This is a genomic window from Corynebacterium sp. LaCa117, assembly GCF_046717765.1.
GTDB classification, from domain to species: domain Bacteria; phylum Actinomycetota; class Actinomycetes; order Mycobacteriales; family Mycobacteriaceae; genus Corynebacterium; species Corynebacterium kefirresidentii.
Window position 1 is genome coordinate 1424405 of the sequence record NZ_CP177102.1, and the last position, 458887, is coordinate 1883291.

416 protein-coding genes, 7 tRNA genes and 10 pseudogenes (2 of these 433 cut by a window edge) are annotated in these 458887 nt (G+C 57.5%); 184 read left to right on the forward strand and 249 right to left on the reverse strand.

Translation table 11 applies throughout. The features are described from left to right. From tyrS to uvrA, 21 genes are all read right to left on the reverse strand, one after another. A protein-coding gene (gene tyrS, locus ACLI1L_RS07035; RefSeq protein WP_394286939.1) for a tyrosine--tRNA ligase crosses the window boundary here: on the reverse strand, positions 1-721 show its 5' portion. The gene continues 539 nt to the left of window position 1, outside the view; only the first 721 of its 1260 coding nucleotides appear in the window; the start codon lies at positions 719-721; the stop codon falls past the left edge of the window. 24 nt (positions 722-745) lie between these two features. Next, entirely contained in the window at positions 746-919 is a 174-nt protein-coding gene (locus ACLI1L_RS07040; RefSeq protein ID WP_005323252.1) for a Trm112 family protein, read from the reverse strand. 56 nt (positions 920-975) lie between these two features. Further along, complete coding sequence (locus ACLI1L_RS07045; protein ID WP_005323253.1) at positions 976-2013, reverse strand: ornithine cyclodeaminase; 1038 nt, start codon at positions 2011-2013, stop codon at positions 976-978. Positions 2014-2025: 12 nt separating this feature from the next. Beyond that, positions 2026-3543 carry an amino acid permease gene (locus ACLI1L_RS07050; protein WP_411707212.1) on the reverse strand — a complete coding sequence of 506 codons (1518 nt, stop codon included), beginning with the start codon at positions 3541-3543 and terminating at the stop codon, positions 2026-2028. A gap of 219 nt (positions 3544-3762) precedes the next feature. Continuing rightward, positions 3763-5193: an argininosuccinate lyase gene (argH, locus tag ACLI1L_RS07055; RefSeq protein WP_411707213.1), complete on the reverse strand. Its 1431-nt coding sequence runs from the start codon at positions 5191-5193 to the stop codon at positions 3763-3765. Between the two features lie 6 nt (positions 5194-5199). Then, positions 5200-6420, reverse strand: a complete 1221-nt coding sequence (locus ACLI1L_RS07060; protein ID WP_023021630.1) for an argininosuccinate synthase — start codon at positions 6418-6420, stop codon at positions 5200-5202. Between the two features lie 81 nt (positions 6421-6501). Further along, entirely contained in the window at positions 6502-6984 is a 483-nt protein-coding gene (locus ACLI1L_RS07065; protein WP_049358438.1) for an arginine repressor, read from the reverse strand. A gap of 3 nt (positions 6985-6987) precedes the next feature. Next, entirely contained in the window at positions 6988-7908 is a 921-nt protein-coding gene (argF, locus tag ACLI1L_RS07070) for an ornithine carbamoyltransferase (RefSeq protein WP_411707214.1), read from the reverse strand. Next, complete coding sequence (locus tag ACLI1L_RS07075; protein ID WP_411707215.1) at positions 7905-9083, reverse strand: acetylornithine transaminase; 1179 nt, start codon at positions 9081-9083, stop codon at positions 7905-7907. Before ACLI1L_RS07075 ends, argF begins: the two co-directional genes overlap by 4 nt. Further along, the gene (gene argB, locus ACLI1L_RS07080; protein WP_411707216.1) at positions 9080-10015 is read right to left on the reverse strand and encodes an acetylglutamate kinase; all 936 of its coding nucleotides are present in this window, start codon (positions 10013-10015) and stop codon (positions 9080-9082) included. The genes ACLI1L_RS07075 and argB overlap by 4 nt, the downstream gene beginning before the upstream one ends. Positions 10016-10028: 13 nt before the next feature. Continuing rightward, complete coding sequence (gene argJ / locus ACLI1L_RS07085) at positions 10029-11198, reverse strand: bifunctional glutamate N-acetyltransferase/amino-acid acetyltransferase ArgJ (protein ID WP_411707217.1); 1170 nt, start codon at positions 11196-11198, stop codon at positions 10029-10031. Between the two features lie 16 nt (positions 11199-11214). Next, the gene (argC, locus tag ACLI1L_RS07090) at positions 11215-12258 is read right to left on the reverse strand and encodes an N-acetyl-gamma-glutamyl-phosphate reductase (protein WP_411707218.1); all 1044 of its coding nucleotides are present in this window, start codon (positions 12256-12258) and stop codon (positions 11215-11217) included. A gap of 149 nt (positions 12259-12407) precedes the next feature. Beyond that, the gene (gene pheT, locus ACLI1L_RS07095; protein ID WP_411707219.1) at positions 12408-14921 is read right to left on the reverse strand and encodes a phenylalanine--tRNA ligase subunit beta; all 2514 of its coding nucleotides are present in this window, start codon (positions 14919-14921) and stop codon (positions 12408-12410) included. A gap of 23 nt (positions 14922-14944) precedes the next feature. Further along, on the reverse strand, positions 14945-15991 hold the full coding sequence (gene pheS, locus ACLI1L_RS07100; RefSeq protein WP_340440832.1) for a phenylalanine--tRNA ligase subunit alpha: 1047 nt from the start codon (positions 15989-15991) through the stop codon (positions 14945-14947). A 101-nt stretch (positions 15992-16092) separates the two neighbouring features. Next, a complete protein-coding gene (locus ACLI1L_RS07105) occupies positions 16093-16896 on the reverse strand; it encodes a TrmH family RNA methyltransferase (protein WP_411707220.1) in 804 nt (267 codons plus the stop codon). A 107-nt stretch (positions 16897-17003) separates the two neighbouring features. Then, a complete protein-coding gene (locus ACLI1L_RS07110) occupies positions 17004-17456 on the reverse strand; it encodes a TM2 domain-containing protein (RefSeq protein ID WP_411707221.1) in 453 nt (150 codons plus the stop codon). 155 nt (positions 17457-17611) lie between these two features. Continuing rightward, on the reverse strand, positions 17612-17995 hold the full coding sequence (gene rplT, locus ACLI1L_RS07115) for a 50S ribosomal protein L20 (protein WP_005323264.1): 384 nt from the start codon (positions 17993-17995) through the stop codon (positions 17612-17614). Between the two features lie 55 nt (positions 17996-18050). Next, positions 18051-18245: a 50S ribosomal protein L35 gene (gene rpmI, locus ACLI1L_RS07120; protein WP_023021641.1), complete on the reverse strand. Its 195-nt coding sequence runs from the start codon at positions 18243-18245 to the stop codon at positions 18051-18053. Between the two features lie 36 nt (positions 18246-18281). Next, entirely contained in the window at positions 18282-18803 is a 522-nt protein-coding gene (infC, locus tag ACLI1L_RS07125) for a translation initiation factor IF-3 (protein ID WP_080970442.1), read from the reverse strand. A gap of 270 nt (positions 18804-19073) precedes the next feature. Then, positions 19074-19922: a hypothetical protein gene (locus tag ACLI1L_RS07130; RefSeq protein ID WP_411707222.1), complete on the reverse strand. Its 849-nt coding sequence runs from the start codon at positions 19920-19922 to the stop codon at positions 19074-19076. Between the two features lie 8 nt (positions 19923-19930). Next, positions 19931-22771: an excinuclease ABC subunit UvrA gene (gene uvrA / locus ACLI1L_RS07135; protein ID WP_411707223.1), complete on the reverse strand. Its 2841-nt coding sequence runs from the start codon at positions 22769-22771 to the stop codon at positions 19931-19933. Positions 22772-22836: 65 nt separating this feature from the next. On the opposite strand from uvrA, the gene ACLI1L_RS07140 reads away from it, so the two are divergent. The 4 genes from ACLI1L_RS07140 (at position 22837) to ACLI1L_RS07155 (ending at position 27953) form a co-directional block, all read left to right on the forward strand. After that, positions 22837-23439, forward strand: a complete 603-nt coding sequence (locus ACLI1L_RS07140) for an MBL fold metallo-hydrolase (protein WP_023021645.1) — start codon at positions 22837-22839, stop codon at positions 23437-23439. Positions 23440-23516: 77 nt separating this feature from the next. Beyond that, positions 23517-24533, forward strand: coding sequence for a DoxX family protein (locus tag ACLI1L_RS07145; RefSeq protein ID WP_411707224.1), 1017 nt, complete (start codon positions 23517-23519; stop codon positions 24531-24533). A 157-nt stretch (positions 24534-24690) separates the two neighbouring features. Then, positions 24691-26916: a HelD family protein gene (locus tag ACLI1L_RS07150; RefSeq protein ID WP_411707225.1), complete on the forward strand. Its 2226-nt coding sequence runs from the start codon at positions 24691-24693 to the stop codon at positions 26914-26916. Between the two features lie 20 nt (positions 26917-26936). Then, entirely contained in the window at positions 26937-27953 is a 1017-nt protein-coding gene (locus ACLI1L_RS07155) for an App1 family protein (RefSeq protein WP_411707226.1), read from the forward strand. A 67-nt stretch (positions 27954-28020) separates the two neighbouring features. On the opposite strand, the gene ACLI1L_RS07160 is transcribed toward ACLI1L_RS07155, so the two are convergent. From ACLI1L_RS07160 to rpsA, 7 genes are all read right to left on the reverse strand, one after another. Further along, complete coding sequence (locus tag ACLI1L_RS07160; protein ID WP_005323273.1) at positions 28021-28461, reverse strand: universal stress protein; 441 nt, start codon at positions 28459-28461, stop codon at positions 28021-28023. Positions 28462-28544: 83 nt separating this feature from the next. Further along, positions 28545-28997 (reverse strand): universal stress protein, encoded by a 453-nt coding sequence (locus ACLI1L_RS07165; RefSeq protein ID WP_023021649.1) that lies wholly within the window; start codon positions 28995-28997, stop codon positions 28545-28547. Positions 28998-29128: 131 nt separating this feature from the next. After that, positions 29129-31222: an excinuclease ABC subunit UvrB gene (gene uvrB / locus ACLI1L_RS07170; protein WP_411707227.1), complete on the reverse strand. Its 2094-nt coding sequence runs from the start codon at positions 31220-31222 to the stop codon at positions 29129-29131. Between the two features lie 40 nt (positions 31223-31262). Beyond that, on the reverse strand, positions 31263-31625 hold the full coding sequence (locus ACLI1L_RS07175; RefSeq protein WP_049358459.1) for a DUF4259 domain-containing protein: 363 nt from the start codon (positions 31623-31625) through the stop codon (positions 31263-31265). A gap of 67 nt (positions 31626-31692) precedes the next feature. Beyond that, positions 31693-32301, reverse strand: a complete 609-nt coding sequence (coaE, locus tag ACLI1L_RS07180) for a dephospho-CoA kinase (protein ID WP_411707228.1) — start codon at positions 32299-32301, stop codon at positions 31693-31695. A gap of 81 nt (positions 32302-32382) precedes the next feature. Beyond that, positions 32383-34431: a glucose PTS transporter subunit IIA gene (locus ACLI1L_RS07185; RefSeq protein ID WP_411707229.1), complete on the reverse strand. Its 2049-nt coding sequence runs from the start codon at positions 34429-34431 to the stop codon at positions 32383-32385. Positions 34432-34730: 299 nt separating this feature from the next. Beyond that, a complete protein-coding gene (gene rpsA / locus ACLI1L_RS07190; protein WP_023021654.1) occupies positions 34731-36191 on the reverse strand; it encodes a 30S ribosomal protein S1 in 1461 nt (486 codons plus the stop codon). Positions 36192-36440: 249 nt separating this feature from the next. On the opposite strand from rpsA, the gene ACLI1L_RS07195 reads away from it, so the two are divergent. Both ACLI1L_RS07195 and ACLI1L_RS07200 read left to right on the forward strand, forming a co-directional pair. Further along, positions 36441-37172, forward strand: coding sequence for a class I SAM-dependent methyltransferase (locus ACLI1L_RS07195; protein WP_411707230.1), 732 nt, complete (start codon positions 36441-36443; stop codon positions 37170-37172). A gap of 9 nt (positions 37173-37181) precedes the next feature. Further along, positions 37182-37652, forward strand: a complete 471-nt coding sequence (locus tag ACLI1L_RS07200) for an RDD family protein (RefSeq protein ID WP_411707231.1) — start codon at positions 37182-37184, stop codon at positions 37650-37652. Here ACLI1L_RS07200 and ACLI1L_RS07205 read toward each other — a convergent pair. The 3 genes from ACLI1L_RS07205 to polA form a co-directional block, all read right to left on the reverse strand. Beyond that, entirely contained in the window at positions 37616-37972 is a 357-nt protein-coding gene (locus ACLI1L_RS07205) for a hypothetical protein (RefSeq protein WP_411707232.1), read from the reverse strand. The genes ACLI1L_RS07200 and ACLI1L_RS07205 overlap by 37 nt on opposite strands. A 74-nt stretch (positions 37973-38046) precedes the next feature. Then, entirely contained in the window at positions 38047-39006 is a 960-nt protein-coding gene (locus tag ACLI1L_RS07210) for a DNA glycosylase AlkZ-like family protein (protein WP_411707233.1), read from the reverse strand. Further along, positions 38990-41638: a DNA polymerase I gene (gene polA / locus ACLI1L_RS07215; protein WP_411707234.1), complete on the reverse strand. Its 2649-nt coding sequence runs from the start codon at positions 41636-41638 to the stop codon at positions 38990-38992. The genes ACLI1L_RS07210 and polA overlap by 17 nt, the downstream gene beginning before the upstream one ends. 149 nt (positions 41639-41787) lie before the next feature. On the opposite strand from polA, the gene ACLI1L_RS07220 reads away from it, so the two are divergent. Continuing rightward, positions 41788-41861 (forward strand) — tRNA-Leu (locus tag ACLI1L_RS07220). A gap of 128 nt (positions 41862-41989) precedes the next feature. Here the strand turns inward: ACLI1L_RS07220 and ACLI1L_RS07225 are convergent. Further along, positions 41990-42949, reverse strand: coding sequence for a tyrosine-type recombinase/integrase (locus tag ACLI1L_RS07225; protein ID WP_411707235.1), 960 nt, complete (start codon positions 42947-42949; stop codon positions 41990-41992). Between the two features lie 144 nt (positions 42950-43093). Next, on the reverse strand, positions 43094-43513 hold the full coding sequence (locus ACLI1L_RS07230; protein ID WP_238801832.1) for a hypothetical protein: 420 nt from the start codon (positions 43511-43513) through the stop codon (positions 43094-43096). Between the two features lie 235 nt (positions 43514-43748). On the opposite strand from ACLI1L_RS07230, the gene ACLI1L_RS07235 reads away from it, so the two are divergent. From ACLI1L_RS07235 to ACLI1L_RS07275, 9 genes are all read left to right on the forward strand, one after another. After that, positions 43749-44111: a hypothetical protein gene (locus ACLI1L_RS07235; protein WP_239208572.1), complete on the forward strand. Its 363-nt coding sequence runs from the start codon at positions 43749-43751 to the stop codon at positions 44109-44111. Positions 44112-44121: 10 nt separating this feature from the next. Further along, positions 44122-44331 (forward strand): helix-turn-helix domain-containing protein, encoded by a 210-nt coding sequence (locus tag ACLI1L_RS07240; RefSeq protein ID WP_238801830.1) that lies wholly within the window; start codon positions 44122-44124, stop codon positions 44329-44331. Between the two features lie 431 nt (positions 44332-44762). Next, positions 44763-45092 carry a hypothetical protein gene (locus ACLI1L_RS07245; RefSeq protein ID WP_411707236.1) on the forward strand — a complete coding sequence of 110 codons (330 nt, stop codon included), beginning with the start codon at positions 44763-44765 and terminating at the stop codon, positions 45090-45092. Continuing rightward, positions 45085-45939 (forward strand): hypothetical protein, encoded by an 855-nt coding sequence (locus ACLI1L_RS07250; protein WP_411707237.1) that lies wholly within the window; start codon positions 45085-45087, stop codon positions 45937-45939. The genes ACLI1L_RS07245 and ACLI1L_RS07250 overlap by 8 nt, the downstream gene beginning before the upstream one ends. Next, positions 45939-46295 (forward strand): hypothetical protein, encoded by a 357-nt coding sequence (locus ACLI1L_RS07255; protein WP_238801827.1) that lies wholly within the window; start codon positions 45939-45941, stop codon positions 46293-46295. Before ACLI1L_RS07250 ends, ACLI1L_RS07255 begins: the two co-directional genes overlap by 1 nt. A gap of 163 nt (positions 46296-46458) precedes the next feature. Continuing rightward, positions 46459-47094, forward strand: a complete 636-nt coding sequence (locus tag ACLI1L_RS07260; RefSeq protein WP_411707238.1) for a hypothetical protein — start codon at positions 46459-46461, stop codon at positions 47092-47094. 69 nt (positions 47095-47163) lie between these two features. Beyond that, positions 47164-47820, forward strand: coding sequence for a single-stranded DNA-binding protein (locus ACLI1L_RS07265; RefSeq protein ID WP_238801825.1), 657 nt, complete (start codon positions 47164-47166; stop codon positions 47818-47820). 101 nt (positions 47821-47921) lie between these two features. Then, the gene (locus tag ACLI1L_RS07270; RefSeq protein WP_238801824.1) at positions 47922-49484 is read left to right on the forward strand and encodes a replicative DNA helicase; all 1563 of its coding nucleotides are present in this window, start codon (positions 47922-47924) and stop codon (positions 49482-49484) included. Continuing rightward, entirely contained in the window at positions 49474-49842 is a 369-nt protein-coding gene (locus ACLI1L_RS07275; protein WP_238801823.1) for a hypothetical protein, read from the forward strand. The genes ACLI1L_RS07270 and ACLI1L_RS07275 overlap by 11 nt, the downstream gene beginning before the upstream one ends. Positions 49843-50134: 292 nt before the next feature. Here ACLI1L_RS07275 and ACLI1L_RS07280 read toward each other — a convergent pair whose 3' ends face one another. Continuing rightward, the gene (locus tag ACLI1L_RS07280; RefSeq protein ID WP_239206889.1) at positions 50135-51208 is read right to left on the reverse strand and encodes an IS30 family transposase; all 1074 of its coding nucleotides are present in this window, start codon (positions 51206-51208) and stop codon (positions 50135-50137) included. 768 nt (positions 51209-51976) lie between these two features. Between ACLI1L_RS07280 and ACLI1L_RS07285 the strand changes: the two genes are divergently transcribed. Both ACLI1L_RS07285 and ACLI1L_RS07290 read left to right on the forward strand, forming a co-directional pair. Beyond that, complete coding sequence (locus tag ACLI1L_RS07285) at positions 51977-52360, forward strand: hypothetical protein (protein WP_238801822.1); 384 nt, start codon at positions 51977-51979, stop codon at positions 52358-52360. A gap of 637 nt (positions 52361-52997) precedes the next feature. Then, positions 52998-54260: pseudogene (locus tag ACLI1L_RS07290) on the forward strand (IS256 family transposase). A 116-nt stretch (positions 54261-54376) separates the two neighbouring features. On the opposite strand, the gene ACLI1L_RS07295 reads toward ACLI1L_RS07290, so the two are convergent. From ACLI1L_RS07295 to ACLI1L_RS07315, 5 genes are all read right to left on the reverse strand, one after another. Continuing rightward, positions 54377-56134, reverse strand: coding sequence for an ABC transporter permease (locus ACLI1L_RS07295; protein ID WP_238802226.1), 1758 nt, complete (start codon positions 56132-56134; stop codon positions 54377-54379). Then, positions 56131-56769, reverse strand: coding sequence for an ABC transporter ATP-binding protein (locus ACLI1L_RS07300; RefSeq protein WP_411707239.1), 639 nt, complete (start codon positions 56767-56769; stop codon positions 56131-56133). The genes ACLI1L_RS07295 and ACLI1L_RS07300 overlap by 4 nt, the downstream gene beginning before the upstream one ends. Continuing rightward, a complete protein-coding gene (locus ACLI1L_RS07305) occupies positions 56762-59293 on the reverse strand; it encodes a protein kinase domain-containing protein (protein WP_238802225.1) in 2532 nt (843 codons plus the stop codon). Before ACLI1L_RS07305 ends, ACLI1L_RS07300 begins: the two co-directional genes overlap by 8 nt. Next, positions 59290-60831, reverse strand: a complete 1542-nt coding sequence (locus tag ACLI1L_RS07310; protein ID WP_238802224.1) for an ATP-binding cassette domain-containing protein — start codon at positions 60829-60831, stop codon at positions 59290-59292. The genes ACLI1L_RS07305 and ACLI1L_RS07310 overlap by 4 nt, the downstream gene beginning before the upstream one ends. A 69-nt stretch (positions 60832-60900) precedes the next feature. Next, positions 60901-61038, reverse strand: a complete 138-nt coding sequence (locus ACLI1L_RS07315; protein ID WP_238802223.1) for a hypothetical protein — start codon at positions 61036-61038, stop codon at positions 60901-60903. Positions 61039-61257: 219 nt separating this feature from the next. Here ACLI1L_RS07315 and ACLI1L_RS07320 point away from each other — a divergent pair, with 219 nt between their 5' ends. Continuing rightward, positions 61258-61932: a LuxR C-terminal-related transcriptional regulator gene (locus ACLI1L_RS07320; protein WP_238802222.1), complete on the forward strand. Its 675-nt coding sequence runs from the start codon at positions 61258-61260 to the stop codon at positions 61930-61932. Between the two features lie 396 nt (positions 61933-62328). Here the strand turns inward: ACLI1L_RS07320 and ACLI1L_RS07325 are convergent. After that, positions 62329-63674: pseudogene (locus tag ACLI1L_RS07325) on the reverse strand (IS256 family transposase). A 1514-nt stretch (positions 63675-65188) separates the two neighbouring features. Between ACLI1L_RS07325 and ACLI1L_RS07330 the strand changes: the two are divergent. The 3 genes and pseudogenes from ACLI1L_RS07330 to ACLI1L_RS07340 all read left to right on the forward strand — a co-directional run bounded on the left by ACLI1L_RS07330 (position 65189) and on the right by ACLI1L_RS07340 (position 67568). Beyond that, entirely contained in the window at positions 65189-65686 is a 498-nt protein-coding gene (locus ACLI1L_RS07330) for a hypothetical protein (RefSeq protein ID WP_238802211.1), read from the forward strand. Between the two features lie 211 nt (positions 65687-65897). After that, positions 65898-66293, forward strand: a complete 396-nt coding sequence (locus ACLI1L_RS07335; protein WP_411707240.1) for a hypothetical protein — start codon at positions 65898-65900, stop codon at positions 66291-66293. 63 nt (positions 66294-66356) lie between these two features. After that, positions 66357-67568: pseudogene (locus tag ACLI1L_RS07340) on the forward strand (IS3 family transposase). Positions 67569-68006: 438 nt separating this feature from the next. On the opposite strand, the pseudogene ACLI1L_RS07345 reads toward ACLI1L_RS07340, so the two are convergent. After that, positions 68007-68849 (reverse strand): annotated as a pseudogene (locus tag ACLI1L_RS07345) (IS481 family transposase); the annotation flags it as partial. Between the two features lie 157 nt (positions 68850-69006). On the opposite strand from ACLI1L_RS07345, the pseudogene ACLI1L_RS07350 reads away from it, so the two are divergent. Then, positions 69007-69105, forward strand: a pseudogene (locus ACLI1L_RS07350) (DUF2188 domain-containing protein); the annotation flags it as partial. Positions 69106-69207: 102 nt separating this feature from the next. Beyond that, positions 69208-69489: a transposase gene (locus ACLI1L_RS07355; RefSeq protein ID WP_238802213.1), complete on the forward strand. Its 282-nt coding sequence runs from the start codon at positions 69208-69210 to the stop codon at positions 69487-69489. A gap of 632 nt (positions 69490-70121) precedes the next feature. Here ACLI1L_RS07355 and ACLI1L_RS07360 read toward each other — a convergent pair. The 5 genes from ACLI1L_RS07360 to ACLI1L_RS07380 form a co-directional block, all read right to left on the reverse strand. Then, complete coding sequence (locus ACLI1L_RS07360) at positions 70122-71042, reverse strand: IS3 family transposase (protein WP_011117481.1); 921 nt, start codon at positions 71040-71042, stop codon at positions 70122-70124. After that, entirely contained in the window at positions 71039-71356 is a 318-nt protein-coding gene (locus ACLI1L_RS07365) for a transposase (RefSeq protein WP_013887466.1), read from the reverse strand. The genes ACLI1L_RS07360 and ACLI1L_RS07365 overlap by 4 nt, the downstream gene beginning before the upstream one ends. 281 nt (positions 71357-71637) lie before the next feature. Next, on the reverse strand, positions 71638-71787 hold the full coding sequence (locus tag ACLI1L_RS07370) for a hypothetical protein (RefSeq protein WP_011117478.1): 150 nt from the start codon (positions 71785-71787) through the stop codon (positions 71638-71640). A 432-nt stretch (positions 71788-72219) separates the two neighbouring features. Next, positions 72220-72813, reverse strand: coding sequence for a recombinase family protein (locus ACLI1L_RS07375; RefSeq protein WP_011117489.1), 594 nt, complete (start codon positions 72811-72813; stop codon positions 72220-72222). Next, complete coding sequence (locus ACLI1L_RS07380; protein ID WP_034659529.1) at positions 72813-73067, reverse strand: hypothetical protein; 255 nt, start codon at positions 73065-73067, stop codon at positions 72813-72815. Before ACLI1L_RS07380 ends, ACLI1L_RS07375 begins: the two co-directional genes overlap by 1 nt. Positions 73068-73233: 166 nt before the next feature. On the opposite strand from ACLI1L_RS07380, the gene ACLI1L_RS07385 reads away from it, so the two are divergent. After that, entirely contained in the window at positions 73234-73773 is a 540-nt protein-coding gene (locus ACLI1L_RS07385; RefSeq protein ID WP_238802068.1) for a hypothetical protein, read from the forward strand. 280 nt (positions 73774-74053) lie between these two features. After that, on the forward strand, positions 74054-74806 hold the full coding sequence (locus tag ACLI1L_RS07390) for a hypothetical protein (RefSeq protein WP_238802067.1): 753 nt from the start codon (positions 74054-74056) through the stop codon (positions 74804-74806). 589 nt (positions 74807-75395) lie between these two features. Here the strand turns inward: ACLI1L_RS07390 and ACLI1L_RS07395 are convergent. Beyond that, positions 75396-75833 (reverse strand): hypothetical protein, encoded by a 438-nt coding sequence (locus ACLI1L_RS07395; RefSeq protein ID WP_238802066.1) that lies wholly within the window; start codon positions 75831-75833, stop codon positions 75396-75398. 161 nt (positions 75834-75994) lie between these two features. On the opposite strand from ACLI1L_RS07395, the gene ACLI1L_RS07400 reads away from it, so the two are divergent. The 3 genes and pseudogenes from ACLI1L_RS07400 to ACLI1L_RS07410 all read left to right on the forward strand — a co-directional run bounded on the left by ACLI1L_RS07400 (position 75995) and on the right by ACLI1L_RS07410 (position 79171). Next, the gene (locus tag ACLI1L_RS07400; protein ID WP_238802065.1) at positions 75995-76327 is read left to right on the forward strand and encodes a hypothetical protein; all 333 of its coding nucleotides are present in this window, start codon (positions 75995-75997) and stop codon (positions 76325-76327) included. 524 nt (positions 76328-76851) lie between these two features. Further along, positions 76852-77526 (forward strand): hypothetical protein, encoded by a 675-nt coding sequence (locus ACLI1L_RS07405; RefSeq protein WP_238802064.1) that lies wholly within the window; start codon positions 76852-76854, stop codon positions 77524-77526. Between the two features lie 418 nt (positions 77527-77944). After that, positions 77945-79171, forward strand: a pseudogene (locus tag ACLI1L_RS07410) (IS3 family transposase). 29 nt (positions 79172-79200) lie between these two features. Here the strand turns inward: ACLI1L_RS07410 and ACLI1L_RS07415 are convergent. Then, positions 79201-79464 (reverse strand): annotated as a pseudogene (locus ACLI1L_RS07415) (transposase); the annotation flags it as partial. Positions 79465-80737: 1273 nt separating this feature from the next. Further along, a complete protein-coding gene (locus tag ACLI1L_RS07420; RefSeq protein WP_411707241.1) occupies positions 80738-82921 on the reverse strand; it encodes a LamG-like jellyroll fold domain-containing protein in 2184 nt (727 codons plus the stop codon). 444 nt (positions 82922-83365) lie between these two features. Here ACLI1L_RS07420 and ACLI1L_RS07425 point away from each other — a divergent pair, with 444 nt between their 5' ends. The 4 genes from ACLI1L_RS07425 to ACLI1L_RS07440 are packed head-to-tail and all read left to right on the forward strand — an operon-like array spanning position 83366 to position 86799. Next, a complete protein-coding gene (locus ACLI1L_RS07425; protein ID WP_411707242.1) occupies positions 83366-84202 on the forward strand; it encodes a DUF368 domain-containing protein in 837 nt (278 codons plus the stop codon). After that, complete coding sequence (locus tag ACLI1L_RS07430; RefSeq protein WP_200287596.1) at positions 84202-85089, forward strand: ABC transporter substrate-binding protein; 888 nt, start codon at positions 84202-84204, stop codon at positions 85087-85089. The genes ACLI1L_RS07425 and ACLI1L_RS07430 overlap by 1 nt, the downstream gene beginning before the upstream one ends. Then, positions 85082-86035, forward strand: coding sequence for an amino acid ABC transporter permease (locus tag ACLI1L_RS07435; RefSeq protein ID WP_411707243.1), 954 nt, complete (start codon positions 85082-85084; stop codon positions 86033-86035). The genes ACLI1L_RS07430 and ACLI1L_RS07435 overlap by 8 nt, the downstream gene beginning before the upstream one ends. Continuing rightward, positions 86035-86799 (forward strand): amino acid ABC transporter ATP-binding protein, encoded by a 765-nt coding sequence (locus tag ACLI1L_RS07440; RefSeq protein WP_023021666.1) that lies wholly within the window; start codon positions 86035-86037, stop codon positions 86797-86799. Before ACLI1L_RS07435 ends, ACLI1L_RS07440 begins: the two co-directional genes overlap by 1 nt. 84 nt (positions 86800-86883) lie before the next feature. Here the strand turns inward: ACLI1L_RS07440 and ACLI1L_RS07445 are convergent, their stop codons facing one another. The 7 genes from ACLI1L_RS07445 to ACLI1L_RS07475 form a co-directional block, all read right to left on the reverse strand. After that, positions 86884-87627: a sulfite exporter TauE/SafE family protein gene (locus ACLI1L_RS07445; RefSeq protein ID WP_411707244.1), complete on the reverse strand. Its 744-nt coding sequence runs from the start codon at positions 87625-87627 to the stop codon at positions 86884-86886. Then, complete coding sequence (coaD, locus tag ACLI1L_RS07450) at positions 87624-88097, reverse strand: pantetheine-phosphate adenylyltransferase (RefSeq protein ID WP_023021668.1); 474 nt, start codon at positions 88095-88097, stop codon at positions 87624-87626. Before coaD ends, ACLI1L_RS07445 begins: the two co-directional genes overlap by 4 nt. A 29-nt stretch (positions 88098-88126) precedes the next feature. Further along, entirely contained in the window at positions 88127-88708 is a 582-nt protein-coding gene (rsmD, locus tag ACLI1L_RS07455) for a 16S rRNA (guanine(966)-N(2))-methyltransferase RsmD (protein WP_411707245.1), read from the reverse strand. A gap of 231 nt (positions 88709-88939) precedes the next feature. Beyond that, positions 88940-91072 carry an ATP-dependent DNA helicase RecG gene (locus ACLI1L_RS07460; protein ID WP_411707246.1) on the reverse strand — a complete coding sequence of 711 codons (2133 nt, stop codon included), beginning with the start codon at positions 91070-91072 and terminating at the stop codon, positions 88940-88942. 2 nt (positions 91073-91074) lie between these two features. Next, entirely contained in the window at positions 91075-92418 is a 1344-nt protein-coding gene (locus ACLI1L_RS07465) for a DAK2 domain-containing protein (protein WP_411707247.1), read from the reverse strand. Between the two features lie 10 nt (positions 92419-92428). Next, positions 92429-93067: a uracil-DNA glycosylase gene (locus ACLI1L_RS07470; protein ID WP_411707248.1), complete on the reverse strand. Its 639-nt coding sequence runs from the start codon at positions 93065-93067 to the stop codon at positions 92429-92431. A gap of 2 nt (positions 93068-93069) precedes the next feature. Further along, positions 93070-94107 (reverse strand): thiamine-phosphate kinase, encoded by a 1038-nt coding sequence (locus tag ACLI1L_RS07475; RefSeq protein ID WP_411707249.1) that lies wholly within the window; start codon positions 94105-94107, stop codon positions 93070-93072. Between ACLI1L_RS07475 and ACLI1L_RS07480 the strand changes: the two genes are divergently transcribed. Next, entirely contained in the window at positions 94055-94954 is a 900-nt protein-coding gene (locus tag ACLI1L_RS07480) for a DUF3515 domain-containing protein (RefSeq protein WP_411707250.1), read from the forward strand. The two genes, ACLI1L_RS07475 and ACLI1L_RS07480, sit on opposite strands and share 53 nt — an antisense overlap. Before the next feature lie 14 nt (positions 94955-94968). On the opposite strand, the gene ACLI1L_RS07485 is transcribed toward ACLI1L_RS07480, so the two are convergent. Both ACLI1L_RS07485 and ACLI1L_RS07490 read right to left on the reverse strand, forming a co-directional pair. After that, positions 94969-96030, reverse strand: coding sequence for a D-alanine--D-alanine ligase family protein (locus ACLI1L_RS07485; protein ID WP_023021676.1), 1062 nt, complete (start codon positions 96028-96030; stop codon positions 94969-94971). A 22-nt stretch (positions 96031-96052) separates the two neighbouring features. Beyond that, complete coding sequence (locus ACLI1L_RS07490; RefSeq protein WP_411707251.1) at positions 96053-97051, reverse strand: NAD(P)H-dependent glycerol-3-phosphate dehydrogenase; 999 nt, start codon at positions 97049-97051, stop codon at positions 96053-96055. A 162-nt stretch (positions 97052-97213) separates the two neighbouring features. Here ACLI1L_RS07490 and ACLI1L_RS07495 point away from each other — a divergent pair, with 162 nt between their 5' ends. Next, positions 97214-98212 carry an NUDIX hydrolase gene (locus ACLI1L_RS07495; protein ID WP_411707252.1) on the forward strand — a complete coding sequence of 333 codons (999 nt, stop codon included), beginning with the start codon at positions 97214-97216 and terminating at the stop codon, positions 98210-98212. Between the two features lie 104 nt (positions 98213-98316). On the opposite strand, the gene ACLI1L_RS07500 is transcribed toward ACLI1L_RS07495, so the two are convergent. The 3 genes from ACLI1L_RS07500 to leuC form a co-directional block, all read right to left on the reverse strand. Next, complete coding sequence (locus ACLI1L_RS07500; RefSeq protein WP_086588486.1) at positions 98317-99192, reverse strand: hypothetical protein; 876 nt, start codon at positions 99190-99192, stop codon at positions 98317-98319. A gap of 200 nt (positions 99193-99392) precedes the next feature. Further along, complete coding sequence (gene leuD, locus ACLI1L_RS07505) at positions 99393-99983, reverse strand: 3-isopropylmalate dehydratase small subunit (RefSeq protein WP_411707253.1); 591 nt, start codon at positions 99981-99983, stop codon at positions 99393-99395. Between the two features lie 21 nt (positions 99984-100004). After that, the gene (leuC, locus tag ACLI1L_RS07510) at positions 100005-101426 is read right to left on the reverse strand and encodes a 3-isopropylmalate dehydratase large subunit (protein ID WP_411707254.1); all 1422 of its coding nucleotides are present in this window, start codon (positions 101424-101426) and stop codon (positions 100005-100007) included. A gap of 52 nt (positions 101427-101478) precedes the next feature. Here leuC and ACLI1L_RS07515 point away from each other — a divergent pair, with 52 nt between their 5' ends. From ACLI1L_RS07515 to ACLI1L_RS07530, 4 genes are all read left to right on the forward strand, one after another. Continuing rightward, positions 101479-102162: an IclR family transcriptional regulator gene (locus tag ACLI1L_RS07515; RefSeq protein WP_411707255.1), complete on the forward strand. Its 684-nt coding sequence runs from the start codon at positions 101479-101481 to the stop codon at positions 102160-102162. A 187-nt stretch (positions 102163-102349) separates the two neighbouring features. Further along, complete coding sequence (locus tag ACLI1L_RS07520; RefSeq protein WP_086588483.1) at positions 102350-102643, forward strand: hypothetical protein; 294 nt, start codon at positions 102350-102352, stop codon at positions 102641-102643. 216 nt (positions 102644-102859) lie between these two features. Further along, entirely contained in the window at positions 102860-105511 is a 2652-nt protein-coding gene (locus ACLI1L_RS07525; protein WP_411707256.1) for a YhgE/Pip family protein, read from the forward strand. A 3-nt stretch (positions 105512-105514) separates the two neighbouring features. Then, complete coding sequence (locus tag ACLI1L_RS07530; protein WP_411707257.1) at positions 105515-107722, forward strand: YhgE/Pip family protein; 2208 nt, start codon at positions 105515-105517, stop codon at positions 107720-107722. Between the two features lie 284 nt (positions 107723-108006). On the opposite strand, the gene ACLI1L_RS07535 is transcribed toward ACLI1L_RS07530, so the two are convergent. From ACLI1L_RS07535 to gltX, 4 genes are all read right to left on the reverse strand, one after another. Then, positions 108007-108082, reverse strand: a tRNA-Glu gene (locus tag ACLI1L_RS07535). Positions 108083-108772: 690 nt separating this feature from the next. Continuing rightward, positions 108773-108845, reverse strand: a tRNA-Glu gene (locus tag ACLI1L_RS07540). A 39-nt stretch (positions 108846-108884) separates the two neighbouring features. After that, positions 108885-108956 (reverse strand) — tRNA-Gln (locus ACLI1L_RS07545). Positions 108957-109203: 247 nt separating this feature from the next. Next, a complete protein-coding gene (gene gltX / locus ACLI1L_RS07550; RefSeq protein ID WP_086589141.1) occupies positions 109204-110697 on the reverse strand; it encodes a glutamate--tRNA ligase in 1494 nt (497 codons plus the stop codon). 233 nt (positions 110698-110930) lie between these two features. Between gltX and ACLI1L_RS07555 the strand changes: the two genes are divergently transcribed. From ACLI1L_RS07555 to ACLI1L_RS07585, 7 genes are read left to right on the forward strand one after another with little or no spacing between them, the layout of a single operon-like run. Continuing rightward, the gene (locus ACLI1L_RS07555; protein ID WP_411707258.1) at positions 110931-113372 is read left to right on the forward strand and encodes a choice-of-anchor M domain-containing protein; all 2442 of its coding nucleotides are present in this window, start codon (positions 110931-110933) and stop codon (positions 113370-113372) included. 36 nt (positions 113373-113408) lie between these two features. Then, a complete protein-coding gene (locus ACLI1L_RS07560; protein WP_411707259.1) occupies positions 113409-115010 on the forward strand; it encodes a choice-of-anchor M domain-containing protein in 1602 nt (533 codons plus the stop codon). Continuing rightward, positions 115010-116521: an anchored repeat ABC transporter, substrate-binding protein gene (locus ACLI1L_RS07565; RefSeq protein ID WP_411707260.1), complete on the forward strand. Its 1512-nt coding sequence runs from the start codon at positions 115010-115012 to the stop codon at positions 116519-116521. Before ACLI1L_RS07560 ends, ACLI1L_RS07565 begins: the two co-directional genes overlap by 1 nt. Then, a complete protein-coding gene (locus ACLI1L_RS07570; RefSeq protein ID WP_411707261.1) occupies positions 116514-117392 on the forward strand; it encodes a choice-of-anchor M domain-containing protein in 879 nt (292 codons plus the stop codon). Before ACLI1L_RS07565 ends, ACLI1L_RS07570 begins: the two co-directional genes overlap by 8 nt. Beyond that, on the forward strand, positions 117379-118113 hold the full coding sequence (locus ACLI1L_RS07575; RefSeq protein ID WP_394286276.1) for an anchored repeat-type ABC transporter ATP-binding subunit: 735 nt from the start codon (positions 117379-117381) through the stop codon (positions 118111-118113). The genes ACLI1L_RS07570 and ACLI1L_RS07575 overlap by 14 nt, the downstream gene beginning before the upstream one ends. Beyond that, a complete protein-coding gene (locus ACLI1L_RS07580; protein WP_023021692.1) occupies positions 118110-119018 on the forward strand; it encodes an anchored repeat-type ABC transporter permease subunit in 909 nt (302 codons plus the stop codon). The genes ACLI1L_RS07575 and ACLI1L_RS07580 overlap by 4 nt, the downstream gene beginning before the upstream one ends. Further along, complete coding sequence (locus tag ACLI1L_RS07585; protein ID WP_411707262.1) at positions 119015-120496, forward strand: choice-of-anchor M domain-containing protein; 1482 nt, start codon at positions 119015-119017, stop codon at positions 120494-120496. Before ACLI1L_RS07580 ends, ACLI1L_RS07585 begins: the two co-directional genes overlap by 4 nt. Before the next feature lie 85 nt (positions 120497-120581). Here the strand turns inward: ACLI1L_RS07585 and ACLI1L_RS07590 are convergent, their stop codons facing one another. Continuing rightward, positions 120582-121733, reverse strand: a complete 1152-nt coding sequence (locus ACLI1L_RS07590) for an alpha/beta hydrolase-fold protein (RefSeq protein ID WP_411707263.1) — start codon at positions 121731-121733, stop codon at positions 120582-120584. 100 nt (positions 121734-121833) lie between these two features. Here ACLI1L_RS07590 and ACLI1L_RS07595 point away from each other — a divergent pair, with 100 nt between their 5' ends. Then, positions 121834-122937 carry an isochorismate synthase MenF gene (locus tag ACLI1L_RS07595; protein ID WP_411707264.1) on the forward strand — a complete coding sequence of 368 codons (1104 nt, stop codon included), beginning with the start codon at positions 121834-121836 and terminating at the stop codon, positions 122935-122937. On the opposite strand, the gene ACLI1L_RS07600 is transcribed toward ACLI1L_RS07595, so the two are convergent. The 9 genes from ACLI1L_RS07600 to ACLI1L_RS07640 form a co-directional block, all read right to left on the reverse strand. Next, on the reverse strand, positions 122934-123455 hold the full coding sequence (locus tag ACLI1L_RS07600) for a class I SAM-dependent methyltransferase (RefSeq protein WP_411708361.1): 522 nt from the start codon (positions 123453-123455) through the stop codon (positions 122934-122936). The genes ACLI1L_RS07595 and ACLI1L_RS07600 overlap by 4 nt on opposite strands. A 46-nt stretch (positions 123456-123501) precedes the next feature. Continuing rightward, a complete protein-coding gene (locus tag ACLI1L_RS07605; protein WP_049360951.1) occupies positions 123502-124311 on the reverse strand; it encodes a fumarylacetoacetate hydrolase family protein in 810 nt (269 codons plus the stop codon). A 181-nt stretch (positions 124312-124492) separates the two neighbouring features. Continuing rightward, complete coding sequence (locus ACLI1L_RS07610) at positions 124493-125512, reverse strand: 3-isopropylmalate dehydrogenase (RefSeq protein ID WP_411707265.1); 1020 nt, start codon at positions 125510-125512, stop codon at positions 124493-124495. A 120-nt stretch (positions 125513-125632) separates the two neighbouring features. Beyond that, positions 125633-127219, reverse strand: coding sequence for a phosphoglycerate dehydrogenase (gene serA / locus ACLI1L_RS07615; protein WP_411707266.1), 1587 nt, complete (start codon positions 127217-127219; stop codon positions 125633-125635). A gap of 63 nt (positions 127220-127282) precedes the next feature. Beyond that, entirely contained in the window at positions 127283-128236 is a 954-nt protein-coding gene (locus tag ACLI1L_RS07620; RefSeq protein ID WP_411708362.1) for a hypothetical protein, read from the reverse strand. Next, a complete protein-coding gene (locus ACLI1L_RS07625; protein ID WP_411707267.1) occupies positions 128178-129968 on the reverse strand; it encodes a DUF262 domain-containing protein in 1791 nt (596 codons plus the stop codon). The genes ACLI1L_RS07620 and ACLI1L_RS07625 overlap by 59 nt, the downstream gene beginning before the upstream one ends. Before the next feature lie 113 nt (positions 129969-130081). Next, complete coding sequence (gene ilvC / locus ACLI1L_RS07630; protein ID WP_411707268.1) at positions 130082-131095, reverse strand: ketol-acid reductoisomerase; 1014 nt, start codon at positions 131093-131095, stop codon at positions 130082-130084. Between the two features lie 100 nt (positions 131096-131195). Beyond that, positions 131196-131714, reverse strand: a complete 519-nt coding sequence (gene ilvN / locus ACLI1L_RS07635) for an acetolactate synthase small subunit (protein ID WP_086589129.1) — start codon at positions 131712-131714, stop codon at positions 131196-131198. Positions 131715-131716: 2 nt separating this feature from the next. Continuing rightward, on the reverse strand, positions 131717-133567 hold the full coding sequence (locus ACLI1L_RS07640) for an acetolactate synthase large subunit (RefSeq protein WP_411707269.1): 1851 nt from the start codon (positions 133565-133567) through the stop codon (positions 131717-131719). Between the two features lie 303 nt (positions 133568-133870). On the opposite strand from ACLI1L_RS07640, the gene ACLI1L_RS07645 reads away from it, so the two are divergent. The 3 genes from ACLI1L_RS07645 (at position 133871) to ACLI1L_RS07655 (ending at position 137673) form a co-directional block, all read left to right on the forward strand. Beyond that, on the forward strand, positions 133871-134413 hold the full coding sequence (locus tag ACLI1L_RS07645; protein ID WP_411707270.1) for a PH domain-containing protein: 543 nt from the start codon (positions 133871-133873) through the stop codon (positions 134411-134413). A gap of 54 nt (positions 134414-134467) precedes the next feature. Further along, a complete protein-coding gene (gene ilvD, locus ACLI1L_RS07650) occupies positions 134468-136321 on the forward strand; it encodes a dihydroxy-acid dehydratase (protein WP_411707271.1) in 1854 nt (617 codons plus the stop codon). A gap of 77 nt (positions 136322-136398) precedes the next feature. Next, positions 136399-137673, forward strand: coding sequence for a glycosyltransferase 87 family protein (locus tag ACLI1L_RS07655; protein ID WP_411707272.1), 1275 nt, complete (start codon positions 136399-136401; stop codon positions 137671-137673). Here the strand turns inward: ACLI1L_RS07655 and ACLI1L_RS07660 are convergent. The 4 genes from ACLI1L_RS07660 to ACLI1L_RS07675 all read right to left on the reverse strand — a co-directional run bounded on the left by ACLI1L_RS07660 (position 137648) and on the right by ACLI1L_RS07675 (position 140437). Beyond that, complete coding sequence (locus ACLI1L_RS07660; protein ID WP_023021708.1) at positions 137648-137962, reverse strand: transcriptional regulator; 315 nt, start codon at positions 137960-137962, stop codon at positions 137648-137650. The genes ACLI1L_RS07655 and ACLI1L_RS07660 overlap by 26 nt on opposite strands. Next, positions 137955-138419 carry a hypothetical protein gene (locus ACLI1L_RS07665; protein ID WP_411707273.1) on the reverse strand — a complete coding sequence of 155 codons (465 nt, stop codon included), beginning with the start codon at positions 138417-138419 and terminating at the stop codon, positions 137955-137957. Before ACLI1L_RS07665 ends, ACLI1L_RS07660 begins: the two co-directional genes overlap by 8 nt. Positions 138420-138544: 125 nt before the next feature. After that, positions 138545-139495, reverse strand: coding sequence for a DoxX family protein (locus ACLI1L_RS07670; protein ID WP_086588775.1), 951 nt, complete (start codon positions 139493-139495; stop codon positions 138545-138547). 69 nt (positions 139496-139564) lie between these two features. Then, on the reverse strand, positions 139565-140437 hold the full coding sequence (locus ACLI1L_RS07675; RefSeq protein ID WP_411707274.1) for a LysR family transcriptional regulator ArgP: 873 nt from the start codon (positions 140435-140437) through the stop codon (positions 139565-139567). A gap of 70 nt (positions 140438-140507) precedes the next feature. On the opposite strand from ACLI1L_RS07675, the gene ACLI1L_RS07680 reads away from it, so the two are divergent. Beyond that, entirely contained in the window at positions 140508-141200 is a 693-nt protein-coding gene (locus tag ACLI1L_RS07680; protein WP_086588773.1) for a LysE/ArgO family amino acid transporter, read from the forward strand. 21 nt (positions 141201-141221) lie between these two features. On the opposite strand, the gene ACLI1L_RS07685 is transcribed toward ACLI1L_RS07680, so the two are convergent. From ACLI1L_RS07685 to gatB, 4 genes are all read right to left on the reverse strand, one after another. After that, positions 141222-142301: an aldo/keto reductase gene (locus ACLI1L_RS07685; RefSeq protein WP_208612475.1), complete on the reverse strand. Its 1080-nt coding sequence runs from the start codon at positions 142299-142301 to the stop codon at positions 141222-141224. A 7-nt stretch (positions 142302-142308) separates the two neighbouring features. Beyond that, entirely contained in the window at positions 142309-143736 is a 1428-nt protein-coding gene (locus ACLI1L_RS07690) for a hypothetical protein (protein WP_411707275.1), read from the reverse strand. Positions 143737-143939: 203 nt separating this feature from the next. After that, entirely contained in the window at positions 143940-144992 is a 1053-nt protein-coding gene (locus ACLI1L_RS07695) for an NAD(P)-dependent alcohol dehydrogenase (RefSeq protein WP_086588771.1), read from the reverse strand. Between the two features lie 138 nt (positions 144993-145130). Continuing rightward, positions 145131-146636: an Asp-tRNA(Asn)/Glu-tRNA(Gln) amidotransferase subunit GatB gene (gene gatB / locus ACLI1L_RS07700; protein WP_086588783.1), complete on the reverse strand. Its 1506-nt coding sequence runs from the start codon at positions 146634-146636 to the stop codon at positions 145131-145133. Positions 146637-146693: 57 nt separating this feature from the next. Between gatB and ACLI1L_RS07705 the strand changes: the two genes are divergently transcribed. Next, positions 146694-147479: a DUF4261 domain-containing protein gene (locus ACLI1L_RS07705; protein ID WP_411707276.1), complete on the forward strand. Its 786-nt coding sequence runs from the start codon at positions 146694-146696 to the stop codon at positions 147477-147479. 14 nt (positions 147480-147493) lie between these two features. Here ACLI1L_RS07705 and ACLI1L_RS07710 read toward each other — a convergent pair whose 3' ends face one another. The 3 genes from ACLI1L_RS07710 to ACLI1L_RS07720 form a co-directional block, all read right to left on the reverse strand. Continuing rightward, positions 147494-148462 (reverse strand): bile acid:sodium symporter family protein, encoded by a 969-nt coding sequence (locus tag ACLI1L_RS07710; protein ID WP_208612476.1) that lies wholly within the window; start codon positions 148460-148462, stop codon positions 147494-147496. Positions 148463-148541: 79 nt separating this feature from the next. Next, on the reverse strand, positions 148542-149573 hold the full coding sequence (locus ACLI1L_RS07715; protein WP_023021719.1) for an ATP-dependent 6-phosphofructokinase: 1032 nt from the start codon (positions 149571-149573) through the stop codon (positions 148542-148544). Positions 149574-149597: 24 nt separating this feature from the next. After that, entirely contained in the window at positions 149598-150974 is a 1377-nt protein-coding gene (locus ACLI1L_RS07720) for an MFS transporter (RefSeq protein ID WP_411707277.1), read from the reverse strand. Positions 150975-151021: 47 nt separating this feature from the next. Between ACLI1L_RS07720 and ACLI1L_RS07725 the strand changes: the two genes are divergently transcribed. Next, positions 151022-151345 carry a hypothetical protein gene (locus tag ACLI1L_RS07725; RefSeq protein ID WP_005323344.1) on the forward strand — a complete coding sequence of 108 codons (324 nt, stop codon included), beginning with the start codon at positions 151022-151024 and terminating at the stop codon, positions 151343-151345. Positions 151346-151420: 75 nt separating this feature from the next. Here ACLI1L_RS07725 and ACLI1L_RS07730 read toward each other — a convergent pair whose 3' ends face one another. The 3 genes from ACLI1L_RS07730 to gatC all read right to left on the reverse strand — a co-directional run bounded on the left by ACLI1L_RS07730 (position 151421) and on the right by gatC (position 153786). Continuing rightward, a complete protein-coding gene (locus tag ACLI1L_RS07730; RefSeq protein ID WP_086588768.1) occupies positions 151421-151915 on the reverse strand; it encodes an META domain-containing protein in 495 nt (164 codons plus the stop codon). A gap of 86 nt (positions 151916-152001) precedes the next feature. After that, positions 152002-153489 carry an Asp-tRNA(Asn)/Glu-tRNA(Gln) amidotransferase subunit GatA gene (gene gatA, locus ACLI1L_RS07735; protein ID WP_086588767.1) on the reverse strand — a complete coding sequence of 496 codons (1488 nt, stop codon included), beginning with the start codon at positions 153487-153489 and terminating at the stop codon, positions 152002-152004. Next, a complete protein-coding gene (gene gatC, locus ACLI1L_RS07740; RefSeq protein WP_034656449.1) occupies positions 153490-153786 on the reverse strand; it encodes an Asp-tRNA(Asn)/Glu-tRNA(Gln) amidotransferase subunit GatC in 297 nt (98 codons plus the stop codon). A 204-nt stretch (positions 153787-153990) separates the two neighbouring features. On the opposite strand from gatC, the gene ACLI1L_RS07745 reads away from it, so the two are divergent. Beyond that, positions 153991-154650 (forward strand): amino acid-binding ACT domain protein, encoded by a 660-nt coding sequence (locus tag ACLI1L_RS07745; RefSeq protein ID WP_411707278.1) that lies wholly within the window; start codon positions 153991-153993, stop codon positions 154648-154650. A 10-nt stretch (positions 154651-154660) separates the two neighbouring features. Here ACLI1L_RS07745 and ligA read toward each other — a convergent pair whose 3' ends face one another. Then, the gene (gene ligA, locus ACLI1L_RS07750) at positions 154661-156730 is read right to left on the reverse strand and encodes an NAD-dependent DNA ligase LigA (RefSeq protein WP_411707279.1); all 2070 of its coding nucleotides are present in this window, start codon (positions 156728-156730) and stop codon (positions 154661-154663) included. Between the two features lie 45 nt (positions 156731-156775). Between ligA and ACLI1L_RS07755 the strand changes: the two genes are divergently transcribed. Both ACLI1L_RS07755 and ACLI1L_RS07760 read left to right on the forward strand, forming a co-directional pair. Continuing rightward, positions 156776-157447 (forward strand): 3'-5' exonuclease, encoded by a 672-nt coding sequence (locus ACLI1L_RS07755; RefSeq protein ID WP_301732585.1) that lies wholly within the window; start codon positions 156776-156778, stop codon positions 157445-157447. Positions 157448-157525: 78 nt separating this feature from the next. Beyond that, a complete protein-coding gene (locus tag ACLI1L_RS07760) occupies positions 157526-158647 on the forward strand; it encodes an ATP-binding protein (RefSeq protein ID WP_086588763.1) in 1122 nt (373 codons plus the stop codon). Here the strand turns inward: ACLI1L_RS07760 and ACLI1L_RS07765 are convergent. Continuing rightward, a complete protein-coding gene (locus ACLI1L_RS07765) occupies positions 158644-159558 on the reverse strand; it encodes a methionine synthase (RefSeq protein WP_411707280.1) in 915 nt (304 codons plus the stop codon). The two genes, ACLI1L_RS07760 and ACLI1L_RS07765, sit on opposite strands and share 4 nt — an antisense overlap. 77 nt (positions 159559-159635) lie before the next feature. Between ACLI1L_RS07765 and ACLI1L_RS07770 the strand changes: the two genes are divergently transcribed. After that, the gene (locus ACLI1L_RS07770; protein WP_086588761.1) at positions 159636-160004 is read left to right on the forward strand and encodes a PH domain-containing protein; all 369 of its coding nucleotides are present in this window, start codon (positions 159636-159638) and stop codon (positions 160002-160004) included. Here ACLI1L_RS07770 and mnmA read toward each other — a convergent pair. Then, a complete protein-coding gene (gene mnmA, locus ACLI1L_RS07775) occupies positions 159997-161082 on the reverse strand; it encodes a tRNA 2-thiouridine(34) synthase MnmA (protein ID WP_411707281.1) in 1086 nt (361 codons plus the stop codon). The genes ACLI1L_RS07770 and mnmA overlap by 8 nt on opposite strands. Positions 161083-161176: 94 nt before the next feature. Here mnmA and ACLI1L_RS07780 point away from each other — a divergent pair, with 94 nt between their 5' ends. Continuing rightward, the gene (locus tag ACLI1L_RS07780; RefSeq protein ID WP_086588759.1) at positions 161177-162013 is read left to right on the forward strand and encodes a spermidine synthase; all 837 of its coding nucleotides are present in this window, start codon (positions 161177-161179) and stop codon (positions 162011-162013) included. On the opposite strand, the gene ACLI1L_RS07785 is transcribed toward ACLI1L_RS07780, so the two are convergent. Next, on the reverse strand, positions 161994-163154 hold the full coding sequence (locus tag ACLI1L_RS07785) for a glycoside hydrolase family 25 protein (RefSeq protein WP_086588758.1): 1161 nt from the start codon (positions 163152-163154) through the stop codon (positions 161994-161996). The genes ACLI1L_RS07780 and ACLI1L_RS07785 overlap by 20 nt on opposite strands. 208 nt (positions 163155-163362) lie before the next feature. Here ACLI1L_RS07785 and ACLI1L_RS07790 point away from each other — a divergent pair, with 208 nt between their 5' ends. Next, on the forward strand, positions 163363-164532 hold the full coding sequence (locus ACLI1L_RS07790) for an HNH endonuclease signature motif containing protein (protein ID WP_143339246.1): 1170 nt from the start codon (positions 163363-163365) through the stop codon (positions 164530-164532). Here ACLI1L_RS07790 and ACLI1L_RS07795 read toward each other — a convergent pair. The 6 genes from ACLI1L_RS07795 to ACLI1L_RS07820 are packed head-to-tail and all read right to left on the reverse strand — an operon-like array spanning position 164529 to position 170176. Then, positions 164529-165644: a cysteine desulfurase family protein gene (locus ACLI1L_RS07795; protein ID WP_086588756.1), complete on the reverse strand. Its 1116-nt coding sequence runs from the start codon at positions 165642-165644 to the stop codon at positions 164529-164531. The two genes, ACLI1L_RS07790 and ACLI1L_RS07795, sit on opposite strands and share 4 nt — an antisense overlap. Then, positions 165644-166585: an electron transfer flavoprotein subunit alpha/FixB family protein gene (locus tag ACLI1L_RS07800; protein WP_086588755.1), complete on the reverse strand. Its 942-nt coding sequence runs from the start codon at positions 166583-166585 to the stop codon at positions 165644-165646. The genes ACLI1L_RS07795 and ACLI1L_RS07800 overlap by 1 nt, the downstream gene beginning before the upstream one ends. 8 nt (positions 166586-166593) lie before the next feature. Next, complete coding sequence (locus tag ACLI1L_RS07805) at positions 166594-167376, reverse strand: electron transfer flavoprotein subunit beta/FixA family protein (RefSeq protein ID WP_086588754.1); 783 nt, start codon at positions 167374-167376, stop codon at positions 166594-166596. 24 nt (positions 167377-167400) lie between these two features. After that, positions 167401-168534, reverse strand: coding sequence for a THUMP-like domain-containing protein (locus ACLI1L_RS07810; protein ID WP_086588753.1), 1134 nt, complete (start codon positions 168532-168534; stop codon positions 167401-167403). Beyond that, entirely contained in the window at positions 168531-169358 is an 828-nt protein-coding gene (locus ACLI1L_RS07815) for an NUDIX hydrolase (RefSeq protein ID WP_049361369.1), read from the reverse strand. The genes ACLI1L_RS07810 and ACLI1L_RS07815 overlap by 4 nt, the downstream gene beginning before the upstream one ends. Next, positions 169355-170176: an ABC transporter ATP-binding protein gene (locus ACLI1L_RS07820; RefSeq protein ID WP_049361370.1), complete on the reverse strand. Its 822-nt coding sequence runs from the start codon at positions 170174-170176 to the stop codon at positions 169355-169357. The genes ACLI1L_RS07815 and ACLI1L_RS07820 overlap by 4 nt, the downstream gene beginning before the upstream one ends. A 58-nt stretch (positions 170177-170234) precedes the next feature. Between ACLI1L_RS07820 and ACLI1L_RS07825 the strand changes: the two genes are divergently transcribed. Continuing rightward, a complete protein-coding gene (locus ACLI1L_RS07825) occupies positions 170235-172244 on the forward strand; it encodes a maltotransferase domain-containing protein (protein WP_086588781.1) in 2010 nt (669 codons plus the stop codon). Between the two features lie 44 nt (positions 172245-172288). Beyond that, on the forward strand, positions 172289-174406 hold the full coding sequence (gene glgB / locus ACLI1L_RS07830) for a 1,4-alpha-glucan branching protein GlgB (RefSeq protein WP_086588752.1): 2118 nt from the start codon (positions 172289-172291) through the stop codon (positions 174404-174406). A 5-nt stretch (positions 174407-174411) separates the two neighbouring features. Here glgB and ACLI1L_RS07835 read toward each other — a convergent pair whose 3' ends face one another. The 20 genes from ACLI1L_RS07835 to rho form a co-directional block, all read right to left on the reverse strand. Then, on the reverse strand, positions 174412-174804 hold the full coding sequence (locus ACLI1L_RS07835) for a low molecular weight phosphatase family protein (RefSeq protein ID WP_086588751.1): 393 nt from the start codon (positions 174802-174804) through the stop codon (positions 174412-174414). Positions 174805-174824: 20 nt separating this feature from the next. After that, a complete protein-coding gene (locus tag ACLI1L_RS07840) occupies positions 174825-175751 on the reverse strand; it encodes a tetratricopeptide repeat protein (RefSeq protein ID WP_086588750.1) in 927 nt (308 codons plus the stop codon). Then, a complete protein-coding gene (locus ACLI1L_RS07845; RefSeq protein WP_086588749.1) occupies positions 175752-176060 on the reverse strand; it encodes an MTH1187 family thiamine-binding protein in 309 nt (102 codons plus the stop codon). A gap of 10 nt (positions 176061-176070) precedes the next feature. Then, positions 176071-176355, reverse strand: a complete 285-nt coding sequence (locus ACLI1L_RS07850; protein ID WP_080971253.1) for a hypothetical protein — start codon at positions 176353-176355, stop codon at positions 176071-176073. Beyond that, on the reverse strand, positions 176355-177047 hold the full coding sequence (nucS, locus tag ACLI1L_RS07855) for an endonuclease NucS (protein ID WP_049361374.1): 693 nt from the start codon (positions 177045-177047) through the stop codon (positions 176355-176357). The genes ACLI1L_RS07850 and nucS overlap by 1 nt, the downstream gene beginning before the upstream one ends. Positions 177048-177070: 23 nt before the next feature. Then, on the reverse strand, positions 177071-177547 hold the full coding sequence (locus tag ACLI1L_RS07860) for a DUF2550 domain-containing protein (RefSeq protein ID WP_086588748.1): 477 nt from the start codon (positions 177545-177547) through the stop codon (positions 177071-177073). A 180-nt stretch (positions 177548-177727) separates the two neighbouring features. Next, positions 177728-178096 carry a F0F1 ATP synthase subunit epsilon gene (locus tag ACLI1L_RS07865; RefSeq protein ID WP_086588747.1) on the reverse strand — a complete coding sequence of 123 codons (369 nt, stop codon included), beginning with the start codon at positions 178094-178096 and terminating at the stop codon, positions 177728-177730. Positions 178097-178106: 10 nt separating this feature from the next. Then, the gene (atpD, locus tag ACLI1L_RS07870; protein WP_049361377.1) at positions 178107-179552 is read right to left on the reverse strand and encodes a F0F1 ATP synthase subunit beta; all 1446 of its coding nucleotides are present in this window, start codon (positions 179550-179552) and stop codon (positions 178107-178109) included. 3 nt (positions 179553-179555) lie between these two features. Then, complete coding sequence (locus tag ACLI1L_RS07875) at positions 179556-180545, reverse strand: F0F1 ATP synthase subunit gamma (protein ID WP_086588746.1); 990 nt, start codon at positions 180543-180545, stop codon at positions 179556-179558. Positions 180546-180595: 50 nt separating this feature from the next. Further along, positions 180596-182236, reverse strand: coding sequence for a F0F1 ATP synthase subunit alpha (gene atpA, locus ACLI1L_RS07880; RefSeq protein ID WP_086588745.1), 1641 nt, complete (start codon positions 182234-182236; stop codon positions 180596-180598). Positions 182237-182296: 60 nt separating this feature from the next. After that, on the reverse strand, positions 182297-183112 hold the full coding sequence (locus ACLI1L_RS07885; RefSeq protein ID WP_411707282.1) for a F0F1 ATP synthase subunit delta: 816 nt from the start codon (positions 183110-183112) through the stop codon (positions 182297-182299). A gap of 6 nt (positions 183113-183118) precedes the next feature. Further along, positions 183119-183688, reverse strand: a complete 570-nt coding sequence (locus ACLI1L_RS07890; RefSeq protein WP_023021752.1) for a F0F1 ATP synthase subunit B — start codon at positions 183686-183688, stop codon at positions 183119-183121. Between the two features lie 42 nt (positions 183689-183730). After that, positions 183731-183970 (reverse strand): ATP synthase F0 subunit C, encoded by a 240-nt coding sequence (locus ACLI1L_RS07895; protein WP_023021753.1) that lies wholly within the window; start codon positions 183968-183970, stop codon positions 183731-183733. A 102-nt stretch (positions 183971-184072) separates the two neighbouring features. Next, complete coding sequence (gene atpB, locus ACLI1L_RS07900) at positions 184073-184873, reverse strand: F0F1 ATP synthase subunit A (RefSeq protein ID WP_023021754.1); 801 nt, start codon at positions 184871-184873, stop codon at positions 184073-184075. 454 nt (positions 184874-185327) lie between these two features. Then, on the reverse strand, positions 185328-185753 hold the full coding sequence (locus tag ACLI1L_RS07905; RefSeq protein ID WP_023021755.1) for a hypothetical protein: 426 nt from the start codon (positions 185751-185753) through the stop codon (positions 185328-185330). A gap of 16 nt (positions 185754-185769) precedes the next feature. Then, positions 185770-186945 (reverse strand): glycosyltransferase family 4 protein, encoded by a 1176-nt coding sequence (locus tag ACLI1L_RS07910; protein ID WP_086588743.1) that lies wholly within the window; start codon positions 186943-186945, stop codon positions 185770-185772. A gap of 12 nt (positions 186946-186957) precedes the next feature. Further along, positions 186958-187626: an L-threonylcarbamoyladenylate synthase gene (locus ACLI1L_RS07915; RefSeq protein ID WP_023027842.1), complete on the reverse strand. Its 669-nt coding sequence runs from the start codon at positions 187624-187626 to the stop codon at positions 186958-186960. Positions 187627-187657: 31 nt separating this feature from the next. After that, positions 187658-188494, reverse strand: a complete 837-nt coding sequence (prmC, locus tag ACLI1L_RS07920; RefSeq protein WP_086588742.1) for a peptide chain release factor N(5)-glutamine methyltransferase — start codon at positions 188492-188494, stop codon at positions 187658-187660. A 6-nt stretch (positions 188495-188500) separates the two neighbouring features. After that, complete coding sequence (gene prfA / locus ACLI1L_RS07925) at positions 188501-189577, reverse strand: peptide chain release factor 1 (RefSeq protein WP_049361387.1); 1077 nt, start codon at positions 189575-189577, stop codon at positions 188501-188503. Then, complete coding sequence (rho, locus tag ACLI1L_RS07930; protein ID WP_086588741.1) at positions 189570-191417, reverse strand: transcription termination factor Rho; 1848 nt, start codon at positions 191415-191417, stop codon at positions 189570-189572. The genes prfA and rho overlap by 8 nt, the downstream gene beginning before the upstream one ends. 351 nt (positions 191418-191768) lie before the next feature. On the opposite strand from rho, the gene ACLI1L_RS07935 reads away from it, so the two are divergent. From ACLI1L_RS07935 to ACLI1L_RS07955, 5 genes are all read left to right on the forward strand, one after another. Continuing rightward, positions 191769-193550, forward strand: a complete 1782-nt coding sequence (locus ACLI1L_RS07935; protein WP_411707283.1) for a long-chain fatty-acid--CoA ligase — start codon at positions 191769-191771, stop codon at positions 193548-193550. 66 nt (positions 193551-193616) lie between these two features. Beyond that, on the forward strand, positions 193617-194729 hold the full coding sequence (moaA, locus tag ACLI1L_RS07940; RefSeq protein ID WP_411707284.1) for a GTP 3',8-cyclase MoaA: 1113 nt from the start codon (positions 193617-193619) through the stop codon (positions 194727-194729). Positions 194730-194739: 10 nt separating this feature from the next. Then, positions 194740-195939, forward strand: coding sequence for a molybdopterin molybdotransferase MoeA (locus ACLI1L_RS07945; RefSeq protein ID WP_411707285.1), 1200 nt, complete (start codon positions 194740-194742; stop codon positions 195937-195939). 10 nt (positions 195940-195949) lie between these two features. After that, a complete protein-coding gene (moaC, locus tag ACLI1L_RS07950) occupies positions 195950-196429 on the forward strand; it encodes a cyclic pyranopterin monophosphate synthase MoaC (protein ID WP_394286323.1) in 480 nt (159 codons plus the stop codon). Next, the gene (locus ACLI1L_RS07955) at positions 196429-197007 is read left to right on the forward strand and encodes a molybdenum cofactor guanylyltransferase (RefSeq protein WP_411707286.1); all 579 of its coding nucleotides are present in this window, start codon (positions 196429-196431) and stop codon (positions 197005-197007) included. The genes moaC and ACLI1L_RS07955 overlap by 1 nt, the downstream gene beginning before the upstream one ends. Before the next feature lie 147 nt (positions 197008-197154). On the opposite strand, the gene ACLI1L_RS07960 is transcribed toward ACLI1L_RS07955, so the two are convergent. The 3 genes from ACLI1L_RS07960 to ACLI1L_RS07970 are packed head-to-tail and all read right to left on the reverse strand — an operon-like array spanning position 197155 to position 200767. Further along, positions 197155-198522 carry a multicopper oxidase domain-containing protein gene (locus ACLI1L_RS07960; protein WP_411707287.1) on the reverse strand — a complete coding sequence of 456 codons (1368 nt, stop codon included), beginning with the start codon at positions 198520-198522 and terminating at the stop codon, positions 197155-197157. Next, entirely contained in the window at positions 198523-199701 is a 1179-nt protein-coding gene (locus tag ACLI1L_RS07965; RefSeq protein WP_411707288.1) for a beta-carotene 15,15'-monooxygenase, read from the reverse strand. It abuts the gene before it with no gap. After that, a complete protein-coding gene (locus tag ACLI1L_RS07970; RefSeq protein WP_411707289.1) occupies positions 199688-200767 on the reverse strand; it encodes a hypothetical protein in 1080 nt (359 codons plus the stop codon). Before ACLI1L_RS07970 ends, ACLI1L_RS07965 begins: the two co-directional genes overlap by 14 nt. A 66-nt stretch (positions 200768-200833) precedes the next feature. Here ACLI1L_RS07970 and ACLI1L_RS07975 point away from each other — a divergent pair, with 66 nt between their 5' ends. From ACLI1L_RS07975 to ACLI1L_RS08000, 6 genes and pseudogenes are all read left to right on the forward strand, one after another. Beyond that, positions 200834-201094, forward strand: a complete 261-nt coding sequence (locus ACLI1L_RS07975; protein ID WP_086588034.1) for a DUF2249 domain-containing protein — start codon at positions 200834-200836, stop codon at positions 201092-201094. A gap of 75 nt (positions 201095-201169) precedes the next feature. Further along, positions 201170-201934: a molybdate ABC transporter substrate-binding protein gene (gene modA / locus ACLI1L_RS07980; protein WP_411707290.1), complete on the forward strand. Its 765-nt coding sequence runs from the start codon at positions 201170-201172 to the stop codon at positions 201932-201934. Between the two features lie 198 nt (positions 201935-202132). Further along, positions 202133-202690, forward strand: a pseudogene (locus ACLI1L_RS07985) (molybdate ABC transporter permease subunit); the annotation flags it as partial. Beyond that, positions 202667-203185, forward strand: a pseudogene (locus ACLI1L_RS07990) (ATP-binding cassette domain-containing protein); the annotation flags it as partial. The pseudogenes ACLI1L_RS07985 and ACLI1L_RS07990, both read left to right, overlap by 24 nt. Positions 203186-203323: 138 nt before the next feature. Then, positions 203324-203770: a TOBE domain-containing protein gene (locus ACLI1L_RS07995; RefSeq protein WP_411708363.1), complete on the forward strand. Its 447-nt coding sequence runs from the start codon at positions 203324-203326 to the stop codon at positions 203768-203770. 38 nt (positions 203771-203808) lie between these two features. Beyond that, positions 203809-204468 carry a helix-turn-helix transcriptional regulator gene (locus tag ACLI1L_RS08000; RefSeq protein WP_411707291.1) on the forward strand — a complete coding sequence of 220 codons (660 nt, stop codon included), beginning with the start codon at positions 203809-203811 and terminating at the stop codon, positions 204466-204468. Here the strand turns inward: ACLI1L_RS08000 and thrB are convergent. The 4 genes from thrB to argS all read right to left on the reverse strand — a co-directional run bounded on the left by thrB (position 204455) and on the right by argS (position 209924). Further along, complete coding sequence (gene thrB, locus ACLI1L_RS08005; protein ID WP_284798627.1) at positions 204455-205384, reverse strand: homoserine kinase; 930 nt, start codon at positions 205382-205384, stop codon at positions 204455-204457. The genes ACLI1L_RS08000 and thrB overlap by 14 nt on opposite strands. Before the next feature lie 33 nt (positions 205385-205417). Continuing rightward, positions 205418-206761 (reverse strand): homoserine dehydrogenase, encoded by a 1344-nt coding sequence (locus ACLI1L_RS08010; protein ID WP_411707292.1) that lies wholly within the window; start codon positions 206759-206761, stop codon positions 205418-205420. 172 nt (positions 206762-206933) lie between these two features. Further along, positions 206934-208271 carry a diaminopimelate decarboxylase gene (lysA, locus tag ACLI1L_RS08015; RefSeq protein ID WP_411707293.1) on the reverse strand — a complete coding sequence of 446 codons (1338 nt, stop codon included), beginning with the start codon at positions 208269-208271 and terminating at the stop codon, positions 206934-206936. Further along, positions 208272-209924 carry an arginine--tRNA ligase gene (gene argS, locus ACLI1L_RS08020; RefSeq protein WP_411707294.1) on the reverse strand — a complete coding sequence of 551 codons (1653 nt, stop codon included), beginning with the start codon at positions 209922-209924 and terminating at the stop codon, positions 208272-208274. A gap of 210 nt (positions 209925-210134) precedes the next feature. Between argS and ACLI1L_RS08025 the strand changes: the two genes are divergently transcribed. The 5 genes from ACLI1L_RS08025 (at position 210135) to ACLI1L_RS08045 (ending at position 214871) form a co-directional block, all read left to right on the forward strand. Next, a complete protein-coding gene (locus ACLI1L_RS08025; protein ID WP_049361528.1) occupies positions 210135-210920 on the forward strand; it encodes a (Fe-S)-binding protein in 786 nt (261 codons plus the stop codon). After that, positions 210920-212425 carry a lactate utilization protein B gene (locus ACLI1L_RS08030; protein ID WP_411708364.1) on the forward strand — a complete coding sequence of 502 codons (1506 nt, stop codon included), beginning with the start codon at positions 210920-210922 and terminating at the stop codon, positions 212423-212425. Before ACLI1L_RS08025 ends, ACLI1L_RS08030 begins: the two co-directional genes overlap by 1 nt. Next, positions 212422-213042: a LutC/YkgG family protein gene (locus tag ACLI1L_RS08035; protein ID WP_411707295.1), complete on the forward strand. Its 621-nt coding sequence runs from the start codon at positions 212422-212424 to the stop codon at positions 213040-213042. Before ACLI1L_RS08030 ends, ACLI1L_RS08035 begins: the two co-directional genes overlap by 4 nt. 118 nt (positions 213043-213160) lie before the next feature. Continuing rightward, the gene (locus ACLI1L_RS08040; protein WP_411707296.1) at positions 213161-214744 is read left to right on the forward strand and encodes an alpha/beta fold hydrolase; all 1584 of its coding nucleotides are present in this window, start codon (positions 213161-213163) and stop codon (positions 214742-214744) included. Between the two features lie 53 nt (positions 214745-214797). Next, positions 214798-214871, forward strand: a tRNA-Arg gene (locus ACLI1L_RS08045). Between the two features lie 64 nt (positions 214872-214935). Here ACLI1L_RS08045 and ACLI1L_RS08050 read toward each other — a convergent pair. Further along, a complete protein-coding gene (locus tag ACLI1L_RS08050; protein ID WP_411707297.1) occupies positions 214936-215733 on the reverse strand; it encodes a MerR family transcriptional regulator in 798 nt (265 codons plus the stop codon). A 98-nt stretch (positions 215734-215831) separates the two neighbouring features. Between ACLI1L_RS08050 and ACLI1L_RS08055 the strand changes: the two genes are divergently transcribed. Genes ACLI1L_RS08055 through ACLI1L_RS08065 form a run of 3 tightly spaced genes read left to right on the forward strand, consistent with a single transcriptional unit; the run spans position 215832 to position 218410 of the window. After that, positions 215832-216338, forward strand: coding sequence for a hypothetical protein (locus tag ACLI1L_RS08055; protein WP_411707298.1), 507 nt, complete (start codon positions 215832-215834; stop codon positions 216336-216338). Positions 216339-216340: 2 nt separating this feature from the next. Next, positions 216341-217240 (forward strand): ABC transporter ATP-binding protein, encoded by a 900-nt coding sequence (locus ACLI1L_RS08060; protein WP_411707299.1) that lies wholly within the window; start codon positions 216341-216343, stop codon positions 217238-217240. Positions 217241-217243: 3 nt separating this feature from the next. Continuing rightward, positions 217244-218410, forward strand: a complete 1167-nt coding sequence (locus ACLI1L_RS08065; RefSeq protein WP_411707300.1) for an ABC transporter permease — start codon at positions 217244-217246, stop codon at positions 218408-218410. 59 nt (positions 218411-218469) lie between these two features. Here the strand turns inward: ACLI1L_RS08065 and ACLI1L_RS08070 are convergent, their stop codons facing one another. From ACLI1L_RS08070 to ACLI1L_RS08100, 7 genes are all read right to left on the reverse strand, one after another. Then, positions 218470-218673, reverse strand: coding sequence for a hypothetical protein (locus ACLI1L_RS08070; protein WP_023021787.1), 204 nt, complete (start codon positions 218671-218673; stop codon positions 218470-218472). A 108-nt stretch (positions 218674-218781) separates the two neighbouring features. After that, positions 218782-219081, reverse strand: a complete 300-nt coding sequence (locus tag ACLI1L_RS08075; RefSeq protein WP_411707301.1) for a molecular chaperone GrpE — start codon at positions 219079-219081, stop codon at positions 218782-218784. A 5-nt stretch (positions 219082-219086) separates the two neighbouring features. Further along, the gene (locus ACLI1L_RS08080; RefSeq protein ID WP_411707302.1) at positions 219087-219593 is read right to left on the reverse strand and encodes a MarR family winged helix-turn-helix transcriptional regulator; all 507 of its coding nucleotides are present in this window, start codon (positions 219591-219593) and stop codon (positions 219087-219089) included. A gap of 4 nt (positions 219594-219597) precedes the next feature. Beyond that, positions 219598-222183, reverse strand: coding sequence for an AAA family ATPase (locus tag ACLI1L_RS08085; RefSeq protein ID WP_411707303.1), 2586 nt, complete (start codon positions 222181-222183; stop codon positions 219598-219600). Next, positions 222183-223301 carry a metallophosphoesterase family protein gene (locus tag ACLI1L_RS08090; RefSeq protein WP_411707304.1) on the reverse strand — a complete coding sequence of 373 codons (1119 nt, stop codon included), beginning with the start codon at positions 223299-223301 and terminating at the stop codon, positions 222183-222185. The genes ACLI1L_RS08085 and ACLI1L_RS08090 overlap by 1 nt, the downstream gene beginning before the upstream one ends. After that, positions 223301-224122: an SWIM zinc finger family protein gene (locus ACLI1L_RS08095; RefSeq protein ID WP_259886204.1), complete on the reverse strand. Its 822-nt coding sequence runs from the start codon at positions 224120-224122 to the stop codon at positions 223301-223303. The genes ACLI1L_RS08090 and ACLI1L_RS08095 overlap by 1 nt, the downstream gene beginning before the upstream one ends. Before the next feature lie 3 nt (positions 224123-224125). Beyond that, positions 224126-227161, reverse strand: a complete 3036-nt coding sequence (locus tag ACLI1L_RS08100) for a DEAD/DEAH box helicase (protein WP_411707305.1) — start codon at positions 227159-227161, stop codon at positions 224126-224128. A gap of 167 nt (positions 227162-227328) precedes the next feature. Here ACLI1L_RS08100 and putP point away from each other — a divergent pair, with 167 nt between their 5' ends. From putP to ACLI1L_RS08115, 3 genes are read left to right on the forward strand one after another with little or no spacing between them, the layout of a single operon-like run. Next, entirely contained in the window at positions 227329-228894 is a 1566-nt protein-coding gene (gene putP, locus ACLI1L_RS08105) for a sodium/proline symporter PutP (protein ID WP_411707306.1), read from the forward strand. A gap of 37 nt (positions 228895-228931) precedes the next feature. Continuing rightward, positions 228932-229513, forward strand: a complete 582-nt coding sequence (locus ACLI1L_RS08110; protein ID WP_411707307.1) for an HNH endonuclease family protein — start codon at positions 228932-228934, stop codon at positions 229511-229513. A 40-nt stretch (positions 229514-229553) separates the two neighbouring features. Further along, complete coding sequence (locus ACLI1L_RS08115; RefSeq protein WP_411707308.1) at positions 229554-230003, forward strand: DUF2269 domain-containing protein; 450 nt, start codon at positions 229554-229556, stop codon at positions 230001-230003. Positions 230004-230023: 20 nt separating this feature from the next. Here ACLI1L_RS08115 and ACLI1L_RS08120 read toward each other — a convergent pair whose 3' ends face one another. After that, positions 230024-231250, reverse strand: coding sequence for an HNH endonuclease (locus tag ACLI1L_RS08120; protein WP_411707309.1), 1227 nt, complete (start codon positions 231248-231250; stop codon positions 230024-230026). 148 nt (positions 231251-231398) lie between these two features. After that, complete coding sequence (locus tag ACLI1L_RS08125; RefSeq protein ID WP_394286095.1) at positions 231399-233258, reverse strand: DEAD/DEAH box helicase; 1860 nt, start codon at positions 233256-233258, stop codon at positions 231399-231401. A gap of 373 nt (positions 233259-233631) precedes the next feature. Between ACLI1L_RS08125 and ACLI1L_RS08130 the strand changes: the two genes are divergently transcribed. Beyond that, positions 233632-234246 (forward strand): hypothetical protein, encoded by a 615-nt coding sequence (locus ACLI1L_RS08130; RefSeq protein WP_411707310.1) that lies wholly within the window; start codon positions 233632-233634, stop codon positions 234244-234246. Here ACLI1L_RS08130 and hutI read toward each other — a convergent pair. Both hutI and ACLI1L_RS08140 read right to left on the reverse strand, forming a co-directional pair. Continuing rightward, entirely contained in the window at positions 234243-235412 is a 1170-nt protein-coding gene (hutI, locus tag ACLI1L_RS08135) for an imidazolonepropionase (RefSeq protein WP_411707311.1), read from the reverse strand. The two genes, ACLI1L_RS08130 and hutI, sit on opposite strands and share 4 nt — an antisense overlap. Next, positions 235413-237089, reverse strand: a complete 1677-nt coding sequence (locus tag ACLI1L_RS08140) for a urocanate hydratase (RefSeq protein ID WP_411707312.1) — start codon at positions 237087-237089, stop codon at positions 235413-235415. It abuts the gene before it with no gap. Positions 237090-237277: 188 nt separating this feature from the next. Here ACLI1L_RS08140 and ACLI1L_RS08145 point away from each other — a divergent pair, with 188 nt between their 5' ends. Then, positions 237278-238063: an SGNH/GDSL hydrolase family protein gene (locus ACLI1L_RS08145; RefSeq protein ID WP_408910309.1), complete on the forward strand. Its 786-nt coding sequence runs from the start codon at positions 237278-237280 to the stop codon at positions 238061-238063. On the opposite strand, the gene ACLI1L_RS08150 is transcribed toward ACLI1L_RS08145, so the two are convergent. From ACLI1L_RS08150 to ACLI1L_RS08160, 3 genes are all read right to left on the reverse strand, one after another. Next, complete coding sequence (locus ACLI1L_RS08150; RefSeq protein ID WP_411707313.1) at positions 238046-238636, reverse strand: flavin reductase family protein; 591 nt, start codon at positions 238634-238636, stop codon at positions 238046-238048. The two genes, ACLI1L_RS08145 and ACLI1L_RS08150, sit on opposite strands and share 18 nt — an antisense overlap. Before the next feature lie 73 nt (positions 238637-238709). Further along, positions 238710-240263, reverse strand: coding sequence for a histidine ammonia-lyase (gene hutH, locus ACLI1L_RS08155; RefSeq protein ID WP_411707314.1), 1554 nt, complete (start codon positions 240261-240263; stop codon positions 238710-238712). Between the two features lie 78 nt (positions 240264-240341). Beyond that, positions 240342-241049, reverse strand: coding sequence for an IclR family transcriptional regulator (locus ACLI1L_RS08160; RefSeq protein ID WP_411708365.1), 708 nt, complete (start codon positions 241047-241049; stop codon positions 240342-240344). A 186-nt stretch (positions 241050-241235) separates the two neighbouring features. Here ACLI1L_RS08160 and ACLI1L_RS08165 point away from each other — a divergent pair, with 186 nt between their 5' ends. After that, a complete protein-coding gene (locus tag ACLI1L_RS08165; protein WP_086588064.1) occupies positions 241236-242621 on the forward strand; it encodes an amino acid permease in 1386 nt (461 codons plus the stop codon). An 11-nt stretch (positions 242622-242632) separates the two neighbouring features. Continuing rightward, positions 242633-243565, forward strand: coding sequence for a formimidoylglutamase (hutG, locus tag ACLI1L_RS08170; RefSeq protein WP_411707315.1), 933 nt, complete (start codon positions 242633-242635; stop codon positions 243563-243565). Positions 243566-243573: 8 nt separating this feature from the next. Here hutG and ACLI1L_RS08175 read toward each other — a convergent pair whose 3' ends face one another. Continuing rightward, positions 243574-244920 (reverse strand): YjiH family protein, encoded by a 1347-nt coding sequence (locus ACLI1L_RS08175; RefSeq protein WP_284798590.1) that lies wholly within the window; start codon positions 244918-244920, stop codon positions 243574-243576. A gap of 134 nt (positions 244921-245054) precedes the next feature. On the opposite strand from ACLI1L_RS08175, the gene ACLI1L_RS08180 reads away from it, so the two are divergent. The 3 genes from ACLI1L_RS08180 to ACLI1L_RS08190 all read left to right on the forward strand — a co-directional run bounded on the left by ACLI1L_RS08180 (position 245055) and on the right by ACLI1L_RS08190 (position 249115). Beyond that, positions 245055-245450 (forward strand): (deoxy)nucleoside triphosphate pyrophosphohydrolase, encoded by a 396-nt coding sequence (locus ACLI1L_RS08180; protein WP_411707316.1) that lies wholly within the window; start codon positions 245055-245057, stop codon positions 245448-245450. Between the two features lie 147 nt (positions 245451-245597). Next, complete coding sequence (locus tag ACLI1L_RS08185) at positions 245598-248720, forward strand: DUF3427 domain-containing protein (RefSeq protein WP_411707317.1); 3123 nt, start codon at positions 245598-245600, stop codon at positions 248718-248720. A gap of 137 nt (positions 248721-248857) precedes the next feature. Beyond that, the gene (locus ACLI1L_RS08190) at positions 248858-249115 is read left to right on the forward strand and encodes an Nramp family divalent metal transporter (protein ID WP_411707318.1); all 258 of its coding nucleotides are present in this window, start codon (positions 248858-248860) and stop codon (positions 249113-249115) included. 744 nt (positions 249116-249859) lie between these two features. Here the strand turns inward: ACLI1L_RS08190 and ACLI1L_RS08195 are convergent. Continuing rightward, the gene (locus ACLI1L_RS08195) at positions 249860-250594 is read right to left on the reverse strand and encodes a hypothetical protein (protein ID WP_411707319.1); all 735 of its coding nucleotides are present in this window, start codon (positions 250592-250594) and stop codon (positions 249860-249862) included. A 325-nt stretch (positions 250595-250919) separates the two neighbouring features. On the opposite strand from ACLI1L_RS08195, the gene ACLI1L_RS08200 reads away from it, so the two are divergent. Beyond that, positions 250920-251636 (forward strand): Nramp family divalent metal transporter, encoded by a 717-nt coding sequence (locus ACLI1L_RS08200; RefSeq protein WP_411708366.1) that lies wholly within the window; start codon positions 250920-250922, stop codon positions 251634-251636. 15 nt (positions 251637-251651) lie between these two features. On the opposite strand, the gene ACLI1L_RS08205 is transcribed toward ACLI1L_RS08200, so the two are convergent. Next, a complete protein-coding gene (locus tag ACLI1L_RS08205) occupies positions 251652-252893 on the reverse strand; it encodes an MFS transporter (RefSeq protein ID WP_086588068.1) in 1242 nt (413 codons plus the stop codon). Positions 252894-253005: 112 nt separating this feature from the next. On the opposite strand from ACLI1L_RS08205, the gene ACLI1L_RS08210 reads away from it, so the two are divergent. Further along, positions 253006-253524 (forward strand): hypothetical protein, encoded by a 519-nt coding sequence (locus ACLI1L_RS08210; RefSeq protein WP_244169519.1) that lies wholly within the window; start codon positions 253006-253008, stop codon positions 253522-253524. Here the strand turns inward: ACLI1L_RS08210 and ACLI1L_RS08215 are convergent. The 3 genes from ACLI1L_RS08215 to ACLI1L_RS08225 form a co-directional block, all read right to left on the reverse strand. After that, entirely contained in the window at positions 253521-254363 is an 843-nt protein-coding gene (locus tag ACLI1L_RS08215; RefSeq protein WP_411707320.1) for a hypothetical protein, read from the reverse strand. The two genes, ACLI1L_RS08210 and ACLI1L_RS08215, sit on opposite strands and share 4 nt — an antisense overlap. Positions 254364-254569: 206 nt before the next feature. Continuing rightward, positions 254570-255418: a DNA primase gene (locus ACLI1L_RS08220; RefSeq protein WP_086588071.1), complete on the reverse strand. Its 849-nt coding sequence runs from the start codon at positions 255416-255418 to the stop codon at positions 254570-254572. Positions 255419-255499: 81 nt separating this feature from the next. Next, entirely contained in the window at positions 255500-257203 is a 1704-nt protein-coding gene (locus ACLI1L_RS08225; protein ID WP_411707321.1) for a carboxylesterase/lipase family protein, read from the reverse strand. A gap of 116 nt (positions 257204-257319) precedes the next feature. On the opposite strand from ACLI1L_RS08225, the gene ACLI1L_RS08230 reads away from it, so the two are divergent. The 3 genes from ACLI1L_RS08230 to ACLI1L_RS08240 all read left to right on the forward strand — a co-directional run bounded on the left by ACLI1L_RS08230 (position 257320) and on the right by ACLI1L_RS08240 (position 261952). Further along, entirely contained in the window at positions 257320-257811 is a 492-nt protein-coding gene (locus ACLI1L_RS08230; protein WP_411707322.1) for a hypothetical protein, read from the forward strand. Then, positions 257783-258049: a hypothetical protein gene (locus ACLI1L_RS08235; RefSeq protein WP_411707323.1), complete on the forward strand. Its 267-nt coding sequence runs from the start codon at positions 257783-257785 to the stop codon at positions 258047-258049. Before ACLI1L_RS08230 ends, ACLI1L_RS08235 begins: the two co-directional genes overlap by 29 nt. A gap of 183 nt (positions 258050-258232) precedes the next feature. Beyond that, positions 258233-261952, forward strand: a complete 3720-nt coding sequence (locus tag ACLI1L_RS08240; RefSeq protein WP_411707324.1) for a multifunctional oxoglutarate decarboxylase/oxoglutarate dehydrogenase thiamine pyrophosphate-binding subunit/dihydrolipoyllysine-residue succinyltransferase subunit — start codon at positions 258233-258235, stop codon at positions 261950-261952. Between the two features lie 440 nt (positions 261953-262392). Here the strand turns inward: ACLI1L_RS08240 and ACLI1L_RS08245 are convergent, their stop codons facing one another. After that, complete coding sequence (locus ACLI1L_RS08245) at positions 262393-263136, reverse strand: hypothetical protein (protein WP_411707325.1); 744 nt, start codon at positions 263134-263136, stop codon at positions 262393-262395. A gap of 105 nt (positions 263137-263241) precedes the next feature. Here ACLI1L_RS08245 and ACLI1L_RS08250 point away from each other — a divergent pair, with 105 nt between their 5' ends. Further along, positions 263242-264372: an Mrp/NBP35 family ATP-binding protein gene (locus ACLI1L_RS08250; protein ID WP_023021827.1), complete on the forward strand. Its 1131-nt coding sequence runs from the start codon at positions 263242-263244 to the stop codon at positions 264370-264372. A gap of 3 nt (positions 264373-264375) precedes the next feature. Here the strand turns inward: ACLI1L_RS08250 and ACLI1L_RS08255 are convergent, their stop codons facing one another. The 3 genes from ACLI1L_RS08255 to sigE all read right to left on the reverse strand — a co-directional run bounded on the left by ACLI1L_RS08255 (position 264376) and on the right by sigE (position 266114). Then, positions 264376-264927, reverse strand: coding sequence for a twin-arginine translocase TatA/TatE family subunit (locus tag ACLI1L_RS08255; RefSeq protein ID WP_411707326.1), 552 nt, complete (start codon positions 264925-264927; stop codon positions 264376-264378). A 23-nt stretch (positions 264928-264950) separates the two neighbouring features. Then, positions 264951-265400, reverse strand: a complete 450-nt coding sequence (locus tag ACLI1L_RS08260; RefSeq protein ID WP_086588077.1) for an anti-sigma factor family protein — start codon at positions 265398-265400, stop codon at positions 264951-264953. A gap of 84 nt (positions 265401-265484) precedes the next feature. Continuing rightward, complete coding sequence (gene sigE / locus ACLI1L_RS08265) at positions 265485-266114, reverse strand: RNA polymerase sigma factor SigE (protein WP_034656442.1); 630 nt, start codon at positions 266112-266114, stop codon at positions 265485-265487. A 151-nt stretch (positions 266115-266265) separates the two neighbouring features. On the opposite strand from sigE, the gene ACLI1L_RS08270 reads away from it, so the two are divergent. Beyond that, complete coding sequence (locus ACLI1L_RS08270; RefSeq protein WP_086588168.1) at positions 266266-266913, forward strand: O-methyltransferase; 648 nt, start codon at positions 266266-266268, stop codon at positions 266911-266913. Here ACLI1L_RS08270 and glgC read toward each other — a convergent pair. Continuing rightward, the gene (gene glgC, locus ACLI1L_RS08275) at positions 266910-268127 is read right to left on the reverse strand and encodes a glucose-1-phosphate adenylyltransferase (protein WP_086588169.1); all 1218 of its coding nucleotides are present in this window, start codon (positions 268125-268127) and stop codon (positions 266910-266912) included. The two genes, ACLI1L_RS08270 and glgC, sit on opposite strands and share 4 nt — an antisense overlap. Before the next feature lie 109 nt (positions 268128-268236). Between glgC and glgA the strand changes: the two genes are divergently transcribed. Both glgA and ACLI1L_RS08285 read left to right on the forward strand, forming a co-directional pair. Further along, entirely contained in the window at positions 268237-269391 is a 1155-nt protein-coding gene (gene glgA, locus ACLI1L_RS08280) for a glycogen synthase (RefSeq protein ID WP_394286343.1), read from the forward strand. 12 nt (positions 269392-269403) lie between these two features. After that, the gene (locus ACLI1L_RS08285; RefSeq protein ID WP_411707327.1) at positions 269404-270846 is read left to right on the forward strand and encodes a GH32 C-terminal domain-containing protein; all 1443 of its coding nucleotides are present in this window, start codon (positions 269404-269406) and stop codon (positions 270844-270846) included. A gap of 195 nt (positions 270847-271041) precedes the next feature. Here ACLI1L_RS08285 and ACLI1L_RS08290 read toward each other — a convergent pair whose 3' ends face one another. Genes ACLI1L_RS08290 through dapE form a run of 7 tightly spaced genes read right to left on the reverse strand, consistent with a single transcriptional unit; the run spans position 271042 to position 275797 of the window. Next, a complete protein-coding gene (locus ACLI1L_RS08290; protein ID WP_411707328.1) occupies positions 271042-271908 on the reverse strand; it encodes a methyltransferase domain-containing protein in 867 nt (288 codons plus the stop codon). 9 nt (positions 271909-271917) lie between these two features. Next, positions 271918-272085, reverse strand: coding sequence for a DUF3117 domain-containing protein (locus tag ACLI1L_RS08295; protein WP_005323535.1), 168 nt, complete (start codon positions 272083-272085; stop codon positions 271918-271920). A gap of 12 nt (positions 272086-272097) precedes the next feature. Beyond that, positions 272098-272391: a DivIVA domain-containing protein gene (locus tag ACLI1L_RS08300; protein WP_086588081.1), complete on the reverse strand. Its 294-nt coding sequence runs from the start codon at positions 272389-272391 to the stop codon at positions 272098-272100. 3 nt (positions 272392-272394) lie between these two features. Then, on the reverse strand, positions 272395-273117 hold the full coding sequence (locus ACLI1L_RS08305) for a glucosyl-3-phosphoglycerate synthase (RefSeq protein ID WP_086588082.1): 723 nt from the start codon (positions 273115-273117) through the stop codon (positions 272395-272397). Continuing rightward, positions 273114-273926 (reverse strand): dihydropteroate synthase, encoded by an 813-nt coding sequence (gene folP / locus ACLI1L_RS08310; RefSeq protein WP_411708367.1) that lies wholly within the window; start codon positions 273924-273926, stop codon positions 273114-273116. Before folP ends, ACLI1L_RS08305 begins: the two co-directional genes overlap by 4 nt. A gap of 14 nt (positions 273927-273940) precedes the next feature. Further along, on the reverse strand, positions 273941-274705 hold the full coding sequence (locus ACLI1L_RS08315) for a TIGR00730 family Rossman fold protein (protein WP_411707329.1): 765 nt from the start codon (positions 274703-274705) through the stop codon (positions 273941-273943). A 3-nt stretch (positions 274706-274708) separates the two neighbouring features. Continuing rightward, the gene (dapE, locus tag ACLI1L_RS08320; RefSeq protein ID WP_086588085.1) at positions 274709-275797 is read right to left on the reverse strand and encodes a succinyl-diaminopimelate desuccinylase; all 1089 of its coding nucleotides are present in this window, start codon (positions 275795-275797) and stop codon (positions 274709-274711) included. A gap of 89 nt (positions 275798-275886) precedes the next feature. On the opposite strand from dapE, the gene ACLI1L_RS08325 reads away from it, so the two are divergent. The 6 genes from ACLI1L_RS08325 (at position 275887) to ACLI1L_RS08350 (ending at position 281664) form a co-directional block, all read left to right on the forward strand. Beyond that, the gene (locus tag ACLI1L_RS08325; protein WP_411707330.1) at positions 275887-277245 is read left to right on the forward strand and encodes an amino acid permease; all 1359 of its coding nucleotides are present in this window, start codon (positions 275887-275889) and stop codon (positions 277243-277245) included. A gap of 17 nt (positions 277246-277262) precedes the next feature. Next, positions 277263-278234: a 2,3,4,5-tetrahydropyridine-2,6-dicarboxylate N-succinyltransferase gene (dapD, locus tag ACLI1L_RS08330; RefSeq protein ID WP_411707331.1), complete on the forward strand. Its 972-nt coding sequence runs from the start codon at positions 277263-277265 to the stop codon at positions 278232-278234. Between the two features lie 99 nt (positions 278235-278333). Then, positions 278334-279665, forward strand: coding sequence for an amino acid permease (locus ACLI1L_RS08335; RefSeq protein ID WP_244169526.1), 1332 nt, complete (start codon positions 278334-278336; stop codon positions 279663-279665). Positions 279666-280064: 399 nt separating this feature from the next. Continuing rightward, positions 280065-280895, forward strand: coding sequence for a type IV toxin-antitoxin system AbiEi family antitoxin domain-containing protein (locus ACLI1L_RS08340; RefSeq protein ID WP_411707332.1), 831 nt, complete (start codon positions 280065-280067; stop codon positions 280893-280895). A gap of 84 nt (positions 280896-280979) precedes the next feature. Continuing rightward, positions 280980-281189: a helix-turn-helix transcriptional regulator gene (locus tag ACLI1L_RS08345; RefSeq protein ID WP_023021845.1), complete on the forward strand. Its 210-nt coding sequence runs from the start codon at positions 280980-280982 to the stop codon at positions 281187-281189. Beyond that, the gene (locus ACLI1L_RS08350; protein WP_086588089.1) at positions 281182-281664 is read left to right on the forward strand and encodes a hypothetical protein; all 483 of its coding nucleotides are present in this window, start codon (positions 281182-281184) and stop codon (positions 281662-281664) included. The genes ACLI1L_RS08345 and ACLI1L_RS08350 overlap by 8 nt, the downstream gene beginning before the upstream one ends. Before the next feature lie 183 nt (positions 281665-281847). Here ACLI1L_RS08350 and ACLI1L_RS08355 read toward each other — a convergent pair whose 3' ends face one another. The 7 genes from ACLI1L_RS08355 to ACLI1L_RS08385 are packed head-to-tail and all read right to left on the reverse strand — an operon-like array spanning position 281848 to position 287610. Continuing rightward, complete coding sequence (locus tag ACLI1L_RS08355; protein WP_200287781.1) at positions 281848-282411, reverse strand: GtrA family protein; 564 nt, start codon at positions 282409-282411, stop codon at positions 281848-281850. 30 nt (positions 282412-282441) lie between these two features. Continuing rightward, the gene (locus tag ACLI1L_RS08360) at positions 282442-283281 is read right to left on the reverse strand and encodes a pseudouridine synthase (protein WP_411707333.1); all 840 of its coding nucleotides are present in this window, start codon (positions 283279-283281) and stop codon (positions 282442-282444) included. Beyond that, complete coding sequence (dapC, locus tag ACLI1L_RS08365; RefSeq protein ID WP_411707334.1) at positions 283274-284362, reverse strand: succinyldiaminopimelate transaminase; 1089 nt, start codon at positions 284360-284362, stop codon at positions 283274-283276. The genes ACLI1L_RS08360 and dapC overlap by 8 nt, the downstream gene beginning before the upstream one ends. A gap of 3 nt (positions 284363-284365) precedes the next feature. Further along, positions 284366-284689, reverse strand: coding sequence for a ferredoxin (gene fdxA / locus ACLI1L_RS08370; RefSeq protein WP_005327491.1), 324 nt, complete (start codon positions 284687-284689; stop codon positions 284366-284368). Between the two features lie 53 nt (positions 284690-284742). Then, the gene (locus ACLI1L_RS08375) at positions 284743-285120 is read right to left on the reverse strand and encodes a hypothetical protein (RefSeq protein ID WP_086588093.1); all 378 of its coding nucleotides are present in this window, start codon (positions 285118-285120) and stop codon (positions 284743-284745) included. After that, a complete protein-coding gene (locus ACLI1L_RS08380; protein WP_411707335.1) occupies positions 285120-285989 on the reverse strand; it encodes a PIG-L family deacetylase in 870 nt (289 codons plus the stop codon). Before ACLI1L_RS08380 ends, ACLI1L_RS08375 begins: the two co-directional genes overlap by 1 nt. Continuing rightward, positions 285979-287610, reverse strand: coding sequence for an ABC transporter family substrate-binding protein (locus tag ACLI1L_RS08385; protein ID WP_411707336.1), 1632 nt, complete (start codon positions 287608-287610; stop codon positions 285979-285981). Before ACLI1L_RS08385 ends, ACLI1L_RS08380 begins: the two co-directional genes overlap by 11 nt. Positions 287611-287700: 90 nt before the next feature. Between ACLI1L_RS08385 and ACLI1L_RS08390 the strand changes: the two genes are divergently transcribed. Next, the gene (locus tag ACLI1L_RS08390) at positions 287701-288378 is read left to right on the forward strand and encodes a GOLPH3/VPS74 family protein (RefSeq protein WP_411707337.1); all 678 of its coding nucleotides are present in this window, start codon (positions 287701-287703) and stop codon (positions 288376-288378) included. An 11-nt stretch (positions 288379-288389) separates the two neighbouring features. Here ACLI1L_RS08390 and typA read toward each other — a convergent pair whose 3' ends face one another. Further along, a complete protein-coding gene (gene typA, locus ACLI1L_RS08395; protein ID WP_086588097.1) occupies positions 288390-290300 on the reverse strand; it encodes a translational GTPase TypA in 1911 nt (636 codons plus the stop codon). A gap of 227 nt (positions 290301-290527) precedes the next feature. On the opposite strand from typA, the gene ACLI1L_RS08400 reads away from it, so the two are divergent. From ACLI1L_RS08400 to ACLI1L_RS08410, 3 genes are read left to right on the forward strand one after another with little or no spacing between them, the layout of a single operon-like run. After that, on the forward strand, positions 290528-291304 hold the full coding sequence (locus ACLI1L_RS08400) for a hypothetical protein (protein WP_086588098.1): 777 nt from the start codon (positions 290528-290530) through the stop codon (positions 291302-291304). Beyond that, a complete protein-coding gene (locus ACLI1L_RS08405; protein ID WP_411707338.1) occupies positions 291305-291841 on the forward strand; it encodes a DUF402 domain-containing protein in 537 nt (178 codons plus the stop codon). Positions 291842-291844: 3 nt separating this feature from the next. After that, the gene (locus ACLI1L_RS08410; protein WP_411707339.1) at positions 291845-292792 is read left to right on the forward strand and encodes a DUF808 domain-containing protein; all 948 of its coding nucleotides are present in this window, start codon (positions 291845-291847) and stop codon (positions 292790-292792) included. Between the two features lie 24 nt (positions 292793-292816). Here ACLI1L_RS08410 and zupT read toward each other — a convergent pair whose 3' ends face one another. Together zupT and ACLI1L_RS08420 are read right to left on the reverse strand one after the other, a co-directional pair. Beyond that, complete coding sequence (gene zupT, locus ACLI1L_RS08415; RefSeq protein WP_086588101.1) at positions 292817-293614, reverse strand: zinc transporter ZupT; 798 nt, start codon at positions 293612-293614, stop codon at positions 292817-292819. 34 nt (positions 293615-293648) lie between these two features. Then, complete coding sequence (locus tag ACLI1L_RS08420; RefSeq protein ID WP_086588102.1) at positions 293649-295586, reverse strand: BCCT family transporter; 1938 nt, start codon at positions 295584-295586, stop codon at positions 293649-293651. A 191-nt stretch (positions 295587-295777) separates the two neighbouring features. Between ACLI1L_RS08420 and ACLI1L_RS08425 the strand changes: the two genes are divergently transcribed. After that, complete coding sequence (locus tag ACLI1L_RS08425) at positions 295778-296869, forward strand: hypothetical protein (RefSeq protein WP_411707340.1); 1092 nt, start codon at positions 295778-295780, stop codon at positions 296867-296869. 26 nt (positions 296870-296895) lie between these two features. On the opposite strand, the gene selB is transcribed toward ACLI1L_RS08425, so the two are convergent. From selB to ACLI1L_RS08440, 3 genes are all read right to left on the reverse strand, one after another. Then, complete coding sequence (selB, locus tag ACLI1L_RS08430; protein WP_411707341.1) at positions 296896-298668, reverse strand: selenocysteine-specific translation elongation factor; 1773 nt, start codon at positions 298666-298668, stop codon at positions 296896-296898. Next, positions 298669-299931: an L-seryl-tRNA(Sec) selenium transferase gene (selA, locus tag ACLI1L_RS08435; RefSeq protein WP_394286765.1), complete on the reverse strand. Its 1263-nt coding sequence runs from the start codon at positions 299929-299931 to the stop codon at positions 298669-298671. It abuts the gene before it with no gap. Between the two features lie 79 nt (positions 299932-300010). Then, positions 300011-300105, reverse strand: a tRNA-Sec gene (locus ACLI1L_RS08440). 178 nt (positions 300106-300283) lie between these two features. Between ACLI1L_RS08440 and selD the strand changes: the two genes are divergently transcribed. After that, the gene (gene selD, locus ACLI1L_RS08445) at positions 300284-301267 is read left to right on the forward strand and encodes a selenide, water dikinase SelD (RefSeq protein ID WP_411707342.1); all 984 of its coding nucleotides are present in this window, start codon (positions 300284-300286) and stop codon (positions 301265-301267) included. A 186-nt stretch (positions 301268-301453) separates the two neighbouring features. On the opposite strand, the gene nrfD is transcribed toward selD, so the two are convergent. The 4 genes from nrfD to pcp are packed head-to-tail and all read right to left on the reverse strand — an operon-like array spanning position 301454 to position 307526. Beyond that, positions 301454-302569, reverse strand: a complete 1116-nt coding sequence (gene nrfD, locus ACLI1L_RS08450; protein ID WP_411707343.1) for an NrfD/PsrC family molybdoenzyme membrane anchor subunit — start codon at positions 302567-302569, stop codon at positions 301454-301456. Continuing rightward, entirely contained in the window at positions 302566-303624 is a 1059-nt protein-coding gene (locus tag ACLI1L_RS08455) for a 4Fe-4S dicluster domain-containing protein (RefSeq protein ID WP_023021864.1), read from the reverse strand. The genes nrfD and ACLI1L_RS08455 overlap by 4 nt, the downstream gene beginning before the upstream one ends. After that, entirely contained in the window at positions 303625-306891 is a 3267-nt protein-coding gene (gene fdnG, locus ACLI1L_RS08460; protein ID WP_411707344.1) for a formate dehydrogenase-N subunit alpha, read from the reverse strand. A 47-nt stretch (positions 306892-306938) separates the two neighbouring features. Next, the gene (pcp, locus tag ACLI1L_RS08465; RefSeq protein WP_394286884.1) at positions 306939-307526 is read right to left on the reverse strand and encodes a pyroglutamyl-peptidase I; all 588 of its coding nucleotides are present in this window, start codon (positions 307524-307526) and stop codon (positions 306939-306941) included. Positions 307527-307866: 340 nt separating this feature from the next. Here pcp and ACLI1L_RS08470 point away from each other — a divergent pair, with 340 nt between their 5' ends. Further along, positions 307867-309228, forward strand: a complete 1362-nt coding sequence (locus tag ACLI1L_RS08470; protein WP_411707345.1) for a dicarboxylate/amino acid:cation symporter — start codon at positions 307867-307869, stop codon at positions 309226-309228. Positions 309229-309293: 65 nt separating this feature from the next. On the opposite strand, the gene ACLI1L_RS08475 is transcribed toward ACLI1L_RS08470, so the two are convergent. From ACLI1L_RS08475 to ychF, 4 genes are all read right to left on the reverse strand, one after another. Next, positions 309294-310223: a PRC and DUF2382 domain-containing protein gene (locus tag ACLI1L_RS08475; RefSeq protein WP_394286886.1), complete on the reverse strand. Its 930-nt coding sequence runs from the start codon at positions 310221-310223 to the stop codon at positions 309294-309296. A 516-nt stretch (positions 310224-310739) separates the two neighbouring features. After that, positions 310740-311651, reverse strand: coding sequence for a cation diffusion facilitator family transporter (locus tag ACLI1L_RS08480; protein ID WP_411707346.1), 912 nt, complete (start codon positions 311649-311651; stop codon positions 310740-310742). Positions 311652-311874: 223 nt separating this feature from the next. Then, positions 311875-312408 carry a type 1 glutamine amidotransferase domain-containing protein gene (locus ACLI1L_RS08485; protein ID WP_394286888.1) on the reverse strand — a complete coding sequence of 178 codons (534 nt, stop codon included), beginning with the start codon at positions 312406-312408 and terminating at the stop codon, positions 311875-311877. A 128-nt stretch (positions 312409-312536) separates the two neighbouring features. Continuing rightward, complete coding sequence (ychF, locus tag ACLI1L_RS08490; protein ID WP_086588113.1) at positions 312537-313622, reverse strand: redox-regulated ATPase YchF; 1086 nt, start codon at positions 313620-313622, stop codon at positions 312537-312539. A gap of 47 nt (positions 313623-313669) precedes the next feature. Here ychF and ACLI1L_RS08495 point away from each other — a divergent pair, with 47 nt between their 5' ends. From ACLI1L_RS08495 to ACLI1L_RS08505, 3 genes are all read left to right on the forward strand, one after another. Further along, the gene (locus tag ACLI1L_RS08495; RefSeq protein WP_023021873.1) at positions 313670-315139 is read left to right on the forward strand and encodes an AI-2E family transporter; all 1470 of its coding nucleotides are present in this window, start codon (positions 313670-313672) and stop codon (positions 315137-315139) included. A gap of 36 nt (positions 315140-315175) precedes the next feature. Continuing rightward, positions 315176-316246, forward strand: a complete 1071-nt coding sequence (locus ACLI1L_RS08500) for a DNA recombination protein RmuC (RefSeq protein ID WP_049361537.1) — start codon at positions 315176-315178, stop codon at positions 316244-316246. A 62-nt stretch (positions 316247-316308) separates the two neighbouring features. Next, on the forward strand, positions 316309-317112 hold the full coding sequence (locus ACLI1L_RS08505) for a Yip1 family protein (protein ID WP_086588114.1): 804 nt from the start codon (positions 316309-316311) through the stop codon (positions 317110-317112). Between the two features lie 65 nt (positions 317113-317177). Here ACLI1L_RS08505 and ACLI1L_RS08510 read toward each other — a convergent pair whose 3' ends face one another. Further along, positions 317178-318128, reverse strand: coding sequence for a 4-hydroxy-3-methylbut-2-enyl diphosphate reductase (locus tag ACLI1L_RS08510; RefSeq protein WP_086588115.1), 951 nt, complete (start codon positions 318126-318128; stop codon positions 317178-317180). A gap of 141 nt (positions 318129-318269) precedes the next feature. Between ACLI1L_RS08510 and xseA the strand changes: the two genes are divergently transcribed. From xseA to ACLI1L_RS08525, 3 genes are read left to right on the forward strand one after another with little or no spacing between them, the layout of a single operon-like run. After that, complete coding sequence (gene xseA, locus ACLI1L_RS08515) at positions 318270-319511, forward strand: exodeoxyribonuclease VII large subunit (protein ID WP_411707347.1); 1242 nt, start codon at positions 318270-318272, stop codon at positions 319509-319511. Positions 319512-319532: 21 nt separating this feature from the next. Next, on the forward strand, positions 319533-319802 hold the full coding sequence (locus ACLI1L_RS08520) for an exodeoxyribonuclease VII small subunit (RefSeq protein ID WP_086588117.1): 270 nt from the start codon (positions 319533-319535) through the stop codon (positions 319800-319802). Next, a complete protein-coding gene (locus ACLI1L_RS08525) occupies positions 319802-320170 on the forward strand; it encodes a hypothetical protein (RefSeq protein WP_086588118.1) in 369 nt (122 codons plus the stop codon). Before ACLI1L_RS08520 ends, ACLI1L_RS08525 begins: the two co-directional genes overlap by 1 nt. On the opposite strand, the gene ACLI1L_RS08530 is transcribed toward ACLI1L_RS08525, so the two are convergent. Continuing rightward, positions 320154-320723, reverse strand: coding sequence for a DUF4245 domain-containing protein (locus ACLI1L_RS08530; RefSeq protein WP_034656435.1), 570 nt, complete (start codon positions 320721-320723; stop codon positions 320154-320156). The genes ACLI1L_RS08525 and ACLI1L_RS08530 overlap by 17 nt on opposite strands. Before the next feature lie 188 nt (positions 320724-320911). On the opposite strand from ACLI1L_RS08530, the gene glpX reads away from it, so the two are divergent. The 5 genes from glpX (at position 320912) to ACLI1L_RS08555 (ending at position 326063) form a co-directional block, all read left to right on the forward strand. Next, positions 320912-321925, forward strand: coding sequence for a class II fructose-bisphosphatase (gene glpX, locus ACLI1L_RS08535; RefSeq protein WP_411707348.1), 1014 nt, complete (start codon positions 320912-320914; stop codon positions 321923-321925). A gap of 85 nt (positions 321926-322010) precedes the next feature. Continuing rightward, positions 322011-323411 (forward strand): class II fumarate hydratase, encoded by a 1401-nt coding sequence (locus tag ACLI1L_RS08540; RefSeq protein ID WP_086588120.1) that lies wholly within the window; start codon positions 322011-322013, stop codon positions 323409-323411. A gap of 173 nt (positions 323412-323584) precedes the next feature. Further along, positions 323585-324208, forward strand: coding sequence for a TetR/AcrR family transcriptional regulator (locus ACLI1L_RS08545; protein WP_023021883.1), 624 nt, complete (start codon positions 323585-323587; stop codon positions 324206-324208). Continuing rightward, complete coding sequence (locus tag ACLI1L_RS08550) at positions 324202-325770, forward strand: MDR family MFS transporter (protein WP_086588122.1); 1569 nt, start codon at positions 324202-324204, stop codon at positions 325768-325770. The genes ACLI1L_RS08545 and ACLI1L_RS08550 overlap by 7 nt, the downstream gene beginning before the upstream one ends. Continuing rightward, positions 325770-326063 carry a DUF2316 family protein gene (locus tag ACLI1L_RS08555; protein ID WP_411707349.1) on the forward strand — a complete coding sequence of 98 codons (294 nt, stop codon included), beginning with the start codon at positions 325770-325772 and terminating at the stop codon, positions 326061-326063. The genes ACLI1L_RS08550 and ACLI1L_RS08555 overlap by 1 nt, the downstream gene beginning before the upstream one ends. A 35-nt stretch (positions 326064-326098) precedes the next feature. On the opposite strand, the gene ACLI1L_RS08560 is transcribed toward ACLI1L_RS08555, so the two are convergent. The 5 genes from ACLI1L_RS08560 to ACLI1L_RS08580 form a co-directional block, all read right to left on the reverse strand. Further along, on the reverse strand, positions 326099-327127 hold the full coding sequence (locus ACLI1L_RS08560) for a hypothetical protein (RefSeq protein ID WP_411707350.1): 1029 nt from the start codon (positions 327125-327127) through the stop codon (positions 326099-326101). A gap of 107 nt (positions 327128-327234) precedes the next feature. Beyond that, positions 327235-327813 (reverse strand): GNAT family N-acetyltransferase, encoded by a 579-nt coding sequence (locus tag ACLI1L_RS08565; RefSeq protein ID WP_023021887.1) that lies wholly within the window; start codon positions 327811-327813, stop codon positions 327235-327237. 69 nt (positions 327814-327882) lie between these two features. Next, positions 327883-329247, reverse strand: coding sequence for a PhoH family protein (locus ACLI1L_RS08570; protein WP_086588124.1), 1365 nt, complete (start codon positions 329245-329247; stop codon positions 327883-327885). Between the two features lie 182 nt (positions 329248-329429). Next, entirely contained in the window at positions 329430-330056 is a 627-nt protein-coding gene (locus ACLI1L_RS08575; protein ID WP_411707351.1) for an LGFP repeat-containing protein, read from the reverse strand. 145 nt (positions 330057-330201) lie between these two features. Then, positions 330202-330876 (reverse strand): LysR family transcriptional regulator substrate-binding protein, encoded by a 675-nt coding sequence (locus tag ACLI1L_RS08580; RefSeq protein WP_086588126.1) that lies wholly within the window; start codon positions 330874-330876, stop codon positions 330202-330204. Between the two features lie 71 nt (positions 330877-330947). Between ACLI1L_RS08580 and ACLI1L_RS08585 the strand changes: the two genes are divergently transcribed. Further along, the gene (locus ACLI1L_RS08585; protein WP_023021891.1) at positions 330948-331277 is read left to right on the forward strand and encodes a DUF5997 family protein; all 330 of its coding nucleotides are present in this window, start codon (positions 330948-330950) and stop codon (positions 331275-331277) included. Here ACLI1L_RS08585 and glyA read toward each other — a convergent pair. Further along, complete coding sequence (gene glyA, locus ACLI1L_RS08590; protein ID WP_411707352.1) at positions 331274-332557, reverse strand: serine hydroxymethyltransferase; 1284 nt, start codon at positions 332555-332557, stop codon at positions 331274-331276. The two genes, ACLI1L_RS08585 and glyA, sit on opposite strands and share 4 nt — an antisense overlap. Positions 332558-332675: 118 nt before the next feature. Between glyA and coaA the strand changes: the two genes are divergently transcribed. Next, the gene (gene coaA, locus ACLI1L_RS08595) at positions 332676-333602 is read left to right on the forward strand and encodes a type I pantothenate kinase (protein ID WP_023021893.1); all 927 of its coding nucleotides are present in this window, start codon (positions 332676-332678) and stop codon (positions 333600-333602) included. A 3-nt stretch (positions 333603-333605) separates the two neighbouring features. On the opposite strand, the gene ACLI1L_RS08600 is transcribed toward coaA, so the two are convergent. The 3 genes from ACLI1L_RS08600 to mca are packed head-to-tail and all read right to left on the reverse strand — an operon-like array spanning position 333606 to position 335600. Beyond that, positions 333606-334382 carry an isoprenyl transferase gene (locus ACLI1L_RS08600; protein WP_086588129.1) on the reverse strand — a complete coding sequence of 259 codons (777 nt, stop codon included), beginning with the start codon at positions 334380-334382 and terminating at the stop codon, positions 333606-333608. Positions 334383-334394: 12 nt separating this feature from the next. Beyond that, positions 334395-334706: a hypothetical protein gene (locus tag ACLI1L_RS08605; RefSeq protein ID WP_023021895.1), complete on the reverse strand. Its 312-nt coding sequence runs from the start codon at positions 334704-334706 to the stop codon at positions 334395-334397. Positions 334707-334709: 3 nt separating this feature from the next. Then, positions 334710-335600, reverse strand: a complete 891-nt coding sequence (mca, locus tag ACLI1L_RS08610) for a mycothiol conjugate amidase Mca (RefSeq protein ID WP_411707353.1) — start codon at positions 335598-335600, stop codon at positions 334710-334712. A gap of 95 nt (positions 335601-335695) precedes the next feature. Between mca and ACLI1L_RS08615 the strand changes: the two genes are divergently transcribed. The 3 genes from ACLI1L_RS08615 to ACLI1L_RS08625 all read left to right on the forward strand — a co-directional run bounded on the left by ACLI1L_RS08615 (position 335696) and on the right by ACLI1L_RS08625 (position 337128). Further along, entirely contained in the window at positions 335696-336166 is a 471-nt protein-coding gene (locus ACLI1L_RS08615) for a DUF4307 domain-containing protein (protein WP_023021897.1), read from the forward strand. 120 nt (positions 336167-336286) lie between these two features. Then, positions 336287-336808, forward strand: a complete 522-nt coding sequence (gene greA / locus ACLI1L_RS08620) for a transcription elongation factor GreA (protein WP_023021898.1) — start codon at positions 336287-336289, stop codon at positions 336806-336808. 41 nt (positions 336809-336849) lie between these two features. Beyond that, the gene (locus tag ACLI1L_RS08625) at positions 336850-337128 is read left to right on the forward strand and encodes a hypothetical protein (protein ID WP_023021899.1); all 279 of its coding nucleotides are present in this window, start codon (positions 336850-336852) and stop codon (positions 337126-337128) included. Between the two features lie 41 nt (positions 337129-337169). Here the strand turns inward: ACLI1L_RS08625 and ACLI1L_RS08630 are convergent, their stop codons facing one another. The 4 genes from ACLI1L_RS08630 to ACLI1L_RS08645 all read right to left on the reverse strand — a co-directional run bounded on the left by ACLI1L_RS08630 (position 337170) and on the right by ACLI1L_RS08645 (position 342503). Beyond that, positions 337170-338999 carry a hypothetical protein gene (locus tag ACLI1L_RS08630; RefSeq protein ID WP_411707354.1) on the reverse strand — a complete coding sequence of 610 codons (1830 nt, stop codon included), beginning with the start codon at positions 338997-338999 and terminating at the stop codon, positions 337170-337172. A gap of 19 nt (positions 339000-339018) precedes the next feature. Then, positions 339019-339729 carry a DUF3558 family protein gene (locus ACLI1L_RS08635; protein ID WP_411707355.1) on the reverse strand — a complete coding sequence of 237 codons (711 nt, stop codon included), beginning with the start codon at positions 339727-339729 and terminating at the stop codon, positions 339019-339021. Between the two features lie 359 nt (positions 339730-340088). Next, a complete protein-coding gene (locus tag ACLI1L_RS08640; protein WP_411707356.1) occupies positions 340089-340856 on the reverse strand; it encodes a Bax inhibitor-1/YccA family membrane protein in 768 nt (255 codons plus the stop codon). A gap of 303 nt (positions 340857-341159) precedes the next feature. After that, on the reverse strand, positions 341160-342503 hold the full coding sequence (locus tag ACLI1L_RS08645) for an IS256 family transposase (protein ID WP_302258674.1): 1344 nt from the start codon (positions 342501-342503) through the stop codon (positions 341160-341162). Positions 342504-342596: 93 nt separating this feature from the next. Here ACLI1L_RS08645 and ACLI1L_RS08650 point away from each other — a divergent pair, with 93 nt between their 5' ends. Then, a complete protein-coding gene (locus ACLI1L_RS08650) occupies positions 342597-343808 on the forward strand; it encodes an IS1249 family transposase (RefSeq protein ID WP_411707357.1) in 1212 nt (403 codons plus the stop codon). Between the two features lie 135 nt (positions 343809-343943). Here the strand turns inward: ACLI1L_RS08650 and ACLI1L_RS08655 are convergent. The 4 genes from ACLI1L_RS08655 to ACLI1L_RS08670 form a co-directional block, all read right to left on the reverse strand. Beyond that, positions 343944-344017 (reverse strand) — tRNA-Leu (locus tag ACLI1L_RS08655). 39 nt (positions 344018-344056) lie between these two features. Continuing rightward, on the reverse strand, positions 344057-345022 hold the full coding sequence (locus ACLI1L_RS08660) for a Ppx/GppA phosphatase family protein (RefSeq protein ID WP_023021903.1): 966 nt from the start codon (positions 345020-345022) through the stop codon (positions 344057-344059). A gap of 10 nt (positions 345023-345032) precedes the next feature. Further along, complete coding sequence (locus tag ACLI1L_RS08665) at positions 345033-345581, reverse strand: DUF501 domain-containing protein (RefSeq protein ID WP_023021904.1); 549 nt, start codon at positions 345579-345581, stop codon at positions 345033-345035. A gap of 8 nt (positions 345582-345589) precedes the next feature. Next, positions 345590-346027: a septum formation initiator family protein gene (locus ACLI1L_RS08670; protein WP_239208010.1), complete on the reverse strand. Its 438-nt coding sequence runs from the start codon at positions 346025-346027 to the stop codon at positions 345590-345592. Between the two features lie 221 nt (positions 346028-346248). Between ACLI1L_RS08670 and ACLI1L_RS08675 the strand changes: the two genes are divergently transcribed. The 3 genes from ACLI1L_RS08675 (at position 346249) to ACLI1L_RS08685 (ending at position 348693) form a co-directional block, all read left to right on the forward strand. Then, on the forward strand, positions 346249-346776 hold the full coding sequence (locus ACLI1L_RS08675) for a hypothetical protein (RefSeq protein ID WP_023021906.1): 528 nt from the start codon (positions 346249-346251) through the stop codon (positions 346774-346776). 37 nt (positions 346777-346813) lie between these two features. Then, positions 346814-347398 carry a hypothetical protein gene (locus ACLI1L_RS08680; RefSeq protein WP_411707358.1) on the forward strand — a complete coding sequence of 195 codons (585 nt, stop codon included), beginning with the start codon at positions 346814-346816 and terminating at the stop codon, positions 347396-347398. Positions 347399-347517: 119 nt separating this feature from the next. After that, positions 347518-348693 carry an HNH endonuclease signature motif containing protein gene (locus ACLI1L_RS08685; RefSeq protein ID WP_086588137.1) on the forward strand — a complete coding sequence of 392 codons (1176 nt, stop codon included), beginning with the start codon at positions 347518-347520 and terminating at the stop codon, positions 348691-348693. Here the strand turns inward: ACLI1L_RS08685 and eno are convergent. The 3 genes from eno to ACLI1L_RS08700 form a co-directional block, all read right to left on the reverse strand. Next, on the reverse strand, positions 348683-349960 hold the full coding sequence (gene eno / locus ACLI1L_RS08690) for a phosphopyruvate hydratase (RefSeq protein WP_239205311.1): 1278 nt from the start codon (positions 349958-349960) through the stop codon (positions 348683-348685). The genes ACLI1L_RS08685 and eno overlap by 11 nt on opposite strands. A gap of 90 nt (positions 349961-350050) precedes the next feature. Continuing rightward, on the reverse strand, positions 350051-350812 hold the full coding sequence (locus ACLI1L_RS08695) for a lytic transglycosylase domain-containing protein (protein WP_049361510.1): 762 nt from the start codon (positions 350810-350812) through the stop codon (positions 350051-350053). Positions 350813-350823: 11 nt separating this feature from the next. Then, positions 350824-351411 carry a MazG nucleotide pyrophosphohydrolase domain-containing protein gene (locus ACLI1L_RS08700; protein ID WP_411707359.1) on the reverse strand — a complete coding sequence of 196 codons (588 nt, stop codon included), beginning with the start codon at positions 351409-351411 and terminating at the stop codon, positions 350824-350826. 57 nt (positions 351412-351468) lie between these two features. Here ACLI1L_RS08700 and ACLI1L_RS08705 point away from each other — a divergent pair, with 57 nt between their 5' ends. After that, positions 351469-352944 carry an amino acid permease gene (locus tag ACLI1L_RS08705; RefSeq protein WP_411707360.1) on the forward strand — a complete coding sequence of 492 codons (1476 nt, stop codon included), beginning with the start codon at positions 351469-351471 and terminating at the stop codon, positions 352942-352944. Here the strand turns inward: ACLI1L_RS08705 and mfd are convergent, their stop codons facing one another. The 3 genes from mfd to ACLI1L_RS08720 all read right to left on the reverse strand — a co-directional run bounded on the left by mfd (position 352945) and on the right by ACLI1L_RS08720 (position 358069). Continuing rightward, the gene (mfd, locus tag ACLI1L_RS08710; protein WP_411707361.1) at positions 352945-356586 is read right to left on the reverse strand and encodes a transcription-repair coupling factor; all 3642 of its coding nucleotides are present in this window, start codon (positions 356584-356586) and stop codon (positions 352945-352947) included. It lies immediately after the preceding gene. Continuing rightward, entirely contained in the window at positions 356587-357192 is a 606-nt protein-coding gene (locus tag ACLI1L_RS08715; RefSeq protein WP_411707362.1) for a TetR family transcriptional regulator, read from the reverse strand. It lies immediately after the preceding gene. Between the two features lie 160 nt (positions 357193-357352). Further along, on the reverse strand, positions 357353-358069 hold the full coding sequence (locus ACLI1L_RS08720; protein ID WP_411707363.1) for a trimeric intracellular cation channel family protein: 717 nt from the start codon (positions 358067-358069) through the stop codon (positions 357353-357355). A 122-nt stretch (positions 358070-358191) separates the two neighbouring features. Between ACLI1L_RS08720 and ACLI1L_RS08725 the strand changes: the two genes are divergently transcribed. The 15 genes and pseudogenes from ACLI1L_RS08725 (at position 358192) to ACLI1L_RS08795 (ending at position 371167) form a co-directional block, all read left to right on the forward strand. Next, positions 358192-359388: an MFS transporter gene (locus ACLI1L_RS08725; RefSeq protein WP_411707364.1), complete on the forward strand. Its 1197-nt coding sequence runs from the start codon at positions 358192-358194 to the stop codon at positions 359386-359388. Between the two features lie 68 nt (positions 359389-359456). Beyond that, positions 359457-360902, forward strand: a complete 1446-nt coding sequence (glmU, locus tag ACLI1L_RS08730; RefSeq protein ID WP_411707365.1) for a bifunctional UDP-N-acetylglucosamine diphosphorylase/glucosamine-1-phosphate N-acetyltransferase GlmU — start codon at positions 359457-359459, stop codon at positions 360900-360902. Between the two features lie 15 nt (positions 360903-360917). Continuing rightward, positions 360918-361892, forward strand: coding sequence for a ribose-phosphate diphosphokinase (locus ACLI1L_RS08735; protein ID WP_005323655.1), 975 nt, complete (start codon positions 360918-360920; stop codon positions 361890-361892). 254 nt (positions 361893-362146) lie between these two features. After that, complete coding sequence (locus tag ACLI1L_RS08740; protein ID WP_086588145.1) at positions 362147-362797, forward strand: 50S ribosomal protein L25/general stress protein Ctc; 651 nt, start codon at positions 362147-362149, stop codon at positions 362795-362797. Between the two features lie 92 nt (positions 362798-362889). Then, positions 362890-363420: an aminoacyl-tRNA hydrolase gene (pth, locus tag ACLI1L_RS08745; protein ID WP_411708368.1), complete on the forward strand. Its 531-nt coding sequence runs from the start codon at positions 362890-362892 to the stop codon at positions 363418-363420. Between the two features lie 5 nt (positions 363421-363425). After that, positions 363426-364286 (forward strand): fumarylacetoacetate hydrolase family protein, encoded by an 861-nt coding sequence (locus ACLI1L_RS08750; protein WP_411707366.1) that lies wholly within the window; start codon positions 363426-363428, stop codon positions 364284-364286. Positions 364287-364362: 76 nt separating this feature from the next. Then, complete coding sequence (ppk2, locus tag ACLI1L_RS08755; protein WP_086588148.1) at positions 364363-365250, forward strand: polyphosphate kinase 2; 888 nt, start codon at positions 364363-364365, stop codon at positions 365248-365250. A 29-nt stretch (positions 365251-365279) separates the two neighbouring features. Continuing rightward, the gene (locus ACLI1L_RS08760; protein WP_411707367.1) at positions 365280-366458 is read left to right on the forward strand and encodes a sensor histidine kinase; all 1179 of its coding nucleotides are present in this window, start codon (positions 365280-365282) and stop codon (positions 366456-366458) included. Beyond that, the gene (locus tag ACLI1L_RS08765; protein ID WP_411707368.1) at positions 366451-367110 is read left to right on the forward strand and encodes a response regulator; all 660 of its coding nucleotides are present in this window, start codon (positions 366451-366453) and stop codon (positions 367108-367110) included. The genes ACLI1L_RS08760 and ACLI1L_RS08765 overlap by 8 nt, the downstream gene beginning before the upstream one ends. A gap of 87 nt (positions 367111-367197) precedes the next feature. After that, positions 367198-367911, forward strand: coding sequence for an ATP-binding cassette domain-containing protein (locus ACLI1L_RS08770; RefSeq protein WP_308767364.1), 714 nt, complete (start codon positions 367198-367200; stop codon positions 367909-367911). After that, positions 367904-369385 carry a hypothetical protein gene (locus ACLI1L_RS08775; RefSeq protein WP_411707369.1) on the forward strand — a complete coding sequence of 494 codons (1482 nt, stop codon included), beginning with the start codon at positions 367904-367906 and terminating at the stop codon, positions 369383-369385. The genes ACLI1L_RS08770 and ACLI1L_RS08775 overlap by 8 nt, the downstream gene beginning before the upstream one ends. A gap of 24 nt (positions 369386-369409) precedes the next feature. Then, positions 369410-369523 (forward strand): annotated as a pseudogene (locus ACLI1L_RS08780) (HNH endonuclease); the annotation flags it as partial. A gap of 4 nt (positions 369524-369527) precedes the next feature. Then, positions 369528-370058, forward strand: coding sequence for an SMI1/KNR4 family protein (locus ACLI1L_RS08785; protein WP_411707370.1), 531 nt, complete (start codon positions 369528-369530; stop codon positions 370056-370058). Between the two features lie 484 nt (positions 370059-370542). Further along, a complete protein-coding gene (locus tag ACLI1L_RS08790) occupies positions 370543-370716 on the forward strand; it encodes a NucA/NucB deoxyribonuclease domain-containing protein (protein ID WP_086588155.1) in 174 nt (57 codons plus the stop codon). 10 nt (positions 370717-370726) lie between these two features. Continuing rightward, complete coding sequence (locus tag ACLI1L_RS08795) at positions 370727-371167, forward strand: hypothetical protein (RefSeq protein ID WP_086588156.1); 441 nt, start codon at positions 370727-370729, stop codon at positions 371165-371167. A gap of 168 nt (positions 371168-371335) precedes the next feature. On the opposite strand, the gene ACLI1L_RS08800 is transcribed toward ACLI1L_RS08795, so the two are convergent. Next, entirely contained in the window at positions 371336-372835 is a 1500-nt protein-coding gene (locus ACLI1L_RS08800; RefSeq protein WP_411707371.1) for an integrase core domain-containing protein, read from the reverse strand. Between the two features lie 573 nt (positions 372836-373408). On the opposite strand from ACLI1L_RS08800, the gene ACLI1L_RS08805 reads away from it, so the two are divergent. Next, positions 373409-373708 (forward strand): HNH/ENDO VII family nuclease, encoded by a 300-nt coding sequence (locus ACLI1L_RS08805; protein ID WP_368681309.1) that lies wholly within the window; start codon positions 373409-373411, stop codon positions 373706-373708. 284 nt (positions 373709-373992) lie between these two features. Here the strand turns inward: ACLI1L_RS08805 and ACLI1L_RS08810 are convergent. After that, a protein-coding gene (locus ACLI1L_RS08810; RefSeq protein ID WP_167315507.1) for an IS3 family transposase occupies positions 373993-375227 on the reverse strand; the annotation gives its coding sequence in 2 pieces (ribosomal slippage) (positions 373993-374939 and positions 374939-375227; 1236 coding nt in all). A gap of 330 nt (positions 375228-375557) precedes the next feature. After that, positions 375558-376901, reverse strand: a complete 1344-nt coding sequence (locus ACLI1L_RS08815; protein ID WP_302258674.1) for an IS256 family transposase — start codon at positions 376899-376901, stop codon at positions 375558-375560. Positions 376902-377131: 230 nt separating this feature from the next. Here ACLI1L_RS08815 and ACLI1L_RS08820 point away from each other — a divergent pair, with 230 nt between their 5' ends. Then, positions 377132-378109 carry an Imm51 family immunity protein gene (locus ACLI1L_RS08820; protein WP_086588159.1) on the forward strand — a complete coding sequence of 326 codons (978 nt, stop codon included), beginning with the start codon at positions 377132-377134 and terminating at the stop codon, positions 378107-378109. Between the two features lie 383 nt (positions 378110-378492). On the opposite strand, the gene ACLI1L_RS08825 is transcribed toward ACLI1L_RS08820, so the two are convergent. Together ACLI1L_RS08825 and ACLI1L_RS08830 are read right to left on the reverse strand one after the other, a co-directional pair. Continuing rightward, positions 378493-379947, reverse strand: coding sequence for a glyceraldehyde-3-phosphate dehydrogenase (locus ACLI1L_RS08825; RefSeq protein WP_049360537.1), 1455 nt, complete (start codon positions 379945-379947; stop codon positions 378493-378495). A 64-nt stretch (positions 379948-380011) separates the two neighbouring features. Next, positions 380012-380995, reverse strand: a complete 984-nt coding sequence (locus ACLI1L_RS08830) for a nitronate monooxygenase (RefSeq protein WP_086588160.1) — start codon at positions 380993-380995, stop codon at positions 380012-380014. 35 nt (positions 380996-381030) lie between these two features. Here ACLI1L_RS08830 and pth (ACLI1L_RS08835) point away from each other — a divergent pair, with 35 nt between their 5' ends. Continuing rightward, entirely contained in the window at positions 381031-381678 is a 648-nt protein-coding gene (pth, locus tag ACLI1L_RS08835) for an aminoacyl-tRNA hydrolase (protein WP_411707372.1), read from the forward strand. On the opposite strand, the gene ACLI1L_RS08840 is transcribed toward pth (ACLI1L_RS08835), so the two are convergent. Together ACLI1L_RS08840 and ACLI1L_RS08845 are read right to left on the reverse strand one after the other, a co-directional pair. Then, positions 381675-382367, reverse strand: coding sequence for a potassium channel family protein (locus ACLI1L_RS08840; RefSeq protein WP_023021931.1), 693 nt, complete (start codon positions 382365-382367; stop codon positions 381675-381677). The two genes, pth (ACLI1L_RS08835) and ACLI1L_RS08840, sit on opposite strands and share 4 nt — an antisense overlap. Beyond that, positions 382360-383712 carry a TrkH family potassium uptake protein gene (locus tag ACLI1L_RS08845; RefSeq protein WP_411707373.1) on the reverse strand — a complete coding sequence of 451 codons (1353 nt, stop codon included), beginning with the start codon at positions 383710-383712 and terminating at the stop codon, positions 382360-382362. Before ACLI1L_RS08845 ends, ACLI1L_RS08840 begins: the two co-directional genes overlap by 8 nt. A gap of 80 nt (positions 383713-383792) precedes the next feature. Between ACLI1L_RS08845 and ACLI1L_RS08850 the strand changes: the two genes are divergently transcribed. Then, a complete protein-coding gene (locus ACLI1L_RS08850) occupies positions 383793-384629 on the forward strand; it encodes an SDR family NAD(P)-dependent oxidoreductase (protein ID WP_411707374.1) in 837 nt (278 codons plus the stop codon). 24 nt (positions 384630-384653) lie between these two features. Further along, a complete protein-coding gene (locus ACLI1L_RS08855; protein ID WP_394286781.1) occupies positions 384654-386288 on the forward strand; it encodes a peptide chain release factor 3 in 1635 nt (544 codons plus the stop codon). 81 nt (positions 386289-386369) lie between these two features. Here the strand turns inward: ACLI1L_RS08855 and ACLI1L_RS08860 are convergent, their stop codons facing one another. Together ACLI1L_RS08860 and ACLI1L_RS08865 are read right to left on the reverse strand one after the other, a co-directional pair. Next, on the reverse strand, positions 386370-387935 hold the full coding sequence (locus ACLI1L_RS08860) for a TrkA C-terminal domain-containing protein (RefSeq protein WP_086588687.1): 1566 nt from the start codon (positions 387933-387935) through the stop codon (positions 386370-386372). A 152-nt stretch (positions 387936-388087) separates the two neighbouring features. Next, positions 388088-388957 (reverse strand): patatin family protein, encoded by an 870-nt coding sequence (locus tag ACLI1L_RS08865; RefSeq protein WP_086588682.1) that lies wholly within the window; start codon positions 388955-388957, stop codon positions 388088-388090. A gap of 25 nt (positions 388958-388982) precedes the next feature. Between ACLI1L_RS08865 and ACLI1L_RS08870 the strand changes: the two genes are divergently transcribed. The 3 genes from ACLI1L_RS08870 to ACLI1L_RS08880 are packed head-to-tail and all read left to right on the forward strand — an operon-like array spanning position 388983 to position 390273. Beyond that, positions 388983-389324 (forward strand): hypothetical protein, encoded by a 342-nt coding sequence (locus ACLI1L_RS08870; protein WP_394286778.1) that lies wholly within the window; start codon positions 388983-388985, stop codon positions 389322-389324. An 11-nt stretch (positions 389325-389335) separates the two neighbouring features. Next, positions 389336-389713 carry a hypothetical protein gene (locus ACLI1L_RS08875; RefSeq protein WP_394286777.1) on the forward strand — a complete coding sequence of 126 codons (378 nt, stop codon included), beginning with the start codon at positions 389336-389338 and terminating at the stop codon, positions 389711-389713. Between the two features lie 20 nt (positions 389714-389733). After that, the gene (locus ACLI1L_RS08880) at positions 389734-390273 is read left to right on the forward strand and encodes a gamma carbonic anhydrase family protein (RefSeq protein ID WP_394286776.1); all 540 of its coding nucleotides are present in this window, start codon (positions 389734-389736) and stop codon (positions 390271-390273) included. Here ACLI1L_RS08880 and ACLI1L_RS08885 read toward each other — a convergent pair. Then, complete coding sequence (locus ACLI1L_RS08885) at positions 390270-390923, reverse strand: hypothetical protein (RefSeq protein WP_411707375.1); 654 nt, start codon at positions 390921-390923, stop codon at positions 390270-390272. The genes ACLI1L_RS08880 and ACLI1L_RS08885 overlap by 4 nt on opposite strands. A 231-nt stretch (positions 390924-391154) precedes the next feature. On the opposite strand from ACLI1L_RS08885, the gene ACLI1L_RS08890 reads away from it, so the two are divergent. The 3 genes from ACLI1L_RS08890 to ACLI1L_RS08900 are packed head-to-tail and all read left to right on the forward strand — an operon-like array spanning position 391155 to position 395343. Further along, positions 391155-393533, forward strand: coding sequence for an MMPL family transporter (locus ACLI1L_RS08890; RefSeq protein WP_411707376.1), 2379 nt, complete (start codon positions 391155-391157; stop codon positions 393531-393533). After that, complete coding sequence (locus ACLI1L_RS08895) at positions 393526-394125, forward strand: TetR/AcrR family transcriptional regulator (RefSeq protein ID WP_411707377.1); 600 nt, start codon at positions 393526-393528, stop codon at positions 394123-394125. The genes ACLI1L_RS08890 and ACLI1L_RS08895 overlap by 8 nt, the downstream gene beginning before the upstream one ends. Positions 394126-394167: 42 nt before the next feature. Continuing rightward, positions 394168-395343: a DUF6882 domain-containing protein gene (locus ACLI1L_RS08900; RefSeq protein WP_411707378.1), complete on the forward strand. Its 1176-nt coding sequence runs from the start codon at positions 394168-394170 to the stop codon at positions 395341-395343. Here ACLI1L_RS08900 and ACLI1L_RS08905 read toward each other — a convergent pair. Continuing rightward, on the reverse strand, positions 395320-396363 hold the full coding sequence (locus tag ACLI1L_RS08905; protein WP_411707379.1) for a 3-hydroxyisobutyryl-CoA hydrolase: 1044 nt from the start codon (positions 396361-396363) through the stop codon (positions 395320-395322). The two genes, ACLI1L_RS08900 and ACLI1L_RS08905, sit on opposite strands and share 24 nt — an antisense overlap. Positions 396364-396430: 67 nt before the next feature. Here ACLI1L_RS08905 and ACLI1L_RS08910 point away from each other — a divergent pair, with 67 nt between their 5' ends. Then, a complete protein-coding gene (locus ACLI1L_RS08910) occupies positions 396431-397228 on the forward strand; it encodes an HAD family hydrolase (protein WP_411707380.1) in 798 nt (265 codons plus the stop codon). A gap of 120 nt (positions 397229-397348) precedes the next feature. Then, positions 397349-401134, forward strand: a complete 3786-nt coding sequence (locus ACLI1L_RS08915; protein WP_411707381.1) for an acyltransferase family protein — start codon at positions 397349-397351, stop codon at positions 401132-401134. A 198-nt stretch (positions 401135-401332) separates the two neighbouring features. On the opposite strand, the gene ACLI1L_RS08920 is transcribed toward ACLI1L_RS08915, so the two are convergent. Continuing rightward, positions 401333-401656, reverse strand: coding sequence for a putative quinol monooxygenase (locus ACLI1L_RS08920; RefSeq protein WP_023021947.1), 324 nt, complete (start codon positions 401654-401656; stop codon positions 401333-401335). Positions 401657-401744: 88 nt separating this feature from the next. Continuing rightward, positions 401745-402335, reverse strand: coding sequence for a hypothetical protein (locus ACLI1L_RS08925; protein ID WP_411707382.1), 591 nt, complete (start codon positions 402333-402335; stop codon positions 401745-401747). A 167-nt stretch (positions 402336-402502) separates the two neighbouring features. Here ACLI1L_RS08925 and ACLI1L_RS08930 point away from each other — a divergent pair, with 167 nt between their 5' ends. Next, a complete protein-coding gene (locus tag ACLI1L_RS08930) occupies positions 402503-403417 on the forward strand; it encodes an AEC family transporter (RefSeq protein WP_411707383.1) in 915 nt (304 codons plus the stop codon). A 4-nt stretch (positions 403418-403421) separates the two neighbouring features. On the opposite strand, the gene ACLI1L_RS08935 is transcribed toward ACLI1L_RS08930, so the two are convergent. Together ACLI1L_RS08935 and ACLI1L_RS08940 are read right to left on the reverse strand one after the other, a co-directional pair. Continuing rightward, on the reverse strand, positions 403422-405155 hold the full coding sequence (locus ACLI1L_RS08935; RefSeq protein WP_411707384.1) for an alpha/beta-hydrolase family protein: 1734 nt from the start codon (positions 405153-405155) through the stop codon (positions 403422-403424). Continuing rightward, on the reverse strand, positions 405122-406930 hold the full coding sequence (locus ACLI1L_RS08940) for an ABC-F family ATP-binding cassette domain-containing protein (RefSeq protein WP_411707385.1): 1809 nt from the start codon (positions 406928-406930) through the stop codon (positions 405122-405124). Before ACLI1L_RS08940 ends, ACLI1L_RS08935 begins: the two co-directional genes overlap by 34 nt. 92 nt (positions 406931-407022) lie before the next feature. Here ACLI1L_RS08940 and ACLI1L_RS08945 point away from each other — a divergent pair, with 92 nt between their 5' ends. Both ACLI1L_RS08945 and ACLI1L_RS08950 read left to right on the forward strand, forming a co-directional pair. Continuing rightward, complete coding sequence (locus ACLI1L_RS08945; protein WP_411707386.1) at positions 407023-407859, forward strand: hypothetical protein; 837 nt, start codon at positions 407023-407025, stop codon at positions 407857-407859. Between the two features lie 150 nt (positions 407860-408009). Continuing rightward, entirely contained in the window at positions 408010-408360 is a 351-nt protein-coding gene (locus ACLI1L_RS08950; protein WP_411707387.1) for a hypothetical protein, read from the forward strand. On the opposite strand, the gene ACLI1L_RS08955 is transcribed toward ACLI1L_RS08950, so the two are convergent. The 4 genes from ACLI1L_RS08955 to ACLI1L_RS08970 form a co-directional block, all read right to left on the reverse strand. Beyond that, positions 408361-409341 carry a 4-(cytidine 5'-diphospho)-2-C-methyl-D-erythritol kinase gene (locus ACLI1L_RS08955; RefSeq protein WP_284798979.1) on the reverse strand — a complete coding sequence of 327 codons (981 nt, stop codon included), beginning with the start codon at positions 409339-409341 and terminating at the stop codon, positions 408361-408363. Next, positions 409341-410201: a 16S rRNA (adenine(1518)-N(6)/adenine(1519)-N(6))-dimethyltransferase RsmA gene (gene rsmA, locus ACLI1L_RS08960; RefSeq protein WP_034656465.1), complete on the reverse strand. Its 861-nt coding sequence runs from the start codon at positions 410199-410201 to the stop codon at positions 409341-409343. Before rsmA ends, ACLI1L_RS08955 begins: the two co-directional genes overlap by 1 nt. Positions 410202-410271: 70 nt before the next feature. Continuing rightward, the gene (locus ACLI1L_RS08965; protein ID WP_394287074.1) at positions 410272-411453 is read right to left on the reverse strand and encodes a transglycosylase family protein; all 1182 of its coding nucleotides are present in this window, start codon (positions 411451-411453) and stop codon (positions 410272-410274) included. 285 nt (positions 411454-411738) lie between these two features. Beyond that, positions 411739-412593 carry a TatD family hydrolase gene (locus tag ACLI1L_RS08970; RefSeq protein ID WP_411707388.1) on the reverse strand — a complete coding sequence of 285 codons (855 nt, stop codon included), beginning with the start codon at positions 412591-412593 and terminating at the stop codon, positions 411739-411741. On the opposite strand from ACLI1L_RS08970, the gene ACLI1L_RS08975 reads away from it, so the two are divergent. Both ACLI1L_RS08975 and ACLI1L_RS08980 read left to right on the forward strand, forming a co-directional pair. Then, positions 412592-413086: an N-acetyltransferase family protein gene (locus ACLI1L_RS08975; protein ID WP_411707389.1), complete on the forward strand. Its 495-nt coding sequence runs from the start codon at positions 412592-412594 to the stop codon at positions 413084-413086. The two genes, ACLI1L_RS08970 and ACLI1L_RS08975, sit on opposite strands and share 2 nt — an antisense overlap. Before the next feature lie 10 nt (positions 413087-413096). Then, positions 413097-413597, forward strand: coding sequence for a GNAT family N-acetyltransferase (locus tag ACLI1L_RS08980; protein ID WP_394286573.1), 501 nt, complete (start codon positions 413097-413099; stop codon positions 413595-413597). A gap of 113 nt (positions 413598-413710) precedes the next feature. Here ACLI1L_RS08980 and metG read toward each other — a convergent pair whose 3' ends face one another. The 3 genes from metG to rsmI form a co-directional block, all read right to left on the reverse strand. Then, complete coding sequence (gene metG / locus ACLI1L_RS08985; protein ID WP_411707390.1) at positions 413711-415543, reverse strand: methionine--tRNA ligase; 1833 nt, start codon at positions 415541-415543, stop codon at positions 413711-413713. Between the two features lie 152 nt (positions 415544-415695). Continuing rightward, positions 415696-417552: a BCCT family transporter gene (locus ACLI1L_RS08990; protein WP_411707391.1), complete on the reverse strand. Its 1857-nt coding sequence runs from the start codon at positions 417550-417552 to the stop codon at positions 415696-415698. Positions 417553-417799: 247 nt separating this feature from the next. Continuing rightward, the gene (rsmI, locus tag ACLI1L_RS08995; protein WP_086588661.1) at positions 417800-418654 is read right to left on the reverse strand and encodes a 16S rRNA (cytidine(1402)-2'-O)-methyltransferase; all 855 of its coding nucleotides are present in this window, start codon (positions 418652-418654) and stop codon (positions 417800-417802) included. A gap of 24 nt (positions 418655-418678) precedes the next feature. On the opposite strand from rsmI, the gene ACLI1L_RS09000 reads away from it, so the two are divergent. Further along, positions 418679-420298 (forward strand): dolichyl-phosphate-mannose--protein mannosyltransferase, encoded by a 1620-nt coding sequence (locus ACLI1L_RS09000; RefSeq protein ID WP_411707392.1) that lies wholly within the window; start codon positions 418679-418681, stop codon positions 420296-420298. Between the two features lie 17 nt (positions 420299-420315). On the opposite strand, the gene ACLI1L_RS09005 is transcribed toward ACLI1L_RS09000, so the two are convergent. Together ACLI1L_RS09005 and ACLI1L_RS09010 are read right to left on the reverse strand one after the other, a co-directional pair. Then, positions 420316-421017 carry a zf-HC2 domain-containing protein gene (locus ACLI1L_RS09005; protein ID WP_411707393.1) on the reverse strand — a complete coding sequence of 234 codons (702 nt, stop codon included), beginning with the start codon at positions 421015-421017 and terminating at the stop codon, positions 420316-420318. After that, positions 421004-421417 carry a DoxX family protein gene (locus ACLI1L_RS09010; protein WP_023021964.1) on the reverse strand — a complete coding sequence of 138 codons (414 nt, stop codon included), beginning with the start codon at positions 421415-421417 and terminating at the stop codon, positions 421004-421006. The genes ACLI1L_RS09005 and ACLI1L_RS09010 overlap by 14 nt, the downstream gene beginning before the upstream one ends. 154 nt (positions 421418-421571) lie before the next feature. On the opposite strand from ACLI1L_RS09010, the gene ACLI1L_RS09015 reads away from it, so the two are divergent. Continuing rightward, a complete protein-coding gene (locus tag ACLI1L_RS09015) occupies positions 421572-422288 on the forward strand; it encodes a DNA-3-methyladenine glycosylase I (protein ID WP_411707394.1) in 717 nt (238 codons plus the stop codon). A gap of 14 nt (positions 422289-422302) precedes the next feature. Here the strand turns inward: ACLI1L_RS09015 and glpR are convergent, their stop codons facing one another. The 4 genes from glpR to ACLI1L_RS09035 form a co-directional block, all read right to left on the reverse strand. After that, entirely contained in the window at positions 422303-423700 is a 1398-nt protein-coding gene (gene glpR / locus ACLI1L_RS09020; protein WP_086588658.1) for a gephyrin-like molybdotransferase receptor GlpR, read from the reverse strand. Positions 423701-423843: 143 nt separating this feature from the next. Beyond that, positions 423844-424554, reverse strand: a complete 711-nt coding sequence (locus ACLI1L_RS09025; protein WP_086588657.1) for a GNAT family N-acetyltransferase — start codon at positions 424552-424554, stop codon at positions 423844-423846. Then, complete coding sequence (gene glp, locus ACLI1L_RS09030) at positions 424554-425864, reverse strand: gephyrin-like molybdotransferase Glp (RefSeq protein WP_023021968.1); 1311 nt, start codon at positions 425862-425864, stop codon at positions 424554-424556. Before glp ends, ACLI1L_RS09025 begins: the two co-directional genes overlap by 1 nt. 56 nt (positions 425865-425920) lie before the next feature. Beyond that, a complete protein-coding gene (locus ACLI1L_RS09035; protein ID WP_086588656.1) occupies positions 425921-426847 on the reverse strand; it encodes a UTP--glucose-1-phosphate uridylyltransferase in 927 nt (308 codons plus the stop codon). A 79-nt stretch (positions 426848-426926) separates the two neighbouring features. Between ACLI1L_RS09035 and ACLI1L_RS09040 the strand changes: the two genes are divergently transcribed. From ACLI1L_RS09040 to mscL, 3 genes are all read left to right on the forward strand, one after another. Further along, positions 426927-427490, forward strand: coding sequence for a 5-formyltetrahydrofolate cyclo-ligase (locus ACLI1L_RS09040; RefSeq protein ID WP_411707395.1), 564 nt, complete (start codon positions 426927-426929; stop codon positions 427488-427490). Positions 427491-427538: 48 nt separating this feature from the next. Continuing rightward, entirely contained in the window at positions 427539-428219 is a 681-nt protein-coding gene (locus tag ACLI1L_RS09045) for an SAF domain-containing protein (protein WP_244169552.1), read from the forward strand. 111 nt (positions 428220-428330) lie between these two features. Continuing rightward, the gene (gene mscL, locus ACLI1L_RS09050) at positions 428331-428825 is read left to right on the forward strand and encodes a large-conductance mechanosensitive channel protein MscL (RefSeq protein ID WP_086588684.1); all 495 of its coding nucleotides are present in this window, start codon (positions 428331-428333) and stop codon (positions 428823-428825) included. Positions 428826-428950: 125 nt separating this feature from the next. Here the strand turns inward: mscL and ACLI1L_RS09055 are convergent, their stop codons facing one another. The 7 genes from ACLI1L_RS09055 to ACLI1L_RS09085 form a co-directional block, all read right to left on the reverse strand. Beyond that, on the reverse strand, positions 428951-429172 hold the full coding sequence (locus ACLI1L_RS09055) for a hypothetical protein (protein WP_086588654.1): 222 nt from the start codon (positions 429170-429172) through the stop codon (positions 428951-428953). Between the two features lie 16 nt (positions 429173-429188). Continuing rightward, complete coding sequence (locus tag ACLI1L_RS09060) at positions 429189-429797, reverse strand: molybdenum cofactor biosynthesis protein B (RefSeq protein WP_086588653.1); 609 nt, start codon at positions 429795-429797, stop codon at positions 429189-429191. 85 nt (positions 429798-429882) lie between these two features. Next, positions 429883-431331, reverse strand: coding sequence for a S1C family serine protease (locus ACLI1L_RS09065; RefSeq protein ID WP_411707396.1), 1449 nt, complete (start codon positions 431329-431331; stop codon positions 429883-429885). Positions 431332-431440: 109 nt separating this feature from the next. Beyond that, the gene (locus ACLI1L_RS09070; RefSeq protein WP_411707397.1) at positions 431441-433000 is read right to left on the reverse strand and encodes an ATP-binding protein; all 1560 of its coding nucleotides are present in this window, start codon (positions 432998-433000) and stop codon (positions 431441-431443) included. Beyond that, positions 432997-433695, reverse strand: coding sequence for a response regulator transcription factor (locus ACLI1L_RS09075; RefSeq protein WP_301732755.1), 699 nt, complete (start codon positions 433693-433695; stop codon positions 432997-432999). Before ACLI1L_RS09075 ends, ACLI1L_RS09070 begins: the two co-directional genes overlap by 4 nt. A 144-nt stretch (positions 433696-433839) precedes the next feature. Next, on the reverse strand, positions 433840-434013 hold the full coding sequence (gene rpmF / locus ACLI1L_RS09080; RefSeq protein WP_005279913.1) for a 50S ribosomal protein L32: 174 nt from the start codon (positions 434011-434013) through the stop codon (positions 433840-433842). Positions 434014-434028: 15 nt separating this feature from the next. Continuing rightward, positions 434029-434298 (reverse strand): type B 50S ribosomal protein L31, encoded by a 270-nt coding sequence (locus tag ACLI1L_RS09085; RefSeq protein WP_005323793.1) that lies wholly within the window; start codon positions 434296-434298, stop codon positions 434029-434031. A 476-nt stretch (positions 434299-434774) separates the two neighbouring features. On the opposite strand from ACLI1L_RS09085, the gene rpmB reads away from it, so the two are divergent. From rpmB to ACLI1L_RS09115, 6 genes are all read left to right on the forward strand, one after another. After that, a complete protein-coding gene (gene rpmB, locus ACLI1L_RS09090) occupies positions 434775-435011 on the forward strand; it encodes a 50S ribosomal protein L28 (RefSeq protein WP_005279911.1) in 237 nt (78 codons plus the stop codon). A gap of 2 nt (positions 435012-435013) precedes the next feature. Next, positions 435014-435178 (forward strand): 50S ribosomal protein L33, encoded by a 165-nt coding sequence (rpmG, locus tag ACLI1L_RS09095; RefSeq protein ID WP_005279910.1) that lies wholly within the window; start codon positions 435014-435016, stop codon positions 435176-435178. Positions 435179-435181: 3 nt separating this feature from the next. After that, complete coding sequence (gene rpsN / locus ACLI1L_RS09100; protein ID WP_005279906.1) at positions 435182-435487, forward strand: 30S ribosomal protein S14; 306 nt, start codon at positions 435182-435184, stop codon at positions 435485-435487. 15 nt (positions 435488-435502) lie between these two features. Next, positions 435503-435757 (forward strand): 30S ribosomal protein S18, encoded by a 255-nt coding sequence (gene rpsR / locus ACLI1L_RS09105; protein ID WP_005279904.1) that lies wholly within the window; start codon positions 435503-435505, stop codon positions 435755-435757. 243 nt (positions 435758-436000) lie between these two features. Then, the gene (locus ACLI1L_RS09110; RefSeq protein ID WP_394286585.1) at positions 436001-436780 is read left to right on the forward strand and encodes a putative nucleotidyltransferase substrate binding domain-containing protein; all 780 of its coding nucleotides are present in this window, start codon (positions 436001-436003) and stop codon (positions 436778-436780) included. A 101-nt stretch (positions 436781-436881) separates the two neighbouring features. After that, positions 436882-437598: a TetR/AcrR family transcriptional regulator gene (locus tag ACLI1L_RS09115; protein ID WP_086588648.1), complete on the forward strand. Its 717-nt coding sequence runs from the start codon at positions 436882-436884 to the stop codon at positions 437596-437598. 7 nt (positions 437599-437605) lie between these two features. Here ACLI1L_RS09115 and ACLI1L_RS09120 read toward each other — a convergent pair whose 3' ends face one another. The 5 genes from ACLI1L_RS09120 to ACLI1L_RS09140 are packed head-to-tail and all read right to left on the reverse strand — an operon-like array spanning position 437606 to position 442892. Next, a complete protein-coding gene (locus ACLI1L_RS09120) occupies positions 437606-438238 on the reverse strand; it encodes a hypothetical protein (RefSeq protein ID WP_411707398.1) in 633 nt (210 codons plus the stop codon). 24 nt (positions 438239-438262) lie between these two features. Then, positions 438263-439207, reverse strand: coding sequence for a hypothetical protein (locus ACLI1L_RS09125; RefSeq protein ID WP_411707399.1), 945 nt, complete (start codon positions 439205-439207; stop codon positions 438263-438265). Between the two features lie 15 nt (positions 439208-439222). Beyond that, positions 439223-440755, reverse strand: coding sequence for a bifunctional phosphoribosylaminoimidazolecarboxamide formyltransferase/IMP cyclohydrolase (gene purH, locus ACLI1L_RS09130; RefSeq protein ID WP_411707400.1), 1533 nt, complete (start codon positions 440753-440755; stop codon positions 439223-439225). Between the two features lie 27 nt (positions 440756-440782). After that, positions 440783-441391, reverse strand: coding sequence for a phosphoribosylglycinamide formyltransferase (purN, locus tag ACLI1L_RS09135; RefSeq protein ID WP_411708369.1), 609 nt, complete (start codon positions 441389-441391; stop codon positions 440783-440785). Positions 441392-441413: 22 nt separating this feature from the next. After that, positions 441414-442892, reverse strand: a complete 1479-nt coding sequence (locus tag ACLI1L_RS09140; protein WP_411707401.1) for a DUF6350 family protein — start codon at positions 442890-442892, stop codon at positions 441414-441416. A 647-nt stretch (positions 442893-443539) separates the two neighbouring features. On the opposite strand from ACLI1L_RS09140, the gene ACLI1L_RS09145 reads away from it, so the two are divergent. Beyond that, entirely contained in the window at positions 443540-444289 is a 750-nt protein-coding gene (locus tag ACLI1L_RS09145) for a M23 family metallopeptidase (RefSeq protein WP_408928189.1), read from the forward strand. 632 nt (positions 444290-444921) lie between these two features. After that, entirely contained in the window at positions 444922-445680 is a 759-nt protein-coding gene (locus ACLI1L_RS09150; protein WP_408928188.1) for a M23 family metallopeptidase, read from the forward strand. On the opposite strand, the gene pcrA is transcribed toward ACLI1L_RS09150, so the two are convergent. Then, positions 445677-448190 (reverse strand): DNA helicase PcrA, encoded by a 2514-nt coding sequence (gene pcrA, locus ACLI1L_RS09155; protein ID WP_411707402.1) that lies wholly within the window; start codon positions 448188-448190, stop codon positions 445677-445679. The genes ACLI1L_RS09150 and pcrA overlap by 4 nt on opposite strands. Before the next feature lie 97 nt (positions 448191-448287). Between pcrA and ACLI1L_RS09160 the strand changes: the two genes are divergently transcribed. The 3 genes from ACLI1L_RS09160 to pgi all read left to right on the forward strand — a co-directional run bounded on the left by ACLI1L_RS09160 (position 448288) and on the right by pgi (position 451729). Further along, positions 448288-448611 (forward strand): chorismate mutase, encoded by a 324-nt coding sequence (locus ACLI1L_RS09160; protein WP_411707403.1) that lies wholly within the window; start codon positions 448288-448290, stop codon positions 448609-448611. 47 nt (positions 448612-448658) lie between these two features. Beyond that, complete coding sequence (locus ACLI1L_RS09165) at positions 448659-450005, forward strand: Na+/H+ antiporter family protein (RefSeq protein ID WP_411707404.1); 1347 nt, start codon at positions 448659-448661, stop codon at positions 450003-450005. 86 nt (positions 450006-450091) lie between these two features. Then, positions 450092-451729 carry a glucose-6-phosphate isomerase gene (pgi, locus tag ACLI1L_RS09170; protein WP_411707405.1) on the forward strand — a complete coding sequence of 546 codons (1638 nt, stop codon included), beginning with the start codon at positions 450092-450094 and terminating at the stop codon, positions 451727-451729. A gap of 164 nt (positions 451730-451893) precedes the next feature. Here the strand turns inward: pgi and ACLI1L_RS09175 are convergent, their stop codons facing one another. Genes ACLI1L_RS09175 through ACLI1L_RS09185 form a run of 3 tightly spaced genes read right to left on the reverse strand, consistent with a single transcriptional unit; the run spans position 451894 to position 457965 of the window. Beyond that, positions 451894-452307, reverse strand: coding sequence for a YccF domain-containing protein (locus tag ACLI1L_RS09175; protein ID WP_023021991.1), 414 nt, complete (start codon positions 452305-452307; stop codon positions 451894-451896). Between the two features lie 24 nt (positions 452308-452331). After that, positions 452332-453150, reverse strand: a complete 819-nt coding sequence (locus tag ACLI1L_RS09180) for a DNA-formamidopyrimidine glycosylase family protein (protein ID WP_411707406.1) — start codon at positions 453148-453150, stop codon at positions 452332-452334. 18 nt (positions 453151-453168) lie between these two features. Then, on the reverse strand, positions 453169-457965 hold the full coding sequence (locus tag ACLI1L_RS09185) for an ATP-dependent helicase (protein ID WP_411707407.1): 4797 nt from the start codon (positions 457963-457965) through the stop codon (positions 453169-453171). A 35-nt stretch (positions 457966-458000) separates the two neighbouring features. Between ACLI1L_RS09185 and ACLI1L_RS09190 the strand changes: the two genes are divergently transcribed. Together ACLI1L_RS09190 and ACLI1L_RS09195 are read left to right on the forward strand one after the other, a co-directional pair. Further along, entirely contained in the window at positions 458001-458759 is a 759-nt protein-coding gene (locus ACLI1L_RS09190; RefSeq protein ID WP_411707408.1) for a 3'(2'),5'-bisphosphate nucleotidase CysQ, read from the forward strand. Positions 458760-458763: 4 nt separating this feature from the next. Next, a protein-coding gene (locus ACLI1L_RS09195; protein WP_411707409.1) for a thymidylate synthase crosses the window boundary here: on the forward strand, positions 458764-458887 show its 5' end (the start). The gene runs 680 nt beyond the window's last position; only the first 124 of its 804 coding nucleotides appear in the window; the start codon lies at positions 458764-458766; its stop codon lies off the right edge, out of view.

Sequence of the window (458887 nt, forward strand, 5' to 3'; positions counted from 1 at the left end):
GATCGAGCCACAGTTTTCCGCCGCCGGTGGACTTGCCGAACTTCTGTCCAGAGGCGTCGGTAACTAGCGGCACCGTAAGGCCATGCACCTTCGCACCGTCAATGCGGCGGTTGAGGTCAACGCCGGAAACGATGTTTCCCCACTGGTCACCGCCGCCAATCTGCAGAACGCAATCCCGCTCACGGCGAAGCTGCACAAAGTCATTGGACTGCAAGAGCATATAAGAGAACTCGGTGTAGGAAATACCATCGCCTTCGAGGCGTCGCTTGACGGTATCGCGGTCCAACATCGTGTTGAGGGAGAAGTTCTTTCCCACATCGCGCAAGAAGTCAATGACCGACATATTCATGGTCCAATCAGCATTATTGACCATGGTGGCGGCGTGTTCGCCCTCGAAATCAATAAACCGACGTAGCTGCCCCTTGATAGCCTCAAGGTTATGGGCCAAGTCCTCTTCGCTGAGCATGGAACGCTCGCCGACGTCGCGCGGATCGCCAATAAATCCTGTCGCTCCACCCGCTAGCGCGATCGGGTGGTGCCCCGCTTCTTGGAATCGACGCAGCATAATAAGCGGAACGAGGTGACCTGCATGGAGGGAGTCACCGGTAGGGTCGAATCCGCAGTACAGCGCGATAGGGTTCTCGCATGCTTCGCGGAGCGCTTCAAGATCGGTGGACTGATTGATTAGTCCGCGCCATTGCAGTTCATCAATGATATTCATGGGAAGTCTTTCTAGAAATCGAAGTTAAGCGGGCCATTTCTGGGCGTGGTCTACAAGCATGACTGGGATGTCATCCTCAATGGGATAGGCAATACCCAGCCGCTCGTTGACGAGGACCTGTTTATCTTCCAGATATGTCAAAGGGCCCTTGTCTTGCGGGCAGACAAGGACCTCTAGCAACTTCGGGTCAAGACTCATGCGCCTTATCTTAGCGGGTAAAGGAAGAAGTTGGATCCCTCTACCCCACCTTGGCCTTAAAGCAGGGACGGAACGTTAGCCACCAAGGAGAAGAGATCCTTGGGATCATCCGGGTTGGCAATGATGTCAATCTCAGACTCCAAGTCGGTTCCCTTGACGGAATCGCGCAGATAACGCAGGGCGGAGAAGTCGTTAATAGCGAATCCGACATCGTCGAAAAGCGTGATCTGCTCATCGTCATCACGGCCGGTGGCCTGGCCGGTGAGCACCTGGTAGAACTCGACAACCGGGAAGTCTTCCGGCTTCTGCTGAATTTCGCCCTCGATGCGAGTCTGCTCCGGGAACTCCACAAAGACCTTGGACTTGTCCAGAATGGAGCTTTCCAGCTCGGTCTTACCTGGGCAGTCACCGCCAACAGCGTTGAGGTGGACACCTGGGGCGACGTGGCGCTCGGCCAGAATCTGGTTCTGTGCCTTGTCTGCAGTGCAGGTGGTAATAATGTCTGCACCAAGAACCGCCTCGTCGACGCTAGAGCAGGCAGTGATATTAAAGCCCAGTGGCTCCAGATTGCGCTTGAACTTCTCTACCGCCTCAGGGTCAATGTCATAAATAGTGATGTCCTCGATGCCCATCACGCCACGGAAGCCCAAGGCCTGGAATTCAGACTGGGATCCGGCACCGACCATGGCCATGCGCTTGGAGTCCTTGCGTGCTAGGTGCTTTGCCACCATGGCGGAGGTTGCAGCAGTACGCAGTGCGGTAAGCAGCGTCATCTCGGCTTCGAAGGTGGGGTAACCATTGTCGACGTCGGCAAGCACGCCAAAGGCGGTAACGGTCTGGAAACCACGGGCCGGATTGGACGGGTGGCCGTTGACGTACTTGAAGGAGTACTCCTTACCGTTGGAGGTCGGCATGAGCTCGATGACTCCGAATGGGGTGTGGGAGGCAACGCGCGGAATCTTGTCAAAGCGCTCCCACTCGCGGTAGTCAGCCTCGAGGTAATCCACCATTCCGGTAATGATGTTTTCAACGCCCTCGCGCTGAATCCAGCGCGCCATATTTTCTACGTCTACGAACTTAACAGCGTGGTTCATAAAAGTTCCTTTCTATTTCTTTGGGTGAAGGTCTGTTTGCGGTGCGGCCGGGAAGCTGGAGGTTGGCAGATGCTTGGCCTTCCTCTCTTCCGCGATTGTACGAATACGGTCGCGCCATGCGTACCACATTGCCATAAAGACCGGAACGAGGAGCAGGGTCGATGCAAGTGCAAAAGTGCCGATTGGATAATCAAAGGCCATCAAGATAATGACTAGGCCAATGAAGATGAGCACTGCCCAGTCTCCGCCTTCGCCAAACGGCGAGCGGTATCCCGGTCGGGTATAGCTTCCGCTCTTGGCCAGGCGCACAAACTTGAGGTGCGAGAGCGCAACTGCTGCCCACGAAGCCAGGGTGCCCAGGGCTGCTAGGTTAAGCACAATCTCGAATGCCATTTCTGGCACTACATAGTTGAGGAAGACGCCTACCAAGCCCACCATGGCCGCCATGACGATGCCGCCGTAGGGAACACCAGACTTGGACATGCGAGCGCCAAACTTCGGGCCGGAGCCGGAGGTGGACATGTTGTACATAATGCGGCCGGTGGAATACAGGCCAGCGTTGAGCGAGGAAATCGCAGCAGTGATAACGACAAGCTGGAAAATCGGAGCCGCCGCGCCAACGCCCAGGGACTCAAAGAAGGTCACGAACGGCGAAACATCTGCGACATAGTTAGTGTATGGCAACACCAAGGTCAGCAATAGCACGGAGCCGAAGTAGAAAATCAAGATGCGGAGCAGCACATTGTTGACTGCGCGCGGGATATGCTTTTCTACATTTTTAGTCTCACCGGAGGTGGTTCCAACAAGCTCGATGCCGGCGTAGGCAAAGACGACGCCTTGGACAACGATGACGGCAGGCATGAGGCCATTGGGCAGCCAGCCACCGGTATCAGAAATGAGGCTAAAGCCGGTGGGATCGCCGCTCGGGTGGCCAAGAATAAGGACACCGATGGCCACCAACATGAAGATGATCAACGCGACAATTTTGATGAGGGAGAACCAGTACTCCAGTTCGCCGAAGATCTTCACCGAGAGCATGTTGAATACAAGGATGCCGCAGATAACAACGAGGGCCAGTGCCCACTGCGGAACGGCGTCGAGCCACGACGTGTACTGGCTAAACCACTTGATGTAGATAGCTACGGCTGTGCCGTCCGCCACCAAGGTCATCGCCCAGTTTCCCCAGTACAACCAGCCTGTGACAAAAGCGGTCTTCTCACCGTAGAACTCACGGGCATAGGAGACGAAGGAACCGGAGCTGGGGCGATAAACAATGAGCTCGCCAAGAGAACGCAGGATGATATAGCCAAAGAAGCCACAAATAAGGTACAGCACCGCTAGGAACGGTCCGGCGTCTTGCAAGCGGCTACCGGTACCCAAAAGAAGACCGGTACCAATGGCAGAACCGATGGCGATCATCTGGAGCTGGCGATTGCCCATCCCCTTTTGCAGGCCGTGGTCTTCCGAAGCGTAGACCGCCTTCTCGTTCTCGTGCGGCCCCGTTGTGGGCGGCGGCGAATTTACTGTCATGGGAGAGATCGTCCTTTCATTGACGGGAATGCGTCTGGTAGGTCACATTCTCTGCAAGGATAGTACCGCACCACACTGTAACCCACGTCACCGGCACCCCCACTGTGTTCAACAATGCAGTTGGAGGGTTGGGAATAGGGGCTAATCCCCTACCCCCGCATCTAGGCATAACAGAACCGCATGGCCATAGACCATGCGGTTTTCAGGGAAAAGAACTCATTAGCGCAGTGGCGTCTGCGCCCACGTGCGGGCGGCAGCGGCCCGTTCCCGTACCTTTTCCCGTTGCTCAGCCACTCGAGCGCCGGCCGTGCCACCCTTGGTGTCACGAGAAGCCACTGCTCCGTCAATGGTGAGCACTTCGCGGACACCCTGCTTTAGCCGCTTGTCGACGCCCGCTAGGTCCTCGTCGCTGAGGTCGATTAGGTCCACCCCACGTTCCTCAGCAATCCGTACGCATGCGCCGGAGGCTTCGTGCGCTTCACGGAAGGGAACTCCTTGGCGGACCATCCATTCGGCCAAATCGGTAGCCAGTGTAAACCCGCGCGGAGCCAACTCGCGCATGCGGTCCTCATGGAAGGTCAGCGTCGATACAAGACCGGTCATCGCCGGCAGCAGCAGGTTTAGCTGCGCGACCGAGTCAACGATAGGCTCCTTGTCTTCCTGCAGGTCGCGATTATAGGCCAGCGGCTGAGCCTTCAGCGTGGACAAAAGCCCTGTGAGATTGCCAATAAGGCGGCCAGTCTTGCCGCGGGTAAGTTCCGGAACGTCTGGATTCTTCTTCTGGGGCATGATGGACGAACCCGTCGACCAAGCATCATCAAGCGTGACATAGCCGTATTCCGGTGTGCACCAATAGATGATTTCTTCCGAAAGGCGGGACATATCCACCGCGATCTGCGCCAAAACGAAGGCAGTCTCGGAGGCGAAGTCACGAGCCGCAGTGCCGTCCAAGGAGTTTTCCGCAGCGGAGTCGAACCCTAGCTCTTGCGCAATGGCCTCTGGATCCAGCTGCAAAGACGAGCCAGCAAGCGCGCCAGAGCCATAGGGAGACACGGCTAGGCGCTTGTCCAAATCTTGCAGGCGCTCGATATCGCGCAGAAGCGGCTGCGCATGGCCCAAAAGTTCGTGCGCTAGCAGAATTGGCTGCGCTGCTTGCGAGTGAGTCTTGCCCGGCATGATGGCATCGGGATGGGATGCGGCTTGATCAGCCAAGGCATCCACCAAGTCACTCACCTGGGCGGCGGTATCGCGAATGGCATCGCGTACCCACATGCGAAACAGCGTCGCTACCTGGTCATTACGCGAGCGGCCAGCACGCAGGCGACCGCCTACTTCCGGCCCGACAATCTCAATGAGCCCGCGTTCCATCGCACCGTGGACGTCCTCATCTGTCGGCGCCGGGCGGAATTCGCCAGAGTCCACCTTCTCCCCTAGCTCGGTGAGACCGGCGAGCATGGTTTCCAGGTCGGCGTCGGATAGCAAGCCTGCCTTGTGCAGCACTTTGGCATGCGCCTTGGAGGCTAATACGTCATAAGGCGCGAGGACCCAGTCAAAGTGGGTGGATACAGAGAGGGCAAACATTGCCTCGGAGGGTCCGCCGGAAAAGCGGCCGCCCCACAGGGCACCCTCATTAGTCTTATGTGGTTCCATATGCTTCTACTTCTGGGCGCTGGTTGGAAAACCGCCATCGCGGTCGCGCTGATTGGAAATCTGGGTAGACAGGCCATGCAGCTGCACAAAGCCCTTTGCGGCAGTTTGGTCGAAGGAATCGCCGGTGTCATAGGTGGCCAAGTCGAAGGAGTACAGCGACTGGCCAGAACGGCGCCCGGTCACCGTGGCAGTGCCGGCGTGCATGCTTAGGCGAATATCGCCGGTGACGTTTTCCTGAGATTCCGCAATGAAAGCGTCCAGGGAACGCTTCAGCGGCGAATGCCAGAGGCCGTCGTAGACCTCCTCGGACCATCGAGCATCGGTGAGGCGCTTGTAGCGAGCCAACTCGCGCTCCACAGTGACATCCTCTAGCGCCTCGTGCGCTTGGATAAGGACCATTGCACCCGGAGCTTCGTAGACCTCACGGGACTTAATGCCCACCAAACGGTCTTCGACCATATCTAGGCGACCAATACCCTGTGCACCTGCGCGGCGGTTGACCTCTTCAATGATCTGCAGCGGGGACATCTTTTGGCCATCCACCGCCACGGGGATGCCCTTTTCAAAGGAGAGGATAATTTCATCCGGGGCATTGCCCAGACCCGGGTCCTCGGTGTAGGCGTAGAGGTCCTTTGTCGGTGGATTCCACAGATCCTCTAGGAATCCAGTTTCGACGGCGCGGCCCCACAGATTCTGGTCGATAGAAAATGGCGAGGAGGCGGACTGCTCAATTGGCAGGTTGATCTCCTCCGCAAAGGCGATGGCCTTATCTCGGGTCCACGCATAATCACGTGCAGGAGCGATAATTTCGAGAGAAGGATCCTGGGCACGGAAAGAAACCTCAAAGCGTACCTGGTCATTGCCCTTGCCGGTGCAACCGTGGGAGACGTGGGTGCCGCCAAATTCCTGGGCAGCCTTAACAAGGTGCTTGGTAATGAGCGGACGGGAAATGGCCGATACCAGCGGGTACTGCTTCATATACATGCCGTTTGCCTGAATGGTGGGAACGCAGTATTCCTCTGCGAACTCATCCTTGGCATCGATAACGATGGACTCTACGGCACCGCAGTCAAGTGCACGCTGGCGCACCGATTCCATATCCTCGCCACCTTGACCCAAATCCAGGGAAACGGCAACAACATCGCCGCCGGTCATTTTTGCCAGGTACGGAATAGCAACAGAAGTATCAAGGCCACCGGAGTAGGCCAAGACTACGCGTGCGGACATGGTAAATCTCCTCGATCCATTGGAAACAATTCATTTAAGTACATAATATACGACGGTGGTATGAATTTCCACCCTCGCTGTCTAAAGATTCCGCGTGGTAAGCGTCACGGCCAAATCTGCGCCTGTGACACCCTCGCGCGCCAAGACGAAAATGGTGTCATCACCGGCGATACAACCAATGACATCGTGCAGCCCTACCCTGTCAATAAAACTAGCCAGGTACTGGGCCGCGCCAGCTGGCGTGCGCAGCATCGCAATATTGCCGGAAGAATCATGGGATACCACCAATTCATCGAGCATGCGTCGCAGCTTTTCTCGGGGCCCTCCCACTTGATCTTCAAATTGCTCCAGCTCACCGCCGACCATGTAATAGGAACGGCCGCCATCACGCTTTACCTTCTTCGCTCCCAACTCATCCAAGTCACGGGACAAAGTGGCCTGCGTGATGTCAATGCCGTCTGCGAGAAGCAGCTCGGATAGCTGCACCTGGCTGGTGACGCGATTGCGGTCCAAAATCTCTAGAATTTTGGCCTGCCGAGCATTGCGAGTGGTCGGGGTGTTCATTACTTAGTTGATCTCCTTATTTATTTCGAGCAACCAGACGAGAAGCGCCTTCTGCGCATGCAGGCGATTTTCCGCTTCATCGAAGACTCGCGACTGCGGACCATCGATCACCTCATTCGTGACCTCGTTTCCACGGTACGCCGGCAAACAATGTAAGAATATTGCATCCTTATGTGCTTTGCTCATTATGGTCGAATCAACCTGATAAGGCAGGAACGGCGTGCGCCTATCACGACCATCATTTTCCTGTCCCATAGAAACCCAGGTATCCGTAATCACGACGTCCGCGCCTTCTACTTCATTGACATCATCAGTAATGGTGATATTGCCCCGCTGACGCGCGCGGTCGACGAATTCCTGGCGAGGCTGAAATCCCTCTGGCGCAATGATGGAGACGTCCATACCGGCCGTGGCAAAACCGATCATGTACGAGTTGGCCATATTATTGTCGCCATCACCCAGGTATACGGCCTTTTTGCCCGGCAGATCACCTAGATTCTCGCGACAGGTCAGCAAATCAGCCAGGATCTGGCAGGGATGTAGGTCATCAGAAAGCGCATTAATCAAAGGTACGGTAGCAGTCTCTGCCATCTGGAGCAGATTGTCGTGCTCAAACGTACGCCACACAATGGCCTCCACGTACCTTGAAAGCACCGCCGCCGTATCTTGAAAAGATTCCCCCTTGCCCATCTGGGTTGTAGAAGTGTCGACGGTAATACCCCTGCCGCCCATATTCGCTACCGCGGTTTCAAAGGAAAAGCGGGTGCGCGTAGACGATTTATCAAAGAGAACCGCCACGGTCTTGGGACCTTCTAAAGGGCGCTCTGCAAAGGGCTCCTTCTTTAGCTTTTCAGCTAAATCTAAAACCGTCGCTTGTTCTTGTGGGCTGAGATCATCATCAGCTAGGAAGTGCCGCAGGCTCATGCCAGTTTCTCCAATGTGGTTCCGAGAGTTGATAGTGCTGTGTCGAGTTCATGCTGGGAAATGACCAAAGGTGGGGTTAGTCGAAGAACATTCTCGTTGGGAGCGTTGAGAATAAGCCCGTGTGCGAGCCCGTCCCGCACGGCCTGCTTAGCCACCGGTGCGCTTAATACAAGGCCCAGCATAAGACCTCGGCCGCGCACACGATCTACAATTGAATACTTTTCACATTCCTGCCGCACATAGTCCCCCTTGCGGGTCACCTCTGCGAGCAATTCCGCATCTACGGTGTCAAGAACTACGTTTGCCGCGGCGCACGCCACGGGGTTCCCGCCAAAGGTGGCGCCACGAGAGCCGGGCCCAAAAAGACCCTTGGCACGCCCTCGGGTAATCGTTGCGCCGATGGGTAGTCCGGCACCTAGGCCTTTCGCCATAGTGATAACGTCCGGTTGAATTCCTTCTACCTCGTGGGCAAAGAACGTCCCGGTACGGCCTACGCCTGTTTGTACCTCGTCAACGATTAATAGGACTCCGTATTCATCGCACAGCTCGCTGACCTTTTTCATGAACCCCGCAGGGGCCGGAATGACGCCAGTTTCTCCCTGAATTGGTTCCAGGATTATGGCCGCAGTGTCCTGGGGATCTTGTTCCACCAGCTGACGCAGATACTCCACATCCCCGAACGGATAGAACTCCACTCCTCCCGGCAACGGGCGGAAAGAGCGCTGTTTATCGGGCTGACCGGTCAAGGCCAGTGCCCCCATGGTTCGTCCATGAAAGCCGTGCTCGGCAGCGAGGATTCGCCGGCGCCCGGTCAGGCGAGCAAGCTTAAATGCAGCCTCATTGGCTTCGGCGCCAGAGTTACAGAAGAACACTCGTGCGCTATCGTCTCCCACGCGCTCAATCAGCTTCGCCCCCGCATCCAGCACTGGCTGAGTGGCGAAGAGGTTCGAGGTATGCGCCAAAGTGCGCGCCTGGTGGGATACCGCCTGTGCTACGTGCTCATTGCCGTATCCCAAGGAATTCACCGCAATGCCTGCTAGTAGATCAATATAGGACTTACCGTGCTCATCGTTAAGCGTTGCCCCTTGGCCGGAGACGAGACCTATGGACGGTGTGCCATAGGTATCAACGACCGTCTCCGACCACCGCTGTGTCAAGCTCTGTGGCTTGTTCATGCTGCATCATCCTTCCTGAAGATGGTCCCTTCGGGGTAGTCGTGTTGCTTATAATCATCTGGCAACACCATGGTTCCGATGCCACCCAAGGTTAAAAGCTCTAGGAGCACCGAGTGGCCAATCCGGCCGTCGATAACGTGCGCGGCCGATACCCCGCCTTCTACTGCCTTGAGGCAAGATTCCATCTTGGGAATCATGCCGGAGTCCAGTCGGGGAAGAAGCCTGGAAAGTTGACCACGTTCGATCTTGGACACGAGGGATTCGCGGTTTGGCCAGTCAGTGTATAGGCCTTCCACATTGGTGAGAATGACCAAACGCTCTGCCCCGATTGCGCTAGCCAAAGCCCCAGCCGCGCTATCGGCATTGATGTTATAAATTGCGCCTTCCTCTCCCGGTGCGATGGTCGAGACCACTGGGATGCGCCCAGCGTCGATAATGTCCTTCACGGCCGTGGGATTGACTTCTACGATGTCTCCGACCATCCCAATATCGGTAGGTTTTCCATCGACTTCCACCAACCTTTTGGTGGCCCGGAATAGTCCCGCGTCTTCGCCAGAGGTCCCCACCGCATATGGGCCGTGCGAATTGATGAGGTTGACTAATCCGCGACCTACCTGCCCAAAAAGCACCATGCGAACTACTTCCATGATCTCCGGAGAGGTCACGCGAAAGCCGCCTCGAAACTCCCCTTCTATACCAAGCTTGTGGAGCATGGAGTTGATCTGTGGCCCACCACCATGCACCACCACCGGCTTAACGCCCACGGTGCGCAAAAAGACCATGTCCGCGGCGAAGGCAGCTTTAAGTTCTTCGTCCACCATGGCATTGCCGCCGTATTTAACCACTACGATGGTGTCCCGATAATGTTGGAGCCACGGGAGGGCATCCGCTAGGACGGTGGCGCGCTCTTGATCACTAAGCCCACTAAACATTTTCATCTCCTCCCTAGGAGCTATACGCCGAATTGATTTCCACGTAGGCGTGAGAGAGATCCGTGGTCCGCACGAACGCAGACCCAGTACCTCCCGTTCCAAGGTCCACGCAGACATCGATATCAGTCCCGCTAAGGTCCAACTCGCGCGCGCCGGGTACCCCCGTCGAGGCACGACACACCGGCTGGCCATTGAAATAGACCGAGATATTTTCCGGGTCCATTTCTGCATCTGCCATTCCCACCGCCGCAAGGACGCGGCCCCAGTTCGGATCAGAGCCGAACATGGCGCACTTGAACAGGTTGTCGCGGCCCAAGGTGCGCGCGGCGTTGAGGGCCTGGTAGTCGGTGGCAGTGCCTTCCACAGTGATCTTGACGCGCTTGGTTACACCTTCTGCATCTGCTTGCAATTGGTCCGCAATGTCTGAGCAAACCGCCAGCACCGCCGTTTCAAGCTCTTCTTGGCTGGGCGAAACACCCGAGGCCCCAGAGGCCATGAGGATCACCGTGTCATTAGTAGAAGTTGATCCATCTACGTCGAGAGTGTTGAAGGTCTGCGACACGGCCTTGTCCAGGGCGCTCTGGAGGGCAGCGGCGCTTGCGGCGGCGTCGGTAGTAAGGCACACCAACATCGTCGCCAGCGAGGGGGCCATCATGCCCACCCCCTTGCCCATGGCCCCAACGGACCAGCCGGCCCCAACATAGGCGGCTTCCTTAGTTACGGTATCGGTGGTCAAAATAGCCTCGGCCGCTGCGTGAGCATGGTCCGCGCTGCCGCCTAGGGCCTTCACCACAGCGCCTGCACCAGCCAACGCTTTTTCCATAGGCAAAGGCTCTCCTATAAGCCCGGTCGAACAGGCAGCAATATTTCCTTCTGGAAGGGACAAGGAGTGGGCAACCTCGGCTACCAGCGCGGAGGCATCCGCATCACCCTGCGGGCCATTGCACGCATTGGCGTTTCCAGAGTTAAAGACAATAGCGGCAAGCTGGCCATCGGCCACCGCCTTGCGGGAGAGTTTCACCGGCGAGGCCACAACACGATTACGGGTAAATACCGCCGCCACATCATAGCGTGGTCCATTATTGACAACTAATGCCATATCGGGTTTGCCTGAGGGTTTAATCCCCGCTGTGGTAGCGCCGGCGCTAAAGCCGGCCGGGCCGGTAATTCCTGCTGCAGTCATAATTTTCTCCTAGTTTTTATGGGGCCACGGCCGCTTGCGGCAAGCCCAAGGTTTCATCCCAGCCGAGTATTAGGTTCATACATTGCACGGCGGCGCCGGCTGTTCCTTTGCACAGGTTGTCCAGTGCTGCGGTAACCACGAGGCGTCGGGCGTGTTCATCCACATGGGCTTGAAGGTGAACCATATTGGTCCCTACAACGTTTTGGGTCTCGGGCTGCTGACCGGCGGGAAGCACGTGACAGAAGGGCTCTTGGGCATAAAACTCACCGAATGCAGTCTCTACTTCCCACTTGCCGACGCCCTCTTTCGTCCCCGCCGTTATGGTCGCCAAGATGCCTCGGGTTAAGGGAGCTAGAACCGGGGTGAAGCTGACGTCAAGCTTTTCCTGCGCAAACGGCTGCAGATTTTGCACGATTTCCGGGGTATGCCGGTGCGTGCCGCCGGGCTTATATGCCTTCAGGTTTCCCATGGTTTCCGCGCCGAGTTGTGCCACAGAGGGCTTCTTCCCGGCTCCGGAAACACCGGTAATAGCAATCACCGAGAGGCTCGGCTTAATGAGTTCATGGGCAACTGCCGGCAAACCTGCGAGGGTTACCGCCGTGGGAAAACACCCCGGCACAGCTACCCGGTTGGCATCGCGCAGCACTTCCCTATTGCCTGGAATCTCGGGGATTCCATAAGGCCAATGCCCGGCGTACTCTCCGCCATAAAAGGCGTCCCAGTCCTTCTTATTGCGAAGGCGAAAATCGGCCGCACAATCGATCACTGTGGTCTGCGGCCCCACGTGCTGAGCAATCGCCGCAGAATGACCGTGTGGAAGGCCCAAAAATACAATGTCGTGCCCGCGAAGATTTTCAGCGGTCGTCTCCACTATGACACGGTCTGCCAGCTGCGGGAGGTGCGGCATAAGCTCAGCGACCCTCTTCCCTGCGGTTGAATGGGCAGTTAGCGCCCCAATGCGTAGTTCGCCGCCAAGATACGCCGGGCGCGACAGCAGCAGGCGAAGGATCTCGCTTCCCGCGTATCCGGTCGCACCTGCTATTGCTACTGAAATAGTCATAGAAGGGACTATAGCAATAAATACATCCGACTGTATGTTATTCAGTGGGATTGCCCGATTGTGCAGGTAACTGGACGTCGAGTAATGAATATAATGTATGAAAAAGGGGGCGGTGAGTTAAATCTCACCGCCCCCTGAGCAGGGTTTAATTACGCGCGCATTTCTGCGCCCAGACGCTGCTTAGCCAATTCCGCCGCCGCCATGCGGTGCTCGTTGACTTCGTCATCCGTCAACGTGCGGTCCGCGGCACGGAATAGAAGCTGGAAGGCCAAGGATTTCTTGCCATCTCCTAGCTGCTCACCACGGAAAATATCGAAGAGTTCGACGGACTCGATGAGTTCTCCTGCTCCCTCTTCCACGATGGCGCGTACACGCTCGGCGGGTACGTCTTCATCCACTACCAAGGCAATGTCTTGGTGCAATGCGGGGAACGAGGACAACACCGGTGCGGGGAACTTTTCTTCCAACGGCATGGCGCTAATGTCCAGCTCCATAGCGCACGTGCGCGCAGGTAGGTTTAGGGCCTCCAAGACCTGCGGGTGCAGCTCACCAGCATGGCCCAGTACTACGTCGGTGCCAGCCACCTTCACGGCCGCGCAGCGGCCAGGATGCCACGGCAGAACCTGTGCTGCCTCCAGCTCAATATCCACACCAGCGGCGCGAGCGACCTGACGGGCGGATTCGATAGCATCGCCGTAGGTATATGCACGGCCCTCGCCCCACGGGCCTTCATGTTCAATATTGCCCGTAGCCACCGTAGCAACGTGAAGCGGCTGCTCAGGCAGGGTATCAAGGAGCTGAGAAACCACCTCAGTAGAAGGTCGCTGTTCTACGGAAGGCATAGGGGATGCCGCAGCGCGCTTGAACGCCACCTGCTGCAGCCCGTACAGGGCGAGGTCGCTGCGGCCACGAGCCACATTGCGGGCGATGGCCTCCAACATGTTCGGCAGCAGCGTCGTAGACAAGATGGCCTTGTCCGCCTCAAGCGGATTTTGCACTTCTACGGTGCGGCGACGAGCATCATCTTTGTCGAGGCCCCACACATCAAACGTATTATTTGCCACGAATGGTGCAGGCAATACCTCGGCATAGCCGGCATAGGCAAGACCATGTCCGATAGCCCGACGACGCTTCTGCGCAGGGGTTAGCCCGCGGCCACCGGCCGGGGTAGGCAAGACGGTGGGAATGTCCTCCAAGCCCTCCAGACGTAGGACCTCCTCAATGAGGTCAACATCCATAGAGATATCGGTGCGCCATGTGGCAGGCGTTACCTGCAGTATTTCGCCGTCATCGGTAACAGTACAGCCGACTTCCTCGAGGCGGGAAATAACGGTCTCACGGGAGTAGTCAACCCCGGCATAGTCACTGGCCTTTGCGGTGCGCAGAGCAATGGGCTCGCGCTTGGCGACGTCCCCGATAAGCGTACGACCCTTTTCAATGGTGCCGCCTGCTAGCTGCTGGAGCAGCGCACATGCGGTGTCTAGGGCGACCTCTACGATCGCCGGATCTACGCCGCGCTCAAAACGGCGAGAGGATTCGGAAGACAACTTATGGCGGCGAGAGGTACGCGCGACGGTAATCGGATCCCAAATAGCAGATTCGAAGACAACGTCTGTGGTCTCCGCCGAGATTTCAGAGGTAGTCCCGCCCATCACGCCGGCCAAGGACTGGATGCCATTGTCATCACAGATGACCACGTCTTCTGCAGAAAGTTCTCGCTTTACATGATCCAGAGTCTCAAACTTCTCCCCCTCCGCTGCGTTACGGACAACGAGGTTCCCCTGAATCACGTTGGCGTCAAAGGCATGCATTGGTGCGCCTAAAAGCAACATCACATAGTTAGTAATGTCCGTAGGCAAATTCACGCTGCGTTGGCCGCAGAGCATTAGCTCGCGTTCCAGCCAAAACGGGGTGCGTGCCTGCGGGTCGATGCCGCTGACCTTGCGGAGGCCAAAGCGCTGTGCCTTGGTTTCGGGGGCCACAGTGACGTCGATAAGCGAGCCCTGCGCCTCCGGCACAGCGGAGGTATCTATGCCAGCCGAGGAAGGATCCTGGGCAATATCGGCAAACTCCAGATCAAAAGCGGAGGCAATCTCGCGGCTCAAACCGCGTGCGGAAAGTGCATAACCACGATCTGGGGTGATGTTTACGTCAAAGTCGGTATCGTGCAAGCCGATAAACGGGCGCGCATCCTCGCCCACTTTATCGGCGACTTCATCGCCTAAGACGATGATGCCGTTGGCTTGCGCGCCCAAGCCGAGCTCAGCGCCGGAGCACATCATGCCATTAGAAATGTGATCGTAGGTCTCGCGTGCCGCGATCTTGAAGCCACCAGGAAGCTCCGAGCCGGGAAGCGCAACGACAACATAGTCATTCAGGCGAAAATTGCGAGCGCCACAAATGATGCCTTGCAGTTCGCCCGTGCCATTAGCCTGGCCTACATTCACCTGGCAGTAGCGAATGGGCTTTTTAAACTGAGTGAGCTCTTCAATCTCTACGACCTGGCCAATAACCAGAGGCCCCGTGCTCTCTGGAACAGTGGCGTATCCCTCGGTCTCAAAACCTACGCGCACGAATCCGGAATCCATATCGGCAGCGGAAACGCTCCAACCGGGGTTCTTAGCACCGAGGATGCGGGTAACCCAGTCTTGGGAAATAAGCATTAGTGTGTCTATCCTTTCTGGGTTTAGGCCTGTACGCCGAACGGTAGAGTAAAGCGAACATCGCCTTCGACCATATCGCGCATATCGGTCAATCCATTGCGGAACTGCAGTGTGCGTTCAAGGCCCATGCCAAAGGCAAAGCCCGTGTATTCCTCTGGGTCTACGCCTACGGCGCGAAGAACATTGGGGTTGACCATGCCGCAGCCGCCCCACTCGATCCAGCCAGCGCCGCCCTTCTTATTGGGGAACCACACATCGACCTCGGCCGAGGGCTCGGTAAATGGGAAGTAGTTCACGCGCATACGCGTAGTAGTTTCCGGCCCAAAGAGTACTTTGGCCAAGTGCTCTAGTGTGCCGCGCAGGTGAGCCATGGTCAGGCCTTTATCAACGGCCAATCCTTCTATCTGGTGGAAAACCGGGGTATGGGTGGCATCCAGCTCATCTGTGCGGAATACGCGCCCCGGGCAGGCAATATAAAGCGGCACGTCGCGCTCCAACATGGTGCGCACCTGTACCGGGGAGGTATGGGTACGCAGCACCTGCCTAGAACCCTCGCCCGAGACGTGGAACGTATCCTGCAAGGTACGTGCCGGGTGGTCCGGCTTGAAGTTCAGAGCATCGAAGTTAAAGTACTCTGCCTCGATTTCTGGGCCGTCCGCAATTTCCCATCCCATGCCGACGAAAATATCAGCGATGCGCTCAGACAACGCGGTAATCGGGTGAAGGGCACCGGTCTGGGTGCGGGTGGTAGGAATCGTGACATCTACGGTCTCGGCTCGCAACTGCTCCTCGCGAGCTTGTTGTTCCAAGACATCCTTAACCTGAGCAAAGCGCTTTTCCATCTTGCCGCGGGCCATGTTGACGGCCTTGCCGGCGCTTTTGCGCTGGTCCTTGGGCAGCTGCCCCAGCGATTGGCGAGCCTGCGGAATATAGCCGCCGTCTCCTAGGTGTTCACGGCGGGCAGCAGCCAACTCATCTAGTGTTTCGGCTGCGTCGAAGGCTGCGATAGCCTTATCGGCCGCGGCCCCAAGAGCCTCTTCGGTCAATTCGATCTGCGGTGTATCGGACACGTATTTCGTACCTTCTTCTCGCGCGAAAACTAACGCGTGCAATCTTACTCTGTTGCGGCTAGCGCGACCGCGCCAGGGACCCCCTTTTCATTCGGGTCACACTAGTTATCCGCTTGCGCCTTAGCCGACTCATAAAGACAAATACTTGCGGCAGTTGCGAGGTTAAGAGATTCTGCGCGTCCACGCAGTGGAATCCGCACCCGCATGTCTGCTTCCTCCAGCAGCTCGCCGAGCCCGTGTGCCTCATTGCCAAATAGCCACGCGGTTGGCTGAGACAGGTCTGCCTCCGCTAGGTCCACTTCACCGTCGGCAGCAGTTGCCACAATCTGCATGCCCGACTTACGCAGCTGACCCAGCACGTCTTTAATATTGGGGTCCCGCGCTACAGGTACGTGAAACAGCGAGCCGGCCGAAGCGCGCGCTACTTTGCAGCTAAGGGGATCAACGGTTTCACCTGCGAAAATGACACCATCGGCGCCCATTGCATCCGAGGTTCTAATCAAGGTGCCGGCATTGCCCGGTTCAGAAGTCAGCACGGGAACGGAAACGAGGTTTGGCTTGCCGTTCAGGATTTTGCCCGCGGACCAAAGCACCGGCTTGCAAAGCGCGAAGAGTCCTGTAGTCGTGGCTGTATCGGAAAGGTGCTTAGCCGCCCTATCGGTGATGGGATGGACGTATACTCCCATGTAGCCGCATGCAGTGATGATCTCACCAAAACGATCTGCCGCCTTCTCAGTAACAAAAACGTCGACTGCAGCGCCGGTAGATACCGCCGCGTCTACCGCATTTTCTCCCTCAATGAGGAATTGCTTCGCCTTCTTCCGGTTAGCCGCACGGTGCAGCTTAGCTGCGTTAACAATGCGCGGAGTGCGTTCAGTAAAGGCAGAGTCAAAATCCAAATTCATGGCTACTACCCTACCTGCCAATTTTCTCTTCTCAGACTCACCCCTGAGTCCCTTATAAGAACGAAAAATCCTGCTGCCTCAAGGCAACAGGATCGCATAGGTAAGTTCTACTTAGCGAGCGGGATGCCGCGGGCGTCTTTGTCGTAGTCACCGGCACCGGCGATGATCATGATGAACTCAATCAACACCCAAAGGCCGAGGATGGCCCAGAAGGCGAATCCGAGCAAGAACCAGAAGGTAGCCCAGCCCAAAATATTGAGCACCAACTGTGACACGCCGAAAGTCGTTCGGCCAGTGTAAAAGTTGTGTGCACCGAACCAGCCTAAGAAAAAGCACAATAGCAAGGTGGCGATCCACGACTTCTGCTGGCCCGGAGCCACATACTGTTGCTGCACCGGGTAAGCACCCATGTTGGGTTGCGGTGCATAGCCTTGGCCATACTGCGGCTGGTAGTTAGCTTGCTGGTTATAAGGGTTGTACTGGTGGCCTTGGTTGCTGTCATAAGACGGGCCGGAGTACTCGCCGTTATCAGGTTGGTAGTCTCCGTTTGGATTCGTCATAGGAAATGTTCTCCTGGGTCTCGGCTTTCACGGGGTCTGGGATAAATCTAGCATGTGAGGCCGAGCACCCTAGTTAAACTAGGGTAACGAAAACCAAAATGCCCGCATCCCCCGGTTAACAAGGCCGGAGAATGCGGGCACGAAAGCTCTAATGATTAGGCAGCCTTAGGAGCGTTTACGTCCTCAGGCAGAGCAGCCTTGGCAGCCTCGCACAGTGCGGAGAATGCCTCGAAGTCATTAACAGCAAGCTCAGCGAGGATCTTGCGGTCAACCTCGATCTCAGCCAGGCGCAGGCCGTGGATAAGGCGGTTGTAGGTGATGTCGTTCATGCGGGCAGCAGCGTTGATGCGCTGGATCCACAGCTTACGGAACTCAGACTTACGGGCGCGACGATCGCGGTAAGCGTAAGTCATGGAGTGCAGCCACTGCTCCTTCGCCTTACGGTACAGGCGGGAACGCTGACCGCGGTAGCCCTTAGCGGACTTCAGAATCGCGCGACGCTTCTTCTTGGCGTTAACTGAGCGCTTTACTCGTGCCACAGTGATACTTCCTTAATTCAGATTGTGATGGCGGATGTGGGTTGATTCGGCGCTACTAAGCGCGGCCGAGCAGACGCTTTACGCGCTTGGTGTCAGGCTTTGCGACTGCCTCGGTGCCCTTCAGGCGGCGGGTACGCTTGGACGGCTTGCCTTCCAGCAGGTGGCGGCGGCCAGCCTGCTCACGGCGCAGCTTGCCGGAACCGGTCACCTTGATGCGCTTTGCGGTGCCCTTGTGGGTCTTCTGCTTCATGAGTATTAAGTCCTTAAATCCTACGTGGAATCTGGTCTACTTCTTGCCCTTGCGAACCGGACCCAAGACCATGGTCATATTGCGACCATCCTGCTTGGGGCGCGACTCAACGACGCCAACTTCGGCAACGTCATCAGCCAAGCGCTCCAAGAGGCGGAAACCGAGCTCCGGACGCGATTGCTCACGACCGCGGAACATGATGGTCACCTTGACCTTGGATCCCTTCTCGAGGAAGCGGACTACGTTACCCTTTTTGGTCTCATAATCGTGATCATCGATCTTTGGACGGAACTTCTGTTCCTTCACCACGGTTTGCTGCTGGTTCTTACGGGCCTCGCGAGCCTTCTGAGCCTGCTCGTACTTGAACTTGCCGTAGTCCATGATCTTGGCCACTGGGGGCTTTGCCTTCGGAGCTACCTCGACTAGGTCAAGGTCAGCCTCGTATGCAAGCTTGCGAGCATCATCGGTACGGACGATGCCCACCTGTTCACCACCGGGGCCTACCAATCGGACCTCGGGTACTCGGATACGCTCATTGATGCGAGCTTCAGCGCTGATTGTGGTTCTCCTCGATTAGGGGGTGTATGAGTAAGTAGTTCACCTACCGGGACCACAAACGAAGCAAACCCGGTCTGCCATAGACAGCCGGGAGTTCTCACAGTGCCAAGCATGAATGCTTGGTTACCTTTACCTTTATCCTACGAAGCGTGTTCGCGGCATCGGGTGGGAGAAACTCCGCTTGTGACCCACGAACCTCGACAAGGCGTCATGGGCGGTAGTGCCTTTGACAATAGCAGCTCCTCCCCCGCCTACCAAATTGCTACGTTCCTAGCGGGTTTTACAATGGGCGACTGCTTTAATGTCCCCTGCATCTACCCCAGTATCCACGATATCTACCAGCTGATGGGCGAGGTACTTAACCGCTGGTTCGGCATCGGCGTAGTCCTCTCCGTCCATCACCACAGATAGCGCTACTCCCACACGCTTTCCATCTACCTCATGAACTCCGAATTGACGGTAGGTGTACTCGTTTTCTTCCTCGTCCAAGCCCCAACCACTTTTCGCACGGGTTCGCGGCTGCGTAGACAGACCTACCTTTTGCCAGGACACAATGTCTTTGAGTACCTTGTGGACGTAGTCCGCTTCTGGAATGCACGGCAGTTCAGCGCCAAATACTGCTTGGTCCTTTAACGGCCACGTGGAATAGCCAAAAGCGGAGTCGTGAATATTTGCATGTGATCCGTAGTCGTCGAGTAAAGCTTTGACCGCATTCTCTGCCGAGCCCTCGCGCCATTGCACCTGCGACCACAAGGCAAAAGCGGCATCATTATCAGATTCCTTAATAGCCAAGTCCACCAAGCTTTTATCCGCACCGTCTTTAAGCGCCGCAATGGCGATGGGCACCTTGATGGTGGACCACACTGGCCCCTCACCTTTATCGCCCGCCGCAAAAGTGTCTTCACCTGCGGAAATGGCGACCCCTACCTTTGCATGATACTTCTTTGCGGTTTTGTCCACCGCACGGTCAAGCTGAGCACGCATCTCAGCTGGATCCGGCACCGCAGAGGTAGTCGTTGACACTGGGGCATCTTCTATCTTGGGGTCGCTAGAGCAGGCACTCATAGTGAACAGACCGAGAGCTGCGAGCAGGCTAATTACAAGGCGGATATCTTTCACGCTTTGCCCTACTTCAACATGCCCTTTAGGTAGCCACCGGTATAGGAGCCTTCTACCTGCGCAACGTCTTCAGGGGTTCCCTGCGCCACAACGGTACCGCCGCCCGCACCGCCTTCCGGGCCCATATCAACAATCCAGTCCGCTGCCTTGATGACATCAAGGTTATGTTCAATAACAAGCACCGAATTACCCTTGTCCACCAAGCCTTGGATAACCAGCATCAGCTTGCGAATATCCTCAAAGTGCAGTCCAGTAGTCGGCTCATCCAGAATGTAAATCGTCCTACCGTTGGTACGCTTTTGCAGCTCGGAAGCTAGCTTGACGCGCTGCGCCTCGCCGCCGGAAAGCGTAGTAGCAGCTTGGCCGAGGCGTACATAACCCAAGCCGACGTCGACAAGCGTGGCAAGGTAGCGGTGAATGGAGTTGATGGGTTCAAAGAAGTCCGCTGCCTCAGAGATTGGCATGTCTAGAACCTCGGCAATGTTTTTACCCTTGTAGTGCACCTCCAAGGTTTCGCGGTTATAGCGTGCTCCTTCACACACCTCACACGGCACATAAACATCTGGAAGGAAATTCATCTCGATCTTGATGGTGCCATCGCCCTGGCACGCCTCACAGCGCCCGCCCTTGACATTAAAGGAGAAGCGTCCAGCCTTGTAGCCGCGGACTTTTGCTTCCTGGGTTTCGGCAAAAAGGTTACGGATTTTGTCAAAGACACCCGTGTAGGTCGCCGGGTTAGAACGCGGGGTACGGCCAATCGGACTTTGGTCAACTTGCACCAGCTTATCTAGGTGCTCCACACCTTCGACGCGCTTGGCACGGCCGGGAACCTGGCGGGCGCGGTTAAGTTTATTGGCCAAAGTCTTAGCCAAAATCTCATTGACCACGGTGGATTTACCCGAGCCAGACACACCAGTAATACATACCAGCACTCCCAGCGGGATTTCCACGTTGATGCCCTTGAGATTATTCTCCCGAGCACCAACCACCTTTAGGGTGCGGTCCTTATCAATCTCTCGGCGCTGGTCCGGTACGGCGAGCACCTTCTTGCCGGAAAGGTATTGTCCGGTGAGGGACTCTTCTACCTGTTCGATTCCGGATGGTTCGCCTTGGTAGACCACTTCGCCGCCATATTCGCCCGCACGCGGGCCAACATCGACGAGCCAATCTGATTCACGGATGGTGTCCTCATCATGTTCGACCACAATGAGGGTGTTTCCGATATCGCGCAGCCGCTGCAGGGTTTTGATGAGTCGCTGGTTATCACGCTGGTGCAGACCAATGGATGGCTCATCGAGCACGTACAGAACCCCTGCCAAGCCGGAGCCAATCTGAGTAGCCAGACGGATACGTTGCGCCTCACCACCGGAAAGCGTAGACGCGCCGCGATCGAGCGTGAGGTAATTCAACCCGACGTCCAGGAGGAAACGCAGGCGGGCTTGAGTCTCCTTAAGCACTGCCCCGGCAATGATTTCCTCACGGTGCCCCAGCACCAAGGAGTCCAAAAACTCGGAGGCGTCTTCAATCGAGAGCGCACAAAGCCCGGCAATGGACTGCTCACCGTGAGTCGTAGAGGCCAAGCGGACGGCCAAAATCTCCGGTTTCAGCCGGGTGCCCTTACAGGTGCTACACGGCACGCGGCGGGTATATTGCAGCAGGCGATCCTTTTGGGATTGAGAATCGGTAGTTTCCAGCTTGCGGTGAATAAACCCGGTAGCGCCTTCAAATGGGGCGGTCCAATTACGCTGGCGCCCGTAACGGTTCTTATATCGAACCTGAACTTCCTCATCGGTGCCATAGATCAGCGCGTGGCGCTGTTCCTCGGTTAATTCACTCACCGGAGTTTTGGGGTCAAACCCCATAGCCTTGCCTAAACCCTCTACTAGCTTGACAAAGTAGCGGGAATTGGGGCTCGAGTGCCAGGGTTGAATGGCATCTACAGCTGGAGCATCTGGATCCGGAATGAGCAGATCAACATCAACTTCCAATTTGGTACCCAGGCCATCACACACCGGGCAGGAGCCAAACGGAGCATTGAAGGAAAAGGCACGGGGCTCATATTCTTCAATGGTCAACGTGTGGCCATTCGGGCAGGCCGCCTTCTCCGAATAGGTATGGGTGAGTTCTTCCCTATCCACGAACTCAATGGTGACTAGACCATCTGCCAAGCGCAGCGCTGTTTCCACCGAATCCGTTAAGCGTTGCTTTTGCGAGGACTTTACCTGCAGGCGATCAACCACTACCTCAATATTGTGCTTGATCTGCTTCTTCAACTTGGGCGGATCGCTTAGCTGATAGGTCTCCCCGTCCACTCGGACGCGGGAATAGCCCTGAGCGGACAAATCCTGGAAGAGATCAACAAACTCGCCTTTGCGCTTGCGCACCACCGGTGCGAGCACCTGAAACTTCAGTTTCTCTTCCAGCGCCAGCACGGCATCGACGATTTGCTGTGGCGTTTGGCGCTCGATTACGGCATCACACTTTGGGCAGTGTGGCGTTCCGGCACGGGAGAAGAGCAAACGCAGGTAATCATAGATCTCCGTAATCGTGCCCACCGTAGAACGCGGATTATGGTTGGTGGACTTTTGATCGATAGACACTGCGGGTGACAGACCGTCAATAAACTCCACATTAGGCTTGTTCATCTGCCCCAAAAACATGCGGGCATAAGAACTCAAGGATTCTACGTAGCGGCGCTGGCCTTCTGCGAAGATGGTGTCAAAAGCCAGCGAAGATTTACCAGATCCGGAAAGACCAGTAAAAACAACCATTTTATCGCGAGGGATATCGATATCCACGCCCTTGAGGTTGTGCTCGCGGGCACCGCGCACCACCAAACGATCAGCCACTGTGCTCAGACCTCCAGTACTAGGGATTGCAATCTTCCCTCGAATGTACCCGTAGGCTGGGACACATGACTAACGAGCTTCAGTTACATCAGATTTCTGTGTCCGAGATGGACAATAACTGCTACCTTTTGCAGGCGGGCGAAGAAGGCTTACTTGTCGACGCCGCCGATGACGCCCCCGCACTCCTCGACATGGCCCAGAAGGCCGGCGTTAAAATCACCGCGGTACTAACCACCCACCGCCACTGGGACCACGTACGCGCGCTCAAAGAGGTTCTCTCTGAGACCGGCGCTACCCACTACGCGTCCTTCCTTGATTCTCCGGCTATCCCAGCCGAGGTAGACGTTGAGCTCCGCGAAGGCGATTCCATCAAGTTCGCGGGCCTCGACCTCCCCATCATCATCTTGCGCGGTCATACCCCAGGCGGTGCCGCATTAGTTACAAACATCGATGGCGTTATTAATCTTTTCGTGGGCGATTCGCTCTTTCCCGGCGGCTTGGGCAAGACCACTTCCGAAGGTGACTTCGTACGCCTGTATAAGGACGTCACCGCGCGCATCTTTGATGAGTTCCCGGACAATACGATCGTGCGCCCCGGTCACGGCAAGTCCACTACCTTGGGCGAGGAGCGCCCCAAGCTGGAAGACTGGTGGGAGCGCCGCTGGTGATCCAATGACCAATTTCCGCGTACAATGGTCTAGCACACGATAGGTCTAAAACAACGAGCTAAGGAGCTTTAAGGACTATGATTCGCAAGCTTGCCCGCCCCATGCTGGCATCTGTATTTGTATGGGAAGGCGTAGACAACCTGCGCAACGCGTCCGAGCATGTAAAGGAAACCGAAGGTTTCCTCAAGACCGTGCGCAAGGCCGTTCCTTCTGAGTACCAGGGCTACATCCCCAATGACCCGGAACTGGTTACCCGCGCTATTGGCGGCGCTAAGGTAGGCGCCGGCTCCACCTTGGCTCTGGGCAAGGCACCGCGCACCTCCGCTGCGGTTCTGGCCGCCGCAACCCTGCCCAACTTGATTGCTAAGAACAACTTCTGGGCTGCAGATAACAAGGAAGACAAGGAAACTCGCCGCAACGGCTTCCTTACCAATACCGCTTTGCTCGGCGCCTTGTTTATCGCTACCCAGGACACCGAGGGCAAGCCTTCCCTTCGTTGGCGCGCACAAAAGGCTGGTCAGCGCACGAACAAGAAGATTCAGCAGGCGCTGCCTACCAAGTCTGAGTCCGAGCAGAAGCGCGAAGAGCTCTCCGCCCGTGCCAACGAGCTTTCTACCAAGGCCGGCGACTGGATCAACGAAACCTCTGCAAAGGCACAGGCATATGTAGATGACAACAAGGATGACTGGCAGTCCACCGGCCGTGGGTTGCTCGATACCGCAAAATCTTACGTTGACGATGCCAAGACTTATATTGAAGACAATAAGGACGATTGGCAAGAGTCTGGCCGCGATTTGCTGGGCAACGCAAAGTCCTTCATTGAGGACTCTGTCGATAACGCCAAGACCTATGTTGAAGACAACAAGGGTGACTGGCTTGAGGCCGCACAAGCCAATCGCGACACCGCCCGTACCGGTGCTGTAAAGGCTGCTACCAAGGCTCAGGCACGTGCAGATAAGGCCGTCGCCAAGCTGGATGGTGCGAAGTCCAAGCGCGCAAGCAAGAAGGCTTCCAAGCACGCTGACAAGCTGCAAAAAGAGGCAAATAAGAAGATTGAGGCAGCAATCAAGAAGCTGGAAAAGCGCTCTAAGTAGCCACAACTTCTGCGGCCGAATAACTCGGCAGTGACACACGGCCCAGCCTTATGCTGGGCCGTTGTTCTTTGTCACGGCAGGGTCTAAACTCATCTCTCCCCTTGCCGGACAGCGTGCCCGGCCCATCCCCATCAACGTCCAATTACCAAGGAGTCACGTGAACTCAGCATCCAATAGGTACGCGGCGGCTGCAGGTTCCTCGGAGCGCACAGCCATCGCTACTGAGCAAGATTATGTGGACGGACTTTTTTCGCGCCTCGACGATGAGGTGGCGGCAGCCAATAAAAGGCTTAATGAGGTGCAGGCGGATGTAGATCCCTCCACGCCGGACGCGGACGCCTTGGTGCGCCGAGAAACCGAATACCACGGGCTGCAGGCAAAACTTGATCGTCTCAATGTGGCCCAAATGGGCCTGGTCTTTGGCCGCATTGATATCGACGCCCCCGGCGATAATCCCACCCCCGAAGGCCTAGACCGCCGCTACATCGGCCGCATGGGACTAGATGCACGCGAAGATGACTATCGCACACTGCTTTTAGATTGGCGTGCCCCAATGGCGCGGCCTTTCTATCTCGCTACCACGGCCCAACCGGAAGGCGTCCACACCCGTCGCCAAATTCGCACCAAGGGACGCACCGTCACCGGAATACACGATGAGGTACTTTCCGGCCCCGGTGTGCGAGAAGAAGAAGCAGGCGTCGCGAGCGAATCGGCGCTCTACCACGCCATGCAACGGGCACGTACCGGCCACATGGCGTCAATCGTGGAGACCATCCAGCGAGAGCAAGACGAGATTATCCGCGATAATACCCGCGGCGTCATGGTAGTAGAAGGCGGCCCAGGTACGGGTAAGACCGCTGTTGCTCTGCACCGTGTGGCTTACCTGCTCTATACCCACCGCGAACTACTTTCTGCCACGGGCGTCCTCATCGTGGGCCCTAATAGCAGCTTTTTGGACTATATTTCACGCGTGCTGCCAGAACTGGGCGAGACTGGCGTGGTGCTATCAACCATCGGCGGGCTCTTCCCCGGAATCGAACCAGAACACGAGGAAGACCTCGTCGCTCGCGAAATCAAAGGTAGTGCCGCCATGGTGGAGATTCTCTCCACCGCGGTCAAGGACTATCAGCTTCTTCCTGCCGCCCCACGCGAGCTGGCAATTGACGGACTCAGCTTAAGCGTTACACCCGACATGGTGAAAAGAGCCCGCACCCGGGCCCGGCGCTCGCGAAAGCCACACAATGAGGCTCGCGGTGCCTTTATTGAGCACCTCGTAGAAGACCTTGCATTGCAGATGGCTGAAAAGGTCGGGGCCGATCCGCTCGGCGGGAAGAACCTCCTTTCGCGCGCCGATATCGATCAATTCCACGATGACCTTGCAGAAGATACGTCGGTTACTGCATTGATCGATGAGTTCTGGCCCGAGCTCCACCCCACCGACGTGCTTGCTGGCCTATTCTCCTCACCTGAGCGCATTGCCTCTGCTGCCCGCGGGTACGACGACGAAACTCAAGAGGCGCTCTACCGAGAACAAGGACGAGCATGGACAGATTCGGATGCTGCCCTCCTAGATGAGCTAGCCGTCCTCATCGGCCTGCCCAACCCTGAGGAAAAGAAGGCAGCCGATGATGCTGCGTGGCGCGAACAAGTGGCAGACGCAGAGGACGCCCTAGATATCTTGTCTTCTTCCGAGTCCACAGATAATGACGATGACATGTTTGAAGCGGAAATTCTTTCTGCCCATGATGTCATCGACGCCGAGACCTTGGCACGCCGTCAGGAGGTACGCGATAAGCGCACCACTGCCCAACGCGCCCGCGAAGACCATACGTGGGCGTATGGTCATATCATCGTGGACGAAGCCCAGGAATTAACTCCCATGGAATGGCGGATGCTCTTTCGTCGTTGCCCTTCACGGTGGATGACCTTGGTGGGCGATACTTCCCAGACCGGCTCACCGGCGGGTGTTGATGATTGGGGCGAGGCCCTGGAGCCGTTCGTCGCGCAGCGCTTCCGCCACCATTTTCTCACCGTCAACTATCGCACCCCGCAGCCCATCACTGAGCTGGCTAATGGACTATTGGAGATGATTAACCCTGATGCCATCCCGGCTACAGCCATCCGTGATGGCGTGCAGGTGCGCCGACTTGCCCAGGGCAGCTACACCCCTGGTGTACACAGGGAGGCAGACGGCAGGCTCACAGCAGTTATTGACGCCGCCACGGCAGAACGTTTCAAAGGCTTAGAGTTTGACCATGTGGTGGTACTCGATCCGAAGAGGATCGTCGATGCCTCCCCGCAGGGTTTGCAGAATCTCTATGTCTGCATCACTCGTGCTACCCAGTCGCTTACCCTCGTCGGTGACTGCGGCGAAGTTCTTTAGGCTCCCGTAAGCTTTAGGCCATGGCCTTATCTGACATTGCGCGCAAAACTGAAAGCTCGCTGAACACCTTTACTTTGAAGCGTTCTCTACGGCGGGGATGGAAGCCCCAGATTGTGGGCTATACCGGGTATGGCACCACCGAGCAAGTAAGGGTTTTTGGCCGCGTACTCATGCACGATCCTGATGAAGGCAAAAAGGATTCCTGGGGTGAACGCGGCTACCAGCAGTTTCTTACTATTCAGGTGGGAAACCACGACATTTCAGTGACTATTGGTGAAAAGACCGTCGCGGGCACAACCAATAGCAACGGGTACGTTGACATCCTCGTTCACGAACATGGGTTAGAACCTGGTTGGCATACGGCAACGATCGAGGCCGCCAATGCGCAAGCCGTGGAAGTCCAGGTGCTCATCGTGGATCCGAGCGCCAAGATTGGCATCATCAGCGATATTGATGACACGGTTTTAGTTACGTGGCTGCCACGTGCGTTGACAGCGGCGTGGAACTCTTGGGCTAAGCGCCCCAGCAAGCGACAGGCCGTTGCTGGAATGGCCGAGTTCTATGCCCAGCTGCAACAGCGATTCCCAAAGGCCCCAGTGTTCTATCTTTCTACGGGAGCATGGAATACTTTTGGCTCGCTGAAAAAATTCCTGTCCCATCATAATTTCCCCACAGGCCCCATGCTGCTCACGGACTGGGGCCCGACTGAGACGGGCCTTTTCCGCAGCGGACAAGAACATAAGCGGGTTCAGCTACGCAATCTACTCATCGCTTACCCGGACATGCAATGGATCCTGATCGGCGATGACGGACAGCACGATCCATTGACTTACGGCGATGTGGCTAACGAACACCCGGACCGGATTCACTCCGTGATCATCCGCAATCTAAGCCCGCAGGAGCAGCTGCTCTCGCATGGCTCCCTGAGTCCCCTGGCAGATGCCAATGAAGAGGGCCATTTCACAATCCCACTGATTCAGGGCGCAAACGGCAGTGCCCTTGCCGCAGCCTTTAACGCCGCGCACCCCACGGAGTAAGCAGCGCTTAACGACGAAACCCGCCTTGGCCTCTTTAACAAGGCCAAGGCGGGTTCAATCACCACATTTAGCTGACAGTGTGAACGATCATCACGTCGCAGTCGGACTGGCGAGCAACGTCTGCAGGTACGGAGCCCAGCAGGCGGCCGGTCAGGGAGTTGATGCCGCGGTTACCAACGATGAGCAGGTCAGCATCGTTGTCATTGACGATGGACATCAGGGCCTGGACCGGAGTACCAGGGCGAACAGCGGTTTCGACCTTAGAAGCACCGAACTTCTCAGCGTGAGCCTTGGCGTCCTTCAGGTTAGCCTCGGCCTTCTCATCGCCCAAAATGGTAACGGAATCCTGGCGCAGGGTCTTGGAAGCCTGCTCCTGGTTCTCGTAGTAAGCACAACCGATGATCAGATTGGAATCGAATGCGGCGGCAATCTTTGCTGCTCGCTCTACAGCGAGGAGAGAAGACTTAGAACCGTCAGTACCGACAACGATCGAGTTGTAGTCGCTCATGATGACCTTTCTTTGTGGGAATGTACCCGGTGTGTTTATTTAGCCTACAGGGGCATAACTGCCAGTGTAACAACGAGAAACGATTAACGTTCCTCGGTGGTATTAACTACGACGACGTCTACCGTTGACTTGTGGGTTAGTTCCGTTGGCACAGAACCGAAGACTCGACCACGGACGGAATTCACGCCGCGGTTGCCCACAACGAACAGGTCCACATCATAGTCCTGGCCTACTTCTAACAAGGCTTTTACTGGGTCTCCAGATTTTCCTACGATTTCAATGTGCTCCGCACCTTCCGATTCGGCGATACGGGTGGCATTGGTCAAATAGGTCCCAGCCATGTCCTCACTTACAACGGGTAGACCGGCTTCGTCGCCCCTCGGAGCGCCAAGCATGGATCCAGCGTGGTTATAAAAGGCTGAGATAATAATCAGCTTGGCGTCGTACGCCCGTGCCATGGACGCCGCTGCGCGAACCGCGCGCAGGGAGGTTTCAGAGCCATCGGTGCCGACGGCAATGTTTTTATAGGTAAGCATCATTCTCCTTGCAGTTGAACCATTTCACAGTGACAACTAAACGGCGCTTCTGGCACCTATTCAGTATAACTAGCGCAGCCGTTTAGAGAAGCACCCGCAGAATCAATCAGCACACTTTTAGGGGGAGAAAACTAAATTCCCGCTTCTTTCAAGCCGCGCAATTCCTTCTTCAAATCGGCAATCTCATCGCGTAGGCGGCCGGCCAGCTCGAATTTGAGCTCACGGGCGGCTGCACCCATTTGGGCCGAGAGGTCGTCGATAAGCGCCTGCACCTCATCGGTAGCCATACTAGAAATATCCCGCTTTTCCACCATGGCCGAAGGATCGGAAGTAGCCTCCTCGTCTCCGCCGTCTTCATAGACCTGGTCAAGGATATCCGCGATCTTCTTACGCAACGGCTGCGGATCAATGCCATGCTCCCGGTTATAGGCAATCTGCTTCTCACGGCGCCGTTCCGTCTCCTCAATTGCCTCTTGCATAGAGTCGGTGATTTTATCGGCATACATGATGACCTCGCCAGACACGTTACGGGCAGCACGGCCAATGGTCTGAATGAGCGACGTCGTAGAGCGCAGGAAGCCTTCTTTGTCCGCATCCAAAATGGCAACGAGCGAGACCTCAGGAAGGTCAAGGCCCTCGCGCAGAAGGTTAATGCCCACGAGAACATCGAATTCTCCCAAGCGCAATTGCCGCAATAATTCGACGCGCTGCAAGGTATCGATATCCGAGTGCAGGTAGCGCACCTTTATCCCCTGCTCCAACAGATAGTCAGTAAGGTCCTCTGCCATACGCTTAGTCAGCGTGGTCACCAACACACGCTCTTGCTTCGATATGCGAGTGCGCACCTCATCAATGAGGTCATCAATCTGCCCTTTGGTGGGCTTGACAGTAACCTTCGGATCCACCAGACCAGTCGGGCGAATTACCTGCTCTACGTATTCGCCATCCGAGGACGTAAGCTCGAAATCGCCTGGGGTGGCGGACATGTATACGGTCTGTCCGACCCGCTGTTCAAACTCATCAAAGGTCAACGGCCGGTTATCCACTGCGGACGGCAAACGGAAACCGAATTCGACCAAGTTGCGCTTGCGCGACATATCGCCCTCGAACATGCCGCCAATCTGTGGAACTGTAACGTGTGACTCATCGATGATGGTGAGAAAATCCTCTGGGAAGTAATCGAGTAGCGTAGCCGGCGCTGAGCCAGCCGGACGGCCATCGACGTGACGGGAGTAGTTCTCGATACCGGAGCAGAAACCTACCTGCTCGATCATCTCCAGATCGTATTCGGTACGCATGCGAAGACGTTGCGCTTCAAGCAGCTTGCCGCGGTTTTCTAGATCCTCCAAGCGCTCAGCCAATTCCTCTTTAATCGCTGCCACGGCCTTTTCCATGCGTTCGGGCCCGGCCACGTAGTGCGTGGCCGGGAAGATGCGAACCTCATCTACTTCCTCTATGACATCGCCAGTCACGGGGTGAATGTAATACAGGGAATCGATATCGTCGCCGAAGAATTCAATGCGCACCGCACGTTCCTCGTAGGCCGGAATGATATCTACCGTATCGCCCTTGGCGCGGAAGGTGCCGCGGGTAAACCCCACGTCATTGCGTTCATATTGGATATCCACCAGTAGTCGCAGGAACCGATCGCGGTCCAGCTCCTCATCAACAGAAATGATTACCGAGCGATCCAGGTAGGACTGTGGAGTGCCCAAGCCATAAATGCAAGACACGGAAGAGACTACGACCACGTCCCTGCGAGACAATAGTGCCGACGTAGCCGAGTGGCGCAGGCGCTCTACGTCCTCATTGATGGAGGAATCCTTTTCAATATAGGTATCGGTCTGCGCAATATATGCTTCTGGCTGGTAGTAGTCGTAATAAGAAACGAAGTACTCTACTGCGTTATGCGGCAAGAGCTGGCGCAGCTCGTTCGCTAGCTGCGCAGCCAGGGTTTTATTGGGCGCCATCACCAACGTGGGCCGCTGCTGCTTTTCGATGAGCCACGCGGCGGTGGCAGATTTACCGGTACCGGTAGCACCCATCAGCACAACATCGCGCTCATCACGGTTGAGTCTGTCATTGAGCTCTGCGATGGCGTAGGGCTGGTCACCAGCCGGTTCATATTCAGAAACGACCTGAAACTCGCCCGGGGTGCGCTCGACCTCGCTGACAACGCGGTGCTCGGAATTTGGAATAAGGGGATGTTCAGCAGCAAAAGCCATACCCACTACTCTACTGTTTAGGTGGCGCGCCTAGCTACGTTCAGGGCAAGGAGTTCTGCGCGGTGCGAAGCCATTCTTCCAACTCGCCAGTGGTCTCCCACAGCGCATAAACGGAAGACGTCTCGGGCCGCATCGCACTATTGATGCGGCGGCGCAGCCAAGCCTTTGACTGGGGCGTGTACAGGGGCGCGAGATCCTCGCGGTCGATGCCTTCCGGCAGTGCATCAGCCTTTAATTTCAACAAGGCGCCGAGTGCAATCATGGTTTCTGCGTCATCCGAGTCGATCGGCTCTGTGGAACATGATTGCTGAAAGTTTTTGAGATCGAAGGACCCATCCCGCAAGCTAGCGAGTAGTTCTCGCGCCGCGTGATTATCAAAAGGCCCAGTATCCCACGTTCCCACGGCGGGTAGCTTAAGCTGCCCAGGTTAACGAGACTTCGAAATGGCGTAAACTTTAGCTACCCAATGGTTAAATCTTCGGTGACTCCGCTTCAATGCGGTCCAGGACCTCAGTCGTTCGCACACGTAGCTGGTCAAGCGTGCCGTTGTTATCAATGACGTGCGTGGCTGCGGCAAGCCGCACCTCATCCGGTACCTGTGCCGCAATGCGACGGCGCGCATCCTCCTTTTCTATCCCCCGAAAAGCCACCAGCCGACGGACGCGCTCTTCAGGATCCACATCGACCACAATGACGTAGTCCATGTCTTTGTCCAGGCCATTATCCACCAACAGCGGCATATCATAAACGGCGAAGTCACAGCCATCTCCACGTGCCGTCGCAAATTGCCGCTGTGTCTCCTCTTGGATGCGTGGATGGGTAATAGAGTTCAGCAACTCAGTGTGCTCTTTGTCCGCAAAGGCCCGGCGTGCCAACTCCTTGCGGTTAAGGCTGCCATCCGACAGCAGGATTTCCTCTCCGAAAGCTGCGGCCAACTCGGATAAAGCAGGCTTCCCAGGCTTCACAACGTCGCGTGCAATGCCATCGGCGTCGACCACTCGCCACCCGCGTTCACGGCACAAGGATGCAACTGTTGACTTACCGCTGCCAATGCCACCTGTAAGGCCAATGAGTTTCATGGTCGCCACCCTACGCGAAAAGGAGCCCCACCATACGCGATGGTGGGGCTCTTCATTGCAATTCAGGAGAAAGCGTCTCTTTTACTCTGCGTCCTCCGCCTTTGGAGAAATGTGCAGCAACACATCGCTCGAGGAAACCTGGCCAGGCTCGCCGGTGACAGTTCCAAACTTGGTGGCGTTAGTAACTACCACAGGGGTAATCAGGTTATAGCCTTTGGAGCGGATAAATTCCGGGTCAAAGGAAATCAATTTATCGCCTGCGGAAACGCGTTGCTTCTTTTCCACATGGACTTCAAAACCTTCGCCTCCCAGCTCCACGGTGTCGAGACCTACGTGAATGAGTAGCTGTACGCCGTTGTCCAAGCTCAGTCCTACCGCATGGCCAGACTTTTGAACGGTGAGCACCTTGCCGTCGGCAGGCGCAAAGACCGCATTGCCCGCCGGCTGGACCGCCATACCCGGGCCCAGCTTTGCCGCGGCGAAAATGGGATCCGGAACTTCCGATAGCGCGACCGCCTCGCCCTCGAGGGGAGATTCCAGCGCAATTGCATCATTGCCAGCCTGCTTAGTAGCCACACCGGAAGCTGCAGCGCCTGCGGAGCTGGCGGGAACGGCGCCGCCCTCGATCCCGGAGTCCGCACCATTGCCCTTAAGGAACTTCATCTCTGCGCGAGCAGCTGCATCGTCAACAGTCTCGCCTTGTTCGCGCGCAATGCGCTCTAAGTCAGCCTGCTTCTCTTCTGCCGTGCGGTAGCCGAAGAACAAGGTGAGGAAGAAGGACGTAAGGAATGCAGTCGTAATACCAAGGACATAGCCCAAATGCGGGGTCATGGCACTGGTGGTCAACGCCGAGGTAAAGACGAAGGCTTCTGCACGGACGTCGAAAAGACCGATGATTGCGCCGCCCAAGGCACAACCTGGCAGCAACCGATAGTAGCTGCGGCGGAAGCGCAACAAGATGCCGTACAGGGAAGGTTCCGACACGCCACCTAGGATGCCCGCTGCAAACGCACCGATGGAAACCTGGCGCATAGCATTGTTCTTCTCCTTGAAGGAGATCACCATGACCGCGCCGACGACGCCGAAGCAGGCGAAGTTCCATGCGCCCATCGGTCCTTGAATGAAGTCGTAGCCGTAGGTGGCGATGTTCTGGATCATGATGACGTTCAGCGGCCAGTGCAAGCCCATGGGAACGAGGAACGGGTAAAGCAGCGGAACAACTATAGCCAAGATGAATGGCGAGAAATCATTGATTTGATAAAGGACCCAAGAAATGCCGTTGCCCACACCAATGCCGAACGGGCCCAGGAGGAAGGCCGTTGCCGGAATCATAATGAGCAACGAGAAGAACGGCACGAAGACCATTTGTACCGCGCTTGGGATAATCTTCTTCAGTCCCTTTTCCACCCAGTACAGGCCGATTGCAGCCAGAATCGGGGGAAATACCTGGGAGCCATAGGAGTTAATAACCAACGGCAGGCCAAAGACATTAGCGGTATCTCCTGCTTCGCCCAGGGACAAAAACTCCGGGGTAAGAAGTGCCGCTGGGATAGCGGCGGAGACCCACATGTTCGCACCCAGCTTCTGAGCCGCGGTCGCACCCACCATTACCGGGAGGAAGTAAAAGACCGACTGGAACATGGCGTGAGCCAAACGGAAGCCTTCCGGCTGCTCATCCAGCGGCGCACGAAAGTCCTGAATACCAAAGGTGTCCGCCAAAATCAGCAGCATGATGATGAGCGAGGCGCCCAACAGTGCCCAGAGAACTGGGCGGAAGGTATCAGAAAGAAACTCGAAGCAGTAATCTACCCAGTCGTACTTGCCGCGGACGCCGTCGTACTCCTTCTTGGAGGACGCCGTCTTCTCCCCGGAGACGTGCACGCCGGGCTGCTTGATGATTTCGTTGTAATAGTCAGCAACGCCGCCGCCCATGACTACTTGGTAGCCGTGGGCGCCTTGTGGCACGGTGCCTAGCACCGCTGGGTCGCTGTCGAGCTTTTCTTGATCAACTTTCCCCGCATCAGCAAGTTGGAAACGCAAGCGCGTCGCACAGTGCGTCAGCGACGTAATATTGTCAGCGCCGCCGATGCTTTCAACGATGTGGGCGGAAGTGTCCTTGGTAGATGCCACTTCTTACTCCTCATTTCAAATACCACTTATAACCAGTACGACACTGGCTATAACGTCATAGTTGAGTATAAGAGGATTCCCACATGAACAAAAGCCCGTTTTGTGGGCTTGCCAGGAGATTTTTGCCTCCCCCTTCTTAACTGCGCTGGTCAGCCACTCAAAGACCTCAAATGACTCAGCAAACGTTTGCAGGGCCTGTCTCAAACATCACAAAGGCCGCGCCCGCCCCGTCTATATGACGAAGTGAACGCGGCCTTAAAGCTGAGCTCTAAGGCTCAGCAGGGAACTAAGCGAAAGCTTTAGTTGCCAGCGAGCTTATCGCGCAGTGCGGCGAGCTGCTCGTCGGAAGCCAGGGAGCCGCCAACCTCTGCCTGAGTCTCGGATGCCGGAGCTGCATCAGAGGAATCAGAGGAGTAGTTGGAGGACTCTGCAGACTCAGCAGCCTCAGCGGCTGCGGCGCGGTTGCGCTCGATCTGAGCGGTGTGCAGGTTGAAGCGACGCTCGGACTCTGCGTAACGTGCCTCCCAAGCCTGACGCTGCTCGTCGAAGCCTTCCTTCCACTCGTTGGTCTCCGGGTCGAAGCCCTCAGGGAAGACATAGTTGCCCTGCTCGTCGTAGGAGTCAGCCATGCCGTACTTGGACGGATCGAACTCTTCGGTGTAGTCCTCGTCTGCCTGCTTAACGGACAGGGAGATACGACGACGCTCGAGGTCGATGTCGATGACCTTGACCATGACTTCCTGACCAACGGTAACAACCTGATCCGGAACCTCGACGTGGCGCTGAGCCAGCTCGGAGATGTGAACCAGGCCCTCGATGCCCTCTTCGACGCGAACGAAAGCGCCGAATGGAACGAGCTTGGTGACCTTGCCCGGAACGATCTGGCCCACAGCGTGGGTGCGGGCGAATACGCGCCACGGATCTTCCTGGGTAGCCTTCAGGGACAGGGAAACACGCTCACGATCCAGATCAACGTCGAGAACCTCAACGGTTACCTCGTCACCAACGGTGACAACCTCAGATGGGTGATCGATGTGCTTCCAGGACAGCTCGGAAACGTGAACCAGGCCGTCGACTCCGCCGAGATCGACGAAGGCACCGAAGTTGACGATGGAAGAAACAACGCCCTTGCGGACCTGACCCTTCTGCAGCTGGTGCAGGAACTCGGAACGAACCTCGGACTGGGTCTGCTCCAGGTATGCACGGCGGGACAGGACAACGTTGTTGCGCTGCTTGTCCAGCTCGATGATCTTTGCTTCCAGCTCCTGGCCGATGTACGGCTCCAGGTCGCGGACGCGACGCATCTCAACCAGAGATGCAGGCAGGAAGCCACGCAGGCCGATGTCCAGAATGAGGCCGCCCTTGACAACCTCGATAACGGTACCGGTGACAGGCTCTTCCTTGGCCTGCAGCTCCTCGATGGCGCCCCAAGCGCGCTCGTACTGTGCACGCTTCTTGGACAGGATCAAGCGACCTTCCTTGTCCTCCTTGGTGAGAACAAGTGCGTCAACCTCATCGCCGACCTCGACAACCTCATCTGGGTTGACGTCGTGCTTGATGGACAGCTCGCGAGAAGGGATAACGCCTTCGGTCTTGTATCCAATGTCCAGCAGTACCTCGTCGTGGTCAACCTTGACGACGGTACCCTCGACAATGTCACCATCGTTGAAGTACTTGATGGTGGCGTCTACAGCTGCGAGGAAGTCCTCTGCGGTTCCGATATCGTTGATCGCAACCTGCGGGGTGTTAGAAGATGGCATATTAGGAAATGCTCCGAATAAATGTAGGAAATCGAAATTGGACAACTGCGCGTCTCTCGAAAAAAGCTTGCTAAGCTGCCCAAAGCAGCAAAAGAAAAGTATTCGATCCCGCCTCGTGATTGCTTAAAGCCTTCCTACAACGGCTTAGAACAACCCGTGGCATAGACACGCCCGTTCAACCCTACATCTGTCCAGCTTAAAGGGCAAATACAAGACGTAACTTTTTCTCCAAGGAGTCCTTCCCCCACCGTGATTTCCCCATCACAAGCAAATCAGGCCTACTGGGATGGCGACGCCGCTAGCTACCATGCCGAGCACCCCGACTATCTTTCTTCCTTCTATTGGTGCCCAGAGATGCTCCATGAGGACCAAGTGCACCTGCTTGGCGACGTCTCGGATTCTTCCGTCCTAGAAATTGGCTGCGGGTCCGCACCGTGCACCGAGTGGCTCCAAACGCGTGCCCGCTTTGCCACTGGCTTCGATATCTCTCGCGGCATGCTCAACCACGCTGCTGGTGCACTTCCTTTGACGCAAGCCGATGCGCTGTCGCTCCCCTATGCCACAGAATCCTTCGACGCTGCTTTCTCTGCGTTCGGCGCTTTTCCCTTCCTCGCTAATCTCGACTTAGCTCTACAGGAGGTCTCCCGGGTCCTTAAACCAGCCGGTCGTTTCGTCCTCTCAGCCACCCATCCCATGCGCTGGATCTTCCCCGATGATCCTGCCGATTTAACGGCTGATATTAGCTATTTCGACCGCGCCTATCTGGAGCAAGACCGCGATGGCAACCTCACGTATGCTGAGTTCCATCGCACCATCGCCGACTGGTTCCAGGCCTTGCAGGGCAAAGGCCCGTTCCTTATCGAGGACATCATTGAACCCGAGTGGCCGCAAGACCTTAGCACCACCTGGGGCCAATGGTCTCCGAAGCGCGGCGAAATCTTTCCCGGCACGATTATTTTCGTCTGCCGCAATTCCCGCTAACCTATGGACATGGTTTTGGACCGGATTGGCTTATTGATACGACGTGGCATTGCCTGGTGGATTGATAGTTTCCTAGCCGCTGCCATCGTCATGGTGGTGCTATGGGTAGTGAATACGGTAGCCGACCATCCACTCACAGGAGAGACCTTAGAACTCTATAATGCCATTGCCGCCGCCGTGGTCTTTTATGTCTATCGGGTATGGGTGGAAGCCACGAAATCCACCTCGCTTGGTAAATGGTCCCTACAGCTAGAAATCATTGCTACCCACCCGGGATTCTTCACCGCTTGCCTGCGCAATTCCTGGTTATTGCTAACAATGCTGACGCTGACAGGCTGGCCCGGAGTCATGCCGCTACTTTTAGCGATTCTCAGCATAAGCATGCTCGCTTTTGGCCAAACCCCCTTCGACATGCTGGCCAATTGCCTAGTGGAGCGCCGACCTCAGATAGACACGCCTTCTTTTCGTGGCCAGAGGTAATAAGCAAGTGCGAAAATAACCAACGCAGCAAACATCCACGCGGATGGAAAGAGGAACGCAAGCGCCGTGGAAACGACCATCACCCCAGCGGCCGTTAATCTCCTTATCTTAGGGTTTGGCGCCACGCGCCCTATCATCATGGCCATCGAAAAGTAAGACCCGGCAAAAACCACGTACGAAATTCCATAGGCCTTATGCTCTTCAAGGAATTGGGCTAGCCCGAGGTCATTAATATCGGCTGCAACATAATTCACTTGAATGGCCCAGAGGCTCTCAAAAAAGCGGAGTGTCCACTTATTCGTCTTGTCTTCTAACGTCACTGCTCGGCAATTCCCTTCTTGGCTTTTCGGCTTACACTCATAACTTTTCTGCACAGAAGAGGCTACCTAAAAACTTAGTTCGCATCCCGCCATAACTTCTGAACCTTCCGTACTGCATAGTCGGGCATGCCCAAGTCTTCAATAGCTTGTTTATTCCAGGTTCCGCGGACCTGTCCATCCACCACGATGGCGCGGCGAAATACCCCGCGGTTTCCAGGAACGAGTGCCTCGTGGACTTCCTTCGTCATCGCAAATAGACGGTCTGGATAACCCAAGATGTACTCGTCAAATGCCCCCAGCAGCAATACCGATTGCTTCTTTAGCGCTTCGGCCATTTCCATTATCTCAGCCGAAACAAGGTCCTGGGATTCTTCTCCACAGCGCACAATGTCCGGCGGAAGGCTGTCAGCTGCTGGCCTTATCAGGCTTTGCGGTAGCTTTGTCCACCACGCAAAGTCCCCCAACGTGGCTGGGCCATGAGTGCGAAAATACCGAGTCATCAACTCTGTGGTAGCGGCGACTTTGTCGCCGTTGTAAATCTCCTCTAACCCCGGCAAATCGACCGGTGTAATCAGCTGATCAGCTCCGGAGTAAACGGCGTGACCGCTTTCCATGGCTACACGCACAACATGCCAGAAGGGCACCTCGGGCAACGTTGTGGTAGCCCGCTCCTTAAGCTCGACACGGGAAAGCGGACGATCAATGAGCTTGTTAACCGCTGCCAGCAACTCTGCGTCGCCCTTGCGCCGTTTAGCACAGAGTTCAGTTATCCAGCCTATGTCCTTGATAGAAGCCGCAAAAAGCGTATGCCGCATGGGATACCCACGCACAATATTTTCGGCATCTGAGTGATCTTGCGCCCGCAAGGCCAGCGATCGGCGCACGGAGTGCAGGTCCTGGCCTTGCATAACACCGAAAGCACGGGCCACCTCCTCCGCGCTCTCCCACCGCTGAACGGTTAAGCCTTGCGAGGCAAGCCTAAGGCGCGCCTTTTCTCGGCGGGAGAAAGTAACCGAGCTAGTGGGCTGCGGCATCCCAATCCTTGCCGGCACCAGCCGAGACTTCCAACGGGACGTTGAGCTCGATGGCAGAGTCCATCTCTCGTTCGAGAATGTCACGGACCTTGTCTGCCTCTCCAGGAGCGACCTCGACTACCAATTCATCGTGGACCTGTAGCAGCACGCGGGACTTCATGCCCTGCAATGCGCGGTCCACGCGAATCATTGCCACCTTGATAATGTCTGCCGCGGTACCTTGAATCGGTGCATTTAATGCGGCTCGCTCTGCGTTCTCGCGCGCTAGGCGGTTATCGGAGTTGAGCTCTGGCAAGTAGCGGCGGCGGCCGAAGAGGGTGGCTGTATACCCATCCTTACGCGCCTGGACCACAACTTCATCGAGGTATTTCTTTACCCCGCCAAAACGCTCGAAGTAGCTTTCCATGATGGACTTCGCTTCCCCAGCCGGGATACCCAATTGCTGGGATAGGCCGAATGCGGACAGGCCATAGACCAAACCATAAGACATTGCTTTAACGCGGCGGCGCAGCTCCGGCGTGACTTGGTCGACGGGGACATCGAAGACTCGGGAGCCGACGTAGTTATGCAGGTCTTCGCCGTCCTTATAGGCCTCGATAAGCCCGGGATCTGCCGAGAGGTGTGCCATCACACGCATCTCAATCTGCGAATAGTCCGCGGTCATGAGTTCTTCGTAGCCCTCGCCTACGATAAACGCGGAGCGAATCTGTCGCCCAGCTTCGGTGCGCACCGGGATATTCTGCAGATTTGGCTCCGTCGAGGACAAGCGACCAGTCGACGTCACTGTCTGATTAAACGTGGTGTGGATGCGACCGTCCGGCTGCACGGTCTTGATTAGACCTTCGAGGGTGGTTTTCATCTTTTGGTACTCACGGTGAGCCAAAAGGTGGTCTAAGAACGGGTGGGGATTCTTAACCGCGAGTTGTTCAATCTCCTTGGCCGCAGTGGAATAGCCGGTCTTTGTCTTCTTGGTCTTGGGCAGATCAAAAGTCTCAAAGAGTACGGTTTGTAGCTGCTTGGGTGAGTTGAGGTTGAGCTTATCGTCACCGGCAAGCTCACGGGCGGCACGCTCTTGTTCGGCGACCTGCTCTACGAAGGCATCCTTCTGCGTTTCGAGAATGTCCACGTCAACCGCAATGCCGGTAGCTTCCATGCGCGCCAAAATGGTTACCAGAGGCAGCTCCAAGTCGGTATAAAGTTCGAAAGAATCAATCTCTTGGAGCTCTGCAGTGAGCCTTTCCGCCAATTCCATAATGGCTGCGGCTTGATCCACCAAGGTGGAATCATCCAGCAGGGAAAGCTGCTCCGTGGCGGCGCCGAGGGTCTTTTGGAGGTGGCGTTGGTAGACGTCGGCAAGCGCGTAAGTGCGTTGACCGGGCCGCAGCAGGTAGGCGGCAATGGCCGTGTCGTGGGCAATGCCGGCTAGCTCAATACCCCGACCGGCAAGCATATGGAAGGCCGCCTTCGCCTCGTGGAAATACTTCGGCGCATCGGAGGCCAGCCACTGCGCTAGGGCCTTATCGTCCGCGGCAGAAAGGTCGCCCAACTCCACTTGCAGCCCGTGGCGTTCCTGGTCTACGAAGGCAATCGCCGATGCATCACCCTGTCCAGGGTTTCCCTCGCCTTGGACATAGACCGCAACATGCTCTCGACCAGGCAGCCACTGGGACAATGGCTCATCGTCGATGACTGTCTCTAACTCTTGGATTTCCTCGGTCTGCTCCGCTGCCTCAGCGCCGTCATTGGGAATGGCAGCCAGGACGCGATCACGCAGGTTGGTGCCAAATTCGAGGTCATCGAACTTAGCGGCAACGTCCGCAACCTTCGCCTCCTGGAAAGCCAGATCGTCAGGGCCAACCTCTAGGTCCATATCCGTGATCATTTGGGTGAGCTTGCGATTCATCTGCACCTGATCGATGCGCTCGCGGAAGTTATTGCCCACCACGCCCTTGATTTCTTCGGCGTGCTCAACCAGTGATGCCAAGTCCCCGTATTTAACAATCCACTTAGTCGCCGTCTTCTCGCCCACCTTGGGAATACCCGGCAAATTATCGGACGGATCGCCGCGCAGGGCAGCGAAATCTGGGTACTGCGCAGGCGTGAGACCATACTTCTCCTCCACCGCGGCGGGCGTAAAGCGGTGGAGAGTGGATACGCCCTTCATGGGATAGAGCACCGTCGTAGATTCGTTTACCAATTGCAGGTAGTCACGGTCACCGGTGACGATGAGGGTCTCATAAGCCTGTGCCTCGGTCGCCAGCGTGGCGAGGATGTCGTCGGCTTCGAAGTTCTCGCGGGAGAGGGTGGTAATCCCCAGCACCTCGAGCACCTCGCGGATGATGTCAACCTGGCCCTTAAATTCCTCCGGCGCGGCTTCACGCTGCGCCTTGTAGTCCGGGAACATTTCGGTGCGGAAGGTCTTTCGCCCTACATCGAATGCCACCGCGATGGCATCGGGCTTCTCCTCCGCCACGATATTGGAAAGCATCGATAGAAAGCCATATACGGCATTGGTGTGCTGGCCGCCCGAGGTAGAAAAGTTATCCACCGGCAGGGCGTAGAAGGCACGAAAGGCCATAGAGTGGCCGTCAATGAGCAGAAGTCGAGGCTGTTTAGTAGTCACCTGCCCCATCCTAGAGAAGCGAGCCGACATACGAACGCCCCGGTGCACATTTATTGGATGACGTGGGCCTTCCCCCGCTTCCCCTACCCAATTAGGAATTCCCCTAGTCCCTGCGCTACTATTTTCACAGTCACAGGCAGCAAGCCTTGGCACTGTGCGCCCCTGTAGCCCAATTGGCAGAGGCAACGGATTCAAAACCCGTCCAGTGTGAGTTCGAGTCTCACCAGGGGCACTTTTCGTAACAACCCTCTGACCGGGAACCTCCTGGTAGAGGGTTGTTTTTTCTTGTTACGAAACAGCAGTCATTGCGATCATAACGATCATTGCGATCAGAAAATGTTGTCAGATGTTGTCACGGAATCAGGCCCACAAATCAGACATTTTCGCAGACACAGACCCTAAATCATCGTCAAAGAGGTCAGCATAAGTATTTAGTGTCATAGCCGCGTCCTCGTGCCCCAACTGACGGCTCACCACCAAAACGGTTGCCCCCGCACTAATCAGTAGAGACGCCGCGGTGTGCCGGAGTCCATGTGGGGTGATGTGTGGGAACGACGGGTCTTCGGCCTGTAGACGCGCCACAGCCTCCGTGAACCATGATCCTGAGCTCGGAAGACGCATGGGAGTAGTCGGGTCTCCAGGGCTGTGGAAAAGATACTCCCCTGGTCCCACAGCTGCTACACGTGCCCTAAGATCGTCGGCCACCACATCAGAAAACGCCACAGTACGGGTTTTGCGTGTTTTTGGTGGACCGACGACGATTTTCCCACCCACGGTAGTGGCAGAACGCCGGACAACCAGCCTGCGAGTATTAAAGCTGACGTCCTCAGGGGTAAGGCCAGCCAGCTCACCGAAACGCAGCCCTGTGGTGGCTAATACTCGAACCGCATCCCCGTGCCGAGAACACTCGTCAGCGAGCCGTTTAACCTGGGAAACGGTCAAATACACTTTTCGGGGAGGGTTTTTCTTGGGCAGCACAATCCCCTGGCAGGGTGATTTGGGGATATACCCTTCTTGAACGGCGTACTCCAGGATCGCGGAAAATAATCCATAAATAATCCGTACAGTTTTTCCGGATAACCCGTCCTCCGCATACAGGGAATTCACCCACTCCTGCACACCTGACCTGCTGATTTTCCCCACAGCCGAGTTCCCCCACCGCGGGGTGATCCGGTGTCGGATGTACGTGCCGTTGCTACGAGCAGAAGACTCAGCCCAAGATAAGGACTTGGCCTCGTGCCACGCAGCAATGATGGTAGACATAGGAGTCCTGCCCCTCTGCGGGTCCACCCACGAGCCTTCCACCTGGTCAACAAGCATTTTCGCGGCCCACACTTGTGCGGATCGTGCGCTAGAAAAACCCCGCTTTGTACGCTGTTTCTGAGTCTCCGGATCACGCCACAACACGCGGTACCGGAGTCCATTTTTGGTTTTGTATTCGCTGATAGAAGCCAATTGTCGCCCTTAGAACGGTTCGTCAAAATGGTCAGCGTCGGGGTCCAAGCCACGCAAAACATTGGAGAGTTTCACCGCGACGGTAGTGATTTTTGAGGCGTAGGCATCGGCCAGACGAATATCTACCCCCTGTTCGGGGGTAAGTTTCCTCTTAGCATACCCGCTGACCTGCTCTTCTGTAATAAAGCCAAAAGACACAAGGTGTGATACCGGGTCCGACTCGGTCACCTCTGCAAGCTCAATGACCTCTCCCGCAGTGAACCCTGAGCGGAGTCGATTAATGAGCTGTGCCCTGGATATGTGCAGGTCAGAAGCTATATCTTCTTGGGTAACAGCTCGATAGGGGTAACAGAATTGTCTGATGTGTAACAGCGTGACCTCGCGGCTTCCGTTTACCAGACGGCGTGAGTTTCCGACGTGTTTTTCCATGAGTTATTTGTGATACTCCTCACATATGGCGATACTTTATTTGTGTAAAAATCAACCCTTACCGGGCGACACATTAATTGAGTGTACACATACTGAAAAATAAAGGTCAACATTTTGTGATTCTGGTATTGCACTACGACAAATATTTGGTACTATGGAGTCATACCGATCAGGAAGGAAACATTCCAGAATCGGTACACCACACATCCACCACTGCTCAGAAAGGAAAAGGAAAATGAGCAACACCACCTACTACGGATCTCTTGAAGAAATCGCAGGGTCCACCCGCGAGGGCCTCGGAGAATGGGCAGACGAATACGACGTGGACGCAATCGTCGCAGAGGCCTACGAATGGGAGTGCGTCACAGACGACCGCGACGGAGATCGCTGGATTGTGAAAGAGGGCTTCCGCATGAAAGACAAGTACGCCGACGAGGACACCGGCTTCGACGCTTACTGGGCCATGGTCGAGGAGCACCACATCGACACCCAGGACGAGGACGAAGAAGACTCCGACCCGCAGGACGATCCCGCCCCGCAGCTCCAGAACCCGTTCCTGGATATGCTCCAAGCCGAGGTCCTGCCGGGACAAAAGTAAAGGAAAAACAATGGCAGTATCACAGCTAATGCAGCAAAAATACCCAGATTCAGTTTTGCTCACCACAGCCCAGATCTCCGCCGCCACCGGAATCTCCACCACCACCATCCGCCGCGCAGTACGAGAAGGAAAACTCCCGGCCTTCGAAGCTGGGAAAATCATCCTCGTAGAACCGCACGCAGTAGACGAGTGGATCACACCCTTGGGGGACGCAGCATGACGATCGAGTCAGACGCCAGGGCGTGGAGGGCCAGGGCCCAGAAAGTCGGCCTCCGCCCCGTGCAGCTCCACTATGACTACCACAACTGCATCACAGGCCTAACGCTAAATCCGGGCCTCGTCCTGCAGGTACACGTCAAAGTGTATCCGCGGATCAAAATGGGAAAACCCGGCTGGAAGAACCAGCTAGAGAAGGTTTTCAAGGAACAACTAGGTCTCAGGCCCATCAGCTGGCCGCAGTCTCCAAAATCAAAATTGGTCGGGGCCGTGCCTACCACCGTCAGCATGGTTGACGAGCTTGGAGAACTAGAGGCACGAGGCGACGCCGCCGCCTTCCAGCCCCTGGTCGATAGCTTCGGCACCCCCATCTTCTAAATCACACCACACCACATAGGAAGGATCATAATGTCTACACCTATAAAATTCACTCGGTTGAGTGATATTCCAGACCCGAACGCCACACCAATCCCACAATTCGACACAATTGACGACGTTTTCAAGGCCGTCACGCCGTTTATGCGCCACCAGATGCATGAGTGTCTGCAAGACGCACTGACTCACGCCCGCGAGTTTCGTCAAAAATCCGTCACCCAATCGAACACATTGACAAGAATGTTCGAACGTGAGGAGACCGCAATCAAGGCCCTGGGGCGAGCTCTGTACCCGTACGTGCAGGACGACGAAGACGCAGGCAGGCCTATGTACCCGATCGCTGAGTATCACGAAGCTCAGGCCAAGAAGGGCGGTGCCCACCGTGGCTAAGGTAATCGTAAAGGACGTTCCAGCAGGTAACTACGTAAAAATCCACAACTCTGTGGCCCAGGATGGATTCTTGACCCCCGGTGAAAAAGCAGTTTTCCTGTACTTAACCAGCCTCCCCTCTGGGGCTAGTGCTAGTCACGACGATATTGCTAATGCGCTGCAGGTCAGCCGCAATACTGTTCGCAGCTACGCTAATGCCATGAGAAAAAAGGGGGTCATTCGGTACGCGCATTCTGGTGGGAAATCCGGTCATGCGTACATCTCCGTATACACGGTGGAGGCTGATCCTGATAAGTGGATGCGTGCAGATTCTGAACGTGCAGATTTTGTACGCACAGATTCTGACCGTAACTACGATCAAAATTTGCACGCACCTACGGTCAAAAATTGCGCGCAAATGGGGTCAAATTCTGTGCATGTATATAAGGACTATAAGACTAAGTTAAAGACTAATAAAGACCAGTCTTCTTCTTCGTCTTCTGAAAATTCTGGAACTTCGGAATCCTCTCGACCTGACACCACCTCCGACGAGAATTTTCACACCGCATGGGACTCCCTATCGGATTATCCCCGCATTGGCAAGCTCTCTACCTGCAAAGAGATTTATTCTCAGCTGGTCAGCGAGGGTAACGACCCAGAGAAAATCGCGAAAGGCGTGGCTGCAGTGGCCGAGAACTTCGAGGGTGATGAGAAATTCCGGCCTGGCTTGGAACGTGTTTTGAAAACAGGTCAGTGGGAGAAAGAGCTGGTCAAGGCTAAGAAAAAGGAGGCTAAGGATCAGGAAATGGTTGATCTTATGGCCGGTATCGAGCGGGCGATTCGTCGTCAGGCAGGAAAGGAAGACTAATGTCGAAATTTAAGAAAAGCAAGGAAGAGTCTGAGCTGCTAGTGGCCCTTATTGCGCAGGTTATTGAGACCCAGTGGGGCAGGCAAATTCTTCCCGAGGGCGATGGTCCTGCGGAGAAGCTGCAGCGCGAGGCTTTGGTGGAGGCTGTGTGGCGTGATACGAACCCGGTGTGGGCATGGCAGGAGGCTTTGAAGGCCCTGGTGGTGGAGGGTACAGGTCACGGTAAGGCACCTCGTTTTGGTGACGTGCGGGAAAAGGTTTCGAGTTTTTTGAGGGACCCAAAGTATCCGCGGAGGCAGGAGTTACTCAAGTGGCATAAGGATCGTAAGTCCGAGCAACTCGGATATAGAGTCTAAAATCAACCCCCAGCGTCCCGCCTGACGGAGTTTCAGGACTCTTGTGGACATGGGTACCAGACAAGGGGGTCAAATCAATCAGAATGGAGAATAGACTATGCTAACAGCGTCTCAGCTGCGTATGGCACGCAAACACGTTGTCGAAGGCCAAGGTTTCTACGCCATGGCACTCAACGCCGGAAAATGCACCGCACCCTGGGATTTTGAACACACAGCCGGGGACAAGTACCGAACCGCGGAGTGGCATATCCGGCTGGATTCAGGCCAGTGGATGACCGGACTCCTGCTTTTCGAAAACGACGAGGACCTGCAGAAACGCCTCTGGATCATCCAGAAAAAATGCCTGCTACGCCCCGTGCGACTGTACCTCGACGATGTGTGGGAGGAAGACCTCATGCCGACAATCCCAGCGTTCCTGGGCTGCAATGCTACACGGGGTCTGATCAGCCCAAAGCGCGGTTTCTACGATCACCACTACCCGTGCGGAGAGGCCCCCACATGGCAGCAGATGGTGAGACCACTAAGCCTGGCGATCCCAGTCGATACCAATCGAACAGATTTTCCAATGCAGGCCTATCGACACCGAGCCACCATCACCGCCGTGGACGTTTGGGAGGACGGGGAATGGAAACCTGCCTGGTCCTCACTCCCCCACCGCGCCGGGCTCGACCTCGCACCACCGGATGCATATTATGCACAGGGGTATGCGGAGAAGAATGACGGGTTTTGGGTCGATCCACATGACCGAGACGACCGTGAGATGTTCGACCTGATTGGAGCTCAGATTTTGTCACAGTGACGCTATAATCACCACCAAGAACACCACATTTTTCACCACCACCATTTATTTGTGAGGAGAATTCACACCATGTCTAATCGTCAAGCAAGCTCGTTTACAGGATTCCTGATTAAAGATCCGGAGCTGATCACACCTAAAAAGGACGACGACCGCCCGCTCGCCAAAGTCACCTTTTTCTACACCGAAAACCGCCCAGTCAAGGACTCAGCCGGGGCTATCACGTCGTGGGAGGAGACGGCTAGTGTCGCAGTCACAGCTTTTGCTCGCGGAAACTGGGCACAAAACGTTGTGTCCGCACTGCGTAAAGGCGATCTTGTGACCGTGTCCGGTAGCTGGCATTTTGACCAATGGACGGACGAGAAAGTGCGTGATCAGTACCGCACACCACGCACTTCTATCACCGTAAATGCTGACGACATCAGCGTGAGCTTGAAAAACCCTGGGGTCAGTGTCGTGAATGCAGCCATGGTCAAGGCGTCCAAAGAGCAGGGGAAACCCCTGCCTGCAGTTGAGACTCGCCCTAAGTCTGAGGCCACCACAACCGCAACTTCGGAGTCTCTGTACACCACTACTGGCGACCCGAAGACCGCCACCAGCATTGATCCGTCCACACCACCGGAGAGATCTACACCACATGATAACGATCCGTGGGATCAGGCCCAGAAGGAGCAGGATCCTAGCGACAGGAAGGAAACATCAGAACCTGAGAAGAACCCCTGGGCTTAATTGAGTTTTGGAGTCGTAGCTAGTCACACCACACAACCTTGGCTACGGCTCCATCATATGACACCTGCATTAAAAATGCAACATTGAATTGGAGAATTAAAATGGAAGACTTCTACGACACATGGGACAACCCCACCCCAGACATTTTCGGCACCACCTCCGATTCCCTATACGCCACCACCGTCCTAAAAAAATCCGGCCCAGAAACCAGCAGCACCACCACCGCAGAAACGCGCCTACTCGGAGCCGCACTTACCACACCTGATGCACTCGACACCATCGTCGAAGAACTCGAACCGTGGATGCTCAGCCCCGGTTTGCACCGCCACATCTACACCGCCATACAAAAACTGCACACAGAAGGCGTAACTCCGAGCCCGGAAATCGTAGAAGACCAGGTTGTTCGTCTCTATGGTGACGTCCACCCGCACCTACCCGCCCACCTACGAGACTACGCCACACAAGCCGCGGGCCTCGGCACACTACAGACACTCTGCGACATCGTAGCCACCGAGGGCAAAAGACGGCGCTACGCAAAAACGATCGAACAGGCACGCGAGGATTTGCTAGACCCCACCAGAGAAGTCGATGACACCCTAGCCTCACTGCTATCCGACATTGAAGAAACAGAGGGCGACCAACAAAAATCCGGATACACCGCCTCGCAGGCCATGGACGCGTGGTCAGAGGCATACGAGGACGACACACCTGGACTTAAATTCCACATTCCCCCACTGGACGAGTTGTTTTTCGGTGGCCTACAGCCAGGGAATTTAGTCGTGATTGGTGCCGCGCCGGGTGCCGGTAAGACGACCCTTGCTCTGGACTTCCTTCGACGAAATGCTGCTCGTGACGTCCCCGGATGCTTCTTCTCGTATGAGATGGGAGTCACAGAGCTCACGGAAAAAATGATCTCCGCGACGGGCAATATTCCGTACTCCAAGCTCCGAAAAAAGCAGCTCAGCATGCAGGAACGCAAAGGCGCAAAGGCTGTCGCCGATAAACTGGGCCAGCAGCCGTTCTGGATTTTCGACGAAACGCTCACCTTGGAGCAGGTCATGGCTGTGAGCCGCATCTACCAGCGCAAAGAAGGCATAAAATACATCATTGTGGATTATGCCGGGTTGGTCCCAGTAGCCGGAGGGTCACGACTCACGGAGCTAGAGACTCTCAGCCGCGTGACGCGTGAGCTCAAAAAACTCGCCAGAAGCCTGGGCATTGTTGTGATTTTGCTCTCACAGATGAACCGAGACACCAACAAAGCCGGGACTCCCAGCATCTTCGGTTTCCGCGGCTCAGCATCCCTGGAGCAAGACGCCAACGTCGCCTTGCTGTGCTGGCGTTCACGAGACCCAGAAGACAGTGATTCGTCCCTCCACATCAAAGTGGGCAAAAACCGCGGCGGTGTGGAAGGCGAGGTCACGGTCGACGCACAGCTTGGGTACAGCCGTTTCGGTGTTGGCGGATTCCCCGGACAAAACATCGACGAAGACCTAGTCGACCAGTGGGCTGAGGGCCGGGAGTTGTGGCTCGGTGCTGCTGACGATGAGGCTAAAGAAGCAGCTCGACAGAAGATTCTCGACAAATTCGGACCGCAGCAGCTGCAGTGGCTAGAGGGCGGAGAGAAGCTGGAGGCTGTGGAGGCTGATCTTGATGAGCAGTAGCAACATCAGGCCTGGTAAGCCTTACATTTGCACCAGCCCCGTGCCCAGTATTCTCGCAGACCAGCACACCGGGTGGCTGTACCGCTACTACGACTCCGCGGGAGATTTACTGTACATAGGGGTCACGATACAGGGCGACGGAGGCCGCGATAGGTGGCACCATCACTGGGCGGCTCGAAAAACGCAGGAACCGTGGGCAGTGGATGTTACAACGGTCATGGTCGTCCCAACATTTCGGGAGAAGCCAGAGGTCTTTGAGAAGTCGGCTATTCTGGCGGAGAATCCTTTGTGCAATAAGAATCTTCCGGTGGAAGCCAGGTCGTACAGGTATGAGCACAGGGACCTCTACAAAAACTAGGGACTAAGGTCCTTCCTGAGCAGTGCATATGAGTACGGCCTCGACTGGATGCCGGGCTGGCTGGGGTCAGCTCCAGAGGCACATTATTATGACGATCCGTGGGTCACAGACCCGCATGCTGACCGGAGGAGAAACCCGTTTGCAGTGCGTGCGGGTGATCGTTTTGTGAGCGAGTTTAGTCGACAAATTTTTATGGCAGCAATCATGCAGCCCCGTGAAGAAGATGTGATTCAAGGAATTCGGGCCCTGGCAATGTAGACGCGGCAGATTCTAGTGGTCGTGGAAACACTTCCTATGTTTCGGTTGAGTTTATCAGTGCGGCCATTTTCTCGGCTGGTGTTTGAAAGCCCAGGGTTTTGCGGGGTCGGCGGTTGAGTTGCATGGCGACGAATTCTAGGTCCGCTGCACTATGGACGTTGAGGTCTGTCCCTTTAGGGAAGTACTGTCTTAGTAGTCCATTGGTGTTTTCATTGGTGCCTCGCTGCCACGGCGAACCAGGATCGCAGAAAAACACGGGACAGTTTGTAGCTACAGAAAAGGCCTTATGGCAGGCCATTTCACTTCCCTGATCCCAGGTAAGTGATCCTTTGAGATGATCTGGCAAGGTAGCAATCGCTTTTGTAAGTGCTTCATTTACTTCGGTAGCACTATGCCCATTCGGTAAATGCAGCAAGATGACATAGCGCGTGGTTCGCTCTACTAGCGTTCCAATTGCGGACTTATTACCCGCGCCTAGAATGAGGTCGCCTTCCCAATGACCTGGTACTGCCCGGTCGTCTACTTCTGCTGGGCGGTCGGAAATCATCACCATAGGGTCAACAAACCGCTTGCGGGCACTGCGCGTGCCACGAGGTCGACGTTGGGCGTGACCGCGACGCAGTGCAGCAGCGACTTCCTTTTTCAACTCGCCTTTAGCCTGGAAATACAAAGACTGATAAATCGTTTCAGGACACACGTACATAGTCTCATCACCGGGATAGCAGCTGCGCAACCTCCCAGAAATCTGCTCTGGCGAGTACCTATCTTTCACCATCGCCCAGACCACCGTGCGCAAACGTGGATTGGCATCAATCTTGCGCTTTTTCGGTCTAAACCTACGCAACACCGATTTACGGTGCGCATACGTGGGAAGATACACCCCAAATTCATCCCGGTTGCGTTTAAGCTCCTTGCTGATAGTGCCAGCAGAGCGGGCAAGACGCCGAGCTATCTCACGTACGCCTTTGCCTTGCCGGTCAAGATCAAAGATGAGCTCGCGCTCTTCTACCGACAAGTAGCGCGAAGAAATACGCCTATCGATACGCTGTTGCGGAATAACCTGGACTGGAACTGCTTGGCGACCATCAACGTACTCAATTACCTGCATAAGCCTGTTATACAGCGCCACATCCGGGCCAGCCGGGACAAAAGGCACACGCCCGGTAGAAAGCTTAATGACACCTTTGTCTATATCAGCAGCATTACGCGGATGAATGCCACAGGCTAAAGCTGCATCTTTGCGCCCTAAAGCATTCGCACGCAGTTGCAGATAGCTACATCGGCCAGTTGTTGCCGCAGCTTTGCGGCCATATGGATTGCGCTTCCACAAACCAAGCTCAATACCGATGCGGTACACCGGAGAAGAGCCTATAGAAAGCTGGCGCGCAATATCCATCGGTGCCACACCTTCCAGCCACAGGCGAGCTATTTCCTGACTGTCATCCGAGCTAGTAGTCCTGCGGCGCTTGCGCGGCAAGTCCAACTCACCAGCAAGCCGATACGCCACCGAACGCGCTAAACCAACCACCCCAGCAGCCGCCCGTATTGAACTACCAGCCCGAACCAACGACGCAAACCGCGCCACAACAACAGAATCCGGAACCCATTTCGACTCCACACAATCACCTAACCCATGTCAGGTGTTTCCACGACCACTAGAAATCAAGCGCGCTTGCACATAGAAGAAACCCCCTAGGTCACACCGGCCTAGGGGGTTAAACCAAATTGGAGAGTTATGCTGCAATGTCATCATTACTGCTACGAGACCCAGTATATCACACTGATAGACGGACACAATAAGAACTTTAGTTGTTTTCCGGATCAGGATGTGGGATCATAACATCCGACCCGCTCAACGACCAAAACTAGGAGCAAAATGTTTGACCTCTTCGCCAAAACCCGCACCGACGCCGCAGACGATTTGCTTACCGTGTCCAAGCGTTTCACAGAGGTGGCAGTGCGGTATATCCGTGATCTACTGGCACTAGAGGGCCATGACGTACCCGATTCTGTGCGCATATGGCAGTTGGAGATCATCATTGAGCAGGCTGTGCTCACCACCGGAAGGAACACTGATGGTCATAGCCAGGTTGTGTACCTCGCCATGGACGACGATGATGAGATCGGCTGCATGGTCAGCGTGGCGTCGGACGAGAAGTACGATAGCTATGGGCACCAAATCTACCTTGACGAAGACAAGATCCTGGCCCATATCAAATCCGGTGACCTCGCAGTCAGCGGTCTTAGCTTATTGCAGTGATATACTGCACCTATGAGTAATGAACGTGAAACCCAACTAAACCGGCATACCAAGACGCCAGCCCAGCTACGACACTCTCACTACTGGCGGCAAAAAGTCGCACGTGAGCGGCGCAGAATAACTTTAACTCCGAACTTGGTGGCATGGAGAACCACAGCCGAAGAACCTATTTTAATGTCACTTACTGGGATAATGCTAAGCCCGTTAGCTCTAGACCCGTAATTAGCATTCTATTTTCCCTATCACAGAACAATAACAAACGGATTTGCAGTGACACCTCAAGCGATTACCCGCAGATCAAACCGTTTTTACACGATTTTGGAGTGGGGTCTTCCTATATAGCTTGTCAACCTCGCGGGTGGATTAGCTGGGGTTTACCCTGTTGGCTGTTTCATTTTGGTGTTTAAACTGCTATGTTTTCCTACGGTAGGATGGGATTGAAGTGCCCCGAATTTTGTTCCTAGACATTTGCCTTAAAATCCATTATTCCCTGTAGCAGGTTCTGCTTCCACAATTCGGTTTCCATCTCGGCTGGGGTTCGCTATCCCAAGCCCTGACGGAGCCGAATCTCGTTCCACCAGAGAGCGTCTGATCGTTTGTGTACGGGTTCCTAACCGGCATGAGGAGATGGACCAGAATGACTACTGTGGCACGACGAGATCCGGCTGATAAGGCCAAGATTGATGCGATTGAAAAGAAGCTTCTTGCTAACCCTGACATCACGAAACTGATTGATGACCTAGGCACATCTACGACGGATGCCAACGACCTAGTTCGGGGCATGTTGCAAGCTTCGATTACCGGAGGCCTCAACGCTGAAATGGATGCCCACCCTGGCTACGAGTCTGGTGACAGGAGTGCTAAAGCTGCTACTGGAACAGACAATCACCATAACGGGTCGTATCCATAGACCGTGGATTTTAACTACGGGCCAATCACCGTCGATATCCCTAGAGATCGGTTCGGCACATTCTTGCCGCCCATGGTCCCTAAAGGCTTGAAGTGTTTGACTGACGTTGATGTAATGCTCGTCAGCTTGTATGCCGGTGGGATGACAATTAGGGATATCCAGCATCATATGGCAACTGCGATGCGGGGTGATATTTCCCATGAGACGATTTCCGCCGTCACCGATGCGGTCGTCGATGGTTGCCGGGTTGTCAACAAGTCTGCGTATATGGCTATTGGCGTGGACCTTGACGGAATTAAGCACATTTTGGGATTGTGGATTGCCAAAAGAAGAAGGCGCTTCATTTTGGGCGCAGGTGTGTTCTAATCTTTCTAACCGTGGGGTCAAAGACGTCTTTATCGTCTGCTGTGACGGGCTTAAAGGCCTGCCTGAAGCAGTCGAGGCAACCTGGCCGAACTCGATGGTGCAAACCTGTATCGTGCACCTGATTCGCGCAGCTAACCGATGGGCGTCTTATCAGAATCGCAAAACCGTCTCTCGCACGCTTCGCGATATCTACACCGCTGCAGATGAGTCCACAGCACGACTACTTTAGACGAATTTGAAGTCTCTGAACAAGCTCAAAAGTATCCACGCTCAGTCAAGGTCTGGCGAGATGCGTGGCAGCGTTTCGTACCGTTTCTGCAGTTCCCACCAGCAGAGCAGCCAGGAAGGTAATCTATACGACGAATTCGATTGAATCATTCAACAATGAACTGCGTAAAGCTACTCGCAATAGGGTGCAGTTCGCTAACGATGAATCAGCACTGAAGACGCTGTGGTTGATGATCTGCAACATCGAAGACAAACGAGCTGCAAAGAGAGCAAAGCAGGGCAAACGAGTCTCAGCGACAGCCGGCAGACTCAGGAAAGAGCCCGAGCTTCCGGCTGAAACAAGTCACTAACCAAATGGCTGTGGCCTACCCCGACCGCTTCGACAAATGTCTATAAACCTAACCTCACGCACAAACAGGTTGACAGTTAACTATACAACCAAAGGCGATGGTGAAATAGAAAAAGGCATGGTCCCCAATGACCTTGAGTTGTGAATTCGGCAACGCGGCCGATTACCTAATATCTTCTTTTGGCGACTTCACAAAATTACTACCCATAGCAGCCAAGCCGATAACCACTACCAAGAATAGGATTAGACCGAACGGAAGAGAGGGAAAATGCACCACCAATCTGTGCGCAATTAGAGAATCCATATACGTGCTTAGGAACCAAGCTGATCCCAGCGAAAGCAACACCGCGAAGGCCGAGGGTACACAATTAGCCAATTTTCTCATGCGATAGGCTTCAGTAGCTGGTACTCCCTGTTCCCAAATTGTTCGCGCATACCGAATGAGTCTCCCCTGCTGGGCTAACGCCAACCCGAAAATAAGGACCGCTACTCCAACAATTACATAAGTAAATAGCGGTATAAACTCGCTAGTACCCGTACCGTTTGGGCCATAAAGCAACTGCTCAGGAAGTTTTTCCGCCCACTGCTTGGCACTCACAACTGATACCCCCTCAGTAACTCCGATGTCGGGAGGGGTCGAAAATATTGCAACCGAATACGTACCCCCCTCATCGCTTTGCCAGGCAGGATTCGACTGAGAGTTGAAGGTTTGATCCCATGGCCGCATCCAAGTCTGATCAAAGGGAGATCGAGGCGCTTGACCGACTACGTCCTTGTTTTTTACCAAAGAATCGATAGCTCCATCTCGATCCTCCACTAGAGTGTAAACAGCCCCTTCTTCCAGACTGGAAGGCTTAAACTGTCCCGCATCTTCAATAGCAGGAACCCAATTTAAAACGCCCAAACAATCCTTCGAATGCTCTCGACAAGCCTTTCTTACCTCCGCAAGGCCATCTGTCCCCTCAGAGGCCGGAGCTGCCACAAATACATTGTCAACATTATCAGCCAATGCCTGTCGGGCGGAAAAAAGGGCCGAATCGTTCGTAATAAATAGAATTATTGGGAGCAAGACAAAAATGCAAGCCATCCGCAAAACCGTCGTAGGAATGAATGAACGCAAAAGTCGAATAGCCAACACGAATGGGGCCCAACCACGACGACGTAACGAAATACGCTCAATCGAGTAAAGAATTAGTGCATAAATAATTACCGAGGCAGCGCTAACCAGGAAAGGAATACCATAGATGAAGAGTAGAGGCCAGCGGCTATCTGGGGCAGCATGTGGTATAAGGAAAAAGATGGTGATCCCTATCACACAAGCAATAATCCCCAGCGGATAATGAAACAGCTCTGAAGCTTGTGGACGACTTGGGCCTGCGCTTCCATCGACACGCTTCTCCCTTAACTCAGCCAAAGAACCCGTTTCTTGCCATAGGGGAAAAATAGCCAGCATCGACGTAGCTAACCACGTAACGAAAGCCACGAAGAATGGCGAGGGGAAGCCAGAAGGTAAAGTAATACTAACCCCAGAATATATTAAAGAAAAGAGCGGCTGAATACCCATTGGCACAAGGAAAGCATTAACCAAGGAAAAGCATGCAATCACAACCACAGTTTCACGCACCAACGCATAGCGAATCTTCGACAAAGGAAATCCAAACAGCCGAAGGGCCCTATAGTGCGCTCTTCTCCCCATAATGACGTGCCTAATACAATACTTAAGCGCTAAACTGAATGGGACTAGAGAAACGACAGCCGAATACATCAGGCCCATCGATAACGACTCAGTAACTTCCTTCGCCCCTACAGTTGAGATCAATAAGGCGATAAAAAAAGTAAGAATGAAACAGGTTGAAAGAAATGGGACACTCTCTACAGTCGTGTCCTTTCGAATCTTCGATGCCAGCGAGCGATAATTCACAGAGAACCCCCAATTTCAAGACTGCAGTCAGCAAACTCAGCAACGCGTTCATCGTGGGAAACTATCAAAGCAATTGCTTGACCAGATCGAGTGTATTGCGCAAGGCGATTCAGGACATTATATGCGTTTTCCTCGTCGAGTGCGCTAGTCGGTTCGTCTGCAAGAATAAGTCGAGGTTGTTTAGATAGCGCTGCTGCAACGGCTGCACGCTGGCGCTGGCCCCCGGAGAGCTCGCTAGGTAAACAATCGGATACCTCAGCAATCCCGAAATTCGTAAGCAGAGAACTGTCGTCCTTCGAGATTGATGAAACACCAGAAAGACTCCGTGCAAAAGCTAGATTTTCTCCTACGGTTAGACAAGGAATCAAGCCCGCATCTTGGAACACCACGCCCATAGATTGGGCCCTGAGCACATCACGTTGTCGTCTCGAAATTGACCAAAGACTCTTTTCACAAAGCTTTACCTCCCCTGATAAAGGGGGTTGAAGCCCAGCGATTGTCTTGAGGAGAGTAGTTTTACCCGCCCCCGATTTGCCTCGAATCCAGTGGACACTTCCTTCCGAAAAGTGTCCGTCTATACAAGCAAGTGTCTTTCCTCGCTTCGACGATATTTCTAAGTTACAAAGCTCAAGCATTCCTTACTCCTAATTCAGGGAAAGGGATCCAATCCCCCGGTTGACAAGTTTCCTTGGTAAGTGCGTGTAGCACTCCAGCTGTTCCAAATGCAAAGTCAAGAGTGAACCTTTCATTGCGGTCTCCAAGGCAATAAACAGCTCCGTCCATCTCCATGCATTGTTTTTTCAAAAGTATTTCTTGATTTCGAAGTAATTGCCCTCCCACTTGAGAGCCGAAAACCTGATTAGCTCTCTTTAAGGACCAATAGCAGCCTGCACGACCGTAGAATAAACCCGCTGTGGCGAAGTACTTTGAGGAACAGGCTTCTATTAAGCCCGAAAGTTGCTCATTGGTGGCAACCATTCTGCGTTTCTTTGCGAGCTCGGTTAATGCCCACAAAACACCAGCGCTTCCTTCTGCCAGATACGGGAGTAGTCTGTCCCCATCATCGACCATCAGACTTCCATTTTTTGATTTCTTACAGTTAAGCAAGTCTTCAGCACACATGGTTTCAGCTAGGTCCAAAAAACTTTCAGCTCTCGAGCTTTTCTCACTTTCCCACCATTGGAGGAGCGCCATAGCCGCTCCACTCCAACCGCTTAAAAGCCCACCGGAGGCTTCAGTCCTTCCATCTTCGAAAGAGCTAAGAAGCAGCTCAGATACATTCAAACCAAGCTCTTCGAGCAAAGATTTTGTCGCACTTTGAAACAATGACCCTGAACCCTTAACACGGGAAAGTATAACGAGATCTCGAATCATTCTTTCAAGTGTGAATCCATTGTCAGGCTTCGGACGATACTCTCGCTCCAAATTTTTAGCATACTCATTTATCGAGTCGTGTGAGGGACTTAACGCCATACGAAGTTCACTCACATTTACAGCATTCCTGCTGTAAGGATCAGAATCTATTTGCGTTTTCCTCAACAATTCGCTCTTGAGCCTATAGTCTTCATACTGATGCTGAAGTTGCACGTACAGTAGATCCCGCAGCCCTTCGGGAGAAAATATCGTACCTTCGCCTAAGCTATCGGCTCCAACGGGCACAGTCTCGCTGACTTGTAAATGCCCTTCATACCTGTCCCACGACTCGACGATGCCACTTGCAAGGTCAAGCTCATTGACCGGGCCAAAGGCATACCGCGGTACGGGGAACTCGATAAAGTCCTCTAACCATTCACGAATCGTTTTGCCATAGAAATCTTGAATCTCATCTAGAATCACACCTCGCTCACCTAATGAGAAGTCCACTTGGGACGCAGACGGGTAAAACAGTGATAGCGCGATTTTTCCCAATCCGTAAAAGTCGTTCTCCTCGAGACAAAATCCCTTTTTTTGATCTGAACATCGCATCCTCGGATCCGCCATGGAGAACCCCGGAGTCCAGTATTTGGGTACCCCTGTTCCGGCAGGGGCCGCCGCCTCCCAATCTACAATCATGACCTCTCCGTCTGGAGAAACTAAAATGTTATCAGGTGATATGTCACCGTGACACCAACCATTACCATGCGCCCTAGTAAGTACCGCCCTTGCCTTTTCCATGCAAGATTTCGCCCAAAATACGTATGAACGCACTCCCTCCTCGGTTCCCAAGGCGAGTGGACATGTTTCCGTGACATACGCTCTAAGGGACTTTCCGTTGAAGTAGTCAGTAATCAAATAGCTAGAAGCCTCACTATTTATCAGTTCAACTTTATTTGGAATTCCGTTTACCCCTTGCAGCTCCTCCAGTACTTTACTTTCGTGCTTAAGGCTAGAGACTCCGTCCGAACTCCAATCAGTAAACCCCGAAAGCTTCCTAACTTCTTTTACAAAGACCTCACGGCCTTGATAACGAGCTTTCATCGACAAGCCCCTGCTACTGTAGCCAAGGACTTGGTCAACCTCGAAGGGGACTCTGAATGCGTTTCTATCACGTCTAGCTAGGACAGCATTGATGAATTCACTCCGAGGGGCCCATCGGGGAATTTCTAAACATCCAGATCGACTCGGCCAATAAACCTCTCCCGAAGAAGATTCAAGTGCTTCAAGCCAGCGTTGCTTTTCTTCGCACCACTTCTTCATGAGCAAGAATGATCCATACCTAAAATGTACGGGAGAATTTTCTATCTGGGCATCAGATAATATTTCGGGTGCGCGGAACCCCTCGAGTGCACAATAAAGCTCAGAGACTACAGTATCAAACTTCTCTAGCGTCACCGGATACGCCGTCAAAAGCTTGCCAAATTCATCCACCGATGCTGTTTTCAAGAGCTTTTTAAAATATGCTGATGGATCGGCTGCAACTTTGAAATAGACTCCTGAATCTATGAGGATCGGAATTGCTGCGCTTAAAACATCTTCAGCTTGTGTAGGAATCGCGCTAAGGTGGATTTTCCATCCACACTGAGGAAGGTTGTTCGGTTTGGAACCGAAGAAGCGCCATGGAGAAGCAATGTCACCACTTAAAAAGCTCCAGCGTTCGGAAATTTTCCATTCTTTACCCTCCCTCTTAGCCTCATCATTTACCAAAGGGTGTGAGCTCACACCAAATCCCTTGAGCTTCAATTTCTATCCTTCATCGCTATTATTTTGGTGTTTTGTATCTGCCGTGGAGTGTGGTGGCTAGCGTGCACTACAATCCTGGATCGTTGTGAATTTAATAGTTTTGCTAAACGCACACAGTTGTTTTCATCTAGCCCCGAGAATGGCTCATCCAAAAGCAGTATAGGTTTAGTGGATGCCAAAAGCCTTCCTAAAGCCAACCGGCGCTTTTGCCCTCCAGAGAGTTCCCCTACTGTAAGAGCAGTCGAACTTCCCGCCAAACTGTCCGATATGTCGGAAAGGAAGTCGTCTAAACCAGTATCTAGACCCAAGATCTCAGCTAATACTTCCGATACTTCTTCGGTTTCAAGCCCCGGTTCTTGAGGGCAATAGCCGATTAAATCTCGATACCTGTTGCTGGGTTCTTCAATCTGCTGCCCATTCCAAATTTCAACAGCCCCGCGTTCAGGGGTTTTTAAACCAGCTAGTACGCGTAAAAGTGTTGTCTTGCCGCAACCAGACGGTCCAGAAACCATTACCAGATCTGACCGTTGCAACCTATCTGAATAGCTTCGATCCACCTGAAATTCGTCGCACACAATTCCCGTAAAGTTCAAGCACAAAGGAACTTCGGGATTCGAGGAATTGGTAGTTTCATATTTAAAAGATATTTTTCCCTTCAAAGTTGGAATCCTTTTTTTCGCAGCCTCCGACTTTTTATAGCTTTCCAAGCTTTCAGTCACGACTTGCACTGGGGAAATGACCATTCCAGCAACTGTAAATACGGTAATCACTTCGCCGACTGACAAATTCCCTCTAGGAACGAGGAAGATCATTGCTATAGCGACACATACTGTAGGTATCAAAGCAAAAATGAGAGAGGGAACCGCTAAGTAAAGGAACTTGGTAAGCACCACTCCACGCAAAGCCGAAGTCGTTTTGCGCGCCGTTTCATCAATTTCGAGTTTTCTTCTACCAAAAGCATCCAAAACTCGAATCTCTTCATAACTCCTAACGAAGGAAGCCGTTTCATTTACAAGCTGAGCATTCAGTTCCAGCGCTTTTGCATTTGACCGCTCCAGTCTCCGCAAACCGCCCTTCGTTAGCAAAAGACCTACTACCAATGAAATCGCAATAAAGAACAGCAAAGCCTTATTTACCCGAAGAACTAAGACTACAGCTACGATTACACTGGTTAGCGAAGAAGAAATCGAGCAGACGATACTCACAACTCCGGATACATATTCTCTAGAATCCGTAAGAATATTTGAGGCCAGATTCTCGTTACAGGCTGGGATGCCCCTTTCCTGCACCTCAGTCCTTGACCGCTCTAACAGAGCGATTCTGACTGCTCCTATCCCGTTAACTTCAGCAATTCCTTTCAGAAACTCAGCACATTTGCTTACCAAAGCCCAAAGAATAGTTAAGCTTACTAGAACCACCCACGCTGGGAAGCTTAGGATAGTTTGACCATCAACTAACTGCCCAAGCAACCATGGTTGCATCATCCACAGCACAGAGGTGATAGCTGAAGCGATTGCAGCCACCAAAAGGGAACGCACTGGAAACATTCTCTCACTCACAAAAAGGGAGTGAGGGCTCTAAATAAGAGCCTTCACTCCAAACAAATTTTAGTTGCCACACCAAGCAATGCTTGCTCGGCTTTCCCGTGCAGCTGCACAGTCAGTCACGCTCACGTGGCTATCCGCACGGTTAGCCTGATCGCCGAGACCCTTAGCAGCCTCACGAATTTCGTAAATATTGGTCATCTAAATTCACCTCCTTCTCGCTCTCAGGAATCTAAGTTATCAAGGCATCTTGATGACTGATATAGAAAAATGGCTTTCTTATACTTTCGTATATTATCCTCAACGAAAAGATAGATTTGGATTAAATTATAAATTTATGTAGCGGTAGCGGTGCTTGTTGTTCAACTAATTAGATAAAAATTGAGACGTTACACCGGTTAAAATTTTGGGAGGCCTTAAATGAGGGTATTGATTCTAAGCGACGCCGACGCCAACACGCCTGCCCACTTAACGCCTCTCTTGTCTTTAATGCGAAGTTGCCTGGAGGATGTTTCAGTCTCAGGAGATGAAACACAAGCCATCGAACTTTTAAAGCTCCAGCATTTCGATGCTGTTTTCATCGATGCAACATTATCTTTCAAGTACTGTTTACCGGTCCTAGATTTCATCCGAAATGACAGTTCATCGATACGGCCCTATTCCATAGCATTAACGATCTCAGAATCAGACAAAACATTTTTAACGTTGCTGGCCGCCGGTGTGTCAGCGATCATTCGCCCTCCAAAGACGATTTCAGAAGTTCAAACGGTGGTAGAAATTATTCGAAAGGGCGGATGCTATTTGTCTATGCAGGATACTGCTCGACTAATCAAACTGACTCTTCACAACTATTCAGATTTTCCGCTCAACGAGAATACCCCTCTTTCTAAGACAGACCGTAGAATCCTGCATTTTGTACGACAGGGAAAAACTACATTTCAGATCTCAGGGCTGTTAGGCTTTTCTGAAATCTCCATAAAAAAGCATATATCTAACCTCTTTGAGAACTATAGAGCTGTATCAAGGGCTGAGCTAATATATAAGAGTTTCTATGATGTCGATTCGGAGTCTATTTCTAATAAAAGTTCGGGTTAAGGCCCACCGTGAAAATTCAGCCGCAAAGTTCTTAGCAGATCAGATCATAAAAGACGATGCAAACAAAAGAAAAATAATGGCTGCCTCAGAAATATCCCAACTGATCGAATGATTCACCAGGGGAAAATAGCAGAAAGAGCCCAGACTTCTTGTTTTCTAGTTCCAGCTTCTTCCTACTTGATAAATTCAATATTCAATGCAGCTCACGGTTCCTTTACTTATCTTGATGCGACCCGTGCTGTAGAAACATTCGTTTTTCGGACATACAGATACACCACTACTTAGAACTTGCCTCAACTAACGACAGACTTTGTCGGTGAGCAAGTGCTTCGCACTGAGAATTGTAGAATGCGCGAATTCACAGAGTGTCCGATTCTTTGTGTGCGGGGGCTTCGTTTACAAGTAATCCGCGAATCGGTTGGGGTAAGACACGGCTAGTTGGTTGATGACTTGTTTCCACCCAGTGGCTTTCGCTCCTTCAATATAGCCGTTGCATTCAATGGCGCGTTTTGCTGTCTTCGCTCGTTGGGCAGCTCTTGTCTTCGATGTTGCAGATCATCAGCCACAACGTCTTTAGTGCGGCAGTATCGTTCGGGAATTGCTCCCCTGCTACGGGTAGTTTTACGCAGTTGGGCGTTGAGTAATTCGATCGAGTTGGTAGTGTAGAGCACTCGCCGCGCCGCTGGCGGGAACTGCGGAAACGGCACGAACCGCTCCTATGCGCGCCAGACTTTGACCGACTGGGGGTATTTCGGACAAGTTCACTGGCGTCGAAAGTATCCAGGCTGGCACGTGCGGTGTCCTCGTTAGCGGCTGTGTAGACCTCGCGCAGTGCGCGGGAGACTGCTTTGCGGTCCTGGTAGGACACCCACCGGTTCGCAGCCCGAATCAGGTGCACAATGCAGGTCTGCACCATGGAATTCGGCCAGGTTGCCTCCACGGCTTCCGGCAGGTCTTTGAGCTCGTCGCAGCACACGATGAACACGTCCTGGACACCGCGGTTGGCCAGATCCGCACACACCGATGCCGCAGAATGCGGCGCCTTCATTGTCAGCGATCTACAATCCCAGGATGTGCTTGATGCCGTCCATGTCGACACCAACCATCATGTAGCAGGACTTGTTGACCACCCGGTGGCCGTCACGGATCTTCACGCGTAGCGCGTCGAGGAAGATCACCGGGTAGAACTCGTAGAGCTGGCGGTTTTGCCAGATCATGACCTCGTCCAAGACCGCGTCGGTAATGGTGCTGATCGTATCCGGGCTCATATCCACACCAAGAGTGGTTGCGAGATGGTGCTGAATATCGCGCACGGTCATCCAACCGGCGTACAGCGAAATAATCATGTCGTCGAGCTCTGTGCGCCGAGGTGCGCCCTTGGGCACCATCCGGGGAGTAAACGTGCCAGCACGATCCCTGGCAACGGTCACTTCCACCGCGCCGTAGCCAGAATTGACGGTCTTGATGTACAACCCGTTACGGTGATTGCTGCTCTGTGCGGTTTCCATCTGGGTTTTGGCCTTGCGGTCGCAATGACTATAGCCCAAATGCGCATCCATCTCCGTTTCAAGACTAGCGTTGATCGATGCCTGCAGGAGGCCTTTAACCAGCTCGCTTGCATCACCGGCGGAAGTCGACAGCTCGCTGATCAGGCTGACGAGCTTAAGGATTTTCCATCAGCTTCTCGCTGATCTCATTGACCCTTGTCGGTCATGGTTTTTCTTCGGTGACACTGTAGTCATTATCGGTGAAACTCCTTCTAGATCAGAGCCTCACACACAAATTCCCTGACACACCCATCAGGTGCAGATCAACTCTAAGAAGAAAACAGGCACGGCTAAATACCACGAGTACCCGTTGGGGCCGGGTCTAGAGACTCGAAAGGTTCTAGAACGTAGCCAGCAGTTCGATAAACAGTTCGCAAGAGGTCAAAACTCGGCGGAGACCATAACCTTGACTAAGTTACCAGATGGATAGAAAACACCTCACAAGCTTAAGGACACCACTTGGCAGGCGTAGGTGGAATCAAAGTAGACCAAGCCCGAGTAGTCACTGCTCCAGACTGGTCATGTTTCGCGTCAAAACTCCGTAGGTTTTGCGTAGCGAGGAACTGAAACACTCACCCAGAGTACGCCTACACCTCAAGAATGAGATCAGTGAGGATGCTCGACGAGCAGTAGCCAAGTCGCAGGCTCTACTGCAGGATCTTGAAGTCGATCTTGGTCTCGATTCTGATGGTTTACGCGGAAAACCTCTCACGCCATTAAGGTAGCCCAGTCCGCCGTTAAAGACCTTATCGTCGACATGGACTTAAACGACGATGATCTTTGAAAAGACGCGTCAGACGTTGTACGACTAGCGCAGTCCTTCATCAAAAATCTTGTCGTCGGCATGGACCTAGACAACGACGCTTTGAGTCAATATTCCGCTGCGTCAGTCACTGCTGCGCAGAAATCTTTTCGGATTTTGTAGTCAAAATGGAGTTGGACAAAAAGTCCTTATCACGTCACGCTCACAATGCTGTGCGTGAGGCTCAAACCACTATGAAGGACTTGCACGTCGACATTGATGTTGACGATAAGCTCCTCCCTGTACAACATTAGCGGCGGTCAAAAAGGCTGAGCTGCTAACTCCAAAAATCAAGTTCCAAATGTCACTAGACTACAAGGGACTTCTGCCGGATTCTGTAGGTGCGGTCAAAGTCCAAGCCTCCACTCCGAAAATTAAACCCAAGATGGAGTTGGACTATGGGAATTTGCTCTTAGACACCGTTAAGGCCGTCAAAGTTGCGCAGAAGTTAACTCCAAAATCCATTCACAGATGGACTTGGACTATAAGGGATTACTATCTGACGCCATCACTACGGTCAAGGGTGTAGAAAAGGTAGCTCCGAAGATCAAGTTGGCAACTAAGAACAAGTACAAGTTCCTAAACCTTGCTCTGGTTTAACTGGCTGCAAAAATTTAGGTGTGGGAGAGACTTAAAAGCTCAAGGTCAGGGTCTCTGCGGATAAAACTGGCATTGCAAAAGTCTCCGCAATGATGGCCACACTCACCGCCACTACTGGGTTTGTTAAAGCTAAAACCGCTATGACCGGACTGACAATGAGCCTAGGAGCCGCGGGGGCAAAGACTCTGCAAATGAGGTCAGCTATGGCTTTTGCAACGTCCGGTGTTCTGGCACTCGTACCAATCCTGCACACCGCCGGAAAGCAACACTACAATTCGCGTCTTCACTGACGTCACTCGTCGGAGCAATGGCCGTACCAACTATCGCAGCGGCAAGCACAGCATTTACTTCTGTTGCTATCGCAATCAAGGGAATGGACGACGCTATTGGTGCTACTGACACGAAGGGTCTGCAGGACGCGATAAATCAGTTGACTCCGTCTGCGCAGACTGCTGCTCTATCAATCCGAGACTTAAAGGATCTGTTTGATTTTTCTGGTATCCAAGAAGCATTTTTCGAACCACTCGGAGACCTTGGACAGGTTAGCGCACTGATCGAACCACTTAACAAGGTCATGCGCACACTCGCTGGAAACCTAGGCCTAGCAGCGAGCGGATTGGTGGAGTTCCTGACCACAGGTACTGGTCTGACAGCCATGACCGAAATGCTGAATGGCACGAAGTTTGCGGCCAGTGATCTCGCGGGTGGAGTACGAAACGTTCTCAAAAGAACCGTAGTGTTGGGCGCTGCTGCTCCAATTTTCAGCCGCATGATGTCGCACTTTTTGGGTCTGGCTGAGACGTGAAAGAACAACACGATCACGGCTTTTGAGGACGGGTCGCTACAGCGATCTCTTGCGGAAAAAGAAGCGGAGGTAGTTTCGCTTTGGAAGAGTCTATCCCCGTCTCGGAGGGCGAATCGGAGGGATCTTTTCCGGTATAGACAAGGCCGACGGATCAGTGAATATAAATGGTGGGTTCAGCTTCCTAAACTTCTTATCGCAGGTCAACGGGTGGGTGAACTCGATGCAGGGGCAACAAACCCTGCAAAGCTACTTCGCCTCAGCAGCCGCAGTTTTGTCCTCCATATCGCCGATTATCTCGACATTGGCCTCCATCGTGATGAATCAGTTATATCCGGCTTTTGCTGATTTCGTCTCACAAGCCGCGCCAGGAGTCGAAGAATTTTTCAACGGAATGGCGGAGTGGATTCAACTTATTCTCGATAAACTCCCCGAATTCGGTGAGGCTCTAGGTGACGTCGTCGGCGCTATTGATTTTGAATCCCACGGCAAGGCCATCTCCACAGTGATGGATATTTTCACCACAGTAGTACTCCCCGTACTAGAAACCATCGCTCCAAACATTGATGAGATCGTGATTACGATCGGGATTTTGGTCGGAGGGACCTAGCCCCTGTATGGTAGACACCTCTGTTTCCGGCCGTGTTGGGTCGGGGAAAGGTAATCTGCCTCCATGCCTAGGAAGGTTTATTCGGATCAGTTCAAGCGCGACGCAGTCGCGATGGACGAGAGCGATCCACATCTCTCGCTCAAGGCCACGGCTGAAGATTTAGGGATCTACCGCACCACGCTTCGCACGTAGGTCGATACGTACGGCACCGGTGCAAAGACCCAGAGTCCACCGGTTGCACGTGCTGATCGTACCAAGCAGCTCACGGAGGCAGAAATGATACGCCAACTGCAGCAGGAAACGCCAGGTTGAAAGAAGAACGCGCTATCTTGTGCAAGGCGGCCAAATATTTCATGGAAGAGACAAACTGGTGATCCGCTTTCGGTTTGTCGATGACCACCGCACCGAGTACTCGGTCAAGCGGATGTGTACCGTCTTTGGGCTCAATCGCAGCTCTTACTACAAATGGAAGACCAGCAGCGCCCAGCGGCACCGCCGACTGATTGATGACGCCATCTTAGGGGCGAAGGTCAAGGCGGTCTTTGACGAGAAAGACCAGCTCTGTGGTGCCAAACGCATCGCGGCAGAGCTGACCTATAACGACGCTTACAACGACAATGGGCCGGTCAACCATAAGCGCATCGCCCGGATGATGAAGAAGCTTCGCCTGCGTGGCTACACGAAAAACGCAAGGTCACCACCACCAGGCGTGGGCCCAATCGAGTGGTGTTTGCCGACCTGGTCAAGCGAGATTTCACGGCCCCGGCTGCAAATAGGGTGCTGGTTGGCGATATCACCTATCTGCCGATCGCGGACGGGTCGAATATGTATTTAGCTTCGGTAATTGACTGCTATTCCCGGATGCTCGTCGGCTTAGCTATCGCCTAGCACATGCGCACCGAACTTGTCGAGGAAGCGCTCGAGCATGCGCACCACACCCGCGGGAGTCTTGCCGGGGCGATCTTTCATTCGGACCACGGAAGTGTCTATGCCTCATCGCAGTTTCAGGCTACCTGCCGCAGGCTCAACGTCACCCAGTCCATGGGCGCAGTCGGCACCAGTGCCGATAACTCACTGGCGGAGTCGTTTAACGCCACCTTGAAACGAGAGGTCCTCAAGAATAAGAAAGTCTTTGCCAACCAGCTCGTCTGCCGGCAGGAAGTCTTCCGGTGGTGCATGCGCTACAACACGCGCCGGCGACACTCGTGGTGCAACCTTCTAGCTCCCGATGACTTCGAAGCACTCACATCAGCTACACTGACCAAAGCAGCATAGCTAACCCCGACGTGTCCACTGTCCGGGGGTCAGGCCCCTGCTTCGACCATTTCTGTTGAGAAAGGGTACCTAGAGTTGGAAGACGATAAAAACGTAGAGAACTTTGTGGACTGCCGTGAAATCCGCACGGTTTTCAAACCAACTTGGGTGAGCTGGTGGTTCCACAAGATTTTTACGTTCCCGCGCGTTGAGTGCGATGGGATCGTAAGCAATTGTCACTGGGGAAGAGACAAAGCGTTAGTGAGGGATGGTGGGACGGTTACGGTTGGATTTAGTTATCGTATTTTCCATGATACGAAAAATAGATGTAAGAGCTCCCCTATCGAGGTTTCCCCTTCACATGCTGAGTTAGAAGCCAAGACAGCCATAATTAACAACTCCCCGATGACTGCCGTGCTCTACTAGCATTCGTCTCGAGCCTATCGATGGTTCGGGTGCGTACTTCCCCGCGACGTTGTGAACGCGTTGCATAGGGTTAACCCGCCGATAGCGGTATGAGACCAGTGGAAATTGTAGTCGTGGCTGGACTCCACATACGCCTTCTGCCGGGCGCTCTGAGACTCAAATACGGCCGGGCGTAGGCCCGCTCAGTCATCAACGTGCGGTCGAACAGTTCCTCATTCCCGCTCGTTTGTGGCCGATTCGCCCCTGGTTCAACGGTGCTTGACACCCGGCCCCAACGCCTCGACGAACGCGCGTGAAAGGTAACAGGCGCCGTTGTCGGTCATCACCGCGCCGACACGCACACCCAGCGACGCGAAAAAGCCGCTTGCCCGCCGCGGTGTCTTTATGCTCGTCGTCGAGGATCTCCGAGTGCACCACCCGGGAATGACCGTCGACCGCGTGATGCAGATACCGGTAGCCCCTGCCGGGTTTCGAACCTTTCCGCCCGACCGCGTCACTGGCCCGGCAGGACGCCCGGTCCTGGTCAGAGCCCCTGCCGAATATCCGCCACCCGCCACCGTCGGGGATGCGCCCGAGCTTTTTGATGTCGACGTGGACCATCGCCCCCGGGGGCGTCGTGCTCGTAGCACACCGGCGTCGGCTTTCTCACCGGCAGGCCAGTGGCCTGGTCGATGCAGGCGAGGTTCGGCATCCGGCAACGTTTGAGGACTCGCCCCACGGTCGACCGGGGATGCCCAGGTGGTAGCCGATGCGGTGTGGGCCCCGCCTGTGCAGGAACCTGAGATTGATGATGCGGCGTCCGGTGTGGGTGTCCAGCCGGTTCGGGTTCGAGTGCGGTTTGCTGGGCCGGTCGGTGAGCGCCTGTCCTCGGCGCGCGTGTCATCAAGTCGCAGGTCATGGATCGAACTGAGGTGCTATAATCCTGCCATAGGTATATGGGCAGGTTAGAGTCTCGTTACTTCTCGCCCCGGGGTGGGCAACGGTTCGGGAAGGTTAACATGGCTAAAATGGAACTACCACCGTTCGGGCAGGGAACGGCTGGGCCAACAAGCGAGACGGGGCAGCCCGTGCATCAAAGCATTTCGACACGCAGAGGGAAGCGATCGATGCCGCCCCCACCACTCGACGCTAACAGCATGAACGCTACAGGCTTTGGAGTGGGCGGGGTTTTAGGACCGGGTGATTTGAGTGTCTGTCTGATCGATCCAGACGGTTCAGGAAGAATTGGTGGGCAATGGGAAAGTTCACGAAGCACACCCCTGAGCAGATCGTTGTTCGTCTTGAGAAGGCTGAACGGCTCACTAAGCGGGGCAAGACTACAGCTGAGATCTGCCGTGAGCTTGGCGTATCTGAGGCGACCTTGTCTCGTTGGCGCCGCGACTATGGCGCCATGACTCGCAGCGAGGCAAGGAAGCTTAAGCGTCTACGCGAAGAAAACAGCAAGCTCAAAACCCTTCTCAACCAGTCGGAGTTGGAAAAGGCTGCTCTCAAGGAGCTGGCCGAGGGAAAGTTCTAAGCCCGAAGCGACGCCACGACGCGGTGGATTGCCTCATCGGCAAGGGGTATTCACAGCGTCTTTCATGCGCCGTAGTCAGGCTGTCACGCTCGTCCTATTGCCGGATGCGCGCCCAACGCGAAGCGGCAATGCTTGATCCCTCGGTTGTCAAACATTACGACCTTCGTCGGTGGGTTAATGACTTCGCTGATTCCCATCGCCGGTGGGGCTGCAGGCGTGTCTATGTCGCGGCTCTCGAAGCCGGGTACGACATCGGCCGGGATGCGTTTCGCCGCCTGTGGAGGGAGGAACAATTGTTGGTTACTCCGCGCACATTGCGTAAACGGGGCTGTGCGACAAAGCCGATTGCACGTGTGAGCCCAGCCGAACACCCGGGGCATGTGTGGGCGTTGGGCTTCCAGATTGAAAACAAACGAACTTCTAGGCGGGCTAAACAGGAAAAGTACTTCAGACACAGCCGGCCGATTCGAGAAAGAAGTCCAAATTCCCAGCTGGAAACAATCTATCAACCAAACGATCGTGGCCTGCCCTGGTTGCTTCAGTAAAATACCTATTCCCCACCCCACGCACAAAGAATTGACGCGCTCTACTGCTAGCTAAAACGCAGAGCTGAAGTGCCCCGGGTTTTGTTCCTAGGCGTTTGCCTTGATTTCTATTATTGCTTGCGGCGGGTGCTGGTCCCAAAATTCGGTTTCCACTTCAGCTGGCGTGCGGTAGCCCAAGCTTTGGTGAAGCCTCGTCTCGTTCCACCATGACACCCACTCAAACGTCGCGATTTCCACCTCGACAACCTCATCCCACCTGCGAGTATGGATCAGCTCGTTTTTGTAGGAACCATTAACGTTTTCCGCCAGAGCATTGTCATAGGAGTCGCCAACAGTTCCGGTGGAAGCGGCAATCCCGTGCTGGGCAAGACGCTCGTTGTAGACAACGCTGACATACTGCGAGCCGTGATCCGAATGATGAATGAGACCTGTTGTTTCCTCAGCAGACGCGATCGCCTGGTTGAGAGCTTGCAGCGGCAACGCTTCGGTGCGCATGGAATCTGATAACGCCCACCCAACGATCCGTCGGGAGTAAACATCGGTGACAAACGCGGCATACACAAAGCCTTTCTTCGTGCGCACGTAGGTAATATCAGCCACCCACAGCTTGTTCGGGCCTTCGGCTTTGAATTCTCGCTCCACCAAGTCCGGGCGCAAATCCGGCCTTTGAGGTGTGCGAGTGGTCATAGGCGAGCGGCCTTTGCCTTTGCCTGATACACCGGCTAGACGCATCAGCCGCGCGGTTTGTTCACGACCGATATCGATTCCGTCACGATGAAGAGCATGCCACATTTTCCGCACACCGTAGATGCCGTAATTATCCCGATGGATAGCACTAATGCGTTCAACCAGCACAGCATCACGAAGGCCGCGAGCACTTACCCCACGGGCCTTGGACTGACGATACCCACGCGAGGTGATGAACCCACCAGCGCGGTTTTTCTTCAACGTCTTACAGATGAACTCGACAGAGAAACGATTCCGGTATTCATCGATGAACCGGATCATTTCCGACGTTTTGGGTCGAGTTCCGACGCGAAAAAAGCTGAGGCAGCCTTTAAAAGTTCATTGGTGTCGCGTAGCTCTTGATTTTCACGGCGAAGCCTCGCGTTTTCGGCGGCCAGATCTTCAGGCACGGGTTCTGGGATGTTTCCCGCACGGCGGGCCTGTTGGGTCCATTGACGGGCTGTGTGCCATGACACCCCCAGCTTTGGGGCTACTGCCTGGCACGCGGCTTGCATCGACATATTTTCCGCCAAGATGCGGTCCTCTACAAGACGGACCACACGATCCTTCGCATCCTGGTCAAATTTTCTTGGCATATTCCAGATTTCCCATCTACTCAAACGGAACAAAACCTGGGACACTTCACTATAACATATGCCTAAACATATGTTCCGCCATATGGCAGGACTCGCGGGCGCACGAATACGCAGATTCCCGCCCGCAGTAGAGAAAAGGAGGGCTACGGGCTCAGTGTGGGAGTATTGCGAAACCTTCGCGCGCCCATTAGCCTAAAAAGTGACAGCACAGTTCATCCCTGAATTGCGGCTGCACAATAAAAAGGGCCCCAACGAGTGCCAGCTCGTTGAGACCCTCGGGCCTAAAGACCCACGTGAAGCATCGCGGTAACGAGCTTCACGATTACGGTCACAAGAACTATGACCTTGGTAGCCACATCTAGCCAGTCAAGCTTGGTGGCATCAAGGTCTTTTCTTTTGCGACCGGGTGTATCCAATGAGTGTTTACCCATTGTCTACCTCCCTTTACGTCGTAGGGTTGTCCGCTCGCCTGAAAAAGGCGCGCGGGACAGCCCACGTCACGCGCGGGCCTTACCGCGCACCGACGAGGAAGTCACGCCCACGCCCCACCACAGGTGGCGGGGCATGATTGTGAACCGGCACTAACGTTAGCAGCCACCCCTGACGAGACCTAGAAGCATGATTTCACCCCTGCCTTTATAAAAGCCGCCCATGAGGGGAAACCCGTACAGTGCTACTTGCAGCTGCACTCAACACCGCTAATTTCTCTGCCTGTCACCCTATCTAGACGCACGAAAATGCTGGCAGTGCTACATAACTGCCGACATATGCTTTAGCATATGCCTAAACATATGTCCCGCCATATGGCAAGACATATGACGGGGCTCATGGGCGCGCTGATCTACCATCACGGCTGCACTACCCTAGGTGTTTTTCAATGCTCGATACACCGTAGGACGGGTTACCCCAAATTCCCGCGCTAGTGCTGCCTTTGACTCCCCTGCCAATATGCGCCGTTTAATCTCCGCTACTTGCTGCGGGCTAAGAGCGGGTTTGCGGCCTTTGTACTTTCCGGCCTTTTTCGCCAACGCAATCCCCTCCGCCTGGCGCTCGCGGATAATGGCCCGCTCAAACTCCGCGAAGCTACCGAGAATTCCGAGCATTAAATCCGCGCGCGGATCGGACGTGTCTTTCGCAAACGCGAGATTCTCATGCAGGAAAGTAACAGTCACACCCTTGCCGGTAAGTTCATCAACAATACCGCGCAGATCTGTCAGCGATCGGGCGAGACGGTCAATCGACGACACGACAAGTTCGTCACCGTCTCGCACGTACGCCATACACTCGACAAGTCCAGGGCGGGCAGTCTTGGTGCGGCCGGAAATCCTATCTTCAAAAAACCGGTCAATCCTGCCGGAAGCATTGAGTAGTTCTTTCTGGCGCTGATTATTCTGCTCCACCGTGGAGACACGGATATAGCCCACCCGCTGCCCATGCGAACCAGAGTCATTGACCATTAGTCTTCGCTCCGCGAAGGTTTAAAGGCGGCATTCTCTTGTTCTATGACTGCATCACGATACGACTCGATTGCATCCGAGAGGGCATAAAGCTGAACACCGTCGAGGCCATCAGCGTCAGCAAGCAAGGATTGTACAATCCTGCCCAACGCCTGCTGCCCCGACGAGAGTCCACCATGCAGATCTTTCACCCGCGCCAACGCGGGTACAGAGTCAATATGACTTTCAATATGGAAACCGTCAGACGATAACATCACACTCACCACTTTCTGTAAACATAAGGCTTAGACCCCGCTAGACACGTGTAAAACAATGCTAGGAACGGCCCTATTTTACAGGAAACATTCTGCCGCACACCGGCGTAACAATAGGGTGTACTTTATAGATGCTGGGGCCGATGGCTAAGGAGGTAGGCAACTCGTGAAGAAATCAAATGATTCCTTCTTCGTGAAATTGATGCAGGGACTTTTTGTATTTTTTGTTCTGCACTTGTTTCAAAAAGTCTTTCCAGAGAATGAAAGGGTTGAAGAATCAGAATGTGAGAACCGTGAAGGGGGTGAAGAAAAGAAGAGCCGGTGGGTGAAGATTAAGGAGGCAGTGGGTAAACCCGCCTACGGAAACATTGCACTCATCATTATTCAAATCCTTCTCTTTGCAGTAACCAGCGCAGCCACTCTTCAGCAGGAGTGGTTCATAGAGGCAAAGCCGATAGCCCTAGGCTCCTTTGTTGTCGCGTGGATAATATGTGTTGGCATCTATTGTGTGGCATCCGACGGGGCCATGGTCGCTTTCTTCTGTCTCTTGGGGATATGCCTCGCGGCCGGGGCTTTAGCAGAGGTTGATCTATCCGGTCTAAAAGACCCTGTAACGTACGTGCTGCAATTGGGCCTCCAATCGGCATCGCTTATATGCGCTGCGTTTGCGTCAAGGTACATCAAATCGGTTCATGCAGGATCGTAAAAGAAACGCGAATGCCGCCCGGCCTCCGGGGAAGGCGGGCGGCGTTTTGTCCTCAGGGCAAGTAGGGGTTTCTCGGGGTAAATAGTTAATCCCCTTGCCAGAACTTCTGACTGACCAAGGGTATTCCTTCGATTGAGTTAGACAATCGTGGATGCTCCTAATCTGGAATTATTCCGATTAGACTTGCCCCCCGGCTTTCGTTTTTGAGAGCTTACCGAGCAATTTTTCTTTTAATTTCCTTTTCATAATGACAGCTCAGTCTCATTGACTTATTATGTGAATGCCAGAAAAGGTTATTCCTATTGTCTGGAGTCCTACTTTGAAGAAGATAATTGCTGCCCCGTTTACAGTCTTGGTTTGTTCCTCAATTCTCATTAACGCTTCCTCTGCTGAAGCAAAAACTCCACATACTTTCCAAGATTCTTCCAGTTTGTCTAGTACCAATCACTTATCGTCTTCCCTAGCGGATATGAATTCCGATGAGCCTATGCAGGTTTCCGATCAGTCAATCTCTGAAGAAGACCTTTCCTTCATCCAAAAAGTCGCAGACGCCGGAAACAGCTTTGTCGAGCGCGATGAAAAAATCGCAACGTCTACCACTGACCAACAATTAAAAGACGACTTCGGCTTCACCGACCAACAGGTAGTTCGCCTTCATGAGAAGGTCCTCGGAAAGCCGATGAGTGAAACCTCTGAAGAGCGCAATGCATTAAAGTCGAGAAACTTTACAAATTACGCTTCCGTACAAGGAAAGTCCGTCTGTTTCAGTAATGAAGATCTAGCAGTGGGAGCCGGTGCAGCTATTGTAGGGGCATCTGAAGCTGGACCAGCGGGAATAGCCGCAGCACTTGAAGCAGCCGCAACAGCCTTTGGAGGTCCAGTCGGCTCAGTTATTGGCATAATCCTCACTGCCGCTAGCGCCCCTTCTCTAATTGAGATTGGAGGACGAGCAGCTAAGGCTGCAGTATCAGGGCAAGGCTTGAAAATTGGTGTACATGCGGATTATCCGCCAGTATATGCAGACTACTGTTAACAAAAGAGGGAATCTTGACAAGACAGAACATTACTTGGCCCAGTATCCTTTCACTTGCGCTAATCTTAAGCGGATCCGTCCTGTTGTCGAAGTTTCATGAAGAGAGTTCGGCTCTTTCTTCAGAGAACTTCATTATATGGGCGGTACCTTCCGTCCTTGGGGGATTAGGGCTGATATATTGCACCGTAAAACACGAGGTCGTAACTTCCTACGCCTACGGGGTTCTGCTTAGCCTCTTTTCCTTTGGCGCAGCAGTTTGGCATCCAAGTACTTTTACTCGGTGTGTTACGGCAGTTATTTTTTTGATAGTGGCTATGACCGTCGTTCTAAAGCGCCAAAAAATTAATACTCTTAATAATGGTCACGGCTAGCCGCAGGTAATACAAGTAAAGTGTACTCTATAGGGGCAATTTGAGTTAGATGAGCTTTGTGTCCCCGCCCGTCCACATAGAGCGCCTGGCCATCTCTCAGTAGAAGCAGGTTCCATTCTTTGCCGTAATCTTCCACCGTTTCGCTGATAGTACTGATGGAATATGGGCCAGTTGTTCCTTAGATTGAGAATTCTGGAGCGTAACCATGTTGGAAGGAATTAATAGGCATGCAGGCCAACGATCTCGGGGGAGATATCTCCGCGAAGGATTCCTTCAATGTCAATCTGATCCATCGCTTTTGCTAGTTCCTTACCGTCATTTGATCGTTGTTGGTCGGGGTGGCTTTTTAGTCGTTTACCTGCTTTTATGCATGCCAAAACGTATAGTGCGGTTCCTAGTCCTTTTCTTTGAATGAGGCTGTCGTCTCTAGTTTCGTCTTTGACGTTTACGTAGAGCGTGGGGCCCGGGCCGAATGTATCCCCTTTTTCGCCCCAGGCGATATAAGCCCACTTAAGGACTTTTCCTACCTGCGGCTCAGTGCAAGCGAATATTCCCTGTTCTCCGACAAAAAATTCGGAGGAGTATTCAAAATAGATATCTTCTTCACCCTCTCGCCGGAGGGTGTAGCTAAGAATTTCTTTTACTGGGGAAGTCATGTCTCAAGTATACCCAAAACTTCAATTGGTTATGTGGCGGAAAAACAAATCAGGAACGCCAGCGTGTGCTTCATGTGGCCGGATCGCCTTCATTAGATGCATGAAACTTACTTAAGTATTATAAAGTCTGCAACTTGAATCATGTTGGACTAAGGAGAAGTATGTCTAAAGCTGAAGCTGCAGAGAAGACAGAGAAGCCGTATGGAGATAATCGGCGGTGCCGCACTTTTCAGCACGTCAACGCCTGGGTGACCTTGAAAAATGGCGAAACGGTTGAGTATACGGCCAGTGAGCTGGAAGTGTGGGTAGATGGGCGCCTAGAAATTGTGTTTGAGGATTCGGAGACAGGGGCGACCAGGTATTGCTCAATTCCCGCTGGTGGATATATCAAGCTTGAAATGGCCGTGTCGAGCGAAAACGCTGAAACAGCTGAGGAAAATCCAAAGGATAACGCCACTCTCCCTTCTATTGAGAAGCGTGTTAAGCAATATTAGGTTCAGCGAGAATCTTCGGAACGCGCAACTAGGTGTAAGTGGTCAATCACTAGAAGTGTCATCTGTTAGCAACTCCCAGTGGGTCTACACCATGTAAACCCCTACAGTCAGGAAACTGACATCCCAACAACCTACTTTGTGAGCAGATGGAGAGATTTATTCCCCTAACGTTTTACAAAACGCTAGGGGAATTTTTCTATCCCGACCCACGAAAGTTTTCCTCTATTCCAGGTCATGACAAAGCCCATAGGTGCTCACCACGACGCCTAGGGGCTTCTACCGAACCGGAAAGCGGTGTCCATTTCTTGTGCAACCCACCACAGTCCAGGGATGCCATGGCGGGCAGGATTAAACATAGCAGCAGTACCCAACTCTGCAACTGGAAAATCAAGCCTAGGAAACAACGGGCCATGCCGTACATAAAGTTAGCTAGGTAAAGAGAACTTTCCTTTTATCGCCCCACAGTTGAATACACAGAAAACATATTCATGCAATAAATAACAGTTCTTACAAAAGGAGTATTTATGTCCACAAGTAAAGACGAATCTCAATCCACACAAGAAAACAAAACTCCCCCTGCGAAACAAGAAAACACCCCGCAGCAAACCGGAGCAAAGAAGGCTAAGCCGAAACAGCCTCAGCAAGTAACGAACGATATAAAATGGGTGCCGTTTTTAATCGGCTTTCACCTCGTTACGCAAGCCCTCAATCGCCTATCTAGACGTCCGTCGGCCCCTAAGCAAGAAGAACGCGAAGATGGGAATAAAAGATGGCATCGCATTCCCGATAAACCACTGCATGTCCTAGGCAACATAGGGATAATCACTTATCAAGCACTCCTCTTCTTCGTTTATAACTTTTCGGTCGCTATCGCTAACGAGGGAGTGCAAGTCTCCGAAAGAGTACTGAATGCGGGAACGTGGATTTTCTTTGCTGTGACGTTAGTGTCCCTGCTTCTCTATTTTCTCGCTGCCAATAGAAAGAGTCCGATAACCTCATTCAGGAACAAACCTGGTTTTCTGGCATTACTCATTGCAGGCGTGGCTGCTATCTCTGTTGCCCCAGCGTTTCTTTGGGACTCTGTGGAGTATGTATGGCTCAAACTGCTTGTGGGTACTGTCTGTCAGCTCCTTGTTGGATGTATCGCATGGAGAGCAGCGAATCTTATCCCCGCCCCCTCTTCCGATGGAGACAAATAGACCGTTATGGCTGACGTTCTTCATGAAGCCCAAGACACGCACCTGTGCGCCCTATTTATCAAAGGTCACGGCGAAGATGGAGACTGCGAGTGCGCGCTAGACGCCGCCAAACACCTGCAAGCAATACTGACAGAATTACCTTCTACTTCCCCACTGGCCCGCGACGCCGGCATACTCGCTAAGTCCGTGCACGCAGCACAACGGAATCTGTCTCAACAACGGCCCGCAGATAACCCCGATAAACTTCTACAGCTGGGTCACCACACGCCTCGAGCACGTCACTGCCGATTGCGCGGGCGTACGTCCGCCATGTTTTGGCGACAGAACCGTCAAGCGCCTACAAAACACCAAATATCTCCCGCATAGAGTGAAGCGTCCTGGGTTTAGTTCCTACCTCTGCTAAGGAAGGATTGGCACTATGCCCAGAAAGTATTCCGTCGAATTCAGGGAGAAGGCGGTTCATCAAGTCGTTGAGATGATCCGTTTGGAGTCGTGCTCACGGCAACGCGCTTACGAGGAAGTCGGAGAGCTTCTTGGCGTGTCCCACCACACGTTGCGCGCTTGGTACCGCGACAGCATCGCAGTCAACGAGCAGGCTTTGCCTTCAGGTGGTGAAACTGTGGAAGAAGAGCTTAAGCGGCTGCGCCGGGAAAACCGCGAGTTGAAACGAGCCAACGCAATCCTTAAGACTGCCTCGGCTTTTTTCGCGGCGGAACTCGACCGACCCATGACCAAATGATCGCCTACATCGACGCGCACAAAGATCAGTTTGGGGTCGAGGCCATCTGCCGTGTTTTGAAACAGGCAGATCGTGGATTCATCACTTCTCGCGGCTACCGCAAAGCCACTACTCGTGTCCCGAGTGCGAGAGCGTTAAGCGATAGTCTGCTTATCCCAGAGATTCAACGCGTGCATGCGGAAACTTCTCGGTCTATAGCATCCGCAAGATGTGGCACGCGATGAACCGCGAAGGCTTTCATATCGGCCGTGACGAGACTGCACGCTTGATGAAGCTTACAGGTGTTTCTGGTCGACGACGTGGACGAATCCCGATAACTACGATCAGTGCCAAGACACCGGATCATCGCCCGGACTTGGTAGAGCGAAACTTTCGTACAACAGCACCTGGACGGCTTTGAATGGCCGACATTACCTACGTTCGCACCCTGTCAAGGTTTGCATACACAGCGTTTGTCACTGACGTCTACAGCCGCAAAATAGTCGGTGTTGCCACACGCTCTACGATGCGTACCGATGCGCTGCCGATGGAGGTTTTGGAACAAAAGCTTTAACAACTGCCGGTCGAATCCATGGCGATCAGCTGGTACGCCACAGTGATCGGGGAAGTCAGTACGTGTCGTTGAAGTACTCGGCCGCTTTAGCTGAAGCCGGAATCCGGCCGAGTGTCGGCACCGTTGGCGATTCCTATGACAACGCGCTGGCGGAGACGGTCAACGTTCTCTTCAAGGCTGAACTTATCCATGCGCACGGCCCGTGGACGTCGGTCGGCGAAGTCGAGCTTGCCACCTTGCGATGGGTGCATTGGTGGAACACCAAACGCCTCCACGAAGCCTTGAACTACGCCACCCCACAGGAGGTAGAAACCGACTATTATCTCACCGAGCCCATCAACACAAGGCCATAAACGAAGCGGAACCAAACCCAGGACGCTTCAGCCCGATCTCTCGGCGCATCAACGGTGACTGGCCCGTAGTTAGAATCCACGGTCTTTGGATACGACCCGTTGCGGTGACTGTCTGTTCCAGCAGCAGCTTTAGCACTCCTGTCACCAGACTCGTAGCCAAGGTGGGCATCCATCTCGGCATTCAAGCCCCTGGTAATCGAAGCTTGCGACATGCCCCGAACTAGGTCGTTGGCATCCGTCGTAGATGTGCCTAGGTCATCAATCAGTTTCGCGATGTCAGGGTTAGCAAGCAGCTTTTTTCAATCGCATCAATCTTGGCCTAATCAGCCGGATCTCGTCTCGCCACAGTAGTCATTCTGGTCCATCTCCTCATGCGGGTTAGTTACCCACACACAAACCATCAGACACTCTGACCATAGTTGTCAAATCGTTGTCACAAACCAGGTCATCGTAAATTATCCCCTGATCAGACCACTAAATTACGGCAGGCCGCGTGAGTTCGAGTCTCACCAGGGGCACAGATAGAAAAGTCCTCGCATGTCCGGTAAATCGGAAAGCGGGGTCTTTTTCATGTTCGCCCCTCCTACCGACGTGTAGTTGAACGGGTAGAAGCTTGCCAGGATTTCAAGCTCTGGAAGCATAGATAGGCCGTCAAAAAGCCACAAATACTAGCCTGTGTGACCCGTATGGCTTCCAAGCTCGCCAGTTCCGCCCTCAACGCGAGATAGCCAAAGCCGCAGGCAGAGGCGATGGAGTACACCCCCATTAACAGAAATCTCTTTCTAGTCGCCTTAGCTAACGTCTTTTTAAGGTGGAAAAAGGATGTAACCCACGAAAGGGCTGCTAGGGAGCGAATAAGTAGAAGTACACCCATTATCCACCGCCTCACGCGTGCATCCTCGATTCCGTCGAATGAACTGCGGTGAATAACGACAAAAGCGTCGACATACTCGTCGAACCGAACTATGCACAGAACTAAGCCAAGTACGGAAAGCATGAGAACGAAAGCAATAACCACCAGGAACATTCCTTCGACCTTATCCCCTAGGTTGTCCCCAGACTTCTGTGTTTGATCACTAGACATTTCCCAAACCTCACATCTCGCCGCCTTGTGCTCGAGGCGCCATTTCAGCCGCCAGCGAAGCAATTTAGGACACCGATTCCAAAATTTAAGCACATTTCACCTTACATACCGTAAACTATACTTGTCATCCTGACAAGCGTCTCCTATTTTGGGCTGTGTAAATTTGGCATGCCTTCCACATTGAGGAGATTTCATGAACCGATTGCGAATGGAAAGAATTAAAGCGATAGTTTTCACTGCATTGACGCTCATTACATTGTTGGCAGTGATGGCCGTACAATCCCCTTCCCTAGCCTGGATACCCGCCGTGTTGGGTGGAGCCTCCGCTTGGTTTTGGTGGAAGGTGGATTATCTCTCCAAGCAGGGCGAAGATTAAAACCAAAACGCGCTTAGGTTCTCTCCCCTTATGGCGAAGAACCTAAGCGTTTTGGTGCAGCTAAAGCTTTAAAGCCTGATACTGCAAAATCCCTCTACCCAGTGCTTTAGCCCAACTCGGGCAGAGTCGGGAGGTGATACTTACGCAGGAGCGCGTTAATCTGCGGGATGGAAGCCTTCAGTTGCGGCAGTGCTAGTCCAATGAGGCCAGCCACCCCTGCGATACCAAGGATTGCTCCTAAGATGGCAGGCTTCGAACTCGTACTAGAACTCAACGCGGAGCCATCCGTGGCAGGTTGCGCGGTATCGGCCGGCTTGCCATCGTTGTGTGCACGGGCGGTAAGCCACTGGTCCTTGCCCAGGACGCCCTGAGTCAGGCGGGTCTCGCCGATCCAGCCATACCACGGGTCTTGTGGGCGCTGGTTGTCAAAGCCACCACCCATGACCCACTGCAGGTCGCGCGGGAGGAGCCCCTCGGCGCCTACGGCATTGCGCAGGATGGGCGCGCCGTTGATGAACATTTCGACGCTATCTCGTTCGGGATCATTGACCACGGCGATATGCATCCACTCGTCTTTGGGAACTTCGTGGGACCACACGGTAGAGCCGCTTCCCTGCTTCGGCTCCGCCCACCAGCGCAGCTCGCGGAGGTTAGAGATACCGAACATGACGGTTGGGTCCGTGTCCTCGGAGCCGTCTACCAGTTTATTGATGGCAGAGTCACGGCTGAGCGCACTTCCCCAACCATGCTGTGCGCCGTTGAAATCCTCCGGAATCTTGACAAAGGATTCGAAGGTATATCCCTTGGTGGTATCGACGCTATTGGCAGCCGCGCCCTTATCGGTACGGAACTCGGCATTGCCAACTTTGCCGGCAGGGTCAGACCAGAAGAGGGAGCCGGCATCAGAGGACAACGGGTGATGGTCGGTGCTATAGGTCACCCTGTCTCCGAGCATGGCGCCAGCGCGATGCAGGTCGCTGCCAGAATCGCTGGCAATATCGGGGATGGTGGTGCCACGGCCGGCAGGGGCGCCATCGACAAGCGCATGCCCATCCTTGTCCCGCGCTTCGCCCGGGCGCCAGTGGAATACCGTGTTGTCGTTTGTGGCAAAATCTTTCGCACCCTTAGGAAGCTCGTCCTCCGCAATGGTGTAGGGCCTATAGCCCTCAGCGGCGATGTCGCGGGCGCGCTGCGCTAGGTCCGGCTGGTGGCCCTCGCCCACGGTGAATTCCGGGGCGAAGGAGGAAAAACGCTGTTCAAAATCGAACGGAATGCTATAGCTATCGCCCTTATCATCCAGGGTGAGCTTATCGAACTGCGTGAGCTCCTCATGCGGCTTTTGCGCCACCCACGGCGAAAGCGCGGTCATCTCCAGCTGCTTGCCCGTAAGGTCAAACTCGAGCACGCCCAATAAGCCATTGCCACCCTGGTAGGCCATCTGATAGTCCTGCAAGATGGAAACGACGTCATGTCCGGCATCGTTCTTGTCTACGCGGTACCCGGCGCCGTGGTGGTGGCCGCCCATCACGAGAAAGATCTGGTCATTGCTTTTGATGAACTTATCCCACAATCCCTTGCCATAGTCATCGGAATAGAAGACGCTGCCTTCACCATCAATATTGAGGGCCTCATGAGTGGTCACAATGACCGGAAGGTCTGGATGCTTATCAATAACGCCTTGTGCCCAGGCAATAGCCTTCTCATCTGCGCGCCAGCCTAGTGCCAGGTTGAGATATTTCTGGCCTTCGGCTTCAAAGATATGCGCCTCGGAGTCATTATTGACGGCGGTGTAGCGCTCTTGAAAAGTCTCCGGGTTGGCGGCCTTAGCGCGGTCGGCACTAAACCACTTGTCATACGGGTGGGCTGCCGCGCCCTCCACGTCCATATCGTGGTTGCCGGGCAGGATCGAATAGTTCAAGTCCGAATCGTCGAGGACCTGCATGGCCTTATCAGCCACCTGCCATTCGCCCTCCACGTTCCACTGGTCTACAACATCACCCAGGTGAGTGACGAAGTCCATGTTCAACTCGTCTTGATGGTCCACTAACCATTGGGTTTGCGCCAAGTAGGGTTCGCTGCCGTAGCGAGCTTGGGCCAGGTTGCCGGTCTCTGGGGTGGAATAGCGCGAATAGAACTGGGTATCCGGCAGTACACCGATGCTAAAACGAGAGCCTTCGCTTGGCGACGCCCCCTCGGGCACGCTCTCCGCAGCACTTGCTGCCGGCACAAAAATGAGGTTTCCCACCACCGCGGTCGTGGTCACCACGGGCAGGACAAAACGATTCTTCATAGAGAGTCCTTGGTCACTGGAAAGGAATATTTGCTCGGGAGAAAGACGGGAATACGCAGGAAATAGTAGGCAGTCAATCTTTCAGTTAGTTGACGCCTACGTAAACACCAGACTGAATAATGGGAAACTTATAGTTTCTTCCATGTAGAACAGCCCCGACTAGAGGCGGCCGCGCCTACCATGCCGCAAAACTGCATAGTTGCACTGAAGTGTATTATTCTGACAGAATATTCATGAACGAAGATTCGCCTCAATGATTGTTTCACCTCTACGGTTAGAGAAATCACGTCCCTTTCCGTGACGGATAACCAATCGCCTTTCAATGAAAGATATGCATCACTATTAACAGCGGTTCACACGGCCACCACCGGGAAGCACTTTCTCCCCGCCCGCCTAGGCCAGTCACCCGCCACTCCAGCTCCCTCCCAGGTAGATTTTAAATTTATGCAATACATTTTGAACGCTATCCGCGGTGCCCTCATCGGCATGGCCGAACTCGTGCCCGGAATCTCCGGTGGCACCGTGGCGCTCATCATGGGTATTTATGAACGCGCAGTCCACAATGCCAATGACCTCATCTCTGGTCGCTTCAAGAAAGTCGAGTGGAGCTTCCTTGCCTCCGTAGCCGTCGGCATGTTTATCGCGGTCTTCGCAATGTCCACCGTGCTATCTAACTTCGTAGATAATCACGTATCCGCGTCCGGGGCACTATTTTTGGGCATGGTCGCCGTGTCTATTTTCGTACCGCTGTCTATGCTGTCCAAGCAGGAGCGATTGCGCCCCTCTTCCATCATTGCGTTTGTGATCGCCACTATTGTCATTTTCTTTATCACCGGCTTTACTTCCGAGCCGCATGAGAATCCCAGCCTTATCGTGGTTTTCTTTGCCGCCGCCATTGCTGTGTGTGCACTCATCCTGCCGGGCATTTCCGGCTCGCTCATCTTGTTGACCCTGGGGCTCTACCAACCCATCATCGGCGCTGTATCGGATCGAGATCTTGGCACCATAGCCGTCTTTGCGCTGGGTGCCTTGTGCGGCCTCGCCGCGTTTATCAAGGTCTTGAACTTCTTACTAGATCATCACCGAGCCCCTACGCTGATGGCCATGGCAGGTTTCATGCTCGGTTCTTTGCGTGCACTGTGGCCGTGGGGTGCTGACCAGGATGCCTCCAGCGGCATTATCATCGGCATGTTCATCCTCGGCGCTCTTATCGTTTCCGCGTTCATTTTCATTGACCTGAAGAAAGCTCGCGCCATAGATGAAAGGACGGCGCAGAAATAATGCCGCGCACGTTGTCTCGCCGCGCTACAATCGCCGCGGTCCTTATCCCAACTTTGGGTTTAAGCGCTTGCGTCACCAACGAGGAAGATTCCACTCCAGAGGGCTGGGAAGAACCCCACACCTCTGTAGTACCGGAGATTGCCGCCATGTATGACGACAACGATGGCGTCCTCACCGCTGGCACTAACCCGCCCTACGCGCCATTTCAGCTTAAGGATTCCCACGGAGCCCTCCAAGGCGTCGAGCTTGACCTAGCTCGCGCTGTAGCAGGTGTCTTGGGCCTCGATTTCCAGCCCTTGGAGCAGGACTTCTCCATGATCTTGCCGGCCGTGCAATCGGGCCAGATCGATATGGGTGTCTCCGGTTTTACGGATAACCCAGACCGCCGGAATGAATTCGACTTTGTAGACCACCTCTACGCCGGTATCCAGTGGGCCGAGCGCGTGGACGGGCCTAGGAAGGTCGACCCCGATAACCCCTGCGGATTGACAGTCGCAGTGCAGCGCACAACGGTCTCCGAAACCGATGATGTTCGCCCTAAGCAAGAAGCTTGTAATGGCGATCTCACCGTCTTGTCTTATGACACCGGAGATAACGCCGCGCTGGCCGTCCTGATGGGGCGCGCGGATGCCCTGTCTGCGGACTCCCCGGTCACAGCGTGGGCGGTCAATCGCTCTGAGGGAAAAATGCAGCAGGTAGGCGATATGTTCCAAGCCTCGCCGTATGGCTTCGCAGTTCCTAAAGATTCCGATTTGGGCAAGGCATCGGCCGCAGCGCTGCAGCACCTCATCGAAACCGGCGAGTATGCAGAAATTTTGTCCCGCTGGGGCATCGAGGATGGATTAATAGACCAGGCAATGATTAATGAAAGGCCGATCAATGGTTAATGAGAATGCGGCGACGCCGGCTACGGCCAAGCCTAAAGAAGAACCCGCGCAGATCGAGGCCCGCCCGCTGCGCCATCCATGGCGCTTGGTCTTCGCTGGCCTACTCATCGTGCTGGGAGTGTGGTTCATCATTGCCTCCGCCCGCAACGAGGCTTTTGGCTGGGGAACCTATTTCCAGTACCTCTTTGATAAGCGCATCGCGCTCGCTTCCCTGCACACCATCGCCATCACTATTTTGTCGATGATCATCGGCGTTATCGGTGGTGCCGTGCTTGCGGTCATGCGCATGTCACCTAACCCGGTGCTGCGCGCCGTGTCCTGGATTTTCCTCTGGGTATTCCGTGGCACGCCGATTTATGTCCAGCTGGTGTTTTGGGGTCTGCTCTCTGCCATCTACCAGTCCATCAACCTAGGCTTTACCGAGGTGTCTTTGCAGACCATCCTCACCAACGCCTTCTTCCTTGCGGTGATGGGCCTAGGACTTAATGAAGCGGCCTATATGGCTGAGATTGTGCGCTCGGGCATCACTTCCGTTCCAGAGGGCCAAAAGGAGGCCTCCAAGGCACTCGGCATGTCGTGGTGGATGACCATGCGCCGCACCGTCCTTCCCCAGGCCATGCGCATTATCATTCCGCCTACGGGCAATGAGTTTATTTCCTTGCTCAAGACCTCTTCCCTCGTGGTGGCCATTCCTTATACAGAGGAGATCTTCGGCCGTACCACGGATATTTCCGCCGCCCTTTTCCAGCCCATCCCGCTACTATTGGTCGCGGCTTCCTGGTACCTCGTGGTTACTTCCCTACTTATGGTGGGTCAGTACTTCTTGGAGCGCCGCTTTGAGCGCGGTGCAACCCGCGAACTCACCGGCCGCCAGCTTGCTGCTCTTGCAGATGCTGAAGGAACCATTCCCCGCAACGTATCCGTGATTTCGGAGGCTCAAAAATAATGGCTACTCCCATGATTTCTGCCCAGAACGTCCACAAGTCCTTCGGGCAGCTTGAAGTCCTCAAAGGCATTAACCTCGAGGTCCAAGCCGGCGAAGTGGCCTGCCTATTAGGACCTTCGGGGTCCGGCAAGTCTACCTTCCTGCGCTGCGTTAACCACTTGGACAAAGCAACGGCCGGGCGCCTATACGTCGACGGCGAGCTGATTGGCTACCGAGAGAAAAACGGGACCCTCTATGAGATCAGCGAAAAGGAAGCCGCCGAGCAGCGCTCCGATATCGGCATGGTCTTTCAATCCTTCAATCTCTTCCCCCACCGGACGGTGATTGAAAACATCATTGAGGCACCGGTGCAGGTGAAGAAGATCCCAGAGGAAACCGCCCGTGCCCGCGCCATGGAGTTGCTCGAGGATGTTGGCTTAGCCTCCAAGGCCAATAATTACCCCGTACAGCTCTCCGGCGGCCAGCAACAGCGCGTCGCCATCGCTCGTGCGGTAGCCATGGATCCTAAGCTCATGCTTTTCGACGAACCCACGTCAGCCCTTGACCCAGAGCTTGTCGGCGAAGTACTACGCGTAATGAAGGATCTCGCGGCCGAGGGCATGACCATGCTCGTAGTCACCCATGAGATGGGTTTTGCCCGCGAGGTGGCAGATAAAGTCTTCTTCATGGACGGCGGCGTGGTCATCGAGTCTGGTAGCCCCGCCGAAGTGCTGGATAATCCGCAACAGCCACGTACCAAGGACTTTTTGGCCAATCTACTCTAAGCCCATAGCACATGATTGACTGTGCAAAGGCCCGTCAGCTTCTGTCTCTGCAGAGGCGACGGGCCTTGTCCATGGTGTCGGCGTTTAACCGAGGCTCACCAGGCCGCGAACCAATGCGCTCGCTGCGCCCAGTCCGGCAACGCTAAGCGAGAGCACGCGGGCTTTCTCCCGGGGCACACGCTGCGCGATGCGGGTGCCGGCCCAAATCCCGACGAACATTCCCATAATTCCGGCGGGCCACATTACCCAGGGCAAACCCTCAAAGTGTGCCGCCCCCGTGAGCGTCTTTGTCATGACAGAAAAGAATCCGCCTACGACAAAAATGGGTTGCAGCGTAGCTGCGTACACTTGCTGAGGCCACTTTGCCGCTTGCGCGTAGACGGTAATAACTGGGCCTGCCACACCGGCCAAGGTATTGGTAAAGCCGCCGAGGATGCCCGCGGAAATAGCTGGGCCTTTGCCTTCCATTGGCGGGACGAACTTCTTGCCAAAGGTCACTACCGTCAGCGCGGCCAAAAGCGCAAGGCCCACAACGACCATAAGCCCTGCTGTATCCATGCGCCTAATGAGCAGCGCCGCGGCCAAGGAACCAATCACCATGACTGGGGCTATGAGTCCAAATTTCTTCCAGCTCACATTCTCGCGCACGGAATAAGTGGTCAGCACCGCATTAATGCAGGCTAAAACGTTGATGACCAAGATTCCTTCTACCGGCCCCATAATCAGCATGAGAATAGGACCGCCGATGAGACCGAGGCCCATTCCAGATACTCGCTGGAGGGTCGAACCTACGACCACAACGAGAAAAATGACCAGTGCTAGGCTCACTTTCGGTATTTCTCCTTTACCGCACGGCCTACGGCTTCAGGAAACATGCCGGTCACGTCGCCGCCGAACTTCGCCACCTGCTTACACAGTGAGGAACTGATATAGCCGTATTTTTCGTCCGTGAGCAAAAAGACGGTATCAATGCCGGAAAGGCGCCGATTCATCTGCGCCATAGGCAGCTCATATTCATAATCTAGGGAGCTGCGCAGCCCTTTCACCAAAACATCCACCCCATGCTCAGTGGTGTAGTCCACCAAAAGCCCAGAGCAGTAGTCCACTTTGATGGAAGAATCCACGCTCTGGCGAATTAGTTCCATACGCTCATCCACGCTAAAGAGCCCGGAGGGTTTGTCAGGATTACCGGTTACCAATACGGTGACCTCATCAAACATTTGCTTAGCGCGGTTAATGATGTCGACGTGACCTAAGGTCACGGGGTCGAATGATCCTGGGCACACGGCCTTAGTCATGCTTTTGTCGCTTCCTTTTCTTCAGGGGTTTAGTCTTCGGGTTCCTCGCTGCCAGGGCGGGTATAGACCGCCATATCCATGCGCGCGATGCCAAAGGTACGCTTCTTCAGTTTCTGACCAGTGGGCTCAAAACCTGCAGGCCACGCAGTTTCCGCGGAATCAACGTGGCGCTCAATGACTACCATGGCGTGATCGCAGAGCACCGGTTCAATGGCGGCGATGAGTTCATCTACCTCATCAAAAGCATAGGGCGGGTCCGCCAACACCAGATCGAAGTGCCGCCGCGGGGCACTTCCCAGGTAGGTGCCTACCTTCATCTCTTGCACGCGCACGCCGGGGTGCTTGACGACGCCCATGTTATGCCGAATGATCTTCACCGCATCCGCCGAAGATTCCACTAGTACAATTTCTTCTGCTCCACGGCTAGCTGCCTCAAGGCCGAGTGCACCGGAACCAGCAAATAGGTCGAGAACCGAAGAACCGGCAAAGCCCCACCGTGCCGCGAGGGATGAAAAAAGCCCTTCACGGGCACGGTCTGCAGTAGGCCGGGTTCCTTCGGCAGGCACCTTAATGGTGCGGCCGCGGGCCTCGCCGGCAATAATGCGCGTCATTTATATTTCTCCAATCTCCATCAAAAGGTCTCCGGCTACCACGTCCCTCAAGCCAGCGACTACAATGCGGTATGCCTTGCTTAGTCTTGGGCTCGCTACGGAAGCGACTAGTTCCGTGGCGTCGACGATCGCGGGCGCGACGCCGATATCAACGGTGCCTCCCCATTCACCTGGCAGCGGAAGATGCCTGCAAAGGGGACAAGGACGTTCATGCTTCTAGGTTAACCTGTCTTAGTTCTTCTCCAAGTATTCCTGTTCGCTTTCACTCAAGTTGCGCGTGAGTTCCTCGGCCAACTCGGGATTGCGCATCACCATTGCGCGGGCATCCGTATGGGTGCGTTCCACAATGTCTTGGTCATCCGCCAGATTTAATAGCCGCAGCGTACGGTGTGTTCCGGACTGCATGGTGCCCAAAATGTCTCCCTCTTGGCGCTGACGCAAGTCGAGCTCGGCCAGCTCAAATCCGGACGAGGTTTGGGCAATCTGATTGATGCGGCGGAAGGACGGAGTGTTATCGCCTGCCATCGTGTGCAGAAGACAAATAGAGGCATTGCCGCCTCGTCCCACACGCCCACGCAGCTGATGCAACTGGGAGACGCCGAAATGCTCGGCCTCACGGATGAGCATCACCGTAGCATTGGGAACATCCACACCCACCTCGATGACCGTGGTAGAGACCAATACATCGATCTCTCCCCTAGCAAATGACGTCATAACCTCGTCTTTATTGGGCATCTTTCCATGCAAGATTGCTATGCGCAGCCCTTTAAACGGCCCGTTTTCTAGCTGCTCCGCAAGCTCTAGCACTCCGCCTTTTCCTTCAATGCGCGGGCAGACGATATAGGCTTGGTGGCCGTGGGCCACTTCCTCGCGAATCCGCTCAAGGGCGCGCAATACCCAGGTAGGGCGCCACTCAGCTACCACCGCTGACTGAATAGGTTTGCGGCCACCAGGCAGCTCAGTAAGGGTCGATACGGCAAGGTCGCCGAAGACGGTCATCGCGATGGTGCGAGGAATCGGCGTAGCCGTCATCACCAGTACGTGAGGACTTAGCCCCTCGTTAGCCTTCAGTCTCAGGCTATCGCGCTGCTCTACGCCGAACCGGTGCTGCTCATCTACTACCACTAGTCCAAGGTTGAAGAACTCCACTGTGTCTTGGATGATGGCATGGGTTCCAATAATGATGTCCGCATCTCCGGAAACGATATCCAGCATTGCCTGCCGTTTATCCGCAGTGCGCATCGAGCCGGTGAGAAGTACCACCGTGACGCCTTCAGGAACAGCGGTTCCGATGGAGGCAGCGTGCTGGGAAGCCAGCACCTCAGTAGGCGCTAGCAACGCCGCCTGAGTTCCTGCGTCAACAGCCTGCAGCATAGCGCAGGTAGCCACCATGGTTTTGCCCGAGCCGACCTCGCCTTGCAGCAAACGCATCATGGGCAATGGGCGGGCTAGGTCATCTTCAATCTCACTGATAACACGCCGCTGCCCTTGGGTGAGCTCGAAAGGCAAATGACTTAGCAGTTCTTCGCGGAAGCCGCCTAAGGTTGCCGGCATGGTCGGAGCGGTTCGAGCTTCCGCATCGCGCTGGCGCAATGCCATCACCAAGCCAATTGACAAAGCCTCGTTATATTTAAGCCTTTGGATAGCACGATAAGGCCCTGCCTTACCAGGCTCGTGAATTTCCCGCACCGCGTTATCCAGGCTGATTATCATTTGATAATCCAGTGGCTCTTCGATGGGCGGGGTCTTAGATAGGACGTAGTGAATAGCCCCCATGATGTACCAGGAGGTCACCTTGGACGTGGCTGGGTACACCGGGATCCATTCTCGTTCCAAAAGGAGCTGATCAAGCCTCCCAAACTGCGAGAGGTTCCGCAATGAGCCGGTGGCCTTGGGCCGATTCTTCTTTCCAGATTCGGCCGCCGGCTGGCGGTAGCCATCCACTTCACCATCGGGACGGCCGAACGCATCGATTTCCACAAAGTCTGGCTGTTGCAGCTGCGGTTGGTTGCGGAAGAATTTGAGCTTGCCGCTCATCATGACGCGCTGTCCGCGATGCAGCATGCGCATGACGTAATTGGCATTGAAAAAAGTCGCCATAATGCTGTCATCGAGCTGCACATTGATGATGGTGGTCTTGCCCCTGTCATGCCGGTTGAAGCCGGTAATAGTCCCGGTAACGGTGACGATATCGCCCTCCGCAGCGTCTCCTAGGCCAACGTCCTTGTTGTGGCGAATATAGTCTCGCGGATAGTGAGCCAAAAGCTCACCGCAGGTCTCATACCCCAACGCCTTGGTAATCTTCGCGGCGTCTTTCGCCGCAAGAACCTCCGTCAACGGTCGGTTGTCCTGCCAGCCGAGCATTGCTACTCCACTCCGATTTCGGTTGCAATATCCGGAACGTTAAGCGCCACCACATCCACATGTAGCTGTTGGCCCAAATCCTCCTCATCTACGTCAAGAGCACTTAAGATGGTGACCTGCTCCCCGCCTTCTGCCAAGAGATCGCGACAGGTGGCGCTGATTGACGCAAGGGTTTCCTGGCTGGGATGAGCTACGCGCATGGAATTGGCTGCATCGCGCATAGCAGCGACCACAGCACCCGTATCTGGGTTATTAGGTTCATTGACAGAGATAGCGGCCAAGGCAGCAACTAGCGACTGTGCAGGCACTACTCGCCCGGCACCAGTCTGCGAACTCAGCCCCGTAACTAGGACAATGTCCTCATCTTCGGCCGCAATGGGTTTCTCCGGTGGCACAACGGTAACGCCCGCAGATTCCAAAAGATCGGTAATAGGCCCGGCCGGCGCGGCTGCGTATACTCGGCGAGCAACTGATTCTTCGGCGGCGGGTTCGGTGGGAGCCGGCAGCACCTCAAGGTGCAAGTTGGTCACCTTTCCTTTAGCAAAGGCGGTTTCAATGACGGCGCCCGCCTGCGGAGAGTGGATATGCACATTAGCGCTGTCCTCGGTAGCGCGAGCGATGACCAAGCTATCTCCCATCGGTGCAATTGCCGCCTGCAGCGCGTCGATATCTCCTTCATAGAAAAAGACCACTTCCAGCACGGTGACCTCCTCTGGGGCGGGTAGACCTGCATGCCCAGTAGAGCCCTCAATCTCCGCGAGAAGGGACTCTAAGAGAATCACGAGGCCGGCTCCGCCAGCATCCACTACTCCAGCCTCCTGCAGGGCTGGCAATTGCGATGGGGTGCGCTCTAGAGCAGTCCGAGCGGCCGAGATTGCGCCGCTGACGATGCCGTGCAAGGTCGCGCCAGGACGCGCCGCGGAGTCGTCGGCGGCTTCCGCTGCTGCACGCAAAACCGTAATAACCGTGCCTTCCACTGGCTCGGCGATGGCTCGGTCCACCAACTCCACGGCCTGCTGCAAAGAACGGGCAAAAACGGAGCCGTCAATAACTGAGTCCACCGTGGACTCCGCTACGCCGCGCAGAACCTGAGACAACACCATGCCCGAATTTCCGCGTGCCCCACGCACCGCCCCACGCGCGAGGGAATCAGCTACATCGCCACCATTGTCGAGCTCCGCAACCGCTGCTTCCATGGTGTGCGCCATATTTGAACCAGTATCCGAATCCGGTACGGGAAAGACATTGAGGGAGTTAATTTCCTCGCGGCGATGGGCTAATTCCCCCACGGCGCGGGTGGCCCAATTGCGCATTCCGTGGGAATCCAGCGTGCTGGGGTAGGACATGCGCAATAGTTTACAAGCGCCAGTCTATTTCCTGTGCGCCTTGGTCCCGCAAAAGGGCGTTTGCCCGGGAAAAGGGCTGAGAACCAAAGAAGCCGCGGCTGGCAGAAAGCGGTGAGGGGTGTGGGGACTTGATACAGGGGACGTCGGGAAGAAAGCGCTCACACGCTTGCGCATCCCGGCCCCAGAGAATCGCGACCATGGGGCTGCGGTTGAGCGCGCGAATGGCAGCCTCTGTGATATCTTCCCAACCGATGCGGCGGTGCGAACCGGCTTGGCCTGGGGCTACGGTAAGCACCCTGTTAAGCAGCAGCACTCCCTGGTCCGCCCAGGCGCTCAGGTCACCGTCTGCCCAGCCGTCGATGTCCAGATCATCGTGCAGCTCGCGGTAAATATTGACCAAGGAACGCGGCGGTTTCACACCCGGGCGAGTCGAGAAGGCCATGCCCATGGCGTGTCCTGGGGTGGGATAAGGGTCTTGGCCCACAATGAGCACGCGGACCTCATCCAGCGGCATCTGTAACGCGCGGCAGACGTCCTCAGCTGGGGGCAAATAGTCCTGCCCCTCAAGAGCATGGGAGATCTGTGGCCATTGCTGTTCAATAACCGGCGCCAGCACCGGTTCCCAGGAAGGATGGTAGGTGGGGTGCATGGTTAAAAGCTCAGCCAGCCTTTCTGATAGCTCGGTGTCTTTCCTCCCACCGTAACCCCGCAGCCCCGAGTTACGGTGCCAATTTTCCGGAATCCGGAGGGGGTGTCCTTCGCGGTCGTGCCTATTAAGGTGTGGTCTTCACCGCCGCTTAGCACCCATTCCCACGGGTCACGGTCCACAAGGTCTGCGGCCTGGCACAGCAAATCTTCCGGCTGCAAAGCCTGCGGATCCAAATCCATATGCACGCAAGAGTGTTCAGACATCGTGGTGCAGTCTTGGATCAAGCCGTCGGAGTTATCCGTCATGGCGGTAACCCCAGCGGCGCGGGCAATGACACCGCGGCCGGGATTGAGCCAGGGTGCGCAATGGGCGTCAATAAGCGGCTGGAGGTGCTCGTACCCAGCGGGGAGCTGTCGGCCGAAGCGCTCTAACAAGGCCAGACCGGCGGCCGAGTGGCCGATCTTGCCGTGCGCTACCACGTGTTGGCCTGCCCGCGCACCGTCCAAGGTCAGGGCAGGAAGGCTGCCGCCGAGGAAACCCACGGCCGAAATGTTGATGACCAAAAGTTCAGACTTCGTGAGGTCACCGCCCACCAACTCGGCATTATAGAAAGAGCTATGCTCCGCAATGCCCTCAGCGATGCCCCGCACGAAGGACACTGGGGTATCACCTGGCGCGGCGATGGCTAAAAGGGCAGCAACGGGTCGCGCCCCCATGGCTTCAACATCGGCGAAGTTGCGCAAGATGGCTTTCTTACCAATCTCGCGCGGGGTAGACCACTCGCGCAGGAAATGACGCCCCTCCACCATCAAATCCGTGGCTGCCACGGTGCGGGAATTCGGTGGTGCGCTAGGCAATACCGCCGCGTCATCTCCGTTGAGCCTGCTCGAGGCCACAGAGGTAATTTCCCGAATGGCGTTGCGTTCTCCCACCTCTGCGAGAGTCTGAGTTAAGTTCACCAGCGTCCTTTCGATACTATGAGCCCTTATGACATCCCAATTTAACCGCACCGCGATCTTCATTTCACTTGGGTTGTCCATAGTGATGGTTCTGGCGGTCCTCTTCGGCGCAAAGTACGTATTCAATAACATCGCCAAAGCACCCGTGGCGGTCTCCCCCGTGGAATCCAAGGAAGCAGATTCACAAGCCTGCCATAGCTTTATCGACGCCCTGCCGGATAAGGTCATGGATAAGCCGCGCGCAGACATTGCCGAGCCTGTGCCCTCCGGTGTCGCTGCATGGGCAGCTAACTCTGAGGATAAGGTCACCGTGCGCTGCGGCGTGGACATGCCTTTCCAGTACACCGAGTATGCCCAGACCCAAGACCTAGAGGGAGAAAAGTGGTACAAGGTGCGCGATGCCACGCCGGGATCCAACCTAACCACCTGGTATGCGGCGCAGCGCTTCCCTATCGTCGCCGTTACTGCCCCCACCGACGCCGAGCCGGGCGAGCTTAACGACGCCCTCTCAGAACTCAAAGAAAAGCCTGCCCCCGCTCATAAGGCCCCGCTCAAGGAGCTCAAGGCGGGCGATGACCAAAGGTGCGCCGATATAGAAAAGGCCCTGCCTGATTCGGTGGCCGAGGGCTACCACCGCCGCGAGGTTGCGGAGAAGAATACCTTTGTGTGGAGCGCCGATGGCCGCGAAGACATCGTGGCCCGTTGCGGTGTGGCCAAGCCCGAAAACTATCGTGCTGGGGTCAAGCTGCAGCAAGTCAACGAGATTCCGTGGTTCGAGGACACCACCTTGGCCCACGGCACCACAGCCGGCACGTGGTTCGCCCTCGGCCGCGAAAACTACCTAGCCCTGCACGCCCCACAGGATGCCGCGCAAGCGGCACTGGTGGAGATTGGCGGTGTGCTTGCCAAGCACACCGCTGAAAAGTAGAAAGTACTCCGTCCCTACTTTGCTAGCGCCTGCTCAATGAGGGCCTCAAGCAAAGCGGGGTACTCCACACCCGAAGCGGCGAGCACCTGGGGATACATCGAAATCGGGGTAAAGCCCGGCAGAGTATTGATTTCATTGATGTACACGGAATCTTCGGTTACGAAGAAATCCACCCGGGATAGTCCCTCACAATTTAGGGCCTCGAATGCGCGAACAGCCATGTCCCGCAGCTTCTCGGTCAACTCAGGCGTGAAAGGCGCAGGGATTTCCGCGGTGACCACATTATCGAGGTACTTTGTGTCAAAGCCATAAAAGCCCTCGTCAGAATCATCAATGCCCGCCAGCAATGCCGGAACAGACGCCAACAGTGTGCCGTCGGCATAGTGCAAAACGCCGATTTCTACCTCTTGGCCTACGATTTCTGGCTCCACCAGGATTTTCTCGTCGTCTTCTAGAGCAAGGTCAACGGCTGCAGGGAATTCTTCCCAGCTATTCACTTTGGATACGCCGATTGATGATCCGCCCCGGGCGGGCTTTACAAAGACGGGCAACCCTAGGTGCTGCTTTTCTTCCTCGCTGAGCTCGGTACGACCCTTCAGAATGACCTCGGGCGCTACGGGCAGGCCTGCCGCTGCCAGCACCTTCTTGGTAAATTCCTTATCCATGCCCACCGAGGAAGCCAATACGCCCGGCCCGACATAGGGCAGGCCGGAAAGCTCAAAGAGACCTTGGACGGTGCCGTCTTCGCCAAAAGGCCCGTGCAGGATGGGAAATACCACATCAACCTCAGCAAAGAGCGTGCCATCGGTGACGTTATGGAACTGGCCCCTGGCATTAGGATCCAGGGAAAGCGTCAGTTCCGCCCCTCGCCTGACTTCTGGCATGACACCATTGACAATCTCTAGTCCCTCAGTGGTGCCGGGCGTCCACGTGCCCTCGCGGGTGATGCCGATAGGCACCACCTCGAATTTTTCAGGATCGAGGTGATTCATGATCGCACCTGCAGAGACGCAAGATACGGAGTGCTCGGTGCTACGGCCGCCATAGATAACGGCCACGCGGGTCTTTTCAGTCATGCCCGCAGATTTTACCCTTGACCTACTCCGACTTCTTGGACCGACCCATCAGAGCGATGATCATGTCCTCAACCGCCATTCCCTCATAACAAACGCCATAGACCGCGTGGGTGATCGGCATCTCTACGCCTGCCTGCTGGGCTAGGCGGTAGATAGAATCACAGGAGTAGACGCCCTCCGCAACCTGCCCGTTAGTGGCGGCCTTGGCTTCTTCGATGGTGCCACCTTGGCCCAAGCGATAGCCGAAAGTGCGGTTGCGCGACAATGTCGAAGTACAGGTTGCCACCAAGTCTCCCAAACCTGCCAGGCCGGAGAAGGTAAACGGGTCCGCCCCCAGCTCCACGCCGAGGCGGGTAATTTCTGCCAAACCGCGGGTAATGATGGTGGCCATGGTGTTATTGCCTAATCCCTTGCCAGAGGCTATACCGCAGGCTAATGCGATGACGTTTTTGCAGGCGCCGCCGATTTCCGCACCAATAACATCGGTGTTGGTATACGGGCGCAAGTACGGCGCGGCCACCGCCGCCTGGACGCGCTTTGCGCGTTCCTCATCTGGGCAGGCGATTACTGTGGCGGCTACTTGGCCTGCGGCAATCTCTTTAGCCAGGTTCGGGCCAGATAGCACCGCTACGCGATCTGCTGGCACCCCCGCTGCGTCCATAATGACTTCACTCATGCGCTTGAGCGTGGCGGTCTCTACACCTTTGGAGATGGAGACCAAGGTCGCGTTTTGTGGCAGATGCGGGGCCCACTTTTCCACGTTGCCGCGCAAGGTTTGGGAGGGAACGCCGAATACGACGACCTCGGCACATGACAATGCTTCCACTTCATCGTGAGTCGCCCGCACAGCCGCCGGTAGGCGGGTATCCGGCAAGTAGTCCGGATTAGTGTGGGTCTCGTTGATAGCCTGCGCCAACTCTGCGCGGCGGGCCCACAGGCGGACATCATTTCCGGCATCCGCAAAGACCTTGGCCAAGGTAGTGCCCCAAGAACCAGCGCCCATCACAGCAACATTAACCATGGTGTTTCCTCCAAACGTGCAAAGCTATAACCTCAACTTTAAAGCATGTCTGTCCGACCGTGTGGCAGGGATGCACACCGCGCCTAACCCGTGGGACAATGGGCGCTTAGACGTTGTTTAAATGAAGCCAATTACTGTGGAAAGGCCACGTGGAGGCAGACGATGCCCAATATTAAAAAGATGCACGAAACCGACAAGGATCAACAGCACGAGGAATTTATCTCCGGCCGCCATCAGGAAATCCCGGTGGCCCCTGCCAAGGAATTCCACCGCACTACCCTTGCTGCCGGCGCCGTTATCTGGCGTGGTTCTCCGCAGGAACCGGAAATCGCGCTAATCCACCGTCCCCATTACGATGATTGGTCCCTGCCCAAAGGCAAGGTCGATCCCGGCGAGTCGCTGCCCACCACAGCAGCACGGGAAATCCTGGAAGAGACCGGATTCAGCGTCCGGCTAGGCAAGCTCATTGGCAAGGTAACCTATCCGGTCCAGGGGCGGACCAAGGTCGTCTACTACTGGGTCGCTAAGTATTTGGACGGCACCTATTCCGCCAATAGTGAGACCGATGAGTTGCGCTGGCTGCCTATCGACGAGGCGCAAAATCTCTTGTCCTACGACGTAGATACCGCAGTGGTGGCTAAAGCCGCCAAACGCCTACGCATCGCACCGGCCACGCGCGTTCTTTATGTCCGCCACGCCCACGCGCATGAAAGCGCCAGCTGGGAAGGCGATGATAACCTGCGGCCGCTCGATAAGAAGGGGCGTCGCCAAGCGGAAATGCTGGTCCCGATGCTCAGCGCTTATCAGCCCACTGCCATTTACTCTGCGCTGCCCCAACGTTGCCAGCAGACAGCTGCCCCGCTTGCCGACGAACTGGGCAAGGACATCTCCATCAATAAGAACTTTGGCGACGAGGCTTGGGAAAACGACCCAGAAGCAGCCAAGAGAGCCTTCCGCCGCGTGGTAAACGAAGGCGGGGTGCCCGTTATTGTCAGCCAAGGCGGCACCATCCCCGGCATCATCGAGGACCTCGCCCCAAAGTTCCTTAAAAAGCCGGTGGACAAGCTGAAGTTCAAGAAGTCTTCTGTGTGGGTCTTGTCTTTCAACAATGGCGAGCTCACCGGCGCCGATTACCTGGCTAGCCCACTGCCGGTGCGCTAGTTTCCTAGTTCCTCCCCGACCAACAATTAAGGCCCTGCCTTCCATCTCATGCGGCGGACGAGCAGGGCCTTACTTGCGCAACTATCGTGCGGCTGCGGGGTTTTCTAACCGCGCAAGCCGAGCGTGCGACGGACGAAGAGGACCAAAATGAGGGTGTTCAGTGCTGGGAACAGAAGCATGCCGACGAAGGTAAAGCTCAACACTGCGTACAGGACGGCAATCAAGACGACTACTAGGATGGTCACTCCGACATTCTTCTTCGCTACTTCAATGGAAGCCCCAAAGGTCTCGCCAACGGATAGCTCAGGGCGTGCGGCCTTAACAGCCGGCATCCAGGTAAAGAAGAAGGCGGCGAAGAGTCCCGGAATAATCAGGAGAATGAAGCCCAGGGAAATAACCAGGGTCGAAAGCACATACACCGCCATGAGACCGGCGACATTTTTAAAGCTCAGAAAGTCCTTTATCTCCAGCATCCCGGTAGCAACCTGTTTATTAGCAGCCTTGTACCAGGTGCTAGCTGCCCAAATAAGCACGAGGAACATGGCGATAAGGACTAAGAACATTACTGCAATGAGGCCACCGGTAAGCGCGTCGGAACCTGAGCCACTATTGGCTAGGGCATCAATGGATGAACCGCTACCTGCTAGGACGGCGACCAACAGCAAATAGAGGATGGAGAGAACTACCATCTGCACCAGTGGACCGAAAATCCACTGCGCCCAATTGCGGCCGAAGTAGCGGAAGCTATCCGCGATGACCTGAATGGCGTCTACGTCACGACCAATAAGGGAATCTTCTCCTTGGTAGGTGCTTCCAGCGTATCCGGGTTGCCCGAACTGTTGCTGACCGTACTGCTGCCCGTAGCCTGGTTGGCCGTGCGCGCCGTTTCCGTAGGGCGCAGATTCACTCGCAGGTCCGGGAGTTCCTGGACCATTGTTTCCTGAATTAAAGGAATCATTATTCGAATAGGGATTGCTCATAGCTTTAAAGCTAGGGGCATACTTTGTTACAGGAAACTGGAGCAGGTGATTGTTACCCTTACGTTACCAATTTTTACCCCCGCAGCTCCCCCAAGGTTTGTACTCAAGACTCATACCCAAATGCAAAGCACCCCACCGCCCCTTCTTTAGAAAGGACTGAAGGGGTGTTGGCGCAAGTTCATCCCCAACCGCGCTCCCATCTATGGGGCGATAACAGAGGGCTTAAAGCCGGGGCGTCGCTTTTCATAGTCAGCGATATCGCCCTCGTTACGGAGGGTGATACCAATGTCATCGAGTCCCTCCATCAACCGCCAACGGGTGTAGCCATCGATGTCAAAGCGGTAGGTATTTTCTCCCACCGTGACCGTTCGCGCCTCCAAGTCAACGGTGACCTGGGTTTCTCCTGCCTCCAGCCGCTTCCAGATAAGCTCGATGTCCTCTTGTTCCATCAAACCGGTAAGAAGGCCGGACTTTCCTGCGTTACCGCGGAAGATATCTGCAAAGCGGGAAGAAAACACGGCACGGAATCCATATTCACTCAACGCCCATACTGCATGCTCCCGGGAGGAACCGGTGCCAAAGTCTCTTCCTGCAAAAAGCACCGACCCATTTTTAAATTGCTCTTGGTTAAGCACGAAGCTTTCTTCGGAGCGCCAATTAGAAAACAGCCCTTCAGAAAAGCCTGTACGCTTAACCGACTTCAGGTAGCGCGCCGGAATGATTTGATCAGTATCCACGTTAGTAACGCGCAGCGGTACGCCAGTTCCGGTATGGGTAATAAATTTCTCCATTATCAATGCCTTTCTTAGCGCTTAATTTAAGTCAGCAGGACTAGACAGGTATCCGGTCACGGCTGTAGCGGCAGCCACCTGGGGCGAGACTAGGTGTGTGCGCCCACCTGGGCCTTGTCGGCCTTCGAAATTGCGGTTGGAGGTTGAAGCTGAGCGCTCTCCCGGCGCTAGTTGGTCTGGATTCATTCCTAGGCACATCGAGCAACCAGCGGTACGCCATTCGGCGCCAAACTGGCGGAAGATTTCATCTAAGCCTTCTTCCTCTGCTTGGGCCTTGACAGCTGCTGAAGACGGCACTACCAGCATCCGCGTATCTTCGGCGATGGTGCGGCCCTTGACCACACCGGCAGCGGCGCGCAAATCTTCAATGCGAGCGTTGGTGCATGAGCCGACGAATACGGTATCTATTTTGATATCGCGCAGCGGAGTCCCCGGCTGCAAATCCATATACTGGAGGGCCTTTTCTACGGTGGCCTTTTCATTGTCGTCACCGCAGTCTTCTGGATCTGGAACACTCTCCCCTAATGGCAGACCTTGTCCAGGATTGGTTCCCCACGTAACAAACGGGGTCACCGCAGAACCATCAATCTCAACGACGGTATCGAATTCCGCCCCCTCGTCGGTGGGAAGCGTCTTCCAATAGTCAACCGCAGCATCCCAGTCCGCCCCGCTGGGAGCAAACTCGCGTCCCTTCACATATTCAAAGGTGGTCTCATCTGGGGCGACCATGCCGGCGCGGGCTCCTGCCTCAATAGACATATTGCAGATGGTCATGCGCTCTTCCATGGACATCTTGCGGATCGCCTCACCACGGTACTCAATGATGTGACCTTGCCCGCCGCCGGTACCGATTTTGGCGATTATGGCCAGGATGAGATCTTTGGCGGAGACTCCCTCTTGCAATTCGCCCGTCACCTCAATCGCCATCGTTTTAAAAGGCTTCAAGGAAAGCGTCTGCGTGGCCATGACGTGCTCCACCTCAGAGGTGCCGATGCCCATTGCGATTGAGCCAAAGGCACCATGGGTGGAGGTATGCGAGTCGCCGCACACAATGGTCATACCTGGCTGGGTGATACCCAATTGTGGGCCAACTGTATGGACAATGCCTTGCTGTGCATCTCCCATGGAATGCAAGCGCACGCCAAATTCCTCGCAGTTCTTACGCAGGGTCGATACCTGGGTGCGAGAAACCTCATCCTTGATTTCCAAGAGGCTGCCAGACTTAATGCCTTGCGTGGGAACGTTATGGTCCTCGGTTGCCAAGTGCAGTTCAGGGTGGCGCAGTGTACGCCCAGCCAGCCGCAGACCATCAAAGGCCTGTGGACTGGTAACTTCATGTAGTAGCTGAAAGTCAATAAAGATGAGGTCTGGTGCCCCAGCATCACCGCGTTGGACGACGTGATCGCGCCACACTTTTTCCGCCAATGTCAGCTTCTGGTTCATAAACATCTCTCCACACTTGAAATCTCATAATTTGGGACGTAGATTTCATTGTATGGGAGAGTATAGCGCAGTTTCCGGAATTAAAGTGTTGGATCGAGCAATGGCCATCATGATGGCCGCCGCCAACCATCCCTCCACCCTCAACGAACTATGTGAAACCACGGGCCTACCTCGGGCGACGGCACACCGGCTAGCCACCGCACTGGAAGCGCACCGCATCCTCGTTCGCACCCCCGAAGGAAAGTGGAAGGCCGGTCCAGCCCTCCCTGGCAACCGTGACCACCTACTAGAAGTGGCGGGTCCAATTATGGAGAAGCTGCGCGAGGACACCGGCGAGTCCATCCAGCTTTACGAGGTCACTGGAAATACCCGCACCTGTATTGCCACCAGGGAGCCCGAGTCTGGCCTTCATAATGTCGTCCCCGTCGGACGCCAGCTACCACTTAGCTCCGGCTCCGCAGCGCGCATCATTGCCGCCTATGTAGATGTCAATATCGAAGACGCCTCGTTTACTCTCCAGGACATCGAAGCAGCAAGAAGCCAAGGATATTCGGAGTCCATTGAAGAACGCGAAGCTGGGCTAGCCTCTATTTCTGCACCGGTTTTCGACGAAGCCGGAACTTTCCTGGCAGTTTTGTCCATTTCCGGATCTGTCGAACGCTTCCAGCCTTCACCCGCGCAAAAGTACGCCGATATCCTTACTGCGTCCGCTCGCGAGTTGAGCAGCAAGCTTTAAACCCCCCCGACCCCACCCCGCCCGTCTCTGCCTAATCCTGACAGAGGCGGGTATGGCCTTTTTCTACTCATTTAAAAAAATTTGAGGAAACTCGCCGCCAGCTATTGAGACCAAACTGAAAATGCGATTTAATGAAAATACGTTGAAAACAACGGGGACTATTCCCCGCCAGAAAGGATCAGTCATCATGACCCACACCACCCACGAGAACCACACCCACACCCACGGCACCGATTGCGGCCACGTATCCTTCCCACACGGCGACCACACCGACTACCTCCACGAAGGTCATATCCACCGCGAGCACGATGGCCACTGGGACGAGTGCGAGACCACCGAGCACGTGGAAGCCGAGGCTCACACCGACCACACTCATGGTGAAGGCTGCGGCCACGTAGCAATCCCGCACGGCGACCATGTGGACTACCTGCACGACGGCCACCGCCACGCCGCACACGGCAATCACTACGACGAGCACTAGTTGCAGCTCGGGGCTTAGCCCCTCATTGTGCGCCGCCCTGGCCCTTCACCTTGTGGGTCACGGCGGCCATTTCTATGTCTACCCTTCCGCTAAAGAGCGCCCCGAAATTCACACCAGAAACATATCTGCGAGCTCGACAGGACACACTCTCTCATTTCTGTTAAAACTGACAGTCAGACTATTAGTTCTTTCCGGTTGGGTGCTACGGTTCTTCGAGTGATTACTAGTTGGAAGATTTTTCTCCAAGATTTTGTCCGCTTGTGGCGGACCCCGCAGGTCTGGGTGATCCTTATTGGTTTGATGATCACCCCAGCCCTGTATTCCTGGGTAAACATCTCCGGTTTCTGGGATCCCTACGGAAACACAGAACACCTCAAGGTCGCCGTTGTAAATGAGGACAAGGGCGCCACCTCGGAGATGACCGGCCACTTAGACGTCGGCGGACAAATGATTGACAAGCTGCATGATAACGACAGGCTTGGCTGGCAATTCATGGACAGGCAAGAAGCCGAGGACGCCGTTAAGAAGGGTGACGTCTTCGCCTCGGTAATAGTGCCCGAGGACTTCTCGGCCGATTTCGTCAGCCTGTTTAAAGGTACGTATTCTCAGCCCACGCTCGAATACCACGTTAACGAAAAGCTCAATGCAATCGCGCCGAAGATTACTGATACCGGTGCTTCGACTCTGGATACCACTATTAGCACTACTTTCAATGAGCAAGTGGCAGATTCAGTGGCGACGGAGCTTAAAAATTCCGGTGGTGATTTAAGCCAGAAGATTAACCGTACCGCGAGCGATACCGCGGATTCTTTTTCGGAAACCGCAGACACTGTAGCCAACTCGCGCAGCCAGTTGGCCGACGTTCACGCCACCATCGATGACGCACGCCCGACTATCGCGCAAGCGCGCGAATCACTCGGGACAGTCCAACAGACCGTCGATGACGCGCAGACCGCGTTGAACGAAGTTAATTCCATTACCGCCGAGGTCCAGCGCGAGGTCACTTCTTTCTCCGATGACGCCACGGCCGCTTATGTGGAAGGAACGACCGCGTTGGCAGACGGCACCGCTTCTGCCAACGCTACCGTGGGCTCGGTATCTGGCAAGCTACGCGGTGCCCTCACTCGCGTCGATGCTGCTTCTGCTGGCGCAGCAGGCATCGTTGGTGAAGCGGATCGGGCTATTGACCAGCTCGATAAGCTCGCCTCATCTCCAGCCCTGCCCCCACAGGTTTCCCAGCAGATTAAAGATCAGGTGGGAGATTTGCGTGAGCGCAATAGTCAGAACCGCGCAGTCCTCGGTGACCTGGACTCTCTCAACAGCGATACCAACGACACCATCGATTCGCTCAATAAGACAACGAGCTTGCTGGATAAGATGGCTGCCCAAACGCGCGATGACTCCCACGCGCTGCGCGATAATGTGGCCGAGGGCTTGCCCAAGCTCAATGCCGCGCTTTCCGACGTCACAGCTACCACCGGAAAACTTTCCGCCTCGCTCGAAAGCCAAAAGGCCCTGGTGGGCCAGACCGATGGGCTCTTGGGCGGCGTCGACGAGCAGCTTAGCCAAGCCCAACAGGTAGTGGAACGCTTCTCCGTAGACCTAGACGGCATTGAGGAAGGGCTTCGCGCCTCCCGCAGCGATGTGTTGGCGTTGAGCAATACCGCCAATAACAACTCCATCTTGCAGTCGGTCAAGGGCCTGAATACCGATGAGGTCTCTTCCTTCCTTGCCTCTCCTGCGGAGATGGAAAGCCACGCTGTCTTCCCTGTGAAGCACTACGGCTCCGGCATGTCCTCGCTATTTATCAACCTCACACTGTGGATCGGCGCTTTCATGCTGCTCATCATCTTCCGCGCTGAGGTAGACCCGCAGGGTCGCAAAAACCTCACCATCACCACGGCTTACCTTGCCCGCTTCCTTTTACTCTCCTTCTTTGCCATCGCCCAAGCGCTCATCGTGTCCATCGGCAACCTTGCCATTGGAGTCGAGCATGCCAATGCAGCGGCTTATGTCGGTACTGCAGTCATCGTAGGCCTGTGCTACCTGAGCATTACCTATAGCTTGGTGTCTACGTTTGGCCACGTGGGCCGAGGCATCGCGGTGGTCTTCGCCTTCATCCAGATTCCTGGCGCTTCCGGCCTCTACCCGATTGAGATGACGCCAGATTTCTTCCGTGCGGTACACCCGTTCCTCCCCTTTACATACGGCATTGACGCCATGCGAGAAACCGTCGGAGGTTTCTACGGTAACCATTACGCACGTGACCTTTGCGCGCTCATTGGCATGGCTGCGATTGCCTACATTATCGGTACGGTGATGCGCCGTGGCTTGTCCAACGTCAATATGTTGGTCAACGACGAACTGCGCAAGGGTGGATTGGTTATCAATGAACAGGTCCACCTTGTAGGAAGCCGCTACCGTTTCACCGATCTCCTCTATGCCTTAAACGACCGCGAGGCTTATCAACAAAGCCTTGAGGATAAGTGGGGCATGGCGCGCAGGAACTACTCTCAGTTGATGAAAATCACCGTGGCGGTGGGCCTGGCGCTGGTTGTCGCTTTGGGTATCTACTCACGCATTAACCCTGGAGAAAAGGCCATCATCTTCGGCCTAGCCTGCCTGGTTACGCTCATCGCGGTGGGTGTTATCTGTTCCCTCGAGTACGTCAAACAAAGCATCGCACATGATAACCGCCTGGCGGATCTCAGCGACGAAGAAATCCAGGAACACCTCGAGCACCAACAGGAACATCCAAACCGCTACCTCCTGGAAGATTTGGACGAGGAATCCGCACCTGCTGATACCACCGAGACTAAAGAAATACCCGCCGTTGAAGGCGATGACTCCGGAAAGGGCGGCGAGTAAGTCATGAAAAACATTCTGACCATTCTCCGCGATGACCTCCACGCCATTCGCACCAATGTCATGACCGCAGTCATTATCTTCGGTCTTGCTATCATTCCGTTGCTTTTTACTTCCTTCAACGTGCTAGCAAGCTGGGATCCTTTTGCCAATACCAACCAGCTCAAGATTGCTGTTGCCAGCGAAGATGAGGGACACGAAAGTGACCTAGCCTCATTGAAGCTCAATTTGGGCGATGAAGTACTCTCGCAGCTCAGCCGCAATCACGAAATTGATTGGGTCATTACAGATAGCGCCGATGCGGTCGAAGGAACAAAATCCGGTGAATATTATGCCGGCATCGTCCTGCCAAAGGATTTCAGCGCGGATCTGCTTACCTTTTATGTAGAAGGAACCGAGCCCAGCAAGCTCAATCTCTATACCAATGAGAAGAAGAACGCGCTGTCTACCACCATCACGCAAAAGAGCGCGGACGGCGTCATTCAAAAAATCGACGAGTCCTTCACCCGCGTGGTGTCCAATGTTGGTCTCGGCGTCGTATCCGATTTGGATAAATACCTCAACGAAGACGACACCCAGACGGCGCTCAATAACCTTCACAACCGCATTAATAATGTCAGTACTCGCCTCGATGCGGCTTCAGGCACTGTAGGTGCCCTAAGCAATCTTGTCGATTCCACCCTCCCGCTTACGCAGGCAGCGGATAATATCCTCGCCGAGGCCGGCCGCCAGGCTACGGAGACGGACAATGCCCAAGGCGAGAACCCCATTGATATTCTGCGCTCCACCCTCAATGACTCTGCAGATTCATTAGACGCTTCCTTAGCGGCTACTACGCAAAGCTACGATGCGCTTTCTGCCCAGGTGGATGAGTTGCTCAATAACGCAAGTAACGCCACCGCACAAACGGCGCAGACCTACCGCAGCGCAGCTGAACGTGTGAATGAGCAAACGAGCGCCTTTGAGGGCGTACGCGCTTCCATCAAGGAGCAAGCCGATAAAGCGGCGCTGCCGGCTCCAGTCGCTGGCGGCTATAAGGCGTTGATGGGCCAGATTGATGCTTCTATCGCCCAGAGCAACGCCCTGCATGATTCGTTGGTTTCGACCGCCGATGATATTGAGCAGGGCCGTGGCACGTCCCAAGAATCGCGCCAGCGCACCAAGGATGCCATCGCCAATGCGAAGCACGCCGCAGAGAAGGCGCGCACTTCTTATAACGAGAACCTCAAGCCCCAGCTGGATCAGCTCAACCAAAGCGTCTCTGTAGTGGCGGGCGATATCGATGCTGTCAAGCAGGACATAGCTGGTATTCGCGACTCGGTTTCTCGCAATAACGAGTCCCCACAGCAAAGCCTCGCCCGCGCCCGCGATACTACTGCTGGCCTTGCTGCCACCTTGCGGGAGCAAAGCGGCCGTTTCGCGGACATGGGACGCAAGATCGACGAGGTTCGCCATGGCGGCGACCTAAGCAAACTGGCCGATATCGTTGGCTCTGACCCAGAGCTACTCGCCTCCCGCATTGCTGCTCCTGTGGCTGTGGACCGTGAACCGGTCTATCCTGTGGCCGCCTTCGGCGTAGGCATGACACCGTTCTACCTCACCTTGTCGCTGTGGGTAGGTGCCCTCCTAGCGTGCGTGCTGGTCCATACCAACGCCGAGCGCAAGTACTTGCGAAAAGACGAGAACGGCAAGTACGACGAAAGCGATTTCACCCGTGGCCAGGCATTCTTCGGTCGCTTTGCCACGCTCGCGTTGGTCGGTCTGGCTCAAGCCACCTTGGTGGTGCTCAGCCTCATCTTCTTCGTCCAAATCGAGCCTGCACATCCATTCATGCTCATGTTCGCAGCATGGGTAGTTTCGCTGGTATTCATGTTGATCATTTACTCACTGGTCATCACACTCGATAGTGCCGGCAAGGCCTTGGCGGTGTTGCTGCTTGTGATACAAGTGTCAGGCTCCGGCGGCGCCTACCCGCTGCCATTGCTGCCCGAATGGTTCCAAAACGTCAGCCCGTGGCTGCCAGCGACTTATGCCATCGATGCTTTCCGCAGCGCCATCGCGGGTATCTACCATGGCGATATTTGGCGCGAGTTGGGCATGCTGCTGCTGTTTACCATCCCAGCATTGCTCGTCGGACTCCTTATCCGCCGCGCCATGGACGCTTATCACAAGCGCCTACAAAAGGCGATTAAGAAGACGAAGGTGATGGCATAGCCAGCGCTTGGCGACGCCCCCTTACACAGCCCAGCGAGCCGTTTCACGGCCCGTTGGGCTTCTTTCTTGCTGCGGTCTAGCGCAGGGCGCAACTGACCACTCAGAACTCACTGTAGTGGGTGAAATGCCTCCTGCTCCACTGTTAGGGCGCTCGACGAGAATCGAGCGAGAATTGAAGAATACAGGCGCCTGAGGGCCGAGAGATTTATGGGCCACCAACCGCAAAAAATGCGCCTGGAACTAAAAACAAAAAGCTGCGAGCCATTAAGCTCGCAGCTTGCTAGTGGTACCCCGTACGGGATTTGAACCCGTGTTACCGGCGTGAGAGGCCGGCGTCCTAGGCCGCTAGACGAACGGGGCGCGTTCGCAGCAATCGCACACTGTGCGTTGCGGACTTGTTAAGAGTAAACGATGGGTTAACTGAGCACAAATCGCACGCTTAGGGGCGTTTTTGCGGGCGGAGGCTAAGAAAACGAAAAGGGTCCCGAGTCTTCTACTGCAGTGAGGGTTCTTCATGGCCGGGGTGCGGATCGAATCAGTGGTTATTCCGCATGCAGTCTGTGGATAGTCCGTGGCCGAGAGCGCTGTGCTAGTAGGACTCGGGATGGCGCTGTGCGTCGAAGTGCATATACTGCAGGCTCCTATACTTCGTACAAATGTTGGTGGGAAGGAAGTTGTGGATTATAGCGTTACTACCTGGCTATGCTTTCGGCCTGTGCGCCTTCGCTGTGGTGCGTTTCGATTTCTGTCACCCGCTCTCCTTTCTGTCTGTTTTCTGCTGTACTTGCAGTCTATGCCTGTACTTGCAGGACTGGAAGGGGTTTGCGCAACTTCGCGGTGGTCTTAACCCTGGTCTTATCGGCGGCGCGTCGCTGCCTGCGCGGACGCTACCAATGGTCCGGGGTTAGGTTATAACCAGTCCCCCATGCTTGGCCACATCTCCACGTGGCCTTTAGAAGACACGTCGCAATCGATACCTCCCCCTTTAAGCCCCGAAAGGATACCGCCTCGGATATGAAAAATCCTCCAGCGCTAAGCTGGAGGTCTTTGTACCCCGTACGGGATTTGAACCCGTGTTACCGGCGTGAGAGGCCGGCGTCCTAGGCCGCTAGACGAACGGGGCATAGAACTAGTGAGCCTGCCGTTTAAAGCATTTTCACTGCTGGCCTACCAGGACTCGAACCTAGAATGGCGGTACCAGAAACCGCTGTGTTGCCAATTACACCATAGGCCATTTGCTAACTCGCTAGGGAAGCTAACTGCCTTTCAGCCGTTCTCCCTTGCTCGCTGCAACGTGTAATAACTATAATGATCTTCGCGTAAACTGCCAAATCGCCAGCGCATAACGCTTTTTCAGCCCATAAAGGCGGCATTTTAAAAAGCGGTGAATGACAGTGCTGTAGTTCAGCCGTCATCCACCGCGCTAACGCGAGAGGAGTTCTTAATCCCAGCGTTGACTGCAGCGCTTGCCGCAGCGCTACCTACTGCGCCGCCGGGACGTAGGGAGTCACCTCGCGTGCGGCACGCAGGCGGGCCAAGGTAGATTCCTTACCCAGCAGCTCCATGGACTCAAAGAGCGGTGGGGAAACCTGGGCACCAGAAATAGCTACGCGCAGCGCGCCATAAGCCTTGCGAGGCTTCAGCTCTAGGTCTTCAATAAGCGCCTTGGAAAGGGCCGCCTCGATATTCTCGGTCTTCCACTCCGCAACGCCCTCGAGGATCTCGATGCCCACCTCGAGCGGCTGAATGGCCTCTTCCTTGAGGTTCTTCTTCGCTGCCTTCTCATCGAGCTTTAGATCGGCATCTGGGGTAACCAAGAAGCTCATGAGGCCATAAGCATCGGAAAGCGTCTTGATACGGGTCTGTACCAGATCTGCTGCAAAGGCAAATTTCTCGCCGTCATAGTCGGCCGGAAAGTCCGTGTATTCGGTCAGGTAATTGCGCAGACGGAAGGCAAACTCTTCTGGGTCTAGCTGGCGGATGTGATCCGCGTTGATGGCCTCGAGCTTTTTCTGGTCAAAGCGTGCGGGATTACCCAGCACATCGTGGACGTCGAAGTTTTCTACCAAGTCATCCATGCTGAAAATATCCTGGTCAGCAGACAGCGACCACCCCAGCAGGGAGAGATAGTTAAGCATGCCCTCCGGGATGATGCCATTATCACGATGGTTGAACAGGTTGGACTGCGGATCGCGCTTAGAGAGCTTCTTATTGCCCTCGCCCATCACGAAGGGCAGGTGGCCAAACTCTGGGGTGAACTCGGCGATGCCAATCTTCTGCAGGGCGTCGTAAAGCGCGAGCTGCCGCGGAGTAGAAGACAGCAGGTCCTCACCACGCAACACGTGAGTGATGCGCATCAGGGCGTCATCGACCGGGTTAACCAGGGTGTAGAGGGGCGCACCGTTGGAACGAGCAACCACATAATCCGGCTGGGTTTCAGACTTGAAGGTCATTTCCCCGCGGACCAAGTCAGTCCAGGTCCAGTCCTGATCCGGCATGCGTAGGCGCCACACCGGCTTGCGACCTTCGGCCTCAAAAGCGTCGATCTGCTCCTGGGTGAGATCACGGTCAAAGTTGTCATAGCCCAACTTCGGGTCACGGCCAGCCGCCTTGTGGCGCTCCTCTACCTCTTGGGCGGTGGAATATGCCGGGTAGACAAAGCCACCTTCGATGAGCTTGTCCAAGACTTCCTTGTAGATATCCATACGCTGGGACTGACGGTAAGGCTCGTGCGGGCCACCGACATTGATGCCCTCATCCCAGCCCAGCCCGAGCCAGGTCAAGGAATCAATGATGGCCTGGTAGGACTCTTCAGAGTCACGGGCAGCATCGGTGTCCTCGATGCGAAATACCAGTTTTCCGCCGGTATGACGGGCGTAGGCCCAGTTGAATAGTGCGGTGCGCACCATGCCTACGTGCGGTGTGCCGGTTGGGGATGGACAAAATCTAACGCGTACTTCAGTCATGCCCACCATCGTAGTGGAGCCGCCGATTCCAGTCCGCACCAGCCCAAAGTGGCCTTGGGCTCTGCCCGGCGCGCGGCCGTTTACACACCATTCCTACACTCAAATTGGGGTAACCGAAAACGAGATTCACTACAAAACCACAGGTCGATGAAACTGGTTTCCATTACAGCTACCAGGTTATGGGAATCATTTTCTATAGTTTCTGGTGAACTTGTGAGAACTGTAGAAAGGCCTTCCCAACTGTGGCTTCCCCACGCACCCGTTTCCTTGCCACGCTGAGCACATTGGCGCTTATCACTCCTGCTACGGCTGTCGCGGGCCCCGATGATGGCAAGCACATCGCTACCAATACCCACGTTGACTCCCCCAAGTCTTTCTGGGAGAACAACGATTTCGTCCTAAAGTCCGAGTTTGGCGGTCAAGAGCCCCCGATAGCCGACACCGTTGCCTGGGTGGGCAAGGGCTACAGCGCCACAGATAACAGCAACCAGTATCTCTATACGCTTCCGGCAAACGGGACCCAAGACTACATTGGGGCACCTGGTACGACCTACTACACAGCGCCGCACCAAGTATCCGGCAATACTTCACCCATTTGGCTGGGCTTTGGCGCCGATACCTCCTTGCCCACGGACAAATTCCGTGACGGGGTCGCGTTCCTTGATTTGCTCAGCGTCGATGGCCCCGGCGAGGTGGAGCTTTTTACCAATAAAGATGATGAGGCCGGCACCCAGCTGCACCGCATGCTCGGTTCCTTCCCTGATTCGCCGCACTCTGCTTACCTTGTTGCCGGCACGCATACGCACAACTCCACGCTGTTTACCAAGCCCGGACGATACCGCCTGACCTACCGCACCAGTGCGCGCGGAAAGGACGGCCAGCTCATAGCCAATGAGCCACAGACCACCACCATCCAAGTGGGCGGGCAGAAACCCAAAGAAGAAAAGACGCCGAGCCTCAAGGAACGCTTCGCACAGTCCGCAGCCGGTAACGCCGCTGCTGCAGGCTACAGCCTGCGCATGGCGCCCAAGTCCAACCCCGAAAAAGACGGTGACGACAAGCTCACCACCATTTCCTTCGATGCCAAGAACAAGGCGCAAGGCACCCTCACGCTGCTTATCGACGGCTACTTCCTCACCGACCTTCCCGTCAAGGATGGGCATGCTCAGTGGGACGAATATATGGGCCCCGACCCTTCCCAAGTACAGGCCGTATTTACCCCAGGGGGCGATGCCCCACGCTGGATATCCCAACCTCTTGACTTCCAACCCGGTAAATCCAGCCACACCGATTCTTCTGCCGCCGCTGATACGTGGCAGGAAACCTCCCAACCGCGCCAGCTTGCCCCCACCCAGGAAACCGAGCTAAAGGAACTGGGCTACACCATCCGCATGCGCAAGCAGGGCGATGGCGGCACCAAGATCGTGGTGGATACCGAGGATAAAAACTTCAACGGCCTACTCACCGGCGGGCTCTATGACACCAAAGGGGCGAAATACCCCACCGTGGATCTGGAAACCCCTATTACTAATGGCCACGGCGAGGTCTCCTTTGATGAGGGCGAGTACTTCAAGGGCTATTTTGCCAAGGTTAACCTCTTCCCCCATTCCACTCTGAAGGCCGGACATGCCAGCAGCGTAATCACCGAGTCCTTTGCTTTCGGCGAAAATTATGAAGTCAATGGGAATTTTTCTACTTCCACTGACGAACCGGAGACTACTCCCGGCGAGCAAGATACTCCGTCTTCAGCGCCGCAGCCAGGCACCGAAAAACCGCAAACCGGCAATGCACAGTGCAGCGACAAGTACCTATTAGACCGTGGGCATGTAGATATCAAGGCCCAGCCTGCCGAGGGAGGCTTTGCAACCGTTCTGCGCGATGACACGGCGCAGGTAGACAAGAAATCTGTTGACCGCAAACTCGATGACGTTGTACTCGGTGTACACGATAATGCTCTTACCCCGCGCAATAAGAAGCTCGCGGGCAAGGAGTTCGATTTCCTAGGAAAGCCCGGTGAGCGCTTCTATCACCTGCCGCAAACCCAGGACCAAAACATCATCTGGCCCGGCTATAACACCCAGGATCTGGACTATTCCTTAACCAAGGACAATGCCGTCAACCTCAACTTGAAGCCCACCTCCACGCCGGACGGTGCCGAATGGGGCGCATTCATCGATGGCACCCATGGCAAGGGCTTTTCGGTCCTCGCCAATTCTGCGGCTAAAGACTACAACATCGAAACCAACTTTCCGGCCCATACCCATACGCACTGGGCCTTTTCCAAGCCTGGCTTGTACACCTTTGAGGCCACCTATACGGCCACGGGCACAGACGGCAAGGAGCTAAAGTCCGCGCCCCAAACCCTCACCTTTGCCGTGGGCGATAAGACGTTGGATTCCTGTTCCTTCCGCGCGCCGGGCACGTCTGGGAGCGGAGAGCCCAGCGAAAGTCCAACGGATAAGCCTTCCGCGGAGCCTTCCCAGGAGCCTTCCACCCAACCATCCGCCCCAGATACGCCGGACAAGCCAGCTCACCCCGGTAGGCCAGAAGAGCCCACAGGGTCCTCGTTTAGCCCGTGGAGTCTGGTCCTCCCAGCGGTTCTCGTGGTGGTTTTCAAGGCCTTTTATAACTTCTTCCGCGATAACGAGGACCTCATCCGCAAACGCTTCGGCCTCAACTTCTAAGCCTCTTCTACCCCACCAACTAGACGGGAAACCACAATGCATCATTCACCATCCTTTGCCCCTCGGCGCGTCCCGCTGAGGCGCCGATTTATTCACGTATTCGCCGCCGTCTTTGCCACAGCATTGGCCTTCTTCTCCCCTGCCGCGGCACTTGCCTTTGATGAGGTCTTCGACTCTGGCCACGTAGACGCCTTCTATGTCACGGCCCCAGACGGTCAGCTACACCTTTCGATGAAGGAAGACATCACTGGATCGAGCGTTCCACGCTCCGGCGATGATGTGGTGCTCAAGGTTGTGGAGGACGCTTGGTCCGATGCCACCGAGGCCGTGCCGGAGATCGGCCAGCCCACCTATTTCCTGCCGCAGACCCAGGATCAACGCATCATTTGGCCGGGCTGGGATACCCAGCCTGCACGCGATGGCGGCTTTGACAACGTTGACCTAGAATTCGCCGAAGTCTCTGGACCTGGTTCAGTGTATGTCTTTGAAACGAGCGGCTTTGGCGATGTGAAGACGGTGACCGATTCCGGCTCAATGGAGCTCACCAGCGGCGAGGTCATCAACCAGCCCAATCCTGCTCACCGGCACGTCAACTGGGCCTTTAGTGAGGCCGGCACGTACACCATGACGGTGCAAGCCCATTCCAACGGCGAATCCAGCAATGCTGTGACCTACACCTGGGAGGTGGGCGACGGCGGCGATGCATCCACAGCCGATCGATCGGCTGATACCGGCGAGGTGAGCAATGACGAGGAAACTGCGAGCACCCCACGATCAGCAGGCAAGGGCGGCGCTGCAGCCGCAGATAAGTCCGGTGCAGCTACGGATAAAGAGTGCACCCCGGGCATGACTCCGCAAATCAAGGACGATACTGTCTCTCCTTCCCAGTGGCGCGATGCTGATGGCGCTACCTTTTATCTCTCCGATAAATCCCGCGTCGATCTGCCCCAAGAGGTAGGCCCAGTGCCAGCTGGTCAGGCGTGGATGATTGGTTCTACCCAAGTCGATGGCGTGCCGTGGCTCGGTGCTAATACCCAAAGTCCGACCATGCGCGAGAATATCCCTGGCGATGTCACCTGGGAGTTAGCAGGCTTCAAGGGCCCTGGCCCGATGATGGTCTACTCCCAAGGCGGATTGGGAAAGATTGTGGGCGATGAGTGGTTCCGAGGCAATGCCGATGCGGCGGAGGGCACCTATTCGATTGCACCCAATACCCACGTGCACCCCAACTGGGTCTTTGGTGCGCAGGGCACCTATGACGTCACCATCCGCCAGGTGGCCAAGACCGGTGAGGGCAAGCAAGTCGCCGGCGAAGCGACACTTCACTTCGTGGTCGGCGGCGACAAGCCGGCGGAAGCCTTTGACAACGGGCACTTCGATCTAGGCGCTGCGGTAAATCCGGAGGGCGGAGACTGCGGAGATGGTGCTGCGGCAGGTGGGGCGTCGGCAAGCGCTGGTGGCTCTTCCACAAGTACCGGAACAAGCACTGGCCAGGCCGCTCAGGCCCCCAGCAAGGGCGGTTCTTTAGCCAATACGGGGACTCCCATTGTTCCCTTTGGCATCGGAGCACTGGGCTTGGGCATGCTTTTCCTCGGCCTGGGCATTGCCCGCCTAGCTGTAGCTAAGGCAGCAGACTAATGGCGCGTGCGCTTTCCCATAGACGCAGGCTTCGGACCATTGGCGCGCTGCTGGGCTCCTGCCTGCTGGCCACTGGTTGTGCCCCCTCGGCCGCGTTGGATGCTGGAGACGGAGAGAAATTCACCGTGGTGGCCACCACCCCGATCCTCGCGGATCTCGCGCGCAATATTGCGGGAGAAGATGCCCGCGTACAAAGCCTTATCCCCAGTGGAAAAGATCCGCATACTTTTGAGCCAACGCTGCGCACGGTACGCGATGTTGCCAATGCCGATTTGGCGCTGAGCAATGGCTACTTGCTGGAGCCGCAGTCTCTCATCGATACACTGCACGAATCCACCGATGCCCCCGTGGTGGAAGTTGCCGATGCTGCCTCCACCCGCGGTGCCACTCTCGTGCCGCTGGTAGAAGATGTCTCGCTCGAGGCAATTTGGCTGGGCTTGCGTATCAGCGGCGCACAGCAGCGCTCTTCTGGAGTGGATTTCCGCATGGTCTCTGCCGACGGACCAGGTAACGTCGCGGCCTATGTGGTCTCTACCTTCGGCACCCCGGAGGTCCTTTTTGACTCGGCCGATGGCATCGATGAAAAAGAAGACTCAGTGACCCTGCCTGCCAACGCCCACACGCACGTCTCTTGGGGGTTTTCCCAGCCAGGGATCTACCACCTCGGGTTCCAAGCAGAGGGCACCGACGTCCAACACCTCACTGTGGCCGTGGGAGTAAACCCTCCTAAAGGCATGCAAGTGATAGATTCCGGGCACCTGGATATTGCAGGTGACCTAGCCAAGCACAGTATTGACTTGCGCGATCAGGACAAGCGTTTCGACCCTGCCACCACCGTGGTGTCCATCCCCTCTTCGGTGTTGCAGCCCATTCCGCCGGATCCGGCCTACCGCTTCCTGGGCCGGCCGGGCGCGGATACCTACCTATTGCCGCAGGCGGTGCTGGGAAAGCACATCCACGGCGAGGTGGACCCGCACCTATGGCACAACGTGGACAACGCCATCTCCTACGTCGATGTCATTGCCGAGGAAATGGCGCAAGCAGATCCTTCGCACGGGGCGTCCTACCGCCAACGGGCGGAGGCCTACACCCAGCGCCTGCGGAATACGGATACCTATGTTGACCGCGCCATTTCTTCTATCCCTAAAGAAAACCGGCACCTCGTGACGACCCACCACGGCTACGCCTATCTGGAGCAAGGATATGACATGTCGGTGGCCGGCTTCGTCACCCCCAATCCGGCCATCGAGCCTTCCCCGCGCGAGGTCATTTCCTTGCGTCGCACGCTGGAGAACCTACATCTGCCAGCTGTGTTTGTAGAACCTGTGCAGCAAGCAAGCGCCGAGACATTGAAGCAGGCTGCCGCGGAGCAAGGCGTGGAGCTGTGCCCCATCTACGGCGACACGTTCGATGACACCGTCAGCTCCTACATCGACCTTATGAAATTTAACGCTGATTCCCTTCAGCGCTGCCTCACCCCCAACCCCACCGATGGAGATAAAAATGCTTAAATTCGCTACTCGTACCGCCACCCGCACCGCCGCCTGCGTCCTTACTGCAGGCCTGGCATTTTCTACCAGTCCTGCTTGGGCGGGCGACCTCGCCCAGGTGGTCGGCGCCGATGAACGCGTTGCCCCACAGGGCGAGGAAAAGGTCATCGATACCGGTCACGTAGACGTTGGTGCCCTGCTTGATGGCACGGATTCTGAGCTTATGGCCCGCGATGATGCCGGCGATAAGCCAGTCTGGCGTCACCTAGATGACCTCGTGTTTTCCGTGGGCGATAAGGCACAGCAAACCCTTCCCGATACAGATGACTTTGGCTTCGTTGGCGCTGAATCCGGCGATAAGGTCTGGGTAGTTCCCCAAACCGAACAAGTCGGTGTTCCCTGGCTGGGGTGGAATACCCAGGCGCCCTCACTTGTCGACGCCGCCGATCGTGGAGTCACCATGGAATTCCTCGGCCATTCCGGGCCAGGCGATTTCTCCCTCTTCCTGCAAAACGGCGGCTTCGAAGCGCCACAGCTCTTGTGGTCCACCGCGCAGAAGAGCGACGAGGACTTCTGGGTAGACCTCAATACCCACACCCACGCCAACTGGACGTTTACGGAGCCTGGCACCCATCAGGTAGGCATCAGGGTAAAGGGCAAGACCAAGGACGGTGCCGATTTCAGCACCGATGGCGTACTCACCTTCGCCGTCGGCGATGATGCCGACGTCCAAGCGGCCCAGGACACCACCTGGAATCCAGACGATGCCCAAACCGCAGGCTCCTCTATTCCCACCTGGGTCTTTGTCCTCGCCGGTGTCGGCGTCGTAGTACTGCTACTGGCCCTGGGACTCGCCCTGCGTTCAGCCAAGCGGGGCGATAGCCGTGGCTAAACCGCTTATTTCCGTTGCTGATCTCAACGTCTCGCTCTCGCACCGCAGCGTTATCACCGATGCCAACCTCACTGTCTGCCCGGGCGAATTCATCGGGCTCCTCGGGCCCAATGGTGCTGGTAAGACCACCCTCATGCGCGCGATTTTAGGGCTTATTCCTTCCTCCGGAACTCGCAGCATCTCCGGCACTGTGGGGTATGTTCCCCAGCGCCACGAGGTGGAATGGGGCTTTCCCATCAATGTCTATCGCACCGTTCTCAGCGGCCGCACTGGCCTTATCGGCTGGCTCAAGCGACCGCGCGCCACGGACCACGCCGCGGCGGCAGAGGCGCTTCGTTTGGTTCACATGGAAGAATTTTCTACCCGCCCCATCGAAGAACTCTCCGGTGGTCAACGCCAGCGGGTGCTCATCGCCCGGGCCCTCGCCACGCAACCACACGTGCTGCTGCTCGATGAGCCTTTTACCGGGCTAGATGCGCCCAATACCGAATCGCTCCTCGAGCTTTTTGAAGAGCTTTCCCACCGCGGCACCTCCATCATTATGTCCACTCATAACCTTTCTGAAGCCGCACATTCCTGCCACCGCCTCATTCTTTTTAACGGCACCGTGGTAGCCGATGATTCCGCTTCGCGCCTTCTTCGCCAGACGGATCCGTGGACGCACACCTTTGGCGTGCGTGCCGGTTCGCCTTTGCTTTCTGCCATTGGAGTCTCCGCATGATAGAAATTTCCTTCCTCGATTTCCTGCGCGACCTGGTCAATCCCCACCTTGACTTCCTCGCCCGCGCGGTAGGCATCTCCTTGCTGGCGGCCATCGTGTGCGGCGTCATCGGCTGCTATGTCGTGCTGCGCGGCATGGCCTTTATTGGCGATGCCGTCTCCCACGCGGTATTTCCTGGCCTAGCCATTGCCTTCGCCCTGCAAGCCTCGGTGCTTGTGGGCGGCGCAGTCGCCGGCGCGGTTGTGGCCTTGCTCATCGCCGCCTTTTCGCAGCGTCGCCACGTACGAGCGGATTCCATCATCGGTATCTTCTTCGCCGCGGCCTTCGCCTTGGGCATGGTGATCATCTCGCGCACCGATGGTTATAGTGCCTCGTTGACAAGCTTCCTCTTCGGCTCACTCACCGGCGTATCCCGCACCGATATCATCATCGCGGCCTGCGTATGTGCCGTGGTTATCGCCATCGTTATAGCCTTTGGCCCCCAACTCAACGCCACATGCTTGGACCGGGAAACTGCCCGCGCAATGGGCTTGCCCGTCTTTGTGCTGGATATCATTTTGTACCTGTGCGTCACGGCCGCAGTGGTCATTTCCGTAAGCACGATCGGCAATATCTTGGTCCTCGCACTGCTTATCACTCCGGCCGCGACGGCACGCCTACTTAGCGCAAACCTCACGACCATGATGTGGCTATCCGCCCTCATTGGCGCGCTATCTAGCTTCCTCGGTATCTACCTAGCATGGGCCATTGATTTACCGGCCGGTGCCACCATCGTGCTCACCCTCACCGTCATTTTCTTGGGCGTTTGGGCTATCCACCCACTGCTCGGCGCCCGCAAGCACGCAGGTGCCTCGCTTTCCGACGCCCCACACCCCACCCCACGAAAGGAATCCGTCTCCTCATGAAACCTGTCTGCCGCACCGCGGTGGCCCTTGGCGCCGCCGGACTTATTAGCCTCGGCGCCCTTCCGGGAGCGGGAGTAGAACCCTTCGAGCCCGCCACCGCATATGCCGAAGAATCCACCGAGGAATGCTCTTCCAGCGACTTCGACCTCATCACCAAGGGCCACCAGGACATGGCGCTCAGCGGCGATTCCGGTGATCTCAGCTTCACGGTGAAAGATGATGACAAGGGCATCAAGCATGACTCTGAGTCCTTTGCCATTGAGGTATCTGATGACCTTAAACAACCGCTATCGGAGCTCGGTGACTCTTCCCTGCCCGATGAAGGTTGGATTCTGCCGCAAACGCAAGACCCCAACGCTCCTTGGCTAGGTTTTAATACCCAAGAGCTGTCTCAGGATCTCCTCGCTGCTGGAGACACCGCTACCTTGAGCATGGCTATCGCACAGGGCCCCGAGGATGGCCGCATCCTGGCCTACCAGGTGAATCTTGGTGACCCCAAGGTGCTTATGGACACTGCCGATGGCTCTGCCTGGGACTACCCCGGCAACTCCCATTCCCACCCAGCCTTTGCCTTTACCGAGCCGGGTACTTACGCGGTGAGTTTTACCTTCGAGCTTCCCGACGGCACCCGACACCACTTGCATGCTGGCTTCCTCGTCGGAGAGCAGGCAGATGCGAAAGATCTATGCGGCGTGGACTATACCGATGCGGACGCTGCTACCGGCAACGGTGGCGACTCAAATAGCCGCCCCAAGCAACTGGAAAAAGACGTCAAAGACGTAGACAAAGCCATCGCCGGGCTAGACAAAGAACTCGACAATACCCTGCAGGAGGGCCAGAAATTCCTAGAAGGTGGCAAGCCACAAGAAGACAAGAAGGGTTCTGACGAGGACAGCGCGGGCAAGCGCAAGCAGCCCTCCCGCACCAAGGAAAAAGACGCTGGGAAGGATGGAGCGCCACATAAGACGCCGTCCACGGCTTCGGCTCACGCCTCTGGTACTACGCGAAAGTCTGGTGCTGGTTCTGGGGCTACGACCCACCATTCGGCTAGCCGTGTCAATGATTCTGCCTCCACTGCGAAATCCGGAAAAAGCGGAGGCGCTGGCACGGGCTCGCACCGTTCTGCTTCCACCAGCGGTTCTTCCCACTCGACGGCCAAAAAGTCCACCGGCTCTCGGGACGCAAAATCCGCAAAGCGTACCAAGGGCAAGGCCGCAGGCACCGCTGGTGCACAGAGAGTGCCGGATGCTGGCGCTGCGGAAGGCAAAGACACTGAAAATGTACTGACTAATGCCGCTGCGTATACCGCCACCCTGGCTAAAAGCAGCTTCTGGGCGGGCCTTTTAGCCGGACTAGGCGCATTCGCTCTGGTGCTCGGAATCGGTCTGTTGGTCTATGTCCAGTTCTTCCGCAAGAAGAAGGCCCCAGCGCAGCAGCCGACCGATGATGCCACGGCCCACTTGCCGCGCGTCGACTAGCGCAGCGCTGATTATCGGCCAACAATAGAACGAGACCCAGAGGATCTCTCCTCTGGGCCTCATCCGTGGCTAAGCGCCGCTGTTTTTATACCCTGGTCTTGGACGAGAGGAAGTCCCAGACCAGCCGTGGAGTATCTGGCTGCCAGAACCAGGTGTGGTCCTGTGGAACCTTGACCAGCTGTACGTCCTTCTGGCAACCATTGAAGTTCAGGCGTTCGGAACCGCCAGCCTCTGGAGTCGCCTGGAAGGTCATGTCGCATCGATTGCGTTTCAGGTAGCCGCCAAGCACGGTGCGCACCGGCAAGTAGCCAGCCTCGTGCCGGTTACCGCCTTCATAGGTCATCATCTTGTCATTGACGCCATGCATGATGAGGGTATTCATCGGCGCATCGGCACAGTTAACCTCCACCGGGTTGTAGAAGGCACCCGAGACCATGGCTACAGCGGCAAAGGTGTCCTGCGCGTGGCAGCCCAGCACTGAGGTAAAGCCGCCACCATTGGACATACCCATGGCATAGACGCGGTTGCGGTCAACGTGGTAGTCCACGTCTACCGAGTCAAGAATGCGTTTGATGAAGCGGATGTCCTCACCATCGTGCGTCTTGGCATAAGGTGCTGCCTCCCAGGCGCGCTCAAACCCCTCCGGGTAGACGATGATTGCCTCATTATTAGCTTCAGTAGTCTGCATACGTGCGTAGCTGGAGTAGTTCTCCGGGGAATCTCCCCATCCACCGAAGCCGAAAAGAACAGGCGCAGCCTTTTCCGGCGAATAGTTATTGGGAATGCGCAATAGATACCTGCGGGTCTTTCCCTCGTGCTCCATAGTGAGCGACTGTATGGAGCCCGGCTTAAATGGCGGGTTGGGGTTGATGCTGGTATCTACCATCGCTGGCCGCGGTGCCGGCTCCGGAAGCGATGATCCCTCAGGAGCAGGTGCCGGGTTGTTTTGGTCAGCACCTTTATCTGCTGGTGCCGGGGTGGATTCTTTCACGCCTTCTGGAACGAGGTGGGATCCATCTGGCTGCGGAATAACCGGCTTCGCGTTTTCGGGTGCCGGGCCCGGTGCCGGTGCTGGTGCCGGTGCTGGCTGTGGTGCGTTTGCTGGGGCCGGCGCAGGTGCAGGTGCAGGCGCTTCTTGCGCGTGGGCAGGAGACACACTCAGCAGCGCCCCGCTAGCCAGCACGCCAACAACGATCAGGTAAAGGGAATAGCGAAGAAACTTAGTAACATTAGCCACAAGGTTAAAATTAACCACATTTTTCACTAGAGACACTGTTTACACGCCCAGTGCACACTCAATTCTGTAAGAAAAGCCCAAGGCATTAAGCTAGATTTTCATGCACGAAGACAGACCAAGCACCGCCCCCGATTTTTTGCTCTCACGAGCAACGGGGTCTGTCCGTACCCAAGGTGCGCGCCACACTTTTAATGACGCCGATGCGGCAATTTCCGCTCTCCGCAGCAAGGATGTAGAGATGGTCGTCGGTGCGATCCCCTTCGATTCGGACACCCCCGCGGCACTAACCGTACCGGAGACCATCATCCGCGAAGAGGGCCCGCTGGAACCGCACGCTTATTATCGCAACCAGAGCTTAAGCTCCCGCGTAGTTGGTGTCGATCCGGAGCCTGAGGAGCACCTTCGCCGCGTGGAGGCAGCCATCGGCACGATTGAAACCTCCAAACTAGAAAAGGTAGTTCTGGCCCGCGCGGTAGACATCGAATTCCCTGAAGCCATCGATCCGCGCCTCGTGGCGGCGCGCCTTATCGATCTCTCCGCCAACCGTGACGGGTTCATTGCTGATCTCTCGCCTGCTGGCAGGCCGGGCGCGATGCTTGTCGGCTCCTCCCCGGAGGTTCTGGTCAAGCGTCAAGGATCGACTGTGTCAGCCTTTCCCTTGGCGGGTTCGTCTCCGCGCCGCGCCTCGGCGGCCGAGGATCACCTCGCAGGACAGGACCTCTTGCATTCTTCCAAGGATCTCCACGAGCACGCTTTTGTGGTCGACCACCTGCGCCGGGCGCTCACCCCATTGTGCGAGCGACTAGATATTCCGGACGTCCCGCAACTGATAAGCACCAATGAAATGTGGCACCTTGGCACGCCGATTTCCGGAACGCTCAAGGATAAAGACTTGACTGCGCTCGAGCTTGCCCTAGCGGTCCATCCCACACCGGCTATCTGTGGCACCCCGGCCGAAGCCGCCCAAGCCCTTATTGAGACTGCGGAGACTGACCGTGGTTTCTATGCCGGCGCGGTCGGCTGGTGCGATAGTTCAGGTGACGGCGAATATATGGTAGCCATTCGCTGCGCAGAGGTTGCCGGCGATGGACTCTCCGCACGCGCCTGGGCTGGTGGAGGCATCGTCGGCGATTCTGATGCTCAAGCGGAGTTGGAAGAAACCACCGCTAAGCTGCGCACCATTTTGAAGGCGCTAAGCCTCTAGCCCACGCGCTTGGCGACGAGCACGACGTCGGTGCGGTGGTGCGCACCTGCGCCTTCAGCCAGGTGGCGCTCCCGGCGGGCTAGGGTGACAGTTTCCAATTCGCGCAGGTTGTGCGCCAACCATTCCGGCATCGCCAGTTCTGTGGACTCCGTATCGTGGTGAACAAAAAGTAGTGTTCCCCCTGGAGCTACCAAGTGCTCAAGCTTTTCGACCTCTTCCGGCGTTGCACGTACCCCACCGTAATGAACGCTGACCAAGTCAAAGGGCTCATGGCTAAAGCCACTAAACGTAGCAACCTGTGCGGCAACGCCGAGGGCGCGAGTGCGGGCTACGGCCGTCGGGGCGAAGTCAATGCCCAACACATCCCAGCCGTGGTTTTTAAGCCAGAGCGCGTCCGCGTCTTCTCCGCAGCCAATGTCCAGGGCAGAGCCAGGCGCAAGCTCCGCAGCATAATCGACAAGGGTGGCGTTCGGTTTTCCTGACCATACGCGATCAGTGCTGCGGTACCGCTCCTCCATTTCCGCGGGAGTGGGAACGTAGGGGCGATGCTCGCTCTGGTGGGAGTTATGCACGGTCGATGGAATTGCGTAGAGTTCCCAGACCTGGGATCTCGATTTCGATGGTATCCCCCGGCACCATCGGAGCGGTGCCGGCCGGTGATCCAGTAGTAATGACATCGCCGGGAAGCAAGGTATAGGCGGCGGAAATCTCTTCTAAGATGCCGCCCATCTTCACAATCATCTGGTCCGTATTGGAATCCTGCTTTTGCTCACGAGAGCCCTCGTGTGTCAGGTAGGCATTAATCTTCTGGTCATCCAGATTCAAGCTGTCCAGATCCGTCTCAATCCATGGGCCGAGCGGGCAGAAAGTGTCGATCCCCTTGGCACGAGCCCATTGTCCGTCCTTGAACTGCAGGTCACGGGAGGAAACATCATTGCAAATGGTGTAGCCCAGCACGTGGTCTTGCCAGTTCTCGGCCTTGATATTCTTCGACGGTTTGGAAATGACCACGGCAAGCTCGCCCTCAAACTCTACATTGGTGGCATAGTCTGGGATCTTGATCGCGGCATCCGGGCCGATGACCGCAGTGGACGGCTTGATAAAGATAGTGGGCGGCAGGCTATCGGCAGACTTTTTGAAAACCTCGGCCACGTGATCCGCATAGTTGCGGCCGAGCGCTACCACCTTGGTAGGCAGGGTCGGTGCCAAGAGGCGAACCTCGTTAAGCTTCCACTCGCGTCCGGTTGGCTCCGGCGGCGTGAAAGGCGTGCCAGCAATTTCTTTTGCTACTAACTCTTGCATCGGGGCGTCTTTCGGCCCATCGATAATGGCGAAACAGATTCCTTCTGGGTGTGCAATTCGTCCTAAACGCATAGCGGTAATCCTACTCAATCGCTCCCTTTACATGTGTGCAAAGGTTACGGTGTTAATTAGTTAATTTGAGTAAATTGCGGTGTTCTTTCAAACGCCATTGCAAGCCCCTGGAAGAGGGGATGAAAGCAACCGTTCGGATCCGGGGGCGTCGGCAAGCGCATCGTGCAGGGCAGGTTTGTTCCTATGTAGCTAGGGCGCGCGAAATTCGGTCGCCGACGTCAGTGGTCCTCACCGGCCCATCGCCGCGTTGGGCAGCGTCTTGCGCTACCGCATCCTCTATCCTTTGCGCATTGGCTTCATCGCCTACGTGTCGAAGGAGCATGGCCGCCGACAAAATAGCGGCCGTCGGATCCGCAATCCCCTTCCCAGCGATATCCGGCGCAGAACCATGGACCGGCTCGAACATCGAGGGATTCGCTCCTGAAGCATCAATATTTCCGGAGGCAGCAAGGCCAATGCCACCCACTACGGCACCGGCAAGATCGGTGAGGATATCTCCAAAAAGGTTATCGGTAACAATTACGTCATATCGTGCTGGATCCGTAACCATATAAATGGTCGCAGCATCGATATGTTGGTAGTCCACCTGAACCTCTGGAAACTCAGCGGCGACGTCATCGACAGTACGCTGCCACAGCCCACCAGCATTGACCAATACATTGGTTTTGTGCACCAAGGTCAGGTGCTTGCGGCGCTGCTCAGCCCGCACAAAGGCATCGCGCACTACGCGCTCCACACCGAAACGGGTGTTTTGCGATACCTCGCTGGCCACCTCATGCTCAGTGCCCTCGCGCAAGGTACCACCGTTTCCGCAGTACAGCCCCTCGGTGCCCTCGCGCACCACCACAAAATCAATGTCTCCAGGATCGGCCAACGGCGAAGATGCAGTGGGATAAAGCTTGGAAGGACGGAGGTTGACGTAGTGATCCAGCGCAAATCGCATCTTGAGCAACAGCCCTCGCTCCAATACGCCCGGGGGCACTTCACCTGGGGCACCAATTGCCCCTAACAAGATCGCATCATGTTCGCGCAGGCTAGCTAAATCCACATCCGTGAGAAGCTCCCCGTTGCGCAGGTAGCGCCGGGCACCTAGGTCATACTCGGTGGTGTCAATATCGGAGCGAACGGCATGCAGCACCTTGAGAGCCTCAGCCGTTACCTCGGGCCCAATACCATCCCCACCAATTACCGCAAGTTTCATTATATAGGATTCCCTTCTCATAGAGTGGATTTAACCAACTCTATCAAAAAGGACCCGCGCAGCGCAGGAAGTTACCTGACACTGCGCGGGATATGCTCCACGGATTCTGCACCAGCAGCTTTATGCGTCCATATCTAACTGTTCGCACTCTGCACCCAATGCCCCATTAATCTCAGCAATGACCGACTCAGGCACCTCGGTATCCACGCGCAAAATAAGGACAGCGTCAGACTCTTGCTTAGCGTGAGTAAGCGCCGCCGCCACGATATTAATTCCAGCAGCACCTAGCTTGGTGCCCACCGTTCCCAACGCGCCCGGAGCATCCGCATAACGGAAGAAGAGATTGCGGCCAGTAGCGCGCATATCGACACCACGGCCGTTGATGCGGATAAACTTTTCGGTTCCATCGATGCCGATAAGCGCACCGGTCAGCGAGGAAGTTTCTCCATCAGCACCGATAACTTTCACCTGCAAGGAGGAGCGGTGCCCCTTGGATTCCGCGTTGGTAGATACCTCCACCTCTACCCCACGGCTCTGCGCAATCTGCATAGCATTGACAAATGTCACCGGTTCCGAAGTCACGCCGCCAAACAGACCCCGAACAGCAGAAAGACCTAAAACTTCTACATCCTCGGTAGACAGCTCACCGCAAGCTTCTACTTCAACGGCAACGGGTGCCTGCCCCAGCAGACGTCCAGCCGTAAGTCCTAGCTTGCGTGCGAGATCCAGCCAGCCAGCAACTTCTTCTCCTACAGCACCACCGGAGACGTTTACCGCATCTGGGACAAACTCACCGGCGAGAGCTTTGAGCACCGAAGCCGCCACATCGGTTCCTGCTCGGTCCTGGGCCTCTACAGTGGAAGCCCCCAAGTGCGGAGAAACGGTGACCTGCGGCAGCTTAAAGAGCGGAGAATCAGTACATGGTTCCGTAGCGTAGACATCGAAACCCGCGCCCCGGTGATGGCCCTGTTCGATAGACTCAGCCAAGGCCCCCTCATCCACCAAACCGCCGCGAGCCGCGTTAATGAGAATCTGCCCCTTCTTCGCCTTAGCCAAAAGCTCCTTATCAAACATTCCGGCAGTCTCTGGGGTCTTTGGTAGATGAATGGTCACAAAATCAGAACGAGACATCAGCTCTTCCAATTCGACCAATTCCACGCCCAGTGCCGCCGCACGAGCCGGGTTGGCATAGGGGTCGTGGGCAATGATGGTCGTTTCAAAAGACTTCAGACGCTGTGCGAAGAGCTGACCAATGTGTCCAAAACCAACAATACCGATGGTCTTTCCATATACCTCCACGCCCTTGAAAGAAGAACGCTTCCATTCCCCCTCGCGCAGCGACTGGTCGGCTGCTGGTACCTGGCGCGCCGTCGCCAAGAGCAATGCAATGGCCTGTTCGCACGCCGAGTGAATATTAGACGTAGGTGCATTTACCACCATGACACCCTTGTCCGTTGCCGCCGGAATATCAACGTTATCTAGGCCTACTCCTGCACGGCCCACAATTTTTAGCTTTAGAGCTGCTTCTAAAACCTCTGCATCAACAGTAGTTGCAGAACGCACCAGCAAAGCCTCTGCATCCGGAACTGCGGCGAGCAACTCCGCACGGTTTGGACCGTCCACCCAACGAACCTCAACTGAATCCCCCAAGGCCGCAACAGTGGATTGAGCTAATTTATCGGCAATAAGGACTACCGGCTTCGACATATCTTCCTTCGCTTAAGTGTGATGCGGTGCACGCGGAATTTCCGCGTGTCAAGGAAGTGTAGTTCAGGAAGGAGTGCCCTGCTTGATTTTTGCCTTAAATTCTTTCACTCGACCGAATTCCGGACCAAGGGCTACCAAGGCACCGTCTTCAAGGCCAGCAACAGCGGCCATGCTGTGCTTATCCTTCAAAGGATCAGCAGTTGGCACCACCAACACCTTGCCGCCATAGGCTGCCGCCGTGATGACGTTCGCGATAGGACTGTCTTTCGTCGCGATGATATTCGGCGCCATCTGGGCATCTCTGCGGGACTGTGCTGGGACAGGTTTTTTCTTTTTCCCATCAGCCTCAGGCTCGCCTTCATACGGCACCCATGCGGGGCGCAGCTCCACTTGGGGAGTCTTGTCCAATCGCGCAATATCTTTGACCATTTGCTCAGGGGAAGCTACCACCTTGGAGCCGTATTGGAATGCCGTAAACTCTCCCAGCGCTTTGTGCGTACCTGGATCCTTAATCACCTCGAAGTCCCCAGATGTTTGTGTCCACGGCACATCGCCGACAATCACCAAGCGTCGTACTCCCAGGTCCGTGAGTAGCTTATGGATTTCCAAACGCCTAGCGTCGTCATACTGCACCGCAGGCAAATGCTGGTTTACCGCCAACGTTGCTGCGCGCAGAATTGATTTATCATCTGCGGTAAAGAGGACGAGCGAATCGGAATCTTCAAAAAATAGGCGGCTAGCCTCGATGCCTATGGGGTCATTGACGATGACAAACCTGCCGTCAAATTTCGGGTCAATCAGCCGGTTTTGGTTCTCCGCTTTGGCCTTGTTGAGGTCAATTTCAGACTCATCCAAATCAGACAATCCCCGCCTGACCAGTTTGGTTTCAGTAACTGGTGTGCCACAGGCAGCTAATGCGAGCGATGCGACAAGCACTGTGGCAGTCAGGCGCACAGAATTAGCGATCAAAAGCTTGCGGGCCTTCCTCTCCACCAAACAGGTTTGCTTCATCCACATCACGGATGACAGGTTTACCTAAAGCATATTCCACGATGTCAAGGAACCGTTGACGACGGTCTGCTAGGAATTCTCGCGGCTGTGACGCCCGCAGATAATCCAAATTCATATCGTGGGACGCTAGTACCTCATCAAATTGCCTGTCTTCCATGATGGACTTGGACTGAACGCGCGGCAGGTAGCGGTCGGGAGCGAAGCCATCGAGTACTACCTCAGTTCGCTTGCCCATTGGGGTGTAGTTCATTACGGACTCCGCCAAAACGGGGTCCACTCCGTGGCGCTTGCACCAATTCAGCGGGAACACCGGGAAAAAGCCCGGCTTAAGCTCTTCAAATGTGCGCCTATTAAACGCCTTTCCTGTGCGCCAATCCTTTGCGCCGCGCGCCATGAGGAGGGCATAGAGACCATGCCATACACCGTCCTTATCATCTACAGAGAGCAAACGGGATTCCCGGAAGGTGGCATCGGTGACAGTCTTCGGGGCCTCATCCGTTGCGCCCGCTACCCACTCGGTGACCTCATCCACGTCGCGAGCGGCGCGCAGCTGCACTGCAGACGAGCCATAAAGCTCGCCGAAGACGCCGCACCAGAACCATTGGTTCATGCGGTCCCACGATTGCTGGGTAGACAGCGCTCCCCCGCGTTTAGCCAGGCGGGCAATGATGACGGCTAGAGGAACAATCTGTTCATTAAACGGAACCTGATCCGTATTAAGGATGCATCGTTCCGCCAAAAACTCAGATACCTCACGGAAAGTAATGCGTAAATCATTGGCCGCCGCCTTATACTCCGTTAGAGACAGCTTTAAGATGTCCTCGCGCTGCCCACCAGCACGGCCCTTTTCTCCGGAGACTAAAAGCGATACTGCAGAAAGAAATTCTGTGCGCCCAATTCCGTCCAAAGCTGGGGACTTACGCAGATCCTTTTCCACTTCTTGCCAATCAGTGGCCAGGTGGAACGTGGGATCCTCGGAAGCAAATACTGCGGTGAGTAGATCGAATACGTCCATTTGCAGGCCTGCCGAATTTGCCTGCGAGAAAATCGACCCGATGCCGGCTCGCTCTGTTTCTCGGGAAAGCCGAATCATCGGCAGGTCATAGCCGGACAATGGTCTAACGATGCGGTTATTAAATGCTGCTAGCTCCGCGCTGTATTCCTGCTTGGTCGCTGCAAGCTCAAAGAGCATGCCAACGCCATCTTCACTCAATAGTGAAGCAACGGGAATGCACATATTCTCTAGGGCGTCTTCCCGCGAAAGAATGTCCCCCTCAATCGTCGGTGCAAAGTGCGATCGAATTTTTCCTTTGTGATCGACTGCAAAGATGGCGTCATCCGGCATAATCTCGCCCCGCACGGCAGCTCGAATATCAATGAAGAAACGGCGATGAATTTTCTTCTTACGGAAGTCAGTTGTGTCTACAAAGCCCTCGCCGTTGAAGCAGTGATACAGCGTGGTCAAACGCTGCTGTCCGTCCAAAAGGAGCAAGCCGGGGTCGACGCCGGTATCCGGCGCGCCGGCGAGGGCGCGGGGGCGAAAGCGCATCTTTTCGTTTCGAGTATCAAGTGCCATAAGCGCCCCGATGGGATAGCCGCGCAGCACAGAAACAATGAGTGAACGGATGCGATCTTCGTCCCAGGCGTAGCTGCGTTGGAAATCAGGTAGCTGGATGTCCCCGCGATTAATCCGTGCAAAAAGGTCTTTGAGATCATAACTTGGCGTCGTAAAGCCCATGCCCGACATCCTACCCCCAAGGATTAATTCTTTCCTGCCGATAATTCAGAAAAACCCACGGTGAACACCCCTAATTCACCGTGGGTTTGGCGCTATTCGCGCGGCCTTATGTGCTAGGCCGTAGCATCCAGTGGGTTCTTGACCCAGCTCATCAAATCGCGCAGCTTAGCGCCGGTCTTTTCAATCTCGTGCTGTGCAAATTCCTCGCGCAGGTCCTCCAATTCCTTGTTGCCGCCCTCAATATTGGCCAGAAGGCGCTTGGTGAAGGTGCCATCCTGAATATCAGACAAGATGTCTTTCATGCGCTGCTTGGTATCGGCATTGATAACGCGGGGACCGGAAATGTAGCCGCCAAACTCTGCGGTATCAGATACCGAGTAGTTCATATTGGCGACCCCGCCTTCAAACATCAGGTCCACAATCAGCTTCATCTCGTGCAGAACCTCAAAGTAGGCCATTTCTGGCTCGTATCCAGCCTCAGTCAGAACTTCAAAGCCGGTACGAATCAGGTATTCCACACCGCCGCACAAGACGGCCTGCTCACCGAAGAGGTCCGTAACCGTCTCTGCTTCGAAGGTAGTTGGGATAACGCCGGCACGCGCACCACCGATGGCTGCGGCATAGGACAAGGTCAGATCGTGGCCTTCACCTTTAGGATCCTGCTCAGTAGCGATGAGGCACGGAACTCCCTTGCCATCTACAAACTGTCGGCGAACCAAGTGACCAGGTCCCTTAGGAGCAACCATTCCGACGGTGACATTGGCCTGCGGCTCAATCAGCTTGAAGTGAATATTCAAACCGTGGCCAAACAGCAGTGCATTGCCATCTTCTAAGTTAGGGGCGATTTCCTCTTCAAAAATCTGCTTCTGAGAAGTATCTGGCGCCAGCAGCATAATGACGTCTGCCCACTTAGCAGCCTCTGCCACGGTCTTAACCTCAAAGCCTGCTTCCTCAGCCTTGTCCGCCGACCTGGAACCCTCGCGCAGGCCGATAACAACCTCAACGCCGGAGTCACGCAGGTTTTGCGAGTGTGCATGACCTTGGGAACCGTAGCCGATGACGGCTACCTTGCGGTTTTGAATGATGGACAGATCCGCATCATCGTCATAAAAGGTCTCAATTGCCATGTCCTAATCCTCAATTCTGTAGTGATTGAAAGTTCAATGAATCAACGTCCCACCCACTATTGTATCAGTATGTGGGATTTAATGCCCACCTAGTGATACATTAATTTCGGGGTGGAGCCAATGCTTTGGGCCCACGCCCTAAGGCCACGTCACCCGACTGCACCAGCTCGAGTACACCAAAAGGTTCTAATACATCCAGTAGCGCCGCCAGCTTTCCCGGGGTACCAGTCGCTTCTACTACCACGGATTCTTGCGCCACATCTACCACGCGAGCGCGGAAAATATTGACGGCATCGACAACCTGGGGCCGGTTGGTATTATTTGCAGCCACCTTGACCATCATCAGAGCTCGCGCCACGGTTGCGTCAGCCTCAAGCTCAACTATCTTGATGACCGGAACAATTTTATTGAGCTGCTTAGTTACCTGCTCCATAATTGTCTCGGATGCATCAACCACGATAGTCAGCCGGTTGATACCCGGATTTTCCGTTTGGGCGGAAACCAGGGAAATGATGCTATAACCGCGCCGCGAAAACATTCCGGTCACCCGCGACAGGATTCCCTCTACGTCTTCCACCAGGACAGACAAGGTATGCCGGGAAACGTCAGTGGGTGCCATGCCTATACCTCCTGGATGGTCTCGTCGATATCGGCAGGACTTTCTGCTGCCGATTCAGTTTCATCGAATAGCGGGCGCAAACCGCGGGCGTATTGAATCTCTTCGTTGGACGCCCCACCGCCAATCATCGGCCACACCTGGGCATCTTCTCCAACGATGAAGTCAATAACCACGGGGCGGTCGTTGATTGCGCGGGCTCGTTCAATCGCTGGCACCACTTCTTCCTCGCAGGTGACCCGGATGGCTTCACACCCCAGTGCTTCTGCCAAGCGGACAAAGTCCGGGGTATAGACATCGCGCTCTCGCAGCTTGGTATGGGAGTAGTTCTCATTAAAGAACAAGTTTTGCCACTGGCGGACCATGCCTAGGTTGCCGTTATTAATAACGGCAACCTTGAATGGAAAGCCCTCCAAAGCTGCGGTGGTTAGCTCCTGGTTGGTCATCTGGAAGCAGCCATCACCGTCAATCGCCCATACCTCTTTATCTGGGCATGCTGCTTTGGCGCCAAGGGCTGCTGGTACCGCGTAGCCCATGGTTCCAGCTCCGCCGGAGTTAATCCAGGAACGCGGCTGTTCAAAGTCAATAAACTGTGCCGACCACATCTGGTGCTGCCCCACTCCGGCGCAATAAATTGCCTCGGGGCCTACGGTTTCGCTGAGCTTTTCCAAGACAAATTGAGGATTTAGCTGCCCATCCGGGGTGGGATCATAACCACGGGGAAACCGCTCTTTGAGTCCGTCAAGGTAGTCCCGCCATGGACCTGTCTGCGGCAGATCCAGAGAGGAGTTTTTACGGTATTCCTTTAAAAGTCCCGCTAGTACTTTTTGCGCATCACCCACGATAGGCACGTCCACCTCGCGGATTTTGCCGATTTCAGCAGGATCGATATCCGCATGAATCACCTGGGCCTCAGGGGCAAAGGTTGAGGTATCCCCAGTTACTCGATCATCGAAGCGTGTGCCAATGGCAATGAGCAGATCCGCACGTTGCATCGCCGCGACCGCCGGAACGGTGCCATGCATGCCCGGCATGCCCATATGCAGCGAATGAGACTCCGGAAAGGACCCCAAGGCCGTAAGTGTGGTCACGACTGGAATTCCAGTAAATTCCGCAAACGCACGCAGCTCCCGTGCCGCCTCCGCCTTGATGACACCGCCTCCGGCATAAATAACCGGCTTTTCTGCTTGCGCGATGAGTTCAACCGCTTGCGCGATTTGACGGTGGTGTGGCTTGGTCGTTGGCTTATATCCGGGCAAATCGAATTCGGTTGGGAAAGAGTAGTCCAAGTGGCCATTTTGAACGTCTTTCGGAATATCCACTAGGACCGGTCCTGGGCGCCCTGTAGAAGCCAAATGGAATGCTGCAGCAATAGCAGCGGGAATCTGGCTAGGCTCCGTCACGATGTAGTTATGCTTGGTAATCGGCATTGTCACACCACGGATATCGGCCTCCTGGAAGGCATCGGTTCCCAAAAGATTGCTTCCCACTTGGCCAGTGATAGCGACGATGGGGACGGAGTCTAGGTTGGCGTCGGCAAGCGCTGTCACCAAGTTAGTCGCACCCGGCCCCGAGGTGGCAATGCACACCCCGACCTTGCCAGAAGCCTGCGCATAGCCTTCCGCAGCGTGTCCGGCTCCCTGTTCATGACGGGTGAGCACATGCCGCAGCTTGGTCGAGGTATGCAAAGCATCGTAGAGCGGAAGCACGGCACCGCCGGGAATGCCGAAGACAAGATCGGTTCCCAAATCTTCAAGAGTGCGGACAATGGCGTGGGCACCACTCATCCGCTCCGGAGCGTGGGCGCGTGAGGCTGCAGCCACCGAAGCGGGCGTGGGCGAAGTTGTCGTAACCACGGTTAATGTGCTCCTTGGATTGCTCTAATACTGGTCGTGATCATCGTTAACGCCTTTAGATATGAACAAAGCCCCCGCGGGCTGGTGTGTCTGCGGGGGCGAAAAGCGTCGACGTCATGAGCGCCGCGGTCACCGCCGCATTGGTACTACCTGAAGTCGAATAATGATCATGGACATGACTATACACCGATAGGTATTGCACTTAAGGCTATTACCCCCATTTGGGATCGGTTTCTCATATAGTGAGACATGTCTGAAAATTGGCTAGCCCTTGCCCGCCTCTGTGAATTAGGCTTGCACACTATGACTCCACCACATAAGGACAACAAACCTCATCAGTCCACCACCCAGGCAGAGGTTTTCAAGCCATCCCGCGACCACATCTTAGGCATCCTCATCCTGTCCACCATTGCACTGTTAAGCATTGGGTGGGCCCCCAAATACCTCGCATGGCTGTTTATCATCCCCGTCCTTGGGCTGTGGTGGGTCATAAAATCCCGCACCAAGGTCTCCGAATCCGGGATCGACATTTCCTATGCCTTCCGGAAAAAGGTCCAGATCCCTTGGGACGATTTTGCCGGTATCGGGTTCCAACGCTCCCGCGCCTTTGCTCGTACGAGAAGCGGCGCGGAGCACAACCTGCCCGGTATCACCTTTAACTCGCTCCCACGCCTTTCGGAGGCCTCCCGCGGCCGCATCCCGGACGCCCTTACCCAGGGCCGTGAAGCGGCAGATGAAAAGGTGGTTATCGTCCACCGCGACGGCCAGCAAGTCCTGCTCAGCAAAGAAGAGTATGCGGACTACCTTGAGCGCCACCCCGAGCTCAAGCCCTCGGCCGAAAACTAAATACGCCACCGACGCTCTCCCCCACATCCCTTGAAGGAATGGTGACTTTAAACCATGTTCCCGCTGCGCTCAAAAGTAACTACCGTCGGCCGCCAGGCCTCTGGCGCCCGGGCCCTGTGGCGCGCAACCGGCACCAAGGAAAATGACTTTGGTAAACCGATCGTGGCCATCGCCAACTCCTATACCCAATTCGTCCCCGGCCACGTGCACCTCAAAAACGTCGGCGATATTGTCGCCGATGCCGTACGTGAGGCCGGCGGAGTGCCCAAGGAATTCAACACCATCGCAATCGATGATGGCATTGCCATGGGCCATAGCGGCATGCTGTACTCGCTTCCCTCCCGCGAAATCATCTCCGATTCCATCGAGTACATGGCCAATGCCCACACTGCCGACGCCCTGGTATGCATCTCCAACTGCGATAAAATCACCCCCGGCATGCTCAATGCTGCCCTGCGCTTGAATATCCCCACCATCTTTGTCTCCGGTGGGCCAATGGAGGCAGGAAAGGCGGTCGTTGTAGACGGCGTAGCCCACGCCCCAACCGACCTCATTACGGCCATTACGGCCTCCGCCAATGATGAGGTCTCGGATGAAGGACTGACCCAGGTCGAAGCATCTGCCTGCCCCACCTGTGGTTCCTGCTCCGGCATGTTTACCGCCAATTCCATGAACTGCCTGACCGAGGCGCTCGGCCTAGCGCTGCCCGGCAACGGTACCACCTTGGCCACCCACACGGCCCGCCGCGGCCTATTCGAAAAGGCCGGCACCACCATCGTCGACATGTGCCGTCGCTATTACGGCGAAGAAGACGAATCGGTCCTTCCGCGCGACATCGCTACCAAGGAAGCTTTCACTAACGCCATGGCCCTAGACATGGCCATGGGCGGCTCCACCAATACCATCCTGCACACCTTGGCGGCCGCGCAGGAAGGCGACGTGGACTTCACCCTGGATGACATCAACGACATCTCCTACCGCGTGCCCTGCCTGTCCAAGGTAGCGCCCAACGGGACCTACCACATTGAAGATGTTCACCGCGCCGGCGGCATTCCCGCAATCTTGGGCGAGCTTCGCCGCGCCGGGCACCTCAATCTCAAGGTACATACAGCGCTATATGACAACGCCGAACAGTGGCTCGATGACTGGGATATCCGCAACCCTCACGCCACCGATGAGGCCCGCGAACTCTACTACGCCGCCCCCGGCGGCGTGCGCACCACGGAGCCCTTCTCCCAATCCAACCGCTGGGACGAGCTCGATACCGACGCCGCCAATGGCTGCATCCACGACGCCGAGCATGCCTTTTCTTCCGACGGTGGCCTCGTTGTCCTGCGCGGCAACCTCGCTCCCGACGGGGCCATCGTCAAGGCAGCGGGCGTCGAAGAAGAGCTGTGGACCTTCTCCGGCCCTGCACGGGTCGTGGAATCCCAGGAAGAAGCGGTATCTATCATCCTCAATAAGGAGGTTCAGCCGGGCGATGTCGTGGTCATCCGCTATGAAGGCCCGGCCGGTGGGCCTGGCATGCAAGAGATGCTCCACCCGACTTCCTTCCTCAAGGGCGCCGGATTGGGCAAGGCATGTGCCTTGATTACCGACGGCCGCTTCTCCGGCGGTACTTCCGGCCTATCTATCGGACACATCTCCCCCGAGGCTGCTCACCAAGGACTTATCGGGCTCATCGAAAACGGCGACACCATCTCCATTAATATCCACGAGCGCGAGCTCACCCTAGACGTGGATGAGGAAGTACTGGAGCGCCGCCGCGCCGCCCAAGAACAGCGCGAATCCCCTTGGACCCCAGTAAGCCGAAACCGCCCGATCACTAAGGCACTGCGTGCATATGCGGCAATGGCAACCTCAGCTGACCGCGGCGCGGTTCGCGTGGTTGACGGTTATGTGAATTAGCAGGAGATAGCTGCTAAATTGCTGTGCTTCGGTGGGGTGCGCGCCTTTTGCCTGCAAATCGCATAAGATATCCTGCGATGAAATTCGCGCGTACCCCGTTATTCCGCTATGCCCTGGCCTTACTGGGGCTCATTTTTGGCGCTCGGAAGATCGTCCAAGATATCCACATTACGGACTTCCCCATCGATATGGTGGTCTACCGCGAAGGCGTCAAGGCCTTCCTTGAATACCGCTCTGTCTACAGCGAACCCATGCTGGCTGGCGATATTCAATTGCCCTTTATTTATCCACCCTTTGGCGCGCTGGTCATGGTCCCACTGACGGCCTTCGATGGCATTGACCACGACATGGCAGGCGACATCGTGGTCGTCCTCTCGGATCTTCTCGTGCTCCTCTGCCTCTACTTTGTATTCAAGGCAGTGCTGAAAAAGCCAGAGTTCCTCCTGCCCGTCACCGCCATTACTTGGGCAATTGTATTGCGCTTTGAGCCGGTTGACCTCAATAACGGCTTTGCCCAAATCAATATCGTGGTCATGACGCTCGTTGTCCTCGACCTCGTTCCGCGCCGGCGCTTCCTACCGCAAGGAATCCTGATCGGTCTGGCGGCCGCCATCAAGATAACCCCTCTGGCCATGCTGCTTTACTTCCTCATGCGCAAGGAGTGGAAGCAGATTGCCACAGCGCTCCTTTCCGCTGTCGCGGCCACACTTCTTGCCGCGGCCTTCCGCTGGGACGCGTTCGTGGAGTTCTTCAGTTCCAAATTGCTCGATATGGGCTCTGGCGGCGACTTCGGCGTGGGGACTGATTACCAGTCCAATAGTTCTATCAAGGGCGCCATTCAGCGCATGTATTCTTCTTCGGAGGCCATGGATGCCAATGGTCTGGCTATCAACATTGCTTGGATCACCGCCTCCCTCGTGGTCATTGCATTCGCGGCGTGGCTTATTAAGCGCCTGTGCGAAGAGCATTTGCTTGTCGACGCCCAGTTGGTCACCGCCCTCACCCTCCTGCTCATCTCCCCCGTTTCCTGGTCACACCACTGGGTCTGGCTCACGCTCATCATCCCAGTCTTCCTTTACCGCGCTTGGAGTTGGCTTTCTACGGGATGGGCCGCGGGCAGCCTGCTTACCGTCCTCGTCGCCTGGTCAGCCATGCTGCTGACCGTCCCGCCCAAGTGGTGGTGGGGCGATCAAGTCGATGTCCACGCCATGGAGCGCTACCAGAAGTTCTGGGTGGATGACTTCGTGTGGCTAACCATACTGACCGTCGCACTTTTCGCAGCCGCTTTCTATGCCTCCCAGCGCAATAACCGGAACGCAAATACCGCTACTCCTGCCCCGCTAGCGTCTTAAGCGCTGCAAGGTGCGAATCGAATGCCGTCTTACCTTTGGCCGTGAGCATTACCCATACCGTGTCCTTGCCACGCGAGGATCCATACTCACGAAAGCGACTGACATACCCCTCTTTTTCCAGTGCGCTTAGCTGCTTAGACAGCGTGGCATCGGATTGATTCACCTTGTCTCGAATCGCGGCAAAGCGCATCTCTTTGTTGATGGCGCCTTCCACTGCCCCGGCAGCATTAAGTACCGCACAAATCTTAAACCGGTTAAGCGGGTGGATTACTGGATCAAGCTCACTCATCACCGCTCGCCTGCTTGTCGTCTCTATGGCCACGCGTGGACATATCCATTGCTCCCGAATTGAGAGCCCAAAACACACCCAAGCCCCACAGCGTGAATACGATGGCCGCAATCACCATGTGCCCTTCGAGAAAGGTCTGGAAAAACGTAGGGGCAAACATTAGAAAAAATCCGAGATAGTATTTCCAGTCCGGCTGCGGCTGGTCAAAAGGATTTTGTCTATAGCCTGCACGTACGTCACGCTTTTTAGCGCCTACCCAAAGGCCTACACCCACGCAGGCAAGTATGACTCCGAGAGATAACCATAGCGGCATACCTTCCCCAAATTGGCTCAGGCCAAACCACAGTCCTGCTAACGCCGCAGCAAACAATGCATTAAGCGCGGTCTTCCGCCCTGCGCTCTGGTCTTGCTCCATTTCTTCATTAAATGCCAGTGCCTCGTGCACGCTGTCTTCCATCGTCTCTATCCCTTTCACCCTCAAATTTCGTTGTTTTCCACTTTAGAAAGTATCATACTTTCCACTCGAGAAAGCAAGGGGTAAAAGAAAATCCGCCGCGCGTGCGACGGATAACCTTTTGGCGATTAGTTCAGCGGATTAACTCCCGCACCGAAGAACCACAGTGCTACGAGAATCGCTACGCCGATAAGCACAAAGACCCACGAAGTACCCAGTGGGCGGCGTGCCCACGAGCGTTTGAAGTCCAGGGAGATAAAGCCCGGGCCAGTGAACTGCAGGCCCACGGCGATAACGAAGAGGACTAGGGAAAGCCATACGGAATCTGGCCAGCTAAAGACGTCCAAGCCGGCACCAGTCTGCGCTATTTCATGCACGGCAGTAAAGCCGGTCACTACCAAGCCCAGCATGGCAGCCAGAGGCGTAATGAGTCCCAGCAACAGGAATACACCAGCGATAAGCTGCATGGTTGGAACCGCAATTGACAGTGCGGTATCCCAGGCATAGTTAGCAAAGTCGCCCTCTAGACCGGACAAGCCCTGACTATCACCGAGCTCGAAGAAGGTTTTTGCACCGGCAATGATTAGGTAGGCGCTCAGTGCGATGCGAATGAATAGCAGACCAAAGTCGATAGTGCCGCGGCGCCCATAGCGGTGGTAGCCTTCTTTTTCTTCCTGTTCCGCCTGCAAGCGGGCCTCGCGCTCCTCTACGGTTTCTGCGCTGGCGGCACCTTCTTCAGAGGCGTCGGCAGTAGCAAGTGCCGATTCCTCCTCGGCACTGACCGGCGTGGCCGACTCCGATTGCGCAAACGCTACGGTTTCCTCGCTGGCGCCGCTTTGCTGGCGCGCGGCTTCATTCGCGCTGGAGTAGGACATTACCTCAGTTTCAGGGTGGTCTTGCCGTGCCTGGGAAGGCTTGATCTCCTGCGGCTCAGCGCGGCCGGCGCGCTCGAAGAGGCCAGGTTTCGACTTCCCCTGGCCGGAGACAGAATCCTTACTAGCGGGCTTCGCGTTGTAGGTAGGCACGTCCATATCCTCATCAAACGGGGTGGCTTTATCCGGTTGCTGCTTATCGCTCATAGCTCCAACTTAGGGCACGTGCCTGCACTTTTGTGGTACCCACCACGGCGCGCCGCGCGAGCACGCGTGCTACGTCGCCACTAGATCGGCCGCAGCCTCGATTACCGAACGCGTAAGTTCGCTCAAAACCTCTGACTCCAAGCGCCAACGCTGCCAGTAGAGGTCGATATCGAGCGGGGAGTCGTCGAGAAGCACCAGCTCTTTTGCTGCCAATAGAGGCAGCGCTTGGGCCTGGGGTAGCAATCCCCACCCCAGGCCAACGCGAACGGCCTCGAGGTAGCCCTCGGAAGAGGGAATCTGTGACACCCGGGCACGCACCACGGCCGAATCAATGAAGCGCTCACGCATTGCATCATCCAGTACTTGATCGTTGGGCCCATAGCCTACAAGGGGCATAGTTTCCCAGGTCAGGTGACCGCTATGGAAGCTTTCTGCAATATGTGGTGCCGCGACTGGGAAGTACCGCATCGTACCTAAAAAGCTAGACTCGCAGCCCGAGACCGGCGTGGCTTCCCTCGTTACCGCGCCAAGCACATCGCCCCGCCGCAGCATAGCTAAGGTGCGGGCCTCATCCTCAATCCGGATGCGCAACGCGACGTCGCCCCGCCGCGCGGTATCGTTAAGAACCCTACGAAACCATGTCGCTAGGGAATCCGAGTTCACTGCGACAGAAAGCGGGACCCGGGCCAAGCGGTGACCTAGGCGGGCATCCGTCTCCGCCTGCACCAACGCCATGCGGCGTGCAGATTGAACCAGGATCTCCCCCGCTTCCGTGGCGGTTACCGGGGTGGCACGGCGAAGGAGTACTCGTCCGGTGCTCGACTCCAAGGCCTTGATACGCTGGCTCACCGCAGACGGCGATATACCGAGCACGGCTGCGGCAACATCGAAGCTGCCTTCGTCCACGATCGCAAGCAAAGTTTCTAGGTGCACCGGGTTCATGAAGCTATTCTAAACCAACTGAAGAAGCATTAACTGGACTAATCCAGCCTAAGAATTCACACTAGAAAGCATGTCCATCGTGCTTGCTGGTTTCTTTCTGGGATTATCGCTTATCGTGGCCGTCGGGCCGCAAAATGCCATGCTGCTTAAATTCGGCATCCGCCGTGATCACATCGGTTTAATCATTGCCGTCTGCGCGCTCTCCGACATCATCCTGATTACCTCCGGCACAGCCGGCGTGGGCTACCTGGTAGAAAAGTTTCCCAACGCCCTGCAAGTCCTGAAATACGTTGGCGCGGCTTACCTGGCCTATTTTACTTTTACCTGCTTCCGCGATGCGTTAAAGACCAAGGGCGAGGCCATTGAGGTCGAATCCACACAGCCTAAGGTCCCGCAGGAAGTAGCCACCTTCGATGGTTCCACGTCACGCAGCACGACGAAGACTAAAACTCGGGTGGAGATAAAGCGCTCCCCCTCCTGGGTTAAGCCACTATTGACCGCCCTGGCCTTAACGTGGCTGAACCCAGGCGCCTACGTAGACGTGGTGGTCATGCTTGGCAGCATCGCCAACCAATACGGCGAATCAGGGCGCTGGCTCTTCGCCGTGGGTGCTATCTGCGCCAGCTTCACTTGGTTCCCCTTCATCGGCTTTGGCGCCGCACGCTTTTCCCACGTGTTGTCCCGACCCACGGTATGGCGCTGGATCAACTTCGGTATCGGCGTCATCATGATTGGCCTAACGCTCAAGTTGCTCCTGCTCTAGGGGCCGGGTTCAAAGGGCCGCCTAGTTACCGCGCACGCGAGATGCAGTGGCACCGGCCCAACGGTTGATGCCTGCGTCGTGGGCGACGTCGTCAATCGCGCCCAGCTCCTCCGCACTGAAGGCGAGGTTATCCAATGCCCCCAGGTTGTGCTCGAGCTGCTCCACCGAAGAGGCGCCCAATAGCGCCGAGGTTAGCGTGCGGTCGCCTTGGTCGCGCAGTACCCACGAAATAGCCATCTGAGCCAAAGACTGCCCACGCTTGCGCGCAATATCGTTAAGAGCGCGAATCATGGACAGGTTCTCCTCATTGAGCCAATCCTTTTCCAAGGTCTTATCTTTTGCCGCGCGGGAATCTGCGGGAATGCCATCAATATAGCGATCCGTCAGCATGCCCTGTGCCAGCGGCCCGAAGCCGATGACTCCCAATCCGCTACGCCCAGTGACGTCAAGCAGCGACTCGCCGTCTTCGCCGGGACGTTCAATCCAGCGGTTGAGAATGGAATAGCTCGGCTGATGAATCAGCAACGGACAGCCTTCCTCTTCCATAAATTCCACGGCCTCCGCGGTAAGCTCCGGCCCGTAAGAGGAAATGCCCACGTAGAGGGCCTTGCCGGAAGCTACGATATCGCGCAGTGCATACAGGGTCTCTTCCAGCGGGGTATCTGGATCCGGGCGGTGGTGATAGAAGATGTCCACATAATCCAAGCCCATTCGCTTGAGGGACGCGTCCAAGGAGCTCACCAGGTACTTGCGGGAGCCACCAAAGCCGTAGGGGGAATCATTCATCACCCAGCCGGCCTTGGAAGAGATGATCATTTCATCACGGAAGGGACGGAAATCGCGAGCGAAAATACGGCCGAAGTTGGCTTCGGCGGCGCCAGGTTCCGGGCCATAGTTATTAGCCAAATCGAAATGAGTAATCCCCCGGTCATACGCTGCGCGTAGAATCTCGCGCTGCGTGGCCAGGGGACGATCGTCTCCAAAGTTCTGCCATAGACCAAGGGAAATGGCCGGCAACTTCAGACCAGAGTTACCTACTCGGCGGTACTCCATCGAATCATAACGGTCAGATGCGGGTGCATAGATACTCATGACACCCATTGTCCGCTTAATTCTTCGGTTTGTCAGCCTTCGGCTGCTGCTCATCTTCCTCGGGATCGCCGGATGCACCGGTTTCTTCGACCCACTTTTCAATTTCTTCCGGGGTACGGTCGGTTTCTACCGCATCACGCTCGGTGTAGTAGGAGTAATCGTGGCGCTTTTCTTCGTACTTTTCCTTGTCAAAGTCCACGTCATCGTCGCTGTCGAGTTTCTCGGTGACTTCCTCCACCAGCTCATCATAAAGGGCCTCGTTATCCATATTGGAGTCCTCGATGTGCTGGCCAATTTCATCGTCGTAGCGCTCGGCGTCATATTCCTTGTCCGGGTGCAGCTTCAGGTGCATGAGGGCACGTACGCGCTCGCGGCGCACTGCCTCGTCCTGGATCTGGGACTGGCTACGGAACCAGGCAAAAACCAAGATGGCGACCATGAGGATTCCCATGTAGCCAATGATTGGGTAGATGTAGTTCATCAAGGTCTTAAAGCCGGCAAAGGAAACAGCGAAACCAGCCAAGCAGCCGATGACGAAGATGACCGGGTAGCGCTTCTCATGGCCGGCAGACAGGCGCTTACCCAGCGCGTAGAACATGCCGATGGCGGTATTGAAGATCATCAAGTAAATGATGACCGCCATGACAGCGCCCAATGTGGGATTGACGTCATCGACCAGAGACAACATCGGAATATCGGAGCCTTGTGCCTTATCCGAGTTCATCAGCAAAGAGAAACCGGCAAGCCCCATCATGACGGAGTAGATAATGCCGCCCACGACGCCGCCCCAGCCGGCCTCGCGCGGGCTAATATTATCGCCGCCGATAACCAGGGACATAGATACGGCTAGCATCAGAGCAAGGCCGTTGTAGTTCAGTGCGGAAATCAGCCAGTTGCCAATCGGAGTATCGATCTGACTGGAGGCGTCCATGGCAGCACCGATATCATCCGGCATATTAAGTGCGGTGTAGATGGCTACACCAATGACCGCAATGATGATGGTCGGCGTTACCGCACCGATAACCTTGGAAACCTTATCCACGTCGAGCATGCCAACAATCAGAACCAAGACCAGCATGAGCGTGGAACCGATCCACGTCTTCCAGCCAAACTGCTGCTGCATATTAGAGCCGGCACCCGCCAACATCACAAAGCCAATGGCAAAGAGGGTGATGATGACCGCCACATCCAGCAATTTGGAGACGATCGGGTGGGTGACATTGCGGAAAACAGTATTGTGTTCCGAGGCGTGGAAATAGCTTCCCAACTGCAAGAACACTGTACCTGCAAGGGTCATGATGAGTGCGGCGATAATGATGCCAGGAACACCCCAGGTACCAAAGGCAGTGAAGTACTGCACCACCTCTTGTCCCGTGGCAAAGCCTGCGCCGACCAACAAGCCCACGAAGGACATTGCAATGGCGATAATGTTTTTAGAAGACACAGTTGCCTAACTTTTGTAGCGAATATCTCTCGCATACTGGTGCGCGCGGCCCCTATGTCCCCCACTCCCCAGCACGTGGGCTACACAACACCGATATGCGTTCCTTAAGGAATGGTACGTAAGTGACCCGCCAAACACCTACTGACGCATACCGATGTTGTGCTAAATCACATATGGAGATTCAGTGAAATCAACCAAACGCCTTAGTCTTCGAAGGTTGCGGTATCAATCACAAAGCGGAATTTCACATCGCCGGCAACCACGCGCTCATAGGCAGCATCGACATCGTTGACGCCGATCTTCTCAATGACGGCACCAATGCCGTGCTCGGCACAAAAGTCCAGCATCTCCTGGGTCTCGGCGATACCGCCGATATTATTGCCCGTAAGCACCTTACCGCCACCGACGAGGCTGCCCATATGGATTCCCAGGTCCTCTGGTGGCAGCCCCACCACGGACATGATGCCGCGCGGCTTGAGCAGCTGCAGGTAATCATCGAGGGAGTACTGGGCAGAAATGGTGGATAGGATGACATCGAATTCGCCGCGGTGGTTGGCAAAGAAGTCTTCGTCTTCACCGGTGGCCAAAATGTGCTTCGCACCAAGCTCGTAGGCTTCCTTCTCCTTGCGCAAGGAGCGGGAAATCACGGTCACTTCTGCTCCCTTGGCCGCCGCGATCTGGACACCCATGTGGCCCAATCCGCCTAGGCCCACTACAGCGACCTTGTCACCTTCCTTGACCTGCCAGCGGGCCAGCGGCGAATAGGTGGTGATTCCCGCGCACAGCAGCGGGGCTGCTTCATCAAAGTCAATACCCTCGGGGATGGTGCACACGAAGCCTTCATTGACGACTACCTTCTGTGCATAGCCACCTTGGGTAATGGTGCCGTCAACGTCTTCGGAGTTATAGGTTCCTACATTGCCGTTAAGGCAGTTCTGTTCCTGTCCATTGCGGCATTGCTCGCACTCGCCACAGGAGTTTACTAAGCATCCCACGCCAACGCGGTCGCCCACCTTGAACTTAGTGACCTTATCGCCCACGGCTTCTACAACACCAGCGATTTCATGGCCCACCGTCAGTGGGAAGTGGGCTTCGCCCCACTCGTTTTGAATGGTGTGGATATCGGAGTGGCAAATGCCTGCAGCTTTGATATCAATGACCACGTCATCTTCGCGCGGATCGCGGCGCTCGATTTCTACGACCTTAAAGGGTGCTTCAGGGTTTTCCTTTTGCAATACTTTGCTCTTAATTGACATGCCCACAACCCTACGCCCAACCCTACTGACCTCGCCTAACGAAAATAATCACCAATTTTGACAGGAAATGAGGGCACAAAAAAGCCAGCCACGCGTCCTGTTCGAGGAAGTGCGAGCGCGGCTGGCTTAACGTGGTGCTTAGTTCAGCTTCTCTGCGATGAGCTTATTGACCTGACCAGGATCGGCCTTTCCCTGGGTGGCCTTCATGACCGCACCCACAATGGCACCGGTTACCTTCTTATTGCCGGCACGGTACTTCTCCACGATGTCCGGGTTAGCTGCCAGCGCATCATCCACGGCCTTTTCAATGGCTCCATCGTCGCGCACGACCTCCAAGCCGCGCTTTTCGACGACCTCGTCGACGTCGCCTTCGCCCGCCAACACGCCATCTACCGCCTTACGCGCCAGCTTGGTAGTCAGCTTCCCCTCATTGACGAGCGCGATAACGCGAGCCACCTGCTGCGGGGTAATGGACAAACCGGCAAGGTCGGTTTCCTCCTCGTTGGCCTTGCCTGCTAGATAGGAAACCCACCAAGAGCGCGCCTCGTCCGGCTTCGCGCCGGCCTCAACGGTATCCACGATGAGGTCGAGTGCGCCGGCGTTAACCAAGTCGCGCATCTCTTCATCCTTGATGCCCCACTCTTCCTGAATGCGCGCACGGCGAACCCATGGCAGCTCCGGAAGGGTCTGGCGCAGTTCTTCTACCCACTCGCGTGGGGCGATAACCGGCGGAAGATCCGGGTCATTGAAGTAACGGTAGTCCTCCGCGGTCTCCTTCGGACGCCCCTTGGAGGTAGTGCCGTCGGCCTCCTGGTAGTGGCGGGTTTCCTGATCAATAGTGCCGCCATCTTCGAGTACCTGTGCCTGGCGCTGCATCTCGAAGCGAACCGCCTGTTCCACAGAACGCAGGGAGTTGATGTTCTTGGTCTCGGTACGGGTGCCGAATTCTTCCTGACCCACTGGGCGCAGAGACAGGTTGGAATCCACTCGCATCGAGCCCTGATCCATACGGGCATCGGAAACGCCTAGGGCTGCCACGAGCTCACGCAGGGCGGAAACATAGGCCTTAGCCACCTCCGGTGCACGCTCGCCGGCGCCGACGATCGGCTTGGTGACAATTTCAATGAGAGGAATGCCCGCACGGTTGCAATCCACCAAGGAAGCCGTAGCACCGTGAATTCGGCCGTCCACGCCGCCCAAGTGGGTCAGCTTGCCGGTGTCTTCCTCCATGTGCGCGCGCTCAATTTCCACCCGCCACTCGGTGCCGTCCTCCAGCACTACGTCCAGGTAACCGTCGTAGGCAATCGGCTCGTCATACTGGGAAATCTGGTAGTTCTTTGGCTGGTCCGGGTAAAAATAGTTCTTGCGGGCAAAGCGAGAAGACTCCGCAATGGAGCAATTAAGCGCCAAGCCAATCTTGATGGCGCCCTCCACGCCCTTGGAATTTACTACCGGCAGCGCACCGGGCAGACCCAGTGAGACCGGGTCAACGTTGGAGTTAGGCGCTGCGTTGAAGTTCGTAGGAGAGGTAGAAAACATCTTGGTTTCCGTATCCAGCTCTACGTGGACTTCCATGCCCATTACCGGTTCGAACTTTTCTAGGACCTCATCGAAGTCCATCAGGTCATACATCGCAGCAGTCATGCGTGCCATCTTAATACGTCCATGCGCCCGCGCGCTCACGCCCCTAAGCTGAATATTATGACTACACTACATAGCGTTGATGCCGCGCTTATCGATGCCCCATTGATCAACATCGCAGTCTTCCGCACTGCTCCTACCCCTGATGAGATAAGCGAACGGCTGACCACCACTTTTGGCGATCGCCTTGGAGATATCATGCCGGGCAAGAATCCGGGAAGCATCATGGTCGAGCTTGATGATTCCTTCTTATTGCACTACCTACCCGTCGATACCCCTCCCACCCGCGATAGCTATGGCCTCCACCCCATTTTGAGCGCGGATGCGCGCGGCCTCGATTCCGCCACCGCACAAATCCTCGTGTCCGTGCTTCCCCGTGAGACCGAACATGATCGCGCGAAGCAATTCCGCGAGACCCGCCGCGATCACCTTGAGCTACTCTCCAAGGCCACTGCGGTGGTAGCCGAGCACCCCGACTGCCTGATAGTCCGCAACCCCCGCGGAAACGTTTCTATCGCGCCGAATACTTTCCTCGAGGCCGTTCGGGATAACCTTGCCCCAATGCACATCGCTCCGGTGTGGCTTACCCAAAAAGAAAACAAGATCTTGGGTTATACCGTTGGGCTGGTCCAAGCCGGACACCCGGAAGTCCAAGCAGCGACCGAATCCATGGATCCCACCGATCTCTATTACAAGCTGGTCAATATCGCAGACCATGTTCTGCAAGGCGCCACCGTCAAAGACGGCGACACCCTCTCTTTCGAGCAAGGCCAGCCCCCACTGACCGTGCAGAAAGAGCCCTGGTATGTAGACGAATCCTATCCTGCGGTCACGATCAATTTCTAGCGGGTTTCCCGGTCCTAGTTCCGGGAATCCGAATAGCGGCAGATGGCTGCCAGCACCGCACCAGAGAGGTTGTGCCATACCGAAAAGACGGCTCCTGGCAGGGCGGCCAATGGGTTCATATAGGTCGATGCCAGGGAGGTGGCCAAGCCAGAGTTTTGCATGCCCACCTCGACGGCCATGGTGCGACGGGCGGCGATCGGCTGCTTGGTCAGCATTCCGGCCAGGTGGCCCAAGCCGTAGCCGCAGCCGTTGTGGATTACCACTGCGGCAAAGACGAGGGCGCCGGCGGTAGCGATGGTGTCGTGCGCGCCGCCGACCACGATGCACACAATGGCCGAAATGGCCGCAACCGAGATCCACGGCAATGCCGCGTTAATCTTTGCCACCACGCGCGGAACCAGCATGCCGATGAGAATGCCGGCGACTACCGGAATGAGCACCACCTTCACAATGGACCATGCCATAGACGAAGCGGAAACCGGCATATACTCCCCTGCCAGCCACAAGGTCAGCAATGGGGTAAGCACCGGTGCCAATAGGGTGGAAATCGAGGTCATGGTCACCGACAGGGCTACATCACCACGCGCTAAATAAGACACCACATTAGAGCTCGTTCCTCCGGGCGCGCATCCTACAAGGATGACGCCGGCAGCTACAGCATCGGGAAGATCCATCACCGCGACTACCAGCAGCGCCACCAGCGGCATGATGACAAACTGCGCTACCACTCCGATGAGAACGGGCAGCGGACGGCGTGCCACCAAGGCAAAATCCACCGGCTTGAGGGTAAGTCCCATCCCGAACATGACGATGCCCAGCAGCGGGGTGACCTGCGGAGCAAAGGAGGCTGCGGTATTCGGTGCGAAGTATCCAATCACTCCACCGATAATCACAAGCACGGGAAAGCCTAGCGCTGCAATAAATGCTTGGCGGTCTTGAGCTGCGGAGGGCCCAGTAGCCGCCGCCATCCGATTATCTGTCATGCTATCGATACTCATAGACAAAAGAATACGCTCCCACGCAGTGGGAGCGCTATCCTAATATTCGAAATGTGCGCGGTCTCTACCCAAAGAGCGCTTGTGCATTGCGGTAACGCGATTCCGGCACTGTCTTGAGGGTTCCCACTGCCTCCTCCAACGGAACTAGATCAATATCCTCACCATGGAGAGCTACACACATACCTGACTTGCCCTCATGGGTAGCACGGGCTGCGTGCACGCCGTATCGAGTTGCCAGAACGCGGTCATAGGCAGTCGGCGTACCGCCGCGCTGGATGTGTCCCAGCACCGTCGTTCGCACGTCATATCCAGTGCGCGCCTTGATCTCATCGCCAATGACCTGGCCAATACCGTTGAAAGTCTGGTGCCCGAACTGATCCACACCGCCGGCTTCAAAGTCCATCGTCCCCTCCTTTGGGAGGGCACCTTCTGCAACGCAAATGATGCCGTATTTTTCCCCCATCTGGAAGCGGCGCTCCATCGCCTTGGTGATTTCTGCGATATCGAAGGGCTCCTCGGGCACCACCGTGTAATGCGCGCCACCAGCCATGCCCGCGTGCAAGGCAATCCACCCCACATGGCGGCCCATAACCTCCACAATCAGAATACGGTTATGGGATTCCGCGGTGGTATGTAAGCGGTCAATAGCATCGGTAGCTACGGATACGGCGGTATCAAAACCAAAGGTGTAGTCGGTGGCATTGACGTCGTTGTCAATGGTCTTTGGAACGCCTACTACCGGCACCCCGTTATCGGATAGCCACTTTGCTCCCTTGAGGGTGCCTTCGCCTCCGATGGCAATGAGGGCATCCACTTCGGCATCGGCCATATTGGATTTAATCTGATCAAGACCCGCCTTGAACTTATCCGGATGCAGACGGCCAGTGCCTAGGATGGTGCCGCCGCGCAACAAAATGCGGTCGATTTCTGCATCATCATAGAGATCGCGACGACGGTCCTCCATCAGGCCCACCCAACCGTCTTCATAACCTACGACGGTATCTCCAAATTCATTGGATGCGGTACGCACAACCGCACGAATTACAGCATTGAGGCCGGGGCAATCGCCACCGGACGTTAAAACACCTAGACGCATACCTACCAATCTAGCGCGCTATTTTTAGCCCTGCAGAGTGTCCCGAAAGCAGAGAGCAGATACCAAGCCCACCACCAGCGCAACCACGATGACAAGGAGCGAATTAATAATTGCCACTGCTGGGTCACCTGTTTGCATAACGGCAGACACTAAGGCGACGCCCACTACGGATCCCACTTGGCGGGAGGTGTTATACACGCCAGAAGCAGCACCCATGAGCTCCGGCGAAACATCGCGCAAGGTGGTAGCTGCGTTGGAACCCCAGATGAAGGACTGCCCCACGCCAAGGCCTGCAATGGGTAGCCCGAGTACCCACGGCAGGGCGTCTACATGCATCACCCACCATGCCGCAAGCAGAGAAAGAATAAGGAGGGAAAATCCCACCACTCCAAGAATTCGAGGATTCACATAATCCGCCATAATCCCCGCGAGCGGAGATATCAGTAGAGAAACCAGAGCCATTGGCGCCACGATAATTCCGGCCTCACCTGCTGGAATGCCCTGCATGGTCTGCAGCCACAACATGATGGGTAGCATCACCGCAGCCGCCATAAACCCCATAGCAATGATGCCCACCGAGCCGGCAAGGTAATTGCGGTCGCGAAAGAGCATCAGCGGCACCAACGGGCTCGCCCCGCGCGCATCGGCGGTAGCCTGCAATCGAATAAATCCTGCGCTAGCGATTGCTCCGGCGAGCAGAATAAGCCAAATGGTCCAGCCCCACCCCAGTACCGGTCTCTGTTGGATGCCAAAGACAATCGCCGCCAACGCGATCAGAGAAACAACGGCCGATGGCGCATCGATGGACTGCGCGGTAGTAGGCAACTCGGGCACCCACAACAGCGCCAGCACGATGGCCAGCCCCACGAAAGGAATGTGTACCCAAAAGGCGGCCTGCCAACCGAAGTTCCCCACTAAGAAGCCTCCGGCGAGTGGACCGACAAGTGCTGCAATCGAGCCGATGACGCCCCACACGCCCAGCGCGCGCCCACGGCGCTCGCGGGCGAAGATTCGATTGATGACGGACATACTTTGCGGCATCTGGAGAGATGCCCCAACGCCTTGCACGGCACGCGCGGCAATGAGTACTTCTACTTGGGGAGCTATGGCACAAACCATCGCCCCGACGCCAAAGATAGCCACGCCCAGACAAAACATCCGACGTTGGCCCAAGACGTCGCCTAGGCGGCCGGCGAAGAGCAAGGGCACCACTGCAGCCAATAAATAGGACGCGGATACCCACATGGCCTGGTTCACACCCGCGCCCAGATCGCGTTGCAGGTTCGGCAGCGCGACCGCCACCATGGATTGGTCCAGAAGAGACACAAAGAATCCCAGGGACAGTGCAAACATGGCGCGCCATGCTTGGCGCTCAGGCGGCAAGTGCGTCTCCACAGTCATAGCCATAAAGTCTAGCGGGGTCAGAATTATCGGCCTAGACTGGCCGCATGTCCATGATTGATATCAAAAAGCCCCAAGACGTTTCTACCGCCACTACTGTCACCCTCGGCCTTATCGGCGGGTGGGTGACCGCCCGCGAGACCGGAATCCGCCCGCTCGGCGGCGTTATCCTCGCCGCCGCTGGCGTGTGGGCAGGCCGCTCTTGGGCAAAGAAAACCACTCCGGCTACCACTGCTGGCCTGTGTGCACTCTACGTGGGCGCATTCGGCGCCTCCCACCCGTTGGCGAAGAAGATTGGCGCCTGGCCAGCCGTCCTGAGCGTCACCGCGGCATCGGCGGGCGCAGCCTATGCGCTTTCCGACGCCAAGTAATCCCCCCCACACACAAAATGCGCACCATGCCCGAAGACATGGTGCGCATTTTTAGTTTTAGTGTGCTGCGAGTTTTTACTTGGCAACACTAAACTCGGCCGCCGCTTCCTTGCTACCCAAGGCAACGTTGCCGCCAGGGAGGTTAAAGAAGGAAGGCTTGGACTCAAGGAGGCCGAGCAGGGCGTCGGAAAGCTGCTGCGTATGCTCATCGCAAGCCGCGAGCGTGGAGTTAAACTCGCCGACGCTGATGGTGCCATCCGCTGCCACCTGGTAGGTGGTGGTATAGGTATTGCAGCCATCATTCATCACCAAGGAGTGGTCCTTGGCAAATTCGACGCTAAACTTTCCTTCTTCCTTAATGGAGTGGAGAGTTCCAGTGATGGTCTGACCCTCGATGTGAGGTTCCAGCTTCTCCGCGCCCTTCGGCAGCGGGGCAATAAGCCCAGAGTTGGTCGGCGCGGTCATGCTGAACCCCGGATCGATGGAGGGCACCTGCGCGGCATTGGCAACGCCCACGCCCATGAGTGCAGCGGCGGACAGCGAAAAAATTGCGGTCTTCTTGAAATGCATACCCAATAATTTACCCCCGCCGAATATAAATTCAACGGGGGTAGATAAACCTTTATGGAATCGCCAGGGACCCCACAGGAAGCCGCTTATTTATTGCGGCCGGCTTCATAGGCGGCGCCAACCTTGTACAGGCGGTCATCTTGGAAGGCTGGCGCCATGATCTGCAGACCGGTGGGCAAATTGGTATCGCTTGCCAGACCGGATGGCACAGACATGCCGCACAGGCCAGCCAGGTTCAGCGGCAGAGTGCACAGGTCAAAGTTGTACATTGCCATCGGATCCTCGGCCTTCTCCCCCAGCTTGAACGCGGTAGTCGGGGTGGTCGGGGAAACAAGTACGTCAACCTGCTCGAAGGCGCGAGCAAAGTCCTGGGCAATGAGCGTACGCACGCGCTGCGCCTGCAGATAGTAGGCATCGTAGTAGCCCACGGACAGCGCATAAGTACCCAGCATGATGCGGCGCTTGACCTCCGGGCCAAAGCCTTCTGCACGAGACTGGGACATGACCTGCTCGGCAGAGTGGGAGCCGTCATCGCCCGCGCGCAGGCCGTAGCGCATGCCGTCGAAACGCGCCAGGTTAGAGGACACCTCGCACGGCATGATCAGGTAGTACGCAGCCAGTGCGTCATCGAAGTGCGGGCAATCTACCTCGACAATCTCCGCGCCTTGCTCGCGCAACTGCTCAACGGCGGCATGGTAGTTCTCCATCACGCCTTCCTGCCAGCCATCGCGCTCAAATTGCTTAATCAGGCCAACCTTCACTCCGGAAAGGTCGCCCTTAGCGCCCTCGCGTGCAGCGGCGACAACCGGCGCTACCGGCTTATCAACGGAAGTGGCATCGAAAGCATCGTGGCCAGCGATGACCTCGTGCAGGAGCGCGGTATCGAGGACAGTGCGGCCGCACGGGCCCGCCTGGTCAAGGGACGAGGCAGCAGCGATAAGACCGTAGCGGGACACGGTGCCGTAGGTTGGCTTTACACCTACGGTATTGGTCAGCGCAGCTGGCTGGCGGATGGAACCGCCGGTATCAGTACCGATGCCAAGCGGCGCCTGACCGGACGCAAGCGCAGCAGCGGTGCCACCGCCGGAGCCACCCGGGGTGCGCTCCGTGTCATAAGGGTTATGCGCTGGGCCAAAAGCAGAGTTCTCATTGGACGAACCCATAGCAAACTCATCCAGGTTGGTCTTGCCCAGGATGGGGATTCCAGCCTCGCGCAGGCGCTTGGTCACGGTGGCGTCATAGGGAGAAACGTAGCCCTCCAACATCTTGGAAGCGGCGGTTGTCGGCGCATCGGTGGTAACCAGCAAGTCCTTCAGAGCCAGCGGCACGCCGGCCAGACCGGAAGCAGGCTCTTCGCCGGCATCGAGTGCCTTATCCACGGCGTCGGCAGCCGCGAGGGCTTCTTCCGCGCCCACGTGTAGGAAGGAGTTGAGCTCCTCGTTGGTCTCTGCAATGCGGTCTAGGAATGCCTGGGTTACCTCGCGGGAAGTAATTTCACGGGCGTGAATCTTTTCCGCCAGCTCGGCAGCAGTCAGGGAGGTCAGGCCCTCCGCGGGAACGGTCAGGTTAGACATTTATTCTCCTCCCAGAATCTGTGGCACAACGAAGCGCTCTTCTTCTACGGCCGGTGCTTGGTCCAAGGCCTGTTCTGCAGTAAGGGTGCGCACAATAACGTCCTCGCGCATCGGGGCGTCCACGGAGTGCGGGTGGCTCATCGGCTCCACGCCCTCGGTATCAACGTTTCCCACCGCGGAAACCGAATCAACAATTTCATCAATCTGCGTTGCGAACTGGGCTAGCTCTTCCTCACTCAGGGCCAGGCGGGAAAGCTTGGCGAGGTGGGCTACCTCATCACGCGAAATCTCAGACACGCGAACTCCATCCTTTTTCTGCATAATTGACACGCGGGTGAAAAATATTCACCGGCAGCATGTACTATGTGAATTGCTAACGACCCATGGTACTGCACCGACCACGACGGTTGCCGCGTCACCCCAAATTTGCGTTGCTTGAAGCCCGCATTGTGACGCACGTATCATGTCTGGGACTACAAACTACCGAAAGCGTGCAAGACCATGTCCTTTTTGATCCGCGTACTGCTCCCCGATGCTCCTGGCAGCTTGGGCCAGCTTGCCGACGCCTTTGGACTCGTCGACGGCAATATCCAATCGGTCGATATCGTAGAAAACTTTCCCGATGGAACGGTCATGGATGACATTGTCATTGAGTTGCCGCAAGGCACCATGGCCGATGTCCTCATTACCGCCGCCTCCTCTGTCGAGGGAGTGGAGGTCGACTCCATCCGCCCATTCAGCGGACGCGTAGACCGCCGCGGGCAAATCGAGCTCCTAGCACGCGTTGCCCATGCCACGAATGTCACTGCCGCTATGGAAGAGGTAGTAGCCGCGATCCCAAGGGCACTGACCTCCACATGGTGCATCGTCATTGATAACAACGAGCCCATCCACCGCGTAGCTTCTTCCAATGCCGCCCCCGAAGATGACGGCACCGTTCCTCACGATATTGAGGTGGAAAGCGCCCGTGTGCTCAGCCCTGATCGTGACGAGTGGGTGCCAGATAGCTGGTCACTGCTTGACTCCGCACTCGCCGCCGCCCCGCTCGGCGGTACCGGCCTAGTTATAGCCATGGGCCGCACCGGCGGCCCTGACTATCTAGCCTCCGAGGTGGAGCACCTAGGTCACATCGGCACCATCTTAGGCAGCTTCCTCAAGTAGCCGGACCGATTTAGGCCTCACCTGTTTCTAATAGCTGCTGGAATTCCGCTTCATTGAGAATCGGGATTTCCAGCTCACGGCCTTTATCCTCCTTCGAACCGGCGTTTTCGCCAGCCACGAGATAGGAGGTCTTCTTCGAGACCGAACCGGTAGCCTTTCCGCCGCGAGAAACAATAGCTTCTTTCGCGGAATCACGGGTGAAGTTCTCCAAGCTACCGGTCACCACGATGGTCAGCCCCTCTAGAGTCTGCTCCTTGTGGTCTTCCACCGCTACCTCCATAGCCACCCCTGCGGCAGCCCATTTGTCCACGATAGTGCGATGCCAGTCCACTTCGAACCAATCATGGAAAGATCGTGCGATGGTCATACCCACGCCATCGACTTCTGCCAGCTCCTCCGTCTTGGCGGCGCGTAGCTTTTCCATGGATCCATAGCGGGAGGCCAGTGCCCGAGCGGCAATTGGGCCTACGTGACGAATAGACAACGCGACCAAGACGCGCCAGAAGTCACGGCCTTTGCCCTCATCCAGATTCTTCAACAAGTTTTGTCCGGCCGTATTGACCTTGACATTTCCTTCTCTTTTGGAGCGCTTGTCCTTTGTATCCTTCTTCGCCGTGTAGACGTCTGAGGCCAATAGCTTTTCCTCGGTGAGCTCGAAAAGCTCTGATTCGTCGACGAGAATGCCATTTTCAATTAAGTCCATGGCCCCTTTCTCGCCCAGGGCCTCAATGTCCAGTGCCTTGCGCGAGGCCAAATACTCCAAGCGCGCGGAAAGTTGTGCTGGGCACGATTGGGTATTGGGGCACCGCCAATCGGCGTCACCATCCTTTTGCGGAGCCAACTTCGTGCCGCATGCCGGGCAATTCTCCGGGAAAGTCCACTCATACTCGCTACCATCGCGCTGCTCGCGCACTGGTCCGAGCACCTCCGGGATAATCTCGCCCGCCTTGCGAATGATGACGGTATCCCCGATAAGCACGCCCTTGCGCTTTACCTCTGACTGATTATGCAAGGTAGCCATGGACACTGTGGAACCGGAGACAAAGACCGGCTCCATGATGGCAAACGGGGTCACTCGCCCGGTACGCCCAACACCCACCTCAATGCCCTTGAGCTTTGTAGTCACCTCTTCCGGTGGATACTTATAGGCAATGGCCCAGCGCGGGGCGCGGGAAGTCGCACCCAGTGCGCGCTGCGAACCCAAATCATCTACCTTGACGACGAGTCCATCCATCTCAAAGATGGCATCGTGGCGGTGTTCTGCCCAATGTGCCACCTCGTCCTGGACCTGCTCGGCCGAGTGAACCTGCTTGGTATATGGGGAAACGGGCAGCCCCCAAGCCGCAATTGCCTTATAAGCATCATGTTGGGAGGTGGGTGAAAATCCCTCGCGCGCGCCTAGGCCGTGACACACCATTTTCAGGCGGCGCTTTTTCACCTCGGCGGGATCCTTCATGCGCAGTCCACCTGCCGCGGCATTGCGCGGATTAGCAAACTTTTCCTTGCCATCGGCCGCGCGCTCCTCATTGATCTCTTCAAAATCCTCGGGTCGCATATAGACTTCGCCGCGAATCTCGATCAGCTCTGGGACCGGGTATTCATCTGTCCCCTTGAGCTCATGCGGAATGTCTTCAATCACGCGTGCATTAGCAGTGATGTCTTCGCCCACTGTGCCATCGCCACGGGTCGCGGCGGTGGTCAGACGCCCATTGCGATAGACCAGATCGATAGACAAGCCATCGATCTTCAACTCAGTGAGATAGGTCTTCGCGGGAGTCCTGTCTAGCCAATCCTGCATCTCGCCAGCGCTAAAGACATTGTCCAGGCTCATCATGCGCTCAAGGTGCTCAATATCCTCGCCGGCGCTCGGTGCAGCACCCACCTGCTGGGTAGGCGAATCAGGTACAGCAAGCTCAGGATGTTTTTCTTCGAGCGCAAGAAGGCGTTGGAAGAGGGCGTCAAAGTCGGCGTCGGGAATAGCCGGCTCACCGTTGTAGTACAGGTTGCGGTGCCGGCGCACTTCCTGCGCAAGGTCATTCCATTCACGGTGCAGATCAACTGGATTAGTCACGCTGCCCAAGTGTAGCTATCCCTCGTGTCGGGGCTAGCTACTAAGGTATGGATCATGACTTTCGACGCCTCCCGCATGCTCGCCTTCGACCTTGAGACCACCTCGGCCAATCCCAAAGAAGCCCGCATCGTCACCTCTGCCTTAGTCCGCATTGATGGCCGCGATGTACAAAAGGTGGAGCACCTCGCCGATCCCGGAATCGAGATCCCGGAGGAAGCGACCAACGTGCATGGCATCACTACCGAAAAAGCCCGCGCCGAGGGCCGACCGCACGAAGAGGTCCTGAAAGATACGGTCGAGGCCATCAAGGCCGCCTGGGAGGATGGTCTAACGCTCATTGTCTACAACGCTGCTTTTGATCTCACTGTGCTGCGAAGCCTCACCGGCGATTTCACGGTCACCGGCCCAGTCTATGACCCCTATGTAATCGACCGCGTCAGCGATAAATGGCGCAAGGGCAAGCGCACCCTTGGCGCCGTGTGCGAGCACTACGGCGTCGAGTTGGGCAACGCCCACGAAGCTACTGCCGACGCCCTGGCGGCCGCCCGTGTGGCATGGAAACAGGTACGCCAGCACTACCCCAACCTGGCACAAATGGATGAAAACGAGCTCATGGAGTTCCAGGCGGTCAAGTGGTACGAGGATCGGACAGCATTCAAGAAGTACTTAGAGGGCAAGGGTCGCGATGCCTCGGATGTCTCCACTGCATGGCCGCTCATAGGATAAAGTCTCCCAATTCTCCTAAATCTCCAAGTACGACTAAAAGTCTCCCAAATCTCCGATAACAAGGGTTACACTAACCATATGGAAAATCCGTTCCGCCCTACATTCGGCGCTCCTCCCCTGTTCTGGGTCGGGCGCGGTATCGTGCTCGATAGCTTCCGCACTGCGCTCGATGGCTCGGCAGGCAATGCTTCCCGCTCCATGGTGCTCAGCGGTGCAAGGGGCATCGGCAAGACTGTTCTCATCAACGAGTTGGAGGACATCGCCGAGGCCCGAGGGTGGGTAACGCTACGCGCCTCAGGGCGCTCCACCATGGTCGAGGAACTGGTCAATACCACCATCCCCAGGCTGCTTGAACAACTCTCGCCGAGCGACAAGAAGAAGGTCAGCCGCATCGGCATCGGCGGCGTGGGATCAATCGGCTTCGACCATCAAAAGGAAGATCGCTTCACCCCCACGCTGAATACTCGCCTGCGTGAGCTTTCCGCAGAGCTAAAAGGCACCGGAATCCTGCTTACCATCGACGAGGTGCAAGACGCCGATGTCGAAGAGCTCACCACCATCGCCGTGGCCTACCAAGACCTGGTGCGCGATGAAATTGATATCGCTTTGGTAGCCGCCGGCCTACCCCAAGGGGTCAACCACCTATTGGATTTGCCCGGGGTGACGTTTCTGCGCCGGGCCCAGAAGTTCGTCTTAGGACCGCTTTCTCCGGCCAATTCGCAGCAGGCTCTAGAGCACACAGCGTCTGGCTCGGGGTTAGAGTTTAGCCCCGAGGCGATTAGGGACGCCGCAGCGCTTACCCGCGGCTACCCGTACCTCGTACAATTGGTTGGCTCGCTGGCATGGGAGCGCAGTCGCCAGAATCAAGAAAGTGGCATTTCTCAGGAGACGATTGCTTCGATAGCTCCAGATGCGATTTCAATTATGGGCGCGCAGGTGCACCAGCCTGCGACGTTGCCCTTGCCGCCGGCGCAGCGGGAGTTCCTGGAAGCGATGGCCGCAGTCGAAGTCGATGGCATCGCTACTATCGCAGACATCGCGGGCCACATGGACCGCACGGTGCGCTCACTGTCGGCCACCCGCCAGCGGCTTATCGACGCCGACCTCATCGAACCCACCGCACATGGCAAGCTGCGCTACGTCATCCCTTATATGGGCGAATACTTCACCGCCACGGATAGCCGCGGGCGTGTCGATTAAAGATCGCCGGCGTCGCGGATGAGGATGCCCGCCACCTCAGCGGCAAAGGAGTAGCTGGGCGCGGCCTTTTCCACCGGCCACGGGAAGATATCAACCTGCTCTGGAATTCGCTCCCACGACAGTCCCATGCGGTCAAAGTGCTGTGCAATAGCAATAGCTTCCGTGCGAGCATCTTGCCCTGCCACGCCCAATCCGACGCGAGCGCCGCCATCAATCCACTGCCCCAAGCCATCGAGATGCTCGGGCGAGGCTAGACCAGCAAAATCGAGCAGCACCGTCTTCGCCGCCACTTCCCATATGGGTTTGCGAAGCCGTAGGTAGTCCGCGCCAAACTCCGCCAGTGTCGCATTGACCTGGTCTGCGGAAACAGCCCTAATCGTATCGAAGTCGGTGGTCCCTGGAAGGGTGCCCGAAAGGACGTCGGCAAGCAGGGGCTCGTCCAGCTGCAAAAGCACCTCTGCCCCGAAGCGCTGTGCCACCTGCGCCTTGTGTTCCTGAATTCCGGCCACCAGCGCTCCACACAAATCCCGGAACGCACCCGAATCAGTAATGGCGCGGTGCCCATTTCCCAGTTCTACTGCGGCCGCCAAGCTCCACGGGCCTACCGCTTGGACCTTGACGCGCGGGACTGCCTCGCCCCACACGTCCTGAACATCATCCAGGTCCCGGCTCATCTGGTCGACAATCCGGTGCGAGATGAGCTGCGGCCGATCGCTGAGCACCCATGAGCGCGGTCCGCGGTCAATGGAGACTGCTTCCAACAAACCCGCTGTGCGTCCAATGGCCCCAGCATAAATCCCGCGGTCCGGCAACTGCGGAAGGTGCGGGAGACCACCGGTCTCACCCATCACGATGTCTGCCGCCTCACTCATGGAGTATCCCGGCATAGGGCCTAAGCCAAAAGCATCCATATTCACCTCGGCGCTAGTATTATTTCTCAGAATTATCTATCCGATACGCGACGTATCACTTCGAAAGGAACCTTACTATGGGCGTGGAAAAATACTCCGGCTGGACCTTCTACAACGAATGCGAAATTCCCCAGGACATTTCCACCGTCTTGGCCGAACAGGAATATCCAGTGTGCGCTTTTAAGACAGTCCGCGATGCCGCCGTATTTACCAATAGACGCCTCATCATCCGCGACGCTCAAGGCCTTACAGGCAAAAAGGTAGAGATGTACTCCCTGCCCTATTCCTCTATCAACATGTGGTCCACGGAAAACGCAGGAAAGCTCCTTGACTTCAACGCGGAGCTGCAGCTGTGGACTAGGGCTGGCGAATTCAAAATCAACATTGGCCCAAATATCGATGTCCGTGCCCTAGACCGCCTCATTGCCAACTGCGTGCTTAATTAGTTCCGCAGATCGTGCCGGATCCGATAACGATATCGCCAAGCTCGTCTGGCGAAGGCAAATACAGCACCGCTGCCTGGCCACGGGCCACGCCGGAAAGCGGTTCCTTAAGCTCAAGGCGCATCTCATCCGCATCGCGGTCGACGTGCGCGACACAAGGCACCACGGAACCATGCGCACGCACCTGAACCTCGCACTCGAAGTCCCCATCCATGGCTGGGTGAAGGTACTTCAGGCGATCAGCTTGAATCGAGGTCACGGCCAAGTCCTCGCGGGCACCGACGGTTACCGTGCCCGTAGAAGCATCGATGTCGGTGACGTAGCGGGGACGGCCGTCGGCAGCCGGCGCCTTGATGTCCAGGCCTTTGCGCTGGCCGATGGTGTAGTTCCACGCGCCATCGTGCTCCTTGAGCTCCGTACCCTCTTGATCCACGATCATGCCGGGACGCAATCCAATGCGGGCGCCCAAAAACGCCTGCGTATTGCCGTCTGGAATAAAGCAGATATCATAAGAATCCGGCTTCTTCGCGGTGGAAAAGCCATGCGCCGCGGCCTCTTCACGGATCTGCGGCTTCGGGGTATCTCCAATCGGGAAAAAGCAGTGCTCCAGCTCTTCGGCCGAGATGACGCCCAGGACATAAGACTGGTCCTTATTCTCATCCAAAGAACGGCGCATGTAGCCGTTTTCGTCAATGGTGGCATAGTGACCCGTCGCCACAGCATCGAAGCCAAGCGCCATGCCCTTTTGTAGCAGTGCTCGGAACTTAATCTTCTCGTTACAGCGCAAGCAAGGATTAGGTGTCTCGCCGCGAGCATAAGAATCCACGAAGTCCGTGATGACTTCTTCTTTGAATTCTTCCGAAAAATCCCACACATAGAAGGGGATGCCCAACTTATCGCAGATGCGGCGAGCATCGGCTGAATCCTCCAGCGAGCAGCAACCGCGCGCTTTCTCTCTGGTTTGCTGCGCGTCCTTGTGCAGGGCGAGGTGAACGCCAATCACCTCATGGCCAGCTTCTACCGCCCGGGCGGCGGCAACAGATGAGTCCACGCCGCCGGACATGGCAACCAATACTCGCATCTCGCTCCCCAATTCACCTTGACTACAGGCCCGAAAGTCTACTCCCTAGCCCCAACGCGGTTTAAATCGAATCCATTCCCTAAGCTTGTGTCACATGGGAAGAAAGCGAGCCTCCACCGAACAAGGAATCACCGGCACCTTCGAAATCTCGACCGGAACAGCCGAGGTTGTGGCGGATGAGTTCCGCGATGGAGCCTATATCCTCAACGTTAACGGCGTGCCGAGTAGCCACATCGTGCTGGGCGAGCCAGAAGAATTGGAGTTCGAATACATGCGCTGGATTGCAGCGGCCGTCGAACACCTCAATACTCGGCCAGCGAATAAGCTGCGTGTCACCCACCTAGGTGGCGCAGGCTGCTCCCTTCCACGCTATTTTGCCAGCAAGCTCCCGGGTAGCCGCCACACGGTGGTCGAACTCGACGCCAAACTGGGGGAATTGGTGCGTACGCTTTTCGACGTCCCCCGTTCCCCTACCGTGAAGATCCGCGCCGGCGAAGCACGCAAAGAAACCGAGGGCTTCCTGCCCGCCAGCCGCGACATCATCATCCGGGATGTATTTGCTGGCGATAAGACTCCGGCTAGCCTCACCACCGTGGAGTTCTTCCAGGCTGCAAAGCAGGCACTAGAGCCTGGCGGACTCTATATTGCCAATTGCGGAGACCATTCTGATCTCCAGCTAGCAAAGAGCGAACTGGTCGGACTAAGCAAGGTTTTTGACCACCTCGCGGTCATCGCGGACCCACCAATGCTTAAGGGCCGGCGCTACGGAAACATCATCCTTGTGGCATCAGATACGGAAATGCCAGCCGAGGGCTCCATTGAAGCCGCTCAGCTGGCTAAGGCACTCCTTGGCGGGGCGGTGCCCGCCCACTACAAGGACGAGGCGTGGACCCGCGCGTTTTTCGCTGGTGCTACTGCAGCACGCGATTAAGTAGCGTGGCTACTTGGCCCGCATCGAAATCGGGAACATCAGCGCCAGCCTTCTTGGCCGCGTTCTTAGCCTCCGAAACTTCGGACTCGGAGACATTGCCAGACTTAACGTTGTTCACGTGACCGGCATTGTCCAGCAGGATTGCTAGGTCACCGACAGAGAAGTTGCCCTTCGCCATATCACCCAGATCTTCTACTGGGAGGGCATCCTTGTCCTGCAAGGTCTTCACGAAGCCTGCTAGGCCTTGCGCTGCTTGGGGGTCAAGGCCGGACTTTTCGGCGGCGTCGGCAAGCTGGGGAATAGCAATCAGGCCTGCTGCGAGGGCCAGGATAGCGCCAATAAGCGGCGTGCTGTCCGAGCTTAGGTCAACGCCATCGCCCACCACGAGCTGTTCGAGCGCGCCGCCGACATCCACATAATTTCCATCGCTAAAGGACTGCAGCTGCTGCTTGGAACCATTAAAAAGGTTCATATCAACGTCGGTAGGAATTCCTGCCACCTTGCCGGAGCCAGAACGCTGCCAGAAGGATAGCTTCTTCCAGCCACCCACGGCCTCGGGCGCCTGATCCTGATAGGCCGCAAGCCACAACGGCATATCCGAGAACTTCTGAGAGTTATTCATCTGCCCCATCCAGAAGTACTTGTAGGTGTAGATCATGGGAGTGCGGCCGGTAAGGCGCTTGAGCTCGCTGGTAAATTCTTCGATCCACTGCTCCAACTGGGCCGCGGATTTACCTTCATCCACCTCGATATCGAGTGCGGGGGGCAATGTCTGATCTGGCGCCAGCGCAATCTGCGCGGCAAAGTTCGCCGCTTGCGTTTTGGCGTCAGTCGATGGACGAGCGTAGTGATATGCGCCTGTCTTAAGGCCGGCAGCGTGGGCGGCCTGAACATCTTCGACGTAGTGCGGATTTACCCAATCCCCACCCTCAGTTGCTTTTACAAATGCAAAAGACTGACCGTCAGTACGTACCTTAGACCAATCGATGGGCGTGCCGCCCGGGTGCTGGTGTGCCGCAACGTCCACGCCCTTAGGGGCGCCAAAGCTCACCGCCTGGGCAACAGCGGTACCACTAATAGCTAGTGCAGCCACGGTAACTACCGCAGTAATACTCTTTCGGAGTGCCTTCTTTGAAGTCATGCGCGTGAGTCTAACAATGGTTTCACTCTATCAACATCTTTAACACGCGCCACTTGAGATAATTTTCTTTTCTTCTATTTCTGTCACCGTAGGCAATTTCACCATTTAGAACACATTTTTGCCCCCCTCTTGTGGCGGGCGCACCCACAGCGTAAGATAGACACTGTGAAGATTAGTTCAGCAGTTCTAATATTCGGGGGAAATAATTTTGGAATCCTATTACATAGTCAATGATCCTAAAGATCCATTAGCAGTTAAAGCGACCGAGATCAGAAAGCAAGATTACCTTTTCTGGAAAGATGCCAAACCAGACTTAGAAGACGATTTCGACATTTCTTGCCATACCCTTGCCACCCGTACGGGATTGAGTGAGCGGCGCACGCGCGATATAACCATGGCGCTCTACCGGCTGGCTGAGTTACCTCTAACAATGGCCCTGCAGGAAACCTACTACTTCCTGGATTTCTCTCGCCTCGTTACTATCGACGCCGTACTTAGCAAGCTCGGTGATGTCCCTGCGGAAACCCTCGAGAGGATAGACCAAGAACTATCTCGTTATTTGACCCCCTCGAACCCGAGACAGGTACTGCCCTCCAACACGAATTTACGGCGAAAACTCAATGGCCTCATTGCTATTGAAAACCCTTCCACCGAAGAAAACAAAGAGGCTCCCACGAAGAATAACTCCTATTTCACCTACTCCAGCTTCGGTGGCAAAGCCGGGCTAGCAGTTGAATTTGACGAAGCTACCCTTATAGCTATCGACGAACACATCAGCAAAGCCGCCGCGGAACATGGCCTTTCCAAGGCAGAAGCACTGGCCAAATTGATTCTGGGTGAAATTGAGTCTCGGACTAAGGTAGTTCTGCACATGTATCGCGCCCATGATCAGGAGTCTGCACCCGCGTTTATCCGGGGATTCGGATGGGTAAGCCCAGAGACCGCGGATAACCTGCGCCCCGCTCAGACGCGAGACATGGACTTAGCCAAAGAAATGGAAAGCGAAAGCTACGTTACTCCCCCGCTCATAGGCGCCTATGTGGAAGGCCGCGATGGGGTGTGCCGCTGGCCGGGGTGCTACCGCCCTGCGGAAAGCTGCCAGAAAGACCACCGCATTGACCATGCTCGGGGAGGGAAAACTGCAGGGAGCAATTTGGTTTCACTATGCCAGCACCACCATAACGTCAAGACTGACGGCGGTGCTTTTTATATCATGGATCCGCACACTGGGGACATTGTGTGGCTGTTTGATGATGGGCGCTGGGAATATGACGAGCCCCAAGGACCGTTAGCGCCCAAGAACAAGAACTGGGCGCTAACGGTGGGCCAAGCTATCGCCGCCCGACGGGCAGCGGCGAAGGAAAGGAATGAAAGCTAGACGGATCGGGCTCGGGAGATTACCTCGGGAAGATGAGCCAACACGTAATCGACATCTTCTTCCGAAGTAAGCCGGCCTAGCGTAAAGCGCAAGGAGCCGATTCCTTCAGCCTCGCTTACTCCCATCGCTTCCAAAACGTGAGACATGCGGTTTACACCTGCGCTACAGGCGCTGCCGGTTGAGGCCTCAATCTGCAGGGAATCTAGCAGCATGATGAGGCTATCGCCATCTGCGCCGGGGAAAGAGACGTGCAAGTGAGAAGGCAAACACGGTTCAGCGGAATTGATGACTGTATTGTCAATGGTGGCGAGAATTCCATCGCGGAGCTTATTGCGAAGCGCGGAAATCCGCTCACCTTGAGTAGAAATTTCCGCGACGGATTCCTCCAAAGCCGCAGCTAGACCGGAAGCACCAGCGACGTCGACAGTTCCAGGACGAATTCCGCGTTCCTGCCCACCGCCATAGGCAATGGGTTGGGGTGCGGGACTCCGCTTGGCTAGAAGTAGGCCAATGCCGCGGGGACCGCCGAACTTGTGGGCGCTAGCTGCAAGGCTGGTGATCCCTAGGTGGGAAAAGTCGATGGGAACTTTTCCTACCGCTTGCACGGCATCAACGTGTACCGGTGTACCCACCGCGCTGGCTCGGGCGGCAATATCTTCGACCGGCTGAATGGCGCCAGTTTCGTTATTGGCCCACATGCAGGTAGCGACGTCGGCAAGCGTGTCTAGAGCCGACAGGTCTGCTATGTGTCCGGAGCGATCGACAGGAAGAATCTCGACGGCAGCACCCGAATTGTTCAGCTTAGCCACGGTATCGCGCACGGCGGGATGCTCAATATCGGTGGAAACTATGCGGTTGGTTTTACCGGCCGCATAAAGTCCCTGAATGGCGATATTGTCTGCCTCTGTGCCAGAAGAAGTGAAAATCACCTCGATTGGCTCGCAGCCGAGGAGCGAAGCAACCTTCTCGCGGGCATCATCGAGCACAGACCGAGCCTTGCGGCCGGAACCATACTGCGCGCCGGAGTTCAGGGAGCCAGCCGCAGCTACCCACGCGTCAATCGCGCTCTGGCGCATCGGCTGGGTAGCAGCGTAGTCAAAATAATGCGGCATTACTGACGTGCCTTCAGTTCCTCGGTCAAGGCTGGGGCGATTTCATGGAGGTCGCCCACAACGCCAAGGTCAGCGATCTGGAAGAACGGCTCATCCTGGTCCTGGTTGACCACCACAATAGTGCCAGAGGTCTGCATACCAGAGGTATGCTGAATGGCACCCGAAATACCCAAGCCAATGTAGAGCTCAGGCGAAACGGTAACGCCAGTCTGGCCGATCTGATAGGCAGCGTCATAGAAGCCTTCATCTACCGCATCGCGGGTAGCGCCGACTGCGGCGCCGAGGGCGTCGGCAAGCGGCTCGACAACATCACCGAATTCATCACCTACGCCACGGCCGCCAGCGACGACCACCTTGGCTTCGGTAATTTCCGGACGTGCAGATTTCTGGGCAGGGGTAAAGGAAGTTACCTTGACATCTTTGCCAGTAGCGGCCGGCAACGGCATTGGGGCTGGTTGCGCTTCAACCTGCTGTGGTGCGGCCTCAACCGCGCCTGGGCGCAGCGTATAGATCGGGCACTGGCCGGTAGCGGTAGAGGTGGTCTCATAGGAGCCACCAAAAATGGTCATCTGGGCGGAACCATCAGCGGCGATGCCGCTGACATTGACCAGTGCGCCGGAAGCGAGGCGGGCAGCTAGGCGGCCGGCAATCTCGTTATTGGCGGGAGTTGCGGCCAGCACGATAGGTGCGGGGTTCGCGGCGCCGAGAGCATGCAAGGCATCGACTTCTGGAATCAGGAGGCGCTGGTCATAGTCTTCGGCCGTTGCTTGGACCACCTGCGCGGCGCCAAGGGCGGCAAGGTCAGCATCGAACTTATCTGCCTGCTTGCCGACGACCACTGCAGACACCGTACCCAATTCGCGCGCGGCCGTAATCAGTTCTCCGGTAACGGGTAGGACTTTTTCCGCATCGTGCTCAACTAATACGTAAACGTGAGACATATCGACTCCTAAATCAAGTTCTTTGCGGCTAGGAAGTCAGCGATCTTCTTCGCTGCATTTTGCGGGTTGGGCTCAGAAATAACCTCGCCAGCGGTGCGCGGTGGTCGCTTGTGAGCGGCCGCAACGGTGGTAGTGGGCGCAATTGCCTCAATTCCCAAATCAGCTAAGGAGAAAGTAGTGATTTCCGCCTTCTTAGCGGCCATCAATCCCTTGAAGTTAGGGAAGCGCGGCTTGTCGCTCTTATCGTTCACGGAAACAATTGCAGGCAGCGGCGCTTCTAGTTCCCAGGTGCCACGCGCATCATCTCGCGTGCCACGCAGCGTACCGCCCGCCAGTTCTACCTTGTGCAGCCCGGTAAGTGCGGGTAGCTGGCGGTATTCGGCGAGCAATCCAGTAAGTAGGCCGGTCGAGGCATCGGAGGCCTCGGTGCCAGCGGTGATCAATTGGACGTCGCCAAGCTTGTTCAGCGCAGCGTTGAGAGTCCATGCGGTCGACAGCGCATCCGCTCCCGCCAGCGAATCATCGGAGACAAGCACCGCGTCATCGGCACCCATAGCCAGTGCCTTGCGCAATGCTTCGTCTGCCTGGGCCGGCCCCATGGTCAGCGCGACGACCTTATAACCCGCATCCGGGTTTTCGTCGCGCAGGCGCAGGGCTTGTTCCACGGAATACTCATTAACCTCATCAATGACGTTATCCACGGAGGTGCGATCCAGGGTGTGGTCATCTTCCAAAGACTTGGTAGACCACGTATCCGGCACGTGTTTGACCAGAGCCACGATAGTTGGCATTGGGCACTCACCTTTCCGATATATTTATGTTGCGTAATTATCCTCGGACGATGATACTCGGGGTTTGCACAGCAAGGCGATTCCTTGTGCGCCAATTCGCGTAATGATTACCGCAAAAGGCTTCTTCCCCTTGAGCTTCATCTTCTTCCGCAGCTGGTCAGGGTCCACTTCTACCCCGCGCACGAGGATTTCCAAGCTCCCCGCGTCATAGGATTTAAGTACGGATTTTAATCTCTTTAGGGGTACTTTTTCTATGAATGGAAATCCCGAGGTTCCTTCCGGAATCCTCTCCCCTGTCAGGTACGCGATGCGCTCATCGATTTGGTGCAGCCTTTCCCGTGCCGCGTAATGCCGCACCAAGCCGGCGCGTACAACGGCACCGTCCGGGTCAATGAGGTAGCTACCAATCTCTCCGGCCTCGGGCAGGTTTGTTTCTTGATCATCGAGGACGTCTAGCTTGTGTCCACGAATCATTACTGCCCTTCGGCCGGTTCCTAGGCCTGGGGTATAAAGGCAAGCTTCTTTTACTCCGCCGTCGACGCTTGCGACGGTAACAAGGCCGTTCCATTCGCTGAAATCTAGGCCGGGTGCACACTTAATGGCCAATTCTTTGCCGCGATGCTTGTCGACGACCTCTGGAAGCGGTGGCACGAGCTCCTCCGGCCGGGTGATTCTTCTACCTCCGGCGCGGCGGGCGGGATCTGCAAGGAGGACATCGGCAGTCGTTGTAGTGGTGAGCGCATCAGCGCGAAATATCTTGGTCGAAGAAAGATTGTGCCTCGCCATTCTCACGCGCGACTCGTCCAAGTCTGAGCCAAAGTAGTCGAGCGGAGAATTAAGACCTTCCGTACCGATGGAGCAGGTGATGTCGTGGACGCTGCCCACCCCCTGCTCTGCAAGAAATGCCGCCCGGTATGCCGCAACCTCGACGGGGGTTGCTTGTTGGGCTGAGTCGGCGTCCATCAGCCAATCACTGGGAAGCTTGCCCGAACTACGGGCGGTCACCAGTTCCATGACTGCGCGGCCATAGTCGCCGAACTTCTCTTTCAAGATTTCGGTGTCCTTAAGCCGAGAGGCCTTGGTCAAGGCGAGATCGAGGTGCGTAATTTCCTCGTGGTGCTCAATCAAGAAGCTGACTTCTGCGGGGGTATAACTCATATGCGGTCTAAAGGGGTGGTGGAAAAGAATTCGCGGTAACGAGGGTCCTCGCGCGGATCCCCGATAACAGGGCGCAGGTCAGAAAAGGACGCATCATCGAGGACTTCTTGAACTGAGGAGTATCTGCTCAGCCTCTGCATCTGCGCCCAGGTGGGGATGACCAGGCGCACCAGCCCGGCGCGCCAACCGTCCAGGATGAGTTGGGGAGAAAACCATCCGGCATCGTCCGCCTCATCGGTATCCCCATCGGGTTCTTGGCCAGAGGGCAGCACCCCGACGAAAAAGAAGGTGTCGAACCAGTGGCTCTTTCCCTTTCCTACCCACCGGGCCCAGGGAAGGAGCATATCGGCGTCGACACGCATGCCGTTATTGCTGAGGAATTCGGTAAAGGAAATGGTGTGGCTCTCGAGTAGTTTTCGCTCCTTGTGATACCGCCGTGCATTGGAGACAATTCCGTCTTCGCGGATGGCAAAGAGGGTGCCAGCTTCCTCAAAGAGCTCCCGGGCAGCGGCGAATACTAGCGCGTGCGCTTTATACTTTGTTACGCCCATCCGTCGGGCCATGGAGATGACGGATTTTCCGGCCCATAGTTCGCCCGAGTCCCAGGAACGCGGCGGAAAGTCGCGTGGGTCCACGCCGCCGCCGGGAAAGACCGAATGCCCCGGGTAATTGTGCATGGTGTGCACGCGCTCTTGTACCCATACTTCAAGACCGTCGGTGCCGTCCCGTAGAAGCAGGACGGTTGCCGCCAAGCGCCCACCGTTAAAGCCGGTGGTATCGCTGGCGTCAACGGCATCGATACGGTCATGAAAAGGGTTGGTCATAGAGAAGCTCGGCGGGCGAAGTATCGCTGTCCAATGCGGTCTACCTGAATGGGCTGGTGGAAGGCGCGAGTCAGGTTTTCTGAGGTGAGGACTGAATTAATCAGACCTTTTGCCACTACCTTACCCTCATCCAGCAGCATGGCGTGGGTAAATCCGTATGGGATCTCCTCCACGTGGTGGGTGATCATGACGATGGCTGGGGCATCTGGATCCATGGCTAAATCGCCGAGGTATCCCACCAGGTCTTCGCGGCCTCCCAGGTCCATTCCGGCGGAAGGCTCGTCTAGGATGAGCAGCTCTGGGTTAGTCATGAGTGCGCGGGCGAGGACGACGCGCTTCTTTTCGCCCTCTGACAATGTTCCCCAGGTGCGCTCCTTCAGGTGGGTTGCACCTACCTGGGCCAAAATCTCATCAGCGCGGGAGAAGTCCATGTCCTGATATTCCTCCCGCCAGCGGCCCAGCACTGCATAGCCTGCGGAGACGACGAGATCGTCCACGCGCTCATTTTCGGGGATTCGCGATTGCACTGCAGCGGAGGAGATGCCGATGAGCGCGCGCAGATCGCGCATATCAGTTTTGCCGATCTGCTCCCCCATCAAAAAGGCGGTGCCCTTCGACGGGAATTCTTCGGCCGCGGCCATGCGCACTAGCGAGGTCTTACCCGCGCCATTGGGGCCAATAATGACCCAGCGCTCATCGAGTTCCACTTGCCAGTCCACAGGACCAACGAGGGTCTTGCCGCCGCGGCGCAACTCGACGCCGCGAAAATCTACGAGCCAATCTTGATCTGTAGGAGTTACGTCGTTCACGCCCTCCATTGTGACTGATTTATTCTTTGCCCGGTGAAATTGACACAGCTGCATTAGTCTTATGGGCATGACTACTCGCCTTGGTATTGACGATGTCCGCCCGCTTATCTCCGCCGGTTCTGTAGCTTCTAAAGCCGTTGTGGGCGAGGTAATTCCTGTCACCGCACTGGTCTGGCGCGAAGGCCACGACGCGGTCTCGGCCACTTTGTCTGCCTGGGCGGCGCGGTCCACGGCTACGTCCTCCGTTACCATGCAGGTAGACCCCAAAGACCAAGATCGAGTGCACGGCGTCTTTACCCCAGGCACTCAAGGCACCTGGTACTTCCGCGTCGATGCCTGGTCCGATCCCATTGCTACGTGGAAGAACGCGGTTACTAAAAAGATGGCGGCTGGGCAATCCGCTGCCGAACTGGCCAATGACCTCCAGCATGGTGCGGATCTATTTTCTCGGGCGGCCTTGCAAACCCCCTCGGATATTGTGGCGCCCGTCTTTGCTGCTGCACGGGACTTGGAGGATGAGTCTTTGGACGTCGATAAGCGCGTGCAGGTAGCGCTCTCGGACGAGGTCGCAGACATCCTGCACTCCCATCCCCTGCGTGATCTCCTAGTAGAAGGCGCCATTCACGAGGTCTACGTGGAGCGCCCGGCCGCGCTTTATAACTCGTGGTATGAGCTCTTCCCCCGTTCCACGGGCGGCTGGGACGAAGAGGGAAATCCAGTGCACGGCACCTTCGACACTACTGCCCAAGCACTAGAGCGCGTGGCCGATATGGGCTTCGATACGGTGTATTTTCCACCCATTCATCCCATTGGCAAGATGCATCGGAAGGGAAAAAATAACTCGGTCATTGCTGAGCCCGGTGATGTGGGAAGCCCGTGGGCTATCCAGGACCACTCCACCACCCACCCCGAATTGGGCACAATAGAGGATTTCAAGAAGCTGGTCTCTCGCGCCCAGGAACTTGGCCTGGAAGTTGCGCTTGATTTCGCGCTGCAGGCATCGCCCGACCACCCGTGGGCCACCAGCCACCCAGAATTTTTCACTGTCCTTCCAGATGGCACCATCGCCTACGCTGAGAACCCACCGAAGAAGTATCAGGATATCTATCCACTCAACTTCGATAACGCGCAGGATTCCATCTATCACGAAATCTATGAAACGCTCATGATTTGGGTAGAAGCCGGGGTGAGCACGTTCCGCGTAGATAACCCACACACCAAGCCGGCTAACTTCTGGGACTGGCTGATCACCCGCGTGCACGCCACCCACCCAGATGTCATCTTCTTGGCAGAGGCCTTTACCCGCGCCCCTCGCCTTTTCGGGCTAGCAAAAGCAGGCTTTTCCCAGTCCTATACCTACTTCACTTGGCAGACCACGAAGCATGAGCTCACCCAATTTGGCCAGATGCACGTAGAGCAGGCGGATATTTGCCGGCCTAATCTTTTTGTCAATACCCCGGATATCCTGCATGAGTCTTTGCAAACCGGGGGGCGCGCCATGTTCGCCATACGCGCTGTCCTCGCTGCCACCATGTCTCCACTATGGGGCGTGTACTCCGGTTTTGAGCTCTATGAGCACACCCCGGTAGCCCCAGGAACCGAGGAATACCTCGACTCGGAGAAGTACGAATTGCGGCCGCGCGACTTTGCTGCTGCGGTTGCGTCAGGAGACTCTTTAGAGTCCTATATCCGGCTGCTCAATCAGATTCGCCGCGATAACCCCGCATTGCAACAATTGCGCACCCTCCGCTTCCATGACACCGACAATGACGCCATCATTGCCTATTCCAAGGCCGATCCAGCCACCGGCAATGTGGTTCTCGTCGTGGTCAACCTGGATCCGCGCAATGCGCAAGAAGCGACCGTTACGGTAGATATGCGCGCTATCGGCCGCCATCCCGGCGAGTCCTATACTGTCCAAGACACGATTACCGGCTCTGCCTATCACTGGTCCGAGCGCAATTTTGTGCGCTTAGAGCCGCTTCGCGACGTCGCCCATGTCTTCGTCCTTCCCCCTGCCGACCACGTCCTGCAGGAGCAGCTCACCTGGCGCGAGGTCACCGACTATCGCCCGTAAACATTTGTCCACCGGAACGCGCCCAATCTAGGTACCCTGATTATATGAACATCCCGGCCGCTGACCTCGCTCGCCTCAATGACTGCCGCCACCATGACCCACACGGATTCTACGGCTGGCATGAAGGTACCGTCCGTACCCGCCAGCCTGGTGCCACCGCGGTACAGCTTCATACCCCCACGAAATCCGTGTCCATGGATATGGTCGGCGATGACATCTGGGAAGCGGAAGTAGGCGAGAACTGCGATTACCGCCTCGAAATCTCCTACCCCGGCGCCCCTACCCGCACCGTGGCAGACGGATATCACTTCCTGCCCACCATCGGATCCCTAGATCTGCACCTTATCGGCGAAGGCCGCCACGAGCGCCTTTGGGATGTCCTCGGCGCCAACCTACGTTCTTATGACGCAGAGATGGGCCCCGTAAGCGGTGTGTCCTTTGCCGTATGGGCCCCCAATGCCCAAGGTGTTGCCGTCGTGGGCGATTTCTGCGGCTGGAATCCTACCCAGTACCCAATGCGTTCGCTCGGTTCTACCGGCGTATGGGAGGTCTTTATCCCAGGCATCGGTGCTGGCGAACACTATAAGTTCGCCGTCTTTAGCCAGGAAGGACGCAAAGACAAGGCCGACCCATTGGCCAAGCGCACCGCCTGCCCGCCGGAAACTGACTCGATCGTGGATTCCACCAGCTTCGGCTGGTCTGATTCCGCGTGGATGGACAAGCGCACCGGCAACCTAGATGTCCCGATGAGCATCTATGAGGTCCACGTTGGCTCGTGGAAGGTCGGGGCGAATTATAACCGACTTCGCGAGGAGCTCATCCCTTATCTCAAGGAGCATGGCTTTACCCACGTCGAGCTCTTGCCCGTGGCCGAGCACCCCTTCGGCGGCTCTTGGGGCTACCAAGTCTCTGGCTATTACTCGCCTTCAGCGCGGTGGGGCTCGCCGGATGAGTTCCGCGCATTAGTCAATGCACTGCATGAAAACGGCATCGGGATCATCGTGGACTGGGTGCCAGCCCACTTCCCCAAAGATGACTGGGCCTTAGGCCGCTTCGATGGTCAAGCGCTTTATGAGCACCCCGATCCCCGCCGCGGCGAACAGGCCGATTGGGGAACTTACGTCTTTGATTTTGGCCGCAATGAGGTGCGCAATTTCCTCGTAGCCAACGCCCTGTATTGGGCTGAAGAATTCCACATTGACGGCCTGCGCGTAGACGCCGTCGCTTCCATGCTTTACCTGGATTACTCCCGCGATGAATGGCTACCCAATCAGTTTGGCGGGCGCGAGAATTTAGAAGCCGTCCAATTCCTGCAGGAAACCAACGCCACCCTCAACCGCACCCATCCTGGCGTACTCACCATCGCCGAGGAATCCACCTCCTGGCCGGGCGTTACCGCTCCTACTTCCGAGAACGGGCTGGGCTTTTCCCTGAAGTGGAATATGGGATGGATGAATGACACCCTGGAGTACTTCAAGCACGAGCCTATCCACCGCTCCTATCACCATGGCGAGCTCACCTTCTCCATGGTGTATGCCTATTCTGAGCGCTACGTGTTGCCGTTTAGCCACGACGAAGTAGTCCACGGCAAGGGTTCACTGTGGCAGCGCATGCCTGGCGACGACTGGAATAAGGCCGCCGGATTGCGCGCTTTGTATGGCTACATGTTCTCCCACCCTGGCAAGAATCTGCTCTTCATGGGCCAGGAATTTGGACAAACCACCGAGTGGTCCGAGGAGCATTCCGTGGATTGGGGCAACCTCGATGGTTGGGGCAATGAGTGGCACCGGGGCATTAAGCGCCTCGTGCGCGATATCAACCTCATCTACCGCGACACTCCAGCTTTGTGGAGCCAGGATTTCAGCCAAGACGGCTTTCAATGGGTCAAGGCCGATGACTCGAACAATAACGTGCTGGGTTACGTCCGCTATGGCGCAGACGGCTCTGCCTTGCTCGCCGTGTGCAACCTTTCGGGTTCTTCCATTCCCGACTACGGCCTCTGGGTTCCACGTGATGGTGCTTGGAAAATGGTGCTCAACACCGATGATGCCGTTTATGAGGGCGCTGGGAACCCGCTTCCTCAGCATATTCACGTGGCGGATAATTCCGCCACGCTTCACCTACCGGCCAACTCGGTGCAGTGGTACGTACTGGAGCAATAAAACGCCTATCGCTGCGTGCGTAGGAACTCCACCACGCGCGCTTCGATATCATCGCGAAGCGCATCCATGCGCTCTTCACCCTCCAGACCACGCAGCGAAGGATCCTCGATGGCCCACCTCTGCGCTGGCCCGTCATATTCCGCATCACCTACCACGATGACGTGGTCGACAGTGGCAGCAAGGTGGGGATCCACTAGAGCAGGAGTACCAGTCATTTCTGCCCCCACCTTCGCGAGGGAAGCTTTGGCCTCTTGATTGATGCCCTGCTGGGTATGCTCCGGGGTAGTTTGCACCCCAGCCGAGTAAATATCCCACTCAGGCGCATGCTTGGCGGCAAGCGCCGCAGCCATCTGCGACTTGCCGCGATTTGTATTGCACAGGAAAAGCACTGAAGTCATGCTTTCCCATCTTACCCAAGCTAGTACAGGGCACTCGCCAGCTTGGTTCGAGCTTCCATCACACGCGGATCATTGCCCTCAAAGAGCCCGAAAAGCTCCAGCAAGCGCTCGCGCACGCGAGCTTTCTCATCACCGGCCGTTGCCTTCATCGTCTCGATGAGGCGATCAAAGGCCTTTTCTGGGGCGCCGGCAACCACTTCGGCGTCGGCAGCACGCATCTGCTTATCGACGTCCCCCTTGTCCCCTTCCGCAGCCGCAATCGGATCCTCAGTCTGGTTGGCAGGATCAAGGCGCTTGAGCAGTACGGTTGTATCGCGGGCCTGCTTAATCTGCACGTTTTCGGGCTCAGCCTCCAAGATGGAGTTATAGACCTTAAGAGCACCATCAAAGTCGCCAGCATTTAAGAAGCCCTCTGCTTCTTGGAGGCGCGGATCCTCTTCTTCCTCTTGGGTCTGGGGCTCTCCCGCATCGCTCTGTAGGCCCTTCAACTGTGGGCCAACATTCTGCACCAGGGCATCTACCCATTGTTTTAGCGCATCTAGTGGTTGTGCACCCTCGAAATTCGTCAGCGGCTGCCCAGCGCCCAGGGCCACCACAGTGGGGAGGTTCTTCACGCCAAAGGCCTGCGCAACCTGTGGGGTAGCATCTGCATCCACGTAGGCAACTAGGAAGCTGCGGTTTCCTTGCGCTGCCAAACCTTGCAGATCGGTCTTTAGCTGCTCCGACTGCGTGGAACGGGCGGTGCCAATGAGTACAATCACCGGAACTTCCGTAGAACGGCGCACCACGTCCTGGTCGAAGTTAGCCTCCGTCACCGTGAAGAAGGGCTGGATCCCGCCAGCAGTGGTCTGGGGAGATTCCTGCGCCTTCTGCCGTGCCTCGGCCCGCGCCTTTACTTGGCTGAGGTCGAGCGCGCCTCCTACATAAGCGTTATTTGCTGAAGTCATCTAGTCCTCCTTTGCAAGGCGGCGGTTAACCGCATCTACCTTGTCAGTCAGTTGATTGGTTACGCCCTCGCGAATATCAGCCTTGACCACCAAAGATGTGCGCGGGGATACCGCACGCACCGCGTCAGTGGCCTTCTTAATAGTTCCAAAGACCTCGTCCCACTCGCCTTCAAGCAGGGTGAACATGGCATTGGTCTCGTTAGGAAGGCCAGATTCGCGGACTACGCGCACTGCCGCAGCGACGGCGTCAGCCATTTCTTGGGAGTCATTATTGACTACTGCGGGGGCTACAGAGAATGCAACAATCATGCCCGCTAGTCTACCTACGCTCCCAGCAGTGGCGGTGCCAGTGCCGACGATCGTCTCCCTGGCGGCCCACGTCGCGCGGCCACGCGACGATATGGGCCACCCCGGGAGGAATATTTTGATTACACCCTGGGCACACATAGTACTTCTGGGCACGCGCAGAACCGATATGCCGCATGACATAGGGTTCACCGTGCGTCCAGCTAGGCCCCTCGACCGTCTGGGAGCCGAGAAAAGTCGACCCATCCTTAGGCAAGGATCGAAGCTCAAGCGGTTTGCGTCTATTCCGCCGTGGCATTAGAACAATCGCAATTCATTCGACTCGAGCCCACGCAGCTCCTGATAATCCAATACGACGCACCGAATGCCTCGGTCCTCTGCTAGCGTGCGGGCCTGCGGTTTGATTTCCTGGGCCGCGAATACACCAGATACTGGGGCCAGAAGCTCATCGCGGTTAAGCAACTCCAGATACCTCGTCAGCTGCTCCACGCCATCAATCCCACCGCGGCGCTTCACCTCGATGGCAACATTATTGTTGTTTTCATCTTTCGCCATAATGTCTACCGGGCCTATCGCCGTTGGGTATTCGCGGCGTACCAGCGTATAGCTATCGCCCAAGGTATCGATCTGGTCTGCCAAAAGCTCTTGCAAGTGAGCCTCCACGCCGTCTTTGACTAGGCCTGGGTCTTCACCCATGTCATAGGAGATTTCCTCATGGATCTCAGCAATTGTAATGCGCAACTGCTCGCCTTTAGGATTTTCCACCAGCCACAAAACCTCGCCGGTATCGTCACCGTCTAGGTCCTCAATGGCGGATTCTTTTAAAGTGCATGGAGGGGTCATCCAATTAAGCGGCTTATACGCACGGTCGTCAGCATGCACGGATACAGAGCCGTCAGCTTTGACGATGAGTAGACGGTCTGCCATGGGAAGGTGGGCATCCAAACGGCCCACGTAATCTACGGAGCATCGGGCGATTACTAAACGCATGCCCTCTACCCTAGCGGGTAACCTTATCGCTTGGATTGACGGGTAGCGCGCTGGCGAAGTTGCTGGAAGTCGAAGCGCTGCTGACGTTTGGATGGTGCGGCCTCTACCCACGCCCCAAAGGCCATAATGCCGTGGGCATCAGATGCCAACTCATATTCCCGGCCCTTGACCCGAAAGCGAACAACCTCGGTGGCGGCAGACATAAAAGAAGCCTCGGCATCATCGAGCGAGCGGGTGCTTACTACTTCGATGTCGAGGCGGTTGATACGCAGGTCGCAGCGCGGAGAAACGGAGCGGAGCTTGAAATACTCCACAAATTCGCCTTCATAACGCAGCGAACCATGGCGCCAAGAAAGGGAATTTCTAGCGGGTACTCGGCGTAGCAGGACGGCAGTGCCGCGGGAACGCACGGTAAAAAAGCGAAGCGCAGCCAGAAAAATAACCAGCAATAGGGCCATGCCAAGGGCCCACAGAAGCACTGTAACCACCGTTGAATTCATGGACCTTCGCGCCATCCTCGCTTTGTGGAGAAACTGATTCTTGAATTGTAGCGCTTGGCAGGACCTATACGCCAATAAGAAAAGGCAAAGAAAACGCAAAAAGCGCCCCGTTTTAAACCGGGGCGCCTTTAGAGAGCAGGAAGGGCGGCTATTGCTGCCCTCTCCTATCAATCCAAGGTACTAAGCCTTGGCGCGGCGGACAGCACGCTGTGCGGCCTCGCCACGGGACTTGGCGAGCTCGTGCTCAGAAGCAAAGTCCTTCTGAGCCTTCTCCTCATCCACCTCATCGGACCAGATGGCCCAATCAGCGAGGACGGTGATCTTGTCCTGGGTAACGGAGAGGAAACCACCCTGCACGGCGGCGACGCGGCGCTCGCCGTCCACTGGGTGGATGGTCACCACGCCATTATCGATCAACTGACCGATCATTGGCTCGTGACCGGGAAGCACGCCGATCTCACCCTCGGTGGTCTCAGCCGTGACCATGGAGGCCTGTCCAGACCACAGCAGGCGCTCGACGGAAACCAATTCGGCGGTGATGTCAGCCATGTGCCTCTCCCTACTTCTCGTTCAACTTCTTGTATGCAGCCTCGACGTCGTCAAGGCCGCCCAAGCCGTTGAAAGCCTGCTCTGGGTAGTGGTCAAACTCGCCATCGCAGATGCGCTCAAAGGCGTCGATGGTCTCGGACAGCGGCACGTAAGAGCCCGGCAGGCCGGTGAACTTCTGTGCGACGAAGAAGTTCTGGCCCAAGAAGCGCTCGATACGGCGGGCACGCTGAACGGTGACCTTATCCTCCTCGGACAGCTCGTCCATACCAAGGATGGCGATGATGTCCTGGAGTTCCTTGTTCTTCTGCAGAATACCGATGACGCGCTGTGCAACCTCGTAGTGCTTCTCGCCAACGATACCCGGCTCGAGGATACGAGAGGTAGAGGTCAGCGGGTTCACTGCTGGGTAAATACCCTTGGAAGCAATAGCACGGTCCAGCTCGGTGGTGGCGTCCAGGTGAGCGAACGTCGTTGCCGGAGCCGGGTCGGTGTAGTCATCGGCAGGAACGTAGACGGCCTGCAGGGACGTAATGGAACGGCCCTTGGTCGAGGTAATGCGCTCCTGCAGGACACCCATCTCATCAGCCAGGGTTGGCTGGTAACCCACAGCGGAAGGCATACGACCCAGCAGGGTCGAAACCTCAGAGCCGGCCTGGGTGAAACGGAAGATGTTGTCGATGAACAGCAGCACGTCCTGGTTCTGCACATCGCGGAAGTACTCCGCCATGGTCAGGCCGGACAGAGCCACGCGCATACGGACTCCTGGCGGCTCATCCATCTGGCCGAAGACAAGTGCGGTATCTTGCAGCACGCCCATCTCTTCCATCTCCAGGAAGAGGTCGGTGCCCTCACGGGTACGCTCGCCGACGCCGGCGAAGACGGAGGTACCGGAGAACTCACGGGCGATACGGGTAATCATCTCCTGAATGAGAACGGTCTTACCCACACCTGCGCCGCCGAAGAGGCCAATCTTGCCGCCCTTAACGTACGGGGTCAGCAAGTCAATGACCTTAATGCCGGTCTCCAGAATCTCGGTCTTACCCTCGAGCTGGTCGAACGCTGGCGGCTCGCGGTGGATGCCCCACTGCTCACCATCGCGGCCGAGACCCGGCTCGTCGAGGCAGTCACCGAGGGCGTTGAAGACGTGGCCCTTGACGACGTCGCCGACTGGCACGGAAATTGGCTTTCCGGAGTCGATGACCTCGGCACCGCGGACGAGGCCGTCGGTCGGTGCCATGGACACGGTACGGACAAGGTTGTCACCGAGGTGCTGAGCGACCTCGAGGGTGACGGTCTTTGCAACAGCTTCGAGCTTGATGTCGACGTGCAGTGCGTTGTACAGGGCCGGCAGTGCCTCACGTGGGAACTCCACGTCCACAACCGGACCGATGACGCGCACGACACGACCGGCGACTGCCGAAGACTGTGCATTCTGCTCTTGCAGAGCTGTAGTCATAATCTAGTCACTTTCTGCGCTGTCAGATAGCGCGCCAGCGCCACCGACGATCTCTGAAATTTCCTGGGTAATCTGTGCCTGACGGGCCTGGTTAGCCACGCGGGAGAGGTCTTCGACCATCTCGGTTGCGTTGTCAGTAGCAGACTTCATAGCTGTACGGCGTGCAGCGGACTCGGAGGCAGAAGCCTCCAAGAACATAGCAAACAGGATACGCGAGACGTACTGCGGAAGCAGAGCATCCATCAGCGTATCTGCGTCCGGCTCGAATTCGAATCCGGCGGCAACATCCTCCGCAGATTCGGCGTCGGACAGAGCGGAGTCACCGAGGTGGTACTCCTCATCCTGAATAACCGGCTCAACTGGCAACAGCTGCTGTGCGCGCGCAGTCTGGGTCAACATGGACTCAAACTCGGTGTAGACAACGTGTACCTGGTCAAAGCCACGTACACCTGCGCCCTCACCCTGCGCATGCAGGCCGTCGCGGCCCTTGGTAGTGCCGTTGGAACCAGCAATAAAGCCATCAATCAGGTGACGGCGCACATCGTGGGTGGCCTCCCAGGTTGGGTCCTGAGAGAAACCGCCCCAGCTGCCAACTACCTCGTCCTCGCGGAACTTGTAGTGGCCGATGCCCTTGTTGCCGGTAACGTACCGAACTACCTCGTAGCCCTTGCTTTCCAGGAGAGCTTGCAGCTGTGCGGCCTTCTTGAAGACGTTGTTGTTGTAGCCGCCACACATACCGCGGTCAGAAGTGACCACGAGAATGGCTGCGACGTTTCCGTCTTCGCGCTCACGCAGCATGTCATGCTCCAACGTAGAGGCAGAGGCCAGCTTATTCATGATGCTGGTCATCTCAGTCGCATAAGGCTGAGATGCTTCTACCCTGGCCTGCGCCTTGGTAATGCGCGAGGTAGCAATAAGCTCCTGGGCCTTGGTGATCTTCTTAGTCGAATTAACGGACCGGATGCGGTCACGTAGTTCGCGAAGATTAGCCATCGTTTCTCCTCCCTTCTTTAATCTAGACGGTTAGTTATGAGTTCTGAACTCTACTTAGCCGTCTTGCGGGAGACGTTGAGCTCGGTGTTCTTTACGTCGTTTTCATCCAAAGGCTCTACCGGTGCCTCAGAGCCCAAGTTATGGCCTTCGGAGGTGCGGAAGGTCGGCTGGAAATCCTTAGCTGCCGCAACCAATGCGTCCTTGGACTCATCGGTCAGCGGCTTGCCGCCGGAAATCTGCTCAAAGACCTCTGGGGTGTTGGCGTTGAGGTACTCGTGTACCTCGTCCTCGAAGCGGCGGACGTCTTCAACGGGAACGACGTCGAAGATGCCAGCCTCGGCGAGGTAGATGGATACCATCTGGTACTCCACCGGCTGCGGGGAGGACTCGGACTGCTTCAGCAGCTCAACCAGACGGGAACCGCGCTCCAGCTGAGCCTTGGAAGCAGCATCCAGGTCAGATGCGAATGCCGCGAAGGCCTGCAGATCACGGTAGGAGGCCAGGTCCAGACGCAGGTTACCGGCAACTTTCTTCATACCCTTGGTCTGTGCAGCGCCACCGACACGGGAGACGGAAACACCGACGTTAATAGCCGGGCGAACACCCTGGTTGAACAGGTCAGACTCCAGGAAGACCTGGCCGTCAGTAATAGAAATGACGTTGGTCGGAATAAAGGCGCCGACGTCGTTTGCCTTGGTCTCGATGATCGGGAGTGCGGTCATGGAGCCAGCACCCATGTCGTCGGAAAGCTTGGCAGCACGCTCCAGCAGGCGGGAGTGCAGGTAGAACACATCGCCCGGGTATGCCTCGCGTCCCGGCGGACGGCGCAGCAGCAAGGAAATGGCACGGTAGGCCTCAGCCTGCTTGGTCAGATCATCGTAGATAACCAGGACGTGGTTGCCCTGGTACATCCAGTGCTGGCCCAGCGCTGCACCGGAGAACGGTGCCAACCACTTGAAGCCGGCGGAATCGGAAGCCGGTGCGGCCACGATGGTGGTGTAATCGAGTGCGCCGTGTTCCTCAAGGGTGCGGCGCACACCAGCGATGGTCGAGCCCTTCTGGCCAATTGCGACGTAGATGCAGCGTACCTGCTTATCCTTGTCGCCGGACTCCCAGTTAGCCTTCTGGTTCAAAATGGTGTCGATGCAAACCGCGGTCTTACCGGTCTTACGGTCACCGATGACCAGCTGACGCTGGCCACGGCCGATCGGGGTCATTGCGTCGATAGCCTTGATGCCGGTCTGCATTGGCTCTTCAACCGGCTGACGCTGCAGCACGGACGGTGCCTGCAACTCGAGGACGCGCTCCTCTTCAGCGTTGATTGGGCCCATGCCGTCAATCGGCTGACCCAATGGGTTAATTACGCGGCCGAGGAATTCCTCGCCCACTGGGATGGAGAGAACCTCGCCGGTCCTCTTGACCTCGTCGCCCTCCTTGAGGGACTCGAAGTTACCCAGGACCACGACACCGATGGAGTTGGTGTCAAGGTTCTGTGCGACGCCAATCACGCCGCCTGGGAACTCGAGCAGCTCATTCGCCATAACGGATGGCAGGCCAGAAACCTGCGCAATACCGTCAGCTGCCGAAATGACCACGCCGACCTCCTCACGGGAGGCCTCCGCGGAGTAGCTCGAGGTGTAGTTCGCAATCGCACTACGGATCTCGTCGGAGGAGATCGTCAGCTCCGCCATGTTCTTCCTGCTCTCGGTAGTATCTTCCAGCACTTACTTAAATCGTTTCTGTCGTTTCGGCTATGCCATCTGGGCACGCAGGCGGGCAATCTTGCCTGCCGTGGAGCCATCAATGACTTCATCGCCGACGCGGATGCGCATGCCACCGAGGAGGCTGGTGTCAACCTCAGAGTGAATGGACATCGCACGACCATAAATTTTGCCCAGCTTCTCAGCGAGTACTGCTTGCTGGCCTTCGTTTAGTTCACCCGCTGCGGTAACACGCGCAATGGTGCGGTCCTGCAGGTCTGCTGCAGAATCAGCTAAAGCGGCTACATCATCAATCGGGTTCTGCTCTGGGCGGGAGATGGCCTGAAGCACCAGTGCCTCAGTAAACATCGTGACCTTGCCGTAGAGCACGTTTGCCAGCAATCCGCGCTTGCGGGCGGAATCAGCAGTTCGGTCGGAAAGCAGCTGGGTGAGCTCGCCCTCACGGTCAAGGATCTGGGACAGGCGGAAGAGCTCGTCTTCTACCTGCCCCAGCTGCCCCTGCGCCTCAGCACCGCGCAGCAGTGCGCGGCGGCCCAGGGACACCAAGCCCTTGACAAAGTCCTTCGGGGTGGACCACTGTGCGGCCGCAGCTTCCTGGATGATGCGCAATGCGCCACCGGAAATCTTGGAGCCAAACAGGGTCTCAGCCAGGGACTTGCGTGCCTCGCTCGGAGCGGCGATATCGGTGAATGCGACGCGCAATTCGCGGTCTGCATCCAAGACATCGACAACCTCGAAGATATCCAGGCCCGCCTGCGCGGCGGTGGCGACGCTATTCTCGCCAGCAAGGATCTCATCCAAGCGAGATTGCGAGGTTGCGAGTGCTTCGCGGCTAGCTGCCTTCATAGTTGCCTACTTTCCGGCCGGTGCCACAGAGTCGAGCTCGGACAAGAAGCCATCGATGGTGGAGGACTTCTTAGAGGCGTCGGAAAGCTCGCCGCCCAGAATCTTCTCCGCCAGGTTGATGGAGTTCTGGCCCATTTCGGAACGCAGCTCAGTAACAACCTGCGAGCGGGAAGCCTCCAGCTGCTTCTCGCCATTGGCGACGATGCGGCGGGACTCTTCTTCCGCGTTGGTCTTGGCCTCGGCCTCGATCTGCTTGCCGCGCTCGCGCGCCTGCTCGCGGATCTCGGCTGCCTCTGCACGAGCATCAGCCAGCTGAGCATTGTACTTTTCCAGAGCAGCCTTGGCCTCGGCCTGCTGAGCCTTGGCACGCTTCAAGCCGCCCTCGATCCGGTCTTCACGCTCTGCCAACATCTTGCTGTACATAGGAATTACAAACTTCCAGAACAGCAACAGAATTACGATGAAGCACAGCAAAGACCAGAAAATGTCATAGTTCTTGGGCAGAAGAACAGAGAAACTACCCGAACCTGGGTTGTCTCCGCCCTCTGCTGCAAGCAAGTAAACGACGTTATTCATTGGTCTCCCGTCTTAAAAGATTCGGTGTGAAAACTCGAGCTCTTAGAACAGGAAGCCGGCAACGAGACCGATAAGTGCCAAGGCCTCAGTAAAGGCGATACCCAGGAACATGGTGGTACGCAGCTGGCCAGCCATTTCTGGCTGACGGGCCATAGCTTCAACGGTCTTGCCGGCAACGATACCGATACCGATGCCTGGACCGATAGCCGCCAGGCCATAACCAATGGTGCCCAGTCCTTCAAACTTCGAAGCGGCATCCGCTGCCAGAATGATTTCGTTCATGGTGAAAGTCGTTCCCTTTCGTAGAATTTCAGTCTGTCTCAAGACTGAATGTCGATGGTTTAAATTAGGTGGTTTACTCGGTCGCGCTCGTCGACCTCGTCCTTAGTGCGAATCAGCGTGCAAGGACAGCTCAATGTACACCGCCGTCAAAAGAGCGAAGATGTACGCCTGTAGGAAGATAACCAGAATCTCGAACAGGCTCATAGCCAAGCCCAGAATAATGGTTAGTCCAGACAGTGCGGTCCAACCATTCAGCTGCCAGAAGAAGAAGTTCGTAGCAGAGAAGAGAAGAACCAGAATGATGTGTCCAGCAAGGAAGTTCGCCATGAGACGAATAGCAAGGGTAACCGGCCGCAAGATGAACGTAGAGAAAAACTCAATCGGTACCACCAAAAGATGCAATAGCGGTGGCAAGTTCGGAATCACTACCGAGGAGCGAATGAACTTACCAAGGCCATACCTCTTGGCACCCGCGTAAATCATCACAATGTACGAAACCGCGGCCAAGACAATTGGCATACCAATACGTCCGTTCGGCGAGACATTAAGCCCCGGAATAACGGTCGCAACGTTCATGAATAGAACCGCGAAGAAGATGCTAGCGATAATTGGCAGAAATCGCTTTCCCTCCTTCTTACCCAAAATGTCCTCAGCGATATGAATACGGACAAAGTCGACCGCATTCTCGCCCACATTCTGAATGCCAGAAGGAACCAACTTAGGGTTCTTAAAGGCGGCCCAGAAAAGGATCACCACAATTAGCGTCATCAAGATTCGAATCAGCATCAGGCGATCAAGCGCGAACCATCCGCCGGCGAAGTCACCGAAAAAAAGATGGTCGGCATCAATTTGCCCCGGGAAGAATTCTTCACCTAGATCGGGCGTGTGGAAGTGCCCTTTCATAGCCAATGTTGTAACGCTCAGCGTTCTCTCCCGTGTTCGGGCCACACAGCTTGTAAAAGCTTTTGTGGTGCGATGGACGTCTCAAACTTTCTGTCCTGTTCACGGACTCCGTCGCACATCAGCATGAACAAGACAGGGATTTACCAATACCGGAAGAGAGCACGTGCCTACTTCCACGGTAACCCGAAGTGAATCGTATCAGCTGGATCCTGAGTTTTTGCACGTGGGGGCCCCATAGAAGCTACTCTTCAATTCCAAAGTAAGTAATTAAGCTATAAACCTGCGATTTGCTGGCCAAACTCATAAGCGTGGAATTCATCACACCACATCTCACCCGCCCCTCGTCGGGGGTATAAATCTCTCATAACCGCAAGTAACAGATGAAATAGAGCTGCTCGGTATCCCCATGATGCTGAGCTGCCTCAAGCTTTTGGCAGCATTCTTTGAACGCCGATTAAGCCACGTACGTCACTTTAGAAGTAACTATCCCCCAGACTTCAGTTCCGAGGGTTACAACAAGAGCTGCAACTACGCTAAGAAACAAGGCCCACGTGTCATAGAAATCCATTTCCCTAATTACTGCCAAAACCCCCAAGAGCAAAACTAGCTTAAGCAGCCACCCACCGAGCACCACTGCAATTGTTGTCGAGGGGGTTGACTTGGCTGTAAATAGGACTGAAAGAGCCGTGCACAATACGAATCCTCCGCCTAGAGCTGCACCAATTAAGACGCCCCAAATTCCGGGAAGGCCTTTCAATCCCCCCCAAATGGCAAGTGATACCAACATAATGACAAGCAACGCTTTGACACCTAGCTGCACGGCGCGCTTGAGGGGCAGACGCGGATCATCAAAATCAGAGTTTACTTTAGGATCATTCACGGAGACCGAGCCTACCTCACGAAGGTTCAGTTTCCGCCACCACGACGGTCTCTCGGGCAGCAGGGCCAATCTTTCCTTGCCGCAAGGGCACGAGAGTAGCTGCAAACGCGAGAAGCAGGGCCACAATAGTCACGCCAATGGCCACCGGCGCGGGAACGATGGAAAAGGACACCGCACCAAATGCCACTGCGGAAACCCACAAGTAGAGCACTAGCACGGTACGCCTATGAGTATGCCCAAGCTTGAGGAGGCGGTGATGAATGTGCGCCTTGTCCGCAGAAAACGGTGAACGGCCGTGCGATAGGCGGCGAATAACAGCCCAGACAAGGTCGAGGACTGGAATAAATACCGCTGCGGCGACCACGATGATGGGTGACATTAACGCGACAATATCCACCGTGCCATACAGAGACATGTTGATCTTGCCGGACGCAGAAGTTGAGGCCGCAGCGAGCAAGAGGCCGATAAGCATGGAGCCGGAGTCGCCCATAAAAATGCGGGATGGTTCGAAGTTATGGGGTAAGAAGCCGGCGCACATTCCCACCAGTGCGGCACTAATAATGGCTGGCGGATAGGCCGATACAGCACCGCCCTGGTCATGGAGGACGGTCAAGGAAAAGACTAAAATTGCCCCTCCTGCAATCATTCCAAGGCCTGCTGCCAGGCCATCAAGCCCGTCTACAAAGTTGATGGCATTGATAAGCAAGACGGTAAAGAATGCGGTGAGCAGGGTGCTTTGCAGTTGGTCCAGCACAACGGTGGTGCCGCCGCCAAACGGAATAAAAAGTAGTGTCCAGGTAAGGCCCAACCCACTCATGAGCGTGGCAGCGAAAAGCTGGCCAAAAAGCTTCACGACGGCACTGAGTTCTACTAGGTCATCGACCACGCCAACGAGCACCAGCGCCAAGGCCGCCCATAGCACCGCATTCATTTCCGGAGTGACGGGCATAAAGCCGCGAGTCAAGGCTGGAAGCTGGGCTGCGAGGAATATTGCCGCCGCAAAGCCGGTAAACATGGCCACGCCGCCCATACGGGGTGTGGGCTGCGTGTGAGCGTCGCGCAGGCGAATTTCCGCCACCCGGCCGGTGCGCACTAAAAAGGAGCGCACCACACCGGTGGTCAGATACGTAAATGCTGCTGCGACGAGGATGACAAGGGCCAACTCGCGCAGCGGGACACCACTGCCGCTCACGCGAATACCTCCTTAGGCTTGGGGGCGGGTGCGCAGGGTTTGGGCATCGAGGCCGATGACCTTGCCGATTTCCTCGGCCGAGAGCGCGCCTTCACGGAGCAGATACGGGCGCTCACCGGAGAGATCAATGATGGTGGAAGGCTTACCGACGGCCGTCTCTCCCCCATCTAAGTAAACCGTCACGGCTTTACCCAGCTGTTGCTTAGCCATAAGCGCGGTGGTTGGTGGCTGGTGGCCAGAAATATTGGCGGAAGACACAGCCATCGGACCAACCTCGCGCAAAAGCTCAATCGCAATGGGATGCAGCGGCATGCGCAGCATTACCGTGCCGCGGGTATCACCGAGGTTCCACGGCAAGGATGGCGCCTGAGGAACAACGATAGACAGGCCACCCGGCCAAAAGGCCTCAACCAAATCACGCGCAGTATCGGTATAGGAAGCCACGAGACCGCGAACGGTATCCCAGGAACCAACCAAAACCGGTACCGGCATATCCGGACCGCGCTGCTTGGTAGCCAAGAGATTGGCTACGGCATCATTATCAAAGGCATCGCAGCCAAGGCCATACAGCGTATCGGTGGGCATGACCACAAGGCGACCGGATTGTGCAGCCTTGACCGCAATGTTCAGGCCCTCTTCGCGCTCGGCCTCATCGGCACAGTTAAAAATCTTTCCTTGCATAGTCTTTCCTCTTCTTGCCCTCGGTGGTGTCTTAGTCTACCGCGCGCACCGCAGTGACAAAGCGGGGCGTTCCCGTCATGTCCTGCAGCGCCGAAATTCTTTCAAAGCCGCCGTGGCGGGCCATTGCGGCTTGTACGGCTTCGCTCGTGGAGTCATCGTGCTCGATGGCCACCTTGCCGCCCGGGCGCAAAAGGCGGGCGAACGTCGGGATGAGGCCGGTGATGACGCCCATCCCATCCGCACCAGCAAAGACCGCGTCGTGTGGATCATGGTAGACCTCCGGATCGAGGTCCGGCGTCTCCGGTACATACGGCGGGTTGGTCACGATAAGGTCCACGGTCCCGTTCCACTCCGCCAAGGTAGTGGCATCCGTAGCATCGGCCTGAATGACCTTCACCCCGCTGCCGCGGGTATTGGCAGTGGTGTAGGCCAAGGCGGCGTCGGCAAGCTCAACTGCCCGCACCTGCGCCTCAGGTAAGTAGTGGTGCAGATATAGTGCCAACGCCCCTGTGCCAGTGCACAAGTCCACCAGCCGCGGGCCGTCCGCATTGCGCACCGCCCAGTCCGCCATCACCTCGGTTTCCGGCCGCGGGATAAATACGCCAGGGCCCACTTTGAGCTCCAGCGGACCGAACCAAGCGCTGCCTAGCACGTACTGTAGGGGCTCGCGGGACTCACGGCGACGTAGCAGCGCATCATAGGCCATATCGAAACCGGGCATAGGAGCTTGGTCCAGCGGGATATCCATGTGGCCGCAATGAATAAGGTGCGCGGCAATGATGCGCGCATCCCATTCGGGGCTTGGTACCCCGGCAGCACGAAGGCGCTGCACCCCATGGCGCAGCGCCTGTCCATACGTGTTATCCACGCCCGTTTAGCCCTCGGCCTCGAGACGCTCGGCGCGCTCCTGGTCCTGCAAAGCCTTAATAAGGTCATGCATATCGCCGTTCAAAACAGAGTCCAGGTTATTGGCCTTGTAGCCAATGCGGTGATCCGTGATGCGGTTCTCCGGCCAGTTATAGGTGCGGATGCGCTCGGAACGGTCCATGGTGCGTACCTGGGAGGCGCGCTGCTCGCCGGCCTCAGCCTCGCGAGCTTCACGCTCCATCTGGTCCAAGCGGGCCTGCAAGACCTGCAGTGCACGCGCCTTGTTCTGAATCTGGGAACGTTCCTTCTGACAGGTAACGATAAGCCCAGTTGGCAGGTGGGTAATGCGCACCGCGGAGTCGGTGGTATTCACGCCCTGGCCGCCCTTACCAGAAGAACGGTAGACGTCGACGCGAATATCCTTGTCATCAATATTGACGGACTCCACCTCTTCTGGCTCTGGGTACACCAGCACACCCGCGGCAGAGGTCTGAATACGGCCCTGGGACTCGGTGACCGGGACACGTTGCACACGGTGCACGCCGCCCTCGAACTTGAAGACGGACCAGGCGCCATCGCGCGAGGGAGACTTGGAGCGGAAGGAAATGGTCATATCCTTCACGCCTCCCAAATCCGACTCATTGAGGCCCAGGACCTCCCAGTTAAAGCCGGTCTTATCCGCGTAGCGCTCGTACATCCGGGCCAAATCACCGGCGAAGAGGGCCGCCTCCTCGCCTCCCGCGCCGGCCTTGATCTCCATAATGATGTCCTCGGAGTCCTGCTCATCGCGCGGTGCGAGCAGATCAGCGAGCTTTTCTTCCAAGCTCTCCACGGATTTTTCGAGGCGGTCCGCTTCTTCTTGGAAGTCATGGTCCTCGTAGGCCATCTCCTTGGCGTCCGCGAGATCCTCGCGGGCCTGGGTTAGCTCATTATTAACCATGATGATGGGGCGCAGCTCCGCATAGCGCTTGGAGAGCTTGCGGAATTGCTTCTGGTCGCCGGCCACCTCCGGATCGCCCATCTGCATCTCAATGCCCTGGTATTCGGACACAATGTCATCAACGAGGGAAACCTGATTAGACATAATCTTCTTCATCCTTATCCGCAGCCATCGGGGCCGAGGAGGCCACCTGCATCAAGAACTCGCCATTGGAGCGGGTCTTCTTTAGCTGCTTAATGAGCAGGTCAATGGCCTGGTGGGAATCCAGGGCAGAAAGGATGCGACGCAGCTTGGTCATGATGCGCGCCTCCTCTGGTACGAGCAGCAGTTCGTCCTTGCGGGTGCCGGACGGGTTGACGTCCACGGCCGGGAAGACGCGACGCTCGGAAATGCCACGGTCCAGCTTCAGCTCGGCATTGCCGGTGCCCTTAAATTCCTCGAAGATGACGGTATCGCCGGTAGAACCGGTCTCCACCATGGCGGTGGCGATGATCGTCAGCGAACCGCCCTCTTCGATATTGCGGGCAGCACCCAAGAAACGCTTTGGCGGGTAGAGCGCGTTGGAGTCCACACCACCGGAGAGGATGCGGCCGGAAGCCGGGGAGGAATTATTGTAGGCGCGGCCCAGGCGGGTAATGGAGTCGAGCAAAACAACGACGTCCTTGCCCTGCTCCACCAGACGCTTGGCACGCTCGATAGCCAGCTCGGCTACGGAGGTGTGCTCTGATGGCGGGCGATCAAATGTGGAAGCAATAACCTCACCGTTAACGGAACGCTGCATATCCGTAACTTCCTCAGGGCGTTCGTCTACGAGGACGACCATGAGGTAGCACTCCGGGTTATTGGTAGAAATCGCATTGGCGATATTCTGCAAAATCGTCGTCTTACCGGCCTTTGGCGGGGAGACGATAAGCGCGCGCTGACCCTTACCAATGGGCATAATGAGGTCGATCACGCGAGTGGTGAGGATCTTCGGGTCCGTTTCCAAACGCAGGCGCTTATTCGGATACAGCGGGGTCAGCTTATTAAAGTGCGGGCGCTGCTTTGCGCCTTCCGGATCGATGCCGTTGACGGTATCGACCTGTACCAGCTGGTTGTACTTGCGGCGGTTGCGGCCATTGCCGTGCGTATGCGTCGGGCCGGAGACCTTAACCTGACCGGTGATGGCATCACCGGAGCGCAGGCCCAGGCGGCGGACAATGCCGTTGTTGACAAAGACGTCGGAAGCCGCGGCGCGGTAACCGGTGGTGCGCAGGAAGGCGACGTTATTGTCTACCACGTCCAAAATGCCACCGACGGCCTGCAGCTCATCGCCCTCGCGGACCTGCAAATCGTTGCCGCCGTTATTGTCATTATTGTTTCCGCGGCCACGGCGGTTGCGGCGATTGCGGCGCCCACGACGGTTGCCGCGCTCGTGATTATTGTTGTCATCGTGGCGATTGCCGCGCTGCTTATTATCGCCGCGGTCATTCTTATCGCCCTGATTATCGGAGCCATCCTGGGAGTTATTCTCGCGGTTGTCTTTATTGCCACCCTGCTCCTCGTTGTGGCTGCGTTCCTCGCGCTCTTGACGCTCCTGCCGCTCTTGGCGCTCTTGCCGGCGGGCGCGATTGCGGCGAGCGCGGCGAGCCTGGGAACGCGACTCATAGCGCTGTTCCTCGCCAGAGCCCTGCTGGCGGTTATCCTGCTTCTCGCCGGATTCTTCCTGCTTTTCCGCCTTCTGCGGCGCATCGTCCTGCGCCTGCGCGCGTGGCTTTTCTGGTTTATCAGATTTCTCTGCCTTTTCCGCCTTTTCTACCCGAGCGGCTCTTTCCACCTTGGCCTTGGCCTTTGGCGGAACTTTACCAGTCTTGATGGCGGTGATGAGATCCCCCTTGCGCAGGGCAGAGACACCACGTAGGCCGCGCTCTGCGGCCATTTTGCGCAATTCCGGCAGCTTCAGGGATGCAAGATCCTGTGCTGCGGTGTTGTCCGTTTCGCTCACGGATATCCTTTCGTTGCTTGACCAGGTCCGATGATGCGGGAGCCGCCGTAGCCTGTGCTCGCGGCGTTGCACTGGAAGCCAATGTGTATTTTTCTAGGACTTCTCGCCCTCGTGCCAAGGCGCATGCGCGTCCTGCCGGGCAATAAGTATGAGGCCTCTTCCATGTTCTCAAGGAGAATTCGCACAGCGGGTGCACGAACCGGAAGAAATCAAGAAACGACTGCGGGCAAAACTTCTCTGGGCCCGAATCCATAGGAAAGGGGAGCTAAAAATTCCAGTTTCCTACCAGTCGCGAACAAGTATAACGCATAGACCGCAACGCCCGCACCATGACACCGCTACAGTAGAGGCATGCTTTCCACAATGATGGATATCCCCCTCTCCCTGACCCGCATTTTGGAATACGGCGCCTCGGTGCACGGCAGCACCACGGTGACGACCTGGCACGGTGAGGGCACCGGCTCCGAATTTGATCCGGCCGAAGAAGTTACCTTCCGCGATATCGCCGCTCGCGCAGCCGCCTTCGCCCACGCTATTCATGATGATTTGGGCATTACCGGCGATGAGCGGGTGGGCAGTTTTATGTGGAATTGCGCCGAACACCTCGAGGTCATGTTTGGCACTGCTTGCAAGGGCGCGATTTTTGCGCCGCTCAATAAGCAGCTGATGAATGACCAGATTCGCCATATTATTAATCACGCGGAAATATCTGCCATCGTGTGCGATCCCCGGCTGGCGCAGCAATTAGGCAAGGTGCTTGTGGGTACCGACTCCGTGAAAAGCGTCATCCTTACCGGCGCACAGCCGGCGCAGCAGTTTGCCCATCTCTTCCCCCGTGGGATTGAAGTGTATTCCTATGAAGCTTTAATTGATGGCCGCTCCACCATTTATGACTGGCCGGAGCTCGATGAGCGCACTGCCGCGGCGCTCTGTTATTCCACGGGTACCACGGGTGCCCCCAAGGGTGTGCTATATTCGCACCGTTCACTGTATCTGGAGGCCATGCAGCTGCGCTCCTCGGACTCGCTGTGCATCACCCACGGTGAGACTTTCCTGTGCTGCATCCCCATCTGTCACGTGCTGAGCTGGGGCGTCCCCTTTACCTGCTTCATGACGGGTACCCCGCTCGTGCTTCCCGACGCCGACGTATCCGCCCCCACCCTTGCCAAGGCCATTGCCGCTACTTCTCCGCGCGTGGCCCACGGCGTGCCCACCATCTGGATCCAGCTCTTTGTCCACTACATGCACCATCCGCCAGAGCGCATGACCCTCACGGAGATTTATGCCGGTGGTTCCCCCGTTCCCCCAACTCTTATCAAGATGTGGGAGGAACGCTACGGCGTCGACGTTGTTCACGTGTGGGGCATGGTAGAAACCTCCACCGTCGGCAGCGTCGCCCGCCCTCCACAGGGTGCTTCGGGCGATACGCGGTGGGCCTACCGCATCTCCCAGGGCCGCATCCCCGCCTCGCTGGAATACCGCGTGGTCAATGACGGCCAAGTTGTGGCCCGAACCGACCGCAACGCGGGCGAACTGCAGGTACGCGGCAACCTGGTCACCGGTTCCTACTACCACTCGCCTACCGCTGAGCCGGGCGAAATCGCCTCCGAATTTCGCGGCAAGCAGGTCGAGGCTGCAGAGGGCAAATTCACCGCGGATGGCTGGCTGCGCACTGGCGATGTCGGCTCGGTCACCAAGGACGGCTTCCTTACCGTAGAGGACCGCGCCCGAGACGTCATCCGCTCCGGCGGCGAGTGGATCTATTCCGTCCAGCTGGAAAACCTCATCATGTCCGACGAACTCGTCGTGGAAGCCGCCGTCATCGGCTACCCCGATAAGCAATGGGTCGAGCGCCCACTGGCCGTTACCGTCTTGGCAGAAGGTGCTTCTCCCACCATCGAAACCGCAGAGCGCCTGCGCGCCAGCATGCGCAAGGAACTGCCGAGTTGGATGCTGCCGGAGTACTGGACCTTTGTAAAGTCCATCGATAAAACTTCCGTGGGCAAATTCGATAAGAAGGATTTGCGCACCCACCTGGCAGAAGGCGAGTACAACATCATCCGGCTCAAGGGTCCAGGCGAATCGCAGCGCCTCGCTGCCACCGAAGCCACCGATTTAAGCCGGGAAAACTAGGAATAATATCCTTCTCTAAGCCGTTGCAGCTTGGTGTACCTCGTCCCCTCTCTTAGACTGGCACCAATGACCTCTTCCACGCAGCGACCCTTAGTTTCCCTGCCCCTGCCCACCGTGGTCCGGGCGCAGTTGCCAGCGGATCTGCCCGCCCCGGCTGCTGATGGCACGCGCGCACTGCTGGATCGCTATGGTCGCCAAGCCCGCGACCTGCGCGTCTCCCTCACGGATCGCTGCAACTTGCGCTGCACCTATTGCATGCCGGCCGAAGGTTTAGAGTGGATGCCCACAGAGCAGACCTTGAGCGATGAGGAAACCATCCGATTGATTCGAATTGGCGTCGGCAAGCTGGGCATCCGCCAAGTACGCTTCACCGGCGGCGAACCCTTGCTGCGTAAGTCGCTGGAAAAGATTATTGCCGCTACTAAGGAGCTACGCACCGACCAAGGCCACGCTCCATCCACCGCGCTGACTACCAACGGGCTCGGACTTGAAAAGCGGGCCGATGCCCTCGCCGCGGCCGGGCTCGACCGCATCAATATCTCGCTCGACACCATCGACCGCGAGCGCTATGCCGCGCTCACGCGCCGCGACCGCCTCGATCACGTCCTTCAGGCCATCGCTGCCGCGGATGCCGCGGGCTTAAAGCCCATCAAAATCAACGCCGTGGTCATGCCCGGGGTCAATGAAGAAGACATCGTCCCGCTAGCAGACTATGCCGTCCGCCACGGTGCTCAGCTGCGCTTCATCGAACAGATGCCGCTTGGGCCCCGCGAGCAATGGCGCCGCGAGGACATGGTAACGGCCGAAGATATACTTAGCCGCCTACGCTCCCACTTCTCCCTAGAGCCCGCACGCGAACCGCGCGGTTCTGCCCCCGCCGCTCTGTGGGAGGCCACCACCCCGGATGGAACGCGCGGCACACTGGGCATCATTGCCTCGGTCACCCACCCCTTTTGCGGCGACTGCGATCGTACGCGGCTGACTACCGACGGCGCCGTGCGCAACTGCCTCTTTGGCAATTCCGAAACCCCGCTGCGGGATCTATTGCGCTCTGAGGCCAGCGATGAGGAGATCATGGAGGCCTGGGCTGGGGAAATGTGGAGCAAAAAGCCTGGCCATGGCATCGATGACGAAGGCTTTCTGCAACCGGACCGTCCGATGTCTGCCATCGGCGGCTAACCTTATTTTCATGTCCACGCCCCGCAGCATCTCCGCGCACCTCGACGCCGTCCTCACCCTGGCATCCCCCCTGCCGGCCGAGTCAGCCGCCGTCGATGCCTCCCTCATCGGCCGCGTCCTCGCCGCCGATGCCACCGCGCGCTTTCCCGTGCCGCCCCACGCCAACTCGGCGATGGATGGCTTCCTCGTCCACGCCGCGGATCTTTCCTCCCCCGGCCCGTGGACCCTCCCCGTCGCCGGCGATGTACCAGCCGGCGCCGCCCCTATCGAGGTCCCCGCGGGACACGCCGTGCGCATCATGACCGGCGCCCCGGTAGCTGATACCGCAGGAATGCTCGTCGTGCCCGTGGAAAATACCACCACCCCAGCCGGCCCAGTAGCGCTTCCAGACGAGGTCACCATCACCGATGCTCCTACCAAGTCACATATTCGCCCTGCCGGGGAGGATATCCAGCCCGGCGCGCCAGTGGCCGCAGCCGGCACGCTTGTCGACGCCGCCGTAATCGCCGCTCTCACCTCCGCCGGCGTTTATTCCGTCTCGGCCTACCGCCGCCCACGCATAGCGATCATTTCTTCTGGCGAAGAACTCGTCTCTTCCCCAACAGAGCTCGCTGCCGGCCAGCTGCCGGATTCCAACGGCCCCATGCTCGCTGCCCTTGCAGGCGCAGACGCACACGTCCACGTGAGTGATGCCCCTGCGGACCTCGCCTCTGCACTGGATGAGCTTGCCTCCTCCCACGACCTCATCATCACCTCCGGTGGCGTGTCAGCCGGCGCCTTCGATGTGGTCCACACTGTGCTGGGGCGCACGGATTCCGCGTGGTTCGGTCACGTCGATCAGCGCCCAGGTGCCCCACAGGGCTACTCCCTCTGGAAAGGCACCCCGGTACTATGCTTGCCCGGCAACCCCGTGGCTGCCTTCGTGGATTTCCAGCTTTATGCTCGGCCCCTCATCGCCGCACTTTCCGGGCACCCTGCGCCACGGGAGCGGGTCAACCTGCGCGCCCGTGTGGACTCGCCTCTTCCTGCCTCCCGCGGCCGGCCGACCATTGTCCCCGTGACCGTAGACTTTCAGGCGGAGCCCGCCATTACTTCGCACCTGCCCCACGGCAGCCATCGCGTCGTATCGCTCGCCGGTACCAATGGCTTTTGTCTCATCTCCTCCGAACCGCCCGCCGTGGGCGAAGAGACCACCGTTTATCTGTATTAAAGGAGCAACTATGAAATTTACCCACCTAAACTCTGACGGCGCTGCCTACATGGTCGACGTCACCGAGAAGCAGCCCACCGTGCGCACTGCCACGGCCGAGGGCGAAGTTGCCTGCTCTCCCGAGGTCATGACCGCTTTGCGCGACGGCACGGTCCCCAAGGGCGATGTCCTCGCCGTAGCCCGCATCGCCGGCATTTCCGCCGCCAAAAAGGTCCCCGAGCTGCTTCCACTAGCGCATACCATCGGCGTGCACGGCTGCGCTGTGGAGCTCACGCTTGCCGACGACCACGTCTCCATCTCCGCCACCGTCCGCACCGCCGACCGCACCGGCGTGGAGATGGAAGCGCTTACGGCCGTGAATGTTTCAGCACTTGCCATCATCGACATGGTCAAGGGCGTGGACCGTTCTGCCTATATCCGCCGCTGCGGCATCGTGGCTAAATCTGGCGGCCGCTCCGGGGACTGGTCCCGCACCCTTCCGGAGGCCTAATGCTCGGCGCGATAATCCTCGCCGGTGGCCACGGCAGGCGCATGGGCGGCGCCGATAAGGCCTCCCTCTCTGCGTACGGCACGCGCTTTATCGACCGCCTGCTCGCCCAGCTTCCCTACGGCACACCGGCCGTGGCCGTCTCCCCGCATTATCTCGGCCTACCCCAGGTGTGCGAGTCCCCGCTCTATGGTGGGCCTGTCGCTGGCATCGCGGCCGGCGCACATGCATTATCCCACTGCTCGGAGCTCGCCCTCTTCGCCGTGGATGCCCCCGATTCGCCCCAGCTGCTTCCCCGGCTGCGCACGGCCCTTGCCACCTCGACTGCCGATGCCGCCCTCACTCGTGCCGCCGACGGCTACCTCCAGCCGCTGTGTTCCCTCTGGCACGCCCCCGCGCTTCGCACGCAGCTTGAATCCCTTCCGACAACTCGAAACGTCTCCGCCCGCCGCCTCATCCGCGGGGCGAATTTTATCGAGGTCCCTGGCACCGGCGCCGAACGCGACTACGACACATGCGCGGAATTGCGCGAGCTTCCAGAGCTCTGCTTCCCCGCGCCCCGGCCCCTTCGCGCTCACTGAGAGCCGCTGAGCTAGGCCACGGCACTGCTCTGGTGAGCGGCAAGGGTTAGGGTCTTCTTCCCACCACCCTTCGCGCTCACTGGCAGCCGCGGGGAGCGCGAAATTACCGTCCCGGTGAGCGCGAAGGGCGTATCGAGCGAGGCTGGCCTACTCCGTAACGATGAACTTGCCGTGCTGCCCCTTCTCGGCGTTAGTCATGATGTGATTGACAAAGGAATAAGTACCAGGCTCGTTGAAGGTCATTTCGACGAATCCGCCTTGCGCTGGAAGCAGGTCAAGCGCTTGCGAGCCGGTGGAGTCCTCATCCTTAATGAGGTAGGCGCCTTCCTTGTAGGCGGTATCGAATTGTTCGCCCACAACGTGGAAGCTCAACGGCTGGTCGGGGCCTAGATTGGTCAGCCACAGGCGAACGGTATCGCCCACCTTGGCCTTGATGGGTTCTGCGTCGTACTGGCCGGGATAATAGTTAAAGGCCATGAGGTCGAAGCGGCCATCGGCAACGCGCTGGGCATCGGCACCAGTGTTTTCCTCACCGAGGAAGACGTCGGTAGCCATGAAGTTATACTCCGCGTCTACGGGCTTCAGGTTCGGCGGATCGATGATGACGTTGCCGGCCATGCCATTAGCGATGTGGAGGGACATGGGCATCGTAGAGCAGTGATACATCCAGATGCCGGAGCGATGCGCGGTGAATTTATAGGTCAATTCCTCACCCGGTTGGATAGATTTCATGGTCTCATCAGGGTTGACCTCGCCGGCGTGGAAGTCGATGGAGTGGGCCATGGAGCCCTCGTTTTTGATGGTGATTTCGAATTTATCGCCCACTTTTCCGCGCAGGGTCGGGCCTGGGGCTTGGCCGTTGAAAAGCCAGCGCATCTGTTTGATTCCTGGGGCGACCTCTACGACCTTCTCGGTCATCGTCCAGGTCTCTTTGTGCGTCTTCGTTTCGGCGGCAGGCTGCAAGGTGGCGTCAAAGGCGGAAAAGCCTTCGCGCTGGGTGCCGAGTTCGGCGGCGGTAGGCACGTCCACGTGGGGGTTGCTTGCAGAAGCCACCGTGTGGTCATGCCCTGCAGCGGCGCCATCTCCGACGTTGACCTTAAAAGTCATGCCCTGCATCTTGTGGCCGGCGATGGTGCAATAGCCTTCCGCGGAGGAGTCGATGACTCCGGCATCAAGTTGGACGGTCTCGCCGGGATCGACGCGGCCGGTTTCGGCATCGCCAATCTTTAGGTCATGGACTTGGTCACCCGAGTTAGTGAAGTTGACCACCAGGTGGGTTCCCGGGTCGATATCGATGGACGAGGGCGTAAAGGCCATGCCGTCCACACCCACGTCAACAGTCTGCGTTTCACCAGAGGCTACAGGCGTAGCGGACTGAGAGCTCTTGCCGGTGGAATTGACCACCGCGAGTGCGATTACTGCCGCTAACGCGATACCGATGAGTAGCCACGATGACCAAGAGGAATCCTTAGGCGCGGGCTTATCCGCGGGTTGTGAGGAAGAAACGCTCAGCATTTAGTTCTCCAGTCTTTTCTGTAAGTAGAGGGCGCGGCCGACGGCGAAGATATTGGCCGCAAGCCCTATCCCCATCATGATAAGCCCGGCCGCAGTAGCGTCCAGCAAGCTAAGTAGTCCGCCCAGGTTGATGAGCAGCAGACGAGCGTAACCGGTGCGGTCCGCGGTATTGGGGCGCGCTCCAGTAAGGATGGGCAACAGGTGGTGCAAGACACCGGTCACCATTTGTAAGAGCCCAGCGCCGAGGAAGGCGGGAAGCACAACCAAGGTGATGGTGCGCGGGTAAGCTCCGACGGCCGCGGAGATGGCATCACCAGCGCACAGCGACAACATCCACAGCAGTCCGGCGATAACAGCCACGGTGGCGGTGGTCAGCCGCGGCGAGCGCCCCATGACGGTGGCAAGCACCGGCTGGATGACGAGCACCGCCGCGAGGACCACGAGTAGCTGGGCCACGCCTGCAGCTCGGGTGAGGCCTACCGCGTATAGCGCCATCGCACATCCCAGCCCCGCGCAGTGCACGATGAGCGCACGAGTACACCGCGCACGAGCAGTGGGAGAAATCGCGGTGGCAGACAACGTGGGGAGCAACGTGACCACCGTGCCGATGACGGTCAGCCAGGCAAATCCCCAGACCATACCGCGCGAGTGCGCGCCGATGAGGAGGGAGTACTCGCCTACCCCATTGCCGCTGAGGATGACGAGCACCACAGAGACAATCATGAACGCGGCTGCTGCTATATAAAAGGGCACGGTCACCGCAAAGGAACCAGACAATGAGCCGCGTAGGCGCCGCGCGACGAACCACAGGTGCCAGGTGAGGGCGGCGATGATGAGGATAGAGGCGGCGTCGGCAAGCGGGCCCCAGTCATACCCCGCCCTATCAATGAGCAGCAGAATAAGCCCGAGCTGCACTAGGCCCACGCGACTGCCGACGCCCCGATAGTCCCCGCCCGCAGTCCTAGTCAAGGCCTCGGTGAAGTGGGTGGAAAAGACGATGATTGCCGTCGTCAGCGCACCAATGGTGAAGGGGTGGATGATATCCCACCACACCACAGGAGCGCCCAAGGAGCTAGCGATGAGCAGGCCGAGGCCGACAAGGATCCACCCGGCGATAATGGCAGCGCTAAGGGTATGCCAGCGGCCGCGCGCGGCCAGGGATACGTCATGAATGCGCACGTCGCGCCTCCTTGCTGGTCAAGGTAATGCCGCAGGCAAGAAAGACTATTACCGCAATAATGGTAACCACCCCGCCGCTTTGAAGCGCCGTGGTGTGCTCGGCACAATCTGCAAGGACCCGCAACGCAAGGCCGCCGTGCAAGAGTCCCATCGGTACATATAACACCTTGTGGTATGGCAAACGACGGCGAATAACAGAGGTGAAGATGATGGGCGCGTGCGCGAAAACCATGGACATGACAAAGCCCAGGAAAATGGTGTGCACCGAGGCATCATAGACAAAGCCGGTGGCCTCACCATAGATCAGCCACAAGTACCCGCCGAGCGCGAGCCAGGCGTAGCCGGCCAGCATGCATGCCGCCGAATAGCGCGGCAATCCCTGTGAGCGCACCAAGTTCTTGGCCACATCCACCCGCGCGGTCGCCACGGCGATGGCGATCAGCATCAGCCCCATAGCGCGATAGCCGACCGCCGGGGAAAGCACATAGATAACGCTGGCTGCCGCCAGCCCCAATACTAAGAGGGTGAGATGATTTTCGGCGCGAGTTCCGGCCATGGTTATGCGCGCTAATTCCATGCGCTCGCCGATGATGGTGGCCACGGCATAAAGCGCGCACAGCGGCATCGCTGTAGCAAACCCCGGCCCCATGGCCCAGAGGGCGGCGGCGACTACTCCCCCAATGACGCCGACTGCCTGCACCAGGATCGCGAGGCTAGCCTGACGGCGGTAGATAGTGGCATAGATGCAGCCAAGGACAAGGAAGCCGGCGGCAAAGAACATGGCTGCGACCCCACGCGGTAGGCCGGCGAGAATGCTGAGCACGCCAGCGACGTGGCATACAGGCCCCACCCAGGCCCACGTGGTGCGCGCGGCGACGACGCGTTCGAGGCCGATGGCCCCGCCTATGAAGCCGAAGACCATAAGCGGCCCGTGGTCGGCGGCAAAGGATGCTCCCGGGGTGGCGTTCAAACCCAGGAGGGAGGCGCCCGCACCCAGCCCAACCAGCAGGGATAAACCTGCACAGGCGAGAAAGATAAGGCGATGCGCCACGCTATTATTTTGCACGAGTTTTATCGTACTAATATTGGGGTCAGAGCGAAACTAGCACCCCAGTAGAAAGGACTACTTGCCATGCAGCTGCCCATTTCCGACGCCAATAGGCCGCATTCCATCCCCACCCTCAACGCCTCAGAAATTCCGCACGCCGTTCGCCACGGTGCCATCCATGGCGCATTGGGCACCCTTAACGTGGGAGAGTCTATGATCCTCATCGCCCCGCACAACCCCATTCCGCTGCTCAAAGAAGTCGAGTCCCGCGAGGAGAAGTTCGAGCTCGACTACCTCCAGGAAGAAGAAAACGACTTCCATATCAAGTTCACTCGCGTGAGCTAAACCTTTGTCCGGCGGAGGGCTATTCTAGGTAGGTCAAGCCCGTCGCCGAAGAAGCCGAAAAGGAGCTCTCCGCAGATGAAAAGATGCATCGCCGCACTCCTCGTTGCCTTGGGATTCGCCGTTTCAGCCTGCGCTCCGCACACGTCAGTAACCTCGCCGCAGGATACGGCGGATCCCACGCTCAATGTACTGGCGGCCTCATCCACCCGCGTTATCAATGAGGAACTTACCCAGCGCGCGGGCCAGCTCGATCCAGCAGTGAATCTAAGCTTTGAAAATGGCGGCTCGTCCGATCTGGTGAGCAAGCTGCGCGAGGGTGCCCCGGCCGATCTTCTCCTCACAGCTTCTAAGAAGACCATGGATAAGGCGGTCCAGGATGGCACAGTCACCACACCTGAGGTGCTCGCCACCAATGTCATGGTCATGGTGGTTCCCAAGGGAAATCCGGCGGGAATCCATTCCGTGCACGATCTCTCCCACTCCCATCACTTCGTACTCTGCGATCCGCAAGTACCCTGCGGCGATATTTCCTCCCAAATCATCGATGACCAGCATCTGGACGCACACCCTTCCTCCCAGGAGCGCCAGGTGGCAGACGTTTTGGGAAAGGTGGCCTCGGGCGAAGCCGATGCTGGATGGGTCTACTCCACAGATGCCGCCGCGGCCGGCAATGATGTTGAGGTGATTGATATTCCTGGGGCGGAGAAATTCTCCAACCAGATTTTGGGTGCCGTTGCCACGGACGCCTCTCATCCCGACCAGGCACGCGCGGTGCTCGAGGTACTGGGCAGTGACTTCGATTCCACCTGGCGCGACCTTGGCTTCAGCCCAGCGGAGTAGTCTATGTCCGCCCCTCAGCCTGTCCGCCCCAAGGCCCCGCTGCTTATCGGCCTCATTGGTCTCATTGCGGTAGCTACCATCATCGTTCCCGTGGTAGCTCTCGGGCTGCGGGTGCCGTGGGCACGCATCGGCGAATACCTTGGCCGCGAAGAGATTCGAGACATGCTGCTCATCTCCGTGGCGGCGGCCTTCCAATCCATGCTGCTCGCACTCGTATTGGGCTTGGGCCTGGCATTATGGGTCCAGCAGCTCGGCCGCGGCAGCACCATTATCCGTCTTTTGGTCTACCTTCCTCTGGCTATGCCACCGGTGGTCGGCGGTTTGGCCCTTACCGCAGCCTTAGGGCGCAAGGGCTACCTCGCCCCGCTTCTCGACTCCCTGGGGATCCACCTCGCTTTCGCCTTCCCCGGAGTCGTGGTGGCGCAAACCTTCGTGGCACTGCCCTTTGTGGTGGTAGCGGTCGATTCGGCACTGCGCCAACTAGACCAGGAAATCCTCGCTTCTGCGCGGGGCGTGGGCCTGGGGCGTTGGGAGATACTCGGCAAGATCACCCTTCCTTCGATCGCGCCGGCTGTAGCTACCGGCGCGGCGCTGGCCTTCGCGCGCTCATTGGGCGAATTTGGCACGACACTGACCTTTGCCGGCTCTCAGCCCGGGGTTACCCGCACGATGCCGCTGGGTATCTATTTAGAGAGCGAGGTCGACGCGGACGGCGCCTACGTGCTCTCCGCCATGCTTATCGGGCTGGCTTTGGTCTGCCTGGCGCTTGCGGGCTTGCCGGCCCTGCGAAGGCGGCGCTACCAGCCACAGGCAAAGCAGCTGCATTCACTGGACGTGGACAAGCTCCGCGAGCTCACCCAGCCCACGAATGCGCAGGCGGTATCCGTGACGGTCGATGGCGTGCGCACGGCTTTGTCTCCGCGAGCCATTACGGCCGTGGTGGGGCCGAACGGCTCCGGCAAGACCACTTTTATGGGACGCATTGCTGGGCGCCTGAGCGGCGGTGAGGTTTCTCCAGACACAACCGGCATCGTCTTACTCACCCAGCGGCCGGGCTTGCCGCCGCACTCGACGGCCCAGCAAGCGGTCGCCATGGTTACCCGCGATAGGACCCGTGCGCAGGAGCTTCTCGCGGCAGCAGGATTGCACGAGCTTGCCGACGTCCCAGTAACAGCCCTCTCCGGCGGCCAGGCCGCCCACGTGGCCTTGGTGCGCGCGTTAGCCGCGCGACCAGCCGTTCTCATATTGGACGAGCCCCTTGCCGCAGTCGACGTGAAATCGGCTGAGAGGTGGCGCCACTTTCTGCACGCGGCACGCGAGGATAGGACCACCCTGCTCGTTACCCATAACGCGCTCGACATTGCGAACCTGGCGCAGGACATGCTGGTAATGGAAGCCGGACAGGTGCGAGCGCACGGCGCTACCGCGCGGCTCCTTAATTCCCCGCCGACTGGCTTCGTTGCAGCACTCGCGGGACTTAACCGCCTTGAAGGAACGGTGACCGCCATAGGCGCGGCCACTGTGGAGGTCGCCTGCGGGGAGATTACTATTTTGGCAACGCCGGAACACGCGCCTGTTCAGCCTGGGCAGGAGGTGGCGGTGACATTCGATCCGCATGCGGTCACCATCGACGCCGTGCCAGAAGCCTGCAACCAGTGGGCTGTGCGAGTCCTAGCGGTCGAGGCCACCAGCCTCGCAGCCGCTCAGCTGCGCGTAGACCTGGGCGGTTACGAGGCCACCGTACCGGTAGACCGCGAGTCTGCTTTAGGTTTTGCGGTGGGTAGCACCGTATCCTTGGCAATATCTACAGCAAACGTTTTTGTCCACCCCAAATAAATTCTCTGTTATGCAGACCCCAAGGCGGATTTCCTACCATGCCTGACTCACTACCCCGGCCCACCACCGAACTCTTCCCCGAGGCCCTCAACCTCTCGCCAAAGCAGCGCGAGGTACTTGCAGCCTTACAACGCCACCCCAATGGCGCCAAAGCTGGCACCGTGGCCGAGGAGCTTGGCATGCACGTCAACACCGCCCGCGGCCACATCGATGAGCTGGTCAACGCCGGAGCTATAAACGTGCTATCCGCCCCAAGTAAGGGCCGGGGACGCCCTTCCCTGATTTTCCAAGTCCGCGTCCCCGATAATAAGACGGTGGCAGAGGAATACATCACCCTGGTAGAAGTGCTGACCACCATGCTGGCGGGCAAGGAAGAGCTTGACGACGCCGCGTCAGCCAAGGCCATCGAGATCGGGCGCCGCTGGGCACGCGCCGCAGGCGCGGAGGGCTCCGATCGCGCACTCGATACGCTCTTTTCCACGCTGCGCGATATGGGCTTTGACCCCGCCATGCAGCCGGACTCTACCGACATGGAGCTCCGTGCCTGCCCGTTTGTGTCTTCAGGACTCCAGCCTTCACCATTCCTCTGCGCAGTACACGCTGGCTTCCTGCAAGAAACTACCGATGAAGGCACCACCATTGACCTGGTCCCGCGCCAGCCTCACAACGTATGCAGGCTGGAAATTAAGCCTGCGTAAGCTCCACGCTGACTGGGCCGGCGATGGCGAGGTCGAGGACGCGGAGGTTTTGCTCGCGGGCGTCGGCAAGAATGCTCTCATCGATGTCCTCGGTGTGCAGCACCATTACGGTCGGACCGGCGCCGGAGAGGTAAGCTGCGTATCCTCGGTTGCGCAGACGGTTGACCCACTCCGCGGTCACAGGAAGCACATCCGCTCGGTACGGCTGGTGCAGGCGATCGCGGGTGCCTTCCCACAAAAGGTCCGGATAGTTTTGCAATGCAGCCACTTGCACCGCGGTGCGCGAGACGTTAAACGCCGCATCCGAATGAGTCACGTGCGACGGCAATACGCGACGCACCGCCTGGGTAGACGCGTGGAAATCCGGCACGAGCGCGGTGGCACGAATATCTTTATGCACCTTGATGGAAGCAGCGCGATAGTCTGGCAAGGAGTGGCCATCGACGGGGACATTGGTCCACGACACCACGGCATCACCCAGCACGGAGGCGGCCGCATTATCGGGGTGTCCTTCAAAAGCGGAAGAAAGCTGCACCACCTGGTCTTGGGTGAGGGGGCTTCCCGCCAGCGCATTGCCAGCGGCCACGCCCGCCACAGCGGCAGAGGCGGAAGAGCCTAAGCCCCGCGACTGCGGAATATTATTATGCGAAACCACCCGCAGGCCCGGCACGGTAGCATCGGCTGTCGAAAGCGCGGAGCGAATCGCCTTAACCACTAGGTGGGAGCCATCGCGCGGCAGGTCTTCTGCGCCCTCACCAAAAATCTCTACCTCCAGCCCAGAGGTGGTGACCTCTACCTCGACGGTGTCATAAAGGCTTAGCGCCATGCCCAAGGTGTCGTAACCGGGGCCAAGATTCGCCGTAGAAGCGGGAACGGTCACGATTGCTTTGGTGCCGACTTCAACTTCGATACTCATAGCTATCCAGTCTATTGCGTCTTTTGCGCCGGTCTAGCTGCCGAGGCGGATTACGGAATGAACAGCCTTGACCTCAGCTAGCTCATCCAAGTCAGCCACGATCTTGTCCAGGGTGGCTTCCTTGGCAGCATGGGTAACTACGATGAGGCGAGCAGTATTTTCGCCGTCCTCTTGGCGTACCGTGCGCAGGGATACGCCATTATTGGCAAAGGCCGCAGAGATGGCCGCGAGCACACCGGTGCGGTCTTGGACCTCCATATCGATGTGATAGCGGGTTTCCACCTCACCAAAGTCAGCGATAGGAAGATTGGCGTAGGTATTTTCACCCGGTGCGCGGCCGCCGTGGACGATATTGCGGGCTGCACCGACGACGTCGCCAAGCACGGCAGAAGCAGTAGGATTACCACCTGCGCCATTGCCGTAAAACATCAGGGAACCTGCGGCCTCAGCCTCGACGAAGATGGCGTTATAGGACTCGCTGACAGAAGCCAGCGGGTGCTCCTTGGGCACCAAAGTGGGGTGTACGCGGGCGTTGACAGCTTCGGAACCGTCCTCTCGCCGAAGGCGCTCGCAGATGGCCAGCAGCTTGATGGAATAACCAGCGTCATTAGCCGCCGCGATATCCGAGGCCGTGACCTTGGTAATGCCCTCGCAGTGCACGTCTTCAAACTTCACGCGGGTGTGAAAGCCCAAAGATGCCATAATAGCGGCCTTGGAGGCGGCGTCGTGACCCTCAACATCCGCGGTGGGATCAGCCTCGGCATAGCCCAGGCGGGTGGCCTCGGCCAGTGCCTCATCATAAGAGGCACCCGTGGACTCCATGGCATCCAAAATAAAGTTTGTGGTGCCGTTGACAATACCGGAGATGCGCTCTACTTGATCGCCGGCCAAGGAGCGGCGCAACATGCCCACCACCGGGATAGCGGCGGCCACGGCAGCCTCAAAATAAAGGTCCACGCCGGCACGGTCAGCGGCCTCTGCCAACTCATCCGCATGCGCGGCCACCAGCGCCTTATTGGCGGTAACCACGGATTTGCCGGAATTGAGAGCGGCGAGGACCAGCTCGCGCGGAAAATCAATGCCGCCGATGACCTCAACTACAAGGTCGATATCCTCGCGCGCAACAAGTGCCTTGGCATCATCGGTCAATAGCTCCTGGGGCACCCCTGGGCGCAGCTTATTCTTATTGTGGATGGCGATGCCGCGAATCTCGGCTGGGCCGCCAATGCGGTGAGCAAAGGCATCAGCATTTTCTCCCAGCAGGCGGAAGACCTCACCACCAACGGTGCCGAAGCCCAGCAGCGCGATACCAACGGTCTCGCCTTCGCCTTTGCCGGAATGCTTTTGTGCCTGAAGCTCACTAGTCGGTGCAGCCATAGTCCGTCTCCATATTGAAGTTGGGGTTAACGTGTCGTTACCGCTCAGTGCGGATACAGGACACTATACAGAACAAGCTGTCTACTATCGCCCTTAATAGACCCATAGACAGAAAAATCCCCGCCACAAGGCCTGAATTAAATTAGACCTTGTGGCGGGGCTGGGGGGCGAACTAGTCTACTTCGAGAGAAAGAAGATCCTCGATGGTCTCGCGCCGCAGCATTGGCTTGGTATGTCCCACGCGCGTGGCGACGACCGCGGGGCGCACCGCACCGTTATAGCGTGAGGACATCATGTACTGGTAGCCGCCGGTAGCTGCAAAGGCAATCAAGTCCCCCGGCTGGATATCATTGGGTAGCTCGCCATCCTCAAGGAGGATATCTCCGGATTCGCAGTGGAAACCCACCACGCGCGAGGGCACCTCTTCCCCATCGCTAAAGCGGTTGACCACGCGCACGTCATACGCCGAGCCGTAGAGCGCTGGGCGAATATTGTCCGACATTCCGCCATCGACGGAGATATAGCGCCGCAGCGGCAGATCGGATTTGCCGGTTTCTACATCCTTGACGGTACCCACGCGGTAGACGGTCACCGCAGAGCCGGCGACCAAGGAACGGCCAGGCTCGACTAGGAGGAAGGGCGCCTCGATGCCCAACTCCTCTGCGGTGTGCTTGACCGCACCGAGCATATCGCTGGCCACGCGCTCGATATCCAGTGCCTCCTCATAGGGCATATAGGGAATGCCGAAGCCGCCGCCTAAGTCGAGCTCTGCCAAAGTCACGCCCAGCTCGGTGAAGATCTGACGGTACAGGCCCATTACGCGCTCAGCGGCAAGCTTGAAACCTTCCGCGTTGAATACCTGGGAGCCCACATGGCAGTGCAGGCCGCTCAAGTGCAGGTTCTCCGCCTCCAAGCAACGCTTGGCCGCGGCGAAGGCCGCACCGGTGGCTAGCGAAATTCCGAATTTCTGATCCTCATGCGCTGTCGCGATGAATTCATGCGTATGCGCATCCACGCCCGGCTTGACGCGGATCATGACCGGCTGGACCTTGCCCGCTTCCCCAGCGATGCGATTGAGTTCTTCGAGTTCGTGCTCATTATCGATGACGACGTGACCCACGCCGGCATCTACACACAGCCGCAGGTACTCTTCGTCCTTATTATTGCCATGCGTGGTAATGCGCTCGGCCGGGAATTCTGCCGCCAGTGCAATCTTGAGCTCGTTGAGAGAGGCCGCGTCCAAGCACAGGCCTTCCTCATTGACCCAATTCACGATCTTTTTGGAAATGAATGCCTTGGAGGCATAGTGCACATGCTCCGGGCCGCCAAAGGCACGCGCCATGTCTTGGCAGCGGGACCGGAAGTCATCTTCGTCGAAAACGTAGAGCGGGGTGTGGAATTCCTCGGCCAAGTCCGGCAGCGGAACGCCAGCGATGGTAACTACGCCATCTTCCTCGCGCTTTGCATTGCGCGGCCAGACATGGGCGGGCAACTCATTAAAATCCGCCATTTACATCTTCTCCGGGGTGCTTACGCCCACCATGGTCAAGGCATTAGCCAGGACCACGCGGGCTGCCTGCGCCAGTGCCAGGCGGGCGCCATGGATAGGAGCCTTCTCCTCGCCGGCCTTGGGCAGCACCTGGCAAGAGTCATAGAAACGGTGGAATACCGCAGCGAGGTCCTCGGCGTAGCGGGCAATGCGGTGCGGTTCGCGCAACTGCGCTGCCTCTTCCACTACGGCCGGGAATTCACCCAGCGTACGGATGAGATCTCCCTCGCGTTCGTGTGTAAGCAGGGAAAGGTCCGCACCTTCGGCATCGACACCCAGCTCGGCTGCCTTGCGGCCGATAGAGCACAGGCGGGCGTGGCCGTACTGCACGTAGTAGACGGGGTTATCGGAGGACTGGGATTCCCACAGGCCGAGATCGATATCGATGCTCTGGTCCACCGAGGAACGCACCAGGGAGTAACGGGAGGCGTCCACGCCGATGGCGGCCACGAGGTCCTCCATGGTGATAACTGTGCCCGCACGCTTGGACATGCGCACCGGCTTGCCATCGCGCAAAAGGTTGACTAACTGGCCAATCAGTACCTCGACAGCATCGGCATCGTAGCCCAAGGCGGCCGCTGCCGCCTTCAAGCGCGGCACATAGCCGTGGTGGTCCGCACCCAGCATGTAGATATTCAAATCATGGCCGCGGTCGAACTTATCAGCTACGTAGGCGATATCGCCTGCGATATAGGCCGCATTGCCATCAGACTTAACCACCACGCGGTCCTTCGAATCACCGTAGTCGGTGGATTTGAGCCACCACGCATTCTCGGCCTCATACATATTGCCTTCAGCCTTGAGCTTGTCCAGCGCAGCGTCGACCGCACCGGATTCAAAGAGGGAGTTCTCGTGGAAGTAGACATCAAAGTCCACGCCAAACTCATGCAGAGATTGCTTAATCTGCGCAAACATCATCTCTACACCGTCTGCGCGGAAGGCTTCCTGCACTTCTTCATCGCTGCCCTCCAGGGCGGATGGATTCTTCTCCACCATGGCCGCAGCGATGTCTTGGATATAGGCTCCGCCGTAGCCATCCTCCGGAGTTGGCTCGCCCTTCGCGGCCGCCACAAGGGAGCGGGAGAAACGGTCAATCTGGCCGCCATGGTCATTAAAGTAATACTCGCGGGTAACCTCCGCGCCGGATGCCTCCAGCACGCGACCCAAGGAATCTCCCACTGCGGCCCAACGAGTACCGCCGAGGTGGATCGGACCGGTGGGATTAGCAGAGACGAATTCTAGATTGACCTTCTTGCCTGCAAAGGAATCATTAGAGCCATAATTCTTGCCGGCGCGGAGAATCTGCGCGACGATCTCCCCCTGGGCATCGGCACCGAGGCGAATATTAATGAAACCAGGCCCGGCGATGTCGGCCTCCGCAATGGCGTCATTTTCCGCTAGGGACTCTGCTAGCCAGCCTCCCAGCTCGCGCGGGTTAGCTCCGGCCTTTTTGGCCACCTGCAGTGCCACGTTGGTGGCATAATCGCCGTGCTCAGGATTGCGAGGGCGTTCGACGGTTACCGTTTCAGGCAAGACGGAGGAGTCAAGGTCATGGCTTTCCATGACCTTGGTGGCAGTTTCTTTAATCAGTGTGGCCAAATCAGCTGGTGTCATGTCGCACGATTCTAGTGGACTGAAAAGTCAAGTGTGAAAAGGGCCGGGACCTAAAACTCCCCTTTACTGCACAAACGGCTGATAAACACTTTCTGCAACACTAATATTGCAAAATAATCGCTGGTCAACGAGGAGACGCATTACGCACGTACTGCTTAAAGGGAGTAAGGTTGTGGCTACCCCATGTCAAAAATCAACGAGGAGCACCGTATGCGCATTGCGCTATTTTCCACTTGCATTGGTGACGCCCTTTTCCCGGACGTACAAAAGGCAACGGCACTGGTTCTCTCCCGCTTGGGCCACGAGGTGGTCTTCCCGGAAGAGCAGACCTGCTGCGGCCAGATGCACATCAATACCGGCTACCAAAAGGAAACGTTGGGCATGATCCGCTCTTATGCGGATGCCTTCGCAGATCCCTCTATTGACTACGTAGTTGCAGCCTCCGGTTCCTGCGTGGGTGCCGTTCGTGAGCAGCACGAGCGCATCGCCGACCGTTTCGGCAACTCCGCCGACGTTGACGGCGCTCGCAAGACCACCCAGAAGACCCTGGATCTACCCGAATTCTTGGTAGACGTCGCCGGCGTGACCAATGTGGGCGCATTCTTCCCGCACCGCGTGACCTACCACCCCTCCTGCCACGGCTTGCGCTTCCTAAAGCTGGGCGACCGCCCGCTGCAGCTGCTCCAAGAAGTAGAGGGCATCGACCTGGTCACCCTTCCTAATAAGGAAGAATGCTGTGGCTTCGGCGGCACCTTCGCAATCAAGAATGCGGAAGTATCCCGCGCGATGGTCACTGATAAGACCCGCCACGTTAAGGAGACTGAAGCAGAATTCGTCACCGGCGGTGACTCCTCCTGCCTGATGAACATCGGTGGTGCCCTGAGCCGCCAGCGTTCCGGTGTCCGCGCCGTTCACATGGCTGAAATCTTGGCTTCCACCAAGGAGCACCCATGGACTCCTACCTCCGCCGCCTACTCCAAGGAGACGATGCTCTAATGACCTCTTTCCTCGATACCACCCCACCGCGTGCGCCGGAAGGCTACGGTAACCTGCGCGGCAGCAAGGCCTTTGTTCCCCTCGCACACGTTGGCCTAAATAACGCCACCCAGCGCCACAACTTGCAGCATGCCACCACCGCCATCCGAGAGAAGCGCTCTGGCGCTGTAGAAGAGCTGGATGATTGGCAGGAGCTGCGCGCCGCTGGTTCCGCAATTAAGGAAGATGTCGCCGCCCGTATGCCAGAACTGCTCGAGCAGTTCGAAGAGGCAGTTAAGGCGCGCGGTGGCACTGTCCACTGGGCACGCGATGCCAAGGAAGCTAACCAGATCATCGAGGGTCTGATTCGCGCCACCGGCGAGACCGATGTGGTCAAGGTTAAGTCCATGGCCACGCAGGAAATCGGCATGAACGAGCACCTAGAGGCGGCGGGCATCAACGCTCGCGAGACCGACCTCGCGGAGCTCATCGTGCAGCTGGGTGAGGATAAGCCATCCCACATTCTGGTTCCGGCTATCCACCGCAACCGCGCCGAGATTCGCGATATCTTCGTCAACAAGATGCCGAATACCGATGACACCCTGCAGGCCGAGCCGGCCGAGCTGGCCGAGGCATCCCGCCAGTTCCTGCGCGAGCAGTTCATGAAGGCTAAGGTTGCCATCTCTGGCGCCAACTTCGGCGTGGCAGAAACCGGCACCATCAACATCGTGGAATCCGAGGGCAATGGCCGCATGTGCCTGACCCTGCCGGAGACCCTCATTACCGTGATGGGCATTGAAAAGCTGGTTCCTACCTTCCAGGACCTGGAAGTCTTCCTCCAGCTGCTGCCGCGTTCTTCCACCGCGGAGCGTATGAACCCGTACACCTCCATGTGGTCCGGCGTGACTGAGGGCGATGGCCCGCAGAACTTCCACTTGGTGCTGCTGGATAACGGCCGTACCGCGGCCCTGTCCTCCCCGATTGGCCACCAGGCCCTCAAGTGCATCCGTTGCTCGGCCTGCTTGAATGTTTGCCCAGTCTACGAGCGCGCTGGCGGCCACGCCTACGGCTCGGTCTACCCAGGCCCAATTGGTATTTCCCTGACGCCACAGCTCACCGGCATGAAGGACCATAATGATCCTTCCGCCAGCCTGCCTTATGCTTGCTCGCTGTGTGGCCGCTGCGACGAGGTTTGCCCGGTTAAGATTCCGCTTTCTGACGTCATTTTGGAAAACCGTCACCAGAAGGTCACCCACGCCACCCCACCAATCGAGCCGAAGCTCTTCAAGACCATCCAGCTGCTGTGGAGCAACCCGAAGCTGTGGAACAAGGCAAGCCACATGGTCGCCTTGGGCCGCATTTTGGGTGGCACCAACAAGACCATCGAATCCCTGCCACTGTTTATGTCCGGTTGGTCTGAGGGCCGCGATACCGCGGTTCCACCGAAGAAGTCCTTCCGCCAGTGGTTTGAATCCGAAGAAGGCAAGGAACTTCTTGCCGAGGCCCGTGAGGAGTCCAAAAAGTGAACGCAAAGCAGGAAATCCTAAGCCGCATCCGCTCCGCCCAAAAGCAGGCTGGTCTCCCCGACCACGTTGATGCCCCGCGCGACTACCAGCGCGAAGGCACCCTGAACGCGGACGAACTGCGCGATATGCTCATTGACCGACTCGAGGACTACAAGGCCGAGGTGCACGTCACCGAGGAAGGCGAGCTGAAGCAGGCCATCGCCAAGATCCTTAAGGATCGCGAGTGCAACGACATCCGCTATGCCGAGGGCATGGACGCTAGCCTCTTCGAGGGCTTCGATGCTAAGCCGGACGATAAGACTGTCGATCCGCGCACCCTCAATGAGACCGACGCCGTTGTCACCTTGTCTCACGTCACCTCCGCCCAGACCGGCACCATCGTGCTCGAGTCTGACGAGCGCTGCGGCCGTCGCGCTCTCACCCTGGTTCCGGATCGCCACCTGTGCATCGTCCACCAGGATGAGATCGTCTACGGCATCCCCGAGGTCATCTCCCGCATGGATCCAGAGAAGCCTGCAACCTGGATTTCCGGCCCTTCCGCCACCTCTGATATCGAGCTCACTCGTGTCGAGGGCGTACACGGCCCACGTGACCTCATCGTCCTCATCGTCAAGTAGGTGCATAGCCCCCGCCCCGGCCGGTGAGGGCACCCACCTACTGTGAATATGATGCCAAAAGCATCAAAAAAGCATAGGCTAGGTCTACCAATTATTTTTTATTCTGGAGACCTAACCTATGCTTTCTTTTTCTTCGAAGCTTGCGGCCACGCTCGGTGCTGCTGCGGTCACCATTGGTGTTACTGCACCGATTGCTACGGCCGCACCTGCCCCCGCACCGCTGGACACTAAGCCCGTTATTTCCTGGGAAGACTGCCCCGAGCAGGTAGATATCGACTCCGCCGAATGCGGACGCATCGAAGTCCCTACCTACTATGACAACCCGAAGGCCGGCACCATTAGCGTCGGCTTCGTGCGGGTGCCCGCCGCCAACCCAGAAGCCCGCCGTGGCGCATTGTTTACCAACCCTGGTGGCCCAAGTGGCGATGCTTATGGATGGGCCGGCAATAGCGCTGCTCCTTGGCCTCAGGCCGTGCGCGATGAATGGGACACCATCGGTGTACAACCACGTGGTCTGCCTGGCTCCACTCCAGTCAAGTGCGATGCTTCGGCTGCTAGTGACCCACTCCGAGATAGCCTGCAGATAGGAAAACTCACTCGCGATGCTTGCGAGAAGAACACCCCGGGCTATACCAATTCTTTAACCACCGCCAATACCTTGGAAGATTGGGAAATGGTGCGCCGCGCCTTGGGTGAAGAAAAGATTGATATCGCCGGCACCTCTTATGGCACGTACCTCGGCTCCGCCTACGCCACCAAGTATCCGGAGCACACCGGCAAAGTCTTATTGGATTCCGGTATGAGCCCCAAGCTGGCGTGGAATGGCATCTTTGCCTCTCAACAGCGCGGCTATGAAAAGGGACTGCACGATCTCTTCGGATTCATTGCCAAAAATGATGCGAAGTATCACCTCGGCACCACCCCACTGCAGGTCTATGAAAAGTGGTCGCAAAAGGTAGCCCGTGAGGCAGGTGTACGCCCTACTGTCCTGCCACCGAATGCCAAGATTGGTGACCTTCCTCCTGGCCTGGAATTTGCCGGTCAGCCTGGTGCGGACATTATGACCGCCACCGGTCCACTGCGCGTGCAGGCGGAGTTCCTCAGCCAGAAGATTAAAAAGCCTAACGCTGTGCAGGTAGCCTCCCCGCTTCTCACCATGACGCGCCTCCTCGTTCCGGTTCCTGCACAGTGGGATGCCTTTGCCAAGCACTTAAATGGCAGCGAGCCTATGGCTACCGAGCAGTCCGATCCAGAGGCACAGCGCAAAGAGCAAGAGTCCCAAGCCCAGGCAATGAATATGCAAAACCTCATTGTCTGCAATGAAAACACCGTGCCTGGCAATCCGCTGCTATACCCGAGCTACCTGTGGGCTAACTTCGTCAGCGTTGATCCCTTCACCTTCATCAATTCCCTATACGGTTCCGGCGCGGGCTGCGGTGGCCGTGCACCGGTCACGGGCCAGGCGCCTCTCGACGGTTCCAAGCTCGCCACCAAGCCCCTTCAGATTCAGGCAACGGGCGACCCGCAAACGCCGTACCAGTACCACACGAGCCTCTCCAAGCCGATGCAGTCCCGCGTGGTCACCGTCCATGGCCCCGGCCACGCGCACTTTGCCTCTGGGAATAAGGTTGTCGATGACATCGGTGTGCACTACCTGCGCACCGGTGAAGTCACTACTGCCGACGCCCCCGGGTTGATTTAGTCCCCCACTACCCCATGCGCTAAAATCACATCGTTGGGAATTTTCCCAGCGATGTCTCCGTAGCTCAGCGGATTAGAGCATCGGTTTCCGGTACCGAAGGTCGCAGGTTCGATCCCTGTCGGGGACACGGTTACCGCTGGCCACCAGTACTTTCTGGTGGCCAGCGGTTTATTTATCTTCCGCCCCGCTAGCTATTTCCACTCCGGGTTTGCGGTATCCACCCCTTGTGCCTTAGCCGCAAGCTCAATCGCGTCTGCCAACCACTGGGCCAACCCTTCCTGCTGCGCCTCATAGTGAGCACGGAAGCGCTCATCGGCAACGTAGCCGCGGGAAATTAAGAAGTGCTTTGCCGGCGTTACAGGAAAGAAGGCGCTGAGTGCCGCGCGGTGCTTTTCGACGAGCCCCTGGGCCTCCTCCGAGTCCGCTGCCACTCCACCGGCTACAGCCTGGGCCAGCTCTTTCTCCACCTCAGCAACTGCCGCTTGGGCATCGCTCCAGTTCTGCTTCGACCAGTCGGCAGTGCGTTGCTGATACATTGCCCAGTCCTCACTCGATCCATAGGCCTCTTCAGCCTCTTGTTGATGCGCGGCGAAGTTGGCATCGCCGACAATGTGTCCGATTTCTTCCACAGTGAGCTTTCGTTTATTCATTGCATCCTCCATCAAGGTGTCAATCGCTGCCAGCATTTCAGTGAGGTTGTCGCGCTGGGCAAGCAAGCTTTCCCTCTGCCTCTGCAAATGTTCTATATCGGAGGCAGCGCCATCTAGCAGCTGTTTAATATCGGTCAATTTCATACCGGTGGCGCGGTAGATGAGAATCTTCTGCACCCGGGCACAGTCCTCCTCGGTATATAGCCGGTAGTTGGACCAGCTGCGCCACGTGGGTGACAGCAAACCTTGCGCCTCCCAGTGATGCAGCGTGCGCACCGTAATACGGAAGAGCGCTGCTACCTCGCCAACGGTATAAAGAACTTCATCGATGTCGTCCATGATTTTATTGTCGCGCCTTACGCTGCGTCAGGGTCAACCCCAGAAAAAATCTGCAGAATCTCTTGCCAGAGTGTTGGGTTTATGCAACACTTGGATACATGACAGCAAACGACGCCCCTGTTTCAACAACGATTCGCGCCGAACGATTCCGCCGCCCCGGCCCCACTCGTGGATTAATCGCGTCAATGTATGGCTGCGTAGCCGTATCCGCGATCTTCCTCATCATCGCACTGGCACTTTCCTCATACTGGGCCCTCTTCGCTATGTCTATAGCAATCGTGCTCTCTTGCGTCCCGTGGACCATTCTGCGAATCTCCATCGACTCCAAGGATACGAAGTCTCTGGCCTCTCTCGATGAATATGAAGCCCAGACCCTCGATCAGTGGCGCCGCAGGGCCTTTAAGCTGTCTACTTCCCTGCTATTTATCGGCGGGTTTGCCACGCTCCTCGCGGGAAATTGGTTCCTCGGAGGAGGAATTACTGGAACTATTGCGACCAAATACCTCCTAGGAGCTGGCTACTACCTGCTTTTTAGCTACTTCATCTCTGCCACCCTGCCCGCTGTCGGCTACGCACTAACCTTCAATCAGAACTCGGAGAACTAAACATGCCCACCTTGACCATTGACCATCTCAATAAGTCCTTCGGGGAGACGCAAGCCCTGCGGGATATGACCTTTAGCGTTGGCGAGGGCGAAATCTTCGGGTTTGTCGGCTCCAACGGCGCCGGAAAGTCCACCACTATGCGCATTGCACTAGGTGTGCTGGCGAAAGACTCCGGCGAAGTCTACTTTGATGACGCCCCGATTAATGACGATAACCGCCGCCGCATTGGTTATATGCCGGAAGAGCGCGGCCTCTACGGGAAAGAACCGCTGCTCAGCCAGCTGGTCTTTCTTGGCACGCTGCATGGCATGGATAAGTCTGCCGCTAAGCGCACCGGCGCTGAGCTCCTTGAGCAGCTGGGCTTGGGCGAGCGCATGGACGATAAGCTCGATGACCTCTCCCTGGGCAACCAGCAGCGAGTACAGCTCGCGGCCTCCCTGATTCACGACCCAGACATGCTGATTCTGGACGAGCCCTTTTCCGGTCTGGACCCGGTTGCGGTCAACGTCATGTCAGATATGCTGCGCGAGCGCGCCAACCGTGGCGTTCCCGTCATTTTCTCCTCGCACCAGTTGGACTTGGTGCAGCGCTTATGTGACCGCGTGGGCATTGTGACGAAGGGGCACATGGTGGCCGAAGGGGGCGTCGATAAGCTGCGCAGCCAGGGCCCGCCGCGCTTTGAGGTCGCTACCCCAGCACGCGGCTGGTACCCGGAGGGCACGGAGCTGGTGGCCGAAACTCCCGACGCCGTGGTGCTCCAAGCAGATCCTAACGTCGATGACCAGACAATCCTGCAGGCTGCCCTAGCCGCTGGCCCAGTGCATTCCTTCGGTCGCAAGATCCCAGACCTGACCGAGCTTTTCCAGGACGTCGTTACCAGCAACCAGAATGAGGAGGCCTAAACCATGCAGTATTCCGCAATGAAGACCATCGGAGTTGTAGCCAAGCGGGAAATGGCAGTCGCGCTGAAGTCGAAGATGGTAGTGGGCACAATGCTGCTGCTCATCCTCGGCGCCATTATCGCCCCAATTGCTATCAGCTTCTTCAGCGGCGATGACGAACCTGATTCCGTAGCCGTCGTGGGGATGGAAGCAACTGCCTTCAAAGATTCCGGCATCGATGCCACAGCGGCGAAAGACCGCGCGGAAGCCCAGCAATCGGTGGAAAATGACGAGGCCGATGCCGCCCTCGTGCCGGCAGAAAATGACGGCTGGGATCTCTTGAGCAAGGGCGATACGCCTGCTGCGGTGACTACCACCGTCAACCAAATCGTTTCTTCTCAAGCACAAGCAACGGCGTTGGAAAAGCTCAATATTGACCCACAAGAACTGGAGGAGGCTACTCCCCCGACCACGGTAAATCAGGTGAACCTGGAAGAAGAGGACGGCACTGAACAAAAGATGGCCGGCGTAGCCACGGTCCTCATTGGCGCAATGGCAGTGGTCTTTTCCATCATGACCTTCGCTGGCCTGATTGGCGGCCGCGTCACGGAGGAAAAGTCCTCCCGCGTGGTGGAAATTATCTTATCTTCCGTGCGCCCGGTGGACTTCCTAGCCGGCAAGATTTTGGGCAATACCATCGTCGGTTTCTTGGCCACCCTCCTCATCCTGGGCGGTGGCGCGATTTCGATTGCTGCGTCCGGCCTGGCTAGTGACCTCGAGCTGGACTATGGCTTGGTAGCCGTCCTCCTTGTAGGCGAGATTTTAGGATTGCTTTTCTTTGGCAGCCTCTACGCTGCAGCCGGCTCCATGGTGCAGCGCACCGAGGATCTCCAGTCCACGCAGGCACCGATTCTGTTCCTTGTCTTTGCCACCATGTATGTACCGATGTTCGGCTGGATGCATCTGGATGCCACGTGGATGCAGGTTATGACCTGGTTGCCGCCGGTTTCCATGCTGGTCGCTCCGATGCAGGTGGCCGGGGGCAACCTCAGCTGGCTGGGATTGCTGGCTAGCTATGTGCTCATGGCTGTGGTGACCGCACTGATTATCGTGCTAGTCGGTCGAATTTACCGCCGCGCCATTTTGAATAATGGACGCAAGATGACCTGGCGCCAGGCGGTGGGCAAATAAAAATAATCCGGCTCCCCTGCCGTGTGCAAGGGGGAGCCGGATTCTTCTATGTGCCGAAGCTACTGAGTAATGAACTCGTTGGTGATCGGCTGGGTGATGTCCAAGGTGCCGTGCTCGATGTAGTACATACCGAAGAACATGGCTGCCAGCATCACTACGGCTAGCAGCATGGAAGGAATCCACTGAAGGAATACGGGAACCCAGCCCTTGCCCTTATCGCGAGCTGCTGCTTCGCGCTGTTCCTGAGCCTCACGCTCGTTCATAATGATAAAACCTTTCGATCCACCGAGGATTAACTACGGATATCTTAACAGTTAAGTGCTTACAAGGCCGCATTCCTCGCACTTTTGATTGACACCGAAATTTCGCCCTTAAATTCCGGGGTCCTCGTTATTGAGCAGCGCCTCTACGAAAGACTCGCGGTCCGCGAGCATGCGCTCGATGTCCTCTTCCGCGCCGACAATCCATAGCTCGGTGTCTTGGTCATAAGTCAACGCGTAGTCCGGGTAGGCCTCTAGGGCCTCCTCCATGGCGGCAACTTGGTCCTCACTAGCGGCATCATCCAAGTGCGCTTCGGGGTCACCGATGCGCGGGCTAAGCTCCTCCAACGCGGTGATTCCGTAGGTCTTATATTGATTCTTTGGGTGCTCGAAGAGCTCTTGTCCCATCATGGAGCTTAATCCCTTCCGTGTAGTAGCGAATCTGGCACATATCCCTCATAGCCGGGGAGGTTTTTGGCCTGCAAAACGCCGTTGAAAAAGCGCCGCAGCGCAGGCACGTCCTCGGGCTGCAGGTGGTCAAAGACCATGCGGCGGACTGATTCCACATGTTCGGGGGCGGCGCGCCGCAGGTGTTCTAGGCCTGCATGAGTAACGCACACATTAATCCCCCGGGCATCTTCCGCATCTGGTTCTTTATAAAGCAAGCCGCGCTTTTCCATGCGGGTTACTTGGTGGGAGGCGCGGGAGCGGTCCCACTCTAGCTGCGTGCACAACTCGTGCAGGCGCAGGCGCTGCTCTGGCGCCTCAGACAAGGCAACGAGGACAGCAAACTCGGAGGCAGATACCTCGCCGCCGGCCTTGAGCGTTTCATCCATTCCCCTATTAATCTTGCGCACAGCGCCAAGGAGCAGGCGCCATAGCTCCTGCTCCTCGTCGTCTAACCAGCGAGTTTGAGAAGGCATGGCACTAGATTACCCCTTTGAGGGAAGCGATGTCGCGCTCGCTGCGACCCGGCACGCGAGAGTAGCGCTCCGGCATGCAGGTAAAGACCAGCACCTGATTATCTCGTCCCACGTGGGAAAAGAGCGTAGCCATAAGCTGTAGGCGGTGCGCATCGGTAGACCCCAGCGCATCGTCTACGATGACCGGCACCGACTCTGCCCCTACCAATTGCGCAATGGCAAAGCGGGTGAGGATGGCCAGCTGCTCGCGCGCACCGCCGGACAAGCTGGCCAGGTTCACCGTCTCCTTGTCCTGGGTACGGGCGGTCACGCGGAGATCTTCATCGAGTTCGAAGGTGATATCGCCACCATAAACGGTGCGAGCCAGCTGTGAGAGTGCGTCCACGAAGGGCGCGGCGTAGCGCTGGCGGGCGGCATCGCGGTGCTTGAGTAAAAGTTCGCGCAGATAGCGGGCTGCTTGCGCGCGCTTGTCTACGCTCTCGTACACCGCGCGAGCCATCTCTACCGCTGCGGTCGCCTGCTGGGCGCGCTCTGCGGCACCAGAGTGGAAGTTGATATCGCTCGATAGTCTGCCGAGGTCCACCTCACAACGCTGGATGCGTCCGGTGAGGTATTCCAGGTGGGACTGCGCGCCTTCTACCAGCGAATTGGCGGTATCAAGATCAACCGCTTCCATCTGCTCGAGCTGCCCGCGCAGCTGTGCCACGACGGTCTCCAAACGGGTGACCTCGGCATGGAGCGCCTCGTCGGCGGCATGCTCGCGCGCGGAGGAAAGCTCCCTGGTCACGCGCTGTGCATTCTCGCGGGCGGCGGTCAGTTCGGCGTTTAAGCGCACTACCTCGTGGGCAAGACGGCTTTCGCGATACGGCACAAGCTCGCGGTCGAGCGCATTGACTTTTTCGCTGGCTGCTTCTTCCTCGGCTTCGGTGGCAGCGAGATCGACCTCACCCGCATCTTCAAGGTCCGCCACCTTCTCGGACAAAGCGGAATGCTGGGCGCGCAGGTCGCCTAAATCATCCGGCCCCAGTTCCACGGCAAGAGCCCGGGTGGCGGCATCCAGAGTGTCGTTGAGCGCGCGGTGCTCCTCATGGGTCCTTTCGGCCGCTTCGACAGAATCCACGCCAAGGGTATCGAGCAGATCCTGCAGTCGCGTGCGGGCCTGTTCCACATCGCGCAGGGTGGCTTCGGCCGAATAGGACCCAGCGGAGAAGCGGGCGGTGATTTCACCAATGATGATAACTCGGGCGTCGACAAGCTCGATGGCGGTGTCCTCGCCTAGCTCGATGTCTTCCCCATCAACACGGATCCTAGAACCATCCGGACCCGAAAAGTGCACCTTGGCGGCCGCCGCCTCGTGCAGTCGCGTGGCCACCGACAGCGCCGAGTCCGCCTTATGCAGGCTGCTGATATCGGCCGCGGTGATCTCGCGTCCGCGCTGGGCAATGGCCGCGCGGGCTTGGTCTACCTCGGCGGCGAGAGCGTCGAGTGATTCCAACCGGGCGCTTAACTGTGCAAATCTCTGCTTATCTTGCAGGCGGCGAGCCTGTTTGAGAGTGCTGCGGGCCGCGGCATAGTCCTCTTTTGCCTCTGCCAGGCGCTTGTCCAGTGACTCCTTTTCCGCAGCTTCTTCTTGAGCTTTTTCTTGCGCGCCGGTGAGCTTCTTCTCGGCGTCCTTGGCAGCCGTGGCAGATTCATCGGCTGCGGCGACGAGCCCGGCTCGCTCGGTAACCGCTGCCTGGGCGCGGGCAAGATCCTCGATGGCGCGCTCGAGCGTGGCTTTGTGGGAATCCAGCGTGGCCTGCGCGGTTGCGGCTTCCTCCGCCTGGGTCTGCTTTTCAGTGAGATCGGCCCGGGCGGCGGGAAGCTCGGCTTCGGCGGCGGATTGGTCGCGCTGGAGTTGCTCGTAGCGTTCAACCACGGAGTCCAGCTCCCGCAGCACGCGGGTGGCCTCGGCGTGTTCTTCTTCGGCCTGCGTGAGCGCTTCGGCGGATTCCTTGTATTCACCGGCTGGGTTGCCCTTCGCGGCGGTGAAATAGCGCTGGTATTCCTTATCCACGCGGGCAAGGAGCGCGGAATCATCGCCGGAGACCTCTTCCTCGGCCAGGCCAGATTCGCGCTCCAAGGCACGGGTGAGACTAGGAATGCCGACGGCCGAGATGGCCTCGCCGGTGTCGTCTTGGCGCATAAAGAGGGCGTCGACAAGCGAGCGGTCCAAGTGTTCCGAGAGAATACGCTCCAACTCATCATCGGCCTGACTGCCGGTAAATTGCGCCGGCCGCGGGGAAGAAATGTGCAGCTCGCAGGATTTCTTGGAAAGCCAGCGCTTGGCAATGCTAAAGCGGTAGTCGCCTACGCTAAGTTCAGCCGTGATTTCCGGGGCCACGTCTTTGCCCACCGGTTGCAAGGCACGAATGCGCTTGGATCGGCCACTGTGCTTTTCGGTGAGCACCACGTCGAGCGCCTCCACGATGGTGGACTTGCCGGCCTCGTTCTCACCATGGATGACCACGACGCCGGTTTCTGGCAACTCATCCAGGACCAGGTGCTCAATGCTGCGGACGTTGCTAAGTTCTAGGCGGTGAATGCGCATTAGGACTGTCCCTCCAGGCGGAATAGCAGGTTGGCAGCGTCGCGGGCGACGGGATCCTCGCGGCTATCCAGAAGCTCCTGGAGGGCCTCGGCCGCGTAGCCGGAAATATCGAGGCTAGCTAGTTCTTCCTCGCTAGGCTCGAGGTAGAGATCCATGGTGCGCTCGCGCGGGCGCAGAGAGGCAAATACGGCCTCGTACTCATCTAGTCCGCGCTGCAGGCGGGCGTGGGCCTCGATGCCGAGCGTGCCGCGCAGGCTATATTTCACGGCCGTGCGCACCTTATCCGGGTACTCGTCCAAGCGTGCCAAGAACAGGTCCACGTCTTCGGCGGAATCCACGGCGGCATCGACGGCCTCAAAAGTCCAGCGTCCGATGCGGCGCTTCTCGACGTCCACTTCATCCCCCACACGCACCACCAGCGCATTGCCAGAATCCGACTCGCCGCCGCCGGTGATCGTTTCCTTATAATCCGTGGTCTCCGGGCTGCCGGAGAACCACACCCGGCCGGTGGTGCCGAGGCTGGCAGTGGAGTGGGTATCTCCGAGCGCCAGGTAGTCAATCACCCCGCGGTCCAGGCAGTCTTCAACGAAGGCTAGATCGATGGTATCGGCGTCATCCTCGCCAGAGCGGGAATCCACCTGCCCGTGACCAACGGCGATGCGAATGCCCTCGGCCGGCTCCAGCGGCTCGAGAGCGTGGCGGACTAAGTCGTGGTTCGCGCGCTTGGACAGATAAGGCGCGCCAACCAGCTCCACGCCGGGGGCCACCTCAATCGGCTGGGAGTCCGCAATAACGTGAACATTATCGGCGCTGGTCTTATAAAAGACCGAGTCCGCCACCAGCGGGTCATGATTGCCGGGCAGGACGTAGACCGGTACAGGTAGGCGCTTAAACATTTCCGTGGCGCGGGCGAGGATTTCGCGGGAGAGGGAATTGTGCTCAAAGACATCGCCGGCTACGACGATGAAATCCGCCCCGGTGTCCTCGGCCAGCTCGCCCAGCCGCATGATCGCGGCCTCGCGGTCATCATTAAATCGGCCCTGGGCCTCGCCCTTCAAGAACCAGCGGGTCATGCCCAGCTGAAAATCGGAGGTATGGATAAACGTGGTAGCAGTCATTAGTGCGAGAGGTGATAGTAGAGGTCTTCAATATCGGATACCGCGCGCAGGAGATCCAGATTGGTGTGTGAAACCGAGCGCATGGCCTTGCGCAACAGGTCCGGATCGGAGTCATCGATGGCTGGGGCTACCTTGGGCTGCGGCAGCTTCGGCAGCTCGCGGCCGTTCCAGAAGATGTCATTCTTTTCTTCCTCGGACAGATCGCTCGGGGTAAAGCTTTCGCGGCTGACCGTCTTGGCCTGCTCTAAGACCATGCGCTCCAGCCGGGCAAAATCCAGCCCGCGCATATTAAAGATGACGGCCGGGTCCGCATCGGCGCGGGTGGCGAGCTTATCGCCCACCGCCACGATGTGCTTGCACACGTACTCGCCGTCCGGGCAGTCGCAGGTCAGGCGCAGGTCTTCGGCCTCGGGGGCGAAGAGGGTGTCTAGGGCGGCGTCGGCAAGCAGGCCTTTGCGTGCATTAGCAACGGAGTTGGGGGTGCGGGCGAATTCGGTGGCCAGCTGGGCAATATCGTCATTATTGCGGTACGGCAGCTGGATGAGCACCGCGAAGGGTTCATTCTGGGAGCCGGCCACGCGGCCGTGGATGGCGCCGTTGCGCACCTCCAGTCCCACGACGTGGCCGCCCTCGGCGTACTGGCGGCCGCGGGTAATCCGGCCGCGATCCGCGCCGTGGGAGGTAAAGGCCGCGATACGCGAGGCCGTCGTGGATAGGATGCGTCCGCTGCGGTCGACGTGATTGACCTCAGCCGGGGTGCTTACCCGCTTGCGGGTACCAAAATTGGCATAGATGACGTTGTCATCGCCTTTAACAGCCATGGATTACTCCCTCCCCCGGTAGCTCATGAGTGCGGCCAGCTGATCTGGGTCCAGCTCGGTAAGCCAGCCCTCGCCCTCGCCCACGACGGCGCCGGCCAGTTGCGTCTTACCGTCCAAAATGTCCTGGATGGATTCCTCCAGCGTACCCGCGGTGATCATCTTATATACCTGCACATTGCGGCGCTGGCCGATGCGGAAGGCGCGGTCCGTCGCCTGGTTTTCCACCGCCGGGTTCCACCAGCGGTCCATGTGGACGACGATGGAAGCGGCCGTCAGGTTCAGGCCGGTACCGCCGGCCTTGAGAGAAAGGATCATCGCCGGCGGACCATCCTCGGACTGGAAGTCTTCCACCATCTGGTCGCGCTTATTTTTGCTCACCCCGCCGTGGAGGAAGGGGATCTCCCGGCCGAGCTGATCGCTAAGGTATGGCTGCAGGATATCGCCAAAGGCCTTGTATTGGGTAAAGACCAAGAGGCGCTCGCCGGATTCAGTGGCCTCGTCCACGATGCGCATGAGTTCTTTAACCTTGCCGGAGCGATGCTTGCCCTTGAGCGTCACCGGCGAGCTATCGCCCAGGTAATGCGCGGGGTGATTACAAATCTGCTTGATACGGGTGAGCGAGGACAACACCAGCCCACGCTTATTCATTCCCGTAGCTTCCTGCAGGTCTTTTTTCACTTGGTTGACCAGTGCTTTATACAGGGCAGCCTGCTCGGTGGTCATGGAAACGGTAAGGATTTGCTCGGACTTTTCTGGCAGATCATCGATAATATTCGGATCCGTCTTCACGCGGCGAAGGATAAACGGCGCGGTGAGCTGGCGCAGGCGTTCAGACATCTCTTCGTCATCATTGCGCTCGATGGCCTTAGCAAAGTGATTGCGGAAGAACGAGGCGGTGCCCAATACTCCGGGATTACAAAAGTCCAGGATGGAGCGCATCTCTGAGAGGCGATTTTCCACCGGGGTACCGGTCAGCGCCACGCGGTGCTCCGAGGGCAGCGAGCGCACGGCCTTGGACGAGCGCGTCGCGGAGTTCTTGATGGCTTGGGCCTCATCTAGGACAACGCGCTGCCAGCCTACTTCGCCCATATCCTTAAAATCGCGGCCCACGGTGCCATATGTGGTGATAACCAGGTCGCACTCAGTAGCGGCTTGAGCGAAGTCTTCGCCCCGCGGGCGGCTTGGACCATGTTGCACCATAACCTTGAAATCCGGGACGAAGCGCTGCGCCTCGCGCGCCCAGTTTCCTACCACGGAGGTTGGCGCCACGACGAGCGTGGGGCCAGTCTGCTCACCGCGCTCCTTTTCCACCGCGAGAAGGGACAGTAGTTGGAGGGTTTTGCCGAGCCCCATGTCGTCGGCAAGCACGGCGCCTATGCCATTGCGCGACATCCAGTACAACCAGTCGACGCCGCGGCGCTGGTACTCGCGCAGCTCCGCATGGACAGTTTTGGGAATGTCCACGCGCTCTGGGGCGACCTTATCCACCCCGCCGAGCAGGGCCGTATGCCAGGTACTGCCGGTGAACTCGATGGGTTCTTGGGTCATGGACTCGAGCGCCAGCTCGCGCAGCTCGGCCACGGTAACCTGCTCGTGTTCTTCGCCGCCCTCGTTGAACTCTTGGCGGCGCCGCTCCACGTCCGCCATCAATGCTTCCCACCCAGGCTCTTCGAGCTGCTTGGCCATCTCTGCGGTGGCGGCTAGCTGCTCTAGCTCCTTCTTTTTGCGCGCTAGGGACTTCTCCCGCAGCGCGTCCATATAGCCGGTGACCTGGGAGACAACCTGCTTATCGGCCATGACCCATTTGCCGCGCAATTGGATAAGTCCGGACTTGGAGTTGACCAGGTCCTCCATTTCTTCCTCGGTCAACTCCACATCGCCCACGGACATGCGCCAGTTATAGTCCACCAGCTTATTCATGCCGATGTGCTTTTTAGTGGCGGCCTCGGCCGGATCGCGGGCCTCGTGGGTTTCCAGCTTGGCCTTCGTTTCCATCTGCGCCCAGGCCTTGGGCAGCATGACAGTCACGCCACTGGCCTTGAGCTTGTCCACCTCGTGAGTGACAAAATGGGTGAGCTGGTGGGTTTCTAAGTAGACATCCCAGTCACCATCGCCAGGTTGCGGCAGTTGTGCGGTCTCCCCCAGCGTGGGAGCGATGCGCACGGCCTTGCGGTGGGCTTCCCTCAGCTTTTCGACGCTCGCCCTATCCAGACTCTGCGCTGACACTGGCCGCGGAGCATCCGTGCCCGAGCGCACCCGCACGCGCACCGGCCACTTGGCCGCATCCGGGTCATCTTCTGCCGGTTCTTCCACGATGTAGACCAATTGGAGTTCCACCTCGTAGATGGAATTCTTCCACTCATTGAGCCCGCGCAAAAGCTGCGCGCGCCCACGCCGGATCGGCTGCGTATCGAGCAGGGCGCGGGCGAACTCGTGCCACGGCATCGGCCGCGGTGCTTCCGCCACGGGCCGCAGCTCTCGAAAAGCGATCCAGTGCGTGAGCTCATCGGCCATGTCATCCGACAGTGCCCGGTTATTAACATGCAAGATGCCGGGCGCGGCCGCCATCATCTCTGCAAGCCACCCGCGTTCTCCCAAGCCGGAGGCCAGCTGCCACATGGGGAACCACTCATTGGCCTGGTAGGCCAGCCGGAACGTCACCCGCCCGGCGCGCACGAATTTGCATAGGCCACTGTAGGCATGGAGCAGCCACTGGAGGTCAGGGGCGATGGTGGCAGGCGGCTTGTGATTCAGGTGTTCCATCTGGGCGAGCGCCGCGACGGCCTCTTCTGGGCCGAACATCGCCATCGGCACCATCAAAGAGACGTCCTTGCCCTTGGGTGTGCGCAGCGAGACCCGCGCCCGGTTGCGGAAAGATTTCTTCCCCAGGATGGACTCCACCGCTGGCGGGAAGGTGCCTTCAGGAACGGCATTGGGCATGACGATCTTGTGCCCTTCTACCTGTTCAATCCACAGACCAAGCCCCGTAACGGGGAGCCATAGTCCATGCACGAGGTAAGAAGCCATAACCGCCAGCATAGCAGCCCTTCCAATTTTGTTACACGCTCGTTATATTGCCTCCTTTCCCCAGTTGAACGACAGAAATTCTCATCGGAGATCTATGCCACACCTGTATTTTCGCTTGGGTTAACCTTGTGACCCCGTTAACGTGAATGTGTCCTACATATCACTACAAGGAGTAAAACGTGCAAGATTCAACTTGGTACGTCATTGCGATGATCGTGTATCTCCTCGCAATGGCAGCCATTGGCTACTGGAGCTACAAACAAACCGACCAATATGATGATTATGTTTTGGGCGGCCGTGGCCTGCACCCATTCGTAGCGGCTCTTTCCGCTGGCGCATCCGATATGTCCGGCTGGCTACTCATGGGCCTGCCCGGCGCCCTCTTCCTCTCCGGTATGTCCGAGCTATGGATGGCCATTGGCCTGCTCGTCGGCTGCTGGGCTAACTGGAAGTGGGTCGCACCGCGCCTGCGTTCTTACTCGGAAATCGCGGCCAACTCGATTACGGTGCCGTCCTTTTTTGAAAACCGCCTGCACGATAAGTCCCGCCTGCTGCGCATTATCTCCGCAGCCATCATTATCTTCTTCTTTACCTTCTACGTCTCCTCCGGCATGGTTTCCGGTGGCCGCTACTTCGAGTCCACCTTCGGTGGCGACTACCTCACCGGCATGCTCGTCATCGCTGCGGTGACCATCTTCTACACCTTCGTCGGTGGCTTCTTGGCGGTGTCTTACACGGACGTCGTCCAGGGCGTGCTCATGTTCGTCGCCCTCATGATCGTGCCGATCATGGCCATTGTCTCTCTCAGCGATCCATCCTCGATCTTCTCGTTTGCCGCCGATAATCCCTATGGCACCGATGGTGTAGTGGAAAATGACAGCTACTTCTCCATGTTCGCAGGTGTATCCGCCGGCGTTATCATCGGCAACCTGGCCTGGGGCTTGGGCTACTTTGGCCAGCCGCACATCGTTGTCCGTTTCATGGCGCTGCGTAAGCCTTCCGACGCCAGCCAAGGCCGCTTCTACGGCGTGACTTGGATGGGTCTGTCCGTCATCGGCGCAATCTTCGTCGCGCTCTCTGGCACCGTTTACTTCACCCAAACCGGCCACAGCATCACCGACCAGGACAATTTCGAAACCATCTTCCTGGACATGGCACAGGCCATGATGCACCCGTTGCCCGCAGGCTTCGTCCTGACCGCGGTTCTAGCCGCCATCATGTCCACCATGTCTTCCCAGATGCTCGTCGTCTCTACTTCCCTCATCGAGGACCTCTTCCTCATCTTTGCCAAGAAGAAGCCAGGCGAACAGGTCCTCATCAACCTCTCCCGCACCGCAATCGTTGCCATCGCGGTCATTGCCGCCCTCTTGGCGATCAACCCGTCTGACTCCATCCTTGGCCTTGTGGGCTTTGCGTGGGCAGGCTTCGGTTCCGCTTTCGGCCCAATCATCTTGCTGTCCCTGTACTGGAAGCGTTTCAACGCCACCGGCGCGATTGCCGGCATGCTCACCGGCGCCATCGTAGCCATCGGCTGGGGCATGTCTCCGCTTTCCGATACCCTCTACGAGATGGTTCCTGGCTTCTTCCTGGCCCTCATCGTGGCCGTCATCGTCACCAAGCTCACCAAGGAGCCAGCACCGGAAGTTGTTAGCGAGTTTGAAGAGGCCACCAAGCTGGCCAAACTCGTGGAAAAGGACTCCAGCCTCGACTTCGAGGAGGCCGCGGAAAAGGTCACCGATAAATAATCGGAACCATCACGGACTCCACGCAGTCCAATAGGACATGAAGTCCTATTATCTGGCCGCGCTATCATGCGTCACCGTCCTTATCGGCGCATGGTATGCGTGGCCTTTTCCACGTTTTGAGGTCGATACCGTAGCTGCACGCCCTAACGCCGCTGGTTACAATCGCGATGATTTCGGCATCTGGCAGCCCCACGGTGCCTGTAGCACCCGCGAGGCCATTCTGGAAAGCCAGGCTAGCGATCCCCTCCACGATTGCCATGCCCGCAGTGGGACCGTCTATGACCCTTATAGTGGCACCACCATTCCTGCCACTTCACCCATAGAGATCGACCACATCTTTCCGCTCTCCGCGGCCTATGACATGGGCGCTTCCGAGTGGGACCGCGAGACCAAAGTGCGCTTTGGCAACGATCCGCTCAATCTCGTAGCCACCAGCCGCAAGCTCAACCAAGAAAAGTCGGATGCTCTTCCTGCCGAATGGCTACCGCCCGCCAATCGTTGTGCCTATTCTCGGCGGCTTGCCGACGTCGCCAAGAAGTACTCCCTCCCCCTCCCCGCCAAGGACGTACGGGTTATGCAGCGGCAATGTCGGTTCGAACTCCTGCCGGGAATTGATTAGGGTTGTCGTAGCAACATTTCGCAACTGAAGGATTCTTTCAATGACTACTTTCCTTGTATTCCTCCACGTGGCCGCAGCTATTCTCTTAATCGGTCCAGTCTGCGTATCTACCTCCAGCTTCCAGACTCAGATGGCAAAGGCAGCACAAGGTGAGCACGCAGCCCTCGGCTCCGCCCGCGTTCTGCATAACATCACCAATACCTACGGCTACATCTCCGCTATCGTGCCTATCCTCGGACTCGGCGTATTCCTTTCCGATATCAGCGCCTACAAATCCGAGGTAAACTTCCACATCGCCATCTTGGTTGCCATCATCGCGTGGTGCTTGCTTTTCTTCGTCATCATTCCTAAGCAGAAGAAAGCAATGGCCGCCCTCGAGTCCAACGAAAACTTTGACTACGCGGCGGCAAAGAAGCCACTGTCCGCGTTCGGTGGCGTATTTAACCTCCTATGGATCATTTGCCTGATCCTGATGTACGTCCACTTCTAAATGGTCTTTTAGAAGGCCATCTACTCTTCCGGGACAGTTTCTTTGCTGTCCAGTTTCTCATTTTCCAGCTCTTCTTTCAATTTCTGTGCATCTTCGTGCGCATTGTGCCGACGCCGCTGTGTCGCCTGCGCCACCGTCTGCGCCCACCTCCGATTTTTCGCTGCGAGTGGCCCGCTAGCTTCGTCATAGACCCACGTGGAATCCTCAAAAAGCCAGACTATGTCCCCACTAATCGGATCCTTTATATAAAACGCCCGCCCATCAGTCTTGATGTTGTGGTGATGTTGGCATAGGCACGCAAGATTGGCCGCCGCCGTAGGCCCTCCTTCGGCAAAGTCGTGTCGATGGTCCATCTGGGAAGCCATTGCTGGCCGCGTGCAGCCGGGCCATCGGCAGGTTCCGTCGAGTCCTTCCACAAAGGCACGGATATGTGGCGGCGTTAAGTAGTTTCCACTTTCGTCCTGTGCTGCCTTTTCCATATCGCGGACGGTTGTCGCCCGCGTTTGCATGTCGTCGGCAACCTCTGGCGAGACCCAACCCAAACTTTGAACGAAGGCTGGCGCATCAGGAAGATCGCAGCGGTACATATTGAGCACCACCTTCGCCTTGGCTTCAGCCTCGCCGGTGAGAAGGGCAACTGCCGCTTGGGCCAAGGAAATGTCCTTCTCCGTAGCCACGCTGCGGATATTTCGGTCAATGATTTCGGCGGTTTCTAGGCCCACGTCGAGACAAACTGCAGCCCACTCCCCTCCTGTGGGCTCGAGGTTATAAGACTCCTTACGGCGTGGATCGCGCGCGGCGATAGTGGGATCGAGGCGGACAATAAGCTCCCGCAACTTGCGCCGCAGGTTGCGATGGGACGGCAATTTCTGGTTGGGGCGCTTGGGGGTGAGATAGGTGGTTAATTCGACGTCGATAAGCTGTCGGTGCTCGGTGCCAATCTCCCCTAGCTTGGAGAGTGTCTGGTCGATAGTTATTAAGCGGTCTAAATCTAGGTGGTAGAGCTCTTCCTGCCGCGCTTGAAGGCGTGGTAGCTCTTTTAAGCGCTCAAAGGCGAAGATAATATTTCTAATTCGAGACTGCCGCGTACCGGTAAGGTCCGACAACGATTGGCTGATGATTTCGATATCCTCATCCGGATCTGGATGCAGGCGCCTCCATAGCAGGTATTCGGCCTTGCGTATGGTTGTAGCTGCTCGTGAAGTTGAATTTTGTGGATTGGTACTGGCAAAGTAGGGCGCATTCATAGACTTCCCCCGCAGAAGTTTCCCTAGAACATGTTTGCGCTTTTAGTATATAAAATCGCTCCGACACGCTACCCCCGTTTATAGTAAAACTGCTGGTCACAGCGCATGAAAAAATGGGCCTCCGAAGAGGCCCATTGAGTCGAAAAATTTAGTCGCGCCAGCGTCCACCGCGCTTGCGTCCACCACCGTGGTCACGGCGTGGTGGTCGGCCGGTGTCCTTTTGAATATTGATGAGCTGGCCGGAAATGCGCGTATCTTTTAGGCGCTTGAGCACAGCTGGATCCAAATTCTTCGGCAGGTCCACCAAGGTGTGGCCTACCGCGATGGTGATGCGGCCGAAGTCCTTAGCGGACAAGCCACCTTCGTTGGCAATGGCGCCAACGATAGCGCCAGGCCGCACATTCTGCCGCTTGCCGACGTCCAACCGGTACGTCTCAAAATCCCCATCGGGTCGTTTCGGGCCACGGCCCTTGCCGCCGCCCTTGAAATCACGGTCGCGCTTACGATCGTCCCGGCGATCACGCTTGGGCTTTGGTAGCGGTTTATCCTCCATGAGGAAGTTCTTGCCGCCCTGCAGCATGACTGCGAGAGCCGCGGCGATATCGTCCATTGCCGCATTATTGTCCTCGGAGTATTTACGCACGAGGGTACGGAAGAAGTCAGCCTGCTTATTGTCCATGGAGGCGGTAATGGATTGCGCAAACTTCTCCTTGCGCTTTTCATTGACCTCATCGACGGAAGGCAAATCCATTTCTTCCAAGCGGGCATTGGTTACGCGCTCAATGGAACGCAGCATGCGCCGCTCGCGCGGAGTGACGAACAAGATGGCTTCGCCAGAGCGCCCCGCGCGGCCGGTGCGGCCGATGCGGTGCACGTAGGACTCGGTGTCGTTAGGAATATCGAAGTTAACCACGTGGGTGATGCGGTCGACGTCGAGGCCACGAGCGGCAACATCGGTAGCCACGAGGATGTCCAGACGGCCATCCTTGAGCTGATCGACGGTACGCTCGCGCTGCGCCTGCGCAATATCACCGTTGATGGCTGCGGCGCTAAAACCGCGGTCCCGCAGGGTCTGGGCTACCTCTTCGGTCTCGTGCTTCGTGCGGCAAAAGACGATGATGGCATCATAATTAATGACCTCAAGGATGCGGGTGAAAGCATCCATCTTCGCGCGATGCGGAATGAGGAGGAAGCGCTGCGTGATGTTGTCATTGGTGCGGCGCTCGGACTTCACCGTGACCTCGGCAGGGTTGTCGAGGTAGCGCTTAGAAAGGCGCCGGATAGCGTTCGGCATGGTAGCCGAGAAAAGCGCCACCTGCTTGCGGTCCGGGGTATCCTCCAAGATGCGCTCAACGTCTTCCTGGAAGCCCATGTTCAGCATTTCATCGGCCTCATCAAGGACGAGGAACTGCAGCTGAGACAGGTCCAGCGAGCCCTTTTCCAAGTGGTCGATGACACGACCAGGAGTACCCACGATGACCTGCGCACCGCGACGCAGACCGGATAGCTGAATGCCGTAGGCCTGACCGCCGTAGATAGGCAGTACCTCGACGCCCTTGAGGGACTCGGCGAAGGACTGGAAGGAGTCTGCCACCTGCAGGGCCAGCTCGCGGGTTGGCGCGAGCACAAGTGCCTGCGGGTGACGGGCCTTAGCGTCAATTTGCGACAGAACTGGCAGCGCGAAGGCCGCGGTTTTGCCGGTACCGGTCTGGGCGAGGCCGACTACATCGCGGCCTTCCATCAAGATCGGGATGGTTTCTTCTTGAATGGGGGACGGCTTGGTAAAGCCTACTTTCGCAACGGCTTCCAGAATCTTCTCTGGCAGGCCAAGATGTGCGAACCCCTGGGAGTTGTCGTTGGCCGAGTCTTGAGACTCAGCGCCGGTGTCCTCAGAAGTATTCGCAGCCCTGGTGTCCTTGGTGACACCTTGCGAGTTGTCCTGAGATTCCGACTTTTTAAAATCTTCCGGCTCGTTGACGCCGCCGGTGGCGTTATCGGTAATGCTCATTGCTTCACCAACCCTACGCGATTGCAGCTATAAACTCCATTGCGCAGCTCCTAGGCTTTCCTAGCCCAGATTTCCTGCCCTGTTCGAAACAGTTCGAAAACACTGAAGTATGGTGTCGGGGCGGTCTTCTACTGTGCAGCCTATGAGTCATCCACGCCCACGATTCCTTGACGACCAAGCACGTATCCGCGCCAAGCTAAGTTCTTATCCAGGGTTCAGCACGGAACTGGACCCGCCGGTAGACCTATATTTGTCCTCGCTGTCTACGGGCCTTATATACCCCACTAGACGCAGCCGTCGGCCACAGCGCGGAGAGTTTGTACACATAACAGACCGGCGTTTTCATCTAAACCCCGTCTTTCGCATAACCGGGGTGGAGGATAATTTTGAATTTTATGTGGTGGAGCTAGAGCCAGTGCGCTTTCACTGCACGGAATACGCCGCACGCCCAAAGCTTCTTAGCCTCGGCAGCGTGGTGGACAACGAGAACACAACCTACTTTCCGGTGGAGTTTGATTTCGCATCCCGTGGCAAGTTTGTGACCTTTAGCGCCGTCGATAAGCCGAAGATAGGCCACCTATACTCCTGCTTTACTTCACGGCCCCGGCACCCTTTATGCCTGCGCATAGAATCCACGGAGGACGACAATGGGCTGGTGCGTGCCCAGGTGAGCGAGGTCTATAGCGATTTTGAGCGCGGAGAAAGAAAAGGCCCGCGAAAGGACTATGGTCCCGACAACCTCCCCTACCGGCCACCGGCTTTCACCCGCAGCGACGTAAAGCTAGAGCTAGGGCGCTTTCGTCGCCTCTACGACCCAGAGTCGTGGACTGTCCACGGTGCACAAGACGAAGAAACCCTCTTTATGGTGGAAGATCCGGATGGATCGCGCGCAGTCTTTATCAGCAAGAAGGATGCGTGGCTACATATGACAAAAGAAAAAGGCCGCCGGCTATATCAGATAGCGGCGACCTTTCTAGAAGAGCGCTAGACTCCGGCGATAAAGGTGCGATAGCTCAGCGGCATGCCTGGGCGGTAGGCCAAATGCACGGCGCTGGGGGCGTCGAGCACGTGCAGGTCGGCGGCGGCGCCTTCCACGATGGTGCCCTTAGCGGGTCGGCCCTGCGGGTCGAGACCATTGCCCACGTTGTGGCGACGCAGGGCGGTCGCCCCTCCGGTGGTTGCCGCGTGTATGGCCTCATCAACGGACAGGTACTGCTGGAGGACCGCGGTGGTCACGCAGTAGTTCATCGAGGAGGTATAGGACGTGCCGGGGTTGAGGTTGGAGGCGATGGCGAGGGTTGCGCCGGCGTCGAGAAGCTTGCGGCCTGGGGCTAGCGGCTCGCGGGTGGACAGATCGCAAGCCGGCAGCATCGTGGCCACGGTATCGGAGTTGGCCAGCAGTTCTACGTCCTCGTCGCTCAAGTGATTGACGTGGTCTACCGAGGCCGCACCCAACTCCACGGCTAGGGCCACGCCTGGGCCTTCGCCCAGCTGGTTGCCATGCACGCGCAGGCCAAGGCCTAGCTTCTTACCGGCTTCCAGTACGCGCCGGGATTGTTCCTCGTTGAAGGCTCCGCGCTCGCAGAAGACGTCGATCCACTGCACATAGGGAGCGACGCCCTCAAGCATCGGGCCAACGACTTCGTCGAGGTAATCTTCCGCATCTGCCCCTGGCGGCACCAAGTGGGCGCCAAGGAACGTCACGTCATCTACGTGGCGCGACGCGACCTTTGCGGCCTCTACCTCGGACTCGGTGTTGAGGCCGTAGCCCGTCTTGGTCTCGAAGGTGGTGGTGCCGCCGCGACGGCCAGCGGCCACGCGATCTGCCACCAGCTTGTCCAGGCGGTCGGTGCCGGCCTGGCGGGTGGCGTCCATGGTTACGGCGATGCCGCCAGCCTCATAGGAGCCGCCGGAGATGCGGGCCTCAAACTCAGCGGAGCGGTCACCGTCGAAGACCATGTGGGTGTGCGAATCGACCCATCCCGGCAGGACGGCGCGGCCACCCAGGTCCACCTTCTCATCGGCGGCCGGCGCTTCGGATGCCGGGCCAATCCAGGAGATGGTGCCGGATTCGGCTACCAGGGCGGCGTCGTTAAGCGTGCCGCGCTCGCTGACCGTACGGAGTTCTGAAATGCCGGTAAAAAGTGTGCTCATCTAGTCCCTTGCCTTGAATTCCATTGGAATGCGGACGCCGCGCTCATCGGCGACTTCCTTTGCGCGAGTGTAGCCGGAATCAACGTGGCGGATAACGCCCATGCCCGGGTCATTGGTCAGCACCGCGCGCAGCTTGGCAGCGGCCAACTCGGTGCCGTCCGCAACGGTAACCTGGCCGGCGTGGATGGAACGGCCCATGCCTACGCCGCCGCCGTGGTGAAGGGAAACCCAGGTAGCACCGGAGGACACAGCGGTCATGGCGTTGAGCAGCGGCCAGTCAGCTACAGCGTCGGTGCCATCGAGCATGGCTTCGGTCTCACGGTACGGGGAGGCCACGGAGCCGGAGTCTAGGTGGTCGCGGCCGATGACAATAGGAGCCTTGATCTTGCCCTCGCGCACCAGGTCATTGAAGAGCAGGCCGGCCTTGTGGCGCTCGTTATAGCCGAGCCAGCAAATCCGTGCCGGCAGGCCCTCGAATTCGACGTACTCCTCGGCGGCATCGAGCCAGTTGTGCAGGTGCTCGTTATCTGGGAAGAGCTCCTTGAGCGCTTGGTCGGTGACGTTGATGTCCTCTGGGTCACCGGACAGGGCGGCCCAGCGGAACGGGCCTAAGCCCTCGCAGAAGAGTGGGCGGATATAAGCCGGGACGAAGCCGGGGAATTCGAAAGCGCGCTGGTAGCCGGCCTTGCGAGCCTCATCGCGGATGGAGTTGCCATAGTCAAAGACCTCGGCACCCTCATCCTGGAATTCGACCATAGCCTGAACCTGGGCCGCCATGGACTCACGAGCCTTCTTGGTAAAGGTGGTCGGGTCTGCCTTGGCCTCGTTATGCCAGTCCTCCATGGTGATTTCAGAGGGCAGGTAAGACAATGGATCGTGGGCCGAGGTCTGGTCTGTGACGATGTCCACGGTAAATTCCCCGGCGCGCTGGCGGCGCAGGACCTCTGGGAATACCTCGGCAGCGTTGCCTACCAGGCCTACGGAGAGCGGCTTCTTGTTTTCCTTAGCGTCAAGAACCAGCTTGAGTGCTTCATCTAGGTCGGTGACAACCTCATCGAGGTAGCGCTTATGCTGGCGGCGCTTCAGGCGGGTTTCATCAACGTCGACAATGAGGCAGGCGCCACCGTTAAGGGTGACAGACAGCGGCTGTGCGCCGCCCATGCCGCCGCAGCCGCCGGTCAGGGTGAAGGTGCCGGCCAGGGTGCCGTTGAAGCGCTTCTTGGCCACGGCTGCGAAGGTCTCGAAGGTGCCCTGCAGGATGCCCTGGGTAGCGATGTAAATCCAGGAGCCGGCCGTCATCTGGCCGTACATCATGAGTCCCTCGTCCTCGAGCTTGCGGAAGTGCTCCCAGTTAGCCCAGTCTCCCACCAGGTTGGAGTTAGCAATAAGCACGCGCGGTGCCCACTCATTGGTCTTCCAGATGCCCACCGGCTTGCCGGACTGCACCAGCAGGGTTTCATCGGATTCGAGGTCCTTGAGGGATTCTACGATGGCGTCAAAGGCTTCCCAGCTGCGCGCTGCACGACCGGTGCCGCCGTAGACCACGAGGTCCTCGGGGCGCTCGGCAACCTCGGGGTCGAGGTTATTCATGAGCATGCGCAAGGGCGCTTCGGTCTGCCAGGACTTGGCGGACAGTTCGGTTCCGCGCGGCGCGCGTACTTCGCGTGGTTGAGACATGGCTTCCTTTCTTCGTGCTTTTTCGACGCCTTCCCAAGCCCCCTAGGCCGGTGTCCCGGGGCTGTCCCCGAGGACTTGTTCAGCGTCACATGTCATAAAGTACTGTGACCCAGCTCTGTGTACCATGCCACATGCACCCCAACTGTCTCGTATATGAGACACCTGCGGGATGATCTACGATGGCCTGCATGCGCCGGTACATCCCCTTCCTTTCCGTGGCCCTCCTCGCCGCTTGTTCCACCCCCGCCGAGGAGCCGCAGCCACCCCACTATGTCGCGCTGGGGGATTCCTATGCGGCCATGGGCTCAACCACGCTGCCGCTCGATCCGCCCAATACCTGCGTGCGCGCTCAGGATTCCTACCCCGAGCTTGCAGCCAAGGAAATGGACGCGGAGCTCACCAATGTAGCCTGCCAGGGCGCTAGCACCCTCGACGTACTTTCCTCGGCCGGCGAGCACCCCGCCCAGGTCGACGCCCTGCGGGAAGACACCGACCTGGTAAGCCTGTCCATCGGCGGCAATGACGCCAGCTTCGTACGCCTTACCCAATGCGCCACGGATGATATCTGCCAGGCGGAATCCGGCCCGCAGATAGACCTGGAAATTCGCGATCTACCCCGCCGTCTAGACAAGGTCTACGAGGAGATCCACCGCCGCTCCCCTGCTGCGAAGGTCCTAGCCACCGGCTACCTGCCATTGATTAAGCGTGGCGAGACCTGCCCCTACATAGAAAAAATCCCGGCCAGTGACCGGGAATGGTTGGCACGCTCCATCGAGCGCATCAACCAGGCGGTGCGCGAGGCCGCCGAGCGCAATGGGGCTATATACGTGCTTGCCGACGCCGCCTTAGACCACACCGCCTGCTCCCCCTCACCGTGGGTGGATTTCACGGGCCAGGAGACTAATTCCTTTCCCATGCACCCCACCCACGCGGGCCAGCGGGCTATGGCCGATGCACTACGCGCTGCCCTCTAGCCCGGCGCGTGCGGCGTCGTCGGAGCCGGGAACGCGCATCTCGAACTTTTCTGTGACCACGGTGTAGTCAAAGTAGCCCATGCGCGCGATGGGCTTGATTTTGAGGATGTCGAGCTTGCCTTCCTCATCGATGACGGATTCATCGATATGGATGGTCTTTACATCCGCTACCACGAGGTCGATGGTGCCCACCTTAGAATTGCCGGGCACGCGCAGCGTGGTTTTGTACTGGCACTCGAACTTCACTGGCGATTCTTTCACCATGGGAATGTGGTGATTGTCCGCATATTCCTTGTTAACGGAAAGGCGGTCCCACTCGCTGTCGCCATAGTCAAGCACCTGAGCGGATTTATTGACTTCCTCACGCAGGTCATAGGTGGCCATATTCCACACAAACCAGCCGGTTTCCTCCGCGTTAAGCACCGTGTCCTTGCGGCGACCATCCGGGTATTGGTTGGCCGAAAACATCACCATGGGTGGATCGAAAGTGAGGTTTTGCCACTGGCTATAGGGCGCGATGTTTTCGCGGCCCTCACCATCCACGCTGGAAAGCCAACCAATGGGGCGCGGCACTGTGCTCGCTTTAAAAGGGGAAAACGGCAAGGGGTTGGGCTCAGATTGTGGGCGCCAAGAAATAGTCGACATATTAGCCACGCAGCTTTCCAGTAGCGTTCTCGACGGCTTCGACAAGCGCGCCCTCCTTAACCAGGCGCACGGTCTCCTCGATTTCCGGCGATAGGTAGCGGTCCACACCTGGCCCCTTGACGGTCTCGCGCAGCTTGGCGATGACCGCGCCGGTTCCCTTGGCTGGGGTACCCTCGCGCATGTCAATAGCGCGCGCGGCGGTGAGGATTTCTACGGCAAGCACGCGCTGCAGGCCATCGACGGCCTTGCGCAGCTTGCGGGCGGCGGACCATCCCATGGACACATGGTCTTCCTGCATGACCGAAGAAGGAATGGAATCAGCCGAGGAGGGGTTGGCCAGGCGCTTCATTTCGCTCACGATGCCGGCTTGGGCGTACTGGGCGATCATGTGGCCGGAGTCAACGCCGGGGTCGTCGGCAAGAAAGGCATTCAGCCCGCGGTTGCGCGCCGGGTCCAGGAAACGATCGGTGCGACGCTCAGAAATGGAGGCCAAGTCCGCGGTGACAATAGCTAGGAAGTCAAGCGCATAGGCCACCGGCGCGCCGTGGAAGTTGCCGTTAGAGACCACGCGACCATCCTTGGTCACCACCGGGTTGTCCACCGCGGCAGCTAGCTCGCGCTCTGCTACCTGGGCGGTGTGGGTCAAGGTATCGCGGAATCCGCCAGCTACCTGAGGGGCGCAGCGCACGGAGTAGGCATCCTGCACCTGATTCTTCTTGAACTCCTCCAGCGCGGCCTCCAAGATCTGTGACCCCTCGGCCACCTGGAGGATATTGGCCGCGGCATCGGCCTGGCCCGGATGCGGCCGCAGCTGCTGCAGGTCATCCGCGAAGACCACGAGGGTACCCAGCAGGCCTTCCACGGTCATGGCGGTGGCAATATCGGCGGTCTTTGCGGCCGCGCGCAGGTCAGTAATGGCCAAACAGAGCTGCCCCAGCATGCCATCGGTGCCGTTGATAAGCGCTAGGCCTTCTTTCTCGCGCAGCTGCAGCGGCTCGATGCCAGCTGCAGCCAAGGCTTCGCCCGCATCCTGCAGCTCGCCGTTCACGCGCACCTCACCTTCGCCCAACAGGGCCAGCGCACAGTGAGCAAGCGGCGCCAAATCGCCGGAACAGCCCAGCGAGCCATACTCTCGCACCACCGGCACAATGCCGGCATTGAGGGCCTTGGCATAGGTTTCCACCACTACGGGGCGCACGCCGGTGCGGCCGGTGCACAAGGTGGACAGGCGCAGCAACATCAGTGCACGGATGACTTCTTCTTCCACTTCCGGGCCGGTACCCGCAGCGTGCGAACGCACCAGGGAAAGCTGCAGCTGGGCGCGCATCTCCTCAGGGATATGGCGGCGAGCGAGCGCACCAAAGCCGGTGGAAATGCCATAGACCGGAGTGGGATCTTGTGCTAGTTCTTCCACTCGCTCGCGGGTAGCGGCCACCTCTTCTAGGGCTTCAGACGCAATCTCCACCTGCGCGCCATAGCGGGCAACGGCAACGACATCCTCGATGCTCAGTGCTCCGACATTTACGGTCACGGTGGTTGGGTAGACGTTAGGCATGGCAAATACTCCTCTACATAAGGGATCAACAATTGTGATGTGTCGCGCGACAGCCTAACGCGATGAATGTATGCTACCTCACTTTTTGCGATTGCGGTACATTTTGGCCGCTACCTTGTCCGATACCTCCAGCAAAGCTCGAATGGCGGCGTCTACCTTCGGATCCGACGTCCCTACCGGATACGTCACCGCCACCGCTGCCGCCGGACGATCCAAGTGATCCAGGATGGGCGCCGCTACAGAGGCCTGACCGCGGGTAATTTCTTCAATCTCCTGGTCCCACCCGCGTGCAGCCACCAAACTCAAACGTTCTTTCAATGCAGCAAAGCCGCTACCTCCCGCAGTATCAAAGGCGGCGCGCACCTCCGCATCAGGCAGATGCGCCAGCATCACGCGCCCGGACGCCGTCTTATGCGCTTGCAGGCGCACACCCACCTCGGTCACCAAGGAGGTAGCGCCGGCCGCACGCACCTCCTGCAGATACAAAATTTCCGATCCAGCCATACGTGACAGGTGCCCCGATCCACCCACCAGCGCCGCACACTGTTCCAAGTCCCGAGTGGCCATGCGCACCAAGGGCTGCTGCGTTACATAGGCCGAAGCCATGGAATATGCCGCCAGGCCCAGTCCATAGGTCTTGTGCTCCGGCAGATGGGCTACAAAACCAGCATCAACCATCTCCGCCAGCAGGTGGTATGTAGACGAGCGTGGCAGGTTGAGCTCACCTTGGATGCGGGCGGCAGATATAGGGACGTCAATGGTGGATAACAGCTTGAGGATCTCCATCGCATGACGCGCCGCCGGGACTCTGTTGGTACTCACGGAGGGCAATTTTAAGCACCACTGTGGCGCTTATCAGTGCAGCACACGGCACCAAGTCTGAAATTCCAGACAAATAAATATGTTCCACGACACACTTTTAGAAAATGGAGACCTAGACTACATAAAACCTTTCATACGCTAGGAGATGCCATGTCCCAACACGGCCTTAAACACAGGCACCTGCACTTCATCGCCCTCGGATCCGCGATCGGCACCGGACTGTTTTATGGTTCAGCCGGCGCTATCCAAGCCGCCGGCCCCTCTGTCCTCGTCGTCTATCTCCTCGCCGGCGCGGTGGTGTATTTCATGCTCCGCGCCCTAGGCGAAATGGCCGTGCGCCACCCCATCACCGGCTCCTTCGCCGGCTACGCCCGCATGTTCATGGGCGGATGGGCGGGCTACATCACCGGCTGGATGTTCGCCTTTGAGATGGTCATCGTAGCGCTTGCGGACCTCACCGCCATCGGCGTTTATATGCGCTTTTGGTTCCCAGACGTCTCGCAGTGGGTGTGGGTAGCAGCCACCTTGCTCATCGTGGGCGGCGCAAACCTCGCCACCGTAAAGGCCTTCGGTGAACTGGAATTTGCCTTTACCATCATCAAGGTCGGCGCCGTACTCGCCATGATTGCCGGCGGCCTTGCGGTATTAGCCTTTGGGCTTTCTGATGCCCACACCACCGGCCCCGTCAACCTCGTCAACGACGGTGGCTTCTTCCCTAACGGCCCCACGGGCATGATCGCTTCTTTCATCCTCGTTCTCTTTGCCTTTGGCGGCACCGAAATCATCGGTGTTGCCGGCAGCGCAGCCCAGCACCCAGAAAAATCCGTACCCAAAGCAATCAATACGGTGCCCATGCGCATCCTGCTTTTCTATGTCCTTGCCATCGCAGTCATTCTCATGATCACCCCATGGCGCGAGATTACCGGCGAGCAGTCCCCCTTCGTCCAAATCTTTAATACCCTCGGCGTTTCCTGGGCTGCAGGTTTGCTCAACTTCGTGGTCATCACCGCCGCTTTATCGGCCATCAACGCCGACCTCTTCGGTGCAGGACGCGTTATCACCGGCCTTGCCCACCAAAAGCACGCCCCCAATTTCATGTCCAAGGTAGTGCGTGGCGTACCCGTAATGACCACCATCATCCTCATCGCCACCATGATCATTGGCACTATCCTCAATGCCCTCCTGCCGGAAAATATCTTCGAGGTCATCGCCTCGCTAGCTACCTTCGCCACCGTGTTTGTATGGCTCATGATTCTGCTGGCTCACCTGTACTCCCGGCGCGGAATGAGCACACAAGACGTAGCGAACCTCAAATACAAAGTTCCCTTCTGGCCCTATGGTCAGTACCTGTCCATCGCATTTATCCTCATGACCTTCGGCATCATGGTCTGGCAAGAGGAATACCGCATCTCCCTCGTTGTGGGCGTGGCCTTCATCGCCATTATGACGGCGGTTTATTTCCTCACCAACCGGCACGAAGTAACACATGAGGATGAACCCACCGAAGAGCCAGAAGAACTCGTCGTTTCCGCCTAACATCGAAAACCATGAACACTGAAAAAGCTGAACTTTTCACCCCCGCCCCCGAATGGTCCGGCCGCTCCGATGGCCCGGGACCAGAGCACGCGCGCTGGCATAGCGTTATCAATCAATCCACCGACTCCCCCGCCCCCGTAACGCTTCTGGGGTTTGCCTCCGATGAGGGCGTGCTGCGCAATGGCGGCCGCCAGGGGGCAGCCGCAGGCCCGGCCGCGCTGCGAGCTGCCCTAGGTTCCTTGGCAGTCCACCATGAGCATGCGCTTGCCGACGCCGGCACGATCACCACCCAGGCCGACGACCTCGACGGCGCCCACGATGCTCTTTCCGATAAAGTGCAGGAACTCGTCGAGGCCGGCACCCTCCCCATCATCCTGGGCGGCGGGCACGAGACTGCCTTTGGCTCCCACCGTGGCCTCTACCGCGCGGTAGGCGCCACCAAGATCATCAATCTGGACGCTCACTTCGATCTGCGCCGCGCGGACCACGCCACCTCCGGCACCCCGTTCAAGCAGATTTCGGAGCTTTCCGACGACTTCGACTACACCGTGTTGGGAATCTCCCGCCCCAATAACACCGCTGTGCTTTTCGACGAGGCAGAGAGCCTGAACGTCGCCATCACCCTGGACGAGGAACTAGTCAATCTCACCCCAGCCGAGTGCGCTGAGCTAGCCGCCAAGGCTACCGAGGGCAAGGACAAGGTCCACTTGTCCATCGACCTCGACGTTTTGCCAGCGTCCACCGCGCCGGGAGTATCCGCCCCGGCGTCGCTAGGCGTCAGTTATGAGCGCATCCGCGCCATGGCCGTAGCAATTGCGCGGACGGGCAAGCTGGCCCTGGTGGACGTCGTCGAGCTCAATCCCACCTTTGACATAGATAACCGCACCGCCAAAGCGGCGGCGCGGCTTATCGATGACATCGTCACGGCCCACCTCGGGGCCTAGCTCTTAAATCAAAACAGCAGGTGAGCAATCGGCGTGGCGATAAGAATGGTCAGCGCCACGCGCTCGAACCAAATGATGACCAGGTGGCTCAGCTTCACCGGAATCTTGGTAGCCAGGATGCAGGGCACCAGCGCGGAGAAGAAGATAATGGCAGAGACTGCCACCACGCCGATGACGAACTTGAGCACCATGCTGTCGCTGCCTGCCACTGCGGTGGCGGGCAGGAACATTTCTGCAATTCCCATGGCCGCACCCTTGCCGGCTTGTACCGGCTCCGGCAGCCGCACTACCCACGCGAATGGGTAGAACAGGTAGCCAATCCACTCAAAGATGGGTGTAAAGCGCGCCAGCAACAGGCCGATGAGACCCACCGACATGATGGAAGGCACAATGGCCGCCGCCATGCGGACGCCATCGCGCAAGTTCTCCCAGATGGACTCCCACAACGACGGTGCGCGCTGTAGCGCCAGCATCGCCTCGCGCCACGCATTTTTGATGCGCGAGCCTTCTACCGGCTTTTCCGGATCTGGGTGTGCGTCCGCAAAATACTCGTCCGGAATGGTGCGCAGCGGGGGAATCCGCACGGTAATGGCGGTAACCACAAAGGTCACGATGAGCGTGACAATGAAGTAGGTGCCCCAGACCTTCATCAGGTCAAGCTGCTTGGCCACGATGACCATGAAGGCCGCAGAGACCGTCGAAAAGCCTGTGGCAATAATCGCTGCCTCGCGCCCGGTATAGCCGCCCTTTTGATAGACGCGGTCCGTGACCAAGATTCCCAGTGAATACGAGCCTACAAACGAGGCCACCGCGTCAATTGCTGAGCGCCCCGGAGTCTTCCACAGTGGCCGCATGATGGGCTGCATGAGCACGCCGACAAATTCCAGCAAACCAAAGCCAATGAGAAACGCGAGGAAAGCACCGCCAATCGGCACGATAAGCCCAACCGGAGTGGCAATGGAGTTCCACAAGAATGGCACCAGGTCCTCGTCACCGAGCACCCACGGCAGTGCGTCGATGACCATCAGGAACGAAACCACCGCGCCCACAATATTGAGCACCGCAAAGACTGCCTGAAGCACGCTTTCTTTAAACGCGCCAGTAGTAAAACTGCGCACCGTTCCGTACACGGCCAGGGCGAAGATAATCCACGGCACCGCCGCCGGAATCCCTTCACGCACCATGGTGACCATGTGGTCCAAAGGAATGGAGCGCTTATCCTGATACGTCACCGGCAGGAAGAATACGAACGCTCCAATCGCGCTATATAAAAAGAGTTTCCACCGTCCCCCAGGCTGCGGGATTTCCCCGTCATGGCTCTGGATGGAGGAGTAAACCGATTCGGTAGAAGTCACAGTAAAACCGTCCCCTCAAGCTTGCCTACAAAAATCAAGCCCGCGTGACAGCCTTTACGCGAACATTAGGGATATGTTAGCTAAGTAACAGCTCACTGTCTAGACGTTTTCGAGATCCAAGGCACAATAGAGTCATGTCTAAACCCATCCGCGTCGTCGGCGCTGTCTTCCATGACGGTCAGCGCTTCCTCGCCTGCCGCAAGAAGCCAGGCAAGCCACTAGAAGGTCTCTGGGAGTTCCCAGGTGGAAAAATAGAGCCTGGTGAAACACCTCAGCAAGCCCTAGCTCGAGAAATACACGAAGAGCTCAACCTCAAAGCCGAGGTGGGAGCTAAGGTCGCGACAACAACCTACGAGTACGAATTCGCCACTATTGAGCTAACGACTTTCTATTGCACGCTTATTGACGGCGATCTCCACCTGACCGACCATGACCTTGCACAATGGGTTACCCCCGCAGAGGCCACCAGTTTGGACTGGGCTCCCGCTGATATTCCAGCGGTAGAAGCATTAGCTTCTACTCACAACTAAGGAACGAAAGTTCCTTTCTTTCGTAGTGTCCTTTCGTCAGCATTCGGCGGACATCCTCCGCTAGACGCAACACCAGCGGGAGAATATTTAGTCACTAATGCTCTCTTATGCCACTTTAGGATGCCCAGCCTTTAGAATTTGGTCATTATGAGCATCAGTCCCGATTCCTCCCTACCTTTCGGTGTATACGAAACCCCCATTACGACCCGTATTCGCGAGCGAATGGAGGAAACGCTAAACCAACACCCTGCTGCAGGATTCGGTATTGGGAGAAGCTCCGATCAGGAAGCTCAGGGCCGCTATACTTCGGCGGTTTCTCAACACATCGGCTCACTCTTAGAGCACCGTCTCCGCGGTTTGAAGTCGCCCGAGGACCGCGTTGCCCTCATCAACGCCATTGCGCTTCTGCTGGGCGATGATGAAGGAATCGATTCCGAGGAGCTCCTCTATGCTGTGTACAACTCCGGATTAGCGGATCCTCCCCTCCTTCCTGACGTTTCACTCACCAAGAGCGCACTATTTACCAATGCCCGGGGAGAATCTAGTTTAACCAGCGAGATCGAAAGAGAAATTAAAACGGCCGATTCGGTAGACCTGCTGTGCGCTTTCATCAAGAATTCCGGCATTAGCGTCCTCGATAGACAGCTGGAGTATCTTCGCGATAACAAAATCCCATTCCGCCTTCTTACTTCTACGTACTGCGGTGCGTCTGACGCAGCCGCGCTCAAGCGATTGGTCGAGAAGTATCAGGCAGACGTGAAAATTTGCTATGAACACAAATCCACTCGCCTTCATGCCAAGGCTTGGCTGTTCCGCCGAAAATCCGGTTTCGACACTGCATTTATTGGTAGTTCTAACCTGTCAAGGTCAGCACTTGTCGATGGTTGGGAATGGAATGTCCGCGGCTCTAACACCGCAACACCGGAAGTGATTGATAAGTTCATCAAGACTTTCGATAGTTACTGGCACGACAGCCACTTTAAAACCTTCGTCCCAAATAGTGACATGGAGCGTCTCGAGCGGTCTCTACGCATAGCCAAAGGCGGTGAATCGTCCGGAGCACTACGCCAATTGGAGCTTTCTGGCCTAGAGGTAACGCCTTACCCATACCAAGAAGAAATGCTCGAGGCGTTGCGGTCAGAGCGGGAGATAAAGGATCGACATCGAAACCTCCTGGTAGCTGCGACAGGAACTGGAAAGACCGTAGTTGCTGCACTGGATTATCGAAATCTTTGCGAACAATGGAAGCGACGTCCCCGATTGCTCTTCGTGGCTCACCGGAAGGAGATTCTTCACCAAGCCCGACGGACATTCCGGGAAGTTCTCAAAGACGCAGACTTTGGCGAGCTGCTTGTCGACGGCGCCGAGCCGCACCATTGGGATTTTGTCTTTGCCAGCGTGCAATCCCTACGTGCTTCCCGTCTAGAACAGCTAGATCCCAAACGCTTTGATGTCGTAATAATCGACGAGTTTCATCACGCACAAGCTCCCACCTATAACGCGCTTTTAGACCACTTCCAACCACGAGAGCTCTTAGGCTTAACAGCTACGCCGGAACGTGGTGATGGCGAAAACGTTCAGAAGTACTTTGACTATCGCGTAGCCCATGAACTGCGCTTGTGGGATGCTTTGCGTTTGCAGCTGTTAGTTCCCATGCATTACTACGGGATCGCTGATGGGACGGATCTTTCTTCGTTGACCTGGATCCGAGGCAAGAAAGACTATAACTCCAGAGAGCTCTCCGAGTTCTACATCAAAGCAGGAGAAAAGCGCACCCGCTTCATTATTAACGAGCTGAACCGGCGCATCTTCGATCTCTCGGAGATGAAAGCCATCGGTTTTTGCGTCACTGTCGCTCACGCAAAATATATGGCAACGCAATTCCAACAATTTGGAATCCCAGCGCGCGCTGTAACGAACGAACTCTCCGCCGCCGAGCGGGCCCAGGCCATTAGAGATCTGGAGGCTGGTGAGGTCAAAGTTCTGTTTTCTGTAGATATATTTAACGAGGGCGTAGACATTCCTGCTGTTAACACCCTACTTTTGCTCCGCCCGACGCAAAGCCCCGTGGTCTTTCTGCAACAACTAGGTCGCGGTCTCCGTCTATCTCCAGGTAAAGACTCCTGTGTCATTTTCGATTTCATTGGCCAGCAGCATGCGGATTTTGATTTCGAGCGAAAGTTCCATGCCCTAACACGGAAACGGGGCAAGCGCTTGACCGAAGAAATTGAACAGGGATTTCCCACAACTCCGCCGGGGTCACATATTCAGCTAGACCAAACGACAACCGAGCAGGTTCTTCGCAATGTCAAGAAGATCTCACGAAATTCACTACGCAAAGTACGTGCATTACTTTCTGAAATTCGAACTACAGATCTTAAAGAGTTCCTTGAGGAATCAAATCTCCAGCTAGAAGATATCTACCGCCCCTCAAAATATTCGTGGACGCGGCTTCTTCGTGAAGAAGGCCTTATTCAGCAGAACGCCAATGAGACTGAAACATTTCTGCTCAATCGGATTCGGGTTTTCCTGCACGTCAACGATCCGCACCGAGTCGACGCCTATCTGCGCATCCTCTCCACCCCAGATCTCCACTACGCCGACATGGCCCAATCCGATCAAGCCTTCACCCGAATGCTCGTCCTCGGGTTCTGGGCGAACTCAAATTCTCCGCATCCCGGTTCCTATGACAAGGCACTGACAATTTTGCGCCAGCACCCGCAGGTCGCTTGGGAATTGCAACAGGTTATGCAACTGTGCAGTGACTCTTCTCGAATCATTCCGCAGCATAGCGAGACGTCTGTGTTGGAAACGCACGCGGATTATTCATTGGCCGAACTAATTGGCGCTTTGGAGACTGGGAGCCTTGCACAACTTGTAAACCTTCCCCGCGAGGGCGTGAAATACTTCCCGGATATCAATACGGACCTGTTCTTGGTGACGTTTCAAAAAGACGAACAGGTAAGTGCCTCTACGAATTACCGAGACTATCCAATTTCACCCGATCTATTGCACTGGGAATCTCAATCAACAACGACGCTGAAGTCGAAGGCGGCTAAACGCTACATCGGCCATCAGAATCGTGATGGCAAGATTCTCATAGCCTCGCGCTTTAATAAGAAAAACGAAGTCGGTACAGCGAGCGCCTATACCTATTTAGGCGCTGTGGATTATGTATCTCACCATGGGGAAAAGCCGATCCAATTTGAATGGAAGCTCCAAAGGTCGATGCCTAAGGCTCTCTATGCTGCGGGGAGAACAGTGGCATAAATTTTCACTTGGGGAATAGAATTTCCCATTTCCTGATAGTAGGCAACGCTCTCCTTCCAGTGACTAGAAACACAATCAATCGAGAGGGTGCCATAAGCCAGACCAGCGAATCGAGTTCCGCCCACCCCGCAGGGGGCATGCCTGACACGAGTTCATCCAACCAGACAAAAGTGAAATGGACTTTAGTCGGACCTGGACTAGTTGCTGCAGCAACAGATGTCAGCGCAGCAGACCTAGTTGCCACCATGATTGCCGGTCAAAGTTATGGATACGCTCTCTTGTGGGCAGTCATAATCGGTACGATTATGAAAATTGTTCTGGTCGAAGGTGTTGGACGGTATAGCCTTGCTACCGGAAACATCATGTTCCATGGGTGGCGAGAAATGGGTCGGTAGACTTCCTGGTATTTTGCCCCCCTATATCGAGATCAGACCCTTGAAGCCCTAACCGCCTAGAATTAAACCAGTCCAATTTTCGGGGGCCAGTTCAAGGCGGGGTCCTTTTCGTATGCGTTAGGTAGAATATCCAAACGCCCAGTGATGGAATTTATGTAAAGGAAACCTCATTCAATGTGCTGGTCAAACGGGATCACAGACGGAACCGTCTCGGGCGTTATATCTGGTCTTTTGGTTGCCTCTACTCTCGGTTTTATTGAACGGACCTCTCGCCCACGCTTAGAACTCCGACGCATTGATGACGAAACGGCGCTACTACGGAACAACGGGTTTCGCACGGTCGTTTTTGGGGACACTTTTGCGCTCGAAAAAGGTAGTGACCTGATTTATCCCAAAGACGGTTTTCGCGGTCACATAAGCGAAATGAGGTGCGATGGGCGGGGAGAGATTGTTGTCGGTTGCGCAATCGGACTAGGTGAGTCTCTCTCATTGACATACAAACCGGTGTGGTCCACTAATCCATTGCTCAAACGGTATTGGCGACGTATTCAAAATCAGACCCAGCAAGCAGACGTTATGAAGATACTTGAACGAACCAACAATCCTTGGTGGACGGTGCAGGGCTTTAAGTCCCGGCTGTCAAAATCGAGCCCTGGGAAGTTTGTGAAGTCAACGAGATTGTGGCGCTGGAAACTCGCGCACCTTCCCCTAAAACCCATGTAAAAGTAACTGGTGTGGGCCATGTCATCTTCTACTTCTTTTCGCAGTCGATGGCGTACCCCTCTTTCCGAACGGCCACCAGTTCGACTGTGGCTGTTCCACTGACACCTCCGGCGGGAGCGGGTGGAGGCGGTTAATGGCCGTTTCTTTCAAGTCCTCCAGGGCCGTCTCTACAGCCTTAGACATGGGGTAAGTCTCCGTTAGTAATTCATCAACATAGGGACTAGGGAGTATCTGTTTCGGTTCTCCCTCCGGCGCGTAGTACCTAGACTTGTCCGTCTCCATAGCCTGGCGGACGACCACGGCGTTAGAACGGACCACCGGGTCCGCCAGTGACAACTCCAGCGTGAGGACGCGTGTAATGGCCTCATTCAGAAACCAGCGGACCGTATCCATTTGGCCGTTAACCACCTCATAGTCTCCGGGTTCATCATCAACGAGTTGATCTATTTCTGACATGTACCCCAGGGCGGCTCCGTTGGCTTTAGCCTCCATTTTGCCCTGTAGGTTTGCCACCGCCGCCAGGAACGTGAGGACCGCCTGGCGTTGCACCGCCGCGCTATCTTTCACAACCTCATAACGCCACCGTTCTCCCTCCCCCTGGAGTTCCCGGCGGCGGATACGTTCATTACTTTTCGTGGTGATTACCACGCCCGTGAGAGTGGCCACGGGCACCATGAGAGTGAGGAACGGCTGGGAGGCGATAACGTCACCCAGCCAGGGCCATAAACCCCATTCCCAGAATTGAAACCGGTTCATAAACACACCATACGACACGGGCCGGACATGAGGGCTATCCATCCTGACCGTCCTGGGGCACGACGGTAGACGTTTAAGTTACCCATTAGGGGGTAAATCAAGGCGGGGAGTCTACCAGGCGTTACACCCCTGGGATACACGTCCCCGACTTCAGGCCATAGCAATAAGTAGACCCTGCGCGATAAAAGCCATGACCACGCCAGTTACTCGGGTTGTCCGGCTACCCCCACTAATGGGTAACCGTGTCACCCCAGGCCGGAGCTTCATTCCCCTACCACTCCGCCCATGGTAGTTACCTGTTTCACGCGGCCTAGCGGTTGGATATATTGCAACTTTTCAAGTTTCCCATGGCTCCTTCGTCTATGTACTGTCCATCGTCGGCGGAGTCGGCGGCACAATTACGCTTGCCGCCTACGGCTACTGGCTTCGTGAGAAGGAATGGTACACACCGAAATGGATGAACGTTATGCGGATGGACAATGCGGTGGCTTACGCAGTAACCGGAATCTTCGTTCTAGCTACACTCGTGCTGGGCGCCGAGCTTCTTTACAGCGCCAACGTCGCCGTATCCGATAACGATCAGGGCCTCGTTGATATGGCGGATGTACTTGAGGACCGCTACGGAACCTTCATCTCTAAAATGTTCATCATCGGATTTTTCTCTGCCGCATTCTCCTCTTGCCTTGGCGTTTGGAACGGCGTGTCCCTCATGTTCGCCGACTATATTGGCCACCTCAAAAAGATTCCGCAAGGCGATCCGAGGACAAGTACCGGTGGAAAGTATTACCGCGCTTATCTCATCTGGCTAACCTTTCCACCAATGTTGTTGCTTCTCCTTGGAAAGCCAACTGGGCTCATCATCGCTTATGGAGTCCTCGGCTCACTTTTCATGCCCTTTTTAGGCCTGACCCTCCTGGTATTGCTGAATACCAGACACACGCCAAAGAAATGGAGAAATGGCTGGTTCGTCAACACCTTGATGGCGATTATCTCCGTCGCCTTCGTTTATCTATGCGTCTCCCAATTGGCTGAACTTTTCTAGCCCAACTCCAAATGCTTAGTTCTCCTGCGGCACCCGCTTCGGCTTATTCCCTACCTCAGCGTGTGGGTCGCGGCCGAATGCCCAGGCAATGATGCCGATGAAGGCGATGGCTCCGCAGACGGTGAAGGCGAGGGGGAAGCCGGAGGCGTCGGCAAGCAGGCCAATGAGCATGGGGCCCAAGATTTGGCCGAAGTCTCCGGCCATCTGGAAGGTGGATAGTACCTTGCCGCCGGAGCGCTCATTGCCCACAATGTCGCCCACTGCGGCCTGCTGGGAGGGGTTAATGAGCCCGGAGGATGCGCCGGCGAAGGCGGACACGAGCAGGAGGAACCAGACGCTGGTAGCCATGCCCATGAGCACCATAAAAATGGCGGAACCGACCAGGCCGATGAGGATGAGTGGCTTGCGGCCGTGGATATCGGACCACCTGCCCGAAAATTGCAAGACGATGGCGTTCCCAGCGGCGAAGACTGCTAGCGCAAGGCCGGATGCCGCGGCGCCATTGTGGAAGATAGAGGCGGCAAAAAGAGGCAGGACGGATACGCGCACGCCCATATTGATCCAGCCATGTGCAAAGTTGGAAGTTAATACCGCGCGATAGGCGGTATCGCCCCAGGCTTCCTGCAGGCGCATGGGCGGCAGTTTATCCTTATTGGCCTGCTTGTGGTTGACGCGGGGCATTTGCCACCAAACGACGAATGCGGCGAGTGCGACGCCTACACCGTAGATGAAAAATGGCCAACGAAAGCCCAGGAAGGACAGGCTGGCGCCGAGAACCGGGCCAGCAACGTTTCCTAGCAGGAAGGCCGTGGCATAGGTGGCAGAACACTTGCCGCGAATCGACGGCGGGGACATGCGCACAATAAGACCCATGGCCGAGACCGTGAACATGGTCGAACCAATGCCGGCTAGGGCGCGCAGGGCTACGATGTGCCAGTAGCTTTGAGCAATGGAGACGAGTCCTGTGGTTACCGCGACGGTCATGAGCCCGATGAGGTAGACACGGCGTGAACCAACGCGATCCACCAAGGAGCCAGACATCGGCGCGAAAAGGAGGCGCGAGGCGGCGAAGATGGAGACCACCAGGCCCGCGGCGGCCATGGAGACATCGAAGCTCACCACAAACTGCGGCAAGAGCGGAGCGATGAGACCATATCCCAACGCGATGATGAATGCGGCGGTGACCATAACCCAGATCTCGCGTGGAATGTGCGGTTTTTGTTCTGGGCTTATTTCCCCACTCTGCGTATTCATCATATCGGCTGCAACTCTAATCCTTCAGTTACTGGAAAGCCATTTTCGATCGCCCGTCGTACGTGTGTTCTAATGGCGCAGGCTTGTGTCCGCACGGGACCCTAAGGTGATGGCCATGTACAAAGCACAAAAGAACTTTCCCCAGTCCACCCCGATGTTCCTCCCACGTTCCGCTAGCGAGATTGCCGCGGACCTGCTTTACCACGAATACGACACCATCAAGTCCATTACCGCTATCCTGCACCACCCACGTTCCCTGGCGCGCCCAACTCCCACCTGGCGTCCACCGCTCAAGCAGCTGCCCACCGCCGCGGGTGGACCGGGCGGAGACTACTGCATGAGCATTACCCGCCACCGCGTGGGTTCGCGCGTAAAGGCCCGGGTGCGTGGCTTTGGGCAAGACCGCATTCCCGCATACCTCATCACCATCCGCATAACCGAAAACTTTGGCCAGCCGGTGGACCCTGCCGTGGCCGAAGGCTGGGTACGCACGCTTGTGCCGACGGAGATGGTGGATGCTGTTCACGAGGTCTCTCGCGGCCCCAATGCCACCTATGTGTGGCTAGTGGATAGCTCTTATCAGCCCGTCCGCTCCCCCGAGTCGCTATTCGTCGGCTTGACCCAAGCCGCCTAAGCGGTCGCGGGCTGTTTTGTTTGCTTCCCCGGCACATCCGGTGTTGCATTCGGGTCAGGCGCGTAAAGGATCTTTCTCAAGACCTCGCGATTGAAGGTCACTGTGTAGTGTCGAGCGATTGCCTTGGGCATAAAACGCAGGATCACGCAGGCGATGAGAACGGTATAGACCTTATCCAAGACGTCAGAGGTAAGGCCCTGCAGGATGATGGCTAGGCGTTCATCTTGAAAGATCAGCTCATAGAACTTGGTAAGGTTTTGCGGGCCCTGGCGGGGTCGCCCGCTGAACGAAAAGATCAGGACATATACGCTCATCACGCCGCAGCCGATGCCCATACCGAAGCCGGAAAAAATGATCGACGAGAGCCTATTAAATACCCCGCGGCGGGCCATCAACCCCACGGCGGCGCCGATAAAGATGCCCACAGGAGCAAAGGCGAGATCATAGGCAAAATACACTCCTCCCAACACCGTGGTGGTCAAGCCCGTGGCCATGCCCAGCACAGGACCGGCGATGATTGCCACGATGGAGGTGCCCACAGCATCGAAGAACAACGGGATTTGCGAGCGCACCGTCAATGAGCCCAGCAATAAATTTATCGAGGCACCGAAGATGGGATACAAGAGGATGCAATTGGGCACCAACCCATACTGCGAGGTGTATAACAGCACCGCGGCCACCAAGAGCAGCACCCAGACGCTGGCGGTCAGATAAGATTCAAAAGTCTCGGTCACCGTGGAGTACACGCCAAGGACGGTGCAAAACCACGCGGCAAGCGAGAGTGCTACGGCGACAACGACAAGAACGAATCGCCACGTAGTATCGCGGTTCACTGCCATGGTTTTCTACTCCTCATAAGGTTTGGCCTGGGGCGGATTTTCAGCCCCAAGCCGGGAACCTTCTAAAGCCTAGTTGCCGGCGCGTGAAAGTAGCAAGACAATAAGGAATATATAATCTATACACCTACCTGCAATGATGCTTTGAAAAAGAGAAAGGCCCAGCCTCACCGCAAGAAGACGGTGAGCTGGGCTATGGGAGGCAGGGTTTACTTTTCTTCAGCTGCTTCGGCCTCGGATTCATCGTCCACGTCGGCATCATCGTTGTCGAAGTAGTCCTCCTCTTCGTCCCCGTCATCCTCACCGAAGATGTCGTAGACGTCCGGTTCTTCATAGTCTTCATCATCGAAGGATACGAGCTGCGCTTCCCAGTCCAAAGCTTGCTCAGAGACAAGCCCCAGGACGTCGAAGAGGCGATCGAAATCGGTATAGGTACCAAGCTCGAGGGCCTCGGCAGGAACCTCCACGATGGGGACATCATCAAAGTCGGCGTTATCAAAGAGGGCGAGGCGGTCGGCCTCATCGAGATCCTCATCCTCTTCATCAACTTCCCAGGCGAGGGTAACTGCCTCATCTTCCATGTCATCTAGATCGTCTTCGTCGAAGTCGAAAGCGAGGAAGCGGACGATGGCAGAAGGGACACCGTCAATGGTTTCCACAAGCACGCGCAGCTCCGAGTCATTGGCCACTTCAGCCACGACAAGGTGCGGGTTGAGCTCATCTTGGGAAAATTCTAGTTCCGCAATGCGTTCATCGGTGCCCTCCAGCAGGTCGCGCAGGACGGTGACCACCTGGTCGGTAGCGATGTGGCGAGAAACCGCCTCCACGGCGTCATCTACAGAGAAGGCGACGGAGACCAAGACTGCCTCAAATTCCTCATCGTCTTCATCAACGTCTGCCGCAGCGATATAGACATTTGCTGCAGGCAGGAGCGGATCGATTTCAATAAATTGGATTTCCAGATCAGAGGTGATTGGAACGAACATGACGTCATCATTGACGCGGGACTCGATGCCCTCGGCATCCAATGCAGAAGCAATATCTTCGAAAAAGCTCATGGTGGTTTAAAATCCATCCTTCGGAAGCAGAGGTCCCCACGGTAGGCAAGCCGCCGCCCGCGGTCACTGTGGAGTCTACCGCTATTCCCACCCGTATGGTTGAAAGCCCAAAGATTTCACCAGCTCTGGGCGCCCACTTCCCCACTCCAACATGTGGTATCCCTCCCACGCTTGCCGCTTAAGCTCGTGCGGGGCGTTTTCAATATAGGCCTCGGCATCAAAGATCATGGTGGCCCGCTGCTTGAGCCCGTAGCGCGGCCAGCTCATCTTCGGGCGGCCACCGTGGATAAAGGCGGACCAGTGCTGCTGCATGGTGGCGGTAAGTTCTTCCATCTCCGCGCGCGAGCCCCAATTAGTAAGGAAGGACGCGCGCGAAGAATGTGGGTCACCAAAGACGTTGCCCAGCTCCATCGAGTGCATGGCGCCTAGGCCCAACCACTTGAGTACGGCAGAGGCGAAGTCGAAGCGGTACATCCACGTCGGTGCCACCTGCGCGTGGGCGGCGGCGATGCGGGTGGAGGGTGCCCAAAAGAGGGCGTCGGCAAGCAGGTGCGCAAAGTCCTCCCGGGCCACTGCGCCGTCATAAGCGGCAACCACCTCAGGGGCATGCTGGGGATCGAAGGAGGCCAATAGGCGCAGGGCGGCGCGCTCGCGGGAGCTTTGGCGTTGGAAGAGGAATTTGCCAAAGCTAGCCTCGTCCGAGTTCGTTCCGATGAGCAGCGGAACCTGGTGCTGGTGGCCGTTTTCAAAGGCGGCGATGGGGTGTTCTGGAATAAGCTCATCATCTACCGTGGGGGCATAACAGGAATTAAGGTGAATAAGCTCGCCTGCCCGCCACATCATGGACTGGCCGGAGCGCACCAAATCAGCAAAGTTTTCCTGGCGCAAATCCTCTACCGAGGTGCGGCGCGGCAAGGCCAACCGGTGAACCAGCTCGCGCGCCCACAAGGTGGATTGAGCCCGTGAGTGAATCATGGCGATCGGCGGGGACTGGGCGATGGCGCGATGGAATAGACCCTCTGCGGGCGGGCTCGTCATCAGGGTCAATACGGCCGCACCGCCGGCAGACTCGCCCATGAGGGTGACAGAGTCAGGGTCACCGCCAAAGGCAGCGATATTTTCGCGCACCCACTGCAATGCCAAAATCTGGTCAGCCACCGCCGGGTTGGCACTGCAGTCGCCGCCTAGACTTCGCAGGTCCAAATAGCCCAAAGAGTTAAGGCGGAAATTGATGGATACGTAGACCACGTCCATGCGGGTGGCTAGCTCGAAACCACGAAGCATGAGCATATGAGACGAACCCATAATGAAGCTGCCGCCGTGTAAATAGACCACCACGGGAAGCTTCTTTTCGGTGCGTGGGCGCACAATATCTAGGTGCAGGCAATCCTCAGATCCAATAATGCGGTCGGTCCAGGAATACGTGGGCTGCGGGGCCGGCGGGCCGAATTGACTGCAATCGCGCACGCCCTCCCACGCCGGCGCGGGCTGCGGGGCGCGGAAGCGGTTGTCCCCAGCGGTGGTATCTCCAAACGGGATTCCGCGCCACGTCAACACCGGCCCGGCGCTAATGGGGCGATCGGGGCGCAGATCCTCTTCAATAACACCGCGTACCCAACCAGAGGTGGTGCGCACCGTCAGCTCATCTGCCAGGGCGTTTCGAGCTTCCTCGTAGGCGCGGCGGGCGCGTTCGTGCGCCTGCTCCGCCTTCAGGCGCGCCGCCGCGGAGGACTCCTCCGGGAAGACATCCCCGGAATCGCGGTAATTCTCGTGCGGCCTAACCATGTCCACTAGCTTAGGTGGCCTGCACGCCCAGGGCGATCTGATTGCGGCGCGGCGGCACATTAATGCAGCCTTTACTATGCTGGGCACGGATAATTTTTAGCGAAAGAGAAGGAAACATGGGTTTATTTACTAAAGATAAAAAGGACAACTCCACCGAGGTGGATACCGTCGATACCTATGACATCGATCCGGAGGACAGCAACCGCTTTACCTCCGCCCTGCTCAACTCTTTGGACCGGGCGGTATCGATACAATCTGGCGTCATCATCAAGTATGTCGAGAGCCTGAAAAAGCGCAATAAGGGCGCAAGCCCACAAAAGCTGCAGGAGCTCATTGACAAGCACTTCCTTAATATCACCTCCGGTACCGGTGCGGCCGCAGGTGCATCCGCCGCCATCCCGGGCGTTGGTTTGGTAACCGGCGCTGCCACCATCGCTGGCGAGTCCGTGGTTTTCTTAGAGGCCGCAGCTTGGTACATCTTGGCTTCTGCCTACCTGCGTGGCGATGACATCAAGTCCCCCCGAGCGCCGCCGCGCCCTTGTACTTTTGGTGCTGACCGGTTCAAAGGGGTCCGCTTTGGTGGATACCTTCGTGGGCGATCTCAATAGCGTGGCGGGCATGCGCTCGGCCGCCACCCTGTCCCGATTCTCCGGCCCCACTCTATCTGGCATCAACGGCCGCCTGACCAAGCTTTTTACCAAGCAAGTCACCAAACGCCTCAAGTGGGCGTGGGTAAGCAAACTGATGCCCATGGGCATTGGCGCGGTATTAGGCACCACCGCCAATCGCAAGCTGGCTAAGCAGGTCATCGAGCACGCCGGCGAGCAGCTTTCCCCCCTTACCTAAGGCTAGGGGTAGCCAGAAACCGGAAAGTGGGGCTATTGATACCCCTAACATAGTGAGTTTAGGGGTATGCCCCGTATCATGTAGGCAGACTCTTTGGCGGGTGACGTATGCGCTCGTACAAAGGCCGCACTAAAGTCGAATAAACGACCATTTTAAAGCAGAGAAATGAGGCGAATACCTGCCGTGAGCACATCGAATATCTTCGGCCCCAATGCGTGGCTGATAGACGAGCAGTTCCAGCAGTACTCCAAGGACCCGAGCTCCGTAGATAAGGAGTGGCGCGACTACTTCGAGGCAAACGGCGCGCCTAAGTCTAAGGCCCCAGCCAAGGAAGCCGCGAAGCCGTCTAAGCCAGCCGCGAAGAAGACTGAGGGTACTACTACCGCCCGCAAGCAGGAGGTCCGCGAAACCAACGTGGATAAGTCCGTGTCCAAGGCACAGGAGAAGTCCGCTAAGGCACAGCAGTCCGTGAAGAAGTCTGAGTCCCCGCTGGACCATATTGCGGACTACAAGGGCGGCGAAGAGCGCCAGCTCAAGGGAATGTTCAAGGCCATTGCTAAGAACATGGAAGAGTCCCTGGAGATTCCTACCGCTACCACCGTGCGCGATATGCCGGTCAAGCTCATGTGGGAAAACCGTTCCATGATCAATGACCACCTCAAGCGCACCCGCGGTGGCAAGATCTCCTTTACCCACATCATCGGCTACGCCATGGTCAAGGCCGTGCAGCTGCACCCAGATATGAACGTGCGCTACGAGCTCAAGGATGGCAAGCCTTTTGTCATCCAGCCCGAGCACATCAACCTGGGCCTAGCTATTGACCTCCCGCAGAAGGATGGCTCCCGTGCGCTGGTCGTTGCCGCCATTAAGGAGTGCGAGACCAAGTCCTTCTCCGAATTTGTTGCGGCATATGAGGACATTGTTACCCGTTCCCGCAAGAACAAGCTCACCATGGATGACTTCTCTGGTGTGACCATTAACCTCACCAACCCGGGCGGCATCGGCACCCGCCACTCCATCGCCCGCCTGACTAAGGGCGCGGGCTCCATCATCGGTGTGGGCTCTATGGATTACCCGGCCGAGTTCGCCGGTGCTTCCGCAGATCGCTTGGCTGACCTAGGCGTAGGCCGCCTGGTTACCTTGACCTCCACCTATGACCACCGCGTTATCCAGGGTGCAGAGTCCGGCGAATTCTTGCGCACCATTGGCCAGCTGCTTGTCGACGGCGCGTTCTGGGACGACCTCTTCTCCTCCATGGGCGTGCCTTATGAGCCATTCCGTTGGGCACAGGACGTGCCGAACTCCGGCGTGGACAAGAACACCCGCGTCATGCAGCTCATCGAGTCCTACCGCTCCCGCGGCCACCTGCTGGCCGATACCAACCCGCTGGGCTGGGTACAGCCGGGCCTGCCTAACCCGGATCACCGCGACCTCGACATTGCGACCCACGGCCTCACCATTTGGGATCTGGACCGCACCTTCAACGTCGGTGGCTTTGGCGGCAAGGAGCAGATGACTCTGCGCGAGGTGCTGTCCCGCCTGCGCGCCGCCTATACCTTGAAGGTCGGCTCCGAGTACACCCACATCTTGGACCGTGATGAGCGCAGCTGGCTGCAGGACCGCCTCGAGGCTGGCATGCCTAAGCCCACCAATGCGGAGCAGAAGTACATCCTGCAGAAGGTTAATGCCGCCGAGGCATTCGAGAACTTCTTGCAGACCAAGTATGTAGGCCAGAAGCGCTTCTCCCTCGAGGGCGCTGAGACCCTCATCCCGCTGCTGGATTCCATCATCGATACCGCTGCCGGCCAGGATTTGGACGAGGTCGTCATCGGCATGCCGCACCGCGGCCGCCTGAACGTCCTGTTCAACATCGTGGGCAAGCCGCTGGCCGATATCTTCGGCGAGTTCGACGGCAACTACAAGGGCGGCCAGCTCGGCGGCTCCGGCGACGTTAAGTACCACTTGGGTTCCGAGGGCCACCACCTCCAGATGTTCGGCGATGGCGAAATCAAGGTCACCCTTGCCGCCAACCCGTCCCACCTCGAGGCCGTGGACCCAGTCATGGAAGGCATCGCGCGCGCTAAGCAGGACATTTTGGACAAGGGCCCAGAGGGCCACACCGTTGTTCCGGTCATGCTCCACGGCGATGCATCCTTCACCGGCCTGGGCATCGTCCAGGAGACCATCAACCTGTCCCAGCTGCGCGGTTATACCAACGGCGGCACCGTCCACATCGTGGTTAATAACCAGGTGGGCTTCACCACTACCCCGGATTCCGGCCGTTCCACCCACTACGCCACCGACTTGGCCAAGGGCTTCGACTGCCCGGTCTTCCACGTCAATGGCGACGACCCAGAGGCTGTTGTTTGGGTGGGCCAGATGGCTGCCGAGTACCGCCGCCAGTTTGGCAAGGATGTCTTCATCGACCTCATGGTCTACCGCCTGCGCGGTCACAATGAGGCCGATGACCCATCCATGACCCAGCCGGAGCTCTACTCTGTCATCGACGAGCACAAGGCAGTGCGCGAGCACTACACCAACGACCTCATCGGCCGTGGTGACCTCTCCGCCGAAGACGCCGAAGCAGCCGCACGTGACTTCCACGATCAGATGGAGTCCGTCTTTGCCGAGCACAAGGAAGCTGGCAAGGCTCGCCCGAAGGAGCAGACTGGCATCACCTCCTCCCAGGAGCTCACCCGCGGCCTGGATACCTCCATCACCGCCGAGGAACTCGCCGAGCTGGGTGCCGCCTATGGCAACCCACCAGAGGACTTCGAGTACCACAAGCGTGTGGGCAAGGTAGCCAAGGATCGCGAGAAGTCCTCTCGTGAGGGCGGCATCGACTGGGGCTGGGGCGAACTCATCGCCTTCGGTTCCCTGGCCGGCGAGGGCAAGGTCGTCCGCCTGGCCGGCGAGGATTCCCGCCGCGGCACCTTCACCCAGCGCCACGCAGTCGCTTTCGACCCACGCAACGGCAATGAGTACAACCCGATGCACGCCATCGCCGCTTCTAAGGGCAACGGTGGCAAGTTCATGGTCTACAACTCCGCGCTGACCGAGTACGCTGGCATGGGCTTCGAATACGGCTACACCGTGGGCAACCCAGACGCCCTCGTGGCGTGGGAGGCACAGTTCGGTGACTTCGCCAACGGCGCCCAGACGATTATCGATGAGTACATCTCCTCCGGTGAGGCCAAGTGGGGCCAGCTGTCCAGCCTGGTGCTCCTCCTGCCGCACGGCTACGAGGGCCAGGGTCCGGACCACTCCTCCGCCCGCATTGAGCGCTACCTCCAGCTGTGCGCTGAGGGTTCCATGACCGTGGCTCAGCCTTCCACCCCGGCTAACCACTTCCACCTGCTGCGCCGCCAGGCACTTGGTGAGATGAAGCGTCCATTGGTCGTCTTCACCCCGAAGTCCATGCTGCGCAACAAGGCGGCCACCTCCGCCGTGGAAGACTTCACCGAGGTCAAGCGCTTCCAGTCCGTTATCAACGATCCGAACTACGTTGACGTTGACGGCAAGAAGGTTGGCGATACCGACAAGGTCAAGACCATCATGCTGGTCTCCGGCAAGCTGTACTGGGATCTGGAGAAGAAGCGCGAGGCCGACGGCCGCGATGACATCGCCATCGTCCGCGTGGAGATGCTTCACCCGATTCCGTTCAACCGCCTGCGCGAGGCATTTGATGCTTACCCGAATGCCACCCAGGTTCGCTTCGTACAGGACGAGCCGGCCAACCAGGGCCCATGGCCGTTCTACAACGAGCACCTGCGCACCCTGATCCCAGATATGCCTGAGATGGTTCGCGTTTCCCGCCGTGCCCAGTCCTCGACTGCTACCGGCAATGCCAAGGTGCACCAGATTGAGCAGAAGAACCTGCTGGAAGAGGCTTTTGACGTCTAGTCACCTCTGCCCCGTTTAAACCCCAGTGAGGGCTCCTCACTGGGGTTTACTCATGCGGGCCAACCTTCCTCAGGAACTACGGACTCGGCTCGCTTCTCAACTAGAACTTTCTTCTGACTCGACTCTCCTTGCCTCTCACGTTCTTAGCGCACACTTCACTCCTTTCGCGCTCACGGGGAGTGCCCGATGCGAGAAAGGTGCGCTGCCGGTGAGCGCGAAGGGAGGGAGTGAGGGTATTGCTGTGCTATGGCCGACCGCGTTCGCAACAGCACCGTTGATGGGACCTGCTGAATTGTTCGGGAATTGGCATCTACGTCAATCTCGAAGGCTTTGGGCGCCGTTCAGATAACCACGAGCTGTCGGGCCCGTTGATTTTACTTGACTTGGTGGTTTCCGAGTTGTCGACGCCTGGAAACTTTCGCCTACCCGCCAAAGAAAAACTATTTGGAGCCTCCGGTGAGATCAGACCCACCGGAAGAATCTGAGTCGCCTTCCTCATCGAGCATTTTCGTGCCGGAGCCGTGCAGCCACGTGCGAACCACTTTTGCCACGTCGCCTTTTTGCTCTGCCTCTTGCGCCAATTCAGAGATGTCTTTTCGCGTGATGAACTTCGTCAATGAAGCTATAGATTGGCGTTCCTCGCGGTCCAAGAGATCATCCTGGTAGAGCGCCACAAAATTCTCGGGGAGCTTTGGCTCCGCGTCCTCACAGCCAGTGGCGCTGGATGGTTCCACCGCGGCTAGGTCGCCTGGAAGTGCAGACATTAAAGCGATGTGAGTACGCGCCAGGTAGTCCTCGCCGCCGGGTTGGGAGGATTGCTGAGCTTTTCTATAGTCCTTGGATACTTCCCGCGCCTCACCGGGATTGAGAACGCTGAGAAAAGCCCCCGTGCAGCCGACATAAAAATTACCATTAGGGTTCAAATAGCGACCGGACTTAGACTCTTGGAAAATATCCTCCCTAACAAGGGAGGCCTCACGCCCCTGTCTGATCAGCTCTTGGCGGAAGATCTCCGCCAGCACTACTTGGTCGGTCTCACCAGCATCTACCATGATGCCAACGGGCGCACGCTTAACATTATCCGCATAAGGATCTCCATCAAACTGGGAGGAGCAGCCGGTAAGCAGCATGGCAGAGAGCCCCACGCCAGCAATGGCGTGGGCAGGGCGGGCACAGCTGCGCATGGCGATACTATTCTCCTTCAGATTGGCGGCGCTCGAGCGTCTAGATGATTCTACACCGAGGACGTGTTTACCTCCTGTTGCGGCCCGACTAAGATGGCAAGGGTTATGTCTAGCGTTATTACTGAATCCGCCGTACGCGAGGCACTTTCCCGCGTTGAAGATCCCGAAATCGGGCGCCCCATCACCGAGCTCAACATGGTGAAATCAGTTTCTGTCACCGGAAACGATGTAGCCGTAGAAATTTACCTCACCATCGCCGGCTGCCCCATGAAGTCCACCATCGAGTCCAATACTCGCGCAGCGGTAGAGGATATCGAGGGCGTAGGAAACGTCACCGTGACGATGGAAGCCATGAGCGATGAGCAGCGCCGCGAGCTGAAAAAGAAGCTCCGTGGCGGCCAAGCTGAGCCGGAAATCCCGTTTGCCAAGCCAGAATCCACCACGCGAGTCTTTGCGGTGGCTTCTGGCAAGGGCGGCGTCGGCAAGTCCTCGATGACGGTAAATCTCGCCGCAGCGCTGGTGCACAAGGGGCTTAAAGTCGGCATCGTCGATGCCGATATTTACGGCCACTCTGTTCCTAATCTGCTGGGCTGCACCGATGGCCCGACCGTTCTCGATGATGAGATGCTTTTGCCCCCGATTTCCCACGGCATTAAGCACATCTCCATCGGGCAATTCGTCGAAGGCAACGCCCCTGTGGTCTGGCGCGGACCTATGCTCCACCGTGCATTGCAGCAGTTCTTGGCCGATGTTTTCTGGGGTGACCTAGACGTTCTCCTGCTGGATCTTCCTCCAGGCACGGGCGATATCGCCCTGTCCGTGGCCCAGCTCATCCCTAATGCGGAGCTACTTATCGTAACCACCCCGCAGGCCGCAGCTGCCGAGGTGGCAGAGCGCGCCGGCTCCATCTCCCAGCAGACGCGCCAGCGCGTGGCCGGCGTGATTGAGAATATGGGCGCTATGGTCATGCCGGATGGTTCCACCATGGATGTCTTTGGTACCGGCGGCGGACAGATTGTGGCCGATCGCCTCGGCGTCATTCTTGGCCATGAGGTTCCACTGCTGGCTTCGGTGCCTCTGGATCCCACCCTGCGCAGCGGTGGCGATGCCGGCACTCCGATCGTTATAGATGCCCCCGAGTCCCCCGCCGCCCAACAGATCCAGGCGGTGGCCGATAAGCTGGCCATCCGCTCCGATTCCCTAGTGGGTAAAAACCTGAACTTGGGTGTGAACTAGACCCTAGGTTACATCTTCCCACATGCCGCCGCCGGTGGATTCTTCCCCACCGCGCGGCGGTTTCTTCTCGGGCGCAGGCTGCACCGTTGATTGCGGTTGCGAAGCTGCGGCGCGCTGCTGCGGCTGTGGCTGTGGCTGCTGCGGCTGCTCGGCATAAACCTGGGAATAGTCGAAGCTTGGGCGCTGTTGCGGTTGCTGCTGTTCCGGCTCCTTGGGAGCGGTATTGCTCTTAATATCTTCTGCCATCTTCTGGGGATTGAAGTCATCCCAGGCGGATTCGTCGCCGTCGAAAAGAGCCTTGGTGATTGCGCCCTTCGGCCCCAGACGCGTCCACTGCGCGGCTTGGGTAAGCGGGCCACGGATATCATCAAATTCCGAGGTGATAGAGCCCATCTCCCCATTGAGCTCCGCCTTGGCATTATTGATGGCCTTCCGCGCCGCATAAATGGCTGCGCGCACGTCCTTAATCACCTCAGGCATGCGTTCTGGGCCGATGACGATGATGCCCAAGAGCACAATGACGAAAATCTCGGGCCAACCAATGGAAGAAAACACGCTTAAATACTAGTCCTTCGCTCTTAGCCGCGCTGATTGTGCTTGATTGCGCGAACCACCATCTCCACCTTGTCCAAGAAGTCCTGCTGGGGCCGGTGCGCTGGCGTTGCTGCATCGGGCCCCGGGGTTACCCCCTCCGAGGCAATGCCTGCAAGCTTCGCGAGCAAGGATTGCGGCGCCTTGACCGTTGCGGACTCCGCACAGTGGCGCACCCATTCCGAGGCACGACGCTGCTGATGCACATCCGCGCGGCATTCAGCGCAGTGCACCAGGTGAATGCGCACACGGTGCATAAATTTTGGCTCCATCTCGCCGTCCACAAAGGCAACAACCGCCTCTGGGCCCAAATGCCCGATGGTATCGCTACGCCGCGCCTTGGCCTTCGCCCTATCGCGAGCCTTGGCTTGGGCGGCATCAAATCCGCCGTGCACGCTCAGCGTGGACAAGGTTCGGCGTCCTCGCAGCGAGTCCATCGATCCCTCCTCCACTAGTTGCTCGGCCTTCATTGACGCGGAAAGTCCCCGCCGGCAGCGGGGACTATGCAGTTTCTCTAAAGTTTAGCGCGTACGCAGCAGCATGCGCGTTTCCGCATTGGTTTGCGCCTCTTTTTCTAGCGCCGCGCGTAACTGGGAACGGCCGCGGTGGATGCGCGAGCGCACCGTACCCATCTTGACACCAAGGGTCTCTGCAATCTCGTCATAGCTCATCCCAACGACATCGCACAAGACCACGGCCACGCGGAAATCGGGAGCCAAGCCGTCGAGCGCGGACTGCAAAGCTGGATCCAGGTTAGCCACGGAATAAGCCTGCTCCGGGGTCATATCCGTACCAGGTACGCGTTCATAATCCTCTGGCAGGGCCTCCATGCGGATCTTGGAACGGTGACGCACCATATCCAAAAAGAGGTTAGTGGTAATACGGTGCAACCAGCCTTCAAACGTTCCGGCTTGATACTTGTCCAAGGAGCGGAAGACGCGCATGAAGGTTTCCTGGGTGAGGTCCTCGGCGTCATGCTGATTGCCGGACAGGCGATAAGCCAAGCGGTAGACCCCATCGGCGTGCTCGGCCACGAGGTCACCCCAAGCGGGCATGTCGCCCGTGCCAGCATCGAATGCTGCGGTACCGGTCAACTCTGCCTCAGAGGTTGCAGGTTGAAGGGATTCGGCATCGCGCTTCATCTTTGTCATGCATGTCATCTTTCTACACTCAGCACAGAAACTCCAGCCATAGTGCTGATAATATCCTGTGAGCCCGTCACATTATCCCCACCGACCACAACCTTGCTGGCTAAGCGCGTTTTTGCCACATTGGCGGACACTTTTCCCTATGGTTTATTACGTGACTAATACCGCATACGAAGCACTGCGTTCTTATATCGAGACCACCAGCGAAGCATCCCCGGCCCTAAGTGGCGCACGCGACCATGCCGCAGAGTACGGCCTGCCAGTCCCGGATGAATCCACCGGCCAGCTGCTCACCACCCTGACGGCTGCCTCCACTGGTTCCACCGAGCGTCCCCAAGCTGTGGCCATTACCCCGGCCGCCAATGTAGTGGGCCTCTATGTGCTCGCCGGCATGCCCGATAACGGCATTTTGACCTGCATCGACCCCGAGGCAGAGCACCAGCGCAGCGCCAAGACCGCATTCCGCGAGGCTGGCTACGCGCCATCCCGCGGCCGTTTTTTGCCATCGCGCCCGCTCGAGGTCATGGGTCGCCTCGCCAACGATGCTTATCAGGTCATCTACGCCGACGTCGCCGCGCTCGAGTTACCAGCCATCATCAAGGCCGCGTGGCCACTGCTGCACCAGCGCGGCACATTAGTCCTGGCTAATTCCTTGCTCGATGGCACGCTTGCCGACGCCTCCCGGACCGACCGCGACACCGCCGCCGCCCGCGAAGCAGACGAGTACCTGCGCGAGCTCGAGGGGGCGAGCGTAACCCGCTTGCCGCTGGGTTCCGGACTCACCCTCGTGACGAAGCTCTAGACCTTCTGGTTTTTGCCGACGACGACCACGCCGCCGTCAGAAACCTTAAAGCGCTCCTCATCACGCTCGCGGTCCACTCCGATAATCGCGCCATCGCTAACAACGACGTTCTTATCTAGGATCGCGCGGCGCACCACTGCACCGCGCCCGATACGCACGCCAGGCAGGATCACTGATCCTTCGACCGTAGCTCCGTCGGCCACATGGACATCGGACGCCAGCACTGAATTGCGCACAGTGCCGCCCGAGACGATGCAGCCTGGGGCCACCATCGACGACTGCGCGATGCCGTTTTGCACGAACTTGGCCGGCGGGAAATTGGAATCATCCGTGGAGTGGATCGGCCAATTCTGGTTATAAAGGTTGAAAATCGGGTGCACCGAAATCATGTCCATGTGCGCCTCGTAGAAGGAATCGATGGTGCCGACATCGCGCCAGTAGCCGTGGTCACGTTCGGTAGCCCCTGGCACCTCATTGGCCATGAAATCGTACACATGCGCCTGTCCCCGCTCCACAAAGTACGGGATAATATCGCCGCCCATATCGTGGGCGGAGTCCTCGTTCTTTTCGTCCTCCAAAAGGGCGTCGATAAGCGCCTGCGCTGTAAAGACATAATTGCCCATCGAGGCATAGCTCATATTCGGATCATCCGGAGTAGCCGGCGGGTCCGCGGGCTTTTCCACGAATTGCGTGATCGTGCCCATGCCATCGGCTTGGATGCAGCCAAAGGCCGTCGCTTCCGAGCGCGGTACGCGAATACCAGCCACCGAACAATCCAATCCGGTGGCGATATGCTCTTCTACCATCTGTGCCGGATCCATGCGGTATACGTGGTCTGCACCAAAGACGATGACATAATCCGGATTCTCGTCATAAATGAGGTTCAGCGACTGCACAATTGCATCTGCCGAGCCGTTGTACCAGCGCTTGCCGCGGCGCTGCTGGGCGGGCACCGAGGCAATATACTGCGGAGTCGGACCCGCCAAGTTCCACGCCTGGGAAATGTGGCGGTCCAGAGAATGGGACTTGTACTGAGTCAGCACCGCAATCTTGAGATAACCGGCATTGACCAGATTGGACAAAACGAAATCAACGAGGCGGTAGGAACCACCGAAGGGCACGGCGGGCTTTGCGCGGTCTTCGGTCAGGGGGAAAAGGCGCTTTCCCTCACCGCCGGCGAGGACAATGGCTAGGACATTCGGCAGGCTTCTCACGTTTTCAAACCTATCCGCAAATCCCACATTCCGCAGCAGAACTTTGCACATTTTTACCCCCATCTCGGAATTCTGCACATGACAGCAGAGATACGTATTCTGGGTGGGCATGAGAGCCGGAATCTTTTCCAAAGAATACCCGCCGGAAATATACGGCGGAGCCGGAGTTCACGTAGCTGAGCTCACCCGTTTCATGCGCGATATCATCGATGTCTCCGTGCACTGCATGGGCTCCCCGCGCGAAGAAAAATACGTCTTTGTCCACGGCGTGGACCCCGCACTCGAGGGGGCTAATGGCGCGCTGCAGACTTTGTCCACTGGGCTGCGCATGGCCGATGCCGCCTCCGATATCGACATCGCCCACTCCCACACGTGGTATACGGGCCTTGCTGGCCACCTCTCCGCCCGGCTTTATGATATTCCGCATGTGGTCACCGCCCACTCTCTCGAGCCGCACCGCCCTTGGAAGCGCGAGCAGCTTGGCGGCGGCTATGACATCTCCTCATGGTCCGAGAAGAACGCCATGGAATATGCCGATGCCGTAATCGCCGTCTCCGCCGGTATGAAGGACTCCATCCTCGATGCCTATCCGCGCATCGATGCCTCCAAGGTCCACGTCGTCCTCAACGGCATCGACACCGAGCTATGGCAGCCGCGAGAGGGCGATGTTTTGGACAAGCTGGGCGTCGACAAGCAGCGCCCCATCGCTGCCTTCGTCGGACGCATCACCCGGCAAAAGGGCGTAAAGCACCTGCTGCAGGCGGCGCAGAAATTCGATCCAGACATCCAACTGGTCTTGTGTGCCGGCGCCCCTGATACGCCCGAAATCGCGGCCGAGACCGAGGCACTGGTCGATGAGTTGCGAGCCCAGCGCGATGGCATTTTCTGGGTCAAGGATATGCTCCCGCGCAACGAGGTCCAGCAGATTTACACCGGTGCCGATGTTTTTGTCTGCCCGTCCATCTACGAACCGCTGGGCATCGTGAACTTGGAAGCAATGGCCTGTGGCACGGCCGTTGTTGCCTCCAACGTGGGCGGCATTCCCGAGGTAGTAGTCGATGGTGAGACCGGCGTGCTAGTGCATTATGACGCCGCCGATACCGCAGCCTTCGAGGCCGACCTCGCCGCTGCGGTCAATGACGTCGCCGCCGATAAAAAGCGCGCTGCCGAATTTGGGCGCGCCGGCCGCGAGCGTGCCATTCGTGATTTTTCTTGGGCTACGATTGCCGCCCAGACCGTCGATATTTACCGCAGCCTGATTTAAGGAAGGATAGCCGTGACAACCCACCGCCCCGAACTGCATTTTGTCCCTGAAGACGGCGTCCTCGACGCCCCCGCCGGTATCCTGCGCGATGGCGATACTTGGCATCTGTTCTACCAGTACCGCCCCACCGCGGACTCCCCCGCCCGCTGGGGCCACACCTACTCCGAAGAAACTCCCTTCGACTGGCTAGACTGCGACGATGTCCTCGCCCCCGTCGGCGGCGAACTCTCCCTGCGCGCCGGTTCCGTGGCCCAAGGACCAGAGGATATCCACCTCTACTTCACCTCCGTAACCTCCGCCGGTATTGCTGTCCACCTCGCCCGCTACGCCAACGTGGACGAAATCTGCGAGGTCTCCGATGACCCACAGGCCCTCGACCCCAATGTCGTTCGCTTTGGCGAGGTCGTAGGAAATATCCGCAATTTTGATCACTTCCGCTCGCCCTCCGTTGTGCCCGACTGGGCCTCCGAGGACCGCGCTGACGGCCACGACGGCTGGCTCATGCTGGCGCTCACCGGCCACTCCGATGCCCCAGTTCCCGTAATCCTTGAATCCGCCGATGGCGTGTCCTGGCGCCTGCGCGGCAGCCTCAAGTTCGACGGCGACCCCGGCTTCCTCGAAGGTGAAGTTCCCGCTACTTCCCCCATCCCACCAGTCGTCTCCCCGCGCCTAGTCCGACTGCGCGATGAGGTTGACGGCAATGTCTACGATGTCCTTTTCGTCACCTTGGAGCGCGGCGGCCGCGATGTATCCGGCTACCTCGTCGGCCGACTCGAAGGCACCACCTTCACCGTGGCCTCGGGTTTCCGCCGCGTGGACTTTGGCCACGACTTCTCCCGTCCGCGCAATACCAACACCACCACCGGCACGCTCACCCCCGAGCAGCGCTATGAGCGCGCCGTTATCGTTGGCCTCCTCAACGGCAACGGCCGCGGCGATGACGCCACCAAGCACGCCTCGTGGGAAGCCGAAGGCTGGGCCAATGCCCTTTCCTTACCCCGCCGAGTCACCCTCGAGGGCGGCGTCCTTTACCAAGCCCCCGCCCGGGGCTTGCCCGATGCCGTCAAGCTTTCCGATTACGCCCGCTCATGGACCGGCGTCATGGAGGTGCCTTCCGGTTCCTGCGTCACCGTCACGCTTCTCGACGGCGCCGGTGACCCCGCCGCCACCATCCGCCACTCCGGCGATGACATCAGCCTCGATCGCTCAATGAACAAGGCTTTCAATCATTGCTTTGCCGATTCTGAGCCTGCCACCGCCACGCTTGCCGAGGGCGACTCCGACACCCTCACCATTATCCAAGACGGTTCCACCGTCGAGGTATTCGTCGATGGTGGCCTCATCGCGATGGCCTCCCGCGTCTACTTCGAGGGCGGCTGCTCTGGGCTGCGCGTCGAAACCTCCGGCGATGCCGTCATCGAGCAGGACTGGCAGCGCTCCGGCTCCAAGCTCTAAACATCACCCGACGCCCCGCTCGGTTCTCCACCCCGCCCTTCGCACTCACGGGGAGACGCTGGGGCGTCGGAAAGCGTGTGCTGGTGAGCGGCAAGGGCGAGGAACCACCCCTCGCGCTCACCGGAACAACGAAAAGAACCGCCCCACGCGCTCCTAGTGAGCGCGAAAGGCGGAGATGAGGCAGAAGGGCCGGGGCTAAACTGCGCGGAGGCGGTCCAGTCGAGCGCGGGCGGTAACCGTAAGTGTCGGAGGAAGAGCGGCCATGCGCTCGGCGAGTTCTCCGGCGCTAATGTGACGCGCGGACGGGCTCATCCCAACCTGCGCGGCAACTGAGGCCTTATCGAGCTCAATGGGGAACGAAATATCGACTGGATCGGCCGCCTGCTCGAGGTATCCCTCGGCCTGCTCGTACATGCGCTCCACCTTGCCGTCTTCCACGCCGAGGATGCCCAATGGCTCCCGCAGCTCGTCCAAGTGGCCGGCATCAGGGGTCAAGACGATGACCTGGCCGCCTGGGGCGAGCACGCGCTGGAATTCGGCCGGATTGCGTGGGGCGAAGACGACGGAAATAGCGTCGACGGACTCATCACCAATGGGCAGGCGCTCCCATACATCGGCCACGACGGCACCAACGCGCGGGTGGCACTTAGCCAAGTGCTTCGCAGCGTGCGGGGAAATATCGAGCCCGACGCCGCGGGCCTCAGCGATGGAGTCGAGGGTGTGGGCCAAGTAGTAGCCCGTACCAGCGCCCACCTCAAGCAGAGAGGCGGGCGTAGATTCGGCCAACGATGCGGAATCCAGCGCCCCTTGGACTGCCCCAGTCACGGCCTCCACGAAGGGCGCGAAGTGCCCCATGGCCAAATAAGTCTCACGGGCGTTGACCATGTCCATGTCATCGCCCTTGTGCTTGAGTCCGGCGCCGGCCGCGAGGGTGACGTAGCCCTGCTTGGCCACATCAAAAGAGTGGCCGGATTCCGAGACGAGGCGAGAGAAATCATCGGCACCAGAAAGCGCGGTGCCATCATTGGGATCAGCCAGAATGTCGACGATATGAGAAAGCATGTATCTAGACTAGCTAGAAACCTCGGTCAACAGAGAACCAAGCTCGGCGGCCTCGTCCTTGCTCAGCTCAATGACGATGCGCCCGCCGCCATCGGAGGGGATGCGCATGACGATTTTGCGGGACTCCTCTACTGCTTCCATTTCTCCGCCCGTGGTGCGCGGCTTCATTGCTGCCATAGTGAGTCTCCTTTAGTTAACTTCTTTTCCTTCCAGCTTAGACCTTTTCGGCGTGGAAGATAGTTGCTCTTCTAGTTGTGCGAGGAGATCATCTACTTGGTCCTGGCGGTACCCGCGGGGCACAACCTCGAATTTCACCTGGTCAAGGCGTCCTTCGCGGGCAGCGGCGCGGTTATTTTCGCGCACCTTCTCCGGCTCATCGAGCGGGTGCATAACCTCACCGCGGCCAAAAATCGACCCCCATACCCAGGTCCCGATGACGGTCAGGGAGAAAAGGACGAGGAGGAGCATAATCCAAGACAGCATGGCTTAAACCTTACCTTTTAGCGGCGGGCGTTGAGCAACGGGCGCGGTAACCCCGGCGCGGGAGAGCAGTGTGCGCGCGACTACCTCGGCCATCGGCGCGAGTTCATGCAGCGGTCGGTTGCGGTGCACCCGCGTTCCCAAGTCCACCTGCGCTATTGAGCCCCGCTTGCCGACGTCCACCAATAACCCCGCTTCCACCCCGTAGCCTTCTACAAAGGGCAGCTCGACGGCGGTGGCGCGGCGCAGAGAGTATTCGCCTCCGAGTGGCTGGTCGATATGAGCGAGCTCTGGGAAAAATTGCTTAATGAGCGGTTTGGCTGTCAGCTCGGTGACGCGGCCGCCGCCGGTGGGCTGGCCGTTGAGGCTGCGGCGGTAGCGGGCCTTGACCATTTCTACCGCGGGGTCGGAAAAAGGAGCGGCTAGGGCAGCTACCATGCCGGGCGCAGCGGATTCAAGATCCGCATCGACGAAGACAACTATGTCTCCCTTCGCCGCGGCGACCCCGCGCCAGAGGGATTCGCCCTTGCCGGGGCGCGGTTCTTCTGGCAGAACATCGCGCCAATTGCGTACCTCGGCGCCGGCTGCGGCAGCGCGGGAGGCGGTGGCGTCGGTGGAATCGGCATCGATGACCAGCACCTCAAGGGGGTCATCGGCTAGGCAGGCACGCACGACGTCTGCGACGGTGCCCTCCTCGTTGAGCGCTGGAATGATAACGGAGACGCTCATGCAAGGCCTCGCGTGGTTGCTAGCGGGGCGACCTCGCCTTGGATGGCGGCAGTCATACGGATGACATCAGCGGTCTCTGCTACCTCGTGGACGCGGAAGGCAGCCACGCCCCGGGCAGCGGACCACGCGGTGGCGGCTAGGGTACCCGCAACGCGCTCTCCTACCCCGCGGTCTAGCGTCTCGCCCACAAAATCTTTGTTTGATAGCGCCATGAGCACCGGCCAGCCGGTGGCCACAACCTCGTCTATGCGCCGCAAAAGCTCCAGCCCGTGAAAGGTGTTCTTGCCAAAGTCATGGGTGGGATCGATAAAGGTAAGCTCTTCGGGGCAGCCAAGGCCTGCGGCGCGTTCGGCGAGCTGGGTAGTTTCCGCGACGACATCGGCCACCACATCATCAAAATGGACGCGATGCGGCCGGGTGCGCGGGGTGATCCCACCGGTGTGCGAGCACACGTAGCCTACGCGGTGGTGGCCGGCGACCTCGATGAGCTCGGGATCCCAGCCAGCCCAGGTGTCATTGATCAGTCCAGCACCGGCTGCGATGGCTGCCTCCGCCACCTCGCTGCGCCACGTATCGACAGAAATGAGAACATCCGGGTGGCGCTGATGCACCTTCTCGATAGTTGGTACTACGCGCTCGATTTCTTCCGCCGTATCGACGGCCTTACCAGGGCCGGCCTTAACGCCGCCGATATCGATGATCGAGGCGCCGGCCGCAATCACCTCATCGCAGCGACGCAGTGCCGGGTCGAGGTCAAAGGTTGCCCCCTTGTCATAGAAGGAATCCGGGGTGCGATTGACAATCGCCATCACGCGCGCAAGGCTCAACGTGGCTCCCTGATGCGCTTATCGCTCATGACCTCGTGACGCTTAATGATGTGAGAGAGGGCTTCATCAGGGTCGTCGGTAAGCAGGAAAAGCTCTCGGTCGCTTTCGTTGATAAATCCACCCGCTGCTAGCGTCTTGTCCATCCATTCCAAAAGGCCGGTCCAGTACTCGGTGCCCATGAGCACGATGGGGTAATTGGTCACCTTGCCGGTCTGGACCATGCACATGACCTCAAAGAACTCATCCATGGTGCCCATGCCGCCGGGCAGGCAGATAAAAGCCTGGGAGTATTTCAAGAACATGGTCTTGCGGGCAAAGAAGTAGCGGAAATTCAGACCCAAGTCCACATATTCATTAAGCCCTTGTTCGTGGGGCAGCTCGATGCCTAGGCCCACGGAAAGCCCATCGGCTTCATGGGCGCCGCGGTTGGCCGCTTCCATGATGCCGGGGCCGCCGCCGGTAATCACGGCATAGGAGTGTTCGGCCAGCTTGCGGCCCACCTCGACGCCCAGCTGGTAATTTGCATCGTCTGGAGTGGTACGTGCGGAACCGAAGACGGTAACGGCCTTCGGCAGCTTGGATAGCGCATCAAAGCCGGCGACGAATTCGCCTTGGATGCGCAGCACGCGCCACGGATCGGCATGCTGCCACTCGTGGTCTGCACCGGATTCCAAGAGCCGCTGATCAAAGGTGGAGGCTTGTTCGCCTTCGGTGCGCAGCAGCATCGGGCCGCGCAGAGTGCGCATCTGCTCAGGAGTCATGGTCTATCCCTTCAGGTATTTCAGGAGGGCGGTGGATACTTCACTAATCTGCGCGGTGGGGACCTGCTCGTCCTTTTTATGCGCAAACCCTGGGTCACCGGCGCCGAAGTTCACGGCCGGGGTGCCCATTTCGGAGAAGCGGGCGACGTCGGTCCAGCCAAACTTGGCGCGGACGTTGCCCCCGACGGCGTCGATAAGAGCTTTGGCCGCTGGCTGGCCCAACCCAGGCTGGGCGGCCGGGGCAATGTCGTCGATGTCGATGGTGACATCTTCTTCCTCGCCGATGATGGATTTCATGTACTCCAGCGCCTCCTCGCTCGTGCGGTCCGGGGCGAAGCGGAAGTTCACAAACATCCACGCCTCATCCGGCAGCGTATTGGTGGCCACGCCGGACTCGAGGTGAACGATATTGAGGCCCTCGCGGTAAGTACAGCCGTCAATGGTGACGTCGCGGGACTCATAGGCGGCGATACGGGTCATGATGGGCGCGAGCTTGTGCGCGGCATTGGAGCCGAGCCAGGCGCGGGCCGAGTGCGCGCGGGTGCCGTGTGCGGTCACGCGCAGGCGGATGGAGCCCTGGCAACCGGCCTCCACCATGGCGCCAGAGGGCTCGCCCAGAAGCGCGAAGTCCCCCTCGAGCCACTCCGGGTGGTCCTTTTGCAGATGGCCCAAGCCATTAAATTCAGTGGCTACTTCTTCACCCTCATAGGCGATGACGGTGAGATCATGTTTCAGCTCCTCCGACTCGTGCAGCTGGGCAAAGGCATTAAGGTAGATGGCCATGCCTGACTTCATGTCCACGGTGCCACAGCCCCACATAATCTCCACCCCGTCTTTAGTGGTTTCCATGTGATGCGGTACATTTTCTGCCAACGGAACGGTATCAATGTGTCCGGCGAGCACCACGCGGGAATCTAGCCCACGGTTCGTGCGGGCGCACACGGTATTGCCGTAGCGGGCAACCTCGACGTCCAAACCACGCAGCGCTTCTTCGACGGCGTCTGCGATGGCCTCCTCATGGTGGGAGGGGCTCGGAATATCCACGAGCGCCTTGGTTAGTTCGATGGGGTCTGCATATAGATCTAAAGTCACAAAGCGCCATGCTAGCGCCCCGCGTAGCTCCCCGCATTGTGTAAAGTTCACTTCACTGTAAATATTTCGTCCTCCCTAAGGTGATAACAATGGCCGAAACCGCTCAATTGAAATCCCGTCATCTCACGATGATGGGCCTTGGCTCTGCCGTGGGCGCCGGCCTCTTCCTCGGAGTGGGCCTCGGCATCCAGATTTCCGGCACCTCGGTGCTCATTTCCTATGCCGTGGCCGGCGCGCTCATTGCGCTAGTGATGTGGATGCTCGGTGAGATGGCCGCCGCCCGCCCCTCTTTGGGGTCATTTTCCACCTACGCCGGTCAGGCCTTCGGACACTGGGCACGCTTTACCATGGGGTGGATTTACTGGTTCATGCTGATCATGGTCATGGGCGCCGAAATCACCGGCGCGGCCGCCATCATTTCCAATTGGTTCGATATTGCCCCATGGATTCCAGCGCTTATCGCCGTGGCGTTTTTCGCGGTGGTCAACTTCGCGGCCGTGGGCGGTTTTGGTGAGTTCGAGTTCTGGTTCGCCATCATCAAGGTTGGCGTCATCGTCGCCTTCCTCGTCATCGGCGTACTCATGGCGCTGGGCATCCTGCCGGGCATGGATTTCTCCTTGGCCGGTACCAACTTCACCGATAACTTCCTGCCCAATGGCATGCCGGGCTTCGCCGCCGGTTTGCTGGCCGTTGCCTTTGCCTTTGGCGGCATCGAGCTGGTGACGATCGCGGCGGCCGAGTCCGAGGATCCGGCGCACAACGTGGCCACCGCGGTGCGCGCCATCATCGTGCGCATCATGATCTTCTATATCGGCTCCATCGTGGTGATCACCATGGCGCTGCCGTTTAGCTCCATCCAGGACGCTGATGTCGCGGCCGATTCCCCCTTCACCCTGGTGCTCGCGGCCGCCAAGATTCCCTTCGCGGCCGGCTTCATGGAAGCGATTATCGCCCTCGCCCTGCTCTCCGCCTTCAACGCGCAGATTTACGCCACCTCCCGCCTGGTCTTTGATATGGCCAAGGACCACTGCGCCCCGGGATTCTTCCTCAAGCAAAACCGCGCGGGCTCCCCCATCAACGCCGTCATTTTGTCCATGGTCTTCGCCTTCGCTTCGGTAGGCCTGCAATTCTGGAACCCGCCGGGGCTCCTGGCCTTCCTCTTCAACGCGGTCGGTGGATGCCTGCTGGTCATCTGGTCCTTCATCGTGGCTTCCTTTATCAAGTTGCACCCCGCCCTGCGCGATAATGGCGAGCTGACCGAGATCCACGTACCCGGCTTCCCCTGGCTTCCGTGGGTTACGGCCGCCGCCCTGGCCGGACTGACCCTGCTGATGCTCTTTGATCCGGCCGCGCGCAACCAGGTCATCTCGGTGCTCATCCTGGCTGCGGTGCTCGTCATCTTGTCCTTCGTGCTTCCCACCGGCCAGCGCGCGGGGGCGCGGAAGTAGTTGCTAAGCTAGCGGGCATGACTTCTGCATCCGCACGTGGCCTAGCAACCATTACCCATGACGGCACCGTCTTGGACGTATGGTTCCCGGCCGTATACACCGATAAGAACGTAGAGACCACCGAGACCAAGCGCTTGGAAGAGGTCCCTCAGCAGTTCTCCGCGCTGGCAGGCCCAGACGAGGAGCGCGGCGTGGCCCGCGTTGCCGTCGAGACCTCCATCAAGGATCTGGATGACGCACCCGTCGATACCTACGATGCTTACCTGCGCCTGCACCTCCTTTCTCACCGCGCGGTCAAGCCGCACGGCCTGAATATGGATGGCATCTTCGGCCACCTCAATAACGTGGTCTGGACTAACTATGGCCCCTGCGCCGTCTCCGATTTCCAGATGGTGCGCGGCCGCCTCGCCTCCCGCGGCCCGGTCGTTGTCTACTCCGTTGACAAATTCCCCCGCATGGTGGACTACGTTGTACCGTCCGGCGTTCGCATTGGCGACGCGGACCGCGTGCGCTTGGGCGCCCACCTTGCTGAGGGAACCACCGTCATGCATGAGGGCTTTGTAAACTTCAACGCCGGCACCTTGGGCGCATCCATGGTGGAGGGCCGCATCTCCGCGGGCGTCGTCGTGGGCGATGGCTCCGATATCGGCGGCGGCGCGTCCATCATGGGCACCTTGTCCGGCGGCGGCAAGGAGGTCATCTCCATCGGCGAGCGCTGCCTGCTCGGCGCCAATTCCGGCATCGGCATTTCGCTTGGCGACGACGCCGTAGTTGAAGCCGGCCTCTACGTCACCGCCGGCACCAAGGTGACCGTTTTTGGCAAGGTCGCGGAAGCACTGGGCGTCGACAATGGCGAGAGCGTCAAGGGCTCCCAGCTTTCTGGTGCCTCCGGTATGCTGCTGCGCCGCAACTCCATCTCCGGTGCCGTCGAGGCTGTGGAATGGAAGGCCGAGGCCGTCGCGTTGAACGACGAGCTGCACAAGAATTAATACCCCCGATTCCTATAGACCAATCGGGGAAAATATGATGGAGGAGTGACTGATAACTCCTCCTCCCTCGGTTCTGGTCTGAAGGTCCGCCACCTCACTATGATGGGGCTTGGCTCCACCATCGGTGCCGGACTATTCCTCGGCACCGGCGTCGGTATCTCCGCCGCCGGGCCCGCCGTGCTCCTCGCCTATATCATCGCCGGCTTCCTGGCCATTTTGGTGATGCAGATGCTGGGCGAGATGGGCACCGTTATCCCCGCCTCCGGCTCCTTTTCCGAATACGCCGAACATGGCATCGGCCGCTGGGCGGGCTTTACCCAGGGCTGGATTTATTGGCTGGCCACCGTCGCCGTACTCGGCGCCGAAATCACCGGCGCGGCCGGATTCATTGGCTCCTGGTTCGACGTCTCGCCGTGGATTCCCGCCGCTATCTGCGTGGTCCTCTTCGGCATCATCAACCTGCTGCGCGTCCGTAGCTTCGGCGAATTCGAGTACTGGTTCGCCCTCATCAAGGTCGTCGTCATCGTGGCCTTCCTCATCATCGGCGCGCTACTCATCCTGGGACTTCTGCCTGGCCATTCTTTCATCGGCACCTCCGTCTTCCTCGAGGACGGCTTCATGCCCAATGGCCTCGGCGGCGTCGCGGCCGGCCTTTTGGCCGTAGCCTTCGCCTTCGGCGGCATCGAGGTCGTCGCCATCGCCTCTGCCGAATCCGAGGACCCAGAAAAATCCCTGGTCAACGCCGTTCGTTCCACCATCTTGCGCATCTCTATCTTCTACTTGGGCTCCGTTCTCGTCATCACGTTCCTTCTGCCTTATTCCATCTTGGGAGGTGCCTCCACGGCCGCGGAATCGCCCTTCACCATGGTCCTCGAGCGCGCCGGCATCCCAGGCGCGGCCGGCATCATGGAGGTTGTCATCGTCCTCGCGTTGCTCTCGGCTTTCAATTCGCAGATCTACGCCTCCTCCCGCATGATGCACTCGCTGGCCTCCCGCGGCGAGGCTCCGCGCATCTTCACTACTACAAATAAAGACGGCGTTCCCACCACCGCTATTGCCCTGTCCGTCCTACTCTCGGCCGTCATGGTGGTGCTCAACTACGCCGATACCGGCTGGCTTCTTACCTTCATGCTCAATGCCGCCGGCGCCTCCCTGCTCATCGTGTGGGTATTTATCGCCGTAAGCCAGCTGCGCCTGCGCCGTCAGCTCGAAGCACTCCATCCCCTCCCCATCCGCATGTGGGCCTTCCCCTACCTCACCTGGTTCGCCCTCGCGCTCTTCGCGGCCATCGCGGTGCTCATGCTTACCGACGCCACCGCCCGCACCCAACTCCTCTCCGCCACCGCTATGTTCGCGGTGCTCGCCGTCGCCGGTGTCATCAACTCCAAGGTTCGCGGGATTGACCCCACCTCCACCCTGCCGCTGACTTAGCCCCTCCCTGACTCCCCCTGCCCCTCTTCCCCCCTGCCGCTCCCCGCTACTCCCCGCCCTTCGCGCTCACCGGCACGCGGAGGGGCTCCTCTTTTCGTCCCCCAGTGAGCGCGAGGGGGTGAGTTGCCCGATGTTCCGCCCGCCGCGCTCACGGGGAGCGAATGGGGACGTCGGAAAGCTCTGCCGGTGAGCGCAAAGGTCATGGGCTTTCTATCGCTCCCCTCGCGCTCACCGGCAGCCGCCCTTTGACGGTGATCCGTGTTCACGGTGAGCGCGAGGGGCGGTTATCCACAGCGATCCAGGCCACGCGATGGAAAATAGGGCCCCACCTTTGAGTTATCCACAGGCTGCCAGGGTGTGCGTAGCCATCACGCACTGCGGCCGTTTACGTTCAATCACATGGGGGAATGGACAACCGCGGAACTACGCGAGCAAGGTTTGAGCAAAGAGGCGATTCGCCGCGAGGTGCGTGAGGGCAAGCTCTTTCGCGTACATCGGGGGATTTACACCGATACATGGACGCCCCAGGCGGTGGCGCGGGCCTTGGCGCATGGGCTCAGCCGAATCCATTTCACCGGAAAGACTGCACAAGAGATTTATCTCGGCCGGCAGCTAACCTTTCCACTGGAAGCGGAGGGGCCTCGTACATTGAAGGGAAACTGCTTCCACGTTTCGCACTCACGTCTCCGGGCCACACACAAGGTCAATGGCCTACCGGTGGTGCAACCGCTATGGGCTGCGCGCAAGATTTCGCGTGTGCGCAGGCCATTATTGGAAGCGCACTACCGCGGAAAGCACGGGCCCGGCCGCCTCGAAGAGGACCGTCGGCGAATGCGGCGCGTTCCGAAGCCTCTTAAAGAGATGATACGACACGCTGCTATAGGTGCAGATAGCTCACCGGAACGCACGCTAAGCAGGCAGCTGCGCGCAGAAGGAATCTACCCCAAGCACAATGTTCTCATCGCCGGCTACCGCTTTGACCTGAAGATTGGCAAGTTGCTGGTAGAAGTTGACGGCTGGGAATACCACAAGCACAGTGTGGCCTTTCAAGCTGACCGTACCAAGCAGAACGCGGCTGTAGCTCACGGTTATACCGTTTTGCGTTTTACTGCCGATGACATCATCCACCACCTCAGCCAAGCCGTTTTGCTCGTCAAGGCCACGTTGGAAGTGCTAAAAGGCGGTAGTCCGCAGCTCCCTACCTCAGCCACTGTGCCCTATTGGCGGTGACATCTGTGCGTATAACCCTTGCCTTGGTGACAAATTTCCTGTACACTCGGTAATGCAAGAACGACAGCCCGTAAAGGAGAACAGGTGGCCGAGCACCCCAACATGGTCCGCAAATGGCGCCGCTGGCTCGAATTATCACAAGCTGAACTCGCCAGAAGAGTTGGCGTATCCCGCCAAACCATCGCCAATATCGAACGCGGCAACTACTCGCCCTCCGTGCACCTCGCACTGGATATTTGCCACGAACTAGGAAAAACCGTCGAAGAAATTTTTGGAGCTGAACAACATGATTAACGCCATCGCCAATTACTCCCTCAAGGAAATCGATCGCGCGACTCGCGATGAATTCGAACGCGACACTCTTTACAAGGCCTGCGCAATCGGAATGACCCCAATCCCGTTCCTCGAACTCGTCGTCGCCGCAATTCTCGCCTGGGTCCTTCCTGGCCAAATGTCCATGCTGTGCTTCCTCGCGCTCGTGCCGTCCATCGTGGGCAACTCCATCGGTTCTGCTTGGATGCGCCAGCGCGTGGCCACCCCAATTGTTAGCCGCAATTGGACGGCTATCGCTGTCTACCTCATCCCTCTTATAGTCATGTTCGCCGGCATTGCCTATAACGCCTATGCGCCAGCCGACGGCCACGACCCCGTCTCCTACCTCATCGGTACCGCAGTCGGCGCCATTACCGTGCTCGCCCTGACCCCCTTCATTCGTCGCCGCCAGCACCGCCGCGACCAAGCTCGCCTCGATGCCGAGTTAGAAGACTAGTTTCACTCCGGCACCTCACCCCGCCCTTCGCGCTCACCGCGGACGGTGGGTTTTCTTTGTTTTCGTTCCCCGTGAGCGCGGCGGGAGGTACTGTCCCCTTCGCGCTCACTGGGAGAAAGAAAAATCTCCGCCAGCCTGCGCTGGTGAGCGCGGGGGCGGAGAGGAAGGAAATACGGGACCTAGCTAGGCCGGCTCGGTTTCCTCGACAAGTTGAGGCGTCTTCGGCTGCGAGCGGAAGGTCCACAGCTTGTTCAAGATAAAGTTAATCGGCATAGCGACAATGATAGAAATGGCCGATGCCCAGTACACCTTTGTACGCAAACCGGTCGAATCATCCAGAATGTCTGTGGGCAAGTGCAGCGGCGAAGTCGGATTCATTAAGAGTGTCGCCACAACTTGACTTACGATAAAAGCTCCAATTCCAGCGAGAAGGAATGGGAAGAAACCGCGCAGCCAAGACACCTTCGCCACCGATCGGAAAGTCCACATGCGATTCAGCTGGTAGTTCCAAGTGTTGGCGACCAAGAACGCAATGGTCAAAAACACATGGTACCAACGGATATGGAAAACAGAACCGAAGAGATTGATGAAGGGATCATCCGCCTCGATGCCGCCAGACCACCAAGTAATCTTTCTGCACAAATAGACCACAAAGAGATTAACCGCGGTACCGGAGCCGCCAACAATGCCGAATTTGAGAAACTGCCCAAAATTGGACACAAAGCGCGCGACGCTGAGGTCTGCCATGGGCCGCCTTTCTAGCCAGTGATTTAATAACTACTCGATTGTAGTTCTTAAGTCCTGCGAACTGAAAAATTGACGCTCGGATTGTGATAGAGGATCTATAAAAGAGATAGCCTCATGGAGTAGGGCGAGCGGGGCGCGAAAATCATACAGGTCGAGCTTGCGCGGGGCGGGATACGTGTCTTCCCCGAGAAGCGGGTGCCCCAGATGATTAAGCAGCACGCGCAGTTGGTGGGTATGGCCGGTGCGCGGCCACATGGTCACCTCCCGGCCGGCGGCGCGCACATACGTAGAGGTGGGCGTGCCATCGGAAGCAACGAGCACCTGGCGCGAGCCGCGGGGCTTGTGCATGTGCAGGGTGATTTCCCGGTCCACATAAAGCGGCCGCTTAACGACGCCCCGATACCTCTTCACTGCACTCCCCTCCCCAAAGATGCGCTGGTAAGCGGCGCGAGTGGCGGGATTGCGGGAACACAGCACAAGGCCGGCGGTCAAGCGGTCTAGGCGGTGCAGCGGCACGATATCGTCTTCACCGAAGTCCACGCGCAGCCGGGTTTGCAGAGTTTCGCGTTGCAGTCGGCCGTTGGTGGTCGTCGGCAGGAAGTGCGGCTTATCGGCCACGATGAGGTCGCGGTCGGCGTAGATGACTGAGTAGTCGAAAGGAATGGGGCGCTCGGCAGGCACAGTGGGGTGATACCAGGCGGGCACGGGACGCGGCAGCGCGGCCCCAGCCGGCAGCAAAGCCCCAGGCGGATAAGGGGAATCGCCGGCGCGGGCGGCGAAGTACTCCCCTTGCTCGGGCACGTGGCCGCGCAATACCGTCTTGCGCGGGGATATGCCCCCGCGTGCGGGAGGCCTGCCGGAATTAGGCACCGGCAAGGCGGTCTACTGCAGCATCGATGCGTTCATCGGTGCCGTTGAGACCAATGCGCACGTGCTTCTCGCCTGCTGGGCCATAGAAGTCGCCAGGGGCGGCGAGGATACCTCGCTCGGCAAGCCAGTCGATGGTCTCGCGGCAATTCTCGCCGCGGGTGGCCCAGAGGTACATGCCGGCATCGGAGTGGTCGATGGTAAAGCCGGCGTCGATAAGCGCGTGCATGAGCACCGCGCGACGGGAGGCGTAGCGGTTGCGCTGAAGCGTCTCGGTGTCGTCGTCGTTAAGCGCGGCGACCATGGCGGCCTGAATGGGCCCTGGAACGATGAGGCCGGCGTGCTTGCGCAGCAGCAGCAGCTCGTCGATGAGGTCGTTATCGCCCGCGAAGAAGCCAGCGCGGTAGGAAGCCATATTCGCGGTCTTGGATAGCGAATGCATGGCAATGAGCCCGGTGTTATCGCCATCGGTCACGCGCGGATCGAGGATGGACACCGGTGGATTATCGTCATTCCAGCCCAAGCTCATATAGCACTCATCGGAGGCAATGATGGCGTCGTTCTCGCGCGCCCACGCCACGATGCGGCGCAGCTCCTCCACCCCGAGCACACGGCCCGTGGGATTGGACGGCGAATTCAAAAAGACTAAAGAGGCGTCGTGGAAATCAGAATCCGCGCGCAGCGGAGTCGCTCCGGCAAGCAGCGCGCCCACCTCGTAGGTGGGATAAGCCACCGAGGGGAAGGCGACGGTCTCGCCGCGCATGCCCAAGAGCGTAGGCAGCCAGGCGATGGCCTCCTTGGTGCCAACTACCGGCAGTACGCGATCTACCTGCATGTTGTAGCGGCGGGTCAGCGCGGCGGCGATGGCCTCGCGCAGCTCCGGGGTGCCGGCGGTCTGCGGGTAGCCGGAGGCCTGCGCGGCTGCGGTCAACGCAAGCTGCACGCCTGGGGCTACTGGGTCAACGGGGTTGCCCACCGAGAGGTCAACGATTCCACCCGGGTGGGCCTGGGCCTTCTTCTTGGCGCCGGCCAGTGAATCCCAGGGGAAGTCTGGAAGCGTCTTTCCTAGCGGTGTGCGAGCCATGTCTTACTCCTGATTCTGTGGCGGAAGCGCGGCAATCATCGGAACGTCAAAGTCCTGCGGGCCGAGGGCAGCTGCGCCACCCGGAGAGCCCAAGTCATCGAAGAAGGCTGCGTTGGCGTCGTTATAGTCCAGCCACTCATCGGGAACGTCATCCTCGTAGAAGATGGCCTCGACCGGGCAAGCCGGCTCGCAGGCGCCGCAGTCCACACACTCATCCGGGTGGATGTAGAGCATGCGCTTGCCCTCGTAGATGCAATCAACAGGGCATTCCTCAACGCAGCCGCGGTCCATTACGTCAACGCAAGGCTGTGCGATCGTATAAGTCATGGAGATTCCTTGAAACTTCCTGATGTCTAGGATTTGGGGTGATTAATAGTATGTCACTTCTGCTTGAAAAATGGCCAAACGCCGCCGCCTATTCCCGCCAAAAGCAGGAGCAGACTGAGAATATTATTGGCCAAGAGCATGTCTCCAGTCATTGGCACCATCAGCATGAAGGCGAAAAAGCCCAAGCACCATACGATGAGCGGGATGGCGCCGACTACCGGGGTGCGGCTCCACAAGCGGGCGGTGCGGGTGAGCACGGAGTTAAACCACCACGCGATCACAATGGTAATGGGAAAGGCTACGCTCGCCCCATTCGATAGCGGGATGCGGGCGGTGAGATAAATGACCTCGAGAAATACCGAAAGCAACGCGCCGATAGCCAACCAAACCAGGCCGGTTACCTGCTCGCCGCGGCTAAAATCCGTGCGCATCACAGGCCACCGAGCAAATCATCGGCCGGCTCGCCTTGGCTCAGTTGGAAGTATTCGGCAGGCAGCAGCGGCATAACTAGCAGATTGGACAGGCCAAAGGCGCCGGGCACGCGCTGAGGTTCATGGAGCGCGGCCACAGCGGACGCGGGATTGGTGCGGGTGGTGGAGCCATCGGCCAACCAAATTTGGGAGGCGTGAGCGCGCATGGCGCGGCGCTTGGCGTCCAAGGCGGCGTCAGAGAGAGCGACAGTGACATCAGCCCCCTCGTTGGTGAAATTGTCCAAGTAGTCCTGGCTGGGCTTGGTCCATCCAGCTGGGGCATCGAGGGTTTCCAGACCGGCGTAGTTAGCGGCGCGTTCAAAAATGCCGTACCAAATGCGCACGCTTGGCGACGCCGCCTTCATCACCACCTTATGCACCGCAATGTGATCCGGGTGGCCATATCCACCATCGGGCCCGTAGGTCAAAATGGCGTGGGGGTCAATTGCTTCGAGCTCCTCACCGAGGAAATCGGCAGCCTCATCGATACGATTGACCAGCGCGCGCGAATTTTCGTGCGAGGGTGAGCCCGCCATGCCGGAGTCACGGAAGTGACCGAAACCGCCGAGCTGGATTCCCTTTACTCCAAGAGCCTCCAGTGCGTTAGCCAATTCGCGAGCGCGAAAGCCGCCGAGCTGATCATGATCGGCCAGGCCCTGATAGGGCTCACCGATAACCTCGCCGTCCTCGCCCAAGGTGAGCGTAATAACGGTGACCTCGGCGCCGCGTGCGGCGAGGCTCGCCAGGGTACCGCCCATAAAAAGGGTTTCATCATCCGGGTGGGCGTGGACTGCCACCACGCGATAGCCGGTTAAATCCTTAGTCTTCATCTATCCTCCAGCGGGGCGCGGTGATAAGACCCCCGTCCCAGTCATCAATGCTTTGGCCGGGGCCTACAATACCCTTCCCGAGCGCGTGGATACGCGTCTCATCCATCAGCGGCACGTAGAGCGCTTCCTTAGAGTTCACTTCTCGAATGCGGCGAAGGGCTTCCTTTGGGCTGAGGGCGCCGGACAAGATTTCCTTGCGAATCTCCTCCGCATTCTCCGGACAGATTCCGGACAAATCGCCTGCCAGTGGTTGTTTATTATCGCAGCTAAAGATATTTGCCGCGGCCAACGAGTTCAAGGAGATATCTTCCCAAGTGACCACAGCATCCACATCGCCTTCTGGCAAAAGCTTGGAGGTTATTGTGGTCAGGCGCTCGGAAACCACCTCGGCATCTATCCCGTGGGCTTCCAGGACATCGTAGAGGGTATTTGCCGCGGCCAAGGCAGTGGGGCTAGTAGGGTCTACCGCAAAGCGAATCGGTTTCTTGCTGGCGCGTGCGCGCAACGCAGTAAGATCCGTGTCTTTACTTATGGGGTTATTTCCGGGCTCCAGATTGGAAGCGCGGCCGGTGGCCAAGCGGGCGACCTGATCCGTATCAATCAGTGAGGCCAATCCGCGGCGCTCTGCCCTTTCTTCCAATGCGCCTTCTGCAGTAGACATGTGCAGGCGCAGTTGGCGTGGGCGGGTAAGTGCTTTTTCAGAAACATGCCCTAAAAGACCCAACGCCTCCTCTGAGGTTTGGTCCGGAGTAAAGTCCGCGAATCCAATCTGTCCGGAGCGCAGCATATTCAGCGCCTGGGTGCTATCGCGCACCTCACTTAGCTGGATGACATCCACTTGGGCCGGGTTAGCGCCCCAGAACCGATCATTTCGGTTCAAGGTAATGACTCCGCGGCCGCGGTCCACGCTATCGACAAGGAAGCGTCCGGCCGAGGCTGGAATCTTATCCGCTAAAGCAGAGTCGAAATTATCATCTTGCAATAAGTGCGAAGGCAGTAGGTTATGGAACAGCAGGTGCCAGTCCTTAACCTTCTGAGAAAAATCCACCGTGACTACGCGACCACCATCAGAGGTATTCACTGCCGAGATGGCGTGGTAGCCAGCGGGATCTCGTACACCGGCGGTCGTGGTCATCTGCTTCCACAAGTAGCTAAAGTCCGCGCCAGAGATAGGCGTACCATCTGACCACTGCGCAGGTGAAGCAATAACATAGCGCACCCGCTGCGCCACCCCCTTGGGGGCATTTACCTCGGCGGCGGATTCCAGGATATCGGCGTCCCTCTGGCCGCCGTGGAAAGTTGAAGGCAACACCAGTTCCGCAATCTGGTCCACCAGCTCGGAGTTATTGGCCACCAGGTGAGGATTTAAGCCCGCGCGCAGGGGATCTACGCCCACTGAGATAGTAGGACGCTTGGCGGAATCGGTGTCTTGGGGTGGCTCTTCTTGCTGTTTTGCAGTGGTGGTGGCCTGATCCTCTTGCAGCGCGGAGGCATTATCCTCCACCACCGGTGGAGGGCCAGGGTTAGCCGCGCAAGCGCTTAAGAAAGCAAGGCTAGCGGCGCTCAGCACCGCCGCCATTGCCAACGCCGCGCGCCTTGTTGAAGCCGGATTCTTTTTCATCGCGGACTACTTTAGTCCCTCTACCCCGCCGAAACGAAGATTAATGGCGCTAGACTCGGCCATAGACCGCTACTTTTTGAGGAGGCCCCAATGCTCATCTGCCAAGAAATGTTCCTTCTACTGACCAAGGACAACGGCAAGAAGGAAGACTGGGTGTCCAATAATGAGGCCGCGCTGCGCGCCACCGTACTCGCGGACCTGCTGCTGGGCGGGCATGTAGAGCTCGGTGAGAAGAAAAGGGTGGAGACTACTCCACAGCGCCCGGAGCACCCCGTGTTGGCTTGGGCTTGGGAGGAGCTGCAGCAGCACAAGGCCACCAGCATGCAGAGCCTCTTGGAGGCTTCGTGGTTTACCCCGCGGGAAATCATCGCTTTGGATTTCCACGCGAATGGACAGCTCGATGTGGAAAAGGCCAAGTGGTGGCAGATAAGCGGCGACCGCTACATCATGACGGACCTGGAGCTAGAAAACGAACTGCGCGAGCGGCTGGTTGCAGTATTGAAAGCGCAGCGTCCGGCCGCGATCAATGACGTCATCATCCTAGATATTCTCCGCGAGGTCAGCGGGGCTTATACCCTGCTGAAAAACGATGCGGAGGGAATGAAGCGCCGGGAGATGCGGGCACGCATTCAGGAAATCAAAAAGGAGGTCGAGTATGACAAAACCGCCTCCTCTGCGATCAAGGCCGTAGTTGAGGAGGCGGCAGCGGTGGCGGCGATGGTTGCCACGTCAGCGGCAATCACCACAACCTCAATCACCACAACCTAGAGTGATGCTGACTACTTATTCATCTGCTTCGCGCGAGCAGCCGCACGCTTGCGGTCGGTAGCGGAAAGCTCTACCTTGCGCACGCGCAGGACGTCCGGGGCGACCTCGACGCACTCGTCGTTGCCACAGAATTCCAGTGCTTCTTCCAAGGAAAGGGTGTGTGCCTTGGCCAGGGTGACCGTGGCCTCCGCAGTAGCGGAACGCATATTGGTCAGCTTCTTTTCCTTGGTGATGTTGATGTCAATATCCTCATCACGGTTATTGGCGCCAACGACCATGCCCTCATAAGCCTCGGCGCCCGGCTCGACGAAGAAGTTGCCGCGGTCAGCCAACTGCGTCAGCGCGTACTGGGTGATCTGGCCGGTGCGGTCAGCCACCAGGGAACCGGTCGGGCGGGACTTGATATCGCCGGCCCAGACATCCAGGCCGTCAGAGATGGAGTTAGCGATACCGGCACCGCGGGTCTCGGTCATGAACTGGGTGCGGAAGCCGATGAGGCCACGGGCAGGAACGCGGAAGATCATGCGTACCCAGTCGCCCTCGCGCACATCCATGGCCTGCATCTGGCCCTTGCGGGCGGCCAGCAGCTGGGTGATAGCACCTTGGTGCTCGGACGGGGAGTCAATGGTGAGGATCTCGTATGGCTCGTAGGTCTTGCCGTCGATTTCCTTGGTCACAACCTGCGGCTTGCCAATCGTCAGCTCGAAGCCTTCGCGGCGCATGGACTCAATAAGCACGGACAGCGCCATCTCGCCACGGCCCTGGACCTCCCAAGCGTCGGGGCGCTCGGTGGGCAGCACGCGCAGGGAAACGTTACCGATGAGCTCTTGCTCCAAGCGGGCCTTGACCATACGCGCGGTGAGCTTATCGCCGCCGCCCTGGCCTGCCATCGGGGAGGTGTTCACGCCGATGGTCATGGAGATGGCCGGCTCGTCTACGGTGATGCGCGGCAAAGCCTCAGGGTGCTCCGGATCGGCGATGGTGTCACCAATCATGACGTCAGAAATGCCGGAGATAGCCACGATGTCACCGGCGATGGCTTCCTCGGCCGGCTGACGCTCGAAGCCGACGGTGCGCAGCAGCTCGGCGACCTTCACGGTCTTGGTGTGCTGGTTGCCATCCTCGTCGTAGTGGATCCAGGCCACCTGCTGGCCCTTCTTAATGCGGCCGGCGTAGATACGCAGCAGCGCGATACGGCCTAGGAAGTCGGAGGCGTCCAGGTTGGTCACGTGCGCCTGCAGTGGGGCGTCGACGGTAGCGGAAGGCTCTGGGAGGACGTTATAGATGACGTCGAAAAGCGGCTGCAGATCCTCACCCGCAGGGACGTTGCCATCGCCTGGGTTCTCGGTGGAGGCAACGCCGGCGCGGCCGGAAGCGTAGAGAACCGGCAGGTCCAGCAGCTCCTCGGCGGCGGCTGCAGCTTCCTCATCCTCCAGGCCGGCGGCGATTTCCAGCAGGAGGTCCTGGGACTCGGAGACAACCTCGTCGATGCGGGCATCCGGACGGTCAGTCTTGTTCACGCAGATAATAACCGGCAGCTTGGCTTCCAGTGCCTTGGTGAGCACGAAGCGGGTCTGCGGCAGCGGTCCCTCGGAGGCATCGACGAGCAAGACGACGCCATCCACCATGGAAATACCGCGCTCGACCTCGCCACCGAAGTCGGCGTGGCCCGGGGTGTCGATGACGTTAATAATCAGGTCCTGGCCGTCCTTGCCTAGGCCCTTGCGGTGAATGGCCGTGTTCTTGGCCAGAATGGTAATGCCGCGCTCGCGCTCCTGATCATTGGAGTCCATGACGCGGTCCGTGTGTTCACCGTGGTCACCAAAGGCGCCGGACTGCTCCAGCATGCCGTTGACCAGGGTGGTCTTGCCATGGTCAACGTGCGCGACAATGGCAACATTACGGAACTCGGTATTACTCACTAGTGGGTTACTCCTTCGGAGGATCTACAGCGCTTGCGCGCGCGAAATTGATCTTGAACGACCTCCCACGATACCCCCTTAAAGGGCCAAGCGCAGCATTGGGGTTGGCTTTACCCGGTAACGCACCGTATAGGGCGAGCGAAGATTCTTATAGATCGCAAACACACTTGACACCTCCCTAGCTATCACTATCGTTACTTTAGGTACTATTGTTACGATTGTGACTAATGGGGTTTGAATGCCCTGACCGAGACCGCACCCAAGGAATTGATAACGTGAGCAACGCCCGCACCACCTGGCGCCTATCCGGCCGCATCGGTTATATTTCCGCCGCCACGGCCGCGCTCATCGGCCTCGCCTCCCCACTCGTCGCCCCAGCGCAAGCATCTGCACCAGACCTTTCTTCCCTGGTGCAGCAGGCTTCTTCCCATAGCCCCCTCGACGAGCTAGGCCGCCCCAATCAGGAAACCCAAGATCGCATCCGCGCCTTCGCGGCTCAACCGTGGATTCCAGAAGATGCCCGCAACGCCATCCTATCCGGCCTCGCATTCTTCGCCGGCGGCGGCGATGGCAAGGGCGGCGTGGCTATGCCGGAGGGCAATAACCCGAATTTCCGCCAGTTTTATTGGCCCACGGTCTCCGCGCATTGCATCGGCGGCACCAGCGATGCCATGGGCTCGGCCATTGCCGTACCTGGCCCCACGGAAATGCCGGCACCCGGCGCAAAACCGGGCGAAACCGTCTTCCTCTTTACTGCTCTTGGTACTCCTCCGGCCGCGCGCGAGCAGGGCGGAATGAATGTGCAGTGGTTCAACCTCGATACCCTGCGCAGCGGCATCACCCCGCTGAATAACAACGGCATCAACCAGGATGGCCCCACTACCTTGTCCGGCACCGCCCAGACCGGCAAGGGTACCGTTATCGCGCTTCTATCCGGCGGCGTTAAAACCCAAGAGTCCCACTGCAAATTCGCCCCCACTGCCGCTTTCCTTGAGGTGAAGTAAATGGCGGCGGACCTCCATCCGGTCAAGCGCGAGACCTTTAATACCACCGATTACACCAATACCGACCCCAAAGGTTTCCTGCGCGAGGTCGATACCTACGCCGAAACCGAGTTTGGTCTGTACATGGCCCGCGGCGCCGATCACCCACGCTTTGGTTACCTAGAATCGTGGCTGCTACCCGGCCTTAACCTGCGTGCCAATATCTTTCACTTCCGTCCGGGCGTAGACGTCCACCAGGATTTTTATATCGACGTTGCCGAAATTCAGCGCGATGGTGAGGTCTGGACCACCCGCGATCTTTATGTGGACCTGGTCGCAACGAGCGGCGAGCCCATTTCCGTGCTCGATATTGATGAGCTCTCTGCCGCCACCTCCGCTGGCTTGATTACTGCCGAGGAGGCAGAAAAAGCGATCGACACCACCCTAACCGCAGTGGAAGGCATTACTCGCAGTGGTGACGATGCGATGGCTTGGTTGGCACATCAAGGGATAAACTTGACGTGGTCCGATGACATTACCCTAACCCCAGAAGGATAATTTATGGCCGGTGGCCTATTTGCGCTGCTTGACGACGTCGCTTTGATCGCCCGCTCCGCTGCTTCCAGCGTTGACGATGTGGCCGCACTCGCGGGCAAGACCTCGGTAAAAGCCGCTGGTGTTGTAGTCGATGATGCCGCGGTAACCCCGCAATACGTCGAAGGGATTAAGCCGCAGCGCGAGCTGCCGATGATTTGGCGCATCACCAAGGGCTCGCTTATCAATAAGCTCGTTATCATCTTGCCCATCGCGATGATCCTCTCCTGGATCGCGCCGTGGGCACTCACACCTATCTTGATGTGCGGCGGTACCTACCTTTGCTTCGAGGGTGCCGAGAAAATCTTGCACCACCTTCTTCCCCACCGAGAGAAAGAAACCGAGTCGGTGCAAGAAAAGGGTGCCGACGCCGAAGACAGCTTGGTCAAGTCCGCGATTACCACTGACCTCATCTTATCCTCTGAAATCATGGTCATTTCCTTGAACGAGGTCATCGACCAGCCGTTCTGGATACGCCTCGGAGCCCTCATTTTCGTCGGCATCATATTGACCTTGGGTGTCTACGGTGCCGTGGGCCTATTGGTCAAGATGGACGATATTGGCATAGCCTTAAATGAGCGCCACAATGGCAAATCCACGGTGGGCAACGCGCTGGTCAAGGGCATGCCCATTGTGCTCGATATTATCGGCGTCATCGGTACCGCCGCGATGCTATGGGTCGGCGGCCATATCGTGGTCAAGGGCTTGCACGAATTCGGCATGAATCAGCCACACGAATTCATCGCTTCCGTGACCGAAAAGATTTCTAATGGCGCCCTGGCCTGGCTGGCAGAGACCGGCATGTCCATGGTTTGCGGACTGGTTCTCGGCACGGTCATCGCCACCATCGTCATGGCGGTCAAGGCCTCCTTTGGCAAGTCCTCGGCCTCCTCTGCCAAGCAGGCGGAGGCTTAGGCTTAAATCACCGCAGCCCAGCAGCTACATAAATAGCATGAGCGACACCGCCATTACGGCCATGCCGGCGATCAGGCCATAAATGGCGTGGTGATGCTCGCCGGTTTCTTCGGCGGTGGGCAAAAGCTCATCCAGTGAGATAAAGACCATGATGCCGGCGATGGCGGCGAAGCTGATTCCCATCGTGGCCGGCCCTATAACCGGCATGAGAATGCCGAAACCAATGAGTGCGCCAATCGGCTCCGCCAGTCCAGACAAGGTGGCCCACCAGAAGGCCTTCGTGCGTGATCCGGTTGCCTCCCGCAGCGGGACGGCCACCGCGATGCCTTCCGGGATATTGTGAATGGCAATTGCCACCGCCACCGGCACCGCGATTTCCTTAGATTCTAGGCCGGATAAGAAGGTGGCGAATCCTTCCGGAAAATTGTGCAGGCCCAGTGCGCAGGCGGTAAATACGCCAGTTTTCATCAGCTTTTTGCGTCGTGCCTCTTCGGCCGTCGTAGCCGGCTCATGGGGGTTGATCTCTTCCGGCACGAGCCGGTCAATGATGGCAATGACGGCGATGCCAGCAAAGAAGGCGCCGACGGCGGCCCAAGTGCCGGCGACTTCGCCCCCGAGGGCGTCGGAAAGCTGAGACATGCCTTCGGGGAGAATCTCCATGAAGGAGACGTAGAGCATGACACCGGCCGAAAGACCTAGGGCTGCAGCCATGAAAGCCGGACCTGGCTGCCGCTTGCCCACCGCCAAGGCTCCGCCAATCGAGGTCGATAGCCCCGATAGCAGCACCAAGGCGAAGGCGAAAGCAAAGGTACTAAGAGTCATAGCTGGCACCCTACCTGATAATAATTATCAGGTATTAACCCTCATCCTTGTCCTCAGGCACAGGGGAGATAAATTCGCCATTCTTGATAGAAGGATCATTGTCCACGTACTCGCCTGTCTCGTAGTCATAGCCCACAGCGTGGCCTTCCTCGTCCGTGCGCGCGTACCAATCGGTCACCTCTGCTGCAGTGGAGTTGAAGTGCGCGCCCGTTGCATAGTCCCCCTCCGTCGGTTCAATGGACAAGGCAAAGTTATCACCATAATCGCGCACGCCACGCACAATCGCATTAGAAACCGCCTCATCCTCGTAGAAGTGACGGATAGAGATTGGATCATGGCGCAGCTCGCGCACCAGCGCGATACACATAAGCACAATGATGACCGCAAATGGCAGAGAGGTAATCGTAATAAGATTCTGCAGGCCCTGCAGCGCATTGCGTCCGCCAGCGAGCAAAATGACCACGGCGATGCCGGCCATGCACACCACCCAAAAGACGGTAACAATAGGGTTTGGCTTGGGGTTACCCCGCTGCGTGAGCTGCGAGTTCACAATGGATGCGGAGTCCGCCGTGGTAATGAAGAAGACAACCAGCATGAGAATGACAATGGGTGCCATCCACTCAGCACCTGGGAAATGGTCCAGGACCTTAAAGAAGATATCTTCTGCCGCCGGCATAGAGTCAATGGTGCCGTCCGGGGCGATATCGCCATCGCGGCGCTGCAGCCAAATGGTGGTGCCACCAAGGACGGTAAAGGCAGCAACAATGATGGCCGATGGAATAAGCAGCACGCCAAGCACGAATTGGCGGATGGTACGCCCGCGCGAAATCTTGGCTACGAAAACACCCACAAATGGTGACCACGATACCCACCAAGCCCAGTAGAAGGTGGTCCATGAGGAGAGGAATTCCACCATATCTTCGCCTTCGCCCATATTGGCAGAGAGCATCTGCGGCATTTCATCGAGATACTCAATCACCACTGCCGGCAACATGTTGATCAAGAAAGCGGTGGGACCTACCACGAAGAAGAACAGCGCCAGCGCAAGCGCTAGCACAAGGTTGATATTTGAGAGCCAACGAATGCCCTTAGCCACGCCCGAAACGGCCGAAAAAATCGTGCCGATAGACAGCACCACGATAATGACCAGCGCCGCAGTATTGCCGGTGGTGGACCAGCCGCTAACCAATTCCACGCCGCGGCCGATCTGCAGCGCACCAATGCCCAAGGTCGCGGCGGTACCAAAGAGCGTGGCAATAATGGCCAGGCCGTCGATGATGCGCGCCGGCAGGGAATCTGTAGAGCGATTGCCAAAAAGCGGCATCAAAATGGAACTCATCAGGGGAACGCGGCCGCGGCGGAAAGACACATAGGCCACGCACAAGCCCACGATGGCATAGATTGCCCAAGCATTAAATCCCCAGTGCATGGCGGCCTGAGCCATTGCCCCAAGCACGGCTTCATCGCTAGCTGCCTCGTACGCGCCTGGCCGCGGCGAAAGGTAGTAGCTCAGCGGTTCGAAGGGTCCGAAGAAGATAATGCCGATACCAATGCCGGCACCAAAGAGCATCGCAGCCCAGCTCACCGTGGAAAACTCTGGCTTCTCCCCATCGAGCCCCAGTGGAATCTTGCCGTACTTGGAAAAGGCCAAGATGAGGAGCAAAAACATCAGGAACGTAGCCAAGGCAGTAAAAATCCAACCCAAGTTGCGCATTACCCAATCCAGCGCGGCCGAAGAGGCATCAAAGACTTGCTCGGGCGCAACCACACCCCAAATGACGAAGGCCATGACTAGGCCGCCGACCGCCACGAGGATCGGCTTATCCACTCCATATTTAACCTTCTGATCCTCAATGGAAACGCCCGGCACCAGCGCAGGGTGGATATTATGCGGGTACATAATGTCTTTGAGAATGCGCTTGGCGTTGCGGGTGCGTTTTTTACTTTCTTCCGAGCTATTTACCCCGCGCACAGGGCGGGATGAAGAAGACGGTGAAGAAGAGATGGTTCTACTCCTATTCTATTTTCAGGCGTCACTTTGAAAGAGATGTCTACACATTAATAGAAACTCGCTGGATATAAAGCTGGCGTCAGCCTTACCCCCATATGCGTAAAATAGGTCCAGCATTGTTTACCGGCCTTTAACCTTGGGAGTGACTTTCTATGGCGCTTTACCCGCTCGCGACTAGTTACTTCGGCGTGGAGCATGTCGCAGTCCTTGAGCACCCCGTGCTGGGCACCGCGTTGAGTATCCCCGGCGTGTCCGAGCATGCAGCGCTTGTCGATGTCTCCCTAGAGCCCGATACCTACACCAACGGCTGGCGCATCCGCTCAGACTTCGGCTTCTTAGGTTTTTTGGACGAAGTCGAAGCCGCGGCGTACCCCGCCCTAGAGCGTTTGAAAAACTCATTTGCCCAGCCACAGACTATTGCCACAGTGGAAGTAGTTGACGGCGAGGTGGAGATTGCCGTGTCCCTTGGCTTGTGGCCGTGGATGGTTCCGGTCAATGACCAGCCCCAAGGAACCGCGCTGCTTGCCGGAGGACGAGGCGTGCTTATCGACGTCGCCGCCGGCGACCTTTCCTCACCCCAGCTTCAGTGCATGGGTACGCAACAATTCTTCGTTACCCTGGAAGACCTTTCCGGTACGGCTGTGGCTACCTGCGACGATATGGTTCTCGGCCCCTGCGGCGATATCGCCTCGCTGCCTGGTCTGCGTGCCGCATTCGAGGCTGCTAGTGCCTCCGGAGCGGGGCTGTCCGCCCGTGCCTACACGAGCCACGGCATGCTTGCAGTCGATATCCCCGCCGATACCGCCACCACCGAGGAAATCTTCTCCCCCGCCGTCCCACCATTGCGCGTGCCTGCTCCCCAACCTGCGATTCCTGCCGCCGCGCCCGCATCCATGCCCACGCCGCCCGAAGTCTGGGATCAAACAGTATCCGGCGAGACCATCGTCACTGCACTTCCCACGGGCTCGCGTCGTCCGCAAGGACCGCACGCGCAGCCAGCCGCACCCGCTGCGCCTTCCCAGCCAGCTTCGCTACAACAAACTGCTCACTCGGCCACGCCGCCTAAAGCCAGCGCCAAGCTTGCAGATTTGGTCTCCTCTGTCCCAGGCGAGCAGAGTTTTAGTTGGCGCGTGCTCCCGGTAGCCGAGGAACCAGGCCGTTATTCTTCCGAATCCGCGCGCGTGCGGGCTCGGCGCGTAGCACGCGAGACTTCCCACCACCGCGGAGGAAACCACCGCAAATAGCTACCGGCCCCGCCAAAGTGTCCTTGCTAGCGCAAGGTTCTGCAGCCTCCCTCCCCGCGGCGAGTAATCCGCTGGGCATCTAAATATTCCAGGAGCGGAATGGCTACCCGTCGCGTCGTCCCCAAGGCCCGGCGGGCAGCAGAAAGCGTGAAGGGCTGTTCCAGCTCGGCCAAGTGCCGGCGCGCTTCCTCTGGCGCCGAGGGCAAAAGCACAATGCCGTGCTGAAGACGCAACAGGCGCCCGGCGCGCTCAGCGGCAGCAAGCTCCTTGGTACCCAGGCCCAGCTCCGCTAAATCATCTGCCTCCGGTGCCGCAAAAGGTGCTGCTTTAAGTCTCTCCTCGAGAGCAGCAATGCCCTGCTCAGCCGCGCCGAGCTCCACCCGTTGCCCAGGCAAGCGCAGCACTCCCTCACTGCTTTCTGCTTTCGCAGCGGCAATCGCAAGCCCTAGTAATCCTTCGTCGCGCAGGCCGAGGGCATCCATGGCCGCTTTGCGAGGCATTCCCGGTGCCAAGGGATGTGCGGCAGCGTGGGCATGCAGAGCATCGTTGAGTGCTTCCTTCCACCGCGTTACCTGGGAAGCGGCTATCCACCACTCGCGGAAGGCGATGATGCCTGCCGGTGGCGCGGCAGTATCGAAGCCATCGCGGGCGAGGTCATCCAAGCGGGCGTAGCCGACGCGCCGCAGATAGGAGGCAGGATCCCTAAATGACTCCTGCGCGCTGAGTTCTTCTGCGCGGCGGCGGGCTGCACCGCGACGGTTAAGCTCCGGCGGGCGGAGATCTACTGCTTCTACCCCGGCGACGACGTGGCGGCCGCCGGGGCTGCGGACGACGAAGCGGTCGAGGAGTCGAAGGGGCAGCGGGTGGGCCAAGCTAAGGCGCGCGAAATCGGGCGAAAGGGGCCGCAAGTGGCCCTCTACCCCGGCGGTACCGGTGTGGACGACGAGGTTATCTGGCAGCCCATCGAGCTCGGCGCCAAAGGTGCGGCGAATATCGAGGTGCTCCACCAGGCGCCATGCGCCTGGGCTCAGCGCTACGTCGCCGCGGTGTATCTCGGCGGCATCCACGCCCCGCAAGTTGACGGCCGCGCGGGTGACAGGGCCAAGGGATTCCTGTGCGCGATTTTCGCTGTGCAGTCCCCGAATCTCCACCGTCTTTTCGCCCTCAGCTGTCACCACTTGCAGGCTATCGCCTACGCGCAAGCTGCCCGCGGCGAGTGTTCCGGTGACCACGGTGCCCGCTCCCTTTACGCTAAACGCACGGTCGACCCACAGGCGCACTGGGGCTGTCGGATCGGGAGCAGGTACTTCAGCAAGCACATCATCCAGCGCCCGCCGCAGCTCTGCAATGCCTTCGCCGGTAGGGGCGGAGACGGGGATAATGGGGGCGTCGGCAAGCGGGGTATCTGCCAGCTCCGCACGGATCTCGGCGGTGCGATCCACGGTGGCGCGGTCGCTGCGGGTAAGAGCGATAATGCCATGCTCTACGCCCAGTGCGCGCAAGGCATCGCGATGATCGGTGGACTGGGCTTGCCACCCCTCATCAGCTGCCACCACGAAAAGGACCACTGGGGCCGGGCCCACGCCGGCAAGCATATTGCCCAAGAATTTTTCATGGCCAGGCACGTCCACGAAAGCCACATCTGCACCAGAGGGCAAGGTGGTCCAGGCAAATCCTAGGTCAATGGTGAGCCCACGGCGCTTTTCTTCTTCCCACCGGTCCGGGTCCATCTCCGTAAGTGCGCGCACCAGGGTGGACTTGCCATGATCCACGTGGCCGGCGGTGGCAACGACGTACACCTAGCCCACCGCCTTAATAGCGGCAATGACCATGGCGTCTTGTTCTGCGGGAACGCAGCGGATATCCACTAAGCAGCTGCCCTGATGCACGCGGGCTACCACCGGTGGTTCGTGGTGGCGAAGCGCTTCCGCAAAGTGTTCGGGCAGGCTAACCGCGAAACCAGATAGCGGGTATTCGGGCGCCCCGCCACCGCCTACGCGGCCATCGTGGGGCACTACGCGCGCACCGACTGCCTCCGCTATCGCTTCCGTGCGTGCGCGATGGGTCTCTCTGGCCAGATGCAATGCATCCTGCACCGCATTCGAAGGCGTGGAAATTGCGGCCTCCAAGGCGTTGAGGCGCAGCTTGTCTATACGCACGGCGCGCGCGAGTGGGTGCTTTTTCACCGCAGCAATCGCCTCCTTGGTACCGAGCAAAATTCCTGCCTGCGGGCCGCCGAGTAGCTTATCGCCGGAGGCAATGACGATATCGGCGCCGGCGCGCAGCTGGGCCTGAATATCTGGTTCCTCCGGCAATGCGGGATCATGATTTAGCAAACCAGAACCCAGGTCCACAATGAGCCGCGTATGGTGCTGCGCTGCTAGGCGGTGCAGCTCATCCACCCCGACTGCAGAAGTAAAGCCCTCAATGCGGAAATTGGAGGGGTGTACCTTCAAAATGGCGCCGGTATTTTCCCCCAGCGCGCGCTCATAGTCGGCCAGATGCGTGCGATTAGTCGCGCCGACCTCCTTGAGGCGCGTGGCCGTAGACTCGATGAGCTCCGGCAAACGAAAGCCCGCACCGATCTCAATAAGTTCGCCGCGCGAAATGATGACGTCTTTGCCCGGGGCGAGTGCGGCAGTGGCTAAAAGCAAGGCACTGGCACCGTTATTGACCACGAGGGCATCTTCTGCACCGGGACAGGCGGCGAGCAGCGCAGCCGTGGCGCCAGCTCCGCGGCTTTTCGAGCGCTTGCCGGAATCAAGGTCCATTTCCACGTCGGTATAAGAGGCGGCGTCATGAAGGGCCTCTACTGCGGCTCCCGGAAGAGGGGCGCGCCCTAAGTTGGTATGGATGATGACGCCGGTGGCGTTGATGACCGGCCGCAGGGAATGCACCCGCTTCTGCCCCAGGCGCTGCGCAATTTCTGTGGGGATATCGTTGATAGGCAGCTCGCCGCGGCGTGCTTGGGCAACCGTGCGCTGAACAATTGCACGAATGGTGTGCTCGGCAAGTCGCTGTCGCTCGGCTTCTACTTCTGGCAGCTGGAGCAGCTCATCCATGCGGGGAATATTCCGACGGGGATCGGGGCGGGCTGCAGGGGTGGGCGTGGGCACTGTGGCATTCCTCCTTGCGCGCGAGTGGCGGAGACGGACAGGAATCGAACCTGCCAGACCGAGATGCTCGGCCTCACCGGTTTTGAAGACCGGGGCGCCCACCAGGACACGTACGCCTCCGTGTGCTCACCTTACACGCGCATTCCCTGGTACCAATACACCTGTCACCCCTACGTCTACCAAGCCCCTCGAAGGCGAAAACTCAGCGCCCTCTGCCCTATCGCCACACGTCGCCACAAGCGGTTTCCCGCCCTAGCTTTGCAGCCAGATAATCTCTGGAGATGAGTAAAATGGCGCTATGACCGAAGATATTAAACTCACCTCTTTCGCCGCAGGCGGCGGTTGCGCCTGCAAGATTCCCGCTGGCCAGCTTGAGTCTGCCGTCGAGGGCCTGATGGGCAAGGCCGACCCTAATGTACTGGTGGGCCTAGATGATGGCGATGATGCCGCGGCCGTCAAAATCCAGGATGGTCTAGCAGTTATTTCCACCGCGGATTTTTTCACCCCGATGCTCAATGACCCCTACGATTGGGGGCGAGTGGCTGCGGCCAACGCGCTTTCTGATGTCTATGCCATGGGCGGCACCCCCGTTACCGCCATCAACCTCGTAGGCTGGCCCAATGAAAAGCTCGGACTCGACGTGCTGCGCGAGGTCTTGCGCGGCGGCATGGACATAGCCACCGAAGCCGGCATCTCTGTTACCGGCGGCCATTCCATTACCGCCCCTGAACCGCTCTATGGCATGGCCGCCACCGGTATCGTCGCGCCCGAAAAGCTCATGCGCAATGACGCCGCCGAGCCCGGCCTGCCCATTACCCTCACCAAGCCCATCGGCGTAGGCATCCTTAACAATAAACACAAGGCCACCGGCGAGGTATCCCAAGCCGCAGTCGATTCCATGACCACCTTGAACCGCGAGGCCGCCCGTGCCGCGGTGGAGGCGGGCGTGCGTGCGGCCACCGATGTCACCGGCTTCGGCCTGCTCGGCCACCTTTATAAGATGTGCCGCGCCTCTGGCATCGCCGCGGAGCTCGACTTTTCCGCAGTGCCCACCATCGACGGCGCGAAAGAGGCCTTGGCGGAAGGATTCATCCCCGGCGGCTCCCGCCGCAACCTCGACTGGGTACGCCCGCACCTGGAAACCTCCTTGAGCGAGGAAGAGCTGGTGCTGCTTGCCGACGCCCAAACTTCCGGCGGCCTCCTCCTTATCGGCGAGGTCCCCGGCTACCCCGTCATCGGCCACACCACCGAGCGCACTGGCGATGCTTATATCAAGGCCTAAAATTTCTCCTCCCCAGCGCCCCTAGCCGCGCTGGGGTTGATGGGGTGTGCAACCGAGGGGGCATCGCCAAGCGCATGCTCCCCTCCCCTTCGGGTCCACCGACCGGCAGTTTTATTGCTCCGCAGCCGAGCAGCAACGCAGGGAAGATATCGGCGCGGAACTCGCTCCCGCCCTACGGGAGGTGGACTAGTCCGGGCTCACTACATCGTGGTCGAGACCCTGCTCGCGCCGGCGCTTTTCCGCCCGGCGCTTTTGCGGCCCGATGGTAGTCTCCGGATTCTTCACTGCTTCTAGGCCGGCGTTGAGCACACCAAAGCGGGTGCACGCCGATCCCGCCAACAACGATAGCCCCGCGGCCACCGATACCGCGCGGGACTTTGTGGCCGCAGCCAGCATGCTCCCCACGCCACCGGCCGCAATGAGGTATTCCGAAGCCTTCATCAGCGTGCCCGGCTTTCCCTCGTGCAGTGCTTGGCGCGGTTCAGGCTCCATGCCTTCTTCCAAGACCTTGGTCGCCGCTAGATCGCTGGCCGCGGCGGCCATGCCCAACACGCGGGCAGGACCTGCGTGCTCGACCGGAGTCGTCACCATAGCCATTCCCGATGACGCCGCCGCTGCCGAGGAAACAAAGACATACGGCAGGTGCTTTTTCATGTCATTCCACACCGGGTTCGAGGTATTCGACAGCAATACCGCGGTATACCCCGCCAGCGGACCACCGAGCACTCCCGCGACTGCGCCAGCTGGTCCAGCCGCTTTCTGCAGCGCCGTGCGCACGAACTTAGGCAGGGGCAGCTTATGCCCAGTCGCTGCATCCACTTCCGCTGCGGCCGGCAGCGCGGCCGCGCTCGCAAAGCCCGACAGGATCCACGATCCCAGAGACATCGGCGAGGTCACCTTGAAGACGCGGAACATATTCAGCGCGCGCTCCGGGCGGCCCAAATCCAGAATCAAAAAGACTGATCCCGCGGCCGCCGCGCCAAAGGCAGAAAGGCGGGTGGTGCGACGCAGCGGTGCATTGCCGACGGCCTGTGCGCCGGCGGCCAAAAGCCCCGATCCGCCACTGACGCCGCCCAAGAAGAGATACGCACCGATTGGCCATTCCCACGGCGGCGCCTTAACCACTGGCCGGCCGTAGTAGGACGAGAACTCGAAATCCTGCGCCATGCGCTCTTCTTTGGAACCATCCTGCGCGCCCGCGCCTGGGCGCTTGCGCTTCTTTTTAGGCTTGGTGCCATCAAATTTCCGGTAGCGATTACGACGCTCCGGCTGCGGCGGGCGGTACTCATCAAAGTTGCTCATTTACGTCCCCCAATCAGGAAGGAACCGGCCACGGCCAGCGCCATACCGCCGATAGCCTTCACTGCGGTCTTATACATCTGCGGCAAATCCGCCGTCGGCACGCGTGGATCAGGCGGAAGCCCATAGACCTCTGGCGAATCCAAAAGCAAGAAGATGGAACCGGTTCCGCCAACACCATCGTCTTGATTAGCACCATAAAGCCGGGCTTCAGTAATCCCCTGCTCGTGCAGTACCCGCACACGTTCCTTGGCGGCGGCCACCATCTCCTCATAAGGGCCAAACTGGATGGAATCCGTCGGGCAGGTCTTAGAACACGCTGGCTGCTCGCCTTGCTTCAAGCGGTCATAGCACATAGTGCACTTTTGGGCCACGCCCAAGTTCTTGATCGGCATCGCCTCGCCCGGTGTATGGTCCGGGCCTTGCGGGGCAAGCTGCTTGAGCTTTTTCAACACGTTGACGCCAGCATGGGAATTATCCACGTAATCCACCGTGGCGGTCTTGTCATATTTCAGCGCCACACCGCCATCATCGCGGCGTTCAATGACACCGAACGGGCAACCGGCTACGCAGGTACCGCAGCCATTGCACACGTCATCTTGCACCACCACAGTGCCAAATTCGGTGCGAAACAGTGCGCCGGTAGGACAGACATCGAGGCAACCTGCATGCGTGCAGTGCTTGCAGACATCCGAGGACATCAGCCACCGGAAGGTATCGGTATCCGGCGGAGTGGTATCAACTTCCTGCGGCTGCGCCCCGACCGAAGGCATGCCCAAAGAAATGAGCTTCTTTCCCTCCTCGCGGGCGTGCTCGATACGGTCATTATTTTGTTCAACGAAGGCCACGTGCCGCCAAGTATTAGCTCCCAGCGCACCGGTGTTGTCATAGGAATCACCGGTGACGTCATAGCCTTCTACCGGATTGCGGTTCCACTCCTTGCACGCCACCTCGCAGGCCTTACAACCAATACAAATGGAGGTATCGGTAAAAAAGGCCATGCGTCGGTACTTATCGTAGCCGTGCCGGCTCGCGTTCTCGGTCAGTAGATTTGTCATTTACTTACCTTCTTCGCTTTCCTCGCCCTTCTCGCCGGGCGTGTCCGCATCCACGGGCTGCTGCGGCTCTGGGTTATAGGTGAAGGAATCATCCACGGTGAGTAGATCATTGCCGGAATCTAGGTTCAGGTGCGCACGCTTCTGGTACTCCTTGAGCATCTCCACACGGGCCTCACCACGAGGACGACGCCCCGGCTGGATATCGCAGGCGCCGATCTTGGAATTCTGAATGAATACATTCGGCTCCAGCGTAAGGCCCAGCAAATCATTGGCACCATCGCCAGCTACGGCTGTGGAATCGGACTCGCCATAGTGATACGGCAAACCGATTTGGTGGAACTCCTCACCATTGATCTTCATCATCTGCATGCGGTCAGTGACCAAGACCTGCGCCTCAATCACGCCGCGAGGCGAGATGATCGTGGCCCACTTACCATTTTCCAGCCCGCGCTTTTCCGCCAAAGCCTTATCAACCTCGCAGAATAGGCCCGGCTGCAGCTCCGCCAGATACGGCAAGCGGCGTGACATCGCACCCGAGGTGTACATCTCCGTCAAACGATAAGTGGAGAACACGAATGGGAACACCTCCGCGCCAGGTTCGCCTGGCTCTGGGCGCGACAGGTTATCTGGCCGCTTAATGGTCAGACGCGTCGGCGATTGCTGCTGCTTGTACAGCACATTGTGTACCGGGGACTCGTGCGGCTCATAGTGGGTGGGCAAGGGGCCGTCGGAAAGCCCGGTCGGTGCAAAGAGCCAACCGCGGCCATCAGCCTGCATGATGAAGGCATCGGTGCCATCGAGGGCGTCCGGCCCCACGGCGTCGACCGGAGCCTTGTAGTCAGGGGCTTTAGTAACCGGGAAGTCCGGTACATCATCGCCAACCCACTTCCCCTGGTCAGCATCCCACCACACATACTTCTTGCGCTCCGACCACGGAGTGCCATCCGGCTTCGCCGAAGCACGGTTGTAGAGCAGGCGGCGGTTTGCTGGCCACACCCAACCCCACTCCGGGGCTACTTCATTCTGTTCCGACCCAGGAACCTTGCGCGCGGATTGATTAATACCATCCTTGAACACGCCAGTGTAGATCCAGCAGCCACCCGAGGTGCTGCCATCATTTTTCATCTCCACGAAGGCAGGCAAAAGCTCGCCCTTCTTCGGGCCCTCAAGGTAATAACCGTTGATCTCCTTGAGGACGTCCTCAGAATTCGGCTCGCCTTCCTCGGTTTCCACATAATCCCACGTGACCTTCTGCAAAGGCAGATCACGCGGATCAGTGGAATCGCGCAGACGCTCCTTAATCTTCTTGCCCAACTGGTAGAAGAACCACAGGTCACTCTTGGCATCACCTGGCGGCGGTGCCGCCTGGAAACGCCATTGCAACATGCGCTGCGTCTGGGTAAAGGTTCCCGCCTTTTCCACGTGGGTGGCCGCCGGCATCAAGAAAACCTCGGTACCGATATCTTCGGTCTTAAGCTCGCCGTTTTTAATCTCCGGCGAATCCTTCCAGAACGAGGCAGTCTCAATCTCCTGGAAATCGCGCACAACCAGCCATTTAAGCGCCGCCAAGCCACGGCGCTGCATGCCGCCATTAGACTGCGCCACTGCCGGATTCTGGCCGAAGACAAAATAGCCTTCCACCTGCTCATCCAGCATTGCCATGAGCGTTTCATAGGTCGAATGCGCACCAGAAATACGTGGCATGAGGTCATAACCCCACCCGTTTTCCTTGGTCGCTGCATCGCCCCAGTAGGACTTCATCAGCGAGACCGCATAGTTCTCTCCGATCTGCCAGAAGCCCTTCTGCGACTCATTGCGGATGCCATCTACATACTCAGGCCAGCTTTGCTTATCGACGCCCGGCATAGGCAAATACCCCGGCAGGGAGTGGAACAGGGTCGGAATATCAGTAGACCCCTGAATAGACGCGTGTCCACGCAACGCCATAATGCCCGAGCCTGGTCGGCCCACATTACCGGTCAGCAGCTGCAAGATTGCTGCGGTACGGATGAACTGTGCGCCCAAAGTGTGCTGAGTAAAGCCCAAAGCATAAGCAAAGCACGTGGTGCGATCCGGCGTGGAATTCCGCGCGATCGACTCCGCTAGGTAATAGAAGTCCTCCTGCGCAATACCGCAGGTCTCCTCCACTATCTCAGGCGTATAGCGTGCATAATGGCGCTTGAGAATCTGGAAGACCGAATTCGGATGCTCCAGCGATTCATCGCGTTCCACATTCCACGACGCACCCTCGGGCTTCTGCACGTACTGCCACGAATCCGTAACGTATTTTCCGGTCTCTGGGTCATAGCCAGAGAACAAACCATCTAGATCCTCGGTGTCTTGGTAGTCCTCCGAGATAATCATCGGCGCATTGGTATACGCCACCACATAGTCATGGAAGTACAGCTCATTTTCCAGCAGATAGTTAATCACTGCACCCAATAGCACTACATCCGTGCCGCCGCGAATACCAATATGGCGATTCGCAAACGCGGACGTACGCGTATAGCGCGGATCCACGTGAATAACGCGTGCACCACGCTTTTTGGCCTCCACTACCCACTGGAATCCCACTGGGTGGCACTCGGCCATATTAGAACCCTCAATGACGATGCAGTCCGCATTCGCCATATCCTGCAGCGGTTGGGTTGCGCCGCCGCGGCCAAACGAAGTTCCTAGACTAGGAACGGTGGCAGAGTGTCATATGCGAGCCTGGTTCTCAAGCTGTATCGCACCGGCTGCGGTAAACAGTTTCTTAATGAGGTAATTTTCCTCATTATCCAAGGTCGCACCGCCCAAACCGGCGATGCCCATCGTGCGATTGAGGGTGCGCCCCTCATCGTCGACATCCTGCCAACCGTTGCGACGCGCCTCCAAGAAACGATCCGCAATCATCTCCATCGCGGTATCTTCATCAAGATCCTGCCACTCCGAAGAGTAAGGCGCGCGATATTTAATCTTGGTCAGGCGCGTAGCAGAGTTAATGAGCTGCTCCGACGCAGATCCCTTCGGGCACAAGCGCCCACGAGAAATGGGCGAATCCGGATCACCCTCTACCTGGATGACACGGTCATCTTTGACATACACGCGCTGCGAGCAACCGACCGCACAGTACGGGCACACTGACTGCACCACGCGGTCCGCTTCCACGGTGCGTCCATGTTTATCCTTGCTCTTTTGAGACTGCGTATTGACGTCCCTGCCAAAGGGATCGCCGCTACGCAGCTGGCGCACAACTGGCCAGTTGAGAGGGCTAAAGCGAGACATATCCATAAATCTATATTTCGCTGGTCCAAAAAGCCACAAAGGCTACCCTAACTAGCCTGCACCGCCCAGAGTGCCCGCTTTATCCCCTCGACTATCTCAGCTAGCGCCATCATGGGCTTATCCGCTTTGTTCTGCTCCTGAATATAGGGAACATGTACAAATCCCGCGCGCACCTCCGTCCCCGCGAAGTGATGCAAAAGACCATACAGGAGCTGATTGCACACGAAAGTCCCCGCCGTATTCGACACCCGCGCCGGACAATCATCCATCGCCGCGACCATTTCCTTTACCGGTAGCGTAGAAAAATACGCCGCTGGGCCACCCTCCACGACCGGTACATCCACTGGCTGATAACCCGCGTTATCAGGAATTTCGGCATCCATCACATTAATGGCGACTCGCTCCGGGGTGATATGTGCCCGGCCACCTGCCTGCCCCATACAGACAATTGCATCGACTGATGATTCCTCTGCGAGTGCAATTACTCGGCGCAGGGATTCCCCAAACTTGGTCGGAATCACCGCCTTGACAAGCTCTGCTCCCCCAACCTCCTCAGGTAATTGCTCCAGCGCCTGTTCTGTAGGGTTAATGCTTTCTCCGCCGAAGGCGTCAAATGCAGTCACGAGGATTTTCATGCTGCCAGTATTCCAGAAATCGCAGCCCCTCCTCGCTCTGCGCTTCGCCCTCCTCCCTTCGCGCTCTCCAGCAGCGTGAAGGTGATGCTTCCACCCCGCTCTGGTGAGCGCCAAGAGCGCCCACCACAATTCCTCCTCCCCCTCACGCTCACTGGGAAAAGAACCCCAGGTATTAGGAAGTCTGCCGGTGAGCGCGAAGGATGAGGTCGCAGGCACGGGAGAATCCCCACGTCTTGTACCTAAAGACGTCGAAGGAATAAACTGAGCGATGTTGAAGTTGAACAGGACAGTATCTGAAAAATAGTCCGATCTGTCCATTTTTATTTTCAAAGGAACCTTTATGTCTCAACAGGAATCTTCGCGCTCTAGGCTCCCAGGCTGGGCCACAGGATTCGGCGCGCAAGTTATTGCCGGCCTTATCATCGGCCTCATCTTGGGTTTCATCGCCTCCGGCATGGATACCGACCCAGACAATCCCGGTTGGTTGACCACCCTGCTCACGGGAGTCGGTAGCGCCTACGTCCAGCTGCTTAAGGTGATGATCCAGCCGTTGATCTTCGCCGCTGTTGTTACCTCAGTCGCCAATTTGCGCAAGGTGGCTAACGCGGCTTCCCTGGCGATTTCCACACTGGTGTGGTTCGCCATTACCGCATTCTTCTCTGTCTTGATGGGCATTTTCGTTGCCATCATTATGAAGCCGGGCGTCGGCACGAGCGTCGATGCCGCCACTGCGCAGGATCCTTCCCACGTCGGCTCGTGGACCGCGTTTTTTGAGCAGCTTCTGCCACAGAACTTCGTAGGCCTTTCTGCCTCGCTTTCCGACGGCGAAGTATCCCTCAGCTTTGGCGCGCTACAACTGCTTGTCATCTCACTGGCCATTGGTATCGCCGCAGTCAAGACCGGAAAGTCCGCGGAGCCGTTCCTGCGCTTTACCGAGTCCTTCCTCAAGGTCATCCAGGTCATCTTGTGGTGGATCATCCGCCTTGCACCGATTGGCACCGCCGCCCTTATCGGTAAGGCAGTAGCAACCTACGGCTGGGACGCCTTGGGCTCGCTGGGCAAGTTCGTTTTGGCCATGTACGTGGGCCTTGGTCTGGTTTTTGTCGTGGTCTACCCCGCCGTACTGAAGTTCAACAAGATTCCAGTCATGGGCTTTTATAAGCGCGTTTGGCCGGTCACCTCGCTGGGCTTTGTTACCCGTTCTTCCATGGGTGTCATGCCAGCTACCGAGCGCTTTAGCGAAAAGGCCATGGGTGTTCCCTCTGAATACGCTTCCTTTGCCGTTCCGCTAGGAGCAACCACCAAGATGGACGGCTGCGCCTCCGTATACCCGGCCATTGCAGCCATCTTTGTTGCCCAGTTCTACGACATTAACCTCGACTTCACCCAATACCTGCTCATCATCTTTGTTTCCGTCATTGGATCCGCTGCTACCGCAGGCACCACGGGCGCAACGGTTATGCTCACGCTGACGCTATCTACACTTGGCCTTCCGCTGGCTGGTGTCGGTCTCCTGCTGGCCATTGAGCCGATTATTGACATGGGACGCACTGCACTCAACGTCACCGGGCAGGTACTGTGCGCCACCGTCGTTGCTAACCGCGCCGGCATCCAAGACAATGCAACCTGGGACGCAGCAGAGAGCGGCGTCAAGGACATTATGGATTCTGACTCGGCCGCAGCCATCGGTGCCAAGGCTTAAATAAGCTCTCAAAAACATAAGAAACGCCCGCAAGGAAAACCTTGCGGGCGTTTAGCTATGCGCTTTTACTTCTTGAGGCCATCAACACCATCGGTGTCGATCTGCTCCTTGCGCAGCTCCTCGGTGTAAGTCTCGGTGTCGCGAACGGTGTCCTTCTTCAAGTTGATCTTCTCAACCGGAACGGTTTCCTTGTTCACGTTTACCTGCTCCTCGTGCAGGGTGACGGAAGCTTCCTCAGTGTCACCGGAGATGGTGCCGTTGTAGTTCTTGGCATCTTCAGCGTTGATCGGGGTGCGCTCGACGCGGACCTCTTCGCGCTCAACCGGAACCTCAACGGTCTCGGTGTCGGTTACAACGTACTTGCGCAGGCGAGCCTCGCCGGTAGCTACACGCTCCTTGTTGACGTTCAGCTGCTCCTCAGAACGGATGAGCTCGCCGTCATTGTTGGTGTGCGCAGCTGCGGTGTTCTTGGAAGCAGCGTTATCGGCAACGCCAGCCTTACGCTCAGCAGCAGCGGCATCGGTGCTGTGGGTAGCTTCCTTCTTCTCGTTAGCGTGTGCGCCAGCAACGCCTGCACCAGCGCCAGCAACGCCGGCACCTGCGGTCAGGTTGTGGTCCTTGTCAGCGCCAGCCTGAACGTCGCGTTTGGAGTCTAGGTTGGAGTCCTTGTAATCGGTAACGTCCTGTGCATTATCCAGGCCGTAGTGCTTGAAGATATCGGACTGTGCCTCTGGGGTCAGCGGCTTATCGGAATCGAAGTCCGGAGCGTCCTTGATGCGGTCCTTGGAGAAGCCCAGCTTCAGGTCATCGCCGGAGAAGTCATGGCCGCGCAGCGGAACGAGGCTGGAGTTCATACCGAACAGGCCGTGGTTAACCTCAACGAAGGTAGGCTGGCCGGACTGGTCATCAACGAATACCTCGTTAACGTTGCCCAGCTTCTCGCCGTCCTTGTCGTATGCGGTTGCGTTAAACAGATCCTTAATGTTCTTACCCATTGTCAGTAAATCCTTTCTACTATTGGTATAGCTCTCTTCAACCAATCAAAAGGACATATTCTTGCCCCCACATGTGGAATGCGGGGGGTGAGAATCGCTATTTGCTTGGTGTGACAACCACCATACGGAGAATTCAAAATTTTTCGACCGACAGCGAGAAATTTTTGCCGTTTTATTTACCCAGAGAAGGCTTCATGCAGCTCAGAGCAACCAATAACATTTTCATAACGTTAAGAAATCTGCACCATAAATGGCCCGAAGCTAAAAATTGGATGTCGTTTCACTTGCCCGCAGCGCCCTAGCCAACACCCTCCAATTTCTCCAAATCATTCAGGACTTACCGCACCCCCAAAATGCGGTGCCAGTAAACTCACAGCCCGCTTTCAATAGGGTGTATGCCCTCTGTGGAAAGTCACAGTTTATGTACAGGCCCTATTCACCCGAACGGGTCTATACACACATTGGTCTAGAAAAAATCAGCCCCAGTGACCGCCGGAAAACTTAGAATATTAAGGCCTAGCGGAACAGGTACGGGCGGCGGTTTTCCACGCCCGCCGGTTCCACATGAATGAATGCACTGCAGCCCGGATACAGTTCATCTAGCGCGATTTCCACGACGTCAGCAACCTCGTGGGAATGCATGACGCTCCACTCTCCTGGCACCTCCATGGTCAGGTAGACCAAGCGCTGACGGCCGGAGGCGACAGTACGCCGGTCTGTGAAGGTAACCGATTGCTCCTTTTCCAACCGGGCCAGCAGCTGGCGAATCTGCTGGCGCTCATCCGCGGGAAGTGCTTCAGAAAGCAAACTGCTCACGGAATCGCGCAGGAGGGTGTAACCAGTCCACAAGATATTGATACCCACAGCGAGTGCTACTACAGGGTCTAGCCACATCCAGCCAGTTAGGTAAACGGCGGCGATACCGACAAGGACGCCGACGGAAGTCCAGACGTCGGTAAGCAGGTGATGCCCATCCGCATCCAAGGTGGCAGAACGGTAGCGTTTGCCGGCGCGGATGAGCGCGATACCCACCACCAGGTTAAGCACGGACGAAAGCGTCGATAATGCCAAGCCCCAGCCTGCCTCCGCAATCGGCTGCGGAATAAAGAAGCGCTGGATGGCCGTATAGATGATCATGCCGGCCGCACTGAAAATCATCGCGCCTTCCACCAAGGCGGAGACGTACTCCGCTTTGCCATGGCCAAACTGGTGGTTATCATCGGCCGGCTTGGCAGCAATCCGGAGGGCATAAAAACCGGCGACGGCCGCCACGAGGTTCACTACGGATTCAAGGGCATCAGATAGGAAGCCCACCGAGCCGGTAAGCCACGCTGCCAAAGCCTTGAGGACGATGGTGGCTAAGGCGGCAGCGATGGAAAACTGCATAAAGCGCTCAAGAATGCGCTGTTCAGAGGCAATTGAAGACATAGTCTTTCCCTTCGGTGCGGTTGCTGACCGAAGGTCTCGTTCACGCCCGCGTACATTGCGGACGCTGGCTGGCCGGGCTAAACGCCAGTATGTCGACCAGGCATCTCGAATCATCCGAGGGAACTACTCCCCTTCAGGAAACTATAACCTTATAGGGGCCGGAACTCTGGCGCAAGATCAAAAAAAGCCACGGGTGATACCCGTGGCGTGCAAGCGAGGAGCTTTAGTGCTGTCCCTCTGCAAACTCCTCAACCAGCTTGGCATTAAAGGCTGGCAGGTCATCGGGAGTACGGGAGGACACCAAGCCCTGATCGCAGTGGACTTCCTCATCTACCCACGTAGCGCCTGCATTGCGCAGGTCGGTCTGCAAGGAGGGGAAGGACGTCAAGGTACGACCCTTTAGAGCTTCAGCATCGGCCAAGATCCATGCACCGTGGCAGATAGCACCAAGCGGGAGCTCCTTGCTCATGTGGTTGCGCACGATTTCTACTGCGGCCTTGTCCAAGCGCAGCAGGTCGGCATTGTCGGTACCGCCAGGCAAGATGATGCCATCGAAAGACTCGCCGGTGGAGTCAGCGGTAGCGGCGTCAACGGAAATCTCCGTGCCCTTCTTGCCGGTAATAGTACCGGCCTTAGGGGCGATGACGCGCACGGTAGCACCAGCGTTCTTCACGGCCTCCAAGGGGGAAGTCAGCTCAGAGTCTTCGAATCCATCGGTAGCGATAATTGCAATGGTCTTGTTGTCTAGTTCAGCCATAATGTGACCTCCTATAGTTTGGGTACCTCGCCCAAAATAACGCGGAAGATTCTCATTCGCTATAATTTCTCCGCCTGCGCGGGCAGTGCCTTCTCCGTTAGGAGGCCCAAGACTTAGAGGACGCGGAATTAACCGCCGATCTTAAAGTCGCACACGTCGCCGTCTTGCATGATGTAGTCCTTGCCTTCTTGGCGGACCTTGCCGTGAGCGCGAGCCTCGGCCATAGAACCGGCGGCTACTAGGTCATCGTAGGAAACGATTTCGGCCTTGATGAACTTCTTTTCAAAGTCAGTGTGGATAACGCCGGCGGCTTGCGGGGCGGCAGAGCCCTGCTTGATGGTCCACGCGCGGGCTTCCTTCTCACCGGCGGTGAGATAAGTCTGCAGCCCCAGCGTGGCAAAACCCGCCTTGGCCAAAGTAGCCAGGCCCGGCTCATCTTGGCCCACGGACTCAAGCAATTCGCGCGCTTCGTCTTCTTCCAACTCAAGCAGCTCAGTTTCTGTCTGGGCGTCAAGGAACACGGCCTCGGCCGGGGCGACGAGCTGGCGAAGCTCTTCCTTCTTTGCGTCGTCGGTAAGCACGGCCTCGTCCGAGTTAAAGACATAGAGGAAAGGCTTTGCCGTCATCAGGTGCAGATCGCGCACGAGCGAGAGGTCAATCTCGCCCTCCTTAGCTGCTGCGAAGAGGGTGCGGTCATCTTCTAGAATCTCCTGCGCCTTCTTGGTGGCTTCCACCTCAGCAGCTAGGTCCTTATTCTTGCGCGCATCTTTTTCTAGGCGCGGCAGAGCCTTTTCAATGGTTTGGAGGTCCGCGAGGATGAGCTCGGTATTAATAACGGAGATGTCATTGCGCGGGTCAACTTTGCCATCAACGTGGATGACATTGTCATCGGAAAAAGCGCGCACCACCTGGCAGATGGCATCTGCCTCACGGATATTGGCTAGGAAGGCGTTGCCCATGCCTTCACCCTGCGAAGCGCCAGAGACGATACCGGCAATATCCACGAAGGACACAGTGGCGGGCAGGATACGCTCCGAGTTAAACATTTCCGCCAGGTGGGTCAGGCGGGAGTCCGGCAGCTCCACCAGGCCCACGTTGGGCTCGATGGTGGCAAACGGGTAGTTCGCCGCCAGGATCTCGGAACGGGTCAGGGCATTAAACAATGTGGACTTGCCCACGTTGGGCAGGCCGACGATTCCTAGTGTAAGACTCACGGGGCCAATCCTAACTCACCCACCTTCTTTTAAGGCAAGATGGTGGGGTGAGTTCTGATAACCAACCGCTGCCCGAGGCTCCCAAGACGGGCCTGGGCGATAAGTTTGATGAAAGCTTCGATACCAGCAAGCTGGAGGATGTATCGCCACATCCGCCGGGCGATCAGGTAGATCGCTCCGTCATTGCCGGCGAGGTAGTTAAGTCTGCGTCCCTCTGGGCGGTCCGCCTGCTCATCATCTGCGTTTTCCTCTACGCCCTCTACCGCTTGCTCGGCAATTTTTGGCAGGGCATCTTGCCAGTGCTTTTGGCCCTCATCATCTGCACCGTCCTAGCCCCAGTGGCTAAGAAGTTGCGCAGCATTGGCCTCCCCGCCGCGTTGGCGGCTGCCGTAACCATTTTGGTTTCTTTCACGGCAGTGGGTGGACTCATTTCCTTCGTTGCCCCGGACTTCATGCGCCAATCCCGCTCTTTGTACTTGCAGACGGTCTCCGGTATCCAAAGCCTGCAGCTCTGGGCACAAGGCCCGCCTCTCAACCTCGATAGCGAGGATATGAGCAGCTACATCGATGAAGCGGCTTCCTGGCTACAACAGCGCGCTGGCGCCATCGCCGGTTCCGTCTTTACCGGTATCGGCACCGCTACCTCCATCCTGGTCACCCTCTTCATTGTGTTGGTGCTAACCTTCTTCTTCCTCAAGGACGGCGCCAAGTTCCTCCCCTGGCTGCGCGATGCCACGGGCAAACGCGCCGGCTGGCACCTTACTGAGCTCCTCACCCGCGCATGGACCACGCTTGGAGGCTTTATTCGTGCGCAGGCAGTTGTCTCGCTTGTCGACGCCGTCTTTATCGGCATCGGCCTCGCCCTCATCGGCGTCCCCCTGGCCATGGCTTTGGCGATCATCACCTTCATCGCCGGCTTTATCCCCTTCGTCGGCGCAATTGTGGCCGGTGCCCTTTCCGTCACCATCGCATTGGTGTCCCTTGGCATTACCAAGGCCTTGCTCGTTCTTGGACTGGTCTTGCTGGTCCAACAGCTGGAGGGAAATGTCCTTTCCCCTTGGCTGCAGTCCAAGGCCATGGACCTGCACCCCGTCATCGTCTTGGTTTCTGTGACCGTAGGCTCTGCGCTATTTGGCCTGGTGGGAGGTTTCCTCGCGGTTCCGGCAGCCGCGATGTTCGCGGTGGCCTATCGCTACAGCCAAGATATGATGAAGCTCCAGTCGGGCGAAAAGACCGCCGCGGAGCTGGACTTTTCCACCGTAGCTGGCTACCTCATCGGCCGTTATACGGAGGAGCAAGGGCGCTATAAGCGCGAGGCGTGGCTTAAAATGCCGGACTACGCAGCCCCAGAGGGCGCAGTGGCGGACGTAGCCGCGGACGGCAATTCCAATTCCCTCGACGCTGCCCTCAACGTGGAATCCACCCCGAAAGAGCATGAGAAGCCCGGCGTGCGCTCCAACCTGCGCCGTGCCCGCGATGCCTTCGAGGGCCTTTTGAACGGAGATTCGAAAAAATAGTGGGCTGTGTCGGCTGCTCGTGCCATGCTGGGTTCCATGACTTCCACATTGCCCGTGCTGCTACTTTTTATCGGCCTCACCCTCGGCGCGGTAATGGGTTGGTTGGCCCATTCCTACTCCGCTGCTCGTTCGGCGCCAAGTGCCGAACACCGCGCGCTGCAAGAATCGCAGCGTCGCCAAGCTGAGCTCCAGCCGCTGGAAAAGGCCATGGACCGTTTGGGGTTTCAGCTCCAAGAAATTGAGGAAGACCGCACCGCGCTGCTCGCTTCCCTTTCCAGCCAGGTCCAAGCGGTAACCCGCACCTCCTCTCGTCTGACTGAACGCACTGACAAACTTGTTAGTGCCTTGCGCTCGCCCAATACCCGCGGTCGTTGGGGCGAGGTGCAATTGGAGCGGGTGGTTGAAATAGGCGGCATGACCAAACATGTGGATTTTGACTGCCAGGTTTCTGCTCCGCTGGGTGGTCGCACCGTTCGCCCAGACATGGTTATCAAGTTGGCTGGTGGCCGCCATATCATCGTCGATGCCAAGGTGCCTTTTACTTCTTACCTCGACGCGCTGGAGACCGATGACCCAGAAGAACACGCCGGCTTCTTGCGCCGCCACGCACACTTGATGCGTGGCCACGTCCAAGCACTATCGCACAAAGACTATATTGAAGCGTTTCAACCCACACCCGAATTCGTCATCCTGTTTGTCCCTGCAGATCCTTTCCTCGATGCTGCATTGTCGGTGGACCCAGAACTCATCGAGTATGCCTTTGAACGCAACGTAGTAATAGCCACCCCCAGCTCGCTTTTCGCCCTCTTGCGCACGGTTGCTATGGGGTGGCATCAAGAAGATATCTCCGCCAAGGCTAAAGAAGTTCAGCGCTTAGGGCGCGAACTGTACACGCGCCTGAATACGCTTTCTGATCACTATGGCAGGGTGGGCCACAACTTAGAAAAGGCAGTCGAGGCCTACAATGCCACGCTGTCCTCGCTAGATTCCCGTGTCGGAGTCACGGCCCGCAAATTGCACGAGATGGATATCCCGGGCCGCACTGACCGCACGCCGCGGGAGCCCGTAGCCATCGATACGTGGCCGCGCGGGCATTCGCCACTATAAATCCGGCGATTTAGTGCGTGGAAATAGCCATGGGCAGGCACGAACCGGTAGGATCTTTCGACGTGTCACAAGCCAAGCAAAGAAAGTCTTCCGCCGCCCAAAGCTCTGGACTCCCCAGCATCGCGCTGGGCACGGGCCTTGGGCTGCTCGCGGCAATTTTGCTCACCGGCGCGTTGATTTCCATCCTGATGGGTACCATCGGGTGGGCTTACCTCGCCTTCCTCGTCATCGGCTCGCTGCTGGTGGCGCTCATCGTAGAAGAACGCGGCCTCTTCCTCACGGTGGCTTCCATCCCCATCTTGTATGCCATCACGGTGGTACTGGCCGGATTCTTTATTACCAAGGCCAACTTGCCAGAGGGAGCATCACCGTTTTCCAAGACGGCTACCGTAACCGCAGCTTTCCCCCTTGTCCAAAGTTTTCTCTGGCTCCTCATCGCTTTAGTAGGTGCAGGAGTCATCGGCTGGTTGCGATGGGTCCGCTACCGTAAGACGGCACGTCGCACCGCTGAAATGGAAACTTCCTCCCGCCGTTCCGATGCTGAGCAAGACCGCCGCAATCGCGCTGAGCGTTTATCGGTCGCTGACTTGATGGCGCGCGATAGGCTGGCAAAGGAACCTACTAAAACTCAAGCCACTCCGCAGCGCGCCCGCGCCTCTCATACGTTAAGGAAGTCCCGCCCCGCGCCCAAGGATCGCCTGCGTGGGCGCGACCGAGAGGAACGCCGCCGCCTCCAACAAGAGGAACGCGCAAATCCAATGCGCCCGGATCCAACCCGGCGCGCCGGCGATTCGGTACCGGCCTCTAAGGAGCACAAGCAAGCACCCAAGCAAGGTTGGGACGATAACCTCTATGACGAGGACTAAAACAAAAGAAAGGCCCGTTTCCGGGCCTTTCTTTTGTTTTAGATGTAGTTTAAGCGCGCGCCCATTTAAGTGCGTGCTGGACGCAGGTCGCGCGGGAGGGCGAAGGTAATCGTCTCCGTAGAGGTAGTTACCTGCTCTACGTCGCTATAGCCACGCGCATCGAGGAATTCCAATACCTCGCGTACCAGCAATTCTGGTACCGATGCACCACAGGTGACTCCGACGGTGTGCACGCCTTCCAGCCAGGCATCGTCGATCTCCTTGGCAAAATCCACGAGGTGCGAAGCCTTAGCCCCAGCCTCAAGCGCCACCTCCACCAAGCGCACCGAGTTAGAGGAGTTTTTAGACCCCACCACAATCATCAGGTCGCACTTGGGGGCAATGGCTTTGACGGATTCTTGGCGGTTTTGGGTGGCGTAGCAAATATCGTCTGAAGGCGGGTTTTCCAAATGCGGGAAACGCTCGCGCAGTTTATTGACGATGGTGATCGTCTCATCCACCGAAAGCGTGGTCTGAGATAGCCAGATAAGCTTCTCGTCCTGCAGGGAATCTGGCAGCTTAGCAACACCTTCGACACCGTCTACGAGGTGGGTGACCTCCGGTGCTTCGCCGGCGGTTCCTTCCACTTCCTCATGTCCTTCGTGGCCAACTAGGAGGATGTGATAGCCATCGCGCTGGAAGCGCTGGGCTTCCTTATGCACCTTGGTTACCAATGGGCACGTGGCGTCCAACGTTAGTTGCTTGCGCTGCGTTGCCTCTGCCCGGACGGCCGGGGAAATGCCGTGGGCGGAAAAGACTAGGTGGGCACCTTCTGGGGCCTCAGAGGCCTCGTCAACAAAGATGACGCCGCGTTCTGCCAAAGACTCTACGACGTAGCGATTGTGCACGATTTGCTTGCGTACATAAATGGGCGCGCCGTACTTTTCCAGCGCCTTTTCTACGGTTTCAACCGCGCGATCTACGCCTGCGCAGTATCCGCGAGGCGCCGCGAGGAGAACATTTTTACCTTCAGTCATGGCTCCCAGAGTATCGAAACAGCACGCAAAACAATAGTGGGGCCCACCGCCGCCATTCCGGCTACCCCGAGCGGGGCAATCATCTGCGCTGGCCCCTAAACTAGGCGGAAGAACACGGCAGACTGAAGAAAGGGAGGCTGTGTGAATCAACCGGCAAATACTCCGGATACTCCCTGGCCCGTTGGTAAAGTCAATGACCAGGTCAAGGGCTGGATCGAGCGCCTGGGCTACCTGTGGGTAGAAGGTCAATTGACCCAAATTAATTTCAAACCCACTTGGAAGCTGTCCTATCTCACGCTGCGTGATGTACAGCAGGAAAAGTCCGTGCAGCTGACCTGTCCATCATCAATGTTGCAGTCATTGTCAGCACCGCTAAAGGACGGCGACCGCGTCATTGTCCATGGCAAGCCGGCTTTTTACGCCGGCCGCGGTTCTTTTTCACTGTGGACCACGGAGATTCGTCATGTGGGCATAGGTGATCTACTCGCGCGCATTGAGAAATTGCGCCAGCAGCTTTCGGCAGAGGGACTTTTTGATCCTGCTCGCAAGCGGCCACTGCCCTACCTGCCGTACAAAATTGGGCTGATTACCGGCCGCGGTTCGGCCGCGGAGCGAGATGTGATGGCGGTAGCTCATGATCGCTGGCCAGCGGTGCAATTCCGGGTACTCAATACCGCGGTTCAGGGTGCGAATACCGTACCTGAGGTTATTGATGCGCTCCAGCAGCTTGATGCGGATCCTGAGGTGGACGTCATCATCATCGCCCGTGGCGGCGGCTCCGTGGAAGATCTGCTGCCCTTCTCAGAAGAAGCGCTGCAACGCGCGGTCGCGGCTGCTGGCACTCCGGTGGTCTCCGCCATTGGCCACGAGCCGGATAGCCCAGTGCTCGATAACGTCGCCGACCTGCGCGCCGCCACGCCTACCGACGCCGCAAAACGCGTCGTCCCCTCCGTGGCCGAGGAGCGTGCCATTGTCGCAGAGGCACGCTCCCGGATGGCTGCCGCCTTGCGCGGCTGGGTGGAAAGGGAGCGACGCGGCCTAGACAATATTCGTTCCCGGCCCGTCATGGCAGACCCCATGACCCCCATTCGTACGCGCCGCGAGGAAGTAGAGCGCACTCGTGCCACCATGCGCCGCGAAATTGAGGTCATGGTAGAACGTGAGACCCGCCACGTGGAGTCGCTGCGCGCTCGTGTTTCAGCTTTGGGACCTTCAGCTACTCTCGCCCGCGGATATTCCATCGTCCAAGTGGTACCCAAAGATGGCTCCGGCCCCGAAGTTGTCACCTCTTATGAGCAGTCGCCTCCTGGCGCGCAACTGCGCATCCGCGTGGGCGATGGATCTATTACCGCTGTTTCTATGGCCTCCCAGGCCGCCGATTAACCACCAAACGAGGAGAAAATAATGTCGGAGGACACCATTGGCACCGGTCAGCCAGGCCAGGATGCTTTTACCCCAGTAGAAGAATTGAGTTATGAGCAAGCCCGAGACGAGCTCATTGAAACCGTAAAGATCTTAGAGCTCGGGCAGATGGGCCTGGATGAGTCATTGAAGTATTGGGAACGCGGCGAGGCCCTTGCCCGAACGTGCGAGGCACATCTCGACGGCGCGGCAAAGCGCGTTGAAGCAGCGCTCGAGAGGGCCGAAGAAGCAGACGCAGAAGGAGACGAGTAGTGCAGATTTATGGGTATCCAGGTGAGCGGGTGGATTTTGTGTCGAAGTCTGCGGCCGCCGGTTCCATCATGGCGGGAGACTCCCGGGAATTCGTAGAGGAATTCTTTGGCCCAGCACATACCCGCGATGATGACGAGGTGAGCTATTTCTCCCAATCCGTGGTGCTGCGCTTTACAGGCGATAAGGTACGCGAAATCGCTATTTATCCGCAGCGTTCCCAGCGTGAGCGCATCGATGTTTTTGTGGGAAAGACGCGCCTCAGCGGCCTAGATGAGGAATCCCTCGCAGAGGTCATTGCCCAGGCCGGCGACGGTCTTAGCGCCACCGCTGCGGCAGAAGGATTGGGCGAGGCTATTTTTCGGCTATAGGTGCGGCGTCGATAAACGCAGCGGTAGCAGCCTCAAAATCGCTATCGTCCGCGGCACCGGAGATGATGAGGCGAGCGTCGCCCAAATCAGTCACCCACAGGCGGCGCACGGAGTCGTCATCACTTTCTAGTACCCGCACTTGGTGCCCTTTGACTTCGCGGGCAGATTCGATGCCGCGGTAGTTGGCGTCGTATTCCTTGCCCGCATCATCGGCCGCCACCTGTGTCTGAGTAGACTCCACAAACCCTTGGTCAGCAGTCACCCAGCTGACCACGGTGGCGTTTTCTCCACCCATATCAACGCGGCGGGCAGCATTAGCCTCCCAGCCCTCTGGCATATCAGGATTGCGAATAGCGCCAATTCCCGCGCGAGCTTGGGTTTCAAGGAAGGTTTGTTCATCCACTTCCTGCACCGCTCCCTGTTGAGTTTCGGAATTGATCGAGCATAGGCCGGTCGCTCCCACGGCCAGCAGCATCATGATCACCACGACGGCGAGGGACAGGGAGATATCCTTCGCGCCTTCAAAAATCTTTGGTCTTTCTTCTGCAGCCACGCGCCTTAGTATCGCACGGTGTGCTTCCAAAAAGCCACACGGCCCCTTCTCCCCCGAAAGTTTGACGAATCCCCCACAAATGGGGCGCAAAATCGGACCCATTAGAGCAAAAAAGTGCGAGAATGGAAAGGTAGAGCATCAAGGGGAACACCCCTCGATGAGAAAACTATGGAAGGCAACCACTACACATGTCCGAAAATACGTCTTATCTTCCTGACCGCAACCTGGCGATGGAACTGGTTCGTGTCACCGAGGCAGCAGCGCTCGCATCCGGCCGTTGGGTAGGCCGCGGCCAGAAGAATGAGGGCGATGGCGCGGCGGTCGACGCCATGCGCAAGCTCATCAATTCCGTTGCCATGAAGGGCGTCGTTGTCATTGGTGAGGGCGAAAAGGATGAGGCCCCAATGCTATTTAACGGCGAAGAAGTAGGCACCGGCGAGGGTGCCGCCATGGATATCGCCGTGGACCCCGTTGACGGAACTCGTTTGATGGCAGAAGGCCGCCCCAACGCTATCTCCGTCATCGCGGCCGCAGAGCGCGGAACCATGTATGACCCTTCTGCAGTCTTCTACATGGAAAAGATTGCTGTTGGCCCCGAGGCCGTGGGCGCTATCGACATCAACGAATCCGTGGAGTGGAATATCAAGTCCGTCGCGGAGGCTAAGAAGATTCGCCCAGAAGACCTGACCGTGGTGGTCCTTGACCGTCCGCGCCACGAGCAGCTCATCTCGGAAATTCGCGCCGCAGGTGCCAAGGTACGCCTCATCATGGATGGCGACGTTGCAGGCGCCATCGCCACCTGCCAGGATTCCAACTCCATCGACATGATGATGGGCATCGGCGGCACCCCAGAGGGCATTATCACCGCCTGCGCTATGCGCTGCATGGGCGGCGAAATCCAGGGCAAGCTGTGGCCAAAGGATGAAGAGGAAGTAGAAAAGGCCCGCGCAGCCGGCCACGATTTGGACCGCGTCCTCAAGACCACTGACTTGGTCTCCTCCGAAAACTGCTACTTCGCTGCCACCTGCGTGACCAATGGTGACATGCTGCGCGGTGTTTCCTACCGCAATTCCGGCGCTACTACCCGTTCCCTGGTTATGCGATCCAAGTCCGGCACCATCCGCTACATCGACTCCATCCATAAGCTATCCAAGCTGCAGGAATATTCCGTAGTGGATTACACCACCCCGACCAAAAACTAGGGGTCACCCCCGAAGGCGGCCCTCCTGGTAGATCTCCGCCATACTGGAAAGCACACACTACCCAATTAACTGAGGTGATCTTCACATGACTGAATACCGCATCGAACATGACACCATGGGCGAAGTAAAGGTTCCTGCAGATGCCCTGTGGCGCGCACAGACCCAGCGCGCAGTGGACAACTTCCCTATTTCCGGCCGCGGCCTCGAAAATGCGCAGATTCGCGCACTTGGCCTCCTTAAAGCAGCTTGTGCTCAGGTAAATAAGGATTCCGGCAAGTTGGACGCGGACAAGGCCGATGCCATTATCGCCGCCGCTACTGAAATCGCCGAGGGCAAGCACAATGATGCTTTCCCTATCGACGTTTTCCAGACTGGTTCCGGCACCTCTTCGAATATGAACACCAATGAGGTCATCGCCTCCTTGGCACACCAAAATGGCGTGGAGATTCACCCGAATGACCACGTGAACATGGGTCAGTCCTCTAACGACACTTTCCCCACCGCCACCCACGTTGCCGCTACTGAGGCCGCCGTTAATGACCTCATTCCGGGCTTGAAGGTTCTGCACGAGTCCCTGAGCAAGAAGGCCAAGGAATTCGCCGATGTGGTCAAGGCGGGCCGTACTCACTTGATGGACGCCACCCCGGTTACCCTCGGTCAAGAATTCGGTGGCTACGCCCGCCAGATCGAGCTGGCCATCGAGCGCATCGAGGCCACCCTGCCACGCTTGGGCGAGCTGGCCATCGGCGGTACCGCCACCGGCACCGGCCTGAATACCTCTGCGGACTTTGGCGCTAAGGTCACCGAAGAGCTCAAGAAGCTCACCGGTGTTGCGGAACTAAAGGAAGCAGAGAACCACTTTGAGGCACAGGCTGCCCGCGATGGCTTGGTAGAGTTCTCCGGCGCCATGCGCGCGGTTGCTGTGTCCCTTAATAAGATTGCTAATGACCTCCGCATGATGGGCTCTGGCCCACTGACCGGACTGGCAGAGATTCACCTGAAGGACCTGCAGCCAGGTTCTTCTATCATGCCGGGTAAGGTCAACCCGGTCATTCCGGAGGCCGTCACCATGGTTGCCGGCCAGGTGGTGGGCAATGACGCTGCAGTCGCCTTCGGCGGTGCCCAGGGCCACTTCGAGCTCAATGTCTTCATCCCGATGATGGCACGCAACGTGCTCGAGTCTGCCCGCCTGCTGTCCAATGCCTCCCGCGTCTTCGCTGATAAGTGCATCGATCACATCGAGGCCAACGAGGAGCGCATGAAGCACTTTGCGGAGTCTTCCACCTCCATCGTGACCCCGCTCAACTCTGCCATCGGCTACGAGAACGCAGCAAAGGCAGCAAAGCACGCCCTGCATGAGAAGATCACTGTTCGCCAGGCCGTCATTGATTTGGGCTTTGTCGACGGCGAAAACCTCACCGAGGAAGAGCTGGATAAGCGCCTCGACGTACTGAGCATGACTAACCGCGACCGCGATAACTTCTAAGTATCCGCCGCACCGCTACCCCGCCCGGGCAGGACCCGGGCGGGGTTTCGCATGCCAGGGTAAGGGGGGCGTCGGCAAGAGCAATGGCACATCTCACATAAAGAAGGATGCACCTCTAAAATCACCCTTTTTGCACTTGGTGCAAGTTTGCACCGAGTGTAAAGTTGCATGGCGTGCAAGAAGAACTATCACTACGCGAGCAGAAACGCCTCGAGACGCGCCTGCGCATAGAGGATGCCGCCACAAAACTGGTGGATGAACAATCCTTTAGCGCAGTCACTATTGAGCGGATCTGCGAAGTAGCCGGTATTTCTCGGCGCACCTTCTTCAATTACTTCGATTCCAAGGAATCCGCCGTTTTGGGCGCTCCAAGCACCGAGTTTACGGAAGAGATGCGGGAACTCTTCCTTAATGAGCCAACGACCAGCATGGTAGACCTCGTCCTTCAGTTGGTCAGACGGCATATGGAAGGCCACCACATCAACCCGACTATCCGGGATCGCCGCAAACGCATCTCCAATGATCCAGATGCAGCTGCGGCGGCAATAAGCCGGAAGCGAGCAAAATCCATTGAGCTCATCGATCTCATTGAAGAGCGCCTTAACAAAGAGCCGGAGCTTCGCGTCCTTGACAGCTGCTCTTCTAGCACCGAGGCGATGCTCATCGCCGGCCTCGTCCGTGAGGCACTGTGGTTGGCGATGGCATCCCCGGATGCAGATTGCAGCCTAGACCTCGGCGCGCGTCTCGATACTTCCCTCACGCTAATAACAGACTTTATGAAAGGAATGCGATGGTAGATACGGCTGCTAAGGCCCCCTCGCAGGGCCAGTCCCGCGCCGATAACCTCGGGCTTATTTTCTCGGCCCTAATGCTCACCATGCTGATGAGCTCCTTGGGCCAAATGATCTTCTCTTCTGCTCTTCCAACCATCGTTGGTGAGCTCGGCGGCGTCGACCACATGAGTTGGGTCATCTCCGCCTTCCTTGTCACCATGACCATCGCCATGCCTATCTCCGGCAAGCTGGGTGACATGTTGGGCCGCAAGTGGCTCTACATTGGGGGTATCGCCACCTTCGTCGTGGGATCCACCCTCGGTGGCTTTGCCAACTCCATGTCGCTGCTGATTATCGCCCGCGCCGTGCAAGGCTTTGGCGCTGGATTCATGATGATCTCTTCCCAATCCATCATCGCCGAGGTCACCTCCTCCCGTGAGCGCGGCAAGTTCATGGGCATCATGGGCGGCGTCTTTGGCCTGTCTTCCGTCCTCGGCCCCGTCCTCGGCGGCTGGTTCACCGACGGACCAGGTTGGCGCTGGGGCATGTGGATGAACATCCCGCTTGGCATCCTCGCCATCATCGTGTGCACCTTGGTGCTGCACCTGCGCGTCGGTAAAGCCGACATGAAGCGCTTTGACTGGCTCGGCGCAACCTTCATCGCGATTACTACCGCTTCCCTTATTCTCATGACCACCTGGGGCGGCACCGAGTACGAGTGGGGCTCGTCGATGATCCTCACCTTGGGTGCCATCACCATCATTGGCGCCATCATCACCATCCTGGTGGAGCTGCGCGCCAAGGAACCGCTCATTCCAGTTCGCCTGTTCAAGAACCGCAACATGGCCCTTACTACCCTGTCCGGCGTGGTACTGGGCCTGGCAATGTTCGGTGTTCTGGGCTACATGCCTACTTACTTGCAGATGGTGCACACCCTGACCCCAACCAAGGCGGGTCTGATGATGATCCCGATGATGGTGGGTCTTATCGGCACCTCCACTGGCGTGGGCTTCATCATTGCCCGCACCGGCCACTACAAGGTCTACCCCATCATCGGCCTGGCAATTACCGCTGGTGCATTGTTCTGGATGTCTCACCTGACCGTAGAGACTTCCCTGAAACAGCTGGGCTGCGAGTTCCTGGTCTTCGGCATCGGCCTGGGCATGGTTATCCAGGTCCTCGTGCTCATCGTCCAGAACTCCTTCCCACTGTCCCAGGTGGGTACCGCTACCGCGGCGAATAACTTCTTCCGCCAAATCGGTTCCGCACTGGGTGCTTCCCTGGTTGGCTCCATGTTCATCCACAATATGAAGGATGAGATGGCCACCCGCATGCCAGAAGCCTTCCAAAAGATGGGCCCCGAGGGTGCCGCCTATGCAGAAAAGTTTGGCAATGCCGATGGTGGTGCCAATAGCCTCACCCCGGATTTGGTCGCGTCTTTCCCCAAGCCAATCGAGGAAGCAATCCTCAATTCCTATAATGACGGCCTGACCCCGGTTATCGCTCTGATGGTTCCGTTGGTCATCGTCGCCCTCCTTCTCCTCCTGCCTCTGCGCGAGGAGCGACTGAAGGAAACCATTGACTAATGTCGCTTACACCTGCAGAAACTAAGGCTACAAGCCAAGAGCTGCATGCCTTGCGCGATGCACTCCCGCTTGCCGACGCCCCCATTGAATCCGCCCTCGGCTATGCTCCTGGCGGCCTGCAGGCGGCATTGAATGTCCAAGCCAAACCCATCGAGGTATGGCGCACTAGGGACTATCTAGTTTCCTTAGCCCGCGCACACGGTATCCCGATCCCGCGCTTTAGCCGCTTGAGCAATAACATGCGCTCATCGGCGCAGCGCTGGTTCGGCCCCTGGGACGTTCCTACGGTGTAGCGTCCCCCACACACCCCGCTCTCGGCGGGGTATTTTTATTGCCAGAAACCCATCTGCCGCAAAACTTGGGACCCAATTCCCAAAATGGCAACGATGGCGGCAATGATGCCGATAGCCGCGCCGGCGCTCGATCCTCCACCACTGCCGCTTATCGCTGGCTTTTTGGTGACCGCTACCGTCTGGTTCAGTGCTTCTCCAGCCGGGCGAGTTTCCCCGTTGCGCAGCAGGTATGGAGTAATACGCACCTCAACCGTGCCTTCCTGCAAGGCCTCATAAGTCCCGTCAGAATGCACCGCAAGAACCTCCGGATCGGACGAGGTTAGCGATGACCCCGGCACCCCTAACCGGGCACCGTCCCATCCCGCAATGCTTACGCCAATGCTGCCGGAATCGCCCACATGGGTACCGCCGCTAAAACGTATAGCCGCGCTTGCCAGAGCGGTTTCCGGTACCGCAATGGGAAATGCGTGCCGTCCTTCGAGGCGCTCTGGGGCGCCCGACACCGCGTGCTCGGAATAATGGCCGGCCGTCGTATTTCCAACCTGTGCCTGGGCAAAATAGTGGTTGGCTGGGTTAAGCAAGCTGTAAATATGCCCCGCACCGTCAGAATAGGAACCGCTAGAGCGAATGAGCTGATTCCACTCGCTGCCAGAACCGCCATCAGTAGACCAGTTGGCAATGGCGCGTTCCATCGGTGAAGAGGTGAGGTTTTCTGCGAAGAAGGCGCCAGACTTTACCGTCCACGGCTCCTCCCCGTCTCCACGGCGATGATCAAAATCGTAGTTTTCCTCCGCAGCGCGCTGCATCGCGGAGTGTTCCAATCCCCTGCTCCAGGACATGCCGTTTATATATGCGGTGCGGTCCGGTGCGACGTCGCGAAGCCTAGCACCAGCAAACGGAAGATTGGCATCCCAGGCCTTGGCGCGCAACTCATGCAACTGGCGAGTCACCGTCTCGATATGGGACTGTAGCTCAGGAGTGGCAAACACATAGGCCACACCACCATCAACCTGGGTGATATCCAACTGGGCAACAGGCACCGAGCCTGCGGAGGGATAGGACACAGCTCCCGCTGTAGGAACAGAAAGCGCCCCTGCCCGTCATAGCCGCAACGGTGGGCAAAGCAAGGGCACGAATACTCCCTTACTTTGTCCGTGCGCTTTGGGAGAAGCTACCGCTTCTTTTCCTCCGGCTTGGGCAAAAGCAGCTCGTACACATCGGTATCTCGCCACTGGCCCGCAAGCTCGCCGTAGGTCATCTTCGCCATGTGAGAGTAAGTGCCCACCTTCACGAATCCACGGGACTTATGCAGCCCCGCAGAACCGGCGTTTTCGGGGAAGATCCACGAGTGGATAGCCCACTTATGCAGGTCCTTACACACCTCAATCAAGCGATCCAAAAGCGCGCCGCCGATGCCGCGGCCCTGCGCCTCGGAGCCCAAGTAAATAGAATCCTCCACTACTCCGTGGAAGACGGTGCGGGTAGATACCGGCGCCGCAGACACCCATCCCAAGACCTTCGAATCATCATCGGCTTCAACAGCCACATGCACCGAGGGCATGATTTTGCCGGCTTTGAATTCTTCAAAGGTCAGGGAACGGGTCTCGTAGGTGGCGTGCCCAGTATTGAGTCCTTGTTCATAGATCTCTCGCATCTGGGGATAGTCCGCCGCGGTAAAGGGGCGGATGCGGAAATCCTTCTTCTTTTCGTCCGAAGACGTCTGCTTGGCGTTCTCGCTCATATTCAACATTATTACTGGGCAATGCCCAGGTTCGCCACGCTGTGCACATCACGATCGCCATACGCGAACATGTCTGGCCTAATCGCCACCTTCCAGCAGGTCGGTGACGAGCTCTGCAATGGCGGAACGCTCAGAGCGCTGCAGCGTAATATGCGCAAAAAGCTCGTGCCCCTTGAGCTTTTCAATCACTGCCTGGACGCCATCGTGACGGCCCACGCGCAGGTTATCGCGCTGCGCTACGTCATGAGTGAGCACCACCCGCGAGCCCTTGCCCAGCCGAGAGAGCACGGTGAGCAAGACATTGCGCTCCAAGGACTGTGCCTCGTCCACAATGACGAAGGCATCATGCAGGGAGCGGCCGCGAATATGCGTCAAGGGCAAGACCTCAATCAGGCCGCGCTCATGGATTTCTTCCATAACGTTTTCAGACACCAAGCCTTCCAAGGTGTCATAGACTGCCTGCGCCCATGGGTTCATCTTGTCCGATTCGGTGCCCGGAAGGTATCCCAACGACTGCCCGCCTACCGCATACATCGGGCGGAAGACTACGATACGGCGGTGCTCGCCGCGCTCGAGTACGGCTTCCAGTCCGGCGCACAGGGCGAGGGCCGATTTACCAGTACCGGCGCGTCCCCCGATGGAGACAATTCCGACGCTTGGATCCATTAGCAAGTCCAAAGCGATTCGCTGCTCCGCGGAGCGCCCTTGCAGGCCGAAGGCATTGCTATCACCGCGCACGAGCTCCACCACGCCATCCGCGGTGATACGCCCCAGCGCGGACTGCGCTCCCGCTACCAGGGTCAGTCCGCAATGGACTGGTAGCTCCTCCACGGCAGTGCCCTTTTCAGTGTGAACGCCGTCTAGCATGACTTCCCCATCACGGTAGAGGGCATCGATGACATCCGAGCTGGTTTGCACGGTTGCCATTCCGGTATAGCCGGTCAGAACCACATCCTGGGCGTGGTACTCATCCGCCTGCACACCTACCGCACCGGCCTTCACACGCAGTGGCACGTCCTTGGTGACTAGCACGGTATCTTTACCTTCGTGTGCAAGGTTGAGGGCGCAGGCCAAGATGCGGTGGTCACCTTCTGGGCCGCGGAACGCGGCTGGCAGTAAGGACTGATCTTGATGATTCAACTCCACGCGCAGTGTGCCGCCTTCTACGTTGACGGGCACCGGCTGGTCTAGCGCCTCATAAGTAGCGCGCAGTTCCTCCAAAAAGCGAAGAGCTTGGCGGGCGAACCAGCCAAGCTCCGGGTGATGACGTTTTCCTTCCAATTCAGAAATAACCACAACGGGAAGGACCACATCGTGCTCTGCGAATTTGCGCAAAGCCCAAGGGTCAGAAAGCAAGACCGAGGTATCCACTACATAAGTCTTGGTAGCGACGGTGTTATCGGTTGTGGCAAGCGGAGTAGAAAGTACAGAGGGACGAGTCATGGTGGCAGGGTTCTCCCTTGAAATGCGGTAGATGAAACTTCTTCCGTATAGCCCCAAATTCCGGGGTTGCCACCCAACGTAGGCACCGAAGGTTGAAATTACATGGGTGCAAGATGAACTTTAAGAAAACGAAAATCCCTCCGCAGCGGATGCTGCGAAGGGATTACCTCAAAAAGAGCTTTTTACTTCTCTACGGAAGAGGTGAACTTGCCGCTCTCATCCTGGAGCCAGGAGATAACGCCATTGTCGAACTGCTGGGTCCAGCCCTTGCCCTCAGTAGCCTTCTCCTCTGCAGCCTTAGGCAGGCCTACCTCTGCGTCCAGACCGCCCTGCTCCTTCCAGGTTTCAGCGATCTTGCCGACGATTGGCTGAGCCTCATCGCCACCCTTGGCCATAGCCAGCAGGTTGCCGCCATCGAAAGTTGCCAAAGAACCCTTATCGGAGGACTCTACGCTCTGCACGTCGCCCCACTCAGCCTTCTTCTCCTCGATGGCAGACGCCAGAGCTGCCGGAACCTCCTGGTCGCCATTGGCAGTGGAAACGGTCTTGGTGTCGCCATCCTTGGAATCAGCATCCTCAGACTCAGAATCATCCGCACCCTCAGACTCGGAGGACTCCGCGTCCTTATCCTTTTCGGAGGTAGCTTCATCCACGGCGGAGCCAGCAGCGTCGGAAGCGTTAGCTGCTACGGAACCAGCAGTGTCCTTAGCGTCGTTAGCTGCATCCTCAGCATCGGAGCAAGCCACGAGAGCAACGGACAGGGTTGCGGCTGCGAATCCACCTGCGATACGACGAGTCATCTTCTGCATTTCTGCATCATCCTTTCAGCGAGAAAGTAAGTTAATTCTAAATTTTTGTTTAATCGTCCTTCATGACGAACGACGCCCACCGTAATGGCACTACCCAGCTAGCGCCACCCGCACGGACAGGAAGCGGACAGCAAATACTAAAGGACTACCTACGTTTGCGCTGCTTAAAAGCTTTCTTTCTATTTTGTAACGAATTGTTAACGTTTCTCCGCGCTTGCTTTGCCTTCGCCTTTTCCCTGGCGCTGCGCTTCGGCTTCTCCTGCCGCGAGGACCGCGCTGTGCGGCCCTTGGCGACGCCCACGAAGTCCTGAATTGCCTCTCCGTCATCCTCCTTGCGCCATACCAACGCAATCTCTGTCACCGGCACGGACTCATCCTTTAGCTCGAGTGGCACCACCTGTTTCTTGCTCAGCACCTTGAGAAGAGGGCGCGGCGCAATAGCGATTCCCACATTGGCCGCCACCACTTGGAGGGCATCGCGGACCGCAGGGACATCAACAAGCCCGGAATCGGAGAGGCGGTAGTTGAGGTGTTCATCTACGACGTCGGCAAGCGTAAGCTCCTCGCCTACTTCGGCATAGACCGAGTCCTTCGGAACCGCAATGCCGGGTGCCTCTTTATAAAGACGCACCACATGAAAGGAGTCATCCACGCGGGCATCCGGCAGACGCGCGAGGGCCACATCCACCTCTCCGCCTAGCAGCGGAGCTAGCGCATCGTCCGCATCAACGGTGTATAAACCACCATGAGCAGTATTTTCTTCGAAACGGCGGAACCACTTTCCAGGCTCGGTACCGGTGGCAAAAGCTAAGCGCAGCATAGAGGACAGTCTACTGAAAGTGCTACGGTAAAAGCGTGACTGAAGAACATAAGCAACCATCCGGCACCGCCATGCGGGCCCAGACCGCGGCGAAGAAGCTTGGCATCTACCTGCCCGCTGCGCCGGACGAGTTTCAAAATAGTGCCATTAGCCACGAAGAGCTGCGCGAATTGCAGCATAACCCGCCCGAGTGGCTGCAAACCTTGCGTCGCGAGGGTCCTCACCCTCGCCCGGAAGTCGCCCATAAGCTGGGCATCTCCGTTACCGCGCTCAAGAAAAACGATATGGATAAGCCGCTAACCACAGCGGAAATCAATCAGCTCCTCCAAGAGCAACCAGAATGGCTCCAGCAGGCCCGCGCCACCATGGCGCAGGCCCGTGGGCATGAGGTAAAGGACTAGACCAGCTTCCAGCCCTCGAGGCCCTCATACAGCGGGTAGTGCTGGGCAATCTTATCCACGCGTGCGCGGAGGGCCTCCACATCGGCGTTCTTGCCCTGTACCAAGGCGGTGCCGATAATATCTGCGACCTCGGTAAAGGCCTCAGCATCCAAACCGCGGGTTGCCAGCGCAGAGGTACCAATGCGCAGGCCAGAGGTGACCATCGGCGGACGAGGGTCATTCGGGACGGCATTGCGGTTAACAGTGATGCCTACTTCATGCAGCAGATCCTCTGCCTGCTGGCCATCCAACTCGGAATTTCGCAGGTCAGCCAAGACCAAGTGCACGTCGGTGCCGCCGGTGAGCACGTCCACGCCAGCCGCCTTGGCATCCTCCGCGGTAAGGCGCTCCGCCAGAATGCGAGCGCCCTCCAAGGTGCGCTCCTGGCGCTCCTTAAACTCCTCGGTCGCGGCAATCTTCATGGCGATGGCCTTTGCAGCGACTACGTGCATCAGCGGTCCGCCCTGCTGCCCTGGGAAGACGTTGGAATTGATCTTCTTGGCGTACTCCTGCTTGGCCAAAATCATGCCGGAGCGTGGGCCACCCAGGGTTTTGTGCACGGTGGTGGACACGATATCCGCGTGAGGCACTGGGCTCGGGTGCAGGCCGGCCGCTACGAGACCAGCAAAGTGGGCCATATCTACCCACAGGTAAGCGCCGACCTCATCAGCAATTTCACGGAAGGCCGCGAAATCCATGGTGCGCGGGTAGGCAGACCAGCCGCCGATAATGACCTTCGGCTTTTCCTTCAGCGCCTGCTCGCGCAGCTTATCCATGTCTACACGCATGGTCTCTGGATCCACCTCGTAGGCAGCGACATCATAAAGCTTGCCAGAGAAGTTCAACTTCATGCCGTGGGTGAGGTGGCCGCCGTGGGCCAAAGACAAGCCCAAAATCTTGTCGCCCGGCTCAGCGATGGTGGAAAGCACCGCTGCGTTCGCCTGCGCACCGGAGTGTGGCTGCACATTGGCAAATTCTGCGCCAAAAAGCTCCTTCGCGCGGTTACGAGCCAGGTCCTCCACGACGTCGACATGCTCGCAGCCTCCGTAGTAGCGGCGGCCTGGGTAGCCTTCAGCGTACTTATTGGTGAGCACGGAGCCCTGCGCCTGGAGCACGGCGCGAGGCACAAAGTTCTCAGAAGCGATCATTTCCAGAGTTTCGCGCTGGCGGGAAATCTCTCCCTGGATAGCGCCGAATACGTCCGGGTCAAGGTCGCGGAGGTCAGAGGTAAAAGAAGCCATAAAGGTGTGGTCCCCTTCTCAAAATCAAGCGGTATGGGATGCTGCATATCTTATCGTGCCATGCTCCCTAAGGGGGCATACTTTTACCCACAGATTATGCAAGTGCAACAATGGAGCCATGGCGCGCACACTGGATTCGAGTCCCTACCTAGATTTTGACCGCGAAACCTGGCGTGGTTTGCGTAAATCCATGCCCCAGGTGCTCACGGAGACAGAGGTTGAAAAACTTCGCGGCCTAGGAGACCGCATAGACCTCGATGAGGTAGCTGATGTCTACCTCCCCCTCTCCCGCCTTATCCATATGCAAGTCACGGCGCGCCAACAGCTCACCTCAGCTACTGAATCTTTCTTGGGGAATCCTCCAACACACGTTCCGTTTGTCATCGGCGTGGCAGGTTCGGTAGCGGTAGGAAAATCCACCACTGCCCGTCTCCTACAGGTGCTTCTGCAGCGTTGGGATTCTCACCCCGAGGTCGCGCTAGTTACTACCGACGGCTTCCTCTTCCCCACCAAGACCTTAAAAGAACGCGGTCTCATGCAGCGCAAGGGATTTCCGGAATCCTATGACCGGCGCGCATTGCTCCGCTTTGTCACCGACGTAAAATCAGGAAAGCCACTGGTCAAGGCTCCACTGTATTCGCATATCAGCTATGACATCGTGGACGGAAAATACCAGGAAGTCCATCAACCTGACATCCTGATCCTAGAGGGTCTCAATGTGTTGCAAACAAGCCCTACGCTCACCGTGGCGGATCTCTTTGACTTTTCAGTCTACGTTGATGCCCGCACCGATGATATCGAGCAGTGGTATATTAATCGCTTCCTCACCCTGCGCCACACCGCTTTCCGCGAACCTAATGCCCACTTCTCTGCCTTTGCAGATATGGACGATGAGGAAGCCCGCGCCCAAGCCCGCGAAATTTGGCAGTCCATCAACCTGCCCAACCTCGTAGAAAATATCCTGCCCACCCGAATACGAGCCTCCCTCGTACTCAAAAAGGGCTCGCATCACTTGGTGGAACAGGTGCGGATGCGCAAGCTCTAGCGCTTATTTACCAAAGCGGCGCGAGCGCTGGGAATAATCCCGCAGGGCACGAAGGAAATCCACCTTGCGGAATGCCGGCCAGTAAGTATCAGTAAACCAGATCTCCGAGTACGCGGCCTGCCATAGGAGGAAGCCCGAAAGTCGTTGTTCACCAGAGGTACGGATAACCAGGTCTGGGTCCGGAAGCCCCTTAGTGTACAGGTGCTCACCAATAGATTCTGCGGTGACGCGATCCGCCATCTCCGCAGCAGAGGTTCCTTTCTCGGCTTCCGCGCGCACCAAGTTCTGCACTGCGTCTACGATTTCTTGGCGTCCGCCATATCCCACTGCCACATTGACGATGACTCCGGTATTGTCCTTAGTTTCCGCTGCCGCCGCCACCATGCGCTGGCGAATATCATCCGGGAGCAGATCAAGGTGGCCGACAAGGCGGACTTGGCAACCGACATCGCTGTGGGATAGGTGCGTAACCACATCCGAGATGATGTCAAAGAGCAGCTCTACTTCTTGTTCGCTGCGCTTTAGATTCTCCGTGGACAGCAAATAGATGGTGACTACTTCGATATCGGTATCGCTGCACCATGAGATCATCTCTCCAATTTTCTTCGCGCCTTGGCGGTGACCGTGGCTGATATCGGTAAAACCAGCCTCGCGCGCCCACCGGCGATTGCCATCGGCCATGATGGCAATGTGTTTGGGCTGCGGCTTGCCTTTAATAAGGCGCGCCAGACGCGCTTCATAAGCCGGGTAAGCCAGCTGTTTGAGAGAACTCACGCTCATTAGTCTATCCGCCTAGAAAATGGACTTTTTGCGGTTATCGTAAATGCCAGCTTCTTTCATCGCCTCATCCACGGCTTCCTCATCAAATGGATCGATACCGTGGTCTTCCGCAAACATCATGCGGCGGCGGAAGCGTGAGTAACGGCGGTGAAAATTCCATCCCGCGATTAACACTGCAACTCCCATTAGGGCCAAGATCAGCAAGCCGATGGGCGAAGCTTTGCCAAATTCAGGACCCATTGGACCGCCTTCGGCGCCCTGGGTGCCTTGAGCAAGTACAAATGCATCATTTGCGGCTAGAACGAAAGAGCCATACACGCTCATGTCTTAAGCCTCCTCTTTTTCTTCGATGCCTGCAAAAAGGTTGTTTTCTGGCAAGGAGGTAGAAACGCGGGTTTTCGCCAGCTCAAACTCCTCGGTGGGCCACAGGCGTTGCTGTACCTCCACCGACGTCGCCAAGAAAGCACCAGCCGGATCAATCTGCGTGGCATGCGCACGCAGAGCCTCCTCGCGATTGCTGAAATAGTCTGCGCATTCCACCTGGGTCGTTACACGCGCCATGATATCTCCAAACGCGGTGTCCCAGCGCGCCAGCATCGGCCCATAGGGGCTAGTTTTGCCCTCCTCCAAGAGCAAATCATGGAATATCTTCATGCGCTGATAGACGAAGCCATGCGAGTAGTACAGCTTTAGCGGCGTCCACGCCTCACCCAACTCTGGGTGATACGCGGCATCGCCGGCCTTTTCCCACGCAATCATCGAGGCCCGATGCACCATCAAATGATCTGGGTGCGGATAACCGCCATTTTCGTCATAGGTGATGATGACGTGTGGGCGAAACTCGCGGATCACCTGGACAAATTCCTGCGCAACGGTGTCGTCTCCCTGCAACGCGAAGCAGCCCTCCGGTAGCAGCTCCTCCATAGACTTGCCTTCAACCGGATCCGGCAAACCGGAGTCAACGTAGCCCAGCCAGCGATGGTGCACGCCTAGCGCACGCGCAGCCTTAGCCATTTCTTCCCGACGAACCTCGCCCATATGTTCCTTGATCCCAGGGCGGTCCATGGCGGGGTTAATCACATCGCCGCGCTCGCCGCCAGTACAGGTCAGCACCAAAACCTCGTTGCCTTCTGCGGCATAGCGCGCGGTGGTTGCAGCTCCCTTGGAAGACTCATCGTCCGGGTGCGCGTGGATAGCTAGTAGGCGAAAATCGCTCACTGAAAATCCATCCCCTTATAAATCTAGGTTCTTTGAACAGATGATTATCCTAGTAGATAATTGGAAAACAGTGGTCCTCAGCTAGAGTGGGAAGCATGACTTCCGCCGGAAAATCTCGCTCAGCCGCCCGCTATGGCTCTCGGGGGCCTTCTGAAAAGAACTCAGGTAGCTGGACTAATAAGGCGCTGGTGCTGATCTTTATCGCCATTTTTATCGCGCTCATCTTCTTTGGCTTCCGGTACTTTCAACAAAAGGAGCGCGTGAACGCGCAGGTTTCCATCGTGACCCAAGAGGTTTTGAGCGATGACACCACCCGCGTCTGGGTCGACGTCACCCGTAACCACACCGATGAAGAGGCTTATTGCATTGTCCAAGCCTTTGATTATTCCAAGTCCGAAGTAGGCCGACGCGAGTTTCCTGTTCCCGCTGGCGGAAATGAAACCCAGCGTATCGCTGTTGACGTCCCGACCAACGCCCGCGCCGTCGCTGGCGGCGCTTATGGTTGCTCTGGCAATATCCCCGAATACTTGGATATGGATAACCCTGACTACGCGGAAAGCCGCTAGCCGCGTGTGCTAGGATTTGTAGCGCCTAGAACTGGGCATTTGCCTAGTTCCAATTTTACTTATGGCCCCAGGGACAACTAGGGGCTTTGACCACAATTCCTATCTACGGAAGGTTGCAGAATGGCTGAGCAGCAAAAGCAGTACATCACCCCAGAAACCAAGGCGAAGCTCGAGGCCGAGCTGCAGGAGCTTATCGATCATCGCCCAGTAGTCGCGGCTGAGATCAACGAGCGCCGTGAGGAAGGCGACCTCAAGGAGAACGCCGGTTACGATGCTGCTCGTGAAATGCAGGACCAGGAAGAGGCCCGCATCAAGCAGATCTCTGAGGTCCTCGCGAATGCCACCACCGAGCGCGGTGCTGTTCAGGAGGGTGTAGCCCACACTGGTTCCGTAGTTCACGTTTACTACAACGGTGACAAGGACGATAAGGAGACCTTCCTCATCGGTACCCGCGCCGCTGCTTCTGACAACAAGGATTTGGAAACCTATTCGGAGCAGTCGCCACTGGGCGCTGCCATCCTCGGCGCGCAGGAAGGTGAGACCCGCGAGTACACCGCTCCGAATGGCAAGACCATTTCCGTCACCATCGAATCCGCTGCGCCGTATGATTCTGCTAAGGCCGCTACTCCGCGCGAGTCCTAAACTTTAAGCCAATTACCACTTTGGAGAAAGAGCATATCCCCATGAAGAAGTTCTCCCGTTACGCTGCCGCTGGTCTCGTCTTCACCGCCGGCCTCTCCCTCGCTGCTTGCCACCCACCCAACCAGCAGGACTCTGATTCCAAGGTAGAAAATGCTTCTACCTTCACTGGTGAGGCCCCAATGCAAAAGGACGCTGACACCAGCTCTTCCGCACCTGAGTCCGTTGTTCAAGAGCAGCAGCCTGTAGTTGAGTCCGGTGTCCCTGAGGAGCCAGCACAGCCGCACCTGAATGGTACCGCCACCGAGCTGCCGCAGCAGTAAAAAGACGGAAGGGCCGAGGGTTTCCTCGGCCCTTTTTCATGTTATTTTTCCACGTTTACTTCCCGCACCCAGTCCCCGATTACGCCGGGCACTACAGCGGGCGGCTCGCCTAAAAGGTCGCGTTTATTGGGGTCCCTTTCGACCTGCGTAGTCACGGACTTTACGCGCTTTTTCTCACTATCCTTACCGCGCATCCCCATCATCGGGCCATAAGCCCGCGCCCCGCCAGTAGAACGACCGGCATTGCCCCCGCGCGTTGCCGGGCTGCTTTCGCCGCTTCCGGTTCCAAGACCAAGGCTGCCGCCCGCACCGGCACGCATACCGGAACCTCCTACGATTCCTGTACCGGCGCCAAGACCTGCGCGCGAACCAACTCCAGCGTAGGGAATTGCCGCGCCAGTTCCGCGTCCAAGGCTTTGGCCCAGTTGCGCACCCCTTCCGGCATGCCTTATGTCGGCGCTGCTGCTGAAGATTCCCGGGTTGGCTCCGAACCCACCTCGCAGCGGCTGTTGCTTGCCAAGGGCACCGCGACCGGCATCCGCGGTCCTTCCGGATGCCATCATTGGTGCCATACTCCCGCTCGCAGAATGTGCATTAGCTGGTGGCGCAACCGGGCCGCTACCGTTGAGCGTCCCCGTACTCACTCCAGCACCAACGGGATGTGCTGTGTCACTAGGAACCTGCCCCATCACCCCATTCGCTGCAACAGCCCCCGGCATCGATGCCCCTTGGGTGGATACTTCGTTGCCCCCAATGGTTACTTGTTCTCCCAGCCCCAAGCCTTCCAGCGCATTTCTGCCACTAGTATGCATCTGCTGGTGAAAATCGCTGATTTCCTGCGGGCTCATCCCCACAGCATCCAATCCGTTCACGTTTCCATTGACAACGTCAAAGTTTCCGGGGCCCAAATCGCCTCGCGCAATCGCCTCCGCAATCTTCTTCGGCCACACCACTGCTTCGGTAGTGTAGCGCTGACCATCACCTTCCACTCCGGCAAGTCCCGCATCGACGCCTCCGCCTCCCGACGCCGGCGATTGCTCCATCAATGCATGTTGGTAAGGCATGGCCTCTATCGCGAACCGCTGCAGGTCTGGTTGCAGCATGGCCAATGCGGCCTTTTCCGCAATTTCACGCTCCACCGGTTCTGGGATTGCCATCACTTCCATAGCCATAGCCATCGCGGCCGGCTGCATCCCCATGAGCTTGGCATGGAATCCGGTTAGCTTCTCCCCCATGACCTTTGCATTTGCCACAAAATGGCTTCCCGACGCCGCCACCTCCCGAATCTTCGCCGCAGCCCTCGACGTAGCCTCGCTGTCATTCTCGCTTTCCAAAGACCCGGCTGCTTCCTCTAACCCGCTGACAATATCGTCGACTTCCGACGCCAATGAGCTCCACCGCGCATTTGCCTCCGACACATTCCAAATCTGTGTCGACATCAGGTCCGTCGCGAGCTTCACGATGTCTGTACCCACATTCACCACCGGCATAGAAAACCCGAAGGGACTGTACCCTGGCTCCGGCTGGTTCATAATCGGCATCGACTCTACGCCTATGTCCCCACCCGCATCCGCAATCTCCATTCCCCTGCTATTCGCGTCCTCCTGCGCCTGAAAGCCACGTGCTTCCCTCCCCAAAGAATCAGAAAGCCAATCAAGCTGTTTAACAAAGCTGGAAATGGAATTCCGAGCAGATCCAGGATCCGAACTCAAAACTCGCTCATGAATTGCACCAACATGATCGATTCCAGTCACCGAAGAAAAGCTGCCGGTTAGAGGGCTTTCAGCAGCAATATTGTTGCCAGCAATGCCTTGATTCAACCGCTCAATTTGATTTATATTTCTGCTTACATTAGCAACATTAATTTTCATTTATTCCCCCGAATTTCAGTTAAATTAAATCTTTCGTCACTTTTCCAGCTTTTTCGCAAGCGCTACTTTCGGTGTTTCCAAAGCTATTCGCTGAAACCGTAACCACTCCTCGCACAGTAGATAGCGTTGCACTGCACGCGAGCTCCGGGAAAATTTCTCCCCGCTGAATTACAACTCCAGACAATTCGCTATCTGTAGTTTCTACCACCAAATTTGGATTTACTTTCGAATCATCAAATGGTTCGTAAGTAGAACTGATGGAAAGAACTGTCTCCTCAGAAATTGCTTTGTAGCTACACCCCTTATGACCAGACTCCGCAATATCCGGTTCCTCATAGCGTTCCAGCCCAAGCTCTTGCAATTTGGCTTCCGAAATCTCTACACATGGATCGAACACTTGGAACCCTGGCTGAGTCGGGTCGAATTCCCCCAGTGGCGGTAGGACACCGGATGATTCTCCCGGCCCCGTGGCGCCGGCCTCCCCCGATTGGCCGGCGCCTTTCACATTTTTCTCGCCGTCGGTGCGTGCCGATTCCCCCTGATTGCTGTCCGCGTCATCCCCCAGGTCCCCGTTGGTTCCCCCTGCACCGTCGGCCGAACTAATGCCGCCAGTCTCGTCCACATTCGTGGCTTCCTCTGACGCGCTCCTCGTACCGATGTCCGCAACGCAGCTACCCAGCACAACGGAGCTACTGACCATCAACGTTGCTACGGTTACCTGACGCTTCACAACAATCCTTCGCGCACTCACTTTCTGACGAGAGGAACAAGATAGTGAAGAAGAGAACTCTTCACTTCGTTTTCCTGCTCCGGTACACAGCATGCACGGAACTCCACGAATTTTCTACGCAACCAAGAAGGTTAACGGCGATTTAACAAAATTATTCGCCCCATATGTCACATCCATAACGCCTAAAAGGCGAAGTTTCCTGCTTATTAGCTGTACTACTCCTGAGACCACCCTTCTAGACCAAATAAAGCCTAAACCCTCACTTTATCCCCCGAACTACCCCACTAATTACACGCTTGTAAGCGTTTTATGGCAGCAAAAAGGCCCGCATCTCAGTGCGGGCCTACGTGAAAAGTTGATTAGTCTCGCTGGAAATAGCTCAAGAAACGAAGAATCTCAGTGTAGAGCCAAACCAAGGTCACAGCGAGGCCGAGAGCTACGCCCCAAGCATTGCTAGCGGGAGCGCCGGCACGGATCATACGGTCAGCCTGATCAAAGTCAGTCAGGAAGGACAGCGCACCAAGAACGATGCAAACAAGCGAGAAGATGATGGCAATCGGGCCGCCATCACGCAAAGGGTTGAAGTCGAAGAAGATTGCGCCCAAGAAGTTAACCAACGCCATGACAGCAACTCCGGAGACCAAGCCGAAGAGGATCTTGGTGAACTTCGGGGTCACCTTAACTGCACCGGTCTTGTACACAATCAACATGCCGATGAATACACCAATGGTTCCAACGATTGCCTGGCCGATGATAGCCATTCCGCCTTCACCTTGGAAGTTCACATTGGCAAACATGAAGGAGAAGCCACCAACGAATAGGCCCTCAAATACGGCGTAAATCAGTGTGACCGCAGCAGAACCCCACTTCTTGCCAAAAGAGGCAACCAGCACAGTAATGAAGCCACCGATGCCACCGACCAGAGTCAAGGCCATGGCAATACCTGGATTTACCATTCCTAGCCCGAAATTGATGGCTGCGGCGACGATGATGACGCCGAGGGTGATGCCTGTCTTGGTGACGACGTCATCCACGGTCATTGGACGAGCAGCTTCGTCCCCGTAACCAGAATTTTGGCGGGTACTATTTTCGGTCAGAGAACTCATTACCGGATTGCTTGAACGCACGGTTGTCCTTTCTAAGAGAGGTGCAATTTAGCTATCTCATCCTGTTCAACGAGACACCGCCCTATAAAGTTCCGCAGTCTTTCCCTGTAGCTAAAAGTTTTGCGAACAGTTTCCGCATAAAGGCGGCTTAAGGGACATTTCGTGTGGATAACCCGATGCGGATTCCTGGGGCAGCCTTGGGCGATGCCGCGATCTTGTTTTTGATTTGGTTCCAACAGCCTGATCGGTGAAATTAACACCAGGCAGTCCTAGGTCTGTGGTAAGAAAGCGAGCGTGTCAAGTTGTTTGTGTGTGGGGCTAGGTTTATAGGTATTTGTCGAAGCGGTCGGGGTAGGCCACGGCCATCTGGTTAATGGCTTGTTTCCAGCCGGAAACTCGGGCTCCTTCCATGAGTCTGCCGGCTGTCGCTGAGACTCGTTTGCCTTGCTTTGCCCTCTTTGCCGCTCGTTTATCTTCAATGTTGCAGATCATCAACCACAGCGTCTTGAGCGCTGATTCATCGTTGGTGAACTGCACCCTGTTGCGGGTAGCTTTACGCAGTTCATTGTTGAATGATTCAATCGAATTCGTCGTATAGATAACCTTTCTGGCCGCTGGTGGGAACTGTAGAAACGGTACGAAACGCGCCCATGCATCTCGCCAGACCTTGACTGAGCGTGGATACTTTTCTCCCAATTCAGAGGCTTCAAATTCGTCTAAAGCAACCTTAGCTGTGGGTTCGTCCGCGGCGGTGTAAATCTTTTTCAACGCGGCCGATACGCCCCGGCGATCCCCGTAGGCTACCCACCGGTTAGCTGCACGAATCAGGTGCACGATACAGGTTTGCACCATAGAGTTCGGCCAGGTTGCCTCGACTGCTTCAGGCAGGCCTTTAAGCCCGTCACAGCAGACGATAAAGACGTCTTTGACCCCACGGTTAGAAAGATTGGCGCATACCTGCGCCCAAAATGAAGCGCCTTCTTCTTTGGCAATCCACAATCCCAAAATGTGCTTGATACCGTCAAGATCCACACCGATAGCCATGTACGCGGACTTGTTGACCACTCGGCCACCGTCGCGGACTTTAATGCGCAACGCATCCAGGAAAATGACCGGGTAGAACTCATCTAGCTGGCGGTTTTGCCAGACCATGACCTCATCGAGGACGGCATCGGTGACTGCGGAAATCGTCTCATGGGAAACATCAACACGCATCGCAGTTGCCATATGGTGCTGGATATCCCTAATTGTCATCCCACCGGCGTACAAGCTGACGATCATGTCATCGACATCAGTCAATCTCCTCGCGCCTTTAGGGACCATAGTCGGCAAGAATGTTCCCGCCCGATCCCTCGGGACATCAACGGTAACTGGCCCGTAGTTAGAATCCACGGTCTTTGGATACGACCCGTTGCGGTGATTGTCTGTCCCAGCAGCAGCTTTAGCGCTCCTGTCGCCAGACTCGTAGCCCAAATGCGCATCCATCTCAGCGTTGAGTCCCCTGGTAATCGAGGCCTGCAACATGCCGCGAACCAGGTCGTTGGCATCCGTTGTGGATGTGCCTAGGTCATCAATCAGCTTCGCGATTTCAGGGTTAGCAAGCAGCTTCTTTTCAATCGCATCAATCTTGGCCTTATCAGCCGGATCTCGTCGTGCCACAGTAGTCATTCTGGTCCATCTCCTCATGCAGGTTGGGAACCCACACACAAACCATCAGACACTCTCAAGAAAGCTGCTACTGATGCGGTAAAGCCAGTTTCTATGGCTAATAGGAACCGGCCGTCGTGTGACATGTGCGGCCACGGACTGGTTAAGAACGGCAAGACAGCTGCAGGAACCCAACGCTGGCTGTGCCCGCAGTGCCAAGCATCGTCGATTAATACTCGCGCGCACACCAGCGAGATTCGGCACTTTAACATCTTTATCGACTGGATCCTGTCCGGCGAATCCGCAGACCATCTCACCACACGTCTCGGGGTAACACGGCGCACTTTAACCCGGTGGTTCACACTGCTGTGGTTTATCACCGTGCCAACAGCAACAGATCCGCATCGCGTGTATGACCAAGTCTTTATCGACGGCACCTACTTTCACAAGAAATGCCTGCTTGTAGCCTGCACCCAAACACACGTCATCGCCTGGCATTGGTGCTTGCGCGAAAGCTCGTATGAGTACCTGAAACTGCTCGACAAAATCGCGCAACCACTCGTTGTCACCACCGACGGGGCAGGTGGAGCCTTAAAAGCACTACGGGCTAAATGGCCCGATGTGACCATTCAGCGGTGTCTTGTTCACGTCCAGCGCAACACCTTCGCCGACATCAGTCGCAATCCGATTCATCCAGCACATAAAGCAATCCGGAAACTGGGCTACATGCTCGTTACGGTACACAGTCCCGACGATGCTGCACGGTTTACCACTGCAGTCCACCACACTCGCATCACCTTTGCTGATTGGCTTAAAGAGCGAACCTATCGCAGCACCATACCGCCAGGCCAAGTACCCAAATGGGTCAGCCCTAACCAGAAATGGTGGTACACCCACCGCAACGCCCGCAGGGCCCTCAAACGGTTAGAAAAACTCATCCACGCAAAACAACTATTTGTCTTTCTTACCCCGCCTGATGGTGTCACCCAAGACTTAAAAGCCACCACGAACCTGCTGGAAGGCGGCATCAACAAACAACTTAAAGACTTAGCAGGCAATCATCGTGGCATGTTCGATGAGCATCAGCGCATCACCATGGACTGGTGGCTTTTCACCCACACCGAAGACCCTGTACCGCCACTGGATATAGCCAAGCAACAAGACTTCGGACGCCAAGGAGAAAAAGCCGCACGCGCAGCCTGGGCGAAAGAAGAACTTAAACGACACGGCCACCCAGACGGGCGACCAGCCACATACGACACCCACATCGACAGCGAATGGAACCCCAGCTTAGGCATAAGAAAAGGCTGGGCCGGACGCGCCTAAATCCACACGAAATGTCCCTTAACGCGACACGCCGCAAATCCACACGAAATGTCCCTTAAGCCATAAAGGCTGTGGAGACTTACCAAAACAAAATCTCGAGACACCATAGGAACGATGTCTCGAGACTTCACACGGTGCCCCCAGTGGGACTCGAACCCACACTGAATCGATTTTAAGTCGACTGCCTCTGCCGATTGGGCTATGGGGGCAAGGCAAGAAATATTTTAGGCTACCTTGCCCCGCAAGAGTTAACGAGGGGTACCCTCTGCAGCAAGACCTGCAATAATGCCGTCGAGAATGTCCTTTTCACTAATAAAGAAACTACGCGCAGCGCAATTTCGCTCGATGAGTTGCATGATACCTTCCACGGCTACTGCCCCACCGCCGATGACATCGGCACGGCCGGGGTGAATGACGGGGTTGAGGGCGCGGACGTCGGAAGGCAGGGCAATAAGCTGCTGCAAGAGCACGCGCAGGGCACCGAAACGGAGCTCAGAGCCGTGAATGGCATCGGCATCGTAACGCTCGAGGCCTTGCGCCAGTGCGGACAGTGTGGTGAAAGTGCCCGCACAGCCGACGATGGTACGAGCCTTAGAAATAGGTACTATGTCCTCGACCTCGGCTGTTCGCTCACCGACGTACTCCGAAGCGATCTCGATCTCCGATTCGGTAGGTGGATCGGTGCGCATGATGCGCTCGGTCAGCCTGACGCACCCCATGCGCGCCGAATGAGTACCCAAGATTTCGCCATCCGCCGTTCCTACAACGAACTCAGTCGAGCCGCCGCCCAGATCAATCACGCAAAATGGACCGCGGTCTGGCTCTAAATCGGCCACAGCGCCATTAAAGGACAACAGGGCCTCTTCCTCGCCCGAAACAACTTCTGCCTGAGCACCTGGCTGGATTTGGCCGAGCAGCTCAGCGGTCATATCGAAGAATTCCTGCTGATTCTTGGCATCGCGAGTAGCAGAGGTAGCGACCATCCGCACCCGGGAGACCTTTTCAAACTTCATTTGGCGAACATAGCCCTCCAGGGCCACGCGTGCACGGTCAAGAGCCGCAGGGGCGATTTCACCTGTGGCATCCACGCCCTCTCCCAGACGGATGATTTCCATCGTACGAGTAATATCGCGGACCTTTCCATCATCTTGAACTTCAGAGATAAGCAGACGAATTGAATTAGTTCCGCAATCAATCGCAGCAACGCGAGTCATAGCATTCCTCCTATTCCGCGTTCGAAAAATCGAACTGCGCTAGGTCAATTCCCAAATCTTCTACCGTGGGCCAATCCTGGGGGATGGCACTTCCTCGAAGCTTGCCATGGTCGGCGGCCATAGCCACCGCTTCAGTTCCCAACCGGAAATGCTGCGGCCCCTCAGCCAGGGCGTAGGCAATGAGCACGTGCAGGCACTTCACGCGATCCGGCATACCTCCACCGGAGAAATCGGTGCCGAGATCTTCGATGTCATTGCGCTTGGACAAAAAGTATTCATGTGCACGCTGGTAATCAGCAGCCAAGTCCTCATCCTCACGCAGTCGGGATTCCATCCACTTCATGACGTGGGCAACTTCCAAGCGCGAAGCTTCGGCCGTAAGCCGTGGGTCGGTGAGGTAATAGAGGGTGGGGAATGGAGTGCCGTCGGCAAGCTTAGGCGCTGTCTTAATCACCGCAGGCTGGCCATCTGGTGTGCGATAAGAAATCTCCAGTACTCCGCGCGGAGTGCGGCCCAATTGCTCAGTTACTACAGCGATGTCTGCATCAGTGACGGTCATGCGGACAATTATCGCACATCCGCTTTCTCTTCCGGTGCCGGCTCAATCGGAAGATGATTTACCTGCTCGGATGGCGCTTCTTCTTTAGGGGGTTCAGCCACGGAATCCCACAAGACCTCATACCAGTCGCGGGAATCTTCTTCCTTCTGACCGTCTGTGGTGAGCTGGTCTTCCGGCTTAATCTGCGGGTCAATGATGCGATAGGCAGTTTCGCCCTCATCAACAACCCCGAATCGGCGCCGCGCCTCCTGCTTGATGTACTCATCGGATTTATATTTATCAATCTTTTCCAGCAAAGCAGCTTTTTCATCTTGCTTGGCAGCGATTGACTCATTCAAGCGGGCAATTTCGGACCGGCCATGATAGTAATTGCGCAGGGGAACAGCGATAACCAGCAATACAACCAGCACGATAGCCACGATCACGCCCACTCCGGCAATACTCATCCGGTCTGGTTTTTGCTTCTGCTTTAGTTGTGCGCGTTGAGCTTTACGGACATCTGCAGCACGCGAGGCTACCGGAACCCTAGTGCGGCTCCGGTTTCGCTGCATCTTTCTTTCGCGTGCCATAGGTTTCCAATCCTAGCGTCGTCACTCCTGTAACAGAGACTTGGCACGCGCATTTTGGGTACACTAAAAGAAATTCTCCCTCCCAGTAAGGAATTTTTATGTCTCTCAAGCGCCTCTTACCTGTCCTTACCGCAAGCCTATTCCTCGCCAGCTGCAGCCCCTCCGCCCAAGATGGTGAGTATCCCGTCTACGGCGACGATTACGATCTAAGCACCCAAGACGGCATGGCCGACTACCTCAAGGAATATAAGACCCTGCCAGATGATTACATCGACCACGATGCTAAAGAGCTAGACGGGAACGATAAGCCGGAGAGCTTTGAAGCCAACGCGGCGTCCGTCAAAAAGGCCGGCGAAGTTACCTGTAAGAATGACGAACTGCTGCAAATCGCAAAGGACTTTTTCCAAGGCGATACGGACAAGCTAGGTAAAGCTGTAACGTCAGCAGGCGGACCCGATGAAAAATATGGTGACGTTTTTGAGGCCCTCGACATCCCCGATGACGCACCTGATAATGACAAGTATATGGCCGCAGCGATGACCCCGCTGGGTGCTGTTATGTCCTGTGGCGATGAGTTCAGCGATGAAGAACTGGAAAAGGTCGCGGCGTCCATGCACACGAGCTAAAGGCTCGAATCATATTCCCCTCACTTAAGGAATAGTCATGCCCCTCAAGCGCCTTCTTCTACTAGTAGCCGTCGGCACTCTACTGAGCGCCTGCAGCATTTCCGACCAAGAGGAAGAATCTACCGCCCAGACTAAATCCTCCACGCCCAACAGCACTACCAGCAGCGAGGTTCCCACCACCACAAGCAGAAGCTACGATCTCAATACCAAGAGCGGCTTCATCTACCACATCAAAGAGCATGGGACGATTCCGGACTACTATTTGAATGTGTTCGCCTCCGGAGCTTCCGAGGCCGAAGAAGGCCCCACCAGCTACGAGGTCAATGCCACGACCCTGAAGAAGGCGGGTACTGTTGCTTGCAACAATGATCAGATCCTGGACGACGCCAAGTATTTGCTAAACCATGGCGAAGGCGCACTTGCGGAGCTCGCCGCCAAGCCCGAAGAGTTTGACCAGAAATACGCCCCCGTCTACGAAGCGCTTGATATATCAGCCGATGCCCCTCCTGAAGACAGGCTATTCAGCCTATACATGGCCAGTGTTGGCTCTCTGGCAACATGCGGTGATAAATACACCGATAAAGAACTCGAAGCAGTCGCTGACGCCATCTTCAGCCTCTAGCTCTCCCCTGGAATTTCGCACAAACTTTCGCTTTTGACCTTGCGGGGATCGAATAAGTGTTTTAGACTAAGGGACGTAAATTCGATTGGGTGTGCGATTTTTTTCAGGGGGACCATTTCGTGACAGCTACCGACACACCGTCAAAGAAGGCCTATTTTTCCACCAATAACCTCGACGACACTGTCTGCGTCCTGGCCTTGCTCCAGCGCATTCAATCTTGGCAATTGTACCAATCTGTGCTTCCACGATTAGAGGACGATGTCGAATGCACCACCGCCGCTCTATCTAAGCGTGTGGGTCTGAGCTACTGGCGAGTTCTATCCGCGCTCCGCTCCCACCTACGCATGCAGGAATTGCCATTGACCACAGCGGTGCAAACCGAGCATTGGATCCTTGACCTCCCGCGGCTGCACGTAATTGATGCCGAACTTGCCCCGCTTGGCGACGACGCAGAAAGCATCCAACTAGTCGATGCCGCCCTCGCGGACTTCCTCACTCCAAAGGAACCTGCTCAGCATGTCCCCACGGAATCCGAAATCCGGAGGTTCTTGCGTGACTATATCGATGGCATCCTCAAGCCGGATATTGAGAAGGAAATCGAGCATTCCGTTTCCATCTCCTATTCCAAAGGCCAAGCCACCATCACATTAAAAACGGATAAAGCCACCGCCAGCGCTATATCCCGCCATATCGACAAAGCAGCGCGAAAGAAAAACATCACCAAACCAGAGGCTTTGGAGGCGTTAATCTTTAACCGAACCCAGACAAAAGTAGTAATTAATACTTATGCATCTGGCGATGATGCATCTCGGGTGTATATCCCTTCGGCGGGGTGGTGCGTACTTACGGAGCAATTAAATAGTTACTCCATGACTCGTGAGCTGTGCCCGCAAGAAACTTCTTCTTACGTTCCCACCGAACAAATCAGAACATGGGTCCACGGTCGCGATGCCACATGTCGATGGCCGGGGTGCTCAATGCCAGCGCATTATTGCCAGCTCGATCATCGAGTGGAGTATGCCGACGGCGGACCGACGAGCGTCGATAATTTGGTAACGCTGTGTCAGCACCACCACAACGTGAAGACCGATGGAAGAGCGCAGTACATCATGGATCCGATCACCGGGGACGTCGTCTGGCTCTTTTCGGACGGCACCTTCGAGATTGATCGCGCCCAAGGACCTTTGGCACCGCGCACCGTGAACTGGAAGCAAACTTGGCAACAATATCTGGACATGCGAAAGCGCCCCCGCAGTAATACGAGGGCGCTACACAAGGAGGCGATTAAGCCTTAAAGCGTGGGAATGCGGAGCGGCCAGCGTAGACTGCGCCGTCGCCCAGCTCCTGCTCGATGCGCAGCAGCTGGTTGTACTTAGCTACGCGCTCGGAGCGGGCTGGAGCACCGGTCTTGATCTGACCACAATTCAGTGCGACAGCCAGATCAGCGATGGTGGTGTCCTCGGTTTCACCGGAGCGGTGGGACATCATGGTGCGGTAACCATTGCGGTGAGCCAGCTCGACAGCATCGAAGGTCTCGGTCAGGGTACCGATCTGGTTTACCTTCACCAGCAGTGCGTTGGCAGCCTTCTTCTCAATACCTTCCTGCAGACGGGCAGGGTTGGTAACGAAGAAGTCATCGCCAACAATCTGTACCTTTTCGCCAATGGCGGTGGTAAGGGCGGTGTAGCCGTCCCAATCGTCTTCCTGCAGCGGATCCTCGATGGAGACAATCGGGTACTCATCGATGAGTTCCTCATAAACCTTGGACATTTCTTCAGCGGTATGCTCGCCGCCTTCGAAGTGGTACTTACCGTCCTTGAAGAACTCGGAGGAAGCAACATCGAGCGCGAGGGCTACGTCCTTGCCCGGCTCGTAGCCAGCCTTCTTAATGGCGTCAACGATGACGTCCAGAGCAGCCTTGGTGGAATCAACGGAAGGAGCGAAGCCGCCCTCGTCTCCCAGACCAGTAGATAGGCCCTTGTCCTTCAGCACTGCCTTCAGTGCGTGGTAGACCTCGGCACCCATGCGCAGAGCTTCAGCGAAGGACTCAGCACCAATCGGGGCGATCATGAATTCCTGGACGTCAACGCCGGAGTCAGCGTGTGCGCCACCGTTGAGGATATTCATCATCGGCACTGGCAGTACGTGAGCATTGGGGCCACCGATGTAACGGTATAGCGGCAATGCAGCGGACTCTGCCGCGGCCTTGGCTACGGCGATGGAAACGCCCAAGATAGCGTTAGCGCCCAGCTCCGACTTGTTATCGGTACCGTCCAGCCTAATCAATGCTTGGTCAATGAGGCGCTGATCGTCAGCTTCGAAGCCAGCAATCTCATCGGAAATCTTCTCATTGATATTCTCAACAGCCTTCAAAACACCCTTGCCCAGGTAGCGCTCGCCGCCGTCGCGCAGCTCGTGGGCCTCGTGCACGCCGGTAGAGGCACCGGAAGGAACGCCTGCTACGCCACGGGCGCCATCGTCAAGGAATACCTCTGCCTCAACGGTTGGGTTGCCACGGGAATCGAGAATCTCGCGGGCGAAAGTGTGGATGATATCAGCCATGCTGTTCTTCACTCCTCATCAAAATGTTCGCTCTGGACCAGCCGGCCCAGCCACGTTCTCAATTGTTGCAGAAAACGTAGCCGTGTGACACTACTTGGCACTTTGTGGAACTGAGTAAGCATTGGCGGCGTGCGCAACCTTATGCAAATAGTCGCTGGACTGATTGTAATTTAGGATTGCTTCTTTCCACTGATCTGGGTTAGAGAGATCTCTGTCACCGAAGCACAAAAGTCCGGCCGCCCCAACAGCGGCGTCATCGATTTGGTTGGGATCAGCCTTCCCATCACCATTGGCATCAGCGCCCACCGCTTCCCACGTGGTGGGGATAAATTGCATTGGGCCTACGGCGCGATCGTATTCGGAGTCTCCATCGATTTCGCCGTTATCGGTGTCTGGGGTGTGGGCCGTGTTGTTCAGGCCATCGAGGGCGATGCCGTTGATGGGGGGTTGGGGGTAGCCGGCGTCGTCAAGCTTGGAGTGCTTAAACCAATTGCCGTTATAGGTACCGTGGCGTGTTTCTACATAGCCCAAGCCGGCAAGGGTATTCCAACGCAGGTGGCAATTGGGCCACTTTTGCTGAGCAATGAGCTCAGCATTGCCATAGGCGCGCAGGGCGGCCGGCGGGATGCCAGTGCGATCAGCTAAGTCAGAGGCCCAGTAGGTGAGTTTATCTGCGGTGCGTCCGGGCGCATTGACGTCAATGTGCGCGACTTCTTTGCCTTCAACGGGCGGGATGTTTTCAGGTACGGGCTGCTGAGAGGTACCGTGCCCAGTCAATAGCCATGCTACTAGCGCGATGATCACGACTACGGCTACCCCGCAGCCCCCGAATATCTGCAGCAGCCTCTTCATGGGAAGCTATCCTACATCTCCTTGCCGGCGCGCCACAGCCGCTCTTGCGTGTCAACATCGACTATCTCAGTCGTGCCATCAAATAGGTACGGGGCGCGGGCGCGCATTTTGGTGACGAAGCTCTGGGCGACGTCGTCAAGCGAAAAGGCAGAGATTTCCGCATGGAAAAGGACCTGCAGGAAGATATCGCCCAGTTCCTTGAGAATCTCGCTTTCCGGCTCACGATTGCGCACGGCCGCGGCGAATTCGGCGGATTCTTCCTCAAGGTAGGGCAAAAGGGAGGCATGGGTTTGTTCACGCTCCCATTCACCAATGCGCCGCGCAGTGGCCATAGTCTGGCGCGCCTGCATGACTGGATCCGCGAGGGATTCGGCCCGAATGACCGACTCCCCAGTAGCTATGCGAGCACGCGTTTCAGGATCGCATTCGTCGGTGCTGACCAAGGTTCCAATGGCATCCTCCCCTACGAGGAGATCGGAAAAATTCCACCGCACGGAAACCGGAACTTCACCGGTGAAGTAAACGGGGCCACGTAGCTTCCCGTGTGCTTGCATAGGGATCATGGTGGGCCAGCGTTCATCGAGCAACAGCACAGTCATGTGCACAAAGTCTAGCCCGAGTTCCCATTATGGGGCTATTCAAGGTATTTTAGGCCAATGACCTCCAGCCAGAATAAATCCCACTCCGTGACGTTGTGGACCCTCGTCGCGCTCATTATCGGTTCCACCGTTGGCGCGGGTATTTTCTCGCTGCCGCAAAACATTGCCTCCGTTGCCGGCCCTGGCGCGATGCTCATTGGCTGGCTGGTAGCGGGCGTCGGCATGCTCTCTGTGGCTTTTGTGTTCCAGATTTTGGCCCGCCGCAAGCCGCACCTCGATTCTGGCGTCTATTCCTATGTGCGCGCCGGCCTTGGCGATTTTATTGGTTTTACCTCAGGCTGGGGTTACTGGCTGGGCTCCGTTATGGCGCAGGTAGGGTATGCCACCCTCTTTTTCAATACGCTGGGCCATTACCTGCCGCTTTTCGACGCCGACCATTACTGGTCCTCCGCCATCGCCGTCTCCCTCTTGTCGTGGGGAATTTTCGCGGTACTCGCCCGCGGCATCAAGCAGGCCGCCTTCATGAACCTCATCACCACGATTGCCAAGATCGTTCCCATCCTGGCTTTCGTGGTACTCATCGCTTTCCTCGGGTTCAGCTGGGATAAATTCACCGTGGATTTCTGGGGGCGCGCCTCTGAGGCCAGCGTCTTCGAGCAAGTCCAAGGAATCATGCTCTTTACCGTGTGGGTCTTCATTGGCGTGGAGGGAGCATCCGTGTATTCCAAGCAAGCCTCCAAGCGCACCGATGTCGGCCGCGCGACCGTAATCGGCTTCTTTTCCGTGTTGGCGCTATTAGTCTCCGTGTCCACCTTGAGCTTTGGCGTCATGAGCAAGGAAGAATTGGCCGCGCTGCCAGATAATTCCATGGCGTCCGTGCTGACCGAAGTCACCGGCCCCTGGGGCGGCGCCCTCATCTCCATCGGACTGTGCTTGTCCGTTCTGGGCGCCTACGTGTCCTGGCAAATGTTGTGCGCCGAGCCCATCGTCATGATGGCCATCGACGGCCTCATTCCCCGGCGCATCGGCACCATCAACGTAGCCGGTGCGCCGTGGGTAGCGCAGCTGATTTCCACGATGTCTATCCAGCTATTCATCATCGTCTTCTATCTCAACGAGGCGTCTTATAACGCCATGGTGCAGCTAGCAACCATCATGTATCTGCTGCCGTATATCTTTTCTTCCCTGTACCTATTGCTTCTGACGTTGCGTGGCAAGGGGCTGTCTCACCCGCAGGCGGGTATCAAGTTCGATCTTTCCGGACCAGAGGTAAGCCGCAAGGAAAATCGCAAGCATTTGGCAATTTCCTTGCTCGCGTTCATCTATTCCCTGTGGCTGATTTACGCGGCTGACCCCGTCTACGTCCTGCTCGGCGCGCTGGCCGTAGTACCCGGCCTTATCCCCTATGTCGGTACCCGTTTGTGGAAGAAGGAACGCATCTTCAACACGTTCGAGTGGTGCGTAGTGGCCATTGTCTTGGCCGGTGCCGCCGCCGCCATTTGGGGCTTGAGCACCGGCTGGCTCACGCTCTAGCTACTCCCCTACGCTCACCACGTTCGAGGAGCTGGGCTGGGCGCCGCTGACGTTGATAGAGGTGACGTCGAAAAGCGCGCTCAAGAAATCCGCCGCCCATTGAATGAGCTCGGTATCGCGCAGCTTCGGCGAGGTAACATTGCGCCCCGCCTTCGGGAATGGCACATTGATGGCCTTCGCCGCCGCGCGGAAGCTGGATCCTGGATACAAGCGTTTGAGGCGCACCTGCTTGGAATCCGGCAGCTCCACTGGGTGGAACTTGATGCGGGTGCCCTGCACGGTAATGTCTGCCACGCCGGCGCGGCGCGCCTGGTGGCGCAGGCGGGCAACGGAGAGCAGGCGCAGCACCTCTTGCGGCAGCGGGCCGAAGCGATCTTCCATTTCCTCGATGACGGCCTTGAGATCACCATTATCCTGCGAGGCCGCAAGCTTGCGGTAGACCTCCAGGCGCAGGCGCTCAGAATCGATATAAGCCTCCGGGATATGCGCGTCCACGGGGAGATCGATACGGATTTCTTTCGGTCCCTCATCCGTCACGGTAGGAGCTTCGCCGCGAGCGAGAGATTTGAAGGTTTCTACCGCCTCGCCAACGAGGCGCACGTAGAGATCGAAGCCCACACCGGCAATGTGGCCGGACTGTTGGGCACCGAGCACGTTACCGGCACCACGCATCTCCAAATCCTTCATGGCTACGGCCATGCCTGCGCCAAGGTCGTTGTTCTGGGCGATGGTGGCTAGGCGGTCATATGAGGTTTCCGTAAGCGTAGCGCCCTTCGGATACAGGAAGTAGGCATAGCCGCGCTCACGGGAACGACCCACGCGCCCACGCAACTGGTGTAGCTGGGACAGGCCCATATGATGGGCGTTTTCCACAATGAGGGTATTGGCGTTGGCGATATCCAGGCCGGTTTCCACGATGGTGGTGCACACCAGAACGTCATATTCGCGGTCCCAGAAGCCCTGAACGGTCTGCTCCAGCACTTCCTCGTTCATCTGGCCGTGCGCGACGACGACGCGAGCCTCAGGTACCAAGTCACGCAGCTCGCGGGCCTTCTTTTCAATATCAGAGACCTTATTGTGAATGAAGAAGGTTTGACCATCGCGCAGCAGCTCACGGCGGATGGCCGCGGCGACCTGCTTGTCTTCATAGGCACCGACGTAGGTCAGCACGGGGTGGCGGTCTTCCGGCGGGGTAAGGATGGTAGACATCTCGCGAATGCCCGCCATGGACATCTCCAAGGTGCGCGGAATAGGTGTAGCGGACATGGTGAGCACGTCCACGCTGGCTTTAAGAGCCTTGATATGTTCCTTGTGCTCCACACCAAAGCGCTGCTCCTCGTCTACGACGATGAGACCAAGGTTCTTCCAGTGCACACCGGTCTGCAGGAGGCGATGCGTGCCAACGACGATATCGACGCTGCCATCGGCCAAGCCCTTAAAGATGTCTTTGGCTTCTTTCTTCGAGGTAAAGCGCGAGAGCACCTCGATCTTGACAGGGAAGCCGGTCATGCGCTCGCTGAAGGTATCAAAGTGCTGCTGCGCCAACAGCGTGGTAGGCACCAAAACGGCCACCTGCATGCCATCTTGTACGGCCTTGAAAGCAGCACGGATGGCCACCTCGGTCTTGCCATAGCCCACATCGCCGACGACGACGCGGTCCATCGGCACCGTAGATTCCATGTCTTGTTTGACGGCGTCGATTGCAAGCATCTGGTCTTCGGTTTCGACGAAGGGAAAATTGTCCTCCATCTCCGCCTGCCACGGATTGTCAGGGGCGAATTGGTGGCCGGGTGCTGCTTGTCGCTTGGCATAAAGCTCAACGAGCTCGCCAGCGATTTCGCGTACCGCGGCGCGCGCCTTCTTCTTGGTGTTCTTCCAGTCGGAGCCGCCCATCTTAGACAGGTGGGGCGATTCGCCGCCGGTGTACTTGCTCAGCAAATCCAAAGAGTCCATGGGGACCCAGAGCTGGTCGGCGGGCTGACCGCGTTTCGAGGGTGCGTATTCGAGCACGATATATTCGCGGCGGCTGGTCTCATCGCCGGACTGGATGGTGCGTTCGGCCATCTTTAAGAATTTGCCAATGCCGTGGGTTTCGTGCACCACAAAATCGCCCTGCTTCAAGGCAAGCGGATCGACCTTATTGCGGCGCTTGGCGGGGCGCCGCTTCGCTTCGGCGATATCGCCTACGCGGTTGCCGGTCAGATCGGTCTCGGTGACAACGACCAGTGGGAGGGCCTCGGCGTCCTTGGGCTTTTTCACCTTGGGAAATACCAGGCCGGCGTGGCTTAGTGCTTGGTAGAGGGTAACTTCCCCCGCGCTAGGTTCCCAGCCAGGGGTAGCAACCTTGGTACGGATACCCTTTTCCGCAAATCGCTCCACCATGCGTTTGATAGCGCCCTGCGCCGGAGCGATGAAGGCCGCGCGGCCGCCGGCATTGGTATGCGCGAGCAGTTGGGCCATCATGGCGTCGATCTCTTCAATATTGCCGCGCGGGGTGGGCCCTGGCTCGAATTCGAGTGGGAGGGTCTCCTCTTCCGGTGCAGCGAGCATTCCCGGTGGGGAGAAAGTCCACAAAGGCAGGCCGGACTCGCTAATGGAGACCTCGAGCGATTCATAGGAGCGGTAGCTCGAGGCCTCGGTATCTAGTCCTTCGGTGGCCAACGGGCCATCAGCCCCCATGGCCGCGGCTTCCCAGCCAGCCGCGAGGAACTCAGCATCGGTTTTTTCCAGGTCCGCGACGCGGCGACGAATCTTTTCCGGGCCGACCATCACCACGTGAGTGGTGGGGCGGAGGAATTCGGGGAGGGTGATCATGGGGGCGTCGGAAAGCACGGGCAAAAGCGCCTCCATGCCTTCGGCCGGAATGTGCTCGCTCACCTTGGTCAAAAGCTCCACCAAGGCGGGATTACCGGGGTGCTTGACGGCAAGCTCGGCCGCACGCTGAGCAATAGCATCCGTAATAGGAAGCTCGCGGGCAGGGAAAATATCTACGCGGCCGACCTCGATTTCCGGGATGGTGCGCTGGTCAGCTACGGAGAATTGGCGGATATCGGTAATCTCATCACCCCAAAACTCCACGCGGACCGGATAATCCAGCGTGGTAGGGAAAATATCGATGATGCCGCCGCGCGTAGCGTACTCGCCACGCTTAGCCACCATGTCTACGTGCTTATAGGCGCGGAACTCGAGCTCGCGGACTACCGCATCAAAGTCATATTCATGATCTTCTTCGAGGTGGACGGGAGCGCGGCCCTCCACCTCCTGCAGGATGGGCTGAGACAGGCCGCGGGCAGCGGTGACGACGACCTGCAGGCTATCGAGGTTGTGCAGAACTTCCGCCCTGCGGCCGATGATGTCTACGCCGGGGCTCAGGCGCTCGTGCGGCAGAGTCTCCCATGCGGGGAACATGGCCACCTTCTCCCCCAGCATCGCCGTAAGCTCCGCGGTGAGGTCCTCGGCCTCGCGGCTCGTAGCGGTTACCACGAGCACTGGGGCATGATGAGCCAAGGTGCCTAAGGCCCACGGCCGGGACTGATCCAAGCCTGTGATGTGGAGGTCTTCGCCCACATGAGAAATCATGCCCTTGAGCTTGGGATCCGAGGCCGCTACCTTGAGCAGGCCGGCCAGCATTGGGGTAGCCATCTATTTGCCTCCTAGCTTGGGCTTTACTTCCATACCGGACAAACCATTCCAACATAGATTGACAATGTGCGTGGCGACGACTTCCTTGTCCGGGTTGCGCTCATCCAACCACCATTGCGCGGTGGTCGATACCATCCCCACCAGCGCTTGGCCGTAAATATCCGCCAAATCCGGGTCGATGCCACGGTGCTCGAATGCTTCTCGCAGAATATAGGAAACCTGGCCTACCGCGGAATTCAACAGCGTGGAGAAACTGCGTTCATCGCCCGGCTTGGCATCGCGCACCAGGATGAGAAAGCCATCAGTTTCTTCCTCGACATAGGTCAAGATGGCCATGACGGCCTGCTCGATGCGCTCGCGCCAGCTTCCGGTCTCCAAGGAGTCAGTAATGGCCTTTTCCAGTGCTAGCATCTCGCGATCAACGACCACCGCGTAGAGGCCTTCCTTGCCCCCAAAGTGCTCATAGACAACGGGCTTGGACACCCCAGCGCGAGCCGCGATCTCTTCGACGCTGGCCCCTTCAAACCCTAGTTCCGCAAATGCGGTGCGTCCGATGGAAATGAGTTGTTCGCGCCGTTCTCGGCCGGTCATCCTTTGTCGAGCCATACCTTCTACCCTATCCCTCGCCCCGCAATTTGTGATTTACCCGGGTGCGTCAGGTACGCTATGCCTACAGCGCTTTGCTGTGTTTCCCCATGGTGTAATCGGCAACACTACGGTTTTTGGTACCGTCATTCTAGGTTCGAGTCCTGGTGGGGAAGCTTTTTTAGTTTTTCTTCCGGCCCCGGCGAAAGCCTTTGAGCTCGGCTTTCTTCGCAATCGCCGCCACTTGCGCGGCCGTGTAGTTTACGGGTGCCACCCCAGCGCGAGGCAGAACCCAACCGCGCCAATAGGACAAGATGGCCATGCCGCTTCCGACGATGGGGGAAATGATCATGCCGAGGGCAAATTGCCCGTTGTGGGCGAAGGTCACCATAACGATGCCGGTCAGGATGGACGGCACGGCATAAAGAGGGCTGCCGCCGAAGATAGAGGGGATTTCCCCAGAAGCAACATCGCGAACCATTCCGCCGCCCACCGCGGTAAGCACGCCAAGGAAGACGCAGGGAATAAGTGGCATGCCGTGTGTGAGTGCCTTGACGCAACCGGTAGTGGACCACACACCGAGGATGATGGCATCGCCATGTTCGCGGAAAAGCTCCCATGCCTTGCCTTTAAGATCGATAAGAAACGCAATGAGTGCACCGCCGCAGGCAAGCCCTAGGTACCACGGGTCGGAGATCGCAGCCGCTGCTCCATCGCCGATGAGCATGTCACGGATCATGCCACCGGCTAGCCCAGAAAAGAGGGCGAGGAATACAAAGCCCACGATGTCGAATTCGCGGCGGCGGGCAATGGTGCCACCAATGATGCCGTTTAGCACCACGCCAAGGAGGTCAAAGGCTTGATAGAGGGAATTGATGAGGGGATCAACATCATGCATGATTCTTAGGCCTCCTGCCGCGCGGGTAGAATTTCGGCGTGACTGCGGCCGTGTTTTAGTCTCCGGCGTGTCAGCATGGCTTTTATTTAACCAACTCATTTCTCTGAAAGATCGAATTTCTCATGTCTCAATCCAATGCCCGATATTTCATCTGGTCCAATGGCCTGCAAAATTTGGGCGATCAGATTGTGGCGGCCAAGACGGTGCTGCCAGCGCTTTTTAGTGCAGCCGGCGTGCCTGCGTTCTTTACCGGTTTGCTCACCCCTATTCGCGAATCTGGTTCTATGCTGCCGCAGGCGGCGCTGACCCCGTGGGTGACTACGCATAGGGCCCGCAAGCGCCTGTGGATCATCGGTTCACTGGGTCAAGCACTGTCCGCCGCGGTCATCGCGCTAGCGGCATTTTTTATTCGCGGAACGGCACTGGGTGTAGTAACACTGCTGGCCTTGGCGGCCCTTTCCCTTTTCCGCGCACTGTGCTCGATTGCGGGCAAGGACGTACAGGCGCGCACGATTTCCAAGGGTGCGCGCGGCCGAGTAACCGGTAGCGCGGCAGCACTCGGAGGCGGTGCCACTTTGCTGACCGGCGTTATCCTTTACTTTTTGGGTGAGCTCAGTATCCCCATGATGGGCACGGTCCTCGGCGTTGGCGCGGCCACGTGGGCCATCGCCGCGTGGGTATTTTCGGGCGTGGATGAGCCGGTGCCAGAGGAAACCGAAGGGGGCATCGATAAGCAGTGGTGGAAAGATACCTGGCAGCTTTTTACTAGCGACGGACAATTTCGTAACTTCGTCATCGTCCGCGCGCTCTTGCTCGTTTCGGCGCTATCTACCTCCTTCATCGTGCTGCTCAGCAGCAACCTTTCCGGGCTGTACGGATTCGTGCTTGCCTCGGGCCTGTCCTCGTTGGTGGGCGGACGGATCTCCGGTGTGTATTCGGATAAATCCTCCAAAAACACCATGGCTGCGGGGGCGGCTGTGGCCTCCCTCGTGCTGGTGCTCTTGGTCGCCAGCTCACATTGGGCCCCAGATGGGGTCAATGCCTGGGTCATGCCCATTGGCTTTTTCGCCGTGAATCTGGCGCACACGGCCATTCGAGTGGCGCGAAAGACCTACGTGGTGGATATGGCCGGTGGCGATAAGCGTACCCAGTACGTAGGTGCGGCTAATACGATGATGGGCATCATCTTGCTCATCGTCGGTGGCATTTCCTCCGTGGTGGCGCTGGCCGGGCCAGAGGCGGCCCTGCTATTCCTCGCCCTCATCGGCTTTCTCGGGGTGTGGCGCGCCCGCAGCCTGAAAGAGGTTTCTCACACATAAATCGCACTCGGGCTATAGGATGTAGTCCGGATAAGAATCAGACTCGACCCCCAGGAGCTCAATAACCCGTGGTAGCAACAACCCCGTGTGCCGTAGTCGTCCTTGCGGCTGGTGCCGGCACCCGCATGAAATCCACCAAGCAAAAAACCTTGCACGAGATTGGCGGGCGCAGCTTGCTCGGCCACGCTCTGCATGCCGCGGCCGGGATTAATCCGGAACGCATTGTCACGGTGGTAGGCCACCAACGCGACCAGGTCTCCCCCGCTGTGGATGCCATCTCCCAGGAGCTGGACTGCGAGGTGCTGCAGGCAGTACAGGAAGAACAGCTGGGCACCGGCCACGCAGTGGCTTGCGGCTTGGAGCCGATTCCGGAGTTTGAGGGCACCATCATCGTCACTAATGGCGACGTACCGCTACTTACCCCAGAGACCATCGAGGGCCTGCGCGCTACCCACACCGAGCAGGGCAATGCGGTAACGGTGCTATCCATGCGCTTAGAGGATCCCACCGGCTACGGCCGTATCATCCGCGCTGAGGACGGCAGCGTGTCCGCCATCGTGGAGCAAAAAGATGCCACCGAAGAACAGCGCCAGGTCAACGAGGTCAATTCCGGCGTCTTCGCTTTTGACGGCCGCGTGCTTGCCGACGCCCTGCAGAAGCTCGACTCCAATAACGCCCAAGGCGAGCTATACATCACCGATGTGCTCGAGATCGCCCGCACCGCTGGACACGGCGTCGGCGCGCACGTGGCAGCGGATCCGGCCGAGCTCGCGGGCGTCAATGACCGCGTGCAGCTCGCCGCTGCCGGCCGCGAGCTCAACCGACGCATGGTGGAAAAGGCGATGCGCGGCGGAGCCACCATCGTAGATCCGGAGACCACCTGGATTGGGGTCAATGTCACCGTGGGCTCCGATGTCATCATTCACCCCGGCACCCAGCTGTGGGGAGCGACCAGCATCGCCGATAATGCCGAGATTGGCCCCGATACCACCCTGACCAATATGCAAGTGGGCGAGGGCGCTTCCGTCGTGCGCACCCATGGCAGCGATTCTGTCATCGGCACCAACGCTAAGGTCGGCCCGTTTACCTATATCCGCCCGAAGACCGTGGTGGGCGAGGACGGAAAGCTCGGCGGCTTCGTAGAGGCGAAAAATGCACAGATTGGGCGCGGCTCCAAGGTGCCGCACCTGACCTATATCGGCGACGCCACCGTGGGAGAGCACTCCAATATCGGCGCCTCTTCCGTCTTTGTGAATTATGACGGCGTGAACAAGCACCACACCACCATCGGCAGCCACGTGCGCACCGGTTCTGACACAATGTTTATCGCTCCGGTCAATGTCGGTGATGGCGCGTACTCCGGGGCGGGTACAGTAATTAAGGACGATGTTCCTGCGGGAGCACTCGCAGTCTCCGGTGGCAAACAGCGCAACATCGAGGGCTGGGTTCAAAAGAAGCGTCCGGGTACTCCCGCGGCTGAGGCCGCAGCCCGTGCGCAGGACAACGAAAAGTAAGGGGCATATTCTCCCATGACTGGCAAGGTAACTGGTAGCAGCAAGAACATGAAGCTCTTCTCTGGGCGTGCACACCCAGAGCTGGCGGAGGCTGTGGCTAAGGAGCTCAAGACCGATCTGGTTCCTACTACCGCCCGCGACTTCGCTAATGGCGAAATCTTCATCCGCTTTGAAGAGTCCGTACGCGGCGCAGATTGCTTTGTGATGCAGTCGCACACCCAGCCGCTCAATAAGTGGCTGGTGGAGCAGCTCATCATGATCGATGCCCTCAAGCGCGGCTCCGCGAAGCGCATCACCGCCATCCTGCCCTTCTACCCATATGCACGCCAGGATAAGAAGCACTTGGGCCGCGAGCCGATTTCCGCTCGCCTAGTGGCAGACCTACTGCAGGCAGCCGGCGCGGACCGCATCGTCTCCGTGGACCTGCACACCGATCAGATTCAGGGCTTCTTCGATGGCCCTGTCGATCACATGCACGCTCAGCCCATCCTGACTGATTACATCAAGTCCAAGTACGCCACCGATAACATCACCGTGGTCTCCCCGGATGCTGGCCGCGTAAAGGTTGCGGAAAAGTGGGCCCATGACTTGGGCGATGCCCCGCTAGCCTTCGTGCACAAGACCCGCTCCAATACCGAGGCTAATAAGACGGTGTCCAACCGCGTGGTCGGCGATGTTGAGGGCAAGGATTGCGTGCTTCTCGACGACATGATTGACACCGGCGGCACCATTGCTGGCGCCGTGCGCGTGTTGAAGGACGCCGGTGCCAAGAAGGTCATCATTGCCTGCACCCACGGCGTCTTTTCCGATCCCGCCCGCGAGCGTCTGTCTGAGTGCGGTGCGGAGGAAGTTATCACCACCGATACCCTGCCGCAGTCCACCGAGGGCTGGTCCAACCTCACGGTGCTGTCCATCGCACCGCTGCTGGCACAGACCATCCACGAGATCTTCGAGAATGGTTCTGTCACCACCTTGTTTGACCGCGCCTAAGCATGATCTACTATCACTAGCCGCCGAGAATTTACTTCGGCGGCTTTTGATTTGCTAACGGTACACGTGCTAATCTAACCCAGTCTCGGCGAGGGCGACCTCAGGATGAGGAAGCCGTTATCGACGCGATTGAAGTTAGAGCACGTTGCTTTTATATACGCCTGCGATGACTCGTCCAAGACGTCCATCGGCAGGCTTTCGTCGTTTTTATCGCGTTGGCCGCGCCGCACTACTTTGACTAAGGAGAATGAAGCATGGCACAGCGCCCAGTAATCAAGGCTGAAGCACGTACCGAGTTTGGCAAGGGTGTCGCACGCCGCCTGCGCCGCGACTGGAAGGTCCCAGGCGTCATCTACGGTGCCCACCAGGAGCCGGTTCACTTCGCAGTTCCGCTGCTGGACATCCAGTCCCTCGTCCGCAACAACGGTGTCAACGCCGTTTTGGAGCTGGAGATCGACGGCGAGCAGTACCTGACCATGGTTAAGCACGTTGACCAGAACGTCCTGACCTTCGACATCGACCACGTTGACCTGCTTGCCATTAAGCGTGGCGAGAAGGTTGAGGTTGAGGTTCCGGTTACCCTGACCGGCGAGCCAGCCCCAGGCACCATGCACATCCAGGATGCTGACGTACTGTTGGTTGAGGCAGACGTACTGAACATTCCGGAGGAGCTCGAGGTTTCCATCGAGGGTCTCGAGGAGGGCGCGGTTATCACCGCTGCCGATGTCACCATGCCGGAAGACACCACCCTGGTAGCAGAAGAAGACACCGTTATCGTCTCCATCTCCCTGCCTGAGGTTGATGAGGAGCTCGAGGAAGCAGCCGAGGCTGCTGAGGAAGGCGGCGCTGACGCTGGTGCCGAGTCCGCAGAGGAGAGCGAAGAGTCCTCTGACTCCGAGGAGTAATCCCCTCCCCTTCAAGCGCGTAGGCCGCCGTGAGAATCACTTCTCGCGGCGGCCTTGCCGTATTTCTTGGCGCCTATGAGACAATTGAGCGCGTGACTCCACTTCTCGTAGTAGGCCTTGGCAATCCCGGCCCCAAGTACGCAGGTACTCGGCACAATATCGGTTTCGATGTAGCTGACGAGCTGGCCGGCGAACTCATCAGCAGCTTTTCGGTGCACAAGAAGACCAATACCGAAGTTGCTGAGGGGATGGTCGGTGACCGTAAAATTATTTGTGCGAAGCCGCGATCCTTTATGAACCTTTCCGGTGGGCCGATCAAAGCCCTAGCACAATATTTTCATCTCTCCGCCGCCGATATCATCGTCGTCCACGATGAACTGGAACTCGATTTTGGCACCATTAAACTCCGCGACGGTGGCGGCGACCACGGCCATAATGGTTTGCGTTCCACCACCAAGTCCCTGAGAACAAAGGACTATCAACGCCTCTCTATAGGAATTGGGCGCCCACCGGGCCGCATGGATCCGGCATCGTTTGTGCTCAAGCCTTGGGCCAAGCAGGAACGGGCAGAAATCCCCATCATCTGCGCCAACGCGGTGGATGAGATCCTGCGCGTAATATAGTCGCCATGAAACTGGCTACCCTACGCACCGGCTTTGGCACTTCCGCTATCCGCATCGACGGCGATAACGTGGGTGTCGAATTGGATTATGAGGATGTGGGCCAGCTGCTACGCAGCGAGGACTGGCGAAAAGCCGCACAGCTTTCCGGCGAACCCGTGGTCTTCGACCACGCCGACTTGGAGGCCGTAGTCCCGAATCCCGGCAAAATTATCTGCGTCGGGCTTAATTACGCCAAACACATCCGCGAAATGGGCCGCGAATTCCCCGCGCATCCCACTTTGTTTATCAAGTTCGCAGATGCCCTTACCGGCCCCTATGATGATGTCTTCATTCCAGAATATGCCACACAGAAGCTGGATTATGAAGGCGAGCTGGCGGTCATCATCGGCGAGCGCACCCACCGCGTGAACCGGAATGAGGCGCTCGACTATGTCGCCGGCTATGCCATCATGAATGACTACACGCTGCGCGATTTCCAGCGTCAGACGAGCCAGTTCCATGCTGGCAAGTCCTTCTATCGCACCGCGGGCTTTGGCCCGTGGCTCACCACCGCGGAGGAATGGGCACCTGGTTCTGGTGCTTTACTTACTACTACCGTGGGCGGCGAAGAAAGGCAGCGCGATAATACCGATGACCTTATCTTTTCAGTTGCTGAGCTGATAGAATTTTGCTCGCAGCTCTATCCGCTTAATCCAGGCGATGTCATCGTTACCGGCACGCCGGAAGGCGTGGGCTTTGCCCGCACCCCGCAGCAATTTATCGAGGACGGCCAGAACGTCACCATCACCATCGAAGGCTTGGGACATATTTCCAATACAACTTATTTCGGCGAACCAGGCTGCGGTCCAGGCTGTACCTGCTCTTAGACTGTGCCCAGATTCTCACTCCAACGAGGGCGTTGACGTTTTCTCCCCTGCTATCAACGGCGGTTAAGCTGAGACAATGAGCACAAAGAGCAGTAAAGCCCCTAAGAAACTCAACAAGAAGGCCTACGAGAAGGAACTCGAGCGCCTCCAGGCAGAACTCGTGGACATGCAACAGTGGGTCGTTGAAACCGGAGCCCGCGTCGTCATCATCATGGAAGGCCGCGACGCCGCCGGCAAGGGCTCTGCTATCAAGCGCATCACCCAGTACCTCAACCCACGCACCTGCCGCGTCGAGGCACTGCCCGCCCCGAACTCCCGTGAGCAGGGCCAGTGGTACTTCCAGCGCTATGTGGAAAAGCTGCCAACCAAGGGCGAAATTGTCATCTTTGACCGCTCCTGGTACAACCGCGCCGGTGTCGAACGCGTCATGGGCTTTTGCACCGATCAGGAATACGTCCGCTTCCTCCACCAGGCACCTACCTTTGAGCAGATGCTGGTAGAAGACGGCATCATGCTGCGCAAGTACTGGTTCTCTGTCTCCGATGAGGAGCAGATTAAGCGCTTTGAGTCCCGCCGCAATGATCCGCTACGCCGCTGGAAGCTCTCCCCTATGGACCTGCAATCCATTACCCGCTGGGAGGACTATTCCCGCGCGAAGGATGCCATGTTCATTCACACCGATACCCCAACCGCCCCGTGGTACACCGTGGAATCGGAAGACAAGAAGCGCTCGCGTATCAATGTCATCTCGCACCTTCTCAGCACCATTCCCTACGAGAAGATTGAGCGCAAGATGCCTGAAATCCCGCAGCGCCCTGAGTCTGATGGCGAGACCTACGAGCGCCCAGCACGCGAAGAGTTCCGCTATGTGCCTGATGTAGCAGCCAAGCTGGAACGCAAGTCCGAGCAGAAGACCGCGAAGAAAACCTCTAAGAAGGGCAAGAAGAAGGATAAGAAGAAGTAGCAGCACCGGCTGTATTACTATCTTCATTCATGAGCACTGACACCGTCACGCAAGCGCGCTTAGGAGATAAAATCCTTACCGCGGTGGCGGTGCTCATTGCGCTATTTTATGTCATTTCTGCAGCGACGAATCCCAGCATAATTGAGATTATTCAGGCAATTCTATCGTTGCTATTCCTGCCATTTATGTGGATCTGGCGTAGCCGTCCCGTGCTCAGCGCCATGGGCTTCATTGTGCTGCTCGCGGCATGGGCTGTGGCTTGGATGAGTCAGCTGCCCACCAATCTAGGGCTTACCCCCTGGGCCCTGACTGCACCCATGGCGGTGTATGCCACCTCCCGCTATGTCACACGCCGCGCCATTCCCCGCACGGTACTGGCTCTAACGATTCTTGGCTCCTTCATTTCGCCATTCATGTGGCGCATAGATCCGGAGTCTTTCTTTTTGCATTACCAACTGGACCGCCGCTACTTGGCCATGTTGGTCGTGCACTGGGCGGTTCTAGGCAGCACATATTTTATAGCTGCGCGCTACTTCGATTTAGCACGCCAGCGCGAGCAGCTAGCGCAAGAGCGATTTCGCCAAGCCCAAGAAGAAGAACGCCTGCTCATCGCACGGGAGCTGCATGATGTACTCGCTCATTCCCTCACTTTGATCAAGGTTCAGGCAAACGCCGGGATCATTGCCGCTCGTGCGAACACCGAGGCTGCCCACGATGCGCTGGCCAGTATTCGTGATGGCGCGGATTCTGCTTTGGAAGAGGTCCGCGGCATCGTCACTGCACTGCGAAGCACCGGACCTACCTCACTGGAGCCCACCACGCAGCTAGAGCACATCGAGGGCATTATCGATGGCTTCCGAGCGGCAGGCTTGGACATTAACGCGCATATACCTGAGGCATACGAGGCTCCAGCACTTACGCAATTGGCGTTGGTGCGCATCATTTCTGAGGGTTTGACCAACGCGTTGCGCCACCAGGGCCCAGGAACCCAGGTGGATGTGGAGCTTGCGCTTGCCGACGTCGCCCGACTCACCCTAATTTCTTCCACTCCCTCCCCGACTCCCAGCGAAGTCCCAGGTAGCGGCGTGGGCCTAATCGGTGTGGAAGAACGTGCCCTCGCATTGGGTGGAAAGCTGGAGAGCTGGGGCGATGCCACAAAATTCACCCTGCTCGCCGAGCTTCCGTTGCAGAGGGAAAACCGTGTCTAAGATTCGTGTACTGCTTGCCGATGACCAAGCGCTGCTCGCCGCCGCTTTGTCCACGATCCTCAATGCTCAGGATGATATTGAGGTCGTTACCACCGCGCACACCGGCGCAGAAGCCGTTACTGCCGCGATAAGCCACCGCATTGACGTCGCCATTCTGGATATCCGAATGCCCGGAATGGACGGTATTGCCGCGGCTCAAGCCATCCTTTCTCGGGCGCCTGACTGCCGAATCATCATGCTCACTACATTTAATGAAGATGATTTGGTGGCTCAATCTATCGCCGCTGGCGCGCATGGGTTTCTCCTCAAAGACGCGGATCCGGAAGTATTGGCGGGGGCTGTTCGGGACGTCGCCAAGGGCGAATCGGTCCTAGCCGCTAAGGTGACCGGCCCAGTTTTGCAGACTTACCGCGCCGCAATTGCGCGCGGACAGCTGAGCGCGCAAGAGCGCCAAGGCTTAAGCCTTGTCACCCGTCGCGAGCGAGAAGTCTTAGCCCTCATCGCCCGCGGTGCCACCAACGCGGAAATTGCCCGTGAAATGGTCATCGCGGATACGACTGTCAAGACACATGTTTCCTCTCTGCTTTCCAAACTGGCTGCACGCGACCGCGTAGCTCTAGTGCTCTTGGCGCAAAAGGCTGGCATCGCCTAAGCCTCCTACCGTGGTAGGAGAACTTCGCGCTAAGGTCCACAGCCTAGGCGGAGGTTATTGCGGCGCTCTGCCGCGAGACTAGGCGGTATGAGTTTTGAAATCTCCTTTGAACGCGTCAGCAAATCCTTTGGCTCCCACGCGGTACTGCGGGATGTGGATTTTCGTATTGCCCCTGGCCGAGTCCACGCCCTCCTTGGACGCAACGGGGCCGGAAAATCCACTCTCTTTTCCATCTTCCTTGGCCTGCTGCCGGCAGATTCCGGAATAGTACGCGTGGCTGGTGCTCCTTGGTCACGTGAAGTACTCGACCATGTGGGGGCATCCGTGAACGGGCCCGCCTTCTACGGGCATCTTTCCGCCGCTGCCAACCTGCGCGTACATACCCGCTTGCTAGGTCTGCCGGAGTCTGAGGTAGAGCGTGTTTTAGCCATTGCGGGACTCACCGAGGTCGGTTCCAAGAAAGCCAAGTCCTTTTCCACCGGTATGAAGGCCCGCCTGGCATTGGCGCAGGCTTTATTAGGTGATCCAGAAATCTTGCTGCTGGATGAACCTCAAAATGGTCTTGATCCACAGGGCATAGTGGAGCTGCGTACTTTGCTGCGAGACTTGGCAGCAGCCGGCCATACTGTTGTAGTCAGTTCTCATCAACTTGGCGAGGTCCTTCATTTGGCCGACGACATCACCATTTTGTCTCAGGGCACCATTCGCTACTCCGGGTCCCTACAGGAGCTTGCCCCCAGCGGCCAATTGGAATCCGAGTTCTTCCGCCTCACCTCTCTGGGCGGTGAGGCCGATGTTTAAGCGCTACCTTTCGGCAGAGCTGCTGCGCAGCCGCGGCAGCGCTGTGCAGTGGCTACCTCTTCTCGCCTTACCGCTTGCGCTAATGACCATAGTCTTTTCCGCTATCGCTTCCCCGGCTAAGGATGCTACCGGTGTTCTCAGCTGGCAATCTATGTTTGTCACCGGCATGTACGCGCCGCTCGTTGCGGTATTTGCCGCGGTTACAGAGCGCCGAGAGGTTCTCGCCCGTGGCGGCGGCACATGGTGGCGCCGCCTCACTACCCGCTACGAACACACTGCCCGCTTAGTGGTAGTGCTCGCCAGCTTGGCCGCGTTCCACCTCCTCAACTTTGGGGTGTCCTGGGCAATAGTGTTCGCACAAGGCCGCGAACAGCACCACCTCGTGGCACTCGCCGGGCTATATTCTTTCCTCGGTGCTATTGGCATTGCTGGCCTAGCCTCTGCCTGCTCGCGACGCTATGGCCTTGGCGCGACACTAATACTCAGCGTTATCTGGCAGGTTTTAAGCGTGACTTCCAAGGTCGTCGAAGGCCCTACGTGGTGGGCTTTTCCACCAGCTTGGCCCCTGCGGCTACTGCTTCATTCACTGCACATTCATCAAAATTGCGTGCCCTTGGACCCAGGCGATCCACTCCTGCAAGAAAGTCCGCTGCCGGCCCTCGCTCTGACGCTACTTCTCGCAGCAGTAGGCATCTATGCGGCCATCGTCACTCCGCGCCGCCTGCGCCGCCTCGCCTTACCTCGCCGCGGCCAGACGACCCCTGCCTTTAGCGGCGCCACTGCCACGTGGCGCCCGGCCACAGCACCGCGTGCCACCGCCCGCCCCCGCTTTGCAGGCGCGCTAGTTGGTCTCCACCGGGCGGCGTGCAGCCCAGCGGTTATCGCCTGCTTGGCGTTAAGTGCCTTGGCACTGCTATTTCTTGCCCTTTCCTATCCTCCGACTTATGTCCAGGGCTTCTTTATTTTTCTGCTTCTCCCTGTAGGGGCAGGTGTGCTACCGGTTGTGGTGTGGCCATTACTCGCGCCGGTATGGCCGCTCAGCTACATGGAATCCCGCCATTGTTCCAGCGCCCTCCTCTGGTGGTTTTTCGGGATAGTATCCGCAGTATGCATGGGCGCTTCGCTCGCGCTTATTGCTTCTGGTAGCCCGGCTTCGACGACGATCATCCAACTGCCCCTAGCCATTGGGGTGGGATATGTGATTTCGGTCTTCTCTCTTCTCATCGTGATTCGTCTGGGCATCATGAGTGGCCTGGCACTGTGCATCGTCTGCACTATCGTCTCCGTGACCCTGGGTGGAGACGTCCTCGCTAGAACCCCGCTGTGGTTGATCGCCTTCCCCGCATGGCCCATGAACGCGGATTCCCCTGCCCGCTATATTCTTGCGGCGGCGCTGACAGGAATCTTCGCCACGGCTGGTACGTGGATGGTGATCCGGCTGCTTAAAACTAAAACGCTGCGGCCGGCAAACTAAGCCCCGTAAGAGTATCGCTCTGCTGACGGGTTGACCTGGCACCACCATCAGGAGACTGGAAGAATGCAGCTAGTTGAAAAAGGCGCACACAGAGCACCTCACAAAGGTGGATTTAGCCTTTGGGGCAAGAAAGGATAAATAAATGAAACTTCCGTCAGACTTTTTCTCAATTAATGGCGATCCGTTTACTAAGGAGGAACTTTCAGAATTAAAGCGAACCGTAGATTCATCTCTGCCTGAAGACTATCTAGAATTTTTATCCCTTCATGGAGGTGGAGTCATTTCCGAGACCTACTCACATGTACAGCTCAGGACAAACGACTCAACTGCTCTCGAAGTTGAAGCAACCATGATTTTTGGAAACGCGACACCAATCGACATATGGGGAAATGCCATTCAACTGGACCCTACTTGGCTCTATGACTGGGGATTTTACTTTTGCGAAGCAAGCAATCCCCCCGAGGACAAGTTTTTAATTAACCTCTCCAATGAAGAGTTTTCAATCGGAAGCATACTATATGAAGACGAAGGGAAAGTTTTCCAAGTATCAAAAGATTTTACATCCTTCATATCGCTTCTAATCAATAGCCGAGGGAAGGCACCCAAGGCACCGCAAAGGCGATCGGAGAAGTTTGGAAAATTCTTTTTCCAAGCAAGACTGTCAAAAATATAGAATTTCCAAATGTCAACCTAGACCATTAAAAGTAGTCGCAGCCACTCTATTTCCTATCGATTAATTCCACTAATACATCTTGATCGATACCCTACTTGAAAGAGCGCTTACCGAACCTTTTATCTAGATGTTTATATTGCAACAATAAAGCCTTTTATGAATCGCAAGAAATTCATCAATCCCCAATCCCTCAATCTTTCCTACTAGATCGTCTATTTTATCGCATAAGCAGTAGAATTAACCATCAATAGGGCTACCGCTAGGGGCACACCTGCTTTGGTTCCTGCCCCCGGAAAGTGGACACGCCAGGGGTTAGGCTCAAGCATCTGAAGTGGCCGGTGCACGAGCCCCCGTTATTTGCCGGCCAGTATCGGGATACTGAATCCGAGCGGGATTACAACCGCCTCCGTTACTACAGCCCCACGCTGGGCGCCTAGAACGCTCAAGACCCACTCGGGCTCGCCCTACGCCTCGCCTCAGCACAATGAACCGCCTCGATGAATTTCCGTACAGATCAAGTAGACAGGGAGGCGCAGGAGCATTCGTTAATGGGATATCGCGTTTTGCGCAGAGAAGTCAAGGAGGCTCATTGTCCAGTTTCTACCGCTCTAATAAAAATGGCAATGGCGACTATTTTAGAGTTAAATTAACTGATTAGGAGTATACGATTGAAATCCTTTCTCATTAAGATCGAGCCAACAAACTACATTTTTGAAGTGTTTGGCGACGGATCTACTGGAACCGAACTTCATTGGTCGGATAATCCGCCGGTCGGTAGAGCCAAGGGCGCATTTGCAGTAGCGCTTCCAGATCTAGAGATAGGCGAGAAGTTTTCAGCCACTGTTTGCTTTACCGATACACCCATCGAAGAGCAAAACGCTTTCTCCAAGCATGTCATTGATACTTTTGATGGGAAAATAGAAATATCAGATGTAGTTGAAAGCCAGGTTGCAGGCTCGGAGGGATTTGTCGGAGCTCTTTACTCCTTACCATGGTCCGGCTCCACAGAAATCTCATTAAGTGCCCCGAAAGGTTTCACGAAAAATAGTGAGGGCGAGTTAGTGCCGCTTAGTTTGCACTTAACATTTAGCCCCGCATCAGAGACTTAAGTCTAGTGAGTTTCTAGCAGAGTCATGTTATGTCCATGGACTTTTTGGACACGGAGTCCAGTAACTTTTTGGGCTAGGAGTCCAATGACTTTTTGGACGTGGAGTCTCCCTGCTTTTTGGGCAGGGAGTCTTTGGTGTTTTTGGACAGTCTCTAGCTCGTCTTACCGGTTATGGTTTCTTTCGTCTCGACGGGCGCGGACGCGACAGGATTGGTTTGATCTCTGGTGGTCGGCGGTGCCACATTCCTTCGACATGCCCGATGTTGATCTGTCCGCCGGCTGGACGCTCAAGTAGCTTGATGGGCAGTGGGAATGAAAACAGTGCTTCACCATCATGATCAGTGAAGAACTCAGCGGTGTCATCGGTAACGTGGCTGTATATGAGCCGGTTTTTAAACCGGAGTCCTACATAGAATCCATAGCCCAGGATGCGCACCACTCCGCTTTTGTTGATCCACAGTGTGTCGGGGATACCCCAGGCGTTGCTTGACTGGGCGGATAGACCGTCTACGGTGGGACTGACGGTAGGAGATGATTCTTGCTGGATTGGTTCGTTATCGTCATCGATGGTTGTGGGAGAAGCTGCAACTTCTCCCACAACCGGCGCCATCGCCTCTTTAACCCCATTCTCGATACGATGCTCGTGGTGTATCGCGCTTTCTGAGTGTGTATCCCGGTATGACTTCACAATCTTGGCCCACAGCATATCCGGGTCAATGGGTTGTGTTGGGGATTGAGCGTGGGCGAAGTGCTCACGGGCTTGGGCTGGAGTGATGTGCATTTTGCCGACTAACAGGCCTTGATGGCGGCGCCTGGTGTTGTAAAACTCGCGGTAGTCGTCCAACAGCTGTTGGACGTGCTGAAGTGTCGTAGGTTGGCGTGCATCGAGAAACTTGGTCATGGTTTGATGCGAGCGTTCATCTTTGCCTTGGGTTTGCGGGCCAAAACCTGCAATGGACCAGATACCTTGGGCGGCGAGCCAGCGCTCGGTATCGGACAATCGGCCCCGGTGATAGGTGGCAAAAGCTTCACCGTTATCGGTCAAAAGTTCCTGCGGGCGACCATACGTTTCTATTGCTGCGGCCAAGGTAGTGCGAGCATCGAATCCGTTTTCTTTGGCGGCGAAGGCTTGTGAGCCCAGATCAAACCGGCTGGCATCATCAACCAGCTGGTAGATAGTGATCTGGGTATGTGGAGTGTCAAAGAGTCGGTAGACAAACCCGTCGAGTTGCCACAGCTCATCGACCTTATCGCGTGCCCAGAGTTTATAGCTTTTACGAGGACGTTTACGGGCATTGGCCTCAGCAACACCAGCTTCGTGGAGCCAAAGCGCAATCGTAGACCGTGCCGGTGGGTGCTCTAAACCAAGGTCATCAATGAGGTAGTAATAGATTGACCACGGGCCATAGTCACGTCCCTGGGCCTTGAGCACTGATCGAGCTGTGATGACTTTCTGACGAAGGTGATCATCGTAGATTCTGGCTGGGGAATGCGGGGCGGTGGAGTCAGGCAGGATGCCTGCACGGCCGCGTTGTTCAACGCGGCGTTTGATGTTGGCATAGGTTTGGCGAGATACGCCAATATCCTTGCAGAATTGGGTGACGGTTCGTCCGTCTCTTACTGGGTCGAAGTCCGCTATTTTCTTGCGGAGATGGGTTGAAATAGCCATCTTGGTATTCCAACCCACCGACTGTCCAAAAAGTCTTGAGACATCACGACAAGGAAGTCTTTGGACTCCGTGACCAAAAACTATCTGGACTCCCCGTCCAAAAATCCATTAGACTCCGTGTCCAAAAACTCCATAGACATCACATTTCTAGCAGAGTCAGCGACCGAAGCCTCTTCCTTTCCTACACCTACGACGGACTCGTCCGACGCGTGGCCAAAACACCATCAACACCACCACTGGAGTCTTAGAGGTACACACCATCCAAACCCTCTACGGCACACGCACATGATCTGGTCGGTGCACCAGTCCCCTGCTGTTTGCCAGCCAATATGAAGATGCTGAATCAGACTGGGCGTACAACCGGTTCCGCTACTACAGTCCCACCTGGGTACCTATAACGCCCAAGACCCACTCGGACTTGCACCACGGCTCGCCTCCGCACAGGGGTATGTCGACCACGCAGCACACTGGGTCGACGTGCTGGGACTGCACGGCTGTTGGGCGGCCAAGGAAGTTCAAGGGAAGGTTGTATATCAACAGACTGGTAGACAGGTATTCAATCCGCACAAAGAGGTGTACCTTCCTCGGGAAATTGGTAGTGGAATTGGCACCAGTGTCGATTTAATGAGGCATGGGCGCGCCCCCATAGGGGTAGATGGAAACACAGTGAATTTGCACCATATCAGACAAGATGATCGATCAGCCGTGGTAGAAATTACAAAACAGATACACACAGAAAACGCTAAATTTCTCCATATATTCCACGGAATGAATAGGAGCGAGTTTCCAACAGATGTCCCCCCTGTCTACCGCGCATTCTTTAGGGAGTGGAGACACACATACTGGAAAGAAAAGGCATTGGACTATTTATGACCGGTCAGAAAAAACTCTCAGATAAGCTACTCTCATACTTGTACGGCCACGGTCTAAGTAAAAGTGAACTGTCTCAGCTGAAATCGGTGGCTCCATCTTGGATTCCCGAACAATACTTCCAATTCTGGAAGCATTACACGGCCTTTTCTCCGCCATCGTTAATTTTCTTCACACCTGCCCCATATGGAGTCTATGAAAACGCCTTCGAAGGGTTTCTAGAAGATTTCCGGTCAGCCGATCTTGTCGATTCAAAACGCTTCTTTGAAGTGTCCCGGGTTTTGTTCCTAGGCATTTGCCTTGATTTCCATTATTTCTTGGGCCGGGTTGGTTTCCCAAAACTCTGACTCAACCTCAGCTGGCGTGCGATAGCCGAGACTTTGGTGAAGCCGTACCTCGTTCCACCAATTAACCCATTCAAACGTCGCGATCTCCACGTCAACCACGCTGTCCCACGACCGCCGATGAATCAGCTCATTTTTGTAGGAACCGTTGACGTTTTCGGCCAAAGCATTGTCATAGGAATCTCCTACTGTCCCGGTAGAGGCAGCAATTCCATACTCAGCCAGCCGTTCGTTGTAGACAATGCTGACGTACTGTGAGCCATGATCTGAATGATGAATCAGCCCCGTTGTTTCCTTCGCGCTGACAATCGCCTGATTAAGCGCCTGCAGCGGCAGCGCCTCGGTACGCATTGAATCAGATAGTGCCCACCCGACGATCCTTCGGGAGAACACGTCGGTAACAAAAGCGGTGTACACGAATCCTTTTCTAGTGCGCACATAAGTAATATCGGCCACCCACAATCGGGCCGGTGCCGGGGCGTTGAACTTGCGATTAACTAAATCAGGACGCAGATCTGGTCCCTTCGGCTTGCGGGTAGTAATAGGAGACTTACCTTTACCTTTGCCTCTGACTCCAGCAAGACGCATCAGGCGTGCGGTCTGCTCACGGCCAATGTCGATTCCTTCACGGCGCAGAGTATGCCACATCTTACGGATGCCGTAGACGCCAAAATTTTCTTCATGGACCTCGGCGATGTGCGCGACTAGAGCAGCGTCACGAAGACTGCGGGCACTCATACCACGGGCTTTTGATTGGCGGTATCCACGGGACGTGATGAAACCGCCAACACGGTGGGTGTTTAACGTCTCGCAAATGAACTCGATGGAGAAACGATCCCGATACTCATCGATGAACCGGATCATTTCCGACGTTTTGGGTCGAGTTCCGACGCGAAAAAAGCCGAGGCAGCCTTCAGTAGCTCATTGGTGTCGCGTAGCTCTTGATTTTCACGGCGTAGCCTCGCGTTTTCCGCGGCCAAGTCTTCAGGCACAGGTTCTGGGATGCTTCCCGCACGACGGGCCTGCTGGGTCCACTGACGAGCCGTGTGCCATGAAACCCCCAACTTTGGAGCTACTGCCTTGCACGCGGCTTGCATCGACATATTTTCCGCCAAGATACGGTCCTCTACAAGACGGACCACACGGTCCTTCGCATCCTGGTCAAATTTTCTTGGCATATTCCAGATTTTCCCATCTACTCAGACGGAACAAAACCTGGGACACTTCACTTCCCAGTAGCCTATGATGACGGTTTTGTCTGGGGCGTCTTCGAACAGAAGCCCAATGGGTCGGTTATATGTGGAATGTACGATTTTCAAGAAAAGGACTACGTTGAAGGCCCCTTCAAGACATTCGAGCAGTGGGTGTATAGCTACGGATAAACAGGCGGACCTGACCCCTGTTTGGTAGACACCTGATATCCAGCCCGGTTGGGTTGGGAAGAAAGGTAATCTACCAAACAGGGGTCAGGACCGAGCGTGTCAAGTTGTTTGTGTGTGGGGCTAGGTTTATAGGTATTTGTCGAAGCGGTCGGGGTAGGCCACGGCCATCTGGTTAATGGCTTGTTTCCAGCCGGAAACTCGGGCTCCTTCCATGAGTCTGCCGGCTGTCGCTGAGACTCGTTTGCCTTGCTTTGCCCTCTTTGCCGCTCGTTTATCTTCAATGTTGCAGATCATCAACCACAGCGTCTTGAGCGCTGATTCATCGTTGGTGAACTGCACCCTGTTGCGGGTAGCTTTACGCAGTTCATTGTTGAATGATTCAATCGAATTCGTCGTATAGATAACCTTTCTGGCCGCTGGTGGGAACTGTAGAAACGGTACGAAACGCGCCCATGCATCTCGCCAGACCTTGACTGAGCGTGGATACTTTTCTCCCAATTCAGAGGCTTCAAATTCGTCTAAAGCAACCTTAGCTGTGGGTTCGTCCGCGGCGGTGTAAATCTTTTTCAACGCGGCCGATACGCCCCGGCGATCCCCGTAGGCTACCCACCGGTTAGCTGCACGAATCAGGTGCACGATACAGGTTTGCACCATAGAGTTCGGCCAGGTTGCCTCGACTGCTTCAGGCAGGCCTTTAAGCCCGTCACAGCAGACGATAAAGACGTCTTTGACCCCACGGTTAGAAAGATTGGCGCATACCTGCGCCCAAAATGAAGCGCCTTCTTCTTTGGCAATCCACAATCCCAAAATGTGCTTGATACCGTCAAGATCCACACCGATAGCCATGTACGCGGACTTGTTGACCACTCGGCCACCGTCGCGGACTTTAATGCGCAACGCATCCAGGAAAATGACCGGGTAGAACTCATCTAGCTGGCGGTTTTGCCAGACCATGACCTCATCGAGGACGGCATCGGTGACTGCGGAAATCGTCTCATGGGAAACATCAACACGCATCGCAGTTGCCATATGGTGCTGGATATCCCTAATTGTCATCCCACCGGCGTACAAGCTGACGATCATGTCATCGACATCAGTCAATCTCCTCGCGCCTTTAGGGACCATAGTCGGCAAGAATGTTCCCGCCCGATCCCTCGGGACATCAACGGTAACTGGCCCGTAGTTAGAATCCACGGTCTTTGGATACGACCCGTTGCGGTGATTGTCTGTCCCAGCAGCAGCTTTAGCGCTCCTGTCGCCAGACTCGTAGCCCAAATGCGCATCCATCTCAGCGTTGAGTCCCCTGGTAATCGAGGCCTGCAACATGCCGCGAACCAGGTCGTTGGCATCCGTTGTGGATGTGCCTAGGTCATCAATCAGCTTCGCGATTTCAGGGTTAGCAAGCAGCTTCTTTTCAATCGCATCAATCTTGGCCTTATCAGCCGGATCTCGTCGTGCCACAGTAGTCATTCTGGTCCATCTCCTCATGCAGGTTGGGAACCCACACACAAACCATCAGACACTCTCTCAGGACCCAAACAACTTGACACGCTCGGTGTATGCGCTACAACACGCGCAGACGACACTCCTGATGCAACCTTCTAGCTCCCGATGACTTCGAAGCACTCACATCAGCTATGCTGATCCAAGCAGCATAGCTAACCCCGACGTGTCTACTTTCCGGAGGTCAGGCCCCCTAGATGCTAAAATTCTCTTTAGACAGCCCTAAAGGCAGCCGCCCTAAAGCGGGACAGCTCTACCTGATGAAAACCACCCTCGGTTACATCCCTGTTGGCGTCGCCTCCACCGAAGCATTCTTTGGTGCGGCCGCAATGCTCCACCCTTATCGCGCGCTCATCAGCGATCCATCAGATACAACCTGGTTTCCACTCGTCGAAAAGAACGAACTGCTTATTCCGCCAATTCAGATCGTCAAGAGTGACTTCAGAAAAGGCGGACCTTTTCAGAGAATCCCAGCGAAAAGCCATCCTAATACCATCCCTTTTGACAACTACTTCGACTACACACTCGCGAGCTTATGGTCACCAGAGGAGCAAGCATTCGTCCCCACAACAAAAGAAGATGAATGGGTGCCAAAGGAAAGACGGATCATCAACTACACGATCCACGACACAAATCCGCCGCAAGGCGGCACCACGGATGAAGCCCCAGAAGGCACCTACTTTATGACCCCTGTCCTAGGCGAGCACCGCGAAATCGAATATGCCCTTGAAGACGCACTCGCCTACTACGGTCTAATCGATACCCCGCGCCCCACGCGCCCCGACTTCATTGAAAGTCAGGAACACGACACTATGCAAACCGACTCACAGCAGGAAGACCAGCCACTCTTCCACCTCGCAGAAATCGACGGTATGACCACCCTGTTCGCCGCCATGGACACCATGCCAGAAGAAGCAGCCGGCGTCATAGAACAAGCAGGGCACACACCCAACGGCTACTTCTTCGACAACCTCGCCAAGTACCTACTCCGACAAGCAAACGTAACCACCAACGGCATCGAATTCGACAGCGAAGCAGGCATGTTCAGCCTCATTGGCACCACCAAGATCCTGCAACCACTCCACGACCAACTCACAGAACTCTTCAACAACACAAACGACCTACAACAAAGGCTCAAGCAAGCCGAAGCAGCAGGAATAGACTTCGACGACTAAAAAGAAGCTTTATCCTGACACGTTAAAAACTAGTCAGCTGGCTGGAATGGTGCTGCGCATTATTACTGGTATACCTACGACAGACTTGGCCGACATATAGCCAAAGACACCATCAATACCGGGCCTGACCCCTAGCAGAATCGTTGAATACCACCCTCAAGCGTGGAGTCTTGCGCAATAGGAAAGTCTTTGACAATCCGATCGCCTGAAGGCGGTGAAACCGAGACTTCAGCTACACCGGCTAGGGGTGCCCAAACCATTCAATCAGCATCCAAGAAGACCAAATCTAATCCCACCAACACGCTGAGTCACAAACGTTTAGCCCTGAGCCCTGGAAAACGACTTAAGCCCGCGGATAACCGCGGGCTATAGTTCATTGAGCCTTAAAGCTCAGCAGGAGATACGCGCTTCGGCAGAACAACCGGGCGGGTACCCGCCAGCTCTTCTACGATGCGTACTACCTGGTTGGAGTAGCCGAACTCGTTGTCGTACCACACATAAAGCACGAGGTGCTTGCCGGAGGCGATGGTGGCAACACCATCGACAATGCCGGCATGGGTATTGCCGATGAAGTCAGAGGAAACAACCTCTGGGGAGGCAATGTAGGAAATCTGCTGACGCAGGTCAGAATGCAGAGAGACATTGCGCAGGAAGTCGTTGACCTCTTCGCGCTCTACTTCCTTTTCCAGCTCAAGGTTAAGCACGGCCATGGACACGTCCGGGGTAGGAACGCGGATGGCGTTGCCGGTGAGCTTACCCTCAAATTCCGGCAGGGCCTTAGACACAGCCTTAGCAGCACCGGTAGCGGTGAGCACCATGTTCAGGCCTGCGGCGCGGCCACGGCGATCGCCCTTGTGGTAGTTATCAATGAGGTTCTGGTCATTGGTAAACGAGTGCGCCGTTTCCACGTGGCCGTGGGTGACACCGTAGCGGTCATTGATGACCTTGAGTACCGGAGTGATGCCGTTGGTGGTGCAAGATGCAGCGGAGAGGATCTGATCCTCATCGGTGATCTTTTCGTTATTGATGCCGTAGACGATGTTCTTGATATCGCCCTTGCCCGGTGCAGTCAAAAGCACACGAGAGATGCCCTTGGCCTTGAGGTGCTGAGACAAGCCCTCACGGTCGCGCCACGCGCCGGTGTTATCTACCAAGATGGCGTTGTTGATGCCATAAGAGGTGTAGTCAATCTCGGAGGGATCGTTAGCGTAGATCATCTGGATCTTGGTGCCATTGGCCCAGATGACCTCGTTTTCCTCATCCACGGAGATGGTGCCGTTGAAAGCGCCGTGGACGGAATCGCGGCGCAGCAAGGAGGCGCGCTTGAGGATGTCTCCATCGCCCTTCTTACGCAGGACAATGCCGCGCAGGCGAACTCCACCATAAGCTGCCTCACGGGCGACGAGCAGGCGGGCCAGCAGGCGGCCAATGCGGCCGAATCCGTAGAGAACGACATCAGTGGTTTCTAGGTCAACGCCGGCACCGACGATCTCGCACAGCTCGCCTTCCAGGTACATGCGGAGGTTTTCCTCGTTGGACTCCTCCCAGCCCAGAACCAAGCGGCCTAGATCCACGCTGGCGGCGCCTAGGTTCATGTCCGCCAATTCCACCAGGATTGGCAGGGTCTCCGCCGTGGACAGGTGGCGCTGCGCAATGCGGCGACCGTAACGGTGAGACTTGATGATGTCGATATCGGTCTGCCCCACCAGCGGGCGGCCGAAGATGGTGGTGACAACGTTATTGTTGCGGTGCAGCTGGTGGATGAGTGGAATCATCTGCTGCGCCAGCTCAAGGCGCTCGTTCCAATCATCATGGCCAACATGTGCGTTCGCGGTCACGTAATTCATTCCTTTTCTGTCACGGGGGTGGCATTGAATCTACAAACATAAATATTAGCGCCTACTAGTGTGGGTTTTGGCATAGTCGGTTAAGGATGTCGGCCACAGTACCCCCGTTTATTTTCTCCACTTCGGTTCCTACGAGGCAATAAGCTACGGCATCATCGTGCTGCGCACGGCGTTCCTTGAGCACGGGATTCAAAAGCGGATACACCGGTGGAAGATCGGGATGGCTACGGGTGTACTCGGTCTCCAAACCGCGGGCAAAGCGGCCTGAAAAGGCACGGGTGGATACGGTCTTCCCACCACGGCGAAGAAGCTGCCGGTTATAGTCGCTCGTGCCGGCCTCGGCAGCCAACAAAAAGGCGGACCCGCAAGAGCAGGCGGCAACTCCGCTCCAGGACATAGCGTTGGCTACATCAGCCGCGGTGCGCAGGCCACCGGCTGCGATAAGGGGAAGTTCTGGCGCCGCAGCGCGCACATCAGCCACTAGCTCTTCTAAGTCCCGGGAGTCTGGGGTTGCGGAAAGCTCCCAGGTTCCACGGTGTCCACCAGCCGCCGGACCTTGGACGCAGAGCACGTCGACGCCGCCACGTGCGGCCGCAATTGCCTCCGTAGGGGTGGTAACGGTGGTCCACGCCTCTGCGCCCGCAGCGTGGATTCGCTCTATCTGTTCGGGTGTGAAGGTTCCAAACATGGACCACACCACCCGGGCTCCGCCGCGCAGGGCTAGCTCCAGCTTTTCTTCAAAGCCAAAGGAATAGTCGGGCTCGGGTAGCGGCTGGCTTTCTGCTTGAGCCAGCTCGCGTGCGGCTGCCAAGTACGGCTCGGTAAGTGGTTCCTGTGGGCAAAAGAGATTCACCCCGAACGGAATTCCGGCGCACTGTTCTATCTGTGTGCGAGCAGAGTCGATGCTGGCAGAGCCCAAACCTAGGGTGCCGAAAGACCCAGCCGCATAAGCTGCGTGCACCAGTTCCGGGGTGGTGGGGCCACCGGCCATTGGCGCGGGAATTACGCTACGGGAAAGGGAGCTAATAATCTGACTCATACCACCCCACCCTACCGAGAGAGGAAGCTAGCGCAGTGGCAGCTTTAGGAGATTTTTTCGCGCGGATCTTTGGCTCGAAGGATAAGCCGCAACTAGGACTCACACCGTCCGAGCTTGAGGCGGACTGGCTTATCGTGGGCTTGGGCAACCCCGGCGCGAAGTATGCCGCTACCCGCCATAATGTGGGCTATATGGCCATCGATGATCTCCTCGCAGCTGGTGGAGATGTTCTCGAGCCGGTGCGCGGGCTAGATCTGCAGGTTGCTTCGCTTAATTGGGAGGGCCATAAAGTACTTGCCGTGCGTTCGGGCACCTTTATGAACCTGTCGGGGGATCCTGTAGCACCGTTAGCGCAGCAATTAGGTATCGCTCCAGACCATGTGATTGTCCTCCACGATGAGCTCGATCTGCCGGCTAATAAAATCCGGCTCAAGCAGGGTGGCAATGAAAACGGGCACAACGGGCTCAAGTCCCTCACCGAGCGCTTGGGCACGCGCGACTACTTGCGTGTGCGCATTGGCATTGCGCGCCCACCCAAGGGAGCCTCGATTCCGGACTACGTGCTGGGCCCAGTTGATGCCGGTGCGGGATTCGACGCCGCCATTGCCACCGCGGCTGAATCCGCCCGACTCATCGTTACCGAAGGGCTAGGCAAGGCCCAAAACCAGATTCACTCGCGCTAACACTGGGAAAATTTCTCTAGGGCCTGCGGGCTGCCGGCGGCGACGATGAAATCGGTGGGGGCGAGCTCGGTGGCGTCGGCAAGCGGGGCCCACTGCCCTTCCGCACAACGCACCGAAACCAATTGCACGCGGTGGGTGCGCCAGATGGCGGAAAGGTCGAGCGGTCGGCCCACCAATGAGCTAGGAACGGCCATCTGGGTCACGCCGTAGTCGGTGGCAATCTCCGCGAAATCACGAAAGCGCCCGCCCAAAAGATAGGCCACACGGCGGCCGGTATCGCGCTCCGGACGGATGACATGGTGGGTGCCAATCTGGCTCAAAATGCGCGCATGCGCCTCCGAATCTGCCTTGGCCCAGATATCTTTCACCCCCAGCTCCACCAGATTAGACGCGGTAAGAATGGAGTCTTCTAGGTGGGAGCCGATGGCGACGATGACGCGCTCGACCTCCTCCACGCCCAGCTGACGTAAGGCTTCCGGGTCAGTGGTATCTGCCGCAATGGTCTCAGTGAGGTAAGGCGCTTCCTCGCGCACTCGCTTTTCGCTGGAGTCAATGCCCAGGACCTCAACGCCATTGGCCATCAACTCATGGGCTAGCGAGGAGCCAAATCGCCCCAAGCCGATGACGACGACGGGTGGAATATCGATGCCGGCGCGGGTGCGGCCCAGCGCCTTGAGAATATTAGCCAAGGAACGGCCTTTCTTCGGGATAGCTAAAACGTCGACTTACGGTTTTTGCCGCCAGCGCCGCTACCAAGGTGGTTGGGCCAACCCGGCCCAGGTACATGATTAGGCACAGCACTATCTGCGAGGGTGCAGATAGGCTGGCGGTAATTCCGGTGGACAAGCCCACCGTAGCGAATGCGGAGAGCACTTCGAAAGAGACTTGGTCACCGCTAAACTCCGGATCGAAAAAGCGCAGGGCCGCCACTCCCAGCGTGACCACCATGACTCCGGCAAAGCTCAAGGCTAGGGCCTGGCGGGTTACCGAGCGCGGAAGGCTGCGGTGCCCGATGGTGGTGGTTTCGCGCCCGGTGAACTCTGCTGCCATGGCTGCCAGGAGCACGCACGCGGTGGTGACCTTGATGCCGCCGGCGGTACCGGCCGAGCCACCACCGATGAACATCAAGATATCGGTGCCCATCAGGGTAATGGGGTGAGCCTGCCCGTAGTCGATGGCATTAAAGCCGGCCGTGCGCGGAGATGCACTGGCGAAAAAGGAATTAAGCAACTTGTCTCCCAGCGACATGGACGACAACAGCCCGGTCCATTCCATGCAGGCGAAAAAGACCGCACCCGCTACCAAAAGCACGGTCGTAGCCACCAAAGTCATGCGCGCGGTAATGGAGATGCGGTGGACCACGAAACGGTTGCGGCGCACGAGGCGTACCAACTCCGCCCATACCGGAAATCCCAAGCCGCCACCAATCAACGCGGCGGCTAAGGGCAGCAGAATCCAGGCATCTGCAACAAAGGGCACTAGGTTATCGCTATTGGTGCTAAATCCCGCGTTATTGAATGCAGAAATGGCGTGAAAGATGCCTTCCCATACCGCGCGCGGAAAGGAATGACCATAGCCAATCATCAACCGCGCAGCCACGATGACAGCGATGATGATCTCTGCCACGGCGGTAAAGGCAAAGGTAAAAATCAGCGTCTTGCGAATTCCGCCAGGAGCAATGGGGCGCCCCTCATAGGCCCCCGTTTTGCGTGCTTTGAAGCTTATCCGGCCGGTAAAAAGCAGGCCGGATAGCGAGGCCAAGGACATGATGCCCAAGCCACCCAGTTGGATGAGTGCCAAGATGACCACTTGGCCGGCCGGGCTCCAAAAACTGCCGGTATCGACCACGATAAGTCCGGTGAGCGATACCGCAGACGTAGCGGTAAAAAGCGCAGACAAAAAAGAAGCGCGGGCGGTGCCGGCCTCGGCGAACGGCAGCATGAGCAAAACCGTTCCCAGCAAAATGAGCAAAAGAAAGCCGGCTGCGGTTAAGCGCGCCGGTCCCCAGTGCCGTATGGAAAACAGATGTTTCACGAGCGGAAGTATAGACCTGCTTGGGGTGCAAGGAAACTGCTAGCAGGCACCACCCCCGCCTCGAAGTTAAGATTGGGGCTATGACTTCGCCAAATAGCACTGCCAAGACGATTGTGATTACGGGCGCATCGGGCGGGCTGGGCGCCGCGGCCGCACGCCAGTTGCACCGCACCCGCCCGCAAGACAACCTGGTTATTATTGGCCGCACCCCGGAAAAGACTCGCGCGGTGGCACAGGAAGTGGGCGGCCAGTACTTCCTTGCCGATTTCGAGTCTTTGGGGCAGGTGCGCCGCCTGGCTGGAGAGTTGAGCGAGCTGGAGCATATCCATGCGCTAGGCAATAATGCTGGCGGCATTTTCGATGGCCCCTCCACCACTGCTGATGGATTTGAGCGCACCTGGCAAGTCAACGTGGTTGCGCCCTTTCTGCTGACTTCCCTGCTTCGGGACAAACTGCGCGAGGATAACGCGAACGTGGTCCAGACCGCTTCGCTGGCCAATTTTCTCATGTCCTACTTTGAGCCAAACGATCCCGATACTGTGGAGCGCTTTAGCCCCGAGCGTGCTTATGGCAACGCGAAGTTGGGGGATATCCTGCTTACCCGCTATTTCGATGCCCACGGGCTTAATGCAGTCTCTTTCCACCCGGGCGTGCTGGCCACGGACTTCTCCAAGTCCTCGACTGGCATGATGTCCAAAATATATTCCGGACTGATCGGCAAAACCTTTGGCAAGCCTGCCGAAGGCGGCGATAACCTCGCCTACTACCTGACCGGCACGGAAGGCATCCACTTCAAATCCGGCGAATACTACAACGCCAAGCGCAAACCCGGCCTGCAGCGTCCCATTGCGAAGAAGCTATCGGTGGCCCGCCGCGTCTTTGATGATTTGGGGCGCCGCCTCAATGTGGAGTGGTAGCGCAAACCCACTAGACTATGCCGCATGAGTTCTGTCGTTTCTGAGGCCTCACGCCGCCGCACGTTTGCCGTCATCGCCCACCCGGATGCTGGTAAGTCCACGCTGACGGAGGCGCTGGCGCTACACGCACACGTTATTAATGAGGCCGGCGCGGTCCACGGCAAAGGCAACCGCAAGTCCACCGTGTCTGACTGGATGGACATGGAGAAGGACCGCGGTATTTCCGTGGCTTCCTCGGCGCTGCAGTTCGAGTATGCGCCCGAGGGACACGAGGGCGAGCCCTACATGATCAACCTGGTTGATACCCCAGGCCACGCGGACTTTTCTGAAGATACCTACCGCGTGCTCACCGCGGTGGATGCGGCAGTCATGCTTATCGACGCCGCCAAGGGCCTCGAGCCCCAGACCCTCAAGCTCTTCCGCGTCTGCAAGGCCCGCGGCTTGCCCATCGTCACTGTGATCAATAAGTGGGACCGCGTGGGCCGCGAGCCCTTGGAGCTCGTTGATGAGATCGTCAACGAAATCCAGCTGCAGCCCACTCCGCTGTACTGGCCGGTAGGCATTGCCGGTGACTTCCGCGGCTTGGCACACATCAACGAGGATGGCGAGGCCGATGAATATATCCACTTCATCCGCACCGCCGGTGGTTCTACCATCGCCCCGGAGGAACACTTCGATCCGGATGCCGCCGGTGAGAAAGAAGAAGAGGTGTGGGAAACCGCGGTCGAAGAGGCCGAGCTCCTCGCCGCCGATGGTGCCCTGCATGATCAGGAGCTTTTCGAGCAGTGCGTGACCTCCCCACTCATTTTTGCCTCTGCGATGCTGAACTTTGGTGTGCACCAAATCCTGGATACGCTGTGTGCCATTGCCCCGGCCCCGCACTCGCGCGAGTCTGATCCTAAGGCGGTTGAGGCTGCCACCAGTGCTATCGACGAGGTCCGCGAAGTAAGCGATGATTTCTCCGGCGTCGTCTTTAAGGTTCAGGCAGGTATGGACCAAAAGCACCGCGATAATTTGGCCTTCATGCGCGTGGTCTCCGGCGAATTTGAGCGCGGCATGCAGGTTCACCACGCCCAGTCTGGCCGCAGCTTTTCCACCAAATATGCGCTGACCGTCTTCGGCCGCACGCGCGATACCGTGGATACCGCCTATCCGGGCGATATCGTAGGTTTGGTCAACGCCGGCTCACTCGCCCCTGGTGACACCATCTATTCCGGCAAAAAGGTCCAGTTCAAGCCGATGCCACAATTCGCCCCGGAGGCTTTCCAGATTCTGCGCGCGAAGTCGCTGGGCAAGTACAAGGCCTTCCGCAAGGGCCTGGATCAGCTAGCAGCCGAGGGCGTGGTTCAGATTCTCAAGAACGAGGCCCGTGGCGATGCCTCGCCGGTCATGGCGGCGGTTGGCCCCATGCAGTTCGAGGTCATGCAGGCCCGCATGGAGTTCGAATATAACGTGGAAACCGTCACCGAGCCCATCCCCTATTCCGTGGCCCGCCGCACCGATGCCGAGTCTGCCCCGGAACTGGGCCGCCAGCGCGGAGTGGAGATCTTTACCCGCCAAGATGGCGAGCTCATCGCGCTCTTTGGTGATAAGTGGAAGCTCGCCTTCATTGAGAAAGAACACCCAGAGCTGACCATGGAAACGCTGGTGGCGGATTAAAGCAGCACTGCTTTCTTTTCTCTACAAGACAAGCAAAAGGCCGCTTCCCATTCTTGGGAAGCGGCCTTTTTCGGTTGCCGGTTAAAGCATCAACATCACTGGGACAACGGCGATTTTGACCACCTGTGCCACCACAATCGTGGCGGCGTAGCCGATCATAATACGCGAGTCGGAGCTAAGCCCCGTGGCGTAATTGACTACGGCTGGCTGGGCAAAAATGCCGGAGTGTCCGCCGACGGTGCGAGTTTCAGATTGCCCCATGAAGCGATTCGCCACGGCGAACAACACAGCAGCCACCGAGGTAACAATGGCAGCAAGGATCATGCACTTCAGCCCCATCCAGGAGAATGCGGTGGACAGGAATGCCTCACCAGAAGATAGGCCCACGGATGCCAAGAAGATGACGAGGCCCCACTGTTGGAAGGCGGTGTTAATGGAGGCCGGAACCTGCCACGGGATGCGGCGGGTGCGGTGCAGCGCGCCGAGGATCAGGCCGGTAATCAGCGGTCCGAGTGCAAAGCCCAGTTCGAAGGAGGCGCCTCCCGGCATCGGTACTACGACCTGGCCGAGCAGGTAGCCCAAGAAAAGACCGCCGCCTAGTGCCACCCAGTTCAACTCGGAGTAGGACTTAACGGAGTCACCGAAGTAATCCCGGATATCGCCCAAACGGTCAAACTTCACGATGAGCTCCAGCGTATCGCCAGAGGCCAAGTGGGTTTCATTATTGGCTAGGAACTCCTCATCGCCACGCTGTACGCGCACGATGCGGCCGCCATAGCGAGAAAACAGGTTCAACTCCTCTACGGTGCGACCGGCAATATCCTGGTTAGATACAGCCACGGTTTCAATAACTAGGCGCTTATCCACAAACGGAGTCTGCGGCTGGCGCTTGCCCAGCATTTGGGTGAGCTCACGGGCCTTAGCCTTGGTGACCATCACGCGCAGAATATCGCCTTTGCGCAGTTCGGGGCGGTCACCGGCCACGCGCACTTTATTGCCGCGGCGGATGGTAGCGATCACAAAGTGATCCTTGAACTTTTCTTCCAGATCATCGTAGTTCACGTCTTTGGTGACGCGGATGGTGCGGGAGCGGAAGATCTTGGAGGCAGAATTGTCCTTATCCCGCTTGGCAGGCCAGTTTTGCTTGAGTAGGAAGGCCACCACCAAGATGGCTACCGCCACACCCACGGGATAGCCCAGCGAGTAGCCCACGGCAGGTAGTTCTTCACCCGTTTGCTGTTGGGCAACAGCCAGCGACGGTGTCGAGGTGGTGGCGCCGGCGAAAACGCCAACGGAAGCCAGGGTGTCTAGTCCCAGCATGCCACCAAAGAATAGGGCTGCGCCCGCGGCCACGATGATCGCAATAGTGGCCGTGAGCATGTGCTTCATCTGCTTAGAAAAGCCCTTGAAGAATCGCTCGCCGGCGGAGAGCCCCTGCATATAAATAAAGAGACCCAAGCCCATCTCTTGCAGGGAGCTTAGAATGTCTTTGTCCAGGTCAATAAACGAGCCGAGGGCCAAACCCACAAAAAGCGTGCCGGCCGCGCCAAAGCGCAGCGGCCCGAAAGGAATCATGCCAAATAACGTGCCGAGCAGCACTATGAAAAAGATGCTCAGCCATATATTTCCATCAAAAATTGCTAACACGCTGGAATAGTTTAGGCATTTTCCAGCAAAGTGCCACGTGAAAGGCACTTTCTTCAAAGCCTGCACTCGGCATCGCTACTGCTTAGACCAGTTTCACCGTCGACCGACCACCCCCAGCAGCGGTACATCTCACAGCAACTATCCAAAGTGAACTAGTCGAGGAGGAATTCCTTCCACCGTGGCCACTCCGTATAGGTCTGGGCTTTACCCGCCTGATAGTTCGCCCGCAGCTTGTACACATTGCGTTCGGTAGAGGACACCTGCATATCTTCCGGAAAAAATAATTGCGCTTTGCCTTGGCGCTCCAACTCCAAAAGCCGGTCTTTGGCTGCGTTATAGAGGGCGGGGCGGGCTATGAGGGCGTCGGCAATAGCGGGGTACCTGCGGAAGACGCGGCGGACAAAGGCTGGGCGCGCCACTTCAGGGCGCACATACCCACGCGGCTTAGTGCCGATAAACAGGAACTTCTCGTATCCGGCCTCTTCTGCTTGCGCAATGGTAATGCCACCGGAAGAGCCCAAAGCACCGTCCACGTACGGCGCGCCGTCGATAAATCGCATCGGCATAATCAACGGCAGCGTGGAAGAAGCGCGCACACGCACGAGGAGATCTTCCGGGGTGTGGATGTCCTGGCGCGTCCAGTAGACAGACTCGCCAGTATCGGCGCGCGCTGCAGCGAGCACCATATCGGCCGGATGGTCGCGGTAAGCCTGCCAATCAAAGGGAAAATCCTTGTCCGCGGCGCGCTCATAAATGTACTCGGCATTGAAATACCCGCTACCACGCACCAGCGAACCCACGCCGCCGAAGCTGGGGCTTTGAGCAAAGTCCGTAAAAGACTCTTCTGTGCGCTGGGCATCGCGCGAGAGGTAATTGATGGTGTGGGAAGCCCCGGCGGAGACGCCACCTACCCAGCCAAAGTCCACGCCCTCTTCGAGGAGCTTGACCATACAGGCTGCCGTATAGGAATTGCGCATGCCGCCGCCTTCAATAACGAGTGCGGTGTTCTTAGCGTCAATCATGATGCCCCATACTACGCTGGACCCAATGAAGCGCATTTTCCGGCAATTACTCGCGGACGAGGAAGGCACCTTCGATATCGAAACCGGCCAGCAACCCCGCACCGGGTTTGCCTACGCCCCTACCGCAACGGCGCTACTGAAAGCAGATGAGCCCACTCCGGACGCGATACGCACAGCCCTCGCACGAGCCAGGCGAGAGGGCGCACGCTATCTCAGTACCTGGCGCCACCCAGGCGGCCCTTTAGTATTTTTTGCTACGTCGGTTACCCAAGACGAATCTCTCGCTCGCGAGCACGTTGCCGCCACGGGACAACGCACCTACTTCGATCTAGAGCGCGGCCACACCGTTACCGTGCGCGCTCACTAGGCTAGAGGCTTATGGGATTAAAAGATGCACTTGCTCGGCTCACCGGCACGCAGTCCCCGCGCTTAGCACACCCCGATTCCACTGCCCCCACTGCCCAGGTGGAAAGGCTGGAAATCCACACCGCCGGCTCATTGATCATAGTGGTCACCAATCAGCCCGGCGCGGAGGTACTGCGCGAGGTAGCACGCTCCCGCGAATCGGCCACTCTGGTTTCTCCCACCGCAACGGCTCATTTTCTGGCTGTAAAGAAGGATGCACTGCCCATCAAGGATCCCCGGCGCGGCTGGGTTATTCCGCTTACGCCCGCGCTTGCCGACGCCTTCTTAGACCACCTACCCCACCCCGGCGAATATGAGCTCTCCCCCGCCTTGGCTTTAGTAGTCGAATAACTTTTGAAAGGAATCCGCACATGCTCCTTTTGCCCTTTGCTGGAAAGAAGCCACGCATCCATCGCAGCGCGTGGATTGCCCCTAATGCCACCATCATTGGAGACGTAGAAATCGGCCCGGAATCCTCCGTATTTTATGGCAACGTGCTGCGCGGTGATGTAGGGGCAATTCGGATTGGCGCGCGGTGCAATATTCAGGACAATTGTGCCTTCCACGTGGAAGAAGATACCCCCTGCGTACTAGAAGATGATGTCACGGTGGGGCACATGGCGATGGTCCACGCCGCACACGTGGAGTCAGGTTCTTTAGTGGGCATGTCCTCCTCATTACTTTCGCGCTGCACTATAGGTACGGGCTCGCTGATCGCCGCCGGTGCCGTGGTACTAGAAGACACAAAAATTCCGCCGCGCAGCCTTGCCGCCGGCGTGCCGGCCAAGGTCCGCCGCGAACTCAGCGCAGAAGAATCGGGAGCCTTCATCCCACACGCGGCGCGCTACGTGGAGTGCGCCCAGCGCCAATCTAGTGAGGCATTAAGCCTGGATGAAGTCCTCTTTGATTAAAGCGACACTACGCCCATGAGGATGAGAAAGACTGCCACGAGGTAACCGCCAAAGAGCGCCACTTGGGTACTATTAGCACGGGCAGCGGCAAAAAGCCTGCCCGCCGCCGAATCGGGATGTGCGCGCACCACAGCGATAAATAGGCCACAGATGGTAGGCAAGGATAGGGCTAGGCTGGCATACCACACTAGGCCCCCATATTGCGCTGCTGGAGAGATATCTTCTGTGGCCAAGTGCATGAGCCCGTAATAAAAAGGCACCGAGGTCAGTGATTGCACCACACCCATCACAAAGCCGATGAGTGCCGTAATCAGCGACGGCGTGCGGAGCGGCTCTAGTAGCCGGTTGACCAAGGCATTGGGTTGCCCTTTGGAGCGCCACGAGCCGATAGCCACGGCGATGCCGACTGCGACCAGCACCCAGCCGGCAATGGGCGAACTCAAAATGGCCTCAATTTGATCTTTTACCCCAAGCAGCAAAAACATGACCACGGCCGCTGCGACGAGCACCCCGGCCCAATCTCCTACCACCACCAATGCGGCGATGCGCCGGTACTTACCGCGGGGCAAGATGATGCCGATGGCCACAAGGATGCCAATAAGTAAGGCATTAACGGAATCCAAAAGGGCGAAACTAACGGCATGGAGCATGCCGGATAGTCTACCGCTCCACGCCGAAATCTCCGACGCTGCAGAGGTTGAATGTTTTATCTCTCGATAGCGTCAATTTATGATGCACCACACGTACCTTTGCGTACGCTCGGCAATTTTGCATAGACTGTGCAATGTTTCTCATGAAATGCAATCTTTGCTCGCGGATCGCATATCCGCGCTTATCCGCGCGCATAACATTGCCCGCTCACTCGACTAGAAAGCACGCATATGTCTAAATTTCTCTACCGACTAGGAAGTTGGTCATACCGCAAGGTATGGCCCTTCCTGGCCTTCTGGCTTATCGTCTTGGTGGCCATGGTGGGCCTATCCGCCGGCTTTGCCAAGTCACCGAACCCCAACTTCTCCATGCCGGAGATGGACTCGACCACCACCCAAGACAAGATGATGGAACGCTTTGGCCAAGACACCGATGCCATGAGCGCTCCCGAGGGCACAGTGGTTATCCAAGCACCGGAGGGCAAAGACCTCACCGATAAGCAGGTGGCCGGCGAGGTGGATAACCTCCTCGGTGACCTCAAAGACACTGGTGCGCTTAAGGACCAAGACAAGCTGGTCAGCCCGGTTATGGCCGCCGCTGGCATGGAAAAGCAAATGGGCGAAAAAATGAAGGCCCAGCACATGCCGGAGGAGCAGGTGAAGAAGAACCTGCAACAGCTCTCCCCTCTCAGCGAGGATAAAACTACCGGTACCGTCACTATTACCTTCGACGCCGATGCTGTCATGGACATCCCGGAAGAGGATATGACTGCGGTAACGGATGTGTTGAACAAGTACGACGAGGGCGAGCTCACGGTCAAGTACCAGGGCAATGCTTTTAACTCCGCTGGTCAAGAGATGGGTGGCAGCGCCGAAGTTATCGGCCTTATCGTTGCCGCAATCGTGCTGCTGATTACCTTCGGTTCCTTCGTCGCCGCCGGCATGCCGCTTATTTCCGCCATCATTGGTGTGGGCATCGGCATCCTTGGCGTGCAGGTTTCCACCGTATTCACGGATACCATTTCCGATATGACCCCGACCTTGGCCTCCATGATCGGCCTGGCGGTCGGCATCGATTACGCACTGTTTATTGTTAACCGTTTCCGCAATGAGCTCATTACCTCCTCTGGCCTCAATGATCTTTCGCCTAAGGAGCTAGCCGCAGAGCTCAAGAAGATGGATAAGGCCACCCGTGCCCACGCCATGGGCATGGCGCTGGGTACCGCGGGCGGTTCCGTCGTCTTCGCCGGCACCACCGTGGTCATCGCACTGGCTGCATTGACCATCATCGGTATTCCGTTCCTGGGCACCATGGCGATCGCCGCGGCAGCAACGGTCATCATCGCAGTGCTCGTTGCCAATACCTTTATCCCTGCCCTCCTGGGACTTTTGGGCACCAAGATTTTTGCCGGCCGCGTCCCCGGCCCCAAGGTGCCGGACCCAGAGGACGAAAAGCCCACCATGGGTCTGCGTTGGGTGCGCCGTGTGCGCGCCCATCCGTGGCTGCATCTTATCGCCGGCGTCGTCTTGCTGGGCATCCTGGCTGTACCATTCGCCCAGCTGCGCTTGGCCATGCCCACCGATGGCACCGCGAAGCCGGGTACCCCGCAGCGCGAGGCCTATGAGATTACGGCAGATGCCTTTGGCCCAGGCCGCAATGCGCCGATGATCGCGTTCGTTGATGTGGCCAACGTTCCCGAGCAGGACCGCATGCCGGCGTTCCAGGACCTGCTGCAGGAATTCAATGGCACTTCAGGTGTAGAAAACGCCCAAATCGTGCAGACCACTGACAACGGTGATGCTGCACAGATCATGATCACGCCAACCACCGGCGCCACCGATGAAGAAACCACCGAGACCCTCAACCACCTGCGCGATTACCAGGGTGAGTTTGAAAAGACCGGTGGCTCCTACGGCATCACCGGCATCACCCCCATCTTCGATGACATTTCTGAGCGCCTCAATAACGTGCTCATTCCTTATGTAGCCATCGTGCTGGGCTTGGCCTTCATTGTCTTGATGCTGGTCTTCCGCTCCATCTGGGTGCCGCTTATCGCCGCGGCCGGCTTCGCGCTCTCCATGGCTGCCACCTTCGGCATCACCGTAGCCATTTGGCAGGAGGGTATGTTCGGCATCGTCGATGACCCGCAGCCGCTTCTTTCCTTCCTGCCCATCATGCTCATCGGCCTTACCTTCGGCCTGGCCATGGACTATCAGGTTTTCTTGGTCACCCGCATGCGCGAGGGTTTTGTCAATGGCAAGACGGCTGGCAACGCTACCTCCAATGGCTTTAAGCATGGCGCCCGCGTGGTGACGGCTGCGGCCCTGATTATGATTTCGGTCTTCGCCGCCTTCATTTTGATGGATGAGCCGTTTATTAAGACCATGGGCTTTGCCCTGGCTGCTGGCGTGCTTATCGACGCCTTCGTGGTCCGCATGATGATCATCCCGGCCACCATGTTCGTGCTGGATAAGAAGGCATGGTGGTTCCCGCGTTGGTTGGATAAGATCACCCCAAACATGGATATCGAGGGAGAGGCTTTGCACTCTAAGCGCGAAGAGCTCTTGCGCACCCAACGAGAAAAGGTAGGCGAAACACACCGTGACTAGTCTGCGCGAAGAACAGAAGCGAGCTACTCGTCAGGCCATGGCCGATGCGGCAGCGCGCCTCGTCCTCGAGGGTGGCGCTGAAGCTGCCACGGTTTCAGGCATAACTGCCGCCGTCGGGGTTTCCCCGCGCACTTTCCACAACTACTTCTCCTCGGTTTCTGATGCGCTACTGTCCTTTGGCACCAATGTGCTTGCCGAGTTTTCTAAGGAAGTGCCCACCGTCTTCCCTAACTCATCCATTTCTGAATTCTTCGAACAGGTAACGCTCGATGCCACCGAAAATGAGGGAAAAGAGTTGCATTCCATCACCTCTCTTTTCACTATCGGCGAGGCTTTAGAAAACTTGAGCCATACCACAGAAGAGCGCCAACAATTCCAGGTCGTATCCGAGCAAGTTTTGGAAGCTTTCCACCAACGCGTTCCGGATAAATCGCGCTTTGAGGTCGCGGTCATCCTCCAGGCCTGTGCGGGCGCCGCCGCGGTGAGCATGAAAGAAATCCACCGCCGCTCCCAGGCCGAAGAATCACTGAGTGCTCACGCCAAGCATGAGATAGTACGCACGGCCTTTGCTACCGTGCGCGCCATCGACTAGCTAGCCTAATGGGCGCTTTAATCCGTATGCTCGGCAGTAGTTATGGATAAGAAAGCCCCTATATCGAGCACCGCGCATAACGCCCGCTTCATTCAGGCGGGCGTTAATGCCGCATTTCAAGACCGCATCGGGAAGGCGACCGACGTGGAATTTAATTTCCTCGGCGCCTCCACGGATGGTAAAGGCGATTTTGTCACCGATCAGCTAGTGGAGGCGAGGATAAGTTCCACGCGGCAGGTTTCTGATTTCCGTGGCGTGCGGCTAGCCGTCATTTCTGCCGGCACCTGGCACTGGACCACCACGGCCACCGAGAATTGTGCTGATTTGCCACAGAGTATCTCGATGACGAGAGACCCTGAAAGCATGATTGCTTTAGCTTCCCTCATCGTGGGCAATATGCCGATACTTCGCGCCCAGCAGGGTGAGCACGTGGCTATCGTTGCGGTAGATTTTCACCCTCGCCTGGAGTTTCGCCAGGCCCTGCTGCACGGCCTGCGACACAGCAGAGCGGACGAGGATGAAAAGGTCCCTACCCTCACCCTTGCTCGTTACTTGGACATGGACTCCACCGAGGAAGAGCCGTACGTGCATTTTTCCGATGGCACCACGGTGTGTTTCGAACCAGCCGACCACGGCGTGCACAAGATTTCCAGCATCACCCCGGGTTTTAGCGCCACCAGCATCCTCGAGGATGCCTTTTATCTCGGTGTGGAGAACCAACTCTATTTCCAGGGCCGTTTCCCCGCCGCCACAATAGAACTCGATGTAGACAAGGCCACCGCTACCGTGTCCTATCGCGGTGGGCAGTTTGCGGCGAAGGCGGTGCTTATAGCCACCATATCCGCTGAGGAATTCACCTGGGCTTGGGCCGATCCCTCGCTTAAGGACTCTGCGGCCGCCCGGTGGGCAGGAAGTTTGGCACGCTTTGGCATGAACGAGGTCGTCCCCGAGTTGGTTCGCCCGCACCTTCCGCTCCAGCTAGCGCGCAGGCAACAACTGCCCCACCTGGCTTTGCCTATCCTTGGCATCTGGATGCTGGCTGGCACTACGCTTTCCGACGGCCGCGTCGGCCTCGTCCTCCTCGATGCGCCGGAGCTGCACTTGCCCAAGCCTACGCCCACCGCCACAGCGGCAACGTTAGAAGTTAACCCTCCCGATTGGATCGATGCCGATCGTGCCCGCGCCGCCTACGCGTCATTTCGCGGGGTGGACGTGTAGGGCGCTGCGGATGGCGTCCACGTCGACGTCGTCAAGCGCAGCTGGCTCAAACGCTGCATCGTTAGTTTTATCCACCAAAACCGCACGCACTCCCTCGGCGAAGTCCGCGCGCCGGTACATGAAGGCACCCAGATTGGTTTCCATGTCGAGCGCCTCCCGCACGCTGCTGCACTCCTGCTCGGCGCGGAATAGCTCCATGGCTGCGACGATAGAGGTGGGGCAGGCCTGTGCAGTCAGCTCCCCTACCAACTGCTTGAGCTCTGGGTGGCTATCCAAAGCCGCGGTGATATCCTGCCAGGTCTCGTGGGAGAAGGCGTCTTCGATGGAACCAATAAGCTCAGCCAAAGCGGGCTCACCCGCGGGTTCGGTGGCGTGCTGGGCTAGCGCTGTAGCCATGCCCTGCTCAATTACCGCGTGAGCAAAAGCCTCTGCGTCTGCCACGTAGTGAGTGGCCAACCCGCTCCACAGGAGGTCTGCGGCGTACATGCGATACCCGGTGATACCCCAGAACTTCGCTAGCTCGGGCGAGGCCTTTCCGCGCGTTCCCACCGCGCGCTGGGCGGCGTAGGCCATGCCTACGTCGGTGACGTAGCCGATATTCATCTCTGGCATAGAAGCAAAGGTCTTATCCGTAACTACTCGATGGGATCCATGGGCGGAGATACCCAGGCCACCTCCCATAGCGATGCCATCGATGAGCGCGATAACTGGCTTGGGATACTCCGCGATATCGCCGTTTAAGGTGTATTCATCCGCAAAGAATGTGTCGACTTCGCCTACTTTTCCTTCCTGGACCCCTTCGCGGGCATAGCGGACGTCACCACCGGCGCAATATGCCTTTGGGCTGGCCGAGAGAAAAAGCACCTGCTCCACCTCATCGTTTTCACGCCACTGCGCTAGCGACGCCGCGATGAGTTCTACCATCTCCGGGGTGAGGGAATTGAGAGCCTTGGGACGGTTGAGTTCAATCACTCCGGTATGGTTACGGATTGAGGACACGATGGGTGAAGCGTTGGTCATACCCCTAGTGTGACACACAGCTCACCCCCTTAGCCACCATTGATTGATTCACAGATAGGTTCGGATTTTGCTCCCACAGCTCATCGCCCTGGATATGGACGGCACCCTACTGGACGGCAACGGCCAGCTTCCACCAGATTTTTCCGCGATCAGCACCCGCGCCCGCCAGCTCGGCGTCACCCTTGTACCCGCCTCGGGTCGCCAGCTTGCCACCCTGCAAGAAATGTTTCCGCATGAAGATACCTTCATTGCAGAAAATGGCTCCGTCGTCGTGCACAATAATCGGGTCATTAGCGCCACTACCCTGCCCACCACGGCAGTGCGCGCCGCCGTTTCCGCTCTCCGCACTGTCGACGCCGCGCATACCGTAGTGCTGTGCACCCCAGATACCGCCTTTGTCCACAAGAGCGCCGATGAGCATGCCCGCGCAGAAATTTCCAACTACTACAGGTCAGTGGAATGGGTAGATGACCTCGATGCCCTACTCGATGCGGACATCATCAAGATCGCGGCTTACTGCGCCGACGGCAGCGAAAAGCACCTCCACCAGCCTCTCCTCGCGGCCGTTCCGGAGCACAATATCGCCATTTCCGGCGCCGTCTGGCTCGACGTCATGGCCGCGGGCGTCAATAAAGGCGAAGCGCTGCACACCATGGCCAAGCTCCTCGCGGTTCCCATGTCTCGCACCGCTGCCTTTGGCGATTTCCTTAATGACTATGAGCTCCTCTGCGAGGCCGGCACTGCTATCGCAATGGAAAATGCGCACCCAAAATTAAAAGCAATCGCCAATCTCATAGCCCCACCCAATACCGAATATGGTGTCATGACAGTCCTGCGTCAGCTTTTTGACAGCGAAGAGTCCTAGAATCGAATTTTCGCCTCCGGCCCGCGTGCCGCTTCTTTACTTCACCCTCATGGGAGAAAACCTCGTACGCAGGCTAAAATAGTCCGTTTAGAAAATATACGTAGTGCTTTGGGAGTTTTTGTGAAGCAGATTTTGCGCTCACTGCTGGGTAAGAAGAAACCTGGGCGTTCAGATGAACCACGCCCATCGGTCTATCAGGCAGTAAAGCCCAAAGCTGGCTCCACCAGTACATCTCGCCCTTCTGAGAACAAGGCCTCCGCGCCCCAAAAATCAGACAACACCGACTCCACCACCGGTGCAAAGTCCACGACGCCGCAAGGCAAGTCCAAGGACCACTCTGCGCAAGAGGTCCAGTCTAAGGACCAAGCTAAAAAGACACCTGCAGGAAAGCCCGCGAAGGCTACCGAGTCCAAACCTACTGCCGCTAAAGACACCGCTCGCCCCGAGGCTGCGAAGCCGCACTCCGGCACGACCCAATCCGCAAAGTCGCAGCGGACAAAGGTAGGCTCGCAGTCGCCCGCAGACAAAGCCGCGAAGGACAAACCAGCCTCCCAAAATTCCGCATCTAAACCTGCCGTCGCTAAGCAAAGCAAGCCTGAAGCCTCTCCTAAGTCAGCAGCTGTAGAGAAACAGCAGCAATCGAACGCGCAGGAGAAGAAGCCACGACGCAAGGCGCACGAACCGGTTCAGCGACCGCGCCGCGGTGCCAGCTTTAGCTCCACGACCTCGCCGAGCTCCCCGAAGGCCGATTCTGCCCGCGATACCCCTCCGAAGACAGAGAGCAAGCCTGGCAAAAAGCCGTCTCAACAAGGCGCTGCGAAGCCATTGCAGCAGGCTCGACCCGCAGCCCAACAACCGGAGAAGACACCCAAGCCGTCCACCTCTCCCAACCCGAAAAAGCCTTCCCCGAAGCCGGCGTCGCCGCGCCCGTCTGCTGCACAAGCACAGGCGCCTTCTAAGCCAGCTAAACAACAGAAGGCTAAGCCGCAACAGGCCAAGCCTGCCACCGCTAAACCTGCCGCAGCCAAGCCGACCACAGCCAAGCCAGCCGCAGGTCAGCAACAGAAAACGCAGAATCCGCGCCCCCAAGAGCGCAGGCAGGAAGACACGGCAAAGAAGACGACTCAGCCACGCCCAGCATCGAAAAAGAAAGCACAGCCCTCTAAGGGTTCACAGGCTTCTAAGAGCAAGGGCGAAACACGCACGCCTAGTACCGCAAACCAAAAGGCTGCCCCGCAGGCATCAGCACCGAAGACTGCTACACAAAAGAAGAGCACTACTGCCCCCACGCCGAAGGCAACCGCACCAAAGACTGGGACTGCCCCTTTCCTGCAGCCCACTAGGTCGACTCAGAAGATGGCTGCCCACAATAGGGATAAGGTAGCCCAGCCGAAGAAGGACCAAAGCGGCTCCTCAAAGGGCAGTCTTGATAAGCAGCAGGAGCAAAGGCCACAGCCGCAGCCGAAGGTGTCGACGCCTCAGGACAAGGCTAGGAAGACGACAAAGCGCCGCCCAGAGGTAAAACCATCTGATATCAGCCGCGGACTGGCTCGCAAATCACAGCAGGTAGGCACCCCTACCTCGGCTCAGCAAAAGCCACCGCGCGCTGTCCCCAAGCCCAAAGCGAAGCAGCAGTCTGGACAGCCCCAGCCGAAGAAGGCAGAGCCCCAAGCTGCCCCAAAGGCGGCTTCAGGAAAGACTGGCACGTCCGCAGCGACAGGTGGTCTAGCTGGAGCAGGAGCGGCCACCGCCGCGGCTAAAGAATGGCAGCGAGACAAGGCACAGCCAGCAAAGGCACCACAGCCAGCTTCCAATAAGCAAAAGGCACCAGTGGCGCCTGACCAAGCACAGCCAGCTGCCCAGAAACCAGCAACACAGAAAGCCACAGCTCCGCAGAAGGACGCTAAATCCAAGTATCCACTGCAAAAGCAGGCCAATGACCCTGAGGCCCTGGCTACGCCGCCTGAAAGCAAGGTAGTCAAGAAAAAGCGCCATGCCCGCCTCCGCCAGGTCAAGGGGCTTGACGGACTGCGCGGCCTCGCGGTCATTGCCGTGGTGCTGTATCACTTCTTCCCTGCCCTCCTTCCCGGAGGTTACTTGGGCGTTGACCTCTTTTTCGTCCTTTCCGGATTCCTCATCACCTCGTTGCTGGTGCGTGAATTCCGTACCTCCGGCAGGATTAGCTTGAAGGACTTCTGGGTGCGACGATTCCGGCGTATCCTCCCAGCCGCAGTATCCGTTCTCGTCATGTGCACCGCGCTGGTGACATGGATCGGCGGGGACTTAGCGGTAGGCTTGCGCCAACAGTTCTTGGGCACTTTGTTCTTTGTCAATAACTGGACACAGATCGCAACCTCCCAGTCCTACTTCGCGGACAATGAGATTCAGGTCTTTGCCCACTATTGGTCGCTGGCCGTGGAAGAGCAGTTCTATGTAATTTGGCCGCTCCTTATCACGGGTATTTTCCTCATTTCTCGCCATAAGCCGCGCCGACTTCCTATCCTCGTGTCCACGCTTTTAGCCCTCGGATCCGCCGTGGCCATGGCGCTAATCTTCGTGCCCGGTGAGGACCCGACGCGTGTCTATTACGGCACAGACACCCACGCTTTTGGCCTGCTCACTGGCGCCGTGCTGTCTCTCCTGATGACTTCTACCCAATCGAATCCACAGGCCGATTCTTGGGCCGCGGCGGGTAAGGCTGAGTCCCGCATCGCTGGGGTCATCGGCACTTTGGCTCTCATCGGCTACGGTGCGCAGCTATTCCTCATGCCGGATGACGCGGAGTTCACCTACCGCGGTGGGCTCTTCCTCACCAGCGTGCTCGGTGTCCTTATGGTGTGGGGCGTGGTCCGCGAATACGGTCCTATGACCCCCCTATTTAGGACCAAGGTCATGCGCTGGTTTGGCCAGCGTTCCTTTTCGCTGTATCTCTGGCACTGGCCGGTCATCATGATGCTCAAGGCGCTTTTCGAGGGCAACCAGAATTCCGATAAATCCTGGATCCTGGGTCTTGTAGCCGTACCAATTTCGCTGCTTCTATCCGAGATTTCCTATCAGTTCATCGAGAATCCTTTCCGCCGCGGCGGATATAAGAAGACGTGGAAGACCTACTGGTCATCCCGCCCAGGATTTAGCGAATTGCGCGATGGCTTTGGCAAGACCATGTGGCCGGTAGTCCCATTCCTCGTCATTGCCTCTGTAGCAGGCGTAGTCTACGGCGTTATTAACTCCAGCGATAAGACTGAGTTGGAACAGCAATTGGAACAGCTCCAGCAGCAGAACCAGAGCAGCAACAATGCTCCGGCTCAACCTAATGATGCTGCCCCGCAGCCGCCTGTCGCGGGCGACACCGACAAGGATAACTCAAAGAATACGAAGACCCGCCCCATGCCGCAGGGCAAGGACATTACCGCCATCGGTGACTCAGTGATGCTGGCTTCTAGCGGCGCCCTCAAACAACGCTTCCCGCAGATTTACGTCGACGCAGACGTATCCCGCCACTACACTGCAGGCATTCAGATTCTGCAGCAACTCAAGGATTCCGGAAAGCTGCGCGATACCGTCTTCCTCGGGTTCGGTACCAATGGCCCTGCTTTCCCGGATCAGATCAAGGAAGCTCTCGATATCATCGGCAAAGACCGCACCGTTGTCATGGCTGTACCCTATGGTGACCGTGAATGGATGTCCCAGTCCCAGCAGGATGTCCTCGACGCAGCCAGGGAATACGACAACGTATACGTCGCTGACTGGTGCGGACACGCACAGAGCGACCCCGGAATCCTCTATTCCGATGGTGTTCACCCAATGCCGGAACGCACCGGCGAGTACTCGGATGCTTTCTACGAAGCTCTAGAGCGGTATTCAAACTACGACAAGACCGTGTCCTCGCAGTGCGTGCCGCAGTAGAGGAAAGGCAGCAGGGGGAGGGCACGGCGTCGGCAAGCGCCTAGCCCCTCCCCCGCCCTTCGCGCTCACGGAGGGCTCGTGCGCCACTGATAACAACGACCACCGTGAGCGCGAAGGGTGGTGCGTTAATGGCAACTAAGGCATGAAAAAGGCTCGTCCTCTACCGCGTGGTAGAGGACGAGCCTTTTGTCTATGGGATTAGTCGACGGAGAATTCGCCCATCTTGTCCCAGCCGGTGCGGCCGTCAATATGGACGTTAATGATGTCTGGGGTTTCCACGAGGTACTTCGGGAACTCCTCGGTCGAGCGCTGGAAATGCTCGCTCTGGACGTGCTCGACATCCTTGCCGTCGGCGTAGGACTCCAGAAGCAAGAAACGCTGACGATCTTCTGGATCGCGGAACCACTTGAAGTCGATGCAGCCCGGCTCTGCATTGCAGGCCTCGGTGTACCAGTTGATTTCATCGAGGAAAGTCTCTGCATATTCGGGCTTGACGTGGAACTGTACGTTGATCAAAATCATGCCCCGATTCTACCGGCGCCGTGCGGCTTCGTCATCGTTGCAGATGAATGCTAAGAACGCGGCGGAATCGAGGCTTGGGGAAAGAAGTTTAGTTGAGGAAGAACTCCGCAACATAGATATAGGTACCGTCATAGGCGGTTGCCACGCCAAAGCCGTGCTGGGGACCAGCATTGACTGGGACGTCACGGTTGAACCAGTTCAGGCGATCTTGCGCCTGCTGTTCGCTAAGGCGACGAACTGTGCCCTGGCCCTCGTCCTTGTGATTCAAACCGTGAGCAATGCCGCCCTTGTACTCAAGCTTGCCGGCAGCACCTTGATTGGCCCATTCCTGGGCGATAGCCGCTGCACGCGCATCTTTATGGTGCCCGGCCTTTTCAAGGTGGGCGGTAGTGGCGGCGCCTAGCTGGCCGGCAACCTTGGGCGCCTGGCCCACCGGCTTGGCGAGGAATTCTGGCAGCGGGATATTGTACTTCTCAGCCAGCTCATAGGCCTGCGGCGGCAGGGTGAGGCGGAAATCTTCTAAAGCGGCGAAAGGATCAGAAGAAAGCTGCTGAGCCTGCGAAGAAGCCTGCTGGATCTGTGGCGGCAAGGCCGGCTGAGCAGAGGCCACGGTGGAAGTACCGGTGACGACAAGAGCGGTGGATAGGGCGGCTACGATTGCGCGGTGAGAAAGCTTCATGTCCTCCACCGTGCCATAAAGCACAAGCAGTGTGGAAGGCGTTTCCGTGGTGCTCAGGCATTTGGATACAACTTTGTTATGGTCCCCCGTGTCTTATGGCCGACAGAGATAATGGGACAATTGTCCACAGCGAATTTTTCTTTAGTACTGCGAAAGGTTGTTGACTGTTGCTGGACGTATTGACCGGTTTTGCAATCATTTTCGTAGTCATCGGTGTGGGATTTGTGCTGGCGCACAGGGGTGTTATTGGCAAAGGCGAGGCACGATTGCAATTCAATCGAACGGCCTTTTGGGCGGCCACGCCGGCACTCATTTTCTCCAGCGTGGCTAAATCCGATACCTCTGCCTTCGTGTCCCCAGTGGTGGCTGTTATAGCTGCTGCATCCATCGCCACCATGGCGTTGTATTGGCTGTGTAGCCAGCTATTCTTTTCCCGCAGCGGTGCTGAAACCATGGCCGGTGCCGCAGCCGCAAGCTATTACAACTCAGTTAATATCGGTCTGCCCATCGCTACCTATGTCATTGGTGATGCCACGTACGCTATCCCGGCCTTAGTTCTGCAAATGGCGGTGCTTTCTCCGTTTATCATCGCGGGGCTCAATGTGCAGGGTACAAGCCTGCGATCTATATGGCGCTCCGTAGTCTCAGGAGTTACCGCGCCCGTAGTGTTGGCAGCGGTGGCGGGATTCATCGTCTCCGCGGCAAAGTGGCAGGTACCGGAAGTAGTAATGAAGCCACTGGAGATTCTGGGCGGCGCCTCTATCCCCATGATTCTCATGAGCTTTGGTGCCTCTTTAAAGGGCGACGCGCTGCTGGAAGAAGACCGCCTGCCCACCATTACCGCGACGGTATTGAAGTTGGTGGGAATGCCCGCTATCGCGCTGGCGGTTGGTGCAGCACTAGGTCTTGACGGCGCGGAGTTGTATGCTGCGTTAATTCTGGCTGCCTTGCCCACGGCGCAGAACGTTTATAACTATGCCGCCACCTATGAGGTAGGAGAAAACGTAGCCCGGGATACGGTTTTTCTCACTACCTTCCTCTCGCTGCCGGCGATGTTGGCCATCGCGGCCCTGTTTGGCTAAACACCTAGTAAACGCCGACGTCGAGCGCGGCGAATTCGCGCTGTAACTCATCGGGGTCGATGGCTCCTGCCACGTCCGGACCAGCGATGGCGGCAAAGCCATCAAGCACCGATGCTCCATAGTTGTGACCGTGCCCATCGGAAACATCTTTTGCACCGGGCAAATCCGCCGCCACTTGGAGAGAGGAGATGATGGGCATCCATCGCATCACGCGCTCGGCAGAATACGGTGTTCGCTCGCGCATCCAATCCGGCTCCTTGAAGGCCATCTGTGGAGACCACCAGGCCACTGGGTCCGAGGGGTGTTGGATATAGAGCATGCGGGTGCGTCCCCACTCTTCTTCCGGCACCGGTCCCCACTGGCGTACCTGCGCGTCATCGTTAGCAAAACGCACCACGAGGCCCCCGGCGTATTCGGGGGAAATTTCGGAGGATCCGGGATCACGCCTTTCCACAAATTGCGTGCGCAGGCGATTAAAGTGCGGCGGGCCGGTCAGCAGAATGCCGTCAACGGAGTTGGCGATGTCGCGCACCCCAGAAAAAGCCGCTTCAATACCGGTGGTGCCCAGGGATTCACCATAAAGGTAGAGCTTCGGTCGCTTGTCCTCCGGCAGCCCGTTCCACCAGTCCACGATGGGGTTGATGAACTCTTCCCCGGCGCGCTCTACCTGGCCGCCGCCCGATAGGAAGTGCAGGGCGGAAGGCATAGCGGAGTATTGGGCAGCCGCAATGGCGGTATCGCCACCGTAGAGTAGTTCGAAGGCTTGAGCAGAATAAGAAGACACCCAGCCCGTACCGGTGGTCATAATGAGAAGCAGGGCTTTGCGGTCTTGGGCGTGGGTGCGCTCGAGTTCGTCGATAAGCAGCTGCGCTCGCTCCTCATTCGAGTCACGATTGCCCAATCCGGCATAAGCACGGATGGGTTCTTTGGCAGGCTTTCCGCTTACCTTCTCCAAGTCTGCGCGGTGCGCACCGGAAGAAAGGAAACGCGAGCCCTGCAGGCCCACGCCGTTCCAGTCCACACGGGACTGCGGGGAACCACTGCGCTCTGCGGACATGGGCCGCTTCATGGCGGGATCGGGGTCGGCGTTTTGAGCGGTAAAGATCCTCTCGCCCACGCCAACGATGGCGCCGGGGATGAGGTTTTCCACGGTGTAGGTGCCCACGAGGGCTACGATGAGCACCGCGCCCACGACGCGATAGGCGGCGCGGAAGCGGTGGGGAAAGTGGCTGGAGAGCCAACGCACGCAAAAGCGCAGCACGCGCAGAATGAAAAGGAAAGCAGTGAATACTGCAAGAGCGAGCGGAACCACAAGAAGATAGCTGGCAATGGTCGGCGCTGGGGCGGCTAGGGCATCTGCAAGTTGACGCTGCCAGCGCACGGCGAAGACCGCAAAGCCCACCATCCACAGCACAAAAACTCCGGTGGCGATGCGAGAAGCAAGGCGGTAGCGCCGGGGCGGCCAGGTGGTGGCATCCAGCCAGGAATACCGTGGTGCCGCATAACGCACTACGAGGCGGTACCACACGTGTTTGAGGGCAATACCCAGCGTATAACCAAGTCCTGCGGCAATGCCGGAGACCAGCCCTTGGTAGAGCCAGTCACGCGGCAGGAGGGATGGGGTAAGGCCTAGGGTAAAAAGCGCCGCAGCGCCGATAATGCCCCACAGGTCAAGGTGGCCGACGATATCGGCGATGCGGGCTTCTACCCTTCGAGCTTCTCCCCCAACTCTAGCCATTCCATCTCCAGTTCCTCGTAGGCGCTACGGTTGTCCTTTAGTTCTCCGTCTAGCTCGGTCAAGGCTTGAGTGTCGACCTTTTCCGCGGCAGTCGCCATCTTCTCATTAATCTGTGCGGCCGCCTTTTCGAGTTTGTGCATCTTGCGCTCCAGCGCGTTCATCTTCTTGGTGATTTCACGTTCTTGCTGGGAAGAGAGCTTCTTTTCCGGCTTAGGAGCAGAGCTGTCTGGCTTCTTTTCGCCCAAGTTGAGCACGCCGGAGTTGTGTTGCGCCTCAAGTGCGGCGCGCTTGCGCAGGTACTCATCGATGCCGCCGGGGAGGTTAGTGAGTTTGCCATCGCCAAAGAGCGCGTAGGTATTATCCGCGATGCGCTCAATGAGGTAGCGATCGTGCGAGATAACCACCATCGTGCCCGGCCAAGAGTCAAGGAGAGACTCCAGTTCCTGCAGGGTATCGATGTCGAGGTCGTTGGTGGGCTCATCGAGCAACAGCGCGTTGGGCTCGGCCATCAGTACGCGGGTGAGCTGCAAGCGGCGGCGCTCGCCACCGGAGAGATCCCCCACTGGGGTGCGCTGACGCTTGGCGGAAAACCCTAGGCGCTCAGCCAGTTGAGAGGCGGAAAGTTCCTTCTTGCCGAGCTGGACATAGGTGGCAACGTCCTCGACGGCGTCGATAAGCCGACGCTGCGGATCCAAGTCATCGAGCTCTTGGCGCAACCAGCCAAGGCGCACGGTTTGGCCCTCGATGCGCTTGCCGGCCGCCAGCTCGTATTCGCCGGCCAGGGTGCGCAGCAGCGTGGTCTTGCCGGAGCCATTAACACCCACCAAACCAATGCGTTCGCCGGGAGCTAGGCGCCAGGTGAGGTGATCCGCCAAGGTGCGGCCGTCTGGGGACTTCACGGTGGCATCCTCAAGCTCGATGACCACGCGGCCTTGGCGCTGCTTAGAAAAGGCCATGAGCTCGACCTTATTGCGCGGCTCCGGCACGTCTGCGATGAGCGCCTCGGCTGCTTCAATGCGGTAGCGCGGTTTGGAGGTACGCGCGGGCGCGCCGCGGCGCAACCATGCCAGCTCCTTGCGGGCGAGGTTCTTGCGTCGCTGTTCCATGGCATCGGCCTGGCGGGCGCGCTCGGCACGGGCAAAGGTCCAATCGTTGTAGCCGCCCTCGTAGGTATCAACCACGCCATCGTGGACTTCCCAGGTCCACGTGGCTACGGTGTCGAGGAACCAGCGATCGTGGGTGACCACGACTACGGCCAAGTTGCGCTTAAGGAGGTGATCTGCGAGCCACTGCACCCCCTCCACGTCGAGGTGGTTGGTGGGCTCATCGAGCACCACGAGATCCAAGTCCTGCACCAGCGCGGCGGCTAGATTCACGCGGCGGCGCTCGCCACCGGAAAGTGAGCCAACTGGGGTATCCAATCCCAGATCCACAATGCCCAGGCCACCCAAGACATCGCGCACCTTGGCATTGGAGGCCCACTCATAGGTTTCCAGTTCGAGGGGCTCGATAATGACTTGGGCGATGGTCAGTTCATCGGGCAGATCGAAGCGCTGGGTGACCACGGCCATGCGTAGATCAGAGGTATGGGATACGCGGCCGGCATCGGGTGGTTCGATGCCGGTAAGTACCTCCAGCAAGGTGGTTTTGCCACCGCCATTAACGCCGACGATGCCGATGCGATCGCCACTTTGCACACCTAGGGACACCCCGTCTAAAAGGGTTTTTAATCCATAAGTTTTGCTGACTTGCTCGAGGTTAATCAGGTTTGCCATAACGAGTGTCCATCTTAATACTTCCCTGCCTGTACCCCCGCATTTCTGCGACCTATTGCCATTGATTTTCAGGTCCAATACCCTGCCAATGTATGAAACGCTACACACTTTCTCTCTGCGCTGTGCTTTCCACTGTGGCGATAGCCATCGCTTCCTGCTCTGCCCCCACCGAGGAAGAAAAGGACTCACTGCACTCCCACGACCACGCGCATAGTGAGGCCGAGCATGCCCATGAACACGACCATGACCATGAGCACGGCGATGACCACGCCGGACACTCACACGAAGGCTTTGAAGCCGAAGAGGGAGAAACCGAGGTAGCCCAGCTGCCCACCCGCATCGTTATCTCCCATGCGGATGGTCTGACCGCCTATGACGCCCAAACGGGCAAAGTAATCGGCGAGGACAAGATGAATGCCTTCCTTCGTCTCAGCGATGCCGGCGATAATCGCCACGTCATGGTGACTAAGGGCGATAGCTTCCTCACCTACGACACTGGGCGCATCACCAAGGGCCATGGCGATCACAACCACTACTACACCGCTGAGCCCGCGCTTGGCGACGCCCCCATTAAGGCACCGCATGCCGGCCACGTGGTCCACCACGATGGCTTTACCGCGCTATTTTCCGATGGCGATGGCGTGGCAAGGATTTATAAGACCGAAGACATTGGCAAAAAGGACGCCCAGCCAGTCAATACCGTTGACACCGGGGCCGCACACCACGGCGTGGCCGTACCGTTGAAGGATGGCTCGGTGGTCATCACTAAGGGCACCGAGGACGAGCGCCACACCATCCAGCATCTGGATAAGGAGGGCAAAGTTCTTACTGAGACCACCAAATGCCCTGGCGTCCACGGCGAGGCTGCCGCTGGAAACGGCAATATTTTCTTTGACTGCGAGGACGGCCCGGTGGTCTTTGATGGCTAGGAGTTCCACAAGGTAGACGCCTCTGCTTATGCCGGTGCAGGAGGCTACCAGCGCTCTGGCAATGCCGCCGGTTCGGAAGAATCCGATGTCATCCTGGCCGATAATAAGACCGACAAGGATGCAGAGCTCGAACGGCCTACCTCCGTAGCCTTGGTAAATACCAAAGACTTTTCAGCCAAGAAGGTAGACCTCGATGCCTCCTACTGGTTCCGCTCCCTAGCCCGCGGCCCGCTGGGCGAGGCACTTGTGCTGACCACCGACGGCAAACTCAACGTCATCGACCCAGATTCCGGTGAAATCACCAAGCAAATTGATGCCATCTCCCGGTGGAAGGAAAACAAAGAATGGCAGCAACCAGGGCCCATCCTGCAGGCTGCCGATGGCTATGCCTTTATCACTGACGCCCAGAAGAAGCAGCTCGTAGTCATTGACCTCCTGCAGGAAAAGGAAGTCAACCGCTTCGACCTCGACATCGAGCCCACCGAAATGACGGTGCTCTAGCTACAGCACCACGGCGCCGCTAGCTGGCCCCTGGGTAGCCACTCCCTTGGTTCCGGGAATCTCCACCGTCACTTGGGACACTACTTCCTGAGCTTCTTCTGCCCCAGCGCAAAGGAAGGCACACGTCGGACCACTGCCGGAGACAATCCCTGCTAGGGCTCCGGCGGCCACACCGGCCTCCAGGGTCTTGCGCAGGTCTGGGCGCAACGACAGCGCTGCCGGCTGCAAATCGTTATGCAAGTGCTGCGCCACTCGGTGCGGATCGCCCGAGATGAGCGCCTGCGATACCGCTGCGGTGTCCATGTGTGGCTCACCGCCGCGGCCCTTTTCCCGCATCTCATCGAGCTTATGAAAGACCTGCGGGGTAGAAAGCCCACGGTCCGAGGCGATGAGCGCCCAATCGTAGGTACCGCGCGTCATCATCGGGGTCAGCTGCTCGCCGCGCCCCGTGCCGAGCGCGGTGCCTCCCAGCAAGGTGAAGGGAACATCCGAGCCCAATGCCGCGCCCAGCGCGTCTAGGATTGGCTCCCCCACCGAATCGATGCCGTAATAGCCGCCATAGCAGCGCTCGGCCAATCGCAGCGCGGCTGCGGCATCCGCCGATCCACCTGCCATGCCGCCGGCGGTAGGAATGGCTTTGTGAATTTCCAGCGCTACCTCCGGCAGCGCCTTCGGCCCATGGGTGCTGTACAGGTACTGCATGATGCGGTTTACCGCGGTCCACGCTAGGTTCGTATAGTCTTCTGGCACGCCCTGCGCGTGAGGGCCTGTAACCTTCAGGCCCTGAATGCGCGGCTTATCCACCTCCGGGTTGCCCAAGTCAGTCAGCGTTACTGTGTCATGTAGTTCCAAGGACTGAAAAACACTGGCAAGCTCATGAAACCCATCCTCTCGCGGTTCCTCCACTCCCAGGTGAATATTGACCTTGGAGTGAGCCCGCGCCGTGTAGACGAATGGTTCGTTATCGATGGGGGCGGTCATTAGATTCCTGCCAATCGTACAAAGTCCTCCACGGCGAGCTTTTCGCCGCGTTGCTTCGGATCGATGTCCGCAGCTCGCAATGCTTCCTCGGCGGCTGCTCCCGAACCAAAGTGACCCGACAATGCCGCGCGCAGGGTCTTGCGGCGTTGGGCAAAGGCGGCGTCGATAACCGGCCAGACCTTAGCACGCGACTCGTCAGTGACGGGCCACGGAGCAGAGTCGAAGACGTCAATACGCACCAACCCAGACTCAATATTGGGCGCGGGCCAAAAGACGTTCTTACCAATCGTGCCCGCCTTGGAGACCTTGCCATAAAATCCCGCTTTGACCGAAGGCACGCCGTACACCTTGCTGCCCGGCTGCGCAGCTAGGCGGTCCGCCACCTCTAGCTGGACCATAACCAGCACGCGACGAATGGAAGGAAAAGTCTCCAATAGGTGCAGCAGCACCGGGACGGCCACGTTATACGGCAAGTTGGCTACCAGAGCGGTCGGCTCAGTGACGTCAGCTTCTGTTACCCGCAGTGCGTCCTTTTCCACCACCTGAAGGCGCTGGGCATATTCCGGGGCGCGCTCAGCCACGGTATCGGGCAGCTGTGCAGCCAGGCGCGAGTCGATTTCTACCGCGGTAACTTCTTCCACAGCCTCTACCAGGCCGAGGGTTAGCGAGCCCAAGCCCGGCCCCACCTCGAGGACGCGGTCTGCGGGATCCAACTCGGCCGCAGCGACGATGCGCCGAATGGTATTCGGATCATGCAGAAAGTTCTGCCCTAGCTTCTTCGTGGGCACAATGTTGAGCTTCTCCGCGAGGGCGCGGATCTCTACGGGGCCCAAAAGCGCGGCGCCGGTGGAATCAGTCATGCCTTCTAACTTAGTAGAAGAGATGAAAAAGCCGCACACCACTTAGTGTGCGGCGATAAAGCGCTTCAGTCTAGCGCAAGCCCAGCTTGGAAGTACATGCCGGCCAAGCGCCCCAACCCTGCGCCGCCTGCACCTTTTGTGCCACGGCAATCTGTTGCTCGCGGGAAGCCTGCCATGCCTCCGGTGCGTACTCGGTGCCACCGAATGCGGCCCAAGTGGATGGAGTGAACTGCAGGCCACCGGAGAAGCCATTGCCGGTATTGATAGCCCAGTTACCGGTGGCCTCGCACTGAGCAATGGAATCCCAGACGGAGCCATCGGCGACAGCCGGAGCAGCAGCACCAGAGTTACCGCCTTCCTCTGGCTTTTCTTCTTCGGCCTTCTTGGTGCCGCGGGCGATGGTGGCAGCCTTAGGCTCTACGGTCACCTTTTCTTTGACGACGTCATCAGATTCCTTGGCGCCGTCCTTCATCACTAGCTTGCGAGTGATAACGCGCTTGCCCTTAACGCCTTCCTCGCGGACCTCTTCGGTGCCCTCTTCCAGCTCCGGGTCATCAACAAAGTTAGGCTCGGCTTCGAACTCTTCCTCAGAGTCATAGGTCGTAGTAGAAACCTGATCCACCTTGATGGACATGCCATCGGTGACCTTGGTGTCCTTGGACGGGAAGACACGATCATCGTCATCAACGTCGATATTGCGCGCCTTAAGAACGTCCTCGACGGTCTTAGCAGCAATCTTGGTATAAGTTACCTTGCCACCATCATTAATCTTGACGATCTTCGGGGAGACAACCTCTAGGTCCATGCCCTCTTCCAACTGGGCATCCTGGTCCACGTCAGCGTCACCAGACTTGACGGAAGCGCCCTTGGCCACGCCGCTCAAGTTACCCAATAGGTCAGAAACGGTGAGGTCGGTGGTGGACAACTGCTGCTGCACGCCGTCGATAGTCACGGCCACCGGCTTGGCAGTGCGAACGGAGATCTCATCGCCATCGCCCACGGACTCGGACGGTGCCGGGTAGACGATGTCTTCCTCGCTCACCTGAACGCCAGCTGCCTCCAGCGCGCCGTCAACGTCCTTGGCAAAGGTAGCCAGTTCCACCTTGTCGCCGTTAACGTCCACGGTGACATCCTTTTGTGCCGCAACGGCAACGACGCCGCCCACGGCCAAGGTGCCCAAGACGCCACCCGTTGCCAGACGCAGTGGCAGCGAGCGGGAGTTATTGATGCGCTTGATTTGATGAGGTGACATGCTGAATGAATCTCCGATAGTGCAGGTTTCAACAATTATTAGAGTTTAGGCCAGCAAGAATTTCCGCGCAGGCAATTGCATTGCTCAGATTCGCTGCTGCCGCACCGTGGGTGGCGCTGCGGATCCCTAAAACCTAAACGAACGATTAATAACAATACGATAACAGCAACATAAAGTCGAGAACCAATTCGCCACATGCCTCACTGAGCACACAACCGCCACACCAAACACCCACGCCACCCCTGGCCAGCGGGTTTTGAAATTGTGAAAACCATCACCCAGGAGTTAGCCCAGGCCGTAGACGCGGTCAAAGGTTTCTTTAACCTCCGCCGCTAGCGCCTGCACCGTCTGGTGGCGTACACGGGCGATGCATTCATATGTGTGCCCGATAAGAGCCGGTTCATTGCGTTGGCCGCGGAAGGGTTCTGGCGTCATATACGGTGCATCAGTTTCCACCAGCAGCTGGCCGGCCGGCGCCTTGGCAGCCGCCCGCCGCAGCTCGGCGTTGCGCTTAAAGGTTACGTTGCCGGCAAAGGACAACACGTAGCCGCGCTCCAAGGCCTCCTCCGCTACCTTCAGCGGCGAGGAGAAGCAGTGCAGCATGACGGTGTGGGGAGCGGGGGCGTCGGCAAGAATGCGCAGCAAGTCCGCATCCGCTTCGCGGTTATGGATCATCAGCGTCTTGCCATGGCGCACTGCGAGGTCAATATGCCACCGCAGGGATTCCTCTTGCTGGGCCATGGTCGCGGTGGTCTCTGGCTCATGCTGCACCCAGTACGCATCCAGGCCGGTCTCTCCCACCGCGACGCAGCGCGGATCCGCCACCATCTCTTCCAGCGCTGCCTTGGTCGGCGCATCCAGCTCATTAGCGCGCACTGGGTGGATGGCACAGGCAGCATAAACATCCGGGAAGGCATGTGCAGTCGCCAGAGCCGCTGCCGATTCGCGGCGGTCATCACCAACCGTCACCATGCGGCTGATACCGGCGGTGCGTGCGCGATTCACCAGCACTTCATCGGTGTCCTTGTGCGAGAAAAGATGCGTGTGCGCATCAATAAGGCCACTGAGGCCCGGTGCCGGAACGGGAGTGGGTCGTCGCTTCTTTTTAGCCATGCACGCAATTGTAATATTGGCTGCCATGTTGACCAGACCCGCCGGCCTTGCGGATGTGCCCGCCATGACCGAGACCCTCAACTGGGCCATCGCACACACCGACGTCATCTTCCGCGCTACCCCGGCCAGCGTCGCAGAGCGCGAAGACTACCTACGCGAGCTGTGGGAAAGGACTGCCCATGCCTCATCGCGGAGTCCGATTCTGGCGACTACCTGGGGGTGGGCGCTCTACCACCCCTACCGCGATCCGCAGGTATGGACCGGCTGTTATGAAACCACCATCTATCTTTCCCCCACCGCTCAGGGCCAAGGCGTAGGCACTGCCTTACTTGACGCCTTGGTAAAGGCGGCGCGCGCCGATAAAAAGGTTCATTCGCTGCTCGCCCTCATCGTCTCCACCAATGCGGCATCACTTAAGTTGCATGAAAAGTTTGGGTTTGAAAACGTGGGTATTCTTAAAGAGGTTTGCTACAAGTTCGATCGTTGGCTGAGCCTCACCCACCTACAACTTCTGGTGTAAAGGAATTTCTATGCATATCCGCCCTGCCGAGCTTGCCGACGCCCCCGCGCTCACCGCCATCTACAACGCCGGCTCCGCAGCGAAACCCGCCGCCAACCTGGTCACGTGGCAAGAAGATGTGGATGACCGTGAAAAGTGGCTCAAGGAGATGTTTGAGGCCGGCTCCCCGGTCTTCGTAGCCGTCCACGATGATGAAATCATTGGTTGGGCCGCATATTTCCAGTTCGTGACCCCTGCTATCTATTACGGCACCGTCGAAGATTCCGTCTACATTGCTCCCTCCGCCCAGGGCAAGGGCGTAGGCTCCGAGCTCCTCGACGCCCTCATGGACTACGCCGCTGATGACAGCTACGTACAGACGATGATCACCTATATCGTCGATACCAACGAAGGCTCTATCGCCTTGCATAAAAAGTTCGGCTTCACCGAGACCGGCCGTATGCCGAATATCCATACCAAAGACGGCGTCCGCCTCGGCCTGGTACACCTCCAGCGCGATTTCCAGCGCTAACCGCCAGGTATTTCCCCGCCGCTCCGCGCCCCTCTGCACTGGAGCACACAAATAGCCGCGTTATGCCCTTAACTTCTTAAAAAGAGGGCGATAACGCGGCTATTTATATGGTGTTACTTGGAGACAGGCGCCCACTCTGGGCCGGTTTCGCCCAACTCTGGATCCAGCTTGGAGATGAGCGGCTTGGGCTTTGCCAAAGCGGTGCCCGGCTCGACCTGGATGCGCTCCCACTTCGCCTGCTGCTGGGTGTAGTCACCCATGATAATCGGATATTCGTGGCCCTCTGGCGGCAAACCAGCGCCCACGAGTTCTACCGGAATATCGTCCTTGACGTCGTGTACCTCCGGCTGGGCTGCCCACACGCCGCTGCGGCCCAAGGTTTCGTGCACCTTCTGCGCGGTAAACGGCAGGTAGGGCGTGAGCATGACATTGCAGTCAGAAACTACCTGGAGGGCAGTCCACAGCACGGTGGCTAGACGCTCGCGCTGGGACTCATCCTTGGCTAGTTTCCACGGCTCCTGGTCTGCAATATAGGCATTGGCCTCGCCGACGACGTGCATGATAGCGGTAATCGCCTGCTTAAACTTGGACTGCTCCAGCAAGCCACCGGCAGTGTCAAAGGTCTCCTCCGCCAGCTGCAGGATTTCCTTGTCCTTTTCTTCCAATGCCGCTGGTGCGGGAACCTCTCCGAAGTTCTTAAAGGCCATAGACACAGTGCGGTTGACCAAGTTACCCCAGCCATTTGCCAGCTCATTATTGATACGGCGAACGAACTCATCCCAGGTAAAGTCCGTGTCGTTGTTTTCAGGGCCAGCCACGGCAATGAAGTAACGCAAGGCGTCGGGTCCAAACTCTGCCAAGAAGTCCTTGACGTAGATGACAACACCCTTGGACGAGGAGAACTTGGATCCAGACATGGTCAAGTACTCGGAGGAGACGATTTCCGTAGGCAAGTTGAGCTCGCCGTACTTGTGGAGTTCCCCGCCCTTGTTGCCCTTACCGGCATAGCCCAAAAGCTCGGCCGGCCAGATCTGGGAGTGGAAGGTGATATTGTCCTTGCCTTGGAAGTAATAGTGGCGGGCCTCTGGGTTCTGCCAAAAGTCCTTCCAGGCCTCAGGCTGACCGGTGCGGTACGCCCATTCGATGGAGGAAGACAGATAGCCGATGACCGCATCGAACCACACGTAGAGTTTCTTGGCGTTATTGTCCTGCCAGCCCTCGACGGGGATAGGAATTCCCCAGTCAATATCGCGCGTCATGGTGCGCGGGCGCATATCTTCAAGCAGGTTCAGGGAGAACTTCAGTACGTTCGGGCGCCAATCTTCGCGGGTAGAAAGCCACTTTTGCAGCTCATCCTTGATGGCTGGCAGATCCAGCAGGAAGTGTTCGGTTTCGATGAATTTCGGGGTCTCACCGTTGATCTTAGATACGGGGTTGATAAGGTCCACGGGGTCGAGCTGATTGCCACAGTTATCGCATTGGTCACCGCGGGCGCCATCCGCACCGCAAATTGGGCAGGTGCCCTCGATATAGCGGTCCGGCAGGGTACGTCCGGTAGACGGCGAAATAGCGCCCTTGGTGGTCTCTTTGAGCATGTAGCCGTTGGCGTACAGGCCTTTGAACAGCTCCTGCACCACGGAGTAGTGGTTACGGGTAGTGGTGCGAGTAAAGAGATCATAGGACAGGCCCAGGTTGGCCAAGTCAGTAACGATCTGACGGTTATAGCGGTCTGCGAGCTCACGAACGGAAACGCCCTCTTTATCCGCCTGTACCAATAGCGGAGTGCCGTGCTCATCCGTACCCGAGACCATGAGTACGTTGCGGCCACGCATTCGCTGAAAACGTGCAAAGACGTCGGAAGGAACACCAAAACCGGCCACGTGTCCGATGTGGCGCGGGCCGTTGGCGTAGGGCCAAGCAACATTAACTACTACAGACTCAGTCATGGGTTCTACTTTATCGAAGCCGACTCCTATACACACGATTAGGGCGGACATTTCTCCCGCAGGTGAACTGCATTTTCAGCAGAAGGCGCCCACCGCTTCCCTACCACTAAGGAAACGATGGGCGCTTTTAGAGCAGCCGCGAAGAAAGCGATTTACTTCCGCTTCATCGGGTGCTTCAGGCGTTCGTTGCGGCGCTTCTTCAGAACCTGCGTGCGCTGGTACTCGCGGTGCAGGCGGCGCTCGCGGGCCATCTTGCGCTGGAACTGCTGTGCTTCGCGGTATTCGAGGTAGATAATATCCTCGCTCAACGCTTTGTAGATGGCGAACATCAGTCCAACCACGATGAACAGGAATGGCAGTGCGGCAACGATGGTGACGTTCTGCAGGTTAGACAGTGCATCCTCATTGGCCAAGAGCAGGGTCAGGCCTACCAAGGCAGTCAATCCACCCCACGCGGCGGATAGCCACGGCTTAGCAGTAGCGGCACCATTTTGGGACATGGAGCCCATCACCGTGGACGCGGAGTCTGCCGAGGTAACGAAGAAGGTAGCCAACAGGATTGCTGCAACGATGCCGGCAACGAAACCGCCAGGCATGGATTGCAGGAGGTTAAACAGCTCTTCCTCGGCAGATTCGCCGGTGATGGATTCGCCGTTTTGCTCCATGTGGATGGCGGTGCCACCGAAGATAGCGAACCACAGGGTGGATACGCCGGCTGGGATGAGCAGGACGCCCAAGCAGAATTCGCGGACGGAACGGCCACGGGAAATACGGGCCAGGAACATGCCCACGAACGGGGACCAGGAAACCCACCAAGCCCAGTAGAAGATCGTGTAACCGGAAAGCCACTCAGCGGCGGCGCCGTTTTCGGACTCGGCGGTGCGGCCGATCATCTCGGTGAAGTAGTTGAGGTAGTTACCAATGGAGCCAGGAATCTGGTTCAGGATGGTAACGGTCGGACCCAAGATGAATACGAAGATCGCCAACACAGCGGCGAGGACCATATTCGCATTGGAGATATACTGAATGCCCTTGCCCACGCCGGACATCGCAGACAGGATGAACGCGAGGGTCAGAACCAACACAATTCCGATAACCACGGAGTTGGTGGGGTTATCGATGATTCCGGATGCCTTCAGTCCGGCCTGAATCTGCAGGGCACCCAGGCCCAGGGAGCAGGCGGTGCCGAAGACGGTGGCGAAGATAGACAGGATGTCAATGAGCTTGCCCACTGCACCATTGGCATTACGCTCGCCAATCAGCGGCACGAAAGCCTGGCTCAACAACTGCTTACGGCCGATGCGGAAAGTGGAGTATGCAATGGCCAAGCCAACGATGGCATAGACCGCCCAAGGGTGCAGTGTCCAGTGGAACATTGCATAGGCCATGGAAGATCCAACGTTGCCGGTTCCCTCGCCTGGGGTGCCGTCACGGTAGTTAGCTAGCGGCTCGGAGGCACCATAGAACATCAGACCGATGCCCATACCGGCGGCAAACATCATGGCGATCCATGAGGGCGTGGAAAATTCCGGCTCCTCATTAATGCGGCCCAGCTTGATGGAACCGAACTTGGAGGCGGCAATGAAGACAACGAACACCACAAAGACGGTGCCGAAGAGAGTATATGCCCAACCAAAGTTGTCGACTACCCAGGTCAGGGCCGAAGCGGAGAAGTTGGCAAAGTTATCCGGGGCAGCCAAACCCCAGACAACGATCGCGGCAACAAGCACGCCGGCAATGCCGACGATGGACCAATCGATTGGCATATTGTCGCGATCGGCCGCAATCTCCACCTCAGGATCGTCGTAGCGCTCCGGGTGGAAACCGTCGGAGTGAATCATATCCTGCAGCTGGCCGGTGGCAGATTGTGCGTCCAGCTGTTCGTCTACAGTCTGATAATTCTCAATAGGCTGCTCGCTCGAAGAAGCCGAAGCCGGCTGCGCCTGTGCGCCGACCGGTTCCTTTCCTTCTTCTGGCACGCCTGTGCCCATATTTTCCGAGTTTGTCATGAACTATACAGTGGTGCGGAACTACTCAATTATCAAACGAAGCGGGAAGAAACTTCGCTGCTCAGCGCCATTTCCCAGGAATTTTCCACGCTAATTTGAACGGTTTTTACGCTTCATTTCCCCATGTAAATAGCGCTTTAAGCTACCCACACGCCCGAACACTATAACAATTCAGTTACAAAGTTTGCTTTAGTGAAGCCATCTACGGGTACCAAAAGTTGTGACTTAATCAGCACGTCGATGGGGGCTAGTCTTTGCGAGCTGCTAAAGCGGCGTCATAAAGCTCGCGGTTCGAAACCTCAGTGCCTTTCGCTACCTGCTTACAAGCGTCCTTTAGCCGCATCCCCGCCGCCGCCAATTCCATCGCCTGGGGAACCAAATCTGCGGCGGTAGCGGCCGCGGCGGTTCCGCCCTCGATCACCACAGTGATTTCTCCCCGTGCCCCTTCGGCCGCCCACTCGGCTAGCTCTCCCAAACTGCCGCGCCGGACTTCCTCATAGGTTTTAGTAAGCTCCCTGCACACCGCTGCTGGACGCTCGGCGCCGAGGATATCCGCGGCCTCGGCTAGAGTTTCGGCTACCCGGTGTGGGGATTCGAAAAAGACGATGGCGCGCTTTTCGTTGCGCAGTGACTCCAACCAGGCCTTGCGGGGGCCGGGTTTGCGGGGAGGAAAGGCGTCGAAGAGGAAGTGACCCACGCCTAGGCCAGACAGTGCTAGGGCCGTCGGCACGGCAGAAGGGCCAGGAAAACAAGTCACGGGAATATCCCGGTCAGCTGCTGCAGCCACAATAGACAGTCCTGGATCAGAAATGATGGGCATGCCGGCATCCGTAACGACGAGGACAGTGCCGGCCGCGGCGGCGTCGATAAGCTGCTGGGCTCGGTCCTTTTCATTGTGATCAAAATTGGACACCACCCGCCCGGAAATCTCGATGCCCAAAGCTTGCGCCAAGTTCCGCACGCGCCGCGTATCCTCCGCCGCAATGACGTCCGCATGCTGCAAGGCATGCATTAAACGCGCGGAGGCATCTCCCACGTTTCCCAGCGGCGTGGCGGCGAGGATGACCCCGCGCGGTAGTGGATCCAGACCTGAAACAGACATATCTCTAGCATTCCATACTCTCTAATGCGCGGGCGCGGTGCCTTGTCGCCTAGACTCAACCAAGTGACTATTGCTACCGCTGCCCCATCGCGCACCACGCACGACACTGTGGCCCCGCCAGCGCCCCGCACCTATCAGTGGGGCAAGGCTGACTGGATAAGCACTAGCGTCGTTGGCGTACTCGCGCTCATCACCCGCTTTGCCGGATTGACCGCGCCCGTATCAAAGGGCACTCCCGTCTTTGATGAAAAGCACTACGTTCCGCAAGCCTGGGACATGGTGCGAAGCTGGGATAACCTCTTCATCGGAGGTATAGAATCCAACCCCGGTTATGGCCTGGTGGTTCACCCACCGCTGGGCAAGCAGATTGTGGCGCTGTCCGAATGGGTCGCTGGCTATTCCCCACTGGGCTGGCGTTTTATGACTGCCCTCTTCGGCGCAGCCACCGTGCTCTTGACGATGTCCCTGGCCCGCCGCGTCTCTTTATCCTGGCAGGTAGCAACCCTGGCTGGCCTCATCTCCGTCTTTGATGGTGTGCTCTTGGTCTCTTCCAAGTTCGGCATGTTGGACATTTTCCAGGTCTTCTTTGTTGTCTCCGCCGCCTGGGCGCTCGCTCGCGATCATAATCAGATGCGCCAGCGCCTCCACACCGCTTTCCTTAAAAATCGTTTGGGCTCCTCCGCCTTCGGACCACGCTTTGGATTCCGCTGGTGGCGACTCCTCGCGGGCGTCTGCCTTGGCCTTTCCCTGGGGGTGAAGTGGTCCGGCCTGTACTTCATCATGTTCTTTGGCCTCATGTCCGTCTTTAGCGATCTTGCCCTGCGCAAGCGCTATGGCGTGCGCCGCTACATAGTGGGCACTCTCGTGCGCGATACCCCTGCTGCCCTAGCCTCCCTCGTACTGGTGCCGGTGCTGCTCTACGCTTGGACCTGGCGAGCCTGGTTTTCCTCCGAAACCGCCGTGTACCGCCACGCCAAAGTAGATGGAACGATCGAGGACGGATCGTGGCTGATGCACCTACCCGAATCCCTGGCAGGCTGGTTCTACTACCATTCCTCTGTCCTAGAATTCCACGCCAGCCTGACTTCCTCCGGTGGCCACCACCACCCGTGGGACTCTAAGCCTTGGGCGTGGCTGGTAGCCGCCCGCCCCATCTTGTACTACTCCTCCACCGACCTGCAATGCGGTGATGGCAGCAACGAGTGCCGCAAGATGCTCTACCTCTTTGGCACACCGGCTATCTGGTGGCTGGTCATCCCGGCCGTCCTGTGGGGCCTGTGGTCACTTATCATTCGCCGCAACCGCAGCTTCCTCATCCCCTTGGTGGGCTTTGGGGCAGGCTTCTTGCCCTGGCTTGCAGCCTTCGACCGCCAGATGTACTTCTTTTATGCCACTGCGTTTATCCCCTTTGTCATCGTGCTGATTGCCTTAGCGCTCGGCCAACTCATCGGCCATGGCAGGCCAGTGCAGTGGGGATGGCTCAAGAGTTTGGCAGGCGGCCCCGTACGCTGGGGAACTATCGCCGCCGTGTTTTACCTAGCCCTGGTAGTGGCGATGTTCTTCTATTTCTCTCCCATTTTGTACGGCTACAAGATCCCGGATTCTTGGTACCACTCCATGATGTGGCTGCCTAGCTGGACCTAGCCGCACGCAAGCGGGACTTATTGAGGTTGCGCGTTGAGGGACTTCCACCAGGCGCGCACCAAGTAGCCCTTTTCTGCCGCCCAAGCCCACGCCAAGCTGAAGGTCGCCAGCGCGGTAGCGATAAGAAAATATACCTGTTCCATGGTTACGGTGCCCAGCGCAATATCGCGCATGCCGAACCCGAAGAGGAAAGCAAACATCGTGGCCGAGACCGGGAGCAGGCCGGTAAGCGCTGCGGGGCGCCAGGCACTAAAAAATAGGCCACAGGCCATGCCAAAGCGTACGGCTGCGCCTTCCATCAGCAGGTTGGCTCGTTCCGGATCCGCCGTGGGATCTAGAACCTTTCCTTCCCCACCCAACGGTACAAGCCCGGAGGAATGGACGATGAGCACTACTGCCCAGAGTGCAAAGATGGCGCCCATGAGCACCATGGCGGCACGCGCAACCGTCAGGTTGGCTTGGCGAGCGCTCGAGGTGCGCCGCCATTCCGGCTCCACGCCGGCCAAGATGACATCGGAGAGATCCGTTGGTGGCGCCATACCGGATTCCGCAGGCTCCACAAAACGCAATGATCGCGAAAGCGCGGCCGCCTTATCGCGAAAGGCGCGGCATTCGGCGCAGCTTTCCAAGTGCGCATCGATTACGTCCTCTGCCAGATCTGAGTGCTCACCATCCAGCTGCGCAGAAATCGCCGCTTGGACTTGGCTATGCGTCAACATTGCTGAGCACCCCGTCCATGCTGGCTCGACCGGAGCCAAAAATCACGATCATCAATAAGGACATCAGCAATACCAGTGGGTATTCGATTCCGCCTTCGGCAGCAAAAAGACCATGTCCCAAATGCACAAAGTACAGTGCGCACCCCATCAGCAGGGCGAGCGCGCCGGCCACAAAGGTGGTGAGCAAACCGACGACGAGGAAGGCGCCTCCAACCATCTCCCCGATGGCGGCGATATAGCCGGAAAGTTGTGGCTGCGGCACCCCAAGGGCGGAAAATTGCCCCACGGTTTCGTCCATGCCGGTCATAAACATCTTATCCACGCCGTGTGCGATGAAGATTAATCCGAGGACCGCTCGAAAAATAAGCAAAGCGGCATCGCGTACGGCAGGTCTATTCATGCTGAACAGATTACCCTGAACCCCTCACCCGATGCGAAGGCAATGGCCTACGCCCATACTGCTGGGGATTTCGCCCTTTGCCGGGGAAGGAACGGCATATAGTGACGCGGACTGTTTCAATGGTAACCACGCAGAAAGATTAAAGGAGAACACCATGAGCAAACCAGCTACGCAGTCCGAAGAGCGCACCGCCTTAGTCTATGACGATGATGGACTTGGCCGCCCGCCTTGGGCAATGTCCTCGCCGATGTTGAAGGAGTATTACGACACCGAATGGGGCCTGCCTATTTTTGATGAAGCAGCTCTTTATGAGCGTTTGAGCCTCGAGTCTTTCCAGTCCGGGCTTTCCTGGGCGGTGGTTTTGAAAAAGCGCGAGTCCTTCCGCGCGGCCTTTTGCGACTTCGATCCTGAAAAAGTCGCTCATTTTACCGAAGCGGATGTTGAGCGATTGCTTGGCGACGCCTCCATTATTCGCAACGAGACCAAAATCCGCGCCGCCATCACTAATGCCAAAGCCACCATCGCCCTACGTGAAGAGGGCGGGCTGGCGGAGTTCATCTGGTCCTTCCAACCGCCGGAGAACCTCTACCCCACCGCAATGGAAGATATTCCGAAAAAGAGCTACGAATCCAAGTTGATGTCACGCGAGCTCAAGAAGAAGGGCTTCCGCTTTGTTGGCCCCGTCACTTGTTTCGCACTCATGGAGGCGATCGGCATGATTGATACCCATCTCATCGGCTCTCACCGCCGCGGAACCTCCGGGGTATGGCACGACAGCGGTGTGCCGCATTATGGCCTAGCGCAGGAATACAACGCGCTCACAAACCCGCGGTCGGCGCCTTCCACTGAACTCCGGAACGCGGCCTGCTAAGCCGGCACCAGTTCCTATCCAGCGCGACGGGCTGCTAGGTCATCGCGCCGGCTATAGCCGTCGGGCCCGGCGTGAGGGCCATCAAAATCGCCGTCTTCCCCATCGTTATAGCGCAGCGGAAGGTGCACAAAGTCAGGGCTTTCGTCATCGATCTCCACGATCACAGCGCCTGGGCGGCGCAAGTTGCGCGGAATCTTCAAAGCTTCATCCTCGGCGTTGCGCACGCCCAGACGGGCGCGGCGCAAGTGGCGCACACGGCGGCGCATCAGGGCTCGTTCCTGACGAACCTGAGCGCGAAGAGCCATCAGATAGACAACTGTGAGCACACCGGCCACCGCAGCCAACCACCAGGTCCAGCCGCCGGCCACGATCCCCAGTGCCACCGTGAGTACCACGGCCACGGCTAGGCCCAGCAGGGTGCGCTGACGGCGCTGGTAACGAGTAACAGACTTTTCCTTTTCTGCTACCGGATCCCAGCCGCCACGGCCCATGCGACGCTGCGCGAATTCCACCTCATCCTCGGACAGGTTGGTATCCATACCGGCGTCGTCTGCTGCAGCGGTTTCCATGAGTTCGCCAGAGTCCTCGGCCTCTGCCTTGTCCACGGATACCGGCTCAGCGTTAGCCGCGCCTTCCGAATCGGCAGAATCCTTCTCAGCGACCTCGGCCTTATCTACGGCACCGGGGTACATAAGGTCCACCGGCGAGGTATAAGTCTCGTCGTAGTCATAGGCATCACTCGCCACGGTAGAGACCGCGGGAGCGCTAAAGACCTCTGCCTCGGCGGCAGCAATATCGGTAGAGTCATCTTTTGCGGCCTGGTCTGCGGCGTCTTCCTCGTCCTCAAGAAGTACGTCATCGGCATCATCGAATTCGGTGTCGTCACCCACTTCCGCCGTATCAGCGTGCTGGGAGGCTGGGACCGCGACTGCTTGGGGCTCAACTGCAGGATCGTCGCCTTCTACAGTCGCTTCCTCGACCAGTTCGCCGTCGATAGTTTCTGCTTCTGGCTGAGTGTCCTCACCAGCTGCGGAGGAAGACGCCGCAGAAAACGCACGGCTGCCGGTACCGAAAGGTTGGGACTTAGCGCGGCGGGCAGCACCGGCAATAGTCACGGAGCGCGAAGAGGGCTTAGTAGCCTCGGCATCCGGTTCATCCACGCGGGTGTCTGCGGCCTCTACTACTTCATAGTCCGCCTCGTCCTGGTCCTCGCGGCGGTGCACATCATCGGCACGCAGGCGTGGACGCCGGCGGCCAGGGACTTTGCCAGAATCTCCTTCAAAAAGGACGCGAGTATCTTCAAAGGCCTCACCAGTATGGCTCATTGGGCGGTTATTCCTGCCCAGAATCCATGGTGCGAGGACGAAGAGCCACACCACGATGATCGCGATAACCGGCACAGCTGTCGACACGAAAAGGACCTTCCCCTTGAATACAGATGATTACTCCACTCTAAACGGTGAAACCGCACCATAGCACCCCAAATTCCCACAAATTACAATGTTGTGACTTCTGTGAAAATTGAGGTCGATATCCCAGCAACTGTGGAGCTATTTCACGCCAACCGGCCAGCCTGGCGCAGGCGCTCGACAGCCGTGGAGGCATAGTCTTCTTTGACTAAAGCCACGTAATGGTGGTCCTGCCAGGCACCGTCTATATGCAGATTGCGACGCAAGTATCCCTCGTGTCGAAAGCCATTGGCGGCTAAGACGCGACCAGAGGCAGGATTGCTCTCTAGATAGGTAGCGGTCACCCGGTGTAGGCCCACCCGTCCAAAGGCGTGGTCCACGCCTAAGGCGGTGGCAGCCGTAGCCACCCCGGCGCCGTGGATCGCGGAATAAACCCAGTAACCAATCCAGCAATCGCGAATGCTGCCATGCTGAATATTCCCCAAGGTGATTTGGCCTACGAATTGACCCTCCACTTCAATGACGAGTGGGACCACCAGTGCTTCACGGGCGGCGGTACGCAGGTACATCAGGTGATTCCACCACGCCTGCTGGCTATGCGCCGCCGCCCAAGGTGCTGCTTGGGTCGGCTCGACTGAGCGGAGGAAGCTTTCATCTTCGATACGTTGGCGCCGCCACTCATGCCCATCAGATCGCAGCAGCGGCCGCAGGCGCATCCGCGCCCCAGAGGGGAAGACAGTAGAAGCGGGAAGCTTAACAAAAGGAGTAGATTCCGGCCATCCCGGATGCATGTCATCCGTGGGGCCGGTAGCGGGAAGGCGGAACCTATCCGCCGCAGTACCGAAGGGATCGAGCATTAGCTACGCTGGGTCAAAAACAACACATCGACCACATCGCCCGGGCGGATTTCCGTTACCTCTTCCGGCACGCGAATCATGGCATTGGCCTCTGAAAGACCGGCCAATAGGTGCGCTGGGGCACCCGCGGCACCGCCCAGCCCTTCCACCAGATAATCCGCGGTTTCCGCATCGCGCATCAAACGAGCGCGGATGAAGCCGCGCCGGCCAGGGCGGGAATCGATGTGGTTCAGCGCGCGGGCACGCACCACACGGCGGTGCGCATTGCGTTTGCCCAGTGCCAAACGAATGAGCGGGCGGATATATACCTCGAAGACCACGAGCGCGGATACGGGATTAGACGGCAGCAAGAAGGTAGGAATGCGTTCCTCGCCCACCAGACCAAACCCCTGGACGGAGCCGGGATGCATGGCAACACGAGAGGTATCGATATCACCGAGGTCATCAAGAATCTCACGGATGGCCTCGGCACCGGCTCCACCAACCGCACCGGAGATGACCAGGACCTCGCTGCGAGCGATGTGCTTTTCCAGCGCTTCGCGGATGCGGCGCGGCTCCCCCTCGGCGATGCCAACGCGATGCACCTCTGCCCCAGCCTCGCGGGCCGCGGCGGCGAGGGAATAAGAGTTGACGTCAAAGACTTGGCCCAGTGCCGGTTCTTGGTCCAAATCAACCAGTTCGCGGCCAAAGGAGATGATGGTGATGCGCGGGCGCGGATAGACCAATACCTTAGAGCGGCCAACCGCGGCCAGCAGGCCGATTTGGGCGGGCCCCAAAACGGTGCCGGAAGATACAGCCACATCGCCAGGTTGGATATCGTCGCCTACCCGGCGAACAAAGTCACCGGAGCGCACCGGGCGATGGGCGGTGACGCGCTTGCGGCCGCGGTCGGTCCACTCGAGGGGCAGGACGGCGTCGGCAAGCGTGGGCAAAGGCGCGCCCGTATACACACGCACGGCTTGCTTGGGCTGCAGGCGCAACGGTTGCTTGGAGCCGGCCGGAACCTCGCCCACCACGGGCAAGGAACGCTCGACCTCCGGTTGCTGGGGTGCCTTCTCTTCTTCCCCCTCCGCAGCCTGCTCCTCCTGCTCCTTGGGTCGGCGTAATCTCAGGCCGCGCTCGCCTCCGATATCAACGGCGCGCACCGCATAGCCGTCGATGGCTGCCTGTGGAAAGCCCGGCAGGGGCTGGTTAGCTTGCACCTCCTCGGCGCACATCAACCCCAGCGCGTTGGAAATACCGATGCGCACCGGCTCCGGCGTGTTCGCCGCATCCGTTACTAGCGCCAACTGGTCATCAACTGAACGCATAAGGTCTATGCCAGCCCTTTCTTCGCTTTCATGTCCTCTGCCCTTGGGAAATCTCCCTAGTTTAGGCCGTACTCATCCTCATACTCGGCCATAATTTGCTTAATCGCTTTATACAGCGTGGGGCCATACTTTTCATCGCGCAGACCAAAATCCACATTGGCGGGGATATACCCACCGGGATTTCCCAAATCATGACGCTTTCCTTGGTGGACTACCACGTGCACGGGCTCGCCTTCCTCGATGAGGAGCTCGATGGCGTCGGTAAGCTGCAGCTCGCCACCCTTGCCTGGCTTAATACGGCGGAGGGCATCAAAAATCTTGCGATCCAATAGGTAGCGACCGGTGGCCACGAGATTAGACGGGGCATCTTCCACCGCCGGCTTTTCCACCATGCCCACGACCTTCTTAACGCCGGGGGCATTGGTATCTTCTACGTCGAAGACGCCGTAGTTATAGGTCTGCTCGCGCGGGACCTCGAAGGCGCACAGCACGCTACCGCCCAAAGCCGCGCGCACGCGAGCCATGTCTGCCATGACGGTGGCAGGCAGCACGATGTCATCTGGAAGCATGACGGCAAAGGAGTCCTCATCCTCGCCCAGCACCTCCTCTGCCAGGCCCACCGCGTGGCCCAAACCCAGGGGCTTTTCCTGCTCCACCGCAACTGGGTGAATGAGCTGATTAGCGCGCTTAACCTTGGCAACCTGCTCGTCCTTCCCGCGGGATTCAAGGGTGTCCACCAGTTCTGGGAAAGCTTCGAAGTGGCGCATGACTTCTTGCTTATCGGGCGCGGTAATCACCGCAAGGCGGCGGGCGCCTACAGAGGCCGCCTCCTCTGCGATGAGTTCGATGCCGGGAGTATCAACAACGGGAAGCAGTTCTTTGGGAACCGTCTTGGTGGCGGGCAAAAATCGGGTGCCCATACCTGCCGCTGGAACTACAACCGTGGTGATTCCGCGGGCGGAATCTTCGCGTTCTATAGCCATGCGTAATAGCGTACAACGCCACATTATTTTCCCGTGCACCGCTACGCCGCGGGGTTATGATTAATTTATGACCTCTTCCATGACTGCTAAGAACGAGCTGCGGGCCCGCTTGGTCCAGGCCCGCCGCGAACTTTCCGCCGAAGACCACGATGCCTTTACCGCTGGCGTGCGTAAGCATCTCGAGTCCGAACTCACCGAGTCCATGACCGTGGCTGCCTACTGGCCTTTGGGTTCGGAGCCGGGCGGCGCCGATTTTGTGCCGTGGCTCAAGGATCATGTCTCCCGCGTATTCTTGCCAATTTCCGGGGAGAATGGCACGTTGACCTTTGCTGAATACCGCGGCAAAGAAGCAATGCGCGAAAGTGCGATGGGGTTGAATGAGCCCCAAGGCCCAAGCTTTGATAGCAGCGTCCTGGCCGAGTGCGATCTGGTACTCGCCCCAGCCATGGCCGTAGATGCCAAGGGCAACCGCATGGGCAAAGGCGGCGGATACTATGACCGCGCACTAGAGCCACTTCCCCACGGCAAGCCACCGGTCTTCGCCATGGTCTACCCCACCGAGCTGCTAGATGAGCTACCTACCGAAGACCACGACCGCAAGGTCGATGCCGTCGTCACCGCTGAGGGCATCACCCGCTTCTAGTTTCCGGGGTACGGGAACCATGAGCGGTTTTGGGCAGTCTAAAAAAGTATGCCCACTTCTCGTTTGCCCCGCCTCGTTTATACACTCCGCACCCCTGGCCACCGCCGCGGCGTAGTAGTGCGCCGCGCCATTGCGGTGGCCCTCCTTATTGCCGCGCTTGTCTCGGCCCTTTCGGCGGCCAAGGAGCTACCGCGCGTGCCCGTTTTTAGCCGCGATCTGCCGGCGGGAGCGGAGCTTGCGCTTGCCGACGTCGACCTAGCCCGGCTTCCTGCCTCCTCCATCCCCGATTCTGCGCTAACGGCAAAGCCAGAAGAACTAAGTGGCCGCGTTATTACCGCCGCCGCCAACAAGGGCGAAGTGATTACCGATGCTCGCCTTCTAGGAGAAGATCTTGTCTCCAGCTTGGTGAGTGGCGCAGGGGCCGAGTCCGGTCGGATGATTCCGGTCAAACTTGCCGAGCCCGATATCATCCCCCATTTGCATCATGGCGATACGGTGGATGTGGTGACCGCAGTTGAGGCGGGGGCGGCTGCCGCAACCCCTACCGCACGCGTTATCGCCTCCGGCGGACGCGTGGTGTCTACCTCCAGCCCGGAAGGCGAGGCTTCCTCGTCGACCGTTTTACTCGCATTGCCCCAGGACCACGCCAATGATGTTGCCGCGGCGTCGTTAAGCCAGCCGCTCACGGTGGTCATAGTTGGTGATCGCGCTCACCCGCAGCAACACTAGACCTTTTCAGCCACAACAGTTGTGGTCAGTTACCGGCTCCATTAAGGTTTCGCAGTGTCCATGGTTTTTACCTACCGTTAGTTATTCCCAGAAAGGTTAGTGCTTATCACCATGCTCAAGGGCTTCAAAGACTTCATTATGCGCGGCAATGTTATCGAACTTGCCACCGCAGTCATCATCGGTTCTGCCTTTACCGCAATCGTCAAATCCGTGACGGATTCTATCATCCAGCCGATCATTAACTCCCTCGGCTCCGCCGAGGTTGGGGCCGTTGGCTTCCAGATCACGGAGGCAAAAAACACCTTTGTGGACTTCGGCGCTGTCATCTCCGCGGCGATCAACTTCCTCATTATCGCCGCAGTAGTCTACTTCCTTATCGTGATGCCGATTAATAAGCTCACCGAGGCCGCTAAGCGCCGCCACGGTGTCGACCCTGAGGCTCCCGCCCCAACCTCCGAGGAGCTCCTGGCAGAAATCCGCGATCTGCTCGAAGCCCAAAATGTCTCTGATACGGACATCCCGGGAACCGGCACTAGCCATTCCTCCCACGCCGCAGAGGACGCAGACTACGGTTCCACCGGCGGCGGCCGCCACCAGGCCAAGTAGCCTTTCGCTATACGCCTGTCGCTGTTCGCAGCACAAAGCCCGCGGTTTCGCTTCCGAGGAAGTAGAAACCGCGGGCTTTTATCTATCCCTTTACTGAGTGCGTGATTGTACTCTTCTCCTTCGCACTAGCCGCCATAGTGTGGGGGCTGGTTCTCGCGGTAGAACTGCTCATCGCGCTGACCAGACTCCCCTTCTGCTGCGGTGGCCGATTCCGCGTCATCAACGTTAACAATCCGATCCTCATCGACCCCGTGGGCAGCCGATGTGCTGGGATTATCAGCACTACGGTCATAATCGGCAGCTTCCGATTGACGGAAGACTCGCCGGCGATTTTTCCGGAACGTCATAGACTATGCCTTGTGATTACTGAACGCTGGATTGTTGCAGCTGCTCAATGAGGTGATGCACCAGCGGTGCCAAGGTAGCCATGCCATCGCGAACCGCAGCGCGCGACGAGGCAAGGTTGACCACTACAGTCGAACCAGAAACGCCCGACAAGCCGCGGGACGTGCAAGCATCCACCGCGCCGCAGGCTTGGCCGGAAGAACGCAGCGCCTGGGCCACGCCCGGAACCATCTTGTCAATGACGGAGCGGGTAGCCTCCGGGGTCTTGTCGCGCGGGCCTACACCGGTACCACCCACGGTCAGCACCAAGTCCACGCCACCGACCACGGCGGTCTCAATGGCCTGGCGAATCTTGGACTTCTTGGAACGCACCACGATGGCGCCATCGACACGGAAATTAGCCTCCGCGAGCAACTCATTGACCAACTGAGAGGTGCTATCGGATTGCTCCCCAGGGTGATCGGTGACTATAACGATGAGAGCGCGGCGCGGGGCGGCTAGGCTATCCTCCTGCTCGCTCGCTAGCAGGAAGGCATCATCGGGTTCGGCAACATCCATCAAGGAATCGTGCTTGCCTTCGCCCTCCGGTCGCCCGGAGTCGGTCAAGTCCTGCTGCAAATCTGGCATTATTCTCCTTAAATTAAGGCAGTAGGGCCTTTCGGCGGTGTGAGGTACGGTGCATTCAGCACCTCATGAGGTCTTGCACAGTAATTTACTCGCCTGAGAGGGTTACCTCTACCTGACGAGGCTCATCCGAGTCTTCGCGGGTAACCTCCAAGGTCACTGTCGCGCCAAAATCTTGCGACCGCGCCGCCGCAATCAAAGCATCGGCGTTTTCAATCAAGCGATCATTGACGCGGGTGACGATGTCACCTTCCTTCAGGCCCGCCTTATCTGCTGGGCCACCTGGCTCAACCCCGGCGATACGGGCACCATTGCCGTCGTCACGCGCCAGCACCTTCACGCCTAGGGTCGGGTGAGTGACCTTGCCATCATTAATGAGCTCGTCCGCCATGCGCTTGGCAAAGTTCGACGGGATGGCAAAGCCCAGTCCGATGGATCCGCCCTCCCCGGTGGAATTACTGGACAGCGAAGCAATCATGGAGTTCATGCCCACGATATTTCCGTCCCGGTCCACCAGTGGACCGCCGGAGTTGCCCGGGTTGACCGCGGCATCAGTCTGAATGGCGTCAATCAAGGAAGACTCGCCGCCTTCTTGAGAGGCGCGCACCGGGCGGTTTTTGGCAGAAACGATACCGGAAGTCACGGTCGCATTAAGGCCCAGAGGAGAGCCCACGGCCACAACCTCTTGCCCCACGGCGACGGAATCAGAATCACCGAACTGCAAGAACGGCAGGTCTTTGACATCCTTTATCTTCACAATGGCAACGTCAGTATTCGCATCGGAAGCCACCACGTCAGCGTCATGCTTGCTGCCGTCGTTCATGGTCACCTGCATCATGCCGCCGTGCTCAGCGCCTGCGACAACGTGGTGATTAGTCAACACGTAGCCGTCCGGGGAGATAACGGAACCGGAGCCTTCTGCCCCGCCCGTCCGAGTCATCGTCTGGATAGAAACCACCGCCGGCAAAACCTTGGAGGCTACCTCTTCAACGGAGCCCTTTTCTGGTTCTTTGCCGGTGCTGTTATTGGCCGGCTGGGCCTTGAGCGCCTCATTGACCACTGACGTATCGTTGTTGCCTCCCCCAGAATTCATACCGACCACGGCTCCAGCGATTGAACCCGCGGCGATTGCGGCTACGGCAGCCAAGGCAGTTGCGGCGCCGAGGCCAATCTTTTTCTTTTGTTCCGGTTGCGGGGGCAGCGGGGTAACCATCGGACCTTCCTGGCCCTGAGTATTAAAGCTTTGGGTCTGCGGGCCCTGCGGGTACGGCGCCTGTGAACCTAGCGCGCTGGGATCAGCTCCTTCTGCACCGCCGCGCGGCTGGTTCCAGCCTTGTGAATACGAGCCAGTCCCATATTCCTGCGCGCCGGCGTCGCTGCTATAGGGGCCGGCGGTGCCAGCGTTTGCGTTTGGTTGCCCGGTGTCTCCAAAGTTCGGACCACCGTGTACCGGCTCGGCCTTACCCGGCCCTTCTTGGGACGCTCCCTCCGGGAAGGAACCATCAAAGCCGCGGTAATCGTCATTCCTCATGTTCATGAGAAAACTATGCCTCACTTCGCTTGGTCAAGACTGTTACTGATCTGCCAACCTACTAGGAATTCCTGAAAGGTAGCTGTATGCGATCACCAGTATAAAGGGCCGCAGACTACCCTTGGTTAAACCAGCGTTGAGCAAAGATTTCACCGCGATCGCTGGGATCTTCATTGCCGCCCGGCTGCCCCTCATGCGGCTCTGCCAAACCATCGACAAAGATTTCTCCGGACACGGGCTTTCCCGGCAGGACTACTTCCATGCGCGTGCCACCATCATTGGACTCACGGATCTTAATGGTGCCGTCGTGGCGCTCAATCACCGATTTCACGATAGCCAGGCCCAAACCAGAGCCAGGCATAGAACGCGCCTCTGCCGAACGGTAGAAGCGCTCGAAAACCTTCTCCCGCTCCTCCGGCGCAATGCCTGGACCGGAGTCATCAAAGCGCAGGCGCACCTCGTGGGAAGATAGCTGTTCCATGGACACGCGTACCGTGCCAGTAGCCGGCGACCACTTAGCCGCATTGTCCATCAGATTCAACGTAGCGCGGCCCAATGCGAAGGGGTCACCATCCAGCTCCCACGGGATAAAGCGCACCAGAAATTCCACGTCCGGGCGGCGGCGACGGGCACGCTCTAAGGAAGACATCATGACCTCGCACAGGTCCACCGGTTCCGGTTCTCGTTCGTTGCCATCCTCGCGTGCTAAGTCAACGAGGTCACCAATCAAGGTGGAGAGTTCGTTCATCTGGGACATGACGTCATCTTCAAGGTCCTTGCGGTCCTCATCGCTCATGCCAAAGCCGCCACCGGCGCGATTAAGCATCATCAAAAGCTCAATATTGGTACGCATTGAGGTCAACGGCGTCTTCAGCTCGTGCCCGGCATCGGCGACGAACTGGGCCTGCTGCGACCGAGATTCTTGCAGCGCCTCCAGCATCTGGTTAAAGGATGTGGTCAGCTGAGCCATCTCGTCATTATTGGATACTTCGATGGGGCGCAGATCATTGGTCTGCGTCACGTAATCCACTGCGCGTTTCAAGCGCGCAATGGGTTGCATGCCGGTTTTTGACACGATGAGACCAGCAAAGATGGCGAGCAAAATGCCAAGCGCAACAATAATCAGCAAAACCGTGCCGAGGATGGCGATGAATTCTTGGGTCGGAGCCAGAGATTGCGCAACGATAACGGTAGAGCCTAGATCGTGGCGTTTGGCCAGAATACGCTCGCCGCCGACCGTACGCACGGAGGTATCTGTATAGTCTTCCGTCCGATGGAAGTCTCCACCGAGGGGAATAGTATCGCCATAAGACAAGCTCGTGGAGGGCGGCGATAAGGAAACGCGCGTATCAGGGTTATAGGACTTAAATTCGTCAATTTCCTGATCCACGTTGTCGATAAACCGCGGGTCCTGGCTCTTGCGCAACAAGGCATCCGCTTTGGCCTCCAAGCGGTCATCTACGGAGGCAGTCAGGGACATAGATACTACCCAGTACGTTGCCAAGGTCATTACGGCAACGGCTACGGCCACCACAAGGCCAGTAACAGTAGCAAGGCGCCACCGCAGTGGCGCCCGTGAAGCCCAGCTCCCTTGGCTTTCAGAGAACTCAGTAAGAGGTGTGGGCTGTGCTTTCCCGGAAGCCACTGCAGGGGAAGCGGGCTTCCTTAAGATCACGGATGAGACTCCCTCAAGACATAACCAACGCCACGGACAGTGTGGATAAGACGCGAATCGCCGTCTCCCTCCGTCTTCTTACGCAGGTAGCCAATATAGACCTCGAGCGCATTGCCAGAGGTAGGGAAATCATAGCCCCATACCTCCTCCAGAATCTTGCTACGAGAAAGCACCTTGCGGGGATTTTCCATAAGGAGCTGCAGTAGGGAAAATTCGGTACGCGTCAAAGAAATTGCACGACCGCCGCGGCTTACTTCACGAGTATCAGCATCGAGTTCTAGGTCTTCGAAGCTAAGCTTGCTCTCCACCGGAGCCTCAGCAGCGATGGAATCTGCGGAAGCGCGGCGAACCAGGGAACGCACGCGCGCCAAGAGTTCTTCCAGTGCGAATGGCTTTGGTAAGTAATCATCGGCGCCAGCATCGAGACCAGCTACGCGGTCCGATACGCCATCGCGGGCAGTCAGCACGAGAATCGGACGGTCCCAGCCTTCACCACGCAGGGTGCGGCACACCTCAAGTCCATCCATGTTTGGCATCATGACGTCCAGAATCAGCAATTCTGGATTCTCAGAGCGCACCGTCTCTACTGCCTCTAAGCCGTCGTTAGCAGTCAGCACATCGTAGCCGTTGAAACGTAGGGAACGGCGTAGCGATTCACGGACGGGTTGTTCATCATCCACCACAAGGATTTTCATGATCCTAATTATTACTGATGAAAGGCAACTTCATGAAGTTATGAGAAATATTTACCCCCATAGCCCCCCAAATAATACTTAAGATAGCAAAAATCCCCGCTCAACCCTCCTACAGAGAGCGAACGGGGAAAGTGCGAAACGAGCTTAGAACTGCTCTACGTCAACCAGGCCCAGCTTGGCAGCCTTGACCAAGCGGCGCGGGATGCGGACGGTCTGGCCGTCGATGGTGACTTCCTGGAGGGCCACGTTGTCAGCCTTCCACTGGGAACGACGTGCGTGAGTGTTCGCACGGGACTTCTTAAACTTAGGAGTTGCCATTTTCTACTCTCCTCCTTACGCGTTCTTCTTCTTGCGGCGAGCCATGCCACCGAAGCGCTGGTTGAAGCGCTCGACGCGGCCGGCGGTATCCATAACGCGCTGTGCACCAGTCCAGAACGGGTGGGACTCAGCGGTAACGTCAACAACGATCAGTGGGTACTCGTTGCCATCTTCCCACTCCACGGTGCGGTCGGAGGAAGCGGTGGACTTAGTCAAAAAGGAGTGACCGGTACCAGCATCACGGAAGACTACCGGGTGGTAATCCGGGTGAATATCTTTCTTCATATATATTCCCTCAGGGTTGGACTACGGGTCGGTTCCACTCACTTATGGAGCGGATCGTGCCCGAGTTGGGACGTACAAATTTCACTCTGCTAACCACGTGCCGTGCGGCACGGGTCAACAACCTGAATTATCCTACAGTCAACTACCCCAGATGCGAAATCCCCTCCCCGCTCCGACCACTCATTTCACACCAGTTTCTTGTATTACGCATGGCGGCACGCCACAGCCAAATGCCACCCCACAACCACAAACAGCCCCACTGACCACAGCAAGGTAGCGATTAGGTAATTCGCGCCCAAGGCTGTAAGATTTTCCCTTGCTGTTGTCAAAATATACGTTTTACGCCCCGTCTACTGGCGTTCGACGATGGCGCCGCACCCGCTCACACCTCACTTATGAGCACTGCCACCCTCACTCGGCAGTCGGCGTTTCATTGTCCATAGCCATGATGTGGGCGGCTAGGAGAAAGAAGACCCATGTCGGCTATTTGCCAGGTAACGGGCCGCAAGCCGGAATTCGGCAAGCAGGTCTCGCACTCGCACCGCCGCACTTCGCGCCGTTGGAACCCCAACGTGCAGCGTCGTCGCTACTACCTGCCCTCTGAGGGCCGTACCATCACCCTGAATGTTTCCACCAAGGGCATGAAGATCATCGACCGCGATGGCATCGAGTCCGTTGTGGCTAAGATTCGCGCACGTGGGGAGAAGATTTAAGTATGGCACGTAACGATATCCGCCCAATCATTAAGCTGAAGTCCACTGCGGGCACCGGTTACACCTACGTGACCCGTAAGAACAAGCGCAACAACCCGGATCGCATCACCTTGAAGAAGTTCGATCCGATTGCCCGCAAGCACGTCGAATTCCGCGAGGAGCGATAATCAATGGCTAAGAAGTCCAAGATCGCTAAGAACGAGCAGCGCAAGGAAATCGTCGCCCGCTATGCGGAGCGTCGCGCTGAGCTCAAGAAGATCATCAAGAACCCGAACACCCCGGATGAGGAGCGCCTGGAGGCTCAGTTCGAGCTGAACCGCCAGCCTCGTGACGCTTCCCCAGCCCGCGTACGTAACCGTGACGCTGCCGATGGCCGCCCACGCGGTTACCTCCGCAAGTTCGGCCTGTCCCGTGTCCGTATGCGCGGCATGGCTCACCGTGGTGAGCTGCCGGGCGTTCGTAAGTCCAGCTGGTAAAGGGGTAATTGCACAATGGCTAATAAGCGCAATAACCAAAAGAAGTTCCGTATGGAGCAGAGCCGTCGCCCGAAGAAGAACCCTTTGAAGGCTGAGGGCATCGAGAAGGTGGACTACAAGGACACCAAGACTCTGCGTCTGTTCATCTCGGATCGTCACAAGATCCGTTCCCGTCGCGTCACCGGTCTGACCCCGCAGCAGCAGCGTCAGGTTGCTACCGCAGTCAAGAACGCACGCGAAATGGCTCTCCTGCCGTTCACCACCCGCTAAACAGTAGCTGGGTATCAACAGCGCACTTTTGCCGCTGGCAAGTGTGACACGGTAAAAGATCCATAGACTATCGCCGCCTCCCTCCTCGAGGGCAGGCGGCGATAGTCGTTTTCTCCCTCTTACTACCGCCTTTAGACCCACATATTCAGCCCACGCGGCCAAGGTGTTAGATTTAAAGCATTCGTGCGCCCCGCAGCCACTGGGGGGAAGCACCGGCTTCGCACTAGTGAAAGGCAGTGAGCTATGGCCCTACACCAATCCCTACTCGATCTCTCCGAGCTTGCCCCGCACTGCCAGTCTCGCGCTACGGCCCGCGGGCTGCTCGCAGAGTCCCAAGATATCTTGCGCAATGCGGTCGCTCACCAAGATAATGAGATTGAATTGGCTCACTGGTATTCCCACTTGTTGGTAGATATCGTTCGCTCCCCTGGGGTCAACTCACCGGTACGCCTTACCGGTGCTGCCGCTCGGGGCGACCAGCTGCCATCTATGCCTGTGGAATGGATTGGCCAGGATTCCGATCTCCAGGAAGTCTTTTCTGATGTCGGCCTCCAGGCTCACGAGGCCGCCGATTCGATTGCCGCGCGCGTCGATGCCGGCCTTCCCCTGGGAAACGGCGGAGAACAAGCGCTCCTAGAAGAAGCTTTGACCAAACGCCCGCCTACGCTGAAAATGGTGGACGGCCTGCCGGACCGCGATGCAGCTGTGGACATCAAGGCGACACTGCTCTCCCCCATTGCAGCTATCGCTCGCTGGGCGGCGCCGGGGCCTCGCCCGACGGTAGATCGCCTGGCGATTGGCGTTGAGCGCGCTGTCCTCACCGCCACCGACGCAGAGTCTTTGGATCTAGCGTGGCGTACCGGCTATGCATTAGAGTTGCGCCGTTGGTACGAGCGCGTCAGTGACCGCCCAGCCACGCTGCGGGATCTTCCGCCGTTGGATCGCACTGCTTATGGCTCGGCGTGCCGTATTGTCTCGGCCGTGTTTGAGTCCATTACGCAGCGGGCAGAAGAATATAAATAGTCCCTAAGGTGCGGATTCGGAAGCAGTACCTAGTCGGGCATAAGATTGTACAGTTGGTAATTAAAAGCAATTTCTTCTTGTGAAAGGAGGCGTCCCACCGCATGGCAGGCACTGTCGGTAGGCCGCGTAAACACAGCCCGCGGCGCAGGGGAAACAGCGCCCGAGAGGAGATCTTGGACGCCTCCTCCGAGCTTTTCACTACTCAAGGGTTTGCTACTACATCCACGCACCAGATTGCAGATGCGGTTGGCATCCGCCAGGCCTCGCTGTATTACCATTTCCCGTCCAAGACGGAGATTTTCCTTACGCTGCTCAATTCCACCATCGAACCATCCTTGGAGTTGGCCGATGAGTTGGCCGGCACTGATGCCGATCCGGCTCAACGCCTGTGGTCTTTGGTCGCCGCGGAATCACGTCTATTGCTCACCAGCGGCTGGAACGTGGGGCGCCTATATCAGCTGCCGGTGGCTAATTCTCCGGAGTTTTCCGAATACCACGAATCGCGCGACCGCCTGCAGAATCATTTCCGCTCTACCGCAACCGCCATTGTGGGCGAGGAGGATCCCCGCGTGGAGCTTCCCTTCCACATTGCGCTATCCGTCATCGAAATGCGGCCCAATAACGGCACCCCGCCGTTCGACGCTTCCCAGTCGGTGCCGGAGACGGCCGCTATGCTTGCCGACGCCGCCTTAGCCGTCCTCGGCGCCTCCGTTCCCGATAACGCCGAGGAAACTACCCTCGAGCTTTTGAAGAATCGCAACGACTCCATCTCCGCAGCCGCCGCAGCAGCGGCCGACCGCAAGAAGAAGTCGCGCTAACCCCTCATTAGCGCTGCCACGACTCCGTGAACTCTCCCGTGGCAGCCAATCCGCCTCCTTCGCGCACGCTGACGCCACTCGGGGTCACCACGATAATCGAGGGATCCGCATTGACGTAGTAGTTATTCCCGTCTTGGGTAACGTCGCTCGTTTGGAACTGTCCGTCAAACATCGACGAGCGATAGAATTTGACTCCACCGCCGGTTTCACAAATGATGACCCTGCCGTCCGGCCCAGAACCGGCGAATAAGGCACGCTCAAAGCGCTGACAGTTGGCGTAACCGCCATCCAGCCATCCGTACTCGTTGAAGTTGGAAATATATTTACCCACACCACTCTTCTGACCCCCGCCGGAAGAAGATGGTGATTCCTGCTTTTCTGTCTGCGTGACCGTAACTACCGGTGGCTCCTCGGGGGCTTTCTTCTCTTTCGTTACGGTCTCCTGCGCAGCCGTGGTTTCCTCACTACCCTTCTCTTCTTTATCCGCGCTGTCGACCGTGGTCATTCCACTACCCTGCCCTTTGAAGCTAGGGGCAGCTTCATCCTTGGCGTTGCTGCAGCCGCTGAGCGCGAGGCTGGCGGCCATGAGCGGGACGAACCCCGCGGCGATAAGTGAGCGGAGGCGAGAGCGATAAGGCATAAGCTTTCCTTTCTAATGACAGGCCTAGCAGGCGGGGCTGGGCCACTGCGTATCAGCTTGAGCGAGGTCTTCGGCAACGGATGTAAGAACCGCCTGAGCGGAGGCGTACTGGCCATCAGGGGACGAGGCAATCATTGCTATGGCAACGTCGTGCCCACCCAACCGGACGATACCCATCTGGCGCACGTCGTAGGCGCCAGTGGGGCTCGGCCCCCAGCCACCCTTCATAAAGGAGCCCGGCAAGGCTCGGAGACCGTAGCTTTGCGCGGGATCGGCGGTACCCATGGCGTCGATAATCGGCTGAGCTCCATCCACGCAGCGCAACCCAGCCATAAACTTAGCCTGGTTGCCCACGCTCCACATGGTCTGACCAAAGGCAGTAAATTCCGGGCGGGTGACCTGGGATTGGACTTGGGTGGCGGTATCGCCTGCCTCCGCAATAACGCTTTGGGCGGCCTGTGCGGCCACGGTCGGCTCCCCTAATGCTGCCCACGCGGCCTTGGCGGCCTCGTTATCGGAGTAAGTAATTGCAGAGGAGACCAGCTGGTCATCGGCAACACCGGTACGATGAGCCGCAATAAGCACGGGCACCTTGGAGGTTGACCACGCGGCTTCGGGAGCGGTGCGCCCAGCCTCGACGGTAGAGGTGCCATCGGAGACCGCAATGCCAACATTTCCATGGTGCGCCACAATGCGATCAAGTACGGCTTGAACGTCATCGGCAGGGGCTGCGGCCGGAGGTTCCGTGGAGTCAGACGGGGCGCGCTCGGCAGCAGGGGCTGTGGATGAGGCCGCAGATGTTGCAGCCGTGGTCTCTCCGTACAAGGGATCGGCCGTGCCGCGTGCCTCGGTGTTGACAAAAGTAGGGGAATTATCCGCCGTCTCCTCATCGCCGCACGCGCCCAAGGAGAGTGCGCAGGCGATGAGGGCAGCTGCCGGGCCCCAGGCCCGGCGGATAGGGAACGTCATGAAAACTAGCTTAGGCTAGTGCGCGAAGTGGCGGGTACCAGTCAGGTACAGCGTAACGCCGGCTTCCTTGGCCGCCGCAATGACTTCCTCGTCACGGATGGAGCCGCCAGGCTGAACAACGGCCTTCACGCCGGCGTCGAGAAGCACCTGCAAGCCATCGGCGAATGGGAAGAAGGCGTCGGAAGCTGCGAAAGAGCCCTTGGTGCGGTTGGCGCCATCCGCCAGGGTATTGGCGCGCTCGACGGCGAGCTTGGCAGAGTCAACGCGGTTGACCTGGCCCATGCCCACGCCCACGGTGGCATTGTCCTTAGCCAGCAAGATCGCATTGGATTTCACCGCGCGCACGGCGCGCCAGGCGAACTCGAGCTCGGCCATATCGGACTCGTTGAGGGCCTCACCTGCGGCCAGGGTCCAGTTGGCTGGGTCATCGTCCTCGGCCTGGTAGGTATCTGGCTCTTGAGTGAGCACGCCGCCGGAGATGTACTTGCGCTCTTCGTGCTGGTGTTCGTGTTCTGCTTGCAGCACGCGCAGATTCTTCTTGGCCTTGAGGACCTCGATAGCGCCGTCCTCATAGGAAGGAGCGACGATGACCTCGGTAAAGATTTCCTTGACCTGCTCGGCCATCTCCACGGTGACCTCGCGGTTGACGGCGATGACGCCGCCGAAGGCGGACATCGGGTCACACGCATGCGCCGCACGGTGAGCGGCGGCGATGGACTCTTCAGAAACGGCAATGCCACAAGGATTGGTGTGCTTAATAATTGCAACGCAGGGGCGCTCGTGGTCCCACGCGGCGCGCCAAGCGGCATCCGCATCCTGGTAGTTGTTGTAGCTCATCTCCTTGCCGTTGAACTGGGTGGCATTGGCAAGGCCCGTAGAACCGATGCGGGTGATGGTGGCCTTTTGGTGGGAGTTCTCGCCATAGCGCAGCGGGGTGGTTTGGCCTTCCTCGCTCAGCTGGTCGACAAACCAGGCGGAGACGGCCGCATCATAATCCGCGGTGTGCAGGAAGGCGTCGCGGGCCAAGCCGCGGCGCTGCTCTAGAGTAAAGCCCCCGTTATTGATGGCCTCCACGGCCTCGTCATAGCGGGAGGGATCTACTACCACGGCAACGGACGGGTGGTTCTTGGCGGCTGCACGCACCATAGACGGGCCGCCGATATCGATCTGTTCGACGCAGCCATCGAAGTCCGCGCCAGAAGCAACGGTCTCGCGGAAGGGGTACAGGTTGACCACGACGAGCTGGAAAGGCTCTACCTCGAGCTCGGAGAGCTGGTTGAGGTGATCTTCCTTGCGGGTATCGGCCAGGATGCCGGCGTGTACGCGCGGGTGCAGCGTCTTGACGCGGCCTTCCAAGCACTCTGGGAAGCCGGTGAGCTTTTCTACCGGAGTGACCTCGATGCCTAGGTCCGCGATCTTCTTCGCGGTGGAGCCGGTGGAGACGATTTCTACGCCTGCCTTATCGAGGGCGCGGGCCAGATCCTCCAGCCCGGTTTTGTCGTACACGCTGATAAGGGCGCGCTTTACCTGCTTGCGGTCTTCGCTCATGAGGAGGATTAAGCCTTTCGAAAAGTCTTAGTCTGCGAGTTGAATAATAAGTTCCTCATTGTGGACGTCTGCTGCGCGCAGTACCTCCACGATGAGATCGCGCTCTACTTGTTTGATGCGCTCGTGGAGAGTGGACTCATCATCGTCCGCCATGATGGCTACGGATCGCTGCGCGATGATGGGTCCGGTATCCACTCCCGAATCCACAAAATGGACGGTAGAGCCGGTGATCTTCACGCCATAGTCCAAGGCGTCGCGCACGGCGTGCGCTCCCTTGAAGGCAGGCAGCAGCGCCGGGTGGGTATTGATGGTGCGGCCTTCGAAGCGGTCGAGAAATTCCTTTCCCAGGATCTTCATAAAGCCCGCAGAAACAACAACGTCTGGCTGCACAGCATCTACTGCGTCAACCAGACGTTGATTCCATTCGGCGCGATCGGCACCCAGCGCCACGACCTCGGTATCGATCCCGTGGTCCTGTGCGCGCGAAATACCGTGGCATTCCTTATCCGCCACCACCTTTACCACTTGGTAGTGCCCTGCTTGGGCATCCACGATGGCTTGCAGCAGTGATCCCGTTCCAGAAACGAGCACCACCACTCGGAGGCGTTCAGGGTCAGCGGCATAGCGCGGAGGCATCGGTGAAGTCACGCGCTATAGCCTAGTCTCTCTCCCCTTCCGCGGAGGAATTTTCGCTCGAGGAAGCCTGCTCGCTCTCCCCCATTTGGCCCTTGAGCTGTTGGCTAACCGGCTTGGCGACGCCCCTTTTCTTCTCCTCAGCGTCCTCAAGTTCGTCCGATTCCTCGTGTTTCTCAGATTCCTCCGGTTCCTCCTGCTGCTTCGCCGCATCCTCAGCCGGGGTGACTTCTTCCCCATCCGCGGCTGCGTCAGGGGCGGCGTCATCGGGCTCGTCCTCAACTACTTCGGCGTCAACGATCTCCGGATCGGTAACGGGCTCGCGCTCCGGTTCAACTGGGGTCTCGTCGGCTTCAGCGACGGCCTCAGGGGCGTCGTCTTCAGCGGCATCCGAATCGGGAGTATCAGGGGCCGTGACACGTGCCGTGCGCGCCGCGCGCCATGCCACAAAGGCAAAACCTGCGGCAACGGCGCTGCCGAAAACGGCCATCCACAGGGCGGTTAGGCCTGCGGCGGTCCATAGATTCGGGCCGGTGGCGCCGTAGTAGCCAAGGTCGCCGCTGACAAGGTAGCAGGCAATAAACATGACTACCGCGGAGGCCACCGTGGCTACTAGTACGTCCTGGAAGCTTGGCCGCTTTTTATATAAGGCGTAGATTGCGGCGCCGAGCGGGACAAGTAGAAGCACTACGGCCCAGCTAGGCGCGGAGGCCGGGATTCCACCGGTAATCGGCAGCGGTGGCAGCGGCACGAGGTGGGCACTAAAGAGGCTGACCGAACCTTCGCCGATGGAAAACTCTGAGCCCACCACCACCGCAGCGGTGCTGACGATGGCATTGGGAATGTATAGCAGGCTCACTAGCACTAGCCCGGCCACACCTAGACCGGAGACCCTGGGATATTCGTCCATCATCTCGCCCTGGCGAGAAATATTGAGGAGGAAAACCACCACAAAGACTACGGCGGCGCCAATGGCTAGGTAGCCGAGGTAGCGAAGGGCGATCTGAGTGGCGTCGACAATCTGGCGCGGCACCCCATAACGCTTGGCCAATGCCCGCCACAAGCGCGAGCCCATACCGGCTGCCATGGCAGCAAGATGTAGGACGATAACCCGCAGCAATGCCTGTGCCAGGTTAGGCGGGGAGACATCATAGACCTTGCCCGCGTCCCAAAGCATCAGCCAGGCGATGATGGTAAAAACCGCTGGCACGCCAAGTACGCAGCTGAGAAGAATAAGCAAGTCTTTGACGCTGACCTTGTGCTTAACCGCGTTGCGCACGCGGACCGCCACCACCGCAGCCAAGATGAGCGCGGGTAAGGCGGGCAAGAAAGACATGTGCACTTCGGCCGCCGAAACTGGCGCGAGGTTAAAGACCATCCATGACTCCGCCACGATGGTGTACCACCACGCCATGGGCGAGCCGGCCAGCATAAGACCACCGAGGGCAATGGCCATAATGATAAGGACAATGACCACGTTGGGCACTGCCGCCGTGATAAGCATGCGTCGGATGCGGCCTGCCCTAGTCAGCGGCGCAGGAGTACGGCGCGCTTTGGCTTTAGATCCGGCCTTTCGGGCGACACGTTGCGCCGATCCAGAGGGCTGGCGGGCCCCGCTGGGATGGGGCGCGCGTGGGGTGCGCTCCGTGCGCACCGTCCTGCCCCGCGCCTGGCTACGCGGGCGGGGCGTTGACCGAGAATGGGGGCTGGTGTTTTTGTTCATCGGCGTCCACTTTGCCACTTTCCGGCAGCAGATCTGGGGTGGCGCGACGAGGTAGCCATAAAATCACCGGCGACACCCCTGCACCTTGACCACACATATATATTAGGAGTATAAAATCTACCCTGGTTTCACACCTTTAACTCTGGCTGCAGTAACATGAATGGAAAGTCATCGGTTTTATATGACCCACACGCAGCCCGAGTGGGATCTTGGTCGCAGTAATAATATGCCATTCGGATTATGTTGCCTGCTCGTGGGCAATTCCCTCGAGCAACGCCTAAAAATTTCTTAATTTGGGTTGCTGTTATCTTTTCGAGACGCTACTGTTACATCTCGTTGGTAACAAGAAGGTCACAATCTCGTAACTAACTCGGTGGGGACGTAACACTCAGATTGCGCAGATTGTGAAAAAGACGAAAGAAGACCTAATGCGAAGCAAAGTTCAGCGTGGCGCCGGTCGCCATCGCAAGATTGTCACCTCGCAGACCGCGAAGGGCCGCATCGCCGTAATGACGGTTGCGGCAGGTGCCATATCCACCGCCGGCGTAGGTGGCGCAGCCGCCGCAAACATCCAGTCTGATGACGCGGCCACCACCAAGACGCAGTCCGTTGACTTCGAGCTCGCCTCTGATTCCACCCAGGTTGAGGATGCTGCTGAGGCCCCCGTTGATACCGCTCCGCAGATCCTCAACGTAGCTGAAGCAAAGCCGGTTGCAGATCTATCCGATCAGCTCAACAAGGCCATCCAGGCTTCCGAGGAGCGCGCCGCCGCTGACGAAGCCGCTCGCGCACCTTCCGTTGCCCGCCCTGCCGAAGGCGCATTCACATCCCCATTCGCTATGCGCTGGGGCACCTTCCACAAGGGCGTCGACATCGCCAACTCTCCCGGCACCCCAATCCTTGCCGTCATGGATGGTACGGTCATCGACTCCGGTCCAGCTTCCGGCTTTGGCCAGTGGATCCGCATCATGCACGACGACGGCACCATGACCGTTTATGGTCACATGCAAACTCTTGACGTGGCCGTTGGCGAGCACGTGCATGCCGGCCAGAAGATCGCCGGCATGGGCTCGATGGGCTTTTCCACCGGCTCCCACCTCCACTTCGAAGTTCACCCGAACGGTGGCGAGGCAATCGATCCGCAGCCTTGGCTGGCTGAGCGAGGCATCGACCTCTAAGGCCCCCACCCCAACACCTTCTTGTTAAGCGCCGCAGTGGCTTTCCTGCGGCGCTTTTTCATGTCCACAATTGCCCTAAAGACACCAGCGACGGCTCCCGACCACCGCGGCTGCAGCCAACCTTCCCCAAGACGACTCAAGTGCGTTGCAGCCTTCCCATTGCGCCTCCAACAAAGGGCAAGCCCCGTCGAGACAAGCGCTCCACCACCGGACCTAGACACAAATTGCGCCGCACAGGCAAGTCCAGCGCGCAGCCTTGTCGCAGGTAAATGCACATTTTCCGCTAATCACTGGGTTTGAACGCAACACGCCATTTCCAGAGCGACATACCCACCCCCGAAGTCTACCCCCAGTCCCTAAACCAACACTTTACACACGCCACTCTAGCCACATTCGTAACACGCGCAACAAGCTGGCATGTTCGAATAATTTCGAATTTTTCCCGCTGTTACCAGCGTTTTTTAAGATTGCGCCGGCCGTTCAGGCGGGCTAACTTTTAACTCGTTGCCACGAGCGATTTCGAACGCAAGCATTTCAGCTTTCGGCGTGTCGCGGTTGGCAGTTGCAAGACGCCGCCCTCAGTAGGGCGCAAGCGTCCCGAGACCATGCAAGCCATGAAAAGGACTAAAGATATGAAGCGCATGAACCGCGCACGCAAGAACGTGGCGCTGAGCATCGTTACGCTCGGCACCGTACTTGCTACCGGCACCACCGCTTTTGCTGCAGAGCCAGTGGCTAGCGTGGACGTATCGGACGGCTCTTCTGAGCCCTCCGCTACGAACGTAGATAACGCCGGTGTGGTCGACGCCCTCGTTGGCTTGGCCACCACTACCGTAGGCGTTCTCAACGGCGAGGCTACCCCGCAGGTAGATGGAAACGAATCCGGCGGAGTAAATATTGTCTTGGATCCGGGTTCTGTACCGGGATTGAAAGAAGCATTCGCTCCCCAGGGAAATCACTCCGGACTCACCACGAAGCGCGGCAAGGACTCCGCGGGCAATACAGTGGTCTTTCCTACCTCCGGCACCCTTACCTCCGGCTTCGGCCAGCGTTGGGGCACGATGCACAACGGCATCGATGTGGCCAACTCCGTGGGTACCCCGATTCACGCGGTCATGGATGGCACCGTCATCAACTCCGGGCCAGCACAGGGCTTTGGCAACTGGATCCGCATCCAGCACGATGACGGCACCATCTCCGTCTACGGCCACATGTCTGCAGACCAGCTCAAGGTAAATGTGGGCGACCACGTTACCGCGGGCCAAGAAATCGCCGGCATTGGCAACGACGGACACTCCACCGGCCCACACCTCCACTTTGAGATTCACCCAGGTGGAGGAGCACCCGTTGACCCAGTCTCCTGGTTCAACGAGCGCGGCATTACGGTCTAGAGCTTTTCCATCGGCACTCCGCCGATGAGCATCAGCCGGACCTTACCGGAAGAACCAAAGTCCACGGTGACCGTGGCACGCTTACCGGTGCCGGACGTCTCAATGACGGTACCGAGCCCGTACTTAGCGTGATTGACACGGTCACCCACGGCCAGGTTGAGGTTATTGTTCTTAGGCATTGAGGTTGCCGCCGGCTTGCTAGTGCGTTGCGATGGGGAAGACGCAGCGCGCTGGCCACCGCGGGATCCACCTCTGCCCCACCCAGACCAGTCGCGGCCGTAGGAACGACCATATTGGTAATCGTCCTCGCCCCACGCACCGGTTAAGGAACTATCGGAGTCTTCGCGCTGCCAGTTGATGAGGTCTGCAGGGACCTCGCCGAGGAAGCGGCTGGCAGGATTAGTCACCGGGTTGCCCCAAGCCGAGCGCAAGATGGCACGGGTGAGATACAACTGTTCACGGGCACGAGTAATGCCCACATAGGCTAAGCGGCGCTCCTCGCTCAACTCCTTCGGGTCACCGAGTGAGCGCATATGCGGGAATTGGCCATCCTCCCAGCCGGTCAAAAAGACCACGGGGAACTCGAGGCCCTTTGCGGTGTGTAGAGTCATCATAGTGACCACGCCGGTCTCAGAATCCGGAATTTGGTCAGCATCAGCCACCAGCGACACCTTTTCCAAAAAGGCCTGCAGCGAGCCCGGCGCGGCCTCACCCTCCTCCACTAACTCGGAAGGATCCACTGCATCTGCACCAGATGCGGCCAGCTGGTTCGCGGCCTCTGAGGTAAATTCGCGTGCCACCGATACCAGCTCGTTTAAGTTATCGAGGCGCGCGCCATCTTGCGGGTCGTTGGAGTTTTCCAATTCCGCCTTGTATCCCGTGGCATCCAAAATGGCGGTGAGCAGCTCACCCAAATCCGGCTGGCCAGTAACCTCATCGCGCATGGACGGGATCTGATTGCGGATACCCTCCATCATCTCGTTGAATTTGGTGACCGCGTTAATGGCCCGGGTGCCAAGGCCAGGAACCTCGCCACGAGGGACATCGGCAAGCGCCTTGCCAAAGCTAATGCCGTGGTTTTCTGCATGGAGGGCAATGTGCCCTTGTGCTTTATCCCCAATGGCACGCTTGGGCACATTGATAATGCGGCGCAGGCTCACCGTATCGTCCGGGTTATCCAGGATGCGCAGGTAGGCCACCATATCGCGAATTTCGCGCCGCTCATAAAAGCGCGTGCCACCGACTACCTTGTAGGGAATTCCGGAGCGAATGAAGATATCCTCCAGCGCGCGGGAGGCGTTATTAGTGCGGTACATGACCGCAATATCGGAATAGCTGCGCCCCTTATCCGCCAAAGAATCAATCTCGGAGGCGATGAACCGTGCCTCATCGTGCTCATTATCGGCAACGTAGCCCACGATCTGCTCGCCTTCACCGTGGGCGGTCCACAGATTCTTCTCGCGTCGGTTCTCATTTTTAGCAATAACGGCGTTGGCCGCGTTGAGAATGGTCTGGGTGGAGCGATAGTTCTGCTCCAGCAAGATCGTGTGCGCCTGGGGGTAGTCGCGCTCGAATTCCTGAATATTGCGAATGGTGGCCCCGCGGAAGGCATAAATGGACTGATCGGAATCGCCCACCACACACAGCTCGGGCGCGTCAGGGCCGAGCTCTCCCCTGCCCACGAGCGCGGCAACCAGCGCATACTGGGCGTGGTTGGTGTCCTGGTACTCGTCGATAAGCACGTGCTTGAAGCGCCGGCGATAAAACTCCACCACCTGCTGGTGCTGGGTGAAGATCCGCACCACCTCACCGATGAGGTCATCAAAGTCCACGGCATTGGCCGCGCGCAGGCGGCGCTGGTATTCGGCATAGACCTGGGCCACGGTAATTTCAAACGGGTTCTTGGTCTGCTGCGCCTTCTCCAGCGCAGATTCGGGACCAATGAGCTCGTTTTTGTGATCAGAAATCTGATTGGCCAGCACGCGCGGGGTGTACTTTTTCAGATCCAGCTGCATGTCCTTGGCAATCATGGACAAAAGCCGGCGGGCGTCATCGCCATCGTAGATGGTGAAGTTGGTATTAAGGCCGGGGACGAGCTGCGCGTTTTGGCGCAGGATGCGCACACAGATGGAGTGGAAGGTAGATACCCACATGCGCTCGGCCACAGGGCCAACTAGCCCGCCCACGCGCTCCTTCATTTCCGCGGCGGCTTTATTAGTAAAGGTAATGGCGAGGATCTCCCACGGATTCACCCCGCGGTGGCGCATGAGATAAGCAATACGCCGGGTAAGCACGGCGGTTTTGCCGGAACCGGCGCCGGCCACAATGAGCAGCGGGCTTCCAGAGTGGGTTACGGCCTCAAGCTGCTGTGGGTTAAGGCCCTCGGTCAAAGCATCAGGGGATTCGGGTTGCGGGCTCGCCCCGCGCGGTGCGCCGAAGCCACCGAAGGGGCTTGGGGCGGATGCACCGCCGGTAGACGGGGAAGGACTAAAAGGAGAGTTTTCGTTCATAATGCCTTCCAACCTACTAGCCCCATCGGACACGCCCCGTATCCGCCGTGCGAGCTGCTATTTCCTTTTGCACGAGCGGGTGGCACAATATGGTTTTATGACCGCAGAAGATAAAAAGGACATCGTCAATAATGGCTTGGACATCCGCACGCCTTCAGGCACGGATGATCCCCTTTCTGATGCGGAGATCCAGCAGTATCGCAAAGAAATCAACCGCATGGATCGCATCATTTTGGATGCTGCCAAGCGCCGCACGGAAGTCTCGCAGGCCATCGGCCGCACCCGCATGAGCTCCGGCGGCACCCGCCTCGTTCACACACGCGAGATTGCAATTTTGAATCAGTTCCGCGATGAACTCGGCGAAGAAGGCCCCACTATTGCCTCGGCGCTGCTGCGCATGGGCCGCGGGCGGTTGGGCTAGCCGAATAATTACTGGCCAGCCGATACTATGCAGTATCCTGGCTAAGCATGAATGCAGTTCTCATCGCCGTCATAGTCATGCTCGTGCTCGCCCTTTTGCGCGTGCACGTGGTGGTGGCTCTCTTCTTGGGTGCCATCGTCGGCGGACTCATGTCCGGCATGGGACTCGATGCCACCATGGTTGCCTTCCAAGATGGCTTGGGCGGCGGCGCCAAGATTGCGCTGAGCTATGCCCTTTTGGGCGCTTTTGCGATGGGCGTGGCCTCGGCCGGGCTGCCGCAAATCCTGGCGAACTTCCTCATTCGCAAGCTCGGCGGCAGCGGCGAAGCGGATCCCAAGGCGGCCCTAGCCACCAAGTGGATGCTCATCCTCGGGCTCATTGCCATGTCCGTGATGAGCCAAAACCTCATCCCGGTTCACATTGCTTTCATTCCACTTATCGTTCCGCCGCTGCTTAAGGTGATGAATAAACTGCGCCTAGACCGCCGGCTCATTACCACCTGCCTGACCTTTGGCCTTATTACCACCTACATGTTCATCCCGGTGGGCTTTGGCTCCATCTACTTAAATGACATCCTGCTTTTTAATATCCAGCAGGCAGGGTTGGATACCTCGGATATCAATATCATGCAGGTTATGGGTGTGCCGGCGCTCGGTATGCTCGCAGGCCTGCTCATCGCTATTTTCTTTAGCTACCGCAAACCGCGTGACTATAAGGACCTACCCATCGCCGCTGCGGAGCACCAAGAGACCCCTTCTACCTATAAGGTCTGGGTTTCCGTCGTGGCCATCATTGCCACCTTTGCTGTGCAAATTGTCATGCAGGCGCTCGACTTCGAGTCCGATGGCCTCATGGTGGGTGCGCTTACCGGGTTGGGTATTTTGCTGCTTACCGGCGCGGTGGATTGGAAGCATGCCGATGACGTTTTTACCCACGGCATGAAGATGATGGCGCTCATCGGCTTCATCATGATTACCGCCCAGGGCTTTGCCTCGGTCATGACGGCCACCAATGAGGTCGGCCCACTGGTGGATGCCACCGCCAACCTCTTTGGCACCAATAAGGTCCTCTCCGCCGGTGCCATGCTGGTGGTGGGCTTGGTAGTCACCATGGGCATCGGCTCGTCCTTTTCCACGCTGCCCATTATTTCCGTTATCTACGTGCCGCTGTGCATGTCGCTAGGCTTTAGCCCCGCGGCCACCGTTGCGCTCATTGGCACTGCAGGCGCGCTTGGCGACGCCGGCTCTCCCGCCTCCGATTCCACCCTCGGCCCCACCGCCGGTCTCGGCGCAGACGGCCAACACGACCACATCCGCGACTCGGTCATTCCCACCTTTATCCACTTCAATATTCCGCTGCTCATCGCCGGCTGGGCAGGCGCGCTCATCCTCTAGAAGGGCCCGACGCGGTTGCCCTTTCTGGACTACGGTGGGAGGGGTAAATGTTGCCAATGCGCTAGTTGCCAGAAAGGCCAACCATCATGGATATCACCGCATCTGCCCAATGGAGCGAGCTCGCGAAAGTATATGAGGATAAAAAGGACCTTAACCTCCGCGAGCTTTTTGCCGCCGATGCAGACCGCGCCCGCAACTTCACTTTCGACGCCGCCGGATTACACGTTGATCTGTCGAAGAACCTGATCGACGGGGACGTCGTCAAGCAGCTGGTAGAAGTAGCCAAGGCTGCCGATCTAGAGTCCCGCCGCGATGCCATGTTCGCCGGCGAGCACATCAATAACACTGAGGAGCGCGCCGTGCTACATACCGCGCTGCGTATCCCGGCCGAAGAGGACTTGACCGTTGACGGCCAGGACGTCGCCGCCGATGTCCACGAGGTTTTAGGCCGCATGCGTGACTTCGCCACCGCGCTGCGCTCCGGCTCCTGGCTAGGGCACACCGGCCACACCATCAAAAAGGTAGTCAATATCGGCATCGGTGGCTCCGACCTTGGCCCGGCCATGGCTGCTAAGGCATTGCGCTCCTATGAGGTCGCTGGCATCTCCGCAGAGTTCGTTTCCAACGTGGATCCGGCCGATATGGCCGCCACCCTCGATGGCCTGGATGCAGAATCCACCCTATTTATCATCGCCTCCAAGACCTTCACTACCCAGGAAACGCTGACCAACGCACACGCCGCGCGCCGCTGGCTCATCGAGCAATTCGATGGCGATGAATCCGCCGTGGCCAAGCACTTTGTCGCTGTGTCTACCAATGCGGAAAAGGTAGCCGAGTTCGGCATCGATACCGAGAACATGTTCCCGTTTTGGAATTGGGTTGGCGGCCGCTACTCCGTGGATTGCGCCATTGGCCTGTCCCTTATGTGCACCATTGGACCGATGGACTTCATGCGCTTCCTGGAGGGCTTCCACGCCATGGACGAGCACTTCCGCACTACTCCGCTGGAGGAAAACGTCCCCGCACTCATGGGCCTCCTTGGCGTCTGGTACACCAACTTCTTCGGCGCCCAGACTCACGCCGTGCTGCCCTATTCGCAGGACCTCGGCCGCTTCCCGGCCTACCTGCAGCAGCTGACCATGGAATCTAATGGCAAGTCCGTGCGCCGCGACGGCACCGCGGTCACCGTCCCGTCTACCGGCGAAATCTACTGGGGCGAGCCAGGAACCAATGGCCAACACGCCTTCTTCCAGCTCATGCACCAAGGCACTCGCCTCATCCCGGCGGACTTTATCGGGTTCGCCCGCCCGAAGCAGGACTTCCCCACCGCCGATGGCTCCGGCTCCATGCATGATCTGCTCATGGGCAACTTCTTTGCCCAGACCAAGGTCCTGGCCTTTGGCAAGACCGCAGAGGAAATCGCGGCGGAGGGCGTGGACGCGGCCATCGTGCCGCACAAGGTCATGCCAGGCAACCGCCCGACCACCACCATCCTGGCCGAGGAACTCACCCCGCAGACCCTCGGCGCACTCATCGCGCTCTACGAGCACATCGTGTTCACCCAGGGCGTTATCTGGGATATCAACTCCTTCGACCAGTGGGGCGTGGAGCTGGGCAAGCAGCAGGCTAATGACCTGGCGCCGGCCGTCTCTGGCAAGGAGGATGCCGCATCCGGCGACCAATCCACCGATGAGCTCATCGGTTGGTACCGCAACCACCGCTAACGCCTACTTTGAGCCGCGTTATCTCCTCCCACCAACTCGGCGGGGCGGATAACGCGGCTGCTTTATGGCCTCGCTTGCCCCACGACGATGTAAAACAAGCACGTTCTGCCCCAAATCAAAGGAACATTAGGCAGAACGTGCTTGTTTTGTCAGCGGAATGCGGTTTAGAGCTTGACCATCGGCTCCCAGCCGAAGGGAATCTCTTCCGAGTTCACAATTCGGCGGCCAAATGGGAAGCAGGTCACCGGGATCATCTTCAAGTTGGCCAGCGCGGCCGGGATGCCCACAATGGTCACTACCTGTGCCGCCGCGGTAGTTACGTGACCAATGGCCAGCCACAGGCCGGCGACCACGAACCAGACGACGTTGGAGAAGGTGGACATGGAGCCACTGCCCTTGACTGGCTGCACCACCGAGCGGCCAAATGGCCACAGGGCGAAATTAGCCATGCGGAACGACGCCACGCCCGCGGGGATAGTAACGATGAAGATGCAGGCAATGATGCCAAAGAGGAAATAGGCAAGGGCTAGGAGGAACCCGCCGGTGATAAACCAAACGATGTTAAGAAAGGTACGCATGTCCCCCACACTAGCGCGGGAATCTTATTTCGCGGGGTGAAGCGGCTGGCAATGCGGGCACCACCAGATGATGCGCTCGAGTTCGCCTTCATCGCCGCCGGCATCCACGCCGCCGAGTGCGCCCTTGGTAATGAAGGTGCCGCAGCGGCGGCAGCGCTTGCGATTGCGCCCGAAGACATAGGTCGTCTCCCCGGCGCGGCGCACGCCGGTGGTTACGCGCACCGGGGAGGTGCGGTTGGCCCACATGATGCGCCGAGAGATGTCGAGGATGCGGGCGGTATCCACCTCGGATACTGGTGTGGCCGGGTGCACCCCTGCTAGGAAACAGGCCTCGGCGCGGTATTCATTGCCGATGCCAGCGACGACCTTTTGGTCGAGCAGCGCCGCGCCAATGGCGCGTTGGGGACGGTTATTTAGCCGCCGCAGGGCTTCTTCGCGGTCCCAGTCGGGGTCGAGGATATCCGGTCCAAGGTGCGCGATGCGTTGGTGGTACTGGTCGGCGGGATAGATATCCACGAAGCCTAGCTGGTGACCAACGACCTCAATATCGCGCGGGGAGTTGGCCAGCTGCAGGACGATGCGCGCGGTATGTCCGGGCTTGCGCCAGCGGTCGCCTGCGTAATGGATGGCCCAGGTACCTTCCATCTTGAGGTGGGTGTGCACGATGGTCTGGTCGAATTGCATGAAGAGGTGCTTGCCATAGGGCCAGACGCGCTCGCACACCATGCCGTCTAGGTGCACGGTGGCATAGCGCGGCACGCGCACGGAACAGCCGGTGACCTCACGGCCGGCCATAAACTGCAGGCGGTTGGATAGCTGCAGGACGGAATCGCCTTCGGGCATAACACCTCCAGTGGATCTTTAGCGACGGTACCCGCCGCGCGGGCGGAAGCCACCATTATTGCGCGGTGCAGGCGGCGGATCATCAAAGCTGAGTTCTTCGATGGCCTCACTGACGCGGCGTCCGGCGCGTGGGGTGCGCGGAGCAGCGGCGCGTGCGGAGATGCGCACGCCCTTGGGAGTAATTCCGGCACCGGCTTCGCGCAGGTGGGCGGCATCGGTCTTATGAATGGGACTGCCATTGCACTTTTCGATAACCAACGGGGACAGCACTCCCCTTGCCACCATATCCGTGAGCGCGCTTACCAGGCGGGGATATACCTCCGCCGGGTCGATGCCACCCGGCAGCGATTCCAGGAAGGTGGTGAGGGTTTTCCCGCCGCGGGTGAGGTGGGCGATGGGTAGGCCGTCGATAAGCACCACCAGTGCGCCGGCCGAGCGGGTGGGGCCGCCGGTGGCTTTGCCGTCGGCGTCGTCGCGCTGTGGCCAGGGCAGGGCCGCACCGTAGGGATTGGCCGGGTCGCAGGCGGCGAGGACAAAGGTCTCGGGCTCGGTGGTACCAGACGGCCAGCCGGTAACATCCGGGGAATCGGCCAGGCCGCGCAAGCGGTCGATGATGGCGGGGGTAGAAAATTGGGCGGCGCCCAGCCCATCGATGACATAGCCGCGCATGGCCTTGCCGGATTCCTCAAAACCGGAAAGCACCTTATAGGCCAGCGCAAAGCCACCGAGCACGTCCTCGGCCACGACGGAGCCGCGGGTGAGCACGCCGTAACGGTCGAGCCAAGCCTCGCCGTGTGCCACCGACCGAGAGGTGGCATCAGTGGCGGCAGACACAGCCAGCGACCATCGGCCCATGACATCGGGCGGAGTCTGCGCGGCCGCAGCGTTCTGAGCTTGGGCAAAAGAGGTGCGCCCCATGCGCAGGCGAGAGCGGGTGGGCCGCCGCTTTGAGCGATGCGCGGTGCGGCCTGAGCGCGAACCGCCGGAAGACAACCGGGTACGCAATGGCGCGAAGGAATCGGGGCTCACCAAGCCCATCTCCACCAAGCCCCAGAGGGCCTCGCGGGTCTCCTCGGTAGTGCCGGGGACCTCGGCAGCGATATCGGCAAAGAGGAAGCCGCCGCCGCGGCCCAGGACTTCGAGGATGGCACGTTGCAGCATGCTCACGCCCTCGGCATCGGTTTCCGGGGCTAGCTGGGCCGCGTAGTCCGAGGGCAGCAGCATGATCCAGGGGTCTGCCGCGCCGGCCTTGCCGGCGCCGAGGATGAGCACCTCACCATTGGAGGTAAGTTCATCGAGCATGGTGGGCGAATAATCTCCCACCCGCGCGGGCAGGATGAGCGATTCCCACGCGGAGGCCGGCAGGCGCACTCCGGCTAGCTGCTCGATGACGGAAAAGACACCATCGGCCCCGCGCAGGGCCGGGCGCTTTCCAGCCGGTGCGATGCTATGCCACTCCGGCAAGAAGCGGGCGAAGGAGGCGCCCGAGACCGGCTCGGTAGCGGCACGGGCGGCGGCGAGCGAGCGGGAGCGGATGGTCTTGAGCACCGCTGCCGCGCAGTATTCCTGCTCGTCGACGCCCTGCCGGTAACGGCCTTCTACTACCCCATCGAGCGCGCCGAGGACGGTGTGCGCGGCGGAGACGGATATGCCGAAGGCCGCGGTGAGATCGCGCAGCACAAACGGACCGCGGGTGCGCGCCCACCGCGAGACCAGCTGCGGCAGGGCATCGGAAATGGTGGCCACTTGGGCAGGGATGCCGGGAGGAATGGGGATACCTAGGGCGTCGCGAAGCAGGGGTGCATCCTGGGCCTGGGCTAGGTGCTCGCGCCCGCCAATGCGCACGCGCATAATCCGGGTGCCCAGCTGGTCCAGGGCGGAAAGCGGCACGTCGGCGTGCTCGCCCAGCTCGTCTACGGGAATCGGCCCGAGCACGCGCAGCAGGTCCGTAACCTCCTCGGTGGTGCGGGCCCGGCGCGAGGGATCGGTGCGCTGGAGCTGGGCGTGGACCTCGGCGACAATCTCCGGATCGAGCAACTCGCGCAGCTCCACCGTGCCGAGCAGCTTGGCTAAAAGCGCAGGGTCGAGGGCCAGAGCGGCCGCGCGCTTTTCTGCTAACGGGGAATCGCCCTCGTACATGAACGCGCCGGTGTAATTAAACAGCAGCGAAGAGGCAAAGGGCGAGGGCTGTTCGGTGGTGACCTCCGCAATGCGGATGCGGCGATGGCCCAGCTCCCGCATGACTTCCGTAAGAGCTGGGACATCGTAGACGTCCTGGACGCACTCGCGCACCGTCTCCAAGATGATGGGAAAGGACGGGTACTTGCGAGCGACGTCCAAAAGCTGCTCGGCGCGCTGGCGCTGCTGCCACAGCGGCGCGCGCTTGCCCGGGTTACGCCGAGGCAATAACAACGCACGCGCCGCGCACTCGCGGAAGCGGGAGGCAAAGAGCGCAGAGTTGCCCACTTGCTCGGCCACGATATCGGCAATCTCATCGGCGTCGAAGGCGAAGATGAACCCATCAGGTTCGGATTCGGCTTCCGGCAGGCGCAGCACGATGCCGTCATCGCCAGCTACTGCCTGCGGATCCATGCCGGTGCGCTCGCCTACCCTGGCCCCCACCGCCAACGCCCACGCGGAGTTGACCGGCCGGCCAAACGGGGTATGCAGCACCACGCGCCAATCGCCTAGCTCATCGCGGAAGCGTTCCAGCACCAACGTCTTTTCATCCGGGATGACACCAGTGGCCTCGTTCTGCTCCTGCAGGTAAGCCACGATATTGGAGCGCGCATTATCATCGGCATCCGCAATGATATCCGGCGAGGAAAAGACCTCGCGGCGATACTCACCTAGCGCCTTGCCCAACTCATAGGGGCGGCCCGCGCCATCGCCATTCCAAAATGGCAGGCGCCCGGTATGCCCCGGCGCGGGCGTGACCAACACCTGATCGCGCGTAATGTCCTCGATGCGCCAACTGGTAGCGCCCAAGGTGAACACATCGCCCACTCTGGACTCATAAACCATCTCCTCATCCAGCTCGCCCACCCGGCGCGGAGCACCACCGGAGCCCTCGCCCGAACCGGTATAGAGGAATACTCCAAACATGCCCCTATCCGGAATCGTGCCACCACTGGTCACGGCCACGCGCTGGGCACCAGGCCGCGCGGTCATCACTCCCGTCACTCGGTCATAGACCACACGAGGCTTAAGCTCTGCAAAGTCCGTGGACGGATAGACGCCGCTGACTAGATCCAGCACAGAGTCATAGACCTCGCGCGCCAGATCGCGGTAGGGCCAGGCCCGGCGGACCATCTCGTACCACTCATCGGCATCGAGCCCGTCCTCGCCGGCCGCGGCCACGGCCGCCACCGTCTGCTGCGCCAGCACGTCCAGCGGGTTGCGCGGGGTATGCATTTCCTCAATGAGCCCGGCGCGCATGCGCGATACCGTCAGCGTGGACTGCACCAGATCCGCGCGGTGTTTGGGATAAAAGGAGCCATGCGATACCGCGCCCACAAAGTGCCCGGCGCGTCCCACGCGCTGCAGGCCGGAGGCCACGGAGGGCGGAGATTCCACCTGCACAACTAGCTCCACAGCACCCATATCGATGCCCAGCTCCAACGAGCTTGTGGCCACCACGGCCTTAAGCGTGCCCTCCTTCAGCATGGTCTCTGTCATCGCGCGCTCATCCTTAGACACCGAGCCATGGTGGGCGCGGGCGATAACCGCCGGGGCCTTGCCGGCGACGTCGACCTGCTTCATCAGCTGGGCTGGGTCCCGGCGGGTCTCGGGCGAGAGCGATTCCGGATCGTTCTCGGCCGCATAGAGCTCATTGAGCCGGCTGGTCAGCCGCTCTGCCGTGCGCCGAGAGTTGACAAATACCAGCGTGGAGCGATGCGCCATGATGTCCGCATAGAGGTCATCCTCAATAAACGGCCAGATGGACTTGGCCGTGGGCAGCGCGGACTCATCCACAGAAGGAGAGCTGATGCCAATCGCATCATCCACCGTCATCTCCCCAATGGTGGAGCCTTGCTCCGGCGTGGGGAGATCGGACATATCCTCCACGGGCACGTGCACGTCCAGCTGCCACTTCTTCTCCGCGGCCGGCGCCACAATTTCCACCGGCCGGTTGCCACCCAAGAAATTCGATACGGCAGACAACGGCCGCACGGTGGCGGAAAGCCCGATGCGTTGGAAGTCTCCGGCCACCTGCTGTAGGCGCTCCAAGGTCAGCGCCAGGTGCACGCCACGCTTGGTGCCAGCCAGGGCATGGATCTCATCGATAATGACGGTATCCACCGTCTTTAAAATCCCCGCTGCCTTGGAGGTCAGCATCAAATAGGCGGACTCCGGGGTGGTAATCAAAATATCCGGCGGCTTGCGCACCTGCCGCGCACGCTCGGCTGACGGCGTATCGCCTGAGCGCACGCCTACCGAAATATCCGGCACATCCAGCCCTAGGTTCTCCGCGGTGCGGGCAATTCCGGTCAGCGGGGCGCGCAGGTTATTTTCCACGTCCACGCCGAGTGCCTTCAGCGGCGAGATATACAGCATCTTCACGCCAGCGGCGGATCCAGTAGTCCCAGAGCCCACCGGCAGCGCCAGCTGGCCTTCGCGCTCAACCAAATTATTCAGCGTCCACAAGAACGCAGCGAGCGTCTTACCGGAGCCGGTAGGAGCTACTACAAGGGCATGCTCACCGCGGGAAATCTTCTCCCAGGCCTGCGCCTGCACGGCGGTCGGGGCGGCAAATACATCCTGAAACCACTGCGCTACTTGGGGCCGGAAGCGGTCGAGGATGTTTTCTGGCATGCCCACACTCTAGTCCGCGTTGTAATGTGGGCACCATGACCGTCGAGATTTCTGATTCCCGCCTGACCAATTCCCTCGCCCAGGGCTGCGGTGAGATCCTTAAAGGCGTGCGCAATGGGGGCCTACTACGGGGCCTTTCGCTTGGCGACGCCGGCGATGAAGCCGCCCAAGAATGGATCGCCCGCGTCCTCGAGCAGCACCGCCCCCAGGACGGCATGCTCTCTGAGGAAGCCTCCGATGACCTTGCCCGCTTGAAGAAAGACCGCGTGTGGATCGTGGATCCGCTCGACGGAACCAAGGAATTTGCCACCGGCCGCCAGGACTGGGCCGTGCACATCGCCCTGGTAGAGAACGGCATTCCTATCCACGCGGCGGTGGGCCTGCCGGATCTCGGCGTTACTTTCAAGTCCTCGGACGTCCGGGCGGTCACCGGCCCGCTGTCTAAGAAGTTCGTCGTTTCCCGCAACCGCCCACCCAAGGTAGCCGACTACATTGCGGAGAAAATGAGCTATGAAGTCGTGGGCGTCGGCTCCGCGGGTGCCAAGGCCATGCACGTGCTGCTGGGCGATTATGACGGTTATATCCACGCCGGCGGCCAGTACGAGTGGGATCAGGCGGCTCCGGTGGGCGTCGCCCAGGCGGCCGGCCTGCACTGCTGCCGCCTCGATGGCTCCGAAATCCGCTTCAATAATGAAGACACCTTCATCCCGGATATCCTCATCTGCCGCCCAGAGCTTAAGGATGAAATCCTGGAGCATGCCCAGGCCTTTGCCGCGGAGCACGGCGGATTCTAAACTAATGCCCATGATTGAGACCCCATACGAGGATCTGCTGCGAAAGGTCCTAGAGACCGGCACGCCCAAAGGCGATCGCACCGGCACCGGCACGCGCTCCATTTTTGGTGCGCAGCTGCGCTATAACC

What these genes read in the sequence shown, in the direction of transcription:
- ACLI1L_RS07040 (WP_005323252.1), bottom strand. Translation starts at nt 919, where the DNA reads ATGAGTCTTGACCCGAAGTTGCTAGAGGTCCTTGTCTGCCCGCAAGAC.
- ACLI1L_RS07045 (WP_005323253.1), bottom strand. Translation starts at nt 2,013, where the DNA reads ATGAACCACGCTGTTAAGTTCGTAGACGTAGAAAATATGGCGCGCTGG.
- ACLI1L_RS07050 (WP_411707212.1), bottom strand. Translation starts at nt 3,543, where the DNA reads ATGACAGTAAATTCGCCGCCGCCCACAACGGGGCCGCACGAGAACGAG.
- argH (WP_411707213.1), bottom strand. Translation starts at nt 5,193, where the DNA reads ATGGAACCACATAAGACTAATGAGGGTGCCCTGTGGGGCGGCCGCTTT.
- ACLI1L_RS07060 (WP_023021630.1), bottom strand. Translation starts at nt 6,420, where the DNA reads ATGTCCGCACGCGTAGTCTTGGCCTACTCCGGTGGCCTTGATACTTCT.
- ACLI1L_RS07065 (WP_049358438.1), bottom strand. Translation starts at nt 6,984, where the DNA reads ATGAACACCCCGACCACTCGCAATGCTCGGCAGGCCAAAATTCTAGAG.
- argF (WP_411707214.1), bottom strand. Translation starts at nt 7,908, where the DNA reads ATGAGCCTGCGGCACTTCCTAGCTGATGATGATCTCAGCCCACAAGAA.
- ACLI1L_RS07075 (WP_411707215.1), bottom strand. Translation starts at nt 9,083, where the DNA reads ATGAACAAGCCACAGAGCTTGACACAGCGGTGGTCGGAGACGGTCGTT.
- argB (WP_411707216.1), bottom strand. Translation starts at nt 10,015, where the DNA reads ATGTTTAGTGGGCTTAGTGATCAAGAGCGCGCCACCGTCCTAGCGGAT.
- argJ (WP_411707217.1), bottom strand. Translation starts at nt 11,198, where the DNA reads ATGACTGCAGCAGGAATTACCGGCCCGGCCGGCTTTAGCGCCGGCGCT.
- argC (WP_411707218.1), bottom strand. Translation starts at nt 12,258, where the DNA reads ATGACTATTTCAGTAGCAATAGCAGGTGCGACCGGATACGCGGGAAGC.
- pheT (WP_411707219.1), bottom strand. Translation starts at nt 14,921, where the DNA reads ATGCTTATTTCCCAAGACTGGGTTACCCGCATCCTCGGTGCTAAGAAC.
- ACLI1L_RS07105 (WP_411707220.1), bottom strand. Translation starts at nt 16,896, where the DNA reads ATGAATTTGGATTTTGACTCTGCCTTTACTGAACGCACTCCGCGCATT.
- ACLI1L_RS07110 (WP_411707221.1), bottom strand. Translation starts at nt 17,456, where the DNA reads ATGACGAATCCAAACGGAGACTACCAACCTGATAACGGCGAGTACTCC.
- rpmI (WP_023021641.1), bottom strand. Translation starts at nt 18,245, where the DNA reads ATGAAGCAGAAGACCCACAAGGGCACCGCAAAGCGCATCAAGGTGACC.
- ACLI1L_RS07140 (WP_023021645.1), top strand. Translation starts at nt 22,837, where the DNA reads ATGACTAACGAGCTTCAGTTACATCAGATTTCTGTGTCCGAGATGGAC.
- ACLI1L_RS07145 (WP_411707224.1), top strand. Translation starts at nt 23,517, where the DNA reads ATGATTCGCAAGCTTGCCCGCCCCATGCTGGCATCTGTATTTGTATGG.
- ACLI1L_RS07155 (WP_411707226.1), top strand. Translation starts at nt 26,937, where the DNA reads ATGGCCTTATCTGACATTGCGCGCAAAACTGAAAGCTCGCTGAACACC.
- ACLI1L_RS07160 (WP_005323273.1), bottom strand. Translation starts at nt 28,461, where the DNA reads ATGAGCGACTACAACTCGATCGTTGTCGGTACTGACGGTTCTAAGTCT.
- ACLI1L_RS07165 (WP_023021649.1), bottom strand. Translation starts at nt 28,997, where the DNA reads ATGCTTACCTATAAAAACATTGCCGTCGGCACCGATGGCTCTGAAACC.
- uvrB (WP_411707227.1), bottom strand. Translation starts at nt 31,222, where the DNA reads ATGGCTTTTGCTGCTGAACATCCCCTTATTCCAAATTCCGAGCACCGC.
- coaE (WP_411707228.1), bottom strand. Translation starts at nt 32,301, where the DNA reads ATGAAACTCATTGGCCTTACAGGTGGCATTGGCAGCGGTAAGTCAACA.
- rpsA (WP_023021654.1), bottom strand. Translation starts at nt 36,191, where the DNA reads ATGCCATCTTCTAACACCCCGCAGGTTGCGATCAACGATATCGGAACC.
- ACLI1L_RS07200 (WP_411707231.1), top strand. Translation starts at nt 37,182, where the DNA reads ATGGTTTTGGACCGGATTGGCTTATTGATACGACGTGGCATTGCCTGG.
- ACLI1L_RS07210 (WP_411707233.1), bottom strand. Translation starts at nt 39,006, where the DNA reads ATGCCGCAGCCCACTAGCTCGGTTACTTTCTCCCGCCGAGAAAAGGCG.
- polA (WP_411707234.1), bottom strand. Translation starts at nt 41,638, where the DNA reads ATGGGGCAGGTGACTACTAAACAGCCTCGACTTCTGCTCATTGACGGC.
- ACLI1L_RS07225 (WP_411707235.1), bottom strand. Translation starts at nt 42,949, where the DNA reads ATGCTTGTTGACCAGGTGGAAGGCTCGTGGGTGGACCCGCAGAGGGGC.
- ACLI1L_RS07230 (WP_238801832.1), bottom strand. Translation starts at nt 43,513, where the DNA reads ATGGAAAAACACGTCGGAAACTCACGCCGTCTGGTAAACGGAAGCCGC.
- ACLI1L_RS07235 (WP_239208572.1), top strand. Translation starts at nt 43,749, where the DNA reads ATGAGCAACACCACCTACTACGGATCTCTTGAAGAAATCGCAGGGTCC.
- ACLI1L_RS07240 (WP_238801830.1), top strand. Translation starts at nt 44,122, where the DNA reads ATGGCAGTATCACAGCTAATGCAGCAAAAATACCCAGATTCAGTTTTG.
- ACLI1L_RS07255 (WP_238801827.1), top strand. Translation starts at nt 45,939, where the DNA reads ATGTCGAAATTTAAGAAAAGCAAGGAAGAGTCTGAGCTGCTAGTGGCC.
- ACLI1L_RS07260 (WP_411707238.1), top strand. Translation starts at nt 46,459, where the DNA reads ATGGCACTCAACGCCGGAAAATGCACCGCACCCTGGGATTTTGAACAC.
- ACLI1L_RS07265 (WP_238801825.1), top strand. Translation starts at nt 47,164, where the DNA reads ATGTCTAATCGTCAAGCAAGCTCGTTTACAGGATTCCTGATTAAAGAT.
- ACLI1L_RS07270 (WP_238801824.1), top strand. Translation starts at nt 47,922, where the DNA reads ATGGAAGACTTCTACGACACATGGGACAACCCCACCCCAGACATTTTC.
- ACLI1L_RS07275 (WP_238801823.1), top strand. Translation starts at nt 49,474, where the DNA reads ATGAGCAGTAGCAACATCAGGCCTGGTAAGCCTTACATTTGCACCAGC.
- ACLI1L_RS07280 (WP_239206889.1), bottom strand. Translation starts at nt 51,208, where the DNA reads ATGCAGGTAATTGAGTACGTTGATGGTCGCCAAGCAGTTCCAGTCCAG.
- ACLI1L_RS07285 (WP_238801822.1), top strand. Translation starts at nt 51,977, where the DNA reads ATGTTTGACCTCTTCGCCAAAACCCGCACCGACGCCGCAGACGATTTG.
- ACLI1L_RS07300 (WP_411707239.1), bottom strand. Translation starts at nt 56,769, where the DNA reads ATGCTTGAGCTTTGTAACTTAGAAATATCGTCGAAGCGAGGAAAGACA.
- ACLI1L_RS07315 (WP_238802223.1), bottom strand. Translation starts at nt 61,038, where the DNA reads ATGACCAATATTTACGAAATTCGTGAGGCTGCTAAGGGTCTCGGCGAT.
- ACLI1L_RS07320 (WP_238802222.1), top strand. Translation starts at nt 61,258, where the DNA reads ATGAGGGTATTGATTCTAAGCGACGCCGACGCCAACACGCCTGCCCAC.
- ACLI1L_RS07330 (WP_238802211.1), top strand. Translation starts at nt 65,189, where the DNA reads ATGGCCGTACCAACTATCGCAGCGGCAAGCACAGCATTTACTTCTGTT.
- ACLI1L_RS07355 (WP_238802213.1), top strand. Translation starts at nt 69,208, where the DNA reads ATGGGAAAGTTCACGAAGCACACCCCTGAGCAGATCGTTGTTCGTCTT.
- ACLI1L_RS07360 (WP_011117481.1), bottom strand. Translation starts at nt 71,042, where the DNA reads ATGATCCGGTTCATCGATGAATACCGGAATCGTTTCTCTGTCGAGTTC.
- ACLI1L_RS07365 (WP_013887466.1), bottom strand. Translation starts at nt 71,356, where the DNA reads ATGCCAAGAAAATTTGACCAGGATGCGAAGGATCGTGTGGTCCGTCTT.
- ACLI1L_RS07370 (WP_011117478.1), bottom strand. Translation starts at nt 71,787, where the DNA reads ATGGGTAAACACTCATTGGATACACCCGGTCGCAAAAGAAAAGACCTT.
- ACLI1L_RS07375 (WP_011117489.1), bottom strand. Translation starts at nt 72,813, where the DNA reads ATGGTCAATGACTCTGGTTCGCATGGGCAGCGGGTGGGCTATATCCGT.
- ACLI1L_RS07380 (WP_034659529.1), bottom strand. Translation starts at nt 73,067, where the DNA reads ATGTTATCGTCTGACGGTTTCCATATTGAAAGTCATATTGACTCTGTA.
- ACLI1L_RS07390 (WP_238802067.1), top strand. Translation starts at nt 74,054, where the DNA reads ATGCCAGAAAAGGTTATTCCTATTGTCTGGAGTCCTACTTTGAAGAAG.
- ACLI1L_RS07395 (WP_238802066.1), bottom strand. Translation starts at nt 75,833, where the DNA reads ATGACTTCCCCAGTAAAAGAAATTCTTAGCTACACCCTCCGGCGAGAG.
- ACLI1L_RS07400 (WP_238802065.1), top strand. Translation starts at nt 75,995, where the DNA reads ATGTCTAAAGCTGAAGCTGCAGAGAAGACAGAGAAGCCGTATGGAGAT.
- ACLI1L_RS07405 (WP_238802064.1), top strand. Translation starts at nt 76,852, where the DNA reads ATGTCCACAAGTAAAGACGAATCTCAATCCACACAAGAAAACAAAACT.
- ACLI1L_RS07420 (WP_411707241.1), bottom strand. Translation starts at nt 82,921, where the DNA reads ATGAAGAATCGTTTTGTCCTGCCCGTGGTGACCACGACCGCGGTGGTG.
- ACLI1L_RS07425 (WP_411707242.1), top strand. Translation starts at nt 83,366, where the DNA reads ATGCAATACATTTTGAACGCTATCCGCGGTGCCCTCATCGGCATGGCC.
- ACLI1L_RS07430 (WP_200287596.1), top strand. Translation starts at nt 84,202, where the DNA reads ATGCCGCGCACGTTGTCTCGCCGCGCTACAATCGCCGCGGTCCTTATC.
- ACLI1L_RS07435 (WP_411707243.1), top strand. Translation starts at nt 85,082, where the DNA reads ATGGTTAATGAGAATGCGGCGACGCCGGCTACGGCCAAGCCTAAAGAA.
- ACLI1L_RS07440 (WP_023021666.1), top strand. Translation starts at nt 86,035, where the DNA reads ATGGCTACTCCCATGATTTCTGCCCAGAACGTCCACAAGTCCTTCGGG.
- coaD (WP_023021668.1), bottom strand. Translation starts at nt 88,097, where the DNA reads ATGACTAAGGCCGTGTGCCCAGGATCATTCGACCCCGTGACCTTAGGT.
- rsmD (WP_411707245.1), bottom strand. Translation starts at nt 88,708, where the DNA reads ATGACGCGCATTATTGCCGGCGAGGCCCGCGGCCGCACCATTAAGGTG.
- ACLI1L_RS07460 (WP_411707246.1), bottom strand. Translation starts at nt 91,072, where the DNA reads ATGCTCGGCTGGCAGGACAACCGACCGTTGACGGAGGTTCTTGCGGCG.
- ACLI1L_RS07465 (WP_411707247.1), bottom strand. Translation starts at nt 92,418, where the DNA reads ATGTCCTACCCCAGCACGCTGGATTCCCACGGAATGCGCAATTGGGCC.
- ACLI1L_RS07470 (WP_411707248.1), bottom strand. Translation starts at nt 93,067, where the DNA reads ATGCACCCCACCTACCATCCTTCCTGGGAACCGGTGCTGGCGCCGGTT.
- ACLI1L_RS07480 (WP_411707250.1), top strand. Translation starts at nt 94,055, where the DNA reads ATGACATCCCAATTTAACCGCACCGCGATCTTCATTTCACTTGGGTTG.
- ACLI1L_RS07475 (WP_411707249.1), bottom strand. Translation starts at nt 94,107, where the DNA reads ATGGACAACCCAAGTGAAATGAAGATCGCGGTGCGGTTAAATTGGGAT.
- ACLI1L_RS07485 (WP_023021676.1), bottom strand. Translation starts at nt 96,030, where the DNA reads ATGACTGAAAAGACCCGCGTGGCCGTTATCTATGGCGGCCGTAGCACC.
- ACLI1L_RS07490 (WP_411707251.1), bottom strand. Translation starts at nt 97,051, where the DNA reads ATGGTTAATGTTGCTGTGATGGGCGCTGGTTCTTGGGGCACTACCTTG.
- ACLI1L_RS07495 (WP_411707252.1), top strand. Translation starts at nt 97,214, where the DNA reads ATGCCCAATATTAAAAAGATGCACGAAACCGACAAGGATCAACAGCAC.
- ACLI1L_RS07500 (WP_086588486.1), bottom strand. Translation starts at nt 99,192, where the DNA reads ATGAGCAATCCCTATTCGAATAATGATTCCTTTAATTCAGGAAACAAT.
- leuD (WP_411707253.1), bottom strand. Translation starts at nt 99,983, where the DNA reads ATGGAGAAATTTATTACCCATACCGGAACTGGCGTACCGCTGCGCGTT.
- leuC (WP_411707254.1), bottom strand. Translation starts at nt 101,426, where the DNA reads ATGAACCAGAAGCTGACATTGGCGGAAAAAGTGTGGCGCGATCACGTC.
- ACLI1L_RS07515 (WP_411707255.1), top strand. Translation starts at nt 101,479, where the DNA reads ATGGGAGAGTATAGCGCAGTTTCCGGAATTAAAGTGTTGGATCGAGCA.
- ACLI1L_RS07520 (WP_086588483.1), top strand. Translation starts at nt 102,350, where the DNA reads ATGACCCACACCACCCACGAGAACCACACCCACACCCACGGCACCGAT.
- ACLI1L_RS07530 (WP_411707257.1), top strand. Translation starts at nt 105,515, where the DNA reads ATGAAAAACATTCTGACCATTCTCCGCGATGACCTCCACGCCATTCGC.
- gltX (WP_086589141.1), bottom strand. Translation starts at nt 110,697, where the DNA reads ATGGTGGGCATGACTGAAGTACGCGTTAGATTTTGTCCATCCCCAACC.
- ACLI1L_RS07560 (WP_411707259.1), top strand. Translation starts at nt 113,409, where the DNA reads ATGCATCATTCACCATCCTTTGCCCCTCGGCGCGTCCCGCTGAGGCGC.
- ACLI1L_RS07565 (WP_411707260.1), top strand. Translation starts at nt 115,010, where the DNA reads ATGGCGCGTGCGCTTTCCCATAGACGCAGGCTTCGGACCATTGGCGCG.
- ACLI1L_RS07570 (WP_411707261.1), top strand. Translation starts at nt 116,514, where the DNA reads ATGCTTAAATTCGCTACTCGTACCGCCACCCGCACCGCCGCCTGCGTC.
- ACLI1L_RS07580 (WP_023021692.1), top strand. Translation starts at nt 118,110, where the DNA reads ATGATAGAAATTTCCTTCCTCGATTTCCTGCGCGACCTGGTCAATCCC.
- ACLI1L_RS07585 (WP_411707262.1), top strand. Translation starts at nt 119,015, where the DNA reads ATGAAACCTGTCTGCCGCACCGCGGTGGCCCTTGGCGCCGCCGGACTT.
- ACLI1L_RS07595 (WP_411707264.1), top strand. Translation starts at nt 121,834, where the DNA reads ATGCACGAAGACAGACCAAGCACCGCCCCCGATTTTTTGCTCTCACGA.
- ACLI1L_RS07600 (WP_411708361.1), bottom strand. Translation starts at nt 123,455, where the DNA reads ATGGAGGAGCGGTACCGCAGCACTGATCGCGTATGGTCAGGAAAACCG.
- ACLI1L_RS07605 (WP_049360951.1), bottom strand. Translation starts at nt 124,311, where the DNA reads ATGCGTTTAGGACGAATTGCACACCCAGAAGGAATCTGTTTCGCCATT.
- ACLI1L_RS07610 (WP_411707265.1), bottom strand. Translation starts at nt 125,512, where the DNA reads ATGAAACTTGCGGTAATTGGTGGGGATGGTATTGGGCCCGAGGTAACG.
- serA (WP_411707266.1), bottom strand. Translation starts at nt 127,219, where the DNA reads ATGTCGAAGCCGGTAGTCCTTATTGCCGATAAATTAGCTCAATCCACT.
- ACLI1L_RS07620 (WP_411708362.1), bottom strand. Translation starts at nt 128,236, where the DNA reads ATGTGGATGAAGCAAACCTGTTTGGTGGAGAGGAAGGCCCGCAAGCTT.
- ACLI1L_RS07625 (WP_411707267.1), bottom strand. Translation starts at nt 129,968, where the DNA reads ATGGGCTTTACGACGCCAAGTTATGATCTCAAAGACCTTTTTGCACGG.
- ilvC (WP_411707268.1), bottom strand. Translation starts at nt 131,095, where the DNA reads ATGGCAATTGAGACCTTTTATGACGATGATGCGGATCTGTCCATCATT.
- ilvN (WP_086589129.1), bottom strand. Translation starts at nt 131,714, where the DNA reads ATGGCACCCACTGACGTTTCCCGGCATACCTTGTCTGTCCTGGTGGAA.
- ACLI1L_RS07645 (WP_411707270.1), top strand. Translation starts at nt 133,871, where the DNA reads ATGACTCCACCACATAAGGACAACAAACCTCATCAGTCCACCACCCAG.
- ilvD (WP_411707271.1), top strand. Translation starts at nt 134,468, where the DNA reads ATGTTCCCGCTGCGCTCAAAAGTAACTACCGTCGGCCGCCAGGCCTCT.
- ACLI1L_RS07655 (WP_411707272.1), top strand. Translation starts at nt 136,399, where the DNA reads ATGAAATTCGCGCGTACCCCGTTATTCCGCTATGCCCTGGCCTTACTG.
- ACLI1L_RS07660 (WP_023021708.1), bottom strand. Translation starts at nt 137,962, where the DNA reads ATGAGTGAGCTTGATCCAGTAATCCACCCGCTTAACCGGTTTAAGATT.
- ACLI1L_RS07665 (WP_411707273.1), bottom strand. Translation starts at nt 138,419, where the DNA reads ATGGAAGACAGCGTGCACGAGGCACTGGCATTTAATGAAGAAATGGAG.
- ACLI1L_RS07670 (WP_086588775.1), bottom strand. Translation starts at nt 139,495, where the DNA reads ATGAGCGATAAGCAGCAACCGGATAAAGCCACCCCGTTTGATGAGGAT.
- ACLI1L_RS07675 (WP_411707274.1), bottom strand. Translation starts at nt 140,437, where the DNA reads ATGAACCCGGTGCACCTAGAAACTTTGCTTGCGATCGTGGACGAAGGC.
- ACLI1L_RS07680 (WP_086588773.1), top strand. Translation starts at nt 140,508, where the DNA reads ATGTCCATCGTGCTTGCTGGTTTCTTTCTGGGATTATCGCTTATCGTG.
- ACLI1L_RS07685 (WP_208612475.1), bottom strand. Translation starts at nt 142,301, where the DNA reads ATGGGTGTCATGAGTATCTATGCACCCGCATCTGACCGTTATGATTCG.
- ACLI1L_RS07695 (WP_086588771.1), bottom strand. Translation starts at nt 144,992, where the DNA reads ATGTCAATTAAGAGCAAAGTATTGCAAAAGGAAAACCCTGAAGCACCC.
- gatB (WP_086588783.1), bottom strand. Translation starts at nt 146,636, where the DNA reads ATGACTGCTGCGATGTATGACCTGATGGACTTCGATGAGGTCCTAGAA.
- ACLI1L_RS07705 (WP_411707276.1), top strand. Translation starts at nt 146,694, where the DNA reads ATGACTACACTACATAGCGTTGATGCCGCGCTTATCGATGCCCCATTG.
- ACLI1L_RS07710 (WP_208612476.1), bottom strand. Translation starts at nt 148,462, where the DNA reads ATGACAGATAATCGGATGGCGGCGGCTACTGGGCCCTCCGCAGCTCAA.
- ACLI1L_RS07715 (WP_023021719.1), bottom strand. Translation starts at nt 149,573, where the DNA reads ATGCGTCTAGGTGTTTTAACGTCCGGTGGCGATTGCCCCGGCCTCAAT.
- ACLI1L_RS07720 (WP_411707277.1), bottom strand. Translation starts at nt 150,974, where the DNA reads ATGACTGTGGAGACGCACTTGCCGCCTGAGCGCCAAGCATGGCGCGCC.
- ACLI1L_RS07725 (WP_005323344.1), top strand. Translation starts at nt 151,022, where the DNA reads ATGTCCATGATTGATATCAAAAAGCCCCAAGACGTTTCTACCGCCACT.
- ACLI1L_RS07730 (WP_086588768.1), bottom strand. Translation starts at nt 151,915, where the DNA reads ATGCATTTCAAGAAGACCGCAATTTTTTCGCTGTCCGCCGCTGCACTC.
- gatA (WP_086588767.1), bottom strand. Translation starts at nt 153,489, where the DNA reads ATGTCTAACCTGACCGTTCCCGCGGAGGGCCTGACCTCCCTGACTGCT.
- ACLI1L_RS07745 (WP_411707278.1), top strand. Translation starts at nt 153,991, where the DNA reads ATGTCCTTTTTGATCCGCGTACTGCTCCCCGATGCTCCTGGCAGCTTG.
- ACLI1L_RS07755 (WP_301732585.1), top strand. Translation starts at nt 156,776, where the DNA reads ATGACTTTCGACGCCTCCCGCATGCTCGCCTTCGACCTTGAGACCACC.
- ACLI1L_RS07760 (WP_086588763.1), top strand. Translation starts at nt 157,526, where the DNA reads ATGGAAAATCCGTTCCGCCCTACATTCGGCGCTCCTCCCCTGTTCTGG.
- ACLI1L_RS07765 (WP_411707280.1), bottom strand. Translation starts at nt 159,558, where the DNA reads ATGGATGCTTTTGGCTTAGGCCCTATGCCGGGATACTCCATGAGTGAG.
- ACLI1L_RS07770 (WP_086588761.1), top strand. Translation starts at nt 159,636, where the DNA reads ATGGGCGTGGAAAAATACTCCGGCTGGACCTTCTACAACGAATGCGAA.
- mnmA (WP_411707281.1), bottom strand. Translation starts at nt 161,082, where the DNA reads ATGCGAGTATTGGTTGCCATGTCCGGCGGCGTGGACTCATCTGTTGCC.
- ACLI1L_RS07780 (WP_086588759.1), top strand. Translation starts at nt 161,177, where the DNA reads ATGGGAAGAAAGCGAGCCTCCACCGAACAAGGAATCACCGGCACCTTC.
- ACLI1L_RS07785 (WP_086588758.1), bottom strand. Translation starts at nt 163,154, where the DNA reads ATGACTTCAAAGAAGGCACTCCGAAAGAGTATTACTGCGGTAGTTACC.
- ACLI1L_RS07795 (WP_086588756.1), bottom strand. Translation starts at nt 165,644, where the DNA reads ATGCCGCATTATTTTGACTACGCTGCTACCCAGCCGATGCGCCAGAGC.
- ACLI1L_RS07800 (WP_086588755.1), bottom strand. Translation starts at nt 166,585, where the DNA reads ATGTCTCACGTTTACGTATTAGTTGAGCACGATGCGGAAAAAGTCCTA.
- ACLI1L_RS07805 (WP_086588754.1), bottom strand. Translation starts at nt 167,376, where the DNA reads ATGCCAACTATCGTGGCTCTGGTCAAACACGTGCCGGATACGTGGTCT.
- ACLI1L_RS07810 (WP_086588753.1), bottom strand. Translation starts at nt 168,534, where the DNA reads ATGAGTTATACCCCCGCAGAAGTCAGCTTCTTGATTGAGCACCACGAG.
- ACLI1L_RS07815 (WP_049361369.1), bottom strand. Translation starts at nt 169,358, where the DNA reads ATGACCAACCCTTTTCATGACCGTATCGATGCCGTTGACGCCAGCGAT.
- ACLI1L_RS07820 (WP_049361370.1), bottom strand. Translation starts at nt 170,176, where the DNA reads ATGGAGGGCGTGAACGACGTAACTCCTACAGATCAAGATTGGCTCGTA.
- ACLI1L_RS07825 (WP_086588781.1), top strand. Translation starts at nt 170,235, where the DNA reads ATGACTACTCGCCTTGGTATTGACGATGTCCGCCCGCTTATCTCCGCC.
- glgB (WP_086588752.1), top strand. Translation starts at nt 172,289, where the DNA reads ATGAACATCCCGGCCGCTGACCTCGCTCGCCTCAATGACTGCCGCCAC.
- ACLI1L_RS07835 (WP_086588751.1), bottom strand. Translation starts at nt 174,804, where the DNA reads ATGACTTCAGTGCTTTTCCTGTGCAATACAAATCGCGGCAAGTCGCAG.
- ACLI1L_RS07840 (WP_086588750.1), bottom strand. Translation starts at nt 175,751, where the DNA reads ATGACTTCAGCAAATAACGCTTATGTAGGAGGCGCGCTCGACCTCAGC.
- ACLI1L_RS07845 (WP_086588749.1), bottom strand. Translation starts at nt 176,060, where the DNA reads ATGATTGTTGCATTCTCTGTAGCCCCCGCAGTAGTCAATAATGACTCC.
- ACLI1L_RS07850 (WP_080971253.1), bottom strand. Translation starts at nt 176,355, where the DNA reads ATGCCACGGCGGAATAGACGCAAACCGCTTGAGCTTCGATCCTTGCCT.
- nucS (WP_049361374.1), bottom strand. Translation starts at nt 177,047, where the DNA reads ATGCGTTTAGTAATCGCCCGATGCTCCGTAGATTACGTGGGCCGTTTG.
- ACLI1L_RS07860 (WP_086588748.1), bottom strand. Translation starts at nt 177,547, where the DNA reads ATGAATTCAACGGTGGTTACAGTGCTTCTGTGGGCCCTTGGCATGGCC.
- ACLI1L_RS07865 (WP_086588747.1), bottom strand. Translation starts at nt 178,096, where the DNA reads ATGGCTGACATCACCGCCGAATTGGTTTCCGTCGAGCGCCTGCTGTGG.
- atpD (WP_049361377.1), bottom strand. Translation starts at nt 179,552, where the DNA reads ATGACTACAGCTCTGCAAGAGCAGAATGCACAGTCTTCGGCAGTCGCC.
- ACLI1L_RS07875 (WP_086588746.1), bottom strand. Translation starts at nt 180,545, where the DNA reads ATGGCTAATCTTCGCGAACTACGTGACCGCATCCGGTCCGTTAATTCG.
- atpA (WP_086588745.1), bottom strand. Translation starts at nt 182,236, where the DNA reads ATGGCGGAGCTGACGATCTCCTCCGACGAGATCCGTAGTGCGATTGCG.
- ACLI1L_RS07885 (WP_411707282.1), bottom strand. Translation starts at nt 183,112, where the DNA reads ATGAAGGCAGCTAGCCGCGAAGCACTCGCAACCTCGCAATCTCGCTTG.
- ACLI1L_RS07890 (WP_023021752.1), bottom strand. Translation starts at nt 183,688, where the DNA reads ATGAATAACGTCGTTTACTTGCTTGCAGCAGAGGGCGGAGACAACCCA.
- ACLI1L_RS07895 (WP_023021753.1), bottom strand. Translation starts at nt 183,970, where the DNA reads ATGAACGAAATCATTCTGGCAGCGGATGCCGCTTCGAAGTTTGAAGGA.
- atpB (WP_023021754.1), bottom strand. Translation starts at nt 184,873, where the DNA reads ATGAAAGGGCACTTCCACACGCCCGATCTAGGTGAAGAATTCTTCCCG.
- ACLI1L_RS07915 (WP_023027842.1), bottom strand. Translation starts at nt 187,626, where the DNA reads ATGCAAGGAAAGATTTTTAACTGTGCCGATGAGGCCGAGCGCGAAGAG.
- prfA (WP_049361387.1), bottom strand. Translation starts at nt 189,577, where the DNA reads ATGTCTAATCAGGTTTCCCTCGTTGATGACATTGTGTCCGAATACCAG.
- ACLI1L_RS07935 (WP_411707283.1), top strand. Translation starts at nt 191,769, where the DNA reads ATGCTTTCCACAATGATGGATATCCCCCTCTCCCTGACCCGCATTTTG.
- moaA (WP_411707284.1), top strand. Translation starts at nt 193,617, where the DNA reads ATGACCTCTTCCACGCAGCGACCCTTAGTTTCCCTGCCCCTGCCCACC.
- ACLI1L_RS07945 (WP_411707285.1), top strand. Translation starts at nt 194,740, where the DNA reads ATGTCCACGCCCCGCAGCATCTCCGCGCACCTCGACGCCGTCCTCACC.
- moaC (WP_394286323.1), top strand. Translation starts at nt 195,950, where the DNA reads ATGAAATTTACCCACCTAAACTCTGACGGCGCTGCCTACATGGTCGAC.
- ACLI1L_RS07955 (WP_411707286.1), top strand. Translation starts at nt 196,429, where the DNA reads ATGCTCGGCGCGATAATCCTCGCCGGTGGCCACGGCAGGCGCATGGGC.
- ACLI1L_RS07960 (WP_411707287.1), bottom strand. Translation starts at nt 198,522, where the DNA reads ATGCTGAGCGTTTCTTCCTCACAACCCGCGGATAAGCCCGCGCCTAAG.
- ACLI1L_RS07975 (WP_086588034.1), top strand. Translation starts at nt 200,834, where the DNA reads ATGCAGCTGCCCATTTCCGACGCCAATAGGCCGCATTCCATCCCCACC.
- modA (WP_411707290.1), top strand. Translation starts at nt 201,170, where the DNA reads ATGAAAAGATGCATCGCCGCACTCCTCGTTGCCTTGGGATTCGCCGTT.
- ACLI1L_RS07995 (WP_411708363.1), top strand. Translation starts at nt 203,324, where the DNA reads ATGGAAGCCGGACAGGTGCGAGCGCACGGCGCTACCGCGCGGCTCCTT.
- ACLI1L_RS08000 (WP_411707291.1), top strand. Translation starts at nt 203,809, where the DNA reads ATGCCTGACTCACTACCCCGGCCCACCACCGAACTCTTCCCCGAGGCC.
- thrB (WP_284798627.1), bottom strand. Translation starts at nt 205,384, where the DNA reads ATGAGTATCGAAGTTGAAGTCGGCACCAAAGCAATCGTGACCGTTCCC.
- ACLI1L_RS08010 (WP_411707292.1), bottom strand. Translation starts at nt 206,761, where the DNA reads ATGGCTGCACCGACTAGTGAGCTTCAGGCACAAAAGCATTCCGGCAAA.
- lysA (WP_411707293.1), bottom strand. Translation starts at nt 208,271, where the DNA reads ATGGCGGATTTTAATGAGTTGCCCGCCCATGTCTGGCCGCGCAATGCA.
- argS (WP_411707294.1), bottom strand. Translation starts at nt 209,924, where the DNA reads ATGACACCAGCTGATTTGGCCACACTGATTAAAGAAACTGCCACCAAG.
- ACLI1L_RS08025 (WP_049361528.1), top strand. Translation starts at nt 210,135, where the DNA reads ATGCGCATTGCGCTATTTTCCACTTGCATTGGTGACGCCCTTTTCCCG.
- ACLI1L_RS08030 (WP_411708364.1), top strand. Translation starts at nt 210,920, where the DNA reads ATGACCTCTTTCCTCGATACCACCCCACCGCGTGCGCCGGAAGGCTAC.
- ACLI1L_RS08040 (WP_411707296.1), top strand. Translation starts at nt 213,161, where the DNA reads ATGCTTTCTTTTTCTTCGAAGCTTGCGGCCACGCTCGGTGCTGCTGCG.
- ACLI1L_RS08050 (WP_411707297.1), bottom strand. Translation starts at nt 215,733, where the DNA reads ATGGACGACATCGATGAAGTTCTTTATACCGTTGGCGAGGTAGCAGCG.
- ACLI1L_RS08055 (WP_411707298.1), top strand. Translation starts at nt 215,832, where the DNA reads ATGACAGCAAACGACGCCCCTGTTTCAACAACGATTCGCGCCGAACGA.
- ACLI1L_RS08060 (WP_411707299.1), top strand. Translation starts at nt 216,341, where the DNA reads ATGCCCACCTTGACCATTGACCATCTCAATAAGTCCTTCGGGGAGACG.
- ACLI1L_RS08065 (WP_411707300.1), top strand. Translation starts at nt 217,244, where the DNA reads ATGCAGTATTCCGCAATGAAGACCATCGGAGTTGTAGCCAAGCGGGAA.
- ACLI1L_RS08070 (WP_023021787.1), bottom strand. Translation starts at nt 218,673, where the DNA reads ATGAACGAGCGTGAGGCTCAGGAACAGCGCGAAGCAGCAGCTCGCGAT.
- ACLI1L_RS08075 (WP_411707301.1), bottom strand. Translation starts at nt 219,081, where the DNA reads ATGATGGGACAAGAGCTCTTCGAGCACCCAAAGAATCAATATAAGACC.
- ACLI1L_RS08080 (WP_411707302.1), bottom strand. Translation starts at nt 219,593, where the DNA reads ATGCCTTCTCAAACTCGCTGGTTAGACGACGAGGAGCAGGAGCTATGG.
- ACLI1L_RS08085 (WP_411707303.1), bottom strand. Translation starts at nt 222,183, where the DNA reads ATGCGCATTCACCGCCTAGAACTTAGCAACGTCCGCAGCATTGAGCAC.
- ACLI1L_RS08090 (WP_411707304.1), bottom strand. Translation starts at nt 223,301, where the DNA reads ATGACTGCTACCACGTTTATCCATACCTCCGATTTTCAGCTGGGCATG.
- ACLI1L_RS08095 (WP_259886204.1), bottom strand. Translation starts at nt 224,122, where the DNA reads ATGGCTGTTAAAGGCGATGACAACGTCATCTATGCCAATTTTGGTACC.
- ACLI1L_RS08100 (WP_411707305.1), bottom strand. Translation starts at nt 227,161, where the DNA reads ATGCTGGCGGTTATGGCTTCTTACCTCGTGCATGGACTATGGCTCCCC.
- ACLI1L_RS08110 (WP_411707307.1), top strand. Translation starts at nt 228,932, where the DNA reads ATGAAGTCCTATTATCTGGCCGCGCTATCATGCGTCACCGTCCTTATC.
- ACLI1L_RS08115 (WP_411707308.1), top strand. Translation starts at nt 229,554, where the DNA reads ATGACTACTTTCCTTGTATTCCTCCACGTGGCCGCAGCTATTCTCTTA.
- ACLI1L_RS08120 (WP_411707309.1), bottom strand. Translation starts at nt 231,250, where the DNA reads ATGAATGCGCCCTACTTTGCCAGTACCAATCCACAAAATTCAACTTCA.
- ACLI1L_RS08125 (WP_394286095.1), bottom strand. Translation starts at nt 233,258, where the DNA reads ATGAGCATTACCGATAACGCCACCGGCGGCGTCAACGAGCCGGAAGAT.
- hutI (WP_411707311.1), bottom strand. Translation starts at nt 235,412, where the DNA reads ATGAGCACACTTTTTACCGGCATTTCAGAACTCCGTACGGTCAGCGAG.
- ACLI1L_RS08140 (WP_411707312.1), bottom strand. Translation starts at nt 237,089, where the DNA reads ATGTCTCAACCACGCGAAGTACGCGCGCCGCGCGGAACCGAACTGTCC.
- ACLI1L_RS08145 (WP_408910309.1), top strand. Translation starts at nt 237,278, where the DNA reads ATGCGCCGGTACATCCCCTTCCTTTCCGTGGCCCTCCTCGCCGCTTGT.
- hutH (WP_411707314.1), bottom strand. Translation starts at nt 240,263, where the DNA reads ATGCCTAACGTCTACCCAACCACCGTGACCGTAAATGTCGGAGCACTG.
- ACLI1L_RS08160 (WP_411708365.1), bottom strand. Translation starts at nt 241,049, where the DNA reads ATGGAGATCCTCAAGCTGTTATCCACCATTGACGTCCCTATATCTGCC.
- ACLI1L_RS08165 (WP_086588064.1), top strand. Translation starts at nt 241,236, where the DNA reads ATGTCCCAACACGGCCTTAAACACAGGCACCTGCACTTCATCGCCCTC.
- hutG (WP_411707315.1), top strand. Translation starts at nt 242,633, where the DNA reads ATGAACACTGAAAAAGCTGAACTTTTCACCCCCGCCCCCGAATGGTCC.
- ACLI1L_RS08180 (WP_411707316.1), top strand. Translation starts at nt 245,055, where the DNA reads ATGTCTAAACCCATCCGCGTCGTCGGCGCTGTCTTCCATGACGGTCAG.
- ACLI1L_RS08185 (WP_411707317.1), top strand. Translation starts at nt 245,598, where the DNA reads ATGAGCATCAGTCCCGATTCCTCCCTACCTTTCGGTGTATACGAAACC.
- ACLI1L_RS08190 (WP_411707318.1), top strand. Translation starts at nt 248,858, where the DNA reads ATGCCTGACACGAGTTCATCCAACCAGACAAAAGTGAAATGGACTTTA.
- ACLI1L_RS08195 (WP_411707319.1), bottom strand. Translation starts at nt 250,594, where the DNA reads ATGAACCGGTTTCAATTCTGGGAATGGGGTTTATGGCCCTGGCTGGGT.
- ACLI1L_RS08205 (WP_086588068.1), bottom strand. Translation starts at nt 252,893, where the DNA reads ATGATGAATACGCAGAGTGGGGAAATAAGCCCAGAACAAAAACCGCAC.
- ACLI1L_RS08210 (WP_244169519.1), top strand. Translation starts at nt 253,006, where the DNA reads ATGTACAAAGCACAAAAGAACTTTCCCCAGTCCACCCCGATGTTCCTC.
- ACLI1L_RS08215 (WP_411707320.1), bottom strand. Translation starts at nt 254,363, where the DNA reads ATGGCAGTGAACCGCGATACTACGTGGCGATTCGTTCTTGTCGTTGTC.
- ACLI1L_RS08220 (WP_086588071.1), bottom strand. Translation starts at nt 255,418, where the DNA reads ATGAGCTTTTTCGAAGATATTGCTTCTGCATTGGATGCCGAGGGCATC.
- ACLI1L_RS08225 (WP_411707321.1), bottom strand. Translation starts at nt 257,203, where the DNA reads ATGGTTAGGCCGCACGAGAATTACCGCGATTCCGGGGATGTCTTCCCG.
- ACLI1L_RS08230 (WP_411707322.1), top strand. Translation starts at nt 257,320, where the DNA reads ATGGGTTTATTTACTAAAGATAAAAAGGACAACTCCACCGAGGTGGAT.
- ACLI1L_RS08245 (WP_411707325.1), bottom strand. Translation starts at nt 263,136, where the DNA reads ATGCGCAGCTGTGCCCGCCCTGCCCACGCCATTGCTGGCGTGGGGCTC.
- ACLI1L_RS08250 (WP_023021827.1), top strand. Translation starts at nt 263,242, where the DNA reads ATGTCTAGCGTTATTACTGAATCCGCCGTACGCGAGGCACTTTCCCGC.
- ACLI1L_RS08260 (WP_086588077.1), bottom strand. Translation starts at nt 265,400, where the DNA reads ATGGACTCGCTGCGAGGACGCCGAACCTTGTCCACGCTGAGCGTGCAC.
- sigE (WP_034656442.1), bottom strand. Translation starts at nt 266,114, where the DNA reads ATGACAAAGATGAAGCGCGATGCCGAATCCCTTCAACCTGCAACCTCT.
- glgA (WP_394286343.1), top strand. Translation starts at nt 268,237, where the DNA reads ATGAGAGCCGGAATCTTTTCCAAAGAATACCCGCCGGAAATATACGGC.
- ACLI1L_RS08290 (WP_411707328.1), bottom strand. Translation starts at nt 271,908, where the DNA reads ATGCTTTCTCATATCGTCGACATTCTGGCTGATCCCAATGATGGCACC.
- ACLI1L_RS08295 (WP_005323535.1), bottom strand. Translation starts at nt 272,085, where the DNA reads ATGGCAGCAATGAAGCCGCGCACCACGGGCGGAGAAATGGAAGCAGTA.
- ACLI1L_RS08300 (WP_086588081.1), bottom strand. Translation starts at nt 272,391, where the DNA reads ATGCTGTCTTGGATTATGCTCCTCCTCGTCCTTTTCTCCCTGACCGTC.
- ACLI1L_RS08305 (WP_086588082.1), bottom strand. Translation starts at nt 273,117, where the DNA reads ATGAGCGTCTCCGTTATCATTCCAGCGCTCAACGAGGAGGGCACCGTC.
- folP (WP_411708367.1), bottom strand. Translation starts at nt 273,926, where the DNA reads ATGGCGATTGTCAATCGCACCCCGGATTCCTTCTATGACAAGGGGGCA.
- ACLI1L_RS08315 (WP_411707329.1), bottom strand. Translation starts at nt 274,705, where the DNA reads ATGACTCCTGAGCAGATGCGCACTCTGCGCGGCCCGATGCTGCTGCGC.
- ACLI1L_RS08325 (WP_411707330.1), top strand. Translation starts at nt 275,887, where the DNA reads ATGGCCGAAACCGCTCAATTGAAATCCCGTCATCTCACGATGATGGGC.
- dapD (WP_411707331.1), top strand. Translation starts at nt 277,263, where the DNA reads ATGACTTCTGCATCCGCACGTGGCCTAGCAACCATTACCCATGACGGC.
- ACLI1L_RS08335 (WP_244169526.1), top strand. Translation starts at nt 278,334, where the DNA reads ATGATGGGGCTTGGCTCCACCATCGGTGCCGGACTATTCCTCGGCACC.
- ACLI1L_RS08340 (WP_411707332.1), top strand. Translation starts at nt 280,065, where the DNA reads ATGGGGGAATGGACAACCGCGGAACTACGCGAGCAAGGTTTGAGCAAA.
- ACLI1L_RS08350 (WP_086588089.1), top strand. Translation starts at nt 281,182, where the DNA reads ATGATTAACGCCATCGCCAATTACTCCCTCAAGGAAATCGATCGCGCG.
- ACLI1L_RS08355 (WP_200287781.1), bottom strand. Translation starts at nt 282,411, where the DNA reads ATGGCAGACCTCAGCGTCGCGCGCTTTGTGTCCAATTTTGGGCAGTTT.
- dapC (WP_411707334.1), bottom strand. Translation starts at nt 284,362, where the DNA reads ATGGCTCGCACACCGCTAGGAAAGACGCTTCCAGACTTCCCCTGGGAT.
- fdxA (WP_005327491.1), bottom strand. Translation starts at nt 284,689, where the DNA reads ATGACTTATACGATCGCACAGCCTTGCGTTGACGTAATGGACCGCGGC.
- ACLI1L_RS08375 (WP_086588093.1), bottom strand. Translation starts at nt 285,120, where the DNA reads ATGCGCACGGATTTTAGCCGCGGCGAGCAGGTAACCGGCCTGGTTTGG.
- ACLI1L_RS08380 (WP_411707335.1), bottom strand. Translation starts at nt 285,989, where the DNA reads ATGAAGACTAAGGATTTAACCGGCTATCGCGTGGTGGCAGTCCACGCC.
- ACLI1L_RS08385 (WP_411707336.1), bottom strand. Translation starts at nt 287,610, where the DNA reads ATGAAAAAGAATCCGGCTTCAACAAGGCGCGCGGCGTTGGCAATGGCG.
- ACLI1L_RS08390 (WP_411707337.1), top strand. Translation starts at nt 287,701, where the DNA reads ATGCTCATCTGCCAAGAAATGTTCCTTCTACTGACCAAGGACAACGGC.
- ACLI1L_RS08400 (WP_086588098.1), top strand. Translation starts at nt 290,528, where the DNA reads ATGGGGTTTGAATGCCCTGACCGAGACCGCACCCAAGGAATTGATAAC.
- ACLI1L_RS08405 (WP_411707338.1), top strand. Translation starts at nt 291,305, where the DNA reads ATGGCGGCGGACCTCCATCCGGTCAAGCGCGAGACCTTTAATACCACC.
- ACLI1L_RS08410 (WP_411707339.1), top strand. Translation starts at nt 291,845, where the DNA reads ATGGCCGGTGGCCTATTTGCGCTGCTTGACGACGTCGCTTTGATCGCC.
- zupT (WP_086588101.1), bottom strand. Translation starts at nt 293,614, where the DNA reads ATGACTCTTAGTACCTTTGCTTTCGCCTTCGCCTTGGTGCTGCTATCG.
- ACLI1L_RS08425 (WP_411707340.1), top strand. Translation starts at nt 295,778, where the DNA reads ATGGCGCTTTACCCGCTCGCGACTAGTTACTTCGGCGTGGAGCATGTC.
- selA (WP_394286765.1), bottom strand. Translation starts at nt 299,931, where the DNA reads ATGGATGAGCTGCTCCAGCTGCCAGAAGTAGAAGCCGAGCGACAGCGA.
- selD (WP_411707342.1), top strand. Translation starts at nt 300,284, where the DNA reads ATGACCGAAGATATTAAACTCACCTCTTTCGCCGCAGGCGGCGGTTGC.
- nrfD (WP_411707343.1), bottom strand. Translation starts at nt 302,569, where the DNA reads ATGAGCAACTTTGATGAGTACCGCCCGCCGCAGCCGGAGCGTCGTAAT.
- ACLI1L_RS08455 (WP_023021864.1), bottom strand. Translation starts at nt 303,624, where the DNA reads ATGACAAATCTACTGACCGAGAACGCGAGCCGGCACGGCTACGATAAG.
- pcp (WP_394286884.1), bottom strand. Translation starts at nt 307,526, where the DNA reads ATGAAAATCCTCGTGACTGCATTTGACGCCTTCGGCGGAGAAAGCATT.
- ACLI1L_RS08470 (WP_411707345.1), top strand. Translation starts at nt 307,867, where the DNA reads ATGTCTCAACAGGAATCTTCGCGCTCTAGGCTCCCAGGCTGGGCCACA.
- ACLI1L_RS08475 (WP_394286886.1), bottom strand. Translation starts at nt 310,223, where the DNA reads ATGGGTAAGAACATTAAGGATCTGTTTAACGCAACCGCATACGACAAG.
- ACLI1L_RS08480 (WP_411707346.1), bottom strand. Translation starts at nt 311,651, where the DNA reads ATGTCTTCAATTGCCTCTGAACAGCGCATTCTTGAGCGCTTTATGCAG.
- ACLI1L_RS08485 (WP_394286888.1), bottom strand. Translation starts at nt 312,408, where the DNA reads ATGGCTGAACTAGACAACAAGACCATTGCAATTATCGCTACCGATGGA.
- ACLI1L_RS08500 (WP_049361537.1), top strand. Translation starts at nt 315,176, where the DNA reads ATGACTTCCACATTGCCCGTGCTGCTACTTTTTATCGGCCTCACCCTC.
- ACLI1L_RS08510 (WP_086588115.1), bottom strand. Translation starts at nt 318,128, where the DNA reads ATGACTGAAGGTAAAAATGTTCTCCTCGCGGCGCCTCGCGGATACTGC.
- ACLI1L_RS08520 (WP_086588117.1), top strand. Translation starts at nt 319,533, where the DNA reads ATGTCGGAGGACACCATTGGCACCGGTCAGCCAGGCCAGGATGCTTTT.
- glpX (WP_411707348.1), top strand. Translation starts at nt 320,912, where the DNA reads ATGTCCGAAAATACGTCTTATCTTCCTGACCGCAACCTGGCGATGGAA.
- ACLI1L_RS08540 (WP_086588120.1), top strand. Translation starts at nt 322,011, where the DNA reads ATGACTGAATACCGCATCGAACATGACACCATGGGCGAAGTAAAGGTT.
- ACLI1L_RS08550 (WP_086588122.1), top strand. Translation starts at nt 324,202, where the DNA reads ATGGTAGATACGGCTGCTAAGGCCCCCTCGCAGGGCCAGTCCCGCGCC.
- ACLI1L_RS08555 (WP_411707349.1), top strand. Translation starts at nt 325,770, where the DNA reads ATGTCGCTTACACCTGCAGAAACTAAGGCTACAAGCCAAGAGCTGCAT.
- ACLI1L_RS08565 (WP_023021887.1), bottom strand. Translation starts at nt 327,813, where the DNA reads ATGTTGAATATGAGCGAGAACGCCAAGCAGACGTCTTCGGACGAAAAG.
- ACLI1L_RS08570 (WP_086588124.1), bottom strand. Translation starts at nt 329,247, where the DNA reads ATGACTCGTCCCTCTGTACTTTCTACTCCGCTTGCCACAACCGATAAC.
- ACLI1L_RS08575 (WP_411707351.1), bottom strand. Translation starts at nt 330,056, where the DNA reads ATGCAGAAGATGACTCGTCGTATCGCAGGTGGATTCGCAGCCGCAACC.
- ACLI1L_RS08580 (WP_086588126.1), bottom strand. Translation starts at nt 330,876, where the DNA reads ATGCTGCGCTTAGCTTTTGCCACCGGTACCGAGCCTGGAAAGTGGTTC.
- ACLI1L_RS08585 (WP_023021891.1), top strand. Translation starts at nt 330,948, where the DNA reads ATGCGGGCCCAGACCGCGGCGAAGAAGCTTGGCATCTACCTGCCCGCT.
- glyA (WP_411707352.1), bottom strand. Translation starts at nt 332,557, where the DNA reads ATGGCTTCTTTTACCTCTGACCTCCGCGACCTTGACCCGGACGTATTC.
- coaA (WP_023021893.1), top strand. Translation starts at nt 332,676, where the DNA reads ATGGCGCGCACACTGGATTCGAGTCCCTACCTAGATTTTGACCGCGAA.
- ACLI1L_RS08600 (WP_086588129.1), bottom strand. Translation starts at nt 334,382, where the DNA reads ATGAGCGTGAGTTCTCTCAAACAGCTGGCTTACCCGGCTTATGAAGCG.
- ACLI1L_RS08605 (WP_023021895.1), bottom strand. Translation starts at nt 334,706, where the DNA reads ATGAGCGTGTATGGCTCTTTCGTTCTAGCCGCAAATGATGCATTTGTA.
- ACLI1L_RS08615 (WP_023021897.1), top strand. Translation starts at nt 335,696, where the DNA reads ATGACTTCCGCCGGAAAATCTCGCTCAGCCGCCCGCTATGGCTCTCGG.
- greA (WP_023021898.1), top strand. Translation starts at nt 336,287, where the DNA reads ATGGCTGAGCAGCAAAAGCAGTACATCACCCCAGAAACCAAGGCGAAG.
- ACLI1L_RS08625 (WP_023021899.1), top strand. Translation starts at nt 336,850, where the DNA reads ATGAAGAAGTTCTCCCGTTACGCTGCCGCTGGTCTCGTCTTCACCGCC.
- ACLI1L_RS08630 (WP_411707354.1), bottom strand. Translation starts at nt 338,999, where the DNA reads ATGAAAATTAATGTTGCTAATGTAAGCAGAAATATAAATCAAATTGAG.
- ACLI1L_RS08645 (WP_302258674.1), bottom strand. Translation starts at nt 342,503, where the DNA reads ATGACTACTGTGGCACGACGAGATCCGGCTGATAAGGCCAAGATTGAT.
- ACLI1L_RS08650 (WP_411707357.1), top strand. Translation starts at nt 342,597, where the DNA reads ATGGCTAATAGGAACCGGCCGTCGTGTGACATGTGCGGCCACGGACTG.
- ACLI1L_RS08660 (WP_023021903.1), bottom strand. Translation starts at nt 345,022, where the DNA reads ATGACTCGCGTTGCTGCGATTGATTGCGGAACTAATTCAATTCGTCTG.
- ACLI1L_RS08665 (WP_023021904.1), bottom strand. Translation starts at nt 345,581, where the DNA reads ATGACCGTCACTGATGCAGACATCGCTGTAGTAACTGAGCAATTGGGC.
- ACLI1L_RS08670 (WP_239208010.1), bottom strand. Translation starts at nt 346,027, where the DNA reads ATGAGTATTGCCGGAGTGGGCGTGATCGTGGCTATCGTGCTGGTTGTA.
- ACLI1L_RS08675 (WP_023021906.1), top strand. Translation starts at nt 346,249, where the DNA reads ATGTCTCTCAAGCGCCTCTTACCTGTCCTTACCGCAAGCCTATTCCTC.
- ACLI1L_RS08680 (WP_411707358.1), top strand. Translation starts at nt 346,814, where the DNA reads ATGCCCCTCAAGCGCCTTCTTCTACTAGTAGCCGTCGGCACTCTACTG.
- eno (WP_239205311.1), bottom strand. Translation starts at nt 349,960, where the DNA reads ATGGCTGATATCATCCACACTTTCGCCCGCGAGATTCTCGATTCCCGT.
- ACLI1L_RS08695 (WP_049361510.1), bottom strand. Translation starts at nt 350,812, where the DNA reads ATGAAGAGGCTGCTGCAGATATTCGGGGGCTGCGGGGTAGCCGTAGTC.
- ACLI1L_RS08700 (WP_411707359.1), bottom strand. Translation starts at nt 351,411, where the DNA reads ATGACTGTGCTGTTGCTCGATGAACGCTGGCCCACCATGATCCCTATG.
- ACLI1L_RS08705 (WP_411707360.1), top strand. Translation starts at nt 351,469, where the DNA reads ATGACCTCCAGCCAGAATAAATCCCACTCCGTGACGTTGTGGACCCTC.
- mfd (WP_411707361.1), bottom strand. Translation starts at nt 356,586, where the DNA reads ATGGCTACCCCAATGCTGGCCGGCCTGCTCAAGGTAGCGGCCTCGGAT.
- ACLI1L_RS08715 (WP_411707362.1), bottom strand. Translation starts at nt 357,192, where the DNA reads ATGGCTCGACAAAGGATGACCGGCCGAGAACGGCGCGAACAACTCATT.
- ACLI1L_RS08720 (WP_411707363.1), bottom strand. Translation starts at nt 358,069, where the DNA reads ATGCATGATGTTGATCCCCTCATCAATTCCCTCTATCAAGCCTTTGAC.
- ACLI1L_RS08725 (WP_411707364.1), top strand. Translation starts at nt 358,192, where the DNA reads ATGTCTCAATCCAATGCCCGATATTTCATCTGGTCCAATGGCCTGCAA.
- ACLI1L_RS08735 (WP_005323655.1), top strand. Translation starts at nt 360,918, where the DNA reads ATGACTGGCAAGGTAACTGGTAGCAGCAAGAACATGAAGCTCTTCTCT.
- ACLI1L_RS08740 (WP_086588145.1), top strand. Translation starts at nt 362,147, where the DNA reads ATGGCACAGCGCCCAGTAATCAAGGCTGAAGCACGTACCGAGTTTGGC.
- ACLI1L_RS08750 (WP_411707366.1), top strand. Translation starts at nt 363,426, where the DNA reads ATGAAACTGGCTACCCTACGCACCGGCTTTGGCACTTCCGCTATCCGC.
- ppk2 (WP_086588148.1), top strand. Translation starts at nt 364,363, where the DNA reads ATGAGCACAAAGAGCAGTAAAGCCCCTAAGAAACTCAACAAGAAGGCC.
- ACLI1L_RS08760 (WP_411707367.1), top strand. Translation starts at nt 365,280, where the DNA reads ATGAGCACTGACACCGTCACGCAAGCGCGCTTAGGAGATAAAATCCTT.
- ACLI1L_RS08770 (WP_308767364.1), top strand. Translation starts at nt 367,198, where the DNA reads ATGAGTTTTGAAATCTCCTTTGAACGCGTCAGCAAATCCTTTGGCTCC.
- ACLI1L_RS08775 (WP_411707369.1), top strand. Translation starts at nt 367,904, where the DNA reads ATGTTTAAGCGCTACCTTTCGGCAGAGCTGCTGCGCAGCCGCGGCAGC.
- ACLI1L_RS08785 (WP_411707370.1), top strand. Translation starts at nt 369,528, where the DNA reads ATGAAACTTCCGTCAGACTTTTTCTCAATTAATGGCGATCCGTTTACT.
- ACLI1L_RS08790 (WP_086588155.1), top strand. Translation starts at nt 370,543, where the DNA reads ATGAACCGCCTCGATGAATTTCCGTACAGATCAAGTAGACAGGGAGGC.
- ACLI1L_RS08800 (WP_411707371.1), bottom strand. Translation starts at nt 372,835, where the DNA reads ATGGCTATTTCAACCCATCTCCGCAAGAAAATAGCGGACTTCGACCCA.
- ACLI1L_RS08815 (WP_302258674.1), bottom strand. Translation starts at nt 376,901, where the DNA reads ATGACTACTGTGGCACGACGAGATCCGGCTGATAAGGCCAAGATTGAT.
- ACLI1L_RS08820 (WP_086588159.1), top strand. Translation starts at nt 377,132, where the DNA reads ATGCTAAAATTCTCTTTAGACAGCCCTAAAGGCAGCCGCCCTAAAGCG.
- ACLI1L_RS08830 (WP_086588160.1), bottom strand. Translation starts at nt 380,995, where the DNA reads ATGAGTCAGATTATTAGCTCCCTTTCCCGTAGCGTAATTCCCGCGCCA.
- ACLI1L_RS08850 (WP_411707374.1), top strand. Translation starts at nt 383,793, where the DNA reads ATGACTTCGCCAAATAGCACTGCCAAGACGATTGTGATTACGGGCGCA.
- ACLI1L_RS08855 (WP_394286781.1), top strand. Translation starts at nt 384,654, where the DNA reads ATGAGTTCTGTCGTTTCTGAGGCCTCACGCCGCCGCACGTTTGCCGTC.
- ACLI1L_RS08865 (WP_086588682.1), bottom strand. Translation starts at nt 388,957, where the DNA reads ATGATTGACGCTAAGAACACCGCACTCGTTATTGAAGGCGGCGGCATG.
- ACLI1L_RS08870 (WP_394286778.1), top strand. Translation starts at nt 388,983, where the DNA reads ATGAAGCGCATTTTCCGGCAATTACTCGCGGACGAGGAAGGCACCTTC.
- ACLI1L_RS08875 (WP_394286777.1), top strand. Translation starts at nt 389,336, where the DNA reads ATGGGATTAAAAGATGCACTTGCTCGGCTCACCGGCACGCAGTCCCCG.
- ACLI1L_RS08880 (WP_394286776.1), top strand. Translation starts at nt 389,734, where the DNA reads ATGCTCCTTTTGCCCTTTGCTGGAAAGAAGCCACGCATCCATCGCAGC.
- ACLI1L_RS08885 (WP_411707375.1), bottom strand. Translation starts at nt 390,923, where the DNA reads ATGCTCCATGCCGTTAGTTTCGCCCTTTTGGATTCCGTTAATGCCTTA.
- ACLI1L_RS08890 (WP_411707376.1), top strand. Translation starts at nt 391,155, where the DNA reads ATGTCTAAATTTCTCTACCGACTAGGAAGTTGGTCATACCGCAAGGTA.
- ACLI1L_RS08900 (WP_411707378.1), top strand. Translation starts at nt 394,168, where the DNA reads ATGGATAAGAAAGCCCCTATATCGAGCACCGCGCATAACGCCCGCTTC.
- ACLI1L_RS08905 (WP_411707379.1), bottom strand. Translation starts at nt 396,363, where the DNA reads ATGACCAACGCTTCACCCATCGTGTCCTCAATCCGTAACCATACCGGA.
- ACLI1L_RS08920 (WP_023021947.1), bottom strand. Translation starts at nt 401,656, where the DNA reads ATGATTTTGATCAACGTACAGTTCCACGTCAAGCCCGAATATGCAGAG.
- ACLI1L_RS08925 (WP_411707382.1), bottom strand. Translation starts at nt 402,335, where the DNA reads ATGAAGCTTTCTCACCGCGCAATCGTAGCCGCCCTATCCACCGCTCTT.
- ACLI1L_RS08935 (WP_411707384.1), bottom strand. Translation starts at nt 405,155, where the DNA reads ATGGCTAGAGTTGGGGGAGAAGCTCGAAGGGTAGAAGCCCGCATCGCC.
- ACLI1L_RS08940 (WP_411707385.1), bottom strand. Translation starts at nt 406,930, where the DNA reads ATGGCAAACCTGATTAACCTCGAGCAAGTCAGCAAAACTTATGGATTA.
- ACLI1L_RS08945 (WP_411707386.1), top strand. Translation starts at nt 407,023, where the DNA reads ATGAAACGCTACACACTTTCTCTCTGCGCTGTGCTTTCCACTGTGGCG.
- ACLI1L_RS08955 (WP_284798979.1), bottom strand. Translation starts at nt 409,341, where the DNA reads ATGACCGCCCCCATCGATAACGAACCATTCGTCTACACGGCGCGGGCT.
- rsmA (WP_034656465.1), bottom strand. Translation starts at nt 410,201, where the DNA reads ATGACTGATTCCACCGGCGCCGCGCTTTTGGGCCCCGTAGAGATCCGC.
- ACLI1L_RS08965 (WP_394287074.1), bottom strand. Translation starts at nt 411,453, where the DNA reads ATGTCACCTCATCAAATCAAGCGCATCAATAACTCCCGCTCGCTGCCA.
- ACLI1L_RS08975 (WP_411707389.1), top strand. Translation starts at nt 412,592, where the DNA reads ATGTTGACCAGACCCGCCGGCCTTGCGGATGTGCCCGCCATGACCGAG.
- ACLI1L_RS08970 (WP_411707388.1), bottom strand. Translation starts at nt 412,593, where the DNA reads ATGGCAGCCAATATTACAATTGCGTGCATGGCTAAAAAGAAGCGACGA.
- ACLI1L_RS08980 (WP_394286573.1), top strand. Translation starts at nt 413,097, where the DNA reads ATGCATATCCGCCCTGCCGAGCTTGCCGACGCCCCCGCGCTCACCGCC.
- metG (WP_411707390.1), bottom strand. Translation starts at nt 415,543, where the DNA reads ATGACTGAGTCTGTAGTAGTTAATGTTGCTTGGCCCTACGCCAACGGC.
- ACLI1L_RS08990 (WP_411707391.1), bottom strand. Translation starts at nt 417,552, where the DNA reads ATGACAAACTCGGAAAATATGGGCACAGGCGTGCCAGAAGAAGGAAAG.
- rsmI (WP_086588661.1), bottom strand. Translation starts at nt 418,654, where the DNA reads ATGTCTGTTTCAGGTCTGGATCCACTACCGCGCGGGGTCATCCTCGCC.
- ACLI1L_RS09000 (WP_411707392.1), top strand. Translation starts at nt 418,679, where the DNA reads ATGCGCGGGCGCGGTGCCTTGTCGCCTAGACTCAACCAAGTGACTATT.
- ACLI1L_RS09005 (WP_411707393.1), bottom strand. Translation starts at nt 421,017, where the DNA reads ATGTTGACGCATAGCCAAGTCCAAGCGGCGATTTCTGCGCAGCTGGAT.
- ACLI1L_RS09010 (WP_023021964.1), bottom strand. Translation starts at nt 421,417, where the DNA reads ATGAATAGACCTGCCGTACGCGATGCCGCTTTGCTTATTTTTCGAGCG.
- ACLI1L_RS09015 (WP_411707394.1), top strand. Translation starts at nt 421,572, where the DNA reads ATGAGCAAACCAGCTACGCAGTCCGAAGAGCGCACCGCCTTAGTCTAT.
- ACLI1L_RS09025 (WP_086588657.1), bottom strand. Translation starts at nt 424,554, where the DNA reads ATGCTCGATCCCTTCGGTACTGCGGCGGATAGGTTCCGCCTTCCCGCT.
- glp (WP_023021968.1), bottom strand. Translation starts at nt 425,864, where the DNA reads ATGCGTTCAGTTGATGACCAGTTGGCGCTAGTAACGGATGCGGCGAAC.
- ACLI1L_RS09035 (WP_086588656.1), bottom strand. Translation starts at nt 426,847, where the DNA reads ATGGCTATAGAACGCGAAGATTCCGCCCGCGGAATCACCACGGTTGTA.
- ACLI1L_RS09040 (WP_411707395.1), top strand. Translation starts at nt 426,927, where the DNA reads ATGACTGCTAAGAACGAGCTGCGGGCCCGCTTGGTCCAGGCCCGCCGC.
- ACLI1L_RS09045 (WP_244169552.1), top strand. Translation starts at nt 427,539, where the DNA reads ATGCCCACTTCTCGTTTGCCCCGCCTCGTTTATACACTCCGCACCCCT.
- mscL (WP_086588684.1), top strand. Translation starts at nt 428,331, where the DNA reads ATGCTCAAGGGCTTCAAAGACTTCATTATGCGCGGCAATGTTATCGAA.
- ACLI1L_RS09055 (WP_086588654.1), bottom strand. Translation starts at nt 429,172, where the DNA reads ATGACGTTCCGGAAAAATCGCCGGCGAGTCTTCCGTCAATCGGAAGCT.
- ACLI1L_RS09060 (WP_086588653.1), bottom strand. Translation starts at nt 429,797, where the DNA reads ATGCCAGATTTGCAGCAGGACTTGACCGACTCCGGGCGACCGGAGGGC.
- ACLI1L_RS09065 (WP_411707396.1), bottom strand. Translation starts at nt 431,331, where the DNA reads ATGAACATGAGGAATGACGATTACCGCGGCTTTGATGGTTCCTTCCCG.
- ACLI1L_RS09075 (WP_301732755.1), bottom strand. Translation starts at nt 433,695, where the DNA reads ATGAAAATCCTTGTGGTGGATGATGAACAACCCGTCCGTGAATCGCTA.
- rpmF (WP_005279913.1), bottom strand. Translation starts at nt 434,013, where the DNA reads ATGGCAACTCCTAAGTTTAAGAAGTCCCGTGCGAACACTCACGCACGT.
- ACLI1L_RS09085 (WP_005323793.1), bottom strand. Translation starts at nt 434,298, where the DNA reads ATGAAGAAAGATATTCACCCGGATTACCACCCGGTAGTCTTCCGTGAT.
- rpmB (WP_005279911.1), top strand. Translation starts at nt 434,775, where the DNA reads ATGTCGGCTATTTGCCAGGTAACGGGCCGCAAGCCGGAATTCGGCAAG.
- rpmG (WP_005279910.1), top strand. Translation starts at nt 435,014, where the DNA reads ATGGCACGTAACGATATCCGCCCAATCATTAAGCTGAAGTCCACTGCG.
- rpsN (WP_005279906.1), top strand. Translation starts at nt 435,182, where the DNA reads ATGGCTAAGAAGTCCAAGATCGCTAAGAACGAGCAGCGCAAGGAAATC.
- rpsR (WP_005279904.1), top strand. Translation starts at nt 435,503, where the DNA reads ATGGCTAATAAGCGCAATAACCAAAAGAAGTTCCGTATGGAGCAGAGC.
- ACLI1L_RS09110 (WP_394286585.1), top strand. Translation starts at nt 436,001, where the DNA reads ATGGCCCTACACCAATCCCTACTCGATCTCTCCGAGCTTGCCCCGCAC.
- ACLI1L_RS09115 (WP_086588648.1), top strand. Translation starts at nt 436,882, where the DNA reads ATGGCAGGCACTGTCGGTAGGCCGCGTAAACACAGCCCGCGGCGCAGG.
- ACLI1L_RS09120 (WP_411707398.1), bottom strand. Translation starts at nt 438,238, where the DNA reads ATGCCTTATCGCTCTCGCCTCCGCTCACTTATCGCCGCGGGGTTCGTC.
- ACLI1L_RS09125 (WP_411707399.1), bottom strand. Translation starts at nt 439,207, where the DNA reads ATGACGTTCCCTATCCGCCGGGCCTGGGGCCCGGCAGCTGCCCTCATC.
- purH (WP_411707400.1), bottom strand. Translation starts at nt 440,755, where the DNA reads ATGAGCGAAGACCGCAAGCAGGTAAAGCGCGCCCTTATCAGCGTGTAC.
- purN (WP_411708369.1), bottom strand. Translation starts at nt 441,391, where the DNA reads ATGCCTCCGCGCTATGCCGCTGACCCTGAACGCCTCCGAGTGGTGGTG.
- ACLI1L_RS09140 (WP_411707401.1), bottom strand. Translation starts at nt 442,892, where the DNA reads ATGCTTATCACGGCGGCAGTGCCCAACGTGGTCATTGTCCTTATCATT.
- ACLI1L_RS09145 (WP_408928189.1), top strand. Translation starts at nt 443,540, where the DNA reads ATGCGAAGCAAAGTTCAGCGTGGCGCCGGTCGCCATCGCAAGATTGTC.
- ACLI1L_RS09150 (WP_408928188.1), top strand. Translation starts at nt 444,922, where the DNA reads ATGAAGCGCATGAACCGCGCACGCAAGAACGTGGCGCTGAGCATCGTT.
- pcrA (WP_411707402.1), bottom strand. Translation starts at nt 448,190, where the DNA reads ATGAACGAAAACTCTCCTTTTAGTCCTTCCCCGTCTACCGGCGGTGCA.
- ACLI1L_RS09160 (WP_411707403.1), top strand. Translation starts at nt 448,288, where the DNA reads ATGACCGCAGAAGATAAAAAGGACATCGTCAATAATGGCTTGGACATC.
- ACLI1L_RS09165 (WP_411707404.1), top strand. Translation starts at nt 448,659, where the DNA reads ATGAATGCAGTTCTCATCGCCGTCATAGTCATGCTCGTGCTCGCCCTT.
- pgi (WP_411707405.1), top strand. Translation starts at nt 450,092, where the DNA reads ATGGATATCACCGCATCTGCCCAATGGAGCGAGCTCGCGAAAGTATAT.
- ACLI1L_RS09175 (WP_023021991.1), bottom strand. Translation starts at nt 452,307, where the DNA reads ATGCGTACCTTTCTTAACATCGTTTGGTTTATCACCGGCGGGTTCCTC.
- ACLI1L_RS09180 (WP_411707406.1), bottom strand. Translation starts at nt 453,150, where the DNA reads ATGCCCGAAGGCGATTCCGTCCTGCAGCTATCCAACCGCCTGCAGTTT.
- ACLI1L_RS09185 (WP_411707407.1), bottom strand. Translation starts at nt 457,965, where the DNA reads ATGCCAGAAAACATCCTCGACCGCTTCCGGCCCCAAGTAGCGCAGTGG.
- ACLI1L_RS09190 (WP_411707408.1), top strand. Translation starts at nt 458,001, where the DNA reads ATGACCGTCGAGATTTCTGATTCCCGCCTGACCAATTCCCTCGCCCAG.